The organism is Enterobacter kobei (assembly GCF_001729765.1).
GTDB lineage: Bacteria > Pseudomonadota > Gammaproteobacteria > Enterobacterales > Enterobacteriaceae > Enterobacter > Enterobacter kobei.
Map to the genome: position 1 here is coordinate 2,055,794 of NZ_CP017181.1, position 455,884 is coordinate 2,511,677.

Below are 455,884 nucleotides of genomic sequence, written 5' to 3' on the forward strand. Positions count from 1 at the left end.
GTAACGAGCCAGCAGAATTTGGTCGTTACTGGGTGCGTTACGAAACCGACGTCGGGCCGAGATATTGCTCTGCTCAGTGGCTGGAACACAACTTCTGTGCAGGCAGCGATACCAACATCCACAGAATCTGGTTTGCTGACCATTCCCGTGCGATTAACTCTCTGCGTGGCGTGACGCACTATACGCAACTGCCAACTGCACTGGAATCATCACAGCTTCGAAAAGGAGTGCAGTCATGACACGCATACGTAACTTTGGCTGGAATCGACTCAAGCTGGCAACCCTGTCTTACGAAGAGATAAGCGCTCTCGAAGAACAGGTAAAGCAGGAGCACGCCTGCAAAGACGGCATCCACATGTACGATAAAGCAGGCCGTGACAAGCTCGATGCTCTGAGCTGGGCCGTATACAACAAGCAGAAGCAGGAGGCCGCCCAATGAGCAACATCGACAAACAGGCAGTGCAAGCAGTTGCCGATTTGAAAGCTGGTTACACCCTAGGTCACGCTGACGTTGAAATCATACAGCAGATGGCTCTTGACGCGGTGACGCTACATGATGCGCTGGAAGCCGCAGAGAAGCGGATTGCTGAGCTGGAAAGCGATAATGCATACATCAAAAACCGCTACAAAGAACTGGACCTGCTAATCGGGAAAAACATTCTGGTAATGCAAGCCGCAATCATCGAATGGCAAGGAACTGGCGACGCCAAAAAGGGTCTGGCTTGGATTTATAACACGCTGTTTGGGCCAGGCGAACTGCCGGACGAATCGGAGAAAGACGCCCAGGCTTATTTTGACCGTAAATATGCTCCTCTGGACGAAGAGCTCATGAATCTTCACCGATGGTTCTGGGAGCAGAGCGAAGCTGAGCGCGCCGCCGCAGCCGCTAAAGGAGAGTGAGCATGGCTTTATCGCACGACGAACTATGCCAGATCGCTTACTCCTTCCTGAAACGAAATGGATTCAAGGTGTGCTTTCATGACCGTTTTGTGGCAGTGACCAGTACCGGAGAGCAACCAGATGCGATGGGATTCAGAAATTTTGCGTCCTGCCTGATCGAGGCAAAGTGCTCCCGCGCTGACCTGCTCGCTGACAGGAAAAAGCGATTCCGGCAGAACCCTGAACTCGGTATGGGTGATTGGCGATTTTTTATCAGCGAGCCTGGCATTATCACTGTCGATGATTTGCCTGCCGGGTGGGGACTACTCCACGTAATTAACGGCAAGGTGCGAAAAGTTCATGGTTGGCCAGTGGGAAACTGCTGCTGGGGAAACCCTGAAGATAAGCCATTTACAGGCAATAAGCAGGTTGAATGCGACTACATGCTGTCTGCATTGCGCCGCATGGAGTTACGTGGCCATCTCAATGAAATTTATGACGGCGTCATAGTCAACAAAACAGAAGGAAGCGCATCATGAGCACTATTACCAAAGAACGCCTGGAGCCGGCTATTGAGCGCCTGGAGCATTACGCTACGAACGTGAAATGGACAAGCGTGCAGGCAGCGCAGGACATGCATATCGCTGCTGATGCCATGCGTCGTTTACTGGCATCGCTCGAAGCGGAGCCTGTGGCGTGGCTACTGTCAGGCGGCGGCGCAAAAAACAACGTCAGCTTCGATAGTGGCAATGCTTATACTGACCCGCTGCGAGAAGTAACGCCGCTTTACACCGCCCCGCCAGCGCCAGCCAATGCCGAACCCGTAGCGTGGCTGTGGTCACACAGAAAACACCCGAGTGAAGTATCTCTCGTTAGGCCTGAAGATGATGAGAGAGCTGAAGGAGCTCACTGGTCTGGGTGGAGTTGTCAGGCGCTATATGCCGCCCCTCCAGCGCCGGTATCTGTGCCTGATGAAGTTTGCTGGGAAGATGTTCCAGAGGAAATCACCGAAGACGATATGGCTCTTGCATCAGCATGGGCACATGGATTCAATCAGTGCCGCGCCGCCATGCTTAAGCACTCTGAGCCATTCATAGTAACGAGCGATCATCGCATGATGGAGATGCCTCAAGTTGAGGCTATCAACGCTGTCACCGCCATGCTTCAGGGTGTCGAAAACGCCGAGACGCCCACCACCATGCAGACCGCACCAGCTCTTGATTCTTCGCCAAAAATTGCCGAGTTGCCCAGCGGAAACTCTCCGGTTATTCCGGATGGTTGGGTGATGGTGCCAGAAGATCCAACCCATGAAATGCTTGAGGCTGGTGATGAACAATTCGGAACTTACGATGTGTATCGCCGGATGATAGCAGCATCACCGCAGCAGGAGGTGAAGTGATGGGCAAGTTTACTTTCGTCATTGAGTTCGAAGACGGCAAGGATCCGCCAGTACATGCCCATATGGAAGCTTTGGGCGGGAAGGTTGTAGCGGTCGCGTTCCGGGATGCATTGAGCGAGGGTAATCCTACGCAGACGATCACTACCCATCCTCAGGTGCTTAGTGAGATGCGGTGCTTTATCTGCAATGGTAAGCATCCTATCGGTGTCGCCTGCCCACTAAGTTCGCCATCAGTGGTATCGCATAATGCCTGACCCATTCGACGCATAACAAACAGGCCTCTTCGGAGGCCTTTCTCTTGAGTTGATTTTGTTGAATCAACCGTCCATACTTTCTTTGCTGATGGCCTGAACACCCATTGGTGACTTCTGCGCATTTAAGGGGACTTAAATGCGACCACAATCTGAACTCCTCACCTTGTCACAGATGCAGAAATGCACCTGCGATTTTTTGCATTCTGCGGTTTCCGTTAAGGAGGCCGTATGACTCTGCCAGTAGACGGCATCAAACTCCATCGCGGCAACTTCGCGGCCATCGGCCAGCAGATTCAGCCATTGCTGGATGCCGGGCAATGCTTCCGCCTGCAGGTTAAGCCATGGCGTGAGAAGCGCAGCCTGTCGCAGAACGCGCTCAGCCACATGTGGTACACGGAAATCAGCGAATACCTCATCGCCCGGGGCAAGGCATTCGCTACGCCTGAGTGGGTCAAGGACGCGATGAAGCACACCTATCTCGGCTACGAAAGCAAGGACCGGGTAGACGTCGTGTCTGGAGAGGTAACCACCGTCCAATCCCTCCGCCATACCGCCGAACTGGAAACCGGCGAGATGTACATCTTCCTGTGCAAAGTCGAAGCCTGGGCGATGAACATCGGCTGCCACCTGACCATTCCGCAGAGCTGTGAATACCAGCAGCTGCGCGATAAGCAGGAGGCCTGATGTCTACTCCACTTTCCCGCGTCATCACCAACGAAATCTTCCGCGTTCCGGCGCGCCGCAAGCGTAAGCCCGCGGTTAAGCCGTCTGATATCCCGACCCTGAAAGACTACACCGCCAGCCTGGTGGATCAGAAATGGCTGCGTCTCGCAGCGAGGAGGCGCCATGTGTAAACCATCCCGCCGTAAGTGCAAAGTATGCGGTGAATACTTCGTGCCGAAATTCCACGACATCCGGATCCGCTGGTGCTGCCCGGAACACGGCGCAATCCTCGCAATGGAAGAGCGCGAAAAGGAGAAGGTGAAAGCCGCGGCTAAGCGCATCAAGGAGCAGAAGGAAGCCGAGAAGGCCGGACGCAAACGCCGTAAGGCCAAGCGTGAGTCACTCAAGTCTAAATCTCAGTGGGATAAAGAGGCTCAATCAGCTTTCAATCGCTACATCCGGATCCGCGATGAAGGTAAGCCATGTGTCAGTTGCGGCAATCCACTTATGGGAAAAAGCAATTACCTGACTGGCAGCGCCATTGACGCCAGCCATTACCGTTCACGCGGCGCTGCCTCACACCTCAAATTCAACGTGTTTAACGTCCACTCCGCTTGCACCCGCTGTAACCGACAGTTGAGCGGTAATGCTGTCGAGTACCGGATCCGCCTGGTTAATCGCATTGGCCTTGAGCGCGTAGAGCGGCTCGAAGCTGACAATGCCCCACGCCGGTTTGACGTTACCTACCTGAAGCGGGTGAAAGCAATTTTTTCCCGCAGGGCCAGTGCACTGATGAAGCGCCGTCAAAAATTACAGGAGAGTGCAGCATGAAATGCAAAGTTGAAGGTTGTGATCGTGAATGCAAACACTACCCAGGGAAGGGTATCTGTCAAATGCACTACTTCCGAATGATGCGCTACGGGACCTACGAACTCACAAAAAACGGTAAAGGGAAATTCAGGCATAAAAATGCGAAAGGATATCAAATGCTCAAAATTCCTGATCACCCACTATCAATGGCGAATGGTTGCGTATATGAGCACCGAAAAGTTGTTTACGACCGTTATGGAGAAACACTTCCACCATGCGAAAAATGCGGCAAGGAGGTCACATGGAAAACCGCGCATATTGATCACATTGATGAGGTTGTTGATAACAATGCGGACTCAAATCTTAGGGTGCTGTGCAGGGCGTGTAATGTCATGCGATCTCGAGTGCATATCCCTGAGCACACAAAAAAAGGACGCACAGCCATAACTTTTAATGGCGAAACGAAAACCGCCACAGAATGGTCAAGGGATCCTCGCGTTTCAGTATCAGAAACATCCATCAAGCGTCGACTAAAAAATGGAATGAATGTAGAGGATGCGCTTTTTTCTCCCAAAGTAACCCACAGGCATACCAGGCCAAGAGGAAGAGCACCTCTGTATGGTGAATATCGCGGACCAAAGCAGAAGGAGTCCGCATGAAGGCATTCACTCCAGTTGAAGCGAGAAAGTTCGTTGCCAGCACCTGGTATGAAACGACGCAGCTTTCTAAAAGAGAAAGGCTGTATGCGAAAGCTCGTGAGCTGATAAGCGGCGATCGAGCGGAAATTATCTGTCAGACAGAAAACCCTGAATACAGAAAGTCAGCACGGGAGTGGTGGAATCATGACCAGAGCTGATTTCGAAAAGTACCAGGCAGAAAGCGTTAAGCGTGCAAATATGCCGTCGATTGCAAAACACGGCCAGAACAAGCAGACCAAACAGCCAGAGAGGGCATCAGCATGAATCTCGAAAACACAGTGAAATACCACTACGCTAAATCCACGCTGATTAGCGACTCTCCGCGCGCTACTGCGTCAGACTCATTAACCGGTACAGATATCATGGCTGCAATGGGCATGACACAGGAGCGAGCTGCAATGGGATATAGCGCGTTCCTCGGAAAGATGGGCATCAGCCAGAATGACCGGGAGAGGGCGATCGACCTTCTGGCCGAATATGCCCTGACCAAATGCGACGAGGTGGCTGCGCTCCGCAAATTAGATCCCGCTGTTAAACCGCTGGTGATGCACCAGCTGGCTACCTTCGCTTTTGAAGATTACTCGCGCAGTGCTTCCAGCAAAAAGACGTGTGACTGCTGTAACGGAGCCGGATTCATCGACGCGGAGGTATTCACCAATAAAGTAACGTATCCGGACGGTAAACCGCCGAAGTGGGTTAAGGTGACAAAAGGGATCTCGCCGTCAGACTGGGAAGAGGTTAAATCTGTCCGGGAGCAGGTGCGGGTGCTCTGCCAAAAGTGCCGGGGCAAGGGGAGCATCAGTACCGCCTGCAACGACTGCCACGGCCGGGGTCAGGTAGTAAACCAGGATGAAACGGAAAAGCAGGGCGTGCCGGTGATGGGTAACTGCAAGCGCTGTGGCGGGCGTGGCTATGAGCGGATCCCCTCAACGGTGGCGTATAACGGCATCTGCAAGTTAACAGACGGCATTACCCTGGACACATGGAAAAAGTCAGTGAAACCTTTCTTTGACCAGTTGATCACGAAGTTCGATATCGAGGAGGCCTGGGCAGAAGCTCAGCTCAAACAAATAACGCGCTGAGATATTTACTTTTCCCGAATCCGTGTTAATTTGTTCTAACGATGGGCATTGTATGTTCACCGTTGAAGACAAAATTTAAGAGCCTCGGCAAAAGCCGGGGCTTTGTCGTTTTAGGGGCGGCAAAGGCTGTTTGCCACCTTTATCGTGTGCCCCTCGATCTCAGGGTCAAAAACTACGGCATCTGCCTTATAAGTTGGGAAGTAAAGGATGTACTGTGGGCCAGCAAATCCCTTGATTCTTGAGTAGGCTTCTACTTTTGCAAATTCGCCAAACCAACTGTAGCCAGTATCGGTGGCTGTGATGCAGTCGCCTTGTTCATACTTCCCTTTTTCGTCAGACGCCAGGCCACTTGCTGAGATTAAGAGCAGAGAGGTCGCAACTATTAGATTTTTCATGTGGATTTCTTTTCATAATGAAGGTGCTGAATTTTAGGCGCTTTTAAACATCGAAACCAGCCAGATAAACCAAAGTCTTTACAAGGCTCGCTTCGGCGGGCCTTTTCTATTTCAGGCTCCGGGAAACCTTCACTTCGTGCTGTCGTTAAATCAGCCCGAGAGCCTGATCCCTTTAGAGCACACAGCACCCGCACATAGCGAGGTGAGAGACGATGAAAATGCATAACGATCCCCACTCCTGGACGGAGTTTATCGAACTGCTCCACAGCTGGTGGCGCGGTGAAACGCCGATGGGTGCCGTATTGCTATCGGTAGTCATGGCTGCCATGAGAATTGCCTACGGCGGTGGCGGCTGGAAGAAAATGATTCTGGAGGGCTCTATTTGCGGAGCGCTAACTCTTACAGCTGTATCAGCTCTTGATTACTTTAACCTTCCTCAGTCTCTGTCAATTGCTATCGGCGGCGCTCTGGGTTTTGTTGGTGTTGAACAGGTTAAAGCTGTAGCTGGCAAAGTGTTTAGTTCTCGATTCGGAGGCGGTGATGCAAACCAGTGACAAAGGGATTGCCCTGATCAAAGAGTTCGAAGGTTGCAAGCTTACTGCTTACCAGGACAGCGTTGGCGTGTGGACGATCGGCTTTGGCTGGACTCAGCCTGTTGACGGGAAACCAATCCGTGCCGGAATGACCATTAAGCAGGAGACGGCAGAACGCCTGCTGAAGACAGGACTAGTCAGTTACGAAAGCGACGTGTCTCGCCTGGTTAAAGCTGGGCTTACTCAGGGGCAATTCGATGCCCTGGTGTCGTTCACGTATAACCTCGGCGCCCGGTCACTATCGACATCGACTCTGCTGCGTAAACTCAACTCTGGTGATTACGCTGGCGCTGCCGACGAATTCCCGCGCTGGAATAAAGCCGGTGGCAAAGTCCTTAATGGGCTGACCCGTCGGCGTGAGGCAGAGCGGGCTCTGTTCCTGTCATGATTGGCGCGCTGGTTAAACGTTACTGGTTGCAGCTGCTGGTGGTGGCGTTAATCGGCGTGCTGGCGTTCTTCGTTAACCACTACCGCGACAACGCCATCACCTACAAAGACCAGCGCGATAAAGCCACCGAGAAGCTCAGCCTGGCGAACGCCACCATCAAAGACATGCAGACCCGCCAGCGTGATGTTGCTGCTCTGGATGCCAAATACACGAAGGAATTGTCCGATGCGAAAAAAACCATTAACGATTTGCGTCGGGATGTCGATTCTGGTGCTAAACGGCTGCGCATCGCCGCAACCTGCCCTGGAGTGCCAAAAGCCACCTCCGCCACCGGCCTGGATGATGCAGGAGCCCCCGAACTTACTCCAGACGCTCGACGGAATTATTTCGATCACCGGGACGGAATCGCAACCGCTGACAAGATGATTCGCGGCATGCAGGACTACATCAAAGAGCAGTGTCTTAAATGATTCGTTACCCAAATAACAGAGCCTGACTTCGGTCGGGCTTTTTTATGCCCGCAGTAAACCGCGCATCGCAGCGCATAACAATCCCGAGTCTTTCAGAAAGCTGAGCCTGAGAACTGCCGTATATGGTGGCGACCATCTCGGGGCGGCTTTTCTGTGCGAACAGGCTCATCTTTCTAAAGGAACATCGCCATGCAATTAGTTGAAATCAAGAAGCTCGACCTGGTCACCAACTCGGCAGTGATCGCCAGTGGTGTCATGAAGGATCACAAGCCAGTGATTCAACTCATCAGGAAGTACAAAAGCGACCTCGAAGAGTTCGGAAGGGTGGAATTTGAAATGCGACCCTTTCAAACCGATGGAGGCATGCAGAAGCAGGAAATAGCACTGCTAAACGAACAGCAAACCACGCTGTTGATCACCTACATGCGAAACAATGAAGTTGTGCGTGAATTCAAAAAGCGCTTGGTATATGAATTCTTCACTATGCGCAGCGCGCTGGCGAAAAAGAAGATGGACCGCAACTCCGCGCGCCTGGAATACAAACCCATGACCGATGCCATCAAGCATGAGCGTGAGGCGCAGGGTAAGCAGATCGCCCCGCATCACTTCAGCAACGAAGCTGACCTGATTAACCGACTGGCGCTGGGCATGACGGCGGCCAAGTTCCGCGTGCATCATGAAATCGGGAAGAAAGAGCCGATCCGCGATTACCTGACGCCGGAACAAATTCACTGCATCACCGAGCTACAGCGCGCCAACACGGTATTCATCAGCATGGGGTGGGACTTCGAGCAAAGGAAAGAGGTACTGCGCGGCATGTTCGAGCGTAACCATCGTCAGCCACTTATCGAAGAGCAGCACCGCCTGGCCGCATAACCACAGATTTGTGGTTTTGAGAGCCACTTTCACAACGGCTTTCCATTACAAAGCTCATCCGCTGGTGGGCTTGATAATGGCAAAAAAGAGCCCCCACAAGGAGGGCTATAGGAGTCTCAGTTTCAATGCTCTTTTTATTGATGTTTCCCCGGAGTTGGCATTCTCCGCATCAGAGTCACGAATAGCCTGGCACCTCAACAGGTAACAACAAGCGTAAGCGTGGGATATTAAGAATTTACTTACAAAGTCATCACCATGGGCAGACCCATCGTAATGGCGTATGACTATCGATAGAAAAGTTGTAGCGCCCATTCATACACGCATTTGTATATCGGCTCGTGGTAAATGCTGTCAATGCTGTTGAGATGATCAATCATGGACTCGATAGTGGAATCTGCTTCAATGAATCCAATAATGGCTGGACGGTCATCATCCTCATCAACGTATTCGAACAGAAGAACGGGCTTCCCTGCTAGAGCAGCGTCAGAAACTCTGAGGTTGTGAGAGCCACTCAGTTCAAAATGAATTCTGTAGTTTCCCTTTACGGTGTGGTTGATTGGGAAATAATAAAGAGAGTCATCATTATTTAGACACCAATCCCATTCGCTTCTATTCATCTGCAAACCTCAACAAATTGTTTAGCTTAAGTTTCATGCAAAATCTGAGAATTACAAAGGATAATTTATGGCAAAACCGGACTGGGAGGCTATCGAATCGGCTTACCGGGCTGGAGTGCTATCGGTAAGGGAGTTAGCCGGAAAATATGGCATCTCTCACCAGGCCATCAGCAAGAGAGCCAAAAAGGATGGATGGGAGCGAGATCTAAAAGCCAAAGTCCAGGCAAAGGCAGATGCGCTGGTTGCCAAACGTGAGGTTGCCAGGCAGGTTGCCACCGAAAGCACTATTTCAGAGCGGCAACTAATCGAGGCGACGGCAGAGGTGATCGCCACTGTTCGAATGGAACACCGAGGAGATATCCGCCGGGCTCGCGAACTGACCAACACGCTATTCGATGAGTTGGCCGGAGAGTGTGGCGACGTGGCCGCGCTTGAGATGCTCGGTGACCTGATGCGCCGTGAGGATGACAAGGGCCAGGATAAGCTCAACGATCTGTACCACAAAATAATCAGCCTGCCTTCCCGTGTTAAATCCATGAAAGACCTGAGTGACAGCCTGAAGACGCTGATCGGCCTCGAGCGTGAGGCGTACAGCATCGAGAATAAGGCGGAAACGAAAGAGGTAACGCATAACGTCATGCTGGTGCCAACCAGTGACAGCGTGGATGACTGGGAAGCGGCGGCGCAGAAACAACAGGGCGGGGTGCTCGGTGGATGAATTACAAAGCTGTATGGAAGCCACTGCCTGGATCTCAGTCCCTGGCGCTGAGCTGCCCGTGTAACGAAATCCTGTTCGAGGGTACTCGTGGTCCTGGTAAAACCGCTGCGCAGTTAGCCAGGTTCCGGCGCAATGTCGGCGTGGGATATGGCTCGTTCTGGCGCGGCGTCATCTTCGACACCGAATATAAGAACCTTGCCGACATCATCACTCAGTCGAAGCGTATGTTTCGCCTGTTCAACGACGGTGCGCGCTATCTGTCATCTGCGAGCGAATTGCGATGGGTATGGCCTACTGGCGAGGAACTGCTCTTCCGATTTGGCAAAGAGGCGGACGACTACTGGGATTTCCACGGGCAGGAATTCCCGTTCATTGGCTTTAACGAACTGACTAAACAGCAGTCCCCGGAATTCTACGAAATGATGTTCTCCTGCCGACGTTCATCGTTCAGGCCGGAAAACTACCCGCTGGAGAATGGCAAGTTACTGAGGCCGATCCCGCTGGAGACGTTCAGCACAACCAACCCGTTTGGTATCGGGCACACCTGGGTGAAGAAACGCTTCATTGAGCCAGCGCCACGCGGAACCGTTCAGCGCGACCGGCAAATGGTATTCAACCCCCAGACTGAACGAGAAGAGGAAATCACGCTTACCCGCGTTGCGATTCACGGCTCGTTCAAAGAGAACCCGTATCTCGATCCACAATACATCGCGACATTGATGGCCATCAAAGACCCGAACCGTCGCAAAGCGTGGGTTGATGGTTCCTGGGACGTTACCAGCGGCGGGCGCTTTGACCATCTTTGGAATGAAGCGCTGCACGTTATCAAGCCGTTCCGCATACCAGATAGCTGGACCGTAGACCGCTCACATGACTGGGGTGAGTCGAAGCCGTTTTCTAACCTCTGGTGGGCGCGTGCCGACGGCACCGCCGCAGAACTGCCTGATGGTCGCCAGTTCTGCCCGCCAGCCGGGTCGCTGATCCTGATTGGCGAGTGGTATGGCTGTCCACCTGACGAGCTGAACAAAGGGCTCAATATGAGCTCGACAAACGTCGCCAATGGTGTGGCCTGGATTGATAAGCGGCTGATGGGCGAAGAGCTGCCTGAACCTGAAGAGATAAAACTCAATGGGATAACTCAGGGGCAACTGAACATCATGCCCGGTATCTGCAAAAAGGTTGTGCCGGGCCCAGCTGACGGTGCCATCTACAACACTGGCGATGACGAGCTCTCTATTGCCCAGAAGATGGAATCGCAGGGCGTTAAGTGGGTTCCATCCAACAAGAAACCGGGATCGCGCGTAAACGGAGCGGCCCTCTTTGCTGACATGCTGGAGGCCGTCCTTGAGGGTAAGAAGCTGGAATCTGGTGTACCTGAGAAACCAGCATTCTACGTCTTCGACTATTGCCGCGGCTGGATAAGCCGTGTTCCGGTGCTCGTTCGCGACAGTAAGAACCCTGATGACGTAGACACTCAGCAGGAAGATCACGACTGGGATGGCACTCGATATGCCGTCCTGCATTCACCGCCGAAGAAAGTCGGCAAAGTCACCAACCTACGGATCTAATCCCATGCCTGATATTTCAACCCCAAATCTGGACTATGGGAACATGGTCGAGGCGTGGGATATCAACGATGCCCTGATGGGCGGCACGCTGTATATGCGCCAGCTGGGCGAGTCCTATCTCCCTCGCTGGCCCAAGGAAGACAAAGAGGATTACAAAAAACGCCTCGCCGTGGCCACGCTTCTGCCAGCCTACGAAGAGACCATTAAGCAAAACATCGGGCGTGTATTCGCCGAGCCCATTAAGCTTGCCGAGAATGTGCCTGATCAGCTGCGAGAGTATGCGAAAAACTTCGACCTTGAGGGGACGCGCCTGGACGTATGGGCGCAGGCATTCTTCGGTCTGGCGATGCAGTATGGACTCTCCCACGCGCTGGTGGATTATCCCAGGGTGGACACCGAAAAGGTGAAAACCAAAGCGGAAGAGAAAGCTACCGGCGCGCGCCCCTATGTCACCATGCTCAATCCACGCCAGGTAATTGGCTGGAAGTCGAAAATGGTGGACGGCAAAGTGGTGTTGACTGCGCTGCGTATCAAAGAGGTTGTGGTCGAAGACGGCGACGACTTCGGGCAGACCAAGGTCGAGCAAATACGGCACCTGACACCTGGAAAGGTGGAAATTTACCGCAAGGCCAAAGATGCTGACGGTGCCGCGAACTGGGCGCTATTCGAGGAGTGGCAGACATCCCGCCAGGATATCACTCTGGTCACGCTCTACACCAAGCGCACCGGGTTTATGTGTGGTTCACCTCCATTGCTCAACATGGCCCTGCTGAACATCAAGCATTGGCAGAGCCAGAGCGAGCAGGACAACATTCTGCACGTCGCCAGGGTGCCGTTGCTCACGGTGTTCGGTTTGGAAGAGGGGCAAGAGCTGATAATTGGCTCGTCTTCAGCTACGTCGTTCACTGATCGGCAAAAGCAGGGTCTGGAATACGTCGAGCATACAGGCTCCTCCATCGGTGCTGGTAAAGAGTCGCTGGCAGAACTTGTGGAGCAGATGCGCCAGGCGGGCGCGAAGTTGCTGCGTACAGAGAACACCTCTACCAAATCGGTAGACCAGACCTCTGAAGAGAAAATGCAGGAGCAGTCACCGCTCTACACCATGGCTACCAGCCTTGAAGATGCGATCGACAACATCCTGCAAATCATGGCTGAGTACATCGGCGAGAAAGATGGTGGCAACGTTGATGTTCGCACTGAGCTGGATGTCGAGTCGAAAGAGTTTAACCCGCCTGCGGCGCTGGCTATTCAGTCACTTCGCCAGGGTGGCGACCTCCGCCGTATCGATGCCATTAAGGCGCTGCAAAAGCTCAGTCTGATTGATGCCGATGCAGACCCCGACAAGGTATTGAACGAGTTGCTGGCTGAATCGGCCTCGCTGACAGAACTGCCGCCGGACGAGGTGTGATATGGCCCGCTCCGTCAATGACAGGCTTCAGGACGAAACCATAGCGCACGGGCTTTATGTGAACCGCTACGGTACTGGCGTCGCCCGGCGCATGGTGTCGTTGCTGAACAGGCTGGATGCTGACCTTGCTGCAAAACTGCTGGTGCTGCTGGACGGCAAGCGTGCCGACACCTACAGCGCCCGCCGCCTGGCTTCGCTTCTGGCTGGCGTACGCGACCTGAACCAACAGGCCTACGAACCGGTCAATGATGCGCTGGCGCGGGAACTGACTCGTTACGCTGATTATGAGACCGGGTATCAGTTTGACCTGTTCAGCAGCCTCATTCCCGGCCAGGTGCTTAAGCACGTCCCGCTGCAAAGCATTGCTCCAGAGCAGGTCTACGCCTCTGCGATGGCGCAACCTTTTCAGGGGAGATTGCTGAAAGAGTGGGGCAAGAAACTCGAATCGGATCGGCTGGAAAAAATTACCAGTGCCGTGCGCACCGGATTTCTTCAGGGTGAAACCGTCGAGCAGATTGTGAAGCGGGTCGCCGGCACGCCGCAACTCCACCGCCAGGACGGGGTTATAAATGTTTCACGTCGTGACCTTGCGGTAGTAACCCGCACGGCGGTGAACCATGTGGCCGCTACAGCGCGCCAGGAGTTCGCACAGAGCAACAGCGATATCGTAAAGGCCAAACAGTGGTCTTCAACGCTGGACACTCACACCAGCCAGTGGTGCATCATCCGCGACCGAAAACTCTACTCGCTCGATGGCAAGCCGCTGGGCCATGCAATTCCGTATCTGCGCGGACCCGGCAAAATCCACTTTTGCTGCCGCTCCTGCGAAATCCTGATCACCAAATCGTGGGAAGAGTTACAGATAGCATCAGGCGAACTGAGCAGCGCCACACGCGCTTCGATGGATGGACAGGTGCCATCGCATACCAGCTATGCCGAATGGCTCGTCAGGCAACCGTACGCACGGCAGGAGCAGGTGCTGGGCGTTACTCGCGCGCGGATGCTGCGTGACGGCAAAATCACCGTGCCGGAGATGTTCAATGATGCCGGGGAGTTTCTTACACTGGACGAGCTGCGCCGCGTGGATGCGTCGGCGTTCCAGTAACAAAAAACCAATCAATATCAGGCTGCCTTCGGGTGGCCTTTTTTATGCCTGCCGCTGAGCGGATGCGACGCGGTGACCGGGTCGGATGACCTATTACCAATGGCCGGAAGGCTGGAGCAAAAACAATGAAACTGAAACTTGATGCTAACGGAAATGTGGTCGTTGAAAACGGTATGCCTGTGTACATCCATGATGATGGCAAAGAAATCCCGTTCGACGCAGCCGCAGCGATGACCAAAATCACCTCCCTGAATGGTGAGGCGAAAACGCACCGCGAAGCGAAGGAAGCGGCGGAAGCCAATCTCGCGAAATTCTCTGGCATCACCGACCCGGCCAAGGCGCTCGAAGCCCTGGAGATGATGACCAAAATCGACCAGAAAAAACTGATCGATGCTGGTGCCGTTGACCAGGTAAAGGCGGAGATCACCAAAGTTTTCCAACAGCAGCTGGACGAGGCGAACGGCAAGACCAAGCAGCTGGAAACTCAACTCTACGACGAGATGATCGGCGGCCGCTTCGGTGGCTCTAAGTTCATTTCCGAGAAGATGGCGATCCCGACTGAGTTCGTGCGTTCCTACTTCGGTCAGAACTTCAAAATCGAAGAAGGGAAGGTTGTGGCCTACGACGGCCAGGGCAATAAGGTGTTCTCTCGCACCAAGCCCGGCGAGTTAGCCAGCTTTGATGAGGCCCTGGAGTCTCTGGTCGAGTCGCATCCGCAGAAAGATTACATTCTCAAAGCGTCCGGTAATAGCGGCGGCGGTTCTCACCAGTCGCAGCACCAGGCCGGGCAAAAAACCATGAAACGCGGTGCGTTTGATTCCCTGGATAACGCTGGCAAGCAAGCAGCGCTGAAAGATGGCGTCAGCATCGTCGATTAATCGAGCCAAGCCCATGTTTTTCGGGTTTTGATGTTGTGGATGGTTCTTGCTGATACGCCATAGGCATCAGCCAGTTGGCGCTGTGTGTGGCTGTTGAGCATGAGTCTTATCTCTCGCACCTGATCAACCATAAGCTTGTGGTTCCATTGCGCCTCTCCACGGTTTGATGTCCCGTGAATAACTCGGTCACCCTGGTTTTCCTCTGGCGTTGCCCAATAAAGATGTTTTGGATTAACGCAGCCATCATGACCTTTTCCGCATGTGTGTGCTGATTCATGTCGATCCGTTGGCGGTTCTCCATGAGCGGCAATACACATTGCCCTTGATGCGGTTAGCAGTTTTTCAGTGCCCGCCTCATGAATGCGGCCATATCCATCCTTTTTATTGCGATGAAACGGCCATATTAGACAGTCATCCTCAGCATAGAGCTTGTACTTCTCGATGAAATCCTTAGCGGGTGATGGCACTGACCTGATCTCGAGAGGATCACCAAATCGTTTAAATCTCTGGTAGTGCATTGAGCAGTAGCCGCACTTGCCACCATTGACGCGATTGGCGCTCCGCTCACAATCACTTACGAGGCATTTTTTGAACTCAAAAGGTTTTGAAATTTTTTTGTAAGCAAGGGCGTTGCCATGAATGCGCATACGCTGGTAATGCGCAGAACAATATCCATTACGACCGTGAGATTTGGAGCTTGCGTCCCGATCGCAACCATCAATCAAGCATTTTTTCATTTTTGAATACCATTAATAACTAGTTTAATCCCTAGCTTATCCTCGGATGGGGTGCAGCGCAAGCTCTGGAAAGAGCAATACATATCTCATTAATTTTCATGGAAAATATCTTATGAATACTTTAACTGGTCTGATCCCGACCATCTATACCGCGCTGGACGTAGTGTCCCGCGAGCAAACTGGTTTTATTCCTGCGGTGGCGCGCGACGCGAAAGCGGATGCTGCAGCAAAAGACCAGACCGTACGTGCGCCAGTCGCACCTGCAGCAACCACTGAAGATATTGTCCCTGGTCCTTCAGCGCCTAATTCTGGCGACCAGACCATCGGTGGTGTGGATGTCAAAATCACCAAATCCAAAATGGCCCCGGTGAAATGGAATGGTGAAGAGCAATTGGCTCTGGGCCCGGCTGGTACCTACAACACCATCCTGGCTGACCAGTTCAAGCAGGCTTTCCGCGCTCTGGCGAACGAAGTGGATGCAGACCTCGCTGCGCTGTACCTCAACTCCTCCCGCGCTGTTGGCGCGCCGAAGAATACCCCGTTCAGCATCAAAGACGATCTGACTGATGCTGCGTTGGCGCGTCAAATCCTGACCGATAACGGTGCGCCGACTACTGATTTGCGTATGGTGCTGGGTGGCGAAGCGATGGCATCCATCCGTGGTAAACAGGCCGTACTCTTCAAAGCGAACGAAGCGGGAACCGACCAGCTGCTGCGTGAAGGTGTTATCGGTCGCATCATGGGCTTCAACCTCCACGAATCCTTCAGCATCAAGCGTACCGCGAAAAGCGCTGCTGCTGGCTATAAGGCCAATGGCGCGAAGAAAGAGGGCGATATCATCATCGCTATCTCTGCCGGCACCGGCGGTATTGCTGCTGGTACTGCGGTGAAGTTCGCCGGTGATGACAACCAGTATCTGGTCGTTGCGGCTACGTCTTCCACTATCACTATTAGCGCGCCGGGCCTCCGTCAGGATCTGGCAGATCAGGCTGATGTCACCGTGTTGAGCGAATTCGTACCGAACATGGCGTTTGACCGCGGGGCATTCCTGCTGGCCAGCCGTACCCCGGCGATGCCTGAAGGTGGCGATACTGCTGATGACGTCATGAATGTGACCGACCCGGTATCTGGCATCACCTTCCAGGTGGCGCTGTACCGCCAGTACCGTCAGGTGCGTTATGAAGTGGGTCTAGCATGGGGTGTGGCTGCTGTGGCGCCACGTCATTCCGCCATCATCATGGGTTAACCCAGGGGGCTTCGGCCCCTTTGTTTTTCAGGAGGCCCAATGGCCGGATTAACCAAAGAGCAGCGCGCGCAGCGTGACGCGGAAAAGCTTGCAGATCAGCAGGGTATTGAGCTGGTGGTCATGGTGCGTGACACCCCAGAGTTCCCCGGCGGCCCGCTGAGCGCTGAGGTTCACCATGACGAAGTGGATAACTGGCAGGCGCTGGACTGGCGTCTGGAGGAATAACCATGCTGGTTGCTGATCCCCACTCTCCATACTTTAACAGCTACGCCAGCGCGTCCGACCTGCGGGTCTTTGCCGCCGCGCGCGGATACACCATACCTGCCGAAGATGGCGAGTGTAGCCAGATGCTGATGCAGGCGATGGACTTTCTGGAAGGAAGGACCTGGCGTGGTCAGCGCTCCAGCGCATCTCAGCCTCTATCCTGGCCTCGCTCCGGCGTGCGCTTCGATGGCGTGGACCTGCCGGATGATGCTATTCCACAACGGCTGGTTGATGCTCAATGCCGCCTGGCTATCGAGTCGCAGGAGATTGACCTCACCCCGTCGGTCGCTGGCGGTGGGGCGGTGACGATGGAGCGCGTCGAGGGTGCGGTAACAGTCCAGTATGAGCCGGGAACGAATAAGGCCACTCCTTCATTCCCCTGGTTCTATTCCTCGCTGCGCGGGCTTGTGGTGGGCGGCAACCAGGTCCGGATCGAAAGGGGGTAGCATGGCAATCGACTATCGCCGCATGCGCGCCACGGCAACGCGGCTGCTGACGGAGAACGGCAAAGCCTACCAACTGACTCGCGGCGGAACCACCACCCGCGATCAGTACGGGAAAGAGATTACCACCGAGCCTGTTATCGCGACCGTTACCGGCGTTATCACTGAATACTCCACTCGTGAAATCGACGGCTCTCTGATTGCTACAGGCGATAAGAAGCTGGCGGCCACGTTTGAAACTGAGGTGCGCATCGGTGACATCATTGATATCGACGGCCAAAAGTGGCGCGTGGTACAGCCGAATCCGGTTAAGCCGGCAGACGTGTTGATCTCCTATAACATCCAGCTAAGGACCTGATTATGACCAGTTCCGTAAACCAGCAGTTCCTGGCTGCTATTCAGCTGTTCGTTGATGGCTCAAAGCAGGAGATTGACGAGGCGGTGCGCCGGACTGGTATCAAAATCCTGGGTAGGTTGGTGGAGATGTCACCAGTCGGGCAGCCGGAGACCTGGCAAGTGAACCAAACGGCCTCTGCTTATAATACTGCAGTGCGTGAACATAATGCTGCCCTTCGCGATGATCCTGCCAACCTGACCAAATCGGGACGACTAAAGCGCGGTTTGCGTGTAAACGACTCGATGGAAATCAAAAAGCCTGAGGGTTATGTCGGCGGGCGATTCAAAAACAACTGGTATGTGGGTTTCGACAGCCAGCCGACTCAGTCAAACGATACACCAGATGCTTCCGGCCAGGGCTCAAATTCCCGTGGCATAGCGGTGCTTGAGGTATTCAGAGTGGGCCAGGTCAGCTCGATTTACTTCACCAATAACCTGCCATATGCGGCAGCGCTGGAAAACGGTCATTCCACCCAGGCGCCGGGCGGGATGGTGGGCATTACAGCTATCGACGCGGCGCAGCTGTTCCGTGAGGCAATGAGCGAGGTGCGCAATGGCCGGTGATCAGTCAATGCGAATAGCTGACCTGCTGGAGAGCCGGGTAGCCATAATCTCGGCTTCTCTCGGCTTGCCGATCGCCTGGCCGAATATCGTATTCGATCCACCGGATGCGCCATACGCCCGTGTTTATGTTTTACCTGCACAAACTGTAGGTCAGGACATAGAAGGTGTGATGCGTACCTATCAGGGGATATTGCAGGTAAACATCATTACTCCCGCAGGCTCAGGCGTGAGCCAGGCAAGAGGGCTGGCCCAGTCGGTGGCAGATGCATTCCCTGAAGGACTGCCGCTGGTGGACGGTGATCTGACGGTTTACATCAACGGGCCGCCGCAGGTGAGACAACCCATCCAGGACCGGCCAGCCTCGGCGCCCAACGGGTCCAGTGGCTCCATAACCTACACCATTCCCGTCAGCATGCAGTACCGCGCTGACTACTGACCCGCCAGATGGCGGGTTTTTTATTACCTAAATTCAGGAGAGTGCTATGGCATTCGCAATCCCTAACGGCTCGCGTGTGAACGTGGCCAAGGCCTATCAAGCCCCAATCACCTTTACCGCTGCCTCTAACGCGACGGAATGCGAACTGACCGTTGCATCGGCCTCCGGCATTCTGGCCGGTGACGTAGTTCAGGTGAGTTCCGGCTGGTTAAAGCTCGATAACATGGTGCTGCGCGTAAAATCGGTGACCAGTAATAAAATCGTGCTGGAAGCATTCGATACTACCGACAGCACCAAATTCCCGGCAGGCACTGGCGCGGGCACGCTGCGCAAAATCGACTCATGGATCACCATGCCTCAGGTGATGACACTATCAACTGAAGGTGGTGACCAGCAGACCATCAGCGTGCAGTTCCTGGAAGATGACAAAGCGCGAACCATCCCAACATTTAAAAACGCGGTGGTTCAGGTTTACACCTTTGCACACGACCCTCAACTGGCGATCTACAAACGCCTCATTGACCTGGATGACTCCAGCGACACAACGGCGGTCTGGTTCCATAACCCACGCGGCAAAGCCGATCGTTTCTACTCAGCCAAAGTATCGTTCCAGCGCGTGCCGCGCACGGAAATCAACGCCGTGGAAAGTAACGAGGCGCGCATGAACTTCGAATCGGACATGCAGATTTACCCGATCGCCGATTCATCCGTGACGCCTCTGGCGTTCCTGACTGACCTGCCGGCCACCAAGTCGGTTGCCACAGGTGCAGCGCTGGATCTGGCGGTGGTAATGAAGGGCGGCTCAGCACCTTACACCTACGTATGGAAGAAAGGCAGCACCGCTATTCCGGGCAAAACCGCCTCGACGTTCAACATTCCATCAGTGGCATCCGGAGATGCTGGCGTTTACACCTGTGAAGTCACCGACGCCGCGGGCAAAACCATCACCTCGGCTGCGTGTACTGTCACGGTCAGCTAACCAATCAGGCCCGGTACGCCGGGCTTTTTTTTGGAGTAACCCATGAGCGGAACAATTGAGATCAGTGAGGTTGGGATGACTGTCAATATGGCTGGTGGCGGGAAAATAGTTATCGGCAATTGGGGTGATGGCCCAGTAAATACGGCAGCCGCTCGTCCACCCCTTACCCCGGAAGAGGAGCTTTACGGTCGTGGGCTCTGTCTCCTGCCTGATGGATGGGAAGATCTAAGCGGTGATGGACACTGGCAACATCAACTCACTGAATCTTTGCGTCAACTTTGGCCGTCGTTCAGCAGGGAACAGAAGATGGCTATCGCTTACTCCATCAGCGAACTGTCAGATGAGCTGACGAACATCGCATACGAAGCTTCCTGGTAATAACACACCTGCGCATCGCACGCGCACATCGAAGAAAGTCTTTCAGCTGTGAGCCTGGGCAAACCGTTAACTTTCGGCGGCATTGCCGTGCGACAGGCTCACGTCTAAAAGGAAATATCATGTCTCAGACATATCAAATTTGTGAAGTAACAGTAACGCTCCCGTCCTTAGGAACCATCACTACTGACGGCTCCGGAAACCAGATTAAGCATGGAGATAAATGCCGTGTGCATCTTTATGCCGTCAAACCTGACAGGCACCCCGGAACTATCTTTGATGGGTTCAACGTTGGAGCTATCACCTTTACCGGCTACACAGATTCACCATTCAAACGCTCTCAAAAAATCATGGTGCCAGACGGATATAAATTAGTGGCACTGCGAGTGGATGATGACGGAGTGCCAGCGTCATGGGACAGTCTACCAGTACATTTCACAGGTGGTTTCATCGAGAGCCCTATAGATGAGCCACGAGACGGCATCAATAGCTACTACCCAATTGAAGACTTTAAATGGGGCTGGTTTGTCGATAAATCAGGGCAAGCCTACATCCACGAGGCGCTGATCGGTGATGGCGGATTGTCTACGGGTTATAACGTGAAATTGAACATCAACAATGATGGCAAAGAGCATGCTGCCGGTATGGCCGTTGGAGTAGAAGACGGCCAGAGCAAGGTAGAGTTTAAGGCTGATCGCTTTAATGTGCATGAAGCCGCTTCATCCATCATTGGAAACGCTGTGGTATCAGCCAAGAAGATGAAGATTAAGCTTGGCGATGAAATGACACAGGCCATCATTGATGCTGTACGTGAAAGCGAATTGTTCACGGCAATTCAAGTAAATATCGATGCACAAACAGCCTCACTCACCAGCCTGCAACAAGCGATGCACGATGCAGTAAATGATGCAATCCGCAACGCGCTGAAGCCGGGCGGTCTGCTGTACAAACGATAACACCCCCATCACGCATTCGAATATTCAATCCGCTACGGCGGGTTTTTCTTTTCTAAGGAACCGAAATGACCAAATTTTCTCTGATCCCCAACCCAACTTTTTCTGTGACCGCGAGCATTCCGCGCGCTGGCGCCGAAGACGGCAAGCTGACGTTCACTTTCCGCCATAAAACGCTGGAAGAGCTGCGCTCTATGGACGAAAAGCTGCAAAAGTCGGCTGAAGGTAAAAAGGCTGCTATCGAGCCGCAGGCCGACTACCTCATGGAAATTGTCGAGGGGTGGGCGCTTCCAGATGAGTTCAACCGCGAAAACGTTATTGTTCTCCTGCAAAACTATCCGCGTGCTTTTGACAGCATCGGCATGGCGTACACCAAAGAGCTGATGGGGATTCGCGAAAAAAACTGAGGCAGGTCGCCGCAGCGTTGTATACGCCGGGACCGACGCTCGCGGAGCTGAGCGCTTTTGGTTTGACGCCTGAGGACGTGGAGGAAGAGGTGGGGATCCTGCCCTCTGTGTGGAAGTCTTTCACCATCTTCTCTGCCCTGGCAACCCAGTGGCGCGTCGGAGCGAGCGGGGCCACTGGACTGGATTACAACGTTCTCCCCTGGATGTTCGAGTTACACGGGGTTGAGGATGCGGCGACCTGCATGGCTGATCTTCAGATTATGGAAAGTGAGGCTCTCAAGGTAATGCACAAGGAGACGAAATAATGACTGACCAGATCGCCTCGATTACTTTGCGGGCCGATGTATCCGACCTGAAAACAGCCAGCAATGAACTGGATAGGCTCGGTGAGGCGGCTGCTGGTGCCGTAGATAAAGCCGATGACCTGAATAGTGTGTTCCGCGCTGGTGCTGAATCTGCGAAACAGGGTAGTGAAGGTATCAAGGAGCAGCAGAACGCGCTCAAAGGGTTGCTGGAGAATATCGATCCGGTTACCAAGGCCTTAAACCGCCTGGATGAGCAGCAAGAATCGCTGCGGAAATTCCAGGCCAAAGGTTTCCTGGATACCGATACCTTCCAGGCTTACAACAAAATCCTGGACGACACCCGTCTCAAGCTGACCGACACCGGAGAAGCCGCGGCGCGCGCTCAGGCTGAATTAGCCGCTACCCAGGCGGCAGAAAAGCAGTCCGCAGCGTTAAAGAACCTTCTTGGATCCATCGACCCGACTATCCGCGCGTTCAATTCATTGGATGAACAACACGCACAGCTGGTGGCCCATTTCGAAGCTGGGCGCATTAACGGTGCTCAGTTCGAGCACTTCAACACAATCCTTAACCAGACGCGTGAGCGCCTCTCTGGTGTCGCAGACGTACTACCAGAAGCGCTATCCCGGCAGGAAGATGCTGCCCGGCGCGCAGGCATCTCAGTAGGGCAATACAGCGCTGCGCTGCGCACGCTCCCGGCCCAGATCACTGATATCGCAACCCAGCTGGCTGGTGGACAGTCTCCGTTCCTGATCCTGCTCCAGCAGGGCGGGCAGATAAAGGACTCCTTTGGTGGCTTCGGAGCAATGTTCCAGGCGCTGAAAGATGCGCTGTTTGGATTCAACGAGGATGTTGAGAGAGGGGCTGACGAAGCAACAGAGAGCCTAGGGGATCTTGCTGAAGGGTTTAATGATACGTCCGAAGCAGCTGAAAACCTTAGGAAGGTGAGAGGGATACTTACACCCATAAACCTAGGGATTTTAGGTATCGCTGCCGCTGCGGGGATTCTTTCTTACGCATGGTATCAAGCTTCAAAAGAGGTAGAAAGCCTCAATAAGTCTCTGATCTTGACAGGCAATTATGCGGGAGTAACTGCCGGTCAATTAAGCCAAATGGCAAAAGCTATTGCCGAATCAGGATCAACTCAAAGTGAAGCAGTTGACGCCCTATCAAAGGTAGTAAGCACCGGCAAGTTTCGGGCTTCACAATTGGAAATGGTCACATCAACTGCTCTGGCTATGGAGGAGGCCACTGGAAAATCAATTGATGAAACCATCAAGAATTTTCAAAAGCTTTATTTAGCGCCTACTAAGGCCTCCGAAGAACTAAATTCTTCAATGCATTATTTGACCTCCGCTCAATACGAATATATCTCCTCTCTAGAGCGTCGAGGGGATAGGGAAGGGGCGGCAGAAGCAGCCGCAAAAGCATATAGCCAGGCGGAACAAACTAGAAGTCAGCAGGTACTGGATAATTTGGGGCTTATTGAGCGAGCCGCAAAAGCAACAGGCGATGCGCTGAAAGGCATGTGGGGAGAGCTGCTAAATATCGGCAGGCCAGAAGCTCCAGATGATATGCTTCAACGTATGCAAGCTGATTTAGCTGTCCGTGAGAAAGCATTACTACCTGAGCGAGCACCCGGTGGTTATGGTTATGCCACCAGTTCGGTGGATGATGATTATGATCGTCGGCGCAATGCTCAAATAGCTGCAATAAATGCGCTTAAATCTCAGATCTCTCCTCTTCAGAAGGCAGTGATTTTACAAAACGATATTTCTGCCGCAATCACCAAAGGAAAAGAAGAGGATGAGAAGCGCACCTATTCCCTAATTTATCAAAATCGCATCCTTGAGCAATCAGCAACATGGCAAGAGAAACGCAGTAAAGCCCTTTCTGAATTATGGAAAAATGTCGCACTCGCTCCTGATAAATGGAGTGATCAACAACGCCAACAGGCAGTTGACGCGATAAACAAGCAGTTTCACCCAAATAAAACGCCCAAAACCCCAGCCGTTAAGGTGTCTGCAGGTGATCGCTCAACCGACACTTACAATGCTGAGACTTTAGCTCTGCAAGCGCAGCTAAAAACGCTTCAAGAACATCGTGATATTAACGATGTAATCAGTCAGCAACGTAAGCAGCAATGGGAACTGATATCCAAAATCAGTATTCTCGAGGCAACGGCAAATGATCCAAAAGGCCGTGCGCTTACCATTGATGAGAAGTCACTGCTCGCCAATAAGGATAAACTTCTCGCGCAGGCTGATATTAATGCAGCATTGGGCGATCAGATTGCAAGGCAACAGAAACTGAATTCTCTTGCCGATCAGGCGACCAAATTTGCTCAGCAGCAGGCTGCTAAGCAAGCAGAAATTGATGCGGCAGCTGCGGGGACTTCAACCAGGGAGGCTGAGCGGGCGGCAACACGTCAGCGTTTGTCTGAGACCTATGCCTTCAATCCTGACGCGCAAAAAAAAGTTTTGGCTCAGCAGGAAGAGACATACCGGAAGGAAGACGAACTTCGCAGTAACTGGCAGGCTGGAGCAAAGCGCGGATGGGCTGATTATGCGGATTCTGCAACTAACACATTCGAAGCAATGCGTAACGTTGCTGGATCCACCTTCAGTGGCCTTTCCGACATGCTGACCAGTTTGGTCACAACTGGAACTGCCAGCCTCAAAGAATTCACCAAATCCATGTTAAAGATGATCGCCGAGGTGACCAACCGGTTACTGGTTGCCTATGCAGTACAGGCCGCCATGGGCTGGATAAGCGGTGGCAGTGGTGGTGGCAGTACGCCTGGTGGTGCATATGCAAACGCCGCTGCTGGGGTAACCTTCAACGCTAAAGGTGGCGTCTATGACTCCCCAGGTCTCAGTAAATATGTTAACGGTGTTTACGATACGCCTCAGTATTTCACCTTCCAGGGCGCATCGAAGTTTGCGAAAGGCGGTGTTTTCGCAGAGGCTGGTGAAGAAGCTATCATGCCGCTAACTCGGGATTCTGCGGGGCGTCTCGGTGTGAGGGCGGATGGTGCTGGTGGTTCTGGGCATCAAATCAACGTGGATATCTATGTCGATAACAAAGGTAACGCGACAACAAATACTAGCGGGGGGGGAGATGCGGCAGCCCGGGCGTTAGCGGAGAGGATGAAGCAATACGTACAGGAAGGCATCATCCGAGCCATCAGGGATGATGGGGCTATCGGCGGGACGTTTGTGAAAAAGTAATATCAGCTCATCGCGTTACATTCTCATATCCCCTGGTTATTATTAGAAAAAATATGATAGTCAGGGGATGATTGTGAAAAAAATTATTTGCTTAAGCTTAGCCTGCATCGCACTTGCTGCGTGTAAACCTTCAGAGGAAAAAGCACCACAACTTGGGCAGCAAGAAATTGCAAATGGGTTGATGGACCCGGATAGCGCCAAGTTCAAAATGGTTAGGTTCAACATGGACAAGAACCAGGAGTCCGGGGATGTTGTCAGTGGTTTCGTATGTGGCAGAGTCGCTGGAAAAAATGGGTTTGGTGCGTATGTTGGATATCATCCTTTTTATGTTCATCTAAAGATGACCTCGAAAGGGATGTTTTCGAAAGGCGTGAGTTATGAAGTTGGAGAAAAAGCTATTTATCCCGATGGAAGAGATGAATCGTGGATAGATCTCGACGGAAACTCTTATGCCAGCCGCTGCGGCCCAACCCCTTCGGAGTAATTTGTTTATGGATAATTACTTTGATGATCCTTTGATCGAACCCGCAATCGAGTGGGTTGTTATCAATCAGAAGGTTTCCATATCGGGCATTCAGCGAAATTTTCGAATAGGGTACAACCGGGCAGGACAACTTGTTGAACTAATGGAAAATATCGGCCTTGTATCATCTCAAGGATTTGATGGTAATCGCACAGTGCTCTGCGCAGAACTTGAAATTGGGCTTTCGTTATTCAGGCAATATAAAGATGCTGTTGATGAAGAGCCTGATATGACAAACGTAATTTTGTTTCCTGGTAAGAAATGAACCAAGGCCACGACTAGGCAACCACGCAGTATTACAGCCTCGCATTAGCGAGGCTTTTTTTTGGAGTAAATATGGCGGTTGAAACATACAGCTGGCGCTCGCAGCTCGGTGCTGGGGCGATTGAATATAGTCAAACGGTGCGCGCTGCGCAGTTCGGTGATGGCTATGAGCAGGTTGCTGATAATGGCATTAACTCTACTGCTATTCAGGTGCCAATGAAGCATACCGGCACCGAAACGGAGGTGAACAGTATTCGTGATTTCCTCCTGGCTCATACCGTTAAAGCTTTTATCATCACGCCGCCCGGCGAAGCGAAGGGGCTTTATCGGGTAGTCGCCGATTCCGTACGGAAAAATCAGATCAGCAGCAAGTTTGCTGAGCTGACGTTCACCATCAAACGGGCTTACGGAGTGTATGCATAATGGCATTAGTCGATCAGGCGGCGATGCTGGCACCGGGTGGCAGAGTTCGCCTGGTTGAAGTTGACGCCTCAGAGTTCAGTGGCGGTATTCACCGTTTCCACTACGCACCTTTCCCCCATACACCGGAAGAGATCGACGCTGCCAATGGTGATGAAGAAAAGCTCGGACCAAAGCCAATCGTATTCGGTGGCAATACCTACGATTTTTGGCCGTTTCAGGTAGCAGGCCTGGAGCTTTCAACAGACCAGGCCGCAGAGCCGACACTCAGCGTTTCCAACCTCGACGGTCATATCACGGCGCTATGCCTGCAATTTAAAGACATGGTTAATGCCAAAGTGAGCATTATCGACACCTATTCGGTTTACCTCGATGCCGTGAATTACCATGGTAGGGTGAACTCGACCGCCGACCCGTCGATGTTCACGCTTCAGACCTTCTGGCTTGACACGAAAACCTCCGAAGACGACGAAGTGGTTTCATGGTCACTCAGTAGCCCCGCAGACCTGCAGGGGCTTGTTATTCCAACCAGACAAATCACCTCGCTCTGCGAATGGGCGCTACGCGGGCAGTACCGGAGCGGCGATGGATGCACCTATAACGGTACGGCATATTTCGACGCGAAGGGGAATCAGGTTTCAGATCCTGCCCTTGATGTATGTGGTGGTTGCTTCAGTGACTGCCGTAAACGATTTGGCGCCGGCCTGGCTGAACCTGACGCGGCAATCCTTGATTTTGGTGGCTTCCCGGCAACCGTTCTCTTCACCCGATAACTGGACTAACCCATGAATAAAACCATAATGGCAGCTATCCGGGCGCATGCACTGGATGAATCCCCGCGTGAGTGCTGTGGCTTCGTTATTCAGTCTGGCCGTCGCCAGCGCTACATTCCCGTGCCGAATACGCACGAAAATCCGACAGAACATTTTCGCATCGACGGCGAGCACTGGGCTAACGCCGAAGATATCGGGACGATTATTCGCGTCATCCACTCCCACCCTGGCGACGGTGCCCGGCCTATTCCGTCCGATCTGGACCGACAACAGTGCAATAACTCCGGCGTGGTCTGGGGCATTTACGCGCCGGACAGCGATGAATACGCCGATATAATGCCGGAGGCGGTGCCGCTTATTGGGCGTCCGTTTATCCTGGGCTCGAATGACTGCTGGGGGCTGATTATGGACTGGCACGCCATTCAGGGCGTCACGCTGAACGATTTTCGCGTCGATTACCCATGGTGGGAAAGCCAGTACCCGGACAATCTCTATTTCGAAAACTGGGAGCGGGAAGGGTTTGTCGAATGCGACCCGTCGCCAGGCTGTATGGTCATCATGCAGGTTGAATCCAGTAAGTGGAACCACGCGGGGATCATTACCGAGGAAGGTGAGCTGCTACACCATCTGTACGGGCAGCCATCCTGCATCACGCCGTATGCGCGCGGTTATTTCAAAGACAGGACTATGATCTGCGTCCGTCACAAAGAGCTACCACAGGAGATAAAGCCATGGCGCGTTTAACCACGATTCGATTGTATGGCGCACTGGGCGCCCGGTTCGGGCGCGTGCATAAACTGGCAGTGCAGACATCTGCCGAAGCGGTCAAAGCCCTGTGTATCAACTTCGACGGGCTGGAAGACTATCTGATGAATGCAAAAAAAAATGGCATGACCTTCGCGGTGTTTCGCGGTAAGCGCAACATAGGCGTGCAGGACTTCCAGGAGCTGGCAGGCGATAGCGATATTCGCATAGCGCCAGTTATGGAAGGGGCGAAGAAGGCCGGCATGTTCCAGACAATCCTCGGCGCCGTGATGGTTGTTGCTGGTGTTATTACTGGAGTGGCAACCGGCTGGACGGGCGTTGGCCTAACCTTTGGGGCCGGACTTATCATGTCGGGCGCGTCAATGATGGCCGGCGGTATTTACCAGATGCTTTCGCCCCAGCCCAAAGGGTTACAGGGGCGAGACGACCCTGACAATAAACCCTCTTATGCCTTTGGTGGCTCGGTGAATACCCTTGCGATGGGAAACCCGGTCGCGCTTCTCTATGGCGTCCGTGAGATTGGCGGCGCCATCATCAGCGCTGGCATAGTCGCCGAAGACATCTGATAACTCCTTTCTGAATATCAAGCACCCAGTCGGGTGCTTTTTTTATGGATGTAATATGGAAGCGATCACTGGTGCAAAGGGTGGCAGCCAGAAGCAGCACACACCTGTAGAACAGCCTGATTCGGCGCAGTCAATGGCGCGCTGCCGCATGCTGCTGGCGCTCGGGGAGGGTGAGTTTGCTGGTGGCCTGGATGCGACCCGGATATTCCTGGACGGTACGCCGCTGGGAAACTCAGACGGAACGATGAACTTTGAAAACGTTTCCTGGGAATTTCGGCCAGGAACACAGACCCAGACGCCGATTCCGGGTTTCCCCGCAGTGGAGAACGAAACTACAGTCGGCGTATCGCTGACAAAAGCCACGCCCTGGACGCGCGCGCTGAGCAACACCCAGATTGACGCTGTGCTCGTTCGCATTGGTATTCCGGGTTTGCAGCAGCAGGAAAACGACGCGGATATTGTCGGCACTACCGTAAAGTACCATATCGATCTTGCTGTAGATGGTGGTGCGTTCTCTACGGTCATGACAAGAACCGTCACAGAGAAACTCAGTTCGCTCTATGAACTAACCCACCGTATTAATCTTCCCAAAGCCAGCACTGGCTGGCAAATTCGCGTGGTACGCGACACTGACGACAGCACCAGTCAGATGTTACAGAATAAAACGCAGGTACAGGCAATCACTGAGGTGATTGATGCTCGCCTGCGCTATCCCCATACGGCGCTGCTGTACGTGTCGTTCAACGCAAAGTCATTCAACAACATCCCGAAAATTTCCTGTAAGCCGAAGGGCCGAATCATCCGCATCCCTTCAAATTACGATCCATTAGCCCGGTCCTACAGCGGGGCCTGGGACGGAACGTTTAAGTGGGGCTGGACGAACAACCCTGCGTGGATCTGGTTCGATGTTCTGACCGAGCCGCGTTTTGGTCTGGGCCGCCGCGTCACTGCGGACATGCTGGACAAATGGGAGCTTTACCGCATTGCCCAGCGCTGCGATCAGAAGGTGCCTGACGGCAAAGGCGGCAGCGACACCGAGCCGCGCTTCCTGTTTGACGTTTACATCCAGTCACAGGCCGATGCCTGGCAGGTGATCAAGGATATTGCCGCAGGCTTTAACGGCATGACGTTCTGGGGCAACAACATGTTTAACGTTGTCTCTGACATGCCGGCGGACACGTCGAAGCTTCAGATACTGACGCGCGCCTCGGTAGTGGGTAAACCGGTCTACTCGAGCGGCAGTGAGAAAACCCGCTTTTCAAGCGCGCTGATCAACTTCAGCGACCCGGATAACCATTATCAGGACCGCACCACGGCGGTTATGTTTCCGGACCTGGTTAAACAATTCAAGTTTAAGCAGACGCAAATCACTGCGATCGGCTGTACCCGCGAGAGTGAGGCTCAGCGGCGCGGCGGGTGGGCTGTGTACTCCAACTCACTCGACCGGATTATCACGCTACAGACCGGGCTTGATGGCTATGTCTACGTGCCAGGTACCGTGTTTGCATTTGCCGACGAACGCCTTTCAGGGCGTGTTTATGGCGGGCGTATAACCGGATATAACGCCGGGTTGAAGGCTGTGACAACCGACAGGGGTACCAGCGCAGTTGCGGGCGATACGCTGATGATCCGCACGCAGGGCGGTACCGTTGAAAGCAGGGTGATCCAGGCCGTAAACGGCACGCAGCTGGTGGTGGCCACGCCTTTCACGGCAGAGCCGTTACCGAACGCCATATTCGTTATTGATGCCGGGCAGTTGCGCCTGCAATACTTCCGCGTTACGAACCTGAGATTTGATGATGAAGAAAACACCTTCACAATCACCGGGGCCGAATATAACGCATCAAAATATGATGCGGTCGATAACAATGCCCGCCTGGACACGCCGCCAATCAGTCTGATACCAACCGGCCTCGTAAACCAGCCGACCAACATCGCGGTAGCGAGCTATGACGCAGTGCGCCAGGGGCAGCGAGTGGCTACCCTGACGGCATCCTGGGATGCGCCGGTCGACAAGAACGGCAAACCGCAGGCGGATGTCATAGCCTATCGGGTGCAGTGGAAGCGCGGCGACAATGAGTGGGTTAACGTACCGGAGACCGGTCTTCGCAATATCGAAGTGCCTGGCATTTTCGAGGGTGATTATCTGGTCAGTGTACGCGCGATCAACTCCGGCGGTGCGTCGAGTCTCTGGGCAACTTCCGCGCTTACACACCTGAAGGGACGCGCGGGTGATGTACCCAAACCTGTCGGGCTTAAAGCCTCCGAAGACGTCGTATTCGGAATTAACGTCACCTGGGGATTCCCGGCGAATACCGGCGACACCCTGAGCACTGAGCTGCAATACAGCATTGCCGCTGACGGTTCGAATCCGATGCTTTTGGCATCTGTACCGTATCCGCAGAAACTTTATCAGCAGATGGGGCTGAAGGCAGGGCAGGAATTCTGGTACCAGGCACGGCTTGTTGACAGGATCGGGAATCAGAGCGGATGGACCGACTGGGTGCGAGGACAGGCCAGCATCGACGTTTCCGATATCACCGATGCAATCCTGGAGGACATCAAAAGTTCTGAAGTCTTCAAGGACCTAATTGAGGATGCAGTAGCCAGCAGCGAGAAACTGGCCGAACTTTCTGACGCGATTAAGAAGAACGCCGATGGTCTGGCTGCAGCAGTAGGTTCGAATAAGCAGACAGCAGAAGCAATCATTGGCAACGCCCTGGCTATTGCTGATGTTGTTGTGCGCCAGACTGCGCAGCAGGGGGCTAACTCTGCGAAATTCGAACAGCTCCGGGAGGTGATCGCCACTGAGACGGAAGCGCGCGTCACGGATGTTACTCGCCTTGAGGCAAAAACTGCGCAGAATGAAGCCGGAATTACTGATGTTCGCCAGGCTTTAGCAACGGAAACTGAAGCTCGCGCTTCTGCGGTAAGTCAATTGACGGCTGCCACTCAGGCCGCATCTGACAAAGCTGATTCAGCAGCTGCTGTAGGTGCTCAGAATACAGCATCAATCACTGACCTTAGCCAGGTTGTCACGGACCTCGATTCCTCAATGGCATCACGCCTTGAAGAGCTGGGAGCGAAAACGGACAAGGCCAACGGCGGAATTCAAAACAATGCTATTGCGCTGATCACCAGTACGCTCGCGCAGGTTAACCAGCGCAACCTACTGAGCGTCCAATATGGAGATAACAAAGCCAGTATTGAGCGAGTCGACAATGTGATGGCCGACGCCAGTAAAGCTGTCGCTGAGTCATTGCGCACCTTGGATTCCAGCACCGGTGGAAACACCGCGAATGTCACTGACTTGTCAAAGACGCTCGCTGACTTCACTCAGGTGTCTGCTACGCAAATCAACTCGCTGAAGGTCACGGTTAACGGTCAGTCTGCGGCTATTATCCAGAACAGCCAGTTATCAGCGGACATCAATAACAACCTGAATGCGATGTACAGCATCAAGGTCGCTGTTGATTCTAATGGTAATCAGTATGCAGCAGGGATGGGGATTGGTGTTCAGAATACGCCGTCCGGCATGCAATCACAGGTACTGTTTGTGGCTGACCGATTCGCTGTAATGGCGCAGGCTGGCGGTACAGTTACGCTGCCATTTGTGATCCAGAACGGGCAGACCTTCATCCGGGATACGTTCATCCAGGACGGTACCATCAGCAATGCCAAAATCGGCAGCTATATTCAGTCTTCAACCTGGGACGGAACCGGGAACGTTGGCTGGCACATCAACAAGTCGGGATATGCCACATTCAACAACGTGACGGTTCGTGGCTCCATTTATGCAACCAACGGTAATTTTTCATTTAACGGATCCGGTAATACCACAGTCATTAATGGCAACGGCGTCACCATCAATATTCCGGGCGGTGGCCGGATCGTACTTGGGACATGGTGATAATATGCCGACAGGGTTATTGATAGAGCTGAACGACGGTGGAAAACGAATGGAGATAACGGCGGGCCTGCGGTGCCCGTCATTTGGAGCAAGTTTTGACAGTGGCTATCAGAAAGCGAAGTACGCGGATATTTCCGGTTATGTATCCGGTTCGCAGGTGTTGTTTATCCCGCACGCGACGGCTTATCTTGATTCAGGTCTGCTTCATAAAATGAACTCGGTCACCATATCGGGAGCGCGAGTCACGCAGAACTCAACGATGAAAGACAACAGTATCAGCGAACGAGAAAGCACGTACACGTTTCCCGGAAGCCTCTGGCAGATATTTCCGACGGGCCAGCGTAGTGGTGTGGGCTTGCTCATAAGCGACAGCACAGACTTCACTTCAATAACTAATGCAACTCAATCAGGGCAGTGTATCTGGAAAGGTACTGTGAATGTTCCAACCGGGGGCTGGGCGGTTCCGACGATAGCAGGTTATGACAAGTCGAAATATATCGTTTTCGGACGCTGTAATAGCGGTAATACGATTGACTTCGACGGCAACACAGTAAGATTCTTCAGTCCTCCGTCAACTAATGATGACGCTCCGACAACCGGCACGATAGACATCGTTATCTTCGCCAGTGGTGTGACGCCGCAGCCGGGAACGGGGCTAAACATCTTCAATGCAGCCGGGGCCTGTACGTTTTCAACTACAAAGCGACCTTTCGTATACCTCAATCAACTCTGGTCACCTTCCACAAGTGCCGTGAGCATCGGCAGCGGCTATGTACCGCTGGGCAGATTTGGTCTGATGATTCATATGGTAAATGGCATGTACGTGTATCGGATGTTCGGAATAAAGATACAGAACGGTAGCGCTTCAGTTCAGGGCGGGAAATACCTTGGACGCGAGCAGTATGCCATATTCGGTAATAACACGATTACTCCGCTCAGCCTTCCCGTCTTGCCTGATATGTACGTCTGAATTAACTGTCTATTCAAATCAACCTCGCTCCGGCGGGGTTTTTTATTGTCTGGAGATAATATGATTTATACCACTGGCACTATTGCCATCAGCGGAAATACCCTTACAGGTACGGGAACAAACTTCACTGCAGCTGGCTCGCTGATTCGTAACGGCTGTACCGTCATCGCACTGACCAGCCCCGCTCAGGTATTCCAGATCACTGCTATCGGCGGGGCAACAAGTCTCACAGTGACTCCTGCGGCAAGTCCTGCAATACCGGCGGGAACGAAGTATTCCATTTTGCTAAGCGACAGCCTGAGCGTGGATGGCCTGGCGCAGGACATTGCTGAAACCTTCACGATGTACCAGCGCTACATGAGCGGTTTCGCTGATGTGATGAACGGTACTACAGACGTCACTATCACGATTAACGGTGTGGCCGTTACCGTACCGGGCCAGAAATCACTGGCGAAGAAAGGGGCTAACAGCGATATAACCAGCCTAAGCGGCCTGACTACCGCACTCAGTATCAGCCAGGGCGGAACAGGTGCGAAAAATGCGGCAGACGCCCGCACAAACTTCGGGCTCGGAACCGCAGCACTCAAGAATTATGTAAGCGGCACGAAAGATGATGTGATGCTTCAGGGTTACGGCAATTTAGTAGTTTTATCGCAGTACAACCCGGGCCTACCGCTCTTGCAAACGGGAGTGTATGGAGAATCGTCGCCCGCCGGATGGAAACCAACTACTGCGGGCAGTGGATTCGTTTCGGGTTATGATAGTGTTCGCCGCCAGCAATATTGGATAAGCACTCAGGGAGGTTTCTACGTACGGCACATTGAGGACGCTGCCTATAATATTAGTGCGACCACTTACCCCTGGACGCAGATACAGGCCGTCGGCACATCAGACATCAACTTTAAAAAAGATATCACTGAACTTGATACGGAAATCGCGCTGGCAAACATCGATGCGATGGAGTTCGTATCGTTCAGGTATAAGGATGACGACAGTGAAGCAGTACGCCGTGGTGTAATCGCGCAGCAAATTGAAAAGATTGACCCGGAATACGTTCACAGCGCCGAGGGAGTGGGCAAAATGACCCTTGACCTTAACCCATTGCTTATGGATGCCCTTGCAGCCATAAAGGCACTTAACGCAAAGGTAGCAGAACTTAGTAAACAGGTTGATGAGCTAAAACAGGGTGGAGCTTGATATACCTGAAGACAGCATATTGAAACGCTTTGCTAAGAAAACCGCCGCCCGTCTTAAGAAAGAACGGGCGGCGGCTGGTTGCTCAGTGTTCATGCCCGAGCAAACGCGGGGAATATTACACGATAGATAGTTAAAGCCCAACCTGGCGAACAGCAGGAGACTCAGAGGTCAGCCACATGTCAGAATCTTCAAACATCTCCTCCAGCATGCGGTTCAGTTTTTCCCGATCGCTTTTGCTGGCGTCGCTATTCAGGCCGTTTGCCTGCATCGGCTTCACCTTCACTTCGGCATCAGGGAAAATCTGATGCACCCGCTTCGTCAGCTCTGCCAGTATGATTTCTCTGGCCCCTTCGAGCCCTTCAACATTTCGCTTGTCATAAACCAGTTCAACAAACATACCGATCCCCTCTTAAGTGAAAATTGCCTGTGCTTGATCTGTTTTCATAAAAATACTACTGTATATGCATACAGTCAATGTGCGAGTGAGGGTTAGTTCATGCCTCGTCAACCGGATATTCGTGCTGCTTTTATTGCGGCCATACAGCAAAACCAGAAGGGCTATCTCTGCCTGCATACAGACAAATTCATCGCCGAACTGCAGGATAGGCACTGGCATTTCAGCCAGGAGGATGCAAATTCATGGATCGAGCGATACCAGCCGGACTTCGCCGATAAGACAACAAACGGAAGTGAGAACCGATACTGGATCCTGCGTAACATGGGGAGGGTACACTGATGGGATTTCCTTCACCGGCGGCTGATTTCGTAGCACCGCGTTTATCTCCGGAAATTATCTGCGGGATCGGCATGGACAGCCGCATCCTCGAAACCTCGTCTGGCTTTGTGGTTATCGAGCCGTGCACCAGACTGGTACAGAATCAGGTTCTGCTAATCCTCAGCGGCGGACGGACTCAGTTTGCCAGGGTCATGGGCAGGGCGCTGATTTGTGATGATGGTGAAGCGATAGAGGGGGAGGCTGCGGAAGAGGTTGAGGTGATGGGGCGGGTGACATTCTTCATCAACAGCGTGATGCAGGATGACAGGGTGGTGTGATGGGGCATGGGTGGGGCATAAAGTTACCGCGAAACGACGTTAGTTCATTGCAAATGACAAATCGTATCGCGGCAACATAGCAGAAGTTACCGCACATCAATCCAACATCAAGCCACCTCGTTAAAAGACTTAATAGTCTCCAGATGAAGATTGCCTGCAGTACGGGGGTACCGAGGAACGGGATCAGGGTAATGACGTCTTTACTGCTCAGTGAGCTACCGATCCCGAGCATGATCCCACAGAACGAGAGGAGTGCCACAGGCAGCATAAAGGTTTTACCCAATTGCTGGAAAAACTCCCACAGCGATATTTTTTGTGCTGCTTTCGCCGTCATAAAACGACTCCTTTATTGTTAAAATCAGTTTATCTGCTTCAATGCTGCGAGAAGATAAAACGTTTTATCAAAGTTTAGTGCGCGCTAAATCACATTCTCAGGCTTTGACTGGTAGTATAAAGATAACGTTTTGATAAAACGTTTTACCGATCTCATTTCAGGGAGTCACGCCGACACATGGCTGTAGCGAAAAAAATCACCATCAACGATGTCGCGCTGGCGGCGGGGGTCTCCGTCAGTACCGTTTCTCTGGTGCTGAGCGGAAAAGGGCGCATCTCGCCTGCCACCGGGCAGCGAGTTAACGAGGCGGTTGAACAATTAGGCTTTGTGCGTAACCGCCAGGCGTCGGCGCTGCGCGGTGGACAAAGCGGGGTGATTGGCCTGATTGTCCGGGATCTGACGTCTCCGTTTTATGCAGAATTGACCGCCGGGTTAACCGAAGCGCTTGAAACGCAGGGGCGGATGGTCTTTCTGCTGCACGGCGGACGCGAAGCCGATCAGCTCCTTTCCCGGCTGGATATGCTGCTCAACCAGGGCGTGGACGGGGTGATCGTCGCCGGGGCGTCGGGCGTGGGTAGCGAACTGTGCGAGCGTGCCGCCGAAAAAGGCGTGCCGCTGGTCTTTGCTTCGCGCGCCAGCTACCTGGACGAAGCGGATACGCTGCGCCCGGATAACATGCAGGCCGCGCAAATGTTGACCGAGCATCTTATTCGTCGCGGTCATCAGCGCATTGCCTGGCTGGGGGGTAAAAGTTCGTCCCTGACCCGCGCCGAACGGGTCGGCGGCTACTGCGCGACGTTGATCAAATACGGTCTGCCGTTCCACAGTGAATGGGTTGTTGAATGTGAGTCCAGCCAGAAGAAAGCGGCTGAAGCGATAAATGCGCTGTTGCGAAGCAACCCGACGATCAGCGCCGTGATTTGCTACAACGATGTGATTGCTATGGGGGCCTGGTTTGGCCTGATCCGCGCCGGGCGGCAGAGCGGTGAGGGCGGGGTGGAAACTTTCTTTGGCCATCAGGTCTCGCTGGGGGCGTTCGCCGACGTCGGTGAAAACGCGCTGGATGACCTGCCGATCGTCTGGGCCACCACCCCCGCGCGGGAGATGGGTTATACGCTGGCGGACAGAATCATGCAGCGCATCGAGAATACGGATGTCCAGGCCGGGCACCAGATTGTGGCGGCGCGCCTGGTCACCGTGAAATAGACGCCTCTGCACATCGCCCGGCGGCAACGACCCCCGATCGTAGGCCGGGTAAGCGTCAGCGCCACCCGGCAATAAAAAACCCCTCATGAGAGGGGTTTTGACGTTTACTGCTGCGGTGCCGCCGGTTCGGCTGGCGCTGCGGGTTCAGCCGGTTCCGGCATCCCCAGCGTCGGCATACCAAACATGCCGACGAAGTCTTCCAGCGGCATTTTGTCGCCGTTGAGCGTAACCTGACCGTTGGTGTACTGCAGGCTGGTGGAGATGGTATTGTTTTCCACCTTCGTGATGCGGAACATCTGGCCCATCGCCGCCAGGCCTTTCACCTGCTGGTTCGCCAGTTTACCGGCGTCTTCGTCGCCGTAGCCTTCCAGCTTCGCAATCTGGGTCATAAACTCGGTTGCCATATCCATCGGGATAGTCAGCTTGCTGTCGAGGGACTTCACGCTGCGATCCACTTCCTGCGCCAGCGTCTGCGGTTCACCCGTTGCGGTTGCCGGATCTTTCAGGAACAGAGACAGGTTGAAGTTGGTTTCGCCTTTGCTGTTTTTCCAGCTCAGTGGTGCAACGGTTACCACCGGCTCGCCTTTCAGCAGGATCGGCAGGTTGTCGAACAGCACCGCCATCGCCTGCTGCTGATACGCTTCCGGGTTCTGTTGCAGAGCGGTATTGGTCAGCAACGCCTGGCTCTCTTTGCTGTATTTCTGGCTAAATTCATGCCACGCCTGGCCGTCGATATTGCCGATCTTCAGCGAGAGTTTGCCGGTGCCCAGATCCTGGTTCTGTACCTTCAGGCTTTTCAGCGTGTAGTCCAGCTGGGTGTTGATGCTTTTCCCGTCTTTGGAAACGTCGGATTTGCCGTTGACGTCCATGCCTTCCAGCACAGCCATCTCTTTACCTTCAATCGCGATAGCAATCTTATCAACGGAGAGCGTCTGATCGCCGATACGCTCTTTAAAATCGGTCATACGGCTGTTGCCGTCGGCCTTCAGCTTATTGAAGGTGAGCTGAACTTTTTGGTTGTATTCGTTTACGGCGTTGACCAGGCCGCTTTCCGCTTCACCCGTCAGGGAGAAGACATTGCCATCCCGATCCGCGTCGACTTTGAAATTGCCGCCGCTGAAGGCGACTTTCTCATTCTCTTTCTCATAGTTCAGCGCTTTTAGGGCAATATCGGAACTGGTATCACCGGAGTAGCTGATGCGGGTGTTAATGTCGAAAGGGGATTCATTCTTTGCCAGATCAAACAACGGTTTAGTGACGTCGTTATTCACCAGCACGGTGTGAACTGATGCCATGGACGGTATCAGATTAAACGATTTCAACTGTGCCAGCGGGAGCGGACCGTGGCTGACCACTTCATCCAGCACCACGCTCTGGCCTGGCTTCAGCCAGCCGTTTTCATTACCGGCCACTGGCTTCACCACCAGCTGCATATGGCTGGTGAACACGCCGCGCTGATAGTTCTGATAGCTCAGTTCCAGACCTGCTTCCGGCGCGCTGCGCTTAATCTCTCCATTAGCCTGTGCCACCATCTCAGCCAGACGGCCTTCCAGCTGTTTCCCGGTAAACCAGGAGGCACCCGTCCAGACCACGCCTAACGCTACAATCACTCCAACCGCTACGACCGATTTTTTCATTGCGACTATCCCTAAAATGAAACCAGGCGGTAAAAACCGCCCGGAGATATTAAGCCTGCAACTAGCTTAGCAAGAGTTGTTAAAAAATTCAGTAAGTGCTTAAAGCTTATTGAAAACGCGCGCCAGACGACCGGTACCGCTTACGTTAACCAGAGACTCATTCGCTGCAACGAACGCTGACTCACCGGGCTTAAGTACCAGACGCTGTTCACCTTTGTGCAGCGTGGCTTCGCCTTCGACACAGAACAGGATTGCTGCACTCTCCTGCGCAATGGTGGTTTCGGCCGGGCTAAGGTCGTGCAGGGAGAAGGCAAAATCGTCCACCGGGATCGGGAAGTCCAGCTCTGCACCTGTTTTGACAGGCTGGGTGAGCAGCTCACCTGCCGGTTTTGCCACAAACTTCACGTTGGCAACCAGCTCAGGAATATCGATATATTTCGGCGTCAGGCCCGCGCGCAGCACGTTATCGGAGTTGGCCATCACCTCCAGCGCCACGCCCTGCAGGTAGGCGTGCGGGGTTTCCGCGAACAGGAACATCGCTTCGCCCGGGTTCAGTTTCACCACGTTCAGCAGCAGGGGAGAGAACAGGCCGCTGTCGTCCGGGTAGAACGCGGAAATCAGACGGATGGTTTCCCACGGTTCACCGTGCTGGCTGTCCAGCGTCGCTTTCAGCACCGCCAGCGCGTGAGATTTCTCTTCACCCTGCATATTCAGCAGGCTGGCAAACAGCTGGCTCAGCGCGTCGGCATTCGGGTTTTCAAGGAAGTGGGCGATAGCCTTGTTAGCACCCGCGACCGGTTGCAGCAGGGAAACGATCTCGGAAAATTCGCGGAATGCGTTCATCGCCAGGAACGGGGTCAGCGCAAAGACCAGTTCCGGCTTGTGATTCGGATCTTTGTAGTTACGCTCGGCGGCGTCTAACGGGATACCCGCCGCGTTCTCTTTCGCAAAGCCAATTTCAGAGGCTTTCTTGTTCGGGTGAACCTGGATGGAGAGCGGCTGGTCGGCGCACAGCACCTTAAACAGGAACGGCAGTTCGCCAAAGCGGTGAGCGACTTTGTCACCCAGCAGCGCGGCTTTATCGGCATCAATTACGTCACGCAGGCTGCGTACCTGGCCGCTGGCGTCTTCAATTTTTGAGCTGCTCTTCGGGTGTGCCCCCATCCACAGTTCTGCCATCGGCAGGTTGTTCGGGTTCGCGATACCGTAGAGATCCGTTAACGCAGTTTTACTTCCCCAGGCGTAGTTTTGCACTGAGTTAATGAGTTTTTGCATTATCAAGCCCTGATTCAATTGTGGAATTAACTTCGGGTATTAAAGCAATAAACCACATGGAAGTAACCTGTGGATGTAAAAAGTCGTACTAGTCTCAGTTTTTGTTAAAAAATTGTGTAGGATAAGCTGACTCGCTTTTAAGCCGGGCAGCGGAACATCTGCCCTGAATAAACAGACCGAAGCAGTAAGTGAGAGAACAATGTCGAATAAACCCTTCCATTATCAGGATCCTTTCCCCCTCAGTAAGGATCAGACCGAGTATTACCTGTTAACCCGCGATCACGTCTCCGTTTCTGAGTTTGAAGGTCAAGAGATCCTTAAGGTGGATCCGCAGGCGCTGACGCTGCTGGCGCAGCACGCTTTCCACGACGCTTCGTTTATGCTCCGTCCTGCGCATCAGCAGCAGGTAGCCGATATTCTGAGCGACCCGGAAGCCAGCGAGAACGATAAATACGTTGCCCTGCAGTTCCTGCGTAACTCCGATATCGCGGCGAAAGGCATTCTGCCAACCTGTCAGGACACCGGCACGGCGATTATCGTTGGTAAAAAAGGCCAGCGCGTCTGGACCGGCGGCGGTGATGAAGCGGCGCTGGCCCACGGTGTTTACAACACCTATACCGAAGATAACCTGCGCTACTCGCAAAACGCGGCGCTGGATATGTACAAAGAGGTCAACACCGGCACCAACCTGCCCGCACAGATAGATCTCTACAGCGTCGACGGTGATGAGTACAAATTCCTCTGCATCGCCAAAGGCGGCGGTTCGGCCAACAAAACCTATCTCTACCAGGAAACCAAAGCGCTGCTCACCCCGGGCAAGCTGAAGAACTACCTGGTCGAGAAAATGCGTACTCTCGGTACGGCTGCATGCCCGCCGTACCACATCGCGTTTGTGATTGGCGGTACCTCGGCTGAGAGCACGCTGAAAACCGTCAAACTGGCCTCAACCAAATACTATGACGGTCTGCCAACGGAAGGTAATGAACACGGCCAGGCATTCCGCGACGTGCAGCTTGAGCAGGAGCTACTGGAAGAAGCGCGTAACCTGGGGCTCGGCGCACAGTTTGGCGGTAAATACTTTGCTCACGACGTGCGCGTGATCCGTCTGCCGCGTCACGGTGCATCCTGCCCGGTCGGCATGGGCGTTTCCTGCTCTGCGGATCGCAACATCAAGGCGAAGATCAACCGCGAAGGCATCTGGATCGAAAAACTGGAAAACAACCCAGGCAAATACATCCCGGAAGAACTGCGTAAAGCGGGTGAGGGGGAAGCGGTTCGCGTTGACCTTAACCGTCCGATGAAAGAGATCCTGGCCCAGCTTTCTCAGTACCCGGTGTCGACTCGCCTCTCTCTGAACGGCACGATTATCGTCGGCCGTGACATTGCGCACGCGAAGCTGAAAGAGCGTCTGGATAACGGTGAAGGGCTGCCGCAGTACATTAAAGATCACCCGATTTACTACGCAGGACCGGCCAAAACGCCTGAAGGCTATGCTTCCGGCTCGTTAGGTCCTACCACGGCGGGCCGTATGGACTCCTACGTTGACCAGCTGCAGGCCAACGGCGGCAGCATGATCATGCTGGCAAAAGGCAACCGTAGCCAGCAGGTAACGGACGCATGCCATAAGCATGGCGGTTTCTACCTTGGCAGCATCGGCGGCCCGGCGGCGGTCCTTGCGCAGGGCAGTATCAAGAGCCTGGAATGCGTGGAATACCCGGAACTGGGTATGGAAGCCATCTGGAAAATTGAAGTGGAAGATTTCCCGGCGTTTATCCTGGTGGATGACAAAGGTAACGACTTCTTCAAGCAAATCCAGTCGTCCCAGTGTTCAGCGTGTGTGAAGTAGTCTGAAGAAAATGCCGGGTGGCGCTGACGCTTACCCGGCCTACATTCTCGTAGGTCGGGTAAGGCGTAGCCGCCACCCGACACCAAGAAGAGCGCACAAAGCGCCATATCGTTTCTCAGAAGTCATCAATACTTATCTCTTAAGCATGTGAGCAATCCCGACAGTGTTATCAAGGAGAAAGTAATGACAACGGTACGCCATGAGAAAGACTCTATGGGCGCAATCGAGGTTCCGGCTGACAAGCTATGGGGCGCGCAAACCCAGCGTTCGCTGGAGCACTTCCGCATTTCGACCGAAAAAATGCCCGTCTCGCTGATTCAGGCGCTGGCACTCACCAAACGTGCAGCGGCAAAAGTAAACCAGGATTTAGGCCTGCTGGGCGCAGATAAAGCCACCGCGATCATTAATGCCGCCGACGAAGTGCTGGCCGGTAAACATCCCGACGAATTTCCCCTCGCCATCTGGCAAACCGGTTCCGGTACCCAAAGCAACATGAACATGAACGAAGTGCTGGCGAACCGGGCAAGTGAACTGCTGGGCGGCGTGCGCGGCATGGAGCGTAAGATCCACCCGAACGATGACGTTAACAAAAGCCAGAGTTCCAACGACGTCTTCCCGACGGCGATGCACGTAGCGGCGGTGATCGCGATCCGCGAGCAGCTTATTCCGCAGCTCAAAGTGCTCAAAACCACGCTCAACGAGAAAGCGCAGGCCTTCCGCGACATCGTTAAAATTGGCCGTACTCACCTTCAGGACGCTACGCCACTGACGCTCGGTCAGGAGATTTCCGGCTGGGTGGCGATGCTGGAACATAACCTGAAGCATATCGAGAACAGTTTGCCCCATCTGGCGGAGCTGGCGCTCGGTGGCACGGCGGTCGGTACCGGGTTAAATACGCATCCTGAGTACGCGGTGCGCGTGGCGAAGGAGCTTGCGGCCATTACCGGACAGCCATTCGTCACGGCGCCCAATAAATTCGAAGCGCTGGCGACCTGCGATGCGCTGGTTCACACCCACGGCGCGCTGAAAGGTCTGGCGGCTTCGCTGATGAAAATTGCCAACGACGTCCGCTGGCTGGCCTCAGGGCCGCGCTGCGGTATCGGTGAAATCAGCATTCCGGAAAACGAGCCGGGCAGCTCTATCATGCCGGGTAAAGTCAACCCGACCCAGTGCGAAGCCATGACCATGCTCTGCTGTCAGGTGATGGGCAACGACGTGGCGGTTAACCTGGGCGGCGCGTCCGGCAACTTCGAGCTGAACGTCTATCGTCCTATGGTGATTCACAACGTGCTGCAATCTGTTCGTCTGCTGGCCGACGGGATGGAGAGCTTTAACGAGCATTGTGCGGTGGGCATAGAGCCAAACCGCGAGCGCATCAGCCAGCTGCTGAATGAGTCTCTGATGCTGGTCACCGCACTCAATACCCATATCGGCTACGACAAGGCCGCCGAGATCGCCAAAAAGGCGCACAAAGAGGGGCTAACGCTGAAAGCTGCCGCTCTGGCGCTGGGTTATCTAACGGAGGCGGAATTTGACGCCTGGGTTCGCCCGGAAGCGATGGTCGGCAGTCTGAAATAATCATCCCGCCACATACAGGTGCAGCCGCGGAATAATCAGCTGTAGCGGCTGCGCCTGAGGCCGATAACGGTGCTGAACATTTTCAGCGTCGTAATTCAGCAGCTCACCAATATCCGGCACGATGGCACCCTGATCGGCATCATAAAGCGCAATCAGCGGCGTCGGGCAGGCATATTGTACCTGTTTTTGCTGACCGGAATACCAGACGCGAGCGATAGGCTGCACCTTTACCGGACGCTTAATTTTGAGGCGCGTATCCGCCGGTAACGAGGCGATGCTGTGATACTCCTGCTCCAGACGCTCAATCCACTGTTCACGCGACCACGGTGCAACGGTACGCGGTGCCTTAAGACTTTTTTCCAGCTGCGCCAGCACCTCATCCCGGGTGAAGTTTTTAATGATGTGCTTATTCGCCCAGCCGAAGCGCAGCGTGGCGGGGTGACGCAGTACGGTCAGCGTGCGGTAGGCATTAAGGGTAATTAATCCCGGAAGCTGGCGGTGCACCCACTCAAACCGGGCGGCCGGAGCGAGGCCGGACTCTTCGGTCACAATCTTCTCAAACGTTGCTTTCAGGGCGTTGATATGCGCAATCTGGTTTTCCAGCGCCTCGCGCGTGGTGGCATCGGTTTGCAGGCAGATCACGCCCGGCAGGCGCACGGCCGCCTTGCTGCTGCGCTGTTCCGACTGCTGCTGAATAAAAAGGTGGCGGTAGTGCTTCAGGGCCAGCTCAAGCGCGGCGCTGCCGATATGCTGCTTCACCTCAATGGCGTCGAGCGGATCGTGCTCCGCGCCTTTGGCGATATCGGGCAGGGTAAAGACGCGCGCGGCCAGCAGGCGGCAGGTCTGTAAACGCGCGGTCAGCGTCAGCAATTCGTGTTCTATTTCGCGGAACGTGCTGTTCAGCCGTTCGATGAGATCGTAGGTTGCCATAAACACTCTCATTAGTTACAACATACTTATCATATAGCACAGCACGCCGGGTCAGGCCAGCGTGCGGTTAAGGTCAGACCGGGACGGGAAGGGCGATGTTATGGTACACCGGCCAGTTAAAGCAGAAGCGTGCGCCGCCGAGTTCGCTCTCCTCACAATGCACCGTGCCGCCCATGGCCTGCGCAATAGAGTAAACAATGGCCAGCCCCAGTCCGCACCCGCCGGTGGCGCGATCGCGGCTGGGATCGAGGCGGACAAACGGTTCAAATACGGTTTCTCGTGCTTCCGGGGCAATTCCCGGTCCATCGTCTTCAACTGTCAGGCTTGCCTGGTTACCCTGCAAATCCAGTCCAATCTGTAGCGTACTTTCGCTGTAGCGCATGGCATTGTTCAGCAGGTTATCAAGCACGCGCTCCATCAGCCGCATATCGAGCGCGCCGTAATCGCCGGGCGTGACGCGCGTCAACAGCGTGCGTTGCGGATTCACGCTCTGGACATCATCAATATGGGTTTGCAGCCAGGCGGGCAGATCTGGCGTACTGAGGTTCAGCTCGTTTTGTGGGCGGTCGAGGCGCGCGTAGGTGAGCAGCTCCTCAATCAGCGCTTCAAGCTGACCAATATCGCGGTTTAGCGCGAGTGACTCCGCTTCTGTCAGATTCTCGCTCATCTCCAGACGATAACGCAGGCGAACCAGTGGCGTGCGCAGCTCGTGGGCAATACCGTCGATTAGCTGTTTTTTACTGGCGATCAGGGCATTGATGTTATCGGCCATCTGGTTAAAGGCCACGCCCAGTCGTTCAAAGCTGGAACCGCTGTCGAAGTGAATGCGCTCGGTGAAATGCCCCTCGCCAAAACGCTGTGCGGCGGATTCCAGCTTCAGCATGTCCTGCCAGTGGGGACGCATCCAGATAAAGACCGGAAACGCGAGCGAAATGGCGATAAAGGCCATCAACGCCATGTCCAGCAGGCGCATCTGGTGAAGATAATAGAGATAAGGAACCGGCCCGACAGCCAGCACATAATGGCTGCGCGGAATACGCTGGATAAAGGTGTATTTCTCATCCAGCGCCACGATATCGCCATCGCGCAGGCGCTGCATTGCAGGCGGATCTAACTCGAAATCTTTTAATGGCTCGATGCGTAAATCAAATGACAGGTTCAGATCGAGTTCTTTGAGGGTGTTCGCCCAGTCGTGCGGCGGGATCTCTCTGAGTTCGCTCCGCATCAGATACAGCGAGCTTTTCATCAAATCGTCCAGCGACTGCCTGCCCGCACGTTCGGCGGTAAATTTATAGACCAGCCCGACCAGCATAGTCATGACCAGGAAGCAGACAAACAGTAAAAGATAAAACTGCACAAACAGCTTTTTCATTCCATCTCACCGGAAAAACGCGATAGGCAGAATATACATGAAAAACCTCACCTGTTTTCATGTCTGTGACGCCTCTTACATTGCGTGCGCACTTCTTTTGACCTTGGCGATGAGTTTTTCCGTGACGGCCAAGCCTTCCGCAATGTGCGTATCAATCACGTCCGTTCCGAAGTCCCTGATTAAGTCCAGGAGCATTTCGTAAGACTGAATCAGTTCCAGCAGGTCAAAGAGCGCTTTTAGGTCGGTACCTGAGGGGGAGGATTGCTTAAAGGTTAGCTGATTAACAATCCATTCAAGATTGGTTTTGATGGCTTCTACTTCATGGTAGCTATACATATTTCATAGGCTTAAATCCTCACTTCAAGATTTCATGGGAGGGAATGTGCGGAACAGGTGTAAGCAGGTAGCGGGGCCGGTGCGGCCTGAAGAAGAGACAATTGAACTTTAATTATGGATTAGATAGCGTGCTTAGCAAGTATTTGTTGCGCAAACGGGTAATTAAACGCGAGAAAGAGAAGGCATCGCGGTGTAATGCCTTCATTTCGAGCATGTTTGGTTAGCCGGTGAGCGTAATCAGGTTTCCCAGGCGTGCGGGGCAAACAGATAACCTTTGTTACGCACGGTTTTAATGCGGTAGGGCTCGGTGGCATTATCCTGCAACTTTTTGCGCAGGCGCGAAATCGCAACGTCGACGCTGCGGTCCATGCCGTCATAGCTCACGCCACGCAGGTTTTTCAGCAGCGCGTCACGGTCCATGATTTGCCCGGCATGCGTTGCCAGTTCCCACAGCAGGTCAAAGTCGGCGGTGGAGAGGGCGATAAGCTCGCCGGAAAGCAGCACCTGGCGGTTGATCGGATCGATAGACAGCGTACCAAAACGCATCGCTTTGTGCGGCGTCAGAGAGGGGGCGGGCGATTCGCGTTCGACACTTGCGTGCTGGCGCAAATGCAGGCGCAGACGGGCAAGCAGAACGGCAGGCGGTGTGGTTTTCAGAATGTAATCGTTGGCACCCATCTCCAGCGACAGGATATGGTTCATATCGCTGTCCAGAGAGGTGAGCAACACGATAGGACCTTCCCAGCGGGCGCGCAGGTCGCGGCAGAGGGTCATGCCGTCTTTGCCAGGCAACATGATATCCAGCAGCACCAGGTCCGGGTTTTCACGGACGACCACCTCTTCGGCCCGATCGCCGCGAGGCTCAACAATGACGTCCATATCATGTTTGCCCAGATAGGCGGCGATCAACTGCCCGACTTCGGGTTCGTCTTCAACATAAACAATCTTATTCATACAACGTCTGTTTTCGTGAAAAAAGCCAACATACACCGCGGAACCTTAACCTTCCATTAATCTTTCAAAATTAACGCCGCTTCCGTTATTCTGGCTCATATTGTTATTTGATTGTTATAGGAAATAGTATGGGGCTGGTGATCAAAGCGGCGCTGGGAGCGCTGGTGGTGTTACTGATAGGCATTCTGGCAAAAACCAAAAACTACTATATTGCCGGGCTGATCCCGCTGTTCCCGACCTTTGCGCTTATTGCCCATTATATTGTGGCGTCTGAAAGGGGAACCGAGGCGCTACGCACCACCATTGTGTTTGGTATGTGGTCTATCATCCCCTATTTTCTCTACCTGCTTTCGTTATGGTATTTCACCGGTTTTCTACGGCTTCCCCTGGCGCTGGGCGGGGCAGTGGTTTGCTGGGGGCTCAGCGCCTGGGTGTTAATTTTCTTCTGGAGCCGCTTTCACTAGCGTAACGGGCGTCCGCCGTCCACGGCAAAGGTTCTGCCGGTGACATAGCAACTGGTGAGCAGGTAATCCACAAGGTCGATCACCTCTTTCTCGCCTGGGGCTATTTTCATGAGCGACTTATTGAGCGCCTGCTGGCGATACTCCGCATCATCGTTTTCATTAAATAAAATCATCGCCGGAGCGATGGCATTCACCTTCACCTCAGGCGCGAGCTTGCGGGCGAACGAACGCGTCATGTTATCCAGCGCGGCTTTACTGGCCGCATAGGCGATGTGCTTGTCGCTGCCGCGTTCCACTACATAGTCGGTGAAGTGAATAATGTCCCCCGCAGCATGACCATGGCCACGCAGCAGATCCTGCAGGGCGTGGTTAAGCAGATAAGGGGCATTGACGTGGATCTGCAGCATCGCGGAGAGCGTTTCGCTGAGTGACGTGCCGGGTTTCTCGGCCCGCCAGGCGCTGGCGTTATGGATCACGGCGCGCAACCCCGTGGTGGTGGCTTTCACTTTCTCCGCAAAGGCCAGAATGCCCTCATCAGTGGAAAAATCGGCCTGAATACAGACGGCTCCGGCTTTGCGCAAACCCTCAATTGACGGGTATTCCGTACGGTAACTGACAATGACCGGATGGCGAAGGTTGAGAAAATGATGGGCGAGGGCGAGGCCGATACGGCGGCCTCCACCCGTGATCAGTATTGGGCGAAGCGGTGTATTTCCCATCGTATTCTCCTTTACAGTTCAACAATGGGAAAGACGAGGGCTATCCCATTAACATCCAGGTTGCCGGAACGGCAGCAACCAGTAACAGTCCGATTAAGGCCATCTCACGCCGTCTCAGCGCGTTCTCCAGCTGATGCGTGCGGCGGGCGTAGATAAACACCAGCAGACCCGGCGCATACAGCACTACCGACAGCAGCAGATGCATAGGCCCGGAAGCATACAACAACCACAGACCGTAAATACAGGCCCCGATACCCACGATATAATGCGCCGGACGCGTGGCGATTTTTAACAAATACGCGCCCACTAAGAAATAGGGTACCAGAATCATCTCTGAGGCGATGGTCAGCAGGGTGTTATAGTCTGAACCTGTGAGCCAGATCAGCACCAGACAGACCTGAACGCTAATATTGGTCAGCCAGAGAGACGCTGAAGGGGCATTATTTTGGTTTTGACGGGCAAACAGGCGTGGAAACGCTTTGTGCGTCGCGGCCAGGAACGGCACTTCAGCCGCCATGATGGTCCAGCTCAGGTACGCGCCACAGACGGAGACGATCAATCCCGCGGCAATCACAACGTCACCCCACGGGCCAAGCATTTTCACCATCAGCCCGGCCATTGATGGGTTACGCATTTCGGCCAGTTCAGGACGCGCCACCACGCCCAGCGACAGCAGCGTGACCAGCAGATACACGCCCAGCGCCGCCAGGACGGCCAGCAGCGTGGCACGGCCCACATCACGTTTGTTACGCGCGCGGGCAGAGACCACGACTGCCCCCTCAACGCCGATGAATACCCACAGGGTGATCAGCATCGTGTTTTTCACCTGCTCCCAGACCGGAACGCCCAGCGCAATGCCGCTGAAATCAAGCGTAAACACATCAAGACGAAATGCAATAAAGGCCAGTACGATAAACAGGCCGAGCGGCACCAGTTTCGCCAGCGTTGCCACCAGGTTGATGCTGGCGGCGGTCTGGACGCCGCGCAAAATCAGCCAGTGAACTACCCAGAGCAGCACCGAGGCACCGACAATTGACTGCCAGGTATTGCCGTCACCAAACAGACGCAGTTCAGGCGTATCGGTAAAGAAGCTGAGCGCTGAGAAAACGATCACCAGATAGGAGACGTTGGCGATCACCGCGCACAGCCAGTAGCCCCAGGCGGAGCAGAAGCCGATCAGCTCGCCAAATCCTTCACGCGCATAGGTGAAAATACCGCCGTCCAGATCGGGGCGAATGCGGGTGAGCAGCAGCATGGCGAACGCCAGCAGCAATATCCCGACGCCGGTAATCCCCCAGCCGATGAGTAACGCGGCGGGGCTTGCGACGGCAGCCATGTTCTGCGGTAAACTGAATACGCCCGCACCCAGCATTGAGCTTAAAACGAGTGCAGTCAGAGCACTCAGGCCAAGTTTCTTTTCCATTGGCTTCCTGTTATGAAAAGTCCCAATCCAGAATAATTATTTCGCTGCGGCGCATAAAAATGGTGGATTACACTAAGGCGCGGGATTTTACGGAGTGTCACGAAAGCATGCAATGATGTGTGGCAGAAATTCGAAAAAAGTAACAAAAAAAGGCGGCGTTGCGCCGCCTTTGGTCAATGATTTTGTTACTTGTACAGATCGGCGCTGATGGTCACGTTGTTACCACGTTCCTGCCACTGGCGGGTGATATGGTAATACTTCGCCCCTTTCTTCGCCGCACGCTTCGCGACCTGGTAAGAGACTTCCGTCATGTTGCCGTAGTTGCCGGTAAACTTGATGCTGTCGAACGGCACCATCTGTGCAGCAGTGGCTTTGTTCAGCTCTTCAATTTTGGTGCCGTCTGGCAGCGTCACGGAATAGCGGCCACCTTTCGTGGATTGCGTTTCAAAGAAACGGCCCACTTCAGCGCTTGGCGCAGCAGTCGTCGCTACGCCTGGAATTTCAACTTTCTTCGCTTCTTCGCCGCCTTTCGCTATCGCCGCGCGACCCGCTTCGGAGTCAGCAGGGATGGCATCCGGGCTCTGCAGAACGCGTTTCTTCGCATCTTCTTTATAGATGAATGCGGTAATACGCTGGTTGCCGCCCTGGTTAGCATCCACCTGGCGCACGATATAGAACGAGTAGGCCCCTTTCTCTTTCGCGGCTTTGGTGATGGCATCGTTCACTTCAGGCTGGCTGCGATAGAAGCCCTGAACGGTAACGGTGTCGTACGGTTCCAGCTCAATTGCCTGATCTTTTGGCAGCTCAACGATACCGTTAATCACACGGTTTTTCGGTGCGTCTGCTTTTGGCGCATTGTCTTTATACAGCGCAATGGTTACGCGCTGGTTGCCGCTGTTGCCATAATCAGACTGGTCAACAACGTAAAACGAGGCCGCCCCGTTTTTATCAGCGGCTTTTGATGCGGCGGCGACGGCATCGCCAATAGAATTATAACGACCCACAATGACCGTATGGTCAAAAGGTTTTAACGCTGCCGCTTGCTCTGGCGTTAACTCTGTTGCGGCATTCGCAGACAGGGCGGTCGCACAGAGAAGTGCGGACGCCAGGAGTGTGTTCTTAAGCTTCATAAAAATAATCCTTCGCCTTGCGCAAACCATGTACTGGTATTGTTGTTAATTTGAGACGGCCCCGATTATGGCATTTAAAACCCGTCGCTGTCTGCGCCATTTTTCACTGCCTGTGCTCACTGAATTAACGAATTCGATAACATTTAGTGATATGTTGAAAAAACAGGCGTTTGACAAGTAAAACTGATAAAGCATATGACTTTTACAAGTTAATTTAATGTTAATAACTTGTTCTCTTATGGCGCTATATCATGTTTTTACCGCTTCGCTTGCGCTATTTATCGGTTCTGGCGATGAATTTAAGGTAAATATCACTGTCAGTGACGCCGATCGCTTATTTTTCACAGATAAAGTAAGAAATAGTGTTTTCTGGCGGTAGATCACGGGCGCTATTTTCAGTAGGTTATAGACAGTTTGTTACTGTTTTATTTTCCGGGGTTAATCATCTCTCATCGCTATGAGAATGGCGAAAATTGATACAAACCGCGGGCATTTATCGACAAACCATCATCAAAAACCGATGGAAGGGAAAACTATGCGTATTGGGGTACCAAAAGAACGGTTAGCCAATGAAACCCGCGTAGCGGCAACACCGAAAACGGTGGAGCAACTGCTTAAGCTGGGTTTTACCGTCGCGGTTGAAAGCGGCGCAGGCAAACTGGCGAGTTTCGATGACGAGGCCTTTATCCAGGCGGGTGCGGAAGTGGTGGACGGTGCTGAAGTCTGGCAGTCGCCGGTTATTCTGAAGGTTAACGCACCGGAAGAGAGTGAGATTGCGCTCCTGAATCCGGGCACCACGCTGGTGAGCTTCATCTGGCCTGCGCAAAATCCAGCGCTTATGGAGAAGCTGGCTGCACGTGGCGTGACCGTGATGGCGATGGACTCCGTGCCGCGCATTTCGCGCGCGCAGTCGCTGGATGCCTTAAGCTCCATGGCTAACATTGCGGGTTATCGCGCGATTGTGGAAGCGGCTCACGAATTTGGACGCTTCTTTACCGGTCAGATCACCGCGGCGGGGAAAGTCCCTCCGGCAAAAGTCATGGTGATTGGTGCGGGTGTGGCAGGGCTTGCCGCAATCGGTGCGGCAAACAGCCTCGGCGCTATCGTGCGCGCATTTGATACCCGTCCGGAGGTGAAGGAACAGGTCCAGAGTATGGGTGCCGAATTCCTTGAGCTGGACTTCAAGGAAGAAGCGGGCAGCGGTGACGGTTACGCGAAAGTCATGTCCGAAGCCTTTATCAAAGCCGAAATGGAACTCTTCGCCGCTCAGGCGAAAGATGTCGACATTATTGTGACCACCGCGCTGATTCCGGGTAAACCTGCGCCGAAGCTTATCACCCGTGAGATGGTGGATTCCATGAAGCCGGGCAGCGTGATTGTCGACCTGGCGGCGCAAAACGGCGGTAACTGTGAGTACACCGTTGCTAATCAGGTGACGACCACCGCCAACGGCGTGAAGGTGATCGGCTATACCGATCTGCCAGGCCGCCTGCCAACGCAGTCGTCTCAGCTGTACGGCACCAACCTGGTTAACCTGCTGAAGCTGCTGTGCAAAGAGAAAGACGGAAACGTCACCGTTGATTTCGACGATGTCGTGGTGCGCGGTGTTACCGTTGTCCGTGATGGTGAAATCACCTGGCCGGCACCGCCGATTCAGGTTTCTGCTCAGCCTCAGGCCGCGCCGAAAGCGGCGCCAGAGCCAAAAGAACCCGCTAAACCGGCGTCTCCATGGCGTAAATACGCCATCATGGCGCTGGTCATTATCCTGTTCGGCTGGCTGGCTGACGTCGCGCCGAAAGAGTTCCTCGGCCACTTTACCGTCTTCGCGCTCTCCTGCGTGGTCGGTTACTACGTGGTGTGGAACGTCTCCCACGCGTTGCACACGCCGCTGATGTCGGTAACCAACGCCATCTCCGGGATTATCGTGGTCGGGGCGTTACTGCAGATTGGTCACGGCGGCTGGATCAGCTTCCTGAGCTTTATTGCGGTGCTGATCGCCAGTATCAATATTTTCGGTGGTTTCACCGTGACTCAGCGCATGCTGAAAATGTTTCGTAAAGGCTAAGGGGTAGCATATGTCTGGAGGATTAGTCACAGCCGCATACATTGTTGCTGCAATCCTGTTTATTTTCAGTCTGGCGGGGCTTTCCAAACACGAAACGTCTCAGCAGGGGAATAACTTTGGTATCGCCGGGATGGCGATTGCGCTGATCGCCACCATCTTCGGGCCGGACACCGGCAACGTGGCGTGGATCCTGGTGGCGATGATCATCGGCGGCGCGATCGGTATTCGCCTGGCGAAACGCGTTGAAATGACCGAGATGCCGGAGCTGGTTGCTATTCTGCACAGCTTTGTGGGTCTGGCGGCCGTGCTGGTGGGCTTCAACAGCTACCTGTATCACGAACCGGGTCTGGAACCGATTCTGGTCAACATTCACCTGACCGAAGTGTTCCTCGGCATCTTTATTGGTGCGGTGACCTTCACCGGCTCAATTGTGGCGTTCGGCAAACTGCGCGGTAAGATTTCGTCTAAACCGCTGATGCTGCCAAACCGTCACAAGCTGAACCTGGCGGCGCTGGTGGTATCGTTTGTACTGATGGTCATCTTCGTGCGTACCGAAAGCGTGGGCCTGCAGGTGCTGGCATTACTGGTGATGACCCTCATCGCGCTGGCATTTGGCTGGCACCTGGTGGCGTCTATCGGTGGTGCGGATATGCCGGTGGTGGTCTCCATGCTGAACTCCTACTCCGGTTGGGCGGCGGCGGCGGCAGGCTTTATGCTGAGCAACGACCTGCTGATCGTCACCGGTGCGCTGGTGGGTTCATCTGGTGCGATCCTGTCTTACATCATGTGTAAGGCGATGAATCGTTCGTTTATCAGCGTTATCGCCGGGGGATTTGGTTCTGATGGCTCCTCTACCGGTTCTGATGAAGAAGTGGGTGAGCACCGTGAGATCAGCGCGGAAGATACCGCAGAGATGCTGAAAAACTCGCACTCGGTCATTATCACCCCGGGCTATGGCATGGCGGTGGCGCAGGCGCAGTATCCGGTCGCAGAAATTACTGAGAAGCTGCGCGCGCGTGGGATCAAGGTTCGCTTTGGTATTCACCCGGTGGCGGGACGTCTGCCAGGCCACATGAACGTGCTGCTGGCGGAAGCGAAAGTGCCTTACGACATCGTGCTGGAGATGGACGAGATCAACGATGATTTCGCCGATACCGACACCGTGCTGGTCATTGGTGCTAACGACACCGTTAACCCGGCGGCGCAGGACGATCCGCGCAGCCCAATCGCGGGTATGCCGGTTCTGGAAGTATGGAAGGCGCAGAACGTGATTGTCTTCAAACGCTCCATGAACACCGGCTATGCTGGCGTGCAGAACCCGCTGTTCTTCAAAGAGAACACCCACATGCTGTTTGGCGACGCCAAAGCCAGCGTGGATGCGATTCTGAAAGCACTGTAATTTCGCTTCACCCTGACAAACCGCTCTTCGGGGCGGTTTTCTTATTTCTGCGGTCAGCTTTTCTCCTCTGTCTATACTTTACCCTTTGTGTAAGACGAGGAGGTGTAATGCAATTTCTGTCCCGCTTCGACATCATCGCGTTGATGATGACGCCGACATTTTGGGTAGGCGTCGCCACGGTTGTCTTTGTCACGCTGCTGGTGTACTGGCTGCTGACGCGCCTGATCGCGTTCGTTAAGAAAGGGATCACCACCTGGGGCGACAAACACCCGACCACCAACTGGATGCGTTTTATCCTGAGCGATATGCTTAACAGGACGAGTCGGATCCTGCTTTTTGTCGTAGCACTTCTGTTCAGCCTGCGTTTTGTTGACTTACCCGATCATCTTTTTGGCACGGTCAGCCATGCCTGGTTCCTGGTTTTCGCGATTCAGGTGGCACTGTGGATGGATCAGGGCGTTGTGTCGTGGCTACGTCACGTCATGCTGGCACCGGGAAGTCATAAAAATCCGGTTACGCTGGTGATCACGGGGCTTATTCTCCGTGCCATTGTCTGGTCAGTGATGCTGCTGTCTATTCTTGCTAACGCGGGCGTCAACATCACTGCTCTGGTTGCCAGCCTTGGGGTGGGGGGGATTGCCATCGCTCTCGCCGTACAAACGATCCTGAGCGACGTGTTTGCCTCCCTGTCCATTGGTTTTGATAAGCCGTTTGAAATTGGTGATTTTGTGGTGTTCAACGACGTGGCGGGGACGGTAGAGCACATTGGCCTTAAAACGACCCGCATACGCAGCCTGAGCGGGGAGCAGATCGTCTGCGGCAACGCCATTTTGCTCCAGCAAACACTCCACAACTACAAACGTATGCAGACACGTCGTATCGTCTTTACCTTTGGCGTGGCCAGCGACACGCCGCCCGATAAGCTGCGCTACGTGGGGGATATGGTCAGGCAAATCATCACCGATGTGGGTGAGACAAAATTCGATCGTGCCCATTTTCTCGGATTTGACCGCGACCGTCTGACGTTTGAAGTCGTTCATATCGTCAATACCGCGGATTACAACAAATACATGGATATCCAGCAGGAGATCAATATCCGTATTCTTGAAGGGCTGAATGCTCAGGAGATTAAGCTGGCACTGCCGAGCATGGTATTGCACGCGCCGTGGATGCAGGATGAGCCGGGTGAACAGCCGAAGCCGGTGATGGAGAGCTGAAAAAAAAAGCCCGCCGGAGCGGCGGGCTGACAGGGTTATATTAATCGTCTTCCGGATCGTCCAGCTCAATCGGCGTCTGGAACTCATCTGGCTTAATGACCAGCAGGTCACAGCGCAGATGGTCGATCACCTGTTCGGCGGTATTGCCGAGGAACGCGGCAGAAATACCGGTCCGGCCAATGGTCCCCAGGACCACAATCCCGGCCTGCAAATGTTCTGCTAAATCCGGGATCACCTCTTCAGGCAGCCCTTTCTCTACGTGCGTCATGTTCTCGTCAATGCTGAACTTCTGGCGCAGCGCTTTCATGGCCAGCAAATGCTGGCCGCGAATGGCGTCGTTATAGACGCTGGGGTCAAATTCAGGCAACTCAATGGCGATATTGATTGGGGTGACTGGATAGGCGCCCACCAGATGCACTTCAGTGTGATTGACCTGGTCAGCGAGCTGGATGGTTTCCTTCACCAGCTTCTCGTTGAGTGAATTATGATAATCCTCTTCGCTGGCGAGGTTTACCGCCACTACGGCTTTCCCGCCCTCCGGCCACGGCTGGTCTTTCACCATCCAGACCGGGCAAGGGCATTTACGCAGCAAGTGCCAGTCGGTTGGGGTGAAGATCACGGATTCCAGCTTGTCGTGCTGGTGCGCCATCTTCAGCAGCAGGTCGTGTCCACCGGCAACGACTTCCTGGATAATGGCTTCAAAAGGTCGGTTATGCCAGACCACTTTGATATCAATAGGAACCCCCGCTTCAAGGTAATACTTCGCCTGTTCACGGATCCACGCGGTACGCTGACTGATGACGCCCTGACGCATAGCGGTGCGCTCGTCAGGCGACAGAAGGGTGGTCATCTCATACGAGAAGTCATAGATCGGCAAAAACGCTTTGATTTTGCCGCCAATCCGTTGATGGGTAATGACTCCAACTTACTGATAGTGTTTTATGTTCAGATAATGCCCGATGACCTTGTCATGCAGCTCCACCGATTTTGAGAACGACAGTGACTTCCGTCCCAGCCTTGCCAGATGTTGTCTCAGATTCAGGTTATGCCGCTCAATTCGCTGAGTGTAACGCTTGCTGATTACGTGCAGCTTTCCCTTCAGGCGGGATTCATACAGCGGCCAGCCATCCGTCATCCATACCACGACCTCAAAGGCCGACAGCAGGCTCAGAAGACGCTCCAGTGTGGCCAGAGTGCGTTCACCGAAGACGTGCGCCACAACCGTCCTCCGTATCCTGTCATACGCGTAAAACAGCCAGCGCTGACGTGATTTAGCACCGACGTAGCCCCACTGTTCGTCCATTTCAGCGCAGACAATCACATCACTGCCCGGCTGTATGCGCGAGGTTACCGACTGCGGCCTGAGTTTTTTAAGTGACGTAAAATCGTGTTGAGGCCAACGCCCATAATGCGGGCGGTTGCCCGGCATCCAACACCATTCATGGCCATATCAATGATTTTCTGGTGTGTACCGGGCTGAGAGGCGGTGTAAGTGAACTGTAGCTGCCATGTTTTACGGCAGTGAGAGCAGAGATAGCGCTGATGTCCGGCAGTACTTTTACCGTTACGCACCACGCCTTCAGTAGCTGAGCAGGAGGGACAACTGATGGAGATGGAAGCCACGGGAGCACCTCAAAAACACCATCGTACACTAAATCAGTAAGTTGGCACCATTACCGAGCGCGCAATCCTCAATTTGTGAAAAAGGACCGCAGACCGTCACGGCCGCGCATCCGCCAGTTCATAACACAGCGCCCCAATCCGCTCCACGGCATTCAGCAGGCGGGGCGTCGGTTCGTTTGCGCAGTTTAGCCGCAAAAAGTGAGACAGCTCTGCGGCAGGGGAAAACAGCGGGCCGGGGCTGACGCCAATACCCAGCGCCAGCGCGCGACGATGTACCTCCAGCGCGTTGACCTGCAAAGGAAGTTCTATCCACAGCAAGTAACCCGCGGCGGGCGCGTTAACACGCGTGCCGGGAGGAAAACTTGCCTCGACTCGCGCCACGACGGCGTCTATTCCCTCCGCAACGCGACGCTTGAGCCGCCGCAGATGGCGATCGTAATCGCCGCTCGCCAGGACTTCGCTCGTTGCGGCTTCCAGCAGCGGAGCGCCTGCCCAGTCTCCGGCCATGCGGGCCTGTAAAACCTGCGGAAAGTAGCGTCCGGCGGCAATCCAGCCGATTCGCCAGCCGGGCGCAAGCGTTTTAGACAGGGAGCTGCAATAAATGACATTTCCACTCTGGTCGAACGCTTTACAGGCTGGGGGACGTTGTCCCTCGCCGACAAGATCGCCGTAAACATCATCTTCAATGAGAGGAATATCTGCCGCGTCAAGCAGGGCAACGAGTTCCTGCTTACGCGTGACGGGCATACTGGCGCCCAAAGGGTTTTGCACCGTAGGGGAGGCCAGAACGGCGGCCGGGCGGTGGCACCGAATGGCGTCCGCCAGCGGTTCCAGCAGCAGGCCCTCAACAGGATCGGTGGGGATCGATAAGGCCTTCAGACCCAAATCCTCCAGCAGCAGGAGCGTACCAAAGTAGGCTGGCTGCTCAATCGCCACCACATCACCGGGCTGGCACACGGCTCGTAGCGCAAGGCGCAACGCCTGCGTCGCACCTGCGGTGATAATAAGGTCATCCGCGCTGAAACGGGCCCCCCACTGTGCAGAACGCGCGGCAATCTTGCTTCGCAAATCACGCCTTCCCGGCGGCAGGCTATAGCTCTGACCGTGCGCGTCCAGACGTCGGCCCGCGGAGTGCAACGCCCGCTGTAGCGTCTCGCCCGGCAGCCAAGCAGGATCGGGAAGGGCTGCACCCAGAGGCACCAGACGGGCTTCTGAACTGCTGAACAGCGACCGGGCCATAGCCGACAGGGTGACGGGAACCGGGCCTGGCGGAGAACGAGAAGGCTCCACAGGCTGCGGAAGGCTTGTCTGGTGGATGTAATAACCTGAACGCGGACGTGCAACAATCAGCCCCTCGGCCTCAAGGCAGCGCAGCGCTTCAAGCGCCGTCGGAAGACTGACATGCTCGCGTTCGGCCAGTTTACGCGCGGAGATGATCTTGTCACCGGCTCGCAACGCGCCAGACGTAATTGTAAGACGCAGCATATCCGCAATACGGCGATAGTGAGGAGAGGACGGGGATGGGGCAGACATGGTATCTGTTCAGGCTAATTTTCGATAAAACTGACTATACAGCCAATAATGCACGCCATCTATAGTGTCCGACATGTTCAGGACAAGGAGGCATTATGCACAGCGATAATTTTGATATTTCCACGTATTTCAAACGCATAAACTACACTGGCCCCGCGGCTGCCGATACGGGTACCCTGCATGCGCTTATGCGTCATCAGCTTTTTGCAATCCCGTTTGAAAATCTGGATGTACAGGCGGGGAAAATTGTCTCGCTGGCACCTGACGATATTGCCGATAAGCTGTTAACACCGGGGCGCGGCGGCTACTGCTATGAGGTGAACGGGTTGTTTGCCATGGCGCTGGAGGCGTTAGGTATTCCTTACCGTTTTGTGGCGGCACGCCCGATGTTCTACCCCGTACGGCGGCCAAAAACCCATATGGCGTTAATTGCTGAGGTGGAGAGCCGACAGTGGCTTTGCGACCTCGGGTTTGGCAGCTATGGCATTCGTGCGCCAATGGCTCTGGACACGCTTGATGTTGATATCGCACAGGATTTTGACACGTTCCGGCTTAGCCGCAGCGCTGAGGGCGAATATCTGCTTCAGGCGAAGGTGGCGGGAGAATGGGCCCGTCAGTACGGCTTTGATCTCACGCCACAGGAGTGGATTGATTTCGTTCCGGCCAACTACCTTAACTCCACGCACCCGGATGCCATTTTTGTGCAGAAGCGTGTGGTGGTGCAGCATCGACCGGAGGGACGCGAGATTTTACTGGGGGATATGCTGAAAACCATTACGGCGAAGGGCACGGAAACCCGGCAGCTGGCGGAGGACGACATCCCCCGTATTCTGAAAGAGCGTTTTGCGTTGATCGCGGCGTAAAGCAGAAGGGGGCCTGTGCCCCCTGAGCCTCCCGCACCGCGGTTGAAGCATTACTTCTTCTTGTTCATCATCGCTTTTAAATCGGCAAACGGGTTAAACGTGGCGACGCCCACGTCTTTTTGCGCGTCTTCCCCGGCGACCACGGTGGTACCGTACTGATCCGCTTCGGTGTATTTCGAATGTTCGTGATCGTGGCAAAACAGGCACAACAGCTCCCAGTTACTGCCATCTTCCGGGTTGTTGGTATGGTCGTGATCGATATGGTGAACCGTCAGTTCGCGCAGATTGGAATAGACAAACTCGCGCGAGCAGCGTCCGCATACCCAGGGATAGATTTTTAACGCTTTTTCGCGATAGCCACTTTCAAGTCTCGCGTAGTTTTTGGGGATCAGAGCCATTGCTGGTTTTACCTGTGATAAAAATAGTGTGCCAATATATCCCATCAGGCACGGTAAATGTACAGGACCTTCCTCCGCTAGAGCGAGAATGTGCCTTCAAGCGTCATCACGCAATTTCCGCCAACGCGAACCACCGCCTCTCCCGACGAGGCATCGTATCCCGCGAACAGCACGCTTGCTCGTCCCATATCAACGCCCTGACTGACGTTAAGGTTAAGCGTCGTTTTATTGCGGTGCAACGCCAGCAGCGCTGTCGCAGCGGCAGTCGCGCTGCCTGTGGCAGGATCTTCTGTCATGCGGGGAGTAAACATGCGGGCCTGCACATCATGAGGTTCATCAGCATTCGTATCCAGGGTGTAGGCGTAGAGGGAAACGGCGCCATCCAGCGGTAAAGTCGCGCGAAAACCCTGTAAATTCGGCACGCATCGACGAAGCGCCTCACGAGAAGCCAGCTCGGCTATCAGAAAGGGCAGACCTACCGACGCGACCACAGGCCTATGTACCTCGGTACGGATATCTTCCGTGTTCAGGGATAAGCAGGCAGCCACGCTTTCCGGGCTGACTTCAGAGCGGCACGAGAGTGCCTCAGGCACCAGGAGTTCTGCGCCAGTGACCGTATCGTTGTCGCGCAAGAGGCGAACGGGCACCACACCGGCTATTTCCTCGAAGTGTAGCGTATCAGGCAGGCGCTGATGATTCATCGCGGCGTAATGGGCAAGCACGTAAGCCGTTCCAACATTCGGGTGCCCGGCGAAGGGGATCTCGCGCGAGGGCGTAAAGATTCGCACGCGTGCTGTATGGGAAGGATTGTCTGGCGGCAAAACGAACGTGGTTTCGCTGTAGCCAAATTCAACGGCGACCTGCTGCATTTGTGCTTTGTTCATGCCTTGAGCATCGAGTACGACGGCAACAGGGTTACCCAGAAACGGAGTATCAGTAAAAACATCCGCAACAACATAGCGTCTTTTCATTCTCTGTCCGATATAAAAGTCCTGATATAGAGATGTAACGTTAAATCAAACCGATAACCAGCCGTTTTTCACCCGACGGACCTGAAAAAATTTCAATCAATTTATTTGAATCATTCCGTTAAAGAAACGCCATTTATTCTCCACAGGTAATGCGTACAGTAGGGAGAACGCAACGCATTATCAGGACACAGGATTATGAAAAAGATCGGCTTTTTATCGTTTGGTCACTGGACGCCTTCTCCGCAGTCCGGCACGCGCTCGGCAGCAGACACCCTGCTGCAGTCCATCGACCTGGCCGTAGCGGCCGAAGAGCTGGGGGCGGACGGCGCCTATTTTCGCGTGCACCACTTTGCTCGTCAGCTGAGCTCTCCGTTCCCTCTGCTGGCCGCAATTGGGGCCAAAACGAAAACCATCGAGATCGGTACCGGCGTGATTGATATGCGCTATGAAAACCCGATGTACATGGCCGAGGATGCCGGTGCGGCGGATCTGATTTCCGGCGGTCGTTTGCAGCTTGGCATCAGCCGGGGCTCCCCGGAGCAGGTCATTGATGGCTGGCGTCATTTCGGCTATGTCCCGCAGGAAGGGGAAAACGAATCAGATATGGCACGCCGTCATACCGAGGTGCTGCTTGAGGTTCTGCGCGGCGAAGGATTTGCGAAGCCGAATCCACAGCCGATGTTTCCGAATCCACCGGGGCTGCTGCGACTGGAACCCTATTCCGAAGGGCTGCGCGAGCGTATCTGGTGGGGCGCCGGTTCGAATGCGACCGCAGTATGGGCCGCTAAGCTCGGCATGAATCTGCAAAGTTCTACGCTGAAAGACGATGAAACCGGTGAGCCGTTCCATATTCAGCAGGCAAAACAGATCCGCGCGTACCGCCAGGCGTGGAAAGAGTCAGGGCATACGCGTGAGCCGCGCGTGTCGGTCAGCCGCAGTATTTTTGCCCTGATGGACGACCGTGACCGGATGTACTTCGGTGCCAGCCGCAACGACAGCGATAGCGTGGGGTATCTTGACGAGAAAACGCGCGCGATCTTCGGACGCAGCTATGCCGCGGAGCCGGACAAGCTTATCGAACAGCTGAAAAAAGACGAGGCGATTGCTGAAGCGGATACGTTATTGTTGACCGTACCGAACCAGCTCGGTGTGGATTACAATGCGCATGTGATTGAGTCCATTCTCAAACATGTCGCACCGGCAATGGGCTGGCGCGAGTAGTCGACGCGCTGGGATAAGCCCCGTCGCCGCACGTGGCGTGAATCTTCATTTGTAACTATTCGGGCGCTTATCGCGAAGACAGGAGGATCTATACATTCCTCCTGTCAGCGCTATTTCTGGCTCATATCGCTCAGCAGCACGGCGATGCTTTGTCCGCCCTCGGTCTGTTCCAGACCAATCTTCACAATGATGGTCAGCGGAACGGAGAGCAGCATACCGACGGGACCGAGCAGCCAGCCCCAGAAAATCAAAGACAAAAAGACGACCAATGTGGATAGCCCCAGCCCGCGTCCCATCATCCGTGGCTCAAGAATATTGCCGAACAGCAGGTTAATGGCCAGATATCCGGCCAGCAGAACCAGCGCATCATACAGCCCGCTGAAAACCAGCACCTGAAGGATAGGGGGGATCGCTGCCAGCACGGAACCGATGTTGGGAATGTAGTTGAGCGCGAAGGCCAGTAATCCCCAGACGAACGCGAAGCGGACGTCCAGCGCCAGCAGCATCACCCAGACCACGAGCCCGGTGACCAGGCTGATGGCGGTTTTCAGCACCAGATAGCGTGAAACGCTGTCCAGCGCGCGTTGAATCGCCCCCATGCCCTCAACCGGACGGACCATTATCTGCTGCAGCTTTGCCGGCAGTTGAGGCACCTCCAGCAGCATAAACACCACCGTTAAAAACAGCAGGAAAATGGAGGTCATGGCATTCGAAAGCTGCGCCAGCAGGCTGGTGACGATCGTCATGGCCGCATTGGGGTCGATATATTTAAGGAGTTCCTCAACCGAGACTTCAATACCTGCGCGTTGCAGCCAGGGTTCAAGCTGCAGCAGCGGTATCGCCAGCGACGATCGGTACTTCGGTAACGTGCGCGCCAGTTCATTCAGCGAGGTACCGAGATAGGCAACCAGCAATACCATCGCAACAATAATCACGCTGATGAGCAGGGTAATCGCCAGCGCGCGCGGGATGCGTAGCCGGGTCATGCGCCGTACCAGCGGGTTAAGGATCACCGCAATGAACAGCGCCAGAATAAAGGGCACAATAATGTCGGCTGCAAATCGCACGCCCGTCAGTATGATCACCAGCATGCCCAGCATGATGACAATTTTTAACCCGTTCAGGGTAATAATGGGTTTAGCCATGGTGACTCCGAAATACGCTTTTTATTTATAATAAAGGTGAAACGCGTTGCAATAAACTAACCAAAATCAAACGGCGTGGGTAAAGAATTGCAAAGACTTTGAGTAAAATCCTGACTTATGGTACAAATTTGGCGTGTTTAACTACCGAGGACAATTTTCATCCGCAAAGACGAGAAGCAACAACGCGGATAATTGTAATTTTATGGACAATTTGTTCAGGACGTATTCTTTAAACAACACCGCTGTATTTTTCACCTCCTTCTGCCTGGTTGCTGGTGAGCAACACTGGCGCACCGCCCTATAGTTATCTCTTCTGCCTGAGCTGGCGCTACGCGCTTAGCTGTCTGATTTAATTTCATATTTTTTGGGTTTGCCGCATGCGGCGGGCCACGATGGATTATATTCTCAAGCAGGAGAAAAACATGTTTTACTGGATTTTACTCGCTCTGGCTATTATCGCTGAGATTACCGGCACGCTGTCGATGAAGTGGGCGAGCGTCAGCGATGGCAATACCGGTTTTATTTTAATGCTGGTGATGATTTCACTCTCCTATATTTTCCTCTCATTTGCGGTGAAAAAAATTGCGCTGGGTGTGGCGTATGCGCTGTGGGAAGGGATCGGTATTTTATTGATTACGCTCTTCAGCGTCCTGATATTTGACGAAACATTAACAACAATGAAAGTCGCCGGATTAACGACGCTGGTCGCGGGTATTGTGCTGATTAAATCAGGTACCCGTAAACCGACCAAACAGCAGAAGGAGCAGAACCATGCAACAGTTTGAATGGGTTCATGCGGCCTGGCTGGGTTTCGCCATCGTGCTGGAAATTGTCGCCAACGTTCTGCTGAAATTCTCCGACGGTTTTCGTCGTAAAGTCTATGGCCTGATGTCGATAGCCGCGGTTCTGGGGGCGTTCAGCGCTCTGTCGCAGGCGGTCAAAGGTATCGATCTTTCGGTGGCCTATGCGCTGTGGGGCGGTTTTGGTATCGCCGCCACCCTTGCCGCCGGTTGGGTACTGTTCGGCCAGCGGTTAAATAACAAAGGCTGGATAGGACTGATATTGCTGCTGGCGGGTATGGTCATGATAAAACTCGCCTGATAACCCGTTACCCCTTTTTCTCCCGCAGCCGCGCTGGCTTACTCTTGAGCCAGCGCTTCCAGCTTATCGCGAAAACCGGTGACGGATAGGGCCCGGTTATCGGCTCGCCATCGGTCTTTCGCCGCCGGAGCGGAGCTTTGAACACCAATCAATTGCCAGCCGTTATCGGTTTTCAGCATCAAGGGCGAACCACTGTCACCCGGTAACGTATCGCACTGGTGCGACAGCACGCTGGTTTGTGCCCAGCCCGTTACAACACAGTCGGTATGGGTGTAAAGCGCATCCAGATGATCGACCGGGTAGCCTGACTGCGTGACCTTACGGTCGGCGGCTTTCAGCGCGGCGGTGAGCGCCGCTTTATCTCCGTCGAATAACGGCAGTGGCGTAATGCCTGAAGGCGGGTAGCGCAGAATGATCAGGCCAAAATCCCATGACGCTGCCGCGGGCGGCACTATCCAGCCATCACCATCCGGTTTCAGTCGTTTACCCAGAGAAGGATCAACCCGGCCTTCGATGCCGTGGATTTCGTAGCGCCAGACACCTTTTTGCGACACAAACCGTAAGGCTACCGCTTTGTCTGGCTTTCCGTTAGGGGGCGTCAACAGGCAGTGGCCTGCCGTCAGGGCTAATTGCGGGGTGACCAACGTCGCGGTGCACAGGTTGCCGCTGGCGGTTTCCAGTTGTCCAATAGCATCCCAGGGGGCCTGTGTTGGGTCGGTGACGCGAGTACGATCGTCATGACCGAAAAAAAGCGTCTTAAGCTCTTTCGCGCTAATGGCGTCATCGCCGCCATCATCCGCCTGTGAAAATCCAGAAAAAAGACCAAACGTTCCCAGCAACAACACAACAGATTTACGCATATCACACTCTGGTGGGGGTAATTATGATTATTAAAAGTGAACCCTATGAAAATACTATAGACGGGACAGCACGAAAGTGGGAGTAAAATCAGCGTGCTACAATCAGGAAAGATAAAAATGGCTTGCGATGAGCGCGCATAAAATAAGCAGGAACAGAATGAGCTCAAACCGATAGCGTCGCAGCATACGCCCTCCGGATAAAAAAACGGCGCAGAACCTTTTCCGGTTCAGCGCCGGTTTACCAACGTGCCCCGAAGGGCACGGTTAAGCTTGTACCTTACGCAGCTGGCTGAGCAGCTGGTTTAGCAGCTTCGTGTTTTACTGCTTTTTTGTGATGCTTTTTAGCGGCCTGGGCTTTCTGCTCTACAGCAGGTTTAGCGGCTTTTTTATGGTGCTTTTTAGCGGCCTGGGCTTTCTGCTCTACAGCAGGTTTAGCGGCTTTTTTGTGGTGCTTTTTAGCGGCCTGCGCTTTCTGCTCTGCAGCAGGTTTAGCGGCTTTGTGGTGTTTTTTATGATGTACAGTTTTTGCTGGCGCAGCAGTGGTCGTTGCAGTTGGCGCAGCGGCCGCTGGTGCAGCAGTGGTTTCAGCAGCAAACGCAGCAGAAGACAGACCCATAGCAGCGGCAACAACCAGAGCTAATACTTTTTTCATGTTCATACCCTCGAATTTGGTTTTTCATTTAACCCCACTGCGGGGCCGTTGAAATAACTATATCCCTGTAAATTCGAGGTTTCCGTGAGTGATTGGTATCGGCGTGTAACCATATGTACATTTTCCGCCAAAAGTAAATTACCAATTATAATCAATAGCATAGATAAGGACTTCATGCCCTTGCCAGAGTTAATCACCACTATTATTGTATATTTATTGACGTATACTAGGGGTAGATCCATCTTAGTACTCCAAAAAAGAACGCTGAATGGCCTTTTATACGATTTAAAAGAGAGTGACCGCTAAGGGCGAGATAGGGCACAGAGTGGCAGTAGGAGTAAGAGAAGGGGGGAGCGCACGCACCGGGAAAACAAAACATTCCAAAAAAGACGCCGGAGTACAGAGAGATAAACTAAGTGATGTAACTGAGCATGTTGAGGCTGTCAAGTAAAAGTCGAAGTGCGCGTAACAGCAAAACTGGTGCGTACTACTGATTGATAATTTGGCGAGAAATCGGGCAGAAAAATAGGTGATGCTGCCAACTTACTGATTTAGTGTATGATGGTGTTTTTGAGGTGCTCCAGTGGCTTCTGTTTCTATCAGCTGTCCCTCCTGTTCAGCTACTGACGGGGTGGTGCGTAACGGCAAAAGCACTGCCGGACATCAGCGCTATCTCTGCTCTCACTGCCGTAAAACATGGCAACTGCAGTTCACTTACACCGCTTCTCAACCCGGTACGCACCAGAAAATCATTGATATGGCCATGAATGGCGTTGGATGCCGGGCAACCGCCCGCATTATGGGCGTTGGCCTCAACACGATTTTCCGCCATTTAAAAAACTCAGGCCGCAGTCGGTAACCTCGCGCATACAGCCGGGCAGTGACGTCATCGTCTGCGCGGAAATGGACGAACAGTGGGGATACGTCGGGGATAAATCGCGCCAGCGCTGGCTGTTTTACGCGTATGACAGGCTCCGGAAGACGGTTGTTGCGCACGTATTCGGTGAACGCACTATGGCGACGCTGGGGCGTCTTATGAGCCTGCTGTCACCCTTTGACGTGGTGATATGGATGACGGATGGCTGGCCGCTGTATGAATCCCGCCTGAAGGGAAAGCTGCACGTAATCAGCAAGCGATATACGCAGCGAATTGAGCGGCATAACCTGAATCTGAGGCAGCACCTGGCACGGCTGGGACGGAAGTCGCTGTCGTTCTCAAAATCGGTGGAGCTGCATGACAAAGTCATCGGGCATTATCTGAACATAAAACATTATCAATAAGTTGGAGTCATTACCTAGAAACTCTATCATTAGCTATAAATTTTGATAGTTTTAGGTTATGGACTGATTCTGGCGAGGAGGTTATTTTAAATAAAGACTCTAAAGAAAAGCGTAAGATATTAAAGAAGATAGATTCCAAAAAAGGTTTTGAAATTATAAGGCAGGGTAAACCTATTCATTTAAGCTCTGGGCAATTAATGTACGCTTATATGATACCTGCTATCGTTTCTGAAATGAAGGATGAAAGTTTATTAATTCTCGATGATCCGGAGCTTTATCTTCACCCAACATTGGAGATGGGATTAATTAAGATGCTGAAGAGTCTTTTAAAAGATTCGTCATCTTACGCAATTATAGCTACACATTCTGCAGTTATGGCTCGAGAAGTAGTTAGGAGTGGAGTCAAAATATTGCGAGAGAAAGCCGGAGTAACGAAAAATGATATGCCACGAATAGAAACTTATGGTGAGTCATTGGATGCAATTGTTGGCGAAGTTTTTGACGATTATTTTCAGGATAGGCCATATGAAATAGAGTTAGAGGAACTATTAAAAAAAGAAGATCTGAATGAGGTGCTGGATAAATATTCGGAGAACCTTGGTGATGAAGCATTGGCATATTTGACATCAAAACTTCCATATAAAAATGATGAAAATGAAGATGACGAGTATATCAAAATGGAGCCAATTTGATGAAATTTTTGTTTCACGATAAATTAACTAATGATACAACATGGGTTGAGTCGGTAAATGGCTGCAAGAAAAAAAATATTAATGAGTTTAATTTATTAAAACCAAGGATTATTACAGCATATCAGATATATGATACATTGATATCCAATTTTGAAACTTCTTTACCTCCTGGTATTTTTTCTTCCAGTTGGGGGGTTGTAAGTCCTGGAAAAATGCTGATGATAGATTATTATGAAACACCCCCAAAAGACTTGGCCGCACTAATGTCCACCAGGCGTAGAGATCATGGTTTAAATGAATGTCCGTATTGCGGAAATCCTAAATCACCTGATACCTTAGATCATTTCATCCCTAAAGATCTCTGGTCTGAATTTAGTATTTACCCAGACAACCTTGTACCGCAATGTAGAGAATGTGCCCCGATAAAAGGGGAGAAATATTACAGCACAGAAAAACGAAGTGCAATGTATATACATCCTATTTTTTTTGATTTGATTTCAAGGGTAGGTTTTAAAATCATTGTCAATTTTGAAGATGGTCGTTTTAGCTATGATGTAAGATGTCTTATTATTTCTAATGTTACGCCGGAAGAGAAAAGTAGAATTCAACTACATTTAAAAAGTTTAGATGTGAAAGATAGAGTTTTGAGATATTGCTCAAAAACGACATCTCACTGGCTTAAGATTCAAAAGAAAAATGTGAATGATATTAAGGAATCGTTTAAAATGCGCATTAGAGAAAATGGAGATAGGACTCATGATAATTGGAAGGTTGCATTATATAAAGGATATCATTGATAATGAAAATGCCTTAACGTACTTCAATTCTTTATGTCCAGAGCATCACGAGGCACGCGAGAGTATTGTTATTGATGAGATAGAAATATAAATCTTAATAATAAACTATTCAAGATTTTTTGAAGATGGTGTTGGTAAGTATATTTAATTAACATTAATTTTTTAACTATACTCTCCATTAATCATAAAATCTAAATGAGAATGTGATTTGAATTACGCCGGGTTCCCCCGGCCAAATAGATTACAAATAGCGCGAGGTGAGATGTTCGCGGAAGTAGCGGATATTCAGATCTTCGCCCGTCGCCTGGGTGATTAATTGCGACGTGCTGAAGCGGCTGCCGTGCTGCCAGATGTTCTGACGCAGCCACTCAAACAGGGCCGAAAAATCGCCCTCGGCGATAGAGGCCTGTAGCCCCGGCAGGGCGGTTTTTGCGGCATGGAACAACTGTGCAGCATACATAGCGCCCAGCGTGTATGACGGGAAATAACCAAACCCACCGTCGGTCCAGTGGATATCCTGCATACAGCCGTTGCGATAGTTGTCTTTGGTTGATAACCCGAGCCAGGCCTGCATTTTTTCATCCCACAGGGCGGGAATATCGTCCACCTCGATCTCGCCGTTAATCAGCGCACGCTCAATTTCATAGCGCAGCACCACGTGGGCCGGGTAGCTCACTTCGTCTGCATCAACGCGGATGTAACCTGGCTTCACGCGCTGGTTCCAGGCGATAAAGTTCTCTTCGCTGAAGGCGGCCTGGCTACCAAAGCGGGCGTGAACGGCAGGGAGCAGATGCTTCAGGAAAGCCTCGCTGCGTCCCAGCTGCATTTCAAAAAACAGGCTCTGAGATTCGTGGATGGCGGTTGAACGCGCCAGCGCCACGGGTTGTCCTGCCCAGGCTCGCGGCAGGTTTTGCTCGTAGCGCGCGTGTCCGGTTTCGTGGATCACGCCAAACAGCGCGCTGAGCAGCTCGTCCTCGTCATAGCGCGTGGTGATACGCACATCTTCCGGCACGCCGCCGCAGAACGGGTGGGCACTGACGTCCAGACGACCGCCGTTAAAATCGAAGCCGAGCATCTTCATGGCTTCCAGTCCGAGTTCACGCTGGGTAGCCGTCGGGAAAGGGCCTTGTGGCGGGACGAACGACCGCTGAGCCTGTTTTTCCACCACGTTCGCCAGCAGGTCCGGCAGCCAGGTTTTCATATCACCAAACAGCACGTCCAAGCGCGCGCTGGTCATGTCCGGTTCGAAAATATCCAGCAGGGCATCGTACGGGGTACAGCCTTTGGCCTCGGCGCGAAGACGGGCTTCTTCACGGCTGAGTTTGACGACGTCTTTTAGATTGGCGGAAAAACCCTGCCAGTCGTTAGCGGGACGCTGAGTACGCCAGGCGTGCTCACACTTGCTGCCCGCCAGCGATTTGGCTTCAACCAGCGATTCCGGCAGCAGGGTCGCCTGCTGGTAGTGGCGCGTCATTTCACGCAGGTTAGCCTGTTCGACGTCATTCAGATCTTCCTCTGCCGCTGCGGTCAGCCATTCGCCCACTTTTTTATCGGTAAGGAGCTGGTGCTGCAGGACGCTCATTTCCGCCAGCGCTTCACCGCGCGCGGCACTGCCGCCGGGCGGCATCATGGTAAACATGTCCCAGCTGGCGATGGAGGAGAGATGCGAGAAGCGGGAGAGGCGCTGGAAGGTTTTCACAAGTGACTGATAGGCGGATGGATTTTGCAATTCTTATTTCCTCTTGCCAGGGATGTGTTTCAGGGAGCATACAATGAAACAGGCCAAATTCCCCAACATTTCCTCCGTGGAAACCGTCTTCCGGAAGTCCGGGAGACGGTTCTCAGTGGGCACTTATGCCTTATCACGCATAACCTGTTGCAGGATCGCCAGCGCCTGGGTGAACTGGGCATCCGGAATGGTCAACGGATAAAGGAAGCGGATCACGTTTCCGTACTGGCCACAGATCAGTAACAGAAGGCCCCGGGAAAGTGCCTTTTGCTGAATCGCCTGCGCGATGGCGGCCGACGGTTCACGGCTCTCGGGATCAAAAAACTCTGCCGCAATCATCGATCCTCTTCCTCTTATCGCCACGAGCGCAGGGAAGGTGCCCTGAATCTCCTCCAGCGTGGCGCTCAGTCGATCGCCCAGGTGACAGGCGCGCGCGCACAGTGACTCGTTGTCGATAATATTCAGCACCGCGTGCGCGGCGGCCACCGCAAGCGGATTGCCTGCATAGGTTCCCCGAGTCCACCGGGGGCTGGTGCATCCATGATCTCAGCGCGGCCCACCACGCCGGACAGCGGCATTCCGCCAGCCAGGCTTTTGGCCATCGTCATCAGGTCAGGCTTGTCAGCGTAGTGGTCCATGGCAAACAGCTTACCGGTACGGGCGAAACCGCTCTGCACTTCATCGGCAATCATCACGATCCCGTGCTCATCACAGATGCGGCGGATGGCGGCCACCAGCTCTGGCGGCGCGACGTTGAATCCGCCTTCACCCTGAATAGGTTCAAAAATAATCGCCGCTACCTGTTTCGCCTCAATATCTGCTTTGAACAGGCGCTCTATCGCCGTGATGGCATCCTGCGTCGTGATGCCGTGCAGCTCGGAGGGATACGGTACGTGATAAACGGACCCGGGGAAGGGGCCAAATCCCAGCTTATAAGGCGCGACCTTGCCGGTTAACGCCATGGTCATATAGGTTCGGCCGTGAAAACCTCCCCCAAAGGCAATCACGCCAGGCCTGCCGGTGTGGGCCCGGGCGATTTTAATGGCATTTTCCACCGCTTCCGCGCCCGTCGTGAAGAACGCGGTTTTAGCCGGGCCCTGTACCGGGGCCAGCTCGTTAAGTTTTTCGGCCAGGGAAACGTAGCTTTCATATGGCACAATCTGGTAGGCCGTGTGGGTGAACTGGTGCAGCTGTTTTTCCACTGCGGCCACCATTTCAGGATGACGATGGCCGGTATTCAGTACCGCGATCCCGGCGGCGAAATCAATATAGTCATTGCCTTCCACGTCGGTAAGCGTGGCATTCTCCGCCGTGCGGGCAAAGAAATTACACATTACGCCTACGCCGCGCGGGGTGGCCGAAAGTCTGCGCTGATGAAATTCCTGGTTACTCATGTCAGATACCCTTTTGTCGAAATGATCAAACGCCAAGACGATCGCGCAGGCTGTAATACGCCGCGCCCATCGCCGTAAATGGAATCCGCAGGCTGCGACCGCCCGGGAAGGGGTAGTGCGGGAGGTTGGCAAACGCATCAAAGCGCTCTGCGTCACCGCGCAGCAGTTCCGAAATCAGCCGTCCGGCCAGGTGGGTGCAGGTCACGCCGTGGCCGCTGTAGCCCTGCATGTAGTAGATGTTTTTATCCAGACGACCAAACTGCGGCATGCGCGACAGGGTCAGCAGGAAGTTGCCCGTCCAGCGGTAGTCGATTTTGACCCCTGCCAGCTGAGGGAAGGTTTTCAGCAGCTTTGGCATCACCAGACGCTCGACATCGTCCGGATCGCGCGCGCCATAGACTACGCCACCGCCGTACAGCAGGCGGTTGTCGGCGGTGAGCCGGTAGTAGTCCAGCAGGTAGTTGCAATCTTCAACACAGTAGTTATTGGGGATTAGCGTGCGGACGACCTCTTCCGGCAGCGGGGCGGTGGTCACCACCTGGGTGCCGCAGGGCATGCTGCGTTTTGCCAGTTCTGGTTCGACCTTATCGCCCAGATAGGCATTTCCGGCGACGATCACATAGCGGGCCGTCACCTGACCATGCTGCGTGCTTACCACGGCCGGGCTGGTGTGCTGAATGGCGGTTACCGGGGATTGTTCATACACCCGCCCGCCGTTAAGGCGAATAGCGTCCGCTTCGCCGATCGCCAGGTTGAGCGGATGAATATGTCCCCCGCTGCGGTCCAGCAGCGCGCCGGTATAGCGTTCGCTGTCGACTTCCCGGCGGATCGCGCTGGCATCCAGCAACTCCAGCTGCGTGTTGCCGTAGCGTTCCCAGTTGGCTTTTTGCTCTTCCAGCGTCTCCAGCTGCTTATGGTTCAGGGCAACAAACAGCCCGCCGGGACGATAGTCGCACTGGATCTGATAGCGCTGAATACGCTCCCGGATGATTTCCCCGCCTTCAAACATCATGCTCCCAAGGACTTTGGCAGCATCGGGGCCATAGTTTTTCTCAATCACGTCAATATCGCGGCTGTAGGAGTTAACAAGCTGGCCGCCGTTGCGTCCGCTGGCACCGAAGCCGATGCGCGCCCCTTCAAGGAGTACCACGTCGTAGCCCATTTCAGCGAGATGCAGTGCGGAGGAGAGGCCGGTATAGCCGCCGCCTACCACGCACACGTCACAGCTGATTGATTCGCTAAGCGTCGGGAATGGTTCGTAAGCGTTCGCGCTGGCCGCATAATAGCTGGTGGTATGTTCGGTCATGATTGAGGCTCCAGGGCAATCCAGATGGTTTTCAGTTCGGTAAATTTTTCCAGCGCGTGCAGAGACTTATCGCGGCCGTTGCCGCTCTGCTTATAGCCACCAAACGGTACGGTCATATCCCCGTCGTTATAGTTATTGACGAAGACCGAGCCTGCTTTCAGGCGACGGCTCATGCGGTGTGCGCGGGAGAGGTCGCGTGTCCATACCGCCGCGCCAAGCCCATATTCACTGTCGTTGGCCAGCGTTAAGGCTTCCTCTTCGGTTTTAAAACGGGTGACGACCAGAACAGGCCCGAAAATCTCTTCCCGGCACAGCGGGGAGGCAGGGTCGATGTCGACAAAAATGGTTGGACCTACCGCAGAAGGCCAGGATTGTGCCCGCCCGTCCAGCAGCAGCGTACCTTTCCGGGCGCCCTCGCGAATAAACGTGTGAACGGTATCGGCGTGCGCGGCGTCGATGAGCATTCCCATCGTGCTGTCGGGATCGAGCGGATCGCCCGGCTGCCAGTGGCGGGCCTGCACTTTCAGCTTTGCCAGAAAGTCATCGGCGATGCTCTCCTCAAGCAGCAGGCGGGTCCCGGCGATACACACTTGCCCCTGGTTATAAAAAATCCCGGCGGCGGTCGCGCTCACGGCCTTGTCCAGGTCCGGACAGTCGGCAAAGACAATGTTGGCGCTCTTGCCGCCAGCCTCCACCCAGACGCGCTTCATGTTGCTTTCGCCTGCGTCCTTCAACAGCTGCTTGCCGGTACGGGTAGAGCCGGTAAACGTCAGCACCTCAACGTCCGGATGCAGGGCCAGTGCCTGGCCCGCTTCGTGGCCGTAACCGCTTATCACATTCAGCACGCCGTCCGGCAGGCCCGCCTCTTTCGCCAGCCCGGCCAGCCGCAGGGCGGTGAGGGGCGATTTTTCGGACGGTTTCAATACCACGCTATTGCCCGCGATCAGCGCCGGGCCCAGCTTCCAGCAGGCCAGCAGCAGCGGGAAGTTCCAGGGAACGATGGCGGCGACAACCCCGATCGGCTCGCGCACAATCATCGCCAGCGCGTCCGGCCCCGTAGGCGCCACTTCGCCGTAGACTTTATCCGCCGCTTCGGCGTACCAGCGAATGGCGCGCGCCGCGCCGGGAATATCGTCGCGCAGGCTGTGGCGGATGGGTTTACCGGTGTCCAGGGTTTCCAGTAAGGCCAGCTCTTCGCCGTGGCGTTCCATCAAATCGGCGAACTTATTGAGAACGTATTTGCGCTGCGCCGGTGACGCCTGCGACCAGTCGCCACGGTCAAATACCTCACGCGCAGCCTGAACCGCGAGGTCTACGTCCGCCTGCTTGCCCCGGGCCACATTCGCCAGCGTCTGACGTGTAGCGGGGTTGACGGTTTCAAACGTGGCCTTATCGGCGGCGTCACAATAGGCACCGTTAATAAATAACCGGGTCTCAATGGCACTGTTTTTTGCTTTATCCTGCCAGTAAGTCAGGTGCTGAAAATGCATATTCACTCCTTTCTTTCGCAATCAGATAAATAAAGGCATGGCCGTTTCAGGCAATACGAAGCCGTGAGGCATCCCGGGGATTAACCCGTAAAATGCCGACATTGATCGTTTTTATTTGCCCCGGCGTAAGTCTTTACGCCGGGGCTGAGTGGTCATCAGAACGTGGTGGGGGTGTGGGCACTGATAATGCGGCAGATGCCTGCCGAGGTATTGCTGAAGCTGTGCGGTATGCCGGTATTAATGGCATAGCTTTGCCCCGCAACCAGGTGATAAGGCTGGCCATTAATGGTCAGCACAATTTCACCTTCCAGTATCGTACCAATCTCCTCACCCTGATGTTTGATCCTCTCTCCGGTCGTGGTTCCAGGCTGGTAAGTTTCAAAAATCATCGCCAGCGTACGGTTCGGATTTCCGTTGTGAACCAGCTTCATCGAAACCCCCTGACTGCCTATTTCGATAAGGTCTTCCTGATTAATAACCACCTGCGGTTCATCAGGTTTTTCCGGTTCCGAAAAGAATTCCGAGAGCGACAGCCCATAGACTTTCAGCAGCTTCTGAAGCGTACTGATGGCAGGACTGACTTTATCCTGCTCGATGGTGCTGATGGCACTGTGTGTTAACCCAGACAGTTCGGCGGCACGCCGCTGCGAGAGACCCAGTTGCTGGCGGATCTCAGACAGACGTTTCCCTGGCGCCAGTCCGTCATCGCTCATAGTTGCATTTCCTTTACGGTAGTGGTCAAAGTCGTTGCTTCTCGGCAATGTGGCTTTGACAGGCGGTGATAAAACCTTCAAACAACATACGTGACAGGGCGTACTCGCTGCTGTTCCATTCGGGGTGCCATTGCACGCCGAGGGCAAAAGGATGGTCATGCACGCTGACCGCTTCAACCAGCCCGTCCGTCGAGCGGGCCTCCACGCGAAGCCGTGGTCCTAACGTTCGTGCACCTTGCCCGTGTAACGAGTTTACCCAAAATGTGTTACAGCCTGGTATTAATTGAGACAGCAGTCCTCCCTCCTGAACCTGAACTTCATGAGACGGGGCGTATTGTAGCTCAACCGGCAGTTCAGGATCTTCCCGGTGCTCAAGCAGGTCATTCTGCTCGAACAGGCGACGATACAGCGTCCCTCCCGTCGCAACAACCAGTTCCTGCAGCCCCCGGCAGATGGCGAAAATGGGGATGCGCCTTTCGAGCGCGGCGGCAATCAGCGCCATACTCAGAAGATCACGCCCGGGATCGGCGTCAGGCTCATCGCCGTTTTCACCATAAAGGTGCGGCTGCACGTTACTTGGGCTGCCCGGCAGGTAAATCCCGTCCAGGGTTGGCAGCAGAGTGGTAAGCAACTCTGGCTCTGCCAGCGCATGCGGTAAGGCAATGGGTAAGCCCCCGCATTGATAATGGCATTCAGGTACTTTTCTTGCAGGGTCTGGGTCTCATGACCCTTAAGCCTGTTTCTGCACATCACCACGCCAATGACTGGCTTGTTCATTATATTTTCCATGATCGCCCTCACAAAGTGGACTAAATTTAGGCCAGTTTCACCTGTAAAACGGCCTTTTCGTTCAATATTTTCTCAATCTAGCAACGAGATCTGCCTTTTGCAAACTTAATTTAACATTTGACAAACAATTTATTTGCATACAGATTCGATAGGGTGGACATTATATTTGACAGTCCTGAGCAGCGAACGCAAATCCCAAAAACGGTGGTAAATCATGGAAACCAATATCGTAGAAGTTGAGAACTTTGTTCACTACACGGATGAGAGGCGGGGCAGTGCCTTTACGCATGAGGTGAAGCGCTATTTAGAACAGTATCCGAACACCCAGTTTATTGATGTCCTCCTGACCGATTTGAACGGCTGTTTTCGCGGTAAACGTATTCCGGTTGCCGGACTGAACAAACTCGAAAAAGGCTGCTATTTCCCAGCGTCGGTGTTCGCCATGGATATTCTGGGTAACGTGGTGGAAGAGGCGGGCCTGGGGCAGGAGCTCGGCGAGCCTGACTGTGTTTGTGTGCCGGTGCCGGGCACCCTGACACCGTCCGCCGCGGACCCGGAATACATTGGTCAGGTGCAGCTCACCATGGTCGATGAAGATGGCGCTCCCTTTGACGTTGAGCCGCGGAACGTACTCAACCGGCTCTGGCAGCAGTTGCGCCAGCGCGGTCTGTTCCCCGTGGTAGCGGTAGAGCTGGAGTTCTATTTACTTGATCGGAATCGCGATGCCGAGGGCTATCTGCAGCCACCCTGCGCGCCGGGCACCGACGTGCGTAACACGCAAAGCCAGGTCTACTCGGTTGATAATCTCAACCACTTTGCTGACGTGCTGAACGATATTGATGAGCTGGCGCAGCTGCAGTTGATCCCCGCCGATGGCGCAGTGGCTGAGGCCTCGCCGGGTCAGTTTGAAATTAATCTGCACCATACGGAAAACGTGCTGGATGCCTGTGATGATGCGCTGGCGCTAAAACGTCTCGTCAGGCAGATGGCAGAAAAACATAAGATGCACGCCACGTTTATGGCGAAGCCGTATGAAGAGCATGCGGGCAGCGGGATGCATATCCACATCAGTATGCAAAACAACAGAGGCGAAAACGTGTTCGCGGACGCCAGCGGCGAGGATTCCGCGCTGCTGAAACGCGCGCTGGCCGGGATGATCGATCTGATGCCAGCGTCCATGGCGCTGCTGGCACCGAACGTCAACTCGTACCGCCGTTTCCAGCCGGGAATGTATGTGCCGACGCAGGCGTCATGGGGACACAACAACCGCACGGTTGCCCTGCGTATTCCCTGCGGCGATCGCCATAACCATCGAGTCGAATACCGGGTGGCAGGGGCAGACGCGAATCCGTATCTGGTGATGGCGGCGATTTTTGCCGGCATTCTGCACGGGCTGGATAACGATTTACCGCTGCAGGAAGAGGTTGAAGGCAATGGTCTGGAGCAGGACGGACTGCCGTTCCCGATTCGTCAGAGTGATGCGCTGTGGGAGTTTATGCAAAACGATCGCCTTCGCGAGCGGCTGGGCGAGCGTTTCTGCCACGTGTATCACGCCTGCAAAAATGATGAATTACTGCAGTTTGAACGCCTGATTACTGAAACAGAAATCGAGTGGATGCTGAAAAACGCCTGATAACGCGCCCCGGTAAGGGGCCGCTTTGTTTCATCTCATACGTATCACCATACGGCCTGCGCGGAGCCTGGCCGAACTGTTCGCTGGCACGCCAGCTATCTCCCGGGAGTCGCGTTATGGAGCGCAGGCGGCACAGGGACTTTCTTAACGACACTGTGTGACGAGGTAGGAAATGATGCAGATGTTCAACTATCCGCAGGGCGAAGGGGGCCAGTCAGGCTTCCATGGTGAATGCGAGCCAGAGACGGTGCGCTGGTACGGTCGCGTTTGTTCTTCACAACTTCCCCCTTTGCTAAGCAGGTTTGCGTTAAGGTCAACGCGATTGCAAACCACGGTAAGCATGGGGGGGACGGTGTATGGCGACTAACACGTCTCTTGACGCGCCGGGCATGGCCGGCAGAACCCGACTGCGCAGTTCTCTTAAGCTCTGGCAGGTGGTGATGATGGGGCTGGCTTACCTCACCCCCATGACCGTGTTTGATACCTTCGGTATTGTGTCCGGTATCAGCAACGGCCACGTGCCCGCCTCGTATCTCCTGGCGCTGGCTGGCGTCATGTTTACCGCCATCAGCTACGGTAAACTGGTACGGCAGTTCCCGGAAGCGGGCTCCGCGTATACCTACACGCAGAAATCGATTGGACCCCACGTGGGCTTTATGGTCGGCTGGTCATCGTTGCTGGACTATCTCTTCCTGCCGATGATCAACGTGCTGCTGGCGAAGATCTACCTTTCCGCGATGTTCCCTGAGGTCCCGCCGTGGGTCTGGGTAGTGGGGTTTGTGACGATCCTGACGCTGGCGAATCTGAAGAGTGTTAACCTGGTCGCCAACTTTAATACCCTGTTTGTGCTGGTGCAGGTCGCGATTATGGTGGTGTTTGTCATCCTCGTGGTGCATGGCTTGCACAAGGGAGAAGGGGTCGGCACCGTCTGGTCGCTGCAGCCGTTTATCAGCGAGAACGCACATCTGATCCCTATTATTACCGGCGCGACCATCGTCTGCTTCTCTTTCCTCGGTTTTGATGCGGTTACCACGCTTTCGGAAGAGACGCCAAACGCGGCACGGGTCATTCCCAAAGCCATTTTCCTGACCGCGCTGTACGGCGGGCTGATATTCATTATTGCCTCGTTCTTCATGCAGCTCTTTTTCCCGACCATCGCGCGCTTTAAGAACCCGGATGCCGCGCTGCCGGAAATCGCACTGTACGTGGGCGGTAAGCTCTTCCAGTCGGTGTTTTTATGTACCACCTTTGTCAATACACTGGCTTCGGGTCTGGCCTCGCACGCCAGCGTCTCGCGGTTATTGTATGTGATGGGGCGTGACAACGTCTTTCCGGAGCGGGTGTTTGGTTATGTGCATCCGAAATGGCGTACCCCGGCCCTGAACGTCATTATGGTGGGGATAGTGGCCCTGTCGGCGCTGTACTTTGACCTGGTGACCGCAACGGCGCTGATCAACTTTGGCGCACTGGTGGCGTTTACGTTTGTTAACCTCTCGGTGTACAACCATTTCTGGCGGCGTAAGGGGCTGAACAAAACGTGGAAAGATCGTTTCCACTATCTCCTGCTGCCGCTTATTGGGGCGGTAACGGTCGGCGTGCTGTGGATAAACCTCGAAGCGACGTCCCTGACGCTTGGCCTCATCTGGGCGGCACTGGGGATCCTTTACCTGACATGGCTAACGCGCCGTTTCCGAAAACCGCCTCCGCAGTTTGAAGCCGGTAAGATAGAGCAGGCCTGGGATTCCTGAACGATAAACGGCACCAGTACGCTGGTGCCGTTTAGGTCGCTCGTGCGTCTTACCGGACATCAGCCCGCACGTTTATTATCTCAAACGTTGATGAAGACTTGCCCCCACCAGCAGTGCGGCACAAAGCATCAGGGCGATAAACCCGCCCACGCCGTTCCAGCCGTAGTGATGCCAGAACACGCCGCCCAGCGTCCCGGCGATGCTGGATCCCAGGTAATAGCTAAACAGGTACAGCGACGATGCCTGTCCTTTGGCTCGACGCGCGCGCGGGCCAATCCAGCTGCTGGCGACCGAGTGCGCGGCGAAGAACCCGGCGGAGAAGAGCAGCATCCCGGCAAAAATCAGCCACAGTGAGGAGAAGAGCGTCAACAGCAGGCCGAGCAGCATTACCGCTGTGAAGACCAGCATGACCGGCCCGCGGCCGAAGCGTGCGGTCATCGCCCCGGCTTTTGGCGAACTCCACGTGCCGGTGAGATAAGCCACAGAAAGCAAACCGACCATGGCCTGATTCAGATGCCACGGCGAAAGCATCAGGCGATAGCCAATATAGTTAAACAACGTGACGAATGACCCCATCAGCAGGAAGCCCATCAGGAACAGGCGCGGCAACCCTTTATCACGCCAGTGCAAACGGAAGTTAATAAACAGCGTTTTCGGGCGCAGAGAAATCGGGCGGAAATGGCGTGATTCCGGCAGGATTTTCCAGAACATCAGTGCAGATGCCAGCGCGAAACACCCGATAACCGCCAGCGCAATACGCCAGCTAAAGAAGTCCGTAAAGACCCCGCTCAGCAGACGCCCACTCATGCCGCCAATTGAATTCCCGCTGATGTACAACCCCATCGAAAAGGCAACGAAGCTCGGATGGATCTCTTCGCTGAGATAGGTCATCCCGACCGCGGCCACGCCGCTGAGCGACAGCCCGATCAGCGCGCGCATCACCAGAATGCCGTGCCAGCTGGTCATCATGGTCGAGAGCAACGTACAGACCGAGGCCAGCATCAGGGCAGTGACCATCACCGATTTACGGCCAATGGCGTCGGACAAAGGGCCGGTAAAGAGCAGGCCAATTGCCAGCATCGCGGTTGAAATCGAGAGCGAAACGCTGCTGCTGGCGGGCGATACGCCAAACTCATGGGAGAGAACGGGGAGGATCGGCTGAACGCAGTAGAGCAGGGCAAACGTGGCCAGACCGGCCGAAAAGAGCGCCAGGGTAACGCGCATAAATTGGGGAGTACCACGTTTAATGAACTGAACCGGCTGCGATGCTACGGGTAAATCATTGATATCGCTGGCCGGAGAGATATCAATGGAGGTTGTACGACTCACACAGTTTCCTTGCTTAAACATCCCCGTGATTTCGGGTGACGGGTATGACCACACGATCAGGGTAGGAAAATGTAAATATTCTGTCTAATATATTAATTATCTCAAATGATACTTTAAAAATATGAATATCGAACTGCGTCATCTTCGCTATTTTGTCGCCGTTGCTGAGGAGCTGCATTTTGGCCGCGCGGCGGCACGGCTGAATATCTCTCAGCCCCCGTTAAGCCAGCAGATTCAAATCCTCGAACAGCAGGTGGGCGCGCGCCTTCTGGCCCGCACCAACCGCAGCGTGAGCCTGACGGCGGCGGGTAAGCAGTTTCTGACCGACAGCCGACAAATCCTGAGCATGGTTGATGACGCCGCCGCCCGTGCAGAGCGGCTTTACCTCGGAGAAGCCGGTGAGCTGCGAATCGGGTTTACGTCGTCCGCGCCCTTTATCAGCGCCGTCTCCCAGACGCTTTCCTCATTCCGCCGCCATTTCCCGGATGTGCATATTCAGACGCGCGAAATTAATACCCGCGAGCAAATTGCACCGCTGAATGAAGGCGCACTGGATTTGGGGTTGATGCGGAATACGCAGCTGCCGGACACGCTGGCGTGGCAGGTGATTCTGCATGAACCCCTGATGGCTATGATCCCCCTTGACCACCCGCTGGCCTCGCGTCCGGCGGTATCGCTCGCAGAGCTGGCAAAAGAACCCTTTGTCTTTTTTGATCCTCAGGTCGGAACGGGCCTGTATGACGACATTCTGGGACTGATGCGTCGCTACGATCTTGCTCCGGTTATCACCCAGGAGGTGGGCGAGGCGATGACCATTATAGGGCTGGTCGCCGCCGGACTGGGGGTCTCTATTCTTCCTGCCTCCTTTAAACGGGTACAACTGCGCGAAATGCGCTGGGTTCCCATCGCCGAAGAGGATGCCGTTTCCGAGATGTGGCTGGTCTGGTCAAAACATCGTGAACAGAGCCACGCCGCGCAGCGCTTCAAACAGCAGTTAATCAGCGCTTCAGGTGGGCAAAACCGGTAGGGAAAAGGGATAAAAATGTGCGGTAAATCACAGAGCTAAGTAAATATTTGACGACAGCTATGGAAGTGCTTCACCATAGCCCAAAGTTTATTTCGAAGCTCGAAAATAAGGGAGTACGAGGTGGTTGCTGATAGTCAGCCAGGGCACATTGATCAGATTAAGCAGACCAACGCTGGCGCGGTATACCGCCTGATTGATCAGCTTGGTCCGGTTTCGCGTATCGATCTTTCGCGCCTGGCACAGCTGGCACCTGCCAGTATCACCAAGATTGTCCGTGAAATGCTGGAAGCGCACCTGGTCCAGGAGACGGAAATTCAGGAGCCGGGCAGCCGTGGCCGTCCGGCGGTCGGGCTGGTGGTTGAGACGGAAGCATGGCATTACCTGTCACTGCGCATCAGTCGCGGGGAGATCTTCCTCGCGCTGCGCGATCTGAGCAGCAAACTGGTGGTGGAGGATCGGCTTGAGCTGCCGCTCAACGCGGAACAATCGCTCCTCGATGCCATTGTCTCCCATATCGATAACTTCTTTATCCGCCATCAGCAGCGGCTGGAACGCTTAACGGCAATCGCTATCACCATGCCGGGCATTATTGATACCGAAAACGGCATCGTGCACCGCATGCCGTTTTACGACGATGTCAAAGAGATGCCGCTGGGAGAGGTGCTGAAAAACCATACCGGCGTGCCGGTCTATATTCAGCATGACATCAGTGCCTGGACCATGGCGGAGGCCCTGTTTGGCGCGTCGCGCGGTGCGCGTGATGTGATTCAGGTGGTGATCGACCATAACGTTGGGGCGGGTGTCATCACCGACGGGCGTCTTCTTCACGCCGGGAGCAGCAGCCTGGTGGAAATCGGGCACACTCAGGTCGACCCATACGGGAAGCGCTGTTACTGCGGGAACCATGGCTGCCTGGAGACTATTGCCAGTGTAGAAAGCGTGCTGGAGCTGGCGCAGGTCAGGCTCAGCCAGTCCATGAGCTCCTCGCTGCACGGCCAACCCTTAACGGTCGATTCCCTCTGCGCCGCCGCGCGTCAGGGAGATTTGCTGGCGAAGGATATTATTACCGGGGTGGGGAATAACGTTGGCCGCATCCTGGCGATTATGGTGAACCTCTTTAACCCGCAAAAAATCCTGATTGGCTCCCCGCTCAGCCAGGCGGCGGAGATCCTCTTTCCGGCGATCTCGGCCTGTATCCATCAGCAGTCGCTTCCCGCCTACAGCAAGAATATTGCGGTGGAAAGCACCCAATTCTCTAACCAGGGCACCATGGCGGGTGCGGCGCTGGTCAAAGATGCCATGTATAACGGCTCGCTGCTTATCCGCCTGTTACAGGGTTAACTCTTTTCCGCAGATGTACGAAAAATTGCGCTATCTCAAGCCGGGTAGCGCACGCATCCCGTAGACTTCCTCCACTGAATTATTTACCTGGTTTATATTTTCGAAGCATACCCAAGAGGTGGAGTGAGTCATGCTTAAGCGTTTCTTTGTTACTGGTACAGATACCTCTGTCGGCAAGACCGTCGTATCCCGCGCATTGCTGCAGGCGCTTGCAGCAAGCGGTAAACGCGTGGCAGGGTACAAACCGGTCGCAAAAGGGAGTAAAGAGACGCCAGAGGGATTGCGTAATAAAGACGCCCTGGTGCTGCAAAGCGTCTCGTCGCTGGAACTGCCTTATCAGGCGGTCAATCCCATTGCCTTAAGCGAAGAGGAGAGCAGCGTGGCGCACAGCGGTCTGATTAATTATCCCCTGCTGTCCGACGGGCTGGCGAACCTGAGCGAGAAGGTTGATCACGTGGTGGTCGAAGGGACGGGCGGCTGGCGCAGCCTGATGAATGATTTGCGTCCGCTCTCTGAGTGGGTCGTCCAGGAACAGCTTCCGGTGGTGATGGTGGTGGGTATCCAGGAAGGGTGTATCAACCATGCGCTACTGACAGCGCAGGCGATTGCCAATGACGGCCTGCCGCTGGTGGGCTGGGTGGCAAACCGTATCAACCCGGGCCTGGCGCACTACGCGGAGATCATCGACGTGCTGAGCGCCAAACTGCCTGGGCCGCTGGTGGGGGAGCTGCCTTATCTGCCTCGTGCCGAGCAGCGCGAGTTAGCGCAGTACATCGATCTCTCTGCCCTCGGCGGCGTGTTGGCCGTAGATCGAGTCGTGGCGTAACGTTCGCGACAGCACGGACGCCACCACACAGGCGACCAGTAAACCGGGCAGTAAAACATACTGTCCGGTCATTTCACAGACCATTAGCGCCGACATAATGGGCGCATGCGTGGTCGCAGCAAGTAGCGTTGCCATTCCCGCCAGTCCCAGCAATATTGCCGTCTCAGAACCCGGTAACCACAGCGCGAAAAGCTGCGCAAACAGCATCCCCGTCGCCATGCCGACAAACAGCGTGGGCGTAAACACGCCGCCCGGTGCACCCGAACCGCTGCTGGCCAGTACCGCCAGCAATTTACAGATAAACACTCCGGCAATCACCGACAGCAGCGGCGGGGCGAGCAGAAAAGCCTGAACCACGCTGTAGCCATTCCCCCATACCTTCGGCGTGAGGAGGGACAGCAGCCCGACGATCACCCCCCCCAGCGCCAGCTGCCACGGCGGCGAAAGTTTGAGACGCAGAAACAGTCCGTGGCTAAACGTCATCAGCCACATCAACAGGGGTCCGCAAAGACCTGCCAGCAGACCCATGGCGACCAGCAGGGCATAATCTGTCGCGGTCAGTATGCCGCTCAGATGGACTTCATAGAGCGTGCTGGCGCCGGGTGCCAGCACGCGCGTGGTCAGAAGCGCCACCACCGCCGCAATAACCACGGGGCCGAGTGAGGCCAGCATGAGCGCGCCAAACAGAATCTCTGCAATAAACAGGCTTCCGGCTAAGGGGGCATGATAAGCGCTGGACATCCCGGCCGCGGCGCCACAGGCGATCCAGAGCTTCCATTCAGATTTGGGCGTAAAACGGCGAGCGAAAAAGGAGGCGGCGAGAGCGGCAAGCAGGATCATGGCCCCTTCGCGCCCGATGGCGCTTCCGCTGGCGACGACCAGCAGCGACGCCAGGGATTTTACAAGGCTGGCACCGTAATCAAACTGGCCGTCCCCGGTCTCCAGCGCCTCCATGTAATCGGTTGGCGCGTGAGGCCGCTGGGCGGTCAGTCGTTGCCATCCCCAGAGCAGTACCCCGGCGGCCAGCCCACCCAGCGCAGGCGTCAGCGCGCGCCGCCAGGACGAGAGCGATGCGGCGGCATTCACCAGGCTACCGCTGTCGTTGCTGAGAAGCAGCCACTCCAGCAGGTACATGCTGTGACGAAACACCGCAACGGCCAGCGCCGCCAGCACGCCGGTGACGGTGGCAATCAACAGTCGGCGAAACATCGCCCGGATGTCGGGGTAAGCATGAAGACGTTGCATGGGTCGCGATTACAGGGGAACGATACAATATTGTGGCGGGAAATCGCGGGGTTAGCAAAAGGTATGCGTGCGAAAGCGCCGGGCGAGGCCCGGCCAGAAGGGTTAACTGTCGCTATGAATATTCAGTGCCCGACGCGTACGCCCGGAACTCAGGTACTCGGCAATATAGTCCTGCGAAATCTCACCGTTGTAACGCCCGTCCTCATCCACGATCGGCATCCAGCTGGTATTGCTTTCATACAGACGTGACAACACGACGCGCAGGTTGTCTTCCGCCTTGCCGGTCATGCGGAACGGATGCAGGATGTCGGCACAGGTACCGCTGGCGTTGCGCGCTTCGCGACGTTTCACAAAGCCGAGCGGTTTTCCGTGCTCGTCGACCACGGTAATTGCGCGAATATCATTGTCGTCCATCGTGGCAAAGGCTTCAGGAAGCGGCGTAGAGCTCCGCGCCGTAATGGTCGGCTGCTGGTCGGTGACGTCTCCTGCGGAGACCAGCAGCAGCCGCTTCAGCGTCCTGTCCTGACCAACAAACGAGCCGACAAATTCATTGGCCGGTTTTGCCAGCAGTTCATCCGGGCTGGCACACTGCACGATTTTCCCCTGACGGAAGACTGCGATTCGGTCGCCGAGCTTCAGGGCTTCATCAATATCGTGGCTGACCAGCATCACCGTTTTCTTCAGCTTGCGCTGCATCTCCAGGAACTGGTTCTGGATCACCTCGCGGTTGATGGGGTCCACCGCGCCGAACGGTTCATCCATCAGCAGTACCGGAGGATCCGCCGCCAGGGCGCGGATGACGCCGATACGCTGCTGCTGGCCGCCGGACATCTCGCGCGGATAGCGGCTAAGAAACTTACGCGGATCCATTGCCACCATATCCATCAGCTCTTCGGCGCGGGTTTTGCAGCGCGCTTTATCCCAGCCCAGCATGCGCGGTACAACGGTGATGTTCTCTTCGATAGTCATGTTCGGGAACAGGCCAATCTGCTGGATCACGTAGCCAATATTGCGGCGCAGGGTCACCGTGTCCATCCCGCTGGTGTCTTCACCGTTAATGAGGATTGTTCCGCTGCTGGGTGTGATAAGGCGGTTAATCATCTTCAGTGTCGTGGTTTTCCCGCAGCCGGACGGGCCGAGCAGGACACACATTTCCCCTTCGGGGACGTTCAGGTTGACGTTATCGACGGCCTTAAAGGTCTGGCCGTGCTTCTGTGAAAAGTGTTTGGTGAGGTTTTCCAGTTTTATCATTATCGAATCCCCTTTGGAGTCAGAACCACCTGCAAACGGTGCAGCAGCCAGTCAAGCACAATAGCTAAAAGACAAATCATCAGCGCGCCCGCAATCAACATGCGAATATCACTTCCGCCAATACCATTGAGCAGCAGCAGGCCCAGGCCACTCGCGCCGATTACCGCGGCAATCGCCATCACGCCAATATTCATGACGACGGCGGTACGGATCCCACCGAAAATTACCGGCAGCGCCATCGGGATTTCCACCCAGCGCAGACGCTGCCAGAAGGTCATGCCGATGCCCCGTCCGGCTTCACGCAGCCCCGGCGGCAGGCTGTCGAGCGCCGTATGGGTGTTACGTACAATCGGCAGCAGCGAGTAGAGAAACACCGCCGTAATCGCGGGCAGGGCGCCGATACCCTGACCGATCAGCGAAAAGAGCGGGATCATCAGACCAAACAGGGCGATGGACGGAATGGTCAGCACGATGGTAGCGATGCCCAGTACTGGCGTTGCCAGCCATTTATGACGGACAATCAGAACGCCCAGCGGGACGCCGATGAGGATGGCTAAACCCACGGCCAGCGCCACCAGCCACAGGTGCTGCAGCGTCAGGGTTAACAGATAGTCCCAGTTATCCAGGATGTAGTGAACGGTATCCATAGCGCCTCCTACAGCAACTGTTTGCTACGCAGGAAATCACGGGCGACCTGCTGCGGTGACTGATGGTCGATATCCACCTTCTTGTTCAGCTCGGTGATAACGTCGTTGTTGAGCTGGGCGGAGAGGGTATTGAGCGCCTCTTCCAGACCCGGATTAGCCTCCAGCGTGTCTTTACGCACCACCGGAGTGACCGCATAGCTCGGGAAGAAGCCTTTATCATCTTCCAGCACCTTCAGGTCAAAGCCCTTCACGCGCCCGTCGGTGGTGTAAATCAGACCGGCGTCGACAAAGCCGTCGCGCACCGCGTTATAGACCAGTCCCGGGTCCATCTGACGAATCTGCGGGCGGTCCAGCGTCATGTTATAGGCGGCCTGCAGCGGCTTCATGCCGTCGCTGCGCCCGGCAAATTCCAGGTCCAGGCCCAGCAGCCAGTTTTTGTCCGGGTTGGTTTTACGGATCTGCTCAATCTTCGCCACCATCTCTGACATGGTGTTGATATGTTCCGCCTCGGCGCGCTTGCGCTGCATGGCGAAAGCATAGGTATTGTTCATGTCAGCGGGTTTAAGCCATACCAGACCGTGCTTTGCGTCCAGGCGTTTCACCGTCTCGTAAGACTCCTGCGGCGACATGCGTTTGTTGATGTGGTTAAAGATGATTAATGACGTGCCGGTGTACTCCCAGGTCATATCGATCTGTTTGTTGATCATCGCGTTACGGGAAATCACCGTGGCGATATTGGTTTGCGGCTGTACATGGAATCCTTTCTTCTGTAAATACTGCACGGTCATTGCCGAGAGAATATGCTGCTCGGTAAAGCTTTTGGTTGCCAGGATCAGCGGGGCTGCCATTGCCTGGCTGGTGAAGAGCGCCGCGGCGCACAGCGCCGTCAGGCCGGAAAACAGTCTCATAAAAGCTCCTTGTTATTGTTATTGAGCGAGATGGGGGCTCATCACGCGACCCAGCGCCGCCAGCAGGGTGTCGAGGATCAGGGCGAACAGGGCGGTGGCCGCCGCGCCGAGGATCAGGGTCGGAAAATCGTTCAGGTAGATGCCGGGGAAAATCAGCTCACCGTAGCTGCTGGCACCAATCAGGAATGCCAGCGGCGCGGTACCGACGTTGATGGCGGTGGCGATGCGGATCCCGGAGAGCATGACGGGCCAGGCGTTGGGCAATTCAACCTGACGCAGACGCTGCCATTTGGTCATCCCGATCCCGTTTGCCGCTTCCAGTAACGAGGCCGGAACGGAACACAGTCCCGCGTAGGTATTGCGCACAATGGGCAGCAGCGAAGCAAGAAACAGCGCGATGATGGCGGGCGTATCGCCGATGCCAATCACCACCATCGCCAGGGCCAGCACGGCCAGCGGTGGCAGCGTGTTACCCACGTTGAAAATTTGCATCACATATTCGGCGATACCCCGCGCGGCCGGGCGGCTCAGCAGGATACCGGCCGGAATACCGACCAGCAGGGCAAAAAACATCGACGAGAAAACCAGTATCATGTGCTGTTGCCCGAGATAAATCAGGTCAACCTGAAGCGCCTTGATTGTCTCAAGTCCGATCCCCCAGGTGAGAAGGGCAAGAACCACGATAATCGCGCCAACAAACAGCAGCGAACGTTTGAGTAATGGGTGCATTGCGGTGTGTCTCCCTGTGCGCATGCGTTATAGCAACCACCGGTTGCCTGTTGTTATGCCATGTTTCGGCAGGGGTAATTGACCTATAGCAAGCGTTTGGGAAGGGTTCCAGCGAAGGGGGAAAATCAGTAACCCTATGAAAAGCGTGACAACCTTAAGTCAGGCCTTATGGCGTAAGGGCTGAATATGGCGCAGGCAGAATAGTCCTAAAGCGCAGCCCATAAAGTGACAGGGTCACGTATCACGATGTTCCTGTCACCCTGCCTGAGAGCTTTATCTGCTGAGTAGGGGGCGTACACGGCGAACACGCACTGAGATACTGATAATCGATACGGTCGCGACAACGGAGAGCATCAACCCGAGCGCCAGCATGGCGTTGAAGCCAACCCATCTGAAGAGCAGTAACCCGGCGATACCCCAGGTAATGAACGAGAAAAGGGTGGTTAAGTGGGTTTTCAACTGACTTTTTTGTGCCGCGGTATCTTTGGAGTAATCCCTGCGAAGCATGGCAACCGTGACGGAGGCCAGGGAAATTCCCGCGTCCGTCAGCGTGCCGGTAATGTGCGTCGATCTCACCCGTCCGCCGGAAAGCTGTGTGGAGGTTGAATTATGAATGCCCATCAGACAGCACAGGAAAATAATAATCTCGCGGTTGCTGGTGAGCGCATGGAAATACATCTCGTAGAGAGATACGTCGGTTAATAATATCCCTTCGACAAAAAGGATTTGGCAAAAAACCAGCCTGACGTTATGGATAATGCCCCATATCACGATAAGACGCGCAAGGATTGCACCCGCCACAAAGGAGAGAATAATCGAGCCAAAGAAAATGATATCGCTCAGATCGGTGGAGGAGACTTCGCTGGATAATTGTGAGGTGTTGCCGGTCATATGAGAGGGGAAAAAGCCAAAGGCCCCAAGGGCGATGGCGTTGAGTAAACCTGCTGAGGTCGCCAGCCAGAGAGCAAGCCGGCGATCCTCCTGGTGCGTTCGTTCTTTCTTGAGTTTAATCAGCAAGAATACCTCCGGGGTGAGCTTTGCCTGAATAATCAGGCTAGCAAAGCGTGTCGACGGGCTGTCCAGGATATTGCTTAATTATTATTCCCTCTGGCGACGTTGAGGGTTTAGTAATTAAATAAAATATCCTTACGAAAAGTATTCCAAACTGAAACCTCACGCTACGCCGTTATTTTCATGAGGCGCTTTCGCGGAGGCGTGAAAGCATAAACGTCAACGCAGCCGCACAAAGCAGCACTATGCCGCTCAGGGCAAACGTGCTCTGCCAGCCGAGGCGATCAAACACCATACCGCCCGCCGTTGAACCCAGTGCAATGGCGAGTTGGATCACCGCGACCATTAACCCTCCGCCCGCTTCGGCATCCTCCGGAAGCGTTCGGGCGACCCACGTCCACCAGCCCGTCGGTGCTGCCGTCGCCAGCATTCCCCACAAGCCTGACAGCAGGGCAACAATCCACACGTTATGCCCGGTCAAAATCAACGCGCCAGCGATGGTGGCCATCAGCAGTGGAATCGCTATTAACGTCAGGTAAAACGCCGCGTTCAATACCAGAGAAACGAGAAGGGTGCCAATAAATCCGGCAATGCCGATGGCGAGCAAAATCAGCGATAGCCCGGAGGCGCTGACGTGCGTGACGGTCTCGAGAAATGGGCGCACATAGGTAAACAGCGCAAACTGTCCCATAAAGAACAGGCTGCAGGCTATCAGACCGACGGATACGACAGGCTGGCGAAATAGCCGAAAGACGCCTTCACCTGACGCACCGTTTTTACGCCCGCTCATATTTGGCAGGCTAACGTACTGCCACAGGAATGCCGCGATTGTCACGGGCACCAGACAAAGGAAGGCACCGCGCCAGCCAATGGTTGCACCCAGGTAGCTGCCTAGCGGGGCGGCCACGACCGTTGCCAGCGCGTTACCACCGTTGAAAATAGCCAGCGCGCGCGTGACCTGATGATGGGGAACCAGGCGAATAGCCGTTGCCGCCGACATGGACCAGAACCCGCCGATGGCGATACCGATCAGCGCGCGACCGGTCATATACGTCTGATAGTTCTGGGCGAAGGCAATAATGAGCCCCGAGAGCGCCATCAGTATCGTCATGCCCAGCAGAAGGTGTTTACGATTCATATTCCCGGCAAGCCGGGAGAGGAAGAGGCTGGTCAGTACCGCCAGCGCGCCGGAGATAGCAATGCCCTGGCCTGCAAGCCCCTCCGTCACGCCTAAATCTGCGGCAAGCGGGGTGGCAGGCTCACGGGCATAAATTCCGAGGCAATCAGGACGAATACGCAAAGGGTCATGGCAAAAATGCCTCCCCAGTACGCATGTTCCTCATGCTGTGAAGTGGTGTGGTTTAATGTGGACATCGTCTGATTTCGCGAAGAGAGCCGCCCGTCGAAACGGGCAGCAGGGAGGTTTATTTCAGGCTGTTTTTAAAGAATTGTTCAAACTGAGCGAATGGGATCTTCCCGGCAGCATTGTCGTAGAGATCGACATGGTTGGCGCCCGGGACAATCACCAGTTCTTTCTGCTTGCTGCCGACCGCGTTAAACGCATCTTCGGCGAAATAACGGGAGTGCGCCTTTTCGCCGGTCACGATAAGCGTCGGGATAGCGATCTCTCCGGCATAGCTCAGCAGCGGCATGTTCATGAACGAGAGCGGCATAGTTGCCGTCCATGCGCCGGTTGAGTTGACGGAACGCGCGTGGAAGCCACGCGGCATGCGGTAGTAGTCATAAAACTCTTTCAGCACCGGATTCGGGTTGGCGGGCAAGGCTTCTGGCAGAATACGTTCTGACGCGGTCACTTTGCCGTTCTCGTCAACATAAATGTCATGGCCGCCCTGTGCAAAGGTGCCGTTCCCGGCATCCTTCCAGCGCTGTTCATTCAGGTACTGCAGCACAGCATGGCGATCTGCCGAAGAATAACGATCTTTGCCGTCGCCTACGCCGTGACCCATCGCCCGGCTCATGTCATACATTACGCTGGTGGCGACAGCTTTGATGCGCGTATCCATGGATGCCGCATTCAGCGCCATACCGCCCCAGCCGCAGATCCCAAGGATGCCAATGCGCTTACGGTCGACCTCTTTCTGCACGCCCAGGAAATCAACCGCGGCGCTAAAGTCTTCGGTGTTGACGTCCGGTGACGCGACGTTGCGCGGCTGACCGCCACTTTCGCCCGTCCAGGAAGGGTCGAACGCCAGGGTTACAAACCCTTTTTCCGCCAGGGTCTGCGCGTAGAGGCCGCTGGACTGTTCTTTGACCGCGCCAAATGGCCCGCTGACGGCAATCGCTGCCAGCTTACGGTCGCCACGGTTTTTAGGAAGATAGAGATCGCCTACCAGGGTAATACCGTAACGGTTCTGGAAGGAGACCTTACGGTGGTCAACCCGGTCACTTTTGGCAAAGGTTTTGTCCCAGGTTGTGACCATCGAGACGGGGGCGTTAGGATTGGTGGCTTCTGCATAACTCATGGTTGTCACTCCACTTAATGATGCGCATAGCAGCATCGCAACAGACAGTTTTTGGGTGAATGTTTTCATGTATCGATACCCTGCGGTGTTGTGTTGCGGCCATTATAGTTAGCAGGAATAGTGCTGATTAGAGGCCATAATCTGCTAGAATTAATATCAAATTGTTATGAATTGCGGGGCGTAATGGCGAAGCGAGAAAACTACAATGAGCTGTACCTGTTTATGCAGGTGGTGCGGGAGGGAAGTTTCACCGCGGCTGCGCAGCGGCTTGGGCTGGCGCAATCTGGGGTGAGCCGCTCGGTGCGCGAGCTGGAGGAGCGGTTGGGCGTCCAGCTTCTCGTGCGCACCACGCGTAAGCTGTCGTTAACCCACGCCGGAGAGCAGCTCTATCAGACAGCCGAATCCGCGTTCGATGCACTTGATTCGGGTCTGGCGACCCTCGCACATTATCGTCAGACACCGTCCGGCACGGTGCGCATTAACGCCAGTCAGCACGCCATCGACAAATGCCTGCTGCCAAAGCTCGCCATTTTTAAACAGCGTTACCCGGATATCAGGCTGGAACTCATAAATGAAAGCCGCTTCGTCGACATCATCACCGAGCGGTTTGATGCGGGTGTCAGGCTGGGAGCTGAGGTCAGTCAGGGAATGATTGCGGTGCGCATCACGCCCGATATGGAAATGGCCGTAGTGGCTGCACCGGGGCACTTCAGGCGTTATGGCTTTCCCCAGACGCCAGCTGATTTAGTGGCGCATCCCTGTATTGCCTATCAGTTTGCTGATGGAAGTGATTATCAGTGGGAACTGGTCGAGGACGGGAAAAAAATCACCCATCGGCCAGAGGGGCAGTGGGCATTGTCAGACAGCTATATGGAAGCCCAAGCCGCCCGTCTTGGGCTTGGGCTGGCTTATGTTCCGCTTGAGCTGGTGGCTGATGATCTTGAAAAAGGAACGCTTATCCGGGTATTGCAGCGCTATAGCCTGCGCATGGACGGGCTCTATCTTTATTATCCGCACCGCAACGTATCGCCGGCTTTGAGGGCCGTTATTGATACGCTGAAAATGTAATTTCTGTGAACGTGTTTTTCTTCGACATGTGAACTGCAGGCCCCTGCTTGCTTAAGTCAGGAAAAAAACTTAGGCTAACGTCAAGATCTGCTTGCTCAACAAAGGCTTAAAAATGGAAAAAATAATCCCGGAATATACGGCTGTTGATTTATCCCGTTGGGCAAGAAAGGAGCATTTTGAGGTATTTCAGGGGTTTGCTCAATCGACGTTTAACCAGACTGTGTTGGTCGATATTACCGTGCTGCTAAGCCATATTAAAAACGTTGGCTGGAAGTTTTATCCGACGATTATTTTTCTCGTTGCTAAAATCGTTAACCGTCACCCAGAATTCCGTATGGCCATGAAGGACAATGAGCTTGTCATATGGAATGAAATTCATCCAAATTATACGATTTTCCATAATGAAACAGAGACCTTTTCATCATTATGGAGTCATTACGATGGCGATATACAGCACTTTCAGAAAACCTATTCTGAAGACATGGCTCGCTATGGCGATAAACTTGCGTATTGGCCAAAAGAAGAATCCAGGGAAAATATCTTTTTTATATCCGGCATTCCGTGGGTAAGTTTTACGAGCTTCAGCGTTAGCGTGGCTAATATGAAAAACTTTTTTGCCCCTATGTTTACGCGGTGATGCTGCCAACTTACTGATTTAGTGTATGATGGTGTTTTTGAGGTGCTCCAGTGGCTTCTGTTTCTATCAGCTGTCCCTCCTGTTCAGCTACTGACGGGGTGGTGCGTAACGGCAAAAGCACTGCCGGACATCAGCGCTATCTCTGCTCTCACTGCCGTAAAACATGGCAACTGCAGTTCACTTACACCGCTTCTCAACCCGGTACGCACCAGAAAATCATTGATATGGCCATGAATGGCGTTGGATGCCGGGCAACCGCCCGCATTATGGGCGTTGGCCTCAACACGATTTTCCGCCATTTAAAAAACTCAGGCCGCAGTCGGTAACCTCGCGCATACAGCCGGGCAGTGACGTCATCGTCTGCGCGGAAATGGACGAACAGTGGGGATACGTCGGGGATAAATCGCGCCAGCGCTGGCTGTTTTACGCGTATGACAGGCTCCGGAAGACGGTTGTTGCGCACGTATTCGGTGAACGCACTATGGCGACGCTGGGGCGTCTTATGAGCCTGCTGTCACCCTTTGACGTGGTGATATGGATGACGGATGGCTGGCCGCTGTATGAATCCCGCCTGAAGGGAAAGCTGCACGTAATCAGCAAGCGATATACGCAGCGAATTGAGCGGCATAACCTGAATCTGAGGCAGCACCTGGCACGGCTGGGACGGAAGTCGCTGTCGTTCTCAAAATCGGTGGAGCTGCATGACAAAGTCATCGGGCATTATCTGAACATAAAACATTATCAATAAGTTGGAGTCATTACCTGTTTACGCTTGGAAAATATTACGAGCAAGAGGGCAGGGTATTATTACCTCTCGCCGTTCAGGTACATCATTCTGTCTGCGATGGTTTCCATGTGGCAAGGTTTTTTAATGAGTTACAAGAGGTCTGCGATGCGTTACCACAGCAGACCGGGCAACAGGAATGATGATGTGGCCATCAGGCCGCTTTAACCGCCCTGATTTTTTTACTGTCAGCTGCACCTGACTCGGTTTTATCGTCAGCAGGGGTATCAAGAGCCGGGAGCTTACTGGTTCGCAAAATATGCTGCACGGCATCTTTCTGCTCGGCGAGATACAGGCCAAGATCTTCAGCCTGCGTTTCATCCATCTGCATTCCGCTTTGCAAAAGCCAGTCGGTAAACGCCTCTGCCAAATCAAGCAGTTTGTCGTGAGCGTCAGCCTCTTTCTTACTGGCAAATGTCATTTTCTCTTCACCTTTTCTTACGACAACATATTTTGTTTCAACAGCCATCACGCACCTCTCATACTGTATTTATGTACAGTATAACAGAGGCCGGAAAAAGTTGCAGCAAAATGTGCGTTACGTGTGCGCCTGCTGGGTTTCACGGCAGGCCACACTGCGCCGCCATGCGCCTGGAGCCTGGCCATATTGCCGTTTAAAACTGCGGTTGAAGGATTGCTGAGAGTCAAAACCCAACGCGATCGCCACGTTCAGAATCGGTTCGTCGCTGTGGGTTAAGCGCTCAACGGATTTTTGCAGCTTTTGCGCGCGAATGTATCCGGCGAGAGGGTAGCCTGTATGTTCTTTAAACAGTCGCTGAAGGTGCCATTTCGAATAGCCGGAGCGCCTGGCGACGGACTCAATATCCAGACGGCTATCAAGGTTGTTGTCGATCCAGTCGAGTAAATCATGCATAAATGCGCCCGTGTTCATCGGGTTACCTCCACGCAGCCTGTTAAATGGTAACATTATCTGTTGCATTTAAAGGTGGCGCGTTTTTGCAGTAATTGCAAGTTTTATTGTTGCATTTAAATCCTTACCTGAAACGGGCCTTTTTAACATCCGATCGAATAGCACATAAAGTGCAACAATTATTCTTGCACTTAGTTAAGCGCCTTCCTACAATCGCCGCGAATAGTGTATTCGCAACTGTTACAGTTTTGTGGCGATGAACGAAACAAATGGCCTTAAGCCAGCCCGGACAAAGGAAGTGGCGCGGTGCCTCCTGCCGCGTCTTGCCCGGCGGCTACAATTACCGGAATAAAAATAATGAGCCTGCAAAAAACCTGGGGAAACGAACCTCTGCATGCGCTGGGAGCGATATTGCTCTCCCTGTTGCTTGTCGGATGTGATAACAGCGTCGCGCAAAATGCTGCACCCCCTGCGCCCGCCGTCAATGCTGCTGATGTGGTTGTGAAATCCATTAGTCAGTGGGATAGCTTTAACGGCCGGATCGAAGCCGTGGAGAGCGTTCAGCTTCGCCCCCGCGTCTCTGGCTATATCGACAAAGTGAATTTCACCGACGGCCAGGAGGTGAAAAAGGGTGAGGTGCTGTTCACGATTGATGACAGAACCTATCGTGCCGCGCTGGAGCAGGCGCAGGCGACGCTGGAGAGAGCCAAAACGCAGGCCAGCCTGGCACGAAGCGAGGCTAACCGTACCGATAAACTCATCAATACCAACCTGGTATCCCGTGAAGAGTGGGAGCAGCGCCGTGCGGCCGCCATTCAGGCGCAGGCCGATATTCGCGCCGCGCAGGCTGCGGTAGACGCCGCTCAGCTTAACCTCGATTTCACGAAAGTAACGGCACCGATTGATGGCCGCGCCAGCCGCGCGTTGATCACCAGCGGTAATCTGGTCACGGCGGGCGACAGCGCCAGCGTGCTGACAACGCTGGTCTCGCAGAAGACGGTGTACGTCTACTTTGACGTGGATGAGTCAACCTACCTCCACTATCAAAACCTCGCCCGCAGAGGGCAGGGGGCGTCCAGCAATCACACTGCACTACCGGTTGAAATTGGCCTGGCGGGTGAGGAAGGGTATCCCCATCAGGGCAAAGTGGATTTCCTGGATAATCAGCTGGCGCCGAGTACCGGTACGATCCGTATGCGCGCGCTGCTGGATAACGCGCAGCGTCAGTTCACGCCGGGCCTTTTCGCTCGCGTTCGCCTGCCGGGCAGCGCTGAATTCCAGGCCACGCTTATTGACGACAAAGCGGTGCTGACCGATCAGGATCGCAAATATGTTTATATCGTGGATAAAGAGGGCAAAGCACAGCGACGCGATATTACGCCAGGGCGCCTGGCGGACGGCTTACGCATCGTGCAGCAGGGGCTGAAACCCGGCGATAAAGTCATCGTCGATGGTTTACAAAAAGTGTTTATGCCGGGTATGCCGGTTAACGCGAAAACCGTCGCCATGACCGCCAGCACCGCCCTCAACTGATCATCTGACCTGAGAATCCTACCCATGGACTTTTCCCGCTTTTTTATCGACAGGCCGATTTTCGCTGCCGTCCTGTCGATTCTGATTTTTATCACAGGATTAATCGCCATCCCGCTGTTGCCGGTGAGCGAATACCCTGATGTCGTACCGCCAAGCGTGCAGGTGCGCGCGGAGTACCCGGGCGCCAACCCGAAAGTGATTGCTGAGACCGTGGCGACGCCGCTGGAAGAGGCGATTAACGGCGTTGAGAACATGATGTACATGAAATCCGTCGCGGGTTCTGATGGCGTGCTGGTGACGACCGTCACTTTCCGTCCGGGAACCGACCCGGATCAGGCGCAGGTTCAGGTACAAAACCGCGTGGCGCAGGCCGAGGCGCGTCTGCCGGAGGATGTGCGCCGTCTGGGCATCACGACGCAGAAACAGTCTCCTACGCTGACCCTGGTGGTGCATCTGTTTTCGCCTGGCGGTAAATACGACTCTCTGTATATGCGCAACTACGCCACGCTGAAAGTGAAGGACGAACTGGCGCGTCTGCCCGGTGTCGGCCAGATCCAGATTTTTGGCTCAGGCGAATACGCGATGCGCGTCTGGCTGGATCCCAATAAAGTAGCGGCGCGCGGGCTGACCGCCTCGGATGTCGTCACGGCGATGCAGGAGCAAAACGTGCAGGTATCGGCCGGGCAGCTGGGCGCCGAGCCGCTGCCGAAGGAGAGCGATTTCCTGATCTCCATTAACGCCCAGGGGCGTCTGCATACCGAAGAAGAGTTTGGCAATATCATTCTCAAAACGTCTCAGGACGGGTCGCTGGTACGCCTGCGCGACGTGGCGCGTATTGAAATGGGATCGGGCAGCTATGCGTTGCGTTCGCAGCTTAACAATAAAGACGCGGTCGGGATCGGTATCTTCCAGTCTCCTGGCGCAAACGCCATCGATCTGTCTAACGCGGTGCGCGCTAAAATGGCGGAACTGTCCACCCGTTTCCCGGAAGATATGAAGTGGGCGGCACCTTACGATCCGACGGTATTCGTGCGCGATTCCATCCGTGCGGTGGTGCAAACGCTGCTGGAAGCGGTAGTGCTGGTCGTACTGGTAGTGATCCTCTTCCTCCAAACCTGGCGTGCGTCGATCATTCCGCTGATCGCGGTGCCGGTTTCGGTCGTGGGGACGTTCAGCGTTCTCTACCTGCTGGGCTTTTCGCTTAATACCCTGAGTTTGTTCGGGCTGGTATTGGCTATCGGTATCGTGGTGGATGATGCCATCGTGGTGGTGGAAAACGTCGAGCGAAATATCGAAGAGGGGCTTGCTCCGCTTGCGGCGGCGCATCAGGCGATGCGTGAAGTGTCCGGGCCGATTATCGCGATTGCGCTGGTATTGTGCGCGGTGTTTGTGCCGATGGCGTTCCTTTCTGGCGTCACCGGCCAGTTCTACAAACAGTTTGCGGTAACGATTGCCATTTCGACGGTGATCTCCGCTATCAACTCGCTGACGCTCTCACCAGCGCTGGCTGCTCTGCTGTTAAAACCGCACGGCGCACCGAAAGATTTCCCGACCCGGCTTATCGATCGTCTGTTCGGCTGGATTTTCCGACCGTTTAACCGCTTTTTCCATCGTAGCTCGACTGGCTATCAGGGGCTGGTGGGTAAAACGCTCGGCCGACGTGGCGCGGTGTTTGTGGTGTATCTGCTGCTGCTGTGTGCCGCAGGCGTCATGTTTAAAGCGGTTCCCGGTGGCTTTATTCCGACACAGGATAAGCTGTACCTGATTGGTGGCGTGAAAATGCCCGAAGGCTCGTCGCTGGCGCGTACTGATGCGGTGATCCGCAAAATGAGCGAAATCGGGATGAATACCGAAGGCGTGGACTATGCGGTTGCTTTCCCGGGTCTGAATGCGCTGCAGTTCACCAATACGCCGAACACCGGAACGGTCTTCTTTGGCCTGAAGCCGTTCGACCAGCGTAAACACAGTGCTGCGGAAATTAACGCTGAAATCAACGCGAAAATTGCGCAAATCCAGCAGGGCTTTGGCTTCTCCATTCTGCCGCCGCCGATTTTGGGGCTGGGGCAGGGGTCGGGTTATTCCCTGTACATTCAGGATCGTGCCGGTCTTGGCTATGGCGCATTGCAGAACGCGGTGAATACCATGTCCGGTGCGATTATGCAGACGCCGGGGATGCATTTCCCGATCTCGACCTACCAGGCCAACGTTCCACAGCTGGACGTGCAGGTTGACCGTGACAAGGCGAAAGCGCAGGGCGTGTCGCTGACCGATCTGTTCGGTACGCTGCAAACCTATCTGGGCTCGTCTTATGTGAATGACTTCAACCAGTTCGGGCGTACCTGGCGTGTAATGGCGCAGGCCGACGGACCGTACCGCGAGAGCGTGGAGGATATTGCGAACTTACGTACCCGTAATAACCAGGGTGAAATGGTGCCGATTGGCAGTATGGTTAAGATCAGCACTACCTACGGGCCGGATCCGGTGATCCGCTACAATGGCTACCCGGCGGCTGACCTGATTGGCGATGCCGACCCGCGCGTACTCTCCTCCGCCCAGGCGATGACGCAGCTGGAAGGTATGTCTAAGCAGATATTGCCGAACGGAATGAATATTGAATGGACGGATCTGAGCTTCCAGCAGGCGACACAAGGTAATACGGCGCTGATCGTCTTCCCGGTCGCGGTGCTGCTGGCCTTCCTGGTGCTGGCGGCACTGTATGAAAGCTGGACGCTGCCGCTGGCGGTGATCCTTATCGTGCCGATGACAATGTTGTCCGCGCTGTTTGGCGTCTGGCTGACCGGTGGTGATAACAATGTGTTCGTGCAGGTAGGGCTGGTGGTACTGATGGGGCTGGCGTGTAAAAACGCGATTCTTATCGTGGAGTTTGCCCGCGAGCTGGAAATTCAGGGCAAAGGTATCATGGAAGCCGCGCTGGAGGCCTGCCGCCTGCGTTTACGCCCGATTGTGATGACCTCCATTGCCTTCATCGCCGGAACCATTCCGCTGATCCTTGGCCACGGCGCGGGCGCAGAAGTGCGCGGTGTCACCGGGATTACGGTCTTCTCCGGGATGCTGGGCGTCACGTTGTTTGGTCTGTTCCTGACGCCGGTGTTTTACGTGACGCTGCGTAAATTCGTTACGCGCGGTAAAGAGGAAAGGGACGTTCTGCCTGCATAGGGATGTTGCAGAAAACAAAAAAGCGCCTTCACAGTAAGGCGCTTTTTTTTCACATCAGATCAATCGTTAAAACGTTTCTTTATACTGGGCCATAAGCTCAGGTACCGGATCGCAGCCGCTGCTATCGGCTTTTTTGACCTCTTCCAGCGCGCTTGCCACGGTGTGTCGGGCTAATACCGCCAGCGAAGCCTGCTCAGCTTCTTCGGATACCGATTTAAAGTACCAGCAGGCGTTAGCGCTGACCACACAGCGAGCCGGTACGTCAGGACGCGACGCCCACAGCTTTTTATCTTCAGTGACCGAAAGGTAGATGTCACGCAGGGTGATCTCTTCCGGTGGGCGCCCAAGATGAATGGAGCCGTTACGGCCAAGCGTGGAGACGATAATCCCGTCACGCGTAAGGGGAACCATCAATTTGCGGATAAAGCTCGGGTTGGCTTCCAGGCCGTAGGCCAGAACGCCACTCGTCGAACGTTTACCTAATTGCTCCGCCATCGCTACGCTGAGGACCATCTGCAAAGCTGTCGGGAAGCGGTAATCTAACATTTCTCTGTCCTGGGTCGCGGTGAATCTTGTTCTTTTTGGCACCGCAGAGGTGAATAAGCAATAAACAACAATATAACAAATAGGGTAATTTTTTTGAAGCAATCTGCGGCATTTGCGATCAAACACCCTGTTCTGGTTTAGCTAAACGTGCGGTTCGGGAAGGCAACCGTCACCTGGAGGCCACCTTCTGCGGACGCACTCAGGGCTGTACTTCACGGCATTTTCAATGAGATTGTCTATCAGCGATATCAAACTTTGCCTGACGCCGCTAATCCGGATGTTCTTCTCGGCGAAGAATTCCAGTTCAATTCTGCGCGCTGAGGCTAACGGTTCCAGCTCGGCCATTCGCTCCGGTATGAGCGACGTTAGCGGCACGGACTCCGTCGCGGCGTCAATGCGCGCCTCACTATGCTGCGGTACGGCTTTTAAGGGGGAGAGATCGTCAGGTGTGCGTAAAATGCGGAGCGCTGGCGCTGACCGGCAGTTGGGGCTCCAGCAAGTATATGCAAACGTATTACGGCGTGAGCGATGCCCAGTCGGCGGCATCGGGGTTTGCCCGACATGACGCCGGCGCAGGGATTTACGCCTGGTCGATGGATCTTGACTGGAACCACAAGCTCACCGCCCGCTGGAGCGTGCTTGCCGCAGCGGGCGTAACGCAGTTGACGGGAGAGGCAGGCGATAACCCGATTGTGTAACGAAAAACGTCGCCCACGGGGAGTTTGAAAGTGACGTATCTTATCTCATTAATACCTGAAACAGCTGAACAAAGATATATATTGTCGCTGCCACTTGTATCGTCCGGAACCCCCATCTGAAATAGCGCCATTCATGGCGTTCTCTGGCATCAGCTGCTTCAATAGCGGGGTCAGAACATTTTCTTTTCCTGGCCCTGAATGCACTGATTATCCACAAGATGAGAAGAAAGATGACGATGGTTTTCTCAAGGATTGGATTACCCACAAAATGTGACTCCGTCCTGCCCGCGGTTACAAGCAGGATGGATGAACTACCTTCACATAGCAACCACTAAATGTAGGGGTAATATTCGTTTTCGCTCTGGTGGATTTGCAGTGATTCCGTCACGAGATGTTTTACTCGTAAAATTCGACTTATATTTTGCCAAGCAAAATATTCAACATCCGGCGCAACGGTTCTGCCGCCCCCCATAATAGCTGATCGCCCACCGTCAGAACCGAGTAAATAGGGTCATTATTCAGGGACATTTTTTTGTAACGGCCAACGCCAACCTGCAGCGAACCGCTGATGTAAGCTGGGGTCAATCGACTGACACTTTCATCCTTGTTATTGGGTACGTAGTTAACCCAGGGGTGGGAATGCGTTACTAAGCTTGCGAATTCTTTTTCGCTGACTTCACGCTTGAGCTTCAGGGTGATGGCAGCACTATGGCACCGGATCACGCCGACACGAATACACAAACCGTTTACCGGGATTGTACCTGGAGAAAGCCCAAGAATCTTGTTCGTTTCTGCCTCACCTTTCCACTCTTCGCGGCTATTCCCATCGCCTAAATCGCTATCAATCCATGGAATGATGCTGCCCATAAGAGGTATGCCGAAATTCTGGATGGGCATGTCAGCACTGTTAATAAGCTCACTGACTTTATTGACTAAAGGAAGCACCGATCCTGATGACATGAGTTCATCTGAGGATAAATGCTGGCTGATATATGCGCTTTGAGCGATTAATTCTCTAACATATTTAGCCCCTGCACCTGATGCAGACTGATACGTCATTACGCTCATCCATTCGATTAAGTCAGCCTTTATCAGTCCAGCAAGCCCCATAAGACTCAGGGTGATGGAGCAGTTGCCACCAACAAAAAGTTTAATTCCTTCTTTGATTGCACGATCAATATTAGAACGATTGACGGGGTCGAGAATAATACAGGCTTTCTCATCCATCCGTAACGCTGAGGCCGCATCAATCCAGTAGCCTTTCCAGCCATGATCAATCAAATCAGGATATATTGCTTTAGTATAATCACCGCCCTGACAGGTTATAATGATATCCATTTCGGACAGGGCATTGATTGAATTAGCATCTTTTAGCATATAGCCGACGCCACCAATGACAGGACCGGCGGCACCTGCACTTGAAGTACTGTAAAAATGCACAGAAATACCGTCGAAGTCGTTCTCTTCGACCATTCGCTGTAACAAAACAGAACCTACCATTCCTCGCCAACCGACGATGCCAACCTGCTTCATTTGCTTAACCTTTGTGATGTTATGATATTGTTAACTTGTGTTCGGGGGACGTTATATCGCATCTAAAGTTGAAGGTCATTACGTATGGCATCAGATTTAATCATTATTAAAATGTTTCATACGGCATCAGTGATTTTTATAGCTAAACCAGACAAAAAATTCGCAATCACCTGGTATTAAATAAATAATCATGGGCTGGCGCGTCATACATAAGTAATGAACGTTAAGCATTTAGAGCAATTGCGGACATACAGCCACACATATTACGTCGCTTTCATTAAGGGCTAAGAAGGGCTCTGAATGGTTAAGGTTGAGGAAATAAAAATGAGGAATTCGCCTGCCTGGATGAAGAGGTTTATCTGTTATCTTTTTTTAAAAAATCCGCTTCCGGCACAAGCAAGACCGCAAGCGGACAATCTCAACATCTCATCACATCCCTTAGCGATACAGCGTCTTTTCCGCAACAGGGATAACCAGCGCGGATCGCCAGTCCGCCAGCGTCAGCTGCGCAAGCCTGCCCAGCGCGGTGTAAAACGGATGACCCGCATTGTCGACAAATACCGACAGGAAGCGGGTACTCCAGGGCAGCAGGTGCCACGCCAGGAGCTGGTCGCACTCCGAATCGCGGCCATTCTCAATCAGCCACGCCGCCAGCAGCAGCAGGGTACCGAAATGATCTTCCGGTTCGTTCTGCTGCATCTCAAAAGCGATGCCGTTTTCACGCATCCACTGGCGCAGCGCAAGGGTTGAGTCACCAAACAGCACGGATTCGCGATCCAGCCATACGGAACCCCACGGCGGCGCGGGCAGGGCATAAGGGCCAATAAACAACCGTTGCCAGGCGTCCGTCAGCGGCTCATCGGAAGACGTGGCAAAGGTATCGGCAACGGGCTGCAGCGTTTCCGGAGACAGGGGCCAGTCCTGAACCCATTCGCCAGCGATAAGAGCCTGTACCAGGGGCGCAGTCTGCTCGCTGTCAGGAGCGAAATAAAACAGCGCGCCCAGCACCCGGGCGCTGAACGCGAACGATTCACGCTGTAAGACGTCTTTCATTAAACCTTCCTTGCTTGCGCGGGGCACGCCCGCGCGACTGTGTTAATCAGTAATACACACCATAGAATAAACCACGGCCATCCGTTTCACCCCTTATACCTTCTCAATCTGTACCAGGTTGGTGTGCTGCGGGTTGCCCTTGGCCAGCGGAGACGGGCGATGGGTCGTCAGTGTGTTGATGCAGGAGCCGTGGTCGATACGATCGCCATCCATATTGGCGTCATGCCAGGCGCCCTGGCCCATGGCACTCACGCCGGGCATGATGCGAGGCGTGACTTTCGCTTCAATTCTCACCTCACCGCGATCGTTAAACACGCGCACCGTATCGCCGTTCTTAATGCCGCGTTTTTCGGCATCGAGAGGATTAAGCCAGACCTCCTGGCGGCAGGCCGCTTTCAGCACGTCAACGTTACCGTAGCTAGAGTGGGTACGGGCTTTGAAATGGAAGCCAAACAGCTGCAGAGGATACTGCGCGCGCGCGGGGGCATCCCAACCGTCAAATGTTGAGGCATAGACGGGAAGAGGGCTGATGGTTTCGTCTTTTGCCAGTTCCCAGGTCGCTGCAATTTCAGCCAGCTTACTCGAGTAAATTTCAATCTTACCCGATGGCGTTTTCAGCGGATTGGCTTCCGGGTTTTCGCGGAACTTTTTATACGCCACAAAGTGTCCGTTCGGATCTTTGCGCTTATAAATGCCCATTTTCTTCAGCTCATCATAGGACGGCAGTTGAGGGTCTTTTTCGAGCATTTTGGCATACAGATACTGCAGCCATTGCGCTTGCGTCCGTCCTTCGGTGAATTTCTGATGGATATCCGGCCCAGGACGTTTCGCCACTTCACTCATGATCCAGTAGATGGGCTTGCGTTCAAACTTCGGTGCGGTGACGGGCTGGAGAAAAATCAGGTAACCCATGTTCCCGGCGTAATCGTTAGGAATAATATCTTCCTGCTCGACGGTCATTAAATCCGGCAACACGATATCGGCATACTTCGCTGACGACGTCATGAAATTATCGATGACGACAATCATTTCGCACTTGCTCTCATCCTGCAGGATATCGTGGGTTTTATTGATATCGGAGTGCTGGTTGATGATGGTATTACCCGCGTAGTTCCAGATGAACTTAATCGGCACATCCAGCTTATCTTTACCGCGCACCCCGTCGCGCAGGGCAGTCATTTCCGGTCCGCGGGCGATGGCGTCCGTCCAGCTAAAGCAGGAGATCTGCGTTTTGACCGGGTTTTCCGGCAGCGGCATCCGTTCGATGGTGATGGTGTACGTCGACTCACGCGCGCCGCTGTTACCGCCGTTGATCCCTACGTTGCCGGTCAGGATCGGCAGCATCGCGATGGCGCGGGACGTCAATTCGCCGTTCGCCTGACGCTGTGGACCCCAGCCCTGGCAGATATAGGCTGGCTTCGCAGAACCGATTTCCCGGGCAAGCTTAACGATGCGATTGGCCGGTATGCCCGTAATGCGCGAGGCCCACTCCGGGGTTTTCGCCGTTCCGTCATCGCCCTGGCCGAGAATATACGCTTTGTAGTGCGCGTTAGCCGGCGCGCCTTCCGGCAGCGTTTTTTCGTCGTAGCCGACGCAGTACTTGTCGAGGAAAGACTGGTCGACCAGATTTTCGTTAATCATTACCCATGCCAGACCGGCCACCAGCGCGGCATCGGTCCCTGGACGAATCGGGATCCATTCATCTTCACGTCCGGCTGCCGTGTCGGTATAGCGCGGATCGATGACAATCATACGCGCGTTGGACCGCTCGCGAGCCTGCTCAAGATAATAGGTAATCCCGCCCCCGCTCATGCGCGTTTCCGCCGGGTTGTTGCCGAACATCACCACCAGTTTGGTGTTTTCGATATCCGAGGTGCTGTTACCGTCATTGCTGCCGTAGGTGTAAGGCATTGCGCAGGCGATTTGCGCCGTGCTGTAGGTGCCGTAGTGGCTCAGGAAACCGCCGTAGCAGTTCATCAGGCGCGCCACCAGCGACGCGTAAGGGGAGGAGCGGGTGATATTGCCGCCGACAATCCCGGAGGAGTAGTTGATGTACACCGCTTCATTGCCATATCTGGCGACCACGTCTTTCAGGCTGGCGGTGATGGTGTTGAGCGCTTCATCCCAGCTGATACGCTCGAACTTGCCTTCACCGCGTTTGCCCACGCGCTTCATCGGGTAGTTCAGACGGTCAGGGTGGTTGATGCGACGGCGAATAGAACGTCCGCGCAGGCAGGCGCGAACCTGGTGATTGCCGTAGATATCCTCGCCGGTGTTATCCGTTTCGACCCAGTACACCTCATCGTCGCGGACGTGCAGACGCAATGCGCAGCGGCTGCCACAGTTAACCGAGCAGGCGCCCCAGACGACTTTATCGTCAGCAGGTTTCGTGGCGCTTTGCACTGCGGCGGCAACGCGTTTCACGCCAAAAGGCAATGAGACGCTACCGGCGGCGAACGCCAGCGATCCTATCGCCGTAGATTTCACGAGTGTTCGACGGCTAATCCCGCCGTGATGTTCGATATCGGACATGGCTCACCCCACCAATGTAATTGCGTATTATTTTTCCCGAAATGATAACCGGGCTAATGGTGGGGTGAGTGTTACTGATTTAGGGGTAGTAAATATTAATCCTTATCAAATCAAAGGGGATTGAGGGTAAATTACTGCGGTTCAGTTGGCGCATTATCCTGACTGGCGGACGCCGCTCCGCTCCATGTGCGGGTGTACAGAATTTTAAAGGTGTCGTTGGCACAATGGCCTACCACCTGTGCGTCCGGCTGATCGGCCTGATCGTTCGGCACAATGTTCAGCGTGAATCCTGACTCCGGCACGCCGTTGTTGATGATCTTCTGCTGAATATCGCTTTTCACGCGTTCGCAGGAATCGGGTGCCGCCAGGGCGGCCGTTGAAGCACTCATTAACAGCAGGGCGGTAATCCAGGGTAACCGTTTCATCTGTCGCTCCTTTTCTCTGTGTGTAGACATTAATTTTAGCAGGCTTCGTGTAAACAACTGTATTTGCTAATATGATTGGGAATAATCTCTCTGTACGGTAATCAATGTGAAGAAATATGCAGCGCTAACGCTCCTGGCAGCCACTCTCGTGGGGTGTGACAACAACTCCGCACCACTGTCGTTTACGCCGGAGATGGCGAGTTTCTCGAACGAATTTGATTTTGACCCCCTGCGCGGCCCGGTTAAAGACTTTACCCAGACGCTGTTCAACGAGAAGGGCGAAGTGTCTAAACGGGTGACGGGCACCGTGTCGACAGAAGGGTGTTTCGATACGCTGGAACTGCACGACCTGGAGGCCAACACCGGCGTGGCGCTGGTGCTGGATGCGAATTACTACGTTGATGCCGAAACCCAGCAGCGCAAAGTGAAGCTGCAGGGGAAATGCCAGCTGGCCGAACTGCCGTCAGCCGGGGTGACGTGGGATACCGACGATAACGGTTTCGTGGTGGCGGCGCACGGCAAAGAGATGGAAGTGAAGTACCGCTACGATGCCGATGGTTACCCGTTGGGCAAAACTACCGTCTCCGGGGATCAGCATCTGTCTGTCCAGTCGACACCGTCTAAAGACGTACGCAAAAGGATGGATTACTCGGCAGTGAGTTTGTTAAACGACAAGCCGCTGGGTAACGTGAAGCAGAGCTGCGACTACGATCGACACAACAATCCGGTGAGCTGCGATCTGATCATCACCGATGACAGCGTCAAGCCCGCCGTTGAGCGCAAGTACACCATCAAAAACACGATTGAATACTACTGAGCAATGTATTGATATTATTGCACAATGTAGGCCGGGTAAGCGCAGCGCCACCCGGCAAGAAAGACGGCGCAATTGTTGATGACAGGGGGTATCATCAAACTCACTGCGCGGTTGGTTTCAGCAGGCTGGCGCCTGAGGGTTTATGCCCGGCCAGGTGCTGATGCTGGAAGATGCACATGCGGATGGTATTGCGGTATTCACCGTTGATAAAGAACTCGTGAATCAGCTCGCCTTCCACCATAAAGCCCAGCTTGCGGTAGATATGGATCGCTTTCTCGTTCTCTTTGTCCACAATCAGGTACAGCTTGTAGAGATTCAGAACGTTGAATCCGTAATCCATCGCCAGCTTCGCCGCGCGTGAGGCCAGGCCTTTCCCCTGGTGCTCAGGCGAAATGATGATCTGGAACTCTGCCCGACGGTGAACGTGGTTGATTTCAACCAGCTCCACCAGCCCGGCTTTTTCGCCGCCACACTCCACCACAAAACGACGTTCGCTCTGATCGTGAATGTGTTTGTCGTACAGATCCGACAGCTCGACAAAGGCCTCGTAAGGCTCTTCGAACCAGTAGCGCATCACGCTGGCGTTGTTGTCGAGCTGATGGACAAAGCGCAGGTCTTCACGCTCCAGCGGACGGAGCTTAACGTCACACGAAGCCGACATTATGGGGCTACCGTACGGCCAGTGCGGCGGTCCAGGCAGCGCAGGGTGTTAGGCTCCCAGTAGGCATTGACGTTTGCACTTTGCTGACACTTATCGCGTGCGTCAAAAGCGACATCTTCTTTATCCCACTCTTTTTCAGCACGTTTGTTGACCTTCTGACGAAGGCTACGGGTGTCATTCCATTGTTCTTTGTCCATGGCGGCGTTCTGGCGGCTTTGCGCGCTGTCACCAGACTCAATAATGAGTTTGCTGGTTTCGGCTGTCGCAGAGGCGGCAAAAGCGAACGATGACAGCGCCAGCAGGGCTGTCAGACAAAGGCGTTTGCTTAATGTTGTCATAGCGTTTCCTTTTAAATGGGTGCAGATAATCAAGTAACCCCTTACAGATTCTACACCAAAGAGAAAAGACGGCATACCCGCAGCGCAGGTATGGAAAGTTAACGCCATCATCGGGTCTGATGTTTAAATAAATCCTCACCTGAAGTGAAAAAGGTACAAAAAAGGGTTTATAAGGGCGGTGTAAGGTGTCCGGTTTTGTGATCGCCAGCTGATTTTATGATCATTATACTTGTATGGTAGTATTGCAATTAAGTAAATTTCCGACATCACAACGAACGATGTAAGGAAAGGAATTATGAAGATTGTCGCGGCTGACGTGTTTGTTACCTGCCCGGGGCGGAACTTTGTCACCCTTAAAATCACCACCGATGACGGGATTGTCGGCCTCGGTGACGCTACGCTGAACGGACGCGAGCTCTCCGTCGCTTCGTACCTGAAGGATCACCTTTGCCCGCAGTTAATTGGCCGCGACGCGCACCGTATCGAAGATATCTGGCAATTCTTCTATAAAGGCGCCTACTGGCGTCGCGGACCGGTCACCATGTCGGCCATCTCCGCCGTTGATATGGCGCTCTGGGACATCAAAGCCAAAGCGGCCAATATGCCGCTCTACCAGCTGCTGGGCGGCGCCTCCCGTGAAGGCGTGATGGTCTACTGCCACACGACCGGTCACACCATTGACGACGTGCTGGAAGATTACGCGCGTCATAAAGAGATGGGCTTCAAGGCGATCCGCGTGCAGTGCGGTGTGCCGGGTATGAAAACCACCTACGGCATGTCGAAAGGAAAAGGGCTGGCCTACGAGCCTGCCACCAAAGGCGACTGGCCGGAAGAGCAGCTCTGGTCGACCGAGAAATACCTCGATTTCACACCCAAACTGTTCGACGCGGTGCGCAGTAAATTTGGCTTCAATGAACACCTCCTGCACGATATGCACCACCGTCTGACGCCCATTGAGGCGGCGCGCTTCGGTAAGAGCATCGAAGACTTCCGCATGTTCTGGATGGAAGATCCCACGCCTGCCGAAAACCAGGCCTGCTTCCGTCTTATTCGCCAGCACACCGTCACGCCCATTGCGGTGGGCGAGGTGTTTAACAGCATCTGGGACTGCAAGCAGCTTGCTGATAATGGCATTAACTCTACTGCTATTCAGGTGCCAATGAAGCATACCGGCACCGAAGCGGAGGTGAACAGTATTCGTGATTTCCTCCTAGCTCATACCGTTAAAGCTTTTATCATCACGCCGCCCGGCGAAGCGAAGGGGCTTTATCGGGTAGTCGCCGATTCCGTACGGAAAAATCAGATCAGCAGCAAGTTTGCTGAGCTGACGTTCACCATCAAACGGGCTTACGGAGTGTATGCATAATGGCATTAGTCGATCAGGCGGCGATGCTGGCACCGGGTGGCAGAGTACGCCTGGTTGAAGTTGACGCCTCAGAGTTCAGTGGTGGTATTCACCGTTTCCACTACGCACCTTTCCCCCATACGCCGGAAGAGATCGACGCTGCCAATGGTGATGAAGAAAAGCTCGGACCAAAGCCAATCGTATTCGGTGGGAATACCTACGATTTTTGGCCGTTTCAGGTAGCAGGCCTGGAGCTTTCAACAGACCAGGCCGCAGAGCCGACACTCAGCGTTTCCAACCTCGACGGTCATATCACGGCGCTATGCCTGCAATTTAAAGACATGGTTAATGCCAAAGTGAGCATTATCGTCACCTATTCGGTTTACCTCGATGCCGTGAATTACCCTGGTGGAATGAACCCGACCGCAGACCCGTCGATGTTCACGCTTCAGACCTTCTGGCTTGACACGAAAACCTCCGAAGACGACGAAGTGGTTTCATGGTCACTCAGTAGCCCCGCAGACTTGCAGGGGCTTGTTATCCCAACCAGACAAATCACCTCGCTCTGCGAATGGGCGCTACGCGGGCAGTACCGGAGCGGCGATGGATGCACCTATAACGGCACTGCGTATTTCGACGCTAAAGGGAATCAGGTATCAGATCCTGCCCTTGATGTGTGTGGTGGTTGCCTCAGTGACTGCCGTAAACGATTTGGCGCTGGCCTGGCAGACCCTGACGCGGCCATCCTAGATTTCGGCGGTTTCCCGGCCACAGTACTTTTCACGCGATAACCGGACATCTCAATGAACAAAACCATTATGGCGGCTAGTGCCGCCACCAAAGATGTTGGCCCCAATACTGGTAATGTCTTAGGAGTTGGATACTTTGGTTTCGGAACTCCAGGTGTTAACGTTTTAGGAAGTACCGAATCAGGGTTTTATGGTATTGACGGCTCTGGTACTTCCTGGGCGCCGCAAGCAGGATCTGGAATTGTATGCGGGTATGACCCAACTCGCCGACAGCAAATATTTACAGGAGCATCCGGCAATCTTTTTGTCCGGAACCTGGGTAGTGCTGCTATGAATACTCCTTCGTCCACCATTCCATGGACACAGATGCAGTCTGTTGGAACATCAGATATTAATTTTAAACACGTCAACGGCGATCTCGATGTTGTTGATTCTCTTGAAAACATCTGTCAAATGGAGTTTAAGCGATTCTACTATCTTGATGATGATGAGCAGACAGAGCGCCGGGGCGTAATTGCTCAGCAGATCGAACAAATCGACAAGGAATATGTTCACTCTGCTGAGGGCGTGGGTAAAATGACCCTTGACATTAACCCATTGCTTATGGATGCTCTGGCCGCCATTAAGGCACTTAACGCAAAGGTAGAAGAACTTAGTAAACAGGTTGATGAGCTAAAACAGGGTGGAGCTTGATATACCTGAAGACAGCATATTGAAACGCTTTGCTAAGAAAACCGCCGCCCGTCTTAAGAAAGAACGGGCGGCGGCTGGTTGCTCAGTGTTCATGCCCGAGCAAACGCGGGGAATATTACACGATAGATAGTTAAAGCCCAACCTGGCGAACAGCAGGAGACTCAGAGGTCAGCCACATGTCAGAATCTTCAAACATCTCCTCCAGCATGCGGTTCAGTTTTTCCCGATCGCTTTTGCTGGCGTCGCTATTCAGGCCGTTTGCCTGCATCGGCTTCACCTTCACTTCGGCATCAGGGAAAATCTGATGCACCCGCTTCGTCAGCTCGGCCAGTATGATTTCTCTGGCCCCTTCTAGCCCTTCAACATTTCGCTTGTCATAAACCAACTCAACGAACATCACTCTCCATCCTTGCTGACTTGATCTGGTGAAACAAAAATACTACTGTATATGCATACAGTCAATAATCAAGTGAGGGTGCTGCTATGCCTCGCCAATATGATATTCACGCAGCTTTTTTAGCCTCTATAGAAAAGAATCCAAAGGGCTACCTTTGCCTAAAAACAAATAAATTCATCAATAATTTGCGTGAGAGGAACTGGCATTTCATCCAGGCAGACGCTAACGCATGGATTGAGCGATACCAGCCAGGCTTCGCAGATAAGACGACTGACGGAAGCGACAATCGCTACTGGATCTTGCGTAACATGGGGAGGGTTTTCTAATGGGCTTTCCTTCGCCGGCTACGGATTACGTTGAACAGCGTATATCACTCGACAAGCGCATCATCACAAGACCGGCAGCAACGTATTTCATGCGAGCCGGTGCGACACACTACCGGGAGGGCATCCTCAGTGGTGCGCTTCTCGTTGTCGACGCCTCACTAATCCCCTGTGATGGTTCACTTCTGGTTTGCACTGACGAAGGTGAGTTCAGGATTAAGCGGTATCGCACACACCCGCAGCCACACCTGGAAAACCTGGAGAACGGTAAACGGGAGAGGTTGCCAGATAAGGATGAGGTATCCGACACTTCGCGTCCGGTATTTGGGGTGATCACGTATATCATCAACGACGCGCGTTCGGGTGAGTTTGATGATTGTCCGGTGATGTTATGGGGCATATATGGGGCAAAAATTTAGCGCAAAACAACTCAAACACACAGAAGGTGATGATTCGTCTTGCGCTAACACTTTGCTTTTTACCTGCTTACTTTATACATACTCATGCTTTCATTTTTTGCACCTTTAAATCATGGATTTCCAGCTCTACTCGCTGGGGGCCGCCCTGGTATTTCATGAAATCTTCTTCCCGGAACAGTCCGCTGCGATGGCACTGATCCTGGCGATGGGAACCTACGGTGCAGGCTATATCGCGCGTATCGTCGGCGCCTTTATTTTTGGTCGCATGGGCGACAGCATTGGCCGTAAAAAGGTACTGTTTATCACCATCACCATGATGGGGATCTGCACCACGCTGATTGGCGTGCTGCCCACCTATGCACAGATCGGGATTTTCGCGCCCGTACTGCTGGTGACGCTGCGCATCATTCAGGGACTCGGGCAGGGGCAGAGATCTCCGGGGCCGGGACCATGCTGGCGGAGTACGCACCGAAAGGTAAACGTGGCATCATCTCCTCGCTGGTGGCGATGGGGACTAACTGCGGGACGCTGAGCGCGACCGCTATCTGGGCCGTTATGTTCTTTGCCCTCGACCGCGAACAGCTGCTCGCCTGGGGCTGGCGCGTGCCGTTCCTCGCCAGCGTCGTGGTGATGATCTTTGCCATCTGGCTGCGTATGAACCTCAAGGAAAGCCCGGTCTTTGAGAAAGTGAACGATGCTCAAACCGCGCAGCCGGACACATCGTTAGGTGCCATGGTGAAAAGTAAATCTTTCTGGCTGGCGACCGGTCTGCGTTTCGGTCAGGCGGGCAACTCGGGTCTGATTCAGACGTTTCTGGCCGGTTATCTGGTCCAGACGTTGCTGTTCGATAAAGCCATTCCCACCGACGCGCTGATGATAAGCTCCATTCTTGGGTTTATCTCTATCCCGCTGCTGGGCTGGCTGTCCGATAAAGTGGGACGCCGTCTGCCGTACATTATCCTTAATATTTCCGCCATTATTCTGGCCTACCCGATGCTGTCGATCATCGTCGATAAAAGCTATGCGCCGGGAACCATTATGCTCTCCATCATCGTTATCCATAATTTCGCGGTACTGGGGCTGTTTGCGCTGGAAAATATCACCATGGCGGAGATGTTTGGCTCGCGAAATCGCTTTACCCGGATGGCTATCTCCAAAGAGGCGGGCGGTCTGGTGGCAGTGGGGTTTGGTCCGGTGCTGGCGGGGATCTTCTGTAACATGACCGGTTCCTGGTGGCCGATTGTGGCCATGCTGGTGGCTTACTCTGTGATTGGTCTGGTCTCGGCCTGCCTGATGCCCGAAGTGCGGGATCGTGATTTGAGCGCAGCGGAAGATGCTGCGGAGGCCACGCCAAAAGAGCCTGTGGCCTACGGCACGGTATCGTCACGGCGGTAATGGTACACAGCCTGCGTGACTTGTCACACAACTTTGTCTTTGTGTCACACCACCTGAACAAAAGTTAATATAAATCAAAATCTCAAATGGCAGTATCAGTATGGTGTATGGCAGAGATTTTTTACCCCAACTGCCATTCTAGTTGGTGTAGTCAGCAGGCGCTGCCGCTTTATAACAAGCGGCAGCGATCCACAGCTTTCTAATTAACGAGTCTTAATCATGGAAAACACGTTATTACAGGCCAAAGCGACGCTGCCTCAGTACAATCGCGACAGCCTTAAAGCACGCATTGTTCATTTAGGATTTGGCGCCTTTCACCGCGCGCATCAGGCGGTGTATGCCGACATCCTCGCGTCTGATTATGGCAGCGACTGGGGCTACTGTGAGGTCAACCTGATTGGCGGCGAGCAGCAGATTGCCGACCTGAAGGCGCAGGATAACCTCTATACCGTAGCGGAGATGTCCGCCGATGCGTGGACATCCCGCGTGGTGGGCGTGGTCAAAAAGGCCCTGCATGCGCAGGTTGACGGGCTGGAGACCGTACTGGCAGCGATGTGCGAACCGCAGGTGGCGATTGTTTCACTGACCATTACCGAGAAGGGCTACTGTCACTCTCCCGCAACCGGGCAACTGATGCTCGATCATCCATTCATCGCCGCCGACCTGCAAAACCCGCATCAGCCGACGTCCGCACCGGGTGTGGTGGTGGAAGCGCTGGCACGTCGCAAAGCGGCGGGGTTACCGGCCTTTAGCGTGATGTCCTGCGACAACATGCCGGAAAACGGTCATGTGATGCGCAACGTAACCTGCTCCTATGCCCGGGCGGTAGACGGCGAGCTGGCGGACTGGATCGAGGCTAATGTCACGTTCCCGTCAACCATGGTGGATCGCATCGTACCTGCGGTCACGCCTGATACGCTGGATAAAATCGAACAGCTCACTGGCGTGCGTGATCCGGAGGGCGTGGCCTGTGAACCCTTCCGCCAGTGGGTGATCGAAGATAACTTTGTGGCGGGGCGTCCTGCTTGGGAAAAAGCCGGGGCCGAGCTGGTATCAGACGTCATTCCGTTTGAAGAGATGAAGCTGCGCATGCTTAACGGCAGCCACTCCTTCCTGGCTTACCTGGGGTATCTGGCCGGTTATCAGCATATCAACGACTGCATGGAAGATGAGAATTACCGCGTTGCGGCTCACGCGCTGATGCTCCACGAGCAGGCGCCGACCCTGAAGGTGAAAGGCGTCGATTTAGGACATTACGCCGATCTGCTGATTGCCCGCTACAGCAACCCGGCTCTGCGTCATCGCACCTGGCAAATCGCGATGGACGGCAGCCAGAAGCTCCCGCAACGCATGTTAGATTCCGTGCGCTGGCATCTGGTGCATCAGAAACCTTTCCCCCTGCTGGCGCTGGGCGTGGCGGGCTGGATGCGCTATGTCGGCGGAGTGGATGAGCAGGGTAATGCCATCGAGGTGAGCGATCCGCAGCTGGCGGTGATTCAGGCGGCAGTGAAGGGAAGTGCTGAAGGGGAAAGCCGCGTGCGTGCGCTGCTCGGCATTGAGTCTATCTTTGGCAAAGAATTACCGCGTGAGAAGGTCTTTGTTGATGCGGTGATGACCGCGTACCGGTCTTTGGTGCAAAAGGGCGCGAAAGCTACCGTAGCGCAGTACGCGTCTCAACGGTAATTCAGTACATGCCGCCGTGCGCGGCGGCATGTCAGCGCACAACTTAGTGCATACCCAGACGAATCAGCTCAATCGGCTCGAACTTACCTTCGCATCCTTCCACTTCCACCGTTTTGCTGCGGCGCACCTGCGCGGCATCCAGCCCGTCGCTGTGGATCGCTTTAATCACGCCAGTTTTGCCTGTGCCGCTAATCATCACGCGGCTGCCAGTGGTAATTGCATTGCGGTTACGGTCGTATGTCATCATGGTATTTTCTCCTCTCTAACTTATCCGTTACGGCGGTATTTCAGGTTTCACCGTTCACGGGGCATATAAATACGCCTGTGTGCAAGTGATGTTTTTGTTTTTGATCAAAGTCACACTTTTTTCTTAATGACATGAGGTGCTGACGGTTCGCGACAGCAATTTACAAAGCAGACCGTTATTTTCATTTATTGATAGTTTCAACATGGAAGCGTTTAGGATTGGTTTATATTCCTGCTGCCATTCTGGGTACAGGAAATAACCCTTTCATCGGAATAAGGAGTCAGGCTTATGTATAAGAACATTTTGATGCCTGTAGATGTGTTTGAAATGGATTTGAGCGACAAAGCGGTTCGCCACGCGGCAAGCCTTGCAAAGGCAGAGGGGGCATCAATTACCCTGGTCAACATTCTGCCTGCAAGCAGTCGGTCTCTCCTGCGCGGGTTCAATGCCGATATCAAAAAGTTTGAAGAGTATATGACCGCGGAATCCGCGAAGAAAATGAACGAATTAAAAAGACTGTTCGATATTGCCCCAGAGAATATTCACAGCATGGTTCGTTTTGGCAACGTTCGCGATGAAATTATCAAGCTGAGCAAGGAGGGGAAATATGATGCGATTGTCATCGGGTCTAAAAACCCGAGCATCACCACCCATCTGCTGGGATCGAATGCGGAATCCATTCTGCGCTACGCCACGATTCCGGTGTTAGTCGTTCGCTAAACCCAACGCCGCGCCCAACAGGGTGCGGCGAATATTACTCCTCGCTAAACCACTCGCTGTTTTCCTGACGAATAAGCTGCACGGATTCGCTGATTTCCTGCAAATGCAGCGTCATCGCTTTTTCCACGCCGTCCGGGTCGCGTTTTTCCAGCGCGCTGAAAATATCGTGATGCTGTCTGAGCAGCATTTCCGGCGGGGAGACGTGATCGAGGCTCATATAACGCACGCGGTCGATGGTGGCCTTGATGTTCTCAATGGTATCCCAGGCCAACTGACAATCCGCTATTTGTGCCAGTTTCTGGTGGAATTCATCATCGAGCTGGAAGAAATCGTTGAGCTGCTTCCGGTCGATCGCTATACGCTGCTGATGCAGGTTCTGCTCCAGCAGGTAACACTGGTTATCATTGATAAGCGTTGCCGCCCGGCGGGCGACCGCGCATTCAATGGCCTGGCGAACGAAACAGCCGTTACGCACCTGAGAAAGTGAAATTTTGTTTACGTAGCTGCCGCGCTGCGGGCGGATCTGAATAAGGCCGTTTTCAGCAAGCTTAATGAACGCTTCACGCACCGGCTGACGGGAGACGTCAAAACGCACCGAGACCTCTTTTTCAGAAAGCGGCGTTCCCGGCGGAATCAGGCAATGGACAATATCACGTCGCAAAATGCGATAGATTTGCTGGTTTACGGGCTGGGTGGGATTGAGTTGCGATTCAGCGGCCATGAGTTGTCATTTCTCAGAGAGTTAGCCTGAACATACTACCATTCTTTTCGAACCCGAAACAGACCCGGCCCGCAGGCCGGGTGGGGCTTATTTAGCCACGATGGACGCTAAGTCCGGCAAAACTCTGGGTGACTGGCATCATTTCCACGGTATTGATGTTGACGTGCTTAGGCAGCGTCGCCACCCACCAGACCGCTTCAGTGACATCTTCCGGCGTCAGCGCGTTAGCATTTTCGTAGGTTTTATCCGCTTTCGCATCGTCACCCTTGAAGCGCACGTTGGAGAATTCGGTGCCGCCCACCAGACCCGGCTCGATATCGGTAACGCGAATGGTGGTGCCGTGCAGATCGGTGCGCAGGTTCAGGCTGAACTGACGGACAAACGCTTTGGTCGCACCATAGACGTTGCCGCCCGCGTAAGGCCAGCTCCCGGCGGTAGAACCAATATTGATAATGTGACCGCGATTACGCTCAACCATGCCCGGCAACACCGCGCGAGTCATATAGACCAGCCCTTTGTTGTTGGTGTCGATCATGTTTTCCCAGTCTTCAACGCTGGCTTTGTGCGCGGGCTCCATGCCCAGCGCCAGTCCGGCGTTGTTGACCAGCAGATCAATGGCGCGCCACTCGGCAGGCAGGTTAGCAATCATCTCTTCAATGGCTGCGCGGTTGCGCACGTCCAGCTGTGCGGTCAGGATGCTGTCACCTAATTCGTCTTTCAGCTCCTGCAGGCGCTCCTGACGACGGCCCGTTGCAATCACCTTGTGCCCGTTGGCGACGAAGCGACGCGTGATGCATTCACCAAAACCCGCCGTTGCCCCGGTAACTAAAATAATCATCTCACTGTTCCTCAACGCTTTTTGTGTTGTACTAACATAGCACGGCCGCAGAGGGTGCGTTAAGGCAACATTTGTATGACAGCATTGCAGGTGATGGCGGCCTGGCCTACTCTGGGAAGATATCCGTTCTGAGGAGTGAAAGATGACGGCCACGAATCCTTTTTTTGAAATCAGTCTGTTGCCTTACCAGGCGCCCCATTTTGATCAGATTAACGACAGTCACTATCGTCCGGCGTTTGATGAAGCGCTGCGTCAGAAGCGGGCGGACATTGATGCGATAGCCTCGCAAACCGCCGCGCCAGACTTCAATAATACCGTGCTGGCGCTGGAGAAAAGCGGCGTTATGCTCTCGCGCGTCAGCAGCATCTTTTTCGCCATGACCTCTGCGCATACCAATCCGTACCTGCAAGAGTTAGAGGAGCAGTTTTCCACTGAACTTGCCGCGCTGGCGAATGACATCTGGCTGAATGACACACTTTTCGCCCGCGTTGAGAGCGTCTGGCAAGATCGCGGCGCGCTGGATGCCGAGTCCCGTCGGCTGGTCGAGGAGACGTACCAGCGGTTTATTCTGGCCGGTGCGCGTCTGAATGAGACAGAAAAAGCCGAGCTGAAGGCGCTGAACACCGAGGCAGCCTCCCTGACCAGCCAGTTTAACCAGCGTCTGCTTTCCGCAGATAAAGCGGGTGGGCTGGTGGTGGATTATGCGCATCAGCTTGAGGGGCTCAGTGCAGAAGAGATCGCCGCCGCCGCGCAGGCGGCCGCGGAAAAAGGGCTTAACGACCGCTGGCTGATCTCGCTGCTGAATACGACTCAACAACCTGCGCTCTCTGCGCTGCGCAATCGGCAGACGCGTGAAAACCTGTTCAACGCAGGCTGGACGCGTACCCAGAAAGGGGATGAAAACGATACCCGCACGCTGATCCTGCGTCTGACGGCGCTCCGTGCGCGTCAGGCTCGCCTGCTGGGCTTTGAGGATTACGCCAGCTGGAGTATTGCCGACCAGATGGCGAAAACCCCCGACGCCGCGCTGGCTTTTATGCGCGGCATTGTGCCTGCCGCCCGTGCCCGTGCGGAGCGCGAACAGGCCGATATTCAGAAAGTGATTGATGACGAGCAGGGCGGTTTCACCGTGCAGGCCTGGGACTGGGCCTTTTATGCCGAGCGCGTGCGCCAGGCGAAATATGCGCTTGATGAGTCGCAGATCCGGCCCTACTTTGCGCTCAATACCGTGTTGCATGACGGCGTCTTCTGGGCGGCCAGCCAGCTGTTCGGTATCCGCTTCGTGGAACGCTTCGATATTCCGGTTTATCATCCGGACGTTCGCGTATGGGAAATTTTCGACCATACCGGTGAAGGGATGGCGCTGTTTTACGGCGACTTCTTTGCCCGCGATTCCAAGCAGGGCGGAGCCTGGATGGGCAATTTCGTCGAACAATCTTTTGAGTTTTCTGCCCGCCCGGTTATCTACAATGTCTGTAACTACCCAAAACCGGGTAACGGGGGCACCGCGTTACTCTCCTGGGACGACGTAATTACCCTGTTCCACGAGTTTGGGCATACCCTGCACGGTCTGTTTGCCCGCCAGCGCTTCGCCACGCTGTCCGGTACCAATACGCCGCGTGATTTCGTTGAATTCCCGTCGCAGATCAATGAACACTGGGCCAGCCATCCTCAGGTATTTACCCGCTACGCCCGTCACTATGAAACCGGTGAACCGATGCCGGACGCGCTGCGGGAAAGCATGCTCAACGCGACCCATTTCAACAAGGGTTATGACATGACGGAGCTGCTGGGTGCGGCATTGCTGGACATGAACTGGCACGCCATCAGTGAAGCCGTATCTGACGTCGAAGCCTTTGAAACGGCTGCGTTGAAAAAAGAGGGGCTGGACCTGCCCGCGGTACCCCCGCGTTATCGCAGCAGCTATTTTGCCCATATCTTCGGCGGTGGCTATGCGGCGGGGTATTACGCCTACCTGTGGACGCAAATGCTGGCAGACGATGGCTATCAGTGGTTTGTCGAGCAGGGCGGGTTGACGCGTGAAAACGGACAGAAATTCCGCGAGGCGATTTTGTCGCGCGGGAATAGCACTGATTTAGGTGAACTTTACCGGAGCTGGCGCGGGCACGATCCGAGGATTGAACCGATGCTGGAGAATCGTGGGTTAAGTGAATAGTGTCCATTTGGGCTGAAAAAAAGAACCGGGCGTGAAGCCCGGTTTTTTATACCCTTTAATCAGCGATATTTTAGCATGCTTTTGAAAGATAACGGGTGAAATTGAACGCGCCGATAAAAGGATTTTTTATTAATAGGGACAAAGCGCTACATTCGAGAACTGTTAATAATTTGATCTGGGTTGTAAGAAATAAAATCTTCTTTCAAATGTCTTTTTTAATTCTAAATTTTTGCCCTTTTATGCCGATAAATGAGGATAACAAAAAAATCGACGTTATAGCAGTTAAGAAGGCGAAAGATGACCCTACCTCTGACCACTCCTGGCTTTACGGATGCTGAGCATTCTAAGAGGCTGATAAATAAAACCTTTACCTATGTTGTAACGTTGCTGATCGCTATTTTTGCGGCGGCAATAATTTCTTTGTTGATAATAAAAAATAATGTTAATGAAATCAGCGATTCGCATGATGATTTCTTACTAAGAAAAGCGTTAGATACCCGACAGGAGAGCATCCGTAGCCATTTGAAAGACTATGCCGAGTGGGGGGATGCCTACAAACATCTTCATCAGAATGTTGACATGCACTGGGCATGGGATAAGCAGAATCTTGGCAAGTCTCTGTATGATAACTTTGGCTATGAGGGGGTGTTTGTTCTCTCTCCGGAAGGCGCCACGCGCTACAGCGTGATTTCAGGGAAACGGATACCTGAAGATCTGGAGCGTTGGTTGGGTCAATCCACAAAAGACCGTTTACTCAGTGAACTGAGCAAAAAAAAGGGGGTGCCGGTGTCCATGCTAACGCTTATCGACGGCATACCGGCCATTGTTTCTGCTGAATGGATAACAACGGGTGATGATTCGAGTGTGCAACCGTTACCGGGCAGGCCTTCAGTCATGGTGTTTGTCGACAAATTAACGGCTAAAAAACTCCTTGCGATTGGGCATGATGCCGCCATCAAAAATGTTCGCATTTCACCCAATGAAGTGAATAATCAGACGTCATTGACCATAAGCACGCCAAATGGTGATGTGCATATTTTATGGGACAGTGAAAATCCTGGCCAGGCGCTGATCGTTTATTTCCTGCCATTACTCATTCTTTCCGTACTGCTGACAATATCGATGACGGTGATCCTTATGCGTCATATTATGCACAAGGCGAGAATTCATGACGAAAATGCCTTTCTCCTTGAGCAGGCACGATTGAATCTTATCACCAGTGAAAAACGATTCAGGGATGTCAGTGAAACAACCAGCGATTGGTTCTGGGAAACTGACTTATCGTTAAAGATTACATGGCTATCAGGTCGTTTCTCCACGGTAACGGGATATGAACATAGTCAATGGATCGGCCGCAGGCTGGATGAGCTCTTTCCGTCGACAAGTCACTTACTTCATGATCGTGTCCGCCACCGGGAATTAACTGGACGCTTCGAATTTAAGAATTGCCCTTATATTAACTATCAGCAATCCACGTCCTACTGCACGCTTCTGGCTAAATTTTCTTCTCAGCCTGATGGTTCGGTGGTTTTACGGGGCGCGGCAACAGATGTCTCTCTGGAAGTGGAAGCAACTAAACGTGTGGAATTTCTGTCACGGCATGATGAATTAACGGGGCTTCCAAACCGGTATCATATTAAGGAGTTTCTGGCGGGCCGGTTAGCGAATGAAGGCGTCAATAATTATCCCTTTGCAATGATTTGCCTGGATCTGGACAAGTTCAAACCCGTCAATGACATTTTTGGGCATTCCACCGGCGACGCTCTGCTTGGCGAGGTCGCCTTACGTCTTAAAAGCTGTATTCGGAGCGGTGATTTTGTTGCACGGCAGGGCGGGGATGAATTTATGCTGCTCCTCGGTAACACCAGCCAGACAGACCAGATTGAAGAGGTGTGCCAGCGCATCGTGTCAGAACTCAACCGTCCTTTCACCATTGATGGCAATGATGTGACAATAGGGGTAAGCATGGGGATTGCACTGGCCCCACAAGACGGCAACAGCGCAAACGATCTTCTGCGCTATGCTGACATTGCGCTTTACCAGGCAAAACAATCCGGGAGAAACCGATGGGTCTATTATCGCCAGGATATGTCGGAAAAGCTGACCGAACGCAGAAAACTCGAACTGGAGCTGAAGACCGCCATTCGCGAAGACCAACTCTATCTGGTTTATCAACCGCGTTATAACCTCCGATATTCGAAAACAGATGCCGTCGAAGCGCTGGTCCGGTGGCAACACCCTGATCGAGGAACCATGATGCCCGATCAGTTTATCCCGTTGGCTGAAGAAACAGGGCTGATTATTAGCCTCAGCAACTGGGTCATTCGTAAAGCGTGTACGGAGGCCAAAGATCAATTGCCAGGGTTATCGGTATCAGTCAACATTTCGGCTATTGAATTCCAGGCGAGCGATCTGGCTGAAAGAGTAAAAGAAATTCTTCACGAAACGGGACTTGAACCCACCAGGCTGGAAATAGAAGTGACTGAAAATGTCACGCTTTCCGATCCAGAAAAAACGTTGCACACCATGAAAGCCCTCAAAAAAATGGGCGTACGGATTCTGATCGATGATTTCGGTACCGGCTATGCCTCTCTGAGCTATCTTCGAAAGTTTCAGTTTGATGGGCTAAAGCTCGATAAAAGCTTTATTTTTACCTTAGCGGATTCGCCACAGAACCAATCGGTAGTCGAGAAGATAATCGATTTGGGTAAAGCCTATTCCATGGAAGTGACCGCTGAAGGAGTGGAGACCAGCGAACAGCTGGCTTTTCTTAAAAAAAATAAGTGTGATGAAGTTCAGGGGTATTTACTTGGAAAACCCGCCGCCATTGCCGATCTCAATTTAAACGCCAACCTGGTGAATACATAAACGCGTTTTAGCAACTTCCGCGCCCCCTGGAACAGGGAAGCGTCAGCGAAAAAAAACCGGGCTTTTCGCCCGGTTTTTTATCTTACGACCAGCACAGGGCATTTTGCGTGGCGCACCACTGCCGCCGCATTTGAACCTAACAGATACGTTGATATGTCAGGTTTATGGGAGGCGATGATGATCAGGTCGGCGCCGATGGTGTCCGCGAGTTTAAGGATCTGATCTTTTGGCGATCCCGTAACGGCGTGCGTCTGCACTTTTTCTGGCGGAATTTTAAATTGCTTAACGATTTCATCCAGTTTTTCTAAAGCCGTATGCTGGAACTCTTTTATCTTCGGCATCTCCACGGAGTAGGCCAGGCCTAAAGAAGAATAATAAGGTAGCGAAGGAATGACCGTAAGAAAATGGACTTTAGCTGTGTTAAGTGCGGTATGAGCCTGAACGAAAGGAATCACCATATGCGTCAGGCTATCTTCGGAAATATCAATTGGAACCAAAATTGAATTGTACATGTGTCCCTCCTGAGTGTTTTTTACACAATTCAGGTTAGACCGTTAATTCCAGGAAAACAGAGAGCAGGTTGTCATAACGGAGACAAATTTCGGTTCTGTGATAGCTATACAGGCGAACGTTCCCGGCATGGGGTCAATGACGCGTTCAGCCTGTCGTGACGATGAACATCCTGGCCTGCTGGGCTAGCTGGCGTTCAGCCTTAATCGGCGCATACTTTTCTGAATGATAGAAAGCAAGCGCCTGATCTAAAGTCGGGAATTCAAAAATGCCAGCATAGGGTAACGGGGCTTCATCGCCTTCGAGTACTTCTGCAACCGAACCAAAATGCACAATTTTCCCTCCCGCTTCCTCTAACGCTAATGTGAAGCGGGGGGCAAGGCTGGCCTGTCGCGCAGGGTCAATAATACGTAAGTTGATGTGGACGAATGCGGGCATCACTGTTCCTCAAATCTGATTAATAGTGTATATACAGTATTTGAGATTGTATTGATTGTCGAGATGAAAAGATGAACAACATCGATGTGGCGCTGCTGAAGACCATTCCGGAAGTCTGTCCTGTGTTTCAGGCGCGAGCCACTGCCCGGGCTATTACACGCTATTACAACGCCTGCTTAAGACCGTTTGGTCTGACCGCAGAGCAGTTCAGTCTTTTGGTTGGGATCGGAGGTGCACCCAATGAAACCGTTGCAGAACTGGCCGCAAGGGCGGGGGTAGATGCCACCACGCTGAGTCGAAATATAGGTAGTATGGTGTCCCGCGGCATTATCGACGCGGTGGGAGGCCGGGGACGTGCCGGTAAACGACTCACCCTCACAGCAGAGGGCTGGAGCCTGCTCGAACAGGTCATTCCGGTATGGAAGACAGCTATGGAAGAACTGTCCCATCAGATGGGGAGCGAACAACTTAGCCTGACGACGAATATGATGAGAAGCCTGGGCAAAGCCACTGCTTCTTTATGACGCGATCCGCGACAATCCGTACCTGCAACGCGACGTACCAAACCGCGCAATGCCGGGTATACTACGTTTTAATTTTTTCAGGCGACCCTTTGTAAAGGCAGGCAGTATGTCTCTTCGTTCGCTGCGGGCGTTATGCCTGACCAGTTTTTTCATTGCGGATGTCCGCGATGGCCTCGGCCCTTTTCTCGGTATTTTTCTCACCGAACGTCACTGGACGCCTGATGATATTGGTATTCTGATGACGGCGGGTGGGCTGGCGGGTTTACTGGCCACGCTCCCGGCGGGATTCATCACCGACACCTCCCGAAACAAACGCGCTGTACTCGCGCTGCTTTGCCTGTTGATCACCCTGAGCACGCTTCTGCTCTGGTTTAGCCAGCAGAGCGGCGTTGTCGCCGTTTCACAAATTATCACCGGCATCTGTGCGGCGTTTGTGGGGCCATTGATCACCGGAATTACCTTAGGGCTGACCGGCCAGAGTGGGTTCAGCGCGCAGATGGGCAAAAATGAGGCGTTTAATCATGCGGGCAATTTTATGACCGCACTGATGGCTGGCGGCATTGCCTGGTACTGGGGCGTCGGCGGAATTTTCCTGCTGATGACCTGTACGACGTTGCTAACGTTGTGTGCGCTGCTTGCCATTCGCAATAAGGATATCGACAACAATGCCGCGCGCGGGTTGTCCTCTCCAGCGAACCTGCCTGTTCCGGGCTTTGCGGTGCTGATTAAAAACCGGGCGCTGTTTGTTACCGGACTGACGCTGCTCCTGTTCCATCTGGCGAACGCTGCCCTGTTACCGATGCTCAGCATGAGGGTTGCGGCGGCACCCGCCTCAATCAACCCCGGCTTGTATGCAGCGGGCACTGTCATTATTTCTCAGGCCGTGATGATCCCCGTCGCCATTTGGGTCGCACGGAGAATAGAACACTACGGCTACTGGCGATTAATTATGCTGGCGCTGCTGGTGATGCCGGTGCGTGCGGCACTGGCGGCGTCCACGGACGCGCCGTTGATGATGATCCCGGTGCAAATTCTCGACGGGCTGGCCGCTGGCATTTTCGGCGTCGTGGTACCGTCGTTTATTGTTGTGCTGTTGCGAGGGAGCGGGCACGTCAATGCCGGGCAGAGCGTGGTGATGTTGATGCAGGGCGTTGGGGCATCGATGAGCCCGGCGTTAACCGGCACGATAGCCGGGCATTACTCCTTTGCGACGGCATTCAGCGTGCTGAGCGCGATTGCGCTGGTGGCCGTCCTGCTCTGGTGGCGCGTTGCTCACCGAACCTGGGAAACAGACAGTACGCCGGGTGGGGCATAGCCGCCACCCGGCGTCATACTTATGCCAGCTCGTTAGGGCAGGTTTCGCCTTTTTCCAGCTGCTGCAGGTTACCCAGCGTGGTTTCTGAAATGCTGATCAGCGCTTCAGCCGTCAGAAACGCCTGGTGACCGGTAAACAGGACGTTATGACAGGCAGACAGGCGGCGGAACACGTCGTCCTGAATCACATCATTGGACTTGTCTTCAAAGAACAGATCGCGTTCGTTCTCATACACGTCCATCCCGAGTGCGCCAATCTTCTGGGTTTTCAGCGCTTCGATAGCGGCCTGAGAGTCAACCAGGCCACCACGGCTGGTGTTGATAATCATCACGCCGTCTTTCATCTGGTCAAACGCCGCCTGGTTAAGCAGGTGATAGTTTTCCGGCGTCAGCGGGCAGTGCAGGGAGATCACATCAGACTGCGAGAACAGGGTCGGCAGGTCGACATATTCCACGCCCAGCTCCAGCGCCGCGGCGCTTGGATACGGATCAAATGCCAGCAGACGCATGCCAAAGCCTTTGAGGATCCGCAGGGCAGCGACGCCAATTTTCCCGGTCCCGATCACCCCTGCGGTTTTACCGTACATAGTAAAGCCGGTCAGCCCTTCCAGCGAGAAGTTGGCATCACGGGTGCGCTGATAAGCGCGGTGAATACGACGGTTGAGCGACATCATCATGCCAATCGCATGTTCCGCGACGGCTTCCGGGGAGTAGGCCGGAACGCGCACCACCTTCAGCCCCAGCTCTTTCGCCGCATCGAGATCCACGTTGTTAAAGCCTGCACAGCGCAGGGCGATATACTTCACTCCCTGTTTTTTCAACTCTTCCAGCACCGGACGACTGCCGTCATCGTTAACAAAAATGCAGACGCCTTCACAGCCGTGCGCCGTTTTGGCGGTTTTTTCGGACAGCAGAAAGTCGAAAAATTCAAGCTCAAACCCGTAAGCTTCGTTAACATGTTGCAGATACTTTTTGTCGTACTGCTTTGTGCTATATACCGCGAGTTTCATAAGACTTTCTCCAGTGATTTTGCATTCACGTTAGCATGATTAAAATTATCTTACAATTTCTAAAATATTATTGAATTCAATAAGTTCTATGAATTATTCTAGAGCATCTTGTTACCCTAACTCCATGATATTCTTAATGCCAGAAACATCAGGAATCGGGTGGATTTTCAGGCAGAGATGGAGAGTAATGTATGCCGTTACAACTGGAGTTGTCTTTATCCCCGCCAATGTTGCCTGCCTTGTACTATTTCATTATATCTATTGCGTTTTTATTGTTGCTGTACAGAGGTAAACTCAAAGTTGAAAGAGCTAGAAAATATCCTCTTTTCATTGCTTACACCTTGTTTGTGTTAGCCAGTGCTGCCATACAACTCAACGTGTTCGCCAATGGCCAGGACTTTGTGAGCGGTTTTCTGCATATCAACTTTGACCCATGGCGGTATGACTCCGTGTATTGGGGGTCATTAATATTTGCCATGCTTTACCTCCTGGCGATACCTCGTAACAGGTACTAGCTTCGCAACTTAACGCTACAGCTTCTATCCTTAAACTTGCCTTTGGCTTCAATTGACCCGCTAAACATGCGACAATGTTCAGCATCGTCGGCTTAATTCTTTCGCTAAATCAGGATATTAACTGCCCATGAAGGGTAAATACAAAGCCGCACTTGCGCTTTTACTGCTGTTCATTTTATTGCCGCTGACGCTGCTGATGACGCTCGCTCAGTGGGTACCGACGCTTGCCGGAATCTGGCTTCCCGTCGGGACGCGTATCGCTTTCGAAGAGAGTCCTAAACTGACTCGTCATGCGCTGGTGATCCCCGATCTCCGCTATCTGGTTGAAGAGTGCGAAATTGCTCGCATTGAAAACGTGACGCTGTCACATCCGAGCCGCTGGCAGCTGGATATCGGCGCGCTGGATCTTAACGCCGTCTGCCTCAGCAAAATTCCCCAATCCGCGCCGTCGACCGTTGCCCCCAAAACGCTGGCGCAGTGGCAGGCGGTATTACCGAATACCTGGCTGACCATTCACCGTCTCACCCTCTCGCCCTGGCAGCAGTGGCAGGGTGAGCTGAAGGCCTCGCTGACCCCGTCCAGCCAGGAGATAGCCTATAAAGGCGAGCGGGTGAGCATTCAAGGAACGCTTCGCGGCCAGACGCTTTCGGTCAGCCAGTTCGATGTTCAGCTACCCGATCAGCCGCAGCCCATCAAACTGGTGGGGGAGTTCACTCTGCCGCTGGTGCCGGATGGCGTGCCGGTAAAAGGCCACGCGGTGGCGACCTTTAACGTGCCACAACTGACGTCTCTCGTCGATGCCGATCTGGACTGGGAAGACAACCGTGGACAACTGGTGGTGATGGCGCGAGACAACCCTGATCCACTGCTCGATCTGCCGTGGCAAGTTACGGCGGAACAGCTGAACATCAGCGACGGGCGCTGGAACTGGGATCTGTCCGGTATGCCGCTGAGCGGACGCGTTTCGCTTCGCGCCGATAACTGGCAGCAGGGGCTTGAGAAAGCCACCCTGACCGGGCGTTTGAACGTGCTTACCCATGGTGATGCGGGGAAAGGCAACGCGGTACTCAATATTGGGCCCGGCAGGCTCAGTATGGAAAACAGCGACATGCCGCTGCATCTGAGCGGTGAGGCGAAGCAAAACGACCTCATTCTTTATGCCAAATTGCCGGCAACACTGACCGGCAGCGTATATGAACCGCAACTCGCTTTTGAACCGGGCGCACTGCTTCGCTCGCGCGGGCGCATCATTGACTCGCTTGATATCGATGAAATCCGCTGGCCGCTGGCAGGTGTGAAGCTGACGCAGAAGGGCGTGGACGGGCGTTTACAGGCTATCCTGCGTGCCCATGAAAACGAGATGGGCGATTTTGAACTGCATCTGGACGGGCAGGCGAACGACTTTTTACCCGACAGCGGTCTCTGGCAGTGGCGCTACTGGGGAAAAGGGAGTTTTACGCCGATGCATGCCCGCTGGGATGTCGCCGGGAAAGGCGAGTGGCGTGACAAACTCATTGAGCTCACGGCGCTCTCCACCGGTTTTGACAAGCTCCAGTATGGAACCATGGAGGTCAGCACGCCGCGTCTGGTGCTGGATCAACCCGTGCGCTGGTTCCGTGACGCCGAAAAGCCGACGTTCAGCGGCGCGCTGGCGCTCAATGCCGGGCAAACCCGTTTCTCCGGTGGCAGCACGCTGCCACCGTCGGTGCTGACCTTTAGCGTCGACGGCACCGATCCGACGGTGTTCCAGTTTAAGGGCGACCTCCATGCAGAGAAAATCGGCCCGGTACAGGTGAATGGTCGCTGGGATGGTGAACGCCTTCGCGGGCAGGCCTGGTGGCCGAAACAGTCGCTCACCGTGTTCCAGCCTCTGATCCCTCCGGACTGGAAAATGACGCTGCGTGACGGGGTACTCTATGCGCAGGTGGCTTTCTCGGCGGCAGCCGATCAGGGCTTTGAGGCGGGGGGGCACGGCGTGCTGAAAGCCGGTAGCGCCTGGATGCCGGATAACCAGATCAACGGTGTCGATTTTGTGCTGCCGTTCCGCTTCAGCAAGGGGACCTGGTCCCTGGGCACGCGCTGCCCGGTTACGTTGCGTATTGGCGAAGTGGAAAACCTGGTGACCGCGCGCAATATTACCGCCGATCTACAGGGCGATTATCCCTGGACGGAGGACAATCCGCTGCTGCTTACCAACGTGAAAGTGGAAACCCTCGGCGGGAAGATTACGATGCAGCAGTTGCGGATGCCGCAGCACGATCCGGCGCTGCTTCGCGTGGACAATATCTCGTCAAGTGAACTGATCGGCGCCGTCAATCCGAAACAGTTTGCCATGTCAGGCCCGGTAAGCGGGGCGCTGCCACTCTGGCTGGACAATGAAAAATGGATCATTAAAGATGGCTGGCTGACCAACCCTGGCCCAATGACGCTGCGTATCGATAAAGATACGGCGGATGCCATCGTGAAAGATAATATGGTTGCGGGTGCCGCGATCAACTGGCTCCGCTATATGGAAATTTCTCGTTCGTGGACAAGAATCAATTTAGATAACCTGGGTGAATTAACCATGCAGGCGACCATCAAGGGAACCAGCCGTGTGGATGGTAAAAGCAGCTCCGTCAACCTGAACTATACCCATGACGAGAATGTCTTTACCCTCTGGCGCAGCCTGCGTTTTGGCGACAACCTGCAAACCTGGTTTGAGCAACACGCGGCGATACCCGGTCTCCGCAGTTCGACTGGCAAGGAAAGTGAGGAACAACAATGAAAAAGATGGCTGGTGTACTCACCGTTGCCGTTGCTGCGCTACTGACCGGCTGTACGCCGCGTATTGAAGTCGCTGCGCCGAAAGAGCCGATTACCATCAATATGAATGTCAAAATCGAACACGAGATCCACATTAAGGTCGATAAAGACGTTGAAACCCTGCTGAAAACGCGCAGCGATCTGTTCTGAGGATGCCATGAAACGTTTAGCTCTGATTCTACTGGCTCTGGGGATGAATGCGCAGGCGGCTGCGCTGACCTTAAATGATGCCCGGGCGCAGGGGCGCGTGGGGGAAACACTCAGCGGGTATATTGCCCCGATCCAACAGGATGCAGAAACGCTGGCGCTGGTAAACCGTATTAACGCGGCGCGCACCGAGAGCTATCAGAAGCTGGCCGACAGCAATAATTTACCGGTCGATGAAGTGGCGAAAATGGCGGGGCAAAAACTGGTTGCTCGCGCGCAGCCGGGCGAATACGTGAAGGGAATTAACGGTAAATGGCTGAAAAAATAGCTAGCGGTGGCGCTTGCGGTATTCGCCGGGCGAGACGCCAAAACGCTGCTTAAAGGCCGTTGAAAAATGGCTATGGTCGGTGAACCCCCAGCTGTAGCCAATTCCCGCCAGCTTTTCATCATCCCCGGCAGAGCGCAGCACCTGCGCACAGAGATCCAGCCGACGGTTTTTAATGTACTGCGCGACCACCAGCCCCTTCTCGGCAAACATGCGGTAGAGGCTGCGCACGGACATCCCGCTCTCGGCGGCAATCCACTCCGGGCGCAGAGAGTCAGACTGAATATGATCGTCAATCAGCGCCACGACATGCTGGAACTGGCGTTCCTTGCGCGGCTGAATCACGTCGCGTTGCTGAAACGCGGGGCGCAGCAGGCAGATCATGGCTTCGAGCGCGGCTTCGCTCTCCCGGTCACTCAGGTCGGCGTTGTTCATGCTTTCCATCAGCAGGCGATGGCTCAGCTGTACCGTTGGCAGCGAGCGAGAGAGGGCGAGCGCGCAGCTAATCTCATGGAAACGACACTGTTGCTCAATAATCTGGCGGGGTACCAGCAGCGAAATCTGGCGGGATTTTTCCTGCCAGTTGATTGAGCAGGGCCGGGAGGCGTCAAGCAGCGTGATATCGCCTGTTCGGAGCACAGCGCGACGGTCATCCTGTTCAATTTCCGCACTGCCCTCAAGCTGGAAGACGGTATAGAACCAGGCATCATTACTCTGTTTGATCTCCTGACGGGAGCGGAACAGATTTACGCCGCCGGCGGTGACGGTGCTGAGCTTCAGGCTGCGCGCATAGCTGGTCTCCAGTTCGCCGACGAATTTTCCCCCGGTGGGCTGTGCATTAAAACGCCCGCACACCTGGTTAATCTGCGCCAGCCACTGCTGATACTGTTCCTGCTCGCTTGCACACGCCATCGTTTCTCTCACTGCACCGTCAATGTTTTCGCATTGTTGCATTTATGTTGCGTTTTGTCAGGGCTCTAGGCTGACTATAGGAAAGAACACTCATCGGGAACAGCGATATAAGGTGGAATTATCACGATTTGCGGCACCTGTCACAGGTGGCAAAGCGAATGTCACAGAGACAAAAGCGAGAATGCGAAACCCCTCTTAGACTGGATGAACACCCTGCGAATAATAACGAAGGAGTATCCTATGTCCGAATCCCAGGTGGCTATTCAGCCTGCCGTGCAGCAATTTTTAGACCGACATCATGGCCTGTGGATTGAAGGGCGTCAGGCCGCGTCGGACAGCGAAAAGCGGCTCAACGTCTATAACCCGGCCACGGGCGAGGTGATTGCCTCGACGGCCGATGCCAGCGTCGATGACGTTGACCGTGCCGTCATGTCCGGCTGGCGTGCTTTTGTTGCCCGCAGCTGGGCCGGAAAATTACCGGCGGAGCGCGAGCGGATCCTGCTCCGTTTCGCCGATCTGGTTGAACAGCACAGCGAGGAGTTGGCCCAGCTTGAAACGCTGGAGCAGGGGAAATCGATTAACATTTCCCGTCTCTTTGAAGTGGGTTGTACCCTGAACTGGATGCGCTATACCGCCGGGCTGACCACCAAAATCGCAGGCAAAACCCTCGACCTTTCTATTCCCCTGCCACAGGGGGCGCGTTATCAGGCATGGACACGTAAAGAGCCGGTTGGCGTGGTGGCCGGGATTGTGCCCTGGAACTTCCCGCTGATGATTGGGATGTGGAAAGTGATGCCTGCGCTGGCGGCGGGGTGCTCGATTGTCATCAAGCCATCAGAAACCACGCCGCTGACCATGCTGCGCGTGGCGGAACTGGCCAGCGAAGCGGGCATTCCGGACGGGGTATTCAACGTGGTGACCGGGAGCGGCGCGGTGTGCGGCGCAGCGCTGACCTCGCATCCGCATATTGCAAAGGTGAGCTTTACCGGCTCAACGGCGACGGGCAAGCAAATTGCCCGCGCGGCGGCAGATACCCTGACAGGCGTGACCCTGGAACTGGGGGGCAAAAACCCGGCTATCGTACTCAAAGATGCGGACCCGGCGTGGGTGATCGAAGGCCTGATGACCGGGAGCTTCCTGAACCAGGGACAGGTGTGTGCGGCGAGTTCCCGTATCTACATTGAAGCGCCGCTGTTTGACACGCTGGTCAGCGGCTTCGAACAGGCGGTGAAATCCCTGAGCGTCGGGCCGGGTATGTCCCCGGAAGCATTTATCAACCCGCTGGTGTCGCGTGCGCATTGTGACAAGGTGCAGACTTTCCTCGATGAAGCGCAATCTCGCCACGCAGAGCTGATTGTCGGTAACCGTGGCCCGGAAGGGAAAGGCTATTACGTTTCGCCGACGCTGGTGGTCAACCCGGATGCCGCGCTGCGCTTAACCCGCGAAGAGGTGTTTGGCCCGGTGGTCAATCTGGTGCGCGTTGCCGATGGTGAAGAGGCGCTTCAGCTGGCAAACGACACCGAATATGGCCTGACCGCCAGCGTCTGGACGCAGAATATCAGCAAGGCGCTGGAGTACACCGACAGGCTGCAGGCGGGCACCGTCTGGGTAAACAGCCATACGCTGATCGACGCCAACCTGCCGTTCGGCGGCATGAAGCAGTCCGGCACAGGTCGCGACTTTGGCCCGGACTGGCTGGACGGATGGTGTGAGACGAAGTCGGTTTGCGTGCGGTATTAAGAAACAAGCCGGGTGGCGGCTACGCCTTACCCGGCCTACTTTCTCTGGTTTTGTAGGCCGGGTAAGCGCAGCGCCACCCGGCATTATTCAAAGCGACCACCGATCCCGCCCGGCCTCTTTCGCCCGATAAAGCGCCGCATCGGCGCGGGCGATTATTTCGGTGCCGGCTAACCCCTCCGTCATGCCGGCAATCCCCATGCTCACGGTCACATGGTCGCTGACCGTCGAGGCGCCATGCGGTATGGCCTCCGTGCGCAGCCCGTCCTGAATACGCATGGCAACCTTTTCTGCGATGTTTAGCGGGCAATTGAAAAGGATCACCACAAACTCCTCGCCGCCGTAACGTGATACGACGTCGTCCGGCGTTCGTACCGACTGCTTCAGCACCCGCGCCACGCGCGTCAGGCAGTCATCACCCGCCTGGTGGCCGTAGGTGTCGTTGTAGCGTTTGAAATAGTCGATATCCAGCATAATCAGCGAGAAAGGTTTCTTCTGCTCGACCGCGTTTTCCAGCACCACCTCCATTCTCCGGCGGTTGGCGGTTTTGGTTAGCGGATCCTGATGCGCCAGCGCATCCAGCCGTGAGATCAGCAGTTGATTTTGCTGATTACGACGCCAGGCTTCATCAAACCAGCTCAACAGGATAAAACGCCCGCAGATCAGGATCAGGGTAAACACGCTCCAGATAATGACAAAGTGAAGGTTGAGGCCATCGTTGAGTATCCAGCTTGCGACCGGCAGGGTGATCCAGAGCGGAAGCACAAAGGCGAGTAATCCCTCAGGGTAAAAGTAGAGCGCCGTTAACCCTGCGAGTAACAAAATCACGCACAGCGGCCAGACGTGGGGCAGCAGCAAATAGGTAATAAACAAAAAACAGGATACCGACCAGATGGCGCTACAGATAAAGAGCACCACGCTGATACCCGCAATACGCCGCCAGGCCATCAGGATCAACGCGGCAGAGAGGATAATAATGCCGAGCATCGAGGCATCGACCAGGGTCGTCAGTTGCGGTATATGAGGATAAAGCGGATCGCTGGCCTTAAGCAGGACGTGTCGCAGCAGGATCATCACGGCGAAGCTGACGTTGACGAACGCCAGCCAGGGCAGGTTCATCGCCAGCCCATGCATGACCATCGCGTGGCGCGTCGGCCAGGTAGCGCGTTCCAGTGTCGGTTTTTTTCTTTTTTCCATAAAGCCCTTTCCCGTCCGGGGGATAAATCATGCAGGTGAGATATCTGTAACTATAAGCAAGCATGGACGATCCTCAAACGGCAGGGCAAAAAAAACCGGGCGATTGCCCGGCGGTGGGTTATTTTTCGTCTTTTTTCTTTCCGAGCGTTGGCGTCTCGTCGAAGAAGTTCCACGGTTTAAGCAGGGCATGCACCCATTCCGTTGGCATGATCGGCCACTCTTCCGCGCGGGCGACGTGGGTCGTGCCGGTGGTCATCCAGACCACGTCATCCTGATCGTTAAGCGACTCGTTATCTTTGCTGTACTGTCCCAGTCCCGTGTCGTGGATGGAGCGGTTAGGGAATTTACCCTCCGGATAGCGTTCATCCGGGTGGTAACGGGTCACCCACAGCTGTTTATCCATAAAGCTCAGGCGATGGTAGATCCACTCATCCGGGGCAAATTTCGCGCCGGTTGCCACCGGATGGGTGCCGCCCGCGTAGGGGATAATCTGATACGAGACCGGGTTGCCCATGCGGTTCTCTTTACGGGTGTTGCTCAGCAGGCGAATAGTGCCCGGGTCAAATTTCTGTGCCGCCTGCTGTTCGGTATCAATGTCGTACTGATTGACCTGCATGGTACTGGTGCGCGGGCCACCGGCGGTATTGGGTTTCACTTCCGGATCCATCGCCACCAGCTTGTTGTTAATACCATCGACATCCATATCAAGACGGAAGTTATAGATGTGCTGGTGCGTGGTGCCCACAATGTTGTGGTCAATCAACGTGCCGTAACGGGTATCGTCTTTGGCGGTGGCGTCATGCATGGTTTTGGCCTGAACGCCTTTCACGGCTTCAATACCCGTCGCGCCAGCATCAATGCCGAGGGTGCCGTTCTCATGGAATACCCAGTCGAAGATGTAATCGTAGTTACCGACGGTACTCACCCAGCGCACCACCAGTTCACGACGCTCGGCGCTGACGTTTGGCTGACCCATCTCCTGATGCTTGTATTCCGGCCCGGCATAGCGTTCGAAAATGGCGATTGCGCGCGGGATCTCCATCGGCGCGCCGGTATAGTCCGGGATGGTTTCATTGAGCATCACGGCGTTGGACGGCACGTCTTTACCCCGCACCAGCGGCGAGGTCAGGGTGCCCATGCCGTAGTCGCCGGAGTCGAGATAGGCTTTAAAGTACCAGCCCACGTCCGGATCGCCGTAAGGGACAATCATGCCGCCGAGCGACCCTTGATACATCACCTGACGTTTCTTGCCGTTGTCGTTATACGTGACGGTTGAGATCATCGGGCCCACGCGCGAGTCCAGGCTCAGGTGGAAATCCCAGTTCTGCCAGTGCACTCTGTCGCCGGTTATGGTGTAGTTCTTGCCTTCCGGTTCAATAATGTCGAGCGGTTTTTTCGGTGTCTCTATGCGGTCGCGGCCATCATAGGGACGTGGGGTCAGAGGAACCGGGATAACGGCGCCTTCTTCAATCTTCTGGATCTTCTTCTGCTCAAGGTCGACCACCGCCACCAGGTTTTCAATCGGATGTGCCCAGTAGTTGCCGTCGCCGACATCCAGATAGCTCACCACTTTCAGCAAACGGTCTTCCTGCTTAAGGCCATCCTTACCGTCGAAATAGCCGACGGTCAGCGGCGTGGTAATCACTTTTTTCGGGTCGGTTATGCCGTGCTTTTTAAGCACCTCAGCAAATTCGGTACTGTCGTTAATGATCTGCTGAACCGCGGTGAAATCATCCAACAGCACCATGCCGTGCGCGTCTTTAACCGGTTCCCAGCGCAGAATTTTTTTATCCTTCAGATCCACCAGACTCTCGATGACATGCTTTCCATCGAGCATGACGATCTTCGCCTGGCGAGGGGCATCGACTGCCGTACCGTTGAGCACATAGTCCCACACTTTGGCTTTCTCTGGCTCCGCAAGGGCGATCTGGGTAAAGCGGGTATTCGGTTTAAAATCCGCAGAGGCTTTAACAATCTCTACGGCTTGCTTAATTTCGTCTGCCGTGAGCGCATTTAACGGGTGAGGACTTTTTTCAACCTGGAAGGTCTGATCGAGACCGGACTGGAAAACATCGTTGATGAACGTCTCTGAGATAAAGGCCTTGTTGCCTTTCATCACCACCGGCACCTCAAGCGTGAGGGTTTTACCGTTGACGATAGCGGTTTTTGCGCCCGGTTTGACCTTCACAAAGGCGCCGTCTTTCGCAATGGTGAACATCTGTGCGTAATCGTCCCACTGCACGTCTGCGCCGAAGTCCTGCAGCGTTTTGTCCATCGGGACCATATGCGCCTCGCTGCCGTGGGCGAAAACAGGGGATTGCCAGGCGCAACACAGCGCAACGGCCATGGCCAGTGCCGTTCTACGGGCAGAAAAAGAAGAATTGCTTCCCATCGTAGACCTCATCTTGTTGTGTTTATTGTGTTGTGTCAGCCTTATCCTGACAGACGCCTGAGAAAAGCGTTTGCCTGCATCTGCCAGGTTATTTGTTGCACTTGCCAGGTTAAAAAAAGAGCGGGACGGTGTCACACCCGGCAGGTCGTCGTAGGCCGGGTAAGCATCGCGCCACCCGGCAGGGAAGGCGGTGAAGGTAAGGTGTTAGAATTCACCCCGCTGGCGCGCCACCAGCGTCAGGATGGAGTAGAGCGCAACGGCCTGCTGGTGCTGGTTGAAAATCTCAACCGCCCACTCCACCACGCCCGTCGGTTTTTCTTCCGCGGTGCGCTGCTTCTTCAGCGTTTTGCGTTTGCAGGTGAGGCGCACCTGAATGGTGTCGCCCGGTTTGACCGGCTCGATAAAGCGCAGGTTTTCCATACCGTAATTGGCAATCACCGGTCCGACCCCCGCATCGACGAACAGTCCCGCTGCGGCGGAGATCAGGAAGTAACCGTGAACCACCCGTTCGCCAAAGATCGACTCTGCCGCACCAATCTTGTCCATATGGGCGTAGAAGTGATCCCCGCTCAGACAGGCAAAGTTCACAATATCCGCTTCCGTCAGGGTGCGACGCGGCGTCAGCAGGCTGTCGCCCGGCTGCAGCTCCTCAAAGTATTTGCGGAACGGATGCACGCGATCTTCCTGCACGGTTGCGCCGCGCACCCACTGCTTGCCAATGGCCGCCAGCATGGTCGGACTGCCCTGAATCGCCGTGCGCTGCAGGTAGTGCTTCACCGCGCGCAGGCCGCCCAGTTCCTCACCACCGCCCGCGCGACCGGGCCCGCCGTGCACCAGCTGCGGCAGCGGGGAGCCGTGGCCGGTGGACTCTTTGGAGGATTCCTCGTTGAGGATCTGAATACGACCGTGGGCACGTGCCGCACCGGCAATGAACTGGCGGGCAAGGGCTAAATCAGCGGTAACCAGCGTTCCTGCGAGGCTGCCGCCGCCCGCGCGGGCAAGCGCCATCGCGTGCTCTGTATGGCGATACGGCATCAGCGTCGCTACCGGGCCGAAAGCTTCAGTTGAGTGCACCGCAGGGGTTTCGTCCGGCTGCGGACAGAACAACAGGGTCGGTGGGAAGAACGCGCCCGCGGCCTGTAAATCCGCTTTGCCACCCAGACGGATCTGGCATCCCGCCGTAACCAACAGGTCCACTTTCTCCTGCACGTCGGCGCGCTGTTCGGCATTCACCAGCGCGCCCATCTTCACCCCGTCCTGCGCCGGATCACCCACCACCACTTTTTCCAGCCGGGCAATCAGCGCCTGGCTGACGGCATCAATCTGATTCTGGGGGACGATGATACGGCGGATAGCGGTACATTTTTGTCCGGCTTTGGCGGTCATCTCGCGAACGACTTCCCGGATAAACAGGGCAAACTCCGGCTGCTCCGCCGTGACGTCTTCACCCAGCACGCAGCAGTTCAGGGAGTCGGCCTCCATGGTGAACGGTATCGCGTTCGCCACAATATTCGGGTGAACGCGCAGGCTTTGCCCGGTACTGGCGGAGCCGGTAAAAGTCACCACGTCCTGGCTGTCGAGATGGTCAAGCAGGTCTCCCGCGCTGCCGCAAATCAGGCTAATGGCGCCGTCCGGCACCAGTCCGCTGTCCACGATAGATTTCACCATCGCCTGTGTCACCTGCGCGGTGGCGGTGGCCGGTTTAATGATGGCGGGCATCCCGGCAAGCCAGGTCGGCGCCAGCTTTTCCAGCATCCCCCAGCAAGGGAAGTTAAAGGCGTTGATATGTACCGCCACGCCGGATTTCGAGGTCAGAACGTGGCGAGCGGCAAAACCGCCTTCTTTTGACAGCGGGATCAACTCATCTTCCGGCCACAGCGTGTCATCCGGCAGCTCCCGGCTGCCCAGGCTTGCGTAAGTAAAGAGGGTGCCGATCCCGCCTTCAATATCCACCCAGCTGTCCGCTTTCGTCGCCCCGGTCTGGGCGGAGAGGGCATAGAACGTCTCTTTTTCGCTAAGCAGGTGTTTCGCTACCGCTTTCAGCATGGCTGCACGTTCAATAAAGGTCATCTTATGAAGCGCTTCGCCACCGCGCTCAATCGCATAGCGACGAGCGGCCGCCATATCCAGCCCTTCGCTAGTGACTTCCCACAATGCTTCGCCGCTGATGGCGTGATGAATGGCGCGTTCACGGCCCCGGCCAGACTGCCAGGTACCGGACAAGAAGCTGGCTAACTGCTGCATCGCTTATCTCCAAATGTTACGTAATTTCACCATTAATAGTTTAATTATGAATCATAAAAAGCAAGCTGAGATTTTAATGAATTGTTAATGCTGTGATCTGGCCTGATGAATTGCAGTCCGTCAGACCGCTTTCTGCAAGGGCAGTAGCAAAAGCCTTGCGAGCACCATCACAAAACAAGGAAACAATTCTTGGGGTTATATTTAACCTTTGTGTAACTTTTAAAAAAAAGTGATTCATCATTTCGCTTTAATTTGCAAACTAACGAATCATAAAGGTGATGACGTGACGCAAGAACAACGGTTTGAGCAGCGCATAGCGCAGGAGACGGCGATTGAGCCTCAGGACTGGATGCCTGACGCCTACCGTAAAACGTTGATCCGCCAGATTGGTCAGCATGCGCATTCCGAAATCGTCGGCATGCTGCCGGAAGGTAACTGGATCACCCGCGCACCCACGCTGCGCCGAAAAGCGATTCTGCTGGCGAAAGTACAGGATGAAGCCGGACACGGACTTTACCTCTACAGCGCGGCAGAAACGCTGGGCTGCGCACGGGAAGACATCTACCAGAAGATGCTCGACGGCAAGATGAAGTACTCCTCCATTTTTAACTATCCCACCCTGAGCTGGGCCGACATCGGTGTCATCGGCTGGCTGGTGGACGGGGCTGCCATCGTCAATCAGGTGGCGCTGTGCCGCACCTCTTACGGTCCGTATGCCCGGGCGATGGTGAAAATCTGCAAAGAAGAGAGCTTCCACCAGCGTCAGGGCTTTGAAGCCTGCATGGCGCTGGCCCAGGGAAGTGACGCGCAGCGCCAGATGCTGCAGGACGCCATCAATCGCTTCTGGTGGCCTGCGCTGATGATGTTCGGGCCGAACGACGATAACTCGCCAAACAGCGCCCGCAGCCTGGCCTGGAAAATCAAACGCTTCGGAAACGACGAGCTGCGTCAGCGTTTTGTCGACAACACGGTGCCGCAGGTGGCGATGCTGGGGATGACGGTGCCGGATCCCGACCTGCGTTTTGATGAAGAGAGCGGTCACTACCGCTTCGGCGAAATCGACTGGCAGGAATTTGAAGAGGTGATTAACGGGCGCGGCATCTGCAACCACGAACGGCTGGCCGCGAAACGTAAAGCCTGGGAAGACGGGGCGTGGGTGCGGGAAGCCGCCCTGGCCCACGCAGAAAAACAACGCGCCCGTCAGGCCGCATAAGAGGAAATAATCATGAGCAATGTCTACTGGCCGCTGTACGAAGTGTTCGTACGCAGCAAACAAGGGTTGTCCCACCGTCACGTGGGCAGCCTGCATGCCGCCGACGATCGCATGGCGCTGGAAAATGCGCGCGATGCTTACACCCGTCGCAGTGAAGGATGTTCTATCTGGGTGGTGAAGGCGAGCGAAATTATTGCCTCCCAGCCGGAAGAGAGCGGCGAATTTTTCGATCCGGCGGAAAGCAAGGTTTACCGCCATCCGACGTTCTACACCATCCCCGATGGCATCGAGCACATGTGAGGCGAAGGATGAAAACAGTCACAGCCTATGCCCTGCGTCTGGGCGACAGCGGTCTGGTGCTCTCCCAGCGTCTGGGTGCCTGGTGCGGCCACGCGCCGGAGCTGGAGATCGATCTCGCGCTGGCCAATATCGGTCTTGATCTGCTGGGCCAGGCGCGCAATTTCCTGGCCTACGCCGCTGAATGTGAAGGTGAGGGCGACGAAGATACCCTGGCGTTTGGGCGCGACGAGCGCCAGTTCCGCAATGTCCTGCTGGTGGAGCAACCCAACGGCAATTTCGCCGACACGATTGCCCGTCAGTACCTGATGGATGCCTGGAACGTGGCGCTGTATGAGCGCCTGACCCGCAGCACTGACGGCCAGCTTGCCGCCATCGCCGCCAAAGCGATCAAAGAGGCGCGCTACCACCTGCGCTTTAGCCGCGGCTGGCTGGTACGCCTGGGCGACGGGACCGAAACGTCCGCACAAAAAATGCAGCAGGCCATCGATAATCTGTGGCGCTTTACGGCAGAGCTGTTTGACGCCGATGACGTTGAGCTGGCGCTGATAGATTCCGGCGTGGCGGTGGACCCACGCACCCTGCGCCAGCCGTGGGAAAGCGAAGTGTATGCCGGTCTTAAAGAAGCCAGCCTGAGCGTACCCGACGAGGTGGCGTACCGCACCGGGGGTAAGAAGGGACTGCATACCGAACATCTGGGGCCGATGCTGGCAGAAATGCAGTATCTCCAGCGCGCGTATCCCGGTCAGCAGTGGTAAAGGAGAACGCTATGCAACGTCTCGTCGACATCGCACCGGCGCAAATCCCGCAGATCTGGTCGCTGTTAAGCCAGATCCCGGACCCGGAAGTGCCGGTATTAACCATCACCGACTTAGGCATGGTGCGCAGCGTCAAGGCACAGGGGGAAGGCTGGGTGATTGGCTTCACGCCAACCTATTCGGGCTGCCCGGCAACGGAACACCTGCTGGGGGCGATCCGCGACGTGATGACCGCGCATGGCTTTACCCCGGTGCACATTGTGCTCCAGCTTGACCCTGCCTGGACCACCGACTGGATGACCGCCGACGCGCGCGAACGCCTGCGGGCTTACGGCATCAGCCCGCCCGTGGGGCATAGCTGCCACGCGCACGCACCTTTGGAGGTGAGCTGCCCGCGCTGCGCCAGTACCGACACCGCGCTAATCAGTGAATTTGGTTCGACGGCCTGCAAAGCGCTTTACCGCTGCAACACCTGCCGCGAACCCTTCGACTATTTCAAATGCATTTGAGGCTGCCATGACAACGTTTCATTCATTAACAGTGGCAAAAGTGGAACCCGAAACCCGCGACGCGGTGACCATCACGTTTGCGGTGCCGCAGGCGCTGCAGGAAGCCTACCGCTTTCGCCCCGGACAGCACCTGACGCTGAAAACGAAGCTGGGCGGGGACGAGCTGCGCCGCTGTTACTCTATCTGCCGGATTACCGCGCCGGGTGAGATCAGCGTGGCGGTCAAAGCCATCGAAGGCGGGCGTTTTTCCCGCTATGCCCGGGATGAGATCAAAGCAGGCATGGCGCTGGAGGTGATGGTTCCGCAGGGGCAATTTGGCTATCAGCCGCAGGCCGAACGTGAAGGCCACTACCTGGCGATAGCCGCAGGCTCCGGCATCACCCCGATGCTGGCGATCCTCTCCGCCACGCTGGCCACCGAACCGAACAGCCATTTCACTCTGATTTACGGCAACCGCAGCAGCCAGAGCATGATGTTCCGCCAGGCGCTGGCGGACCTGAAAGATAAATATCCGCAGCGGCTGCAGCTGGTCTCCATCTTCAGCCAGGAGCGGCTGGACAGCGATCTGCTGTATGGCCGCATCGACGGGGAAAAGCTGCAGGCGCTGGCGAAAATCCTGATCAACTTCCGTCAGTACGACGACGCGTTTATCTGCGGCCCCTCGTCGATGATGGACGAGGCCGAAGCCGCGCTGAAGGCGCTGGGGATGTCGGAAAAATCCATTCACCTTGAGCGCTTTAATACGCCGGGGACCGCCGTGAAACGCACGGTAAACGTGCAGGCGGAAGGACAGAAAGTGACCGTGCGACAGGACGGGCGCGACCGCGAAATTACCCTGACGGCAGACGACGAAAGCATCCTCGATGCTGCCCTGCGTCAGGGGGCGGACCTGCCTTATGCCTGTAAAGGCGGCGTGTGCGCGACCTGTAAATGCAAAGTGCTGCGCGGGAAGGTGGACATGGCGACCAACTACAGTCTGGAGCCGGACGAGCTGGCCGCCGGGTATGTGCTGAGCTGTCAGTCACTGCCGCTCACCGCCGACGTGATCGTCGACTTTGACGCAAAGGGGATGGCATGAGCGAACTGACTGTTACCCGTCATGGCCGCGTGCTGCAGCTGACGCTGAACCGTCCGGCGGCGCGTAATGCCCTGAATAACGCCCTGTTGACGCAATTAGCCGACGCGCTGGAAAGCGCTGCGGTTGATGCCGACATCTCGGCCTGTGTGATCTACGGCAACGAACGCTGCTTTGCCGCCGGGGCCGATCTCAACGAAATGGCAGAGAAAGACCTGCCAGCCACCCTGAACGATATCCGCCCGCAACTGTGGGCGCGCATTAACGCGTTTAACAAACCGCTGATCGCCGCCGTCAACGGTTTCGCGCTGGGCGCCGGATGTGAACTTGCGCTGCTGTGCGACGTGGTGATTGCCGGGGATAACGCACGATTTGGCCTGCCGGAAATCACCCTCGGCATTATGCCGGGGGCGGGCGGTACCCAGCGACTGATCCGCAGCGTCGGTAAATCCCTTGCCAGCAAAATGGTGCTGACCGGAGAGAGCATTACTGCGCAGCAGGCGATGAGCACCGGGCTGGTCAGCGATGTCTTCCCGGCATCCCTGACGCTGGAGTATGCCCTGAAGCAGGCGGCAGTGATGGCGCGCCATTCCCCGCTGGCGCTGCAGGCGGCGAAACAGGCGCTTCGTCAGTCTCAGGAGGTGCCTCTGCAGGCTGGCCTGATGCAGGAGCGTCAGCTTTTTACGCTGCTCTCTGCCACCGAAGACCGCCGGGAAGGTATCGACGCTTTCTTGCAAAAACGCACCCCCGACTTTAAAGGACGCTAATTGTGGAATGTATTCTCAGTCAAGTAGAACAGGGCGTAATGACCATTACGCTGAACCGTCCGGAGCGTCTGAACAGCTTTAATGACGTGATGCATCAGCAGCTTGCAGAATGCCTGAAACAGGCCGAGCGCGATGACACCATCCGCTGCCTGCTGATCACCGGCGCAGGGCGCGGTTTTTGCGCCGGGCAGGATTTGAACGACCGCAACGTCGACCCCAACGGCCCGGCACCGGACCTGGGGATGTCGGTTGAAACCTTCTATAACCCCCTGGTACGCCGCCTGGCAAAACTGCCGAAGCCGGTCATTTGTGCAGTCAACGGCGTAGCGGCCGGCGCGGGCGCCACGCTGGCGCTCGGCTGCGACATGGTGATTGCCGCCCGTTCTGCCAACTTTGTGATGGCCTTCAGCAAGCTCGGCTTAGTGCCGGACTGCGGCGGCACCTGGCTGCTGCCACGCGTGGCCGGACGTGCCCGCGCCATGGGACTGGCGCTGCTCGGCGATAAACTCAGCGCCGAACAGGCGCAGGCGTGGGGAATGATCTGGCAGGTGGTGGATGACGACCAGCTCTCCACTACCGCGCAGCAGATGGCGCTGCACTTTGCGTCTCAGCCAACCTTTGGGCTGGGGCTGATCAAGCAGGCCATTAACGCCGCGGAAACCAACACCCTGGATGCCCAGCTTGACCTGGAGCGCGACTATCAACGTCTGGCCGGTCGCAGCGACGACTACCGCGAAGGCGTCAGCGCTTTCCTGGCGAAGCGCACGCCGAACTTTACGGGGAAATAAGATGCTGAACATACGCACGGTCGCCGTGATTGGCAGCGGCACGATGGGCGCGGGCATTGCCGAAGTTGCCGCCAGCCACGGCCATCAGGTTCTGCTTTATGACATCGCCGAAGATGCGATTTCACGCGCCATCGACGGGATTCGCCAGCGTCTGGCTTCCCGGGTAACGCGCGGAAAGCTCTCCGCCGATGCCAGCGCCCAGATCCTGGCCCGACTGCTTCCGGTGACGGATATCACCGCGCTTTCCGCGGCCGAACTGGTGATTGAAGCGGCCTCCGAACGGCTGGAGGTGAAAAAGGCGTTGTTTGCGCAGCTGGCGGAGATCTGTCCGCCCCAGACGCTGCTGACCAGCAACACATCGTCCATTTCCGTCACGGCGATTGCGGCAGACGTGAATCATCCGGAGCGCGTGGCGGGGCTGCACTTCTTTAACCCCGCGCCGGTGATGAAGCTGGTGGAGGTGGTCAGCGGGCTGGCGACCTCTGCGGAAGTGGCAGACGCGCTGTGTGAACTGGCGCTGAACTGGGGTAAACAACCCGTTCGCTGCCAGTCAACGCCTGGGTTCATCGTCAACCGCGTCGCGCGCCCGTTTTATTCCGAAGCCTGGCGTGCGCTTGAAGAGCAGGTCGCCCCACCGGAGGTGATTGACGCTGCGCTGCGCGAGGGCGGCGGTTTTCCGATGGGGCCGCTGGAGCTGACCGACCTGATTGGTCAGGACGTCAACTTTGCGGTGACCTGCTCGGTGTTTAACGCCTTCTGGCAGGAGCGTCGTTTCCTGCCTTCGCTGGTGCAGCAGGAGCTGGTGCTGGCCGGAAGGCTGGGTAAAAAGAGCGGAAAAGGGGTTTACGACTGGCAGGGGGAGAAACCCGTCGTGCAGTGGGTTGAGACCGTAAATGACAGCTACAGCCCGATGCGCGTGGAAAAAAGACGTGACGGTGTCACAGAAATTGATGATGTGTATCTGGTTGAAACGCAGGGGGAAACCGCTCAGGCACTGGCGCTGCGCCTCAACGGCCCGGTAGTGGTGATGGACCGTATTGAGCGTGACGTGGCGGTGATTGCGGCGGCCGCCAGCAACCCGCACACCGCGACGCAAAAAGCCATCCGCTACCTGCAACAGCAGGGGCACCGGGTGGTGCAAATTGCCGATTATCCCGGTCTGCTGGTCTGGCGCACGCTGGCAATGATTGCTAACGAAGCGCTGGATGCCCTGCAAAAGGGGGTCGCCAGCGAGAAGGATATCGACACCGCCATGCGTCTGGGCGTGAACTACCCGAGCGGCCCGATCGCGTGGGGCGAGCGTCTGGGCTGGCAGCGCCTGCTGACCCTGCTGGAGAACCTGCAACGACATTACGGCGAAGAACGTTATCGCCCCTGTTCACTGCTGCGCCAGCGGGCGCTTCTGGAGAGTAGCTATGAGTCATAACGCCTGGCATAACGCCCGCACGATGTACGAAAAGGACGCCTGCGCGCAGGCGATGGGGATGGACATTGTCGATATGGACGAGGGCTACGCGGTGGTGACCATGACCATCACCCCGCAGATGCTCAACGGCCACAAAACCTGTCACGGCGGCCAACTTTTTTCGCTGGCAGACACCGCCTTTGCCTACGCCTGCAACAGCCAGGGGCTGGCGGCGGTGGCCTCCGGCTGCTCGATCGATTTTCTGCGTCCGGGCTTTGCCGGAGATAAGCTCACCGCCACCGCGCGGGTGATGCATCAGGGCAAACTGACCGGCGTGTACGACATTGAAATTCAGAACCAGCAACAGAAAACCGTCGCCCTGTTCCGCGGAAAATCACACCGCATCGGCGGCACTGTCACAGGAGAGGCCTGATGCGTGACGCATTTATTTGTGATGGCGTTCGAACGCCAGTGGGGCGCTACGCCGGCGCGCTTTCTGCCGTGCGAACGGACGATCTCGGTGCCGTACCGCTGCGTGCGCTGCTGGACCGCTACCCGCAGCTCGACCTGGAACGGATTGATGATGTGATTTTCGGGTGCGCCAACCAGGCGGGGGAAGATAACCGCAACGTGGCGCGAATGTCGGCGCTGCTGGCCGGATTGCCGCAGACGGTATCCGGAACCACCATTAACCGCCTGTGCGGCTCGGGTCTGGACGCAATAGGCTTCGCTGCTCGCGCTATTAAAGCAGGTGATGGCGACCTGCTGATGGCGGGCGGCGTCGAGTCCATGTCCCGCGCACCGTTTGTGATGGGGAAAGCCACCGCCGCGTTTCAGCGCCAGGCGGAGATCTTTGATACCACCATCGGCTGGCGATTTGTGAATCCGCTCATGCATCAGCAATTCGGAACTGACAGTATGCCGGAAACGGCAGAGAATGTAGCTGAATTGTTAAATGTCAGCCGTGCCGATCAGGACGCGTTCGCGCTGCGCAGCCAGCAACGAACCGCTCTGGCGCAACAGAACGGCATTCTGGCGCAGGAAATCGTGCCGGTACGGGTACCGGGTAAAAAAGGGACGGTCACCGAATTCAGCGTGGATGAACATCCGCGCGCAGAGACCACGCTCGAACAGCTTTCCGGGCTGAAAACGCCGTTCCGTAAGAACGGGGTGGTGACGGCGGGGAATGCGTCCGGCGTCAACGACGGTGCGGCGGCGTTAATCATCGCCAGCGAGAAAATGGCGCTGGCGCAGGGATTAATCCCCCGCACGCGGATCGTGGCGATGGCAACGGCAGGCGTGGAGCCACGTTTAATGGGGCTCGGACCGGTGCCTGCCACCCGCCGGGTGCTGGAGCGTGCCGGTCTCAGCATCAACGATATGGACGTCATCGAACTCAACGAAGCCTTCGCCGCGCAGGCGCTGGGCGTCCTGCGTCAGCTGGGTTTGCCGGATGATGCCGCGCACGTTAACCCGAACGGCGGCGCGATTGCGCTGGGCCATCCGCTGGGAATGAGCGGGGCCAGACTGGCGCTGGCCGCGAGTAATGAATTGCATCGACGCAACGGGCGCTACGCGCTCTGTACGATGTGCATCGGTGTGGGTCAGGGCATTGCCATGATCCTTGAGCGTGTTTGATCAAATTTCACTGTGAGCACCCTACAATGACAAATACAACAAAGCTTGATCCGATTGAAACAGCCTCCCTTGACGAGTTACAGGCGCTGCAGACTGAGCGTCTGAAATGGACGCTGCATCACGCCTACAACAACGTGCCGATGTACAAACGCAAGTTTGACGCCGCGGGCGTTCACCCTGACGATTTCAACGAGCTGGCGGATATCCGCAAATTCCCGTGCACCACCAAGCAGGACCTGCGGGATAACTATCCGTTTGATACGTTTGCCGTGCCGATGGAGCAGGTGGTGCGCATTCACGCATCGTCCGGTACCACCGGCAAACCGACCGTTGTCGGCTACACGCAGGGCGACATTGACAACTGGGCCAACCTGGTGGCCCGTTCCCTGCGCGCCGCGGGCGGTAGTGCGAAGGACAAAATTCACGTGGCGTATGGCTATGGTCTGTTTACCGGCGGGCTGGGCGCACATTACGGTGCCGAGCGCTTAGGGGCGACGGTGATCCCGATGTCCGGCGGCCAGACGGAGAAACAGGCGCAGCTGATCCGTGATTTCCAGCCGGACATGATCATGGTGACGCCATCCTATTGCCTCAACCTGATTGAGGAGCTGGAACGTCAGATGGGCGGCGATGCCAGCACCTGTTCCCTGCGCGTGGGGGTATTCGGCGCCGAGCCGTGGACACAGGCCATGCGCCGTGAAATCGAAAAACGCCTGGGGATTACGGCGCTGGACATTTACGGCCTCTCCGAAGTGATGGGGCCGGGTGTGGCGATGGAGTGTATTGAAACCGCCGACGGTCCGACCATCTGGGAAGATCATTTCTATCCGGAGATCGTCAACCCGAACGACGGCACGCCGCTGAACGACGGCGAGCAGGGCGAACTGCTGTTCACCACGCTCACTAAAGAGGCGCTGCCGGTGATCCGCTACCGCACCCGCGACCTGACGCGTCTGCTGCCCGGCACCGCCCGTACCATGCGCCGCATGGACCGGATCAGCGGTCGCAGCGACGATATGCTGATCATCCGCGGCGTCAACGTCTTCCCGTCACAGCTGGAAGAGGAGATTGTGAAGTTTGAACATCTCTCACCCCACTACCAGCTGGAGGTGAACCGTCGCGGACATCTTGATTCACTTTCCGTGAAGGTGGAGCTGAAAGAGAGCAGCTTAACGCTGACCCACGAGCAGCGTTGCCAGGTGTGCCACCAGCTGCGTCATCGCATTAAATCGATGGTGGGGATTTCCACCGATGTGATGATAGTCAACTGCGGCAGCATCCCGCGTTCAGAGGGCAAGGCCTGTCGGGTGTTTGATTTGCGTAAAGTCGCGGCCAACGGTTGAGTTTCCCACAAGTCAGCCCTCTCCCCTTGGGAGAGGGTTAGGGTGAGGGGAATATGCTATGATTCATCCAGACCAAAAATAACAACAGAATGAATCACATGAATAAACTCGATGCCTTTATCCAGCACGCGGTTAGCTCGGTTCCCGTTAGCGGAACGTCGCTTATCTCCTCATTATACGGTGACGCGCTTTCACATCGCGGCGGCGAGATTTGGCTTGGCAGCCTCGCCGCCTTACTGGAAGGCATGGGGTTTGGCGAGCGCTTCGTGCGCACCGCGCTGTTTCGCCTCAACAAAGAGGGCTGGCTGGACGTCTCGCGCATCGGGCGTCGCAGCTTTTACCGCCTGAGCGATAAAGGGCTGCGCCTGACCCGTCGCGCGGAGAATAAGATTTACCGCGCCGAACTGCCCGCCTGGGACGGAAAATGGCTGTTACTGCTCTCCGAAGGGCTGGACAAAACCACCCTTGCCGACGTCAAAAAGCAGCTGATTTGGCAGGGGTTTGGCACGCTGGCGCCGAGCCTGATGGCCTCGCCGTCGCAGCATCTGGCGGATGTACAATCTCTGCTTCACGATGCTGGCGTGGCGGAGAACGTCATTTTCTTTGAAGCCCACTCGCCGCTGGCGCTCTCCCGCGCGGCGCTGCGTTCACGGGTAGAAGAGTGCTGGCAGCTAACCGAGCAAAACGCGATGTATGAGTCGTTTATTACTTCGTTCCGGCCGCTTCTGCCGCTGTTAAAAGAGGCCGCGCCGGAGGAGCTTACGCCGGAACGGTGCTTCCAGATCCAGCTGCTGCTGATTCACTTTTATCGTCGTGTGGTGCTAAAAGACCCGCTGTTGCCGGAGGAGTTACTGCCTGCGCACTGGGCGGGACAAAGCGCCCGACAGCTCTGCATCAATATCTATCAGCGTGTTGCACCGGGGGCGCTGGCGTTTGTCAGCGAGAAGGGGGAAACCTCCGTCGGCGAACTGCCCGTGCCCGGCACGCTCTACTATCAACGCTTTGGTGGTCTTTCAAGCGCATAAGGAGTGAAGATGCCTGTTTATCAAATTGACGGTCTGACGCCGGTGGTGCCTGACGAGAGCTACGTCCACCCAACGGCGGTGCTGATTGGGGACGTGATTCTGGGTAAAGGCGTTTATGTCGGCCCTAACGCCAGCCTGCGCGGTGATTTTGGCCGCATTGTGGTGAAAGATGGCGCCAACATTCAGGATAACTGCGTCATGCACGGCTTCCCGGAGCAGGACACGGTGGTGGAGGAGGACGGGCATATCGGCCACAGTGCCATTCTCCACGGGTGCGTGATCCGCCGTAACGCGCTGGTGGGCATGAACGCGGTGGTAATGGATGGGGCGGTCATCGGTGAAAACAGCATCGTCGGAGCGGCGGCGTTCGTGAAGGCGAAAGCGGAGATGCCCGCTAACCATTTGATTATCGGCAGTCCGGCCAAAGCGATCCGCGAGCTGAGTGAGCAGGAACTGGCCTGGAAGCAGCAGGGCACGCGGGAGTATCAGGTGCTGGTAGAGCGCTGCAAGCTGACGATGCACCAGGTCGAGCCGCTGCGCGAGGTTGAGCCTGACCGGAAGCGACTGACGTTTGATGAGAATTTAAGGCCGAAGTCGGCGGTGTAGGGGGGAGGTCCGCTTTGTGCCAGAAGCGGGCATTGCTAACATCAATATAAATTGTTCTATGGGGCGCATGTCATTTGCAGTATATAAAGAAGAAATTAAAAGATTGTCAAATAAAAAGCCCCTCTACAGGGGCTGAGTTTTTACTGTTTACCACGTTTAGTCATCTCATCTGCTAACTGTGAAGACCAATAATGTTGATTCTTCGCATCTAATATGAAGTGTAGCGCTCTCGCGCACTGTATCTGAGCAGACTCATAAGCATGGATATTACCAACTGAAGTAGGAACTAAGTGGGTTTCAGGTGTGTAGTATTGGTAGATGCTCGTTTGTGAAGGATGAACATATTCGCTAAGTATGTCATACGTCAGTTCAAAATCGCTTTCTCTCCCCTTAGTCTGTTTCATCTCATCTTCATAGAGATCGCGTAAAGCATTCATCACATGCTGACTGACAGCAAGTAGGTTTTCAAAACGATGCTTAGTCTCTTCAGTAAACATGTAGTCGTTAGGGTCAAATACTCCTTTCTGAATCTTTTCTTGCTCTGACTTTTTAAATCGGGAACTGTTCGTAAAGCCCAGGATGACATCGAGAGCTTTATCTACACTTTCGCGGCCGCTTTGGTTCGTCAGGATCTTCTCCACTTTCTTGTTTAAGAGTCGTGAGAAAGCATGTGTTTCAATCATCCCCCGGCTAACGACACAAGCGGTTTGGTATCGTTCGTTTTCGAGGAGGAGAAGCGCATCATCAAAGATATCTATCTGCCTGTTCATTAGCAAATTTGCATAGTTAGCGAGATACAACCCCTGATCAGGATTATGCATCTTTCCGACAACTACACCGTTAACCTTGTTCAGCGCAGCTCTGGCGGCTTTTGCCTCGTTTAGGCTCTGCTCTATAAGTTCTTTAAACATGCTGTGTTTCCTTACAGGATAATGTGTCTCAACAAGTAATCATTCCAGCTTTTGCCAGCTTCTTGATCTGTTCTTTTTATAGCAAGGTATTATGCTGAAGAGAGGGGCACCAATCACTAGGATCTTCTCCCAACGATAAGTATAAACCCACCGATGCTGTAATTATCCCGCTTAATTAAACAAACCACTTTTGGTATTCACTGTAGCCCAATGTGACCTGCCCCTTGTTATTGATACGCAACCACGTTAGCAAAACCCCCACCTGCTTGCTAGACCACTCGAACGTCCGCTTCTCGCTCATAGCGGACATCGGCCTGCAAAAGTCCGTTTCGTGCCAAAAGCGCGTATTGCAAAGTCTGCATTGCATTCACCGGAAAGGTACAATGCAGACGATTAGATTACCTCTGCCAGTCACGGAAAAGCTCCAAATGAGGCCTGGCTGAGGAGCTGTTGACCTTCTATTTCAGCTTCTGCCTCAGATCGATATAGACATCAGTCAGCTTTGCGACATTGGCTTCATCCATGGAGAGTTCTGAGAAGTCAACAAACCAGTTTCCAGTACTGTGCTTATTGATAACAAATAGCTTTTTACCGTTCAAAAATCGATACTCAACATCGTAGTCTTTATGGGTCCACGAGAGATTATCCGGAATAGTGAATTTTGCCGGCTGCGCAGGATTTTGCGGATCCCATTTTAAAAAGCCAGTGTACATGGTTATCCAGCTTTCGAGGCTGTCCTTCGTAACATATCCGAAGTGACTCGACATATCCCCACCGTAGTATATAGCCATTACTGCATATTCGCCTTTATCGTCAAGGCGAAGAATTCCATCAAAACCATCTTTGTACTGCGGTTCATTGACCAGCATCACTTCAACACCGGTTTTGTACTGTGTCCAGGTATAATAAAAAGCCGGCTTCCCGGGCGTTGAACAGCCCGCCGTAAGTAACACAAATATAAGCCCTAAAATTCTAATCATCATTATTCCCTATTTAATAAAAACCATGTCTTTATCACAGTAAAAAAATATATTTAATTTCCTTCGCTGAGGTAAAACGAGGGAGAAATGCCGCATGGGTACTTAATAGCGAACAGACCATTAAGCCTGAGTGCATAAAACCGCCGTTTCAGGTCTTCCTGACTTACGTCACAGCTTTGGAATACTGGAAGGACATTTTTCCAGCTCTGACGGCAGTTCCAGTGCAGCCAGTCCCACGCAATTTGTACAACTGCCACTTAATCACTCCTTATCAGGATTGTTTTGATCCCGCTGCATCGACAGCTTCGATTTATCTTGTGATAGTCCGCAAAGCTGTAAATGGGTAGCCAGGTGAAAGCAAAGGCCCTGTTTTCACCCTGCATACATACACATCTATGTTATATCGGCAAAAAAACGACTTGCATGAGCGGTTGTTTGAGCTAAATGTGACGCTTCACTAATCAGAAGAAAGCCGTCAGGTTCTCGCTCACAGCGGCTTATATCAAATGGATGTATGACAGGCTGGCTTAGCCAGATTTAGGGCAACAAGAAGGTGAACACGTCAATGTCGAGTCCCTGTACGAAAGATTTTGGCACAGTGGTAGAGGGGAGTTCAGGGGCGTTATCGTTTGGACTGGTACCGTGCCTGGTCATGGCTGGGGTCTTCACCAGTCTGTCACGAAAACAGGCATACCGTACTAGCTTATGTTAGCGGCAGCCCTGGTTGCTACGGTGGGATTCTTCTTGTGCATTTTTAGCATGGCGAGAGTCATTAACGACGTCGTGTCAACCAATATGGTGAGACGTTTGCCGCTTTCCATGGGGCGCTATTGTAGTGACGATGCGGGCCTGTGGGTATCTGTACCGCAGGGGGTAGAACTCTGGGTAAGTGTCTATGACTCAGGCTGGACGGTCTTACACAAAAATGCAGTCAAGTTCCTTGAGACTACACCTGACCCTTCCGTGGCCCTTGAATCCTTTGCTGACTTAACGAGCCCCACAAGCTGGAGTGGCAGCCTTGCAAACATATGGCAGGCACGAGCTGACGCTTTCGGTGAACTCATCCACCACCCGCGGGCTGACATTTCAGACGCTGCAAGAGACATCCATGAGCGCTTAATGCTTATGATTGAGCGTCAACGGGATCGGGAACAGCAGGAAGATCGTAAAGGCGAACAGCGATTTGAGTGAAGACATTTAATCGGTCTCGGCTGAGCGACACGGCGTATCACGCTTCAGAATCATATGTTTAAAAGAATGTGGTGTTTTCCATCAGCCCTGGTTCGGGTAAACGGCGAGGTAGCCGCAGTTCGCCAGCAGTGCCTCGCCAGATATCCTGATGCAAAGACCCTTTATGACGCTGTCGGTAGCCCGGGAGCTAGTTTTTTGTCGCTTCCCGACTCGGCTGAAACAGCTTCGCTCGTCTCTGCGGCAGCGTTGATTTGTGCCCGAAATGCTTCCAGCCTCTCCGTCGGACATTTCATATCAAATCGTAAACGGTGTGAAGGATCGCTGAACTTAGATGCTGAAACTTGGGCGTCCCGTTAGGCTCAATATATCAGGGTTGGGCGATGCGCATGTCTACCGACAAAATCTGCGGTACAAGCTGTTTGATTGTTGGCAAGGGAAGGGCAAAGCTTGTGCAGGGGATATGTCATTGATGTTTGCGCTTGAGAACTGTCGTCCGCTTGGTACCAGAAACCGACGTTTATTTAGCACTTTGCTGAATTTTTCCATCCTCTCTGTATCTCGTACCATACAGAATCGTTATGGCGTTATATAGTCAGTTTATCAACATCTGAAGCTCTGGTATTTCGAATGGGTTGAAGGTCCATTATCAGTTAGGCGTTGGGCTTTTAAGTAGAAAGGTTGGTGATGATGAGCGTAAGCGAGTTCTGCCAAATGTCGATTGAAGGGATCATCAGTACGATGGCGTTTATTGCCGAACAGATGCAACAGCGCATGTAGCAAAAGGGCATGATAATAGCGCAGAATGTAGTGATGCTGAAAAAATAGTACTTCTCACGTTTCCCCTGTGGAGTATGACACCCCCCAAAATCTCACTGCAAAACGCATAGCATAAAAAATCCGCCCTGCAATGAGAACGTAATAAGCACCTACTAATTTCAGTAGTCACAAAAGTTGAAATAATATGTGGATTAGAATAAGAATAAGTTTACTCTGTAGTCATTGTTTCGAGCAGCGTGGTGAAGTTTATCTGCTTGGGATTTTTAATTAACTCTGGTTTGAGATTTCTCTTCTCACAAGGATATGATTGTGGCAAAGCCTAAAACTCCTTCTAAACTGATTAAAGGTAATATATTTGAATATTACGTACCTAAAATACGCGGGGCAAAACCAAGGCCTAAGCAGATTATTAACAAAAAAGATCCAACTAAAAAGATTTATGATAAAAGCAAACCAGCTAGTTTTTTAAAAAATTCTTTTACGAAGACGACAAGAATCCCATTCGGAAGTGGCGCAAAAAAAAATCTTTCAGCGCATTACCCGGCACTACCCCTACCACAAATTGTACATGCCGCGCTTGAGTGTGGGTATGGTCGTACAGGAATGTGGTCATCTCATCTTCTTCTAAATCATAACGAGTCACTTGAACTGGCGTCTTACTTACTTAAAAGATTACTAATGGTGGCTTCATGTATCAAAGTAGGTAAAAACGATGCTTATTTCACGCAGGAGTTTTATTCAAAAATAGAACCTTCAGAAAAAGTTGCAATCTCATTTATAGCAGGTGGTATAGGTAGTTTCATTGCTGCATACCATTGGCTTGCTGCTGCGGGTGAAAAAATCAATGTTATGTTGCATACCAGTATTTATACTAAAGGGTTGCATCCCTCTATATTAGCAAACCCTTTCACTACTAAAAAATCACCCGACTATCTTATTGAGTCTGATACCGGAGAATGGCATATATTTGAAAGTAAAGGTGGCACGGATGCTGGGCGTAATAAAAGGATTCAGGAAGGTTTACTGCAGCTTGGTGCTATAACACATCTGGCATGGGCTTCACCTACTTTGACTTTAAAACAGGTGCAAACCAATGTATGTACGCACACGTCCATTGATGCTGGCCGTCCTTTGAAGGTGCTTGCCTATGATCCCCCGGGTGAGTATACCGAAGAAGGGAAAAACATCATTCTTGATGAAGCCGTTTGCAAGCTGCTGAAAATCGTTGAAAGTTTAGATCAATTCCATGTGCTCGGGACAGAGATGAGAACAGAAGATGACTGGGAATGGAAAACTGTGCCGCAGATAAAAAACTTAATAGTGGCTCTGCCATCTCAATATTTCGATCTTGAAGAGGAGCTTAGAACACGGCTTGGATTATATTTTATCGCTACTGAAATTATTGATAAATATAAGAGGGGAGCACAGTGGTCGGTAGAGTTCATCATAAAAAATATCGGTAAGAAAATTTCATCCTACGAATTTAAATATAAAGGTAACGCTATAGTGGAGAAATTTTTGAACTTTATTTCAGAACTTAATGAAGTTGATGAATCCACCTCCTTTATTTTACGTTGTCGTCAGCATCTGAAACTTGATGAAATACTTAATGAATTCAATTCTTTATTTGAGAAAGTTATCATTAAATCGGCTTTACCGAAATCGCACCGAAATGGAATTAAAGGATCTGATGCTTTGACCTCAAGCGGAATGTTAATCAGAGAAGTTAATAAAGTAGATTAATATATTCAGATATAAACGAGGATGGGTATCAATTCCTATGACTAAGCTTCTTTCCTGCTAAAAGAGCATCAGTATGCTCCACGAAGCCGAAGCCGAAGCCGAAGCCGTGAACGCTTCCGCAAGCATACATTTTTATACTTCCCGCTCTATATCGGCTGCAAGAAATCTGGGGCACGGAGGCCATTGAGATGAAGTGACTTAAGTCGACAGAAGCGGAAACGCCCGACTCATAAAGATGCTTGCCAAAGCCATGCTGGATAAGTGAGCGCTTCAGTTAGTACTTGGGCGAAACTACGTTGACAGGCCAGAAGCAAGAAGCCGAGATGATGAAGTGTGATGCGGCCGATCTTTCGCGACGTCGCTGCAGTAGGGTTACGAGTTTGTCCCTACCGGACTGACTCTACGCATTCAAGAGCTGGTAATTGAACACAGACGCCTCGGTTATCGGCGCATTTGGGAGCGACCGCGTCGGCGACCTTCGTGCAATCACATGAGGTATATCTCATTCTTGATTCTGGCGGGCCAAATGAGCCTTGCCGCAAAAAACTGAGAACGGCTGACACAGTTTGACAGCGGGTTGTGATTAACTCATTAGCTGACCGTCATACGTATAAAATATTACTCAATTCTCAGCGAAAACTGCCGTTAATAATCATATGGATTGAAAGGAACAGAAACAATGAAGCAACTATGGGAAAAACTGGAAGTCATTCTGCAAGACCGCGACCCTGAGGTATTAATAGATCTTGCACCTCCGGCCACAGATGAAGAAATCGTCGCGTTAGAGCAGGCCCTGAGTGTAATCTTGCCAGCCGATTTTGTAGCCTTCATGAAAATTCACAATGGTCAGCGTGGTATGAGCCATGGATTATTTGATGATTGCGAATTCTTATCCACTTCACGCATTTTGCAGGAGTGGCGTGTCTGGAAAGATTTACTTGATGGTGGCGATTTTGATGGAGCTGAGTCGTGTCCGCAAAGTGGTATTCGTTCGGAATGGTGGAATCCCTCCTGGATCCCGTTTACTTACAATGGAGCGGGCGATCATCTTTGTCTTGACCTTGCCCCGACTGACGCTGGGATTCGCGGGCAGATTATCACGCTCTGGCATGATGATGGGGAGCGTAGAAAACAAGCGGACAGTTTCAGTGATTGGCTCAGACAGTATGTAGAGCAAATGTAGGCTTTTTTGCAATTGATTCGATTAGCCAGGAGGGTAAATGGATTTAACATATGAAGACTTAAAACAACAGCGCCTGCAAAAACTCTTCCACGATTGCCAGCAGCAAGTGTTGTCACAAATTATTGGGCCTTTTGGGCTTTCAACGGCCATGTTTGAGGATCGCAATGGCGGCAATGTAACGACGATGCATAATTTCGAGCGTGAAGAGTCGGATTTCATCGCTGATAAAGACATGTCCAGTCATGCGAAATCGCGTGAGGATTACCAGCGCAAAGAATATGAAAGTAAAGATTTTACAAAAAAAAGCGTGAAACTCCGGGCCGGTGGTATTGATGGTTATACGGGAAAAACGACCAACGCGGCGGATATGGATCTCGACCATGTCACTTCACTAAATACATTGTCCAAAAATAAGAAAGTGCATCTTGCTCTTGAAACCGGGAAAGGCGTTGAAAAAGTCGTCAAAATGGCCAACTCCGACGAAAACCTGGTAACCACACATAAGTCGATTAACCGTTCAAAAGGCGCTGCTGAACTCGATACTTTTGCAGAAAAAAATGGTGAAAGATTTGAGCTGGACCCAGAACGAGTAGCAGCAGCGAAGAAACAATCTAAGGACCATATTTCGACAACGCTTAACTCGGCGCTAATGAAAAAACAAAGCGCAGAGTTGTTGCAGACAGGCGGCCAACAAGCGTTGCAGATGGGGCTCAGACAAGCTCTTGGGCTATTGCTCACTGAACTGGTAAATGGCTTGTTTAACGAGTTCAAAGTGCTTATTCAACATGGTGTTGAAGTGGGAAAAACATTGTTTGAGGAGGTCCGACAGCGCTTAATGCGCGTAGTTGCTTCCGTGACCAAAAAAATTCCCGATGCGCTGGGACAAATGTTCCAGGGTGGAGTGAGTGGATTCATGAGTAATTTACTCACCTTCTTGCTTAATAATTTTCTCTCTACCGCAAAGCGTTTCGTGACCATGATTCGGGAAGGGCTGTTGGGACTTTTCCGGGCATTTAAAATGATTTTCTTCCCACCGGCACATATGACGGCACAGCAAGCGTTACAGGAAGGACTGAAAATGCTCACTGCTGTCATCGTGACTTCGGTCGGTATGTTGTTGAACGAAAGCATCGCGACGTTTATGGCGACTGTACCGTTTCTGAAACCTTTTGCAGATATGTTAACCCCAGTTCTCATAGGCATTGCCACCGGATTGCTTTCTGCCTTTCTCTCGTATCAGATTGATACGTTTTTTGATCGCTCCCGTTTTACGTTAAGCGAAAAATTCATGGATGAGATGCTCGCAGACGGTATACGTCGTGAAGCGTTTGCCAGTGAGCTGGTGACACTTTCAGAACGTTCGCTGGGTAATATTGAAAATTACGCGACTGCTATAACCCAGTATCAAGCTATTGGGGAAAACCTGGCTACTGCAACGATTTCGACTAAAGCAACACTGGCATGTCTTGAGAGAACTACTGCCGAGACAGCTGTGCAAGTGGCGCGGAGTACTGCTGCAATTGTGTTTATTAATGAAAGCCAGGCCGAAATTGATGACTTTCTAAAAAATATTTGAGAACAGTAAGATGAGTTTGTTAAACAAGCAGGAACTTCAGGTTATCCAGGCGTTTTCGTCCGCAGATTTACCGGAACGTGTCTTTCGCGACAGCAACATTAAAGAATTGATTAGCAGTATGACGGAGGAGCAGCAAACGGTTCAGAAGAGCGCGAAGGATCTTGACCGCCTGCGCAGGGAACAGAGGGACGGAAACTTTATAACTAACTGGTGGAATGATCGCGACGATTTGTTACAGGATGCGCAGATTGATCTCAATAAAGCCATTGGTCGCCTGACGCAAAAATCTTCTCAGTTATTGATTGTCAATACGGCGCTATCCAAGCTACTGAACGAGCAACAACAGATTTTATTGAATCAGCAAAACATTCTGGAAGGCCAAACACGCTCCCTTGCTGAACAAAATGAACAAATCCTGAAACAACAGGTGCTACTGGAAGAACAGCAAAAAGAGATTAATAAGGCCAACCAGGGATTAATGGATGCAAAAGGGGTAACGCAAGATCAGGCTAAGCAGCTAATTGGCTGCGTAAAAAGGGTGACAGAGGCGGAAAACAAAATTGGCGAGGCAAACGCCACCTTGCTGGCAGAACTTGAACAGCGTATTGCTAACTTTTCTTCTGATCTTGCGCAAAAATTGCAAAGTGGCCTTGATGACCAGGTAGGACGGCATAGCATGCTCGAACAGACAATGGTGGACAATCAGGCTGTTCAAAAGAGTTTCGTTGAGAAGATGCAGCAATCCTTGTTGCAGGAACAGCAGTTGTCTCATCAGCAACTGCTCGGCGAGCTTGAGCGAAACCGGATGGATTTAGTTAATTCGGTTAAATCAACCGTAAACCAGTGTGATGCGCTCCAGCATGAAATATCCGTTGTTGTGGCGCAACAAGCTGATAGGCAAACAGGCATTGATCATGCTATTGCTGAGTTACAGGTGAATTTTCTCAAATCCCGATTTCGTCATCGCTTTGTACTGACGGTGATGGGTTGCATTGTTGGGCTTTCTGTCGGTTGGCAAATTGCGCAGCACTTTATGATCTTCTGATTGTGTTAAACCGCATCTGCATAATGGATGCGGTTTGGACTGACCGCACACAGAAAACAATTCCTGTCCTCACGACGAAGCATTTTCGATGTCCTCCGGACTGATTTCCCAGAGACGCTCGGTGCATATAACTTGTACAAGGTTCTGTCAGCTGCGATGCAGCCGTGATTTCGCTGGCTTAAAGCCACGTTCCGAAACGCCTTTGACTATGCCATACGCCACAATCGGCCGCCGGGAGCAACACATTTATGGCGAACGGATGCTTATTGGATCATTATCTGCTTCGTTAGCTCCTTCTGAAGTTGGCGGAACCCAGCCTGAGCTTCTGATTGCCTATGTTAGTTAAGGAGTCTGGCCCGTATTTCTTTATTCGGCGTAAGGGGGATATGGGATCGTGTTGCAATGCTGGATACGGAATGACAGCGTTCAACAACCGGTATGACTACTTCGATTTTAAACGCATAGGGTTAATACTGAGCACTCATAGGCATCTTTCTTAAAGCCAACTTAACGACTCCGGAGTCGTCTCTCATACCTGTGACGATTCAAATATTCTGTTGCAGTTCACTTTCTGATAGGATTAATCTGAATATTTTCCACTGGGACAGGGATATGAAAAAAACATTGATTGCAACATTAGTAAGCATAACGATGTTAACCGGGTGTGGGCCTAAAGAGTTAACTCCAGAGCAAAAGCAGGAAGTGGCGGCACTTAAGGCTGAGCTGTCCCAAACGGAGGGAGAAATCTCTGCAGCGAAACATATTGATCAACAATTTTCAGGTGGACTGATCAAGAATTTAATCACCGCAAGATTGGAAGTTTTAGGAACGAATAAGGCTCTTTTAGAACAGCGTATAAATGCAATTGAGTCAGGAGCCAAAATTGACGTCGTTGTTTCAGGTGTCAAGCCAGACCCTGAACTTGCTGCTTCTATTAAAGCTGAAATGGAGGACCTGGCAGTAAAAATAAACGAAGCAAAAACAGATGCCAGCCAGTACAGTGGTGGTTTAATACAGGTCTTAAAACTGTCAACGGTTGCTACTGAAGAGCAAAGCATGGCGATGTTGCAGCAAAAATATCTCACGGCTAAATATGGGCTTGCTGAAGTTAAGCTTGCACCGGTTCAGGATAATGTTGCAACCGCCAGCAGTAAGAAGGACACAACCGCTGAAACAAGACATGAACAGCCCCCTCTGCTGCCACCAGCTGATGGTCCGTTCGGACTCGAGGCTGGCCTGACTCAAAAGAATATCGAAGATATGATCGGGGCAAAGCTAAAACCACTTCCTGACAGCGTAAATCTCTATACTTCCGATAAGTTACCGAAGTCCAACGCTGATTTTGAAATGTATGGTTTGTTGATCTCGCCTAAAGCAGGCTTATGCCAAATCAGAGCTGTCGGTAAAAACATTGATACTGATAGTTATGGGCTTGCCTTGAAATCTCGCTTTGAAGAGTTGAGTAGCTCGTTAAGCTCGCTTTATGGAAAGGCTGAAACCACAGACCTTTTACTGTCAGGTTCTATCTGGAAAGAACCTCAGGACTGGATGATGGGGCTTAACAAAAAGGAACGATTCCTTTCAGCTACCTGGAAGGGAACGCAGGAAACGCCGCTGAAAAATAACATTGGTGCTATTTCTATTGAAGCAAGAGCGAACAGTTCTGCGCAGGGGTATGTTTACCTTCAGTATACATTTACAAATGATGATGTTTGCCAGGCTGAGATCGATGGGGCTAAAAAAAGCTCTCTATAATTTTTCTTAATCAGGCCCCTTCGCAAGGGGCTTTTACTATTTCACTATAAGGGCTCAACATATGTTATATGATGCTGACCTGCTCACTGTTAATTAATACGTTGTGATCTTTAGTATTTCTTCTTCAGAAACGTGAGGGCATCCCTATAAAGACGCGTTGTTCTGAAATCACCCTCTATAAATGACGAAGGAAATCTCGGAGCAAGGCTAAGTCAGGCCGATAGCGGCGAATTAGTATAGAGCCAGATAATAACGCATCACTTTTTTCGAGATGTTATTTCGATCTTACTGGCGATAGGTGTCTCTGTACCGGCCTCAGCAATTCATCGTTGGTCTGCGGAACATCTCGTTATAGTGATGTCGCGTCAAACGACGAACAACGGTGATGTTTCTTCTTGATATAGCATACTGAAAATGACGTTACTGAACGCCCCACAGACATATTTGATGACAAAGACAGTTAGCTACGCATCCTGCTCTAAGACCACTATAAATTCCAGTCTACGCGGTCTGATAAAACCTTGCACTCCAAATGCTGTAAGCTGCCACAATGGTTTGCCATCCACCTCATCAACCGTTTCCAGCGTGCAACCCATTTCATCAAGCAAGAGGGTTAATTCTTTTGAGTCGGGCTCCAGTAAACGATCCACCTTACTGTGCCCCATATAAGACCACTCGCCATTCTTTTCTTTAAAATAGAGGAATGGGCTACATTCCTTTTGCACTTTCTCAAGACGGGTGAAGTAGTTTCGGTACTCATTATCGCCAGAAACGAACAATAGATTATCCAGAGGTCCATTGACCTCTCTGCGCGCAAAGATGGCGCGAATTAATGTGGAGGAATTGCCACGCGAGGGATTTAAAAAACCGCCCTGCGACAGTCCCTTTTCGCCCGGTTTCAGGAATTTATAACGCTTCTGTATGTCCCTGAACGCATAGTTTTCACCGACGGTAAATGCCATTGCTCTTCTCCTGAAAAAATCTATCTAAAAAATAATTAACGACCAAAAAGTTGAAAACTTTATCCAATAGTAGAAAAAATCGCGACTTCATGCTGTTTATAGTTTGTCGGGAATTGCAAGCATGCCTGTAATCCATACCATTCGCTTATTAGATAATTTCCGGAGAATAGTTCAGATATCCTCCAAGGCCAATGTACGCTCTTCGCTCATAGCGGCCATATGAAATGGAGGCATGACAGGATTGTTTAGCAGCAGGAAGAGGACGTTTGGGCATCTGTGACCTGCTCCCGGTTAATTATCTCATGCCGTTGTTAGTACAACTCTCCTGCAGTTGAGACACATGCTAACTTCCGCTATTCGCTCAAAGCAGACCTGAAGACCAGCTAGCCTGGCCTCTGCGAGCCAACAGCAGACGTTAAGCGTTAGTTGACGGATCATACTCCCACTGCGATTCGTCACTGTAAATCGTACCATCATCATCCATTACTTGGGCATTAAGGTGTCTTGCAATCCGCAACATCTTTCTATACAGGTAGATACGTTAGCGAATGCTGATAAGCATCATCTGATGCTCAGGCTTATGAACCATGTTTATGTCGTTGATATGATTTTCAGAGCCAAGATTACTGGACAAAAGCACCAATACACCGCGTTAAATACGGCAGATACCCCGACTGCAGACGAGCTTCTGACAAAGATGTTTGAATGCACTAAATGGTATATTCAACACGTCGGTATAATAATGAACACGTCTGATCTTTCTGAAATCGTTAAATTTCGTTTCGTCGATGGTGGGTATGGTGAAATGAAGGCAGGAGATATGCTCAATCATGTCCTTTTTCACGGTTCATATCATCGCGGCGCGGTGGGCTGGATGCTTTCAGAAACGGGAATAGCCCCTCCTAAGGATGTATTAACCGTTTTCCTGAGGGATCATCATCACGAGTGATTCAACCTGAAGGTTAACCAGATTTCACGCCGAACCGTTTCTCTTTTAAGGATGCCAGTATGACCAATTTTCATCAAATTACCGCCACCAGCCTGGATGGCCGTCTTATCTCAATGGACGACTATGCGGGTGAGGTGGTTTTGGTCGTGAATACTGCCAGCCAGTGTGGCTTCACGCCGCAATACGCGGGCCTTGAAGCGCTCTACACGAAATACGCCAGTCAAGGGCTAGTGGTGCTTGGCTTTCCCTGTAACCAGTTTGGTAAGCAGGAGCCCGGCGGCGCCGATGAAATCTCGAAGACTTGTTACATTAACTACGGCGTAAGTTTCCCCATGTTCGAGAAAGTTGAGGTAAACGGTGGCGCAGCGCACCCGGTGTTTCGTTTTCTGAAAAACGAATTGCCTGGCGTGCTCGGAGGACGGATCAAATGGAATTTCACGAAGTTCCTGATCGGACGCGATGGGATACCCCTCAAGCGTTTTGCACCGATGACGACGCCCGAGAAAATGGAGGATGCAATTCTTGAGGCACTGGGGAGGTGAGCGCTTTGGTAGTGATTTAGCGTGCGTGATGAACGACGACATCGCAGGTTATTATCCTTGCGCCATAAAAAGGTTCATTGGAAGCATCGGGTTGTGTGAAAAATTGGTAGTTGAAACATGTCCAGTCAATACAGAAAAATAGATCACTATTTCTGAGGCTTAAATGGACTGAGAGGCAAGAAGTGATCGTGTCTGAAACAATAAAGAAAATTGTTATAGTGGCATTTGTGGTGAACATGGCCGCAGGATGTGCGCCGTTGCATCCTTCTGGATGCCATAAGACCACGGCAACGGGCAGTTGCAGTTCAGGGCGCTGGGACGATCAGGATGAGTGGGGCGCGCAAGCGCGGGCAATCAGGGCGGCAATAAATGCCAAACTGGATGAGCCGCAAAACTGGAAAGGGAAAAAATGCAGGCTGCATATTGAATTTGCTCAGGATGGCACGCCTTTAAACATATCCACCAGCAACGGCAATAAAGCCTATTGTGAAGCGATAAAATCAGCAGCCCAAAAAGCCAAATTCCCGGCATTCAACAACCCGGAAGTCTACAGAGATTTTCAAAAATCCGGTTTCGATATGCGCGGGTAACATGCTAACCGCCCTTTGTAAGGTAGCGTCACTCTGAGCTAACACTCACTATGTCCGCCCCGGTTCCACTTTTACACACAGATACCGGTTCTTCTGATACCTGTGTGCAACGTGTTCATTCCTGATGTTCAGGGATCCGGGCGATAACCTTTATCTCAAAATCAAATCCCGCCAGCCAGGTAACGCCCACGGCTGTCCAGTTCGGATACGGTGGCTTAGGGAAAAGCGTTTGTTTCACCTGCATAATGGCTGGAAATTGATTCTCCGGATCGGTATGAAAGGTTGTCACATCAACAAGATCGGCAAACGTACATCCTGCAGCGTCAAGCGTGGCCTTGAGATTATCGAAGGCACGCTCTACCTGCGTTGCAAAGTCGGGTTCGGGTGTACCGTCTTCCCGGCTACCCACCTGTCCGGAAACAAACAGTAAATCACCAGAGCGGATCGCTGCAGAATAACCGTGCTGCTCATACAGCGCGTGGCGATTTGCAGGGAAAACGGGTTTCGGTTGGTTCATAACGGATCCTTTCTTTGGACAGGGACAATGGATGCGCGGCATAAATAAATGAATTAAGATACGCGGCGTATGTCAACCTAATCACACATACGCCGCGTATGTCAAACGACTTGCGTGGTGTAGATTGCAAGGAGTTCTTATGGCAGCCAAACGCCGCGCCGAAACGATGGAAGAAACCCGCACTAAATTGATTGCGGCTGCACGTAAAGCCTTTGCCGAAAAAGGGTTTGCCGCAGCCTCGATGGATGATTTTACTGCCAGCGTGGGCCTGACGCGCGGGGCCCTGTATCATAATTTTGGCGATAAAAAGGGGTTACTTGCCGCTGTCGTTACCCAGATTGATTCTGAAATGGCGCAAAGCGCCAAAAGTGCAGCGGCACATGTGAAGGATGACCAGCAAAAGCTTCTGGCAGAAGGGATAGCCTATATCGAAATGGCGCTGGATGAAGAAGTCCGTCGCATCGTTCTGCTTGATGGTCCGGCTTTTCTTGGGGACCCGGGAAAATGGCCGAGCCAGAATAACTGCCTCGGCGCTACGCGTAAGAGCCTTTCCGACCTGATTGAACGCGGCTTAATCGAACCGGTAGATGTTGATGCCACCGCCTGGCTGTTAAACGGTGCCGCACTGAATGCCGCCCAGTGGGTGGGCGCCAGCGAAGATCCGCAGCAGGCATTACCAAAAGCGATTCAGGTTTTTACCCTGCTGGTAAATGGCCTGGTGAAGGGCGTCATACCTCCCGAAGCCACGGCGTAATCGTTAATCCCGTAAGCAAGCCCTCCGGGCTGAGCAGGCGGGTGACGGTTTGCCCCCATGGTTCTGTGCGGTTTGCCACCAGCAACCGATAGCCTTTTTCAGTCAAAATACGGGTAGCCGAGTCCAGGTCCTGAACCTCGTACTCAACCCATCCTTGCGGTATCGGGTGCTCAGCGGGCCATTGTTCTTCTCCAAAGCAGGACATTGCCGCCTGTGTAAGCGGCCAGACGGCGAAATGCTTCACGCCTTTCAACTGGCCCACTTCTGCGAGCAGATAATCACTGTTCCCCTCCATCGGCTTAAGCGGAAGGCCGAGTGTATGGATATAAAACGCGGCGCTGGACGCTGTGTCCCGTGAAATAGGCCCGAACCCAGCGACAAATAAAACATCAATTCCCGGTAAAGCTTGCGGCATATCCCCTCCTGTATGACGTAACACTTACGCTGAATTTATCTTACGACCAGTTGAAATACGACTCTCAATTCTGGCATCGCTTTCACCGAGTCTACACGTTCCCGACGGGTTTAAATTTCAGTGCGATGACGTGCGTTTCAACGTGAGTTTTACTCAACCTCAGTTTTGGACTCATCACACTATACTTACGACCTGAAACCGAAGGGGGCGCACGAGGATGGTATGCCTGGCTAGAACTTATCCAGATCCCGCATGGATTTATCACACCCACGGATGGTCTGAGTCAGCGTTTGAAAAATCCCTGTCTCTCTTAAAATTACCTGTCCGCGCGGAGCGGCAGATGCGATGTTTTCAACACGCTAGCAGCGTTTTGTTTCATAAATACCGTGGCTTATCGGCTTTTCAGAATGGTATAACGTTCTGCGGCAATCGGGTTGCCGCCAGCTGACCACATTCACAAAGGTGTATATGAAACAAATTACGTTCAGTGACCTGCAGCAACAAAGCGAGCAGGCTGCCAATTCTCCTCGCTTACGCGCGCACCGCAATTTACATCCCGAACTGAGCGACCCGGTACAACGCCTGGCTATCGCGATGGAGCCAGGTACCTATGTTCGCCCTCATCGCCACCCGCACACGTTTGAACTGCTGACGGCTCTGAGCGGTCGCTTTCTGGTGTTGAATTTTGATGACAGCGGTAACGTGACCCAGCGCGTGGTGTTAGGTGAAGACTGCAAAGTGCTGGAGATGGATGCCGGTACCTGGCATGCCGTGCTGTCGCTGGATAAAGGCGGCGTCATTTTTGAGGTGAAACACGGCGGCTATCAGCCTGTTCCGGAGCACGATACCGCTCCATGGTCACCGGCTGAGAACGCGCCCGGTAGTGCGGAGCTGATGAAATGGTACGCTCAGGCACAGGTGGGTGATGGAGGTTTTACCCTGTAATTTTCTCTACTTTTCCCGACGCGCGGAAAGGCACGCCGGGATAGAGAGAGACGCTCCCGCCAACTCAACTGACCGTATTAAAATGCCAGTCGCCGGCAGTCGACAGCATCACGAACGGGCCGGCCAGCGTGCTGTTGTGATGCGCAATGATGTCAGTGGCGGATAAATGTGCGTTATCCATTGTGGTATGCGCATCTGAAATCAATATCGTCCTGAAGCCCAGCTCCGGCGCGGCCCGGCAGGTGGTGTCGACACAAAATTCGGTTTTCATCCCGGCAATGACCAGCTGTTTGATGCCTCTCTGATTAAGTTCACGCAGCAATTCGGTATCCCGAAAACAGCTGGGATGGCGCTTGGTGAAAACAACATCCTGCTCCTTCACGTCCAGCTCGGGTATCAGCTGCGTCAACGGCCCCTGCGCTGAAAAGGGCGAGTCGTCTGGTCCAACATGGCGGGCAAAAAAGACGGGTACCTGAGCGTGGCGCGCGTTGGCTATTAACAAACGGATATTTGCCAGAACGGCATCGGCGGAACAGGGTGAGACCGGGCCCCGGAAGAGGCCCTGCTGCATGTCGATAATTAAGAGAGCATTGTCAGAAATCATTTTCTTTCTCCATTCAGAGGGCGGTGAACGGAGAGGTATTTCCCCGTCCAGTTAGGCGGGGATTGAGGTTCTGTTTGTCAGTCGTTTGCTACAGATACGCTCATGCCGCCGAAGGTGCCGGTGGTGGTGAGGGTGGTTGTTGGCTGAACTGACTGATACATGGAATGACCTTTGTTTATTCATTCCGCTATATGCGGAATGAGCACGTTAGTTATAGCGTTGCTTAACGCATTGCTTCAAGACATCAACTTGAGTAGGGGTACGATGCAGCGGCAGGAAGCTGTCAGCAAAGGCTCGTAACCTGCTGTGCACGCCTTTGCTGACTGAATAGCCGGGATTATTTAAGGCCCTCTAGTCCCTTCAGGAACTCCTCCACCAGCTCAGGCGTCGCCGTGTCTGCCTGGTAAAGAATATCGAGTTTGACGTTCTTCAAACCGCAGAAGCCGAAAATGCCCTCGACTATTTGAGTCTGAATCGCCGTCGAATAACCATGTTTATCGAAACCGTTAAGATCGCTGCCAGCAGTCGCAATAAGGCGAACGGGAACGTCGCGCAAATTGCCCACAATCCGGCCGTCTTCTGCCACTTTATACGCCCAGTTCAGCGTCAGAACGCGATCAAACCAGCCTTTCAACAGACCGGGAACGGACCACCAGTACACCGGGAAAACGAATACCAGCATATCCGCCCGCTCGACCCGCTGCTGCTCGCGCAGAATATCTTCAGGAAGGGCGCTCGGATCGCCGTGGTACAAATCAAGATCGGCGCGGGACATGGCCGGGTTAAACCCTTCGGCATGCAGATCGGCCATCTCCACCTGCGTACCCTGTTCACGCAGTTTCCCGGCAATGCGGGCGGCCAGCGAATGGGATAACGAATTGTCGACAGGGTGAGCCGTCACGATCAGTGCATTATTAATGGCATGTGTAGCAGACATAGCGACCTCGAATGGGTGAGAAGTGACGTTTATATTACTATTGGTAACTTAGCTGTCAATCCGCACCCAACGATCATTTTGTGCTATTCACGTAGGTCTCCAGCACCCCGGTGATGGCGCCGCTGAGGGTATCTTCCGCAACATTTCGGGCGAGCACGCCGTTACACGCGGCGGTGCTGAGCGCGTCCGCCGCACCAATGATGGCCGTCAGTACCGCTTCTCCCTGAACGCCTTTCAGGACGACAAAAGGGGAAAGCGCGGTACGCAGGCAGTCGGCGCATTCTGCAACGCACGCCTCACGAAACGACTGCAACGCGCGAGAGCCGGACAGCGCCGCGGCGATGGGCCCGGTTTCGGGCCCGGCGGTCATGGCGCAATCAATATAGGCGGCGCTGAAAAAGCGGATCGTCTTGTCCAGCGTTTTGCTGTCTACAGCCAGCGTCTCACGGAATTTTGCTAACTGCCGATCGCTATAATCCTGATACAAGGCCATCAGCAACCCTTCACGATCGCCAAAATGGTCGTAGGGGATAGGCTTGGTCACGTTGGCCCGCTCCGCCAGGTAACCCAACGTCAGTGCCTCCGTGCCTTGCTGGCGGACAATTCCGCGCGCCACTTCCAGCAGCTGTACGCGGCGATCCTCTTTTCTTAAGCGCTTAACAACCATGCTTTCCTCGGAACAGTTATCTACTTAGGGTAGTTTACACGTTTTCTGCCGGGGACTGCACGCGCTGTTCCGCAGGGCGGATCCGGAACCAGATCGCATACATCGCAGGCAGGAACACCAGCGTAATGGCCGTACCGCCTAAGGTTCCGCCAATCAACGTGTAAGCCAGGGTTCCCCAGAATACCGAATGCGTCAGAGGAATAAACGCCAGCACGGCGGCAAGTGCCGTCAGCAGTACGGGCCGGGCTCGCTGAACCGTCGCCTCGACCACCGCGTGGAACGGATCGAGACCGTCCTTCTGGTTATGATCGATTTGCCCAATCAGGATCAGCGTATTGCGCATAAGAATGCCTGAAAGGGCGATCAACCCCACCAGCGCGTTGATGCCAAACGGCTGATTGAAAATCAACAGGGTCGGCACCACGCCAATCAGCCCCAGCGGCGCGGTAAGGAACACCATCACCATCGCCGAGAGCGAACGCACCTGCAGAATGATGATCAGCAGCGTCAGCGCAATCATGATCGGGAACAGCGGAATCATTGCCTGCGTGGCTTTGCCCGATTCCTCAATCGAACCGGCCATCTCAATGCGGTATCCGGCCGGTAGCGTATCTATAATCGGCTGGAGCTGTTTCATGATGGCGACCGATACATCCGGTGGCTGAAGATTGTCGGCGATATCACCCCGCACGGTAATGGTCGGAGTGCGGTCGCGGCGGCGCAAAATCGGGTCTTCCATACCGATCTCAATCTTGCCAATTTGAGACAGCGGAACGCGCTGCCCCGCATTGCCGACGAGGGTAAAACCCTCAATTTTTGCCGGGTCGAGACGGATATCCCCCGCGGCGCGCCCCATGACCTCTACCGAGCGAATATCTTCCCGCACGGCAGTAATTGGCACGCCTGAGAGCAAGAACTGAAGCTGCTCAGCCACGGCACTGGACGTTAATCCGGTGGCCTGCAGACGGTTTTGATCGAGGGTGAAATGCAATACCGGAACGCGTGATCCCCAGTCGGTATTGACGGTACGCATCATCGGGCTTGCCTGTAGCACGCCTTTCACCTTGTCTGCGATATCGCGTAAGGTACCGACATCCGGCCCGGAAACGCGCCAGGCAACCGGGAAGGGCGAGTACGGGCCAAAGACCAGCTGCGTCACCCGCACGCGGGCGCCAGGCCGCTGGCGACAGCCTCCCTGAGCCTGAACTTGAGCGCTTCGCGTGACGTCTCGCTGTCCGTCAGGATCACGATTTTTGCAAAAGACGGGTCAGGTAATTCGGGGGCCATCGCCAGGTAAAAGCGGGGCGATCCCTGGCCAATATAGGCCGTCACGATGTTGGCCTCAGGCTGCTGGCTCAACCATGCTTCTATTTTTGCGGTTGCGGCACGGGTCTGTTCGATTGAGGTGCCATAGGGCATCTGCACTTCAACCAGCACTTCTGGGCGATCGGATGTCGGGAAAAATTGTTTTTTTACCAGTCCCATGCCGAATATGGCGAGGATGAAAATAGCGACCACGGCACCGGCCACCCGCCATTTTCCGGCGATAACGCGGCTCAGCATCCGGCGAAAATGGTTATAACGCGGCGTGTCATAGATGGCGGCATGGCCTCCTTCCACTTTGGGAATGGCCGGGAGGATCTTCACCCCAAGATAGGGGGTAAACACCACGGCGACAAACCACGATGCAATCAGGGCGAGGCCGACAATCCAGAACATATTGCTGGTGTATTCACCGGCGGTTGACTGGGCAAAACCGTTTGGCATAAAGCCAATTGCCGTCACCAGCGTACCCGCCAGCATTGGCGCGGCGGTATGGCTCCAGGCGTAGGCGGAGGCTTTGACCCGGTCGTAACCTTCCTCCATTTTGACCACCATCATTTCGATGGCGATAATGGCATCATCAACCAGTAAGCCGAGGGCAAGGATCAGGGAGCCCAGCGTGACGCGGTCAAAGTTTATCCCCGCGGCTTCCATCACCACGAAGACCACCGCCAGCGTCAACGGTACCGCCGCTGCAACCACCACCCCCACGCGCCAGCCCATGCTGACAAAACAGACCACCATGACCACCAGCAGGGCGACGAAGAATTTGATCATAAACTCATCCACCGCCGAGCTGATGTTCACTGACTGGTCGGTGACTTTGCTCAGGGTCATGCCCAGCGGCAGACTCGCGTTTATTTTTGCCGTTTCGGCATCCAGCGCTTTACCCAGCGCCAGACCATTCCAGCCCTCACGCATGACGATACCCAGCAGAAGGGCGGGTTCATGCTGGTTACGTATCAGCATCGTAGGGGGATCTTCATAGCCCCGTTCAACCGTCGCTACATCGGACAGCCTGAGCGTTTTGCCCTGAGCCACAACGGGTGTATCGCGGATCTTCTGCAACTCATCAAACGCGCCGTCGAGGCGGATAAACATCTGGGCGCCCCGGGTCTCAATAGAGCCCGCTGCTTTTAACGCGTTCTGATTGTTAAGGGCGTTGAAAATATCCTGCGGCGAAAGACCCAACGTAGCCAGTCGGTCATGAGAGAAAGCGATGTATATCCGCTCCGCCTGTTCGCCGATAATGTTCACTTTCTTCACGCCGGGTACGTGCAAAAGTTGCTGGCGCATGGCTTCGGCATCACGTACCAGCTGCCGCTGGGGTTCACCTTTCGCTTTCAGGGCAAAAAGGGCAAAGGTGACATCGGCAAATTCGTCATTGATCATCGGGCCGATCGTCCCGGCAGGGAGGTTCAGGGATTCGTCTCCCAGCTTTTTCCGCGCCTGATAGAACGCCTCCTGCACCTCTGCGGGGGGTGTTTTGTCTTGCAACGATAAGGTGATAAACGCCATGCCGGGGCGGGTATAGGTTTCCGTCCGGTCATACCATTTGAGCTCCTGCAGGCGTTTTTCCAGCGGTTCGGCGACCTGATCCTGCATCTCCTGCGCGGTTGCGCCGGGCCAGACGGATATCACCGTCATTTGCTTCACCGTAAAAGGGGGATCTTCCGCGCGGCCAAGCCCAAAAAAGGCGTAGATACCGGCAATCGTCACAAGGACGATCAGAAACAGGGTGATGGAGCGCTCGCGCACGGCAAGCGCTGACAGGTTGAAGCGACTTCCGCTCATGGCGTGTTCTCCGCCAGCGCGGCATTGCGTTGTTCTGCAAGCCTGACGATTTCACCCTCGTGCAAAAGGTGTGCGCCCAGCGCCACAATCTTCTCGCCTGGCTTCACGCTGCCCGTGACCTGCGCGGCATCTTCACCCACGCTCAGCACCTTCACCGGCGTCCAGGTAACCTTTGCCGGCCTGGCGGAAATGCGCCAGACACCGGGGCCTTTGCCAGCATCGTAGAGTGAGGCGAGCGGAACCTGCATGACCTGACGTTCCGCTTTTGGGTCCTGAACGTTCAGCGTGACGGTTGCCCCCAGCGGCGCGTTTGCCAGGTCACCATTCAGCACGTAGCGGGCTTCATAGGTGCGGGTTGTGGCATCGGCTGAATCAGACAGCAGGCGCAGCGTTGCGCTGACCGGGTGTTTTTCATTGCCATAAAGTGTGGCCAGTGCAGGGCTGCCAACGGCAGGGCGCAAGGTCTCCGGGAACTGCACGAGCGCTTCACGTTGTCCCGCCCTGGCGAGTCGGATCACCACTTGCCCGGCACTCACCACCTGACCCGGCTCGGCGAGGGTTTCCATCACTACCCCGTCTGAATCCGCCAGCAGTACGGCATAGCCCGTTGCGTTTTGCGCCACGTTGGCCTGCGCCCGGGCTGCGCTGAGTTCCGCTCTGGCGGAATCGGCGGCGGCTTTGATCTGATCATACTCCGAGGCGGACACGGCGCCGGACGCCACAAGACCGCGATAACGCGCCTCATCGCTGGACGCTTTTCTCGCACGCGCCTGGGCAGCATCCACCGTGCGCTGCTGTGCCTGGGCCTGTAATTTCAGGTCAACCGGATCGAGGCGCAGTAACGGCTGACCCTGTCTGACGGTTTGCCCGGTATCGACGAGTCGCTCAAGGATTTTCCCCTGAACCCTGAAACCCAAATCACTTTGCGTTCTCGCCACCACCACGCCGGTAAAGGCGTGCGCAGTATTGTTCGCAAGCTCGATGGCGGCGGATCTGACAAGCGGTGGCTTTGTGCGCGGATCGTCACTCGCGGAATTATCGCCGCACGCCATGAGGACAAACGGCAGAAGGCTAACGGCAAGGCGGGCTGTATTGAGCCTGAGCATGGGAAACCCTTATAGAAGTAACAGGACAGTTTCCGCATTCTCAGACTAGTGACCAATAAAGTCAATGGTCACTAATCAGGGGGCCAGGCTTCTTAATACCAGCGAAGAGAGAAGCACCGCCGCAGTGGGGGCCGTTTCGAGGTTATATTGCAGCTGTATGGGATTGATATAAGGGCACATCACCATGTGGATAGCCTGCGTGACCTCATCAAGCGGCGTTTTTCTTTCGAATTCACCCGCCTGCCTGCCTTCAATAATGATGCTCTCAATCAGCTTCATCAGGCCGTCTGTATACCTTTCAGTAGACGGCCATTTGTCCCGTGCGGCGACGGCGGCAATGTCGTAAAGCTTCCGATCGTGGAAAAACAGCTCGCTTCCGGCCTCGGTAAGCGCTTTAAACAGACGGCGTAATTTTTCGCTGGCTGACGGCGCATCCTCGATGGCAGAAAGCACCGCCGCCATGATCAGCTCCAGGCGGTTAGCGCAGATCACTTCGCCAATAGCCTGTTTGGAATCGAAAAACTTATAAATGTAGGACTTAGAGAAACCGATGGATTTCGCGAGTTCGGCGACGGTGGTTTTTTCATAGCCGTAATGCCCGAAGTGCTCAAAAGCCGCTTCGACGATTTGCTCTCTGACAGAATGGTCAAGTGGACCACGTATTGATGGGGCGTTCATATTTTTAGTCATTATTTAAGCTTAGCGTGACAGGCCAGGATTGACAACGAGTGACCATTTCGTCATTGGGTTACTGTTGTTTCCTCATGCGTTCAAACGGGAAGACCCACCCGGTGGGGTAAGTGTATCACTGTTTTTCGCGCATTAAGGCATCTATCTGTCAGCGTTTCAGGGCAATCCTTTGCACTGAAACGACACGGTTTTGCTTAAGTCGATCGTGGACGCAGTACTTTTTCAGCGATGAGTAACAGACGCTTACGCGTGACAAACCGGTATAACTGCCCCAGAAGCCAGTTACCGCATCCGGTGATCAGGTAGTTACGGTTGGTATCGACCGCCTTCAACGCCAGCGTAACCACCTTATCCGCTGGCATCCTTTTACCCACCGAGGCTTCTTCCGCATTCACCACATCAAAAAAAGCCGTATCCGTTGCCCCCGGGCAAAGCGCCAACACGCGAATGCCCTTTGCACGGTACTCTCCCCAAAGCGCATTTGAAAAGGAGAGCAGGAAGGCTTTGGTCGCGCCATAAATGGCCATATAGGGATCCGGTTGCATCGCGGCCGTTGAGGCCACATTAATTACCACTCCTGCGCCTTTGCGGAGCATTTCCGGTAGCAAAGCGTGAGTCAGTGCCACGGGGGCCACGCAGTTCACATATATCTCATCACGTTGCCTGTCGATCGACAGCGCTTCGAAGGGGCCATAGGTGGCGAACCCGGCGCAATTAATCAGAATGTCGGGGAAGCGCCTCAGGAGGCCCAGCCGTTCCGCGATGCGGGGAACGGCATCTGATTCCACTAAGTCCTGCACGATAATAGTGATTGATACGCCATGCTTTTTGGCCAGCTCTGCGGCAAGCGCCTGTAGCTTTGGCTCCGAGCGGGCAACCAGGATCAACGACACGCCGCGGGCAGCGAGTTGCCTGGCGAAATCACGACCTATTCCCGACGATGCCCCGGTAATCAACGCTATTTTTCCTGAATAATCAAAAATATTCATACCTCAAATCCCGTTTCCCTGATATGTGTATCACAGGATAAACCGTGCACTTAAGTACACGGTCAAGCGTGATTTTGAAAAGGGGAGGACGACGCGATGCGCATTGGCGAACTGTGTGTGAAAACGGGCTTATCGAAGGAGACGGTCCGTTACTACGAAAGGCAAGGGTTGCTGGAGAAAATCCCGCAACCGAATCGCAGCAACAACTACAAAGTCTACTCCGCCGTCGATTTACAGCGTTTGAAAATGATCAAGCATGCCAAAATGCTGGGCTTTACCCTGGCCGAAATTTCGGATGTTTTAGCTGTCTGGGTCGACGATAAATTTACCGCTGAGCAAAAACAAAGCGCGCTGCGCCGCAAGTTGCAACAGCTGGAAGAGAAGGAAGCCGCATTAACTGAACTCAGATCCAGGCTGGTCAACGCCCTGGATAAGGTGGGTCAGCCTTGTGTCGATGAATTTTAAGCGGGTCTAATCAACATTCACGCTACCGTTTTTTTAGCCAGTCGAGAAAAAACTGGCTAAAGGCCGTGACCTGAAGCGGCTGCAGTTTACGCTGCGGGTAAACAAACTGTAGCCCGACATCTTTGCGGTCGTATCGGCTAAAACCGGTAAAACTGTCAGCAAACAGGACGGTGAGTCTTCCGGCCTCAACATCGTCCTTCACATCCCACCAGGATTTCCCCGCAATGCCAGCGCCGCTGAGCGCCCACTGACGAAGCAATGCCCCGTCGTCGCACACCATGGCTGGCTCTACGCGAACGACACTTTCCTCGCCATCTTTTTCAAAGCGCCATTCGTTCATCACCACGCCCTGAGACTCAAGTGCCAGGCACCGGTGATGGGCTAACTCCGCAAATGTGGCGGGGACGCCGCGGTTGCTAAGATACGCCGCAGAGGCCACCAGCACCCGATGATTTGGGCGGATGTTTCTGACGACCAGGCTGCTGTCCGGCAGGTTACCGAAACGCACGCTCATATCCAGCCGGTTAGCGACCAGATCTTCAACATGTTCTCTTAACGCGATGAAAAATTTCACGTCAGGATGGCGTCGGGAAAATTCCACCACGGCGGGGCTAAGATACTGTCTGCCAAAATCCGAGGGGGCAGAAAGGCGAATATTGCCACTGAGGACGCCCTCTTTTTGCGTCAGGAGCGACTCGGCATGGCGCATCTCTTCCAGCACGCGCAGCGCGGCATGATAAAACTCTTCTCCGGCACGGGTCAGCGTGATGGATCGCGTTGAACGGTGAAACAGGCGAGTCTGGTAACGTTCTTCAATCGCCTTCAGTCTGGCCGTCATGGTCGCAGGAGAGAGCGACAGCCGTCGTCCGGCGGCGGAAAGTCCCCTGGCCTCGGCCACTTCAACCAGCAATGCCATATCTTCAAGCTTGCCCATTATTCATATTTTCCGAAAAGTGCATCAGTTTTCAGTGTAATTATCAAAATGAAATACCGCCTGTAAAGTGATTTCATCCAAACCATAAGGGATGAAAACATGAACCGTTCCTCACTTTTTGACCGTTACCGGTTGGGTCAGCAGGACCTGAAAAACCGTATCGTTATGGCGCCAATGACCCGCGCGCGTTCCCTTCAGCCAGGCAATATTCCCTCGTCGCTGATGGCGGAATACTACCGGCAGCGGGCCAGCGCGGGTTTAATCATCACCGAAGCCACCCAGATCTCCCCGCAGGGCCAGGGATACTCCTGGACTCCCGGCATCCATTCGCCGGAGCAGGTTTCAGGATGGCAACTCACGACGGGGGCCGTGCATCAGGCGGGCGGGGTGATTTTTTCTCAGCTCTGGCACGTCGGGCGAATGTCGCACGCCAGTTTTCATCAGGATGGTCTGCCCGTGGCCCCGTCAGCGCTGGCACCGGACGCGAAAGTGTGGGTGGTGAACGAAAAGGGCGAAGGCCAAATGGTTGACTGCCCGCAGCCAAGAACGCTGACGCGCAAAGACATTCACGGCATCATCGCGGACTATCGCCAGGCGGCACTGAATGCCGTCCAGGCCGGCTTTGATGGCGTGGAAGTTCACGGCGGAAACGGCTATTTGATTGACCAGTTCCTGCGTCAAACCTCCAATAAACGCACGGACGAGTATGGTGGCACGCTTGCTAACCGGATCCGCTTTGCCCAGGAGGTCTTGTACGCGATTGCGGAGGCCATTGGGCCCGAGCGTACGGGCATCCGCCTTTCGCCGTTTATTACCCAGCGGGGGATGAATGACCCGCAGGTGATCGACGCCATCCTCGCTCTAGCGGCCTGGTGCGAACAACACGGGATAGCATTCATCCACCTGGCGGAAGCCGACTGGGACGACGCGCCGCAGGTACCCAACACTTTCCGTCAATCCCTGCGCGAGACGTTTAGCGGAACGCTTATCGTCGCGGGCAACTATGACCTTAACAAAGCCGAACAAATACTTACGGCTGGCTATGCCGATTTGATTGCCTTCGGACGGCCATTTATTGCCAACCCGGATTTACCCCACCGGCTGGCGCACAAGTTGCCGCTGGCCCAGGTGCGCGATCCCGCCACGCTGTTTGGTGGCAGTGCGACGGGATATACCGATTATCCCACCTTGCCGTTATCCTGATAAATGATTGAGAGAAAATGATGAACTATTCAACCTCTTTTCGTTCTGTTTTATTGCCGCTTATTATTATCGGTCTGTCGGGCGCCGCTTATTCGGCGCAGGAGGAGTGGGTGAAACCACAGCAGCTGATTGTCGATAAAAGCCTGCCGCAGGCGCAATTAGCCGCGAATGAGGCTGCAGCCAGAAAATATGCAACGTTCTGGAATACGGGGACGCCGTCTCTGGCGCGTAAAGCGCTTGCGGTTAACTTTATTGATAAAACGCCGCCGGAAGGGCGTAAACAGGGACCCGAGGGCGCTATTTTAGCCTCCCGGGCATTTCGTACTGCCGTACCTGATTTACGCTGTGACGTTGAGCAGATGATTATTTCCGGTAATCGTGTGGTCTCCCATTTACATTTTCACGGCACGTTTACCGGAACATTCGGCGAGCTGAAAGGAAAGGGGCAGAAAATAGATTTTATCGCCACGGATATCTATGAAATTAATGACGGTAAAATTGTGGCTAACTGGCATATTGAGGACAACCTGACGCTGATGAAACAGCTGGGCGCACTGTAAATTCATCACTCCGGGGGTGCCCCGGAGTGATGCGAAAATCCTATAACCCCAGATCGCTCAGCGAGGGGTGATCGTCCGGGCGTCTGCCCTGCGGCCAGTGGAACAGTCGCTCAGATTCTTTTATTGGCATATCGTTCACGCAGGCAAAACGACGCTTCATCAACCCGTCCGCTTCAAACTCCCAGTTTTCATTGCCGTAGGAACGGTACCAGTTGCCGGAATCATCATGCCATTCATAAGCATAGCGCACCGCGATCCGGTTATCCGTAAATGCCCAGAGCTCCTTAATCAGGCGGTAACCCAGCTCTTTTTTCCACTTCCGTTCCAGAAACGCCTGCGCTTCTTCACGGTTGGTGGCGAATTCTGCGCGGTTGCGCCATTGGGTATCCAGCGAATAGGCCAGCGCGACTTTTGCCGGGTCGCGACTGTTCCAGCCGTCTTCGGCGAGTCTGACTTTTTCGATGGCGCTTTCACGGGTGAAGGGCGGTAAAGGAGGGCGTGTATTCATGGCGATTACCTCAGTGTGATATTATGTAGACAGATCTGTCTACTTGCGTTAATCTATGCCTGAAAAATAACGTTGTCAACATCCCTTTTTGAGGCTGCCGAAAAATGAAAACAGAACCCGCAAGCAACGAGACAAAAATCAGCGTCAGGGATAAAATATTACGTACCGCTCACGATCTCTTTTATTCCACGGGCTTCAAGGCAACGGGCGTGGATACGTTGATTAAAGAGGCGAAAGTGACCAAGGTAACTTTCTATCGCCACTTTCCGAGTAAAAGTTTATTGATTCTCGCCTATTTGCACTATCGACATGAAATATGGATGAACTGGTTTGAGGCCTCATTGCGGCGTAATCTCAACGCCGGTCAGGCATCGTCAGATGCATTATCTGCCACGCTTTACGAATGGTTCGTTTCACCCGAGTTTCACGGCTGCGCGTTTATTAACGCCAGTGGAGAGGCGAAGTCTGAAGATATTGAAAGTGAAATAAAGGCGATATGCCGTGACCATAAACTCGAAACAAAGAAAATGATTACGTCGCTGACGAAGGTCACTGATGAGCGCGTGATCAACGAAATCATGTTGCTTATTGACGGCGCCATTATTCATGCGCAAATGGGCGTGGAGACGGATGCTGTCCTCCACTCGTTATCACGCGGTCTGGAACAGTTAATGGAAAAATAAGCTTTTCCGGGGGGCTTAACGGCTGTAAACACCCGCACCCCAGTAACCGGTACGGGGGCGGGTCTGTTCTTTCCAGCCAGATGCGAGCAGTTCTTTCGCAATATACCGGTTGATAATTCCGTGTCCCATCAGCAGGACGGGTCCGTCGGTATCCTTCGCTGCCTTCACCAGGATCCCCGGCGCCTTAGCGGCACGGTTTTTTGCGACGCTAACCGATCTATAAAATATTTTTATGCGCGCGTATTCTGTGGGAATGCGCTGGGCATAACCATTCAGGGTAAAGGAAACGGAAAATGAGAACACAGAAGCGATGTCTTGGGTGCGTGGCTATTGTGGTTGATGACTACGATCGTGCAATTGAATACTACACCGACAAGCTGGGGTTTACCCTTGTCGAGGACACGCCGCAGCAGGATAAACGCTGGGTTGTCGTCACGCCAAATCCGGAAAGCGACTGCAATATTCTGCTGGCACAAGCTTCTAATGAGAGGCAGGAAGCCTTTATCGGCAATCAATGCGGTGGCCGGGTTTTCCTGTTCCTTCAGACAGATGATTTTTGGCGCGATTACCATGCCATGAAAGAAAAAGGCGTTCATTTCTGTGAAGTACCTCGTGAGGAAGAGTACGGTACGGTGGTGGTGTTTGAAGATCTCTACGGCAACCGCTGGGACCTCTTTCAAAAGGCCCAGGGCTGAATCGCACCAGAATATTGGTCACTCCCGCTGCGCCAGAGACAGCGCGCTGGCGCTGGCGGGATCGAACAGTGACAGGCTCTCTATCTGATTGAGTAAAATCACCTTTCGGAATGACATAGCGCTGCGGGGTTCGGAGTCGAGCGTAATGTCATGCTCCGCATACCACTTGCTGTAATTATTCTCGATGCGCAAATTCATTGTCTTCTCGTCTCTGTACCCGCTTAACATCGGTATCAGCACAATATTGGCCATGTTTTCGTATTCCAGCGTCGCGGTGTGGATCATGCCGATATATATCCGCCGCGACCGAAGCGTCACCTGCGCCAGCTCGCCTTGCTCCATACACTGATAGAGCAGTTGTTCAATACCGCTCGACTGGGCAAGCCGTTTGTAGAGCTTTTTCCGGCTTTCACCGTCCAGCCTGGCGCTGCCTGCCCAGTTGGAGCGATAGAGGCAAAACAGGATGGCAAACGCCAGCATCACGACCACTGGCGCCTGAATGCCTAAAAAACTCCAGTTCATAAAGTCGATTTGCCAGTCGGTATATTTCGGTGAGGCAAAGTGAAAGGCGTTATTGGCGGCAGAAAGGGCGAGAAGCAGGAGCCAAAGCAGTCCCGTGGCAACCACGCCCTGCAGCACGAAAATACAGCCATAAAGCGCAACAAGGAAATAGACGTCCCAGCCGAAAGAGCGCTTGATTTTAAAGCGCGTCGACAGATCGCGACTGGTGTACCAGTACCCGCATACCATCAGCACCATAAATATCGCCGTTCCCATATCAGGCCCTCTTCAGCGCGTTGACGTGACGCAGAAAATCCTGCCGTACCTCATTGCTTTTGTAGTTCACCGATGCATTCCCGTCCTGGTCGATGATGATGCGGTCACCATCCTCCACGGCTTCGATGATCTCCTGCTGACTCATCACCTGCAGCAAGGATTCAGGGCTTGAGAAAAGCGAGAAAAAGAAACGTCTCATGTCAGATATCCTTATGAATTTAAAAGAATAAGCCTGGATGAAGTTTGAGGGATTTGCCTTAAGGTTAAACTGAAAAAACAAAGCCGGGTGGCGGCTACGCCTTACCCGGCCTACAAAAGACAGTTTTTGGTCTGACATTAACTTATTGATACATTTCAAATATTAAAAATAGATATTCACAAACTTGGACAAATAACGTTAATTGTGTAAGTTTTAATTATGCGATTACGCCACGTTGTTTACAGCCAGGATGTGACCCATGAGCACTTTGCCCTCTGTCGTGAGTCGGTTTGTTGAGTACTACAGCGCACTGGATAGCCAGCCGCCCTCCGCACTGGTCGGGCTTTATCATTCGGATGCCACGCTAATCGATCCGTTCGGCGAGCACGACGGTATCTTTGCGCTTCAGCGCTATTTCACCCATCTGCTGGCGAATGTCGAAAACTGCCGTTTTACCATCGATCCACCGCTGTGCAGTGAAAACCGCTTTGTTGTGACCTGGGTGATGCACTGGTCGCACCCGCGCATCGCCGGAGGGGACCCGCTCGAACTGCCGGGCTGTTCGGTGGTGGACACGGAAAAGGGGCTTATCACGCGTCAGCGTGACTACTACGATGCGGGAGAGATGATCTACGAACATCTTCCGCTGCTGGGCTGGGCGGTACGCGGCGTCAAGCGGAGGGTGAAATCATGAAAACGGTACTGATCACCGGCGCAAGCTCGGGTATTGGCGCCGGGCTGGCGACCTCCTTCGCTGCGGAGGGGTACCACGTGATTGCCTGTGGGCGGGATCCTGCGCGCCTTGAAGCCTTGCATCAGACCTGCCCCAATCTCACAGTTCGCCTGTTCGATATGACAGACAGGGACGCCTGTCGCCAGGCGCTGAGCGGCGTTTACGCCGATCTGGTTATTCTCTGCGCCGGTACCTGCGAGTACCTCGATCGGGGCGTAGTGGACGCGTCGCTGGTGGAGCGGGTTATGAACACCAATTTCCTCGGCCCGGTGAACTGTCTTGCCGCGTTGCAGCCGCAGCTGGTTGCCGGCAACCGCGTGGTGCTGGTGAGTTCGATGGCCCACTGGCTTCCGTTCCCGCGGGCAGAAGCCTACGGCGCGTCTAAAGCCGCGCTGAGCTGGTTTGCGGACAGTCTGCGCCTGGACTGGGAGCCCAAAGGGATTGCCGTCACGGTGATCTCCCCAGGCTTTGTCGATACCCCCCTGACGCGCAAAAACGATTTCGCCATGCCGGGCAGGGTGAGCGTTGACGAGGCGGTCAAGGCGATCCGTTCCGGACTGGTGAAAGGGAAAATGCACATCGCGTTTCCCACCCGGTTCGGCTTCATTTTGCGGCTGCTCTCCAGGCTACCCGCGTTTTTGCAGCGCACACTGCTGCGCAGGATGGTACGTTCATGAAGATTGCGATTATCGGCAGCGGAATTGCCGGGCTGACCTGCGCCTGGCGGCTGGCCGGTCACCATCAGGTGACCCTGTTTGAAGCGGGCGCCACGCCTGGCGGCCATACCGCAACGGTAGATGTCTCGACGCCACAGGGCACCTGGGCGATTGATACCGGCTTTATCGTCTACAACGACCGGACCTATCCGCGCTTTATGGGCCTGCTCAGCGAGCTCGGCATCAGCGGGCAAAAAACGCAGATGAGCTTTTCGGTGCACAACCCCCAGACGGGGCTGGAGTACAACGGACACACCCTGACATCGCTGTTTGCCCAGCGCCGAAATCTGGTGAATCCGGCATTCTGGCGTCTGCTCGGAGAGATCGTCCGCTTTAATCGGCTGGCAAAACAGGCGCTGGAAGGGGACGTGGATCCGCATGCCACGCTGGAGACGTTTCTTCAACAGCATGGCTTCACGCCGTTTTTTGCGCGCCACTACATTCTGCCGATGGGCGCCGCCATCTGGTCGTCGTCGTTGCAGGAGATGAAGCGTTTCCCGCTGCCGCTCTTCCTGCGCTTTTTTAATCATCATGGTCTGCTGGATATTACCCATCGTCCGCAGTGGTACGTGGTACCGGGCGGCTCGCGTGAGTACATCCGCGCAATGCTGGAAAAGCTGGGCGACCGCCTGACGTTACGCCTGAACGCGCCGGTGCAGCGTGTCAGCCGCCACAAAGACGGGGTCACGCTTCAGCTCGAAAACGCCAGCCATACCTTCGATCAGGTGATTTTTGCCTGCCACTCCGCCGAGGCGCTGGCCATGCTTGAGGCGCCGACGCCAGCAGAGCGCGAGGTGCTGGGGGATATCGGCTGGCAGCGCAACGAGGTAATTTTGCACAGCGATCCGCGCTGGCTGCCGGTACGCAAGCGCGCGTGGGCCAGCTGGAACTACCGCCTGAGCGAGCATGAGCAGGCCAGCGCCTGCGTCACCTACAACATGAACATTCTGCAAGGGCTGCCAGAGGGGAGCCCGCTGTTCTGCGTCACCCTGAACCCGGAAACGCCGGTGGATGAACGCTTCGTGTTACAGCGCTTTGTTTATGAACATCCGCTGTTTAACCCGCAAAGCTGGCGTGCGCAGGCGCGTCGCGGTGAGATCAACGGTCACCAGCGAAGCTGGTTCTGCGGGGCTTACTGGTACAACGGTTTTCACGAGGATGGCGTGCGCAGCGCGCTGGACGTGGTCAACGCGATCGCGGCCGGAGAGGGGAACTAAGATGAACAGCTGCCTCTATCACGGCGTATTACGCCACCGCCGCCTCCAGCCGAAAACCCACGAATTTCGCTACAGCGTCTTTATGGCCTGGCTGGATCTGGATGAACTGCCGCTGCTGGCTGACGTCGGCGTACGGCGCAATCGCTTCGCCGCCGCCGCGTTTTATGACAGGGACAATCCGCTGGGTACGCCGCTCAAAGAGAACGTCCTGAACACGCTGGAGGGGCTCACCGGAGAACGTCCCGGCGGACGAGTCATGCTCCTGACGCAGCTGCGCTATTTTGGGTTTCATTTCAATCCAGTCAACTTTTACTACTGCTATGACGAGAAGGGGACGTTGGGCTGGGTGCTGGCGGAGGTCCGCAACACGCCGTGGAACGAGCGGCATTACTATGCCGTCAACGGACAGGACGCGCAGCCGACGGAAAAAGCGTTTCACGTTTCCCCCTTCAACCCAATGGACATGATCTACCACTGGCGCTTCAACAACCCGGATAACACCTTGCATATGCACATTGAAAATCATCAGGACGCGAAGGTGTTTGACGCCACGCTGGCGCTACGCCGGGAGCCTCTGACGCGTCCGGCACTGCGTGCGTTACTGCTGCGCATTCCACTGATGACCCTGAAAACCGTTTTCGCTATTTACTGGCAGGCGCTGAGGCTGTGGCTCAAGCGCGTGCCGTTGCATAACCATCCCGTCAGCAGGAGTGAACGCTCATGACCGATCCCGTCTTTGCGCTAGAACCCGATATCCCGCGCAACGTCCGCATTGCGCGTTGGCTGCTTTTCCGTCTGTTAAGCGGTATTCGTGGCGGCTCGCTCACGCTGCGTGAAGGGGCACAGACATTCCATTTTGGCGAGACATCCTCCGCGCTGCACGCCGACATTCAGATCCTCGCGCCCGGCGTCTACTGGCGCGTCTTAACGGGCGGGAGCCTTGCCGCCGCAGAAGCCTGGATGGATGGCGAATGGGAAACCACGCAACTCACGCCGCTTCTGGAAATCCTGGCCCTTAATGGCGAGGTGCTTGGCCGTCTGGAGAAAGGGTTCCGGCTGCTCGGTAGACCGCTGGAGCGGCTGCGCCACTGGACGCGGCGCAATTCCCGGGCCCAGGCGCGTGAAAATATTGCCGCGCATTACGACCTGGGCAATACCTTTTATTCACATTTTCTGGATAAGGAGCTGCTTTACTCCAGCGCCCTGTTTACTGCGGATGAGCAGGATCTCACGGCGGCGCAGCAGGCCAAAATGGCGCGTCTGTGCGAACAGCTGGCGCTGTGTGAGTCCGATCACCTGCTGGAAATCGGTACCGGCTGGGGGGCGATGGCGGAATACGCGGCACGTCACTACGGCTGTCGGGTAACCACCACCACGCTGTCGCAGGAGCAGTATATCTGGGCAACCGAGCGGATCGCCCGCGCCGGGTTGCAGGACCGCGTTGAGGTTCTGCTTTGTGATTATCGCGACCTCACCGGGCAGTACGACAAGCTGGTCTCGATAGAGATGATTGAAGCCGTCGGGCAACGCTATCTGCCCGTGTTCTTCCGAACCTGTCAGGCGCGGCTGCGCCCGGGTGGCCGGATGGCGATTCAGGCCATTACCATTCAGGACCAGCGCTACCGCGACTACAGCAAAAGCGTCGATTTTATCCAGCGCTACATTTTCCCCGGCGGCTTCCTGCCGAGCATCACAGCGATGAATGAGCTGATGACGCGCCATACCGATTTTGTGGTCCGTAACCTCTTTGACATGGGGCCAGACTATGCCCGCACGCTGGCCCACTGGCGGCAGCGCTTTGTTCATGCCTGGCAGGAGATTGAAAAGCTCGGCTTCGACGAACGGTTCCGCCGTATGTGGCTGTACTACTTTGGCTACTGCGAAGCCGGGTTTAACGCCCGCACCATCAGCGTGGTGCAACTGACCGCCGAACGCGTATGAGACGTTATCTTCAGGTCTTTCTGCTGGCCGTCGGGTTCGATCTTTACTGGGCGCTGGTGGTGATCTTTCGTGAGCAGGGCCTGATTATCTGGCTTGCGCTGGCGGTGCTCGCCTGCCTGTTTTTGCCGCCGGTATACCGCCTTTACGCCATCGGTCTGGCGGCAGCGGGCAGCGTACTGGATGCGCTCTGGGCGTTGACGGGGCTGATTGCCTTCACCGGCGAGTCCCTGATGCCGCTATGGATGGTGGCATTGTGGCTGATGTTCGCCACCGTCTGGACACAGCTTGCGCGCACGACCACGTTACCCGGCTGGCTGCTGACGCTGCTGGCCGCCGTGGGAGGGCCGGTGGCGTACCTGATTGGCGAGCGGCTGGGTGCTATCACCTTTCAGGAGCCGACCTTTATCGTCGTCAGCTGGATGGTGCCGGGCTGGCTGGTATTAATGTTGTTTTTCCACCTGCTGATGGGGAGACAAAAATGAGAGCAGCGGTTTTCCTCCTTTGGCTGACGATGGTGATCCCTGCGGCCCACGCCGCCGACTGGCTGGCCTGGCGTAAGGTGGGTGACGCCACGCTCACCTGGGGCCCGTTTACGGTTTATACCTCCCAGCTGCGCACGCCGGACGGTCGCTACCGCGCGGCGGATCAGGATCAGGCGTTGATTATCACCTACGCGCGCGACATTGAACGTGATGAACTGGTGGAGGCCACGCGCGATCAGTGGCAGGCGCAGGGGATTTTGCAGCGGGAGCCGCAAAGCGAAGGCTGGTTACAGATGCTTCGTTCGCTGTGGCCGGATGTCCGGCCGGGCTCACAGCTGGCGTTTGTCCTCGATGATAAGCAGGGACAGTTCTGGTACCGCGCGTCAGCAACGCAGAAAAGCTTTATTCCACTTGGCCCGCGCCAGTCAGAAGCATTCAGCACGCGCTTTCTGGCCATCTGGCTCGATCCCCGCACGCAATATCCTGAACTGCGTCAGCAGTTACTTGGAGGACAAAAATGAAACGTTTCCTGATGATGGTGCTGGCATTGACCATGCTGCTGGCAGGCTGTAGCACAGAGGTGGCCGAGTATCGCCAGCAGCAGCCACGGCTTGATATCTTCGACTACTTCCAGGGGAAAACCGAAGCGTGGGGCATGGTGCAGGATCGCAGCGGTAAACAGATCCGCCGCTTTCACGTGGAGATTGCAGGGGATGTTATCGGCGATACGCTGACGCTCAATGAGCACTTCGTGTATGACGATGGCGAGAAGCAACAGCGGGTATGGCACATCCGCAGGCTGGGGAACGATCGCTACGAGGGAACGGCGGGGGATATCGAAGGGGTCGCTACGGGGCAGGCGGCAGGTAACGCCTTTAACTGGCATTACAGCATGAAGGTCAAAGCCAACGGCAGTAGCTGGCTACTGAAGTTTGACGACTGGATGTACCTTCAGGATGAGACCCATCTGTTTAATAAAACCGAGATGAAGAAATTTGGCGTCACCGTCGCCACGGTGACGCTGTTCTTTACCCGGAAGACGTGAGTCTAGTCGCGGGCGCTGTAGATTTTGCTGCTCGAGTAGATGAAATACAGCGCAATCCCCAGGCAGATAACCGCGCCCAGACGGCTCGGCGAAAAGGGAATAGCGGGATTACCCAACCAGCCAAAGTTATCTATCAACATGCTCATGGTGAGCTGGCCGAATATCACCGCCACCGTGGCGACGGCGGTGCCGATGCGCTGTACGGCAAGCACCATAATCACGATATAGGGCACGCCAAACATCGCGCCGAGGAGCTGCCATTTGGGTACGTCCAGCAGCGTGACCGCATGCTTAGGCTCAAAGAAAAATATGAGCAGGGCGGTCACCAGTGCGCCGACGGAAAAGGTCAGAAACGCGCTTTTGAATACCCCCACGCTGCTGCCGAGCTGTCCGTTAATCGCGGCCTGAATGCTCAGCGTAGCGCCGCCGCAAACGGCGAGAAGAATCATAATCAGTGTCATACGTTACCCCTGTGCGACCAGAACCAGTGCCGCAATGATGAACCCCAGTGCAATAATGCGCTTCGCATTTATCTTTCTGTGCGGCGAGCCCAGCAGACCGTAGTGGTCAATGATCAGGCTTTTAAAGACCTGACCGGCCAAAATCCCAATCATGGTCATTGCGATGCCGATGGCGGGTGTCGCAACGGTCAGGATGACCACGTACACCGGGCCGAGCACGCCGCCGAGCAACTGCCAGCCGGGCTGGGCAAAAAACGAGGGGCTGTTACGCGGGCTAAAAAACAGCATCAGTAAAAACGTCAGTGCGGCACCGACCCCAAAAATACTGAACGTGGCCCATAAGTCGCCCACTTCGCCCCCCAGTGGCCCCAGTAATCCCGCCTCAATGGAGAGACCCATCCCTCCGGCTATCACCAGTAAAATCAACACAAACTGCATAACGCTTCCTCCGTTTTAAGGCGAAGAAGATTACGTCGGTCGTCCAGTGAGAAAAATGCCATAATGCAGGAAACACCTTTGCAGGAAATGCATTAATGTTCGATGCCAGTAATATCAACGTCCGCGCGCTGCTGATCTTTATTGAGGTCTATGAAGCGCAGAATTTCTCCGTCGTCGCGCGGCGGCAGGGGATATCAGCCTCACAGATATCGCGCGTTATTCACCAGCTTGAGGATGCCCTCGGTCAGCAGCTGTTCTACCGCAATACGCGCGCGGTGATCCCCACCGAAAGTGGTCATCTGTTTATCCGCTATGCCCGGGCGATGGTCGAAAACGTCGAAGAGGCGCGGCGTGAGCTGGATGAACGTTCGTCGGAACCATCCGGCACAATCCGCATTAATGGGCCGGTATTTTTTGGGCAGAGGCATGTTGCGCCAGGCCTGGCGGAGCTGACCGAGCGTTATCCGCGGTTAAACATTGAGCTCACGCTGACCGATGACTTTATCGACCCGCACCGGGATGCGGCCGATCTTATCTTTCGCATTGGCATGTTGACGGACTCGACGTTCCACGCCCGCATTTTTGGTCAGCAGCGTTACCACCTTGCCGCGTCGCCCGCGTATCTGCGCAAACACGGCGTGCCGGACGATCCGGCCACGCTGAGCGATCATCAATGTCTGGTCTATCGCGGTTCGTCCGGGCCTAACCGCTGGCTGGTGCGTCGCGAGGGGGAGAACTGGATACACTATCCGGTGGTGGCGCGGATGACATCCAATAATGCGGAGTCGTTGCTCACTGCCGCGCTGGGCGGGATGGGGATCGTCCTGTTTCCGGACTGGCTGATTGGCGATAGGCTCCAGCGGGGAGAGCTTGTCGCACTTCTGCCGGAAATGGCGTGTGCGATCAACACGGAGCCGCTGAACATTGCGGCGATCTATCCACATGCACGTCATCCGCCCCTGAACGTCAGGGCGGTGATTGATTATTACGTCGAACGCTTTGGTACGCCGCCGTACTGGCAAACGTAAAGGATTACGCGCCGAGCTCTTTACGGATAATCTCTGCGCCTGCGCTGAGGGCTCTCAGCTTACCGTTTGCGACGTGACGGGAAAGGGGGGCCATACCGCAGTTGGTCGAAGGGTAAAGCTTGTCGGCATCGACAAACTGCAGCGCTTTACGCAGGGTATCGGCGACTTCCTCCGGCGTTTCAACGGTGTTCGTTGCCACATCAATCGCGCCAACCATCACTTTTTTACCGCGGATCAGCGCCAGCAGATCCATCGGCACGCGGGAGTTGTGGCACTCCAGAGAGATAATGTCGATGTTCGAGGTCTGCAGCTTAGGGAAAGCCTCTTCGTACTGGCGCCACTCAGAGCCGAGCGTTTTTTTCCAGTCGGTATTGGCTTTGATGCCATAGCCATAGCAGATATGGACCGCAGTTTCGCACTTCAGCCCTTCAATGGCGCGTTCCAGCGCGGCGATGCCCCAGTCGTTGACCTCGTCAAAAAAGACGTTAAATGCCGGTTCGTCGAACTGGATAATATCTACGCCTGCAGCCTCTAGCTCCCGCGCTTCCTGATTGAGGATTTTGGCGAATTCCCAGGCCAGCTTTTCGCGGCTTTTATAGTGCGCGTCGTAAAGGGTGTCGATCATGGTCATCGGTCCGGGGAGGGCCCATTTGATCGGCTTATCCGTGAGCTGGCGCAGGTACTTTGCATCGTCGACGAATACCGGTTTCTGACGTGCCACAGCAGAAACCACGGTCGGCACGCTGGCGTCATAACGGTTACGAATGCGTACCGTCTGGCGGTTTTCAAAATCCACGCCGCTCAGGTGTTCGATAAAGGTGGTGACGAAGTGCTGGCGGGTCTGTTCGCCGTCGCTGACAATGTCGATTCCCGCACGGATCTGCTCATCCAGTGACAAACGCAGCGCATCCTGTTTTCCTGCCAGTAATTCCTGATCCTCTAATTTCCACGGAGACCACAGCGTTTCAGGTTGTGCAAGCCAGGTCGGCTTAGGCAGGCTGCCAGCCGTAGACGTCGGGAGCAATGTTTTCATAATAAAAGACCTATTTTGATGAATTAAAGCGTGTAGTTATCAGACCACTGCTCAAGAATGTGTTTATAAGGCTTAATAAAGTATTCTTCGGTGAATCGACCCTGTTCAATCGCCAGACGGCTTCGTTCTTCACGGTCATAAACAATTTTGGTGAATGAGTGATCCTGCTGGTTCAGATCCGGTCGGAAGCACAGTCCCGCCGACGAGTTGGCGTTATAAATTTCCGGGCGATAGATTTTCTGAAACGTTTCCATCGTGCTGATGGTGGCGATCAGTTCAAGATTGCTGTAATCGTTCAGCAAATCACCGGTATAAAAGAACGCAAAGGGCGCCACGCTGTTTTCTGGCATGAAATAGCGTACCTTCAGGCCCATTTTGGCAAAGTACAGTTCCGTTAATGACTCGCCATCCGGCTGATACTCAATGCCAAGTACAGGATGCTGGTTGCCGGTGCGGCGGTAGGTGTCTTTGCTGGAAACGCTGAGGCAGATCACCGGTCCTTTTCTGAAGTTCTCTTTGTATTCCGGCGAATTCACAAAATGGCGGAATATGTTGCCGTGCAATTCACCAAACTTTTCCGGAACGCTGAAGTGCTGTTGGTTCTTGTTATGTTCCAGCAGCAGAACGCTGAAATCATAATCCCGCACGTAAGACGAAAAATTATTGCCGACAATCCCCGGGATACGCAGGTTGTTTTTCTTGTCGACGATGGTGGTTTGCAATATCTCAATGGCCGGGAACGGCTTATCCGCACCAATGTTCAGATCGACGGAGATAATTTCAAGCTCAACCGCGTAGCGATCGGCGTTGGGGTTATCCCAGCGCGCCAGTGCGTTGAAGCGGTTATTGATCATCACCAGGGTATTGCGCAGGTTTTCCTGACGCTTTTCTCCGCGCGCCAGGTTGGCAAAGTTGGTGGTGGTACGCGTATTTTCTGACGGGTTGTAATTCTCATCGAAGCAACTGCGCTTAAGGGTATAGGTGAAAGCTTTGCTCATTGTCGTTATGCATCCTAAGTTCATGTTGCTAAGAAGTTACCGATGCATAATTTATGCCTGACCCCGCGGCGCAGGGGAAGTGACTTAATTTCACTGCAACATGAGCGAAGTTCATGAAGCGTGATACTCGCGTGTCGCTGCCTTCTTGCCGGGTGGCGCTGCGCTTACCCGGCCTACGGTGCAGCGTCGTATATGTGCTTTGCCGTTGCCGTTAACCCGCTGTAGAGGATTGGCTTTTTTTTATTTCTGTTCAATTCCCGCTATAATCCCCAAAATTTCCAACCGGTTTAGAAACGATCATGACAAAACTCACCTTACAAGAGCAGATGCTGAAAGCGGGCCTCGTTAGCAGCAAGAAAGCGGCGAAAGTGCAGCGTACGGCAAAGAAATCACGCGTTCAGGCTCGTGAGGCGCGCGAAGCAGTAGAAGAGAATAAAAAAGCGCAGATCGAGCGTGACAAGCAGCTCAGCGAACAGCAGAAGCAGGCCGTGCTGGCAAAAGAGTTTAAAGCACAGGTGAAGCAGCTGATTGAGATGAACCGCATCACCGTGGCGAAAGGCAATATCACCTTTAACTTCACTGACGGTAATCTGATCAAAAAACTCGACGTCGACAAGCAAACCCAGACTCAGCTGATCAACGGCCGTCTGGCGATTGCCCGTCTGGTGATTAACGCCAGCGGCGACTGTGAATACGCGATTATCCCGGCAGTCGTGGCCGATAAAATTGCCCAGCGTGATGCCGACTGCATTGTGTTAAACAGCGCGCTCAGTCAGGAAGAGCAGGATGAAGACGATCCCTACGCGGACTTCAAAATCCCTGACGATTTGATGTGGTAAACCGCCGTCAGAACGGGGCGGTGTGACGGGCAGTAACCGGCTCGCCGCTCACCGGATGAATAAAATTCAGCTCGCAGGCATGCAGCATCAGCCGGGGCGTAATTTCCGCCCCCGGCGCGTCAAGACCGCCATACAGATCGCAGCCCAGAATCGGGTGCCCCAGCTGCTGGCAATGAATACGCAGCTGATGGGTTCGCCCGGTTTCCGGGGTAAGCGTCACCCGCGTTAACGGCACTCCCGTTCCCTGATAAAAACGTTCCACCACCCGATAGCGGGAGCGGGCGGGTTTACCGTTAATGGCGCAGATTGACATCAGCGGGAACAGCGCCGGATCTTTGGCAATCGGGGCATCTATCACGCCCTCATCGTTTTCCAGATGTCCGCAAAGCAGGGCGCTGTAAACTTTCTCCACGCTGCGCTGGCTGAACTGCTGGCAGAGCGCCGCATTGATCGCTTTATTACGCGCAATCACCATCAGCCCGGACGTGCCGAAATCGAGACGATGTACCAGCGTGCAGCCCGGGAACGTCTGAACCAGACGATAATGGACAGAATCAAGGTTTTGCGGATTTTTCCCCGAGAGGCTGAGCAGACCGGAAGGCTTATTGATCAGCAGCAGATGTTCATCCTGCCAGAGGATCTCGATGTCGTCATGACACGGTGGGGCAATAAAAGAATCAATAATCGCAGACATCAGGCCGCCCGGCTGGAGAGTGGGAGCGGATGATAACGAAATGTGCAGAAAAGAAAAACCCTCCCACCGGGCGGTGAGAGGGGGAAATCTTAGGCGGCAACCAGGCTGTCGATCGCGGCTTTCGCGTCGGTCTGCGCTTTCGTCGCCACTTCAGGACCGTAAGCGATGCCTTCCGCGAACACGAAGTTCACGTCAGTGATGCCGATGAAGCCCAGGAACAGGCTCAGGTACGGCGCAACCAGGTCGGTTGGGGTGTCTTTATGGATACCGCCGCGGCTGGTCAGTACGATCGCACGCTTGCCTTTCACCAGACCTTCAGGGCCGTTTTCAGTGTAACGGAAGGTTACGCCAGCACGCGCCACCAGGTCGAAGTAGTTCTTCAGCTGAGTAGGGATGTTGAAGTTGTACATTGGGGCGTTAATCACGATAACGTCGTGCGCCTGCAGCTCAGCAATCAGTTCGTCGGACAGGGCCAGGGCTTCCTGCTGACGCGGGCTCAGCGGAGCATCGCTCGGACGCAGCGCGCCAACCAGTTCACCGTCCAGCACAGGAATAGGGTTTGCCGCCAGGTCGCGCACGGTGATTTCGTCAGCGGAATGCTGTTCACGCCACTGTTCAACGAAATAATCAGACAGCTGACCAGACTGAGAGTACCCTGCCAGAATACTGGATTTCAACACTAATACTTTGCTCATGGATGATTCCTGTTTTTGCATTTGATTGAAGGGGGTTGCCCCGTTGCTTGTTGACACTCTATTCACAATCCTGCCACAGAGATAGCGCAATATATCGAAGTCTATGTTCGAATTTTTTGAATAAGGCGCAGAAAGCGTCAATGTGGTACTCTATAGCAATCATTAAAAAGAGATTTTACCCGGCAGAGCACTGCCCATTAACGCTATGACAGAACACCAAAAAATCACCTTCCCGATGCTCCTGCAAAGGCTTGATGCCCTGATGCTGCGCGATAAACAGCGGTTTGCGCGTCGTCTGCACGGCGTGAAGAAGGTTAAAAATCCTGATGCACAACAGGCCATTTATCAGGAGATGGCGAAAGAGATTGAACAGGCAGCAGGGAAAGTTGTGCTGCGCGAAGCTGCACGTCCGGCAATTACCTACCCGGAAAACCTGCCTGTCAGTCAGAAAAAACAGGACATCCTGGAAGCCGTGCGCGACCACCAGGTGGTAATTGTCGCAGGGGAAACCGGTTCGGGGAAAACCACTCAGCTGCCGAAAATCTGCATGGAGCTGGGGCGCGGGGTGAAAGGTCTGATTGGCCACACCCAGCCGCGTCGTCTGGCGGCGCGTACCGTGGCGAACCGTATTGCCGAAGAGCTGCAAACCGAGCCGGGTGGCTGCATCGGTTACAAGGTGCGATTCAGCGACCACGTCAGCGATAACACCATGGTCAAGCTGATGACTGACGGTATCCTGCTGGCGGAAATCCAGCAGGATCGCCTGCTGATGCAGTACGACACCATCATCATCGACGAAGCGCACGAGCGCAGCCTGAACATTGACTTCCTGCTCGGTTACCTGAAAGAACTGCTGCCGCGTCGTCCGGATCTGAAAATCATCATCACCTCCGCGACCATCGACCCGGAGCGCTTCTCGAAGCATTTCAACAATGCGCCGATAATTGAAGTGTCAGGACGCACGTACCCGGTGGAAGTGCGCTATCGCCCGATTGTCGAAGAGGCGGATGATACCGAGCGCGACCAGCTCCAGGCCATCTTCGACGCTGTCGACGAACTGGGCAACGAAAGTGCGGGCGACATTCTGATCTTTATGAGCGGCGAGCGCGAAATTCGCGACACCGCCGATGCGCTCAGCAAGCGCGATCTGCGTCATACGGAGATCCTGCCCCTGTACGCGCGCCTGTCGAACAGCGAGCAGAACCGCGTGTTCCAGCCGCACGGCGGACGCCGCATTGTGCTGGCGACCAACGTGGCGGAAACCTCGCTGACCGTACCGGGGATCAAATACGTGATCGACCCGGGCACGGCGCGTATCAGCCGCTACAGCTACCGCACCAAGGTGCAACGCCTGCCAATAGAGCCGGTTTCTCAGGCGTCGGCCAACCAGCGTAAAGGCCGCTGCGGTCGTGTGTCGGAAGGGATCTGTATTCGTCTCTATTCCGAAGACGATTTCCTGTCGCGCCCGGAGTTTACCGACCCGGAAATTCTGCGTACCAACCTGGCGTCCGTTATCCTGCAGATGACTGCCCTGGGGCTGGGCGACATCGCGGCGTTCCCGTTCGTGGAAGCGCCGGACAAACGCAACATTCAGGACGGTGTCCGCCTGCTGGAAGAGTTGGGGGCCATTACCACCGACGAGCAGGCGACGGTCTATAAACTGACGCCGCTGGGTCGTCAGCTCAGCCAGTTGCCGGTCGACCCGCGTCTGGCGCGCATGGTGCTGGAAGCCCAGAAGCACGGCTGCGTGCGCGAGGCGATGATTATTACCTCTGCGCTCTCCATTCAGGATCCGCGCGAGCGTCCGATGGATAAACAGCAGGCGTCAGATGAAAAACACCGTCGCTTCCACGACAAAGAGTCCGATTTCCTCGCCTTCGTGAACCTGTGGAACTATCTCGGCGAGCAGCAGAAAGCGCTCTCCTCGAACCAGTTCCGCCGCCAGTGCCGCGTGGATTTCCTCAACTACCTGCGCGTGCGCGAGTGGCAGGATATCTACACCCAGCTGCGCCAGGTGGTGAAAGAGCTGGGCATTCCGGTGAACAGCGAGCCGGCGGAGTACCGTGAAATTCATATCGCGCTGCTGACCGGCCTGCTGTCCCACATTGGGATGAAGGACGCAGAGAAGCAGGAATATACTGGCGCGCGCAATGCCCGTTTCTCCATCTTCCCCGGTTCCGGCTTATTCAAGAAGCCGCCGAAGTGGACCATGGTGGCCGAGCTGGTGGAAACCAGCCGCCTGTGGGGACGCATTGCCGCGCGGATCGACCCGGAATGGGTTGAGCCAGTCGCGCAGCATCTGCTGAAACGCTCATACAGTGAACCACACTGGGAGCGTGCGCAGGGGGCAGTGATGGCGACCGAGAAGGTGACCGTTTATGGCCTGCCGGTGGTGGCCGCGCGTAAGGTCAACTACAGCCAGATTGACCCGGCGCTCAGCCGCGAGCTGTTTATCCGCCACGCGCTGGTGGAGGGCGACTGGCAGACGCGCCATGCGTTCTTCCGCGAAAACCTGAAGCTGCGCGCCGAGGTGGAAGAGCTTGAGCATAAATCCCGCCGTCGCGACATCCTGGTAGACGACGAGGCGCTGTTCGAATTTTACGATCAGCGCATCAGTCACGATGTGATTTCCGCCCGCCACTTTGACAGCTGGTGGAAGAAGGCCAGTAAAGAGACGCCGGACCTGCTCAATTTTGAAAAGAGCATGTTGATTAAAGAGGGGGCGGAGTCGGTCAGCAAGCTCGACTACCCGAACTTCTGGCATCAGGGCAATCTCAAGCTGCGTCTGACCTATCAGTTTGAACCGGGGGCCGATGCGGACGGCGTGACCGTCCACATTCCGCTGCCGCTGTTAAACCAGGTCGACGAGAGCGGGTTTGAATGGCAGATCCCCGGCCTCCGCCGCGAGCTGGTCATTGCGCTGATTAAATCGCTGCCGAAACCGGTGCGGCGTAATTTTGTGCCTGCGCCGAACTACGCCGAAGCGTTTTTGGGCCGCGTCACGCCGCTGGAGCTGCCGCTGCTGGACGCGCTGGAGCGAGAATTCCGCCGTATGACCGGCACCACCATTGACCGCGAAGACTGGAACTGGGATCAGGTACCCGATCACCTGAAAATCAGCTTCCGCGTGGTGGATGATAAAAACAAAAAGCTGCTGGAAGGGCGTTCCCTGAGCGAGCTAAAAGAGGCGCTGAAAGGGAAAGTCCAGGAGACGCTCTCTGCGGTGGCGGACGACGGTATCGAGCAGAGCGGGCTGCATATCTGGAGTTTTGGTCAGCTTCCGGAAAGCTACGAGCAAAAACGCGGTAACTATAAGGTGAAAGCCTGGCCAGCGCTGGTGGACGAGCGCGACAGCGTGGCGATCAAGCTGTTTGATAACCCGCAGGAACAGCAGCAGATGATGTGGCGCGGGCTGCGTCGCCTGCTGCTGCTGAACATTCCGTCGCCGATTAAGTACCTGCACGAGAAGTTGCCGAATAAGGCCAAGCTGGGTCTGTACTTTAACCCGTACGGCAAAGTGCTGGATCTGATTGACGACTGCATCTCCTGCGGCGTGGACAAACTGATCCACGAAGCGGGCGGTCCGGTCTGGACGGAAGAGGGCTTTGCTCAGCTTCATGAAAAGGTCCGCGCGGAGCTCAACGACACCGTGGTGGAGATTGCCAAACAGGTCGAGCAGATCCTCACCGCCGTGTTCAACATCAACAAGCGCCTGAAGGGGCGCGTGGATATGACCATGGCGCTGGGGCTGTCGGACGTGAAGGCGCAGATGGCGGGGCTGGTGTATCGTGGCTTTGTCACCGGCAACGGCTTCAACCGTCTCGGCGATACGCTGCGCTATCTGCAGGCCATTGAAAAACGTCTGGAGAAAATGGCCATCGACCCGCACCGCGATCGCGCGCAGATGTTGAAAGTGGAAAGCGTGCAGCAGGCGTGGCAGCAGTGGCTAAACAAGCTGCCGCCGGCGCGCCGCGACGATGAAGACGTGCAGGCGATCCGCTGGATGATCGAGGAGCTACGCGTCAGCTTCTTTGCCCAGCAGCTCGGTACCCCGTATCCGATTTCGGATAAGCGTATCCTGCAGGCGATGGAGCAGATCCCTGGCTAAAAGCTTTGCCCGATTTTCTCCCTCTCCCTGTGGGAGAGGGTCGGGGTGAGGGCATCAGCCCGCACAATTTTCACCCGTTCACAATCGCCAGCGTAAACCCATCCCATCCCTTAACCCCCACCGTTTGCAGCGCGGTGGCGGTTAAGCGCGGGTTATCTCCAGTCATCTCGATAAAACGCCGCACGCCCTGCACGCGCGCGTCGTCGCTTTGCCCGTTAACGACTTCACCCTCGCGCACCACGTTATCGCCGATAATTACCGTACCGGGACGGGAATAGTGCAACGCCCACTCCAGATAGCCGGGATTGTTCGGCTTATCGGCATCAACAAAGATCAGGTCGAACGGCGGAACGTCACCAAAATTTTCGAGCGAGCTCAGCGCCGGGCCTTCAACCAGTTCAATGCGATCGTTCAGCCCCGCGAGGTGAATATTCTGACGCGCAACGTCGGCATGACTCGGGTCGGCCTCCAGCGTGATCAGCTTTCCGTCCGGCGGCAGGGCGCGCGCCATCCAGATTGAGCTATAGGCACCCAGCGTCCCGATCTCGAGAATGCGTCTTGCCTGCGTCATGCGCACGAACAGCGCCAGCAGCTGCCCCTGGTTGGCCGCCACGTCGTGTTCGGGCAGCCCGGCGCGCTTGTTGTTTTCCAGGATCTGACTCAGTACGTCATCGTCAGGGATCAGCGAAGAAATCATGAAATTATCTACTGCAGACCACTGTTGTTGCATAGATTGACTCCTTGGGAAGGATTGCCGGGTGGCGGCTACGCCTTACCCGGCCTACGGGTGCGAAATCCAGGACCGGTAAGCGACGCGCCACCGGGCAGGATTTCAGGCACTGCCCCAGCCGCCGCCCAGCGCCCTGTATAAATCAATCTGCGCCAGCAGCAGGTTATTTTTCAACTGCACGACGCTGGTCTGGACCGAGAACAGCGTGCGCTGCGCGTCCAGTACGTCCAGATAGGATGAATACCCGTTGCGATAGCGATTCTGCGCAATGCGCAGCGTCTCCTGCGCCACAGCCTGCTGGGCGAGTAGCTCCGTCAGCTGTTCCTGATAGCGCGTAATGGCATCAAGGCTGTTGTTCACTTCCGCAAACGCGTTACGCACGGTTTTTTCATAGGCGTACAGCGCCTGGTTACGCTGAGACTGGGAAATATCCACCTGCGCATTCAGCGCCTGGCGGTTCAGCAGCGGGGCAAGAATACTGCCCCCGGCGCTCCAGAGCTGAAGCGGATTGTCCAGCAGGCCAGAAAGGGTACGATCCTGAATCGATCCGGTGGCGGTCAGGTTGATCGATGGCAGCAGGCTGGCGCGCGACGCGGCAAGGGAGGAATCCGCCGCCACCAGCTGGCGTTCAGCCTGAACGATATCCGGGCGACGGTTCAGAAGCGTGGAAGGCAGCTGCGACGGCAGCTTCAGCGGCGTTAGCCTTGCAAAGCTTTCGCTGCGCGCTACCGCGCCGGGATTGCTTCCCAGCAGCAGGCTAAGCGCATTTTCCTGCTGCGCAATCTGATGCTGTAACACGGGCACCTGCGCCCGCGTTGAACGTAATTCGGAGTCAGACTGCATCAGCTCCAGGCGCGAACTGTAGCCGGTTTCAAACTGACGTTTCGCGAGGTTAAACGCCTCCTCGCGGGACTTCAGCGTGGATTCGGTCACGCGCAGCTGTTCGTCAAGTGAGAGCAGGGTGACGTACCCGGAAGCCACGGACGAGGCGACAGTCAAATCCGCGGCGGCAGCGGCGGCTTTTTGCGCCTCCAGCGACGCCTGAGCGGCATTCGCCGTGCTGCGGTTGACGCCCCAGAGATCAACGTCGTAGCTCGCCGTCAGGCTGCCTCTGTACACCGTACCGTAGACGGGCAACCCGGTCGCAGCGGATTGCGAACGGGCGCGCGTCCCCGTGACGCCCGCGTCAAGCGAGGGAAACAGGCTGCCATCGGCCGCAAAGACCCGCGCCTGATACTCGTTTATCCGTTCGCGGGCGATCAACACGTCACTGTTATTCTTAAGCGCCTGGTCCACATAGCGGTTCAGGTGGTTGTCATGAAAGTTACGCCACCAGAGCTGTTCCGTCGGGCTGGTTGGCCCCGAGGTTGCCCGCCATTGCGCAGGAATGTGCAGCGTGGGCTGCGCCGGTTTGACGTCGACGGACTGGCATCCGGCCAGTATCACCGCCACGACCAGTCCGGCTATCGGACGCAGGATCATGGTTTCGCCTCCCGCGTATCAATTGTTACCTGTACCGACATGCCCGGACGCAGCAGGGCGGATTCCTCTGGCTTACCGAGTACCTCAATGCGCACCGGAATTCGCTGGGCAATTTTGACAAAGTTACCGGTGGCGTTATCCGGCGTGATCGCACTGAATTCCACGCCGGTTGCGGGAGAGATGCTCTCCACGCGGCCCTGATACGCTTTGTCGTTCAGGGCATCGACGGTGAATTTCACCGGCTGACCGACGCGCAACTCCGCGAGCTGGGTCTCTTTGATATTGGCAATAACCCAGTGCTGGGGGGGCACAAGAGTAGTGAGATGGGTCCCGGCGGTCACATACGCCCCGAGACGCACGGCAATCTGCCCCAGCTGGCCATCACGCGGGGCCACAATGCGGGTGTTTTGCAGATCGATCTGCGCCAGCTCCAGCGCCGCTTTGGCGTTCTCAACGTCCGCCTCCAGCGCCCCGCGATTGACAATCACCGTCTGCAGATCCTGACGCGACATCTCAAGCGTTGCTTTCGCCTGGTCGATATCGGCGCTGCCCTGAGCCGCGTTTGCCAGGGCGGCATCGCGTTCGCGAACGGAAAGTGACCCATCCGCCGTCAGATCCTTCACGCGCTTCAAATCCGCCTGGGTTTTCAGGCTCTGGGCGCGGGCATTTTTCAGCGCGGCTTCATTTTTGGCAATCGTCGCTTCGGCGCTTTTACGCTGCTGCAGGTTATTATTCAGGGCGGCAATTTTCATCGCCAGCTGCGCCTCGGCCTGATGCACCCGCTGACGGTAGATGCGGTCATCAATCTGCAGCAGCAGATCGCCTTTTTTGACCTGCACAAAGTCCTGAACCTTCACCTCTGTGATATAGCCATTCACCTGCGGGCTGATAAACGTCGTTTGTCCCCGCACGTAGGCGTTGTCGGTAAACTGCACGTGTCGGGTAAAGGGCGGTAACTGCCAGGCGTAAAGGATCACCAGCACGCCGACAAGACCGATGGCAGCGGCTGTGAAAACGGAAACAATGCGCACATTTTTGCGGGTGTTGGCCTGCTCTTTGGCGGCATCCTGCTGACTCATAAATTCTCCAGAACTCTTTCAATTACTTGTTGCCGGTGGCGTTCTTCAGCGCCATACGGGCAGTGATGCGCAGACGCAGCAATCGCCATAAAATCCAGACCAGCGTGGCGGCAGCGATGCTTGCCGTCAGAAGATAAGTATCGTTGTAAGCCAGAATATTTGCCTCAAGGGCGGTGACGCTTTGTAGTTGGGTAATCGCCTGAGTCCCCAACAGCGAACTGTCACCGATCAGGCTTTTATACATCTGGGTATAAAGCTGAATGCGCTCGTTGACCAGCGGGTTGAGCGTGGTGAGCTGGTCTGCCAGCAGGCTGGAGTGGTACTTCTCACGCCAGGTCTGGAAAGTACCGAGGATCGCCGACCCGAGCAGACCGCCGAGGTTCTGGCTCATGCCAAACATGACCGAGAAGCTGACCAGATTACGCGGGTCGGCGATCACTCCGCCAATGGCGGCCAGCATGGCCGGGGCGAGGAAGAAGGCGCTGCCGAAGCCCAGCAGGAACTGGCTGACCATCAGCTGGTCCGGGCGGGTCAGGTTATTGGACTGGCTGTCCAGCAGCGAGGCAATGATCATCAGCGCCAGGGAGGTAATAATCGGCCACGCCAGTTTTGTGGGCTTGATGGTGAGACAGCTGGTGACGATCCCGCAGACGATCCCGGCGAAAATGGACCACGCCAGATGGGTCATCTGCTCATTCTGTAATCCCACATACTGTAACCAGCCAATCACCCCGGTATTTTGCTCCGCCAGCACGATGCGGATCAGCAGCATAATCAGTCCCAGACGGACGATGCTGCCGCTCGACAGCCAGCGGGTATTCAGCAGCGGGTTAGTGCGGTTATGTTCAAAGACGATGGCGGACACAATCAGCACCAGCGATAACGCCAGCGACCAGCCGATCCACGGCGCTTCAAACCACCAGTCCAGACGTCCCAGCGACAGCACCGCGCACAGCAAGGCCATGCCCGGCGCCAGCAGAAAGAAGGTGACAAAGTCTTTCTTCTCAAAGACCTTGCGTCGGTCGCCCGGCGGCAGCTTCAGCGCGATCACGCAGGCCAGGGAGATCAGCGCCAGCCCCAGTTCAAAGAAATACAATCCGCGCCACTCGTCCAGCTGGAGCAGTTCAGTCGAAAACAGCCGCGCCAGCGGAATGGCGAGTGACGAGCCGGTAATGCCGATGGTCAGCGCCTTCAGGCGATGTTTCGCCGGCCAGGCCTGGATCTGGTAGTAAATCCCCAGCGAGCTGAGCGCGGCGGCCACCATCCCGTGCGCGGCGCGCACCATCAGCGCTGAGCTGAGATCGTTAACAAACAGATGGAAAAAGGTGACCAGCACATACAGCACCAGAAACCCTTCGGTGAAGGCGCGCAGACCGTACTGCTGGCGGAATTTGACCAGCAGCAGGTTGATGGAGATGTTGGTCATGACATAGACCGCGGGCAGCCAGGCGATCTCCGTTGACCAGGCGCCGAAGGTGCCCTGCAGGTTTTGCAGATTGGCGGTCACCACCGCATTACCCAGCGCCCCCGTCAGGCACACCAGCAGGCCCACGACGCCGTAGGCAATCCGTTTGGGCGTGCTGTGTTCGGGTGTGGAAGGCGACCCCAGCAGAGCGGGTTTCTCATGTGGCTGCCACTCGCGAGGAGCATAAGGATCGCGTTCGGGCAGGCGCATAACGTTGTTTACCTTAGAAATAATGGAAAAATGTGTCGACTGGCGATTCTACGTCTGCCGCAAATGATAATTCAAGTGAATATGATTTACGCATGTTAATCAAATGTTGAGAGGGCTTTTAAGGAAAAAGAGCGGCACAGCACCGCCGTTGTGTTGATAAGTCGAAGTCGCTACCCTGAGGTAACACTGAGGAGGAGTTCACCATGGTTCAGCCCCATTTCCCCGTCCTGCCGGACGCTACGCTTACGGCCATCAATACTGTCGGTGAATGGCTGGCGCAGGACGATCTCCGCGGCACGTCTCAAACCCCGGATGTTGATGGGGTGATTCTGGCAGGAAACGCGGTGATCCCGACCATTGAAGCAGCCTGCCGAATTGCCGCAGAAAAGCAGGTTCCGCTGCTGATTAGCGGCGGTATCGGCCACTCGACAACGTTTTTGTATGATGCGATCCGTCACCACCCCCGTTATCACCCACTGCCGGTGTCCGGGCGGGCGGAAGCAAGCATTCTTGCCGACATTGCGCGGGAGTTCTGGCAGATCCCCGAGTCGCGCCTGTGGGTTGAAGATTGCTCCACTAACTGCGGAGAAAACGCCCGATTTAGCTGGAACATGCTGAAACAGCACCAGCGAACAAGCGGACGAATGCTGGTGGTTCAGGATCCGACGATGCAGCGCCGTACGATGGCGACATTCGCCCGCGTTTGCCGCGATGAGCCCGTTTCTCCGCAGTGGATTAGCCACCCGGGAATGACGCCAATACTGCAAAACGGCAAAAACGGCGTGGTATTTAGCGAGGGTAACGCAGGGCTGTGGGCCGTTGAGCGTTACCTTTCGCTGGTGATGGGGGAACTGCCGCGTCTGTATGACGATGAGAACGGCTACGGCCCGGCCGGGCGGGATTTTATCGCGCCCGTCGAATTCCCTGAGGCTGTCACCGAAGCCTGGAAACAGCTTCAGCAGGATCCGGTCCTGAAGGTGGCGCGTAAAATCATCTGAGCACGGGGCAATCCCCTCGCCCCTTTGGGGAGAGGGTCAGGGTGAGGGGGAATTTCACAGCGCGGCGAACTTATCCAGCGTACGCACCAGCTGCGTCACGAAACCATACTCGTTGTCATACCACGCGACGGCCTTCACCAGTTGCAGGTCTCCCGCTTCCGACACCTCCGTCTGTGTGGCGTCGAATACCGAACCGTAGTGCGAACCAATCACGTCTGACGACACAATTTCATCATCGGTATACCCGAACGATTTATTCCCCTGTGTCGCCTTTTTCAGCGCAGCGTTGATCTCCTCAACGGTAACTTTCTTGCCCAGAATGGCGACCAGCTCGGTGACGGAGCCGGTTTTTACCGGCACGCGCTGCGCGTGGCCTTTCAGCTTGCCGCTGAGCGCAGGGATCACCAGGCCGATGGCTTTTGCCGCACCGGTCGTGTGCGGAATAATGTTCTCAGCTGCTGCCCGCGAGGCGCGTAGATCTTTCCCGCGCGGTCCATCCACCAGCGCCTGGGTGCCGGTGTAGGCATGGATGGTGGTCATGGTGCCCACTTTTATTTCAAACGCATCGTGCAGGGCTTTTGCCAGCGGGGCCAGGCAGTTGGTGGTGCAGGACGCGACGGAAATAATGGTGTCACTGGCGTTAATCGTGTCGTCATTCACGCTATAGACGATGGTTTTCATGTCACCTGCAGGTGCCGAAATCAGCACTTTTTTCGCACCTGCGTCCAGATGTGACCGGGATTTCTCTTCAGAGGTGTAGAAGCCGGTGCACTCCACGACAATATCCACCCCCGCCGTTTTCCATGGAATATGCTTTGCCTCTTTCTCCGCGTATACCGCAATGGTCTTACCGTCGACGATCAGCGCATCTTCAGTGAAATCTACGCTCCACGGGAAGCCCCCGTAGTTGGAATCATGTCTTAGCAGGTAAGCCAGTACTTTCGGGGAGGTGAGGTCGTTGATGGCGACGACAGTATTACTGTCCTGAGTTTCAAGAAGGCGGCGCAGAACAAGGCGTCCAATGCGTCCGAATCCGTTAATGCCAATTTTACTCATTGTGTTCTCCTGTGAACATGTCGATACGACAGTTTGAACTCATCCAGGCTTAGACCATCACGGACAGGGCGGCAATTGAAGATACTTCATCCGCAGGGAAGTGACTGAAAAGTCATACAGAAAAGTTAATGAATTTTTAAGGAAAGGAGATTATGTTGGCGCGGTGACTGTTTTTTTTTCAGGAAATCCCATGCGTACTAAATATTCAAGCCTGCAGATTGCGATTCACTGGCTGGTGTTTTTGTTAGTTGTCGTCGCCTACTGCGCGATGGAGTTTAGAGGCTTTTTCCCGCGTACCGATCGCCCGGTGATAAACATGATCCACGTCTCCTGCGGGATCTCGGTGCTGGTGCTGATGGTGGCGAGATTGCTCATCCGCCTTAAATATCCCGCACCGCCTATTCAGCCGAAACCCAAAGCGATGATCACCGGTATGTCGCACCTTGGGCATCTCATCGTTTATCTGCTGTTTATTGCGCTGCCGCTGATTGGCATTGTGATGATGTATAACCGCGGAAACGACTGGTTTGCCTTTGGCCTGCTGATGCCGCATGCGGCGGAAGGGAATTTTGATCTGGTGGATATGCTGAAGGAGTGGCACGAGACGCTCGCCAATCTCGGCTATTTCGTGATTGGTCTGCACGCGGCGGCGGCGCTAATGCATCACTATTTCTGGAAAGACAATACGCTGCTGCGCATGATGCCGAAAAAGCGTCAGTAGTCTTTTCGCCCGGCGGCGCTTCGCTTGCACGGGCCTACAAACGGCTCAAACTCGTAGGCCGGGTAAGCGCAGCGCCACCCGGCTTGTTTTTTAACCCAGCAGCGCACGCTCTTCAGCCGTTAACGCCAGCGTCTGCGTCGTCCCGGTCTCTGATGATTTCACCGCCGCTTCCAGCACAGCCATGACCGCTAACGCCTCGACAGGGTGAACGGGATGGGGGATTTCCCCGCGCAGCGCATCACGCACGTGGATGTAATACTGGCGCTGGTCGCCTTTCGGCGTGACAACCGTCTGCGTTGCACCGTCTGCCCCGAAGAACACCATGCTGTCGCTGTCTTCTCCCCAGGTTTCGCTGCCGGGGATCACACCCGCAAGCAGTTGTGCTTCCTGCTGATCGATTCTGGCCTTCACCACGCTGCCTTTATCCCCGTGAACGGTAAAGCGCGCCGTCCCGCCAGCGACCAGCATGCTGGCGTGCAGAATAACCTTGTGCGCCGGGTAATTTAAAACCACATGCGCCCAGTCGTCGATCTCCGCACCCTCACGCAGCGTCGCGATATTCCCCTGAACCGACTCAGGCAGGCCAAACAGCTGTAGCGTCTGGTCGATCAGGTGCGGCCCTAGGTCAAACCACAGACCGCTACCGGGAACGTTCTGCTCGCGCCAGCGCACGCGGACTTCCGGACGGAAGCGATCAATATGCGACTCCAGGTGCTTGACCTTGCCGAGCGTGCCTTGCGCAATAATCTGTTTAATGCCGAGGAAATCGCTGTCCCAGCGGCGGTTATGAAAAACAGAGAGCAGGAGCTGTTTTTCATCCGCCAGCGCGATCAGGTCGCGGGCTTCCTTCATGTCGAGGGTAAAAGGCTTATCCACGACGACATGTTTCCCGGCGTTCAGGGCTAGCGTAGCCAGCGGGGCGTGAGTGGCGTTAGGCGAGGCAATCACCACCACGTCGATATCAGGATGCTGAATAGCCTCTTCCGGTGTCGCGACCACGAGCACATCCGGAAGATCGCGTTTTACCTTCTCTTCATCACGGGAAGAGACCACCGCCAGCCTAAGCCCGTCCACGGACTGGATCAGCGGAGCATGGAAGGTTTTACCCACAAATCCATACCCGATCAGCGCAATGTTGATTGTTTGAACTTTACTCATGACCTTCTCCACGTTATTGCGCGCATACGGTGACCTGTAATGCGCCAGGGTCCCCAAGCTCAGGCCAGGGACGATCTAAAAAGAGTTGATGAATGTCGGATAACCCCGAAACCAGATACGGTTCACAGCGGTTAACTTTCAGATGGTCGGCCACGATCCAGTGTTCATGGCTTGCAGCGAGCATCGCACGTTTCACCTCAGCATCGGCCTCTTTACCGGCACTCAGGCCGAGTTCGGCATGAATGGCGCACGCCCCAAGAATGGCGATATCTGCCCGATAGCGGGAGAGCAACGACAACGTGGCGCTTCCGGCAAACAGGCGCTGTTTCGGGTCCCATTTCCCGCCGAGCAGGATCAGATCAATGTCTTCCCGGTCGCTAAAATGCTGGGCGATGTCCAGCGAAGTGGTGATCACGGTGTGAGGCCCCTGAAGAAAGATCGCGACGGCCATCACCGTGCTGCCGGCATCCAGAAAGAGGGTAGAACCGGCTGGAACCGCCTGCGCGACCTGTTTCCCCAGGCGTTGCTTGGTTTCAGGCAGCAGCGTGTTGCGGCCCTGACGATTCATGGCGGAAAGATTAAGGGCGATAGCGCCACCGTGGTTCTTCTGGGCAAGCCCCTGATTTTCCAGGTCGGTGAGATCCCGACGGATGGTATCTGCTGAAACCTGCAGCTTTTCTGCCAGCTCAGTAATGCTGGCCTGACCTTGATCGCTCAAAATATCAAGGACATAACGTTGACGTGCGGTCTTGTGCATGGATGCACTCCTGCAAAATGTCGCAATAATTCGCATAATACAGCATTTCTGCGCAGAGGGAAGCAGGGGAATGGGTAAGCGGTCGGGAGGTGCAGTCATTCCGGTAGGTGATTATTAAATTTGTATTAAGCAGATATCATTAAGCCGTTTTGAATGTTAACCACAGTGTTATTGTTATGTTTTATTTAATGATTTGGGTTATGTAACCATTATACTACCATTGATTAGAATAAATATCTGCGAATAATATTTATAATGGCGTTTAATCTCTTACTTTAGTTTTTTAATGGATTTTTATTTTGGCGTGAGGTCGGCAATGACTTAAATTGACACTTCTTTGAAAATCTTTGTGTCTGACGCTCCTGGAAATTAACGCAAAAATGTACAGAGAGTAGATTAGGAATTTTCCTTAAATAACAGAGGGTTTATATGTTTCATTTGAAATTCCATTTTTGTGGTTTTGTCCAGAAACCCCATCTTTTTTCTTATTTGTAACACCACATTAACATTGTGGGTGTAGTGGCCTATACCACATTTTGTTATGCTGCAAATCAGTTTAAGAAATAAGTAAATTCTTAATTGAAATAAGACGACGGACTTTCTCACTTCCAATGGAAATGGGTATGGGGGAGTTTTACCTGAAATTCAGTGAGGACGCTAAAGAAGATATTTGTCTAATTATCTATACCTCTTTTTGGGTAATTGCCTGAGTTTGGCTCAGAGTCAGGGAGATAAAAATGACGATATTGCGAAAGCCTATGTTACGCCGATTTACAACAGCACTGGCATTAATTTCATTCGCCATAAATACGGCTTATGCCAATAGTCACCAGGCAGGGATTGCCGCAGTGGCAAAGACGACCTTAAAAGAAAGTATTCTTTTTGCTATCGATCGCGATCCCTCAATTAGTCAGCAGGCCGCGCAATTAGGTATTGGTCAGGCGCAAATAGATGAAGCGCGTAGCGGCTGGATGCCACAAATCGCGTTGAACGGGAGCACGGGTCATAGCCAGACCACCGATTCCAGCGGATCGCTGAAGAATTCTGCGGCCTGGGGGATTAGCCTGACCCAGCTGCTGTACGATTTCGGGAAAACCAATAACAGCATCAGCCAGTCTTCCGCCCAGCGCGATAGTTACCGCTACCAGCTGATGAGTACGCTCTCTGATGTGGCGGAGAAAACGGCACTCAGCTACGTGGAAGTTAAACGCTATTCCGATCTGCTCCAGGCGGCAAAGGACAACGTTCAGGCGCTTAAAAATGTTGAGCAACTGGCAAAACTGCGTGCGGATGCAGGGGTGAGCTCCACCTCCGATGAACTGCAGACACGCACGCGTATTGCTGGCATGCAGGCAACGGTCGCGCAGTATAACGCCGCCTTAAACAGCGCCCGCGCAAGGCTTGCGGTCTTAACCGGGATGCAGGCTGACGCTTATTCGCCCGTGCCTTCGAACCTCGCCGTTGAGCCTGATTCGCTTAACCGCATTGATTATTCCTTGATACCCACGGTGTTAGCGGCGCAGAACCGGGAGCGTTCGGCCCAGTACGGCGTGGAAACGGCGAAGTCCCAGCACTGGCCGACCTTAAGCCTGAAGGGGGGGCGTACCCGTTATGAGTCGGACAACCGTTCTTACTGGGACGACCAGATCCAGCTCAATATTGATGCACCGCTTTATCAGGGCGGCGCGGTCTCCGCACGTGTGCGTCAGGCAGAAGGCGCACGGGCTATGGCCTCTTCTATGGTTGATCAGGCGCGCTTCGATGTTCTGCAAAAAGCCTCCGTTGCGCAGGCTGACTGGACCGGTGCACGGGGAAGAATGGAAGCCGGTAAGCTGCAGCTGGAAAATGCGCTGCGTGCCCGTGATGTTTATAAAAATGAATACACCCTGAGCAAGCGGAGTATTAATGATTTGCTCAGCGTTGAGCAGGATGTCTGGCAGGCCACGTCGGCAAAAATAATCGCTGAGTATGATGGGTGGAGTTCGGCAATTAATTATGCTTCCGCGGTTGATAATTTAATGTCGCTTATTGGAATAGAGAAAAACGCTGCCGCAAAATTACCCGATTTGAGTTAAAAACAGACGCGCATAGCTGCGCAAAATAAGACTGAAAATAATGGGTGTTTTTTCCCAGGGATAGCTACATCCATCTGGTGGACATATCCACAGGAATCCGCACACCTGCAAGGAGAAGAATATGAGTAACGTAAAGGTTGTTGATGTCATCATTCGCAAAACGGCAGAAAAAACGAAATTAACCGGAGACGGAAATCTCTCGGTATCCATTTCATCGCCGAGTGTGATTGAAATCCAGGGCTCAGCTCAGGATGTGGTGCGTTATGTCCGCCAGGGTAAAGACCTTCTCATTTATATGAAAGATGGCAGCGTTATTCGCTGTAATAACTATTTTATCGAAGATCCTGAAACCCATCATCAGTCAGAACTGGTATTCAACGATCATCAGGAACTGACGCATATTTCTTTTGCCGATGCCGGGGAAGCGTCTGGCGCTGCTGTCACTGAGTTAACCGCCCAGGCCACACCCATTAGCAGCATTGAACCTTTCCTTGAGCAGGAAAGTGTCCTGAGCGATGCGCCGTGGGGCTGGATTGCGGGTGCTGCCTTAGGCGGTGGCGCCATCGGGGCGCTGCTGGCCAACGGTGGTGACGGCGAAACGAAAACGAAAGTCATTGATAACACCAAAGAAGTGGAAAGTGCCACGCCGACCTTTTTGCTGTCGGACAAGGTGGGTGACAAGCAGGGTGTGCTGAGCGCAAACGCGATCACGGACGATAACACCCCGACCTTTAGCGGTAGCGGCCAACCGGGCGCAACCATTCAGATCAAAGACAGTAGCGGAAGCACCATTGCCAGCGCGATGGTGGGTAAAGACGGCACCTGGACGGTAAAACTCCCGACCCAGTCTGACGGAGAGCATACGTGGTCGGTCGTGCAGATCGACGGCAGCAAAACCACCCCTGCAGGCAGCATCACGGTAACCGTCTCCACGGCCGAGGCCTCGATTACGCTGGCGACAACGGCGGGTGACAACGTGATAAACGCCAGCGAGCAGTCTGCCGGTTTTACGCTGTCCGGCAGCAGCCAGCATCTGGCGAAGGGAACCGACGTTTCCGTGACGCTGAACGGTAAAACCTACACGGCGGAAGTGGGGGCCAACGGCGCGTGGAGCGTAAAAGTGCCAGCGACAGACGCGCAGGCACTGGGCGATGGCACCTGGACGGTCAACGTCAGCGGCAAAGACGCGGCGGGGAATACCGTGAGCGGAAGCCAGACGATTGGCGTGGATACCGCTGCGCCAACGCTCTCTGTCGATACGCTCGCGCAGGACAATATCATCAATGCCGCCGAGCACAACCAGCCGCTGACGCTGACCGGTAAAACCAATGCGGATGCCGGACAAATTGTGACGGTAACGCTGAACGGCAAAAACTATAACGCCACGGTGGGCAGCGATGGCACCTGGTCCGTCACGCTTGCCGCCAGCGAGGTGCAGGCTCTCAGTGAGGGCAACCACACCCTGACGGTGAACGTCAGTGACAAAGCGGGTAACGGTACATCAGCGACGGCAGATTTCTCGGTTCATACTGCGGCGCCGGTCATTACCATTCACACCGTGGCGGGCGATGATATTCTCAATACCAGCGAGCAGGGCCAGGCACAGATTATCTCCGGCCAGGCGAGCGGTGCCGCCGCAGGCGATGTGGTGACCGTGACCGTGGGCGGTAAGACCTTCACCGGCGTGGTGCTGGCAGACGGCAGCTGGAGCGTAGGCGTCCCGGCGTCCGTTGTGGGTGCGCTGGGAGAAGGCCACCACACCCTTTCGGTGTCCGTGACCAATGCGGCAGGCAACACCAGCAGCGCCACGCACGGCATCACGCTGAGCGGCAACCCGCCGGAATTCACGATTGACGCCATCAGCCAGGATAACGTGCTGAATGCCCAGGAGGCGATGCAGCCGCTGAGCCTGTCCGGCACCAGCAATCTGCCTGACGGCAGCGCCATCACCGTCACGCTGAATAACGTGAATTATCCGGCCACCGTCGAAAACGGTATCTGGTCCATCCAGGTGCCGGTTTCCGACGTGTTGAATCTGGCTAACACGCTTTACACCGTTACCGTTAGCGGCACCGACAGCGTGGGCAACAGCAGTTCTGCCGAAGCGAATCTGCTGGTGGATACCGTGCTGCCGCAGGTCATTATCAACACCTTTGCAGGCGACAACCTGGTCAATAACGCCGAAGCGGGCGTGGATCAAACCCTCAGCGGTCGCGTTACCGGCGCGGCGGCGGGCGATACGGTGTCTGTTACCGTGGGCGGTAAGAGCTACAGCGCCACGGTAGGCAGCGATCTCACCTGGAGCGTCACCATTCCGTCGGCGGATCTTCAGGCGTTCGGCGATGGTGATTTAACCTTCACCGCATCGGTAACCAACGGGCACGGTAATACCGGCACCGGCGAGCGTGATATCAACATCAACGCTCAGCTGCCGGGTCTGCGCGTGAACACCATTTCCGGCGATGACGTGATCAACGCCATCGAACAGCAGCACGATCTGACCGTCACCGGTGCCAGCACCCATCTGGCTGCGGGCACACAGATTGTCGTTACCATCAATAACGTCGAGTACGTCACCGCGGTTAACGCCAGCGGCAACTGGCAGATTGGCGTTCCGGCGGCGGATCTCCAGGCCTGGACGGCGGGCGAGGTGACGGTCAACGTCAGCGCGAAAGATGCCTGGAACAACACCGTTTCGGCAGAACACCCGATTGAACTCGACCTCAACGCCGTGGCGGTCACCATTGATACCGTCTCCAGCGATGACATGCTCAACGCGACAGAAAAAGGCAGCGATTTAACCCTGTCCGGCCAGACGCAGGGCGTGGAAGCGGGGCAGACCGTGGTGGTGAAATTCGCCGACCAGACCTTCACTGCCCAGGTGCAGCAGGATGGCTCCTGGAGCCTGACCGTACCGGCCAGCGCGATGGACACGCTGATCGACGGTCGCGCACAGGTGAGCGTCAGCGTCACCAACATCAACGGTAACACTGCCGATGCGTCGCGCGTGGTCACGGTGGATACCCTGCCGCCAGCGATTACCCTTGATAACCTGACCGCGGATAACATCATTAATGCGGCCGAAGCGCAGCAGGATTTAGTCTTAAGCGGCAGCAGCACGGCAGAATCGGACCAGACGGTCACCGTAACGCTGAACGGCAAAACGTACCAGACCACGGTCCAGACGGACGGCACCTGGCAGTTGAGCGTTCCGGCGGCTGACGTTGGCGCTCTGGCCGACGGTATCGTGACCGTGACGGCCAGCGTGAGCGACGTGGCGGGTAACACCAGCAGCGCCGATCGCGTCGGTCTGGTAGACGCAACCGTGCCGCAGGTGACCATCAACGACTTTGTCACCGCCACCAACACCATTAACCAGCTTGCCCATTCTCAGGCGCAGATCCTGAGCGGCTCCGTGACCGGCGCGGCAGCGGGCGACCGGGTGACCATCACCATCAACAATGTGGATTACACCACCGTGGTGGATGCGGCGGGCAACTGGAGCCTCGGTCTGCCAGCGTCCGTGGTGCAGGGGCTGGCCGACGGTACCTGGACCATCGACGTCTCCGTGACCGACAGGTCCGGTAATACCGGAAGCAGTTCGCTGGATGTGGTGGTGAATACCGTGACGCCGGTCATCGGTATTAATACCCTGGCAGCAGATGATGTGATCAATGCGACCGAGAAAGGTCAGGATCTGCAACTCTCTGGTACCAGCAACCAGCCGGAAGGAACCCGTATCACCGTCACCCTGAACGGCATCGACTACACGGCTATTGCCGATGCCAGCGGTAACTGGAGCGTCACCGTACCGGCGACGGCGGTAGGTGCGCTGGGCGAAGCGCATTACACCGTGACGGCGAACGTGACCGACAGCGTGGGCAACAGCGCCTCTGCAAGTCACGATGTGCTGGTGGACAGTTCGCTGCCGGTTGTGACGATCAATACCCTGGCGGGCGATAATATCGTTAACGCAGCGGAGGTTGCGGCAGGGCAAACCCTGACCGGTAAAGTGGCTCACGCGGCGCCAGGTGACACTGTCACGATTATCCTTGGCGGCGAGACATACACGGCCACCGTGCAGGACGATCTCACCTGGAGCCTGCCGTTAAGCGAGGGCCAGTTAACCGCGCTCGGCAATGGCGATTTGACGCTGTCAGCCAGCGTCACCAACGCCCACGGTAATACCGGCTCATCCTCTCTGGACTTCACCATCGACGCCCAGCTTCCTGGGCTGCGTATTGACACCGTGGCGGGCGATGACGTGATTAACATCATCGAACACGGTCAAAACCTGATTGTGTCCGGCTCCAGCACCGATCTGGTCGCGGGCAGCACCGTCACGGTAACCATTAACGGCAGCAACTATTTCGCCACCGTGCTGGCGGACGGCACCTGGAAGGCGGCGATCCCGGCCGCGGATGTGTCGCAGTGGGCGGACGGTTCGCTCGATATCAAGGCAAGCGCACAGGATACCTCCGGCAACCCGGTGAATATTGGCACCGTTGTGGATGTCGATCTCGCGCCTGTCGCCATCACTATCAGCAGCGTGACCGACGATAATGTGCTGAACGCGGCGGAAAAAGGCGCGGACCTGGTCCTGTCCGGTTCCACCACCAATGTGGAAGCTAACCAGACCGTCACCATCACCTTCGGCGGCAAGTCGTACACCGCGACGGTCGATGCCAGCGGCAACTGGACGACCACCGTACCGTCTGCCGATTTGGGCAGCCTGAAAGACGGCGACGCCAGCGTACAGGTGAGCGTGACCAACGTGAACGGCAACAGCGCGTCAGCTGGCCGTGAGTACAGCGTGGACGCGACGGCGCCGGCGGTCTCGATTGACATCATCAGCGACAACAACATCATCAATGCGGCCGAAGCGCAGCAGGATCTGGTCATTAATGGCGTGACCAACGCCGAAGCGGGCCAGACGGTGACGGTCACGCTGAACGGTAAAGACTACACCACCACCGTAGCGGCAAACGGCAGCTGGAGCGTAACCGTGCCGTCTGCGGATCTGGGCGCGATTGCTGACGGTAACTACACCGTCAGCGCCGCCGTCGCGGATAAAGCGGGCAACCCGGCCTCTGCCGATCGCGACGTGCTGGTTGATACCACCGTTCCACAGCTGACCATCCACACCGTATCCGACGACGATGTGATCAACAGCGCCGAACATGCGCAGGCGCTGATTGTCACCGGTTCTGTGTCCGGTGCGGCGGCGGGTGATGTGGTCACCGTGACGATCAACAACAAATCATACACAGCCACTCTGGATGCCTCCGGCAACTGGAGCGTGGGCGTACCGGCGGCGGATGTGACCGCGTTGACCGCGGGAGATTACACCATCACCGCGGCGCTGACCGATAAAGCGGGCAACAGTAACAGTACCACACACAGCGTGGAGGTAAACCTGAGCGCGCCGGTGCTGACCATTGACACCGTTTCCGGTGACGATGTGATCAACAGTTCAGAGAAAACCCAGGATCTGACGATCTCCGGTACGGCTTCTGGCCTGGCGGCAGGCGCGGCGGTGACCGTGATGCTCAATGGCAAAGCGTACGGCGCAACGGTGGATGCTAACGGTAAATGGACGACCACGGTTCCGGCGGATCAGGTTGGTCAACTGGGTGAAGCGCTTTACACCGTTACCGCGTCAGCAACGGACGGCGTTGGCAACAGCACCAGTACCTCTCATACCGTGAATGTCGAGTCCGTTCTGCCGGGTGTCATTATCAACACCGTGGCGGGCGATGACGTCATTAACGCGGCAGAACTGGCGGCAGGCCAGAGCATCAGCGGCTCGGTAGTCAATGCCGAAGCAGGCAACACGGTTACCGTGACTCTCGGAGGCAAAACGTATACCGCGACGGTCCAGAGCGATCTCACCTGGTCCGTTAACGTGACGCAAGCCGAACTGACAGCGCTGGGCAACGGCGAGTTGACCGTATCTGCCAGCGTAACCAACGGCGTGGGTAACAGCGGCTCCGCTGAGCGCGATATCACTATCGACGCTAACCTGCCTGGGCTGCGCGTCGATACCGTCGCGGGCGACGATGTGATCAACAGCATCGAACATAATCAAAACCTGATTATTACGGGTACAAGCGACGGGCTGACGGCGGGCACGGCGCTGACCGTCACCGTGAACAATAAAACCTACCCGGCGACCGTCCTGGCTGACGGCACCTGGAGTGCGGCGATCCCGGCGGCGGACGTGGGTGCCCTGGCGGCAGGCACGGTGACCGTTACCGTGGCAGGCCAGAACGGTGCGGGTAATCCGGTTTCCATTAATCACGATGTGACGGTGGACCTGGCGACCGTTGCCATCAGCATTGATGCCATCGCCTCAGACGATGTGATTAACGCGGCCGAGAAGGGCGCGGATCTGGTGCTCTCCGGCACCACCTCGAACGTGGAAGCAAACCAGACCGTCACCATTACCTTTGGCGGCAAGAATTATACCGCCACGGTGGATGCTGAGGGTAAATGGACCGCCACGGTGCCAGCGGGCGATCTGGCAGGTCTGAAAGACGGCGACGCCAGCGTACAGGTGAGCGTCACTAACGTGAATGGCAACAGCGCGTCGGCGGGCCGAGAGTACAGCGTGGACGCCACCGCGCCGTCCGTGACCATCAACACGATCGCGGGTGACGACATTCTGAATGCGGCCGAAGCGAAGAGTGACCTGACCGTGTCCGGCACCAGCACCGCCGAAGCGGGCCAGACGGTCACCGTGTCGCTGAACGGTAAAGACTACACCGCAACCGTCAGCGCGGATGGGAGCTGGACGCTGAACGTTCCGGCGGCGGATGTTGCTGCGCTCGGCGACGGCAGCGTGACCGTGACCGCGTCCGTGAGCGACAAAGCGGGTAACCCTGCTTCCGTTGACCATAACCTGACGGTAGATATCACCGTGCCAGCGGTCACCATCAACACCGTGGCGGGCGACGACGTGATTAACATCGCGGAGCACGCTCAGGCGCAGATTATCAGCGGTTCCGCCACCGGGGCGGCAGCGGGCGATAAGGTCACCGTCACCCTCGGCGGCCAGACGTACACCACCGTGCTGGACGCGGCGGGCAACTGGAGCGTGGGCGTACCGGCGAGCGTGATTTCCGGCCTCAGCGACGGCACCGTAACCGTCACGGCGTCAGTCACCGATGCCGCAGGCAATACCGGCACCGGCAGCCATAACGTGACCGTCGATACCGGCCTGCCGTCGGTCGGCTTCAGCACCCTCAGCGGCGACAACGTGCTGAACGCGGTGGAGAAAGGCCAGGACCTGAGCGTCGGCGGCACCAGCGCCAACCTGGCAGAGGGCACCGTGGTCACCGTGACCCTGAACGGCAAGCAGTACACCGCCACCACGGCGGCGGACGGCAGCTGGAGTCTGACGGTTCCGGCGGCAGATCTGGCGGGTCTCGGTCAGGCCAACTACACCCTGAGCGCGACGGCGACCAACGGCGTGGGCAACAGCGTCAGCAACACCGCGAACCTGCTGGTGGATACTGCGCTGCCGACCGTCACCATCAACACCGTGGCGGGCGATAACGTTATTAACGCGGCGGAAGTGGCGGCCGGGCAAACCCTGAGCGGTACCGTGGCGAATGCCGAAGCGGGTAACACCGTGACCATCACCCTTGGCGGCAATACCTACACCGCGACGGTACAGAACGATCTGAGCTGGTCCGTAAACGTACCGTCTGACGTGCTGACCGGGCTGGGCAACGGCAGCCTGAGCGTGACGGCGACCGTGACCAACGGCCACGGCAACACCGGTTCCGGCGAACGCGAAATCGTTATAGACGCTAACCTGCCGGGCCTGCGCGTCGATACCGTCGCGGGCGACGACGTGGTCAACAGCATCGAACATGCGCAAAACCTGATCGTCACCGGATCCAGCGACGGACTGGCGGCGGGCACGGCGCTGACCGTCACCGTTAACGGCAAAGATTATGCGGCTACGGTGCTGGCGGACGGCACCTGGAGCGCGGCGATCCCGTCTGCCGACGTGAGCGCGTGGCCGGAAGGCAGCGTGAAAATCAGCGTCACCGGCGACAGCGCGGCGGGTAACACGATTAGCATCAGCCACGACGTGACGGTGGATCTGGCGACCGTTGCCATCAGCATCAACGCCATCGCCACCGACGACGTGATCAATGCGGCGGAGAAAGGGGCAGACCTGGTGCTGTCCGGTGCGACCACCAACGTGGAAGCCGGGCAGACCGTGACCCTGAGCCTGAACGGCAAGATCTACACCACTACCGTTGATGACAGCGGCAACTGGACGTATACCGTACCGTCCGCGGATCTGGCACACCTTAAGGACGGCGACGCCAGCGTGCAGGTGAGCGTCACTAACGTGAACGGCAACAGCGCCTCGGCGGGCCGCGAGTACAGCGTGGACGCCACCGCGCCGTCCGTGACCATCAACACGATCGCGGGTGACGACATTCTCAATGCGGCCGAAGCGAAGAGCGATCTGACCGTGTCCGGCACCAGCACCGCCGAGGCGGGCCAGACGGTCACCGTGTCGCTGAACGGTAAAGACTACACCGCAACCGTCAGCGCGGACGGCAGCTGGACGCTGAACGTTCCGGCGGCGGATGTTGCGGCGCTTGGCGACGGCAGCGTGACCGTGACCGCGAGCGTGAGCGACAAAGCGGGTAACCCTGCTTCCGTTGACCATAACCTGACGGTAGATATCACCGTGCCAGCGGTCACCATCAACACCGTGGCGGGCGACGACGTGATTAACATCGCGGAGCACGCTCAGGCGCAGATTATCAGCGGTTCCGCCACCGGGGCGGCAGCGGGCGATAAGGTCACCGTCACCCTCGGCGGCCAGACGTATACCACCGTGCTGGACGCGGCGGGCAACTGGAGCGTGGGCGTACCGGCGAGCGTGATTTCCGGCCTCAGCGACGGCACCGTAACCGTCACGGCGTCAGTCACCGATGCCGCAGGCAATACCGGCACCGGCAGCCATAACGTGACCGTCGATACCGGCCTGCCGTCGGTCGGCTTCAACACCCTCAGCGGCGACAACGTGCTGAACGCGGTGGAGAAAGGCCAGGACCTGAGCGTCAGCGGCACCAGCGCCAACCTGGCAGAAGGCACCGTGGTCACCGTGACCCTGAACGGCAAGCAGTACACCGCCACCACGGCGGCGGACGGCAGCTGGAGCCTGACCGTTCCGGCGGCAGATCTGGCGGGTCTCGGTCAGGCCAACTACACCCTGAGCGCGACGGCGACCAACGGCGTGGGCAACAGCGTCAGCAACACCGCGAACCTGCTGGTGGATACCGCGCTACCAACGGTCACTATCAACACCGTGGCGGGCGATAACATTATTAACGCGGCGGAAGTGGCTTCAGGCCAGACCATCAGCGGCAGCGTGACGAACGCGGAGGCGGGCAATATCGTTACCGTGACCCTTGGCGGCAACAGCTACACCGCGACGGTGCAGAACGATCTGACCTGGTCCGTGAACGTGCCGGAGACTGTTCTGACGGCGCTGGGCAACGGCGATTTGACGGTGTCAGCGACCGTGACCAACGGTCATGGCAATACAGGGGCGGGCGAGCGCGAAATCGTTATAGACGCTAACCTGCCGGGCCTGCGCGTTGATACCGTCGCGGGTGACGACGTGATCAACAGCATCGAACACGGTCAGAACCTGATCGTCACCGGCTCCAGCGACGGGCTGGCGGTGGGAACCACGCTTACCGTGACCGTCAACGGCAAAACGTACGCCGCCTCCGTGCTGGCGGACGGTACCTGGAGCGCGGCAATCCCGGCGGCAGACGTGGGTGCGCTGGCAGCAGGCACGGTCACCATTACCGTGGCAGGCCAAAGCACCGCGGGTAACCCGGTCTCCATCAGCCACGATGTGAACGTGGATCTGGCCGCGGTCGCCATCAGCATTGATGCGATTGCTACCGACGACGTGATTAACGCGGCGGAGAAAGGTGTGGATCTGGTGCTTTCAGGCAGCACGTCGAACGTTGAGGAAAACCAGACCGTTACCATCACCTTCGCCGGGAAGACGTACACCGCGAAAGTGGATGCCGACGGCAACTGGACGGCTACCGTGCCTTCCGCAGATCTGGCGGGCCTCAAAGACGGCGATGCCAGCGTGCAGGTGAGCGTGACTAACGTGAACGGCAACAGCGCCTCTGCGGGTCGCGAGTACAGCGTGGATGCCACCGCGCCAGCCGTCACCATTGATACGGTCGCGGGCGATAACGTGATCAACGCCAGCGAAGCGTCCGCAGGCGTGGCTATCTCCGGTACCACCACCGCGGAAGCCGGGCAGACGGTTACCGTGACGTTGGGCGGTAAGAGCTACACCGCGCAGGTGCAGCAGGGCGGTATCTGGAGCGTCAACGTGCCGGGCACCGATCTCTCCGCACTGGCGGATAACGGCTATACCGTGCAGGTCAGCGTGAGCGACGCGGCGGGTAACCCGGGCAGCGCGGGTAAAGCGATTACGCTTGATACCACGCCACCGACCGTCAGCGTTAACGTTGTGGCGGGCGATGACGTGATCAACAGCGTGGAACACGGACAGGCGCAGATCGTCAGCGGCACGGCAACCGGCGCGAACGTCGGGGATAAAGTGGTCATTACGCTGGGTTCGAACCAGTACACCACCACCGTTGACGCCAGCGGCAACTGGAGCGTGGGCGTGCCGGCCAGCGTGATTTCCGCGCTGAGCGACGGCACAGTGACGCTGAGCGCAACCATTACCGACAGCGCGGGCAACAGCAGCACCCAGACGCACGACGTGGTGGTCAACACCGCCTCCGTGGCGTTGACGGTAAATACCCTCAGCGGCGATGACGTTATCAACGCGGCAGAAGCGGGTAACGCGCTGGTGATTAATGGCTCCAGCGCCCAGTTTGCCAGCGGTACGCAGGTGACCGTGACCCTGAACGGCAAGACCTACACCGCCACGATTCAGAGTGACGGCACCTGGACGACTACCGTCCCGGCCGCCGACGTAGGCGCACTGGCCGATGGCGCGCGCTATCAGGTGTCTGTTTCGGCGCAGGACAGCGCGGGTAACAGCGCCTCGGCAACGCACGACATCAGCGTAGATACCACCGCGCCGGTGGTAAGCATTGCGACGCTGTCGGGTGACGATGTGCTGAACGCGGCAGAAGCGCAGCAGCCGCTGACGGTTCACGGTGCCTCCAGCGCCGAGGCCGGCCAGACCGTTACCGTGACGCTGGGCGGCAAAACCTATACCGCTACCGTGGCCAACGATGGCACCTGGACGCTGGACGTACCCGCGGCGGATCTGGCCGCGCTGAGCCAGGGGGCGCTGACGGTGACCGCCTCGGTCAACGACAAAGCCGGGAACAGCGGTCAGACGATGCACACCTTAACGGTGGATACCGTCGCGCCGACCGTGACCATCAGCACCGTGGCCGATGACGACATCGTTAACAATGCCGAGCAGCTGGCGGGCCAGACCATCAGCGGTACCACCACGGCGGAACAGGGCCAGACGGTGACCGTCTCCTTCAACGGGCACAGCTATCAGGCCACCGTCGGGGCAGACGGATCGTGGTCGGTCTTCGTGCCGGGCCGTGACTTCCTCGGCCTGAGCGACGGGCAGTACGCGATTACCGCCACGGTGAGTGATAAAGCGGGTAACCCTGGCAGCGCAACGCACGACGTAACGCTGAACGGTGACGTCCCAACTATCACCATCAACACCTTTGCGGAAGATGACATTGTCAGCGCCGCCGAACACGGCACGCCGCTGGTCATCAGCGGCACCACCGACGCGCCTGCGGGCCAGACGGTGACCATCACGCTGAACGGTAAAACCTACACGGCGACCGTTCAGAATGACGGTACCTGGCGCTATACGGTCGGAAGCGCAGACGTGACCGCGCTGGCGGACGGCGGTTCGTACGTCATTAACGCGCAGGTCAGCAACACCATCGGCAACAGCGGCAGCGATAACCACAGCGTCACCGTGGATCTCACCGCGCCGTCGATGGGCATCAGCATTGATTCTCTGCAAAACGACACTGGCCTGAGCGCGAGTGATTTCATCACCAACGACGCTCAGGTCGTGGTCAACGGCTCGCTGACCGCGCAGCTCGGCAATAACGAGAAGGCGCAGATCAGCCTCGACGGCGGCACCACCTGGATTGACCTGACCGTGACCGGCACCACCTGGCGCTACACCGATGGCCGCACCCTGACCGACGGGACCTATCAGTATCAGGTGCGGGTGATTGATAACGCGGGCAACGTGGGGTCAACGGACAGCCAGGACGTGGTCATTGATCTGACGAAACCGGCGGCAACGACCATTACCGTGGATTCCGTTTCCCAGGATACCGGCCTGTCCGACAGTGACTTCATCACCAGCGACAACCAGATCAGCCTGAAAGGGACGCTCGGCGCGGCGCTGGGCAGCGGTGACCACGCGCAGATCAGCCTCGACGGCGGTCTGACCTGGACCGACGTCAGCGTCAGCGGGCTGAGCTGGACGTATGTCGATGGCCGCACGCTGGCCGACGGAGATTACAACTACCAGCTGCGCGTGATTGACGACGCGGGGAATATCAGCGCCACCACCAGCCAGGTAGTGACCATTGATACCGTCGCGCCGGACGCCAGCAAAACCATCGCCATCGACCGCACCAGCGACGATACCGGCCTGAGCAGCAGCGACTTTATCACCAACGATACGTCCCTGACGCTGCACGGCTCGCTCGGCGCGACGCTGGCTGACGGCGAGTACGCCCAGATCAGCATCGACGGCGGCGTCACCTGGCAGAACGTGATTGTGACCGGCAACAGCTGGTACTACGTCGACAGCCGCACGCTTGGTAACCAGACCTATGACTACTACGTTCGCGTGGTGGATGCGGCGGGCAACGTGGGGGCCAGCGCTCATCAGCAGGTGACCGTTGATACGGTCGCCCCGGATGCGGCGATTACGGTGACCGTGGATAACATTACCGTCGACACCGGGTTTGACAACAATGACTTCCTGACCAGTTCGACCTCGTACACACTGCACGGCACGCTTGGCGCAGAGCTGGGGGCGGGTGAGTTCGTTCAGGTGAGCATGGATGGCGGCACCACCTGGGTGTATGCCACCGTGAGCGGGACCCAGTGGAGCTTCAGCGATACGCGTACCCTGACCGACGGTAGCCATAACTACCAGGTGCGGGTGATTGACCAGGCGGGTAACGTCGGGGCAACCACCTCGCAGGCGGTGACGGTGGATACTCAGGCGCCGCAGTATGGCATCACCATCGACAGCATCAGCGAAGATACCGGTCAGTCCGGGAGTGATTTCATCACTATGGACACTACGCTGACCATTAACGGCTCGCTGGGCAACGCGCTGGCAAACGACGAGCGCGTGCAGATAAGCCTCGACGGCGGGAATACCTGGTCTGACGCCACGGTCACCAACCAGCGCTGGAGCTACACCGATACCCGCGATCTGGCGGACGGCGATTACACCTACCAGGTGCGGATCATCGACCAGGCGGGCAACGTGGGCTCTACCGCGTCGCAGGTGGTGACGGTGGATACCACGCCGCCAGCCACGGTGGGAACGGTCGTGAGCTATACCGACGTTGAAGGGGAACGTACGGGCACCTTTGGCAGCTCGGTCGCCACTGACGATAACTCACCGGTGATCAACGGGACGCTCAACCGCGCCCCGGACGACGGCGAGATCGTCCAGCTTTACCGCGATGGCGTCTTGCTCGGCCAGGTGACCATGAACGGCAGCGCAAGCTGGTCCTTCCAGGATAACGGCCTGAGCGACGGCAATCACACCTACATTGTGCGTGTCACCGACAAGGCCGGTAACTATACGGAATCGGACGGCTTTGTGCTGAGCGTGGATACCAGCATACCGACCACCACGGCGGCGATTACCGCGCAGACCACGTCGGATACCACGCCGATCGTCAGCGGGACCGTCTCTGCCGATCTGGTGAACGGTGAGTATCTGGTGGTGACGGTGAACGGGAAAACCTACACCTCCCAGACGGGCGGTGCGGTGGTGGTCGATCCGGATCACAACACCTGGTATCTCCAGATCCCGGACAGCGATGCACTGAACGTCGCGAGCTACAGCGTGACGGCGCAGGTGAAGAGCAGCGCGGGTAACGGCAATACCACCGGGACGACCACCGGCAGTCTGGTGATTGACACCACCACGGTGAATACCGACTGGGCAACCACGGCGGGGAACAGCAACAACTCCACCATGACCCTTGGCATGAACAGCAGCGGTCTGTGGAATATCATTGCGAACGGCCAGTCTTACTCCAGCAGCGATAGCTCGACCTATGCCGGAAATACGCTGACCAACACCCGTAATTACTACGTGGTGAGCCAGACCGCCGCTGACTTTGACCGTAACGGCACGCAGGACATTTTCGCCACGGAGAACACCTACGCGGGATCCACGCAGGTGATGTGGACCTACGATGGTAGCACCTATAACGCCAGCCAGCTGGGAATGGGCACCACCATCTGGTACGGCGGCGTGATTGCGTACGACAAAACCGGTGATGGTTATCTGGATCTGGCCTACGGCGATGCGGGTGCAGACTCCATTACTTACCTGATCAACAACAACGGGGTACTGTCGCCGGACGGCACCAACGGCGGCGCAGGTTTCTGGGGACAATTCACCACCATGCGTGAAATCTCCGGCGTTGACCTGAACAACGACGGCACGGTGGATATTGTTCAGCACACCAACCGCAGCGGCGCGTACTCGTTAACCGTAATCAACAACAACGGCAACGGCACGCTCTCTATCGGCCAGAACCTGACCAACGTGTTTGTGGTCAACGCCGCGAACACCACCACGGCGGCGTCCATGACGTGGGCAGACTTCAACGGCGATGGCTACATGGATCTGTACCTGGGCAGCAGCTACAACAACAACGGCGGGGTGATCTACTACAACGACGGCACCGGGAAGCTCTCTACCACCAAGAGCGCGGTGGAAGCCTCTAACGCGTCGGCGGGGTATCTGTCGGTGGCGGTGGACTGGAACGGCGACGGGCAGATGGACATCATCAAGCTCAGCACCTACGGCGCGTCACAAACGGCGACCCTATTCACCAACAACGGGTACGGTTCCACCTGGACCTCCAGCCAGCTGGCATCCGGTATCGCCTACGCTACCGGCGTGGCCGCGGTGGACTACAACTGGGACGGCGCGAAGGATCTGCTGGTGTCTCAGCAGAACGGCAAGGTGGTGCTGGTTCAGAACAGCAAAACCATTGCGGACGGCACCGCGATGCATCTGCACATTGTCGATAGCGAGGGTATCAACGCTTACTACGGCAACACGGTCAACCTGTATAACGCCGCTGGCGTGCTGGTGGCCTCGCAGATCATCAACGCCCAGTCCGGTATCGGGTCGAACGATACCTCTGCGCTGGTGAGCTTCTACGGTCTGGATCCGAATGAAACCTACTCGGCAGAGATTGTGAAGATCACCAACGGTGTGTCGGATAACGTCACCTGGAGCGGTCTGGACGCGGGCAACGGCAAAGAGGGCTACGTCCTGACGGCCGAAGCGGCGACCGGCGGCCACAGCGGGACAATCACCGGGACCGGGTATAACGACACCTTCATTGCAGAAGATGGCACCTATACCTACAACGGCTCCGGCGGCTGGAATACCCATTCCGACTACGACACCTGGAGCAACACCGGTGGGATGGACGTGGTGGATTACCGCAATGCGACCTCCGGCGTGACCGTTGACCTGCGCCTTTCAACCGCACAGGACACTGGCTTTGGTACCACACGGCTGTTGAATATTGAAGGCATTAACGGTTCGGACTTCGACGATGTTATCACCGGCAACAGCGCTGATAACCGGTTCGAAGGCCGCGGCGGGAATGACACCTTCAACATCGGCAGCGGCGGTCACGATACGTTGCTCTACAAGCTGATCAACGCGTCGGATGCCACGGGCGGTAACGGTCACGATGTGGTGAACGGCTTTACCGTCGGCACCTGGGAAGGGACGGCGGACACGGACCGTATTGACCTGCGCGATCTGCTCTCAGACAGCGGCTATACCGGCACGGGCTCAGCGAGCTATGTGAACGGCGTGGCGACGCTGGACAGTAGCGCGGGCAATATCACCGATTACATCCGCGTGGTGCAAAACGGCAGCAATACCGAGATCCAGGTTGACCTGGACGGTACCGGCGGCCAGTTCTCACCAACCACTCTGGTGACGCTGAACGGCGTGCAGACGGATCTGGCGACGCTGCTGGCAAATCATCAACTGTTAATTGCGTAAAACCCTGCCGCGGGGAGCGATCCCCGCGGCCTTTTGGCATTTCTATACACGAATAGCGTTAACCCGGAGATTATGAAGACACATCCACAGTACGAACCCTGGCTGCAGGGCATGCTGATCATCGCGAAGCACTATCGGCTGGACTTTTCCGCGGAACATGTTCGGGTCACGATTAACCATGAAAGTCAGTCTCCGCGCCAGCTGGTGCTGGAGGAGATGGCGCGCCAGCTAGGGCTGGGGATGCGTGTAGTGGCGGCGGAAGCGGTCTCTCTCGATCCGTGGCGTTTACCGCTGCTGGCGGAGTTCACCGGCGGACAAATCGCAGTGATTACCCGCATGGACAACGAAGGCAACGTCAGCCTGCAGTTTAGCGGAGACGGTGGCCTGGAGACGACGCTGACGCTGGAAGCGCTCGGGACACGGTTAAAAACCCTGCTGGTGCTGCGCCCGCTGGAGTCCACACCGGATGCCCGCGTGGACGATTACATTAAACCGTATGAGAAAAACTGGTTCTGGCAGCTGGCGCTGAAAGACTGGCGACGCTACAGCGACATTATGCTGGTGGCGCTGGTGGCTAACGTACTGGCTCTCTCTGGCATGGTCTTTTCCATGCAGGTGTACGACAGGGTAGTACCGTCGCAATCAGAAGCCACGCTGTGGGTGCTGTTTGGCGGCGTCATGATTGCCATTGTCTTCGAATTCGTCATGCGCATGCTGCGCGTGCATATATCTGACGTGGTGGGGAAACGCGCCGACCTGCGCATTTCAGAGCGTGTGTTTGCCCACGCGCTGCGGATAAAAAATGGCGCACGCTCCAAATCAACAGGTTCGTTTATTGCGCAGATCCGCGAGCTGGAGTCGGTGCGTGAACTCATCACCTCCACCACCATTGCGGCGATCTCCGATCTGCCGTTCTTCCTGCTGTTCGTCTTTATTCTGTGGATGATCGGCGGCCCGCTGGTGCTGGTGGTGCTTCTCGCCGTGCCGCTGTTGCTGATTCCGGGCCTGCTGGTGCAGCGTCCGCTGGGCAAACTCTCCAGCGAGGGGATGCGCGAATCCGCGATCCGTAACGCCACGCTGGTGGAGGCGGTACAGGGCATTGAGGACATCAAGCTGATGCGCGCCGAACAGCGTTTCCAGAACCAGTGGAATAACACCAACGATGTCGCCGCCAGCGTCGGCATGAAGCAGCGCTGGCTGACGGGCCTGCTGCTGACCTGGACCCAGGAAGTGCAGTCTATCGTCTATGCGGTAGTCCTGCTGGTGGGCTGTTATCTGGTGATCAGCGGGGATATAACCACCGGTGCGCTGGTAGGAACCTCGATTCTGGCGTCGCGCACCATCGCGCCGCTGTCGCAGATCTCAGGCGTGCTCTCCCGCTGGCAGTCGGCAAAAGTGGCCCGTAAGGGGCTGGACGACCTGATGCAGCGACCGATTGACGATCCGCAGCACGGGAAGAAGGTGCATAAAGCCCATCTGCGCGGCGACTACGTTCTGGAGGACGTCGGGTTTTACTACGATGAAGAAGAGAAACTCAGCGTGCTTAACATCAGCAAGCTACAGATCCGTGCCGGGGAGCGCGTGGCGGTGCTTGGCCGAAATGGCTCCGGCAAAAGCACGCTGCTGCAACTTCTGGCGGGCATGCAGGAGCCGCAGCAGGGCAGCATCCTGCTGGACGATATCGCGCTTAACCATCTGGACCCGGCCGATCTGCGTCGCGACATGCAGTTGCTCAGCCAGCAGGCGCGGCTGTTCTTTGGCTCCGTGCGGGACAATATCCTGATGGGTAACCCACTGGCGACTGACGAAGAAATTCATCAGGCGCTGGTGAACAGCGGCGCGCTGGAGTTTGTGCGCAAGCAGAAAATGGGGCTGAACACCCTTATCAATGAAGGCGGCACGGGGCTGTCCGGCGGGCAGCGTCAGGCGCTGCTGCTGGCGCGCGCGCTGATCACTTCTCCGACGATTTTGCTGCTGGATGAGCCTACCGCCTGGCTGGATGAAGTGAGCGAGAAGCAGTTTATTCAGCATCTTCACCAGTGGCTGGGTAAGCGCCGGACGCTGGTGGTGGCCACCCATCGCCTGCCAATTCTGGACCTGGTTGACCGCATCATTGTGCTGGAAAACGGCAAGGTGGTGATGGACGGCCCGCGCGACGCGATCCTGCATCAGCACGGTATGGCGACGCCAAAAGCCGCGCAGCGCACCGTGACCATGAAAGCGGCGGCGGTTGCTGAGGAGGGTGTGGCATGAATGATTTAACCCGTTTTAATAGCCGTCTGAAAGAGCCACGCCTGCCGAGGTCGTCGCTGGTGGCATGGGCGCTGTTCGCCCTGCTGGCGGTATTTATCGCCTGGGCGAGCCTGTTCGAGCTTGATGAAGTCACAACCGGCAGCGGCAAGGTGATTCCGTCTTCGCATGAGCAGGTGATTCAGTCCCTGGAAGGGGGCATTATTCACAGCCTGATGGTGCGCGAAGGCGACATTGTCGAACGCGGTCAGCAGCTTGCGCAGTTAGACCGGACAAAAACCGAGTCCAGCGTGCTGGAGAGTGAGTCCCGTCTGAATGCCGCGCTGGCAACGGCGGCGCGCCTGAAGGCCGAGGTCAACGACACGGCGCTGATTTTTCCCGAAGAACTGGATGACGACGTTGAGCTGGTCAAACAAGAGACGGCGCTCTATCAGTCCCGTCGCGAAAGCCTGGAAAAAGGGCTGGCCGGCCTGCGTCAGGGGGCTGAACTGGTGCAACGCGAACTGTCGTTAACCCGTCCGCTGGTGACCCAGGGGGCGGCCAGCAAGGTGGAGGTGTTACGTCTTGAGCGTCAAAAAAATGAGCTTGAGAATAAAATCACCGAGATGAAAAACCAGTATTACGTTCGCGCCCGTGAAGAACTGGCAAAAGCCAACGCGGAAATTGAAGCTCAGCGTTCGGTGATGAAAGGGCGTGAGGATTCCCTGACCCGGCTGACCTTCAATGCGCCGGTGCGTGGCATCGTGAAGGATATTGACGTGACGACCGTGGGTGGCGTTATTCCGCCGAATGGCAAACTGATGAGCCTGGTGCCGCTGGACGATCAGATGGTGGTTGAGGCAAAAATCTCCCCGCGCGACGTGGCATTTATCCATCCCGGCCAGAAAGCGCTGGTAAAAGTGACGGCCTATGACTACTCCATTTACGGTGGGCTGGAAGGGGAAGTGACCATGATTTCACCGGATACTTTGCAGGATGAGGTGAAAAGGGATGTTTACTACTACCGTGTTTATATCCGCACCGACAGTAACCATCTGACCAATAAGCAAGGTAAGGAATTTCCGGTCTTTCCGGGGATGATTGCGACGGTGGATATCAAAACCGGCAGTAAAACCATTCTTGATTATCTGTTGAAGCCGCTCAACAAAGCGAAAGAAGCGCTGCGGGAGAGATAAGGGCAGGGCGTTCGGGGAACCGAACGCCATTTTTATTATACCGTTAATGTGACGTTGTTGGGGTGGCGTCGTTCTTTCGGTACCACGTTAATGTAATGGGTGACATACGCGAAATAGAGTCCGGCATAGTTTTCGACCAGTTCGAGAAAAGCCGGATACACCGACAGGCGGCCGTCACCGCGATCTTTCAGATATCCTGCCTCTTGCGCTGTTTTGATAATCCGGTTGACGTGGATCCGCGAAACAAAGAATTCTTTCGCGAGCGTGCTGGCAGAATAATCAATAACTGCACCATGAGCAGATTTGTTTTTTATGGCCTGCAGATAAAGATAAAGCATAATCATGCGTCCGCCATCTTTATCGATAAATAATCCTACCTCGGGTAACACTTTCCTGAAGGTTAATCCCCGGAAGAGATATTCCGCTGCGCGGCGGAAAAAATTATTTCTCAATGTGTCATTATCCAGCAGGTTTACATCAATATTAAACGTCGGATAAAGAATGCTGACGGGCAAAAATGCACCGGACATATAGCGTTTAAGTTCACTCAATCCTTTTTCGGTCGGGGCTATTCGTGTTTTACGACGGTCATCCGTACAGCGCCAGGTCTTGATGCGCCCTGTGGTTCTGAGAAGAGTAATGATCGCAATCACACTATTAGGGCTGGCTATTTTATAGCGGGAGCATAGCTCTTTAATCTCAGATACTGACTCGGCCTGATTGCCAAATATAAAACAACACATGGCGAGAATAATGTTGAACCGCGCTTCCTGAAGCATTGTCTTGTAGAACAAAGGTTGTTTTTTATAGATGGCGTCATTAATTGTGTAGTGCTCTAATATTGCCTCACCAAATCGTGGGTTGCTTTTTATAACATCCCGTCGATGTAGCAAGGCCCTGGATGAGATGTGATTATCCATAGCATTTTTCTCGTGTTTGATGAACCGATAGATGAAGTATCCAGTCTTCTTTTTCGGAATTTTCATTATACCTGAGAAACAGTGTTTTGCCGTCGTTATTTGAAAAGAAAGATATATTTACATTTGTCGACAGAAGAGAGAGTGATTAACGCAAAGATGTTCCGGTGCGGAACGTTGATAACAGTATCTTAACCTGATGGCGTACTGTAAAATTATTCTATACACCAGCTGTATTACATATTCCGTATTCATAATAAGAATGGCGATTTTGTGCCCAGGAGCAGGTTATGACCCACAAAATTTCTCACAGAAATGTTGCTCGCGACGATCGGCGGTTTGTCATCTCAACCTGCGGTTTTACCTTCCAGGGGTATGCTTTGCTCCTGAAAAAGTACGGCATAGACGCTTCGCATATCCACTTTGAGGGAGATGATGTCTGCCAACGGGATAGGGAAAATATCCTTAATAATCAACATGCTCATATTGTTGTGTTTCCGGGTAAAGGGATTGTCACTCTGCTGGAAAGTCTGACGCGGCTGGCATCCGTACTGAATGCATTGCCTGTTATCCGATGCGTGACCCTTTATAGTGATATACCTGACAGCTGGTTATATCGCACTCTGGGTAGCCTTTTACATAACAGCCATCAATTATCACTGATTCGGATCGCCAGCGTTTCTGATGTCATCAACTGCTTCCACACCCATAATAAGGGGTTTAAAGACCACTCACGATTATTACGCGATCACTGTCTGGGGTATTCTCCGCAGGAAAACCTGAAATGGCTAACAAGAAGAGAAATTGACGTTTTATTGAATTTCTACCGCGGTATGTCCGTAAAAGATCTGTGCGAAAAGCTAGGACTTTCTAATAAAACGGTTTATACCCATCGTAAGGAAGGTGTGCAGAAGTTACATTATATTAAACGATGGTTAAACGATCCGCATAACTTCAAAGCGGAAAGAAGTCACAAAAACCATCGTCTTAAAGCAGAATTCACGGATAAAGAAGCAGATATTTTTAATGCTCTGGTGAAAAGGGAGATCTTCCCGGCCTACCAGATCATTACCGATCGCGACAAAAAAGGGGTGGGCTTTGAGATACTGATCCGCTGGAATAAAAACGGCAAAATAGTCAAGCCAGCCTGTTTTCTTAATGACATTTCAAATCACGAGATATGGTTAAAAATAACGGCCCTGGTGATCCACGCTGCCGTGTCCGGGATTAATAAATATAACGGGAAATTCTATTTTTCAGTCAATATTCCGCCTCGTCTCGCTTCCGGGAAAGCGTTGCCGGAGATGGCCCGGAAAGCCATCGGCATGTTGCTCAAACCCCAGTGGGCGGAAAAGCTTGTCTTTGAATTTGCAGAAGATATCGATGTGACCAAAGACAAGAAGATCCCTGAAACCATGCGGCATCTGCGTAATACCGGGTGCAGACTGTTTCTGGATGACTGCTTCTCTAACCATCACACCATGTTTCCTGTCAGGCAAGTGCATTTTGACGGGTTGAAACTGGACCGCGACATCGTTGAGCATTTTGTGGCGAACGACAACGATTATAATCTGATTAAAGCGATTCAGATATACAGCGACATGACCGGAACGGACTGCATTGCTGAAGGGGTGGACAGTGAAGAGAAATTTGAAAAATTAGTCGAACTGGGCGTGAAAAACTTTCAGGGATATTATCTCTCACGGGCTGTGAAGGAGGAGGAATTAGATCGCATGGTAAGACAGTTTAGCTAAAAATAAAGCCCCGAAGGGCCTTGATTATTTACGACCCAGTAGCAGGCCGAGAACAATACCGACGGCACCGGCGGCGATAAGGCCGGTTAGCGGGTTATTTCTGACCGCTTCTGTTACATCAGAAACCGCATCGCTGGCCTGCGCGGCATATTTTTTAGCCGCGCCTTTTACCTGGTGCTTTGGTGAATCGACGAATTCACCAAACTGCTGCTGTGCAGAACCTGCAATTTCATCGAGCTTATTTTTTGCTTTATCTTCAGCAAACTGGGTGTTTTTATCAGTACCGAAATCAGACATCTTTGCCTCCTTGTGTTGATAATTAAAGGATAGCCGCTCTTTGCAGATATGAGAGACGAAAGGTTAATTTCGGCACCTGGCAGGGCTGTTTTCGGATATATCTCTGTGCGAAAGGACTCGCAAAGAGAGACGCTGTTATTCGGCAAAACTCAGCAGCGCGTCGCCATCAAGGCGATAGCGCACCCATTCAGACTGCGGCAGCGCGCCAATGCTCAGGTAAAAATCAATGGCGGGCTGGTTCCAGTCCAGAACGCTCCATTCCAGGCGACCACACTGCCGCTTTACCGCGAGTTGCGCGATATGTTTCAGTAACGCTCTTCCCGCGCCTTTACCGCGATACTCCGGGGAAACGTACAGGTCTTCCATATAGATCCCGTTGCGTCCGAGCCAGGTTGAATAGCTGGTGAAGAACACGGCATAGCCGATGATGTCGCCTTCATACTCAGCGATCAACGCTTCGGTGTGACTTCCCGCGCCAAAGAGCGTTTCACGGATCTCCTCTGGCGTGGTAACCACTTCTTCCGGCGCTTTTTCATAGACTGCCAGCTCGTAGATCATGGCGTAAATGGCCGCGGCATCTTCGGGACGGGCCTGACGAAGGATAATGCTCATTGTTATTCCTGCTTTTTGTCTGTTTCGCGATTGATGGCGTTAAGCATACGGAGTATTGTCCGAAGAATTAAGTGCAATGAAATCAACAAATGATGAATATTATGCATCCGGCTTTACGACGTCTTGATTTAAACCTGTTGCCCGTTTTCGACGCGATTTACCGCCATCGTTCTGTTCGTCTGGCAGCCGATGAGCTGGCGATGAGCACATCGGCACTGAGCCATGCGCTTTCGCGTCTGCGCGCGACGCTGAACGATCCGCTCTTTTTTCGGGAAGGGCATCGTATGTCCCCCAGCGTGTATGCTGCTCAGCTCGCACCTTCCATCGCTTCCGCACTGTCATTCCTGAATCATGAGCTGACTCCGCAGCCGGAGTTTGACGCCCCCAGCAGTACCGAGAGCTTACACATTGCGATTACGGATTTTACCGCGCTTTGCGTTTTTCCGACCCTGATGCACTCCTTGCAGCATGCTGCCCCTGGTTTGCGTTTTGAATTGCGTTATTTGCCCCACAGCCCGGCGCTGACGGAGCTATTAGCCGGGGAAGTGGATCTGGCGCTCGGGTTCAGTACCTCGGAGGATATTCGTCATCCGGAACTGGAGGAGATAGGCTGGTTCGAAGATGAGTATGTGGTCATCAGTAACGCCAGCCGGACACGGCTGACGCTGGAGGATTATCTCGCGGCCCGACATCTGGTGGTCACGCCCTGGAATGAGAAACAAGGGGTTCTGGATCTGCGGCTTGAGCAGTTGGGCTATACCCGGCACATAGCGATCAAAACGCCGTCGATGCTCAGCGCCCCGTTTATCGTTGCACAAAGCGATCTGCTGATGGCAATCCCGCGGTTTGCGGCTGAGAAGCTGGTCGCGGCTGCGGATCTCAGGATATTTGCTTTACCGTTTTCAATCCGCGCGTTTGAAGTGAAAATTTACTCGCATAAACGCAGCGGCCAGCGGGAGGCGACCCGCTGGCTTAAGGAGGAGCTGCATAAACTGGCGCAGGCGGTAAGACGTTCAGCTGATGGCGGGGGAAGTCATCCGTCTTAATTTAACGGCAGATAGATATCCGTTTGCAGCGCATGTTCCGGCACCTCGTGGACAAAATTGATGTTGGAGATCGTATCCAGCGAGCCAGTGTGACGCCCGACAGCGTATCGTCCTTGCCTGCGCGGTCGGGCAGGATCCTGACCGATCTTGCGATTTTTGTTTGTAACAGGGTTTCGCAGGATTTGATTAGGAATGAGAGAGGCGTTCTTGATATTGACATGACCCTGTTTCGGAAAGAATGTTAGTCGCTGGTATGCCGTTCTGACGTCAATTATCGAACGGCATCCAGTAATTTTCTGCGAAAGTGTTTTATGGAATGCTTTGCAAATCCCTTTCAATATCACGACGGCGTCCATTGTCAGCGATTTCGCGCCCTGGGCGAGCCGATGCTTTCAGTGCTTTGGTTAGAAAACGCCTGGCTTCATCCGTTCTTTTCTCTTTTAGAAGGTAATCGCCGTAGAAATAGTTAGGGTCTATACCGTCAGGGTTGATGGCCAGCGCTTTTTTCAACATTTCATCAGCTTTGTCTTTATCACCAAAACCGATTGGCCACCCGGGAACCTGATAATAAAGAGCCCCCAGGCTTGTCCAGGCTGATCCCTGAAGCGCGTTAGGTTCAATTTCAATCGCTTTCTCCAGGTTAGTGCGGGCTTGTTTAACAAGGCTCAATGCTCCCAGACCACCTTTTGCGCCAGCCCAGCTGCTATCAATGATTGCAGACCAAATTAACAGTGGTGCGCTTGTGTTGTTTTTCATCTGACTTGCCTGATGCGCTTTCTGACTAAGTGAACTAAAGCAGTTCTCTTTTTTGGCTTCCAGAGTTTGATACTGGCACACAGACCAATCGTGTTGTAATTCCTCGAGGGAGGTGTCCGCCAGTGCTACAGTCGGAACTGCTGCAACAAGAAATAGAGCATACAGTTTTCTCATTTGTGTTCTCCTTTTAACGATTTTCTGGCGAATTCCTGAATGACAGGTAATTTTTTTGCTAATGCTCCGTCGACGACGTGAGGAAACCAGGCATTAATTTTGACGAACAGACGCTCCATAATTCCAAAGCGATACCGCTTCTGCTCCGTTTCAAGAAGCCGTGCAAGCTGGGATGCGACATAAATCGGCGAATCGTTGTTATTACCGAGTTTTTGGTTAAGGGCGTAAACCTGTTCGCTGTTGAGCGTGGTTTTTGTTGCGCGTGGAGCGGCATACAAAACGGTAATACCGCTTCCCTGCAATTCCCGACCAAGTGCTTCGGAAAAACGGTGTGTCGCAGCCTTGGTTGCGCTGTATACACTCCACGCCGGATGCCCTATTTCCCCAAAAATTGAACCAATATTAAGCACGATGCCAGGTCTGTTCATTTTATCCAGCAAGGCCCGGGTCAGAAGGGCAGGAATCTCGATATTGGTTCGGATCTGTTCACGAATATCGTCGAATGATTGCTGTTCAAGCAATGCAAAGCGACTGCTTCCTGCGTTATTGATGAGAATGTCCAACCCACCATTCTGAGACAGGCTGTTCGCCAGCCCTAATATCTCTTCGTCGGAATAGCTGCGCATTAGGGCGATATTGTGTCGCTCCGGGTGAGGAATGGCATTCTTTAAAAGCGACATTGCCTTTTCATTACGCCCTACGAGATAGAGTCTCGCGCCTTTATGCGCCAGCTCTCGCGCCAGCGCCTGACCGATTCCTCCGCTGGCACCGGTTAGCAGAACGGTTTTATTAAGCAGATTCATGGACGTTATCTCCCAGTTGGTCAAGCATCTGTCCGTAGAGATGATAAATACGACGAGCCGTGTGGATAATGGCCTCCTGATCGCACTTGTCAGTGATTGAATCCATGAGGGACGCAAAGAATTGCAGATGGCCCTGATCGAGTTCTCCGTGAGAACGCAGGTAGGTGGTTGCCTGCTCAGGCAGCGCCAGAGTATTTTCCAGCTGAGCCGCAACAGCTGTTGCAATTGACACACTAGTGCCTTCCAGCACGAGCACCATGCCAAATATGCTCATCGGGTTTACCCGCTCAATTCGGTAGTAGAGGTAAGCGATCATCATTTCGATGGGCAGGCCCGGCATACCATTTCTTACTGCCTCAGGATTCCCCCCACATGCACGAATATCATTGAGGATCCACTCCTGATGCCCATATTCCTCATCAATATATTCAGCGATTGCGCCACGTACGGCTTCGTGAGAGGCAGGAAGGCAGCTGCCAGCACACATTAGTAGCGGAACGGTATGACTGACGTGATAATAAGCCTGTGTCAAAAACGCGATATACATCTCCGCCGAGATATCGCCTGTCTGGCAACGCGCAATAACAGGTGAATCAAGTAAACGTTGACGTTCTACAGCGGTCTGATTCTGTAATTCCTGATAAAAGCTCATGCGTCTTCTTCCTGGCTGCAGGTGAGAATAATATGTTTCAGGGACTGCCAGATGGCGCTTCGTTTAGGGCGACCATTTGCGGTAATCATTTCGGGAGAAGATATTTCGGACGTAAACAGCAATCGGTGAAATTGCGCGTAGTCTGGAAGATGCGCGGAGATACGCATTAACTGTTGACGCGCCAGCTCCTTTTGTCCTTCAAAAGCATCAACAAGCGCAACGTTACGTGTTAAACCATCACCAAAAATGACTACACGGCGCACAGCAGGGCATGCCATCGCTTCTGCTTCAGGCCATTCTGGAGAAAAATTGCGACCGTATGCGTTTATCTGAACGTTTTTTAAACGGCCAATAATATGAATAAATCCATCATCATCAACGCTTGCAAGGTCGCCAGTAGGAACCGTTGTATTTTGTGATTCCTCCCCGAGATACCCCAGGGCATTGGCTGGACTCGTTACGTGTAGTTGCTGTAAGGGATCAACGGTAACGTTTATACCTGGCAGAGGTTTGCCAACGCTGCTCTTTTTGGAAGAACCAGGCAAATTAAGAGCGACAACAGAACCGCACTCTGATAACCCATAGCCTTCAAAAACGGGTAAGCCTGCATTTGCTGCCAGTTCCATTAACGGCGTCGGAATTTTCCCGCCACCCACGGCCACGAAGCGCAGAGAACGTGTACTTTCAGGCGCCACCTGATGCAGATGGACTAACACCCGTAATATTTCAGGTACAAGAACCAGGCTTTCAGGTTGCCATGTCATTAAGGCCTGTAAAAAACGTTTGGGGTTAAATTGACTTGAACCCTCAAAGCCTGTCTGAGCCGTGGGTAATATCACTGTTTCTGCACCCATTAATAATGGGATATAGATTCCGCACAAATTCTCGAGCAGAATGCTGAGCGGCAGGCTGACAAGATGTTTCTCCGGTGCGATTGGACGCAGAGCGGTAGCGAGTGTTTGCGCGGTCCATAACATTCCCTTCTGACTCAGGCACACGCCTTTAGGTTCACCGGTGGTTCCCGAGGTAAAGGTAATCTTGGATGTCCCCACAGGCAACGACGTTGGGGCAGTTAACTGTCTAACCTGCAGCTTACCGAATGGGAAATCATGTCTGTGCCATCCAGACATACTCTCACCACCAATTTGCGCATCAATCGACGCTGAAGCACGCACCCATTCTTTTTGCGTTTCCGAGAAAAAGGGAGGAATGGGTACAATGACGATCCCGACAGATATACAGGCAAGATCGATAATGGCCCACTCCGGACTATTATCAAGCTCAAGCGCCAGCCTTCTAATCCCCAGGGCGTGGAGCAACGATGCGGCGTTTACGACTGCCTCTAAATATTGCTTCCAGCTCCATAACGTTGTTTCACCCCTAAGAGCAGTTTGATCAGGGTATTGAAGAGCTTGCTGTTTCAGTGCGTTAAGAAACATGATGTTCTCCCGACAGATTAGTCCATGGAGCCTCGGGTAAAGTGTTTATTAACTTCATCAATAGACTGCCCTGAGTTAGCGCAGAATGACCGCCAGCCAGTTCACCGGCCATAATTTGTGGGTCATATTGATAGTATTTTCCCCATTCATGTGCATCATTCCCAAGGCGAGCGGGATTGGCCGGCATGATGAGGATGGGATTCAAATTAAGTCGATGAAAGGTATTGCGAATTTTTTTCGTACCGGTAAACACGATCCATGAAAATTGATACTCAGTAAGGACCTGGCAGAGCGCTGCAAACATGATTCGTGCACTTGCACCATCCCTCGCTGCAAAATTTCCAATTTCGACAATTGCGGCGCGAGAAACAGATTGCGACAGCCGTGACGAAAGCGTTACCTCAATGGGGCTATCGAGATATTTTTCCAGATAAAGAGATCCCTGAGAGGCGATATGTACGCCACTGGCAGCCTTAAGTTCACCATTTGCATCGTAAAGGCCAATAAGCCATGGCATGCAACGGGAAATCGAAGCCTGATAAACCTGCTGATAGTTTTCACGGATTAACGCTGAAATATCATTCTGTTCGTGTTCACCGTGAAGCCATTTAAGAGTGTAGGGGGGCATTATTCGCATCATGAGACCTCTCATATGAGTCTCTTCAATATGAGCGATTAATATTATGACAACCTTAAGAAAGTTTTTTTCTTATGTTGTAAGTCGTGAATGAAATTAAGGTATTCTTAAGAATAAACAACACATACTGGCGTATACTCGAAAAAAAGGATTGAGCAATGAACAGAAATTACGCCAGCAGTCAGATCGCATTGCACTGGCTTGTATTTGTAGCCATTATTATCGCCTATGCAGCTATGGAGTTAAAAGGGCTGGCGGTTAAGGGTAGCCCGATCCGTGTAACTATGGCGATAGTGCACTATACTGCGGGCTTTAGCGTTATGTTGCTAATGGTTATCCGGGTTGTCCTGAAAATGACACATCGCGACCCTGAAATTATACCACCACCACCACGCTGGCAAATTGTGGCGTCAAAAATAATACACGGATTGTTGTATTTAATGTTTCTCCTGTTACCGTTGCTGGGGATTGCATCGCTTTACTTTGGGCAGATTGAATGGTCCTTTTTTGGAATAAAAATGCCTATAGCCACCTATCTTAATACAGATGCACAGCATACCCTCAAAGAAGTGCATGAGTTTATTGCAAATGCCGGGTATTTTCTTGTCGGTTTCCATGCTCTGGCCGCATTATTTCATCATTACTTCGTTCGTGATAACACGCTGGTGAGAATGTTGCCGATAATACATCGACATAAATAAGTTTTAAGAGCGCCTTGTTGTGGTAGTTATTTCGCATACCGAGGAGCACTCATCCTGATTCGTCATTTGTCATAATATGGTCTTTTACCCATATCGCATAAACCCATGCAATAACCCTATAAAACTTCATGTTTACAAAAAGTTGATTTCATTGATACCATACCCCCCTATAGTATCAGGAGGGCGTATGCCGCATTCACCCGAAGATAAAAAACGTATTCTTACTCGCGTCCGTCGCATTCGGGGCCAAGTCGATGCCCTTGAACGCGCACTGGAGTCGGGCGATCCCTGTCTGGCTATCCTGCAGCAAATTGCGGCCGTGCGCGGTGCTGCCAATGGCCTGATGGGCGAAATGGTAGAAATTCATCTCAAAGATGAGCTGGTGACGGGAGAGACAACGCCGGATCAGCGAGCCGTGCGCATGGCAGAAGTCGGCCATTTGCTGCGCTCTTATCTAAAATAAACCCACACACCTGACAAAAAGGGAAGACCTATGAAATCTCGCGCTGCTGTTGCATTTGGCCCCGGCCAGCCGCTGAAAATCGTTGAAATCGACGTCGCACCACCGAAAAAAGGCGAAGTGCTGATCAAAATTACCCATACCGGCGTTTGCCATACCGATGCGTTCACGCTGTCCGGCGACGATCCGGAAGGTGTTTTCCCGGCGGTACTGGGACACGAAGGCGGCGGGATCGTTGTGGAGGTGGGCGAGGGCGTGACCAGCCTGAAGCCTGGCGATCACGTTATCCCGCTGTACACGGCGGAATGCGGCGAGTGTAAGTTCTGTAAATCCGGCAAGACCAACCTCTGCCAGGCTGTTCGCGCCACGCAGGGCAAAGGGCTGATGCCGGACGGGACGACCCGTTTCTCTTATAACGGCGAGCCGATTTACCACTACATGGGCACCAGCACCTTCAGCGAGTATACCGTTTGCGCGGAGATCTCTCTGGCGAAGGTGAACCCGCAGGCGCCGCTGGATAAAGTCTGCCTGCTGGGCTGCGGCGTGACGACCGGCATTGGCGCGGTCCATAACACGGCAAAAGTCAAAGAGGGCGATACCGTGGCGGTGTTCGGTCTCGGCGGCATTGGTCTGGCGGTGATTCAGGGCGCGGTGCAGGCGAAGGCCGGGCGTATTATTGCGGTCGATACTAACCCGGAGAAATTCAAACTGGCGGGTGAAATGGGCGCGACCGATTTCGTTAACCCGAAAGATCACGAAAAACCGATTCAGGATGTCATTGTTGAGATGACCGACGGCGGCGTGGACTTCAGCTTTGAGTGTATCGGCAACGTTAACGTCATGCGTTCCGCGCTGGAATGCTGCCACAAAGGCTGGGGCGAGAGCATCATTATTGGTGTGGCCGGCGCGGGTCAGGAGATTAAAACCCGTCCATTCCAGCTGGTCACCGGACGCGTGTGGCGCGGTTCCGCGTTTGGCGGCGTGAAGGGCCGTACCCAGCTTCCGGGGATGGTTGAAGATGCTATGATCGGTAAGATTCAGCTCGATCCGTTCATTACTCACCGTTTGCCGCTGGAGCAGATCAACGAAGCGTTTGATCTGATGCACGACGGAAAATCCATCCGTACCGTTATTCATTTCGGCGACAAGTAACTCTTCTGCCAGCGGTTTTTAGCCGCTGGCATTTCTTTAATAATCTTCTCTAAAGTGTGACCAGTGCGGCGTTTTTAGCCGTAATCTAAATTCCTGCCGTGCCGATGACTACTTAACAGGCGTGTTTTTACGCATCTTACCTATAAGAGAGTCGACGGTCATGGACAACACTACTTCGATGCAGGCGCAGCGTAAGCTGGGCTTCTTGCATCACATCAGGCTGGTTCCGCTGTTTTCCTCCATTCTCGGTGGCATTATTTTGCTGTTTGCCTTGAGCTCGGGTCTGGCGGGATATTTCCTGCTGCAGGCCGATAACGATCTGCAGGATGTCACATCAGAGATTCAGGTGCGTATGGGGCTGTCGAACAGCTCAAACCATCTGCGCACCGCGCGTATCAATCTGATCCACGCCGGCGCGGCAAGCCGTATCGCAGAGATGGATGCGATGAAGCAGAACATCAGCGAGGCGGAAACGCGTATCAAGCAGTCCCAGGATAGCTTTAACGCGTATATGAATCGCTCCGTGCGTACCGCTGAAGACGAAGCGCTGGATGCTGACCTGAAAGCGCGCTACGACGCCTATATCGCGGGCATGCAGCCGATGGTCAAATTTGCCAAAAACGGCATGTTCGAAGCGATCATCAACCACGAAAATGAAACCGCGCGCCCGCTGGATGACGCTTACAATGCCGTGCTACTGAAGGCGATTAAGATCCGCACCGACCGTGCCAATGCGCTAACGGCGCAGGCGCACAGCCGCACGCAGCTGGGGCTGATGTTTATGGTGGGCGCGTTTGTGCTGGCGCTGGTATTGACCGCGATGACCTTCGTTGTGCTGCGCCGCACGGTCATTCATCCGCTACAGCGTGCTGCGAAACGTATCGAGAATATTGCAAAAGGTGACCTGACGATGCCGGACGATGTGGTCGGACGCAGCGAAATTGGCCGTCTGACGCGCGATCTGCAAACCATGCAGCACTCCCTCGAAACAACGGTTGGCACCGTGCGTCAGGGCGCGGAGGAGATCTATCGCGGAACCAGCGAGATTTCTGCCGGTAATACTGACCTCTCTTCGCGCACCGAGCAGCAGGCCGCGGCCATTGAGCAGACCGCCGCGAGCATGGAACAGTTAACCGCCACGGTGAAACAGAACGCTGATAACGCGCATCATGCCAGCAAGCTGGCGGAAGATGCCTCCGGAAAAGCCAGCCGTGGCGGCCAGATGGTCTCCGGCGTGGTCAAAACGATGGGCAACATCTCCAGCAGTTCGAAGAAGATCTCTGAGATTACCGCCGTGATTAACAGCATTGCTTTCCAGACCAATATTCTGGCACTGAACGCGGCGGTAGAAGCGGCGCGCGCGGGTGAACAGGGGCGTGGATTTGCGGTGGTAGCCAGTGAAGTGCGTACGCTGGCAAGCCGTAGCGCCAACGCGGCAAAAGAGATCGAAAGCCTGATCAATGAGTCGGTTTCCCTTATCGATCAGGGGTCGGGTGAGGTGGTGGCTGCGGGTAACACCATGAATGAAATCGTCGACGCGGTTAAGCGCGTGACCGACATCATGCTGGAAATTGCCGCCGCATCGGATGAGCAGAGCCGCGGTATTGTGCAGGTCAGCCAGGCGATTTCGGAGATGGATAAAGTGACCCAGCAGAACGCCTCGCTGGTGGAAGAAGCATCCGCAGCCGCGGCATCCCTGGAAGAACAGGGCGCACGTCTGACCGAGGCGGTGGGGGCGTTTCGTTTAAGCGGCGCTAAGCCTGGCCGCGCGGTGACGTCTGTGCCAGTGGCGAAGAACGCGCCGTTGCGCCCGGCGGCGACGGTTTCCGGAGATAACTGGGAGACGTTCTGAGTCGCCAGCAGTGTCGGGTGGCGCTTCGCTTACCCGACCTACAAAATCGACCTACAAAAAAAGGGACCCTTCGGTCCCTTTTTCACAGCTTATTTCTTATCAGGTAACGCGTATGCGATAACGTAATCACCGCGATCCGGTGACTGGCGAGCGCCCCCGGCGTTAATGATGATGTACTGTTTACCGGTTTTCGGTGAGACGTAAGTCATCGGCCCGGACTGGCTGCCAACCGGCAGTCGGTCTTTCCAGATCTCTTTTCCGGTGGCGGTATCAAACGCACGCAGGTAGAAATCCTGAGTACCGGCGAAGAACAGCAGGCCGGACTGGGTTGAGAGCGACGCGCCCAGCGTTGGCATCCCGATTGGGATAGGCATGTGCATGCGAATGCCCAGAGGGCCGGTGTCTTCCACCGTACCGACAGGCACCTGCCACACCAGTTTGCCGGATTTCAGATCGACCGCGGACATGGTGCCGAACGGCGGTTTCTGGCACGGAATGCCGAGCGGTGACAGGAAACGTTCACGCATTGCGCCGAACGGCGTGCCGTCCATCGGGACGATGCCCATCTCAATGCCGCTGGCGTCTTTCGCCACGTTAGCGCGCGGCACCATGTAGTTTGCCAGTCCGAGGCGCATATCGTTGACGAACATCAGGCTGTTGTTCGGGTCAACCGAGACGCTGCCCCAGTTCATTCCGCCCAGCGAGCCAGGGAACTGCAGGGAACGGTCAAGACCCGGCGGGGTGAAGACACCCTGATGACGCATCTCTTTAAACTGAATACGGCACAGCAGCAGGTCGACAGGCGTCGCGCCCCACATGTCGGATTCAGTCAGCGTCTGGTTGCCAATCATCGGCATGCCGACGGAATACGGCTGGGTGGGTGAGTAGCGTTCACCTTCAACGTTACCAGCCGGTACCGGACGCTCTTCTACCTTCGCGACCGGCTTACCGGTTTCGCGGTTGAGCATAAAGATCATGCCCTGCTTGCTGGTCTGCACCAGTACAGGCGTGGTGCCGCCTTTGCCGTCAGGCAGGTCATACAGCAGCGGCTGGGAAGGCAGGTCGAAGTCCCACAGATCGTGGTGGGTGGTCTGGAAATGCCAGCGCACCTGGCCGGTGGTGGCATCAACGGCGACGATAGAAGAGCTGTATTTATCGTCCAGCGCGGTACGCTCACCCGCCCAGAAATCCGGGGTGGCGTTGCCGGTTGGCAGATAAATCAGGTTCAGTTTGGCGTCGTAAGACATGGCCGACCAGACATTTGGCGTACCGCGGGTGTAGGTCTGTCCTTCCGGCGGCAGGCCGGTCAGGTTCGGATTACCCGGATCCCACGCCCAGGCCAGCTTACCGGTGTGAACGTCATACGCACGTACCACGCCCGGGGGTTCGCCGGTGGAGAAGTTATCCGCGACGCGACCGCCGACGACGACCACGTTCCCGGCGACCAGCGGCGTGGAGGTCTGCTGATAATATCCCGGCTTGATCTCACCCATACCGATGCTCAGATCCACGGTGCCGTGTTCGCCAAAATCTTCGCAGACCTTGCCGTTATCCGCATTGATGGCAATCAGGCGGGCATCGGTGGTCGGCAGGAACAGACGGCGAGGGCATGCGGCAGGCTGCGCGGTTTCCTGTGACGTTGTCACGTTATGGTGGTCTTCAAAATAGCCCAGACCGCGGCAGCGCTGCCAGTTAGGCGCGGTGGCTTTAGAATCGTAGCGCCATTTTTCTTTCCCGGAGTCCACGTCCAGCGCCAGCACTTTACTGTACGGGGTACAAACGTACAGCGTATCGCCAATCTGTAAAGGCGTGTTCTGGTCTTCCGCGCCAGAGCCGTTGCTCTGTGGAATATCGCCGGTATGGGCAATCCAGGCGACTTTCAGTTCGCTGACGTTTTGCTTGTTAATTTGATCCAGTGCGGCGAAGCGGTCACCGTGTGTGGTGTTGCCCCAGTGCGCCCAGTTCTTTTGCTGCTCACCGGGTGTGACGGGTTTAACCGGAACGGGTTCATTCGCCGCCACGAGAGTCTGGGGCTTAAACATCCAGCCAAGGCTAACCAGCATCGCCACGGCCAGGACCGCCGCAACGCTAAAAGCAGGCGCCTTGTTGGGGGAATTGTGGTTTGCTCCACGCAGGTAAGGCCAGACGATGGCACAAAGGAAAGCCAGTACGGCGAAGGTAAACAGGCGGGAGAAGAGCGGCCAGAAATCCCAGCCCGCATCGCTTACCGCCCAGACCAGCGAGGCAATAAACGCGATGCTGTAAAGGACAATCCCGCTGGTGCGATTGAGGAAAATCAGGATCGCGGCAATCACCATTACCACGCCCATTATCAGGAAGTAACAACTTCCGCCCACGGTGGCGAGCTTAAACCCCAGCCCGCCGACGGCCAGACCGATGAGCAACATCAGTCCGGCAAGAAGCCACTGCAGGATACGCGGTATCCCACGTGGCGCGCTGCCAAATGCCATTTCTGTCTCCTTAGATCCCACCGCTATGCCGGGTGTACCAGTTGGGTAATAAAATCGGCGGGAATAATGATTAACACGGGTGAATTCATCTTTATCAAAAGATTTACGAACCATTTGGTGAATTCGTGGCTATGATAAAACTGTTAAATTGTTTTACGCAATTGTTAATGAATCATTCCGCATTATTTGATTAGCGCACAGGACAGATCCCTCGCCCCGTTGGGGAGAGGGTTAGGGTGAAGGGAAGAATTCAAACCGGCATGGATTTACGGATGGCGCTCAGCAGCGTCTGCGCACCCGTTGAGAGCGGCGTGTCTACGCGGGTTAAAATGCCGATAGGTTCACCGGCACCCGGGGCGGTCACCGGCAGAGCGGTCAGGGTTCCCTGACGCAAATCATCTTTTACCGCACCGGAGGGAACGAACCAGACGTAGTCATAATCGAGGGTGAGCTGGCGTGACAGCGAGGCCGACAGCGTTTCGATACACCCTGAGGGTAGTGTACATCCCTGCATTTGCAGCAAGTTTTCGGCGGCCTGGCGCGGGACGGTGCCTTTCGGGCAGACCACCACGGGCCATTCCATGACGCGGCTTAACGTCACGGTATCCTGCAGTAAAGGATGGTCGGGACGCACCACCAGCTTCAGGGATTCCAGAAACAGCAGTTCGTAATTGAGACCGCCCATCAGTTCAGGGTCAGACATACGACCGATACCCAGATCCAGTTCCCCCGATTTGAGCCCCGCGAGCAGCATGGTGTTATTCATGGTGGCAACCTGAATCGTGGTATGCCGTTGCTGCTTGTGGAATTGACCAATCACGGGCGGCAAAATGCCCAGCGCTGCGGTAGGCAAGGCACCCACACGTACCACGTCACTGGTGTGCTCTTCTTTTCTGTGCAGGGACTGGCCTGCGGTGTTGAGCGCATCCAGCACCTTAACGGCGTGCGTCAGGAACTGTTCGCCCACGAGGGTAAGCTGTGCGCCCAACCGACCGCGATCGAAAAGACGGGCGCCGGTGAGCTGTTCCAGCTCGTTAAGGGTTTTTGAGAGCGCAGGCTGGCTCAGATTAAGGGTTTCAGCCGCTCGCCCCAGCGTTCCCTGTTGAGCGACGGCCACAAATGTATGCAAATGGCGCAAGCGTATGCGCTGACTGAACAGACCATTTTTTTCCATAGGCGATGTTAAAAACAGAGCGATGCGGGTGACAAGTTAAGTTGTTTAATTTTGATAACCTGATAGCAAAATATTTTTAACATTTGATCTGTTTGAGTTACAACATGTTTTTCGGGAGGGGCTGCAGGCGAACGTCCTTGTTCATTTATTGCTCATTGCCGAGGGGTTACATCAGTACCCCATTAGATCACGCCATCCCCGCCGTCAGAACACCACACCTGACCGGACGTATAGGAACACGCATCCGAGGCCAGCGTGACATACAGCGGAGCAATTTCTACCGGCTGACCCGGACGCCCCAGTGGCGTATCGCCGCCAAACTCCTTCACTTTTTCCATTGGCTGACCGCCGCTTGACTGCAGCACCGTCCAGTACGGTCCAGGCGCCACCGCGTTGACGCGAATGCCTTTTGGACCCAGCTGTTTGGCTAAGGATTTCGTAAATACGGCCAGACAGGCTTTCGTCTGGGCGTAGTCCAGCAGCACGGGGCTGGGCTTCACTGCCTGAACCGAGGAGGTGTTAATGATAACGGACGACGCCTTCAGATGGCGCAGCGCCGCCTTGGTGATCCAGAAGGGGGCATAAACGTTGGTTTTAAACGTCGCGTCAAAGTCTTCTGTGGTGAGCTCTTCCAGGGATTCCCGGTACTGCTGACGACCCGCGTTATTGATCAGAATATCCAGGCCACCCAGCTTCGAGACGGCTTCCTCGACCAGATTCTGACAGAAGGTTTCATCCCGGATATCCCCCGGCAGCGCGATGGCTTTGCGTCCTTCCGCTTTGATCAGCGCGATCACCTCTGCGGCGTCTTTTTCCTCTTCAGGTAAATAGTTGATGGCAACGTCAGCCCCTTCACGGGCATAGGCGATAGCCACCGCGCGACCTATCCCGGAGTCACCCCCGGTGATCAGCGCTTTTTTGCCGGTAAGGCGGCCATGCCCTTTGTAGCTTTTTTCCCCATGATCGGGTACAGGTTGCATCTCTGATGCCAGTCCCGGCGGCGTTTGCGGCTGTTCCGGGAACGGGGGTTGCGGGTAAGCGTTCGTACGTTGTGTAGTATCACTCATAGCTGACTCCTTAAGCCAAGGGGTGAGATTTGATGGATAGTTGCAGCGTTAACGCTTCGCTGAATTATTTCTGCAAACGATCAACACGGACTACGGCAGGAGATGATTTTTTATCAAGCGAACCGTTGATACTGATCATCTGGTCGGGTTTTACCGTTCTGCCGTCGAAGACTGCCTGGGGAATAATAACGTCGATTTTTCCGGTTTTATCCTGGAATACAAACTTATCGCCGCTACCATCAATAAGATTACCGCGTAATGAAATTGTCGCACCGTCATGCATTTGTTTTGCCTGATCGATGGTCATAATACGCGCATCATCCGTTCCACGATATCCGCTATCCAGCGCGTGAGGCGGGGGCGGCGCGTCACCTTTTTGTAACCCGCCGTTATTATCTGCCCATGCTGATGGAACCAAAAATATCAAAAAAGCGGAAATAAGTGATAATTTCATCTGATATCCTTCATTTTTGGGTGTCTTGACTTATTAAGTATTGTTGCTATTCCTTTATGTGGCAAATGTGATAAGTCTTAAAAACAATCTCTTTTGAAATCAAAACACTCATAAAATAAGCGAAACGGTGACGACAACCATGAAGCGTGAAAATGAAAAGTTACCCGGGATAGATGAGAGTTATCGCTTGCTCAGGTTTGAATATGCATTTCGCCAGGTGGGTTTTGTGCTGCTTTTAGGTATTATCATCGCAGCGATGGCCGGTCTGTTTTCCAGCGGCATGGTGAGCGACACGTCCAGGACCAATTCTGCTAAATCTCTGACCATTCACTATGAACGTTTTGGCCGTCGGGAGACCGAGTCAAGGATGCAATTTACGTTTCCGGTGAAAACGGCGGGTCACTTCACGCTCAGCATCACCAGCGAGCGCAGCGACGTTTACGAACCCGGCAGCGTCTGGCCGCAGCCGGACAGAATGTATAGCCGTGGGAAAACCCTTTATTTCGTCTATGACACGCTCCAGAAGTCAGACAGGTTCTCCGTGTTGTACTTCACGACCCCGACCCGGGCCGGTAAGTGGAATACTGTCATCCGCGCAAACAACGAGCCGGAGATCACCGTCTGGCAATTTATTTACCCGTAGGAGGCTGATATGGATATGGTCTTTCGTGCGCTGGCGATTTATCTGTTTCTCGTGGTGGTATTTAAAGTGGCGGGGCGACGCGCGCTGCTACAGATGACCAGCTTTGACCTTATTCTACTGTTAATTATTAGTGAAGCCACGCAGCAGGCGCTTCTGGGGCAGGACTTTTCTGTCACCGGGGCGATGATAACGATTACCACGCTGGTGGTAGTGGATATTCTCTTTGGGTTGATGAAGAAATATTTTTCCCCGGTGGAAAATATTCTGGATGGTAATCCCGTCATTCTGGTAGAGAATGGCGTGCCGTTAGCGGATAAACTCAAAAAAGTCGACGTATCCTGTGATGATATTCTGGTGTCAGCGCGTCAGAATAATGGCATTACAAAAATGAGTGAAATCAAATATGCCATATTCGAACGTAATGGGCATATTTCAATCATTCCTTTTGAGAAATAAGAGGCGGCAAAATGAGCAATCTTTTTCACGACGATCATTATACCGTAAGTGAATTAACGAAAAAGCTGGCGAGTAAATTAACCGATGCCGGGCTGCGCTTAACCACGGCGGAATCCTGTACGGGGGGAAAGCTCTCGGTCGCGTTGTGCGCTGAAGAGAACACCGCCGATTTTTATGATGTCGGGCTGGTGGTGTTCAGCGATGAAGCAAAAGCGCGGATCCTCGGCGTGCGTTCTGAAACGCTGGCGCGCTATACCGCCGTCAGCGAACCGACGGTGGGCGAGATGGCCGCCAGTATCCGCGATATGGCCCAGGCGGATATCAGCATTGCCATCAGCGGATACGCAGGCCCTGAAGGGGGCGACGATGGGACGGCGGCAGGGACGGTCTGCTTTGGCTGGAATATTTGCGGCGAGACGAAAACCCGCACCGTTCTTTTCTCCGGTGACTGTCAGGACGTGGTGGAAAAAGCGGTGCATTTTGCGCTGGCTGAACTGGTAACAACCTTGTCGGACGACAATATCGGGTAAATTCACGTGGAGGTTGTATGGCTGTCATAGTGATTACTGGCGGGACGGCGGGCGTGGGAAAAGCCACGGCACTGCACTTTGCAAAGGCGGGCTACGATGTGGGACTTATCGCCCGCGATGAAGCCAGCCTGCACTCCACTCAGGAGGAATTAAAGCGCTTTGGGGTCAATGCCCACGCGGTGCAGGCGGACGTCGCCGACAGTCAGGCGGTGGTGGATGCGGCTAACGAGATTGAGTATCGCCTTGGGGCGATTGACGTGTGGGTTAACAATGCCATGGGCGCCGTGCTGGCACCGTTTCGCACCCTTACGCCGGATGAGTTTCGTCGTGTGACTGACGTGACCTACCTCGGCTTTGTCAACGGCACTCGCGCCGCGCTGGAGCTGATGGTGCCCCGCGACAGAGGCGTGATTATCCAGGTGGGATCCGCGCTGGCCTACCGTTCCATTCCTTTGCAGTCCGCTTACTGTGGCGCCAAAGCGGCGATCCGCGGCTTCACCGATGCGGTGCGTACCGAACTGATGCATGAAAACAGCCGGGTTCAGCTTTCGATGGTTCAGATGCCGGGGCTTAACACGCCGCAGTTCGAATGGGCGAGGAATAAGTTCGCCTGGGCGATGCGCCCGGTGCCACCGGTTTTTGAGCCCGAAGTCGCCGCCCGCGCCATCTTTAAGGTTGCACAAAAACCGGTACGGGAACTGTGGGTGGGAAGCAGCACGATTCAGTCGATCGTCGGGCAATTTCTTTTCCCGGGTTTACTTGACCGGCTGATGGTTAAAAAAGCCTGGGAAGGTCAGATGACCGACGATCTGAACGCACCGGATCGCCGGGACTATCTTGACCAGCCGGTTAATGATCTGCACAAAATCCATGGCCGTTTTACAGACGAGGCGAAGAACCGAGCCCCGTCTGTCACCTCCGGTATGCCTGGCAAGGTGGCACTGGGCGCCCTCGCGGTGGCGGGGATTATGCTGACCCGCCTGATAATTCGAGGGAGAAGATAATCAGCGCAGCGCGCTACGGTGGGTCCAGAACCAGCGGTAACCGTAGCCGCCAAGAGTGAGCTCGACGGTTTTGCCGCACACCAGCGCGTCGTCGTAGCGTTTGTCCGAGAGACAGGCAGTCCAGGTGGCATTGCGGATCCCTTTTGCGGCGAACTTCACCGGCTGGTCGCTGAAGTTGACGAAGGTCAGGATGCTGCGTTCATCGGTCTCGTAATACAGCCCCAGCACCGCGTCATGATCGAGGGTAATGAGACGAAAGGGCGCAACGGCAATTTCGGGGAACTCTGAGCGGGTATTGGCAATATCCATGATTCGGTGCAGAAGCGAGTTGCGGTGAAGCAGCGAATCAGCGACGTTGATTTTCTGATAGCGATACGGGCCGCGATCGATGATGGGGGCAATAAATTTTTCCGGATTGGCCGCGGAAAAACCGCCCCCCGCCGATCCGGCCCACTGCATCGGCGTACGAACGGCGTAACGCTCTTCCAGTTCCAGGTCGTCGCCCATGCCGATCTCATCCCCGTAGCGCATCACCGGGACACCCGGCAAGGAAAAGAGCACGGCGTGACAGAACGCCAGTCGCTTGTGATCGCCATTCAGCATCGGCGCCAGGCGGCGGCGGATCCCGCGCTGATAGACGTTCATCTCTTCGTCAGGGGCGAAGGTATCAAGGACAAACTGCTTATCTTTCTGACTAATGCCCTCCAGATCCAGCTCGTCATGATTGCGCAGCCAGTTGGCAAAACAGCATGAGTCGGGCGGGACGATCATCTTTTTCACCGCATTACGCAGCGGACGGGCGCTTTTCCTCGCCAGGCTGACGTAGAAATACTTATTGAGCCAGAAATTGAGCACCAGATTCAGGCGATCGTTCTTGCCGAAGTAGTCTTTATACGTCTTGACGTCGACGTCGACTTCACCCAGCAGGATAGCGTCTGGATTACGTTGCTCAATAAGACGGCGCATATGCTCCAGGATCCACAGCCCTTTTTTTTCGTCACCGTTTCCTGCCTGTCTGGTGAGGTGGGTGGCGGCATCCAGGCGAAAGCCCGACACCCCCAGCTTAAGCCAGAACAGAATGATGTTCTCAATCTCTTTAAGTACCGCAGGCGAGGTCAGGTTCAGATCCGGCTCATGGCGATAAAACATATGCCGGTAGTACTGTCCCGCCTCGTCGTCCCAGCTCCAGACGCTCTTTTCCACGCCGGGAAACATTGGGGGCGTGTCGTCATCGTCGTTGTCCGACCAGAGGTAGTAATCACGATAGGGGGATGCCGGGTTTCGGCGGGCCTGCTGGAACCACGGATGCGCGTCTGAGGTATGCTGGATCAGCAGCTCAATTATGACCTGCATGCCCAGCTCCCGGGCCTGTTCGATAAAGGCGATGATATCGGCCAGTTTACCGAAGCGCGGATCCACCTGCAGATGGTCGCTAACGTCGTAGCCTTCGTCCAGAAAGGGGGTGAGGTAAAATGGGGTGATCCAGATAACCGTCGCGCCCATGCGGCGGATATAACGCAGCTTGGCCGCAATTCCGGCGATGTCTCCACAACCATCGCCGTTCATATCATAAAACAGTGCGGTATCAATTTGATAAATAATGGCCCGTGTATGCCAGTCTGTCATAGCGTTCCTCAGTGATAGCCTTCAGTATCCGACACTTTGCCCCGGAAGACGTAGTAGCTCCAGGCGGTGTACACCAGAATCACCGGAATGATCAGCAGGGTGCCGACCAGCATAAACAGCTGGCTGGCGGGCGGTGCCGCGGCTTCCCACAGGGTGATATGGGGCGGAATAATGTTTGGCCACAGGCTGATACCCAGGCCGCTAAAACCGAGGAAGATCAGCCCCAGCGTGAGCAGGAACGGACGCGAGTGGCTGGCCGGGTTGCGGGTCAACCGCCAGATCAGCACCGTAAACAGCCCTACCAGCAGGGGAACCGGCAGGAACCAGAAGAAGTTGGGCAAGGTAAACCAGCGGTCGGCCACGTACTGCCAGCCAAGCGGCGTCCAGACGCTGACCACCGCAATAACCACCACCAGTGCCAGCAGCACGTGGCGCGTCAGCTCGCGCATGCGGTTTTGCAGTGCGCCTTCGCTTTTCATTATGAGCCAGGTGGTCCCCAGCAGCGTATAGGCAACGACCAGCCCGATGCCACAGAAAAGATTGAAGGGCGTCAGCCAGTCAAGCGCAGAGCCGACAAAGCGCCGGCCTTCCACGTCAAAGCCATTGATCACTGCCCCTACGACGATCCCCTGGCTGAAGGTGGCGAGCAAGGACCCGCCTGCGAAGGAGTAGTCCCAGAATTTGCGGTGTGAGGGCGTCGCTTTAAAACGGAACTCAAAGGCGACGCCGCGAAAGATGAGGCCGATGAGCATGGCGGTGAGGGGGATGGTCAACGCATCAATAATCACCGCGTAGGCCAGCGGAAACGCGCCGAACAATCCCGCGCCGCCGAGCACCAGCCAGGTTTCGTTACCGTCCCACACCGGGGCCACGCTGTTAACCATCACATCGCGTTCCCTGGCATCGCCCACGAAGTTAAACAGCAGACCGATGCCCAAATCAAAGCCATCCATAATGATGTACATCAGCGTGGCAAAGACGATGATGGCAAACCAGATAACAGCGATATCAACGCCCATCAGATTCTCTCCTGTTCTGAAACGGACTCCGCGGCAGACAGCGGACGGGCGGGAGTGCCCGACGTGTTTGACGTCAGCGTATCGACGGGCTGCGGACCTTTCTTAATCAACCTGATGAGGTAAACATACCCCACGCCGAACACCGACGAGTAGACAACGAAGAAGGCCAGCAAGCTGATGCTCATTTGCAGAGTACTGTGCAGGGAGACCGCATCTATCGTGCGCAGATAACCATAGACCACCCACGGTTGACGGCCCACTTCGGTGGTCACCCAGCCGGCGAGCAGCGCCAGCAGACCCGCTGGCCCCATGCAGAGCGCAAACCAGTGGAACGGGCGCGAGTGGAAAAGCCGGTGACGGTAGCGTAGCCAGAGGCTGAGCAGACCGAGGGTAATCATCAGCAGCCCCATCCCGACCATGATGCGGAACGACCAGAAAACGATGGTCGAGTTTGGGCGATCTTCTTTCGGGAAATCTTTCAGGGCCGGAACCTGTTTATCCAGGCTATGCGTCAGGATCAGGCTGCCGAGCGCGGGGATCTCGAGGCCGTATTTGGTGCGTTCCTCCTCCATATCCGGCAGGCCAAACAGCAGCAGTGGGGTGGCCTCGCCGGGCGGATTTTCCCAGTGTCCCTCAATGGCGGCGATTTTGGCGGGCTGATGCTCAAGCGTGTTCAGGCCGTGCATATCGCCCACCACCGCCTGGATGGGGGCGACCAGCAGCGCCATCCACATGGCCATCGAGAACATGGTTCGGATGGCGGGCGTATCGTTACCGCGCAGCAGGTGCCAGGCACCCGACGCGCCGACAAACAGCGCGCTGCTCAGAAACGCGGCAATAGCCATATGAATCAGGCGATAAGGGAAGGAGGGGTTAAAGACGATTGCCAGCCAGTCTTGCGGAATGACCTGTCCGTTCTCGATAGTGAACCCCTGCGGCGTATGCATCCAGCTGTTGGAGGCGAGGATCCAGAAGGTCGACATTAAGGTGCCGAGCGCGACCATGCAGGTGGAAAAGAAGTGCAGGCCCGGGCCAACCTTATTCCAGCCGAACATCATTACACCCAGGAAACCGGCTTCCAGGAAGAAAGCGGTTAAGACTTCATAGGTGAGGAGTGGACCGGTGATACTGCCCGCGAACTGTGAGAATCCGCTCCAGTTGGTGCCAAACTGGTACGCCATGACCAATCCGGAAACGACCCCCATACCGAAGTTAACGGCAAATATCTTTAGCCAGAAGTGATACAGCGATCGCCAGACGTCGTTTTTGGTGCGCAGCCACATGCCCTCCAGCACAACCAGATAGCTGGCGAGGCCGATGGTGATCGCAGGAAAAAGGATATGAAACGAGACGGTAAAAGCGAACTGAATTCTGGCCAGATGGAACGCGTCGAGTTCGAACATGGTCCGTACCTCTGAAACGATGGGGCACGAGAATTGCCGGGCAGTTTATGGCTGCCCGGCAAAACCGATTACGGTTTAGTCTTACCGGCACCCAGCTCGGCACCGGTCAGCGGGTCGGAATGTGGATCGGACTTCGTACGGGCAGACATCGCCTTGACCAGGGTTGCCTGTTCGGTTGTGAGCGTGACGCTTGCGCTGCCATCGCTGCCGTCAACCGCAGGCTGGGGGGACTCAACGTAATCGAAATGTTTATCGCTGTTCCAGCTTCCGCGAACCTCTCCACCTTCAGACATATTGTAGTACTTGTTGGTGAATTCCTCGATTGGCGGCAATTTTCCCGGCGGGAAATTATTACGGATAGACTGCAGCGCCTTCTCAAAGGAGAGCTGATGCGCCGCCTCGCGCGTCATCAGAAACGCCAGGGCATCCTTTACGCCGGGATCGTCGGTCACGTTGATCAGACGTTCATAGATGATTTTCGCTCTGGCCTCTGCTGCCACGTTTGAGCGCAGGTCCGCCGTTGGCTCGCCGATGGTGTCCACGTAGGCCGCCGTCCAGGGCACGCCCGCAGAGTTAGTGAGCGGGGTGCCACCACCGTAGAGCAGGGAGGTAATATGGCTGTCATTGCCGTTTTCGGTCATGGACCGATACAGCTCGGCCTCGTTTTCCACCCCTTCCGCCAGCGCGCCTTTCGCGCCTTTATTCAGCATGCCCACCAGGGTACCGATGATTTCGAGGTGGCTTAACTCCTCGGTCGCGATATCCATCAGCATATCTTTACGGCCCGGATCGTCATCGCTCAATCCTTGCGTAAAGTACCGGCAGGCGGCAGCCAGTTCGCCCTGCGGCCCACCGAACTGTTCCAGTAAAAGATTGGCGAGGCCTGGGTTCGGTTCAGCAACGCGAACCGTGTATTGCAGCTGTTTAACGTGTCGGAACATGGCGATTCTCCCTGATTATTTTTTTGCTTCGACGCCCGATGCGTCTGAACGCAGCAGGAACTGTTCCGTGGTCTGCGGAATATGACGAATCAACCAGTCGGCCATTTCGCGCTCTTCGGCGAGGATCGTTTCAATAGCGGGTATCGAGGCGGTATCGCCCGCTTTTTTCGCCGCCGCGAGCAGGGAGGTATAGCAGGCGATTTCAAACTGTTCGAAAACATAGCCGCTGATCGACCCCTTAACGATCTCATCAGACGGGAACATGCCGCCGATGGACTGCCCCAGCGCCGCCATTTTGCTCATCGAGTCTTTTAAAACTGAACGAGAAATATCATTCCGGTCGAGGATTTCTTCCAGCAAAGTAATTTGCCGTTTTGTCTCATTAATATGCTGCTCAATTCTGGCGCGAACATCAGGATAATTATCAATACGGCTGGCCATGGATTCCAGCATAGATTCGGCTTGCTTTTCCATCGCATGGGCATCGCGTAGCCAGTCATGGTAGTGTTCTACGTGATTCATCATTGTATCCTCTTTAGGGTTCGCTTATTTGGTCTCACTTTCAGCAGCCTGATCGGCACGCGCGGCACTGTAGCCAGACAAATGGCCGACAATATTAGCGTAGATGCTGATGATAATGACCCATAGTACGCTGCTCTTCCACCATATTACGGAAGGGATAGCGAGAATGAACCATATTATAGCTGCCGTTAAATGGCACCGTTTAATTGTCCTGGGACTGATGCTCATTTTATTTAACCTGTGTTATAGCGTCATTTTTGCGCTTTTTGGTTAATATTTCCTACGGCCAGATCGGTGAGTTTAAGGTCGGTCTCTTTTTCTTCTTTCAGTGTTTCTGCAAGAAGCTTAACGGCTTTTTTATAGCCAAGCTGCTCTGCCAGGGTGGCAAGGGTACCGTAGCTGGCAATTTCGTAATGCTCCACTTTTTGGGCTGCGGCAATTAACGCGGCATCACGCACTTCATTTTTTTCCGTGCTTTCGATAACTTCGTTCGCCTCTTCAATTAAGCCTTCCATTGCCACGCATTTCATGCGCTTGAGCTTGATACCGTCTTCCTGCTCGATAATCTGATCGATGCGTTCGATCTGACCTTGCGTCTCTTCAAGGTGTGCGGTGAAGGCGGCGTTCAGCTTCTCGCTGGAGGCGGCGCGGGCAAGTTTGCTTAACGCTCGGGTAAGCTGCTTTTCTGCGCTGTAGGTATCCGACAGAAGATGAATAAATACATCCTCTACACTTTTCATATTCATAATTATTACGCTCCGGTAAAATAAAGAAAGGGTACTGCGAGCTTTTCAGCCCGCAGCATGCTCTCTGGTTTTATTAAAAGAGTACTAAATAAGATCAGGAGTTATCAGATTTACGGCCTCCGCCGTGACTGTTCTGTCCCCCTTTCTTACCCGCTTCAGATGCGCGTTGCGGATCGTTTTTAAAATTACCACCGCTGTGCTGGCCACCTTTACGACCAGCTTCTGATGCTTTTTCACGGTCTTGCGCGAAATTACCTGAACCACCACGATGCTCTGCCATATTAAACCTCATGTTCATATATTGGTTATGTCAGTACGATACGAATATATTTCGTATCACTCGTCGTTCGAGTAATAACTCTAGTCGCTGAGCGCCATTCGTCAAATGCGCTTTGCTATTTGCGGTATCGTTATTTTGAAATAATGAAGGCTTTACGCTTCGCTTACCTTGAAAATATGAAGAGGTGGGGAGGACTTGTAAGCGAAGGGTGGGATTAGTCCTAAGTTTGCACTAAAAATTTGAAAGCTGAGGGTAAAAACCACGGTATGCTCAATCCGATTATTTTACAGACGGTAAGACCTGAAAAACGTACTCCTTTATAGCTATAAAACAGCACCAAAAATAATTATAGGGAAATTCCAGAGAAAAATAACGAGGCGGCAGAACCGTCCTGATAAGGTCTGCTCAAGCTCCGGTAGCACACGGTTTGACCACTGTCGTCTTAAGATCACAAATCAGAAATTCTTCCCCCCGGAAGGAACGGGTTTCTCTACACTCCAGGTAATATTCACTGGAGGCATGACATCATGGCGAACACCATCACGGCTGATGATATTCGGGAACATTTTTCGCAGGCTATGTCGGCGATGTACCAGCAGGAAGTTCCGCAGTACGGCACGTTGCTCGAACTGGTCGCGGACGTAAACCTGGCGGTTCTGGAAAATAACCCGCTATTACATGAACAACTGGCGAACGCCGATGAGCTTGCCCGTCTGAACGTGGAGCGCCACGGCGCGATCCGCGTCGGCACGGCGCAAGAGCTTTCCACCCTGCGTCGTATGTTTGCCATTATGGGCATGTATCCGGTCAGCTATTACGATCTCTCTCAGGCGGGGGTGCCGGTTCACTCAACGGCGTTTCGTCCGGTAGATGATGCGGCGCTGTGCCGGAATCCGTTTCGTATCTTTACCTCACTGCTGCGCCTTGAGCTGATAGAAAACGTCCCGCTACGCGAGCGCGCGGCGGAGATCCTTGCTCAGCGGAACATTTTTACCCCGCGCTGTCTGGCACTTCTCGATCTCTGGGAATCAGAAGGGCAGTTTACTGACGTCCAGGCGCGTGAGTTTGTTCAGGAAGCGCTGGAAACCTTCCGCTGGCACCGCCATGCGACGGTCGATCAGGAAACTTATCTGGCACTGCATAACGAACATCGCCTGATTGCGGATGTGGTCTGCTTCCCGGGGTGCCATATTAACCACCTCACGCCGCGCACGCTGGATATTGACCGGGTGCAGGAGCTGATGCCGAAGTATGGTATTGAGCCCAAAATTCTGATCGAAGGGCCGCCGCGTCGTGACGTGCCCGTGTTATTGCGTCAAACCAGCTTCAAGGCGCTCGAAGAGCCGGTGCTGTTTGCCGGTGAACATAAGGGCACCCACACCGCCCGCTTCGGTGAAATAGAACAGCGCGGCGTGGCGCTGACGCCGAAAGGCCGTGAACTGTACGATAGCCTGCTGGCTAAGGCCGGTACCGGCAAAGATAACCTGACGCACCAGCTTCATTTGCGTGAGATTTTCAGTGCCTTCCCGGACAGCGAGCTGTTAATGCGCCGCCAGGAACTGGCTTATTTCCGCTACCGTCTGACGCCCGCCGGGGAAGCCCATCGTCATGCGTTCCGTCCCGGCGACGATCCGCAGCCGCTGATTGAGCGCGGGTGGGTCGTTGCCCAGCCGATTACCTACGAAGATTTTCTTCCGGTCAGCGCCGCCGGGATTTTCCAGTCCAATCTCGGGAATGAAACTCAGGCGCGCAGCCACGGTAATGCCAGCCGCGACGCGTTTGAAGCCGCGCTCGGCTGCCCGGTGTATGACGAATTCACCCTCTATGAGGAGGCTGAAACGCGCAGCAAACAGCGTTGCGGTTTGCTCTGAAACCGTTACTCTGCAGGGGTGTGATGGAAAAAATAAGGTCGTTATGCAAAATCCTTCCGCCCCTGTGGTTGAAACGCGCCAGGGCGCACTGACTGGTTTAACCGATGAAAATGTCCACCGCTGGTGCGGTATTCCCTATGCTGCACCGCCAGTGGGGGACTGGCGCTGGCGCTCACCGCGCCCACCAGAACGCTGGGATGGCGTTCGCGATGCCACTGCCTTTTCGGCCTCAAGCTGGCAAAGCAGTGAATATTGTCAGGAGCTGGGCGGGGGCGATCCCGGCCAGTTCTCTGAAGACTGTCTCTATCTGAATGTCTGGTCCCCCGTCGACCGCCCGGGATCGCTTCCGGTGATGGTCTGGCTGCACGGGGGCGGGTTTACGATTGGTGCCGGTGGCTTGCCACCGTATCACGGCAAATCGCTGGCCGCGCGCGGCGTGGTTGTGGTCACGATTAACTACCGTCTCGGCCATCTCGGCTTTTTCGCCCATCCCGCGCTGGAGGGGGAAGAAGAGCGGGTAGTGCATAATTTTGCTCTGCTTGATCAGATTGCCGCGCTTGAATGGGTGCGGGAGAATATCACCGCGTTTGGGGGCGATCCGCATAACGTGACCCTGTTTGGTGAGTCCGCTGGCGCCCGCAGCGTACTGTCGTTGCTGGCCTCGCCGCTGGCGGAAGGGCTGTTCCACAAGGCGATAGTCCAGAGTGGATATACCTTGCCCGACACGCCGCGCCAGCAGGCGCTGCAAAAAGGGGAAGCACTGGCCGCCCATTTTGGGCTGGAAAACGCGACGGCAGAGCAGCTGCGCGCGATCCCGCCTGAGTCATTCTGGCCGCTGACCGCGCCACTCAACATCGCCCCGGCGCCGATCGTCGGGGATTGCGTCCTGCCGGAGGCCATGCTGGATGTCTTTTTCGCTGCCCGCCAGCACCCTGTGCCGGTGATGATAGGTTCTAACAGCGATGAAGCCAGCGTCATGGCGGTGTTTGGCATCGATCTCGCCGGGCAAATCCAGAAGCTTCGCCGGGAGCGTCGTTTTGGGCTGGGGCTCATCAAGCTGCTTTATCCGGGTGTGAAAGGCGACGAAGAGCTGGGCAGACAGGTGTGTCGCGATATGGCGTTTACCACCATGGGCTATGTCGTGATGCAGGCGCAGCAGCGTGTCGGCGGGCTTTGCTGGCGTTACTGGTTTGACTATGTCGCTGAAGCGGAGCATGCCACCTATATCAACGGCGCGTGGCATGGCAATGAAGTGCCCTACGTGTTCGATACCCTCGGCCAGGTGGAGCCCTCACGTCAGTATGTCAACGAACGGGATTTACAGTTTGCTGCCAGGGTAGCCGATTACTGGGTAAGCTTTGCGCGCGATGCCGGAACGCATGATAGCCTGTCGGGGCCGACGCACTGGCCCGCGTGCCGTAAAGGGCGGGACGTGCTGCTACGTATCGGTGTGAATAAACATGCAGATTTCCGGCTTGAAAACCGCTTTATGCGCGCGCGCATGAGCCTCTTTAAACGGGTGATGAAGCACCACGTCAGCCTCGATTAAGTAAACAGGCGCGAAACGCCGCCAGACCATTTTCTTCGTCAGGCGTTTCGCGCAGCACCAGCCGGTAGCTCGCGCCGGTTTTTACGCTTGTCTCATAGGGCCGCATCAGCCTTCCGGCACCCACATCTTCTGCCACCAGCGTTTCGTCGGCAATGGCGACGCCCAGCCCCTGAATGGCGGCGGTAATGGCGAGATCCATCGTATCGAAGTGTTGATTTTTGTGCATAACAAACCCGGGACCTTCCTGCTTCGCCAGCCACAGTGACCAGTCGGTCTTATCCCGCGTTGGGTGAAGGAACGTCAGTGAACCCAGCGTTGTACCTGCCCGCACCGGGCTGATGACCGGCGTGAGCGCCTCTTCGAACAGCAGATCGCCTGCGCTCATATGCGTGCCAAACACAATGGCCGCGTCGTAAGATTCGGTTTTGAAATTGACGTTATGATCGGTGGTGGTCGTCAGCGCGATCTGCAGATCCGGATGCGCGTGCTCCACCTCCAGCAGGCGCGGTACCAGCCAGCGCATGGCGCAGGTAGGGGCCTTAAGCCGGATCACGGTATGCTGGCTACGGGCCTGGTCGGCCACGGTCAGCAGCTGTTCGAAAGTGGATTGCAGCTCCGGAAGCAGGGCGCTGCCCTGCGGTGAGAGGCGCAGCCCGCGGGCGTGGCGCTCAAACAGCGGAAAGCCAAACCACGCCTCAAGGGAGGCGATCTTACGGCTCACGGCCCCCTGGGTCAGACACAGCTCTGCGGCCGCATGGGTAAGATTCAGATGACGCGCGGTGACTAAAAATGCGTCGATGGCGTTAAGGGGGAGCGAACGGCGAGACATTGAAACACCTCAGCTATGCATTTTTCTCATGGCTATTATGACAACAATTCGATTGTCCCGGCAACGCACTTGTTGTTTGAATAGTTATGCAATGTCCATGAGAAGGTAAAGAGGATGACTTTACGAACGCCGGTACAAACGCGCTCCAAACTGCCAGATGTGGGGACCACCATTTTTACCGTTATCGGCCAGCTTTCGGCACAGCATAACGCCATTAACCTTTCTCAGGGCGCACCGAATTTTTCCTGTGACCCGAAACTGATTGCAGGCGTCACCCGAGCGATGGCGTCAGGGCATAACCAGTACGCGGCGATGACCGGCCTGCAGCCGCTGAAAGAACGCATTGCCGATAAAATTGCCACGCTCTACGGCACGCAGTATGACCCTGCCAGCGAGGTGCTGGTGACCGCCAGCGCCAGCGAAGGGCTCTATTCAGCGATAAGCGGTCTCGTGCACCCCGGTGATGAGGTGATCTACTTTGAACCGTCCTTTGACAGCTACGCGCCGATTGTCCGTCTGCAGGGGGCTACCCCGATTGCTATCAAACTCACGGTGCCGGATTTTGCCGTCAACTGGGATGAGGTGCGTGCCGCGATCACCCCGCGCACGCGCATGATCATCATTAACACGCCGCACAACCCGAGCGGTCAGGTCTTCTGTGCCAATGACCTGCAACAGCTGGCGGCGCTGACGCGCCAGACCGACATCATTATTTTGTCTGACGAAGTGTACGAACACGTGGTTTTTGACGGTGAACCGCATCATGGAATGGCCACGCACCCGCAGCTGGCGGAGCGCAGCGTGATTATTTCATCTTTCGGAAAAACCTATCACGTCACCGGCTGGCGCGTAGGGTATTGTGTCGCCCCGGCGGTACTGATGGATGAGATTTGTAAAGTCCATCAATTTTTAATGTTCTCTGCCGATACGCCAATGCAGCACGCCTTTGCGGAGCATATGGTCGATCCGCAAACCTGGCTGTCGCTGTCGGCGTTTTACCAGCGTAAGCGCGATCTGCTGCACGGTCTGCTGGCCGATTCGCCGTTTACCCTGCTACCGAGCGCCGGGTCGTTCTTCATGCTGGCGGATTACAGCGCGTTCAGCGATGAGCGCGACAGCGAGCTGGTGAAACGGCTGATCGTGGAGTACGGCGTTGCCACCATTCCGCTGTCGGCGTTTTATGCGGACGGTACGGATAATAAATTGATTCGTCTCTCTTTTGCGAAAGATGAGGCGACGTTACGGGCAGGTGCCCAGGCCCTGTGTCGGGTTAAATCACGCTGAGGAGTATAAGATGAAATTACGCGCGTTAGTCGTCGGCATGGGATTGCTGTGTACCTTTTCGTCCTTCGCGGCGACCGAGCTGCGTTATGGTCTGGAAGCGGAATATCCGCCGTTTGAAAGCCGTAATGCCTCAGGCGAACTGGAAGGGTTTGACGTTGAGCTGGGGAATGCCATTTGCAAAGCGGCAGCGCTGAAGTGCAGCTGGGTGGAAACCTCGTTTGACGCGCTGATCCCGGGTCTGGTGGCGAAGAAATTCGACGCCATTAACTCGGCGATGAATATCACCGAGCAGCGCCGCAAGAGCATTGATTTTACCCAGCCGATTTACCGCATTCCGTCGCAGCTGGTCGGCAAGGCCGGTACGGCGGTAGAAGCGACCCCAGAAGGGCTGAAGGGGAAAACCATTGGCGTGCTGCAGGGCTCAATTCAGGAAACCTATGCGAAAGAGCACTGGGAAAAGCAGGGTGTCACCGTGGTGTCTTATAAAGATCAGAATATGGCCTGGGGCGACCTGCTTAATGGCCGTATCGACGCCTCGCTGGTGATGTCCGCGGCCGGGCAGGCGGGTTTCCTCAGCAAGCCGCAGGGGAAAGGGTTTGGCTTCATCGGCAAACCGGTGTCTGACGACACTATCCTCGGGAGTGGGATCGGTTTTGGGTTGCGTAAAGGTGACGAGGCCACCAAAAAGCAGCTTGATGCCGCGATTGATAAAGTGCGTGCCGACGGCACGATCGCTAAACTCGCTGATAAGTACTTTCCGGGTATCGATGTCAGCGTAAAATAACCGCCTCATTAGCCCCGGCGATCGATGTCACGTCGGGGCATTTTTCTACACATTTTCCAGGCTTTCTTTACACCACTTTCGGGCCGTTCTGGTCGACAGAAAATATTTCTCACTTTGTTCAGATAATCATCGGCCAACAATTGGATTCTTAACCATTTTTGTTTAGGCTGTGCGTTCTTTCTTGCCGTCATTTCGCCGAGCGCGAAACACATTCACACGACCATAAGGACGTTTTTCCAGGCATGAATCGCAGACGTTTTCTAAAAGGCTCGCTGGCAGTGGCAGCCCTGAGCGGCACCTCTGGCCTTGCTTCCCTGTTTTCCAAAGCGGCATACGCTGCTGACTCTGACATCGCTGACGGTCAGAGCCGTCGTTTTGACTTCTCCGTACTGCAATCCATGGCGCATGACCTGGCGAAAACCCCGTGGGGTGGTGCGCCACGTCCGCTGCCGGAAACGCTGGCCACCATGACGCCGCAGGCGTACAACGCCATCCGCTACGATGAGAAGCAGTCTCTGTGGAACAACATTGAAGGACGTCAGCTGGACGTGCAGTTCTTCCATATGGGAATGGGGTTCCGCCGCCGCGTGCGGATGTTCTCGCTGGACCAGTCGACCTCTATGGCGCGTGAGATCCACTTCCGACCGGAGTTGTTCAGCTACGGTGAAACCGGTGTGGATACCAAACAGCTGGAAGGGCAAAGCGATCTTGGCTTTGCAGGCTTCCGCGCCTTTAAGGCGCCGGAACTGGCGCGTCGCGATATCGTCTCTTTCCTCGGCGCAAGCTATTTCCGTGCGGTTGACGATACCTACCAGTACGGCCTTTCCGCGCGCGGTCTGGCGGTAGACACCTTTACTGACACGCCGGAAGAGTTCCCGGACTTCACCTCCTTCTGGTTTGAAACCGTTAAGCCAGGTGACACCACGTTTACCGTCTATACGCTGCTGGACAGCCCGAGCATTACCGGTGCCTATAAGTTCGTGATCCACTGCGAGAAGAGCCAGGTGATCATGGAGGTGGAAAACCACCTCTATGCGCGTAAAGACATTAAACAGCTCGGCATCGCGCCGATGACCAGTATGTTCAGCTGCGGCAATAACGAACGACGCATGTGCGACACCATTCACCCGCAAATCCATGACTCAGACCGTCTGGCGATGTGGCGCGGCAACGGAGAGTGGATCTGCCGTCCGCTGAACAACCCGCAGAAGCTGCAGTTCAACGCCTATATGGACAAAAACCCTAAAGGGTTTGGTCTGCTGCAGCTGGATCGTGATTTCTCGCACTATCAGGACGTGATGGGCTGGTATAACAAGCGTCCAAGCCTGTGGGTAGAACCGCGCAACGACTGGGGTAAAGGCTCGGTTGGTCTGATGGAGATCCCGACCACCGGTGAAACGCTGGATAACGTTGTCTGCTTCTGGCAGCCGGAGAAAACGGTGAAAGCGGGCGACGAGCTGGACTTTAAATATCGCCTGTACTGGAGCGCAATGCCGCCGGTGCGTTCCCCGCTGGCTAATGTTTTCGCCACCCGCACCGGCATGGGCGGTTTCCCGGAAGGCTGGGCGCCGGGTGAAAATTACCCGAAAGTGTGGGCGCGCCGCTTTGCTATCGACTTTGTCGGTGGCGACCTGAAGGCCGCTGCGCCAAAAGGCATCGAGCCGGTGATTACTCTCTCCAGCGGTGAGGCGAAGCAGGTTGAGATCCTGTACGTAGAACCGTTTGACGGTTATCGCATTCTGTTTGACTGGTACCCAACCTCGGATTCGACCGAGCCGGTAGATATGCGCCTGTTCCTGCGCTGTCAGGGTGATGCCATCAGTGAAACCTGGCTGTATCAGTATTTCCCGCCAGCGCCGGATAAACGTCACTACGTTGACGACCGGATAATGCGTTAATCCTTGTGGGATTGTGCCGGGTGGCGCTAACGCTTACCCGGCCTACAAATGCGTCCAGAGTAGGCCGGGTAAGGCGCAGCCGCCACCCGGCAATTGAGGGGCACCATGTCTGCAGAAATTATCCCCGTTACCCAGAATATCGAGCTTCGCGCCGTCGAAGAGCGCTATACCGCCGATCTCCATCACCTCGTCGTCAAAAACAAAACCTGGCTGCAAACCGCCTTTGACTGGGCGCAGCACGTGGGCGCGGAAGAGGATACCCGCCGCAATGTGCTAAGTAACCAGATGCTGCACCAGCGCGGCTACGCCAAAATGTTTTTGATCTTCCGGGATGATGCGCTGGTCGGCGTGCTGTCGTTTAATTCGGTAGAGCCTGCCAACAAAGCGGGTTATATCGGTTACTGGCTGGACGAGGCGCATCAGGGGAAGGGGATCCTCTCTCAGTCATTGCAGGCGTTTATGCGCTATTACGCTGAGCGCGGCGAGATCCGCCGTTTTGTGATTAAGTGCCGGGTGGCGAATCAGAGCAGCAACAACGTTGCCCGGCGCAACGGTTTTACGCTGGAAGGGTGCCTGCGGGAAGCGGAATACCTGAATGGCCGCTTTGACGATGTGAACATCTACGGGAAGATTTTTACCCTATAACGCCCCCAGCAGCGGTGTGCGGGTGATACGCTGGCCGCCGTTAATCACCTTTTCGCCACGCAGGTGAATGCTCTCACCCGAAAAGGCTTCAATGACCGCATCGTCGGTGATTTCAACCCGATGCTCGATCAACACATCGCCGCTGATCCGGGCGCGTCCCTGAATCACCACTTTATCGTCAAGCATGATCGGCCCCCCGCGCAGCCATGCCTGACCGCCGATCAGGACGTGGTGCTTAATGACGCAGTTGCCTTCCTCGACGGCATTTTCCGCCACCTGTGAACTGTAGCGCACGGTGGGGATGGCGTCGTCGTCGAAACCGGCAATCAGACGGGCGTTACCGTATACCTTTGCGCAGTCGCACACCCAGACGTTATTGAGATCGTTCCCTTCGAGGATCGCACTGTCGAATACCTCAGCGCGGTGTTCAATAAACGCATTGTTCACCATCGCTTCGCCGTAGATCTGTGCCTGATGCACAACGCGCGACCGGCTTACCGTCGCTTTGTCATAGATTTGCAGGATCTGGTCGTGGTCCGGCGTCAGTCCTTTGGCGGCGATGATGACGCTGTTATGCAGGATGCGCGCGTCGCCGAAGATGTGGCACTCGCCCCGCACGCAGGAGTGCTGAATGGTGACGTTGTCACTTATCCGCGCGCCGTGACTGACTTCGGCGCTGTCCAGCCAGCAGTGACCGCTGATGCGGGCGTCATGGCTGACGGTACAGGGCAGGGTCAGGCGCGCGTGATCCGACACGGTAGCACCGGCGAACACCACGCTGTTCTCGTCATAGATCCAGCAATCCCCATTCTGTGACAGGGCGCGCGCGTCATCAATCCAGCCACCTTTCGTACCGGCCGTGACATCGTTAAAATCTGCCGTGGCGATGATCTGCCGTAAGGTTGTCGTGTGGGTTGTTTCGCCGCTTTTCCATTGCCAGAGGCGGGTTTCATCGCTGAGCCGATATTTTTTCATCGTGTGATCCCTGATAAGCGTCTTCACTAAACGTAGCAAACTTTTGGTTTTTCGTTGTGCTGGCTTCCGTTGCGGAAACCCCTTAAAATGGCATTTAAAATACATTTTAAAAATTAAAATTAATGGATAAACTCAATCCCCCACAGAAAGTGCTTAACTTGCCCGCTGGGTATTTTGGCATGGTGCTTGGCATCATTGGCATGGGTTTCGCCTGGCGATACGCCAGCACGCTCTGGCCGGTGACACGGTGGCCGGGTGATGCGCTGGTGGCCCTTGCCGTTACGTGCTGGTTTTTGCTGACGGTGACCTTTATCATCCGCGCGATCCGTTTCCCGCGCAGCGTGCTGGCAGAGATGAGGCATCCGGTGATGAGTAGCTTTGTCAGCCTTTTTCCGGCGACGACGATGCTGGTCGCCATCGGTTTTGTGCCCTGGTGCCGCCCGATTTCAGTCGTGCTTTTTGGCGTGGGGGTGGTGACACAGCTGTCTTATTCCGCCTGGCAAAGCGCGGGACTCTGGCGCGGCAACCATCCGCAAGAAGCCACGACGCCGGGTTTATATCTGCCAACCGTGGCGAATAATTTTATTAGCGCCATGGCGTGCGGCGCCCTGGGGTTTAACGACGCTGGTTTAGTGTTCCTGGGGGCGGGTGTCTTCTCCTGGCTCAGCCTGGAGCCGGTTATTCTTCAGCGCCTTCGCAGTGCCGGAGAACTTCCGACCGCGCAGCGCACCTCTTTGGGGATTCAGCTTGCGCCCGCGCTGGTGGCCTGTAGCGCCTGGTTTAGCGTTAACGGCGGTGAAGCCGACACCTTTGCCAAAATGTTGTTCGGTTATGGCCTGTTGCAACTGCTGTTTATGCTGCGTCTGTTGCCCTGGTACGTATCCCAGCCGTTTAATGCCTCTTTCTGGAGTTTCTCCTTTGGTATATCCGCACTGGCAACCACCGGGCTGCATCTGGGGCACAGCAGCCCGTCGGGCTTTTTCCACGTGATTGCCGTACCGCTTTTTATCTTCACCAACGTCATCATTGGGATCCTGTTGGTCCGTACTTTTATTCTGCTGCTTCAGGGCAAACTTCTGCTGCGCACTGAAAAAGCACTGCTTATGCAATCTAAGGAAAAATAATGTCCGTCGATGAAAATTACTTCACAGAGAAATATGGTTTAACCCGTACACACTCAGAGGTGGTGTACAGCGCGGGGATCGTGAAACCGGGTAAAACCCTGGATCTGGGCTGTGGCAATGGCCGTAACAGCCTTTATCTGGCGGCCAACGGGTACGAGGTCACTGCCTGGGATAAAAATCCGATGAGCATCGATAATATCGAGCGCATCAAAGCGGCAGAAGGCATTGAGAATCTTCACTCGGCCATCAAGGATCTCAACAACCTGAGCATTGACGGCGAGTATGACTTTATTCTGTCTACCGTGGTGCTGATGTTCCTGGAGGCAAAAACCATTCCGGGTCTTATCGCCAATATGCAGCGTTGCACCAAACCTGGCGGTTATAACCTGATCGTTGCCGCGATGGACACGGCGGATTATCCGTGCACCGTCGGCTTCCCGTTTGCGTTTAAAAGCGGTGAACTGAGCAACTACTATGAAGGCTGGGAGTTGCTCAAATACAACGAAGAGGTTGGCGAACTGCACCGCACCGATGAACACGGCAACCGCATCAAGCTGCGCTTTGCTACGATGCTGGCGCGCAAACCTGCTTAACGCGCGGCCAGCAGGCAGAGTTGCAGGGCAGTGTGGTAAGACGCCTCGAACGACGACAGCGGCAAGAATTCAAACTTCGAATGGAAGTTATGCGCGCCGGTGAAGAAGTTCGGGGTGAGCAACCCTTTTGCCGAGAGCGCTGCGCCGTCTGTACCGCCGCGCATCGGCGTCGGTTTTGGGGTGATACCCAGTGATTCCATCGCCGCAAACATCAGATCGATGGCACGCCTGTCTTCGCCAATCGCATTGCTGATATTGCTGTAAGTCTCTTCAATGCGATAGTCCACTTTTGCCGTCGGATACCGGGCGGCGATCCGGGCGGCGACATCAGCAATCTGCTGCTTGCGGGAAGCAAAGTTGTCCTTGTCAAAGTCCCGAATATTGGCCTTCAGAACGGCCTCGTTCTGCCCGGCCTGAATGCCGTTAAACCAGATGTAGCCTTCACGGCCCTCCGTGCACTCTGGCGTTTGCTGGCGGTCAAACTGGTTGATAAAGTCGGTCGCCATTAATAACGGGTTTACCAGCACCCCTTTAGCAGACATCGGGTGCGCCGTTACGCCGGTAAAGCGGATCTCAGCGGCTGCTGCATTAAAATTCTCATAGACAATCTCCCCCAGCTCGCAGCAGTCGATGGTCCAGGCAAAGTCGACGTCGAAGCGTTTCAGATCTAACGCTTTTGCCCCTTTAAGGCCAGTCTCTTCGTCGGGGACAAACGCGACCACAATGTCGCCATGTTTATGCTCAGCGGTCAGGTTTTCCAGCACGGTCATGACCACGGTCACCGCTGCTTTATTATCTGCGCCTAATACGCTGGTACCGTCGCTGAAAATAATCTCTTCATTCGGGTAAGACAGAATTTCCGGATGCTCACTTACCCGTAGCCAGATCCCTTTCTCTTTATTCAGACAGAGATCTTCATCGGTAAACGTTAATATTTGTGGATGAATATCCGGCGATAATCCCACGTCCACGGTATCAATGTGAGTAATAAATCCAATGCGCGGTGCACCGGGTACATTACCTTTTTTAACCGCCGTTACCGTGGCGAATTCGTCGATCACAATGTCGTCTAAACCCAGCTGTGCCAGCTCCTGCGCCAGCTCTCGTGCCATCTCGTGCTGCCCCGGTGTTGAGGGTAAGGTTTTGACGCTGGGATCGCTCTGACTGGTAATGGCGAGATAGCGGAAAAAGCGATGTGTTAATTGTCTGGAAAGCGGCGTGCCCATAGTGTTTTCTTCCTTATTTATTTTTCGGGTGTTTGCCACATCACTTTAATGTTATTTATGAAATGGCAAAAGAATTAATTAGCCGTCGAATTAAAAAGACAGGAATAAATGATGACAAGCAAACGCACAACATTAATGCTGGCACTTGCTGCGCTTACGGTCAGTTCCGCCGTTGCCGCGAAAACGCTGGTGTATTGCTCCGAAGGGTCACCGGAAAATTTTAATCCTCAGTTATATACCTCAGGCACCAGCGTGGATGCCAGCGCCGTACCGGTCTATAACCGGCTGGTCGATTTCAAACCCGGCACCACAGAACTGGTGCCGAGCCTGGCAGAGCGCTGGGAGGTGAACGATGACGGTAAGGTTTACACCTTCCATCTGCGCCAGGGCGTGAAATTTCAGAGCAATAAATCCTTCACGCCGACCCGGGACTTTAACGCCGATGACGTGATCTTCTCGTTTATGCGCCAGAAAGACGTCAATCATCCTTATCACAACGTCTCTAACGGCAGCTACTCCAACTTTGAAAGCCTGGAGTTTGGCAGCCTGATAACCGCCATTGATAAAGTCGATGACCACACCGTGCGCTTTACCCTGGCACACCCGGAAGCGCCGTTTGTCGCCGATCTGGCCTGGTATTTTGCCTCGATTCTCTCTGCCGAGTATGCCGATGCGATGCTGAAAGCAGGCACGCCGGAGAAGGTGGATATGGAGCCGATCGGCACCGGGCCGTTTAAGCTGGCGCAGTATCAAAAAGATTCCCGCATCCTGTTCACGGCGTTTGCCGACTACTGGCAGGGCAAATCAAAGCTGGACCGGCTGGTGTTTACCATCACGCCGGATGCCTCCGTACGTTTTGCCAAAATTGAAAAGAACGAGTGTCAGGTAATGCCGTTCCCGAACCCGGCGGACCTGCCGCGCATGAAAGCCAATAAAAATATTAACCTGATGAGCAAAGCCGGGTTGAATACCGGTTTCCTGGCGTTTAATACGCAAAAACCGCCGCTGGATAATGTGAACGTCCGCCGGGCGCTGGCGATGGCCATCAATAAGCCCGCCATTATCGACGCGGTGTTCCACGGCACCGGAACCGTCGCGAAAAATCTGTTACCGCCCGGCGTCTGGAGCGCCAACAGCGAGCTGAAGGATTACGCGTACGATCCTGAAAAAGCAAAAGCGTTGCTGAAAGAGGCGGGTCTTGCTAACGGCGTGAGCATTGACCTGTGGGCGATGCCGGTGCAGCGGCCCTATAACCCGAATGCGAAACGTATGGCCGAGATGATTCAGGCTGACTGGGCGAAAATCGGCGTACAAACCCACATTGTCACTTACGAATGGGGAGAATATCTCAAGCGGGTGAAGGGCGGGGAGCATCAGGCTGCGCTGATGGGCTGGACGACCGCAACGGGCGATCCTGACAACTTCTTTGGTCCGCTGTTTACCTGTACGTCGGCAAATGGCGGCTCCAATTCGGCGAAATGGTGCTATAAACCGTTTGATAACCTCATCGCCGAAGCAAAATCGATAACCGATCACGATAAACGTGTGGCGCTGTATCAAGAGGCCCAGCAGATGATGCATGACCAGATGCCGGCGGTCATGATTGCCCACTCAACGATTTTCGAGCCGGTGCGCAAGGAGGTGAAAGGCTACGAAATCGATTCGTTTGGCAAACATATCTTCTGGCAGGTGGATATCAATCCGTAATTTTTCGCTGCCCGGTATGAAGCCGGGCCTTCTTTTTGCAATTTGTGCTACTTACATCATTTTTTGTCACAACAAACCCGCCTGACTTTTGCTATAACTTCAAATGCATACTTGCAGATAACATGGAAAACTATCATGCGTACTCAAACTTTTTTTAAAGTTGCAGTGCTTACTGGTTTATTGGCCCTGGCAGGCTGTTCTTCAAAAGTCGCCGCCCCCGAACAATATTCAGGCTTTTTAAAAGATTACTCCGGCTTGCAACAGACGACATCTGCGACGGGCAAACCGACGCTGCGCTGGGTCGATCCTAATTATAACGAAGCGAATTACGACAGTATTATCTGGACGCCGATTACCTATTACCCTACGCCTAAACCGACCACTCAGATTGGGCAGAAAACCCTTGATGAGCTGTTGAACTACACCAATACCAAAATGAAAACGGCTATTGGTACTCGTAAGCCTATAGTGGCGACACCAGTTAAACATAGCCTGATTTTCCGGGGTGCCATTACAGGGGTGAGTTCGCAGAAAGAAGGCCTGCAGTTCTACGAAGTGGTGCCTGTCGCGCTGGTGGTGGCGGGGACGCAGATGGCAACCGGCCATCGCACCATGGATACCCATCTCTTCTTTGAAGGTGAGCTGATCGACGCAGCCACCAACAAACCGGTGATGAAGGTGGTTCGTAAGGGCGAAGGTAAAGAGCTGAGCAACGAAAGTACGCCAATGACCTTTGCGACGCTGAAGCAGGTTGTGGATGATATGGCGACAGATGCCACCATGTTTGATGTGCATAAAACAGCAAAATAAATCATGCACGGCCTGCAGATTGCAGGCCGTTTTTTTACGCCGTCCGTAAACGCCTGAACCAGGTTTCGGGTTTAGTGAACATCACCATATTCCCACCCAGAATCAGCAGTAAACCGACGATACCGTTGAGATGCCAGACGTAGCCCTCATACACCGTTGAGATGGAGAGCGCCACCAGCGGGAAGAGTAGCGTGCTGTACGCCGCTTTCCCGGGCCCAATACGCCCGACCAGCGTGAAGTAAGCGCCGAAAGCAATCACCGAACCAAACAGAGCCAGATAGAGCAGTGCGCCGATGTAGGTTACCGTCCATTCCGGGGTAAAGCTGTCCCCCCTGAAGAGGGCAATGCAGCCCATCACCAGCGTACCGTAAAGCATCGCCCAGGCGTTGGTGGTCATGGTTTCCAGGCCTCTGCGCTGATGACGCATGCTGATCATGTTGCCCAGCGAGAAACCATAGGTTCCGAGCGCAGAAAGCCCAATGCCCGTCAGAAGCGATACGCTCCAGCCGCTGGCAAGCAGATCGTCCCAGAAAAGGGTAATAATCCCGACCAGACCCAATGCCGCCGCCGTCCAGAAACGCGCGGGCGGGCGCTGACCAAAGAAAATAAAGCTATTAATGGCGTTATAGAGCACCGCCATGGAGAAGATGACGGATTCCAGCCCGGTATTGATGTGCGCGGCCGCGGTATAAAAGCACCAGAAGTTAAAGCAGAAAACGCAGCATCCCTGAAGCATGCAAAAAAGGTGATCCAGTAGCGCCAGCTTACGCAGTCGACGCAGGGCAAGTAACACCACCATCATCGTGGCGCTGGCCACGGCGAAACGCCAGAAAATCGACACCGGGGCCGCCACGGGACCTTGCTGTAGGAAAATGGCAATCCAGGTGGTTCCCCAGATGACCACGACCAGTCCGTATAATAATGCGTTCATATCATTTCTCTTCTCAAACCACGAAAGCCCGCAGTATGGCGCTGAAATGCGCCGTGGGCTTTCACCGGCTTGCGGCAGACTTGCAAAATCTTGCGCTTTTTTCTCTCCGGGGGACTGGCAACGGGGAACAACAATTCTTAGACTGACAGTTCGATCACTCACGCGCTAACGGTTATGTCTCACGCTTACGATACCTTTGAAACGCTTAGTCAGCAGAATGCCGTCCTGCGGGAGACGGTCTCGCTGAACTCGGGTATTCAACTGGCGGCGTGGTACAACAAGCACGATACGATAACGGTTAAAAGCAATCATCACACCCTGAGCCTGTACGTGGCCGACGGTTATGAGAGCTATCAAAAAACGCCGGGAGGCTGGAAGAACGGCGGGGGACCGGACCGTTTCTGCCTGATGCCGAAAGAGAGTGAATCGACGTGGGATATCCGTGATGACCTGTCGTTTGTCCATCTCTACTGCACCGATGAACACCTGCGCGACGTGGGCGAAAAAATCTGGGATAAGCGGCCGCTGTCGCTGACGCTGGACGAACGCATTTTTGGCAGTGACCCGAAGATCAACGCGCTGTATCGCCAGTTTTTACTTGGCTGCGACTGGCAGCAGCAGGCCAATCAGCTCACCCTGAGTACAGCATCCACGTTGCTGATGACCCATCTGCTGCAAAACTACTCCAACGTTCAGTGGAAGCTGCCGGTCGTCACCGGCGGGTTATCGCCTTTCGTTCTGCGCAACGTGCTGGCCTTCATAGAAGAGCATCTTGGCCAACCGTTAACCCTGGCCGAGCTGGCGGCGCAGGCAGCCCTCAGCGAATACCATTTTGCCCGCATGTTCCGCCAGTCGACGGGGCTGGCACCGCATCAGTACGTGATGCAGCGACGCATGGAAAAAGCAAAAAACCTGGTGCAGCATAGCGCAATGCCACTAACGGACATCGCGCTGGCCTGCGGATTTAACTCCGCCAGCCACTTCAGTAACCGTTTCCGCAGCGTGATGGGTATGACGCCGTCCCAGCTGCGCGCGGCGAGCGCGTGAAAACAGGGCATAGCATATCCCGCCCAGCACCAGCCCCCAGAATGCCGAACAGATGCCCAGAAGGGTGACGCCGCTCGCGGTCATCAGAAACGTGACGATGGCTGCGTCACGTTCGGCTTCATGATTCAGGGCCTGAAATAAACTCCCGCTGAGGGTTCCAAGCAACGCCAGCCCCGCCAGGGTCTGGATCCAGCTCAGCGGCAGTGCAGCCATGATCCCGGTAATAGACCCGCCGAAAACTCCAGCCAGCAGATAAAACCCACCGGCTGCAATGGCCGCCAGCCAGCGTTTAGTCGTATCCGGGTGGGCATCAGCGCTTTGACAGATGGCGGCGGTAATGGCCGCGATGCAGATGGAGAAGACGCCAAAGGGGGAAAGCAGCAGGGCCAGGCCACCGGTAACGATGATGAGCGGTGAGACCGCCAGCGAGTAGCCGGAGGCTTTCATCGTGGCGAAGCCCGGCGCATTCTGCGAGGCCATGGTCACCAGGAAGAAGGGCAAACCGATACTCACCAGGCTGGTAAAAGTAAAGTCGGGGGCAATAAACTCAGGCATCACAACGGAGAGGCTGACTTTATCGGTGGCAACGTCACCACTTATCCATGCCACGAGACCACCTGCCAGCAGCGTAACCACGATGGCATAGCGTGGCGCCAGCGCTTTTGCCAGCAGCCACGCGGCAATCATGCTGCCGCACAGCAGAAAGTGGCCGTCAAGATGTGCAAACGCGTGCAGGCCAAACTGCAGAAGCACGCCTGCCAGCATGGCGGCCGCGAGCGAATGGGGGATCAGCGTCATCAGACGAGCGAAAAGCCCCGTTATACCGCAGAGTAAAATAAGCGCGTTAGCGAAGATAAACACACCGATGGTTTCAGACAGCGTCACCCCCTGCAGGCTGGTGGCGAGCAGGGCGGCTCCGGGGGTTGACCAGGCCGTTAGTACCGGCGCTTTAAACCACCAGGAGAGCGCCAGCGTGCTGACCCCCATCCCAATCCCCAGCGCGGTCATCCAGCCCGCGATTTGCTGCGCGCTGGCACCTGCCGCGGCGGCGGCTTGCCAGATAATGGCGGCCGAACTGGCATAACCCACCAGGACGGCGACAAATCCAGCCAGTGTGACTGGAATAAGATGAGAGGAAGGGCGCATGGCAACTCCGTTGTGCGTTATAACGTCCGTGTTACGGTAGCACTGTGCGTTATAGCGTACAAGTGGTATGATCATCGGCACCAGGAGGGAACATGGACATCACACAACATCTTGCAGCAACACTGAAAACACTGCGTCAGGCCCGCGGCTGGAGCCTGTCAAAGCTGGCGGACGAGGCCGGCGTGTCGAAAGCGATGCTCGGCCAAATTGAGCGCAATGAATCCAGCCCGACGGTATCGACCCTGTGGAAAATCGCCACCGGGCTGAACGTTCCGTTTTCCGCGTTCATCACGCCAGAGGCAGACAGGCAGGCTGTGTTTGATCCCCAGCAGCAGGCGATGGTCGTCAAACCGCTCTTTCCGTGGGATGAGACCCTGAGGTTCGATCATTTCTCTATTACGCTGGCGGCGGGTGCCCTGAGCGAATCCACGCCACATAAGGCGGGCGTGATTGAACATGTGGTGGTCATTAGCGGAGAACTGGAGATGAAAATCGACGGCGAATGGCAGACGGTTTATGCCGACTCGGGCGTCCGTTTTGCCGGTGATAAACCGCATGCCTACCGCAACAGCAGCGACCGGCCGGTGCATTTTCACTCTCTGATCCATTATCCCCGCTGAGGCTACGCAAAACTGTTTCGCTGTCTTAGACTTCTGACTACAATAGCCGCCATTTTGACCATAACGGATAACGACGAAGTATGCGCCTGCAATCCCATCATCTTGAACTTTTAAGCCCGGCCCGTGACGCCGCCATTGCCCGCGAAGCGATCCTTCACGGCGCGGACGCCGTCTACATTGGCGGCCCTGGCTTTGGTGCCCGCCATAACGCCAGCAACAGCCTGCGCGATATTGCCGACCTGGTGCCGTTCGCCCACCGTTTCGGGGCGAAAGTGTTCGTGACCCTGAACACCATTCTTCATGATGATGAGCTGGAGCCTGCGCAACGACTGATCGCCGATCTCTATCAGACCGGCGTCGATGCCCTGATTGTTCAGGACATGGGGGTTCTGGAGCTGGATATTCCGCCGATTGAACTGCACGCCAGTACCCAGTGTGATATCCGCACGGTGGAGAAGGCGAAGTTCCTCTCCGACGTCGGCTTTTCGCAGATCGTTCTGGCCCGTGAGCTGAACCTGAATCAGATCCGTGATATCCATCAGGCGACAGACGCGACGATCGAGTTCTTTATCCACGGCGCGCTGTGCGTGGCCTATTCCGGTCAGTGCAACATTTCCCACGCCCAGACGGGCCGTAGCGCCAACCGTGGCGACTGTTCGCAGGCCTGCCGTCTGCCGTATACCCTGAAAGACGATCAGGGCCGCGTAGTGGCGTTCGAAAAACACCTCCTCTCCATGAAGGATAACGATCAGACCGCCAACCTGGGCGCGCTGATTGATGCGGGCGTCCGTTCCTTCAAGATTGAAGGGCGTTATAAAGACATGAGCTACGTGAAGAATATCACCGCGCACTACCGTCAGATGCTGGACGCCATCATCGAAGACCGCGGCGATCTGGCGCGCGCGTCGGCAGGTCGTACCGAGCATTTCTTTATTCCGTCGACGGACAAAACCTTCCACCGCGGCAGCACGGACTATTTCGTGAACGCCCGTAAAGGCGATATCGGCGCGTTCGACTCACCGAAGTTCATCGGTTTACCGGTCGGTGAAGTGCTGAAGGTGGCGAAAGATCATCTTGATGTTGAAGTGACGGAGCCGCTGGCGAATGGCGATGGCCTGAACGTGATGATTAAGCGTGAAGTGGTGGGCTTCAGGGCTAATACGGTCGAAAAAACCGGTGAAAATCGCTATCGCATATGGCCGAATGAAATGCCTGCCGATCTCTACAAGGCGCGTCCGAACGCGCCACTTAACCGTAACCTCGATCATAACTGGCAGCAGGCGCTGCTGAAAACCTCCAGCGAGCGTCGTATTGCGGTGGATATCGAGCTTGGCGGCTGGGAAGAACAGCTGATTCTGACCATGACCTGTGAAGACGGTATCAGCGTGACGCATACGTTGGATGGCCTGTTCGAGGTGGCAAACAACGCGGAAAAAGCGCTTAACAGCCTGAAGGATGGCGTGGCGAAGCTGGGGCAGACGATTTACTACGCGCGCGCTATCGAGGTTAACCTGCCGGACGCGCTGTTTGTGCCGAACAGCCTGCTTAACCAGTTCCGCCGTGAAACGGCAGAGCTGCTGGATGAAGCGCGTCTGGCCCAGTATCCACGCGGTAGCCGTAAAGCGGAAGTTGTTCCGGCCCCGGTATACCCGGACACGCATTTATCTTTCCTGGCGAACGTCTACAACCATAAGGCGCGTGAATTCTATCATCGCCACGGTGTGCAGCTGATCGACGCGGCCTATGAAGCGCATGAAGAGAAGGGCGACGTGCCGGTGATGATCACCAAGCACTGTCTCCGCTTCGCCTTCAATCTGTGCCCGAAACAGGCAAAAGGCAATATTAAGAGCTGGAAAGCGACGCCCATGCAGCTGGTCAACGGTGATGAAGTCCTTACCCTGAAGTTTGACTGCCGTCCCTGCGAAATGCATGTTATTGGCAAGATGAAAAACCATATTTTCAAAATGCCGCAGCCGGGCAGCATTGTCGCTTCCGTCAGTCCTGACGATCTGATGAAAACCCTGCCAAAACGTAAGGGGAGCTAACTACCTTACGTGCGTCTCCGGTTTGCGCGATTTCTGCCACAGGTGGTGTTCGCGCAAACCCTCCGCTGACTCTTCCGCTGCGCTGCGTAATTCATCGCTGTCGGCCTCGTGCCGCAGCTGATGCCCCACATTCTTTACCCATACATATTCATGCCCTTTGTGCCCGGCCATAAGCTGCCCTGAAAACAGCGCACAAATAAGCATGACGAGAGATAACCCTTTTTTAATCATGGTTTCACCGCTGAGTGACGTTGCGGGGATAATCATGGCGATTATTTCTTAGTGTTATTATTCAATAATTCAAAGTACGGCAAAGAAAATGTCAAAGAGTGTTGGCTCAGAATTGTTTTTAAGAAATATCCTAAATGCGCCTAAAGCACTGTCAACTACCACTTCTGGACCATAAACAGGCGTTTGAATTAGGGATAATCCTATATAATAGGGATTCTCTGGCTAAGGAATGAGTCTTAATAAATGAAAAAAATAATCGTGTTTGCGCTCCTCGTGGCTGCCGTGGGTGCTACGGCAGGGGTTCGCTATATCGGGAATGACGAACCAGAATATATTCAGTCCGCAGAAACTCGTGTTGGTTCATATTTAACCAGCGATTACGGGCGTGTAGCCTGCAATAGCAAAAAAGTAGACGATCAACGCTGGGAATTAGATTGCCTGCATCAGGCAAGAGGAAAAGTATTCCAGTTTGCGGTGTATCCTTCTGAAAAAGCCCCCTATGGTGTTTCGCGTTCGTTTTATCTCGAAGCGATTAATGATGAAGCAAAACAGAGCGCCGAACAGGGTCTGATGCGTTATTTGCAAATCAACACGAAGGCGAGTTAATAGAGCTGTTTAGCTTTCGTTAAGTTAATCAGTGTTAGTTTGTAAGGGATCCGCAGCCCGACCATGGAGCGTCGGGGACGTAGAGACCAAAATACAAATCTATCCATGCAAGCATTTACCGCCAGATAATGGCGGTTTTTTTTTGCCATTTCGCGTATGCGCCCCTCATCCCAGCCCTCTCCCTCAGGGAGAGGGGCGTCTGTGTCGGTATTATGTTGTGGGGATCCCTCAGCGGGCAGGACCTGGACGCGAAAATTGCTTGCGGTACTGGGCCGGCGAAAGGGCAAATTGCTGACGAAAGTGATGGCGCAACGTCGCCGCCTGTCCAAAACCGGTCTGTTCAGCGATGCTGTCGATGCTCAACCGACTGCTTTCCAGGTAATCTTTTGCTCTCAACAGACGCTCATTGATCAGCCAGCGCGACGGTGTCGTTCCCGTTGCCGCCTCGAAGCGACGAAGGAAGGTACGCTGGCTCATGCCCACCCGACGCGCCAGCGAGTCGACGCTGTGCGGTTCAACGAGATGGTTGTGCAGGAAATCAAACAGCTGTCCCAGACGCTGGCTCTCCCGTAGCTGTGCCACCGGGCGGCTCAGCTGTTGCGGCTGCGAACCATCCCGGTGGGGAGGAATAACCAGCCGACGCGCCACGCTGTTGGCGATTTCCATGCCATAATCCCGGCGGACGACGTGCAGACAGAGATCGATGCCCGCCGCGCTACCAGCAGAAGTCAGAATATCCCCCTCGTCCTGATAGAGTACGTCTTCAACCACGTCGATGTCAGGGTAGCGGGCTTTAAGCGCCTCAATGTAGCGCCAGTGGGTTGTGGCTTTGCGCCCGTTCAACAGTCCCGTTGCGGCCAGCACAAACACACCCGAGCAGATGGACAGCAGCTGGCATCCACGAGCGCTGGCCTCACTCAATGCGTCGCACAGGGCCCTGGGAACCGGCGCGTCCAGCCCCCGCCAGCCGGGAACCACGATCAGATCCGCAGACTCAAGCAGGCTCAAATCACCATCAGTCACCATGCGGATCCCGCCCGTCGCCCGCAATTCTCCGCTATCCACACCTGCCACAGCAAAGCGATACCAGGCGTCGCCCAGCTCAGGACGTGGCAGGCCAAAAATCTCAACCGCCACGCCAAACTCAAAGGTACAGAGGCCGTCATACGCCAGCACCACCACCTGAGGGCGGGAAACCTGTCTTAAGTTTGTCATCTTTTTGCTGTTTTCTGGCATAAGCAAGCGCATTCATGGGCTGAATTTGTGGATAGAGTAGTGTTAACACAAACGCCAAAGATGAGGAAGGATCATGAGCTATGTTACTGAATTTCCGGCTGCCGAGCCGCAGGAAGCCGTTACCCATTTTCTGCGTCGCCTGAGTGTCGAAACCGACTGTGCCGATGTGCATCATGCCATCGCCAGTCATCAGCAGGACTTCGTGCTGCTGCATGTGGTAGGGAGTGCGGAACAATTCGCCCGTCGTCATGTCCCCGGCGCACTGCACATGCCGTGGAGCCAGATTACTGCTGAACGCATGGCCCGGTGGCCGGACGGCACGCTGTTTGTCGTTTACTGCGCGGGGCCGCACTGTAACGGCGCGGACAGGGCTGCGCTGAAGCTGGCGCGACTCGGGTTGCCGGTCAAAATCATGCTGGGCGGGATCACTGGCTGGGAAGATGAACGCTACGCGTTTGCCAGTCAGGGATCCGTTTCCGCCCTGTGAAGATGAATTTTTTTCAACACCCGTGAAATTTTCTCGTTTGCCGGAGCCGGTGAGGTATGACATCTTTTTTGGACATTTAGACATCCAGAAGTCTAAAGATTCAAATAATGAATTATCACTGCCGGCAATTATTACCGTCAGACAGAGGAGATTTCCATGCAACGACAGCACGCCCCATACCGCGCCGATGTAGTAGGCAGTTTTTTACGTCCGGATGCCATTAAACAGGCCCGCCTGAAGTTCGCCAGCGGTGAGATAGATGCCGCACAGCTTCGCGCGGTGGAGGACGATGCCATTCGCCACGTCGTCGAGCAGCAGTGTGCGTGCGGTCTGCATGTGGTGACCGACGGTGAATTTCGCCGTGCCTGGTGGCACTTCGATTTCTTCGATGGCCTGCAGGGGGTTGAGCGTTACGATTCGCAGCAGGGTATTCAGTTCAACGGGGTACAGACCAAAGCCCACGGCGTGCGCGTCACCGGCAAGCTGGGCTTTGGCGATCATCCGATGCTGGACGATTTCCGCTATCTGAAAAGCATCAGCGGTAATGCGCAGCCGAAGATGACCATTCCCAGCCCAAGCGTGCTTCATTTCCGCGGCGGCCGCAAAGATATCGACGCGACGGTTTACCCGGACCTGAACGTCTATTTTGACGATCTGGCGACCACCTGGCGCGACGCTATCCGGGCCTTCTATGATGCAGGCTGCCTTTACCTGCAACTTGACGACACCGTCTGGGCTTACCTCTGTTCGGACGATCAGCGTCGTCAGATCCGCGAGCGCGGCGATGATGCCGATGAGCTGGCGCAGATCTACGCCCGCGTGCTGAACAAGGCGCTGGAAGGTAAACCGGACGATCTGACCATCGGGCTGCATGTCTGCCGCGGCAACTTCCGTTCAACCTGGATTTCGGAAGGGGGATACGAGCCGGTTGCGGAAGTGCTGTTCGGTACGGTGAACGTAGATGCCTTCTTCCTGGAATATGATAACGACCGCAGCGGTGATTTTGCGCCACTGCGCTTTATTCGCCCGGGCAAGCAGCAGGTGGTGCTGGGTCTGATAACCACCAAAAACGGAGAGCTGGAGAACCCGGAAGGGGTTAAAGCCCGTCTGGAAGAGGCGGCAAAATACGTGGCCAAAGAGCAGATCTGCCTCAGCCCGCAGTGCGGCTTTGCCTCGACCGAAGAGGGTAACAGCCTGAGTGAAACTCAGCAGTGGGACAAAGTCCGTCTGGTGACACAGATCGCCAGTGAAGTCTGGTAAAAACACCGCCCTAGCGCTGCATTATAAAAGTGCAGCGCTGTGCCATTCTGAGTCGTTCTCTTTACATCCCGCGTTCAATCTCCCGCCATAGCGCAATGTTCATTCTGGCATCCTTTTTGCTCCTGCTTCGCTGACACATTTTTTTTCCGCGTCCATGCCGTAACGGACGTTTTTGCACAGCGTTCTTTTTCAGGAGTGAAAATATGCAGCGTCGTACCTTATTAAAAGCCTTTGCGTTATCCGCGTCCGTCGTGGCGATGGGAATGAGTTTTGGTGTGCAGGCGGCCGATACCATCAAAGTGGGGATCATGCATTCTTTGTCCGGCACGATGGCCATCTCCGAAACCCCGCTGAAAGATGTCGCGCTGATGACCATTGACGAGATCAACGCCAAAGGGGGCGTACTGGGGAAAAAACTGGAGCCGGTAGTGGTGGATCCCGCTTCAAACTGGCCGCTGTTTGCCGAGAAAGCGCGTCAGCTGCTGAGCCAGGATAAAGTCGCGGTGGTGTTTGGCTGCTGGACCTCCGTTTCGCGTAAATCGGTGCTGCCTGTCTTTGAGGAACTGAACGGCCTGCTGTTCTATCCGGTGCAGTATGAGGGTGAAGAAATGTCACCCAACGTCTTTTATACCGGTGCCGCACCGAACCAGCAGGCCATCCCGGCGGTGGAATACCTGATGAGCGAAGACGGCGGCGCGGCGAAACGCTTCTTCCTCTTGGGCACCGACTACGTCTACCCGCGCACCACCAACAAGATCCTGCGCGCGTTCCTGCATTCGAAAGGCGTTGAGGATAAGGACATCGAAGAGGTTTACACCCCATTTGGTCATAGCGACTACCAGACGATTGTCGCCAACATCAAGAAATTCTCCGCAGGCGGCAAAACTGCCGTGGTCTCGACCATCAATGGCGATTCCAACGTGCCGTTCTATAAAGAGCTGGCAAACCAGGGGCTGAAAGCAACCGACGTGCCGGTAGTGGCGTTCTCCGTCGGTGAGGAAGAGCTGCGCGGTATCGACACCAAACCGCTGGTGGGTAACCTGGCGGCGTGGAACTATTTTGAGTCCGTGGACAACCCCACTAACCAGGCCTTCGTGGCGGATTACAAAGCCTATGCGAAAGCACACAAACTGCCGAATGCCGACACTGTCGTCACCAACGACCCAATGGAAGCCACTTACGTAGGGATCCATATGTGGGCGCAGGCGGTGGAAAAAGCGGGCACGACCGACGCAGATAAAGTGCGTGCCGCAATGGCCGGCCAATCGTTTAAAGCGCCTTCCGGCTTTACGCTCACCATGGATGCCACCAACCATCATCTGCATAAGCCGGTCATGATCGGTGAAATTGAAGGCAACGGCCAGTTCAACGTGGTGTGGCAGACGGAACAGCCGGTCCGCGCACAACCGTGGAGTCCGTTCATCGCCGGGAATGACAAAAAGCCCGACCAGCCGATGAAAACCGCCAGCAACTAAGCCATCACCTCAGGGAGACAAGCCATGAACGTCATGCGCACGATCGTCGCTCTTATATGGCTTACCGGACTGCTGCCAGGGATGGCGCAGGCATCGGATGCCGATCGTTTCGTTGCTGCCAGCCGCACCCAGCAGGCGGAATTACTGACGCAGTGGGCCGCCGCGCCGGATGCCGCCAGGCTGCCGCTGCTTCAGGCGTTACAAAAGGAAAACCTGTATACCGACAGCCAAAAGCACGCTTTTGCGCAGCGTAATGGCGGAATGGTTCCCCTCGGTGAAGCAAAGGCGACTGAAGGGCAGACCAAAGCGGTACGGCTGACGAACCGACTGCGCGTACTTGCTGCCACGGCTATCGCTACGCATCAGCTGGTCAGTGACAGTGTCACGGAAAGGCGGGCGGCGGCCCGTCAACTGCAGCGAGATGCGCAACCTGCGATGCTCGCTTTTCTGGAAAATCGGGTAAACCGTGAAACGGATGCGGTAGCGCGTCAGACGCTGCTGCTGGCGGTGGCGAATCTCCAGCTGGCAAGCCCGCAGGCGGAGGTGCGTCGCCACGCTGCTGAACTGTTAGGCCAGTCCGACGATCCGGACGTGGTGTCCCGACTCACCCCGTATACCCAGGCGCAGACCGAGCCGGACGCCGGCGTTCGCGCCGCTGCCGAAGAGAGCCTTAACCAGATAACGCACCGCCTGATGTGGGGCGATCTGCTGGGTCAGGCGTTTATGGGGCTTTCCCTCGGTTCGGTGCTGCTGCTGGCTGCGCTGGGGCTGGCTATCACCTACGGCCTGCTGGGCGTCATCAATATGGCGCACGGTGAAATGCTGATGCTGGGCGCGTATGCCACCTGGATGGTGCAGCAGGCCATGACCAGCCTCGCGCCACAGTGGCTGGCGCTCTATCCGGTTATCGCCTTACCGGTCGCGTTCTGCCTGACGGCGGCAATCGGAATGGTGCTGGAGCGCACCGTGATCCGTCATCTGTACGGTCGTCCGTTGGAAACGCTGCTGGCAACGTGGGGCATCAGCCTGATGCTTATCCAGCTGGTGCGCATGACGTTTGGCGCCCAGAACCTGGAGGTGGCGAACCCGGCATGGCTTTCCGGCGGGGTACAGGTTTTCGCCAACCTGACGCTGCCGTGGAACCGTATTGTGGTGCTGGGTTTTGTGCTGCTGGTACTGTTCTTTACCTGGCTGATTCTGAATAAAACCCGTCTGGGGCTCAACGTGCGCGCGGTGACGCAAAACCGCAGCATGGCTGCCTGCTGTGGGGTGCCGACAGGGCGTGTCGATATGCTCGCATTCGGGCTGGGCTCCGGCATTGCCGGGTTAGGCGGCGTGGCATTATCCCAGTTGGGTAACGTCGGACCGGAGCTGGGCCAGGGATACATCATCGACTCGTTCCTGGTGGTGGTGCTCGGTGGCGTGGGCCAGCTTGCAGGGAGCGTGGCCGCGGCCTTTGGTCTGGGCATTTTCAATAAAATCCTTGAACCACAGATGGGCGCGGTGCTGGGCAAGATCGTGATTCTGGTGGCGATCGTGCTGTTTATTCAGAAGCGTCCTCAGGGGTTATTTGCGCTGAAAGGGAGGGTTATTGACTGATGAGCCAGCCGCTTACCTTAACGCTGGCGCGCAAAGCGCCACGCACAACGCAGATCGCAGGCAGCCTGCTGGTGGCGTGTCTGCTGATATTACCGTTTTTCGCCTTACTGCCTGCAACGCATCCGCTGGCGTTATCGACCTGGATGCTGACGCTGACGGGTAAGATCCTCTGCTATGCCATCGTTGCGGTGGCGCTCGATCTGGTGTGGGGCTATGCCGGTATGCTGTCTCTTGGGCACGGTATCTTTTTCGCACTCGGCGGTTATGCGATGGGCATGTATCTGATGCGCCAGGCGGCGGGTGACGGTCTGCCCGCGTTTATGTCATTTCTCTCCTGGAGTGAGCTGCCGTGGTTCTGGTGGGGCACCCAACACTTCGCCTGGGCGCTGGTGCTGATTGTCATGGTGCCGGGGCTGCTGGCGCTGGTGTTTGGTTGGTTTGCCTTCCGCTCGAAGATCAAAGGGGTCTATTTCTCGATTATGACCCAGGCGCTGACCTATGCCGGGATGTTGCTGTTCTTTCGCAACGAGACCGGTTTTGGCGGCAATAACGGTTTCACCGGCTTTACCACGCTGCTCGGATTTTCGGTGACGGAAACCTCCACGCGTATTGCACTGTTTCTGGCGACCGTACTGTTGCTGCTCCTGGCGTTGGGGACGGGATTTGCGCTGGCAAAAAGCAAATTTGGCCGAATCCTGACCGCCGTTCGTGACGCAGAAAACCGTCTGACGTTCTGTGGTTACGACCCGCGCGGGTTCAAACTGCTGGTCTGGACGCTCTCCGCGGTGCTGTGTGGCCTGGCGGGGGCGCTCTATGTTCCGCAGGTGGGCATTATCAACCCCGGTGAAATGTCACCGACGAACTCGATAGAAGCCGCCATTTGGGTGGCGCTGGGCGGGCGCGGCACGCTGGTGGGGCCGGTGATTGGCGCGGCGCTGGTGAACGGGGCGAAGAGCTTTTTCACCGTCGCCATGCCGGAGTACTGGCAGCTGTTCCTGGGGCTGATTTTTATCGCCGTCACGCTGTTCTTACCACGCGGTGTCTACGGTCTGTTTCGTAAGGGAGAGAAATAATGCAGCCAACGGAAGGATTATTTACCCGCCAGTTGCCCGGCGACCGCTACCGTGACCAGACGGATCCGGTGCTTCAGCTTGAGGCCATTAACGTCAATTTCGACGGTTTCCAGGCGCTGACCGATCTCTCGCTGAATATCGGCGTGGGCGAGTTGCGCTGCGTGATTGGCCCCAACGGAGCCGGTAAAACCACGTTGATGGATGTGATCACCGGCAAAACGCGACCAAAAAGCGGGAGGGCTATTTACGATCAATCGATCGACCTGACCGCGCTGGAGCCTGCGGCCATTGCCCGTCAGGGGATCGGGCGAAAGTTCCAGAAACCCACGGTCTTTGAGGCGCTGACGGTGTGGGAAAACCTTGAGATCGCCATGAAAACCGATAAATCCGTCTGGGCGAGCCTGCGGGCAAAACTCAACGGTGAGCAACGCGATCGCATCGATGAGATGCTGGTTTTACTGCGTCTTGGCAACGAACGCGATCGCCGCGCCGGGCTGCTGTCGCACGGGCAAAAGCAGTTTCTGGAGATAGGTATGCTGCTGGTCCAGGATCCGCATCTGTTGCTGCTGGACGAACCCGCCGCCGGGATGACCGACGCAGAGACGGAATACACCGCCGAGTTGTTCAAAACCCTGGCGGGTAAGCACTCCCTGATGGTGGTGGAGCACGACATGGGCTTTGTCGAAACCATTGCCGACCACGTGACGGTATTGCATCAGGGGCGCGTGCTGGCCGAAGGCTCGCTTCGCGAGGTGCAGGCCAACGAGCAGGTGATTGAGGTCTATCTGGGGCGCTAAGGAGAGAAGATGTTACAGGTTAACGAACTGAATCAGTATTACGGTGGAAGCCATATCCTGCGCGGCGTCAGTTTTGAGGCCGCCACCGGAGAAGTCACCTGCCTGCTGGGGCGCAACGGCGTCGGGAAAACGACGTTGCTGAAGTGTCTGATGGGGCTGATCCCGGCGAAAACCGGGGAGGTCATCTGGCAGGGTAAGACGATCACCCACAGCAAACCGCACCAGCGGGTCCAGTCTGGCGTGGCGTATGTCCCACAGGGACGCGAGATTTTTCCGCGCCTGACCGTGGAAGAAAATCTTCTGCTGGGGCTGTCGCGCTTTTCCGCCCGCGAGGCGAAGCAGGTACCGGAGGAGATCTGGCAGCTTTTCCCGGTGCTCAAAGAGATGAAGCACCGCCGCGGAGGCGATCTCTCCGGCGGACAACAGCAGCAACTGGCGATTGGCCGTGCGCTGGCAAGCCGCCCGCAGCTGCTGATTCTGGATGAACCGACGGAAGGCATTCAGCCTTCGGTGATAAAAGAGATTGGCCAGGTGATCCGCACGCTGGCGAACAGAGGCGATATGGCGATCCTGCTGGTCGAGCAGTTTTACGACTTTGCCGCCGAGCTGGCCGACAGCTATCTCCTGATGTCGCGCGGCACCATTATCCAGCGTGGACGGGGGGAAAACATGGCGCAGGAGGGCGTTCGCGGGCTGGTTGCGATTTGATATGTTATAATATAACATTCTCATTCTTATAAAACGGAATGAGGGGGTTATTTTGGCTGCACATTTTGGTAAATGGATCATGACTCTGGGGGCGCTGCTGGTCAGCGGCCAGCTGTTAGCGCACTCGCACGGTCATCAGATGACCGAAGCGGAGCAGAAAGCGGCGAACGGCGTGTTTGAGGATAAAGACGTGAAGGACAGAGCGCTGTCTGACTGGGACGGTACCTGGCAGTCCGTTTATCCTTTCCTGCTGGATGGATCGCTGGATCCGGTCTTCAAACAGAAAGCGCAGAAGGATAAAAGCAAAACCTTCGACGAGGTGAAAGCCTATTATCGTAAAGGCTATGCGACGGACGTGGATGCCATTGGCATTGAAAATAACGTGATGGAGTTCCACAAGGGCAAAGCGGTTAGCCGTTGCCATTATAATTACAGCGGCTACAAAATTCTGACCTATGCGTCAGGCAAAAAAGGCGTTCGCTATCTGTTTGAGTGTCAGGATGCCAGCAGCACGGCGCCGAAGTTTGTGCAGTTCAGCGACCATACCATCGGGCCGAAAGCGTCCTCGCACTTCCATATTTTTATGGGCAACACCTCCCACGAGGCGCTGCTGAAAGAGATGGATAACTGGCCGACCTATTATCCGAATGAGATGTACAAAGAGCAGGTGGTAGAAGAAATGTTGCACCACTGATGCTTTATTGCCGGGTGGCGGCTACGCCTTACCCGGCCTACAAGTTGCTACGCTACCTTGGGTGACTCGCACCACGCCTTCACGCTCATCCCACGCAAAATCATCAGCCACGCAATGACGATGGCGACCATCATAATCACAAACAGCGACCAGTGCGGAAGGTTGGTCAGGATAATCCCGGTGATCATCGGGTTTGCGGCCGCGCCCAGCCAGCCCAGCGCCTGTGCGGAGAAATAGCTTGCCTTCATCCCCGGCGGGGCGATGTTGTCGATCAGCATGTATTCACCCGGCGCATAAATAATCTCACCCAGCGTAAAGATCGCGGCAGCGATACCCCAGTAAATCAGATTCTCCCCGGAGAGCATAAAGCCACCCAGCCCCAGGATAAAAAACAGCGTCGCGGCGGTCATCAGGGGGCGAATATTGCTGGCGGAAATCTTGCGCCCAAGCGCGTATTGCAGCGTCACCACCACGGCGGCGTTAACGGGCAGCACCACGGCGACGACCTTCTGCGCGAAATCGCTGTCGGCGTGGGCGGCCAGAACATACTGCGAAATGCAGCTGGCGAACGATCCGCCCACGTACGACGCGAGCAGGCCGGAGAGGGTGAACCAGAACAGGGCGCGGTCTTTCAGCAACACCGACGGCTGCCAGGGCATTTTTTCCTCGGCGGTATCCAGCGCGACGCTTTTTTGCACAAAGAAATGGATAAACGCGAGCGGCAGCGCGGCGCAAAAAGCGGCCAGCCAGAAGGGCAGCTGTAAGCTGTACATCACCAGCAGGGTGCCGATGGGCGGGCCGACCGTCCAGCCAATGTTCAGGAAGCTATAGTTGAGCGAGAAAACACGCGCTTTTTGGCTTGAGGTGAGCACGTCGGAGAACCAGGCTTTCAGCACCGTCGAAAATACGGAGTAGGCGCAGTTGATCAGGGAAAAGAACAGCACCACCAGCGTGACGTTATCCACCAGCGGGATCGCGACAAATCCGGCAATAAACGCCACGATCGCAATCAGCATGTAGCGTTTTTTATCAAACTTATCCGCCAGAATGCCAAATCCCAGGCTGAACACCACGCCGATGGTCAGCGCAATCGTCAGGGCATAACCAATATTCTCGACGCTCATGTTGTAGACGCGCGTGAGATAAATGGTCATGAACGGCAGCGTCGCTCCCCGACCGATGGTTAACAACAATGACGATGCCAGCAGCGCTGCGGTTGAGCGCCTGAGAGATGGTTTCATATTTCTGCCCGACAGTTGCTTATGCTTTTATTAGAGGTGTGTTAACAGGATTACCATGACATAAGGGGCTTGTATAGCACCTGGTTTATCCGTAAGTGCTTCAGCTGCCTGCCAGAATTAATGATCTTCTCGCAGCGTCCTTTTTTCTGTTACCTTGAAGTGTTAACAAATTATTAATAATTCAGGGGCAGGGTATGACGCGTAAAGACGGACTGCTGGCGTTGCTGGTGGTCGTAGTATGGGGGCTCAATTTTGTCGTCATTAAGCTGGGATTGCACAATATGCCCCCGCTTATGCTGGCCGGTTTGCGTTTCATGTTAGTGGCGTTCCCGGCGATCTTTTTTGTTGCGCGTCCAAAAATCCCGTTCAAATTACTGCTGGGCTATGGCCTGACCATCAGCTTTGGCCAGTTCGCGTTTCTCTTCTGCGCCATCAAGTTTGGTATGCCTGCCGGTCTTGCCTCGCTGGTTTTGCAGGCGCAGGCGTTCTTTACCATCATTCTCGGTGCGTTCGTATTTGGCGAACGTTTGCAGGGCAAACAGCTGGCGGGGATTACGCTGGCGGTGTTTGGCGTACTGGTGCTGATTGAAGCCAGCCTGAATGGTCAGGATGTGGCGCTGCTGGGCTTTATGCTTACGCTGGCGGCGGGGCTGAGCTGGGCGTGCGGGAATATCTTCAACAAGCTGATTATGCAGCACGCGGCGCGGCCGCAGGTGATGTCGCTGGTGGTCTGGAGCGCGTTAATTCCGGTCATCCCGTTTCTGGCGGCGTCGTTTATTCTGGATGGCCCGGATGTGATGCTGAGAAGCCTGGTCGATATCGATTTGACCACGATCCTTTCTCTGATTTATCTGGCCTTTGTCGCCACGATTGTGGGCTATGGGATCTGGGGTTCGCTGCTGGGGCGTTATGAAACCTGGCGCGTGGCGCCCCTGTCTCTGCTGGTGCCGGTGGTTGGGCTCGCCAGTGCGGCGCTATTGCTGGATGAAACGCTGAGCGCGCTGCAGTTGCTGGGGGCAGTGCTGATTATGGCGGGGCTGTATATCAACGTGTTTGGCTTGCGGGTACGGCGGGCGGCGCGCGTCAGAGGCTAGAGCATAAAAAAGCCCCGCAGTGGCGGGGCAAAAACGAATCAGAAGCCGTGCTGATTATAATAAGGCACGCCTAATTCGTCGGATTTGTCGCTACCAGTCCCCATGTGGTTGAAATCATAGGGTGACTGGTCATGTGCTGACGGCAAAATCATCGTGCCACGATTATTTTGCTGCGTTGCACCTGGGGTTTGCTCCGCAAAGGTCTGGCTGGAAAACAGCACCAGCAAGGCGAGGGCGGCGGAGGCGATAACTTTCATGATTTCCTCGATTACGTCTTTTACAGGCGATGATTAACTACAATGTTTTAACGGATACAGGTATCGGGATTCTCCGGGTACGCTGGTGATTCGGTACTTATGAGGCGGCACGTCAAAATAGTTCTTAAACGTACGCGTCAGGGTTTGCTGTGATTCAAATCCGTAACGCTCTGCCAGATAAAGGATCGGCTCATTGCTTTCTTTCAGTTTCTGGGCAATTTCCGTCAGCTTGCGACTGCGAATATATTGACCTAGTGAATGGCCGGTCTCTTTTTTGAACATCCGTTGCAGGTGCCATTTGGAGTAACCTGAACGCTCTGACACTTTTTCAAGGGAGAGCGGCGATTCCAGGTTATCTTCGATCCAGTCCAAAATGCTATGAATGGTGATAGCGTCAGTATTGCGTCTGGACATCGTCATACCTCTTTTCTGTTTACGGCAGTATTTTCTTCAGCAAAAGCTCAAGGGTTGCCACTTCATCTGCCGTTAAGTTTTTTGTTAGTTCCTGATGCAGTGTTTGTCCTACTAATTGATGACATTGCTCGCACATGGCCGCGCCATCGCAGGTGAGCTTGACCAGCACGCCGCGTTTGTCATTCGGGTTAGGGCTTCGTTCTACCCATCCTTTGCAGACGAGACGATCCAGCATGCGGGTTAACGCACCCAGATCGACAGAGAGCACCTTTTTCAGCTCAACCGGCGTGATACACACTTCGCAGCGAATGGAACACAGCACTTTGAACTGTGTTGCGGTGATATCCAGCGGTGACAGATAGTCATTGAGCAGGCGATCTTTTTTCTGGTTAACCATATGAATAAGACGACCCAGCGGAACAACGTCGTTAAAGATATCACTGGTGCTTTTCACAATGGTTGCCCTGGCAAGTAGTTTAGTTACGGCAGATATTATTGCTCAGGCAAGTATAAGTCAACTGAATGAATCAGCCGATGCCACGAATTGCTAAAACGTTTCATGAACTTTTTTTGAACGCTTTCAAATCATATAGATAACTCAGGGTTATCCTTACTTACGGAAAATAATCGTTACGTTGCGCAGATGGCTTAACGTCACACTTTCCCCCTATACTTGCGGGGATGAATATGGATAAGGACGACGATGCATTATGTTGGATTTAATTAAAGCAGTGAGTCTTGGGCTGGTGGTGCTGCTGCCGTTGGCAAACCCGTTAACGACGGTGGCACTTTTCCTCGGGCTGGCAGGGAATATGAACAGCGTCGAGCGTAACCATCAGTCAATGATGGCTTCCGTCTATGTGTTTGCCATCATGATGGTGGCTTACTATGCGGGACAGGTGGTGATGAACACCTTCGGGATTTCCATCCCTGGCCTGCGCATCGCCGGGGGACTCATTGTCGCCTTTATCGGTTTCCGCATGCTGTTCCCGGCGCAGAAAGCGCATGAGTCGCCGGAGGCCAAAAGCAAATCCGAAGAGCTGGAAAGCGAACCGAGTGCAAATATTGCCTTTGTGCCGCTGGCTATGCCGAGCACGGCGGGGCCGGGTAGCATCGCGATGATCATCAGTTCCGCCTCTACGGTCCGTGATAGCGCCACCTTCCCGGACTGGGTCCTGACGGTTGCGCCACCGCTGATTTTTGCGATTATCGGGATCATTGTGTGGGGGTCACTGCGCAGTTCCGGTGCGATTATGCGCTGGGTAGGCAAGGGCGGTATCGAAGCTATTTCACGTCTGATGGGCTTCTTACTGGTCTGTATGGGCGTGCAGTTTATTATTAACGGCGTGCTGGAGATTATTAAAACTTACCACTGAGGTGATTGCCGGGTGGCGGTTTCGCCTTACCCGGCCTGGGTTATTACAGGCTTGTAGGCCGGGTAAGCGCAGCGCCACCCGGCACAAACAAACGTCACCCGTGCTGACTCTGTTCCTCCAGCGCCACCGGCCATTTGCGGAAGATGAGCACTGACCAGATAAGCGCGACCAGGGCTGGAATAGCGCCCAGATACCCAATCGCCGACATCGAGACATGAAGGCTAATCTGATTTCCCACCAGCGCGCCCGCGCCGATGCCCAGATTAAATATCCCCGAGAACAGTGACATGGCAACGTCCGTCGCGTCCGGTGCCAGCGCCAGCACTTTTACCTGCATGCCAAGGCCGATGATCATGATCGCCACGCCCCAGAACAGGCTCAGGATCGCCAGATGGTTTTCGCTGCCCGCGGCGGGCATCAGCAACAGCAGGCAGGCGAGCAGCAGGCCAATGGCGCCGCTCACAAGCAAGGAAGCATGCTGATTACCCAGCTTGCCAAACAGCACGCTGCCGATAATGCCCGCACCACCGAGGATGAGCAGTAACAGGGTGGCAAAATTGGCGCTAAACCCTGCCACCACCTGAACAAACGGTTCAATGTAGCTGTACGCCGTGTAATGCGCGGTCACCACGATTACGGTAAGCAGATAGATACTCAGCAGCGCAGGGCGACGCATCAACAGCGGCAGGCTTTTCAGCGAGCCAGAGTGTTCGCTCGGCAGCGCGGGCAGCAGCTTAATCAGACACACCAGCGTAACCAGTGCCCCCATGCCGATCGCGAAGAAGGTCGTACGCCAGCCGAAGTATTGCCCCACGATACGGCCAATCGGCAGACCCAGCACCATCGCCAGCGCGGTGCCGGTGGCAATCAGGCTCAGCGCCTGGGCGCGTTTACCCGCCGGGGCCAGGCGTATAGCCAGCGACGCGGTGATCGACCAGAACACCGCATGGGCGAATGCAATGCCAATCCTGCTCATGACCAGCACCGTAAAATTCCACGCCATAAACGACAGAACATGGCTGGCGATGAACAACACGAAGAGACCGATCAGCAGTTTGCGCCGCTCCATCTGGCTGGTCAGCAGCATAAACGGCAATGACATAAGCGCCACCACCCAGGCGTAGATGGTCAACATAATGCCCACCTGAGCCGTTTCCATCTGGAAACTGTCGGCAATGTCAGACAACAGCCCAACCGGAACAAACTCTGTGGTGTTGAAAATAAACGCGGCAATGGCCAGCGTGACCACGCGTAGCCACGCAACCCTGCGGGAAACTGTGTTCGTTGTCATAGGGATGTCGGAGATTCGTTGCTGGAAAGAAGAGGAGACGATCTTAAAACGTCAAACGGCGAAAACTCAACCATTATGTGACGCAGATCTCAATATTTACCTTGTGAAAGCGGTAGCCGGGGAGGGTGTTTTCATTGAATATAAAAGAACAACACAACAAAAACAGGCGGTAAGACAATGCAGGAGATTGATTTTTATCTGGTAGATGCGTTCAGCGATACTTCGTTTGGTGGCAATCCGGCGGCGGTTTGTCCGCTGAAAGAATGGTTACCCGATGAAACGCTACTGAAAATGGCGCAACAGCATAATCAATCGGAAACGGCCTTTTTCGTCTGCAGCAAAGGGGGCATTGAGCTACGCTGGTTTACAACGCTCACCGAAGTTAATCTCTGCGGGCATGCCACTTTGGCCGCCGCGTACGTCCTGTTTCATGAACTGGATTACCCCGACTCGCGGATCCACTTCGACACCGCATCTGGCCGCCTGACGGTCAGCCGGGAGGGAGAGTGGATGACGCTGGATTTCCCGGCGTGTCCGACACATAAAGAGACGCCACCGCCAGAGATGATCGCGGCGCTGGGTATCCGCCACTACGTTGACGCCCGTAAAGGGCGCGCGTGGGTGATCGTCCTGGAAAACCGCCAGCAGGTTGAAGCCCTTATGCCGAACCTGTCTGCGATGACACCGGGTGAGCACAAAGTTAGCGTGACGGCACCGGGCGAGGGGGAATATGACTTTGTCAGCCGCTTCTTCTCACCGGGCGTTTCCGTCCCGGAAGATCCGGTCACCGGGTCCGCGCACACGATGCTGATCCCCTACTGGAGTGAAACACTGGGCAAAACGACCCTGTTTGCCCGTCAGGTGTCGGCGCGGGGCGGTGACGTGCGTTGTGAACTGAGAGGGGAACGGGTGCTGATGAGCGGTCAGGCGTCGTGCTACCTGAAAGGCACGGTGTATCTGCGCTAAAAACTGATAACAAGAGAGGGAGAGACAATGCAGGAAATTGATTTTTATCTGGTGGATGCCTTCAGCGACAGGGCGTTTGGCGGTAATGCGGCGGCGGTTTGCCCGCTGGAGGAGTGGCTGCCCGATGAGACGCTGCTTAAAATGGCGCAGCAGCATAATCAGTCTGAGACCGCCTTTTTTGTGCGAACCGACGACGGGTTTGAACTGCGCTGGTTTACCACGCTGCACGAAATTAACCTGTGCGGACACGCGACCCTCGCGGCGTCACACGTGATTTTTGAATATCTGGATTATCCGCATACCGAAATTCACTTTACCACGCGCTTCGTGGGCGAGCTGACGGTCAAGCGCAGCGGCGACTGGCTGACGCTGAATTTCCCTGCGTGGCCGACGGAGGCCGTCGATAATCCCCCGGCAGCGTTGTTCAGCGCGCTGGGCATCACAAAGGCGAAAGAGGTACGCGCCGGACGAGACTATATCGTGGTGCTGGAGAGCCAGCAGCAGGTGGAGGCGCTCACGCCGGATATCGCGGCAATGGTTCCGCTGGGGAAAATGGTCTGCGTAACGGCGCCTGGAGAAGACTATGACTTCGTCAGCCGCTTTTTCTGCCCGGGCGAAGGGGTGCCGGAAGATCCGGTTACCGGATCCACGCACAGCATGTTGATCCCCTACTGGAGCGAAAAGCTGGGTAAAACGTCACTGAACGCACGTCAGGTGTCGTATCGTGGCGGCGATCTGCGCTGTGAACTGAAGGGCGATCGCGTGTTGATCGCCGGTCAGGCCACGTTGTATCTGAAAGGCCGTATCTTTTTGCGCTAGCCGGGCAGCGCGATAAGTTAATACTATGAAGCACCATGGCAGAGCTGCGCTATTTTAAAATAAAAACAGCAAGGAGCCTGCCATGTATTCCATTACCTCTGAATCCGCTCGTCATCCGGACATCCTCACACTGATTGCAGCCCTTGACCGCTATCAGAGCGAACTCTATCCCGCAGAAAGCAATCATCTGCTCGATCTTTCAGCGCTGCCCGACGCATCGCTTATCCTGATGATCATTCGTGACCAGCAGCTTCAGGCCGTTGGCTGTGGAGCCATCGTGCTTAACGGGGATGGAACCGGTGAGATGAAACGGGTCTATATTGACCCGACCCACCGGGGACAGCATCTGGGAGAGAGGCTGCTGGCTGCCCTGGAAGATGAGGCCCTGAGCCGTCATTGCCACACGGTACGGCTGGAGACAGGGATAAAACAACACGCCGCGGTTCGTCTGTATGAACAGTGCGGGTACGAACTGCGCCCGGCATTTGCCCCCTATGTTGACGACCCGCTTAGCCTGTTTATGGAGAAGGCGCTGGTTGAAGACGTTCGTTTAGCAGCGCTATAAACGCTTCCAGCTGGCGGGTCATCGCCCCCCGTCGCCACACCAGCCAGGTGGTAAGCCAGCGCCAGTTTTCAGCCAGCGGCCAGGCCTCAATCTGATGATGTCCTGGCATACTTTCCAGCATGGAGCGCGGCATCAGCGCGATGCCCGCGCCCGCAATGACGCAGGCGAGCATGCCGTGATAGGACTCCATCTCGTGAATGCGGCCAGGCGTCGCGCCGTCTGCATGAAACCAGCTCTCAAGATGTCGGCGATATGAGCAGTTGGCGCGAAAGGCATAAACGTCGCTGCCGCTCACCTGCGTGGCGCGTGTGACCCCCGTATGCCCGGCAGGCGTGACCAGCATCATCTCTTCCCTGTAGACCGGCATCCCCTCCAGTTCCGGGTGTGACAGCGGCCCGTCAACAAAGGCGGCGCTCAGCGTTCCCTCCAGTACACCCTCTATCATCGTTCCGGAAGGGCCGGTAGAGAGGGCAAACTGGATGCGCGGATAACGCTGGTTAAACTGCGCCAGCGATTCAGGGATGCGCACGGCAGCGGTGCTTTCCAGCGCGCCAAGAGCAAATAACCCCTGTGGTTCATCCCCCGCGACGACCATGCGCGCTTCATCCACCAGCGCCAGAATCTGTCTGCTGTAGCGCAGGAAGTTATGCCCGGCGGGAGATAACCGCAAACGCTGGTTCTCACGAATAAACAGCTCAACGCCGAGATCGGCTTCCAGCTGGCGGATGCGTGTTGTCAGGTTCGAGGGAACGCGATGCACCTTCTGCGCCGCCTGGGTGATGCTCCCCGTCAGCGCGACGGCGTTAAACATTTCAAGCTGGGTTAAATCCATAGTATTCTCGTTTCGTGAATAAGGTGGTTAGTATTATTCATTTCTAAGAAATAGCAGAGTAAGCCACAATTAATCAACCGAAATGCGTGGAGAACATCATGACTTATTCATCTGCTACACATGCCCTGTCTGTTAACCCGGCTACGGGTGAAACGATCGCCGCGTACCCGTGGGCGACACAGGAAGAGGTTGAACAGGCTATCGCCCGGGCTGATGCCGGTTTTCGTCAGTGGCGGAGCGAAAGCGTCGCCCGGCGGGCGCAGAAGCTGCGCGATCTCGGTGCTGCGCTGCGTCATCGTGCGGAAGAGATGGCCCGGATGATGTCCCGGGAGATGGGCAAACCGGTTCTGCAGGCGCGGGCGGAAGTGGCAAAATCTGCGGGTCTGTGTGACTGGTATGCGGAACACGGCCCGGCCATGCTGAATGCAGAGCCAACCCAGGTGGAAAACCACAACGCGGTTATTGAATACCGCCCGCTGGGGCCGATTCTGGCGGTGATGCCGTGGAACTTCCCGCTCTGGCAGGTACTGCGCGGGGCGGTGCCGATCCTGCTGGCAGGTAACAGCTATCTGCTTAAGCACGCGCCAAACGTGCTTGGCTCGGCGGATCTTATCGCACAGATTTTTGCGGATGCCGGTTTCCCGGAAGGCGTTTTTGGCTGGGTTAATGCCACCAATGACGGCGTAAGCCAGGCGATTAACGACCGTCGCATTGCGGCGGTGACCGTTACCGGCAGCGTGCGTGCCGGGGCCGCAATTGGTGCCCAGGCAGGTGCTGCGCTGAAAAAATGCGTGCTTGAGCTGGGCGGCTCTGACCCGTTCATCGTGCTCAACGACGCTGACCTGGATCTCGCCGTGAAAGCGGCGGTGGCGGGTCGCTATCAGAATACCGGGCAGGTGTGCGCGGCCGCCAAACGCTTTATTGTTGAAGAGGGTATTGCGGATATCTTTACCCAACGCTTCGTCGCGGGCGTAGCCGCCCTGAAGATGGGCACACCCGATGAAGAAGAGAACTACATTGGCCCGATGGCGCGTTTTGACCTGCGCGATGAACTGCATCAGCAGGTTCAGGCCACCCTGGCTGAGGGGGCCACGCTGCTGCTGGGCGGAGAGAAAATCAGCGGCGAGGGGAATTATTACGCGCCTACCGTGCTGGCGAACGTCACGCCGTCGATGACGGCCTTCCGCCAGGAACTGTTTGGTCCGGTAGCGGCTATTACCGTCGCGAAAGATGCTGAGCACGCCCTGACGCTGGCAAACGACAGCGACTTTGGCCTCTCTGCTACGGTCTTCACCGCCGACGCCGCGCTTGCGGATAAATTCTCTCGCGAGCTGGAGTGCGGTGGGGTGTTTATCAATGGTTACAGCGCCAGCGATGCGCGCGTGGCCTTTGGCGGTGTGAAGAAGAGTGGTTTTGGCCGCGAGCTCTCCCATTTCGGCCTGCATGAATTCTGTAACGTGCAGACGGTGTGGAAGAACAGAGTGTAATTTGTTTGTAGTGGCCCTCAATTTGAGGGCCACTGTCATTTCTCTGCAATGGTTCTGTCATTTTCGTTTCGTAGACTCGCACGCGTCTAACGTCTTGTTACTGAAGAAAATCATGAACCTAACGCAAATTTTTCGTCGTATTGCGCAGCGCTGTATCCCACGTCAATTTGGCCTGCTGACGGGTATCTTTTGTATTATTGGCCTTTTCTCCGCACTGCAACTCTCCTCATCTTTTCTGCTTAACGCCTCCCTGAAGGACGCTCAGCGCAACGAGCAGCAAAATCTGCTGGCGTATCAGCAACAGAGCAAGCTTGATCTGGCGCGTGTCTCCCTGCTGGCGGCAAGCGATCTGCTTAACCGCTCCGGCGTCTGGTTTATGCAGGATAAAGAGACCGGTTCAGAAGGAAGCTGGCACAGTCTGATGGATGAGGCGCAAGCGTCGCTGGCGGTTTCTCAGCAGGCGTGGCAAGCCTGGCGGGCACTCAGCCCGCCGGAAGATGAGGCCCTGGTGAACAGCTATCAGCTTTTCTACGGTGCCATTAAAGAGCAATCGGAAGCGCTTGTCAGAAACCACATCATTGATGCCTTTTTTGCTGTCCCTGCCCAGGCGTTTCAGAGCGACTTCAACGATAACTACGCCCGTTATCAGCAGGCCAGCGAGAAGCAGGCCATGCAGGGGCGTCAGGCTCTTATGACGCAGCTTTCAAGGCTGCAAACGTTGTTCCTGATTGCGCCGGTTTTACTGCTCGCCATCGCCGTTGCCGTCTGGTTCGGCATGTCCAGGTGGGTGATCACGCCGTTACGTCGACTGATTGCGCATATTAACCAGCTGGCAGCCGGAGATCTTTCCGGTACGCCGCCTGCCGTCAGGCGTTTTAATCGTGAGACGGGGCAGCTTAGCGACAGTATCGCCACCATGCAGCACGGTCTGCAGCAGCTGGTGACCCAGGTCAGCCATGCCACGACCGCAATGGTTGAAAATATCGGCTCCCTGGCGCAGGGGAATCAGAAGCTGTATCAGCAATCGGCGCGTCAGGCAAAAGAGCTGGAAGAGGTCACGACCCATATCGCGACGCTGGAAACGCATGTGGAAGGGAATACCGGCTACGCCAGACTCGCCAGCTCGCGCGCGGACGAAGCGCGTCAGGCCGCGGTAGGCGGTGACCAGATGATGTCGACCGTGAATGCGTCCATGCAGGCGATCGTCGAGCGATCTTCTGAAATGCGCGGGATCGTGGCGATGATCGACAGCGTGGCGTTTCAGACCAATATTCTGGCGTTAAACGCCGCCATTGAAGCCGCCCATGCCGGTAACCATGGACGCGGGTTTGCCGTTGTCGCCCGGGAAGTCGGCCTGCTTGCCAGAAAGAGTAGCCACTCAACGCAGACCATCCAGGAACTTATCAATCGCTCTTTGCAGGGCATTGAAGACGGATCCCGCGCGGTGAATTTGATGGAAGACAATTTGCAGCAGGTCACCGGTCTGGTCGGCAACTTAAGCAGTTTGCTGAATGAAATCTCAACCGCTACGCTCAGCCAGGGAGAGAGTATTCACCAGATGACGCGTCAGCTTCAGGCGCTGAATCAGGTTTCACGCCAGACGGATCTGCTGGTTTCTGATGCCTCAGAGGCCTCTGAGCGACTGCAAAAGCAATCCGATCTTTTATTGCAGGCCGTTTCGCGTTTTCGTCTTAGCGCCTGACGCAATACATAAGCCTCTGTTATACTCGCAGCCCGTTTTAGCCTGAGGGCAAGGAGCAAAGAGTGGCTGCGGTCATCCATAATGAGATGCTGGACGAGATTCTGGCGCAGGTTCGTCCGTTATTGGGAAAGGGTAAGGTTGCCGACTATATTCCGGCTCTTGCCTCGGTCAGCGGGAATAAGCTGGGGATTGCGATCTGTACCATCGACGGACAGCGATACCAGGCAGGGGATGCCACTGAACGTTTTTCGATTCAGTCAATTTCGAAAGTGCTGAGCCTGGTTGCGGCGATGCGCCAGTACGAGGAAGACGAGATCTGGCAGCGTGTCGGTAAAGATCCGTCCGGCCAGCCTTTCAACTCACTGCTTCAGCTTGAAATCGAGCAGGGTAAACCGCGTAACCCTTTTATCAATGCCGGGGCGCTGGTGGTCTGCGATATGCTGCAAAGCCGTCTCAGCGCACCGCGTCAGCGAATGCTGGAGATTGTTCGTCAGCTCTCGGGCGTTGACGATCTTGCCTATGATTCGGTAGTGGCCCGCTCGGAGTTTGAGCACTCCGCCCGTAACGCGGCCATCGCCTGGCTGATGAAATCCTTCGGCAACTTTCATAACGACGTGGCGACCGTACTGCAAAACTACTTCCACTACTGTGCGTTGAAAATGAGCTGCGTTGAGCTGGCCCAGACGTTCCTGTTTCTGGCGCACCAGGGGCACGCGCCGCATCTCGATCAGGACGTCGTTTCCCCACTGCAGGCGCGGCAGGTCAACGCCCTGATGGCGACCAGCGGCATGTATCAAAACGCGGGCGAGTTTGCCTGGCGGGTTGGGCTTCCGGCCAAATCCGGCGTTGGCGGCGGAGTCGTGGCGATTGTGCCGCATGAAATGGCGATTGCCGTCTGGAGCCCGGAGCTGGATGAAACGGGAAATTCACTTGCCGGTGTGGCGGTGCTGGAGAAACTGACCCAACGTCTGGGACGTTCCGTATACTGATGTCCGATCTGGATCCGCTTTTTTCCCGCCTGGCGCGATCGACGTTTCGCTCGCGCTTTCGTTTAGGCAATAAAGAACGGCAGTACTGCTGGGACAAAGGACCCGACACCATTGACCAGCATGCTGCGGATTTCGTTAAAAAACGCCTTGCACCGGCGCAACCTGCCAACGACGGTAAACAGACGCCCATGCGCGGTCACCCGGTATTTATCGCCCAGCATGCCACGGCGACCTGCTGCCGGGGCTGTCTGGCAAAATGGCATAATATTCCCCAGGGCGTGCAACTGACTGCGCAGCAACAACATTATATCGTCAGCGTGATCCACCACTGGCTGGTGATACAGATGAACAGCCAAATTTGACGAGTTATGATCCTGTTGTAATTGTGTTATAGATGCAGGTTAAGTTAGTCCCGATCATGCTGACGACCGCAATATTTGCCATAAGCATTCATATGGAATGATATTTAATGCGTTCTGCTCTCACCGCCTTCAGGTTGTTCCAACCCGACACGCCGCTGCGTAATGCCTCGGCGATATTTATTCTCACCACTCTCTTTTATTTTGTGGGCGCGGAATTGCGGCTGGTCGAGGCCTTATCCCTGTTCTGGCCGCTGAATGGCGTTATGGCAGGGATCTTTGCCCGTTATGTGTTTCTGCATCGCCTGCATTACTACGCGGTATGTTATGTCGCGATGCTGATGTACGACGCGGTGACGACTAACTGGGGAATGGCCTCGGTGGTCATAAACCTGTCTAATATGATCTTTATCGTCGTTGTCGCCGTGCTGGTTCAGCGTGACAGACGGTTGATGAAGAAAACCCCCGATCCGCTCAACGCATTACGGCTGTTTAACTACTGCCTGATTGCTGCGCTGCTGTGTGCCTTGCTCGGTGCGTTCGGGTCCGTGGGGATAGACAGTCATACCTTCTGGCCGCTGTTTGCCGACTGGTTTAGCGAACAATTCTCCACTGGCGTACTCGTTGTGCCGTGCATACTTACCCTCGGTTTGCCGGTGCGGGAACTCAGGGTAAATCTGGAGAAACTGTTACCGATCGTCGCGCTGGTTGTTTCGGTGGCTGCCTCGGTGGTGATTGGCGGAGCGGGAAGCCTCGCATTTCCGCTGCCTGCGCTTATCTGGTGTGCGGTACGCTACTCGCTGCCTGCGACCTGCCTGCTGACGTTTATTACAGGGGCGATTGAAATCATTCTGGTCGCCAACTCCATCATAAATATCGCCGTGGCGACGCCGCTCTCGACCCCGATGATGTTTTCTGCGCGGCTGGGTATTGCCACGATGGCGATCTGCCCGGTGATGGTCTCCGTCAGCATGGCGGCGATTAATTCCCTGATCCGTCAGGTATCCCTGCGGGCGGATTATGACTTTCTGACCCACGTCTACTCGCGTTCCGGGCTTTACGAGGCGCTAAAACGCGAAGAAACGCACCGTCATCCACGTTTTCTGACCGTCATGCTGCTCGATATTGATTACTTCAAAAGCATCAATGATAACTACGGTCATGAGTGCGGCGACCGCGTGCTGGCATCCTTTGCCCGCCAGGTTCAGCAGGTCGTTGGTGAAGACGGGATGGTGGCCCGCATGGGGGGAGAGGAGTTTGCTGTGGTCGTTAATTCGGGCGATGAACAACACGGCTATGCACTGGCGGAACGTATCAGGAGTACCGTGGCCAGCCATCCTTTCACCTGGCGTCAGCAGACGCTTTATCTGACGGTCAGTATTGGCCTTGGAAGCGGAAAGGCGGAGTCATGGCAGTTGACGGAGGTCTTCAACAAGCTGATGGCCGAGGCGGACGATCATCTTTATCGTTCAAAAAAGGCGGGTCGAAATCGTACCAGCGCCCGGCTGGCGGATGAGCAACTTGCCGCCAGTGCCGGGAGTGAAACTGAGCTGCGTTAATCGTTATAAGGCATTGACGTGAATTAGATAGCGGCTTAACAGGATATTCGCACACTGACAATGTCTCTGTTTAAGCTACGCTTTGAGTGACGCTTTACGTCAGGAGACATTATGAAAGCACCTGCAACACCTGAAAATGAAACAGACCGACTTCACTCGCTGCGCGAATCGGGTCTGCTTGAGATCGACAGTTCCCCGGCGTTTGACCGCTTAACGCGCCTGGCGAAACGCTTTTTCCAGGTGCCACTGGCGATGGTCAATCTTATTGATGAGCACTCGCTGATCGTGAAATCGGCGGATGGACAGGCACCCGGTTCCGTTCCGCGTAACATATCTTTCTGTGGCCATACGATCCTCGCTGAAGCTCCGCTGGTGGTAGGGGATATGCGTCAGGATGACCGGTTCGCGGATAACCCGCTGGTGGCCGGTGAGCCCGGCGTGCGTTTTTACGCGGGCTTCCCGCTGCGCTTACGAGACGGCGCAAGCGTTGGCTCGCTTTGCCTGATTGATTACGCTCCTCGCGAGTTTTCAGCGGCCGATCTCGCCGTACTGGGTGACCTGGGCGCGCTGGCTGAGGATGAGTTTGCCGCCATCAGCGCGGCGACCACGGATGAGTTAACCGGGTTATTCAACCGACGCGGCTTTAATCAGCTTGTGCGGTTCACGCTTTCCATTGCCCGACGCCGTGCTGAGCCGTTGACGCTCGGATGGCTGGATCTGGATCGGTTCAAGGAGATTAACGATCGTTACGGGCATGAGGAGGGGGATAAGGCGCTTAAAGTCATGGCGCAACTGATGCGTACCTCTTTCCGTGAAGCGGATCTGCTGGTTCGTTTCGGTGGCGATGAGTTTGCGGTGCTGTTTGCCGACACGGATGAGCAGGGGGCGTGGATTGCCATGCAGTATCTCGCCGAGCAGGTCGAAAACTACAATGCGCGCAAGTTACACCCATGGCCGCTGAAGTTCTCCTGGGGGCTGAGTGAATTTGATCACAACAGTAACGACCTGCAAAAGTGGCTCAACGATGCCGATGCAAAAATGTATGCCATGAAGCAGCAGCGGCAGCGCGGGCGGTGATATAACAAAAGCGTATGACTGACCCGATTGCGTTAAGAAAATGTTAAATGCAAAGTGTGGGTATTCAACGTAAGGACAAACAATGAATACCTCACTGCATATCCAAAACTTCACCCGTGACGACATTCTCACTCATCTTGATGCGCTGGCCGGGATCCTCGAAAACTGCGTGAGCGGCGGCGCATCCGTCAGCTTCATGTTGCCGTTTAGCCTCGAGAAGGCCCGTTCATTCTGGCTCGGTATTGCTGAAAGCGTAGGGCGCCATGAGCGCGTTGTACTTGCCAGCGTTGATCCCCAGCTGGGGGTTATCGGAACGGTGCAACTGATTACCGACCAGCCAGAGAATCAACCTCATCGTGCCGATGTGGCAAAACTTCTGGTACATGAAAAAGCGCGTCGCAAAGGGGCCGCGATGGCGCTGATGGAAGCGCTTGAGGCTGAAGCCCGCGCCAGAAATATTTCGGTTCTGGTACTCGATACCTCCACCGGCAGCGGCGCTGAGACGTTTTATCAGCGTGCCGGCTGGCAAAAGGTCGGTGAGATCCCGCGCTACGCCCTGATGCCGGACGGTGCCATGACGGCGACGTCCGTGTTCTACAAATTCTTATAATTTTCGTCACAACCACGCCGTGAATTGATCGAAACAGGGTTCCTGGTCGGAAAGTTTTGATAAGTTATCGTACCAATCTTATCAGGCTGTATGACTAATCATAAAAGGAACCCATTGTGAACACGCTTAACCGTCGTGATTTTCCCGGTGCTCAATACCCTGAACGCATCATCCAGTTTGGTGAAGGCAACTTCCTGCGTGCGTTTGTCGACTGGCAAATTGACCTGCTAAATGAACATACCGATCTCAATGCCGGTGTGGTTATCGTTCGCCCCATTCAGAGTGCTTTCCCGCCCTCGCTGAGCACCCAGGATGGCCTCTATACCACCATCATTCGCGGCCTGAATGAGCAGGGCGAAACGGTAAGTGAGAGCCGTCTTATCCGCTCGGTTAACCGGGAGATCGACGTCTACAGCCAGTATGATGCGTTCCTGAAACTGGCCCACAACCCCGATATGCGTTTTGTCTTCTCGAACACCACCGAGGCCGGGATCGGCTATCACGCGGGTGACAAATTCGACGATGCGCCTGCCGTGAGCTATCCGGCGAAACTGACGCGCCTGCTGTTTGAGCGCTTCAGCCACTTCAATGGTGCGACCGATAAGGGCTGGATCATCATTCCGTGTGAGCTGATAGACTACAACGGAGACGCCTTGCGTGAACTGGTCTTGCGTTATGCGCAGGAGTGGGCGCTGCCTGCCGCTTTCATCCAGTGGCTAAATGAAGCAAACCATTTCTGCTCAACGCTGGTTGACCGTATCGTGACCGGTTACCCGCGCGATGAAGCGGCCGCGCTGGAAGCTGAGCTGGGATATCACGATGCGTTCCTGGATACCGCAGAACACTTCTACCTATTTGTTATTCAGGGGCCTGCATTCCTTGCCCGAGAACTGCGTCTGGATAAGTATCCGCTTAATGTGCTGATTGTGGATGACATCAAACCCTATAAAGAACGTAAAGTCGCCATCCTGAATGGTGCGCATACGGCACTGGTGCCGGTAGCGCTCCTGGCGGGGCTGGATACGGTCGGTGAGGCGATGAATGATGCCGATATCTGTGCCTTCGTCGAAAAAGCGATTTATCAGGAAATTATTCCGGTCCTCGATCTGCCACGTGATGAACTGGAATCGTTCGCCAGCGCGGTAACAGGGCGTTTTCGGAACCCTTACATCAGACACCAGTTGCTCTCGATTGCGCTCAACGGCATGACTAAATACCGCACCCGCATTCTGCCGCAATTGCTGGCCGGGCAGAAGGTCAGGGGGCAGTTACCATCCCGTCTGACGTTTGCGTTAGCGGCCCTGATTGCGTTTTATCGCGCGGAGCGTAACGGGGAGGGCTATCCGGTACAGGATGATGCGTACTGGCTGGAATGCTATCAGCAGTTATGGGCGCGGCACCGCGATAATCAGATAAGTACCCGTGAACTGGTGCAGGCTGTGTTGAGCGAGAGAGAGCACTGGGAGCTGGACCTGACGCAGGTGAACGGCCTGGTGGACCAGGTGACGCTGGATCTTGATGCCATTCTGCTGAAGGGAATGCGCGCAGCGGTGAAACCACTTTGCTAATCACGTCACCCGGCTGCGGCCGGGTTTAAATAGAATCTATTTTAGTTACAACATACTATTGACTCCGTTTTTAAAAAAGAGAATCAGCACCGTGCATGTTTCGCTTTGTAGATGGGAAAATGCAATGTCCCGTTAACATGCTTGCAACCGTGAGGGGGATCACGTTTAATAGCCACGCTCTTTTCTTGCCTGAAACTCACTATGATTGTTCGTCCTAAACAGCACTGGCTACAACTGATTTTTGTCTGGCACGGTTCGGTACTTCCCAAAATCTATACCCGACTGCTGCTCAACTTCCTGCTTTCTATCGCCGTGATCCTGATGCTGCCGTGGTACACCTCGCTGGGCATCAAATTTACCGTCGCGCCCTTCAGCATTCTCGGCGTGGCGATTGCTATCTTTCTGGGTTTCAGAAACAACGCCTGTTATTCACGTTACGTCGAGGCTCGACTGCTCTGGGGGCAGTTGATGATAGCGGCACGCTCGCTGTTTCGCGAGGTAAAAAACACCTTGCCTGACGATAAATATTTGGGTGAGTTTGTCCGCCTGCAGATTGCCTTTGCCAACTGCCTGCGTATGACCTTGCGCCGGGAACTGAACGCTGAAGAACTCGCTCGTTATCTTGCTGCGGATGATTTACGGCACGTGATGGCTGCCAACTCGCCGGCCAACCGTATTCTACTGATCATGGGGGAGTGGCTTGCCGTGCGGCGGCGTAACGGTCAGCTTTCGGACATTCTTTTCCATAGCCTGAACAACCGCTTGAACGACATGTCCATCGTCCTTTCCGGCTGCGAGCGTATCGCGACGACGCCAGTGCCGTTTGCCTATACGCTGATTTTGCACCGCACGGTGTATCTGTTCTGCATCATGCTGCCGTTCGCGCTGGTTGTGGACCTGCATTACATGACACCGTTTGTCTCCGCGCTGATCTCTTACACCTTTATCTCGCTGGATACCCTGGCAGAAGAGCTGGAAGATCCATTTGGTACGGAAGATAACGACCTGCCGCTGGACGCCATCTGCAATAATATGGAACGCGATCTGCTGCAGATGAACGATGAAGAGAACATTCCGGAAAGGCTGATGCCAGATAAGCATTATCAGCTGACCTGACGGGCGTTCCACTCGTCGCGGGTGATCTCCCACAGTTCGGAGTCAAGCATACCGCTGACGTAGGCTTTCTTTTCCGTTCTGACAAGCCGCATGCCGCTGCTGTCTGAAATACGACGTGAGCGGCTGTTGGCGGCGGCCTTCGGCGCACGCAACACCGCTTTGTTCAGCGTATTGAACCAGTAATCCGTCGCCGCAATGCTCGCCTCCCGCATATAGCCTTTACCCTGAAACTCCGGTGCAAGCCAGAATCCGCGGTTGTTATCTTCAATATCGTACAGGCAGATAATACCCATGAGTTCATCCGGTACTTCGCGACGCCGGATGCTCCAGAACCAGGCAATCCCTTTTGCCATATCGGGCAGCGCCACGTTGTTAACATAATTTTCCGCACCGTTATCCGGGTAAGGCCAGGGCACCGAAGAGACCATATAACGCACGATCTCCCAGCGCGGATAGAGCTTCTGTATCTGGACAGCATCTTCGGCAACCAGCGGTTTTAACAGTAAGCGTTCAGTCGTGAGCGTAGGTATTGTCATCCGCGGATCTCCGTATTTAAGCGTTATGTTTTTGTTTGGGTTCTGTTATCTTGCCGGGTGGCGCTGCGCTTACCCGGCCTACATTTTCCTAAATATCAATAAATTGCACATTTCATTGTAGGCCCTGCAAGCGTAGCGCCGCTGGGCGAAACACACAAAACGCACAGGCGTATTTTTCTGGGCTTATCCAATATTACACTGCTTAGAAATGATGATTAATTTATATTGCGAGGAACACATGTCAGTTACGGTAAGACCGCTACGCGAAGATGATTATTCTCAATGGCGACCGCTGTGGGATGGCTATACCCATTTCTATGAGTGCTATCTAGAGGAATCCGTTACCGCATCAACCTGGGAGAGGGCGCTCTCAGCGCAATCGTCGATGTTCTGCCGCGTGGTAGAGAAGGACGAAAAAGTGATCGGTTTCGCAATGTGTATTCTGCACGAAGGAACCTGGTCAACAGCGCCCATTTGCTACCTGGAAGATCTGTTTGTTGATGCTGCTGAACGCGGCGCGGGGGCGGGCAAAGCGCTTATAGATGCCCTGATTGCAGAAGGTAAGCGTGAAGGGTGGTCAAAACTGTACTGGGTCACCCGGGAGAATAACCCGGCGCGTAAACTCTACGATCAATACGGTGAGGCCGACGATTACGTTCGCTATCGCCTTTCCCTTTAAGGCTAAAACGCCTGTGTTTGTATCACACTGTATCTGTTTTCCTGATACATACACAGGCTTGCAATAAACCCGCTTTCGCACATATCCGCTATACATTGAGGTGTTGTTATATCCCCGTGAATTGAACTCAATCGGAGACACCAAATATGTTCAGCAAACTCGCTTACTCGACCCTTGCTCTGACCGTTTCTCTTGGCACCGTGATGTCCTGTCAGGCCGAAGTCACCGGCACCAGCTTCACGGCAGCCTTTGACCACCCGCAGCAAATTAACGCCGGCGACCTTAACGTCGGGTATGTCGACATCGGCCCGAAAGACGGTCAACCGGTCATTTTATTACACGGCTGGCCCTACGATATTCACAGCTATGCTGAAGTCGCTCCCGCACTCGCGGCAAAAGGTTACCGTGTCATTGTGCCTTCTCTGCGCGGCTACGGCACCACTCGCTTCCTGTCAGCTAAAACCCCGCGCAACGGCCAGCCGTCTGCGATGGCGAAAGATATTGTTAATCTGATGGACGCCCTGAATATTAAACAGGCCGTATTTGCAGGCTACGACTGGGGTGCCCGCACCGCGGACATCGTTGCGGCGCTGTGGCCAGAACGCGTTAAGTCACTCGTTTCGGTGAGTGGGTATCTCATCAGCAGCCAACAGATTGGCAAACAACCGTTGCCGCCAAAAGCAGAGCAGCAGTGGTGGTATCAGTTTTACTTCGCCACCGAGCGCGGTGCGGAAGGCTACGCTAAAAACACGCATGACTTCGCCCGTTTGATCTGGTCGCAGGCCTCACCGGACTGGAAATTTAGCGATGCAACCTTCAACGCCAGCGCCAAATCGCTCGATAATCCGGATCACGTCGCGGTGACGCTCAGCAATTACCGCTGGCGCTTAGGGCTGGAAAAAGGTGAGCGCAAATACGACAGCTACGAACAAAAACTGGCCGCGCTGCCGAATATCACCGTACCAACGATCACCATCGAAGGCGGAAATAACGGGGCACCGCATCCGGCACCACAGGCCTACGCGGGTAAATTTACCGGTAAGTATGAACACCGCACCTTTGGGGCGACAGTGGGTCACAATCCACCTCAGGAAGATCCGCAGGATTTCGTTAACGCTGTGGTCGACGCAGATAAACTCTGAAATGTGCTATTTTCAATACGTTACCCTTCAGTCTGGAGATTTCGGTGGAGCATATTGACCATATCCTTGTCGTCGATGACGACAGGGATATTCGTGAACTGATTGTCGACTATCTCGTTAAGTCCGGTTATCGCGCCTCCGGCGCGGCCAACGGCAAGGAGATGCGCGCCGTGCTGGATAAACAGCATATCGACCTGGTGGTGCTGGACGTCATGATGCCCGGCGATGACGGTCTTACGCTGTGTCGGCAACTGCGTGTCGGCAAACATAAAGATCTGCCTATCCTGATGCTGACGGCGCGTAATGAGGAGACGGACAGGATCCTGGGGCTGGAGATGGGCGCGGATGATTACGTTGTGAAGCCTTTTGTTGCGCGCGAATTGCTGGCGCGAATCAAAGCGATTTTACGCCGTTTTCGTACAATGCCGCCCAATTTACAGGTAACAGAAGCAGGGCGACTGGTGACGTTTGGTGAATGGGAGCTCGATACCGTTGCCCGCCACCTGATAGACCCGGAAGGGGTGATTGTGGCGCTCAGCGGGGCGGAGTATCGCCTGCTGCGCGTTTTCCTCGATCATCCTCAGCGCGTGTTGACTCGCGATCAACTGCTCAACCTGACGCAGGGGCGCGACGCCGAACTGTTTGAACGTTCTATCGATCTGCTGGTCAGCCGGGTACGTCAACGCCTGAATGAAGATGCGCGTACACCCGCCTATATTAAAACCGTGCGCAGCGAGGGCTATGTGTTTACCATGCCGGTCACGATCAAAGAGGCGAACGAATGAGGTTCTGGCCACGCTCACTGTTGGCCCGTTTGCTGATCATTGTGCTTCCCGGCCTGTTGCTGGCCAACGCCCTGAGCCTGACGCTGGTCATGATAGAACGAATGCACAGCGCCCGCACGGTGATGCTCGGTAACCTGGAATACGATGTCGCGACCAGCGTGGCCATTTTAGACCGCTTGCCGGCCACTGAACGGGCGGCCTGGCTGCCGCGCCTTGAGCGGGGTAACTATCGTTATATCCTCGGTCCGGGTGAGCCGGGCAACGCACCGACGGATATGCGTTCCCGGGATGCCATCCGTACCCTAAAAGCGACACTGGCAGCACAATACCCGCTCAGCTTTACGGCTGTTCCTGGCGCCATTTCACATATCCAGGCGCATCTTACGTTACACGACGGCGCGCCGTTGACCATTGATCTGATCCCGCGCATGCCACCGGTCGCCAGCTGGCTGCCCGTTGTTCTCATCCTGCAACTGTTGCTGCTCGCGGCCTGCTCCTGGTTTGCCGTGCGGCAGGTAGTGCGGCCTTTTTCACAGTTTACCCGCGCGGTTGACGCCCTGGATCCGGCGGCCAATACGCCAATGACCGAGAAAGGGCCGCTTGAGGTACAACGGGCTGCCCATGCCTTCAACGCCATGCAGGCACGTATTCAGTCTTATCTCCGGGAACGTGCGCAGATTCTGGCCTCCATTTCGCACGATCTCCAGACGCCGATTACCCGCATGAAGCTGCGGGTCGAAATGGCGGAACACCCTGAACTGCGCGACAAGCTCATGGATGACCTTGATAATATGTCGCGTCTGGTGCGCGAGGGAATTGCCTATGCCCGGTCATCAGAATCACTGGAAGAGACATCGCTGAAGCTGGAACTTAATGCCTGGATAAACAGCATCGCCTGTGATTATCAGGACATCGGTAAAAACGTGCAATTTCAGGCGGGCGAATCCCGTTTGCCGATTGTCACGCGTCCGCAGGCGCTTCGCCGGGTGATGACCAACCTGCTGGATAACGCCCTGAAATTTGGCGAGCGCGCCAACATTGTCATTGATGATTCATCCGCCAGTGAGGTGGTGATCCACATTATTGATGGCGGCCCGGGAATACCCGATGCCGAACTGGAGGCCGTATTGCAGCCGTTTTATCGGGTTGAAACATCGCGCAACCGTGATACCGGTGGAACCGGACTGGGTCTGGCAATTGCTGCGCAACTGACCGCACAGCTGGACGGCAAGCTGAAGCTGGTGAACCGCGCCGAGGGCGGGCTGGATGTCTCCGTTACGCTCCCACGACGTTAATTGTATGGCTTTGTATCTGCCTTCCGGGAAGATACAGAGCCAGACAAAACCCGCGCTTTTACACATATCCTGAACACATCCGCACGATGAAATAGCCTCACTGCAGCGTCGCAGGACTTGTATCGTGAGGTCTCTATGTTTTTGATAATTGCTTTTCTGGGCGGGATGATAAGCCTGCTCAGTCCATGTACGCTCCCGGTTATTCCCCTCCTGTTTGCCGGTTTTCAGGGGCAAAGACGACATATTATGGCACTGCTCGCGGGGATGATCGTGATGTTCACCCTGGTTGCGATGGTTGTCACCGTCGCCAGCGAGTGGATAGCTGAAGCCACCGTCGTTGGACGCTGGATCGCGCTTATCATTCTGGCTACGGCCGCGCTGGCGTTAATTTTTCCCTCCTTTGCCCAGCGAATTGCCGGGCCAGCAGTCAGCGCGGGAAACGTCCTGAACACCCGAAGCGGACAAACACGCGGCATGGCATCTGCTTTTCTGGCCGGGCTGGCGGTCGGGTTGCTCTGGTCCCCCTGCGCAGGTCCCATTCTGGGGGCGATATTCAGCCTTAATATTGCGGGACATTCAGCCATCGCGACAGGGGCGTTACTTGCCGCCTACGGCAGTGGATGCGCGTTAATGCTGGGTTTACTCGTTCTCGGAGGCCGCACGCTGATGGCACCACTGAGAGCAAAATCGGCGCTGATGGCGAAGCTTCGCCAGGGGGCTGGCGTGGTGATGTTAGCGGCTGTCGTCTTTAACGCGACCGGAATGACGTCTGTTCTGAAAGGCGCAAATGGGGTGGCGGACCGTCTTGAAACCACGCTGCTGAATCTGGCAAAACCCGCTACACAAGCGGTGAAGCTCCAGCCGGTGGTGATGACCGAGCCGAGTAGCCAGCTGCCGTCGTTGAGCGGTGGAACAGGGTGGATAAACGGTGACCCTGTCACGTCTGAATCGCTGCGCGGGAAGGTGGTCCTGATTGATTTCTGGACCTGGGACTGCATTAATTGCCAGCATACGCTTCCGCATGTGCGCGACTGGGCCACAAAGTATCAGTCGGAAGGTCTGGTCGTGATTGGGGTTCATACCCCGGAATATCCGTGGGAGAAACCGATTTCGTCGGTAAAAAATGCGGTGAATAAATGGCAGCTGCCGTATCGGGTTGTGACGGATAATAATTACCAAATCTGGAATGCTTTCGGCAACCAGTACTGGCCAGCGCATTATTACTTTGATGCTAAAGGGCAGCTGCGCTACACCTCCTTTGGGGAGGGAAATTACGATAAACAGGAACAGGTGATTCAACAGCTGCTGAAAGAAGCCCGTTCCTGATTACCGCCTCAGGGTTGACGCTGAGCAACCATAAACAACCGAGGAAAAGCCAGCAGTATCTGCCCGTTTTCCTGGAGCGGATACTGCTCTTCCAGTAGTTCATGGTAGCGTTTCAGGAAACGTTTCTGTTCGTGCTCGTTCAGTTCCTGGAGCCATGGGCGTAACCCGGTGGCGCTGACCCAGTCAATGATGGCCTGATGCGAGCGCATTTTATGGAAATAGGTCGTCCGCCAGATATCCACCTCACACCCGGCTTCGGACAAAATGTCATAGTAGGCATGGACCCCAGGCAGCGGTTCTCTACCGCGGTCAGGATAGTCTTGCTCCAGGGCCACTTCGCGCATGGCTACGTGAGTAGGCTCAAGCCAGTTGTCCGGCATCTGGATCGCCAGGACGCCATTAAGCGCGAGGAGAGAAACAAGGTGAGGCAGAAGATCGTAATGGTCTGGAACCCATTGCAATGAGGCATTGGCATAAATCAAATTCAGCGCCTGGTCCGGCTTATACTGGCGGATATCGGACTCAACAAAGCGGCAGCCCGGCAGCGCACTGCGCGCCTCTTCCAGCATGGCAGGCGAGTTATCGACCCCGGTAATCTGTGCGTTCGGCCAGCGATGGCGCAACAGCGCCGTGCTGTTTCCCGGACCACAGCCCAAATCGGCGAGGGTGGCGACGTCATCCAGTGGGATTCTGGCGAGTAGCTCAGCGGCAGGACGCGTGCGTTCAGCACCGTATTGCAGATAAAGAGAAGGGTTCCAGTCGGCCATCTTTAGATCTCCTTTTTGCGTGTACCAGCAAGGATAGCACAGGCCGGCACCTGCACCGGGACAGGTGCCGCAACAAGGTCAGATTACAGAATGCCTTTCAGTGCAACATGATAGAGCAGCATGATGGTTTTCCCGTCAACAATCATGCCCGTTTCAATGCCCCGCAAAGCGTCCTCAAAGGGGAGCTCCAGCACGTCGATATCCTCACCCTCCGCTTTGATACCGCCGCCTGCGCTGGTTTTATCCTTTGGCTGATATTCGGCAAGGTAGAAGTAGAGTTTCTCCGTAACGGAACCCGGGCTCATATAGGCTTCAAAGATTTTCTGCACGCTCGACACCTTAAACCCGGTCTCTTCTTCCGCTTCTGCCTTTATTCGGCTCTCTGGATCCATATTGTCGAGCAGGCCCGCAGCAGCCTCGATCAGATCACCCTGATGACCATTGATAAAGACCGGGAAACGGAACTGGCGAGTCAGAATCACCGTTTTTTTATCACGGTTGTAGAGCAGAATAGTCGCGCCATTCCCCCGGTCATAGACTTCACGTGTTTGTCGCTGCCATTCGCCATCGCGTCGTTGATGGTCAAAGGTATATTTTTTGAGTAAGTACCAGTTATCTGACAATATTTCATCGTTAATGATGCGCACATCTGCACGTTTCGATTGCACGTTTTGTCCTCCTTACGTAGAGTAACGATCAATAACAGCATTAACGTGCAGTTTCAAGATTTATCATGCAATATCAGGAATCCAGAATGCTCACCAGTCAGCGAAAACAATTGATACTAGAGAAGCTCGGCGCCGAAGGCCAGGTCCAGTCTAAAGCGCTCAGCATTCTCTTTGATGTCTCTGAGGACACCATCCGGCGTGATTTACGCGAGCTGGCGGCAGAAGGGCGTTTACAGCGTGTTCACGGCGGTGCGCTGCCGTCGTCTTCCGCTATTGTACCTTTTGCAGAGCGTCAGTCCGTTAAAATGGATGCCAAAAGAAAGGTAGCGCAGAAGGGCGCGCAGCTGATTTCTTCGGGCCAGGTAGTGATCATTGACGGTGGAACGACCACCTCTGAACTGATTACTTTCTTACCGCCTGATTTGCGTATTACCGTGGTGACGCACAGTCCGAGCATTGCTCTGGGGCTGGTTAATCATCCCGCTATTGAAGTGATTCTGATTGGCGGCCGTTTGTATAAACACTCGATTGTTGCAGTCGGCGCGGCGGCCATCGAAGGTATCGAAAACATTCATGCCGATCTGTTCTTTATGGGCGTGACCGGGATCCATCCGGAAGCAGGGTTGACCACGGGCGATTTCGAAGAGGCGTGCATCAAACGTGCATTTTCCGGCAGAGCGGCCGAGACGGTTGTTCTGGCTTCACCGGAAAAAATCAATACGGCGTCATCGTTTGTGATTGGGGACGTATCCTTAGCGAATACCCTTGTCGTCGAAGACGATACCGATCGTGGCTGGGTGCATACGCTATCCGAAAAAGGGGTATCGGTCGTACTGGCTTCCTCATGAGCCAGTCAGATGACTGACTGGCACGGTCATCGTTAAGCCTGAGGAATGCTCTCCAGCGTAGTATAAATCGTGAGGCCAAGTTCCCTGGCCACTTCAATGTCCATATCCGCCCCCTTAGACGCACCGGCAATCCGATAAATCGCATCGCATTTTGCGATGAGCCGGTGAGCTACGGGGTAAAGCATTGATTCTGCGATGTCATCTCCCAACGATGTCGAGCCCGCGGCCTTCGCCAGCGGCAGAGCCAGCCATTCGCCAATGACCGGAACGTGACCACGCTGGTATACGGCTAATGCGGCGTTTTCGAGACGCGCAAGATTCTCATCAATGCGCGCCTGAAGGCCATCGGTGCCGCTTCGATAGGGGCCGGCAATTAAAATGAGCTGTTGTGTCATAGATACCTCTGTCAGTGTGATTGCATGAAGTTGCACGTTTGCAGACAATATCTTACGAGATTACCGCCGCGTTATGAAATGTTTTCGTGCATTATCGTGCAAAATCATGCATGACAAAGCATGTAATCACTTAGGCAGAAGGGCTATTGCAACGAAGCCGAACGCCTCCGTCCAACGAACATCCAACGCAGGTAATCGTATAGCCAGTTAAACAGCATTGTGTATGGCAGGAAAAACAGCACCAGTCCAATCTCAACGAAAAATGCCTCAGTGAGGGGTAAATCCAGCATAACCATCGCAACGGGGATTAAGGTGATGATCAGTCCTGTTTCAAAACCCACCGCATGGATAGCACGAACAAGGAAGGTTCGTTGAAAGCGGTATTTTTTCTGCAGCGAGTCAAAGAGTTTATTAAAAACAAAATTCCATGCCGTCGCGGTCAGTGCAGATATCACGGACAGCGAGCCAGACTGAAGTATCGAAACGTTCATCAACCAGGCAAGCGACAGCGCGATGATAACGTTAGCTATGACTTCAAAAATGACAGCATGGAAGATTCGTTCTTTAACGCTTTTATTTAATTCAATTTCCATTTGCTCAGGGCTGCGTTTTCCAAAAGCCGAAGTATATCAGGCATCGTTCAACTTTTTCTAAACACGCAGGATTGAAACTCTGAGCAAAAGCGGAAGGCACTGTGAGATGGTCAACGGAGACGCTTTCAGAGACTATCAGCATTCAGGACAATGACAGCCACGAAACGCCAGATTTCGCCTTACCTAATGCAAGTGCGCATAATGTGTTGAACATGTTAAATGACTGCACGAAGTGCTGGCATTTAGCCTTCTGCAATGAACTGCCAGACGTTGTTACTTGTTTTCTGGCATAGAAAATCGCTGCAACAGCGGAATTACAGATACATCCTGAATGTTCGTTTTTTCTTATTAATAGATAGCATTGTGAAATGCCGGTTATTTTATGACTATTTTATAGCATCATCAACAGGTTGTGGCAACACAGTTTATGTCGGGATTTCTGTTTTCCCACTGAAGTATGAGCCAGCGCAGGTAATGAACATAAACCTGTACATCACCATCAATCATGTAGCAATTACGCTGAATCTTTTTCGTGAGAGGCCAGAACAACACTGTGCCATAAGGGGTTTCAGACAGGATTACTTTCATATTCCCGTTAAGAACAACTTCATAATTAATTTGATTGTTTTTTAATTCATCTTCAGCCTCCGTTAATATCTCATCTCGAATTTTATTTATTTCATGATAATGCCCGGAAGGAATCTTCATGGCAACGCGTCGCAATCCAGCTTCCCTGGCATTTTCTTCTGCGCTGATAAATGCCACCGTGTCAGCAGAATAAATTCGGCGATGTGAGTAATCCTTATCGAGCTCATACTCTCCCGGATTATCCTTCCATTTGTTGTAGCCATGCAATTTTGGAAGGTCATTGCAGAAGTTCTGAAAGTTATGCCATCGCTCGCATACAGTGACACCTTTGTAGCCTTTAAAATACTGCTTTCCTTTGGTTGTCATGTAGCACCTTGCCAGCATGTTATGCCAGAGTATGAATGCTCTCGTTCTTTGGTGTGTTCGGGTGTTTTCAATAGTTGAATGACATCCATTACCAATATATCCGACGCCGTAATATTTTGGTGTCATCAGTAACTTTCGTCGTTCTTCCTCCGATGATGGAAAAGCTTCGTCTGATACAGAACCAGTTTTAATATGCGAGCCATAGGCTTCCTTGATGATGCCACTGTCTTTGAATTCCACGACATAATAGCCTCGCCTTGATTTATCATCAGAGCGACCAAGAATGGCGCATTCTCCATTATGTCGGGTTCTGAATGTTGCACCGGGAAACAATACGTCATGAGTATAATTTTGATGAAAGCAATTATTACGGATACCTTTTTTGTGGTGGGGCATGATATTTCTCCTGCGTGATTTAACTGAAAGGGAAGGGAGCAAAAAGAATCGGGGCGGGTCCTTCTTTTTCGATTCACCTTCAGTCAGGCACTCATGCCGGAGAGATGGATTATATTTATGTAATCACTTCAAAAAATAAAATATAAAATTTTTCAAACAATGAATTGTGACAGATGATGGTACAAACCGTCAGGCGCTCTGTGTGGCATCATTAATACGGCACATACAAATGCGTCAGGTTGCAGCCGGATGCGCTCAGATGGCTGTACAGATGCAATAAACAGGGCGGAACAGGGGGGTTGCCAGTGTGAGAGGGCGCATATGCCTGACAATTGCAAGGCTGTTTATTTATACAGTACCTGGTATTTTGCTTACATCGTGACCGCTGACTGCCTGTATGCGGCTTTGGGGTGATTTTACCCTTAGTTATGGTTTTGCATTGCCATTGACTCTGGCGTTGCGCATGGTGCATTACAGGGAGCGCACTCAGGGTCAGGACTGCGCCGGAATCACCCGATAGGGTGGGGAAATAAAAAAATAAATATAACCGTTTTACAGATTTAAATATCCGTGCTACCATCGCCAAATCGCCAACCGGGGTTAATTCTTTTATATATCTGTTCTGTTGTTCTCTTATATAGACTTACTGTTTAATTGTTATTATCGGTTTTCTGTACTTATCTGCATCTGTCTTTGATGTTTCAATATTATCCCAATATTAAGCCCTCCGCAGGAGAGCCATGCGGCTTGAGCTGACAATAACAACAAAAAGAAAATAAGAATCCCCACAAAAGTGAAGACTCTTACCCGGCATGAACTAGAATTTAAAGTTGAGGGATGGATTACGGAACACTCCGTAAACTTCATTACTCATAGGGCTAAGCCTCATTCCCTTCGATGCCTGCAATACCACAGAGCAAAGCTCTTCATCTCCGGATTCCTTCCTGGCTGACAGAACCTCACCTTTCTGTGACATCCAGACATTTATTGAACATTCTTTTCCTGAAAAACGCGTCGCATCACCAATTCGCCGCATAAATTCATTTCTGAGTGAAGACTGAAAGCGTTGAAAATCGGGGGAGTCAAGGCGAACACTCTTGGATTTATAATCGTCAGCCTGCTTTGTTTTGTTGGTGGCACTTTGTTTTCCGGATGCATCTGCTTTCTCCTTTGCAGCCTCTTTCTCCCTTGCTGCAGCATCACTTTTTTCTGTGTTGTTTTTGCTGCGAGGCTTTGGGTATTCCGAACCAGAACGATAAGCACTTAAATACACTTCTTTGCCAATATCATTCATTCCAGCCAATATTTTTGAGTCAACCGACTGGCGATTGTTACCCGCCATAATTCCCGCAAAACACACCATCTGAAACTCGCCTTTGATTTGATTCCACTCAGCTAATGAAATCTGCACTTGTGGGGGGAGATTCGAGGTTGAATATTTGGCTGCTTTAGATGATATGTCATCGCATATTTCATTTGGATTAAATGAGCTTACTGGTTTTTCTTTTTGCTCGGGCGGCCTGGGATAGTCAAAACCAGAGAATCCATTCAGCATTGCAAAGTAAAGCAGGCTCCCCATGGCTGCTGAAAATTTTTTCTGCTCTTCATTTCCCCCAGGAAGACTGGAGTCAGTCCATTTCCTTGCTTCAGCAAGAGAGTGAGCATTGGCAGCTTCAAATCCCATGTCGCCCATGGTTTTGCCTTTATTGCAGAACGCAGTCAGCGCATCTTTAAATTTTTTCGATTCCGTCTTGTACTGACTGAATGCGGTAATGGTGTCCATGCCGTACTGGCTGACAGGATGGTTATCGCAGTCTTTATTGATACCCAGTGAGTCGGCATTTGCCGAACAGGTAAATGGCAACAGGCTTGCACTTATTACAGTCGCAGCAAGTATTAATCGTTTCATTTGAATCGGTCCCGAAGAGAAACTTCAGGGGGAGCCGTAATTCCGTGAAAGGCCGCAAGACATTTCAACCGTTAGGCGAACCAACCAGACTCAGCACATCCATATTCTGCGAGAACAAGGATGCCCACAAATCTCTGGATTCTGCCTGAATCCATGTTGGTGCGCATAATGTATATTATGTTAAATACAATATTGAGACACTCCAGGTCTCCATACCTTCTGTGATATCTTCCTTAGTCCATAAAAATGCATCTCTCCATGCGCATCATCCCAGGCGCGCTATCCTCGCCCCCGCGTCGTCAATATGTGCGCGTAACGCCACCATGCATGGCGTAAAACTGGCAGAGAAACGGTCGCAATTGCTGGCCAAAGCATAAAAACGCTCAGCCAGTTCCAGCGCCTCGTGCCAGGTATCTCCCTCTATCACCTCAGGAAGCGATGCCGGACGAAGCGTATTCACCATTCCGCCTCCTGACTTAGGTGCAAATCCCATGGGCAGCATGTCATAGGCTGGCGCAAGATGGTAAGGTCGGCCATGCGCGCTGATGAACGACAGATTACCGTGGTGCATGTCGGTATTGCCAATCAGCATGCCAAACGCCCAAAGCCGTGCCGTAGCGGCCACCGCATCAGGGTGAACACAGCCCTGCTTTACCAGCTCATTAACCAGCACGGGCCATGTCTCTCTCGCCCGGCCGACAAATTCCGCTTCCAGCGCTCGTAAAGAAAAGAGACCATTGCGACCAAGCGCGCCTGTGCGATCGAAGCGCGGGATTTCGAGGAAGCGCTGTCCGCCAAAATCAAACAACTCTGTTTCGACGCCGAGCACCTTTAATGCAACGTGTTCCGCCAGCAACAGATCCCGCCAGCGTTCGCTAATAGGGTTATCGTCCGGCGCCGTGAATTTCACGATGACGTGACCTCGTTCTGTATAGGTGCAAAATTTGGGTTGTTCACCACCAGCGGAGGAACCCGGCACCTCTCCGGAGCTAACGGCCAGCGCCAGCGCCGGGTATGCCGTGGGCCGATCCACGGCTACAGGCGACGGCATCTCCACAAAATGGTTCCGCGCCTGTTCACCTATTAACAGATTCCCCACCGCATCGTGTCCGTGTGCCAGCAATGCCCTGATAACATCCGAATCACTCCAGCTCTCTGGATTTGCCGGCAGGCCCAGTTCGAATGAAAATCGGGAGGCATACGCGCGGCCAAGATATCCCTGGGGCCGCATGTCAAACAGCCACCACGGCAACCCGTCGCTATGGAGGCAAATACCGTCCGTTTGCTCCATTACAAATCCGTCTGGATAAACCGGAACGAGTCTGCCCAGCGGTTTAACCTGGCCCTCTTCCGTTATGCGGTAAATGGGGGCCGAACTGAACCCCCGACGCGTATCGCGTAGCACATAGTGAATAGATGGACCGGAGCCGATCCGAACAACCTCATCGCCAAGTGCTTTAATCGCCCTGGAGATGGTTGGCTGGCTAATACCCATAATATCAATTAGTTGTCTTACCGATATTGGGCCTTGCCTCAGCAGTTGTCGTAACGTTTCGGATCGGTTTATCATCGTAGTGAATCGCTTTATGAATAGCATATTGAATAGCTAACTTATCAGGTATTGGGCCCCCTGTCATCTTCGCGAACGATTGTCGCTGAGTTATGCCTGCGCAACCAAATCAACTTGTAAGCCGCAGGAATGATAAACAGCGATAACAGCGGCGCTGTGATCATCCCGCCGATCATGGGCGCCGCTATCCGGCTCATAACTTCCGAACCGGCACCAGTCCCCCAAAGTATTGGCAGCAGGCCCGCAATGATCACCGCGACGGTCATGGCCTTTGGCCGCACACGGAGCACGGCACCATGATATAGTGCTTCATCAAGCCCTTGTTCTGTGAACGTTTCCCGACGGGACAGTTCCGGTTGCGCTTCAATGGCATGACGTAAATACATCAGCATAACGACCCCAAATTCCGCTGCGACCCCGGCCAGGGCGATAAATCCGGTTCCGGTTGCGACTGACATATGGAAACCCTGCCAGTAGAGAAACCATATTCCACCGACCAGGGCGAACGGCAGACTCATCAGGATCAGCATTGCTTCATCCACGCGACGAAACGCCAGGTAAAGTAAAATGAAGATGATCATCACCGTCATCGGTACCATCAGTTTCAGCTTCTTATTGGCATGTTCGAGAAGCTCAAATTGTCCGGAGAAAGACACGCTGGTACCTGGCATCAGCTTCACGTTCTGACTGATGGCCGTCTTAATGTCGTTCACCACCGATACCATATCCCTGCCCCGTGCATCGATGTAAATCCAGCTGGCTGGCCGGGCATTCTCCGTTTTCAACATCGTGGGGCCGGAAACAACCTTAATATCAGCCACATCGCCCAGCGTGATCTGCTGTTTCATCGGCGTCAGGATAGGCATCTGTTTTAACGCATTCGGGCTGTTCCGGTAGTCCTTAGGATAACGAATATTGATCGGGTAGCGGGCGACGCCTTCCACCGTTTCACCTACCGTTGCGCCGCCAATGGCCGAAGAGACAAACAGCTGCACATCGCCCACCGTCATTCCGTAGCGGGCGGCTTTTTCCCGGTTAATATCCACATCAATGTAACGCCCGCCCTCCAGGCGTTCCGCCAGAGCAGACACCACGCCGGGCACCGTTTTGGCGACCGCCTCGATGCGCTGCGCCGTGGCGTCGATATCAGACAGAACGGTACCGGACACTTTGATACCTATCGGGCTTTTGATCCCGGTGGAGAGCATATCAATGCGGTTACGAATAGGCGGAACCCACAGGTTAGCCAGGCCTGGCAAACGAACGGTGTTATCCAGTTCGTCAATAATCTTGTCAATCGTCATGCCGGGCCGCCACTGATCCTCTGGTTTGAGCTGAATCGTGGTTTCCACCATTTCAAGCGGTGCGGCATCCGTTGCCGTTTCTGCCTTACCTGTCTTGCCGAAAACAGACGCCACTTCAGGCACCGTTTTGATGAGTTTGTCCGTGGTTTGCAGGAGCGCCGCCGCTTCTGCCGGAGACACACCGGGCAAGGTCGAGGGCATATACAGCAGGTCGCCTTCGTTGATCTTCGGTAAAAACTCACCGCCAACCTGGCTCAGCGGCCAGATAACCGTGAAGATAGATAAGGCTGCAACCAACAGGGTGGCTTTTGGCCAGTGGAGAACCCTGATCAGCAGCGGATGATAGGCGTTAATCAGCAGCCGGTTCAGCGGGTTACTGTTCTCTGCGGGGATTTTTCCGCGGATCCAGAAGCCCATCAGGATGGGGATAACGATGATGGCGAGCATGGCCGCCCCCGCCATGGAGTACGTTTTCGTGAAGGCCAGTGGACCAAACAGTCGCCCTTCCTGTCCCTCAAGGGTAAAGATGGGAATAAACGATAAGGTGATGATCAGCAGGCTGATAAACAGTGCGGGCCCCACTTCCACAGAGGCATTGGTGATCACCTTCCAGCGGGTGGCGTTGTCGATCTGCTCTTCCGGATGCAGATGATCCCACTCTTCCAGCCGTTTGTGCGCGTTTTCAATCATCACAATGGCCGCATCCACCATCGCACCGACGGCAATGGCAATGCCCCCAGCGACATGATGTTGGCGTTCAGTCCCTGAAAATGCATCACAATAAAGGCAATACACAGGCCGAGCGGCAGAGAGACAATCGCCACCAGTGCAGAGCGGACATGCCAGAGGAACAGCGCACAGACGATGGCCACCACGATAAATTCTTCAATCAGCTTGCCGCTCAGGTTATCGATAGCTCTGTCGATTAACTGGCTGCGATCGTAGGTCGTCACAATCTCGACGCCTTCCGGCAGGCTGGCCTTCAACGTTTCCAGCTTATCCTTCACCGCCGTAATGACTTCACGCGCATTTTTGCCCGAGCGCAGGATCACCACGCCACCCGCCACTTCCCCCTGCCCGTTCAGCTCAGCAATACCGCGGCGCATTTCCGGCCCCGTTTGTACGCGAGCAACATCGCGCAGGTAAATCGGGACACCGTTCTCACTGGTTTTCAGCACGATATTATTGAAATCGTCTATCGTCTGTAGGTAGCCGCTGGCCCGGACCATATACTCTGCTTCCGCCATTTCAACCGACGATCCCCCTGCTTCCTGGTTCGACGACGCAAGGGCCTGCTTAACCTCCGACAGGCTTATGCCGTACTGGGCCAGTTTTAACGGATTGACCTGGATCTGATACTGCTTAACCACACCGCCAACCGATGCCACTTCAGCCACGTTGGGGATGGTTTTTAACTCAAATTTCAGGAACCAGTCCTGCAATGAGCGCAATTCTGCGAGATCGTGCTTACCGGAACGATCGACCAGCGCATATTCAAATATCCAGCCCACCCCCGTGGCATCCGGGCCAATTTCTGAACTCACGCCAGCAGGCAGTTTGCCCTGAACCTGGTTCAGGTACTCCAGTACGCGCGACCGGGCCCAATACAAATCAGTACCGTCTTCAAAAATGACATACACATACGAATCACCAAACTGAGAAAAACCGCGCACGGTTTTGGCACCGGGTACCGACAGCATGGTGGTAGTGAGCGGATAGGTCACCTGATTTTCAACTATCTGCGGGGCCTGGCCAGGATAGCTGGTTTTGATAATCACCTGAACGTCAGACAGGTCGGGCAAGGCATCGACCGGTGTGTTGATGATGGTCCATGCGCCCCAGATGCTAAGAAACAGCGCCCCCATCATCACCAGGAAACGGTTGGCGACGGACCGCCGGATAATCCATTCAATCATCATCGTCCCCTTAATGACCTGAATGCGTGTTGTCTGCTGTTTCAGCGTGACGCATGCGCTCCAGCGCGCCGGTAATATTGGCCTCGGAGTCAATCAGGAACAGACCGCTAACTACCACCGTCTCCCCTTCGTTGAGGCCTGAACCAATACCGGACTGCTGCTGAGATTCATGCAGAACGTGGATCGGTTTCGGCACAAAATGCCCCTCTGCATCGACGGTAATCACGCGCTGTTCCTTTCCGGTATCAATAACGGCCTGGGACCGGATCAACAGCATCTCCGGACTTTGCGTATTCAGTTTGAGATACGCATTCATGCCCGGTTTCAGACGCTCGTCTTTGTTGGAGACCTGCAGGCGCACCTGCAGCGTACGGGTGCTGGGATCCACGCTCGGCAGAAGGTTCCATTTTTCAACCGGGAAGGATTTATCAGGGTAAGCGGGTACTGAAATCTCAAACTGCGACGTGTCTTTCAGCAGATAAGCAATAGACTCAGGAACCGCCGCGCCGATCCAGACCGGATCCATCCCCTGAATTTGAGCGACCACCTTATCTTTTGAAATATTCATGCCGGTGCGCAGGTCAAACGCCGTGATCACCCCGTCAATGGGAGCCTTGATGGTAAATCGGGTCTGAGCGGGGTTTATCGTCGACCACGCTGACAATGGCCTCAACGGTTACCATCTCGCCATGACTGCGGAATACGATCTGCTGATTCTGGATATTATGCTTCCCGACGTGAACGGCTGGGATATTGTCCGCATGCTGCGTTCGGCCGGGAAAGGAATGCCCATACTGCTCCTCACGGCGCTCGGCACCATTGAACACCGGGTCAAAGGGCTTGAGCTGGGTGCGGATGATTATCTGATTAAGCCTTTTGCCTTTGCTGAACTTCTCGCCCGGGTAAGAACGCTGCTGAGGCGCGGAAATACGGTGATTGCGGAAAGCCAGCTTCAGGTGGCTGACCTGACGGTTGACCTCGTGTCGAGAAAAGTGAGCCGGGCGGGGAATCGCATCCTGTTAACCAGTAAGGAGTTCAGCCTGCTGGAGTTTTTCCTTCGTCATCAGGGAGAAGTGCTGCCCCGCTCCCTGATTGCCTCTCAGGTGTGGGACATGAACTTTGACAGCGATACGAACGCCATTGATGTGGCGGTAAAACGGCTTCGGGCAAAAATCGATAACGATTATGAACACAAGCTGATCCAGACGGTGCGCGGTGTGGGCTATATGCTGGAGGCGCCGGATGCGCATTAAGCCTTTCAGGCGCCCTTTTTCGCTGGCTCTTCGGCTGACCTTTTTTATCAGTCTCTCCACGATCCTGGCGTTTTTCGCCTTCACGTGGTTTATGGTGCATTCCGTTGAAAAGCATTTTGCTGAGCAGGACATCAGCGATCTGCAGCAAATCAGCACCGCGATGCACCGTATCCTCCAATCTCCTGCCGAACCCGAGCGGAAGAAAATCAGTAAACTCAACGAGTCGATCGCCAGTTACCGCAACGTTGCCGTTCTGCTTGTGGATCCGCAGGGAAATACCCTGTTCAGCTCGGCACACGGGGCAGCATTACGCCCTGCGATGAATACACCGGATTTTAACGTGCACCGTCGCACCCAGGATGTCTTTCTGTGGACGGTGGAGGACTCTTCTGCTTCCATGCACGCGGAGCCCGACATGAAAATGGACACGTACCGGATTATCGCCTCGTCAGGCACGGCGACATTGCAGGGCAAATCGCAGGACTACGTGATGCTGATTGGCCTCTCCATTAATTTTCATCTGCACTACCTGGATGCCCTGAAGAAGAATCTCTTCGCGATTGCCGCGGCAATCAGTCTGCTGATTATTGTTGTCATTCGTATTGCGGTACGCCAGGGCCATCTGCCTCTGCGTAACGTCAGCACCGCCATTAAAAATATCACCTCAGAGAATCTCGACGCGCGACTTGAACCGTCCCGCGTGCCCGTTGAGCTGGAACAGCTGGTGATCTCTTTCAACCATATGATTGAAAAAATAGAAGATGTCTTTACCCGCCAGGCCAATTTTTCCGCCGATATCGCGCATGAGATCAGAACGCCTGTTACCAATCTGGTGACGCAAACGGAAATTGCGCTGAGCCAGAACCGTTCTCAGAAGGAGTTGGAAGATGTGCTGTATTCCAGCCTTGAAGAGTACAACCGAATGACCCGGATGGTCAGCGACATGCTGTTCCTGGCGCAGGCGGATAATAATCAGCTCATCCCGGACCGGGCGATCTTTGATTTGCGCGCTGAAGTCATGAAAGTGTTCGATTTCTTCGAAGCCTGGGCGGAAGAACGTAACGTCACGCTGAAATTTAACGGAATGCCCTGCCTGACAGAAGGCGATCCGCAGATGTTCAGAAGGGCGATTAACAATCTGTTATCCAATGCCCTGCGCTATACGCCGGAAGGAAAAGCGGTGACCGTCTCACTCCGAGAGCAGGAAAACAATATTGAACTGGTGGTTGCCAACCCCGGCGCGCCGATCCCGGAAGAACATCTGCCAAGGCTGTTTGACCGCTTTTACCGGGTGGATCCATCAAGACAGCGTAAAGGCGAAGGCAGCGGCATCGGCCTTGCCATCGTGAAATCCATCGTCAGCGCCCATCACGGAAAAATCCGTGTGGAATCCGATGCGGTATCGACGCGCTTTATACTTTCCGTGCCGAAGAAAACCGTTTAAGCGGTCAGCGAACCGGCCGACACACTTCCAGCACCTTCTCCCTGAGCCACCGGTGCGCGGGATCCTTTTCCATGCGCGGATGCCACATCTGTGAGACGGTAATGCTCCGGGTTTTAAACGGCAGTTCAAAGACGTGTACGCGTTCTGACATGGGCTGATTGAGCAAATACAGCGCCGGGACCATGGCAATCAGATCGGAGGCCAACGCCACGGATAACGCCGTCGGGAAACCGGGCACAACGCTGGCGACGTTACGTTTCATCCCGCGTTCCGCCAGCGCGTCATCGACAAACCCGTGTAACGATCCGTCGGGCGAGGCCACCACATGCCCCCAGGAGATATAATCCTGCAGGCTAACTGACGGGCGCGAAGCCAGTGGATGCCCCTGGCGCACTGCGCCAACAAACCTGTCCTGAAACAGCCGTTGCAGACGTATTTCAGGCCCCATATTGCTCTGCACGCCGATTTCCAGATCGACAAGCCCCTCTCGCAGATAGCGCGATGTTTTTTCAGGTTTCGGGGAGAAACGGATACAAACGTCGGGGGCAACACTCGCGACTGCGGCAATAAGCAGTGGCCCAAACGCCACCACAAAACCGTCGTTGGCTCTGATGGTGAACAGGCGCGCCAGATTCTCGACCTTCAGCGTATCGCTGGAGGGCTGGAGCACCGCCCTCGCCTCGTGTACGGCGTTGCGGGCGCGATCCCGTGTGGCTTCCGCCCAGGGGGTCAGCACCATCTGACGACCCGCCCGAACCAGAATAGGATCGCCGGTGACCTCCCGCAGCCTGCTCAGGGTTCGGCTCATGGCGGAGGTGCTCAGGTTTAAGCGTCGCGCCGCGCCCGCCACGCTGGCTTCGGCCAGCAGGACATCGAGCGCGACAAGCAGATTAAAGTCAGGATCGGTCACGAGGAATCCTCAGATAAGGCGTTATATGCAACGATTAAGTGCAAATGCTGCGTCTTCCGCCCTGTATACCTGATGATTATAGTTTCGTCATTACTATTCTTTTTCTGGAGTAACGACGATGACGCTATTTTCAAACCTGCCCGGCGATGAAGGTTTATCCGGGCATGAGCGCGCCCGGGTCCTGGCCGCCGTGATGACCACCACGCTGATGGGGGTCTTTGACGGAACGATGATCAACATCGCGCTCCCCTCCATGGCAAGCGCAATGCAGGTTCCTGCCAATGTTGCTGTCTGGTTCGCCAACGGTTATTTGCTGTCAGCGGCCATGACCCTCGCCATCTTTGCCGCGCTGGCGGCGCGCGTGGGCTATCGCCCGGTGTTTCTGGCCGGGCTTGCTACCTTTACGCTTACCTCTCTCGGCTGCGCGCTGGCGAAGACCCCGGATGTGCTGATCGGAATGCGTATTCTGCAGGGCATCGGCGGCGCGGCCACCCTGAGCATCGCCCCGGCAATCCTGCGATCCGTTTTTCCCGGCAGACTGCTTGGCCGCGTTCTGGGGCTGCACGCCCTGCTTATCGCCTCCAGCACGGCGATAGCCCCGGTGCTGGGCGGAACGATACTGAACGCGCTGAGCTGGCAATGGCTGTTCGCCATTAACCTTATTCCAGGCTGCATCGCCCTGCTGCTGGCATGGCGCGCTTTACCGAAGGAATCAGCGGGTGATAAATCCTCCTTTGATGCGCCAGGCGCGGTGCTCTCCGCAACATTTCTGGGAGCCACGGTCATGACGGCTAACAGTCTTCAGCGCGTCACGCAGCACATTAATCACGAAGCCATCGGCTGGGGACTTCTCGCGCTGATGAGCGCCCTCGCCTTTATCTGGCGGATTCGGCGGGCAAGTCACCCTTTATTGCCGCCCGTCATATTCAAAAACGGACGCTTTACCCTCGCTGCGCTAACCTCGCTGGCCTCGTTTGTGAGCCAGGGCATCACCTTTGTCGCGCTGCCGTTCCTGTTTCAGAGCGTGTATGGCTACAGTCCCGTGGTTTCTGCGCTGCTCTTTACCCCGTGGCCGATAGGTATTGTGCTGATTGCGCCGCACGCGGGGCGTTGGGCAGATACGATTTCCGCGCCGCTGATTTCGACCCTCGGGCTTATGATATTTATCGGTGGGTTGGTTCTGCTGGCGACCCTGCCTGAAAGCCCATTCGTATGGAACATCTGCCTGCGCAGCCTGGTTTGCGGGATAGGGTTTGGCTGCTTCCAGAGCCCCAATAACCGGGAAATGCTCGCTAACGTGACGCGGGACTATGCCAGCTATGCCTCCGGCGTGTTGTCTATCGTCAGGACATTCGGCCAGTGTCTCGGCGCCGCTACGGTGGGCGTGCTGCTGGCGGCAACACCCGGCCAAACCCTTGATGACCGGATCGTGCATGTTGCGCTGTGGATCGCCGTCATAGCCTCGACGGGCGCCGTGTTGTTTAGCGCGAGCAGGCTGCGCCCGGCGGCGCTACGCTTGCACGGGCCTACAAGATAATATGCAATATATTGATTTTAATGAACAATGTAGGCCGGGTAAGCGCAGCGCCACCCGGCAAGAAAGGCGTATCGTTTATTTACTCCAGCGCCAGCAGCGCAAAGCTCGCCAGCCAGTGCCCGCCGCTGTAGTGGCTGCCGACAACATGCTCTACGCTTGCCATCAGGTGTTTCGCCACCGAATCACGCAGCGCCTGCTGCGCCGGATGGTTTGCGGGAAGCGCTTTTGCGATATGCTTCATACACCAGGCGCGGCTTAGGTTTAACCCGTCCAGATGGGCAATTTTCGGGTCGGTACGGTCACTCACTTGCGCCGGGCTCATCAGGGCTGCAACGGCGCCCACCTCCGGCAGAAACGCGTCGAACCAGGCCGGGAAGTCCTCTGCCACCTTGCTCATCAGCAACGCTTCTGTCAGCGCACCGGAAATATACTCATCACCGCCGGGCTCGTAGTGCGCCGGGTAGCGCGTGTCGGCGAGATAAAACCGTTCCGCTGATGCCAGAATAGCCTGCTCAAGCCCGCTGTCACTCACTGTACGCGCATAGTCGAGCGCCAGCGCCAGAGCAAACGCAGTGTTGTAATGCGTCCCGACGCGGATCGGATAGGTGAGCTTGCCGAGGTAATCCACCAGACGATTGCGAATATCCTGCGTTAACGGTTCAAGCGTCTGATACCAGCCTGCGGCCTGCGGCAGCGACGACTGTTTCAGTTCCTGGGCCAGCGCCAGCAGCCAGCCGTAGCCATACGGGCGCTCAAACGAGGCGCGGAACGGCGCAGTAAAATAGGCCAGTTCCTTAGCCACGTTCTCTTCGGTTAGGTGCTCGTCGAATAGCGCGACGATTTCTTCCCGGCACGGCAATTCTGGATAGAGACGCACGCAGCGCAGCAGCAGCCAGTAGCCGTGCACGGCCGAGTGCCAGTCAAAACAGCCGTAGAAAATCGGGTGCAGTTCGCGAGGCGGCAGAACATCCCCATCATCATTCAGCAGGTGCATGATGTGGTTCGGGTATTCCTGGCGCAAATAGGTTAAAGGCATTCGGGCAAACGCGTCAGCCTGTTGTTGCGTTAATTCCATAACCGCTCCTTAGCGAAAAACGAGGAAATACATTAAGAACACGTTCACCACCAGCAAGGTTAACGCGGTCGGGATCTGGATCTTGATTACCTGATATTTGTCCTTCAGCTCCAGCAGCGGTGCCGGGTTACCGTGATGCACGTTAATCAGGAACGGCAAGGCGATACCGGCACTCAATACCGGGAAAGCGGCAAAGGCGTTACCCATGATCATGGTAAACAGCGCCATCCCCACGCAGTAAATCACCACCAGCATAAAGCGGTTATCCGGGTTCACAAACAGGCTCACCACCTTTTGCACGGAGTCACCGGTATTGGCCGCCACGAATACCCCACCCAGCATGGCCAGCATCTGCGGCAGGATCACCGCCCAGCCGATGGTATCGACAAGACGGCGAGACTGGCGAATCGCGTGCAGCGGCGTGCCCTTCGTCAGCCACCAGCCGGTGAGGATCGCCGCGACGCAGGCCACGCACAGCGCCGCAAGGGTGAGCTGTTTCTGGTCGAGAAGATAAACGCCGCCAATCGACACGCCCTTCAGGAACAGCGTCCCGATCACCGTCACCACGGGGATCATCAGCGCAGGCAGGAACAGCCAGTTTTTGAGGCGGTTTGACGAGGCAACCCGTTCCTCATCGGAGGCCATTTTGTAGTGCCCCTTTCCGACAAGACCAAAGCCCGCCAGCAGCGCGATAACGATAACGCTGCCGCCGATGATCCGGTACGCCAGCGATTTGCCGAGCTCCTGAACCATCAGATCACCGAACAGGAAAATCCCGCCGAATAAAAACCAGAAAAGCGCCGTGGTGAAACGCTTCGGATTCGCACGATCGCGCAGGGTCATGACCACCAGCAACATCACGACGAAGCCAATCAGGTAGTACACGCGGTTAATGGTGATAAGCGTCATCATTGCGCGGCCCCCTGCGTTGCCTGCTCTGCACGCCAGGCCATCACGTCACGACGGATACTGGCATCCAGGCGCAGCAGGCGTGTCATATGAATAATCAATGCCGCAATGGCCGTCGGAATGGCCCACAGGCCGATATGGAGCGGTTCAATCCCCTGAATGCCGTTCTCTTTCAGGAACGCGTCAATCAGCAGCACTGCACCAAAGGCGATAAAAATGTCTTCCCCAAAGAAGACCGCGATATTGTCACACGCGGCGGCATGGGCTTTGATTTTGTCGCGGATATGCTGCGGCAGTTCACCATACTCGTTCAGAGCGGCCCCTTCAGCCATCGGCGCCAGCAGCGGGCGTACCGTCTGGGCATGCCCGCCCAGCGACATCAACCCCAGCGCGGCCGTGCCTTCACGGGCGACAAAGTAGAGCATCAAAATACGCGCCGAGGTGGCGCTGGCGATCTTCGCGACCCAGGCCTGGGCGCGCTCTTTTAGCCCGTAATATTCCAGCAGACCAATGACCGGCAGGATCAGAATGAAGGTCGCGAGCGATCGGCTATTGACGAACTTCTCGCCAAAGGTCTCAAGCAGCATGCCGAAATCCATACCGACCAGCAGACCCGTCGCCAGCCCCGCGACCACGACCACCAGTAGCGGGTTGAAGCGCAAAGCAAAACCAATAACCACGATCGGTATCCCGATCAGCGGCAACAGCGTAGAACCGTCCATAACGTTTACCCTATCGAAAGTGAGCGTTGCGCGCCGACGGCTATTTTTTTAATTTGCGGCGAGCGATGTTGTGTTTTCGTCAGGCTTTGCAAAACCTGCGCTAAAAAGCTATATCTGAACCTCAAAAACATGTAAACAATTTATCAATAAAATGTTCTTATTTTATCGATGAGTTTACATTTCTGACTAAGGAACGTTATGACCTCAGAAAAGCGTGCTTCACCCCATCACGACGACATCAACGATGGCCGGATCGTCTCGTCCCGCCATCTGGTGTCCGAGCGCTGCGCGGAACTGTCAGAGCTGGAATACGCGCTGATCATGACCAGCAACGCGTTCAACAAATGGATGGTGCGCTGCATGACGGCTGCCGGCGAGCCCGATATGGGCGCCTTTGATGTCTCACTTCTGCACCATGTGAACCACCGCGACCGCAAGAAAAAGCTGGCTGATATCTGTTTTGTTCTCAACGTGGAAGATACGCATGTGGTGACTTATGCCCTGAAAAAGCTGGTTAAAGCAGGCTACGTGACAAGTGAGAAAGCGGGTAAAGAGCTCTTTTTCTCCACCACGGAGGAAGGTAAAGCGTTATGTATGAAATACCGCGACGTGCGGGAGGCGTGTCTGATCGCGATACATGCGGAGAGCGGCATTGCCGGAAAATCCATTGGCGAAACCGCGCAGCTGTTACGCACGATTTCCTCCCTGTACGACACCGCCGCCAGGGCGGCGGCATCACTGTAAACTCAGGGCCGTCGGAAAAGAGTAATGCTGCGTCCGGCCAGCTCGAATTCTACCGCTTCGGTGATCGCCTTCCCGGTCACGGCGTCATCGGCTGTAGACAGCTCCAGCACCCATCCCCCTTCACCAAACTGTGGGATCTGGAATGCCACGCTGCCTTCAAACGGGTTGAACAGCATGAGCACATCGTGCCAGATCCCCTCTTCCTGTTTGAGATCGGGCCTGCTGATGGACACCCCGAGCGTCGAGCCCTCATCCCACTGCTCTGCCTGCTGCGGACCGCCGCCGGCGTTAAACCAGCGGATCTCCAGCCCGTCGCGCCAGCTTTCACGACGCAATAACGGTTGCGCGGCACGAAGCGCAATCAAACGTCGGGTAAACTCGCGCAGCGCAGCGTCGTTCTCGGAGAGTCCTTTCCAGTCGATCCACGAGATCTCACTGTCCTGGCAGTAGCCGTTGTTGTTGCCCTTCTGCGTGCGGCCAAACTCATCGCCGGCCAGCAGCATTGGCGTACCATGGGAAAACAGCAGCGTGGTCAGGAAATTACGCTTCTGCCTTTCGCGGGTAGCAATAATATCCGGGTTCTCCGTCGGCCCTTCTTCGCCATAGTTGTATGAACGGTTATCGTTATGGCCATCATTATTGTCTTCCCCGTTGTCGGCGTTATGCTTCTCGTTGTACGACACCAGGTCATTCAGCGTAAAGCCGTCATGGGCGGTGATGAAATTAACGCTGGCCCAGGGGCGACGCCCGCGCAGATCGTACAAGTCACCGGATCCCAGCAGACGGGCGGCAAAGTCGTTAGAGACGTTATCCCCCTTCCAGTACTCGCGTACGGTGTCGCGGTATTTGTCGTTCCATTCACCCCAGCCTGGCGGAAAACCGCCCACCTGATAGCCGCCGGGGCCGATATCCCAGGGTTCACCAATTAGCTTCAGTCGGGATAAAACCGGATCCTGGGTCATGGCGTCGAAAAAGCCGCCGCGCGGATCAAACCCTTCCGGCTCGCGGCCCAGTATCGTTCCCAGGTCGAAACGGAAACCGTCAATATGCATCGACTCCGCCCAGTAGCGCAGCGAATCCATCACCATCTGCAGCACACGCGGGTGAGAGGTATTGACCGTGTTCCCCGTTCCGGTGTCGTTGATGTAATACCGGTGCTGGTCAGGCAGTGTGCGATAATAGCTGTAGTTATCAATGCCTTTAAACGAGAGCGTGGGGCCAAGCTCATTGCCTTCCGCCGTGTGGTTATACACCACGTCGAGAATCACTTCGATGCCAGCATCATGATAAGCGCGCACCATATCGCGAAAGCCCTGGATCCCCGCCGGGCCGAAGTAGCGCGACGCCGGCGCAAAAAAGCCCAGCGTGTTATAGCCCCAGAAGTTTTTCAGACCGCGGTCGAGAAGATGTTGATCGTCCGGGAACCAGTGAACAGGGAGCAGCTCCACCGAGGTGATGCCGAGGCTTTTGATGTAGTCCACGGAGGCTTTATGCCCCATCCCCTCAAAGGTGCCCCGCAGTTCGGGAGGAATTGCCGGGTTCATCTGGGTAAACCCTTTTACGTGGCTTTCATACACCACGGTGTTCGGCCAGGGGATAGTGGGTCGGTTAGTGTCCTGCCAGTCACAGGCGTTCGGGTCGATAACCTTACATTTTGGCGTGAACGGCGCGCTGTCACGGGTATCAAAACTCAAGTCTAATTCGTCATGCCCCAGCGCATAGCCGAAATGGGCCTCGTTCCAGTCGATATCACCCACCAGTTCGCGGGCATAGGGGTCGATAAGCAGTTTATGCGGGTTGAAGCGATGACCGTTTTCCGGGTCATAGGGGCCGTAGACGCGATAGCCGTAAAGCGTACCGGGCTTCAGATCCGGCACATAGCCGTGCCAGACTTCGTGGGTATATTCAGGAAGCTCGAGCCGGGCGATTTCCGTTTTCCCGGAGGGGTCAAACAGACAGAGCTCCACCCGCTCAGCGTGAGCGGAGAACAGCGCGAAGTTGACCCCCTTCCCGTCATAATTTGCACCCAACTGCTGGCCATGACCGGCCCGAATTTCAAACGTTGTATCCTTTGCCATTTTCGTTCTCCACGATTATTCGCAGGTAAGCAGAACCAGTACACATCCCTTTTCCGACGTTAAATCCAGCGTCTCTTGCAGCATGCGGCTTTCACCGCTGAACAGATCCCGATAGCGTTTTCCTGCCAGCGCCTCGGGTATCGCCACCGTGGTATTGCCCCACAGCGTGCGGTTATCGGTGACGCCAAAAACCAGTCGCGGCACGGCAACAATCAGCACCTCGCCGTCTTTCACCCGCGCATAGACAATCAGATGCTCCTCCCGATCGCCGGACACTTTAAGCGGCAGCCAGTCGCCATAGCGAAACAGCCCGGGATAGTGTGGACGCAGACGCAGGAGCGTAGCGGTGACAAACTGCTTCACCCTTCCGTCCTGCCAGCACGCCGGGTTTTCAAACATACCGGCATTCGCCACGCTGAGGTTTTGCACCAGCGTCGGAAAGTCCGGCTCGCGGCGGTTATCCGGATCGACAAGGCTAACGTTAAGCGCCTCGCTGCCCTGATAGATATCCGGCACGCCGGGCGCCGTCAGCTTAATCACCGTCTGGCTGAGGCTGTTCATCAGTCCGGCGCGGATAAAGGGCCGCATGGACTCGCTGAAATCATGCAGAAACAGCGTGTTGTCAGGTGAAAGCAGGTGCCGGGCATAGCGCAGCACCACGCTCTCATAGCTCTCGTTGCTGTCGATCCAGTCTGTGCGCTGTTTCGCCTCGCGCAGCGCTTTTTCGAGGAAAGCGATAAAACGCGCCTCCAGCGAGGCAAGCCCGTCGGCGTCGTCCGGCGACAGCGTGGCCGGCCAGACGCCTGCCAGCGCCTGATAGATCATCCAGGTGTCGGCGGCGTTTGGCGCGGTACCGTCATTGAGAAACCGCACCTGGGTCTGGTTCATCTGGCGCCAGCGGGCCAGATTTTCGCCCCACTGTTCCGGGGCCTCCGTCAGGGTGTAAAGCCGGGCCCGGGCATCTTCCCCGCGCTTGGTATCGTGCGTGGAGGTGCCCAGCAGCGCATCGGGCTGACGGGCCAGACGAATGCGCATCTCCTGATGAAAGCGGGATAGCGAGAACGCGCGCGGCGTCGGGTCGGCGCCCACTTCATTAAGCGCCAGCTCCAGGTTATGACGAAAGAACAGCGTGTCTTCAACGGACTTCGCCATCAGCGGCCCAGTCAACTGCTGAAAGCGGGTTCTGAAAAGCGCGGCGGACTCGCGGCACTCTTCCGGCAAATCGCCGGTAAGAATGCGGACTATCAGGCTCAGGGCGGCTTCGGATGTCTCTACGCTGGCGACCACGCGGTTAAGCAGCGCGACATCTGGCGGGGTTAACCCCTCCCGGGTGCCGTAGGTGCGGTACACCGGAAAGGCGATAAGCAGCTCGCGTAACGCGTGGTGAATATCATCGCGCTGCAGCGCAACGTCATTGCGGCGGGCCAGATCGTCTGCAAGATTAAGCAGCGTGGTGAACTCGCCCTCAAAGTTACGATCGGTCATCAGGCCTTTCGCATCGCGCAGTTCCGCGTGGCGATCGACCGTTACCCCCAGCGTCTCGTCGTGAATTTTTTCCAGACGCGACAGGATATCGTCGTCGACCAGCACTTCCGCCAGCGAAGCGATAAATTCGTACCCGGTAGTACCGGAGACGGGCCACTCGGCGGGAAGCTGTTCTCCTTTAGCGAGAATTTTCTCGACCGTGATATAACAGTCCGGTCCGGTTGCCTGCCGCAGGCGCTGCAGATAGCCCAGCGGATCGGCCAGACCGTCGATATGGTCGATCCGCAGACCGTCCACCACACCCGCGTGAACCAGTTCAAGGATGAGGCGATGCGTATCGTCGAATACCGCGTCATCTTCAACCCGCACGCCCACCAGACCGGTAATCTCAAAGAAACGTCGCCACGAAAGCTGTTTCGGCGCTTCCCGCCAGGACATCAATCGCCAGCTTTGTGCTTCATGCAGTTCCGCAAGGCTCTTATCCTCGCTGAACGTGCCCGGGTTGAGCGGATATGCGGTGTCGTAATAGATCAGAGCGGCTTTGTTTGTGACAGGGTCACGTTTTAAAGTAATGGCTCCCTTCTCCAGCTCCGCCTCAAAGGTGTCCCCGAGAAACGGCAGCGTCAGCGGGCGAGACCCGTCGATATCGAAATAGCGGAAATAGCGGCTCTGCTGTCCGTACTCAATCACGTCCCGCCACCAGGTGTTTTCCAGAGAAGTCGACATATGGTTAGGGACAATATCCAGTATCAGCCCCATGCCGGCCTGCTTAAGCGCCGCGGACATTCGGTCGAAACCTTCGCGTCCGCCGATCGCAGGGTCTATTTCATTCGGGTTGGTGACGTCATAGCCGTGCGTGGAATCCGTTGTGGCAGTAAACACCGGGGAGGCATAAAGGTGGCTGATGCCGAGGTCTTTCAGATAGGGTACCAGCGCGACAACGCGATCGAAGGTCATGCCATTACGGAACTGTATACGGTACGTGGCGGAAGGGATCATAACGATGCTTCTCCATCAGCAAAGCGAACGACAATACTGTTCGGCGGCAAAATGTCGGTTACCTCCGGCCAGGCGAAGCGCGTCTCCCCCGGGAGAGCGGGCGGTTTGACAGATTTATTGCCGATATTGAGCGCCAGCGAAAGCGTTCCGGACGGGAAGCGCCAGCTTACGGCCACCATACCGGGTGCCGTCCCGATCACCTTGCCCTCGACGCGACTTCCCTCATGCAGAAGCGGAACGATATAACGATGACGCAGCGTAAGCAGATGGCGCGTGAAGCGGAGCCACGTTTTGCCGTCGTCGGTGGCAATTTTATTCCAGTCAAGCTTTGAGCGGACAAAGGTGTTCACGTCATTCGGGTCCGGGACAGCGTCATCGTGCCCGGCATGGCCAGTAAACTCTTTTGCGCGCCCTTCCCGCACCGCGTCGGCCAGATCGCCGTGAAAATCGGTGAAGAACAGGAACGGATGTGATTCACCAAACTCCTCGCCCATAAACAGCAGCGGGATATGGGGGGAAAGCAGTAGTGCAGCAAGCAGCACACGGGTTTTATTGGCACCTGCGAGGGTGATAAGCCGCTCACCATGGGCGCGATTCCCGGTCTGATCGTGGTTCTGAATAAAATCAACGAAGAACTGCGGTGGCTGCGTGTGACACTCCACCCCGCGGGACTGGCCGGTTTGCAGCGAAACCTCGCCCTGGTAGACAAACCCTTCTGCCAGCGCCCGGGCGAATTTTTTCTCTGGTTCAAACGCAAAATCCTGGTAGTACGCGTGCGTCTCACCGGTGGCAAACACGTGAGCCGCGTTGTGGAAATCATCATTCCACTCAGCGGTAAACAGCGGCGTATTGCCGTGCTCATCACGCGGATGCAGGAAAATGACGTTGCGGCTGTCTTCCGTGGTCAGGTGAACATGACGGTTCGGGATCGCCTCACGGATCTTCTCTGCAATTTCCTGGAGAATATGCGTCTTCGAGCTGTCTTTAATCTGGTCGATGGCATCAAAACGCAGGCCGTCCAGGCGGTACTCGGTCAGCCAGTAGAGCGGCGCATCGGTAATGTAATGTCTTACCGGCTCGCGCTCGTAGGCGATTCCGTTGCCCCAGGGCGTCATCCGCTCTGCATCGAAAAAGGCAGGCGACAGCAACGGGAGATAGTTGCCTTCCGGGCCGAAGTGGTTGAGTACGATATCCAGCACCACGGAAAGCCCAAGACCGTGCGCGGCATCGATTAACGCGTGGAAATCCTCTGGCGTACCGTATGCGGCGTGCGGAGCATAAAGCAACACACCGTCGTATCCCCAGCCGCGGGATCCGCCAAACTGAGACACGGGCATAACTTCAAGCTGGGTAATACCCAGTTCTGCCAGGTAAGGGAGTTTTTCAATCGCGGCCCGGAAGGTCCCCTCCGGGGTAAACGTGCCAATGTGCAGTTCATAGATAACCGTCTCTTCCCACGGCCGCCCTGACCAGTCCCGGTTAACCGGCTGATAACGTCGGGGATCGATAACGATGGAGGGGCCGTTAACGTCTCTCGCCTGTGCGCGAGACGCGGGATCGGGCACCGTCATGCCGTCCTGCAGGACAAACTGATACTCTGTGCCGTGCGTAACGCCCGGAACGTCTGCCTGAAACCAACCGTTACCCACTGCCGTCATCGGCACGTCGGTGACGGCCAGACGTAGCGTCAGCGCTTTCTGTCCTTCTGCCCAGACGCGAAAACGTACAACGTCATCGGAAATAAACTCAGCACCCCACTGCTTTTGAAATGTCCTGAATTCCATTCATTGTCCTCGAATGACCCACATTTTACGCGGAACGAAGTACAAGCTTAGTTCAGGATTAAAAGTATGTTGGCTCAGCGGATTTAACCGCTTCGTCTATTCTTTATGAACTCACTCACTACCGGGAATACTATGCAGATTCGAAAAGGATTAAATACCGACCTCGTACGCCTCGAATGTTGTGACTTCTCTTTCACCGTTAACCACATTGCACGAGAGCCTTTTCTCCATTGTGATTTGCATATTGAAGCTATCGCCGAGCCCTGGATAAAAACCTACGAGCTCGATATCCAGACACTTGAAAATCATTGTGTTAACCCGGACGCCATATTTCTTGTTGCAGAAACGGACGAGGGTGAAATAGCCGGCTTTATTACTGCATCAATTGGCTGGAATAAGTTTATCTCGGTGGATTACATAGCCGTAGATCGTACAAAACGCAGAACCGGCGCAGCACAAAAACTGATGGCCGCCGCGCACGTGTGGGCGCGAAGCGTAAACGCGCCCGGACTGCGGCTGGAAACCCAAAATGTGAACGTCTCGGCCTGTCTGTTTTACCGAAACTACGGTTTCACCCTGGGCGGATACGACCGTTATCTGTACAACGCTTTACCGGAAAAAGACGAAGTTGCCCTGTTCTGGTATTACATGCTGGTGTAGAGGAAACTCGCTGCTCTACGGCCGCTATGAGTAAGATGAGCACTTTCAAAGGAGACGCGTATGCTTACCATGAAAAAACTTGCTCTTTCCACGCTGATGTCCAGTTCACTGCTTTTCTACCCTGTGCTGCAGGCTTCGGCAGAAACGCCCCAGCACGTCGTTAAACAACCGGCGGGCGGTTACCGCGTGCAGGTCGGCGATGTCATTGTCACGTCTTTTACCGACGGAACCGTCGCGCAGGATCTGCATAAGCTGCTGCGCCGGACAACGCCGCAAAAGATTGATGCGCTGCTCGCGAAAAATTTCCAGACCAACCCGGCCGAGGTCTCCATTAACGCGTTCCTGATTGCGATCCCCGGACATAAAATTCTGGTGGATACCGGCTCGGGCCAGCTCTTTGGTCCTGATGCGGGTGGACGCCTGGTTGAAAGCCTCGCCACGCAAGGGGTTAAACCCGAGGACATTACTGAAGTCCTGCTGACCCACGCCCACTCCGATCACGCGGGCGGTCTGGTCAAAGACGGCAAGGTGGTATTCAGCAACGCACGCGTTTTCGTTGGCAAACCCGACGTCGACTTTTTCTTTAACGACGATAATCAAAAGAAAACCGGCTACGGCAAGAACTACTTTGACGTCGCGCAGAAGACCTTAAAGCCCTATCTTGACGCCGGTAAAGTGGTGCCTTTTAGCGGCACGGCTGAGATTCTTCCGGGGCTGACCGGCACGGTTCATCCCGGCCATACGCCGGGTTCAGCCTTCTACACGCTGACAAGCAAAGGCGAGAAGATCACCTTTGTCGGCGACATCATTCATGCCGGGGCGGTCCAGTTCCCGCAGCCTGGTGTGACCATCACCTACGATGAAGATCAGAACAAAGCGGCAAGCGTGCGCGAACAGGCGTTTGCGGACTTTGTGAAAAACAGAGACCTGATTGCCGCGCCCCATCTGCCGTTCCCGGGTATCGGCTATGTCACCAAAGGTGAAAACGGTGGCTATGCCTGGGTTCCCGTTACCTATACCAACCGGGACGCCAGCAGCGTGAAATAAGCGGATGACGCCGTCAGGTGTGCTCGAGGGTCACCAGAAATTTTTTAAGCACTTCTGAGCGAATAATTCGGTGGCACACCAGCGTCAGTTCGCTTTCCCTGAGACGGTCGAGAATGTCCACGTAAACGACATTCTCGACACTCACTGCCTTTGCTGACGCAGGCAGCAACGCCAGACCAAATCCCGCGGAGACCAGGCTTATCACCGTGGGAACATCCGTCGCATTCTGCACTACGTCCGGCTGGAAACCCGCCCCGCTACAGACGTCATAAAAGTACTGCTCCAGCCCCATGCCCTCCGGATCGCGAAGCGAGATCCATTTTTCATCCTTCACTGACGCGAGCGTCAGAGCGGAAGAGTCGGCCAGAGGATGCTGGCGATACAGCGCCAGCACCGTTTTTTCTGAGGTGAACGGCCGGCTTTGCAGATCGTCAGGCAGCGATGGCAGCGGTGCCCGAATAATCGCCACATCCAGCTGGTTACTTTGCACGGCGGCATAGAGCGTCTGCACATTGCCCGTCATCAAAGACATGGTTATCGCCGGCCAGCGGCTGTGCATCTGGCGCAGTGCAGCGGGCAGCTTACCGTCGAACATCGCACTCGACACGCATCCCAGGTTTAACACCCCCTGCTCGCCTCTCGCCGTTTGCCTGGCGTCCAGTACCGCCTGCTCAGTCAGGGAGATGGCGAGCCTGGCCTTCACCAGAAACGCGTCGCCCGCGGGCGTCAGGGTTAAGCGACGGTTCGCCCGGCTAAAGAGCGTGACGCCTAAACGTTCTTCCAGCGCCTTTATCTGCTGGCTCAGCGCCGGTTGCGCCATGTTTAAACGCTCGGCGGCCCGGTGCATGTGGAGTTCTTCGGCAACGACAATGAAATGGCGCATCTGACGAAACTGCACGGGAGACTTCCTTTTTTGATAATAAATTTATTATCAATTTAGCAGTAATGATGCAATTGATGCCATGGGTCATTGTCGTAAAAATGGAGGTATTCAACCGAGGGAGGAAAATATGGAAAACTCAGTCAACGATCTCAGAAGTGCCATCGCCTTACTGCAGCGCCACGAAGGCCAGTATATTGAAACCGATCATCCCGTCGATCCTAATGCAGAGCTGGCAGGTGTGTATCGTCATATTGGCGCGGGCGGTACGGTAAAACGCCCGACCCGCACGGGGCCGGCCATGATGTTCAACAGCGTGAAGGGCTATCCGGGCTCGCGCATTCTGGTGGGCATGCACGCCAGCCGTGAACGCGCGGCACTTTTGTTAGGCTGTGCGCCTTCTGAACTGGCAAAACATGTCGGTCAGGCGGTGAAAAAACCGGTCGCACCCGTTGTCGTCCCGGCCTCGCAGGCCCCTTGTCAGGAGCAGGTCTTCTACGCTGACGATCCGGACTTCGATCTGCGCAAACTGCTGCCAGCACCAACCAATACGCCGATTGATGCAGGCCCGTTCTTCTGCCTGGGACTGGTGCTGGCAAGCGATCCGGAGGACAGCTCGCTGACGGATGTCACCATCCACCGCCTTTGCGTGCAGGAGCGCGATGAGCTATCCATGTTCCTGGCCGCCGGTCGCCATATTGAAGTCTTTCGCAAAAAAGCGGAAGCGGCCGGAAAACCGCTGCCGGTGACGATCAACATGGGGCTCGATCCCGCTATCTATATCGGCGCGTGTTTTGAGGCCCCCACCACACCGTTTGGTTACAATGAGCTGGGCGTCGCCGGGGCGTTGCGCCAGCAGCCGGTCGAGCTGGTACAGGGCGTGGCGGTAAAAGAGAAAGCCATTGCGCGGGCGGAAATTATCATTGAAGGCGAACTGCTTCCCGGCGTGCGCGTAAGAGAAGATCAGCATACCAACACCGGCCACGCGATGCCGGAATTCCCGGGCTACTGCGGTAAGGCGAACCCGTCTCTGCCCGTGATCAAAGTAAAAGCGGTGACCATGCGCCATCAGGCTATCCTGCAAACGCTGGTGGGCCCCGGAGAAGAACATACCACCCTGGCCGGTTTGCCGACGGAGGCCAGCATCCGCAATGCGGTTGAGGAGGCGATTCCGGGCTTCCTGCAAAACGTCTATGCGCATACCGCGGGTGGCGGTAAATTCCTGGGTATTTTGCAGGTGAAAAAACGCCAGCCGTCAGATGAAGGACGCCAGGGCCAGGCAGCACTTATCGCGTTAGCCACCTATTCGGAGCTGAAAAACATTATCCTTGTCGATGAAGACGTGGATATTTTCGACAGCGACGACATCCTGTGGGCGATGACCACCCGTATGCAGGGCGATGTCAGCATCACGAATATTCCGGGGATCCGCGGTCACCAGCTGGATCCGTCTCAGTCGCCGGATTACAGCAACTCAATTCGCGGAAACGGCATCTCCTGCAAGACCATCTTTGATTGCACGGTGCCGTGGGCGCTGAAGGATCGCTTCGAGCGCGCGCCGTTTATGGAGGTTGATCCGACACCGTGGGCACCTGAACTGTTTAAAGACAAAAAGTAAACGAACGTTCCTCTTTCTTCACCCCTCGGGGGTGAAGAATTTCACGCTTAAATTGCCGCTTCCCCTGCTTTCTTGTACCCTTTCACCGGTAACTCCACCCCCACAAAAATTGAGACATCCGGACACCTATGACTGCACACATTTCTAACGATCCTTTGCATGGCGTCACGCTGGAGATGATGGTCAACGCCCTGGTGGCGAAATATGGCTGGAGCGAGTTGGGTGACCGCATCAAAATTAACTGTTTCAGAAAAGACCCCAGCGTTAAATCGAGCCTGAAATTTCTGCGCCGTACCCCGTGGGCACGCGCGGAGGTCGAAGCCCTGTATCTGGATTCCCTCCACGACGAGGGACATAAAGAACAGGAGGCACCCGCCTTTAATCCCTGGGCTAACAGTCGGATTATCAAGAGCTAATACGCAAATGACGCGACACGTAAAACGGATCGGTGCGCTGGCTGGCTGCGCACTTTTACTTGTAAGCTGCTCCTCAAAACCACCAAAATCATTAGTTACCCCGCTCCCCACCGTCAGCAAACCGACCCAACAGGCAAACGAGCCGATGCGCGGGATCTGGCTTGCGACCGTCTCTCGCCTCGACTGGCCACCGGTGGCCTCGGTGAATGGCACCAGCGCTGACCAGCGCATCGCAATGCAAAAGCAGGCGCTTATCGCCAAGCTCGATAACCTTAAACACCTTGGGATTAACACGGTGTTTTTCCAGGTAAAGCCGGACAGCACGGCACTCTGGTCATCAAAAATATTACCGTGGTCAGATATGCTGACGGGCAACATCGGCGAATATCCGGGATACGATCCGCTTCAGTTTATGCTGGATGAAGCGCACAAGCGCGGTATGAAAGTCCATGCCTGGTTCAACCCGTACCGCGTGTCGACCAACACGAAGCCGTCAACCATCGCTGCCCTGAAACGGACGGCGTATCAGACCCCGTCCAGCGTCTATGTCCAGCACCCGGAGTGGGTACGCGTCTCGGGCGATCGCTTCGTGCTCGATCCCGGCATTCCGGAAGTGCGCGACTGGATAACCCGTGTCGTCACGGAAGTCGTGGCGAACTACCCGATAGACGGCGTGCAGTTTGATGATTACTTTTATGCCGAATCACCGGGATCCGCGCTGAATGATTCTCAGACTTACCGGCAGTACGGACAGGGATTTGCCTCTAAGGCCGACTGGCGAAGACACAACACGCATCAGCTGATCGTTCAGGTTTCCCGCGCGATAAAACAAACCAAACCCGACGTTGAGTTTGGCGTCAGCCCGGCTGGCGTGTGGCGTAACCGCTCCTTTGACCCGGCAGGCTCCGACACCCGGGGTGCCGCCGCCTACGATGAATCCTACGCCGATACGCGTCAGTGGGTGCAGCAGGGCCTGCTGGACTACATCGCCCCGCAGATTTACTGGCCCTTCTCCCGGGATGCCGCGCGCTATGACGTACTGACCAAATGGTGGGCCGACGTCGTGAAGCCGACCCACACGCGTCTGTACATCGGCATCGCGTTCTACAAAGTGGGCGAACCGTCGAAAAATGAGCCGGACTGGACGGTTCAGGGCGGCGTGCCGGAACTGAAAAAACAGCTCGATCTCAATGATTCGCTGCCCAACGTCAACGGCACCATCCTGTTCCGGGAAGACTACCTGAACAAGCCGCAGACGCAGCAGGCGGTCAACTATCTCAAAGGACGCTGGGGTAGCTAACCGGAAGACCGGGCAGAAACGTCCTGTTTCTGCCTGCGTTCTTTACGGCTTCGGCCCGAACATCGCTTCAAGCTGCTGCGCGTCCGGCATCCCGACAACCTGCTGCAGCTCATTTTCCGCGTTCATATAGTATATGGCCGGGGTGGCGTTGGCCCCCAGACTGTCCATCAGCGCCTGGTGTTTCTGCAGGATCGCTACCGTTTCGCGAGACCCTTCCCCCTCAGGTTTCGGTAACTTTTTGCCACCGGAGAGCTCGTATTCGCGCCAGGCCGAGACCGGATCTTTCGCATTCAGGATCGCGGCAGCGTTACGTCCGCTGTTAGGGTTAAGAAACGCCACCAGCAGCGTATTCAGCTGGACCTTGCCCGCCTTGACCCACGGCTGCGCCTCTGACCAGAACTGCTTGCAGTACGGACAGAACGGATCGGCGAAGACGAAGACTTTGCGCGGCGCGTTATCCGCCCCTTCCTTCAGGGGATGCGCCGCGTTGAGCGTCTTCCACATTTCGCGTCCCATCGGGGCATAGATCTCTTTCTGGAAATACCCCTCGCTGAGGTTTTTCCCTTTGTCATCGTACAGATAGCCCGAAATCACGTGCTTGCCGTCCGGGGTTAAAAAGAGCGTCACCCCCATGTCCTGATATTGCCCCAGCCAGGCCGGCGCGCCGCCGGGAGCATCCAGCTTCTTGATGATTGTAATGTTCTGCTGCTCGCTGAAGTGCTTAACCACATCCGGTATAGCGTCAGCCGCCTGAACCAGCCCTGAGGTCGCCAGTGCCGAAAGTAACAGTAATTTTTTCATATCCCTCTCCGGTTTATCGGGGGCATCACGCCCCCTTCAGGTTAGCGGTTTTTCAGCGCGTCGCTGACGATTTCATCGAACTGTTCAAAAGGCACCCAGCCGGGCAGCAATCCCTCACCAATCAGCGTGGCGGGCGTACCCTGAATGCCCATTTTTTCCGCGACAAGCAGGCTGCGCTTGATCGTCATCAGACTCTCCTCATCAGGCGTGGTAACGCTGACCCCTGCCCGTTTCTGCGCTTCCTGAATGCTGGCGTCATCGTGGTACCCCTTTTTAGCCATCAGGGTATTGTTCAGTTTCATAAACTCCCCGGGATCCTGACGCCAGAGCGTGAGCGCATCGCGCGCCGCGGTCAGCGAACTTTCCGAGCGGTAAGGTAAAAACTTAAACACCACGGCGACATCGGGATGTTTTTCTACGATCTTCTCCAGATAGGGGTCGAATTTCTTGCAGTACGGGCAGTTGTAGTCGGTAAACACCACCAGGGTGAGCTTCGGATTTTTCGCGCCGATACGCGGGGAATTCGGATCGTTAAACAGAAAATCTGCGATCATCTTCTGCGCACGTTGCTCCTGATCTGGCGTCAGCGGCTGAGCGGCCATCGCCTGAGCCGAGGCCAGCAGGAGCATCAGCGTGATAAGGAATTTTTTCATAATACGTTTAGCCTTTTGCGTTGTTCAGGGTGGTGACCAGGGTGCGTTTATCCAGCAGCGGCGAGAGGATTTCGCCCTCCGGCAGACCAGGGCCATATACCGCATTAAACGGAATAGCGTAGCGGTTTCGCTTCGCCAGAAAAACCGCGATAAAGACGGACGGCTGGCTCCAGTCACTGCGCAGCGCCACTACGTCCGGCTGACTCAGCGCGGCAATGATGTCTGGCTGATTCAGGACCCGATGCTCGTTAACTTTGCAGGTCACACACCAGTCCGCCGAAATATCCACAAACACCCGTTTCCCCTGAGAAAGCGCCTGCTGGATGGCGTCTTCACTCAGTGGCTGCCACGGGATGGTCTCAGCGATATGTTGCGCCGGAGCGTCCGGCGGCGAGGTAAACACTCCGCGCAGCTGATACCCGCCAAACGCCGACAGCGCGATGACCACGATCCAGAACAACGGCGAGGAGGTTTGCCCCTTCAACGCGAACAGCACCAGCGCGACAACAATCAGCACCAGCACCACGATCTGACTCACCATTGCCCCCAGATGCAGGCTCAGCAGCGTCGCCAGCCAGAGGCTGGAGGCCAGCATCATCAGGCCCAGGATCGCTTTAAGCGTGTTCATCCAGCGGCCAGGCTTCGGCAGCAGCATGGCCGTTTTGGGCACCAGGGCGACAAACAGCCACGGCAGGCTCATGCCCACGCCGAGCATCAGGAAGATGAGCCACAGGGCGTGCAGCGGCGCGCCAAGGGCAAAGGCAACTGCGGTACCGAGGAACGGTGCGGAGCACGGCGTGGCTAGCAGCGTAGCAAACATCCCTTCGCAGAAACTGCCGCCAAGCCCCGCCCCGCCTGCCGTAGCCAGTCGCCCGGTAGCGGCAGAAGGCAGCAGCATCTCAAACGTTCCAAACAGGTTCAGCGCAAAGAGGAAGGTCACGGTAACCATCAGCCCGATAAACCACGGGTTCTGGAACTGAATGCCCCAGCCCAGGGACGCCCCGGCCAGCTTCAGCCCGGTCACCATGGCGGCCAGCAGCATAAAGGAGGTGAGGATCCCGGCGCTGGTTGCCAGGAAGCGCAGCCTGATGACGCGTCTGTCCGAACCCGCCTGCAGAATACTGTTAAGCTTCATTCCCATCACCGGCAGCACGCACGGCATCAGGTTGAGGATCAGCCCGCCCAGCAGGGCAAAGAGCACCATTTTGCCCGTCCCGCCTGGGGCGGAAGGCTCGGCGGGCGTAGCGCCAACGGTCATCGTGGTTTGCTGTGCGTCACTGCCATTGGTCAGTACAAATGACAGCCTCTTTCCTTCCAGCGACGTGGGCTTATCGCCCCATTCGTCGGTGACGGGCACCGTGACCCGAAGCGTATTGCCATCGTGCTTAATGGCCGGCTCGCCGGGCAGAATATCCCCCTCCAGCGGGTCAAAGTAGATCCCCGGATTATCCCATTTCCCGTCGGTCGTTCCCGTCACCACCAGGTTGCCGTCAGAGAGCCAGGCGGACAGATCGGCGGAAACGCCAGACGTGCCCGGCACGGCCTGCATCGCGCGGTCAAAGGCGTGACGGAAACCGTCATCCACCGGCTGTGTAAAATCGAGGTGCAGCGGGTAGTCCGTCAGCAGACAAACGTTACTGCACGTGGAGAGCGTGAGCGTGCCGTCGAGCGTGTCGCCCTTCACGCCGTCGAGCACGATGGGGATCGTGACCTTATCGTGATAGCCCTGCGTGGTCATACCGGAGATATCGAATCGCGACGGTACCGGCCAGGACCAGCTATCCGTAACGCCCTGCGGCCAGGTGATTTTTGGCGCGACGCCACCCTCGCCCGGCGACCGCCAGTAGGTTTTCCAGCCGGGCTTTAGCTCAACGGTGAGCAGGCCTTTAATGTGCGTTTGTTCCCTTTCCGCCTGAAAGCGGATGCGGGCGTGATCGTTTTGTGGGGAGACCAGCCAGCCTGTGTCCGCCGCATGGACAATTCCGATGCAGGACAGCCACAGGAAGACGAATCCCCTGAAGAGGTTAACCATGTTTTACTCCGTGCACAGTGAAAAATTATCGTGTGATGACGATGATTTTCATTCACGGAAAACGCAGTTTTTAAGGTGTATTCGGGGAGGCGGTGCCTGAACGGGCTGTTCCACGGGCGCAAATGCCCGCCCTTGCGTAAACAGCTGCAGCAGCGCGAAGAAGATAATAATGGCCGGAAGCGCGCCGTCGAAGAACAGTGGCTGCGCGCAAAGCAGGGAGTGCGCGCCTAGCTGACAGGGTGAAGGCCCAGACTCCCCGGCGTTGCTTTGCGACGGGGCGTCTGCACTCAGGGCGATCTGCGGCTCCAGTCCCTGTAAAAAATGGTTGAGCATGACCGCACGCTGCACGAGGCAAAGCGCCATCGCGAGACAGGTAACGATCAAAAGCCATTTTCCGAGGAGCTGACGGTTGCGCATAACATTCCAGAGTGACAAGACGCCCCGATCATAAACGATAGTGATGAATCTACAAGTACCGGAAGTGTAAGGTTTTGTCTGAGGCCGCTATTCGCCCGTCAGGGCATCATAGATATCCCGCAACCGCGTGCGCAGAAACAGCACCGCCTTGTGCTTGCGGGATAACAGCGCCTGTTCGCTGGCCCCCGTCTCCTCTGCCAGCATTTTAATGCTGTAGCCGTGAAGCTCGGTCTTTTCAAACACCTCGCGCTGCGGCGGCGGCAGTTCAGACAGGGCCTGCCCCAGCTCTTCCCACAGCAGCGTTTTGAGATACTCCTCTTCCGGCGTCTGCGGGACACCGAACAGGGTTTCGGCCAGCTCGTCCTCCGGGAAGCCCTCCTCCTCTTCATCCGTAAAATAGCCGGAGAGAGACACCTCGCGTTTCTTACGCGCCCGGTCGGTCATCTCGTTACGCGCCGCGCGGAACAGCCAGGCGGCGACGTTTTCGACCGGCTGCTCCACCTTCATCAGCTGATAGGTCACTTCCTGCAAAATGTCGTCGGCGTCGTCGCGCACGGATGTTCGCCCGCGAATAAAGGCCTTCAGCCGGGCGCGGCAGGCGTTGAGCGCCGACATCAACAGGGATCCGCCCACCTCTCCGGCTTTCATCTCGCTCACTCTGCGTCCGGCGCTTTTGGCGTAGCGTCATCGCGCTTATCGTCACGATGACCGTGCCAGCCGCAGTGGCCGCGCCCGTGGCGACCAAAGCCTTCGCGGCGCTGCTGAATAAACGCCTCGCGCTGTTCGGGCGTCATGTTCATCCAGCGCTCGTGCATCCGGCGGTGTGCGCCAAACATGCCGGGACGGAAGCCCAGTCCGCCAAACAGAATGCGGCTCAGCACCAGAATGCCCAGCGCCTGCCAGAAACCAATGGCTTTCACGCCAAGGATTGCCGGGAGCAAGGCGTTCCACAGGGACATCACCAGCAGGCCGAGCACGATGAAAATCACCGCGCCGATGACTAAGCCCTTGCCCATACGGTGACGACCGAATCCGCGCCCGTGACCTCTGCCGTGCAGTTCAAAATCTCTCATGGTGTTACCTCGTTTATCGTAACTGATTATGGCTTGTGATGAGGTAGACGGATGAGGGAGGGAAATATTTCTGGGGGAATGAAATAATTTTTACGGATGCGCAATCGCAACGAGTGCCCGGCGGCGCTAACGCTTGCACGGGCCTACAGATTTCGTAGGCCGGGTAAGCGTCAGCGCCACCCGGCAGATTCAAAGAATTACGCCTGCACCGGCAACCTAAAACTCGAAATACTCCGTGAAAGCTGCTGCGCCTGCTCTTCCAGCGAGGCAGCCGCCGCAGCGGACTGCTGCACCAGCGCGGCGTTCTGCTGGGTCACGCCGTCCATTTCGGTCACCGCCTGCCCGACCTGGCTGATACCACGGCTCTGCTCTTCCGAAGCCACGGAGATCTGCTCCATCAGCGTATTCACTTTGTTCACCGATGAAATAATCGAGTCAATCACCTCGCCCGAGCGGTTGACCAGCTCCGCACCGTTTTTCACGCTGGAAACCGACTGCGCAATAAGGCTTTCAATGTCTTTGGCCGCCACCGCGCTTTTCTGCGCGAGGGTGCGCACTTCACTGGCCACTACCGCAAAACCGCGGCCCTGCGTACCGGCGCGCGCCGCTTCCACCGCTGCGTTCAGCGCCAGAATGTTGGTCTGGAAGGCAATGCTGTTAATCACGCTGGTAATGTCTTCGATGCGCTTCGAATTCGCCGCGATGGTATTCATCGTGTCGATCACCTCGCGGGTCACCGCTTCGCCGGTATGGGCATTGTGCACCGCGTCCTGCACCAGTTTTCCGGCCTGATACACGTTATCGGTATTGTTCGCCACCGTCGCGCTCAGCTCTTCCATGCTTGCCGCCGTCTGGGTCAACGCGGAAGCCTGCTGCTCGGTACGTGATGCGAGGTCGATATTGCCGGAGGCAATCTCCTGCGCCGCGTGCGTCACGGTGTGGCTCGCATCGCGCACCTGAGCAATAGTGGCTAGCAGTGCCTGACGCATCTGCTCCATCGAGCCCATCAGGTGGTCGATTTCATTATGCGAACTCCCCTTCACCGGCACCGGAATGTCGAGCTTGCCCGCGGCGATCTGGCTGCAGTGCTCGCGCGCCAGGTTGACCGGCGCAAAGACGAAGCGCTTCATGAAGAGGCTGACGGCAACAATCACCAGCACAAACAGGCAGGCGATAACGGCAATCATCACCAGGCCGGAGACGAAATTACTGCTCGCGTCTTCGTTCAGGCTTTTGGCGTATTTCTGGTGGACGGAAAGGACCTGGTCGAGAACGATTTCGTACTGGCGGTCGAGGCGGGAAACTTCCGGGATCAGCGCGTTAAATTTAGCAACATCGTGTGCCTCAGCGGCATCGATCAGCGGCGCCAGCCCCTGGTTACGGTAGTTTTGCCAGGCATCCTGATAGGCACTCACCAGCGGCGCTTCATCCGTGAGTCGCGGCGAAGCCATAAAGGCCGCAAAGGCGTGGTCCGCTTTGGTCAGCGCCTCTTTCACGGCGGCAAGCTTCGCCGCCCCGTCTGCCGAGTTGCCCGCTTCCACCATCTTCACATACTCCATCACGCGAACGCGCAGCGTACGGCTATGGTTGATGGGGTCAATAATCGACAGCACAACCTGGATCTCTTTGTTGACGTTATCCAGGGAATTATTACTTTTAATGATGAGGCCAACGCTGGTGACGGTGCTGACCACAAAGAACAAAAGCAGTGAGAACAGGACAATCAGGGATGACTTTTTCAACGACATAAACCAATACCTCAAGGAGAATTATTCCTTATGGTTATCGGCGCATCCAAAACTTAAATTAATTAAAGTTATTGATGTATCGAACGAGGCTATACCGCTGACTTATAGCGCCGCTGCAGGGTGGCATTGAGCTTGCGCTGCAACGGCTGCGGCGTCTCCCCTTCGATCAATTTGCCAATCAGATCAAAGCAATGCCACGCCAGCTGGCGATTGTCCTGGCGAATGGTATCCACCGGGATCGTCAGCGAATCGTAGAGATAGTGATCGTCAAAGCTGGCTAATCTGATATCACTTTGCATCAGGTTATGTTGACCCATATAGCGCAGTACCCCTTCCAGCAGCCCGCAGGCGGCGGTGAACAGGGCTTTCGGTGGGCGTCCCAGACGGGCGCAGAGTTCGGCGAACATTTCGTAGCCGGAGCTCGGGTGGTAGTTGCCGTGAATGATCCACTCGGGGCGCAGTTCCACACCGGCCGCTCGCAGACCTTGCTTAAACCCTTCCAGACGGTCGCGAGTCGGAGAAAGGCGCGGCTGTCCGCCCAGAAAATAGAATTCATCCGGATGCTGGCGGGCAATATCCGCCACCAGTTCCGTCGTTGGGGTGATGGAATCGGTGATCACCAGCGGCAACGTGCTGTCGTTCATATGGCGATCAAAAAGCACCACGGGCAGCTGCTCGCTGAGTTTCAGGTAGTCCGCATCATTAAGCATGCTGGAGGCGACAATCAGTCCGTCGACCTGACGCGCCACCATGTTATTGACGACCACCGTCTCCTGCCCCGGATTTTCATCGCTACAGGAGATCAGCAGCTGGACGCCCGCCTCGCGGCACAGCGTTTCCAGCTCGTGAGAAAAGACGGCAAAGCCGTAGTTGGTGATCTCCGGCACCACCAGACCAATGGTGTGGCTACGGTTATCGCGCAGTGACCGGGCGTGAATGCTGGGCTGATAGTGGTGCTCTTTCGCAATCGCCAGCACGCGTTCACGCGTCTCTTCCGCCACGCGAAGCTCTTTGCTGCGCCCGTTCAGGACCAGGCTGGCGGTGGCTTTTGACACACCCGCCAGCTCCGCGATGTCTTTAATGGTGACGCGTTTTGTTTTTCTCACAACGACTTAGATCCGGCTGCCAAAACCCTCATTCTATCATGCAGGCGCGCAGCGACCAGTAGCGTAATGTGATATCGGACGCACCTTCGAAGCGCACCCAGGCCGGATGGTCAGGAAAATAGCGGCTGCTCATCACCCCTTCGCCATGATTGATGAAAATTTCAACGCTGGAGCGGTCGCACAGGACGCGTAAATGGTGGACGTCCCCCTGCCAGTAGCGGGTCAACGTCTCACCGGTTTTCAGGCTAGCGCGTTCCAGCCGCACGCCCTGCTCATCAACCGTGAGGCGCAGCGCGCCCGCAAAATCGACGTTCACCTGCGAGGCGCTTAACTCAAACTCCAGTCGCGCGGCATCCAGAACGGGCGCATCGCTGGCACGTCCCTGCCAGTGCTGCTCCTCTTCACGCAGCGCCGCCAGCTCACGCACCGGAGTCTGCCAGAGCTTGCCGTCGCGATACTGCAATTCGCGCGGGCAGGTCATCTGGTGCATCCAGCCGTGCGACCGCGTCGGCTGAAGCATCTCTTCCCCGTCCGGTACGCCCATCCAGCCAATCAGAATGCGTCGTCCATCTTCCGCCAGCGTCGTTTGCGGGGCGTAAAACTCAAAGCCCGCGTCAAGCTCGTGCAGCTCGCCGTGCGCAAACGTGCCGCGTTCATAGCTAAACGCCCCACTCATCCAGGCGGCCGGATAGGTGTTGAGATAGCGATACGGCTCGCGCGCCAGCCCCTGCGGACAGCAAATCAACACGTGCGTACCGTCGAGCGCGAACAGATCCGGGCACTCCCACATATAACCTGCGTCCTTCAGGCCGTTGACCCCGTGACCAGCGATTTCACCGCAGGAAGCCCAGGCATGTAAATCAGCGGATTTAAACAGCAGCACTTTGCCGCGCTTTTGCAGATCCTGCGCGCCCAGCACCATGTACCACAGCCCGTCGTGTTGCCACACTTTCGGGTCACGCACGTGACCGGTGTAGCCCTCCGGCAGCGCCAGCACCGGCCCCTGCTTTTTAAAGGTGCCGTCCGGCTGTTCCTCGGCCAGGCACTGCCAGGCGGTACGGCTGCCGTCATCGAACTTCACGTTGCCGGTATAGCACAGCGTCAGCACGCCCTGGTTATCCACGGCGCTACCGGAGTAGCAGCCGTTGCGGTCATACTCTTCGTCGGGCATCAGCGCCAGCGGCTCATGCTGCCAGTGGACCAGGTCCGCAGAACTCCAGTGCCCCCAGCATTTATAACGATGCTCACAGTCCAGCGGATTCCACTGATAGAACAGATGGTAGCGACCGGCAAACCAGATAAACCCGTTGGGATCGTTCATCAGCCCCGTCACCGGCGCGGCGTGCCATTGCGGATAATGGCTGTCAGCCTGCGCGCGCGGCTGCCCTTTCATAACGGCCTGCAGAATCGCAGGCCAGCGGGAAGGTAACGTCATTATTCAGAGTCCGTTTTATATTTCAGCAGCAGCGAGACGGTAAACGCCACGCCGAAGGCAATCACCATGCCGATAATATAGTTGAGCAGCGAGCTGGCCTGCACGATGGCCATACCCGGAATGGCGGTCAACCCGACGGCAGTCATGTAGACATGCACAGAGACCACCCAGGCGCCCCCCACCGCGCCACCAATCAACGCGGCAATAAACGGCTTAACGAAACGCAGGTTGATACCAAAAATGGCCGCCTCGGTGATGCCCAGCATCGCAGAGAACGCCGACGGTAACGTAATGGCTTTGATTTTGGCATCGTTGGTTTTGAACCACACCGCCAGACAGGCTCCGCCCTGCGCCACGTTCGCCATGGCCCAGATCGGCAGCAGGAAGTTCACGCCAATCGACGGGTTGCCCAGCAGCCCCGCTTCAATCGCGTGGAAGCTGTGGTGAATACCGGTGATCACAATCACCGAATACAGTCCGCCAAACAGCAGCCCGGCAAGCCAGCCCGCGTGGGCGATAAGCGTGCTCAGGATAAAGGAGATACCATCCCCTAAGGCGCGTCCCGCCGGACCAATAATCAGCAAGGCGATAAAGCCAGAGATCACAACGGTGAGGAACGGCGTCAGGATCAGGTCCAGCGCATCCGGAATCACGCGGCGCAGGTTTTTCTCCACGATGCTCATAAACCAGACGGCCAGCAGCACCGGAAATACCGTGCCCTGATAGCCAATCATCGCGATTTCCAGGCCGAAGAAGTTCATGGTGTGGAAACCGGACGCCACGCCCCAGGCGTTAGTGAGCGCCGGGTGGGTCAGGATGCCGCCCAGCGTCGCGCCCAGGTACGGGTTACCGCCAAACTCCCGCGCGGCGGTAAAGCCGATCAGGATCGGCAGAATGATAAACGCCGCCGAACTGCACATGTCCAGCATGATATAGATAGCGTTGTCCGCATTGACCCAGCCGTAGGTTTTCACCATGCCGAGCAGGCCCATCAGCAGGCCGGACGCCACAATCGCAGGAATGATCGGCACAAAGATATTGGAGAGCAGACGCGCTATGCGCTGGAACGGGTTCAGCTTGCGCGCCGCCAGGTCCGCCGCCTCAGACTTGCTGGACTCGCTAATCCCCGCCGCCTGAATAAACGCGGCGTAGACTTTATTCACCACGCCCGTACCAAAAATCACCTGCATCTGCCCGGCGTTACGGAAACAGCCTTTAACGCCGTCGACCTTGCCGATCGCCTGCTGATCGGCCAGCGCGTCATCAACCAGCACCAGACGAAGACGCGTTGCGCAGTGCGCCGCGCTGGCGATATTTTCCTTGCCACCCAGCAGCGGAATAAGCTCGCGGGCGATTTGATTAAAATCCATAGATACCTCTGCCTGACTTCTTTTTTATGATGTGCGAAACGCCCCCGCCAGGCGGGAGCGTGATGGGTTAAAACCAGGTTTCCATCTGGACCCCAAAGTTCCATTCCCCGCCGGCGTTGAAACCGCTGCTGCCAAAGGCATCATCGCTGGCGTAATTATCCAGTTTGCTGCTCCAGTCCATCCAGGTGGCGAACAGGCGAAGCTCCGGGCGGCTGAAGAAATCGCCGATTTTGCTCGCTTTTAACGTCGGAGCAAAGGTCAGCTTGTAGAAACTGCCGTTGACGGCGTTTCGGTCTTTATAACCTTCCGGGTTTAAGTCCATGTACTGATAGCTTCCCTCAAACGCCAGCGCGAAATTCTGGGTCACCTCTTTAATCAGGCGGGTGTTGAGCGTGACCCACTCATAGCTGTCGCCTTTGACGTAGCGATCTTTACTGCTCTGCGCCAGGACGGCAGGCGCAATGCTCCAGCCACCGCCAATTGGCGTGACACCGTAACTTGCAAAGCGCCAGGTATCTGCCTCGGACAGCAGTGCGCCATCGGAGCCGATGCTTTTCACTTCCGCCCCCAGCCCGTGACCATACAGCAGCGCGGTTTTGGCCGTCCCCTCCCGCAGGCCGTAGAAGCTCTCGTTGTGCAAGCCCACCAGGGCATGAACGCCCGTGTTGGCGGCATCCGTTTTGATGAGATCGCCGTTCGCGTCTTTACGATCGTCATTATCTTTTGCCCGCAGGCCGCTCACCATCAGCTGGAGCGGCCCGGCGAAGTGGTTCATGCTGAGGATATAGTTCTGAACGTTATTGTCGGTCTGCTCCACGCTGCCGAAGTTGCGGCCATAGAGGGAGAAGTTACTGCGCAGCGAATCGTTCCATTTCACGTCGTAGACGCCACCACCGGTACCGGCCAGGAACACCACGTCGGAATCCAGCCAGTGAATATCAAAGTTATCGCGGTCGAAGCGTTTACCTGCCCAGAAGGTACTGCCCTTCAGCGCGCCGGTGAAATCAGGGAGATTGCCCAGCTCCGCAAAGGCCTGACGAATATTGAGATCGCTGGTATCAGCTGACCAGTCGTTATAGGTTCTCTGGCCGTCGGCCAGCATCGCTTTAAAGCGCGTCGTCGCCCCGTTATCCAGGGTCTGTTTGTGCTCCAGGTTCAGCTCAACGTAGGTGTCGGCTTCATTACCCAGACGCCCTACCGCACCACCGGTTTCGCCAGCTGGGGTCAGATAAGGACCGCTTTTGCTGCTGGAGGCCGCGTCATTCATCAGCAGGCCGGAACGAGCGTAGCCGTGGAACTCAAACCCGCTGCTTTGATCCGCTTTCTTCTCCAGCGCAGTGGTGCGCTGCGCCACCGCCTGTGTTGTCGACTGCGTCTGCTGCTGCGCGGCAACGAGCTGCTGCGTTTTTTGTTCTGCTTCCGTGGCGCGTTTCTCCGCCCTCTGCGCGCGTGTCTCTGCGTCCTGAAGGCGTTGTTCCATTGCGGCAAGCCGCGCTTCGATACTTGTCATATCCGTTTGGGCAAAAACAGAGGTACTTCCGGCCAGCATGCCTATCATCACGGCAAGTCTGCGTTTTTTATACATTTTGTCGCATCCCTCAAAGAAGTCATTAAACGTGCTAAATTGCTAAACCGGTTTAGGTTGCTGATACTAAACTGGTGAATTTTGGATCGGCAATCTTTTTTGCTAAACCGTTTTAGTAAGTGTGATCGGGGCGACAATTCAGGCCGTCGACCGACGGCCTGTGAAGGAACAAATTAAAGCTCGTGCTGCCAGGGTAAGGCGGTCATCGCCCCTTTCGCGGTGGTGGCTAGCGCGCCGCAGCGCTGGGCTAAGGCGATGGCGGGAACCAGTTCAAGACCGGCGGCCAGCCCGTAGAGCAGTCCGGCGACGAAGGCATCCCCCGCGCCGGTGGTATCGACACACTTAACCGGGGTTGCCGGATAGTGGTTCACGGTGCCTTCATGCCAGGCAATAACACCCTCTTTACCTTGCGTGACGAGCACCCGCCGCGCCGGACAGCGGCGCATGAGTGCAGCCAGACCGGCGTGCACCTGCTCCTCGCCGGTTAAAAATGCCAATTCCTCGACGGAGAGTTTCACCACATCAGCACGCTGCAGCGCCTGTTCAAGGCTGCGTCGAAGTGCGGTTTCATCCGGCCAGAGATCCGGGCGTATATTGGGGTCAAAACTGACGTAACCGCCCGCCTTCCTGATGGCATCCATCGCCTGAAAGGCCGCACTGCGGCTGGGTTCAGCGCTTAGCGCGATGGAGCAGACGTGCAGCCATTCACCCTGGCTGAAGGTAGGCAGATCGGCAGGTTCCAGAAACAGATCGGCGCTCGGGCGCACCATAAAGGTAAACGAACGTTCGCCCTGTTCGTCGAGATCGACCACCACCGTTGAGGTGCGGTGTGCCGGGTCAAGGCGCATCCACTGCACATCGACCCGCTCGTCAGCCAGTGTGTGAGCCATAAAGCGCCCGAAAGGATCATCTCCAACTCTGCCAATAAACGCGCTACGCCCCCCCAGGCGGGCAATACCGACCGCAACGTTTGCCGGGGCGCCACCCGGACATTGCAGCAATCTTCCTTCTCCATCAGGCAGCAGATCCACCACCGCATCACCCAGTACCCAGATTTTTTCCATGTGAACCTCGAAGCTAAACCATGTTAAACCGTTTTAGCTATTTAAGCACAGGCAGGACGACGGGGAAATAACGCGAGTGGAAAATTGCCTTAACGCACCAGGTGCGGCCAGTGAATATCACCGACGCCGTTAAGCAGCGGGCGGGCAAACAGGAAGCCCTGGAAGCGGCGGATCCCGGCAGATTCGAGCCAGCACCACTCCTCTATTTTCTCGATACCTTCCGCCACCAGGGTGATTTCGAGATCGGAGCAGCAGCTAATAATCGACCGTACAATCGCCTGTTTCGGACCGCTCAGGTGAATATCGCTGATAATCTCCCGGTCAATCTTAATTTTATCCGGCTGGAAGCGCGTCAGCAGAGAGAGACCGGCATAGCCGGAACCAAAATCATCAATCGCCATGCCAACCCCCTCACCGCGAAGTTGTTTAATGGCGCTGTTGAACTGATTCAGTCCGGATATCATCTCGTTTTCAGTGATTTCCAGCACCACCTGCTCTGGCTGAAGCCCGTGTTTTTTAATCTCACCGACCAGAAATTCCACTGCGCCAGGGACATTCACCAGCGACATCGGCAACAGGTTGACCGCAATTTTGTGGCTGCCAATCCCCAGCTTTTCCGCCAGCGCAAAGGCATAGGCTTTCGTCTGGAGATCGACCTGATAGAGGGTGTCCGGGTCAAGGGCGCGGAAGAACAGCTCCGGACTGCCGCCGTCATTGCTGCGGATAAGAGCTTCAAGGGAGCTGATCTTGCCTTCCGAAGGCTCAACAATCGGTTGAAGCGCAAATTGACAGGTTTGCGCGGCAATCAGGCCCAGAGACTCGCCAAAGGGTAAGGTTTCGGGTTCGAGCGCCCACTTTGCCGGATCGTAACGTCCACCCGACGGGTTCGGACGCTTATCTGTAATAAACGTCTGAATAAATTTGAATACGCGGTCATCGGAGGCCAGATAACTGTCGAGTTTGCTGTAACGCAGCACCGATTGCAGCACCTCTTTCGGCGACTGCGTCTGCAGATCGAACAGCAGCATCCCGACGTTTTCGAATCGTCTGCGCGGGCCATAATCCCGCATCAGTTCAACCACTCCGCTGTGCCGCTTGTCATCACGGATTTTATTGAACAGCCTGACCACGCCCTCTTCGGAACCTTCAAGAATTTGCAGAACGTCATCCCCTTTAGAGAGGAGCACACCGGTTATATTCAGCTTCGCGTTACGGCGTCTGGCACGCTCCACCACCTCCCGGAGTTCGGTTGACGGGTGGGATAAATTCAACTGGCTTCGGTAAATGAGAGTCGTCAGCACAAAACGGGTTCCGATGAGAGAGGTGCCTTAAAGGTATTATTTAACATACTTAATCATTGCGACCTAACATATTCACACAACAGAAGAACGTTACTTTTTCTCATCCCCGATTCGGCTGTTGATCCTCTCCTCCATGTAGCCGTAGAACGGGTTTGAGGTGACCCGCATCAGCGCCTCTTTCCCGACGCTCAATACAGACGTTTCCCCCAGAGCGCTATCGTCCCCAGGCTAATGCCGTAGCGGTTTTTCACGTCAGGCTCCCGGCCATACAGATCGTCATTCGGCGGGAACGGTACCGCAACGTGCGACAGGGAATAGACATCCTGCGGCCAGGACTGCCCAAGCGGCACGACCGTCTCGTGAGTGCTTCCTGCCGGGGTGATTTTCGCTACCGTTGAGAAACTGTGTTCATTAGCATTGGTAATAACCGTGACAGTGTAACGTCGTTCAACAGTAGGCAGCAGCGCTGAGGTGGCCGTCCAGGACGAGGGCTTGAACAGCGGACGGAAGCTCGCCGCCTGGTTGATATCAAATACCACCAGCTCGCTGCCATTTGCCGGAAGCTGATCAAACAAGCCGCTCACCACCGCGCGGGTGCTGACGGTGGAATCCATCACCGACTGGAATGCCAGAACCGGCGGCAGCGTTGCCAGCCTGTTTTCCCGCGCCTCCCGGCCAATCTGCTCCTGCAGCGCCTTCGTCAACAGCCACGACTGGCGGGCGGCGTTCACCGGGAACGAGTTGTATTTATACGGGTTATATTCCGGGGAAATATTCAGCCACGCCGCTTTGGCAAACGCCGGGAGCAGCGCCGGTAACCCGGCGAAACCGGCGAATCGCGCGAATGCCGTCACGCCGATCATCGGAGACAGCAGCACCAGTTGCTGCGGCTTACGCAGCGATGGCGCGTCAAGTGCATCGAGGGCATATTTCATCGCCAGCGCCCCGCCGTTGGAATAGCCCACCAGATGCAGGGGCACATTTTCTCCCGCCAGACGCGTCGCTTCCCGAACGGCAAGGCGCGTCGCCGCCAGCCACATCTCCCAGTCAACGTCCGTCAGCGCGCCAGGCGCGGTGCCGTGTCCGGGCAGGCGCGGAACCACGGCCACAAAGCCGTGGGCCTGATAATTCTGAGCAAGATGTCTGACGCTATAGGGTGAATCCGTCAGTCCATGAAGCAACACCACCGCGCCGCGCGGCTTTCCGGCTGGCATGAGTACAAAAGAGCGGTTGGCATCCGGTGAAAAGTGACCCGGCCAGACCAGGCTCTGGCGGTAATAGCGGTTTAGCGGCGTTTGTTCCTCATGCTCTGTTTTTGCCGTCACCGCGGTATTAAGATCGGCGAAAATGGCATTTTCGCGGGCAACATACCCGGCAAAGTCGGCGCCATCGAGCTCGCGTACGGACATCTCATCTGCCCGCCAGGTATGCCAGAGATGCAGTTCAGGCCCCTGCTGCGAGAGATAGACCCGCACTGCCAGCAGGACGACCAGTACGATCCCCACCACCATCGCTATTTTCTTAACAAGCACCATCAGATGCTCGCTGACTCGCCAGGGCCAATTCGCCATGCCGGGATCCCTTTCATGTCTACTGTGTTTCTATCTTATCAAAAATGTGAACGGGCTGACGTATTCACCAAATTCATACGTGCAGATTCTGTCACTGCACCAAAAGTGAACTACGCTGCACAAATGTTGATCATCCGTTAACTAAATATTGCATGAAGTTTACAGCAGAGCAGGCATTCCCTCGCCTGTGATCCTGGCACGCGTCATGCATTGTTAACGATGTAACACAAGATCGGCTTTTGACAGCGTGTTAACAGCGAGGCGGTATGACGACGAAACCTGAGATGTTGAGCCGTATCGAAACGATGTTTAGCCAGTTCACGCCCAGCGAAAAACGGGTCGGAAGCTGGTTGCTTGCCCACGCCGCGCAGATACCGTTTGAAACGGCTGAAAGCGTCGGTCAGGCGAGCGGGACGAGCGGGATCACCGTGGGACGCTTTCTGCGCAAGCTGGGCTACCGCAACCTGGAGGATGTCAAAAAGAGCCTGCGCGATCCGTATCAGCCCTGGGGTATGAACGAACGTCTGGACTCCTGGCAACAGCAGCGCCCCCTGCCCAACCGCCTTCAGCACGCCCTTTCGCTGGAAGTGGATGCCATCACGCAGGTGTATCAGCTCGCGCAAACGGACGTCTTCCGCCAGGTCGTACACAACCTGGCCCATGCGGATGCGGTGTTTGTGCTGGGGATCCAGTCCACCCGCGGGATCGCCAACGCCTTCTTCAGCCACCTTGAGTACCTGCGCCCGCGCGTGAGCTATTCGGAGGGGGCATCCGGAAGCTGGGTGGAATCCCTCAACTCGGGGTTTTCGCACCCTTATGTCGTGCTGACCGATACGCGCGCCTACTCCGCGATGGCCCGCCAGTACTGCCGCGTCGCGAGCGAAAAAGGCATTCCGCTGGCCTTAATCACCGACATCTGGTGTCCGTGGGCGCGGGATTATCCGATGGACTTACTGCAGGTGAAAACCGATACCGGTCATTTCTGGGATTCACTTGCCCCCGTGAGCTGTTTGTTCAACCTGCTGCTGTCGGGCGTGGTGGAAGCGTTGGGTGATGCGCTCCCGGCACGTCTGGCGGTAAACCGGCAATTACAACAAGAGTTTGGTCAATTCGAACGCTAAAGGAGCGGAGCTATGCCCGAAGAGAGTGAACTGATTGATGTGGCGAAGACATTTCCCACGCTGCATATCGATCTGAAGTACGCCACTGCCGACAACATCACCGGTCGCCCGATCTACCAAGAGGCGCTGTGCCTGCTGCATACCGACGCCGCCACCGCGCTGGCAAAAGCCATCAGCATTGCCACGCTGGCCGGGCTGAAGCTGGTGGTGTACGACGCCTACCGACCGCAGCAGGCGCAGGCCCAGCTGTGGGATGCCTGCCCGAACCCGGAGTATGTGGTCGACGTGGCGATTGGCTCCAATCACAGTCGCGGCACGGCCATCGACGTCACGCTGATGGACGAACACAATACCGTGCTGGATATGGGCGCCGGTTTTGACGAAATGCACGACCGCTCGCATCCGTATCACCCTTCCGTACCGCCGCACGCCCAGCGCAACCGTCTGCTGCTGAATGCCATCATGTTCGGTGGCGGTTTTGTCGGTATCAGCAGCGAATGGTGGCACTTTGAACTGCCGAACGCCGCCAGCTACCCGCTGCTTGATGACCGTTTTGCCTGTTTTCCCCTGACGCACACCCCTCTTTAAACCTGGAGCACTGCCATGAAAACATCGCTTCTCACGACCCTGATCGCCGCCACGCTGGTAATGAACGCTCCGCTGGCGCTGGCTGCCGTCCCGAAAGACATGCTGGTGATTGGTAAAGCCGCCGACCCGCAAACGCTCGACCCTGCCATCACCATTGATAACAACGACTGGACCGTCACCTATCCGTCCTATCAGCGTCTGGTCAAGTACAAGCCAGGCTCTACCGAGGTGGAGGGCGATCTCTCGACAGGCTGGAAAGCGTCCGACGACCAGAAAGAGTGGACCTTTACCCTGGCGGATAACGCGAAATTCTCCGACGGCACGCCGGTCACCGCCGAAGCGGTAAAACGCTCTTTTGAGCGCCTGCTGAAGCTCGGCCAGGGGCCGTCTGAAGCCTTCCCGAAAGATCTGAAAATTGATGCGGTAGATGACCATACGGTGAAATTCACCCTCAGCCAGCCGTTTGCCCCCTTCCTTTACACGCTGGCAAATGACGGGGCATCCATCATTAACCCGGCAGTGCTGAAGGAAAATGCCGCGGACGATGCGCGCGGTTTCCTGGCGCAAAACACCGCCGGTTCCGGGCCGTTTATGCTCAAAAGCTGGCAGAAAGGCCAGCAGCTGGTGCTGGTGCCTAACCCACACTGGCAGGGTGAAAAACCGCACTTTAAGCGTGTATCGGTAAAAATTATCGGAGAGAGCGCCTCCCGCCGATTGCAGCTTTCCCGCGGCGATCTGGACATTGCCGACTCCCTGCCGGTCGATCAGCTCTCGGCCCTGAAGCAGGAAGGAAAAGTCGCCGTCGCGGAATACCCGTCCCTGCGCGTGACCTATCTCTACCTCAACAACAGCAAAGCGCCGCTCAATCAGGTGGATTTACGTCGAGCCATTTCATGGGCGACGGACTACCAGGGCATGGTGAAGGGCATTCTGAGCGGCAACGGCAAGCAGATGCGCGGCCCGATCCCGGAAGGCATGTGGGGCTTTGACGCCACGGCGATGCAGTACAGCTTCGATGAGGCCAAAGCGAAAGCGGCCCTGGAGAAGGTCAAAGACAAGCCCGCCAGCCTGACCTTCCTTTACTCGGATAACGATCCGAACTGGGAGCCTATCGCCCTCTCAACCCAGGCCAGCCTCGGCAAGATCGGCATTAACGTCAAGCTGGAGAAACTGGCGAACGCCACCATGCGCGACCGCGTCGGTAAAGGCGATTACGACATTGCGATCGGTAACTGGAGCCCGGACTTTGCCGACCCCTATATGTTCATGAACTACTGGTTCGAATCAGACAAAAAAGGGCTGCCGGGCAACCGTTCATTCTATGAAAACAAAGAGGTCGACTCGCTGCTGCAGGCCGCGCTGAAAACCACCGATCAGGCAGAACGCACCAAAGATTACCAGCAGGCGCAAAAAGTGGTGATTGACGAGGCGGCCTACGTTTATCTGTTCCAGAAGAACTATCAGCTGGCGATGAACAAAGAGGTTAAAGGCTTCACCTTTAATCCGATGCTTGAGCAGGTGTTCAACATCGCCACCATGAGTAAATAACGAATTCGCCGGGGGAAAGTGTATGACGTTCTGGAGCATCGTGCGCCAGCGCTGCTGGGGATTACTCCTGGTGGTGGCCGGTGTCTGTATCATTACCTTTATTATTTCACACATGATCCCCGGCGATCCGGCCCGTCTGCTGGCCGGAGACCGTGCCAGCGACGACATCGTGCAAAACATCCGCCAGCAACTGGGGCTGGATCAGCCGCTGTATATCCAGTTTGGTCGCTACGTCGATGCTCTCGCCCATGGCGATCTCGGCACGTCCATTCGTACCGGACGTCCGGTTGCACAAGACCTGAAGGCCTTTTTCCCTGCCACGCTGGAGCTGGCCTTTTGCTCCCTGCTACTGGCGCTGGTCATCGGCGTGCCGTTGGGGATTTTGTCGGCGGTCTATCGCAACCGCTGGCTGGATCATCTGGTGCGATTAATGGCGATGACCGGCATTTCCACACCAGCCTTCTGGCTCGGTCTGGGCGTTATTGTGCTTTTCTACGGGCACCTGCAGATCCTGCCGGGCGGCGGCAGACTGGACGACTGGCTCGATCCGCCGACGCACGTCACCGGGTTTTACCTGCTGGATGCCCTGCTGGAGGGCAACGTCGAGGTCTTTCTCAATGCGCTTCAGCATCTGATTTTACCCTCGCTGACGCTGGCGTTTGTTCACCTGGGCATCGTGGCGCGTCAGGTGCGTTCCGCGATGCTGGAGCAGCTTAGCGAGGACTACATCCGCACGGCGCGCGCCAGCGGCCTGCCTGGCTGGTATATCGTCCTGCGTTACGCTCTGCCCAATGCGATGATCCCGTCGATTACCGTGCTCGGGCTGGCGCTGGGCGATTTGCTGTACGGTGCAGTACTGACCGAAACCGTCTTTGCCTGGCCGGGGATGGGTGCCTGGGTGGTGACGTCCATTCAGGCGCTCGATTTCCCTGCCGTGATGGGCTTCGCTGTCGTCGTCTCTCTGGCCTACGTATTGGTGAATCTGGTGGTCGATCTGCTTTATCTGTGGATTGACCCGCGAATTGGGCGCGGAGGTGCCGAATGATGTTAACGCAGGAAACGCCCGTCCCGGTTAAAACTGCCAGACAACGTATCAACTGGGCAAAACTGTTCTGGATGCTGCGACAAAGCCCACTCACGATAGTTGGCGGCGTGATTATGATTGCGATGCTCCTGGTGATGGTGACCTCACCGTGGATTGTGCCGCATGACCCGAACGCGCTGGATCTGACCGCCCGTCTGCAGGCACCGTCCGCACAACACTGGTTTGGTACCGATGAAGTGGGACGCGATCTGTTCAGCCGCGTCCTGGCAGGCAGCCAGCAGTCGATCGCCGCCGGGCTGGCGGTGGTGGTGATTGCAGGCGGCATTGGCTCGCTGCTGGGCTGTTTGTCCGGCGTACTGGGTGGGCGCGGTGACGCCATCATCATGCGGGTGATGGACATCATGCTCTCTATACCCTCTCTGGTGCTGACCATGGCGCTGGCTGCCGCGCTCGGCCCGAGCCTGTTTAACGCCATGCTGGCGATCGCCATTGTCCGCATTCCGTTTTACGTCCGTCTGGCGCGCGGCCAGACGCTGGTGGTCCGCCAGTTTACCTACGTGCAGGCCGCCCGCACGTTTGGCGCATCGCGCTGGCATTTGATCCGCTGGCATATTCTGCGTAATGCCCTGCCGCCGCTGATTGTGCAGGCTTCGCTGGACATTGGTAGCGCTATTCTGATGGCCGCGACGCTGGGGTTTATTGGTCTGGGTGCACAGCAGCCGACCGCCGAATGGGGGGCGATGGTGGCCGTTGGCCGTAACTACGTTCTCGACCAGTGGTGGTATTGCGCCTTTCCCGGTGCGGCCATTTTGATTACCGCCGTGGGTTTTAACCTGTTCGGTGACGGTATCCGCGACCTGCTGGATCCGAAGTCAGGAGGGAAACAGTCATGACCGAATCGGTATTACGCATTGAAGACCTGCACCTGAGCTTCCCGATTTTTCGCGGTGAGGTCCACGCGCTGAATAACGTCTCGCTGGAGATCAAAAGGGGTGAGATCGTCGGCGTGGTGGGCGAATCGGGATCGGGGAAATCCGTGACCGCAATGCTCGCCATGCGGCTGCTGCCGGAAGGCAGCTACCGGATCCATCAGGGCCAGGTGATGCTACTGGGTGAAAATGTCCTCGCGGCATCTGAGAAACAGCTCCGCCAGTGGCGCGGCGCCAGAGTGGCGATGATTTTTCAGGAGCCGATGACCGCCCTCAATCCGACGCGACAGATTGGCAAACAGATGGTGGAGGTGATCCGCCAGCATCGACCACTTTCCCGGCGGGAGGCGCAACAAAAGGCGATTACCCTGCTGGAAGAGATGCAAATCCCGGACGCGCACCAGGTGATGGCGCGTTATCCGTTCGAACTCTCCGGCGGCATGCGCCAGCGGGTGATGATCGCCCTTGCCTTCTCCTGCGAGCCGGAGCTGATCATTGCCGACGAACCGACCACCGCACTGGACGTTACCGTCCAGCTGCAGGTACTGCGCTTGCTGAAGCATAAGGCGCGGGCCAGCGGCACCTCTGTGCTGTTTATCAGCCATGATATGGCCGTGGTATCCCAGCTCTGCGACAGAATGTATGTGATGTATGCCGGTAGCGTGATAGAGAGCGGCGCCACGCAAACGCTGATCCATGCCCCAGTTCATCCCTACTCCATTGGCCTGCTGAAGTGTGCGCCGGAGAACGGTCAGCCGCGCGATCTGCTCCCGGCCATCCCCGGCACCGTCCCCAACCTCAGCCAGCTTCCGCAGGGATGCGCATTCCGCGATCGCTGCTTTGCCGCTGGGGCGAAATGCAGCGAAACCCCGCGCTTACACCCCCATGGCGCAGAAGGCCAACAGGCTGCCTGCTGGTATCCGCAACAGGAGAAACCCCATGTCTGATGTGCTGTTGGAACTGGATAGCGTGCACGTAAACTTTGCGGCACGTAAAAACTGGCTGGGCCGCGTCACCGAGCAGGTGCATGCGCTCAACGGACTCGATCTGCAGATCCGCCGGGGAGAAACGCTGGGCATTGTCGGGGAATCCGGCTGCGGTAAAAGCACGCTGGCCCAGCTGCTGATGGGCATGCTTAAGCCCAGCACCGGGGCATACCAGCGGGTAAACCACGCGGGCGGCATGCAGATGGTGTTTCAGGACCCGCTCTCGTCGCTCGATCCGCGCTTGCCGGTCTGGCGCATCATCACCGAGCCGGTGTGGGTGCAAAAACGCAGCCCCGAACGGGAACGCCGACAGATGGCGGAAAACCTGGCGTTGCAGGTTGGCATTCGTCCGGAATATCTCGACCGGCTACCGCACGCCTTTTCCGGCGGCCAGCGCCAGCGCATCGCCATCGCCCGGGCTCTCTCGTCCGATCCGGACATCATCGTGCTCGACGAACCGACCAGCGCGCTGGATATCTCCGTGCAGGCGCAAATCCTCAATCTGCTGGTGACCCTGCAACAGCAGCGTAATCTGACTTATGTGTTAATTTCGCATAACGTCTCGGTGGTCCGACACATGAGTGACCGCGTGGCGGTAATGTACCTCGGGCAGATTGTGGAACTGGGCAGCGCCGCCCAGGTGCTGGGGGAACCGCGCCATCCTTATACCCGTCTGTTGCTCGATTCGGTTCCCCGCACCGGTGAACCGCTGGATGAAACGCTGGCGTTACGCAAAACGGAGCTTCCCGGAAACCGTCACCTGCCCAAAGGCTGCTTTTTCCGCGACCGTTGCCCACTGGCCACGCAGGGGTGTGAAGATCCCCAGGCTTTACAGCCCTCTCACGAGGGCCGTCACGTTCGCTGCTGGCGCAGCCTGGGTTAGATTTGCGCCATCCCGCCGTCCACAAACAGCTCGGTGGCGTTAATAAAGCTGGCCGCATCGGAGGCCAGAAACGCCACCGCTTTCCCTACTTCACCCGGAGCGCCTAAACGTCCGAACGGGACCTGCGCGGCCAGCGCATCGTACAGCCCCTGACGGTGTTCTTCCGGCACCAAATCACCGAGCCCCGGGGTTTTGATTGGGCCCGGACTCACCACGTTGACGCGGATCCCGCGGCCCTGCAAATCCAGCGCCCAGGAGCGGGCAAAGTTGCGAACGGCGGCCTTACTGGCGCTGTAGACGCTAAAGTTTGCCGTCCCCTTAATGGAGACCGTCGAGCCGGTCAGAATAATCGACGATCCGGCGGATAAGAGCGGCAGCGCCTTCTGCACCGTAAAGAGCTCGCCGCGGACATTAGTACCGAAAATACGGTCAAACTGCTCTTCGGTGATCGCGCCCAGCGGCAGCATATCGCCGCCCCCCGCATTGGCGAACAGGATATCCAGACGGCCTTCCTCTTTTGCAATCCGGGCATAAACCTCATCCAGATCGCCGAGTTTAGAGACATCCGCACGAATGCCTACCGCGGTTGAAGCAATTTCAGCCACCGCCGCGTCCAGCTCGGCCTGGCGACGCCCGGTGATGTATACCTTCGCGCCCTGAGCCGCCAGCTCCTGCGCCGTGGCAAGACCAATACCGGTGCTGCCGCCGGTGACCAGTGCGATTTTTCCTGAGAGAGTCGTGTTCATGTCATTTACCTTTTGTTGGGTTTGATTTGCGCGCTTTCGCTCGCGTTGAACAAACTTTAGCCCTTGCAGCATTAATGAAAAATGGGCAAAAATGAAAATGACTATTCACATAAAGAAATAATCAGAGGGCCTGATGGACCAGTTAATGGCAATGCGTGCCTTTACGCGGGTGGTGGAATCCGGCAGTTTTACGCGCGCGGCGGATTCGCTGAATATGCCGATAGCCACCCTGAGCAAGCTGGTGAAATCTCTCGAAACGCATCTTGAGATCCGCCTCCTGCACCGCACCACCCGCCGAGTCGTCACCACGCCTGAGGGGGCGGAATACTATGAAAAAGCACTCAGGGTGCTGATTGATATCGAAGATATTGACACCTCTTTTCGCGTTTCTCGCGCGACGCCAAAGGGGCATCTGCGCGTCGACATCGGCGGCTCCACCGCCCGCGACGTGCTCATCCCCCTGCTACCAGATTTCATGCAGCGCTACCCGGATATCCGGATCGATCTTGGGGTGGCCGACCGGCCCGTAGACTTAATCAGCGGTAACGTAGACTGTGTTATTCGCGGCGGCCCGCTGAACGACTCAACACTTATTGCCCGACATCTCGGCAATGCTGAAATGGTTACCTGCGCGACGCCGGGTTATCTGAAGAATCATGGCGTCCCGGCCTATCCGCAGGAGCTGCGCAACGGCCACAAATTGATAAGCTATCTCTCTCCGGTCACCGGGCGGGCCTTTCCGTTTCGCTTCAGACAGGATGGCGAGGCGCTGGAAATCAGCATTCCACACTATCTCGGCGTCAATGAAAGCAATGCCCATCTCGCGGCTGCCGCGGCGGGACTTGGGATTGTTCAGACTTTTGAGTATTCGGCAAAGCACTATTTGCAGACGGGAACATTGACGGCAATCCTGAGCGACTGGCGCCCTGCGGCCTATCCGTTTCATGTGGTTTACCCCCAAAACCGGCATTTAACGCACCGCCTGAAGGTATTTATTGCCTGGCTGGCGGAGGTATTCCCCGCCGCGCTGAAGGGATAGCCGGGCGCGAACCCGGCTGGGGCTTAGTTGAGTTTGTAATCGAGCGTGATGTCGGCTTTCAGCAGCTGCGACACCGGGCAGCCTGCTTTCGCTTTCTGAATGATGCCGTCAAACTGCTGAGGCGCGATGCCGGGAACAGTCACCTTGCTTTTCAGCGCAACCTTTGTGATGGCAAAACCGCCGTCGGTTTTATCCAGCGAGACGTCTGCAGTGGTATCAATGGAATCGGCGGTATAGCCCGCCTCGCCCAGCATCAGCGAAAGCGCCATCGAGAAACAGGCGGCGTGTGCCGCGCCAATCAGCTCCTCAGGGTTGGTCCCCTTTTCACCCTCAAAGCGGGTGTTAAAGCCATAAGGCTGCTGATTGAGAACGCCGCTCTCGGTAGAAACCGTTCCTTTCCCGCGTTTAATGTCGCCAGACCAGTGTGCTGAACCGTGCTTATGAATAGTCATTCTTGCTCTCCTTTTGGCTTACAAAGGGTTAAGTATAGAAGGCTACTCAGATTCTGCGGCGAAGACAGAAGAGTCTTAGCCACTGAACACATGTTGCGCCAGTGCATCAAGGAATGCGCGCAGTGCGGCAGGTTGATATTCTCGGGACTGGTAAATGCCATGGATGGCAAGCGGTTTCGGCTCCAGCACGCTCAGAACCGGCACCAGTAATCCCTGCGCCAGCGCGTCAGATGCCTCACGCTCCGGCAACATGGCGATACCGCAGTGGTTAATCGCGGCGTCCATCAACAGCGATGAGATGCTGGCGCTCAGGTTGCCGCTGACGGCCACGCTCAGGCTTTCACCTTCCGGCGTAAGAAAATGCCAGGACTGCCCGGCGAAAAAGCTGTAGTGCAGGCAATTATGCTGCGCTAAATCTTCGGGACTGACGGGCGTTCCGTGCTGAGCAAGATAGTCCGGCGAGGCGCAAAGGACTGAACGACACTCCCCCAGTCGGCGGGCGATCATGCCCGGTTCGGGGGTGTCGGTAATGCGCACGGCGACATCAATACGCTCCCCTACCAGGCTCACCGGGTGGTTGTTCACATCCAGCTCGATGCGCAGCTGCGGGTAGCGCGCGAGCAGCCCGGGGAGCACCGGCGCAATCAGGTGCATGGCGGTAAAGTGCGCACAGGCGACCCGCAGCGTGCCTGACGGCAAATCTTTCTCCGACTGGCCTTCAATCTCCTGCGAGAGCTGCGAAAGCGTCCGCGTTTTCTGCAACACTTTTTCGCCGGCTGCCGTCAGCGTCAGCTTGCGCGTGGAGCGGTTAACCAGCCGTGTTCCCGCCCACTTTTCCATTTGTTCCAGGTAGCGGCTCACCATCGGTCGCGAGATCCCCAATGCGCGGGCCGCCGCGCTCAAACTTCCCAGCTCGCATATCCGGTTGTAGACCTGAGCGGCAATAACGCGATCCATATACGCTCCATTTGCTCGATTTATGAAACTAAGCATGTCTTGTTTCAGGAATTCTGGCAAATACAAATATCCGTACAATAGAGACTTTCCTGAACCACAGAGACATGATGATGAAGCTTACTCGCCTTGCATTGCTTTGCGCCCTTTTCACACCGGCTGTTTTTGCCGCGCCGTTGACGATTGACACGTATAACCCGCAGGAAAAAGGCATTTTCGCGGTCTCTTCCACACTGGTATCTGGCCCGAAAGAAGCCGTTCTGTTTGACGCTCAGTTCAGCGTGAAAGATGGCGAAGCGCTGGTGGAGAAAATTCGCCGCAGCGGTAAAACGCTGAACAAGATTGTGATCACTTCCGGCGATCCGGATTTCTATTTTGGTCTGCAACCGCTGGTAAAAGCCTTCCCGAATGCCAAAGTGGTGGCCACGCAGCAGGTGGTTGACCATATTAAGGCCACCAAAGACGCCAAACTCGCCTTCTGGGGCCCGCAGATGAAAGACGGCGCGCCAACGACGCTGGTCGTTCCGCAGGTGCTCGCCTCAACCACGTTTATGGTTGACGGGGAAAAGATCGACATTGAACAACCAGACAGTTACGCGGCTTACGTGTGGATCCCGTCTGCGAAAACGATCCTCGGTGGCACCGGTGTCTCCTGGGGTATTCACGTCTGGACGGCAGATACCCAGACGCCTGCTCGCCGCCAGCAGTGGCAGCAAACCCTGGACAATATGGCTGCGCACAAACCTGAACGCGTGATCCCGGGTCACTATCTTGGGACTCCGCCTGCCGGAACGGGCGCGATTGATTTTACGCGTGGCTACCTGCAGCATTTTGAACAGGCTTTATCCGCACACAAAGACTCCGCGGGCGTTATCGGCGCGATGAAAAAACAGTACCCGGATCTTGCCGAAGAGAGCTCCCTGGAATTAAGCGCCAAAGTAAATACCGGCGAAATGAAGTGGTAAGTTAAAAACGGCTCCTGCTATATTTCCCCCATAGCAGGAGCACCGCCCAAATATCCTCGTTGCCCAACGTCCATTTATCCCCACGTTTTAAAAGTGCATAAAAGCATGCACTTATGACATTTTCGTTTCTAAGATGAATCTTAGCCACAACGGGTAAAATATTTGCCATTCTGTTTATGAATTACATTTTTTGCGAGCCGTACCATTAAACAGACAACGACACGGAGGCAGCATGTTTACTTATTACCCGGCTAATACTACAGCAGCACAACCTGAGCTCGTTAACGCGATTGCGCAGGGTCTTCACGCCGAACACGGTGCTGTGACTGAAGATGACATTTTGATGGAACTGACCAGGTGGGTGGAATCCACGGATAATGACATCCTCAGTGACATCTACCAGCAGACCATTAACTACGTCGTCAGCGGGCGAAACGCACCTTTGTAAAAACCTGCTAAGCTGGATCTGCAACCTAAGGGGTTACATTTCGTTTGCGTAAGCAAACTGGTCCTTAAAACTATCAACAGGATTGAGGAGTTAACATGAAATCGAACCGTCAGGCACGCCACATTCTGGGACTGAACTACAAGCTTTCTAATCAGCGTAAAGTGGTGATTGAAGGCGACCACGAAACGCAAGTCACTCACGCCACCGGCAGAAAACGCCACGCGGGCAAGTAAGTTCCAGACTGAGACAGAGAACACCATCGGCAAAACCGATGGTGTTTTTGTTTATGTGTTGCGGTAATTAATATTCAGCTCCTTTATAATACCGCCCGACCGCACCCCATCGCACAGGCCAGAAAGATGACAAACAGCAGTGTCAGGGACGGATCTTCAAAAAAAGAGTGAGTGACATGGACAACAAACTGAAAAAACATCGTTCCTTATATATCCCTTATGCCGGACCGGTTTTACTCGAATTCCCCCTGCTCAACAAAGGTAGCGCCTTCAGCATGGAAGAGCGCAGCAGCTTCAACCTGCTGGGTTTACTGCCCGAAGTGGTTGAAACCATCGAAGAACAGGCAGAGCGCGCGTGGATCCAGTATCAGGGCTTCAAAACCGAAATCGACAAGCACATCTACCTGCGCAACATTCAGGACACCAATGAAACCCTCTTCTACCGCCTGGTGCAGAACCATCTGGAAGAGATGATGCCGGTGATCTATACCCCGACCGTGGGTGCTGCCTGCGAGCGTTTCTCTGAGATCTACCGTCGCTCCCGCGGGGTATTCATTTCTTACCAGAACCGTCACAACATGGACGATATTCTGCAGAACGTGCCTAACCACAACATCAAAGTCATTGTGGTCACTGACGGCGAGCGCATTTTGGGTCTGGGTGACCAGGGCATCGGCGGAATGGGTATTCCGATCGGTAAGCTGTCACTGTACACCGCCTGTGGCGGCATCAGCCCGGCGTATACCCTGCCGGTAGTGCTGGATGTGGGTACAAATAACCAGCAGCTGTTGAACGATCCCCTGTATATGGGCTGGCGTCATCCGCGTATTACCGACGAAGAGTACTACCAGTTTGTCGACGATTTCATCCAGGCCGTGAAACACCGCTGGCCGGACGTGCTGCTGCAGTTCGAAGACTTTGCGCAGAAGAACGCGATGCCGCTGCTGAACCGCTATCGCGATGAGATCTGCTCCTTTAACGACGATATCCAGGGCACCGCAGCCGTGACCGTGGGTACGCTTATCGCCGCCAGCCGCGCAGCCGGCAGCCAGCTGAGCTACCAGAAAATCGTCTTCCTCGGCGCAGGCTCCGCAGGCTGCGGTATCGCCGAACAGATTATTGCCCAGACGCAGCGTGAAGGCCTGAGTGAAGAGCTGGCCCGCTCCCGCGTGTTTATGGTTGACCGTTTCGGCCTGCTGACCGACGGTATGCCGAACCTGCTGCCGTTCCAGACCAAACTGGTGCAGAAACGCGAGAACCTGAAAAACTGGGATACTGACAACGAAGTCCTCTCCCTGCTGGACGTGGTGCGCAACGTGAAGCCGGATATTCTGATCGGCGTTTCCGGACAAACCGGCCTCTTCACGGAAGAGATTATTCGTGAGATGCACAAGCACTGCGAGCGCCCTATCGTGATGCCGCTTTCCAACCCGACCTCCCGCGTAGAAGCGACGCCGCAGGACATCATCGCCTGGACCGAAGGTAACGCGCTGGTTGCGACCGGCAGCCCGTTCGATCCGGTGGTATGGAAGGATAAAACCTATCCGATTGCCCAGTGCAACAACTCCTATATCTTCCCGGGTATTGGTCTGGGCGTGATCGCCTCCGGCGCGTCTCGCATTACCGATGAGATGCTGATGTCCGCGAGCGAAACCCTCGCGGGCCACTCGCCGCTGGTCAATGATGGTGAAGGGCTGGTACTGCCTGAGCTGAAGGACATCCACAAGGTGTCGCGCGCTATCGCGTTTGCGGTAGGTAAAATGGCGCAGCAGCAGGGCGTGGCGGTGAAAACCTCTGCCGACGCGCTGCAGCAGGCTATTGACGATAACTTCTGGAAGCCTGAATACCGCAGCTATCGCCGTACCTCGATTTAATTCTGCGGCCCAATCGCCCGGTGGCGCTTCGCTTACCGGGCGTACGGGGGCCCTCCCTGTGGGCTCAGGAATCCCAGTAATTTTTATACCGGAAGCGATGAAGGTTGCTTCAGGAAAATGAATGACTTACAGCGACGCCCTGGTCCGGCTGTTAATCGCCGAAGCGTTACCGTAAGGCCGGGGCGAGGCGCAGGGATGCGCCGAGAGGGCGTGGCCTGCAGGGATGCAGGCTCATGCCCGACCCGATAGCCTGAAGGAATAAGCTGAGGACAAAATTGCCGGGAGCAATTTTGGACAGCGCATGCGCTGGCCCCGAAGGGGTGAGCCCCAGGGATGGGGCGAACAATCCGCGAAGCGGCGATTTACCGCCGGGAGCCCGGGTCGCCAGGGTGGTGGCGATTGAGCCACCCTGGCACGTTCACCGGGCATGTCGTTACAAAGTAGCAAGGAACATAAAGTGAACGGAATGACCACCAGAGCCGTATGTTCCCCCTCACCCCAGCCCTCTCCCTCAAGGGAGAGGGGGTAGTCTGTGCAGGTATTATTTTGTGGGGTTTCCTCAGCCCTACGGGTGAGGGCATCAGACCGCACCATCGAATCCCACTAGCCAAACCCCCTTTCCCCCGCTACACTCCTTTCATCCATTAACCTACTGAATATATAAGGAGGCCAATTATGCTGTACTGTGAAATTTTCAATGTTTCACATACATTTGGTGATCGCACCCGCTCAAGCGTTATCGGTATCGTGCTGCGATAACTTCTGCTTGAGCGAAGACACCAATCCCTGAAATCCCTTCTCTCGGGCTTACTGAGTTATCGTCAGCGATGTTTGACGAGGCATAAACATGCCTGTAACTCTTGGGTAAGCAACAATGAGCACTTTACTCACTGCACAATCTTTACGTGTTGATACGGCGTTTGGCACGCTCTTCGACTCCCTTTCTTTTACGCTGAAAAAAGGCGACCGCATTGGCCTGCTGGGCGATAACGGCTGCGGAAAAAGTACACTTTTAAAGGTGCTGGACGGCACAGACTCCCCCGCCGCCGGTACGGTAGCGCTGGCCGGACACTGCCTGATGGCGCGCGTTGAGCAACATCTTCCGGACGCTATTTTCCCGCTGACCATGCTGGATGCCGTACTCGCACAGCTGCCTTTAGCTGAGCGCGATAGCCTGCGCTGGAAAGCCGAAACGCTGCTGGCCGGCATGGGCTTTACCCCGCAGGATATGACGCTGCGCTCCGCCACGCTGAGCGGCGGGCAACACACCCGGCTGCTGCTGGCGCGGGCGTTGATTCACGAGCCGGATCTGCTCCTGCTGGATGAACCCAGTAACCACCTCGATTTGCCGACCATGCTCTGGCTGGAACATTTTTTACAGAACTGGTCAGGCAGCTTCGTGCTGGTCTCGCACGACCGACAGTTGCTGGATGCCGTCACAAACGGCAGCTGGATCCTGCGCGATAAAACGCTGCACTACTTTGCCCTTCCCTGCACGGCCGCACGCAAGGCGCTTGAAGCAAAAGATGAAAGCGACGCGCAGCGCCACAAGGCGGAGCAAAAGGAGATCGACCGCGTGACCGCCAGCGCGAAGCGGCTGGCGACCTGGGGCAAGGTTTACGATAACGAAGACCTGGCCCGGAAAGCCAAACAGATGGAAAAACAGGTCGAACGGCTGAAGGAGAGCCAGACGGCGCTTACGGCTGGCAGCCAGTGGACGTTAACCCTGCGCGGCGATGCGCTTCGCGCCGACCGACTGCTGGAGATAGAAAACCTCGGCGTGCCGCCTGCGCCGGGGCTTTCTGAGCTGTTTAACATCGACATCGCGCGTCTGAAAAGCGGCGATCGCGTGGCGATTGTGGGTCGTAACGGCTGCGGAAAATCGTCTCTGATGAAGCTTATCTGGCGCTGTTTTAGTGATGAGCAGAGCGATACGGGGCTGAAACTTCATCCACGCGTGTCAGCTGGCTATTACGATCAGACGCTGAACCAGCTGCCGGATGACGCCACGCTGTTTGACGCGCTGGAGCCGTTCGCGCCCGACCCGCAACACAGAAAAATGGCGCTCATCAGCGCCGGATTTCCGTGGGCGCGTCACGGACAAAACGTCAGTACGCTCAGCGGTGGCGAACGCTCTCGACTGCTGTTTGTCGGCCTGACGCTTGCCCGCTATAGCCTGCTGATGCTCGATGAGCCGACCAACCATCTCGACATGGAGGGGAAAGAGGCGCTGGCGCAAACCCTGCAGCAGTTTGAGGGCGGCGTCCTGCTGGTCAGCCACGATCGTCAATTAATTAGCCAAAGCTGCAACCGTTTCTGGTTAATTGAAGAGGGAAAGCTGAGCGAATGGCATGATGCAGAATCGGTATTCGAGCGGCTGCGTGAAAGCGCGGGACTGGTAACATCCCCAGCTCCCGTCGACGCCACGACCATGCCTGTATCCCCCTCTGACGATCTGCTTGAACGGCTTGTCGCGCTGGAAACATTGCTGGAAGACGATCTCGCGCGGAAGCCAAAGCATCAAAAACCGCAGCTACAGGCACAATGGCGTAAAGAAATTAAGGAGATAGAAGCACAGCTGTAACGCTGCGCCCGGCGAGCCTCTCGTCGGGCCAGTATTTTCCCCCTTAATTATTAGAGGAACATCCTTTTCTTAATCTGAAATCACCTTAAATGATGACATTATGTTGCGGGCACCTTGCATTACAGCGCTTAAGCATTAATCCTTGAGGAGTATTACACCTGCTATGCAGATACTCATCATGAACAAGGAGATACACATGAAGGCTGCTGTTGTTACTCAGGATCATCAGGTTAACGTTACCGAAAAAACCTTGCGCCCGCTCAAGCACGGGGAAGCCCTGCTGAAGATGGAATGCTGTGGCGTATGCCATACCGATCTTCACGTAAAGAACGGTGACTTTGGCGATAAAACCGGGGTGATCCTGGGCCATGAAGGGATTGGCATCGTCAAAGAAATCGGCCCTGGCGTGACGTCGCTGAAGGTCGGCGATCGCGCAAGCGTAGCCTGGTTCTTTGAGGGCTGTGGTCACTGTGAATACTGTAATACCGGCAACGAAACCCTGTGCCGCGATGTAAAAAATGCCGGTTACTCCGTTGATGGCGGCATGGCGGAAGAGTGCATCGTCACCGCCGACTACGCGGTAAAAGTACCGCACGGACTGGATTCTGCTGCCGCCAGCAGCATCACCTGCGCCGGTGTCACCACTTACAAAGCGGTGAAGATCTCAGGTATTAAACCGGGCCAGTGGATTGCCATTTATGGTCTGGGTGGACTGGGCAACCTTGCGCTGCAGTATGCTAAAAACGTCTTTAACGCCAAAGTCATCGCGCTGGATGTTAATGACGAACAGCTGAAGCTTGCCGCCAGCATGGGTGCGGATTTGACCATCAACTCCCGCAGTGAAGATGCCGCTAAAATTGTGCAGGAAAAAACCGGCGGCGCACATGCTGCTGTCGTCACTGCCGTCGCAAAAGCGGCCTTCAACTCCGCGGTAGATGCCGTGCGCGCCGGTGGTCGTGTGGTCGCGGTTGGTCTGCCACCGGAAGCGATGAGCCTGGATATTCCGCGCCTGGTGCTGGACGGCATTCAGGTGGTGGGTTCACTGGTTGGTACCCGTCAGGATCTGCAGGAAGCGTTCCAGTTTGCGGCGGAAGGTAAAGTGGTACCGAAGGTGACAATGCGTCCAATCGAAGACATCAACGCCATCTTCAAAGAGATGGAACAGGGTCAGATCCATGGCCGTATGGTGATTGATTTACGCTCATAAGCGCTCATCATTTATCACCGCTCCTGAAAGGGAGCGGTTTTCATACAGCCGTACGAGCCTTAACGTGTGACTGTCTTGTCCGCAGATATCCGTACAACAGCAATGCGCTCATGGCCGAGAACGAGAGTATTGCCGCTGGTAGCGTGACGTAACGCCAGCTAAAGCCAAGGGTAATCATCATCCCGCCAAAGTACGCGCCAATCGCACTGCCGAGATTAAATGCCATCTGCCCCCCTGCCGCCCCCAGCATCTCACCGCCCTTCGCATTTTGCAGAAGCAGGATTTGCAGCGGCGCAGAGAGCGCAAACAGCCCGGCACAGCAGATAAAGCCCATGACCAGCGAGGCCGTTTTCTGTTCGCCAGTGGCAAAAAGCAGCAGCAGTGAGGCGACAATCACCATATCGGTGGTGGCGGCAATGCGCAGCGGGCTAAAGCGACCAGAGAGCTTACCGCTTAACAGATTGCCCAACACCATCCCAAGACCCATTAGCATCATGATGGCGGTCATCACCCCTTCCGAAAAACCGGAGACGTTAACCATAAAGGGCTTAACGAAGCTGAACCACGCAAACACACCGGCGTTACCAAACATAGTGGCGGCAAAAATCAGCCACGGTTCTGGTCTTTTCAGAAACTGGAACTGCTCGGTCAATTTGATTTCTGATTTGTCATGGAGGTGTGGCACCCAAAGGATAACCGACAGGATCACCAGCGTATCAAACACCGCAATCAGGAAAAAGGTATAGCGCCAGCTAAATGCATGCCCCAGCCAGGTACCCAGCGGGACACCGACCAGGTTAGCCACGGTCATACCGGCGATCATCCCGGCCACGGCAACCGTTACCTTCCCCGGTGGTGCTATTTTAGAGAGGATAATCGCCCCGACGCCAAAAATGGCCCCGTGCGGAAAACCAGAAATTAAACGCCCCAGCGCCAGCCAGAAATAGGACGTGGAGAAAGTAAACAACGCATTGCCGACAGCGCACATTGCCACCAGGAACAACAGCGTGGTTTTTAACGAGAACTTGCCCGAAAAGAGCGCCACAATAGGGGCACCAATCACCACGCCGAAAGCATAAAACGAAATCATATTCCCGGCCGAGGGAATAGAAATACCGGTATCGTGCGCCAGTTCGGTGAGCACACCCATAATGCCAAATTCAGCCATCCCCAGGCCAAACGTGCCAAGCGCCAACGAAAAAAAAATCGTCTTTTTCATACCACGACCACAGGTTAAAAACTCGCGACGGGCATTATTGAACAAACTTGTATGGTGAGCCAGTTCAAATCAGCTGGCTGACACGTTAATCCATTAATTCAGGTGGATTACACTTCATAGTGCGGCCTCGCTTTTTCCCGCGCCGGACAACCTGAGGATGACAATCATGGGAAGCAAGAAGAAAACCAGTGTCGCTGTTGATGTCGAAAAAAACGCACCGCTGAAAACCAAAGAGTACGAAAAAGAGCTTCGTCGACTCCACGTTGAACTGGTGAAGCTCCAGCAGTGGGTCGTCGCCAAAGGGTTAAAAGTGTGTATCGTTTTTGAAGGGCGCGATGGCGCCGGTAAAGGCGGCACCATAAAAGCGATCACCGAGCGCGTCAGCCCGCGCGTTTTCCGCGTTGTTGCTCTTCCCGCACCCACCGAGAAAGAGAAAACCCAGCTCTATTTTCAGCGTTATGTTCCCCATCTGCCCGCTGCCGGGGAGATCGTGATATTCGACCGAAGCTGGTACAACCGCGCGGGCGTCGAGCGGGTCATGGGGTTCTGCACGCCGGAACAGGTGGAGAAGTTTCTCGACGGTACGCCGGTGATGGAAAAAGCGATGGTTGATGCCGGGATTATTCTGCTGAAGTACTGGCTTGAGGTGACACCGAAAGAGCAGGAGCGCCGTTTACGTGACCGTATTAACGACGGTCGTAAAATATGGAAGCTCTCGCCGATGGATATTAAATCGTTTAACCTGTGGGATGAATATACCGTAGCGCGCGATGCCATGTTTGCGGCAACCGATACCGCCTGGGCACCGTGGTATGTGGCCCGTTCGGAAGATAAAAAACGCGTGCGGCTGAATATTATTTCGCATCTCCTGACGCAGATCCCGTATAAAGAAATTCACGTTGAAAAGGTGGAATTACCGAAACGTAAAATTGACAAAGTGAAACCGACGAAATACCCGTTCCGTTATGTGGAAGAGCGGTTCTAAGATTACTGGAAGACGGCTCGCAGAATGTAGATTACCAGGGGAAAAGGTATTGTTTTTTGTTGGCTGCGGTTGATAATGGCCGCACCAACAAAGGAGATACGAATGAAACACACAGTTGACCACACCCTCTCGCGAAGCATTAAACCAACAGTACCGTCGGGCCATACCTCACCAGACTCCGTTGCGCCGTGTCAGTCATCAGATGCGGATCGTTCATTCATTCACTCAATGAATGAATTTGTGGAAAAACATGGAACCATTACTGATGATGAGTTTTTCAGGGTGCTTTAATGCTGAGACAATTTAATGTTTACCGGAATACCTCTACAACAACCAGGGATAAGCTGCCTTACTACATGCTCATTCAGGATGATTATTATGATGATCTTGCCACGCGCGTAATTGTGCCACTTGCGAGAGTGAATAAATTACCGTTATGGCAGAGTCAGCTGGCACCAGCCGTAAATATCGATTTTGAAACGTTTCTGATTTATTCACCCATGATAACCAACCTTAACAACAATAAAATTAACCCCAAAGATTTTGTTTGTAATTTACGTAACACACGTCATGATGTTATAGCCGCAATTGATCGTTTATTGACGAATACATGACGCCAGTCGGCCAGGCATTTGCCCTGCTCGCGCAAGCGCAGCGCCGCCGGGCAAAGCCGACGGCGCAGGTCTTACTTCATCCCTTCCGTACTTTCCTGTTTCGCTTCCAGTCGTTCCACATCGCGATACCAGCGCGGGTGATGTTTCTGCGCCCAGCGACGACTCACCTTCCCTTCAATCATCCCTTTAATCGACCCCTTCACCCAGAACGCCATATACATATGGATCAAAATGGCATGGATCAGAATAATGGCTGAGGTGGCGTGGATCAGCAGCGCGTAGCGCACCACCTGAATCGGGAAATACGAGGCAAAATACGGACGCCAGATAATGACGCCCGTCACCAGCAGCACAAAAATCATGCTCATGATGGTCCAGAACATCATCTTTTGTCCGGCATTATATTTGCCTACTTTCGCCACTTTATGCTCGTTGCCCTTCAGCACTTCGACAATTCCTTTTAGCCACGGAATGTCCTGCTTATCCGGGATATTGTGATGGACGAAGCGCACGAACATAAACATCAGCACCACGAAAATCAGCACGCCGAAGAACGGGTGCAGAATGCGTCCCATCTGCGGGGTGCCGAAAGTTTCCGTCAGCCACTGGAGCGTAGGAAAGAAGAACGAGATGCCGGAGACCGCCACCAGGAAGAAGCAAATGACCACCGTCCAGTGACAGGCGCGGTCGACAAACTTCGTGCGCACGATCATTTTCGACTTACTCATGATGCTCCTCCTCGTCGTCATCCACCTCTTTATTTGGCCCGATACCAATGTAGTGATAAATCAGCCCGGCAAAGGTGGCGATAAAGCCCGCTGCAGAGAGCGGTTTGAGCGCCCCTTTCCACAGGTTGATTGAGGTGTCGATCGCCGGATCTTTCGGCAGATTGTGATACAGCTCCGGCTGGTCGTTATGGTGTAGCACGTACATAACGTGCGTACCGCCCACGCCCTGCGGGTTATAAATACCCGCCTTGTCGTAGCCGCGCGCTTTGAGTTTGTCCACCCGCGCCTGCGCCACATCAAGCATCTCTTTCTTGGTGCCGAAGTGAATCGCCCCGGTCGGACAGGTTTTCACACAGGCAGGCTCCTGCCCGACGCTCACGCGGTCCACGCACAGAGTGCATTTATAGACCCGGTTATCCTCTTTATTGAGGCGCGGAATATTAAACGGACAGCCCGCGATGCAGTACCCACAGCCGATGCAGTTGTCCTGCTGGAAGTCGACGATCCCATTGGCATACTGAATAATCGCCCCCGCGGACGGGCACGCCTTCAGACAGCCCGGATCCTCACAGTGCATGCAGCCGTCTTTACGGATTAACCACTCCAGCTTGCCGTTCTGCTCGGTCTCGCTAAAGCGCATCACCGTCCAGGATTTGGCGCTCAGATCCGCCGGATTATCGTAGACCCCGACGCAGTGCCCCACCTCGTCGCGGATATCATTCCACTCCGAACAGGCCACCTGGCAGGCTTTACAGCCCACGCAGGAAGAGACATCGATAAGCTTAGCGACTTCTGCCTTATAGTCCCGCGCACGAGGCGTGGGGGTAATCGGGTTGGTCGCGGAGCGTTTAATAATGTCTTGTGTTTCCATCGCCATTTAATCGCTCCTTACGCTTTCTCGATGTTGACCAGAAACGCTTTGTACTCCGGCGTTTGCGAGTTGGAATCGCCAACGTTTGGCGTCAGGGTATTGGCGATGTAGCCTTTCTGCGCCACCCCTTCAAAGCCCCAGTGCAGCGGAATACCTACCGTTTCCACCTGCTGACCATGAACGTACAGGCTCTGCAGACGACGGGTCACCACCGCCACCGCGCGGATAAAGCCACGCTTGCTGCTCACCTTCACGCGGTCACCGTTGGCAATCCCCTTCGCTTTCGCCAGCGTCTCGCTGATCTCCACAAACTGTTCCGGCTGGGCGATGGCGTTAAGCCGCGCGTGCTTGGTCCAGGTATGGAAATGCTCGGTCAGGCGATAGGTTGTACCCACATACGGGAATTTGTCTTTTTTGCCTAAGCGCAATACGTCGTCTTCATAGATCCGCACCACCGGGCTGGAGACCACGTTCGGGTGCAGCGGGTTAGTGCCGAGCGGCGTTTCCATCGGCTCGTAGTGTTCCGGGAATGGCCCTTCTGCCAGCTTGTTGAGCGCAAACAGGCGACCCAGCCCTTCCGGCTGCATGATAAACGGCCCGGTGTTGCTGCCCGGCGCGGCGGTGTTGTAGTCCGGGATATCATTCCCTGCCCACTTCGAGCCGTTCCACTGGATCAGCATGCGTTTTGGATCCCACGGCTTGCCGTTCACGTCGGCGGAGGCGCGGTTATACAGCACGCGGCGGTTCAGCGGCCACGCCCAGGCCCAGCCCAGCGTATTGCCCAGCCCGGACGGGTCGGCGTTATCGCGGTTGGCCATCTGGTTACCCTGCTCCGTCCAGCTGCCGGTGTAGATCCAGCAGGACGACGCCGTCGTGCCGTCGTCGCGCAGCAGCGCGAAGCTGTTCAACAGCTGGCCTTTCTTCGCCACCAGGTTGCCGTTAGCGTCATAGAGATCCGCCAGCGCCACGCCGTTGTTCTCTTTGGCGACCTCTTCAGACTCAGGACGGTCCGGCTGCTTGTAGTCCCAGCCCATCCTCAGCAGCGGCTCAGCGCCTTTGCCGCCTTCGGTGCGGTACATCTCGCGCAGACGATGGTAAATCCCGGCCAGGATCTCACCGTCATTCCGCGCTTCACCCGGCGCCTCCTGGCCTTTCCAGTGCCACTGCAGCCAGCGACCGGAGTTGGCAATGGAGCCATCCTCTTCCGCAAAGCAGGTGGACGGCAGGCGGAACACCTCGGTCTGAATCGACGCCGGATCGACATCGTTCGCTTCACCGTGGTTCTGCCAGAAGGTCGAGGTTTCGGTCACCAGCGGGTCGATGACGACCATGTACTTCAGCTTGCTCAGGCTGCGAACCACTTTGTTCTTGTCCGGGAAGGACGCTACCGGGTTAAAGCCCTGGCAGATATACCCCGTGACATTCCCCTTATCCATCATATTGAAATACTTAATGACGTCGTACGCCTGGTCCCACTTCGGCAGCCACTCGAAGCCCCAGTCGTTCTCTTTCTGCGCCGCGTCGCCGTAGAAGGATTTCATCAGGCTGACGTAGAACTTCGGATAGTTGCTCCAGTAGTTCACCTGATCCGGCAGCGTCGCTTTTGGCGTGTTGGCCTCAAGATACGTTTGCAGATTTGCCTGCTTTTCCGACGGCAGCGTCAGGTAACCCGGCAGGCTGGTGGAGAGCAGGCCGAGGTCGGTGAGCCCCTGAATATTGGAGTGACCGCGCAGCGCATTTACGCCGCCCCCTGCCATCCCCATGTTGCCGAGCAGCAGCTGGATCATCGCCATGGTGCGGATGTTCTGCGCACCCACGGTGTGCTGCGTCCAGCCCAGCGCATACAGGAAGGTCGTTGTTCTGTCTGCCGCACTGGTGGAGGCCAGCACTTCGCACACTTTCAGGAAGTCCGCTTTCGGCGTACCGCAGATGTTCTCCACCACGTCCGGCGTATAGCGGGAAACATGCTGCTTCAGCAGGTTCCACACGCAGCGCGGGTGCGTCAGTGTTTCATCGCGCATCGCATAGCCGTTTTCGTCGAACTGATAGTTCCACGAGGACTTGTCATACTGGCGTTTTTCCGCGTCATAGCCGCTGAACAGCCCGTCGTCGAAGGCAAAGTCATCCCGCACCAGCAGGTTTGCGTTGGTGTAGTGCTTAACGTATTCCGCGTTAATTTTGTTGTTTTCGATCAGGTACAGCAGTACGCCGGACAGGAACGTAATGTCCGTGCCGGAGCGGATCGGCGCATAGATATCGGCCACCGAAGCCGTGCGCGTAAAGCGCGGATCGACGACGATCAGCGTCGCATCGTTGTTGTTTTTCGCTTCCATCGCCCAGCGGAATCCCACTGGATGGGCTTCAGCGGCGTTACCGCCCATTACCACCACGACGTTAGCGTTTTTGATATCAACCCAGTGGTTGGTCATCGCACCGCGACCAAATGTTGGAGCAAGACTTGCTACCGTTGGTCCGTGTCAGACGCGCGCCTGGTTATCAACCGCCAGCATGCCGAGAGAGCGCACAAATTTTTGCGTCAGCATGCCGGTTTCATTACTGGCCGCAGAGGCACATAACATACCGGTGGAAAGCCAGCGGTTTACCGTCACCCCCTCTGCATTCTTTTCAACAAAGTTGGCGTCGCGGTCGGCTTTCATCAATTTTGCAATACGGGAGAAGGCCTCATCCCAGGAAATACGCTGCCATTTGTCCGAACCTGGCGCACGGTATTCCGGATAACGCAGGCGGTTTTCGCTGTGAACGTAGTCCAGCAGACCCGCGCCTTTCGGGCATAACGCCCCACGGCTCACCGGATGATCCGGGTCCCCTTCAATATGATAAATCGCTTCTCTGGCGTTCTTCGCGCCATCACCCAGGCTGTACATCAAAAGCCCACAACCCACGGAGCAGTATGTGCAGGTGTTACGGATCTCTTTCGCGCGCAGCAGTTTATAGTTGCGTGCCTGAGCCAGCGCCATTTTAGGAGCGAATCCCAGCATAGCGGCTGTTGTTCCGGCCATACCGCCCGCGCAGATTTTAAAAAATTGTCTGCGGCTGACGTCCATTGTTGTCCTCGTGTTCAAATAAGACTTCGCGCCGCAAACTAACAGCAAAACCCCTTTTTTTTTTGCGTCAAATCAAGGTCGCGTGACTTCGCCCTCTTAATGGTCACCGCTCGCGCCTTCAAATAATCCTTTAGGGTTAAACACATGCGAGAATAATTCGCAACAGCGTCAGGATTAATGCTATATCTTTTTCCTTTGATTTTTTTAGCGATGAAGACGTAATGGACAGAAAGAGAGCAACGCTTATCGGGCTGGCAGCGATTCTGTTGTGGAGCACAATGGTGGGCTTGATTCGTAGCGTGAGTGAGGGGCTGGGGCCCGTCGGCGGTGCGGCGATGATATACACCCTCAGCGGATTATTGTGTCTGGTAACGGTGGGATTTCCTGATATTAAACGCTTTTCACCCAGGTATCTTATTGCCGGCAGCGTACTGTTTGTCAGTTACGAAATTTGTCTTGCCCTGTCGTTAGGCTATGCCGCCACGCGAGCGCAGGCCATTGAAGTGGGGATGGTCAATTATCTCTGGCCGAGCCTGACGATCGTCTTTGCTATTTTGTTCAACGGACAAAAATCAACGCTGTGGGTTATCCCCGGCTTAATCATTGCACTACTCGGTGTATGTTGGGTACTAGGGGGTGATCAAGGATTACACCCTGATGAAATAATGCGCAATATTGTATCGAATCCACTCAGCTATACGCTGGCTTTTGCCGGGGCATTTATCTGGGCCGCCTACTGCACGGTAACCCGTAAATTTGCTAACGGGCAAAACGGCATTACGCTGTTTGTTTTGCTGACGGCACTGAGCCTGTGGGTGAAATATGCGCTGAGCGATCAGCCGGAAATGGTCTTCACTGTTCCGGTTGTCGTGAAACTCGTTATGTGTGGTGTGGCGCTAGGGTTAGGTTATGCCGCCTGGAATGTTGGCATTCTGCACGGTAACGTCACGGTGCTGGCCGCCGTATCCTATTTTACTCCCGTACTCTCTGCCGCGCTTGCCGCCGTGCTGCTGAGTTCCCCCCTCTCTTTCTCGTTCTGGCAAGGCGCGCTGATGGTCTGCGTCGGGTCATTGCTTTGCTGGTACGCCACCAAAAAATAATTCCGGGTCAGCTGTCGGGTAATATTCATCCCGACAGCAAAAAATTAACATAAATTTAATATTTGGGCGCGCGTTTAACTTCTGTTTATATTACCCTCTTTTCGTAAATTTGCGTCTCTTAATATTGACACAAACTGACACCGCTATGTGATTAATTGCCGACAAATACTCACAATATTAATAGCACAAAGTGCAATAGTATGTTTCTGTGTGTTTCTGTCTAAGCAACGGAATTTCCGTGCAATTAAGGGCGCAAGGCCGCCCTTTTCGGTTAAATACACTCTGCCATCCCAACCAAAAGAACGGCATTACCGATAATTAACATATTTTATAACAACCCAATGAAACTATATTGACGGAAATAAACCCCACCCAAAATTGATTAAATACTCATCATTTCAGGCTATTTTTAGGCCATTTATCCGATCTCGATCACACTAAATGAAATTATTATTAATATTTTGAAACTTATTATTGAAAGAGGACTACAAGATTTTTAAAAATAACGTGCCATTGACGAGCAGCCTCGTTTAAAACTCGTTCAAAGTGGCTCAGGAAATACCTAAGAAAATTATAAGGAATATTTAAGATGAAACTTAAATTAGTTGCAGTGGCAGTGACTTCCATGTTGGCAGCAGGCGTTGTAAACGCGGCTGAAGTTTATAACAAAGACGGTAACAAGCTGGATCTGTACGGTAAAGTAACAGGTCTGCACTATTTCTCTGATGACGCTGGCAACGACGGCGACAAAACTTACGTTCGTCTGGGCTTCAAAGGTGAAACTCAGATCAACGATCAGCTGACCGGTTACGGCCAGTGGGAATATGAGTTCAAAGGCAACCGTTCTGAATCCCAGGGCACTGACGGCAGCAAAACGCGTCTGGCCTTCGCAGGTCTGAAATTCAACGAATTCGGTTCTTTCGACTACGGTCGTAACTACGGTGTTGCTTACGACATCGGCGCATGGACTGACGTTCTGCCAGAGTTCGGTGGTGATACCTGGACGCAGACTGATGGCTTTATGACTGGCCGTACGACTGGCGTTGCAACCTACCGTAACACCGACTTCTTCGGTCTGGTTGACGGTCTGAACTTTGCTGCTCAGTACCAGGGTAAAAACGATGACCGTAACATCACCGAAGCGAACGGTGACGGCTGGGGTCTGTCTTCTACCTATGAAATGGACGGCTTCGCTGTCGGTGCCACCTACGCGAAATCTGACCGTACTGACCGTCAGGTTGCTGCAGGTCGCGTAGCCAATACCGTTAACGCTGGCGGTGAAAACGCAGAAGTTTGGGCTGCTGGTCTGAAATACGATGCGAACAACATCTACCTGGCAACCACCTACTCTGAAACCCGCAACATGACCAACTTCGGTGACGGTTATATCGCGAACAGAGCTCAGAACTTCGAAGTTGTTGCTCAGTATCAGTTCGACTTCGGTCTGCGTCCATCCATCGCTTACCTGAAATCCAAAGGTAAAGATCTGGGTTCATACGGCGACCAGGATCTGGTTGAATACGTTGACGTTGGCGCGAGCTACTACTTCAACAAAAACATGTCTACCTATGTTGATTACAAAATCAACCTGGTTGACGACAACAGCTTCACCAAAGCAACTGGCGTTGCTACCGACAACATCGTTGCTGTCGGCCTGACCTACCAGTTCTAAGATTTGTCACGCTAAAAAGCCAGCCCATGTGGCTGGCTTTTTTTATACGGATTTCTGGCGTCAAAAAGGAGAACGCCATGCACCTGTTCAAAGGACGCTGCTTATGCGGAATGAGTCAGTTCAGCGTGAGCCTCAACCATTTTGATGTATATGCCTGTCACTGTACGCAATGCCAGAAGTGGTCAGGCGGCATTGCCATGTATCTTGAGACGCAGGGCGAGCCGCTTGTGGAGCAAGATTCCATTGCCCCGTCTCATTTCGCCTCATCCGCACGGGGAGAACGCTGGTTTTGTCCAGGCTGCGGCTGCCCGCTGTGGTTCAAACTGACCGCAACGGCGCGCTATTTTATTCCCTGGACGCTGCTTGAGATGAGCGAAGATGAACGACGCCGGCTGGTACTTGCCGCAGAAATCTATACTGAAACCCAACCCGCGTTTTTTGGCCTGACCGGGCAATACGCACGCTATAGCGGTTCAGAAATTGAAGCACGAGATGAACACTGCCTGCTAACGCCCTAAACTGCTGCCCGGCCAGCCTGCGCACCAGGCTTGTCTACTGCTTTGGCACCTTCGCCAGGCTAAACCACATTCCTGCCGCCAGCAGCAACAGCATGCCCCCCGCACTCCCCAGCGCCACGCTGTGGGAGGTAATAAACGCACTTTTCGCCGCCTCCGTCACCGAAACCGCCAGTGCTGGCGTGAGATCCTGCGCCACCTTCATCGCCTCGCCGATGGATGACGAGGCTTTGTCGACGAGAGACGCATTCAGCCCCTGCGGCAAATCAATCGACGCAGAGAAACTGCGGGTCAGCAGCAGACCAAAGATAGCGATCCCAAGCCCGGCCCCCAGTTCATAAGACATGGTTTCAATCGCCCCGGCAGCGGCGGCCTTTTCTTTCGGCGCGGCGGCCATGATTGCAGAGGTCGAGGCCAGCAGCGCGCTGGCGGCGCTGAAGCCCAACAGCACCATCAGGCTCCACGCCTGCCACTGCTGCGTGCTGAAATCGAGCATCGAGAGGCCAATGAAACTGACCGCGCTGAGCGCCATGCCACCCGCAGCCACAATGCGTAGCCCCAGACGCCCCACCAGTACTCCGGCGATCGGCCCGCTAAACCCGCTCGCCACCATGACCGGAAGCATAAACATGCCGGCTTCGAATGGCGTAAAGCCGTGAACGAATTGCAATTCCTGCGCCATCAGCAGCTCAAAGCCCACCAGCGCGATCATCGCCGTCATCGCCATCACCACACCGCTGAGAATGATGCGGTGACAAAACAGGCGCATGTCGATCATTGGCACGCGGGCGCGCAGTTGAATACGCACGAAAATCAACAGCATCACAGCCCCGGTAAGCAACGTACAGGCTACCAGCCACGGCGACAGCACGCCTTTCAACGCGGTTTTGGCGCTGTAGACCAGCAGCAGGATTGCCACAATCAGCATGATGGCATGGCTGATATTCAGCGGCTGCTCAGGACGCCCCTGTTGACGGGGTACAAAACGCGCCGCCAGCGACACCACCACCAGCACAATCGGGACGTTGATTAAAAACACCGATCCCCAGTAGAAATGCTCAAGCAGGATACCGCCAATCAGCGGACCAAATGCCGCCCCACCTGAACCCACGGCCGCCCAGACGCCAAGCGCGATATTACGATCCCGCGCGTCGGTAAACAGCGTGCGGATCCCGGCCAGCGTGGCCGGAATGATCATTGCCGCACCGATTGCCAGCGAGGCGCGCGCCGCAATCAGCCACCCGGCTGACGGCGCAAAGGCTGCCGCCAGGGACGACACCCCAAACAGCATGCTGCCGATCATTAACAATCGTTTAAACCCCATGCGGTCACCGAGTGCGCCCATCGGCAGCACCATACCCGCCATCACCAGCGAGTAGATGTCGATAATCCACAGTAATTCGTTACCGCTGGCGCCCAGCGTCATGCTCAATGTCGTCGCCGCCACGTGCAGCACCGTCGCGTCGATCGCGACCGGGATATAAACCAGCACGATAATCACTAACGCTAACCACTGACGAAACATAAATTTCCTTTTCATTTTAAACATGGACACATGTCCAGGATGCGATCCTACGTAAAGTTGAACGAGTGTCCAGCTTTTTGTTACACTCGTTTCATTCCCATTGAGAGTGAGTAAACATGCGATATCTGAGCAAGGATGAACGGCGGGAAGCAATCTTACAGGCCGCCATGCGCGTGGCGCTCGCCGAGGGGCTGGCGGCGATGACGGTGCGGCGCATTGCGACTGAAGCGGGCGTCGCTACCGGGCAGGTGCATCACCACTTTGCCTCCGGCGGTGAGTTGAAATCGCTGGCATTCGTTCGCCTGATCCGCGAACTATTAGATGCCGACGTAGCGGATGAACGTGCCACCTGGCGGGAACGGTTGCACAGCATGCTCGGCAGCGACGACGGTAAGTTTGAGCCTTATATTCGACTGTGGCGGGAAGCGCAAATTCTCGCCAGCCGGGATCCCGAGATCAAAGCGGCTTATGTCCTGACCATGGAGATGTGGCATCACGAGACGGTGGCTATTATCTGTGCCGGGGCGGAAGCCAGGGCATTCACACTCACCGATCGGGCGGAAAATATTGCCTGGCGTTTGATAGGGCTGGTTTGCGGCCTGGATGGGATCACCGTATTAAATATGCCGGAAATGGACGATGCGGCGCTAAATAAACATCTCGACAAACTTATCACGCTGGAATTGTGTTAATACTCCTTCTGGAGTATTAATTCCCGCAACACTTACAATTGGTAACATATTAAGCGCTCCGCAATTTCCATTCTCACCTCAGGGGCGCGCTTTTTTATCTATCCTTTCAGATGTATCCCAAAACATCCAATAAATCCAACAGCAAATTCTCACTCATCTTTTTGTTTTTACTTCTTTTTTCTTTCCATTAAGGTAAGCAAGAGGGCGCTATGTCGCAACAAAGTGAAAAGAATAATCCGCATCTGTTGAGTAACTGGAAACCTGAAAACGCGCAATTCTGGGAGAATAAAGGAAAACATATCGCACGAAGAAATCTATGGATTTCTGTGGCTTGCCTGCTATTAGCGTTTTGCGTCTGGATGTTATTTAGCGCTATCGCCGTCAACCTGAATAAAGTCGGATTTAATTTCACCACCGATCAGCTTTTTATGCTAACAGCATTACCTTCTCTCTCCGGTGCGATATTGCGCGTCCCCTACTCATTTATGGTACCGATATTCGGTGGGCGTTACTGGACGGTATTGAGTACCGTCATCCTGATTATCCCCTGCGTGTGGCTGGGAATTGCCATTCAAAACCCCGCGACGCCGTACTGGATCTTTATCATCATCGCCCTGCTCTGCGGATTTGCTGGCGCTAACTTCGCATCGAGCATGGGCAACATCAGCTTTTTCTTCCCGAAATCCAGACAGGGCAGTGCGCTGGGCATCAACGGCGGGCTGGGCAACCTGGGCGTCAGCGTGATGCAGCTGGTTGCGCCGCTGGTCATTTTCCTCCCGATGTTCACCTTCCTCGGGGTGCACGGCGTGCCACAGGAGGATGGCTCGACGATGTGGCTGGCAAACGCGGCCTGGATCTGGGCCCCCCTCCTGCTGCTGGCAACCATTGCGGCGTTTTTTGGCATGAACGATATTGCCAGCTCAAAGGCCTCCATCGCCAGCCAGCTTCCGGTCCTGAAACGCTTTCACCTCTGGCTGCTAAGCCTGCTCTATCTGGCGACCTTCGGCTCATTTATCGGTTTCTCGGCGGGCTTTGCCATGCTGTCGAAAACCCAGTTTCCGGACGTGAACATCCTGCACCTCGCCTTCTTTGGTCCCCTGATCGGCGCGCTGGCCCGCTCGGCGGGCGGGATGATCTCCGACAAACTGGGCGGCGTGCGGGTGACGCTGATCAACTTCGTCTTTATGGCGATTTTTAGCGCCCTAATTTTCCTGACGCTTCCGGGCTCAGGTTCAGGCAGTTTCTTCGCCTTCTATCTGGTGTTTATGGGGCTGTTCCTCACTGCCGGACTGGGCAGCGGCTCCACCTTCCAGATGATCGCGATTATTTTCCGCCAAATTACCCTCGACCGCGTCAAAAAGCAGGGCGGCACGGACGAGCAGGCGCAGCATGAAGCGGTGACCGAAACAGCGGCCGCGCTGGGCTTTATCTCTGCCATCGGCGCCGTGGGCGGCTTCTTCATTCCCAAAGCGTTTGGCACCTCGCTGGCGATGACCGGATCGCCGGTCGGGGCCATGAAAGTGTTCCTCGTGTTTTACATCGTCTGTGTCCTTGTCACCTGGCTGGTGTACGGCCGCAAATCGTCACAAAAATAATAACGACCTCTTTGCCGGAGCGGGATGCAACCCCCTCCGGCCATGCTATCGAAGCAGGAGAAATGTCATGAGCAAACTGTTGGACCGCTTTCGTTACTTCAAAACAAAAGGCGACAGTTTCGCCGATGGGCACGGGCAGGTGTATCACACCAACCGCGACTGGGAAGACAGCTATCGTCAGCGCTGGCAGTTCGACAAGATTGTGCGCTCCACCCACGGCGTGAACTGTACCGGCTCCTGTAGCTGGAAGATTTATGTCAAAAATGGCCTGGTGACCTGGGAAACCCAGCAAACCGACTATCCACGCACCCGCCCTGACCTGCCCAACCACGAACCGCGCGGCTGCCCGCGTGGCGCAAGCTATTCCTGGTATCTCTACAGCGCCAACCGTCTCAAATACCCGCTGGTGCGCCGCAGGTTAATTGAACTCTGGCGAGAAGCGCTGGCGCAGCATACCGATCCGGTGCTGGCCTGGGATGCCATTCAGAACGATCCGCAGAAAGCGCAGAGCTACAGGAAAGCGCGCGGAAAAGGCGGTTTTATCCGCTCAAACTGGAAAGAGCTGAACCAGCTGATTGCCGCCGCCAACGTCTGGACCATCAAAAATTATGGCCCCGATCGCGTCGCCGGTTTTTCCCCTATCCCGGCGATGTCGATGGTCTCTTACGCCGCCGGGACCCGCTATCTCTCGCTGCTGGGCGGCACCTGCCTGAGCTTTTATGACTGGTACTGCGATCTGCCTCCGGCCTCCCCAATGACCTGGGGTGAGCAGACCGATGTGCCGGAATCAGCAGACTGGTATAACTCCAGCTACATCATTGCCTGGGGCTCGAACGTGCCGCAGACGCGTACCCCGGACGCCCACTTTTTCACTGAGGTGCGCTACAAAGGCACCAAAACCGTCGCCATTACGCCGGACTTCTCGGAAGTCGCGAAGCTGAGCGACCAGTGGCTGGCGCCTAAACAGGGCACCGACAGCGCTCTCGCCATGGCAATGGGCCATGTGATCCTTAAAGAGTTCCACCTCGATAACCCGAGCGACTACTTCCTCAACTACTGCCGCCGCTACACCGACATGCCGATGCTGGTCCTGCTGGACGAACAGGCCGATGGTCGCGTCGTACCGGGGCGGATGCTGCGGGCCTCAGACCTTGTCGACGGGCTGGGTGAAGCCAATAATCCTGAATGGAAAACGGTCGCCTTTGATATTGCCGGGAACCTGGTGGTGCCAAACGGTTCCATCGGCTTCCGCTGGGGAGAAAAAGGCAAATGGAACCTGGAGCCCCGGGCGGCAGGCCATGAAAGCGAGCTGACCCTCTCCCTGCTGATTACGCACGATAGCGTCGCAGATGTCGCCTTCCCCTACTTTGGCGGTAATGAGAACCCGCATTTTCGCAGCGTGAAGCAGGAGCCGGTGCTGACGCGCCGCGTGCCGAGCAAAACCCTGACGCTCGCCGACGGTCGCGAGAAACGGGTGGTCAGCGTTTACGATCTGGTGCTGGCGAACTACGGCCTCGATCGTGGTCTGCAGGACAGTAACGCCGCAGACAGCTATGACCAGATCAAAGCCTACACTCCCGCCTGGGGAGAGCAGATCACCGGCGTACCCGCGTATCTGATTGAAAAAATCGCCCGCGAGTTTGCCGACACGGCGCACAAAACGCACGGGCGGTCGATGATTATCCTCGGTGCCGGGGTGAATCACTGGTACCACATGGACATGAACTACCGCGGGATGATCAACATGCTGGTCTTCTGCGGCTGCGTCGGGCAGAGCGGTGGCGGCTGGTCGCACTATGTGGGCCAGGAGAAACTGCGTCCGCAAACCGGCTGGCTGCCGCTGGCCTTTGCGCTGGACTGGAACCGCCCGCCACGTCAGATGAACAGCACGTCATTCTTTTACAACCACGCCAGCCAGTGGCGCTATGAGAAGCTGACCGCGCAGGAGCTCCTCTCCCCGCTGGCCGATGCCACCCAATTTACCGGGCACCTGATCGACTTCAACGTTCGCGCCGAGCGCATGGGCTGGTTGCCCTCGGCGCCGCAGCTCAACCTGAACCCGTTGCACATTAAGGCACGTGCCGATGCGGCGGGCATGACGCCGCAGGACTACACCGTTCAGGGGCTAAAATCGGGTGACGTTCGCTTCGCCTGCGAGCAACCCGATAACGGCAAGAACCACCCGCGTAACCTGTTTGTCTGGCGCTCTAACCTTCTTGGCTCGTCCGGGAAAGGTCACGAGTACATGCTGAAATACCTGCTCGGCACCGAGAGCGGCATTCAGGGTGAAGATTTGGGTTCCACAGACGACGTGAAGCCTGAAGAGGTCGAATGGCAAACCGCTGCCATCGAGGGCAAACTCGATCTGCTGGTGACGCTCGACTTCCGCATGTCCAGCACCTGTCTGTTCTCCGATATCGTCCTGCCGACTGCCACCTGGTACGAAAAAGACGATATGAATACCTCGGACATGCACCCGTTTATTCACCCGCTCTCCGCCGCCGTCGATCCGGCGTGGGAATCGCGCAGCGACTGGGAGATCTACAAAGGCATCGCCAGGGTCTTCTCCGAGGTGTGCGTCGGTCACCTGGGCACCGAAACCGACGTGGTTCTGCAACCGTTGCAGCACGACTCTCCGGCGGAACTCTCTCAGCCGTTTGATATCCAGGACTGGCGCAAAGGTGAATGCGATTTGATCCCCGGCAAAACCGCGCCAAACATTGCGGTCGTTGAGCGAAACTACCCGGAAACTTACGAGCGCTTTACGTCTCTTGGCCCCCTGATGGACAAGCTCGGTAACGGCGGAAAAGGCATATCGTGGAATACCCAGAACGAGGTCGATTTCCTCGGCAAGCTCAATTACGTCAAGCCCGACGGCCCGGCAAAAGGTCGTCCGCGGATTGAAACCGCCATTGACGCTTCAGAGGTGATCCTCGCCCTCGCGCCGGAAACCAACGGTCAGGTGGCGGTTAAGGCCTGGCAAGCGCTTGGGGAGTTGACCGGACGTGACCACACGCATCTGGCGCTGAACAAAGAAGACGAGAAAATTCGCTTCCGCGACATCCAGGCGCAGCCGCGCAAAATCATCTCCAGCCCAACCTGGTCCGGTCTTGAAAGCGAGCATGTCTCCTATAACGCGGGTTATACCAACGTTCATGAGCTAATCCCCTGGCGCACCCTTTCCGGTCGTCAGCAGTTGTATCAGGATCACCCGTGGATGCGTGCTTTCGGGGAGAGTCTGGTGGCCTACCGTCCGCCGATTGATACCCGTAGCGTGAGCCATATGCGCGAGATCCCGCCGAACGGCTTCCCGGAAAAAGCGCTTAACTTCCTGACGCCGCATCAGAAATGGGGCATTCACTCCACCTACAGCGAAAACCTCCTGATGCAGACCCTGTCGCGCGGCGGGCCGATTGTCTGGATAAGCGAAACCGACGCGCGTGAGCTGGGCATTGAGGACAACGACTGGATCGAAGCCTTTAACGCTAACGGCGCCCTCACCGCCCGCGCGGTAGTCAGCCAGCGCGTGCCGCCGGGCATGACCATGATGTACCACGCTCAGGAGCGCATTCTGAACATTCCGGGCTCTGAAGTGACCGGCCGGCGCGGGGGGATCCACAACTCCGTTACCCGCGTCTGCCCGAAGCCGACGCACATGATCGGCGGCTATGCGCAGCTGGCGTACAGCTTTAACTATTACGGCACCGTCGGCTCGAACCGCGACGAATTCATCATGATCCGCAAAATGAAAAACATTAACTGGCTGGATGGCGAAGGTCGGGATCAGGTACAGGAGACGAAAAAATGAAAATACGCTCACAGGTTGGCATGGTTCTGAATCTCGATAAATGCATCGGCTGCCACACCTGCTCGGTCACCTGTAAGAACGTCTGGACCGGGCGTGAAGGCATGGAATATGCGTGGTTCAACAACGTCGAAACCAAGCCGGGCATTGGCTATCCAAAAAACTGGGAAGACCAGGATGAGTGGCAAGGCGGCTGGATCCGCGGGATCAACGGCAAACTGACCCCGCGTCTCGGCGGCAAAATGGGCGTTCTGTCGAAAATTTTCGCTAACCCTGTTCTGCCGCAAATTGACGATTACTATGAACCCTTCACCTTTGATTATCAGGACCTGCATCGCGCCCCGGAGGGGGATCATCTCCCTACCGCTCGCCCTCGCTCGCTGATTGACGGCAAGCGGATGGATAAAATCGTTTGGGGGCCTAACTGGGAGGAGCTGCTGGGCGGTGAGTTCGAAAAGCGCGCCCGCGACCGCAACTTTCAGAAGATCCAGAAGGAGATGTACGGCCAGTTTGAAAATACCTTCATGATGTACCTGCCGCGCCTGTGCGAGCACTGTCTGAATCCAAGCTGCGTCGCCACCTGCCCGAGCGGTGCCATTTACAAGCGCGAAGAGGACGGCATTGTGCTGATTGACCAGGACAAGTGCCGCGGCTGGCGTCTGTGCATCAGCGGTTGCCCGTACAAGAAAATCTACTTCAACTGGAAGAGCGGTAAATCCGAGAAATGCATCTTCTGCTACCCGCGCATTGAGTCCGGCCAGCCGACCGTTTGCTCAGAAACCTGCGTCGGGCGTATTCGCTATCTCGGCGTGCTGCTGTACGACGCGGACCGCATTGAAGAAGCGGCCAGCACCGAGCACGAAACCGATCTGTACGAACGTCAGTGCGACGTGTTCCTGAATCCGCACGATCCGGCGGTCATCGAAGAAGCGCTGAAACAGGGTATTCCGGCGAACGTCATTGAGGCAGCGCAAAAATCGCCTGTTTATAAAATGGCGATGGACTGGAAGCTGGCTCTGCCGCTGCACCCGGAATACCGCACCCTGCCGATGGTCTGGTACGTGCCACCGCTGTCACCGATTCAGTCCTACGCGGATGCCGGCGGCCTGCCGCAGAGTGATGGCGTGCTGCCTGCTGTCGAAAGCCTGCGCATCCCGGTGCAGTATCTGGCAAATATGCTTAGCGCAGGTGACCCAGGCCCGGTGCTGCGTGCTCTGAAACGCATGATGGCGATGCGCCACTACAAACGCTCCCAGACCGTGGAAGGCGTGACCGATACTCGCGCCATCGAAGAAGTCGGGCTGACCGAAGCGCAGGTTGAGGAGATGTACCGCTATCTGGCTATTGCGAATTACGAAGATCGCTTCGTGATCCCCACCAGCCACCGTGAAATGGCGCGCGACGCGTTCCCGGAGAAAAACGGCTGCGGCTTCACCTTTGGTGACGGTTGCCACGGCTCCGACACCAAATTCAACCTCTTCAACAGCAGCCGCATCGATGCCATCAACATTACCGAGGTGCGCGAACATGGGGAGGGAGAATAATGCAGATCCTCAAGATCGTCGCGCTGCTGATTGAGTATCCCGATGACACGCTGTGGGAGAACCGTGAAGAAGCGCTCTCGTTGATTGCGCAGGACGCGCCCATGCTGCTGCCGTTTGCCCGACAGCACCTGAGCGCCCCGCTGCTGGATAAACAGGCCGAGTGGTGTGAAGTGTTCGAACGCGGGCGCGCGACCTCGCTGCTGCTGTTCGAGCACGTTCACGCCGAATCCCGCGATCGCGGTCAGGCGATGGTTGACCTGATGAGTCAGTATGAAAAAGCGGGCCTGGTGCTGGACTGCCGTGAACTGCCGGATTACCTGCCGCTCTATCTGGAATATCTCAGCATCGTAACCGACGACGAAGCGCGTGAGGGATTGCAGAACGTCGCGCCAATCCTCGCCCTGGTTGGCGGTCGTCTGAAACAGCGCGGCGTGGCGCATTATCAGCTGTTTGACGCCCTGCTCGCCCTCGCCGGAAGCCGCCTTTCAAGTGACAGTGTCACTCAACAGGTGTCAGGCGAGAAACGCGACGACACCCGCCAGGCGCTGGATGCCGTGTGGGAAGAGGAACAGGTGAAGTTTATCGAAGACAACGCCACTTCGTGCGACAGCTCGCCGATGCAGCACTATCAACGACGCTTTAGCCAGGACGTCGCGCCGCAGTACGTGAACGTCAGTGCCGGAGGCCCAAAATGACACATTACCTGAACGTGTTTTTCTATGATATTTACCCCTACATCTGCGCCACCGTTTTTTTCCTCGGCAGCTGGCTGCGTTACGACTACGGGCAGTACACCTGGCGCGCCTCGTCGAGCCAGATGCTCAGCAAACGCGGTATGAACTGGGCCTCTAACCTGTTTCACATCGGGATCCTGGGGATTTTCTTCGGCCACCTGTTCGGCATGTTAACCCCGCACTGGATGTATGCCTGGTTTTTGCCCGTCGCGGTTAAACAGCAGTTGGCTATGATTGCGGGCGGGATTTGCGGCGTGCTGACACTCATCGGTGGGTCAATGCTGCTGATCCGCCGCCTGTTCAACCAGCGCGTGCGTGCAACGTCCACCACGCCGGATATCATCATCATGAGTATCCTGCTGATCCAGTGCATTCTTGGGCTGTCGACCATTCCGTTCTCCGCTCAGTATCCGGACGGAAGCGAGATGATGAAGCTGGTCGGCTGGGCACAGGGGATCGTGACGTTTAAGGGCGGCTCGTCGGAGATGTTAAGCGGCGTGGCACCGATCTTCCGCGTACATCTGGTGCTGGGAATGACGATCTTCCTTATCTTCCCGTTCACCCGCTTGGTCCACGTCTGGAGCGCGCCGTTTGAGTATTTTACCCGGCGGTATCAGGTGGTGAGATCGCGCCGCTGAGTGTGTCGGGTGGCGGCTACGCCTTACCCGCCCTACGTTCGAGCCCTTGCAGGCCCGGTAAGGCGTAGCCGCCACCGGGCTATAAGGTCAGAACGGAGTGCTTCCGCTTATGATTGAAACAACTAACATCAGAACTAAAACCGCAATGATGAGACCAAAAGCCAGTAACGCCGCATGAAAAGCGATCGTGGCCCCGGAAAAAAAGAGTGCCCCACTCACGGTCCATTTGTTCTCTTTACGCAGGCCACTAATGAAAGCAAGTCCAAGCGACACGACAGACAACACTATTCCGCTGGCGATCAGTAACCGGTCGATATCTACTGGTTTCTTTTTCGTCTCAACGATCGGCTGCTCTCCTTTTAAACCAGCCATTATTCCTTTTTTTACTGCCGAAACCTTTTCAGCCACAACAACTTCAAGTGCTGTCGACTTTGAAGAAAACGGACCGAGGGTGAACTGAGCTAAGGAGAGAAGCAGCGCAATAACACCGAGCAACATTCCCACAGAACTAAATTTATTCCGAATCAAGATTTCCATATCAGTATGCCTTTTATGTTGTCGGGTGGCGGCTGCGCCTCACCCGACCTACGTTCGAACCCATGTAGGCCCGGTAAGGCGTAGCCGCCACCGGGCTATTTTCCTGCCTGCGGATGCGTATCAAACCCCGCCATCACCGCCGTCAATTCTGCTAGTGTAAAGCCGTGCTTCGGATCGTCAACCCCAAGACCAAACCGCGACTGCATCAGCTGATACAGCGCCTCTGCATCCGGCAAATGGATCTGCTCCTCCACATGGCCATTCTGCCAGTGGGTGAAATTGAAGTTGGTCAGCGTCAGCTTACCGCCGTCCGGCAGATGGCGGCACATCAATAGATGATGGCGGAAATGCGATTGCGGCCAGTGCGCCGACCAGAAGTTCCCCATAACATAATCACTGAAATATTGCGTCGTCAGGTCAAAGTGATACATCGACTGCCAGTGTTCATGATGGCGGAACTGCAGCACCCAGTCGTTCCCCTCGCTCAGCAGACGATACTGCCCGTGCGGCGTTTCCTGTTCTTCGTTAGCCAGCAGACGAATCGGCGCCGTCAGCGTCTGGCCGCCAAACCCAACGTCAGCAATCCAGCGTTCACCGTTAAGCTCGACCAGCAGCAGGCGGTGCGTACGCGGCGGCATCTGCGACGGATTCGCCAGGACCACACGCCCGAGCACGCTGCGCACCGTAAATCCGACGTCACGCAAGACTCGCTCAAAAAGGCCGTTTTGCTCAAAGCAATATCCCCCACGGCGCGCGGTCACCAGTTTGTCCTCCAGGCATTGATCTTCAAGATGAATTTCGCGCGGCAGGACGACATCAATATTTTCGAATGGAATGGCGCAGTTGTGGTGTAAATGCAGCTCGCGCAGGGTATCGATATCTACCCGTGTGGGTTGCGTCCAGCCGATACGCGCGAAATAGCCAGTCAGAAATGGGGACATGCATCAGTTTCCTTTGATTGTGATGTTCTGTTTATAAACTAATTTTGCGCATTCATTTTGATTTACGTGCTTTTTCGCCATACTCATCGTGTAGATGAGGAGATCCTATGAGCCACTTTCGCCCTGTTGAATTACGGCATGCCAGCCGCCTGCTGAACCACGGTCCTACCGTACTGATTACCAGTCGGGACGAATCTCTCGACAGACGCAACGTGATGGCCGCCGCATGGTCAATGCCCGTGGAGTTTGAACCGCCGCGCATCGCTATCGTGGTCGACAAAAGTACCTGGTCGCGCGAGCTGATTGAGCGCAGCGGAAAGTTTGGGATTGTCATTCCCGGCGTAGCGGCGGCCAACTGGACTTACGCGGTCGGCAGCGTCAGCGGGCGCGACGAGGACAAATTCAACTGCTACGGCATTCCGGTCGTAAACGGCCCTGAACTCGGCCTGCCGGTTATCGAAGAAAAATGTCTGGCGTGGATGGAGTGTCGGTTATTACCCGTTACCTCCGCGGCGGAAAAATATGACACATTGTTTGGCGAAGTGGTTTCGGCGGCAGCAGATGAGCGCGCGTTCGTCGCCGGACGCTGGCAGTTTGACGGGGATAAACTGAATACGCTGCATCATCTTGGGGCCGGGACGTTTGTGACGAGCGGGAAGATGGTGAAGGCTCTGGATTGAATTCATCAATGTCATTGCATTAAATTATAATAATTTTCTATGACATTTTATGTTTATCATAATCCTGTAAATCGGAGGATATTTCTGGAGTTGCTGCGGATGCAAACTCTTATTGAGGAAATATCAATGTCATGGAATAAAGAAGGCGCAATCTCCTATGCGAAATCGCACGCACAACCGAAGAGCACGGGTTATTGTGCTCACTACGTCACCGAAGCAATCAGAATGGGTGGGAGATTAAAGATTCCCAATACGCGTCTGGCAAAAGATATGGGACGGACATTGGTCAATGCGGGTTTCCGCTTAGTGTATGATCAACCCCACGCCGGAGACGTAGCCGTTATTCAGAATATTGTTGGTCACGATAGCGGGCACGTTTGCATATACGATGGTCAGCAGTGGATTAGCGATTTCATACAACGCACCCTGTATCCAGGGCAAGCATACCGTACTATGCAACCCCATTATGAACTGTTCAGGCACGACTAATGAAAATACTCTTCTTTGTTCTTTTCGCCCTGTCTCCTTTCGCGGTCGCAGAGAGCATCTCTGCACCGGAACAGGCTGCGCTTAAATTCAATCAGTGGTATATCGCGCAGTTAAATCAGAATAAACCGCCAGTACTGAATCCCGACATCATGAATGATTACGTTACCTCAGGAACAATTGCAGCAATTAAAAAAATGTACTCAGGCGACAGCAACGAAAAAGATATGCCCGATGCGGATATGTTCATCAAGTCTCAGGATTGGGACGAAGACTGGAATCAGATCACCGTCTTGCATTCTGAGTTTGATGCGGTTTGCACAAACGTTTATATCGCGTTTGGTAAAAAACAAGATCACGTTGTGGCAGATTGTCTCGTTCAGGAGAAAGGTAAATGGAAAATCCGATCGGCAACGCTGATTAAGTAAAAGATGATACAAGGAAAAGACACATGGTAGCCCAGGGACTACCATGTGCACTTCATTAACTCTTCGCGCGCTTCGAAATAATCTCATCCGCAACATTCCGCGGTGCTTCCGCAAAATGATGGAACTCCATCGTATACGTCGCGCGTCCCTGGGACATTGAGCGTAATGTCGTGGCGTAGCCAAACATCTCGGCCAGCGGCACGTCAGCGCGGATAATCTGGCTGCCGTACTGCTCTTCCATGCCCTGCACCATGCCGCGTCGGGAGGAGAGATCGCCCATGATGTTACCGGCGTACTCTTCCGGTGTTTCCACCTCCACGTGCATGATCGGCTCAAGAATCACCGGATCCGCCCTGCGAGCGCCCTCTTTGAAACCAAGGATTGCCGCCATGCGGAACGCCATCTCAGACGAGTCGACATCGTGGTACGAGCCAAACGTCAGCGTCGCTTTAACATCGACAACCGGATAGCCCGCCAGCACACCGCTGTTCATGGCCTCCCGCAGCCCTTTCTCAACGGACGGGATATACTCGCGTGGCACCACGCCGCCCTTGGTCGCATCCTCAAACGTAAAGCCACTGCCAGGTTCTGTCGGCTCCAGGCTCAGGACAACATGGCCATACTGCCCTTTACCACCGGACTGACGGACAAACTTACCTTCGATATCCTTCACCGCCTTACGCAGGGTTTCACGGTAGGTCACCTGTGGACGACCAATGTTCGCCTCGACGCCAAACTCACGCTTCATACGGTCGACGATAATCTCCAGGTGTAACTCACCCATTCCGGAAATAATGGTCTGACCGGACTCTTCGTCAGTATGCAGACGGAACGACGGATCTTCCGCTGCCAGACGCTGCAGCGCGATCCCCATTTTCTCCTGATCGCCTTTGGTTTTCGGCTCGATTGCCAGCGAGATAACCGGATCCGGGAACTCCATGCGTTCAAGCGTGATAACGGCGTTCGGGTCGGTCAGCGTATCACCTGTGGTCACGTCTTTCAGCCCAACGCAGGCCGCGATGTCCCCGGCGCGCAGTTCATCCACCTCGTGACGGTCGTTGGCGTGCATCAGCACGATACGCCCGATGCGCTCTTTTTTTCCTTTCACCGGGTTATAGACCGCATCACCTTTACGCAGCACGCCAGAGTAAACGCGGATAAAGGTCAGTTGCCCGACATACGGGTCGCTCATCAGCTTGAATGCCAGGGCGGAGAACGGCTCATCATCGCTCGGATGACGCTCCGCGTGCTGCCCTTTTTCATCCACGCCATCAATGGCCGGCACGTCCAGCGGGGACGGCATCAGCTCAATCACCGCATCAAGCATGCGCTGCACGCCTTTGTTTTTGAACGCGCTGCCGCACAGCATCGGCTGGATTTCGCCAGAAATGGTGCGGATACGCAGGCCTTTAATCATGTCCGCTTCCGTCAGATCTCCCGTTTCAAGGTACTTATCCATCAGCTCATCGCTGGCTTCCGCCGCGGCTGAGACCATTTTTTCCCGCCATTCCTGGGCGGTACTGACGAGATCATCCGGCACGGGTGCATAGGTAAACACCATGCCCTGAGTGGCATCGTCCCACAAAATGGTGCGCATCTTGATGAGATCCACCACGCCGGTGAAGTGCTCTTCCGCGCCAACCGGAATCACAATCGGCACCGGGTTGGCCTTCAGGCGTTCCTGCATCATCCGCACCACGCGGAAGAAATCGGCCCCCGGGCGGTCCATTTTGTTAACAAACGCAATGCGAGGAACTTTGTATTTGTTCGCCTGACGCCAGACGGTTTCCGACTGTGGCTGCACGCCACCCACGGAGTCATACACCATGACCGCGCCGTCGAGCACGCGCATGGAACGTTCGACCTCAATGGTGAAATCCACGTGCCCCGGGGTGTCGATGATGTTGATCCGGTGCGGTTCAAACCCTCTGTCCATGCCTGGCCAGAAGCAGCTGACCGCCGCGGAGGTAATCGTGATCCCGCGCTCTTGCTCCTGCGCCATCCAGTCAGTGGTTGCCGCGCCATCGTGTACTTCACCCAGCTTATGGCTCATCCCGGTATAAAACAGGATGCGCTCAGTGGTGGTTGTTTTACCGGCATCGATATGCGCGGAGATACCGATGTTGCGATAACGTTCGAGAGGGATGGGTCGGGGCATACTATTTCCTTAAGTCTTTCTGACTTGTCTGTGACGACCGGGATGGTCGTGTATTCGTTCGTTTGCTATAATAGTCCTATTGTACGAGTATTATCGAACTATTTTTTACGGGTTGACCTATTGTTGATATAGCTCAATCTGACGCCATACGCAGGAAAACGATGATCCCAAACCACCCTGAAACAGAACAAATACTGCTGGAAAATGTGCTGTTTGCCCTCGGCAACCCGCTCCGGCTGTCAATTATCCGCCGACTTGCTGACGGCGGCGAACTCAGCTGTAACGCGCTGCGCCCAGAAGATGTGGTGAAATCCACCATGACCCACCACTGGCGCGTATTGCGGGACAGCGGCGTCATCTGGCAGCGTCCGCAGGGACGAGAAAACATGCTTTCTTTGCGAAGAGACGATCTGGATACCCGTTTTCCAGGGCTGATGGAGATACTTTTGCAGGCTAAATGATAAGAGTACGTCTGGTTTAATGCCCCTTAAAGATTTAAGGGGCACACGGACAGCGAAGGGATTTATCTTACGTACATACGATATTCAATCATCCCGCTTTTTTTCGCAATCCAGTCGTACAATCGTTGCGCGCGATAATTGGCTTCATGCGTATGCCAGTAAAGATGGCTGGCGTGATGTTTTCTTGCTTCTCTCTGCACATATTCTATTAACTGTTTGCCCGTGTGTTTGCCCCTTGCTGTATCGCTGACATATAAATCTTCGAGGTAGCAATAATCGCTCTCGGACCAGGTCGAACGGTGAAAAAGATAATGCGCAAACCCCACCACCTCTCCATTGCATCGTGCCACTACGCAGAATACTGGCTCAACGGGGCTGAAAAATCGTTGCCAGGTTCGTTCAGTCACTGCCCCGGACAGATTGACGTTGTAAAATTCCTGATATTTTCTCCATAGTGGCATCCAGCTTTCAAAATCACGTTCTTTAACTGCTTCAATGGTCACGCTCGTATTATTCATATTGCCTCTGTGCTTATCCCGTATTTGTTTCAGGAAGAGTGTATTCGCTGAATGGCCCGTTTTGCCCCGCCAATTCTCATCACAAAGGCAGACCAATTTTTCATCCTGCTGCATGCACTATTGCTTTAGAATCAAGGGACACAGAGGGAAAAGTGGACAACATAATGTTTAAGCACGCGCAGCTTGAAACGGTTAAGGCATGGATTTCCGACCCTGCAAACGGTTCACTACCGCTTCATGAAAGGATCCAGAGAGCGATACGCACATTGATACTTGAAGGGACCTTATCGCACGGTAAGGCGCTTCCTGCTTCACGTGCGCTGGCTACCTCATTGAATGTTTCGCGGGATACGGTTGAAGCAGCCTATTCCAGCCTGCATGCAGAAGGTTTTATTGAGCGGCAAACAGGCAGAGGGAGCTTCGTCTCTTCCAGCGCCCGGTTTTTAAAACCACGTATCCGACAGCATCCGCCAACCGCGGAAACACGAAAAGCAAAACTTAGCGCCCGTGGAAAGGTCATCTATGAAAGTGGCGGGATCCGCGAGTTTTCTTCGCCACGTCCGCTGGCGCCCGGTATCCCCGAAACCCGCCTGTTCCCCATTCCAAGCTGGGAGCGTCTTCAGCGGCAGGTCCTGAAGGAATATCAGCACAAAATACTGGAGCAAAGTCCACCGCAGGGCATGGAGCGCTTACGGCGGGCCATCGCGGAATATGTCAATCTTGAGCGCGGGACACGTGCGAGTGCAGAACAGGTGATCGTTCTGACAAGTTCTCAACAGGCGCTAGCGCTCTGTTCACACGTGCTGCTGGACAACGGGGAGAGTATTGTCATTGAAGATCCCACCTATCAAGGGGCACACAAAGCGTTTAAGGCTGCCGGACTGCACCCTGTCCCGGTTCCTCTTGATGAAAAAGGCATATCCGTTGGCGCACTTAATTCGCTAACCGAACCTGCCAGAGCTATCTACCTTACCCCTTCTCATCAGTATCCAACCGGGGTGACACTCTCTCTTGACCGACGACTGGCCGTCATTGACTGGGCAAACCGTCACGCCGCCTGGATCATTGAGGATGACTATGACAGTGAGTTTCACTATGAAGGAAAGCCTATGGCCTGCCTTCAGGGGCTGGATGCTTACAACCGGACAATTTATATCGGCACGTTCACCAAGTCGCTGTTCCCCGGGCTACGTATTGCGTACATGATCGTCCCCTCAGAACTGACCGAGCCCTTTACCATGGCCAGGACATTAATGGACGGCCATACCGCATCAATCACTCAACTGACGCTGGCTAAATTTTTGGAGGGGGGCCATTTTGGTGCCTATATTCGCAAGATGAGGAACGTTTATGTTGCTCGTCGCGACAAACTGGCCAGCCTGATGGACGAGTATCTTTCTGATTATGTTGTGTACGCAACGCCAGCGGGTGGCATGCAGATGCCTTGCCACCTGAGGCACGGGTTATCCGAGAAGGATATTGCCGCCGCGGCCCGTCGCGCTGATATTGATATATTAGGACTTACCGGCTTATATGCAGGCAGCCCGGTATCCACCGGTTTTTTAATGGGATTTGCCGCTTACACCGAAAGGGAAATAGAAGACGCGGTAAAAAAGCTGGCCGCAATTTTCCGGTCATGTTGTTATCTCTCGCCACTGTAGATACTCGACAGCAGCCCTGGTGGCCTGCGGACTATGCGCCGTACCGCAGGCCCTCACCGCATGGTGAGGGCAGGATGCTCCCTTAGTGCTGGACGCCCGAGCGGTCAGTAAGCTCGTCGGCGGAGAGAATATCCGCTCGCGATGCCACGCTCTTGCGGCGGGCGTACCTGTCCGGCTGGCCTTCCGGGCGCGTTTTGAAGCGTCGGTGGAGCCACATATACTGCTCCGGTGCCATCAGCACGGCTCGCTCGATAGCCCTGTTCATCTGCGTTGCAACCGTCTCTTTGTCAGCACCCTGCAACGACGCGCTGATATCCTCAAGAATAATCAGTTCGTAACCGGTTCCGTCCGCCCTGCGACGCGGCACGAACGGAATCACGGCGGGCTGAGCGCTTTTTACCAGCATATAGCTTCCTGCCGTAGTTGCGGCATCCGGGACAGCAAAGAAGGGTGCAAACACGCTGTTAGCCTTGCCATAGTCGTGATCCGGGGCGTACCACAGAATCTCATTCTGCTTCAGGGCGCGGATCATGCCTTTTAAATCATGACGGTCCAGCATGGTTTTATTAGAACGCAGACGCCCGCGCGTCTGAAGCCAGTCCAGCAACGCATTATTATTCGGACGATAAACCCCAATCCCCGGGTTGAGCATGCCAAAAATCCGCGCGCCCAGTTCAAGGGTGAGAAAATGCATGCCAACCAGCACCACGCCCTTTCCTTGCGCCCTGGCCTGCTCCATATGCTCATACCCGCACACGGTAAAGCATTTACGCACCCGCCACTCGGGCCAGAACCACGCCATGCCGGTTTCAATTACCCCCATCCCCACGGATTCAAAGTTACGCTGCAGCAAGGCTTCACGCTCCTCTGCTTTCATCTGCGGGAAGCATAGCTCAAGGTTGCGGCGGGCAATCGCCACGCGGCGAGAGAGAAGGCGCATAGCCAGCCGCCCGAGGCGATGTCCAATTCTGAATAACAGCGGATAAGGCAGTAGCATAATGAGCCATAGCGCGGCGATGCCTGTCCAGCTTAGCCAGTATCGAGGATGGAAAAAGGCAGGTGAAAACCGGGGTAATTTTGTCATGAGAAAATTATCCTTTAACGTTGCTGTCCTTAATTGATTCTGTTGTCGATCTTTCCTAAGGATTTATAAAATGTCAGTCAGGAACGTAAAGTGTACCGGATAAGATTAAACTTATTTTTATCGTTTTTTGCGGAAAGAAGGCTGGAGAGGCAGACAAAGCCGGGTAAGACGAAGCGGCCACCCGGCATAAAACTTACATTGAATATCCCGGTTTCTTAATCAGGTCATCCATCTTCGGGGCGATCTCGGTATCCCAGACCTTGGCTTTCCAGTCTGCTTCCTGAACTTCATTCAGCGCTACCGAAATGGAACGGTCTTTACTGTTAAGATGGCGCGTGATCACTTCGGCAATATCGGCCGCCAGCGCGGTTTTTTGTTCGTCATTGAGATCGCGGGGAAAGTATTTGATATCTACGTGTGGCATATGCAGGTTTCCTGTTGTGGTTGAGCGCTTCACGTTATCAGATAATAGTATTTGCCTTTAACACCTTGTGCAGTTCTGGCAGCTGACAGACGGTATCGGCGATCGCCGTAAATTTCGGGGTATTGGCAGCAAACCAGTCGTGACGAGCCCCCCAGGTGCGCGCCACGGCAATATACACATCCAGCAGCGTCAGTCGTTCTCCCAATGCAAACGGCGCGGCTTTAAGCTGACTTTCGAACCATAAATAGAGGGATTTCCGGTACGCAATGCAGTTTTTCTGCAACTGTTCCGGTGCGTCGGGCGCCCAGCGTTCGGGATAATCTGCAAACGTAAAAGTGGGATAGACGTTAGCCACAAACCAGATAAGCAAACGCTGAAACTGCTGGCGTTCGACCTGCCCCACGGGCGGCGCAAGATCGGGACAGCGGTCGAGTACCATCAGGGCAATCGCCGCCGTTTCGGTCATGATGGCGCCATTTTCCAGCGCCAGCGTGGGCACCTGACACAGCGGATTGAGCTTTTGCAGCAACTCACGCTGCGGACCAGGCTGGTCAAACCCGTCCACGTTCACAAACTGATAAGGGATATCGGCCAGGGTCAGCATCACTTCACTGATTGTCGAGCCCCAGCCGGGTACGCCATAAAGTTTCATCATGTTGCCCCCTCAGGGATGAAAACCCTAAGTGTAGAGCACCATTAGTAGGTTATCCCAGGCGGGTTGACCTCCGACTGCGTGACCGCTTCGCCCTGTTCACCCCAGCGCGCCAGCACCTTCTGGTACTCACCCCGCGCAATCGCCCCGTCCAGCGCGGCCTGCAGGGCGTACACCAGCCCATTCCCCTTTTTCGTGGTCGTGGCGACAAAGGCTTTCTTTGGGCCTAACCCCACGACGCGCGTTTTTCCGGTGAGCGCCGCTTTCCAGGACGAAACCGACTGCGGACCAAATAACACATCCGCCCGGCCAGACTGAATATAGAGATTGCCCGAGGCATCGTCGTGGAGATAGACCGGCAGCGCAGGTTCGCGTCCCGCCTTTTTGTTCTCCTCGTTCCAGCCCAGCAGGATGCGCTCCTGATTGGTCCCCGAGCCGACAATCACCTTTTTCCCGGCCAGATCTTCCGGGCTTTTGATCGACTGAATCTCGCTGGTGGATTTCACCGAGAACGCCAGCGAATCGACGCGGTAGGTCGCAAAATCAAACTTCTCTTTACGCTGTTCGGTCACCGCAATGTTCACCAGCGCCACGTCGTAGCGTCCGGAGGCGATCCCCAGCGGCCAGTCTTCCCACGCCGTCGGTATCAGCTTCAGCTTGAGCCCCAGGCTACACGCCAGCAGGCGGGCGATATCCGGATCGCTGCCGATGCGCGTGCGATTGTCGCTGGCCAGCAGCGCCAGCGGTGGAGAGTTCAGCATGGAAACGGCAACCGTAAGCGTTCCCGGCTCAACAAACCTGTAGTTTGCGGGGATCTTCGCCACCGCCTGCCGATCCACCGTCACCGGCAGCGGCTGCTCGTTGGCCTGCACATCAATCCCGGCGTGGCTCACCGTCGTGAAGAACAACCCAACCAGACATCCATATTTCATCTGCGCTCCTTACAGCACTTTAGAGAGGAACTGGCGCGTTCGCGGGTGCGACGGACGGTTTAAAACGTCGTCGCTGTTGCCCTGCTCCACAATTTTCCCGTCGACCATAAATACCACCTGATCCGCCACTTCCCGGGCAAATCCGATCTCATGCGTGACCACCACCAGCGTGGTGCCAGAGCGGGCCAGCTTTTTGATGACGTCCAGGACTTCCCCCACCAGCTCCGGATCCAGCGCCGAGGTAGGCTCGTCAAACAGCATTACGCGCGGACGCAGCGCCAGCGCACGGGCAATGGCAATGCGCTGCTGCTGGCCGCCGGAGAGATGGCGGGACCAGGCGTCCGCTTTATCCCTCAGCCCCACCACATCCAGCAGGCTATATGCCCTTTCCACCGCCTCTTTCCTGCTGAGCTTTTTATGCGCGATGGGCGCCTCAATCAGATTTTCCAGCACCGTGAGATGCGGAAAGAGATTGAAGTTCTGAAACACGTAGCCCACGTTGACGCGCTGCTTGAGGATCTCGTTCTCTTTCAGTTCGTAAAGCCTGTCACCCTGACGACGGTAGCCAATGTAGTCCCCGTCGATCTGGATGAAGCCTTCGTCGACGCGCTCCAGGTGGTTAATGGTGCGTAGCAGCGTCGATTTACCCGAGCCGGACGGTCCGAGGATCACCGTTACGGAGCCCGGCGGGATCTCAAGCGTGACGTTGTCGAGCGCTTTATGGCGGCCAAAATATTTGCTGACGCCGGTAATTGAAATATGTCCTTCAGGAGAGGCTTGCATGGACGGGCTCCTGTGCAGGCGTGGTGGTGACAGCGCGGCTACGACGGGTGGCGCTGTTCTGGTTCACGGCGGAGCGGCGTTCGCTGCGGGCGAGCCCGCGCTCAACACCATACTGGATAGCGGACAGAACGGTGGTGATCGCCAGGTACCACGCGGCACCGACCATCAGCAGCGGGATCACCTCCTGCGTGCGGTTGTAGATCATCTGGATGGTATAGAACAGCTCCGGCATCGCCAGGACATACACCATCGCCGTACCCTTGGCGAGACTGATAATTTCATTGAACCCCGACGGCAATATGGTACGCAGCGCCTGGGGCAGAATGATCCGCACCGTGCGACGCCATGCGGGCAGGCCGAGCGCGGCGGCGGCCTCATACTGGCCGTGATCGACCCCGAGGAATCCGCCACGAATGATCTCGGCGGTATAGGCACTCTGAACGAGGGTTAACCCCACCACCGCGGTAGAAAATTGCCCGAGCACGTTGATGGTTTCAAAACTGCCCCAGGTGATGCGGGTGAACGGTACGCCGATCGAGAGCGTGTCGTAGAGATAGGAGAAGTTGTAGAGGATGATCAGCACGACTATGAGCGGCAGCGAGCGGAACAACCAGATGTATCCCCACGCCAGGCTGCTTAACAGCCAGGAGGAAGAGAGTCTCGCCAGGGCCAGCAGGCCGCCAATCACCACGCTCAGCGCAGTGCCGATCAGGGTCAGCAGCAGGGTCTGCCCGACACCTGCGAGGATCACCGGGTCAAAGAACCAGCGGGCAAACACCGCCCACTCCCAGCGCGGGTTAAAGGCCACGGACTGGATCACAACGGCCAGGATAAACAGGGCCACCACGGCGCCGACGGTCCGCAGCGGATAACGCGCCGGGACCACCTTAATGGTTTCAACGTTGCTCATCGTCGTTCCTCATGCGGTTTTACTGAACGCTTCGCGTACCAGCGTTTTGGTGAAACGCAGCCGACCGTCAAACGGCGGCTGGCTGTACTCTTCCGGGTCACGGGTGAGATCGAACTGCGGCTGGTATCCCTGGCTGAGATAGAGCCGCACCGCTTCCGGTTGACGAAAACCGGTCGTCAGGTAGATCTGGCTGTAACCCGCCAGCACCGCCCTGCGCTCCAGTTCCTGCACCACGCGGGCAGCAAGCCCCTGCTGACGCAGGGATTTGTCCGTCCAGATGCGTTTAATTTCGGCGGTCCGTTCATCAAAGGGTTTGTACGCACCGGTGGCGATAATCTTCTCGTCACGTTCCAGCACGATAAACAGCCCCTGTGGCGCCAAATACCACGCCGTGAGCTCAACTTCCGCGTCCTTAGAGAAGTAGTCGCCGTAGCGGGCGGCATATTCACCGAACAGTCCCTCGATAATCGGCTGCAGTTCGGCATCTTCCGGCGAAACATCACGAAATTGTTCACGCATAGCGCCTCCTTAATCTCCCAGACCTGCCGGGTTTACCTCGGAATGAGCAATGCGCTCAACCCCTTCTCCCCAGCGGTTTAGTACTTTGTCGTAATCGCCGTTTTTGATTACGCCATTAAGCGCGGTTTGCACCGGCTCGACCAGGCCGCTGCCTTTTCTCAGCGTGACCGCGATATGCGCCGCTTTCGGCCAGCCGCCGTCCACGCTGCCGACGAGTTTGGTTTTGCCGTTGAGCGCCGCTTTCCACGCGCCAATCACGTTCGGGCCAAAGTAGGCATCCGCGCGCCCGGACTGCAGCGCCAGCGTTTGCGCCGCATCGTCTTTGGTGTAGATCGGAGTAAAGGGTTTTAGCCCCTTCTTGAGGTTCTCGGCATTCCATGCCAGCAGAATGGCTTCCTGATTGGTACCGGAGCCCACAATAATCCTGAGCCCGGCGATGTCCTCTGCTTTTTTAAGCGAGGTAATCGGGCTGGTCGATTTCACGTAGAAACCGAGGGAGTCCTTACGGTAGGTGGCGAAATCAAACTTCTCTTTGCGCGCTTTGGTGACGGTAATATTGCTGATGGCGGCATCGTATTTTCCGGACGCCACGCCCAGCGGCCAGTCTTCCCACGAGGTCGGCACCACGTTCAGCTCCAGCCCGAGGCTGTCAGCCACCAGGCGAGCGACGTCGACCTCGCTTCCCAACAGCGTTTTGTTGTCATCGGAGAAAACCGTGAGCGGCGGTTGATTCAGCCCCGCTACCGCCACGGTAAATTTCCCGGGCACGGCAAAGCGATAATCCTTCGGTAGCTGCGCCACCGCATCACCGTTTTTGACGGTGTTGATCGGCGTTTTATTGGCCTCAATACTCACGCCAGTGCCGTTAATCGTGACATTCTCTGCCCGGACGACAGGGGTAAAGGCCAGCGCGAGCGCCAGAATAAGCGATGTTTTCTGCATAGCGGTGTTCTCTTTTATTGTTGTGTGAACGTGTTTTTCGGTTGATCCAGACCTAAGCTGTCGCGCAGCGTGGTGCCGGGATAGTCGGTACGGAACAGGCCGCGGGCCTGCAAAACGGGCACTACCTGGTCAACAAAGCGCGGGAAGGTATCCGGCGTGCCGCCCTGAATGATGAAGCCGTCTGCGGCATAGCCTTCAAACCAGGCCTGAAGGCCGTCTGCAACCTCTTCCGGCGTGCCGGAAAAACGCGGGCGCGGCGACGCGGCTTCCAGCGCCACCTGGCGCAGGGTTAAGTTGCGCTCGCGGGCGTTACGCTTAATTTCATCGGTGGTGCTGCGGAAGTTGTTTTTCCCTAGATCGCCGATATCCGGGAACGGCTCGTCGAGCGGATACTGACTAAAATCGTGATGCTCAAAATAACGTCCGAGGTAATTAAGGGCATCGTGAATCGACACCAGCGCCGCCGTAGTCTGGTACTGGTTTTCCACGTCTTCGGCATCGTTGCCAACGATGACGCTGACGCCCTGGAAAATCTGTAAGTCAGACGCGCGCCGACCGTTCGTTTCCAGTTGCTGTTTCACGTCACGATAAAACGCTTTCGCTTCTTCGAAGGTGTCATGGTGGGTAAAAATGGCGTCGGCATGTTTTGCCGCCAGTTTTTTCCCGTCATCCGACGCACCGGCCTGAAAGACAACCGGACGTCCTTGCGGCGTGCGACCAATATTGAGCGGCCCGGCGACCTGGAAGAAATCCCCGTGATGATTCAGGGGGTGCAGTTTAGCCGGGTCAAAAAACTGACCGCTCTCTTTATTACGGATAAAGGCATCCTCTTCCCAGGAATCCCACAGCCCTTTCACCACATCGAGATACTCATCGGCAATGCGATAGCGCAGCGCATGTTCCGGGTGTTTTTCGCGGGAAAAGTTCTTCGCTGAACCTTCCAGCGGCGAAGTCACCACGTTCCAGCCAGCGCGTCCGTTGCTCAGGTGGTCGAGGCTGGCGAACTGCCGTGCCGTGGTAAAGGGCTCGCTGTAGGAGGTGGATAAGGTTCCCACCAGCCCCAGGCGCGAGGTAATACTTGCCAGCGCAGATAACACCGTTAAGGGCTCAAACCGGTTTAAAAAATGCGGGATCGATTTTTCGTTAATATAAAGACCGTCGGCAACGAATAAGAAATCGAGTTTGCCCTCTTCCGCTTTTAATGCCGTCTCTTTAACGAAATCAAAATTGATACTGGCATCCGCGACGGCCGCCGGATGACGCCAGGCGGACATATTTCCGGATGCGCCATGCAAAATGGTCCCGAGCCGCAGTTGACGATGTGCAGACATATTTACCTCATGATTAATCAGACGTGTTGCAGGGCGTGTTCCGCAAGCTGGGCAAAATAGCGGGCAGCGGGTTCAATTAAGGCTTCATCCGGATTAAATGCCGGGTGGTGTAAACCAAACGGACTGTTGCTGCCGATGCTGACAAACGCGCCGGGCACAGACTGGAGATAGACTGCGAAATCTTCTCCGCCCATATGTAGCTCGGCGTGATGGGTTTCATACCCCGCTTCACGGGCGACCGAGGTGGCGAAATCGGCCCAGCGTTGGTCATTGACCAGCGCAGTGGGCCCGGCAAACCAGGTGATATCAATCTGCGCGCTAAAAGCACTGGCAAAACCGGCCGCAATTTCCCCCACGCGGGCCTTCACGTTCTGCTGCACTTCCGTGCGGTGAGTGCGTAGCGTACCTTCCAGCTCAACGCTTTCCGGCAGCACGTTCCAGGTGTTGCCCCCGGCGATGCGCGTCACGCTCAGCACTACCGAATCCAGCGTATTCACATTGCGGCTGGCGACGCTTTGCAGCGCGGTCACCAGCTGGCTGGCCAGGAGAATAGCGTCGTTGCCTTCATGCGGGCGCGCGGCGTGCGCGCCTTTACCGGTAATGCGGATCGCGAAGCGGTCGACGTTGGCATAGAACGACCCGCCACGGGTCGCGAACTTCCCCACCGGCAGGCCGGGCTCGTTGTGCATCCCAAAAATCGCGCTGACATCCCGCAGGGCACCGGCCCGCACCATGCTCTTCGCCCCCCCAAAGTTCTCTTCGGCTGGCTGAAACAGGATACGCACCCGCCCCTTAAGCGAGGCTTCCCGCGCTTTCAGTTTTAACGCTGCACCGAGGATCACGCTGGTATGGATATCGTGTCCGCAGGCATGCATCACGCCGGGCTGCTGCGAGCTAAACGGCACGCCGCTGCGCTCCTCAATGGGCAGGGCATCAATGTCTGCCCGCAGCGCGATCAGTTTGTTACCGGTCCCGATCTCCGCCACCACACCGGTCGGCAGGTCGTAAGGCAGCGGCGTGATGCCCGCGGCTGACAGCCACCGGCGCAGGCGCGCGGTCGTTTCCACTTCCTGGCCGGACAGCTCCGGGTTCTGATGCAGCTCGCGACGCCAGGCAATCAGTTGTTCACCAAAGCTCATACGGTAACCTCCCTGTTCAGACGCGCCTCGGCCAGCAAACGCAGGGACTGCACGCGCGTTGCCCCCTCCGCAACCGGCGTGTCGATGATAAATTCGTCGATCCCCCACTGCGCGTGTAGCGCGTTCAGCTGTTCCAGCACCGACTCCGCCGTCCCCACCAGCAGCGACTGGGCGCGACGGGCGATGCGCACCGGCTCACTCCCGGCCTGACGCGCAAAGGCATAGGCCTGATCCTCGCTGGCGACGGTCACGCGCTGGCCGTTTGCCAGCTCAACACCCCACACTTCGACCTTCTGCGCCAGGGCTTCGGCCTCAACCTGGGTCGGCGCGATAATCGCCTGCACCGCCACTATCACCTCCCGCGCGCTGTTCTTGCGCCAGGTCGAAACCACCTCGCGTAACAGTTCCGGATCTCCGTTCAGATGCGCGGCAAAGACAAAGTGCCAGTCGAGTGATGCGGCGAGCAGCGCGCTTTCCGTGCTGGCGCCCAGCAGAAAACCCTGTGCAGGTACCGGCGGCTGCGGCGTGGCGCGAACGGCTTCCTCCGCAGAGTGGTTTTCAGGGCGAATCCAGCGATCGAGCTGGGCCAGCTGTTCGGCAAAGCTGCCCTTTTCCTGCTGATCCAGCCCCTGCTGCAGCGCGCGGGTCGAGAGCGGTAATCCCCCAGGCGCTTTTCCGACGCCAAGATCCACGCGGCCGGGCGCCAGCGCGGCCAGCACGTTGAAATTCTCGGCGACTTTATACGGGCTGTAGTGCTGGAGCATGACGCCCCCGGAACCGACCCGGATGCGCGTTGTTTGCCCGAGGATCCAGGCAATCAGCAGCTCCGGCGAGGGACTGGCAAGCTGAGGGGTATTGTGGTGTTCGGCAATCCAGAAGCGGTGATAGCCCAGATTTTCTGCCTGCTGCGCCAGCGCTAACGTACGCGCCAGTGCATCGGCAGCCGTTTCGTTTTCAGCGATGGGGCTTTTGTCCAGAATGCTGATTCGCCATGACATGTTGCGTTCTCGTTTGACTTAACATGTCGACATTATTAAAGGCGTATTTCACCACTGAGAAACAATTAATTTACATTTAGTTTTCTGGAAATCAGATATACAGCGCCCTGCTAGGGATGAGTTTTCAGCGAAGCAATCAGCGCATCCGCCTCCTGGCGATGGGTGATGCGAACAAACTGAATGTGGGCGTATTGCGGGTTTTTCATATCAGCGTCGTAACGCTCGCGGTTAATGCGCCAGGTTTTAAGGGTCCAGATGATGATGGATTCCCGGCTGAAAAATGAGCGGCGGAAGCTTTCGCAGTTTCCGGTGCCAGGCCACAGTTCCTGTTGGTGCCATGCGCGTTTAAACGCGCGCGTCACCGCCTGCCAGAGCGTACGGACAAAACCGCAGTCCACCCACACGACCAGATCAACCTCACGCCATTTCACCGGGCGCGTGCGGTTGTAGTTGCCATCAAGCACCCAGCCGGGTGTGGCAGCGAGCGTATTTTCCAGCGTCTCCAGTAGCTCCTCATCGGGCGTTCCCTTCCACTCAGAACGCCAGTAGAGCCTGTCCATCTCAATATAAGGGAGCGACAGTTCCGTCGCGATGCGCCGGGCAAGCGTACTCTTTCCGCTCCCGCTGGTACCGATAATATTGATTTTCACCGTTCCGCCTGGCCATGCTGAAGAAAACATTTCGGATCATATCGTTTTATTTTTGTTAATGAAATGCCCGTGACGCGCTGCCTCATTGCGCGCTACCTCAACGTAATTATTAAGGATTTCTGATGATTAAAGCAGCACTTCACTATTAGTTCTGTCTAAAAACTCGCCACGATTCAGCGTGTTGTAATCCTCATCTGCTCTGACCACACGATTTCCTTCGACCTGCATCACTTTCGACACGGTTATATTTTGCGTCGCTTATGAATTGCAGGTAGGATGCCTCGCCATGTTTCGCCTTATCCATACGCAGAATGACTGGGAAGGCGACATGTGTTTGCGCAGAAGCAATCGTTTGTATCGCTCTCTGCCAGGCAGGACTATCACGATAATGGTTCAGACAGGCAAACAGGTAACTCAATGAAAACAAGCAATAAAAGCGCAGCCGATCATCACGCTGCTAAACGTCGCTGGTTGAACTCCCACGAAGAGGGCTACCACAAAGCGATGGGCAACCGTCAGGTGCAAATGATCGCCATCGGCGGCGCTATCGGAACAGGTCTGTTTTTAGGTGCTGGTGCGCGTCTGCAAATGGCTGGCCCGGCTCTCGCCCTGGTGTATCTGGTGTGCGGGATCTTCTCTTTCTTCATTCTTCGCGCACTGGGTGAACTGGTGCTGCATCGTCCGTCCAGCGGGAGTTTTGTTTCCTACGCCCGTGAATTCCTCGGTGAAAAAGCGGCCTACGTGGCAGGCTGGATGTACTTTGTCAACTGGGCGATGACCGGTATCGTCGATATCACCGCCGTTGCGCTCTACATGCACTACTGGGGCGCGTTCGGTGACGTGCCCCAGTGGGTCTTTGCCCTTGGTGCGCTGGCGATTGTCGGCACCATGAACATGATCGGCGTGAAGTGGTTCGCCGAAATGGAGTTCTGGTTTGCGCTGGTAAAAGTGCTGGCGATTGTGATTTTCCTGGTCGTCGGGACCGTGTTCCTCGGCAGCGGTAAGCCGCTGGATGGCAATGCCACCGGCTTCCACCTGATAACCGATAACGGCGGTTTCTTCCCGCACGGTCTGCTGCCTGCGCTGGTTCTGGTTCAGGGCGTTGTGTTTGCCTTTGCCTCTATCGAACTGGTCGGTACCGCAGCGGGTGAATGTAAAGACCCGCAGACCATGGTGCCGAAAGCCATCAACAGCGTGATCTGGCGTATCGGTCTGTTCTACGTTGGTTCCGTGGTGCTGCTGGTTCTGCTGCTGCCGTGGAATGCCTATCAGGCTGGTCAGAGCCCGTTTGTCACCTTCTTCTCTAAGCTCGGCGTGCCTTACGTTGGCAGCATCATGAACATCGTGGTGCTGACGGCGGCACTCTCCAGCCTCAACTCCGGCCTTTACTCTACCGGTCGTATCCTGCGCTCTATGTCGATGGGCGGTTCTGCGCCGAAGTTCATGTCGAAGATGAGCAAGCAGCACGTACCGTATGCCGGTATTCTGGCGACCCTGGTGGTGTATGTCTTCGGTGTATTCCTGAACTATCTGGTGCCGTCTCAGGTCTTCGAGATCGTTCTGAACGTGGCCGCACTTGGGATTATCGCCTCCTGGGCCTTTATCGTGGTTTGCCAGATGCGCTTGCGTAAAGCCATTAAAGAAGGCAAAGCCGCAGACGTCAGCTTTAAGCTGCCGGGCGCACCGGTGACCTCATGGCTCACCCTGCTCTTCCTGTTTAGCGTGCTGGTACTGATGGCGTTCGACTACCCGAACGGTACCTATACCATCGCCACCATTCCGCTGCTGGCCGTATTGCTGATCGCAGGCTGGTTCGGCGTACGTAAACGCGTTCACGAAATTCACAGCACCGCGCCGGTTCATCCTGATGATGAAAAACACGACGCACCGCTGGTGGAAGAGACCTCGCGTTAATAAAAAAGCCGGGTGGCGGCTTCGCCTTACCCGGCCTATATCTTATCGTTTTTGTAGGCCCGGTAAGCGCAGCGCCACCGGGCAATTCCCACATTAGAGTGCAATACGAATCACATCGTCAGGCTGAGTGGCTTCCTGCTGGCGAGTGGATTTTTGTTTCACCGTCACGTACAGGATTTTGCCATCGGCAGACAGCGCCAGGCTATTCGGGTAGACAGGCGTGTCGAAGGTTTTTGTCACCTTATAAGACTTCGCGTCAATCACGCTCACTTTACCGGCTTCACGGTGCGTCACGTAGGCTTCATTGCGAGCCGGGTTAAACAGAACCGCCAGTGATTCAGGCGCCGCAATTTTCTCAATCACCCTGCCGTCTTTCAGGCTCACCACCAGCACTTCCGGCTGTTTTGAGTCGGTCAGGAAGGCACGCTGACCGGCGGTGTCCAGGCTCAAATTCAGGTAGAAGTGTTCTTTGCCGTCGTCCTGCACTTTTTTGCGGCTGAGGATGGTGTTGGTGGCGGTATCAATGGTGACCAGCTCGCCGTCCGCATTCGTTGTATACAGGCGTTTCGCCCTGGCATCAAGTGCCAGCCCGGTGCTGTAGGTACCCGTATTTGCGATGGTTCCTTTCAGCTTCAGCGTGGCGCCATCCACCACCCAAATCACGCTCTCTTTGCCCACACCGGTGATGTAAATCGTGTTGATCGCGTCATCCGCCACCAGCTGTCGCGGCTGCAGCGGTTTCACCGTTTCGCTGCGCTGGCGACTATCCAGCACCAGACGCCCTTTCACGTCGCCCGTTTTCGCATCAATGGCCGTCACCGCGCCGTTGATCGTGTTACCCAACCACAGGGTTTGCGTCGCGCCGTCGAGGGTTGTACCAAAAGGTTTGAGATCGCTATGAATGGCCTGCGTGACCTCCAGCGTGGCAGGATCAAGGCGATAGATAATCCCACCCTTGTCAGTTTTACGGCTTTGCGACGTCGCAACCCACAGCGCATTCTCCTGCTGGCTGACCGCCATTTCATAGGCACCTTTACCCACTGCTTTACGCAGCATCTCTTCGGCGGCATGCACCTGGAAGGTTCCGGCAAACAGTAAAGCGGCAGACAGCAGAGAGGTGCTCAGTCGCGGTGAGCACAGATGGCGTAAAGACATAACAATTCCTTTTTTGAAAAATGGGAGTACGGCTGACATCGCTTCCGGCTGGCAACGTCATGGCGTCGCCGTTATGATAATGAGAATAGTAATCATTAATGAGTTAAAAGTGGAGTTTTTCTTTCCCTTCTCGCCTTTCATTAACGCAATGTGCGGTTATAGTTTTCAAAACATTTACAAAACCTTTAACATGTATGGACATGTTCCATTTGGTTCGTTTACACACCACAACCGGTTTTACTCATGAAAATCATTTCTGCCCGTAAGGCATCTCTCCCGCTGCTGCTGGTCCCCGTTGTTTTTGTGCCGCTTAGTGCGATCGGCGCAGAGGAACAAACCATGATCGTCAGCGCCACGCCGCAAACCGTATCAGAGCTTGATACCCCGGCGGCGGTCAGCGTCGTGAATGGCGATGATATGCGTCATGCCACGCCACGCATTAACCTCTCTGAATCGCTTGGCAGCGTTCCCGGGCTGCAAATCCAGAACCGGCAGAACTATGCCCAGGATCTCCAGCTTTCAGTGCGTGGGTTTGGTGCCCGATCAACGTTTGGCGTGCGCGGCATTCGCATGTATGTCGACGGTATCCCTGCCACCATGCCGGACGGACAGGGCCAGACGTCTAACATCGACCTCTCCAGCATTGACAGCGTTGAAGTGCTGCGTGGCCCCTTCTCTGCCCTGTACGGTAACGCCTCTGGCGGCGTGATTAACATGACTACCCAGACCGGGCAGCAGCCACCGACCCTTGAGGCGAGCAGCTATTACGGCAGTTACGGTACATGGCGCTATGGAATGAAAGCCACCGGCGCCATGGGGGACGGAACGCATGCGGGAGACGTGGATTACACGGTTTCGACTACCCGCTTCACCACCAAAGGCTTCCGCGACCACAGCGGCGCGCGGAAGAATCTGGCTAACGCCAAACTGGGTGTACGCATTGACGACGCCAGCAAGCTGACGCTGATTTTCAACAGCGTGGACATGAAAGCCAACGATCCGGGCGGACTGAGCTATCAGGAGTGGCAAAACAACCCACGTCAGTCTCCGCGCGGCGATCAGTACAACACGCGCAAGACCATCAAGCAGACCCAGGCCGGTCTGCGCTATGACCGCCAGCTTAGCGCTCAGGACGATCTGAGCGTGATGATGTATGCCGGTGAGCGTGAAATGACGCAGTATCAGTCGATTCCTTATCAGCCGCAGCTGCGACCTTCTCACTCCGGCGGCGTGATTGATATGCAGCGCCACTATCAGGGCGTTGATACCCGCTGGACGCACCGTGGTGAGCTGCTGGTGCCGGTCACCTTCACCACCGGTCTGAACTATGAAAACATGAGTGAAGATCGTCGCGGGTACGAAAACTTCGTGATGAACAACGGCGTGCCGGATTACGGCGTTAAAGGCGATAAGCGTCGTGATGAACGCAATCTGATGTGGAACGTCGATCCTTATCTGCAAACCAGCTGGCAGTTAACGCAGAAACTTTCCGTCGACGCGGGCGTGCGTTACAGCTCGGTCTGGTTCGATTCCAACGACCACTACGTTACGCCGGGGAACGGCGATGACAGCGGTGACGCGAGCTATCACAAATGGCTCCCGGCAGGCTCGGTGAAATATGCGGTGACGGACGCGTGGAACCTCTATGCGGCCGCAGGACGTGGATTCGAAACGCCGACCATCAACGAACTTTCTTATCGCGCCGATAATCAGGGCGGCCTGAACATCGGCCTGAAACCTTCCACGAACAACACCTATGAAGTGGGCAGCAAAACCCGCATCGGTAATGGTCTGCTGACGGCAGCGCTGTTCCGCACAGACACAGATGATGAGATCGTGGTAGATGCCAGCGCTGGCGGTCGTACAAGCTATAAAAATGCCGGGAAAACTCGCCGTCAGGGGGTAGAAGTCTCTCTCGATCAGCAGTTTGCTGAGAACTGGAAACTGAAAATGGCGTGGACGTACCTGGACGCCACCTACCGCACCAACGTCTGCGGCGATGCCGACTGTAATGGCAACCGTATGCCGGGCATTGCCCGCAATATGGGCTTCGCGTCGTTTGGCTGGCAGCCAGAAGAAGGCTGGTACGCGGGTTCTGACGTGCGCTATATGAGCGACATCATGGCTGATGACGAAAACACGGCGAAAGCGCCGTCGTACACGGTGGTTGGGCTCAATACCGGGTATAAATTTAACTATGGCAACTGGGGGATGGACGTCTTTGGCCGCGTAGATAACCTGTTCGACAAAGAGTATGTCGGCTCCGTTATTGTTAACGAATCGAACGGGCGTTATTACGAGCCCGCACCTGGCCGTAACTACGGTGTTGGTCTGTCGGTCTCTTATCGCTTCGAGTGAGAAAAAAAGTAAAGTTTATTTTATAAATGAAATAATGCTCCTGATGGCAATAAGCCATCAGGAGTTATTCACAAGATAAATAATTAGGTGCGGGATATAGTCGCTCTGCTAAATAATCTCTTAGTTAAAATATTGTCGCTGTAAAAGCGTATTCGCTTCATCAATCAACTTATCAATCGCCTTCTGGCTGGCATCAACATCTCTTCTCTCAAGGGCTGAAAGCAGCTCGTCGTAGTGATAAGTCGACACTTTGATGTCATCAAGCTCACGGTGAAGATAGTTAATACACGGGCCGATGCGCACCCATAGCTGTTCAATCAACGCATTCAGCGTCGGCATTTCGGCATACTGATAAAGCGTAAACCGGAAAACGCGATTCGCATGCAGCGCCTGCTGGACGTTCCCGTTGCGCATGGCCTCATGAAATACGTCCGACAATTTGCGCAACGTCTCCAGCTTTTGCTCAGACATATTCTGGCAGGCCGCGGCGACTGCCATGGGCTCAAGCTGTTTGCGAATGGCGTTAATTTCGTTATAACGATCCAGCGTGACCTCTGGCACCAGAAAGGCCTGCGCGGGCGTAGCGTGTAACGCCCCTGCCGACACCAGACGCAGCAGCGCTTCGCGGACCGGCGTAATACTGGTTCCCAATTTATCGGCAATCTCTTTCGTAATCAGCCGTGCGCCAGGTTTGAGGGAGCCTGTAATTAATGCTCCTTTCAAACTGAGTTCAACTTGCATGGTAAGACTGATCCTTTGGGCTTTTTCTAAGTGATCCAAATCAAGCATGTTCAATTCCTGTAGCTAAAACTTAATGCTATTTTTAAGCGTCGGTTTAATAAAACGACGCTGCTTCGATATATCCTGTATCGTCATGCCTGGTGGTGGGAAGTACGTAAAAACAGCAAAAAAAGCAAACTGTGATTTTTTATCGGCTCCGGGCGCATCCGGGATGATGGCGCGAAAAACCATGTCCGTTAATTAAAGACAATATATCGTATCTTCACAAATAAATATGGCGGGAAACCCCGCCATCATGCTTTTTATTTATTGTCACCCGCGACGCGAATCACGACTTTGCCGAAATTTCGACCTTCCAGCAGGCCAATCAGCGCCTCGGGCGCGTTCTCCAGCCCATCCGTGACCTGTTCACGATAGTGAATTTTACCTTCCTGCACCCAGCGCCCCATCTCGTCCTGGAACGCCTTAATGTGGTGGCCATAGTCCTGAGCGATAATGAACCCCTGCATCCGAATACGTTTCTTCAGAATGGTGCCCATCAGCAGCGGCAAGCGATCCGGTCCTTCAGGCAAGCCCGTCGCATTGTAGCCACTCACCAGGCCGCAAACCGGCACGCGCGCAGAGGTATTCAGTAGCGGCAGTACGGCGTCAAAGACTTTCCCCCCGACGTTTTCATAATAGACATCAATCCCTTTCGGGCAGGCGTGCTTCAGCTGGTCAGCAAAATCCACCGCGTGGTGATCGAGACACTGATCAAACCCAAGAACATCAACGGCATGACGGCACTTTTCTGCCCCACCGGCAACGCCCACTACCCGGCAACCTTTGATTTTGCCAATCTGCCCAACGGTGGCGCCAACCGGACCTGTCGCCGCAGCGACCACCAGCGTTTCACCCGCTTTCGGTTGTCCAATATCCAGTAACCCCATATAGGCGGTAAAACCAGGCATACCCAGAATACCCAGCGACCAGGAAGGATGAGACGGATTGTCTCCCAGCTTGACCAGGCCGCTGCCGTCCGAAAGTTCATATTCCTGCCAGCCGCTGTAGCCCAGCACCCATTCACCGGGTTTGAAATCGGGATGGTTTGACTGCTCAACGCGGCTGACCGTTCCCCCAACCATTACGGCACCCACCTCTACCGGAGGGGAATAGGATGGCGCATCGCTCATGCGACCCCGCATATACGGATCCAGCGACAGCCAGACGGTACGAAGCAACAGCTGCCCCTCAACGGGCGTGGGAACAGGTTGTGTTTCCAGACGAAAATTTTCCGCGACCGGCGCGCCCTGTGGACGAGAAGCCAGCACCCAGCGGCGATTTTGCGAAACAGCGTGATTCATCAGGATCTCCTTCTGCTACAAATGTCATTACAGCCTGGCTCATGAACGGCGTTATCGCTTCCTTTACGAGCCCGACTGGTTAAGCCGTACAACCAGATAGACACAGCTTTCATTCGTTTCGTTGATGAAACGGCAGTCATTTGGCGGCCCAAGTTCAAGACAGTCACCGGCCTGCATCTCGTGGCGTGTGTCGCCTTCCTGAAACACCAGCTCGCCGGACTGCAGCCAGATGAGCTGACGAGCCAGCGCGTAAGACGATGCGGGCATCGGCACATCGCTCCCGGCAGGCAGTTCTACCTGAACAAGGTCGATGGGCAGATCGGTACGGGGAGAAACATGACGGCGGAGATAGTGCGTTTGCGGGTCGCGCCAGACAGGCTGGTTGGCAAGGCGCAGGAGTTTACCTTCCTGCATCTCCGCGCGTGCAATCAGCGTGGACATGCTGATGCCAAACGCGCCGGACAGGCGGGCAAGAAGAGTCGCTGTCGGGCTGCTGTCTCCGCGCTCAATTTTGTGGATCATCGCGCGCGAGACCCCTGCCCGGTCAGCCAGCTCGCTCAGGGACCATCCGCGGGACTCGCGTTCAAGACGAATTCTTGCACTAATTCGTTGATTCATTGTGTCTGTTATTGTGTTCATGACGTCATACTATAGTGTATGAATGGCATTTCAATGGGGTTCTGATAACAAAAAATAGGGCTTATGGCGTAGCGCCCGGACGATGCAGTTGTGTAATATCGTATCTACAACGTAATACTATAGTGAACAACACACAGAGGGAACATCATGATCGTTCGTCATGCCTGCAAAGAAGACTGCGCTGCGATAGGAGAGATCTATAACCACGCGGTGCTGCACACTGCCGCGATCTGGAACGATAAAACCGTCGATACCAATAACCGTATCGCGTGGTTTGAGGCTCGTACACTTGCAGGCTATCCGGTTCTGGTGAGCGAGGAAAATGGTGTGATTACCGGATACGCCTCTTTCGGTGACTGGCGAGCCTTTGATGGTTTCCGCCATACGGTAGAACATTCGGTCTATGTCCATCCGGATCATCAGGGCAAGGGGATTGGCCGCACGTTGATGAAAGCGCTGATTAACGAGGCCCGCACCCTCGGTAAACATGTGATGGTGGCCGGTATTGAAGCGCAAAATCAGGCCTCCATTCACCTTCATGAAACCCTCGGTTTCGTGACTACCGGACAAATGCCGCAGGTGGGAACCAAGTTTGGCCGGTGGCTGGACTTAATCTTTATGCAGCTGCAGCTTGACGAGCGCAGCGACCCGGACGCTATTCCATGAATCAATCACTGACGCTGGCATTTCTGGTGGCGGCGGGGATCGGTCTGGTGGTACAGAATACCTTGATGGTGCGCATCACCCAATCCTCCTCCACCATTCTGATCGCGATGCTGCTCAACTCGCTGGTCGGCATCGTGCTGTTTGTCAGCATTCTGCTGCTGAAACAGGGCGTCGCCGGGTTTAGCGAGCTGGCCGCAACGGTGCGCTGGTGGACGCTTATTCCGGGACTGCTGGGTTCGTTTTTCGTCTTTGCCAGTATCAGCGGATATCAGAACGTTGGCGCAGCGACCACCATCGCCGTACTGGTGGCCAGCCAGCTGATCGGTGGGCTGGTGATGGACGTTCTGAGAAGCCATGGCGTTCCACTCCGCGCCCTGGCAGGCCCGGTGTGCGGTGCGGTGATGCTGGTTGTCGGGGCCTGGCTGGTCGCACGACGCCAGTTTTGAGGCTACAGAATCGTGCCGCCTTTGGTCAGCTGTTCCTGCCGCGCGTCCATTTCTTCTTTATGCTGCTTACCGTGATGCGAAATCGCGGTACGCAGACGTTGCTGCTGGGTATAGCGTTCTTCCCGGCTGAGCTCGGCATCATCGCTCAGTTCAATCAGCAGTTCGTTCATATGGGCAATCACGCTCTCGTCGATGGCGGCATCCACGCGGGCGATCACGTCGTTTAAATGTGACATTGTCACTCCTCCTCACGTGCCCGGTGGCGCTACGCTTACCGGGCCTACGGGTGCAAAATGTAGGCCGGGTAAGGGGTACCCGCCACCCGGCAATAAAATGCTTAGTTCAGCTTCGCTTTTGAAAAATCACTGCCCATCAGGCTCACGCTGTACCCGGTCACGTTGCTGCGGGTCGCATAGAACGTTTTGCCGTTTGCCAGTGCGATCCACGGCGCCTGCTGGTAGAAAATCTCCTGCGCCTGGCCATAGAGCTTCGCACGCTCAGCCGGATTGCTGGTCAGCTTCGCTTTTTGTACCAGGGAATCATAATCTTTATCGCACCAGCGTGCGGCATTTGACCCGGTTTTAATGCTGTTGCAGCCCAGCAGCACATCGGCAAAATTGTCCGGGTCACCGTTATCGGACATCCAGCCAAACAGTGCGGAATCATGTTCGCCTTTACGCATTCCGGAGAGATATTCGCCCCACTCGTAAGAGACGATTTTTGCCTTTACGCCCACCTTCGCCCAGTCGCTCTGGATCATCTCCGCAATGCGACGCGAGTTTGGATTATACGGACGCTGAACCGGCATTGACCATAGCGTAACGTCTGCGCCCTTCTCCAGCCCGGCCTGCTTCAGCAGCGCTTTCGCTTTTTCCGGATCGTAGCTGTAATCCTTCAGCTCGTTATTAAAGCCCATCATATTGGGTGGGATCGGCGATTTTGCCACCGTCCCCGACCCCATAAAGACCGCGTTAACGATAGCCTTTTTGTCGGTCGCGTAGTTCAGCGCCTGGCGCACCAGCACGTTATCAAACGGTTTTTTCTCGGTGTTAAACGCCAGATAGCCGACGTTCAGCGCATCAACCGAGTGCAGCGTCAGGTCTTTGTTCTTCTTAATCACCTCAAACTGCACCGGAGACGGCGCGGGTATAATCTGGCATTCGTTGGTCTGCAGTTTCGCCAGACGCGTCTCCACATTTGGCGTGATGGAGAAGATCAGATGTTTGGTCGGCACCTCGCCATCCCAGTAGTTCGGATTAGCGACGTAGCGGATCAGTGAATCCACTTTGTACTGCTGCAGCACATAAGGACCGGTACCGATCGGCCAGGTGTCCACGTTTTCAGGCGTACCTTTTTTCAGCATCGCATCGGCGTATTCTGCGGAGAGAATCGAGGCAAAATCCATCCCCCAGTCGGCCAGGAACGCGGCGTTGGGTTCACTCAGGGTGAACTGAACGTGGTAATCGTCGACTTTTTTGACGTCCTGAATCAGCTTATCAAGACCCACGTCGTTAAAGTATTCATAGTTACCCTGGGACACGTTGTGGTACGGATGCTTAGGGTCTTTCTGACGCATAACCGAGAAAATAACGTCATCGGCGTTAAAGTCGCGGGTCGGCTTGAAGTATTTGTTGCTGTTGAACTTCACCCCTTTGCGCAGGGTAAAGGTATAGGTCTTACCGTCCGGTGAAATCGTCCAGGATTCCGCCAGCGACGGAACCGGCGTGTTTTTCACCGGGTCGAAATTGATCAGGCGGTTGTACAGTACCTGAGAACTGGCGACAAAAGAGGGGCCGGAACTGGCGATTTGCGGGTTGAACGACTCGGGTGACGCTTCAGAACAGTAAATTAAGGTGTCGTTGTTTGCCGCCCACGCGGCACCGGCTGGTAAAAGCGCGCTCAGCGCAAGGGCGAGCAGTGTTTTCCCTGTAGACATGGTTATAACCCTGACAGTTTTATTATATAGGACAGTAATAACAGCACAGCCGTTATGACCTGGCAAATAACGAAACACTATCAGGTTATTCTAAAGCCGCGTTTTTTGCTGGTTTTACGGTCAGCATCCGAAAAGATGATTTGCCTTAAGTGCCATTATCCGTCAAGCACAACCGTCACTTTCTATGCCGCAAGAAATCGGCCCTTTTAGCGTCTCTTCCTCCGTTTGTTTTCTTCCTCGTTTCGTTAAAGTAACGGTGTGAAGAAGTATATGGGATCAAATCGTGGCTAAAACTCTTTTACGCAGCGGTAACCTGGATGATTTTCAGGCCGTGGGCGGCGGCGGACAAGCCGTTTTTGAATCAGCGTTACAAATTCGGGAAGCGCTCCGGTTGCGCAAACAACAGGCTATCGTTGACTGTCTGGCGATTCCGCAGGTCAACGACAGCGGCGACCGCGTGGACTGGTACTCCCCGGTGGAGGGAAACGTCACCAGCTGGAAAGCGGCTGATGAGGACGACCGCTATCGCGCCCTGCGCTATCTGGAAAACACCCTTGCGAGCGTAGAGTCGTTAAGCAAGAAATGCCTTCAGTCGCCGAAAACAGCGCAACAGCTCTTCGGCTCGCTGCTGTCGAAAGCATTTCAGTTCCCTGGGGAAAATTTCGTTTTTCTCGTCGACGGAAAACCGATCCTGTGCTTCTGGGGTTTTGTAAACCTGAATGAAAATGCGCGTGACGATGTCCTCGACTGCCTGCGTGAATCGCTGATCCCTGAGCCCGCCCCTGTTGTGATTGAAGATCCTGAGCCCGAGCCCGAGCGGGTGCCCGAACCGGCCATCACCTTTGAAAAAGCTGACGAGCCGCTGATTGCCCCGGTCGCCGCGATACGGATTACGCCGGAAGACCTGTATGCGCCCGAGTCCGCACCGGTTGTTGCGCAACCTGCGCCTGAACCCGCACCTGTCGTCATCACGAAGAAGCGTCGCGTTCCCCTTTGGACGCTGCCTGTCGCGGCGGTGATCGTTGCCGCTATTGCCGCCCCGCTGATGTGGCCAAAACCGGCCCCTTCTGCAGAGACCGCGCCTGCGCCGGTCCCTGAGCCCGTGGCTATCGCCCCAAAACCGATCAAAGCCGTTGAGCCACTGGCGATGAATTTACCCCTGCACCAGGCTGAGGTGGTGGTGAGCAAAGAAAAAGAGCCTGAACCCGCTCCCGTGGTGATTGTCGCGATCCCGAAAGATGCCATGGTAATGGAGGCCGGTCAGGTGAAAGCCGGATCGACACGCTTCCTGAACGGTACCTGGCGCGCGATTCTCGACGTGAAAGACCCGGTCACCGGCAAGCCACCGTCAATGCGCTATCAAATCCAGAACAATAAAGGTTTCGTCCGCATAGTCCATGGCGACAATATTGTCTGCCGCGCGGAGATCTTCTCCGGGCTACACAGCAATGGTGAGCTGATGATCAAGAGTCGCGGCACGGCCCGCTGCACCGACGGTTCCCGCTACCCGATGCCGGAAGTCGCCTGTAAAGCCGGCACCAGCGATATCGCAGAATGTCGCGCCCGTTATGATGCCAACACCGTCGTCCCCCTGACGTTCAAGAAAGCAGGTGCCTGATCCTATGCTGGTAAATCTTTGCGACTATAAACAAAGCGTTACGCTTATTGCCAACAGCGGCGTGCAATTCCTCGATTTCGGGCTGACGCCGCAGGACACCGCCAGCCAAGGGCGCTTCGTACGTAAGACCGCCAACGGCCCTCTTTTACGCCTCGATTTCGATCTGGTTAACGGGCGCTATACCGTGCCGGGAACGCACGGCGGCCAGCCTGAAGTGGTTAAACCGGAAACGACTATCCCGCTGCAGCAGTCCCTTGCGGTGCTGGACGGCGTCTGGCTTCCCGTCCCGTTTCTGCGTTTCAACCCGCCGCGCACCTTTGTGGAGGGGCCGGATAACTGGGCCCGCGTGCAGGTCCGCAAGCTCGACACCCCCGACACCGCAGGCAATACGCACCGCGTGACCCTCGCCCTCGACAGCCAGATTGCGGAACATGCCACCTCCGCGCTATCGCCGGTTGAAAACGATATTCTGAACGGCACCCGTTTCGCGCTGGCCTGGCGCGATAGCGAGGTTGAAAGCTTCCTCGACCAGACCTGGATTGACGGCTGGCTGCGTGAAGCATTTACCCAGTATGCTGACGGCGTTGAAAATCGTTCTGAACGTGACCTGCATCAGGCGATGCGCAGCTTTGAATATCAGGCCCACTGGCTTAACCTGCTGACCATGCTCGGTGAACAGCTCACCGTGCCGGAAGTGAAATTTGTTACCCATACCCTCAGTACGCCCGCGATTCCGGTCGACCTGATCCTCGACGTCGGTAACACTCACACCTGCGGCGTCATTATTGAAGACCACGGCGATGCGAACGATGGACTGCGGCAGACCGCCGAGTTACAGGTTCGTTCATTGAGCGAGCCGCAATTCCTCAATGAGCCTCTGTTTACCAGCCGTCTCGAGTTTTCCGAAGCACGCTTTGGCAAACAGCACTTCTCGGTTGAAAGTGGCCGCGAAGATGCGTTTGTCTGGCCGTCGATCGTTCGCGTGGGTGATGAAGCCCGCAAGCTGGCGATGCAGCGTCTGGGAACCGAAGGGAACAGCGGCATCTCCAGCCCGCGTCGCTATTTGTGGGATGAAACACCGGTGGTGCAGGACTGGCGCTTTAGTCAGATGAACGGCAAAACCCAGCGTGAGCCGCTTGCCACGGCGTTCCCGCTGATGAACCTGATGAACGATGACGGTGAACCGCTGTTTACGTTACCGCAGGACGAGCGACTGCCGGTCTTCTCGCCGCAGTACAGCCGCAGCACCCTGATGACGCATATGCTGTGCGAGCTGCTGGCGCAGGCGCTGGGTCAGATCAACAGCGTCGCCACCCGCCTGCGTCTGGGCTTCCCTGCCTCGCCACGCCAGCTGCGCACCCTGATCCTGACCCTGCCCTCGGCAATGCCAAAGCAGGAGCGCGAGATTTTCCGTCGCCGCATGTTCGAAGCCATCGCAATCGTCTGGAAAGCGATGGGCTGGCACCCGCAGGATGAGGATTTTGCCACCCGCAAACAGCAGGAAAAAAGCGTGGTGCCGGTCCCTGAAATCCAGATGGAGTGGGATGAGGCCAGCTGTGGTCAACTGGTCTGGCTGTATAACGAAGCGATCTCCCATTTTGGCGGCCAGACGGAAGCCTTCTTTGCCTCGCTCGCCCGCACGGATCGTGAGCCTGAGCCGGGTGTGCAGCCCGGCCGCGCATTGCGCGTCGCGTCTATCGACATCGGTGGCGGCACCACGGATATGGCGATCACCCATTATCAACTGGATGACGGCTCCGGTAATAACGTCAAAATCACGCCGCAGCTGCTGTTCCGCGAAGGCTTTAAAGTGGCGGGCGATGATACCCTGCTGGACGTGATTCAGCGCTACGTGCTGCCCGCCCTGCAAACGCAGCTGCAGAAATCCGGGATTGCGGACGCCTCGCTGCTCATGGCGTCGCTGTTCGGCGACTCCGGGCGTATTGATACCCAGGCCGTGCTGCGCCAGCAAACGGCGCTGCAGCTCTTTATGCCGATTGGCCACGCCATTCTTGCCGCGTGGGAATCCAGTGACGTTGACGATCCGCTGGCTGGCCTGCATGCCACCTTTGGCGATCTTCTGCCGCAGAAACCAACCCGCAACGTCATGAATTATCTGCAGCAGGCGATTGATCATGCCCTGCCTGCGGGCTCAGAAGCGTTCGACCTGTTCGCCGTACCGCTGCACGTCAATTTCCGCGAGATGCAGGATGCGATGCTGGCCGGTCAGTTTACGCTGACCTCTCCGCTTCACGCAGTCTGTGAAGCGATTTCCCACTACAGCTGCGATATTCTGCTGATTACCGGTCGCCCTGGCTGCCTGCCAGGCGTTCAGGCGCTGATCCGTCACCTGCAGCCGGTGCCGGTCAATCGCATCGTCTGGCTGGATAAATACCAGGTACATGAGTGGTATCCGTTCAGTCAGCAGGGGCGCATTGGTAACCCTAAATCAACCGCCGCCGTGGGTGCCATGCTGTGCAGCCTGGCGCTCGACCTGCGTCTGCCGCGCTTCAACTTTAAAGCTGCGGACATTGGCGCATATTCCACCGTGCGTTATCTCGGCGTGCTGGATAACACCGTTAATACCCTGCGTGAGGAAAACGTCTGGTATCAGGATATCGACCTCGATAAGCCAAGCGCAAAACTCGACGCACGCCTGCACTTCCCGCTACGCGGCAACGTCACCCTCGGCTTCCGCCAGCTGGCGAACGCACGCTGGCCTGCCACGCCGCTTTATACGCTCAGCATCAATTCGGCTGAACTGGCGAAAGCGATTGCCGGTGACGGCGTGCTGAACGTGCGGCTTAAGCTCTGCGGCGGCAGCAAGCAGGAAGGTCCTGAGTCCTTTGAACTGAGCGATGCCTGGCTACAGGACGGCACACCGGTAGCGCCTGACGCCTTAACCTTCAAACTGAATACTCTGGCCGATCGCCGACACAGCGGTAGCCACTACTGGATCGACAGCGGGAGCGTATACCTGAAATGACAGCGACGACCACCACCACTCAGGCGTTAATCGGGTGGATTAATGAGACGCGCATGAATGCCCCTGTGCTGGACAACGATGCTGACGCCCTGCTTGCCCGCATCAACGCGGCGCAGGCGCGAGAGCAGGCTATTGAACGTGCCCTGACCCGCCAGAGCAGCATTGGACTTTACGGTCATTCGCAGAGCGCAAAAGCACACCTGCTGCTGTCGCTGTGCGGCAGCGGTAATGGACGGCTAAACGTTACGCCAGGCCAGCGCACCTTTGACTATTTTTCGCATATCAATCCGGGTCATGCCCTGACCAACATGGCCGTCCGCTTTACCCGGGAAAACCGGGAGGTGGTTGATGAGGCGTTTCCGCTACGTCTGAGTCTGATCACCGAGGCCGAGCTGGTACAGCTGTTTATTGCCCGCACGACGCTGCATCCGCAGATGCGCGCAGTGGATAAGGCGGTCATTGAGACCCGTCTTGAGAAATGGCGTGGCCTGCGTCAGCCGCAGGGCGTACCGGGTATCACGGCGCAGGAAGTGGGTGCCATCGCCCGCTTCTGGCAGTACACAATACCCACTGCGAAACAGCAAATTGATGATGCCCTGTGGTATGAGCTTGCCCAACTGGTGCCTTCACTTGATCTCAGCACCCGGGCAAGCGTCTGGTCGCTGCTGTGGGGTGAGCAACAGGAATTCACCCAACAGTGGCTGAAGCTCGCCCATGTTCTGCATCAAACCAGCCATGCCAGCGAGCTTGCTGCTCCGCTGAGTCTGCTGGTAGATAGCTTTGGCTTGCCGGGTGAAGGGTTCCTGACGCATGGCACCTTAACCCAGCAGGACGCACAGGAGACGCTGCTGCATCCGCTGAATAACGGCGACATGCTCAACGCCATCAGCCTCCCGGTTGACGTGCTGGCCTTCCTGACCCGCGAGCTGATCCTGCCGGTTGAGAGTGGTGCGCTGGATAACGTTGATATCATTGATATTCCGGTCTTTGAAGACAGCAGTGCCGATCCGTTAGCGCAGGCAAAATGTCAGTGGCTGCTCGACCATTACCGCCAGCAGCTACAGCCTGACGTGCTGGTTATCTGCAATGCGACAGCGCAGCACGAGCAGACGGCCAAAAAAGCAAAAGTGTTAATGAACTGGGTCAAAGAGACGCAGCCTGCTGAAGAGTCTGCCCTGCCGGGGCTGGTGTGGGCGATTACCCCGCATGACGCCCGCTTTACCACCCGCCAGAATCTTGATGAAGCCGTACAGCATCTGCTCGGTAAACCGGGTTTACGCTGGGGCACGCTGCAGGCGCTGGATAGCCACAGCATGCAGCGCGTCATTGAGTGGTTGTCTCAGGCCACGCTCCCTGCGCAGCGGCAGAAGCGCCTTGGAACGCTGAAAAGCTTGCTTCGCCAGGAGCTTTCGGAGCTAATGCGCAGCTATCTCGCCCCGCTGGTTGAGGAACCGGCTACCCGACGCGCACAGGCCGAAAACATGGTGCGCACCCTGCAAAGCAGTGCCGCCCGTCACGGCGAGCTTCTTGAAGGATTGATGCCGCCGATGAAAGCGTTTGAAACGCTGCTCGCCGTCCAGCAACCGCGCGAGGAGCAGGTCAATGGGCTGTTTACGGATACCATTGATCTGTTTACCGATAACGCCCAGGAAAGTGCTGGTCAGTTCCAGACGAAGGACAAGGCGCGTCTGGCGCACAGAGTATGGATAAATCATCTGCGTCAGTGGAGCCGTAATGAGGCCACGGCCGCCCGTCTCGGTCTGGAACCCGCAGTATTACAGCAAATCGCGGATGTTCTGGTGGTCACCAGCTACCGGCTTAATCTGGCGCAACAGCTTCAGCGTATTGTCGAAGCGGATAAGAGCAGCGCCGCGCAACTGCACGCCGTGATGGGCAATTTCGTTGGCTGGCTGGGGTATGACCAAACGCCTTCAGCAGAGCGTCCGGCAAGCCGCATCCGCAAGGGACAGGCTATCTTCGTTACGCCCGTCGTCAGCAGCGCCGCGCCACGTCTGACGCGTCTGGCGGAACAGCCAGTCCATGCGGCCACCGCGTACGTTTACGACTGGCTGGTTGCCCTCTATAGCCGGGCGATAGAGAACATTGATTACCAGCATCCGCATGATATTCAACCTGACGCACGTCAGGCATTACGGGCTTTAATCAGGTAGTTGCCTTTCTTGCCGGGTGGTGCTGCGCTTACCCGGCCTATATTCCGCCATAATATCAATACCTTGCACAATTCATCGTAGGCCCGTGCAAGCGTCGCGCCGCCGGGCGAAACTTTTGCGCACATCACTCCGTCATACACCCGGCTAACGTCTGAGCCAGTGCTGACGGATTTTCCCACGACATAGAATGCCCCGCCGCAGGGATAATTTTTACCTCAACGCCTTTCTGCTTCAGATTATCAACATCGTCGTCAGGCAGAGAATGTTCGCCGAAGATCAGCGTCACCGGGCACGAGAGCGACAGGAATTGCGTTTCCCATACCGGCATTACACCCTCAACCAGGCTCTTTGCTCCGCGCCAGACTGCATACGGCGCATTGCTTTGCAGACACCCCGCCCACGCTGAGGTTTCTGCGCTGAGCATGGCGTCATAACCCTGTTCCAGAAACTGCTGTTCGGTTTGCGCCGCAATCGAGCGGCTGAACATCCCACCACCCGCGTGAAAATTAGGTTCCGACACCATCAGTCCTTTAACACGCGTTCCCAGCATTGCCGCCGTTTCAATCGCGATACTGCCGCCCATGCTGTGGCCGTATAACCAGAAGGCATCCAATTCAAGATGGTCAATCAGCTCTGCCACCACGCGGGCCTGGTCAGTGGTGTGATAGCTGTAATGCTCGGGTTTATCGCTGTAACCGCTGCCGGGCAAATCAATGAGAATGGCCCGGCGTGCGCCAAACTGAAGGTCACGGACAACGCGGGGATATTCATAGGAAGAGGCACACCCCAGCCCGTGGATGAAGACCACGGGCTCGCCTGAGCCGGGCAAATCATGCCAGCGCACGGTGCAACCCGCCTGCTGCGAGTAAAAACTGTTCATAAGCACTCCTTTTACGATTCACTGTGTATTTATACAGTTATCGAATCAGGAATGCCATGTTCATCTGGAAAAAGTGGAAGCGTGCTTCAGAAAAGCGAGATCAGGAGCGCAACGGGGAAGCTCATCGGCCAGGTCGACCCCACCAGAAACGCGCTGAGCAGGCGGATGCGTTTGCGATCTTTTGAAAGGAACCAGGTAATTAATGCACAGATGGAAGCCATCACTGCGTAAAAAACCAACATCTTTTGATACAACGTCATTCTGTATACCAGAGCCGAAAAAATAACCGCACGCAATATGCGTCATATGTTGATACAGATCAAGTTTTTTCGTTACAGAATAACCACTTAAATATTATGGCTAATAACAATGGAGTAGCTTGCTTAACACGCAGGGCGAAGAAGGAGAATGCCCGGCCGCGCAAGCGGCCAGGCAGGATGGCTTAGTGTTTGATCATCACATGCCGGACGACCGTATAATCCTCAAGCCCGTACACCGACATATCTTTGCCGTAGCCGGATAACTTCATGCCGCCGTGCGGCATTTCGCTCACCAGCATAAAGTGGGTATTCACCCAGGTACAGCCGTACTGCAACCGCGCACTCAGACGATGAGCACGGCCCACGTCTTTGGTCCAGACCGATGACGCCAGGCCATACTGTGAATCATTCGCCCATGCCAGCACCTGCGCTTCATCGTCAAATTCAGTGACGCTCACCACCGGCCCAAACACTTCGCGCTGAACAATGGCATCGTCCTGTTTTGCCCCCGCCAGCAGGGTCGGCTGGAAGTAGTAGCCAGCCCCCTCCTTTTTGCTTCCACCCGTCACAACGCTGATATGACCGAGCGCTTTCGCCTGATCGACAGCCTGACAGACGCGTGAAAGGTGAGCGGCCGAGCTGAGCGGCCCCAGTTCGGTAGCGGCATCTTCCGGCGCCCCCATTTTGAGGCTGGCGACCGCAGCACCCAGCTTTTCAACCAGCGCAGGATATATGCCTTTCTGGGCATAAATGCGGCAGGCCGCCGTACAGTCCTGCCCGGCATTGTAGAAACCAAACGTTCGCACCCCTTCGACAACCGCGTCCAGGTCAGCATCATCAAAAACGATTACCGGAGCCTTACCGCCCAGCTCCATGTGGGTGCGCTTAATGGAGGACGCCGTATGGCCGATGATATGCTCGCCGGTGGCAATTGAACCGGTCAGCGACACCATGCGGACTTTGTCATGCCCGGTGAGCGGATCGCCAACCGTCTTACCGCGACCAAATAACACGTTCACAACGCCTGCCGGGAAGATATCTTTCGCCAGTTCTCCCAGTTTTAACGCCGTCAGCGGCGTGATTTCAGAGGGTTTTATCACCACGCAGTTACCGGCAGCCAGCGCGGGTGCCAGCTTCCATGCTGCCATCATAAGCGGGTAGTTCCACGGCGCAATCGATGCAACTACCCCCACCGGATCACGGCGGATCATCGAGGTGTGCCCCTCAAGGTATTCACCTGCGGCCAGACCGTTCAGGCAGCGGGCCGCCCCGGCGAAGAAACGAAACACGTCGACCACCGCCGGAATTTCATCCCCCAGAGCACAGTGGAGCGGCTTCCCGCAGTTGAGCGATTCAAGCCTGGCAAATTCTTCACCCTGCGCCTCAATGGCGTCAGCCAGTTTCAGCAGACATTCCGCACGCGCTTTGGGCGTGGTCTGCCCCCAGTCGATAAAAGCCCCATCGGCGGCCTGAACTGCCGCGTCAACTTGCGCGACAGAGGCTTCAGCAATCTCCAGCAGTACTTCTCCGGTGGCCGGGTTATATACCGGCTGCTTTTCGCCTTGTCCGGCGACCAGTTCACCCTTTATCAGCAGATGTGTTTGCATAGCATTGTCCTGTTCAAATCAATGTTATTTCCCGCTGCCGGCGATGTTCTCGCCATCGCGGGTTAGCCACCAGGCACCCAGAATGGGGAAAGTTGTCACCAGCATGACCAACAGTGCAACAACGTTGGTGACCGGCACGTCGCGAGGACGGCCGAGCTGATTGAGCAACCACAGCGGTAACGTGCGCTCGTGTCCCGCCGTAAAGGTTGTGACGATGATTTCGTCAAACGACAGGGCAAAGGCCAGCATTCCGCCCGCCAGAAGTGCTGAACCCAGATTGGGCAACACCACATAGCGGAAGGTTTGCCACCCGTCGGCCCCGAGATCCATTGACGCCTCCACCAGACTCCAGGAGGTGCGTCTGAACCGGGCTATGACGTTGTTGAACACCACCACCACGCAGAATGTGGCGTGCCCGACAACGATGGTGAAAAAACCCGGTTCAAGGTTGATCGTTTTAAATGCGGTCAGCAGCGCCAGACCGGTAATGATTCCCGGTAAGGCAATGGGCAACAGCAGCAACAGTGAAATGGCGTTTTTGCCAAAAAAGTCGCTTCGCCACAGTGCCGCTGCAGCAAGCGTGCCAAGCACCAGGGCAATGGTGGTGGAGAGCGCGGCAATCTGAAGTGACAACGTCACGGATTCAATGATATCGCCACGCCCCGCCGCCACGCTAAACCACTTGAACGTCAGCCCCTGCGGCGGGAAGCTGAAGGCAGCATCTTCAGTGTTAAAGGCGTACATCGCGATAATCAGCAGCGGGAAGTGCAGGAAGATGACGCCTCCCCATGCCGCCACTTTCAGGAACAACGGTGCGCGTTCAGAGTGCATCGAATGCTCCCAGACGTTTCACGAACGCCAGATAAAGCGAAATCAGCACAATGGGAACCAGCGTAAACGCAGCCGCCATGGGCATATTGCCGATAGCGCCCTGCTGAGCGTAGACCATGTTACCGATGAAATAGCCCGGCGGCCCCACCAGCTGCGGGACGATGAAATCCCCCAGCGTCAGGGAAAAGGTAAATATCGAACCCGCGGCAATTCCCGGGATCGCCAGCGGCAATACAACATAGCGAAAGGTCTGGCGGGGGCGCGCGCCGAGGTCGGCTGAAGCCTGCAGTAACGACGCTGGCAGACGTTCCAGCGCGGCCTGCACGGGCAGGATCATAAACGGCAGCCAGATATAGACAAAGACCAGAAAGCGCCCCAGCCCGGAGGTGGATAACGTGTTACCGCCTATCGCCGGGAGCGTAAGAAGTGAGGTGAGGATCGGCTCCAGCCCCATATGACTGAGAAACCATTGCGCCACACCATCCTTCGCCAGCAGCAACGTCCAGGCGTAGGCTTTGACAATGTAGCTCGCCCACATCGGCAGCATCACGGCGATATAGAAGAACGCTTTCCACTTGCCGCGGGTGTAACGCGCCATATACCAGGCCATCGGGAATGCCAGAATGGCGCTGGCCAAAGTGACCGCGATCGCCATCGTTAAGGTGCGCAGGATGATGTCGTAGTTTGCCGGATTGAAGAGCGCCTGAATATTCGCCAGCGTCAGGTCCGGCGTGACCGCCATGGTGAAGTCGTCAAAGGTGTAAAACCCCTGCCACAGCAGGGTCAGCAGCGATCCGAAATAGACGATGCCAAACCACATCAGCGGGGCAAGCAGCAGCAGGAACAGGCCGAGCGACGGCTTACGCCAGAACAGTGCCGTCATGCGGCTCAAGCGGCCGTGCGGTGCGGGAGGATGAGCGACACTCATATCCATTTCACCTTTCCTCATGCAGGCGAATCATCGCCTCGCGTGACCACGAGGCCATCACCGCCTGCCCCGGCGCAATGCCGCTCAGCAGCGAGATATCGCTGAGGTTGGCCTGACTGACCAGCAGTTTGGCCCCCTCGGCAAGCTTCAGTTCCAGGCGCGTGGCGGCTCCCTGATACTGAACGGCCTGCACGATACCCTGAACCTGAACCTCACCGCCCTCGTTCAGGCGAATATGTTCCGGGCGCAGGGAATAGATACCTTCCATGCCGCAAATTTTCTGCGCAAGCGCTGCATCAAAGACGTTGGACGTGCCCACAAAACCGGCGACAAACGGCGTGCGCGGACGCATATAGAGATCGCGCGGGGTATCCACCTGCTCGATGCGGCCGTTATTGAATACCGCCACCCGGTCCGACATGGAGAGCGCTTCGCCCTGATCGTGGGTGACGAAAATAAAGGTAATGCCGAGTTCCTGCTGAAGTTTCTTCAGCTCGAATTGCATCTGTTCGCGCAGTTTGAGATCGAGCGCGCCCAGCGGTTCGTCCAGCAGCAGGACGCGCGGTTCATTGACCAGCGCCCGGGCGATGGCGACACGCTGGCGCTGGCCGCCGGAAAGTTGCGAAGGTTTGCGGGCGATGGCAAAGCTCAGCCCTACTTTTTCCAGGGCATCACGCGCCTGGGCATGGCGTTTCTTCTTGTCGACGCCTTTCACCATCAGCCCGTAGGCGACATTATCGAGGATCGACATATGCGGGAACAGCGCATAATCCTGAAAGACGGTATTTACATCCCGCTCCCATGGCGGTAGCGCGCTCGCCTCTTTGCCGAAAATAGAAATCGTGCCGCCTGACAGCTGTTCAAAACCCGCTATCAGGCGCAGGCAGGTAGTTTTGCCGGAGCCCGAAGGCCCCAGCATGGAGAAAAACTCCCCGTCGCGAATGGCAATGGTCACCCCGTCCACCGCCCGCACATCGCCATACAGCCGGGAAACATTGTTAAATTCTACTGCGTACGTCATGTTCTGCTCCCGGGCGATTATCGTCCACCCATGATGGCGATGTAATCCTGCGTCCAGCGGCTGTACGGCACGAATTTGCCACCTTGAGCGGTCGGGGTTTTCCAGAACAGGATTTTGTCGAACTCGTTATAACCGTTTGTTTCACAACCTTTATCACCCAGCAGCGTACTGGCTTTACACCCTTCAGGCACGACGGGCAGTGAGCCGAACCATGCTGCCAGATCGCCCTGCACTTTTGGCGTCAGCGACCAGTTCATCCATTTGTAGGCGCACATCGGGTGTTTTGCCTGGGCGTGGAGCATGGTGGTATCCGCCCAGCCGGTTACCCCTTCTTTCGGGAAGACGGTGGCGATGGGCTGGTTCTCAGCCTTAAGCGCATTTGCCTGATATGGCCAGGCGCTGGAAGCCACAACGCCTTCATTTTTGAAGTCGCTCATCTGGACGGTGGTGTCATGCCAGTAGCGGTGGATCAGGGCATGCTGGTCGCGAAGCACTTTCAGCACCGCGGCATATTGTTCTTCGGTGAGCTGGTAGGGATCGCTGATGCCCAGCTGTGGCTGGGTGGCTTTGACGAACAGCGCCGCATCGGCGATATAAATTGGCCCGTCATATGCCTGCACGCGACCCTGATTGGTTTTACCGTCCGGCAGATCCTGTTTGGTAAAGACCACACTCCAGCTGTCCGGTGGCGTCGGGAAGGTTTTGGTGTTGTACATCAGCAGGTTTGGCCCCCACTGATAGGGTGTACCGTAGACCTTGCCGCCCACGTTAAACCATTCCCCCTTCACAATGCGCGTGTCGAGGGTTTTCCAGTTCGGGATGAGTTCGGGATTTATCGGCTGAACGCGTTTGCCCATGATCAGGCGAAGCGATGCATCGCCTGACGCGGTGACCAGATCGTATCCCCCTTTCGCCATCAGGCTGACCATTTCATCTGACGTGGCCGCCGTTTTCACGTTAACGGCACAACCGGTCTCTTTTTCAAACTGGGTGACCCAGTCATAGTTTTTATCGGTCTGCCCACGCTCGATATAGCCCGGCCAGGCAATAATATCCAGACGACCTTCCCCGTCACCCATCGCCTTAGGTGGTTCAGCGGCGTGCGCTGTCATGATAGTCATGCCGAGCGCGCACAGGCTGCTGCGGGCAAATTTTTTGCTCATAAGAATTACTCCTGTCGCAATGAAATTTAGCGGCAGCCGTGCCGTAAAAATATCTCCCTTATTAAACGTAGACCGCGCAATTGCGCCGCACCGTTTGGCTTCAGGAAATTTCATCAAGGTGTGACCGATGGCGCATTCCCCGTTAACTGGATTATAGACAAGGGGTTAGCGGCGCGAGGCAGTATGCAGATTTCCTATGACCGGGCACCGCGAAATATTCGTAGCGCCGTCATCAGGATAAGAAATGTTTATTTAAATAAGGGGAAAAAGATTATTTCAACATCGTGCTAATTAATTTTCCTAACTGAATCACCGCCTGCTCTTCTCGCTCTCCCCATGCCCAGGAGGTATTAAAACGGAAGAACGGTGTCCATGCGTCAGAGGTGGAAAACATTTTTCCTGGCGCAATGCTGATATGGTGCGTTAAGGCCTTTTCACTCAGCAGCCCGGCATCCAGCTGTGCCGGAAGCTCCAGCCATAAAAAGTAGCCGCTGTCGTTATGGTGAATTTTGACCCCGGCGGGCATATGGCGCAGCAGTGACTGCCAGGCTTGCTGTTTTCGCTCAGCGAGCGTTCGTCGCAGGCGGCGAAGATGGGCGTCGTAGCGTTTAGTCGCCAGGTAGTCCACCAGTGCCAGCTGCATAGGGGAGCTGGTCGATAACGTGCTCATCAGTTGCAACTGCTGAATGCGTCGCGCATGTTTTCCGGCCGCCACCCAGCCGATACGGAATCCCGCCACCAGACATTTTGAAAAAGAGGAGCAGTGAAGCGTCATGTCGTCCCGATCCCAGGCTTTTGCCGGAAGCGGTTTTTCGCGGCCGAAATAGAGCTCGCTGTATACATCGTCCTCAATCAGGGTGACGTTATGCTTCGTCAGGAGGGCGACCAGACGGGCTTTTTTCTCTGCACTTAGCGTAAAACCAAGCGGATTCTGGCCGTTGGTCATCAGCCAGCAGGCTTTTACCGGATAGTCATTCAGCGCCTGTTCAAGGGCGTTCAGGTCTATCCCCTCCCGGACGTCCGTGGCGACCGACAACGCTTTGAGCTTCAGGCGTTCCAGCGCCTGCAGCGCGCCATAAAAGCAGGGGTTTTCGACAATCACCCAGTCGCCAGGCTCCGTCACCGCCTGCAAACTCAGGTTCAGCGCTTCGAGCGCGCCTGCGGTAATGACAATTTCGTCCGGCGAGATGTTCATCCCCTGCTGCGCATAGCGGCGCGCAATGGCGTGGCGGAGTTCAGCGTTACCCGGCGGCAGGTTTTCAATCACGCTCATCGCAGTCGCCGTTTTGCTGACGTTAGCCAGCGAGCGGTTGAGCTGCTGAAGCGGGAAAAGCCGGGGATCGGGAAAGGCGGATGCGAAAGGAACGACAGACGGATCGCGGCTGGCCTGAAGGACATCGAAGATATAGGTGTTGATATCCACCGCTTCGTCACGCATCACCTGGGCAGGCGGCACAGGCTGGTGCGTGGTCGGGCGCGAGGCAACGTAATAGCCCGATTGTGGCCTGGCGACAATGCGTCCCTGACTTTCCAGCATCTGATACGCGTGGCCAACAGTCATGAAACTCATGCCGCTGCTCGCCACCTGCTCTCGCAGGGAAGGCAGCTTATCGCCCGGCAGCCATACGCCAAGCTCAATTTGCGAGATAATTTGTTGCGCCAGACGCTGGTATTTTTTCATCAGATTCTCCTTATTGCCGACAGTGTATATCAGCAGGAGAAAAAGAGAAGATTTTGCTAACTGTTATGAAAAACCGGGTAGATTACTTACGGTACTCGGTGGTGTGATTCATCGCGGAACGCGCAGCAGCGAGGTGGTCGAGCGTGATCATCGACGATTTGCAAAAAATGCATTTTGCGCCGAATGGGTTTTTCTCAGACACATCAAAGACTGAAGTGCGGTACTGCGAGCCATGACAGCATGGGCAGCGGAAATGGATATAAGAAGTCATAGGATTCTCCTGTTAACGTAAAAACGTAAATTACTAATGGGCCGATTGGGCAATATTGGTTTTAAACAAAACGAATCGGAATGTAGATAAAGACCCAAGAGAGGCTGCGGAGAGGCACAACGTGATGAGAACTGCTTTATAAAACTACGTCAGATATTTTTTTGGACTCAAAACCAGAAATCCATTAACGCATGTTGCTGACGGCAAAGCAAGCGGATTGATGCGTAAAATTCATAAAAATAATTTTTTTATTCCGTAACGGTAATCTATATCAGTTTGTAAAAGCGGGAGTCTGAATCAAACTGTTATGGTTAAAATTCGCTGTTCTGCGTCTGATAGTCCGATCTCTGCGCCTATACCATAACAACACACCGTTTGACATTGAGGCTGTGCATGTTTGGTTTGGATGCTTTTCACCTTGCGCGGATACAGTTTGCCTTTACCGTATCCTTTCACATTATTTTCCCGGCAATCACCATCGGCCTGGCAAGCTATCTTGCCGTGCTCGAAGGATTATGGCTGAAAACAAAAAATCCGGTCTGGCGCTCGCTTTACCATTTCTGGTCGAAGATTTTTGCCGTTAACTTTGGCATGGGCGTAGTCTCCGGCCTGGTCATGGCCTACCAGTTTGGCACCAACTGGAGCGGCTTTTCACAGTTTGCGGGCAGTATTACCGGCCCGCTCCTGACCTACGAAGTGCTTACCGCCTTCTTCCTTGAGGCCGGTTTCCTCGGCGTGATGCTGTTCGGCTGGAAGAAAGTCGGACCGGGACTGCACTTCTTCTCCACCTGCATGGTGGCGCTGGGGACTATTATCTCCACCTTCTGGATCCTCTCTTCGAATAGCTGGATGCAGACCCCGCAGGGCTATGAGATTGTCAACGGCCAGGTGGTGCCGGTGGACTGGTTCGCTGTGGTGTTCAACCCCTCCTTCCCTTACCGCCTGCTGCATATGTCGATCGCCGCGTTCCTCAGTAGCGCCCTGTTTGTTGGTGCATCCGCAGCATGGCATTTGCTGCGCGGGAATAATAATCCTGCCATACGGGCAATGTTTTCAATGGCACTGTGGATGACGCTGATTGTCGCTCCCCTCCAGGCTATGGTTGGTGATATGCATGGGTTGAATACTTTAAAGCATCAACCCGCCAAAATTGCCGCCATTGAGGGCCACTGGGAAAACCCACCGGGTGAGCCGACCCCGTTGCTGCTGTTTGGCTGGCCTGACATGGAGCAAGAGCGCACCCGCTTTGGTCTGGAGATCCCGGCGCTGGGAAGTCTTATCCTGACGCACAGCCTGGATAAACAGGTCCCAGCCCTTAAGGAGTTCCCGAAAGAAGATCGCCCAAACTCGACCATCGTCTTCTGGTCATTCCGCATCATGGCGGGCTTAGGCATGCTGATGTTGCTGCTTGGGGTGATGGCGCTCTGGTTGCGCTACAAAAAGCGCGTTTATTCATCCCGCCCGTTCCTGTGGTTTGCCCTGTTAATGGGCCCATCCGGCCTGATTGCGATTCTGGCAGGCTGGGTCACCACCGAAGTGGGCCGCCAGCCGTGGGTGGTCTATGGACTCCAGCGAACGAAGGATGCGGTATCAGCCCACGGCGATCTGCATATGAGCGTGAGTTTGCTGGCCTTCTTCGTCGTCTACACCTCGGTGTTCGGCGTCGGCTACAGCTATATGGTTCGCCTCATCAAAAAAGGCCCGCAGCCACACGAATCTTTCGCCACCGCGTCCGATGGACGTCCTGCGCGCCCGCTTTCAGCCGTCACTACTGAACATAAGGAGCAGCCGTAATGGGTATCGATCTTTCCATTATCTGGTTTGTGATCATCGTCTTTGCCACGCTGATGTATATCGTCATGGACGGCTTTGATCTGGGGATCGGGATGTTGTTCCCCGCAACGCCAAACGCTGACGATCGTGATGTGATGGTCAACAGCGTCGCGCCGGTATGGGACGGCAATGAGACCTGGCTGGTGCTTGGCGGCGCCGCCCTGTTCGGCGCATTCCCGCTGGCGTATGCGGTGATCGTTGATGCCCTCACCATTCCGCTGACATTAATGCTGATCGGACTTATTTTCCGCGGGGTGGCATTCGAGTTTCGTTTTAAAGCCACGCCCGCCCACCGCCCCTTCTGGGATAAAGCGTTTATTGGCGGTTCCATTCTGGCAACGTTTACCCAGGGCGTGACGGTGGGCGCCGTCATTAACGGTTTTACCGTGACAGGCCGAACGTATACGGGTGGTCCGTTTGACTGGTTTACCGCATTTAACCTGTTCTGCGGTGCGGGTCTGATGGTGGCCTACGCGTTGCTGGGATCGACGTGGCTGGTAATGAAAAGCGAAAATGCGCTGCAGCAAAGGATGCGGGAGTTATCCAAAACGTTACTGATTATCCTGCTGGCATTTATTGCGGCGATCAGCCTCTGGACGCCGCTTGCCCACCCGGCCATTGCCGCACGCTGGTTTACGCTGCCGAATCTGTTTTATCTGCTGCCGGTTCCTGCGCTGGTCGTGATTTTTAGCCTGTATCAGTGGCGCTGCCTGAATAATCCTGACAACCATAACCGTCCGTTTATCCTGACGTTAGGGCTGATATTCCTTGGTTTTAGCGGGCTTGGGATCAGCATCTGGCCGCATATTATTCCGCCATCCATCACCTTGTGGCAGGCCGCTGCGCCAACGCAAAGCCAGGGCTTTATGCTGGTGGGTGCACTGTTGATCATCCCCGTCATTCTGGTCTACACCTTCTGGAGTTACTACGTATTTCGCGGCAAAGTTCAGCATGGGGAGGGTTATCACTGATGCAACAACCGGTCTGGAAAAGAGTGTTGTGGCTGGCCATTATCTGGGGCGGCAGCGTACTGGCGCTGGCTGCGGTCAGTATGCTCTTTCGCATATTGATGACGGCAGCCGGGTTTAAATCTCATTAATCGTCATTCCGGGCAACCGCTGCGTTGCCCGGCTCTCCCCGCACTTTCAGATAAACCCCATTAACGCACGTCAGCGTATCGTTACACTGGTAAAAGATTCACAGTATTTATTATTTGAGAACAAAAATGAAAAAGCTCATTGCGTTAAGTGTTATCAGTCTTGTCCTGACCGGCTGCGTTAATCCGGGCAAAGCGTCCGTTCAGCCAGAGCAGCTGAAGAACCATCGTTTTGTACTGGAAAATGTGGATGGCAAAGCCGTGAAGGGCATGACAACACCACCTGAGATCAGTTTTAACGCGCTGCCCGCTCTGAACCTGGTAGATAACATCAGCGTGTCTGGCACGATGTGTAACCGCTTCAACGGACAGGGGAAATTGTCCGAAGGTGAGCTGACAGTGAAAACGCTGGCAATGACGCGCAAACTCTGTACTGAACCGCAGCTTAACGAACTGGATCACACCCTCGGCGACATGCTGCGCAAAGGGGCGCAGGTCGACCTGACGGAAGACCAGTTAACGCTGGCGACCGCCGACAAAACGCTGATGTTTAAACGTGTTGACTGATCAGTAATTACCGCAGCTTCCAACGGCAAGCGACTGTTCACTGCAGCGTTTGCCGTTTGGCAATGCGCACATCCCAATAGCTGAACCATCAAGCTGGCGGGCAACCGACAGCGAGCCGCCAATCATGGCACAGTTGGCTTGTCCTGAGCTGGACATTGACGCTCTCATTCCCGGCGCTATGTGAGCCGCCGTCGCCTGCTGAACAGGCTCACTGCTACATGCCGACAATAATAATGCGGCACACCCAATCAAAAATGCTGAACGCATGCTCTCTCCCCCGTAAATAATGCGAAACCTATGCATAATAGGCATCACCTCCCGTGTCGTCGAGAGCGGAAGTGCGTATTTATGCGCTACTGAAACAATTTCTCGCAATTTTTTTACCCTTTAGTTGATCTACTCATTGATGACGAGAATATCGAGGACACAAAAGCGAAAATCGTAAAACCCCCTGTTTGCTAGACTAAAGAGATAATATTCAAGGCTTGTCGTCTTATGACAGGCCCTCTTTTTTGCGCAATGTAAGGGTGTCGTCCTATGCAAACTATTGACGGTAATGGTGCAGTTGCCTCAGTCGCGTTTCGCACCAGCGAAGTTATCGCCATCTACCCGATTACGCCAAGCTCGACCATGGCGGAACAGGCGGATGCCTGGGCGGGAAACGGGGTAAAAAACGTCTGGGGTGATGTCCCGAGAGTGGTTGAAATGCAGTCTGAAGCGGGAGCGATCGCTACGGTTCATGGTGCGCTGCAGACAGGCGCGCTCTCCACGTCGTTTACCTCCTCACAGGGATTGTTGTTGATGATCCCGACGCTGTACAAACTCGCCGGCCAGCTGACCCCCTTCGTCCTGCACGTCGCCGCACGTACCGTTGCGACCCATGCGCTCTCCATCTTTGGCGATCACTCCGACGTGATGGCCGTGCGTCAGACAGGCTGCGCCATGCTCTGCGCCAGCAGCGTTCAGGAAGCACAAGATTTTGCGTTGATTTCGCATATCGCCACGCTTAAAAGCCGCGTGCCGTTTATCCACTTCTTTGATGGTTTCCGCACGTCTCACGAAATCAACAAAATCGTCCCGCTGGCGGACGATACTATCCTGAATCTTTTGCCGCAGGCGGAAATCGACGCGCATCGCGCCCGTGCCCTTAACCCGGAACACCCGGTAATTCGCGGGACATCAGCCAATCCGGACACCTATTTCCAGTCCCGTGAAGCCACGAATCCGTGGTACAACGCGGTTTATGACCACGTCGAGCAGGCAATGAATGATTTTGCCGCCGCGACCGGGCGCGCGTACAAGCCGTTCGAATACTACGGCCATCCGCAGGCTGAACGCGTGATTGTGCTAATGGGTTCCGCCATCGGCACCTGTGAAGAGGTGGTTGACGAGCTGCTGACCCGTGGAGAAAAGGTCGGCGTACTTAAAGTGCGTCTGTATCGCCCGTTCTCGGCCAAACATCTGCTCTCTGCCCTGCCGGAAAGCGCGCGTACGGTGGCGGTGCTCGACCGAACCAAAGAGCCTGGGGCGCACGCTGAACCGCTTTACCTGGACGTCATGACCGCCCTGGCAGAAGCCTTTAACCAGGGCGAGCGTGAAACACTTCCGAGGGTGATCGGCGGTCGCTATGGCTTATCCTCCAAAGAGTTCGGGCCGGATTGCGTGCTGGCGGTATTTAATGAACTGCGGGAAGCAAAACCCAAACCGCGCTTCACGGTGGGTATCTATGATGATGTCACGAACCTGTCCCTGCCGTTGCCGGAAAATACTCTGCCTTCAACCGCCAAACTTGAAGCACTGTTTTACGGCCTGGGCAGCGATGGCAGCGTCTCGGCGACCAAAAATAACATCAAGATCATCGGTAACTCGACCCCGTGGTACGCACAAGGCTACTTCGTTTACGACTCCAAAAAAGCGGGTGGCCTGACCGTTTCCCACCTGCGCGTCAGCGAGCACCCTATCCGCTCGGCCTACCTGATTTCTCAGGCCGACTTTGTTGGCTGCCACCAGCTGCAGTTTATCGACAAATACCAGATGGCGGAGCGCCTGAAGCCAGGCGGTATTTTCCTCCTCAATACGCCGTATAGCGCGGATGAGGTCTGGGCGCGTCTGCCGCAGGAAGTGCAGACGGTCCTGAACCAGAAAAAAGCCCGATTCTATGTGGTCAACGCGGCAAAAATTGCCCGCGAATGTGGCCTGGCTGCACGTATCAATACCGTGATGCAGATGGCCTTCTTCCATCTGACCCAAATCCTGCCGGGCGACAGCGCACTGGCAGAGTTGCAGGGGGCTGTCGCCAAAAGCTACAGCAGCAAGGGACAGGAGCTGGTAGAGCGTAACTGGCAGGCGCTGGCGCTGGCGCGCGAGTCGCTGTCCGAGGTGCCGCTGCAGCCGGTGAATGACGCCAGTCCGAACCGTCCTCCGGTGGTCTCTGATGCGGCGCCTGATTTCGTTAAGACCGTAACGGCAGCCATGCTGGCCGGGCTGGGTGACGCCCTGCCCGTCTCCGCGCTGCCGCCGGATGGAACCTGGCCGATGGGCACCACGCGCTGGGAAAAGCGCAATATCGCCGAAGAAATCCCGATCTGGAAGGAAGAGCTGTGCACTCAGTGCAACCACTGCGTCGCGGCCTGCCCGCACTCGGCCATTCGTGCCAAGGTCGTGTCACCGGAAGCGATGGAAGACGCACCGGCCAGCCTGCACTCGCTGGATGTAAAATCCCGCGATATGCGCGGACAGAAATACGTTCTCCAGGTCGCGCCGGAAGCTTGCACCGGCTGTAACCTCTGCGTTGAGGTCTGCCCGGCGAAAGACAGGCAGAACCCGGACATTAAAGCAATCAACATGATGTCGCGCCTGGAGCACGTTGAAGAAGAGAAAGAGAACTATGACTTCTTCCTGAATCTGCCGGAAATCGATCGCAGCAAACTGGAACGGATTGATATTCGGACTTCGCAGCTCATCACGCCGCTGTTCGAATACTCTGGTGCCTGTTCCGGCTGCGGTGAAACGCCGTATATCAAGCTGCTTACTCAGTTGTACGGCGACCGGATGTTGATTGCTAACGCCACCGGCTGCTCGTCCATCTACGGCGGTAATTTGCCCTCTACGCCTTATACCACCGATGAAAAGGGTCGCGGTCCGGCCTGGGCAAACTCACTATTTGAGGATAACGCCGAGTTTGGCCTGGGCTTCCGCCTCACCGTTGATCAACACCGCGCGCGAGTCATGCGCTTGCTGGAGCAGTTCGCCGGGCAAATTCCTGCCGAACTGAATGCCGCGCTTCACGCCGAAGCGACACCCGACGTGCGTCGCGAGCAGGTGGCAGCGTTGCGTCACGCCCTTCAGGGGGTCGCGGGTGCAGAGCAGTTGCTGACCGACGCTGACGCGCTGGTCGAAAAATCCATCTGGTTGATTGGCGGCGACGGCTGGGCTTACGACATCGGCTTTGGCGGGCTGGATCACGTCCTGAGCCTCACCGAGAACGTCAACATCCTGGTGCTGGATACGCAGTGTTATTCCAATACGGGTGGGCAGGCGTCGAAAGCCACACCGCTGGGCGCCGTCACGAAATTTGGTGAACACGGTAAGCGCAAAGCACGCAAGGATCTCGGCGTGAGTATGATGATGTACGGCCACGTTTACGTCGCGCAAATCTCGCTCGGCGCGCAGCTTAACCAGACGGTGAAAGCGATTCAGGAAGCAGAAGCCTATCCCGGCCCATCGCTGATCATTGCCTACAGCCCGTGCGAAGAGCATGGCTACGATCTGGCGCTCAGCCACGATCAGATGCGTCAACTGACGGCGACCGGCTTCTGGCCGCTGTACCGGTTCGATCCGCGCCGTTCGGACGAGGGGAAATTACCGCTGGCGCTGGATTCGCGTCCGCCGTCAGATGCGCTGGCAGAGACGCTGATGCAGGAGCAGCGCTTCCGTCGCCTCAATGCGCAACAGCCTGAGGTGGCGGAACAACTCTGGAAAGACGCCGCTGCCGATCTGCAAAAACGGTATGACTTCCTGGCACAGCTGGCCGGGAAAGCCGAAAAATCAGCCAGCGACTAACGCCACTGCCCGGCTCGTCCAGGCATTTTTTTGTCATAAAAAAAGCCCGATGCTTTCACATCGGGCTAATCCAGATGGTAATGACTCCAACTTATTGATAGTGTTTTATGTTCAGATAATGCCCGATGACTTTGTCATGCAGCTCCACCGATTTTGAGAACGACAGCGACTTCCGTCCCAGCCGTGCCAGGTGCTGCCTCAGATTCAGGTTATGCCGCTCAATTCGCTGCGTATATCGCTTGCTGATTACGTGCAGCTTTCCCTTCAGGCGGGATTCATACAGCGGCCAGCCATCCGTCATCCATATCACCACGTCAAAGGGTGACAGCAGGCTCATAAGACGCCCCAGCGTCGCCATAGTGCGTTCACCGAATACGTGCGCAACAACCGTCTTCCGGAGCCTGTCATACGCGTAAAACAGCCAGCGCTGGCGCGATTTAGCCCCGACGTATCCCCACTGTTCGTCCATTTCCGCGCAGACGATGACGTCACTGCCCGGCTGTATGCGCGAGGTTACCGACTGCGGCCTGAGTTTTTTAAATGGCGGAAAATCGTGTTGAGGCCAACGCCCATAATGCGGGCGGTTGCCCGGCATCCAACGCCATTCATGGCCATATCAATGATTTTCTGGTGCGTACCGGGTTGAGAAGCGGTGTAAGTGAACTGCAGTTGCCATGTTTTACGGCAGTGAGAGCAGAGATAGCGCTGATGTCCGGCAGTGCTTTTGCCGTTACGCACCACCCCGTCAGTAGCTGAACAGGAGGGACAGCTGATAGAAACAGAAGCCACTGGAGCACCTCAAAAACACCATCATACACTAAATCAGTAAGTTGGCAGCATCACCAGGAGTAGCGTGAAATCGGATTTTAGATAGGTCACCAGGCTATTGACGCTGTTCGCATCCACCACGGAGAAATGGTCTATTCTGTTCTGTCCAACCTGAACACAGCGATATTTTGCGGCCAGCACTTTGCCATTCACATTAAGCTGCTGGTTATTATCATCGCAACGGCCTTCAGTGATGTACGACACCACCAGATTTGCGGATTTACGCTCAGGCTGGAATATGCTCACCATGACAGGAAAACCGTCCGAGGTCTGCGTCATGTCATAGAGAACGGCATTTTTTATATACCAGGTATTATATTCCCGCTCCTGAAACGCTGACCAGCCAGGCGCAGAGAAAAACACCAGTGCTGCCAGTGCAATAGATTTTCTATTCATGGGATGCTGTCGTCCGTGTTGTTGCACGTATTATTCAGATTGTGCAAAAAACAGCAACCCACCAGGAATTGGCCTACTACTTTTGGCAGTAGGCCCGTTTCACGTTATTCAGATGCGTTCTCACCCGTCGCTGTCAGCCCGACACGCTGACCATATGAGAGCTCTAAGGTATTTCCGTCAGGATCGGCAAAGAATACGTAATACCCGATGGGATCACCCAGATCCTCCGGTGCTTTACGTAATACCCCTTCCTCAGTGGCCATCGCCGTTTTTCTGTCAATTTCTTCACGCGTAGCGCAGGCAATCCCAAGGTGGCCAAAATTCCCCAGCGGCGTATCGGTCACGTTGTCTGCCTGCACCAGAACCAGCGCAAAAGGACGGGTGTGGTCAGTCAACCATGCCACTTTTCGGGCATCAGGAAGACCGGGTTCACGCGAATGAATAACATCCATCCCGGCGTATCGGCGATAGAACGTGATGCTTTTTTCCAGGTCCCTGACCATAAACGCAACATGCGTGAAGCCTACATCGATGTCTTTCATTTTAAGTTGTTACTCCTGTATCAACATGTCGAAGACATCTTAAAAGCTCAAGTTAACTTGAGGTCAACGGGAATGTGTGCGGTCCTGACAACGCTCAATAAGGGGTAAAAGGAGAGAAATAAAACAGCGCCATCATGGCTGAGAGACTCACCACAACACTGATCCAAAACCAGGTTTTGAACGGCTGCTTTTGCGTTTTATGGCGAAAGAGTTGTTGACCCAAAATCGCGCCAGGCCACCCTCCCACAACACCGTACAGGAGTAACGTAGTTTCCGGCACCCTGCGCATCCCTTTCCGTGCTGCCGTTTTATCGGCGCCATAAATGGCCATTGTCAGCACATTGATCAGCAGGAACCACACGGCAAAGGAAGACGAGGAGAAAAAGCTGCCGATCGCAGCGACAAGCAGGAGCAAAAAACAAAAACGATTGAGCGTCATAGGAACAGTCACTGGATTGGCGGGCGGATCTGGAAAGCCATTATACGCTATCTTAAGATAGTGTCAGGTTAAGGTGATTATTCCGTAAAACATGCTGGCATTCGTCGCAGCAATCCGTACCATACACGGCACACTTTCGCAGGCTGGTTTTCACTGCAGGCGCGAACCCGTCTTTTATTACCCGTCGGATGGGCACACAAATGCGCAGAGGGTGTTTGAAAGCATGCTATCCCGCTGGTGCCCATTTGAGGTTTGAGTTAAGAATAAATGCAAGCTAATCAAG

Annotated in this window: 420 protein-coding genes and 18 pseudogenes (2 of these 438 cut by a window edge); 240 read left to right on the forward strand and 198 right to left on the reverse strand. The window is 55.2% G+C overall.

Annotated elements, in window-relative coordinates; all coding sequences use genetic code 11:
* From BFV64_RS25855 to BFV64_RS10005, 12 genes are all read left to right on the forward strand, one after another.
* A protein-coding gene (locus BFV64_RS25855) for a hypothetical protein (protein WP_235611142.1) crosses the window boundary here: on the forward strand, positions 1 to 239 show its 3' portion. 220 nt of this gene lie to the left of the window's left edge; only the last 239 of its 459 coding nucleotides appear in the window; the start codon falls outside the window, past its left edge; it ends in the stop codon at positions 237 to 239.
* Positions 236 to 439 carry a hypothetical protein gene (locus tag BFV64_RS09955; protein WP_069601988.1) on the forward strand — a complete coding sequence of 68 codons (204 nt, stop codon included), beginning with the start codon at positions 236 to 238 and terminating at the stop codon, positions 437 to 439. Before BFV64_RS25855 ends, BFV64_RS09955 begins: the two co-directional genes overlap by 4 nt.
* Positions 436 to 900: a hypothetical protein gene (locus tag BFV64_RS09960; protein ID WP_069601989.1), complete on the forward strand. Its 465-nt coding sequence runs from the start codon at positions 436 to 438 to the stop codon at positions 898 to 900. Before BFV64_RS09955 ends, BFV64_RS09960 begins: the two co-directional genes overlap by 4 nt.
* A gap of 2 nt (positions 901 to 902) precedes the next feature.
* Positions 903 to 1,418, forward strand: coding sequence for a hypothetical protein (locus BFV64_RS09965; RefSeq protein WP_069601990.1), 516 nt, complete (start codon positions 903 to 905; stop codon positions 1,416 to 1,418).
* On the forward strand, positions 1,415 to 2,278 hold the full coding sequence (locus tag BFV64_RS25860) for a hypothetical protein (RefSeq protein ID WP_081330956.1): 864 nt from the start codon (positions 1,415 to 1,417) through the stop codon (positions 2,276 to 2,278). Before BFV64_RS09965 ends, BFV64_RS25860 begins: the two co-directional genes overlap by 4 nt.
* Entirely contained in the window at positions 2,278 to 2,532 is a 255-nt protein-coding gene (locus BFV64_RS09975; protein WP_069601991.1) for a hypothetical protein, read from the forward strand. The genes BFV64_RS25860 and BFV64_RS09975 overlap by 1 nt, the downstream gene beginning before the upstream one ends.
* A gap of 228 nt (positions 2,533 to 2,760) precedes the next feature.
* A complete protein-coding gene (locus tag BFV64_RS09980; RefSeq protein ID WP_069601992.1) occupies positions 2,761 to 3,216 on the forward strand; it encodes a YbcN family protein in 456 nt (151 codons plus the stop codon).
* Complete coding sequence (locus tag BFV64_RS09985; RefSeq protein WP_069601993.1) at positions 3,216 to 3,386, forward strand: NinE family protein; 171 nt, start codon at positions 3,216 to 3,218, stop codon at positions 3,384 to 3,386. The genes BFV64_RS09980 and BFV64_RS09985 overlap by 1 nt, the downstream gene beginning before the upstream one ends.
* Positions 3,379 to 4,026, forward strand: a complete 648-nt coding sequence (locus tag BFV64_RS09990; protein WP_069601994.1) for a recombination protein NinG — start codon at positions 3,379 to 3,381, stop codon at positions 4,024 to 4,026. The genes BFV64_RS09985 and BFV64_RS09990 overlap by 8 nt, the downstream gene beginning before the upstream one ends.
* A complete protein-coding gene (locus tag BFV64_RS24175; RefSeq protein ID WP_045281515.1) occupies positions 4,023 to 4,664 on the forward strand; it encodes an HNH endonuclease signature motif containing protein in 642 nt (213 codons plus the stop codon). The genes BFV64_RS09990 and BFV64_RS24175 overlap by 4 nt, the downstream gene beginning before the upstream one ends.
* On the forward strand, positions 4,661 to 4,861 hold the full coding sequence (locus BFV64_RS10000) for a hypothetical protein (protein WP_045418805.1): 201 nt from the start codon (positions 4,661 to 4,663) through the stop codon (positions 4,859 to 4,861). Before BFV64_RS24175 ends, BFV64_RS10000 begins: the two co-directional genes overlap by 4 nt.
* Before the next feature lie 102 nt (positions 4,862 to 4,963).
* Positions 4,964 to 5,785 (forward strand): antitermination protein, encoded by an 822-nt coding sequence (locus BFV64_RS10005; protein WP_069601995.1) that lies wholly within the window; start codon positions 4,964 to 4,966, stop codon positions 5,783 to 5,785.
* Positions 5,786 to 5,895: 110 nt separating this feature from the next.
* Here the strand turns inward: BFV64_RS10005 and BFV64_RS10010 are convergent, their stop codons facing one another.
* Positions 5,896 to 6,180: a hypothetical protein gene (locus BFV64_RS10010; protein ID WP_069601996.1), complete on the reverse strand. Its 285-nt coding sequence runs from the start codon at positions 6,178 to 6,180 to the stop codon at positions 5,896 to 5,898.
* A 212-nt stretch (positions 6,181 to 6,392) separates the two neighbouring features.
* Here BFV64_RS10010 and BFV64_RS10015 point away from each other — a divergent pair, with 212 nt between their 5' ends.
* The 9 genes from BFV64_RS10015 (at position 6,393) to BFV64_RS10060 (ending at position 14,801) form a co-directional block, all read left to right on the forward strand.
* Positions 6,393 to 6,734: a phage holin, lambda family gene (locus BFV64_RS10015; RefSeq protein ID WP_069601997.1), complete on the forward strand. Its 342-nt coding sequence runs from the start codon at positions 6,393 to 6,395 to the stop codon at positions 6,732 to 6,734.
* Entirely contained in the window at positions 6,718 to 7,161 is a 444-nt protein-coding gene (locus BFV64_RS10020; RefSeq protein WP_137984532.1) for a lysozyme, read from the forward strand. Before BFV64_RS10015 ends, BFV64_RS10020 begins: the two co-directional genes overlap by 17 nt.
* A complete protein-coding gene (locus BFV64_RS24980) occupies positions 7,158 to 7,631 on the forward strand; it encodes a lysis protein (RefSeq protein ID WP_069601999.1) in 474 nt (157 codons plus the stop codon). The genes BFV64_RS10020 and BFV64_RS24980 overlap by 4 nt, the downstream gene beginning before the upstream one ends.
* Positions 7,632 to 7,820: 189 nt before the next feature.
* Positions 7,821 to 8,507, forward strand: a complete 687-nt coding sequence (locus tag BFV64_RS10030; protein WP_006811069.1) for a Rha family transcriptional regulator — start codon at positions 7,821 to 7,823, stop codon at positions 8,505 to 8,507.
* A gap of 684 nt (positions 8,508 to 9,191) precedes the next feature.
* A complete protein-coding gene (locus tag BFV64_RS10040; RefSeq protein ID WP_069602001.1) occupies positions 9,192 to 9,842 on the forward strand; it encodes a helix-turn-helix domain-containing protein in 651 nt (216 codons plus the stop codon).
* A complete protein-coding gene (locus BFV64_RS10045) occupies positions 9,839 to 11,410 on the forward strand; it encodes a terminase (protein WP_069602002.1) in 1,572 nt (523 codons plus the stop codon). Before BFV64_RS10040 ends, BFV64_RS10045 begins: the two co-directional genes overlap by 4 nt.
* Positions 11,411 to 11,414: 4 nt before the next feature.
* Positions 11,415 to 12,818, forward strand: coding sequence for a DUF4055 domain-containing protein (locus tag BFV64_RS10050; protein ID WP_069602003.1), 1,404 nt, complete (start codon positions 11,415 to 11,417; stop codon positions 12,816 to 12,818).
* 1 nt (position 12,819) lies between these two features.
* Positions 12,820 to 13,923: a phage minor head protein gene (locus tag BFV64_RS10055; protein WP_069602004.1), complete on the forward strand. Its 1,104-nt coding sequence runs from the start codon at positions 12,820 to 12,822 to the stop codon at positions 13,921 to 13,923.
* A gap of 125 nt (positions 13,924 to 14,048) precedes the next feature.
* Entirely contained in the window at positions 14,049 to 14,801 is a 753-nt protein-coding gene (locus tag BFV64_RS10060) for a DUF6651 domain-containing protein (RefSeq protein WP_069602005.1), read from the forward strand.
* Here BFV64_RS10060 and BFV64_RS10065 read toward each other — a convergent pair.
* The gene (locus tag BFV64_RS10065) at positions 14,798 to 15,538 is read right to left on the reverse strand and encodes a helix-turn-helix domain-containing protein (protein ID WP_137984533.1); all 741 of its coding nucleotides are present in this window, start codon (positions 15,536 to 15,538) and stop codon (positions 14,798 to 14,800) included. The two genes, BFV64_RS10060 and BFV64_RS10065, sit on opposite strands and share 4 nt — an antisense overlap.
* Positions 15,539 to 15,650: 112 nt before the next feature.
* On the opposite strand from BFV64_RS10065, the gene BFV64_RS10070 reads away from it, so the two are divergent.
* The 21 genes from BFV64_RS10070 (at position 15,651) to BFV64_RS25870 (ending at position 34,524) form a co-directional block, all read left to right on the forward strand.
* Positions 15,651 to 16,784 carry a major capsid protein gene (locus BFV64_RS10070; protein WP_069602007.1) on the forward strand — a complete coding sequence of 378 codons (1,134 nt, stop codon included), beginning with the start codon at positions 15,651 to 15,653 and terminating at the stop codon, positions 16,782 to 16,784.
* Positions 16,785 to 16,823: 39 nt separating this feature from the next.
* Positions 16,824 to 17,009 carry a hypothetical protein gene (locus BFV64_RS10075; protein ID WP_069602008.1) on the forward strand — a complete coding sequence of 62 codons (186 nt, stop codon included), beginning with the start codon at positions 16,824 to 16,826 and terminating at the stop codon, positions 17,007 to 17,009.
* Positions 17,010 to 17,011: 2 nt separating this feature from the next.
* Positions 17,012 to 17,494 (forward strand): DnaT-like ssDNA-binding protein, encoded by a 483-nt coding sequence (locus BFV64_RS10080; RefSeq protein WP_069602009.1) that lies wholly within the window; start codon positions 17,012 to 17,014, stop codon positions 17,492 to 17,494.
* 1 nt (position 17,495) lies between these two features.
* On the forward strand, positions 17,496 to 17,849 hold the full coding sequence (locus BFV64_RS10085) for a hypothetical protein (protein ID WP_069602010.1): 354 nt from the start codon (positions 17,496 to 17,498) through the stop codon (positions 17,847 to 17,849).
* Between the two features lie 2 nt (positions 17,850 to 17,851).
* Positions 17,852 to 18,451 (forward strand): hypothetical protein, encoded by a 600-nt coding sequence (locus tag BFV64_RS10090; RefSeq protein WP_069602011.1) that lies wholly within the window; start codon positions 17,852 to 17,854, stop codon positions 18,449 to 18,451.
* Between the two features lie 7 nt (positions 18,452 to 18,458).
* The gene (locus BFV64_RS10095; protein WP_235611144.1) at positions 18,459 to 18,887 is read left to right on the forward strand and encodes a phage tail terminator-like protein; all 429 of its coding nucleotides are present in this window, start codon (positions 18,459 to 18,461) and stop codon (positions 18,885 to 18,887) included.
* A 46-nt stretch (positions 18,888 to 18,933) separates the two neighbouring features.
* On the forward strand, positions 18,934 to 19,866 hold the full coding sequence (locus BFV64_RS10100; RefSeq protein WP_069602013.1) for a phage tail tube protein: 933 nt from the start codon (positions 18,934 to 18,936) through the stop codon (positions 19,864 to 19,866).
* 42 nt (positions 19,867 to 19,908) lie between these two features.
* Positions 19,909 to 20,244 carry a hypothetical protein gene (locus tag BFV64_RS10105; RefSeq protein WP_048986151.1) on the forward strand — a complete coding sequence of 112 codons (336 nt, stop codon included), beginning with the start codon at positions 19,909 to 19,911 and terminating at the stop codon, positions 20,242 to 20,244.
* Positions 20,245 to 20,363: 119 nt separating this feature from the next.
* A complete protein-coding gene (locus BFV64_RS10110) occupies positions 20,364 to 21,197 on the forward strand; it encodes a phage tail tip fiber protein (protein WP_069602014.1) in 834 nt (277 codons plus the stop codon).
* 65 nt (positions 21,198 to 21,262) lie between these two features.
* Positions 21,263 to 21,601 (forward strand): phage tail assembly chaperone, encoded by a 339-nt coding sequence (locus BFV64_RS10115; protein ID WP_069602015.1) that lies wholly within the window; start codon positions 21,263 to 21,265, stop codon positions 21,599 to 21,601.
* A 17-nt stretch (positions 21,602 to 21,618) separates the two neighbouring features.
* Positions 21,619 to 21,906 carry a DUF1799 domain-containing protein gene (locus tag BFV64_RS10120; RefSeq protein WP_022651625.1) on the forward strand — a complete coding sequence of 96 codons (288 nt, stop codon included), beginning with the start codon at positions 21,619 to 21,621 and terminating at the stop codon, positions 21,904 to 21,906.
* Positions 21,906 to 25,136, forward strand: a complete 3,231-nt coding sequence (locus BFV64_RS10125) for a phage tail tape measure protein (protein ID WP_069602016.1) — start codon at positions 21,906 to 21,908, stop codon at positions 25,134 to 25,136. Before BFV64_RS10120 ends, BFV64_RS10125 begins: the two co-directional genes overlap by 1 nt.
* Before the next feature lie 73 nt (positions 25,137 to 25,209).
* On the forward strand, positions 25,210 to 25,620 hold the full coding sequence (locus tag BFV64_RS10130) for a hypothetical protein (RefSeq protein WP_201159196.1): 411 nt from the start codon (positions 25,210 to 25,212) through the stop codon (positions 25,618 to 25,620).
* A gap of 7 nt (positions 25,621 to 25,627) precedes the next feature.
* On the forward strand, positions 25,628 to 25,924 hold the full coding sequence (locus BFV64_RS10135; protein ID WP_158008543.1) for a DNA translocase FtsK: 297 nt from the start codon (positions 25,628 to 25,630) through the stop codon (positions 25,922 to 25,924).
* Between the two features lie 71 nt (positions 25,925 to 25,995).
* Entirely contained in the window at positions 25,996 to 26,346 is a 351-nt protein-coding gene (locus BFV64_RS10140) for a phage tail protein (protein ID WP_023622600.1), read from the forward strand.
* On the forward strand, positions 26,346 to 27,116 hold the full coding sequence (locus BFV64_RS10145) for a phage minor tail protein L (protein WP_069602019.1): 771 nt from the start codon (positions 26,346 to 26,348) through the stop codon (positions 27,114 to 27,116). The genes BFV64_RS10140 and BFV64_RS10145 overlap by 1 nt, the downstream gene beginning before the upstream one ends.
* A gap of 12 nt (positions 27,117 to 27,128) precedes the next feature.
* On the forward strand, positions 27,129 to 27,860 hold the full coding sequence (locus BFV64_RS10150; protein WP_069602020.1) for a C40 family peptidase: 732 nt from the start codon (positions 27,129 to 27,131) through the stop codon (positions 27,858 to 27,860).
* A complete protein-coding gene (locus BFV64_RS10155) occupies positions 27,848 to 28,447 on the forward strand; it encodes a tail assembly protein (protein WP_022651619.1) in 600 nt (199 codons plus the stop codon). The genes BFV64_RS10150 and BFV64_RS10155 overlap by 13 nt, the downstream gene beginning before the upstream one ends.
* Positions 28,448 to 28,502: 55 nt before the next feature.
* The gene (locus BFV64_RS10160; protein WP_069602021.1) at positions 28,503 to 32,357 is read left to right on the forward strand and encodes a TipJ family phage tail tip protein; all 3,855 of its coding nucleotides are present in this window, start codon (positions 28,503 to 28,505) and stop codon (positions 32,355 to 32,357) included.
* Between the two features lie 4 nt (positions 32,358 to 32,361).
* Positions 32,362 to 33,327, forward strand: a complete 966-nt coding sequence (locus BFV64_RS10165) for a DUF6453 family protein (RefSeq protein ID WP_032636937.1) — start codon at positions 32,362 to 32,364, stop codon at positions 33,325 to 33,327.
* A 60-nt stretch (positions 33,328 to 33,387) separates the two neighbouring features.
* Complete coding sequence (locus tag BFV64_RS25870; protein ID WP_235611145.1) at positions 33,388 to 34,524, forward strand: tail fiber domain-containing protein; 1,137 nt, start codon at positions 33,388 to 33,390, stop codon at positions 34,522 to 34,524.
* A gap of 130 nt (positions 34,525 to 34,654) precedes the next feature.
* Here BFV64_RS25870 and BFV64_RS10175 read toward each other — a convergent pair whose 3' ends face one another.
* The gene (locus tag BFV64_RS10175) at positions 34,655 to 34,921 is read right to left on the reverse strand and encodes a DinI family protein (protein ID WP_069602022.1); all 267 of its coding nucleotides are present in this window, start codon (positions 34,919 to 34,921) and stop codon (positions 34,655 to 34,657) included.
* Positions 34,922 to 35,020: 99 nt separating this feature from the next.
* On the opposite strand from BFV64_RS10175, the gene BFV64_RS10180 reads away from it, so the two are divergent.
* Positions 35,021 to 35,260, forward strand: a complete 240-nt coding sequence (locus BFV64_RS10180; protein ID WP_069602023.1) for a hypothetical protein — start codon at positions 35,021 to 35,023, stop codon at positions 35,258 to 35,260.
* Complete coding sequence (locus tag BFV64_RS10185) at positions 35,260 to 35,577, forward strand: hypothetical protein (protein WP_069602024.1); 318 nt, start codon at positions 35,260 to 35,262, stop codon at positions 35,575 to 35,577. The genes BFV64_RS10180 and BFV64_RS10185 overlap by 1 nt, the downstream gene beginning before the upstream one ends.
* Positions 35,578 to 35,716: 139 nt before the next feature.
* Here the strand turns inward: BFV64_RS10185 and BFV64_RS24190 are convergent.
* Positions 35,717 to 35,911, reverse strand: a pseudogene (locus tag BFV64_RS24190) (PTS sugar transporter subunit IIBC); the annotation flags it as partial.
* Positions 35,912 to 36,088: 177 nt separating this feature from the next.
* Between BFV64_RS24190 and BFV64_RS10190 the strand changes: the two are divergent.
* Positions 36,089 to 37,117, forward strand: a complete 1,029-nt coding sequence (locus BFV64_RS10190; protein WP_069602025.1) for a Mal regulon transcriptional regulator MalI — start codon at positions 36,089 to 36,091, stop codon at positions 37,115 to 37,117.
* Between the two features lie 104 nt (positions 37,118 to 37,221).
* Here the strand turns inward: BFV64_RS10190 and BFV64_RS10195 are convergent, their stop codons facing one another.
* Both BFV64_RS10195 and manA read right to left on the reverse strand, forming a co-directional pair.
* Positions 37,222 to 38,754, reverse strand: coding sequence for a YdgA family protein (locus BFV64_RS10195; protein ID WP_023337197.1), 1,533 nt, complete (start codon positions 38,752 to 38,754; stop codon positions 37,222 to 37,224).
* Positions 38,755 to 38,853: 99 nt separating this feature from the next.
* Positions 38,854 to 40,029: a mannose-6-phosphate isomerase gene (gene manA, locus BFV64_RS10200; RefSeq protein WP_069602026.1), complete on the reverse strand. Its 1,176-nt coding sequence runs from the start codon at positions 40,027 to 40,029 to the stop codon at positions 38,854 to 38,856.
* A 199-nt stretch (positions 40,030 to 40,228) separates the two neighbouring features.
* Here manA and fumA point away from each other — a divergent pair, with 199 nt between their 5' ends.
* Together fumA and fumC are read left to right on the forward strand one after the other, a co-directional pair.
* Positions 40,229 to 41,875: a class I fumarate hydratase FumA gene (gene fumA, locus BFV64_RS10205; protein WP_014883590.1), complete on the forward strand. Its 1,647-nt coding sequence runs from the start codon at positions 40,229 to 40,231 to the stop codon at positions 41,873 to 41,875.
* A 183-nt stretch (positions 41,876 to 42,058) separates the two neighbouring features.
* Positions 42,059 to 43,453 carry a class II fumarate hydratase gene (fumC, locus tag BFV64_RS10210; protein ID WP_069602027.1) on the forward strand — a complete coding sequence of 465 codons (1,395 nt, stop codon included), beginning with the start codon at positions 42,059 to 42,061 and terminating at the stop codon, positions 43,451 to 43,453.
* Here fumC and tus read toward each other — a convergent pair whose 3' ends face one another.
* The 4 genes from tus to rstA form a co-directional block, all read right to left on the reverse strand.
* Positions 43,454 to 44,383, reverse strand: a complete 930-nt coding sequence (gene tus, locus BFV64_RS10215) for a DNA replication terminus site-binding protein (RefSeq protein WP_050862540.1) — start codon at positions 44,381 to 44,383, stop codon at positions 43,454 to 43,456. It lies immediately after the preceding gene.
* Between the two features lie 73 nt (positions 44,384 to 44,456).
* Positions 44,457 to 45,755 (reverse strand): two-component system sensor histidine kinase RstB, encoded by a 1,299-nt coding sequence (gene rstB, locus BFV64_RS10220; protein WP_063943061.1) that lies wholly within the window; start codon positions 45,753 to 45,755, stop codon positions 44,457 to 44,459.
* 75 nt (positions 45,756 to 45,830) lie between these two features.
* Positions 45,831 to 46,091 carry a hypothetical protein gene (locus BFV64_RS10225; RefSeq protein WP_014883594.1) on the reverse strand — a complete coding sequence of 87 codons (261 nt, stop codon included), beginning with the start codon at positions 46,089 to 46,091 and terminating at the stop codon, positions 45,831 to 45,833.
* Positions 46,092 to 46,328: 237 nt separating this feature from the next.
* Positions 46,329 to 47,045: a two-component system response regulator RstA gene (rstA, locus tag BFV64_RS10230; protein WP_032636775.1), complete on the reverse strand. Its 717-nt coding sequence runs from the start codon at positions 47,043 to 47,045 to the stop codon at positions 46,329 to 46,331.
* A 128-nt stretch (positions 47,046 to 47,173) separates the two neighbouring features.
* Between rstA and BFV64_RS10235 the strand changes: the two genes are divergently transcribed.
* A complete protein-coding gene (locus BFV64_RS10235; RefSeq protein ID WP_014883596.1) occupies positions 47,174 to 47,509 on the forward strand; it encodes a GlpM family protein in 336 nt (111 codons plus the stop codon).
* Here BFV64_RS10235 and folM read toward each other — a convergent pair.
* The 3 genes from folM to ydgH all read right to left on the reverse strand — a co-directional run bounded on the left by folM (position 47,506) and on the right by ydgH (position 50,781).
* A complete protein-coding gene (folM, locus tag BFV64_RS10240) occupies positions 47,506 to 48,228 on the reverse strand; it encodes a dihydromonapterin reductase (protein WP_014883597.1) in 723 nt (240 codons plus the stop codon). The genes BFV64_RS10235 and folM overlap by 4 nt on opposite strands.
* Before the next feature lie 40 nt (positions 48,229 to 48,268).
* On the reverse strand, positions 48,269 to 49,651 hold the full coding sequence (locus BFV64_RS10245; RefSeq protein WP_023330267.1) for an amino acid permease: 1,383 nt from the start codon (positions 49,649 to 49,651) through the stop codon (positions 48,269 to 48,271).
* A 185-nt stretch (positions 49,652 to 49,836) separates the two neighbouring features.
* Positions 49,837 to 50,781, reverse strand: a complete 945-nt coding sequence (gene ydgH, locus BFV64_RS10250; protein WP_014883599.1) for a DUF1471 family protein YdgH — start codon at positions 50,779 to 50,781, stop codon at positions 49,837 to 49,839.
* Positions 50,782 to 51,316: 535 nt separating this feature from the next.
* On the opposite strand from ydgH, the gene pntA reads away from it, so the two are divergent.
* The 3 genes from pntA (at position 51,317) to BFV64_RS10265 (ending at position 55,462) form a co-directional block, all read left to right on the forward strand.
* The gene (pntA, locus tag BFV64_RS10255) at positions 51,317 to 52,846 is read left to right on the forward strand and encodes a Re/Si-specific NAD(P)(+) transhydrogenase subunit alpha (RefSeq protein WP_023330268.1); all 1,530 of its coding nucleotides are present in this window, start codon (positions 51,317 to 51,319) and stop codon (positions 52,844 to 52,846) included.
* A 10-nt stretch (positions 52,847 to 52,856) separates the two neighbouring features.
* Entirely contained in the window at positions 52,857 to 54,245 is a 1,389-nt protein-coding gene (gene pntB / locus BFV64_RS10260) for a Re/Si-specific NAD(P)(+) transhydrogenase subunit beta (RefSeq protein ID WP_023330269.1), read from the forward strand.
* A 107-nt stretch (positions 54,246 to 54,352) separates the two neighbouring features.
* On the forward strand, positions 54,353 to 55,462 hold the full coding sequence (locus BFV64_RS10265; RefSeq protein ID WP_069602028.1) for a mechanosensitive ion channel family protein: 1,110 nt from the start codon (positions 54,353 to 54,355) through the stop codon (positions 55,460 to 55,462).
* A 40-nt stretch (positions 55,463 to 55,502) separates the two neighbouring features.
* Here the strand turns inward: BFV64_RS10265 and uspE are convergent.
* From uspE to BFV64_RS10280, 3 genes and pseudogenes are all read right to left on the reverse strand, one after another.
* Positions 55,503 to 56,381: pseudogene (gene uspE, locus BFV64_RS10270) on the reverse strand (universal stress protein UspE); the annotation flags it as partial.
* Between the two features lie 6 nt (positions 56,382 to 56,387).
* Positions 56,388 to 57,085, reverse strand: a protein-coding gene (locus BFV64_RS10275; protein ID WP_223216367.1) for an IS1 family transposase whose coding sequence is annotated in 2 segments (ribosomal slippage) — positions 56,388 to 56,836 and positions 56,836 to 57,085 — 699 coding nt in all. Because the reading frame shifts where the segments join, the coding sequence is not laid out codon by codon here.
* Between the two features lie 96 nt (positions 57,086 to 57,181).
* Entirely contained in the window at positions 57,182 to 58,618 is a 1,437-nt protein-coding gene (locus BFV64_RS10280) for an aminotransferase-like domain-containing protein (protein WP_059371920.1), read from the reverse strand.
* 95 nt (positions 58,619 to 58,713) lie between these two features.
* Between BFV64_RS10280 and BFV64_RS10285 the strand changes: the two genes are divergently transcribed.
* Positions 58,714 to 59,481, forward strand: a complete 768-nt coding sequence (locus BFV64_RS10285) for an arylamine N-acetyltransferase family protein (protein WP_023330279.1) — start codon at positions 58,714 to 58,716, stop codon at positions 59,479 to 59,481.
* A gap of 50 nt (positions 59,482 to 59,531) precedes the next feature.
* On the opposite strand, the gene yajD is transcribed toward BFV64_RS10285, so the two are convergent.
* Together yajD and BFV64_RS10295 are read right to left on the reverse strand one after the other, a co-directional pair.
* The gene (yajD, locus tag BFV64_RS10290; protein ID WP_006808895.1) at positions 59,532 to 59,879 is read right to left on the reverse strand and encodes an HNH nuclease YajD; all 348 of its coding nucleotides are present in this window, start codon (positions 59,877 to 59,879) and stop codon (positions 59,532 to 59,534) included.
* Between the two features lie 77 nt (positions 59,880 to 59,956).
* The gene (locus tag BFV64_RS10295; protein WP_014883618.1) at positions 59,957 to 60,850 is read right to left on the reverse strand and encodes a PhzF family phenazine biosynthesis protein; all 894 of its coding nucleotides are present in this window, start codon (positions 60,848 to 60,850) and stop codon (positions 59,957 to 59,959) included.
* A gap of 195 nt (positions 60,851 to 61,045) precedes the next feature.
* Here BFV64_RS10295 and BFV64_RS10300 point away from each other — a divergent pair, with 195 nt between their 5' ends.
* A complete protein-coding gene (locus BFV64_RS10300; protein WP_069602030.1) occupies positions 61,046 to 62,071 on the forward strand; it encodes an LLM class flavin-dependent oxidoreductase in 1,026 nt (341 codons plus the stop codon).
* A 110-nt stretch (positions 62,072 to 62,181) separates the two neighbouring features.
* Here the strand turns inward: BFV64_RS10300 and BFV64_RS10305 are convergent, their stop codons facing one another.
* Positions 62,182 to 63,216, reverse strand: coding sequence for an AI-2E family transporter (locus BFV64_RS10305; protein ID WP_069602031.1), 1,035 nt, complete (start codon positions 63,214 to 63,216; stop codon positions 62,182 to 62,184).
* Between the two features lie 133 nt (positions 63,217 to 63,349).
* Between BFV64_RS10305 and BFV64_RS26125 the strand changes: the two genes are divergently transcribed.
* The 3 genes from BFV64_RS26125 to mdtI all read left to right on the forward strand — a co-directional run bounded on the left by BFV64_RS26125 (position 63,350) and on the right by mdtI (position 64,317).
* A complete protein-coding gene (locus BFV64_RS26125; protein ID WP_418251743.1) occupies positions 63,350 to 63,520 on the forward strand; it encodes a protein YdgV in 171 nt (56 codons plus the stop codon).
* 118 nt (positions 63,521 to 63,638) lie between these two features.
* Positions 63,639 to 64,001, forward strand: a complete 363-nt coding sequence (mdtJ, locus tag BFV64_RS10310; RefSeq protein WP_014883621.1) for a multidrug/spermidine efflux SMR transporter subunit MdtJ — start codon at positions 63,639 to 63,641, stop codon at positions 63,999 to 64,001.
* On the forward strand, positions 63,988 to 64,317 hold the full coding sequence (gene mdtI, locus BFV64_RS10315; RefSeq protein ID WP_069602032.1) for a multidrug/spermidine efflux SMR transporter subunit MdtI: 330 nt from the start codon (positions 63,988 to 63,990) through the stop codon (positions 64,315 to 64,317). Before mdtJ ends, mdtI begins: the two co-directional genes overlap by 14 nt.
* 38 nt (positions 64,318 to 64,355) lie before the next feature.
* On the opposite strand, the gene BFV64_RS10320 is transcribed toward mdtI, so the two are convergent.
* The 3 genes from BFV64_RS10320 to asr all read right to left on the reverse strand — a co-directional run bounded on the left by BFV64_RS10320 (position 64,356) and on the right by asr (position 65,829).
* Positions 64,356 to 65,177 carry a trypsin-like serine peptidase gene (locus tag BFV64_RS10320; RefSeq protein WP_045282037.1) on the reverse strand — a complete coding sequence of 274 codons (822 nt, stop codon included), beginning with the start codon at positions 65,175 to 65,177 and terminating at the stop codon, positions 64,356 to 64,358.
* Between the two features lie 102 nt (positions 65,178 to 65,279).
* Complete coding sequence (gene ydgU / locus BFV64_RS26185) at positions 65,280 to 65,363, reverse strand: small membrane protein YdgU (protein WP_086527784.1); 84 nt, start codon at positions 65,361 to 65,363, stop codon at positions 65,280 to 65,282.
* Between the two features lie 91 nt (positions 65,364 to 65,454).
* A complete protein-coding gene (gene asr, locus BFV64_RS10325; RefSeq protein WP_014883624.1) occupies positions 65,455 to 65,829 on the reverse strand; it encodes an acid resistance repetitive basic protein Asr in 375 nt (124 codons plus the stop codon).
* 583 nt (positions 65,830 to 66,412) lie between these two features.
* Here asr and BFV64_RS10330 point away from each other — a divergent pair.
* The 3 genes from BFV64_RS10330 to BFV64_RS25335 all read left to right on the forward strand — a co-directional run bounded on the left by BFV64_RS10330 (position 66,413) and on the right by BFV64_RS25335 (position 68,599).
* Positions 66,413 to 67,110 (forward strand): IS1-like element IS1B family transposase gene (locus BFV64_RS10330; RefSeq protein ID WP_235611130.1). Its coding sequence is split into 2 segments (ribosomal slippage): positions 66,413 to 66,662 and positions 66,662 to 67,110, totalling 699 coding nucleotides; the frame shifts between segments, so codons are not numbered across the junction.
* 173 nt (positions 67,111 to 67,283) lie between these two features.
* The gene (locus BFV64_RS10335; RefSeq protein ID WP_256388738.1) at positions 67,284 to 67,802 is read left to right on the forward strand and encodes an AAA family ATPase; all 519 of its coding nucleotides are present in this window, start codon (positions 67,284 to 67,286) and stop codon (positions 67,800 to 67,802) included.
* The gene (locus tag BFV64_RS25335; protein WP_137984534.1) at positions 67,802 to 68,599 is read left to right on the forward strand and encodes an HNH endonuclease; all 798 of its coding nucleotides are present in this window, start codon (positions 67,802 to 67,804) and stop codon (positions 68,597 to 68,599) included. Before BFV64_RS10335 ends, BFV64_RS25335 begins: the two co-directional genes overlap by 1 nt.
* A 241-nt stretch (positions 68,600 to 68,840) precedes the next feature.
* On the opposite strand, the gene BFV64_RS10340 is transcribed toward BFV64_RS25335, so the two are convergent.
* The 6 genes and pseudogenes from BFV64_RS10340 to puuD all read right to left on the reverse strand — a co-directional run bounded on the left by BFV64_RS10340 (position 68,841) and on the right by puuD (position 76,020).
* Positions 68,841 to 70,328 carry a carboxypeptidase M32 gene (locus tag BFV64_RS10340; RefSeq protein ID WP_023337212.1) on the reverse strand — a complete coding sequence of 496 codons (1,488 nt, stop codon included), beginning with the start codon at positions 70,326 to 70,328 and terminating at the stop codon, positions 68,841 to 68,843.
* 123 nt (positions 70,329 to 70,451) lie between these two features.
* A pseudogene (gene puuE / locus BFV64_RS10345) lies at positions 70,452 to 71,722 on the reverse strand (4-aminobutyrate transaminase).
* Between the two features lie 25 nt (positions 71,723 to 71,747).
* Positions 71,748 to 73,028: an NAD(P)/FAD-dependent oxidoreductase gene (locus tag BFV64_RS10350; protein ID WP_014883627.1), complete on the reverse strand. Its 1,281-nt coding sequence runs from the start codon at positions 73,026 to 73,028 to the stop codon at positions 71,748 to 71,750.
* The gene (gene puuC, locus BFV64_RS10355) at positions 73,025 to 74,518 is read right to left on the reverse strand and encodes an aldehyde dehydrogenase PuuC (RefSeq protein ID WP_069602034.1); all 1,494 of its coding nucleotides are present in this window, start codon (positions 74,516 to 74,518) and stop codon (positions 73,025 to 73,027) included. Before puuC ends, BFV64_RS10350 begins: the two co-directional genes overlap by 4 nt.
* A gap of 155 nt (positions 74,519 to 74,673) precedes the next feature.
* Entirely contained in the window at positions 74,674 to 75,231 is a 558-nt protein-coding gene (gene puuR / locus BFV64_RS10360) for an HTH-type transcriptional regulator PuuR (RefSeq protein ID WP_013096835.1), read from the reverse strand.
* Positions 75,232 to 75,256: 25 nt separating this feature from the next.
* Positions 75,257 to 76,020 (reverse strand): annotated as a pseudogene (gene puuD / locus BFV64_RS10365) (gamma-glutamyl-gamma-aminobutyrate hydrolase).
* Positions 76,021 to 76,234: 214 nt separating this feature from the next.
* On the opposite strand from puuD, the gene BFV64_RS10370 reads away from it, so the two are divergent.
* The 3 genes from BFV64_RS10370 to BFV64_RS10380 all read left to right on the forward strand — a co-directional run bounded on the left by BFV64_RS10370 (position 76,235) and on the right by BFV64_RS10380 (position 79,401).
* Entirely contained in the window at positions 76,235 to 77,653 is a 1,419-nt protein-coding gene (locus BFV64_RS10370) for a glutamine synthetase family protein (protein WP_069602036.1), read from the forward strand.
* Positions 77,654 to 77,834: 181 nt separating this feature from the next.
* Positions 77,835 to 78,020, forward strand: coding sequence for a YmjE family protein (locus tag BFV64_RS26130; protein WP_418251745.1), 186 nt, complete (start codon positions 77,835 to 77,837; stop codon positions 78,018 to 78,020).
* Positions 78,010 to 79,401, forward strand: coding sequence for an APC family permease (locus tag BFV64_RS10380; RefSeq protein ID WP_014883631.1), 1,392 nt, complete (start codon positions 78,010 to 78,012; stop codon positions 79,399 to 79,401). Before BFV64_RS26130 ends, BFV64_RS10380 begins: the two co-directional genes overlap by 11 nt.
* Before the next feature lie 75 nt (positions 79,402 to 79,476).
* Here the strand turns inward: BFV64_RS10380 and BFV64_RS10385 are convergent, their stop codons facing one another.
* Positions 79,477 to 80,730: an MFS transporter gene (locus BFV64_RS10385; protein ID WP_063308646.1), complete on the reverse strand. Its 1,254-nt coding sequence runs from the start codon at positions 80,728 to 80,730 to the stop codon at positions 79,477 to 79,479.
* 121 nt (positions 80,731 to 80,851) lie between these two features.
* On the opposite strand from BFV64_RS10385, the gene BFV64_RS10390 reads away from it, so the two are divergent.
* The 3 genes from BFV64_RS10390 (at position 80,852) to bioD (ending at position 83,924) form a co-directional block, all read left to right on the forward strand.
* Entirely contained in the window at positions 80,852 to 81,757 is a 906-nt protein-coding gene (locus BFV64_RS10390; protein WP_014883633.1) for a LysR family transcriptional regulator, read from the forward strand.
* 120 nt (positions 81,758 to 81,877) lie between these two features.
* Entirely contained in the window at positions 81,878 to 83,098 is a 1,221-nt protein-coding gene (gene mlc, locus BFV64_RS10395; RefSeq protein WP_023330287.1) for a sugar metabolism global transcriptional regulator Mlc, read from the forward strand.
* A gap of 130 nt (positions 83,099 to 83,228) precedes the next feature.
* Positions 83,229 to 83,924 carry a dethiobiotin synthase gene (gene bioD, locus BFV64_RS10400; protein ID WP_014883635.1) on the forward strand — a complete coding sequence of 232 codons (696 nt, stop codon included), beginning with the start codon at positions 83,229 to 83,231 and terminating at the stop codon, positions 83,922 to 83,924.
* Here the strand turns inward: bioD and clcB are convergent.
* The 8 genes and pseudogenes from clcB to BFV64_RS10440 form a co-directional block, all read right to left on the reverse strand.
* Positions 83,859 to 85,169, reverse strand: coding sequence for a voltage-gated ClC-type chloride channel ClcB (gene clcB / locus BFV64_RS10405; RefSeq protein WP_069602037.1), 1,311 nt, complete (start codon positions 85,167 to 85,169; stop codon positions 83,859 to 83,861). The genes bioD and clcB overlap by 66 nt on opposite strands.
* A 102-nt stretch (positions 85,170 to 85,271) precedes the next feature.
* A complete protein-coding gene (gene osmV, locus BFV64_RS10410; RefSeq protein ID WP_014883637.1) occupies positions 85,272 to 86,420 on the reverse strand; it encodes an osmoprotectant ABC transporter ATP-binding protein OsmV in 1,149 nt (382 codons plus the stop codon).
* Positions 86,420 to 87,067, reverse strand: coding sequence for an osmoprotectant ABC transporter permease OsmW (gene osmW / locus BFV64_RS10415; protein WP_069602038.1), 648 nt, complete (start codon positions 87,065 to 87,067; stop codon positions 86,420 to 86,422). The genes osmV and osmW overlap by 1 nt, the downstream gene beginning before the upstream one ends.
* An 8-nt stretch (positions 87,068 to 87,075) precedes the next feature.
* A complete protein-coding gene (gene osmX / locus BFV64_RS10420) occupies positions 87,076 to 87,975 on the reverse strand; it encodes an osmoprotectant ABC transporter substrate-binding protein OsmX (RefSeq protein WP_045282045.1) in 900 nt (299 codons plus the stop codon).
* 18 nt (positions 87,976 to 87,993) lie between these two features.
* Complete coding sequence (osmY, locus tag BFV64_RS10425) at positions 87,994 to 88,704, reverse strand: osmoprotectant ABC transporter permease OsmY (RefSeq protein WP_069602039.1); 711 nt, start codon at positions 88,702 to 88,704, stop codon at positions 87,994 to 87,996.
* Between the two features lie 273 nt (positions 88,705 to 88,977).
* Complete coding sequence (locus BFV64_RS10430; RefSeq protein WP_069602040.1) at positions 88,978 to 89,721, reverse strand: YoaK family protein; 744 nt, start codon at positions 89,719 to 89,721, stop codon at positions 88,978 to 88,980.
* A gap of 175 nt (positions 89,722 to 89,896) precedes the next feature.
* Positions 89,897 to 91,023: pseudogene (locus BFV64_RS10435) on the reverse strand (MFS transporter).
* Positions 91,024 to 91,139: 116 nt separating this feature from the next.
* Positions 91,140 to 92,267, reverse strand: a complete 1,128-nt coding sequence (locus BFV64_RS10440) for an alpha/beta hydrolase (RefSeq protein WP_032645247.1) — start codon at positions 92,265 to 92,267, stop codon at positions 91,140 to 91,142.
* Between the two features lie 114 nt (positions 92,268 to 92,381).
* Here BFV64_RS10440 and BFV64_RS10445 point away from each other — a divergent pair, with 114 nt between their 5' ends.
* The 4 genes and pseudogenes from BFV64_RS10445 to BFV64_RS24215 form a co-directional block, all read left to right on the forward strand.
* The gene (locus BFV64_RS10445; RefSeq protein WP_032636721.1) at positions 92,382 to 93,266 is read left to right on the forward strand and encodes a LysR family transcriptional regulator; all 885 of its coding nucleotides are present in this window, start codon (positions 92,382 to 92,384) and stop codon (positions 93,264 to 93,266) included.
* 112 nt (positions 93,267 to 93,378) lie between these two features.
* Positions 93,379 to 93,897, forward strand: a pseudogene (locus tag BFV64_RS10450) (CatA-like O-acetyltransferase); the annotation flags it as partial.
* Between the two features lie 56 nt (positions 93,898 to 93,953).
* Positions 93,954 to 94,651 (forward strand): IS1-like element IS1B family transposase gene (locus tag BFV64_RS10455; RefSeq protein WP_235611130.1). Its coding sequence is split into 2 segments (ribosomal slippage): positions 93,954 to 94,203 and positions 94,203 to 94,651, totalling 699 coding nucleotides; the frame shifts between segments, so codons are not numbered across the junction.
* A gap of 14 nt (positions 94,652 to 94,665) precedes the next feature.
* Positions 94,666 to 94,830: pseudogene (locus BFV64_RS24215) on the forward strand (CatA-like O-acetyltransferase); the annotation flags it as partial.
* 11 nt (positions 94,831 to 94,841) lie between these two features.
* Here the strand turns inward: BFV64_RS24215 and BFV64_RS10460 are convergent.
* The gene (locus tag BFV64_RS10460) at positions 94,842 to 95,156 is read right to left on the reverse strand and encodes a YebG family protein (RefSeq protein WP_045282048.1); all 315 of its coding nucleotides are present in this window, start codon (positions 95,154 to 95,156) and stop codon (positions 94,842 to 94,844) included.
* Positions 95,157 to 95,225: 69 nt separating this feature from the next.
* A complete protein-coding gene (locus BFV64_RS10465) occupies positions 95,226 to 95,579 on the reverse strand; it encodes a helix-turn-helix domain-containing protein (RefSeq protein WP_014883647.1) in 354 nt (117 codons plus the stop codon).
* A gap of 336 nt (positions 95,580 to 95,915) precedes the next feature.
* Here BFV64_RS10465 and BFV64_RS10470 point away from each other — a divergent pair, with 336 nt between their 5' ends.
* Together BFV64_RS10470 and oqxB are read left to right on the forward strand one after the other, a co-directional pair.
* Complete coding sequence (locus tag BFV64_RS10470) at positions 95,916 to 97,091, forward strand: multidrug efflux RND transporter periplasmic adaptor subunit OqxA (RefSeq protein ID WP_069602041.1); 1,176 nt, start codon at positions 95,916 to 95,918, stop codon at positions 97,089 to 97,091.
* A 24-nt stretch (positions 97,092 to 97,115) separates the two neighbouring features.
* Positions 97,116 to 100,268: a multidrug efflux RND transporter permease subunit OqxB gene (oqxB, locus tag BFV64_RS10475; protein ID WP_047028239.1), complete on the forward strand. Its 3,153-nt coding sequence runs from the start codon at positions 97,116 to 97,118 to the stop codon at positions 100,266 to 100,268.
* A 66-nt stretch (positions 100,269 to 100,334) separates the two neighbouring features.
* Here the strand turns inward: oqxB and BFV64_RS10480 are convergent, their stop codons facing one another.
* Both BFV64_RS10480 and BFV64_RS25875 read right to left on the reverse strand, forming a co-directional pair.
* Positions 100,335 to 100,814, reverse strand: a complete 480-nt coding sequence (locus BFV64_RS10480) for an efflux pump transcriptional repressor OqxR (protein WP_023330297.1) — start codon at positions 100,812 to 100,814, stop codon at positions 100,335 to 100,337.
* A 198-nt stretch (positions 100,815 to 101,012) separates the two neighbouring features.
* Positions 101,013 to 101,225, reverse strand: a pseudogene (locus BFV64_RS25875) (sensor histidine kinase); the annotation flags it as partial.
* A 56-nt stretch (positions 101,226 to 101,281) separates the two neighbouring features.
* Here BFV64_RS25875 and BFV64_RS24220 point away from each other — a divergent pair.
* Positions 101,282 to 101,512 (forward strand): annotated as a pseudogene (locus BFV64_RS24220) (MipA/OmpV family protein); the annotation flags it as partial.
* A 40-nt stretch (positions 101,513 to 101,552) separates the two neighbouring features.
* Here the strand turns inward: BFV64_RS24220 and BFV64_RS25880 are convergent.
* The 5 genes from BFV64_RS25880 to BFV64_RS10510 all read right to left on the reverse strand — a co-directional run bounded on the left by BFV64_RS25880 (position 101,553) and on the right by BFV64_RS10510 (position 107,055).
* Positions 101,553 to 101,777, reverse strand: a complete 225-nt coding sequence (locus BFV64_RS25880; protein WP_014883667.1) for a hypothetical protein — start codon at positions 101,775 to 101,777, stop codon at positions 101,553 to 101,555.
* Between the two features lie 149 nt (positions 101,778 to 101,926).
* Positions 101,927 to 103,045 carry an aspartate-semialdehyde dehydrogenase gene (asd, locus tag BFV64_RS10495; protein ID WP_069602042.1) on the reverse strand — a complete coding sequence of 373 codons (1,119 nt, stop codon included), beginning with the start codon at positions 103,043 to 103,045 and terminating at the stop codon, positions 101,927 to 101,929.
* Positions 103,046 to 103,483: 438 nt separating this feature from the next.
* A complete protein-coding gene (gene dmsD / locus BFV64_RS10500; RefSeq protein ID WP_014883669.1) occupies positions 103,484 to 104,098 on the reverse strand; it encodes a Tat proofreading chaperone DmsD in 615 nt (204 codons plus the stop codon).
* A 93-nt stretch (positions 104,099 to 104,191) separates the two neighbouring features.
* Positions 104,192 to 106,630 carry a selenate/tellurate reductase subunit YnfE gene (ynfE, locus tag BFV64_RS10505; RefSeq protein WP_069602043.1) on the reverse strand — a complete coding sequence of 813 codons (2,439 nt, stop codon included), beginning with the start codon at positions 106,628 to 106,630 and terminating at the stop codon, positions 104,192 to 104,194.
* Between the two features lie 131 nt (positions 106,631 to 106,761).
* Positions 106,762 to 107,055 carry a DUF1161 domain-containing protein gene (locus BFV64_RS10510; protein WP_069602044.1) on the reverse strand — a complete coding sequence of 98 codons (294 nt, stop codon included), beginning with the start codon at positions 107,053 to 107,055 and terminating at the stop codon, positions 106,762 to 106,764.
* A gap of 106 nt (positions 107,056 to 107,161) precedes the next feature.
* Between BFV64_RS10510 and BFV64_RS10515 the strand changes: the two genes are divergently transcribed.
* Positions 107,162 to 107,872 (forward strand): YnfC family lipoprotein, encoded by a 711-nt coding sequence (locus tag BFV64_RS10515; RefSeq protein WP_069602045.1) that lies wholly within the window; start codon positions 107,162 to 107,164, stop codon positions 107,870 to 107,872.
* Positions 107,873 to 107,972: 100 nt separating this feature from the next.
* On the opposite strand, the gene speG is transcribed toward BFV64_RS10515, so the two are convergent.
* Entirely contained in the window at positions 107,973 to 108,533 is a 561-nt protein-coding gene (gene speG, locus BFV64_RS10520) for a spermidine N1-acetyltransferase (RefSeq protein ID WP_014883673.1), read from the reverse strand.
* Positions 108,533 to 108,871 (reverse strand): DUF1283 family protein, encoded by a 339-nt coding sequence (locus BFV64_RS10525; protein ID WP_008502414.1) that lies wholly within the window; start codon positions 108,869 to 108,871, stop codon positions 108,533 to 108,535. The genes speG and BFV64_RS10525 overlap by 1 nt, the downstream gene beginning before the upstream one ends.
* A gap of 295 nt (positions 108,872 to 109,166) precedes the next feature.
* Here BFV64_RS10525 and BFV64_RS10530 point away from each other — a divergent pair, with 295 nt between their 5' ends.
* Genes BFV64_RS10530 through BFV64_RS25885 form a run of 3 tightly spaced genes read left to right on the forward strand, consistent with a single transcriptional unit; the run spans position 109,167 to position 111,658 of the window.
* Positions 109,167 to 110,237, forward strand: coding sequence for a D-galactonate dehydratase family protein (locus BFV64_RS10530; protein ID WP_137984535.1), 1,071 nt, complete (start codon positions 109,167 to 109,169; stop codon positions 110,235 to 110,237).
* A complete protein-coding gene (locus BFV64_RS10535; protein ID WP_069602046.1) occupies positions 110,237 to 111,007 on the forward strand; it encodes a phage minor tail protein L in 771 nt (256 codons plus the stop codon). The genes BFV64_RS10530 and BFV64_RS10535 overlap by 1 nt, the downstream gene beginning before the upstream one ends.
* Positions 111,008 to 111,019: 12 nt before the next feature.
* Positions 111,020 to 111,658 (forward strand): tail fiber domain-containing protein, encoded by a 639-nt coding sequence (locus BFV64_RS25885; RefSeq protein WP_081330959.1) that lies wholly within the window; start codon positions 111,020 to 111,022, stop codon positions 111,656 to 111,658.
* Between the two features lie 130 nt (positions 111,659 to 111,788).
* On the opposite strand, the gene BFV64_RS10545 is transcribed toward BFV64_RS25885, so the two are convergent.
* Positions 111,789 to 112,055: a DinI family protein gene (locus BFV64_RS10545; protein WP_069602022.1), complete on the reverse strand. Its 267-nt coding sequence runs from the start codon at positions 112,053 to 112,055 to the stop codon at positions 111,789 to 111,791.
* An 86-nt stretch (positions 112,056 to 112,141) separates the two neighbouring features.
* On the opposite strand from BFV64_RS10545, the gene BFV64_RS25890 reads away from it, so the two are divergent.
* The 4 genes and pseudogenes from BFV64_RS25890 (at position 112,142) to BFV64_RS10565 (ending at position 115,875) form a co-directional block, all read left to right on the forward strand.
* Positions 112,142 to 112,381: a hypothetical protein gene (locus BFV64_RS25890; RefSeq protein WP_069602048.1), complete on the forward strand. Its 240-nt coding sequence runs from the start codon at positions 112,142 to 112,144 to the stop codon at positions 112,379 to 112,381.
* Complete coding sequence (locus BFV64_RS10555; protein ID WP_069602049.1) at positions 112,381 to 112,797, forward strand: HumD family translesion DNA polymerase; 417 nt, start codon at positions 112,381 to 112,383, stop codon at positions 112,795 to 112,797. Before BFV64_RS25890 ends, BFV64_RS10555 begins: the two co-directional genes overlap by 1 nt.
* A gap of 112 nt (positions 112,798 to 112,909) precedes the next feature.
* Positions 112,910 to 114,192, forward strand: a pseudogene (locus BFV64_RS10560) (MFS transporter); the annotation flags it as partial.
* 219 nt (positions 114,193 to 114,411) lie between these two features.
* Positions 114,412 to 115,875, forward strand: a complete 1,464-nt coding sequence (locus BFV64_RS10565) for a mannitol dehydrogenase family protein (RefSeq protein WP_069602050.1) — start codon at positions 114,412 to 114,414, stop codon at positions 115,873 to 115,875.
* A gap of 43 nt (positions 115,876 to 115,918) precedes the next feature.
* On the opposite strand, the gene ydfZ is transcribed toward BFV64_RS10565, so the two are convergent.
* A complete protein-coding gene (ydfZ, locus tag BFV64_RS10570; RefSeq protein ID WP_014883679.1) occupies positions 115,919 to 116,122 on the reverse strand; it encodes a putative selenium delivery protein YdfZ in 204 nt (67 codons plus the stop codon).
* A 288-nt stretch (positions 116,123 to 116,410) separates the two neighbouring features.
* On the opposite strand from ydfZ, the gene BFV64_RS10575 reads away from it, so the two are divergent.
* A complete protein-coding gene (locus BFV64_RS10575; RefSeq protein WP_014883680.1) occupies positions 116,411 to 116,842 on the forward strand; it encodes a universal stress protein in 432 nt (143 codons plus the stop codon).
* 34 nt (positions 116,843 to 116,876) lie between these two features.
* On the opposite strand, the gene BFV64_RS10580 is transcribed toward BFV64_RS10575, so the two are convergent.
* Together BFV64_RS10580 and ydfG are read right to left on the reverse strand one after the other, a co-directional pair.
* Positions 116,877 to 117,563, reverse strand: coding sequence for a GntR family transcriptional regulator (locus BFV64_RS10580; protein ID WP_014883681.1), 687 nt, complete (start codon positions 117,561 to 117,563; stop codon positions 116,877 to 116,879).
* 91 nt (positions 117,564 to 117,654) lie between these two features.
* Positions 117,655 to 118,401: a bifunctional NADP-dependent 3-hydroxy acid dehydrogenase/3-hydroxypropionate dehydrogenase YdfG gene (gene ydfG / locus BFV64_RS10585; RefSeq protein WP_069602051.1), complete on the reverse strand. Its 747-nt coding sequence runs from the start codon at positions 118,399 to 118,401 to the stop codon at positions 117,655 to 117,657.
* 142 nt (positions 118,402 to 118,543) lie between these two features.
* Here ydfG and dcp point away from each other — a divergent pair, with 142 nt between their 5' ends.
* Positions 118,544 to 120,577, forward strand: a complete 2,034-nt coding sequence (gene dcp, locus BFV64_RS10590; protein ID WP_045282057.1) for a peptidyl-dipeptidase Dcp — start codon at positions 118,544 to 118,546, stop codon at positions 120,575 to 120,577.
* A 297-nt stretch (positions 120,578 to 120,874) separates the two neighbouring features.
* Positions 120,875 to 123,445, forward strand: coding sequence for a bifunctional diguanylate cyclase/phosphodiesterase (locus BFV64_RS10595; protein ID WP_023330309.1), 2,571 nt, complete (start codon positions 120,875 to 120,877; stop codon positions 123,443 to 123,445).
* A gap of 77 nt (positions 123,446 to 123,522) precedes the next feature.
* Here BFV64_RS10595 and uspF read toward each other — a convergent pair whose 3' ends face one another.
* Entirely contained in the window at positions 123,523 to 123,957 is a 435-nt protein-coding gene (gene uspF, locus BFV64_RS10600; RefSeq protein ID WP_014883685.1) for a universal stress protein UspF, read from the reverse strand.
* 145 nt (positions 123,958 to 124,102) lie between these two features.
* Positions 124,103 to 124,393, reverse strand: a complete 291-nt coding sequence (locus BFV64_RS10605; protein ID WP_014883686.1) for a DUF1330 domain-containing protein — start codon at positions 124,391 to 124,393, stop codon at positions 124,103 to 124,105.
* 71 nt (positions 124,394 to 124,464) lie between these two features.
* On the opposite strand from BFV64_RS10605, the gene BFV64_RS10610 reads away from it, so the two are divergent.
* Positions 124,465 to 124,917, forward strand: a complete 453-nt coding sequence (locus BFV64_RS10610; RefSeq protein WP_069602052.1) for a MarR family winged helix-turn-helix transcriptional regulator — start codon at positions 124,465 to 124,467, stop codon at positions 124,915 to 124,917.
* 106 nt (positions 124,918 to 125,023) lie between these two features.
* Positions 125,024 to 126,232: an MFS transporter gene (locus BFV64_RS10615; RefSeq protein ID WP_069602053.1), complete on the forward strand. Its 1,209-nt coding sequence runs from the start codon at positions 125,024 to 125,026 to the stop codon at positions 126,230 to 126,232.
* 19 nt (positions 126,233 to 126,251) lie between these two features.
* On the opposite strand, the gene BFV64_RS10620 is transcribed toward BFV64_RS10615, so the two are convergent.
* Positions 126,252 to 127,241: a 2-hydroxyacid dehydrogenase gene (locus BFV64_RS10620; protein WP_023338286.1), complete on the reverse strand. Its 990-nt coding sequence runs from the start codon at positions 127,239 to 127,241 to the stop codon at positions 126,252 to 126,254.
* A gap of 642 nt (positions 127,242 to 127,883) precedes the next feature.
* On the opposite strand from BFV64_RS10620, the gene BFV64_RS10630 reads away from it, so the two are divergent.
* Genes BFV64_RS10630 through BFV64_RS10640 form a run of 3 tightly spaced genes read left to right on the forward strand, consistent with a single transcriptional unit; the run spans position 127,884 to position 131,036 of the window.
* Positions 127,884 to 130,523, forward strand: a complete 2,640-nt coding sequence (locus BFV64_RS10630) for a YdbH family protein (RefSeq protein WP_069602054.1) — start codon at positions 127,884 to 127,886, stop codon at positions 130,521 to 130,523.
* Positions 130,520 to 130,711 (forward strand): YnbE family lipoprotein, encoded by a 192-nt coding sequence (locus tag BFV64_RS10635; protein ID WP_045282059.1) that lies wholly within the window; start codon positions 130,520 to 130,522, stop codon positions 130,709 to 130,711. Before BFV64_RS10630 ends, BFV64_RS10635 begins: the two co-directional genes overlap by 4 nt.
* Before the next feature lie 7 nt (positions 130,712 to 130,718).
* Positions 130,719 to 131,036 (forward strand): YdbL family probable chaperone protein, encoded by a 318-nt coding sequence (locus BFV64_RS10640; protein ID WP_023330315.1) that lies wholly within the window; start codon positions 130,719 to 130,721, stop codon positions 131,034 to 131,036.
* Here the strand turns inward: BFV64_RS10640 and feaR are convergent, their stop codons facing one another.
* Positions 131,037 to 131,945, reverse strand: coding sequence for a transcriptional regulator FeaR (gene feaR / locus BFV64_RS10645; protein ID WP_059373669.1), 909 nt, complete (start codon positions 131,943 to 131,945; stop codon positions 131,037 to 131,039). It lies immediately after the preceding gene.
* Between the two features lie 240 nt (positions 131,946 to 132,185).
* Between feaR and BFV64_RS10650 the strand changes: the two genes are divergently transcribed.
* Positions 132,186 to 133,685 carry an aldehyde dehydrogenase family protein gene (locus BFV64_RS10650; protein ID WP_014883694.1) on the forward strand — a complete coding sequence of 500 codons (1,500 nt, stop codon included), beginning with the start codon at positions 132,186 to 132,188 and terminating at the stop codon, positions 133,683 to 133,685.
* Positions 133,686 to 133,772: 87 nt separating this feature from the next.
* Here the strand turns inward: BFV64_RS10650 and BFV64_RS10655 are convergent, their stop codons facing one another.
* From BFV64_RS10655 to paaZ, 3 genes are all read right to left on the reverse strand, one after another.
* On the reverse strand, positions 133,773 to 134,879 hold the full coding sequence (locus tag BFV64_RS10655; protein ID WP_023330317.1) for a GGDEF domain-containing protein: 1,107 nt from the start codon (positions 134,877 to 134,879) through the stop codon (positions 133,773 to 133,775).
* 118 nt (positions 134,880 to 134,997) lie between these two features.
* The gene (gene tynA / locus BFV64_RS10660) at positions 134,998 to 137,271 is read right to left on the reverse strand and encodes a primary-amine oxidase (protein ID WP_023338290.1); all 2,274 of its coding nucleotides are present in this window, start codon (positions 137,269 to 137,271) and stop codon (positions 134,998 to 135,000) included.
* Positions 137,272 to 137,475: 204 nt separating this feature from the next.
* Positions 137,476 to 139,515: a phenylacetic acid degradation bifunctional protein PaaZ gene (paaZ, locus tag BFV64_RS10665; RefSeq protein ID WP_014883697.1), complete on the reverse strand. Its 2,040-nt coding sequence runs from the start codon at positions 139,513 to 139,515 to the stop codon at positions 137,476 to 137,478.
* Positions 139,516 to 139,798: 283 nt separating this feature from the next.
* Here paaZ and paaA point away from each other — a divergent pair, with 283 nt between their 5' ends.
* The 13 genes from paaA (at position 139,799) to paaY (ending at position 150,939) form a co-directional block, all read left to right on the forward strand.
* Positions 139,799 to 140,728: a 1,2-phenylacetyl-CoA epoxidase subunit PaaA gene (gene paaA / locus BFV64_RS10670; protein ID WP_045135012.1), complete on the forward strand. Its 930-nt coding sequence runs from the start codon at positions 139,799 to 139,801 to the stop codon at positions 140,726 to 140,728.
* 12 nt (positions 140,729 to 140,740) lie between these two features.
* A complete protein-coding gene (paaB, locus tag BFV64_RS10675) occupies positions 140,741 to 141,028 on the forward strand; it encodes a 1,2-phenylacetyl-CoA epoxidase subunit PaaB (RefSeq protein ID WP_006175064.1) in 288 nt (95 codons plus the stop codon).
* 8 nt (positions 141,029 to 141,036) lie between these two features.
* Entirely contained in the window at positions 141,037 to 141,783 is a 747-nt protein-coding gene (gene paaC, locus BFV64_RS10680) for a 1,2-phenylacetyl-CoA epoxidase subunit PaaC (RefSeq protein ID WP_059373247.1), read from the forward strand.
* An 11-nt stretch (positions 141,784 to 141,794) separates the two neighbouring features.
* Complete coding sequence (gene paaD / locus BFV64_RS10685; protein ID WP_014883700.1) at positions 141,795 to 142,292, forward strand: 1,2-phenylacetyl-CoA epoxidase subunit PaaD; 498 nt, start codon at positions 141,795 to 141,797, stop codon at positions 142,290 to 142,292.
* A 7-nt stretch (positions 142,293 to 142,299) separates the two neighbouring features.
* Positions 142,300 to 143,370, forward strand: a complete 1,071-nt coding sequence (gene paaE, locus BFV64_RS10690) for a 1,2-phenylacetyl-CoA epoxidase subunit PaaE (RefSeq protein WP_069602055.1) — start codon at positions 142,300 to 142,302, stop codon at positions 143,368 to 143,370.
* A complete protein-coding gene (paaF, locus tag BFV64_RS10695) occupies positions 143,367 to 144,134 on the forward strand; it encodes a 2,3-dehydroadipyl-CoA hydratase PaaF (protein WP_063943086.1) in 768 nt (255 codons plus the stop codon). The genes paaE and paaF overlap by 4 nt, the downstream gene beginning before the upstream one ends.
* Positions 144,134 to 144,922, forward strand: a complete 789-nt coding sequence (paaG, locus tag BFV64_RS10700; protein WP_100246810.1) for a 2-(1,2-epoxy-1,2-dihydrophenyl)acetyl-CoA isomerase PaaG — start codon at positions 144,134 to 144,136, stop codon at positions 144,920 to 144,922. Before paaF ends, paaG begins: the two co-directional genes overlap by 1 nt.
* A gap of 1 nt (position 144,923) precedes the next feature.
* Positions 144,924 to 146,348: a 3-hydroxyacyl-CoA dehydrogenase PaaH gene (gene paaH, locus BFV64_RS10705; RefSeq protein WP_063613997.1), complete on the forward strand. Its 1,425-nt coding sequence runs from the start codon at positions 144,924 to 144,926 to the stop codon at positions 146,346 to 146,348.
* On the forward strand, positions 146,338 to 146,760 hold the full coding sequence (gene paaI / locus BFV64_RS10710; RefSeq protein WP_014883705.1) for a hydroxyphenylacetyl-CoA thioesterase PaaI: 423 nt from the start codon (positions 146,338 to 146,340) through the stop codon (positions 146,758 to 146,760). The genes paaH and paaI overlap by 11 nt, the downstream gene beginning before the upstream one ends.
* On the forward strand, positions 146,760 to 147,965 hold the full coding sequence (pcaF, locus tag BFV64_RS10715; protein WP_045135015.1) for a 3-oxoadipyl-CoA thiolase: 1,206 nt from the start codon (positions 146,760 to 146,762) through the stop codon (positions 147,963 to 147,965). The genes paaI and pcaF overlap by 1 nt, the downstream gene beginning before the upstream one ends.
* 26 nt (positions 147,966 to 147,991) lie before the next feature.
* The gene (gene paaK, locus BFV64_RS10720; RefSeq protein WP_014883707.1) at positions 147,992 to 149,308 is read left to right on the forward strand and encodes a phenylacetate--CoA ligase PaaK; all 1,317 of its coding nucleotides are present in this window, start codon (positions 147,992 to 147,994) and stop codon (positions 149,306 to 149,308) included.
* An 89-nt stretch (positions 149,309 to 149,397) separates the two neighbouring features.
* Entirely contained in the window at positions 149,398 to 150,333 is a 936-nt protein-coding gene (gene paaX, locus BFV64_RS10725) for a phenylacetic acid degradation operon negative regulatory protein PaaX (protein ID WP_014883708.1), read from the forward strand.
* 9 nt (positions 150,334 to 150,342) lie between these two features.
* Positions 150,343 to 150,939 (forward strand): phenylacetic acid degradation protein PaaY, encoded by a 597-nt coding sequence (paaY, locus tag BFV64_RS10730; RefSeq protein WP_045135016.1) that lies wholly within the window; start codon positions 150,343 to 150,345, stop codon positions 150,937 to 150,939.
* 140 nt (positions 150,940 to 151,079) lie between these two features.
* Here paaY and BFV64_RS10735 read toward each other — a convergent pair whose 3' ends face one another.
* From BFV64_RS10735 to BFV64_RS25345, 3 genes are all read right to left on the reverse strand, one after another.
* A complete protein-coding gene (locus BFV64_RS10735) occupies positions 151,080 to 151,850 on the reverse strand; it encodes a DUF5677 domain-containing protein (protein ID WP_045135017.1) in 771 nt (256 codons plus the stop codon).
* Between the two features lie 458 nt (positions 151,851 to 152,308).
* Positions 152,309 to 152,830, reverse strand: coding sequence for a hypothetical protein (locus tag BFV64_RS10740; RefSeq protein ID WP_032636506.1), 522 nt, complete (start codon positions 152,828 to 152,830; stop codon positions 152,309 to 152,311).
* 53 nt (positions 152,831 to 152,883) lie between these two features.
* Positions 152,884 to 153,087 (reverse strand): hypothetical protein, encoded by a 204-nt coding sequence (locus BFV64_RS25345; protein WP_127348534.1) that lies wholly within the window; start codon positions 153,085 to 153,087, stop codon positions 152,884 to 152,886.
* A gap of 2,020 nt (positions 153,088 to 155,107) precedes the next feature.
* Between BFV64_RS25345 and BFV64_RS10750 the strand changes: the two genes are divergently transcribed.
* The 5 genes from BFV64_RS10750 to BFV64_RS10770 all read left to right on the forward strand — a co-directional run bounded on the left by BFV64_RS10750 (position 155,108) and on the right by BFV64_RS10770 (position 162,100).
* Positions 155,108 to 156,541, forward strand: a complete 1,434-nt coding sequence (locus BFV64_RS10750) for a hypothetical protein (protein ID WP_127312451.1) — start codon at positions 155,108 to 155,110, stop codon at positions 156,539 to 156,541.
* A 679-nt stretch (positions 156,542 to 157,220) separates the two neighbouring features.
* Positions 157,221 to 157,724 (forward strand): SMI1/KNR4 family protein, encoded by a 504-nt coding sequence (locus BFV64_RS10755; protein WP_032636512.1) that lies wholly within the window; start codon positions 157,221 to 157,223, stop codon positions 157,722 to 157,724.
* Between the two features lie 37 nt (positions 157,725 to 157,761).
* Positions 157,762 to 159,300: a hypothetical protein gene (locus BFV64_RS10760; RefSeq protein WP_045135140.1), complete on the forward strand. Its 1,539-nt coding sequence runs from the start codon at positions 157,762 to 157,764 to the stop codon at positions 159,298 to 159,300.
* A 10-nt stretch (positions 159,301 to 159,310) separates the two neighbouring features.
* A complete protein-coding gene (locus BFV64_RS10765) occupies positions 159,311 to 160,345 on the forward strand; it encodes a hypothetical protein (protein ID WP_049010936.1) in 1,035 nt (344 codons plus the stop codon).
* A gap of 612 nt (positions 160,346 to 160,957) precedes the next feature.
* Positions 160,958 to 162,100: a hypothetical protein gene (locus tag BFV64_RS10770; protein WP_032636517.1), complete on the forward strand. Its 1,143-nt coding sequence runs from the start codon at positions 160,958 to 160,960 to the stop codon at positions 162,098 to 162,100.
* A gap of 464 nt (positions 162,101 to 162,564) precedes the next feature.
* On the opposite strand, the gene BFV64_RS10775 is transcribed toward BFV64_RS10770, so the two are convergent.
* Positions 162,565 to 163,062, reverse strand: a complete 498-nt coding sequence (locus tag BFV64_RS10775) for a hypothetical protein (RefSeq protein ID WP_049010933.1) — start codon at positions 163,060 to 163,062, stop codon at positions 162,565 to 162,567.
* 529 nt (positions 163,063 to 163,591) lie between these two features.
* Between BFV64_RS10775 and BFV64_RS10780 the strand changes: the two are divergent.
* The 3 genes and pseudogenes from BFV64_RS10780 to BFV64_RS10790 all read left to right on the forward strand — a co-directional run.
* Positions 163,592 to 164,011: pseudogene (locus BFV64_RS10780) on the forward strand (DinB family protein); the annotation flags it as partial.
* 59 nt (positions 164,012 to 164,070) lie between these two features.
* Positions 164,071 to 164,553, forward strand: coding sequence for a glutathione peroxidase (locus BFV64_RS10785; protein ID WP_069602056.1), 483 nt, complete (start codon positions 164,071 to 164,073; stop codon positions 164,551 to 164,553).
* Positions 164,554 to 164,789: 236 nt separating this feature from the next.
* The gene (locus tag BFV64_RS10790; RefSeq protein WP_045135162.1) at positions 164,790 to 165,143 is read left to right on the forward strand and encodes a cell envelope integrity TolA C-terminal domain-containing protein; all 354 of its coding nucleotides are present in this window, start codon (positions 164,790 to 164,792) and stop codon (positions 165,141 to 165,143) included.
* A gap of 115 nt (positions 165,144 to 165,258) precedes the next feature.
* Here BFV64_RS10790 and BFV64_RS10795 read toward each other — a convergent pair whose 3' ends face one another.
* Positions 165,259 to 165,660 (reverse strand): RidA family protein, encoded by a 402-nt coding sequence (locus BFV64_RS10795; RefSeq protein ID WP_014883721.1) that lies wholly within the window; start codon positions 165,658 to 165,660, stop codon positions 165,259 to 165,261.
* A gap of 139 nt (positions 165,661 to 165,799) precedes the next feature.
* Between BFV64_RS10795 and BFV64_RS10800 the strand changes: the two genes are divergently transcribed.
* A complete protein-coding gene (locus BFV64_RS10800) occupies positions 165,800 to 166,414 on the forward strand; it encodes a TetR/AcrR family transcriptional regulator (protein ID WP_069602057.1) in 615 nt (204 codons plus the stop codon).
* On the opposite strand, the gene BFV64_RS10805 is transcribed toward BFV64_RS10800, so the two are convergent.
* Positions 166,389 to 166,829 carry a VOC family protein gene (locus BFV64_RS10805; RefSeq protein ID WP_023330340.1) on the reverse strand — a complete coding sequence of 147 codons (441 nt, stop codon included), beginning with the start codon at positions 166,827 to 166,829 and terminating at the stop codon, positions 166,389 to 166,391. The genes BFV64_RS10800 and BFV64_RS10805 overlap by 26 nt on opposite strands.
* Before the next feature lie 468 nt (positions 166,830 to 167,297).
* Here BFV64_RS10805 and BFV64_RS10810 point away from each other — a divergent pair, with 468 nt between their 5' ends.
* The gene (locus tag BFV64_RS10810; protein WP_014883727.1) at positions 167,298 to 167,774 is read left to right on the forward strand and encodes a WbuC family cupin fold metalloprotein; all 477 of its coding nucleotides are present in this window, start codon (positions 167,298 to 167,300) and stop codon (positions 167,772 to 167,774) included.
* Positions 167,775 to 167,838: 64 nt separating this feature from the next.
* On the opposite strand, the gene BFV64_RS10815 is transcribed toward BFV64_RS10810, so the two are convergent.
* From BFV64_RS10815 to BFV64_RS10845, 7 genes and pseudogenes are all read right to left on the reverse strand, one after another.
* Positions 167,839 to 168,378 carry a cysteine hydrolase family protein gene (locus BFV64_RS10815; protein ID WP_014883728.1) on the reverse strand — a complete coding sequence of 180 codons (540 nt, stop codon included), beginning with the start codon at positions 168,376 to 168,378 and terminating at the stop codon, positions 167,839 to 167,841.
* 337 nt (positions 168,379 to 168,715) lie between these two features.
* Entirely contained in the window at positions 168,716 to 169,315 is a 600-nt protein-coding gene (locus BFV64_RS10820) for an NAD(P)H-dependent oxidoreductase (RefSeq protein WP_045135144.1), read from the reverse strand.
* A 73-nt stretch (positions 169,316 to 169,388) separates the two neighbouring features.
* Positions 169,389 to 169,982 (reverse strand): TetR/AcrR family transcriptional regulator, encoded by a 594-nt coding sequence (locus tag BFV64_RS10825; protein WP_032636662.1) that lies wholly within the window; start codon positions 169,980 to 169,982, stop codon positions 169,389 to 169,391.
* A gap of 34 nt (positions 169,983 to 170,016) precedes the next feature.
* A pseudogene (locus tag BFV64_RS10830) lies at positions 170,017 to 173,099 on the reverse strand (efflux RND transporter permease subunit).
* A complete protein-coding gene (locus tag BFV64_RS10835) occupies positions 173,096 to 174,205 on the reverse strand; it encodes an efflux RND transporter periplasmic adaptor subunit (RefSeq protein ID WP_045282068.1) in 1,110 nt (369 codons plus the stop codon). The pseudogene BFV64_RS10830 and the gene BFV64_RS10835 overlap by 4 nt, the downstream one beginning before the upstream one ends.
* Positions 174,206 to 174,280: 75 nt before the next feature.
* Entirely contained in the window at positions 174,281 to 174,895 is a 615-nt protein-coding gene (locus BFV64_RS10840; RefSeq protein ID WP_014883733.1) for a TetR/AcrR family transcriptional regulator, read from the reverse strand.
* 194 nt (positions 174,896 to 175,089) lie between these two features.
* Complete coding sequence (locus BFV64_RS10845) at positions 175,090 to 175,884, reverse strand: SDR family NAD(P)-dependent oxidoreductase (protein WP_069602058.1); 795 nt, start codon at positions 175,882 to 175,884, stop codon at positions 175,090 to 175,092.
* Between the two features lie 96 nt (positions 175,885 to 175,980).
* Here BFV64_RS10845 and BFV64_RS10850 point away from each other — a divergent pair, with 96 nt between their 5' ends.
* Positions 175,981 to 176,349, forward strand: a complete 369-nt coding sequence (locus tag BFV64_RS10850; protein ID WP_045135148.1) for a MerR family transcriptional regulator — start codon at positions 175,981 to 175,983, stop codon at positions 176,347 to 176,349.
* A gap of 22 nt (positions 176,350 to 176,371) precedes the next feature.
* Here the strand turns inward: BFV64_RS10850 and BFV64_RS10855 are convergent, their stop codons facing one another.
* Entirely contained in the window at positions 176,372 to 177,283 is a 912-nt protein-coding gene (locus BFV64_RS10855) for a LysR family transcriptional regulator (RefSeq protein ID WP_045135149.1), read from the reverse strand.
* A 99-nt stretch (positions 177,284 to 177,382) separates the two neighbouring features.
* On the opposite strand from BFV64_RS10855, the gene BFV64_RS10860 reads away from it, so the two are divergent.
* Together BFV64_RS10860 and BFV64_RS10865 are read left to right on the forward strand one after the other, a co-directional pair.
* A complete protein-coding gene (locus tag BFV64_RS10860) occupies positions 177,383 to 178,486 on the forward strand; it encodes an alkene reductase (protein ID WP_069602059.1) in 1,104 nt (367 codons plus the stop codon).
* Positions 178,487 to 178,506: 20 nt separating this feature from the next.
* Positions 178,507 to 179,046 carry an ester cyclase gene (locus BFV64_RS10865; protein WP_069602477.1) on the forward strand — a complete coding sequence of 180 codons (540 nt, stop codon included), beginning with the start codon at positions 178,507 to 178,509 and terminating at the stop codon, positions 179,044 to 179,046.
* Positions 179,047 to 179,086: 40 nt separating this feature from the next.
* Here BFV64_RS10865 and BFV64_RS10870 read toward each other — a convergent pair whose 3' ends face one another.
* Positions 179,087 to 179,554: a nuclear transport factor 2 family protein gene (locus BFV64_RS10870; protein ID WP_014883739.1), complete on the reverse strand. Its 468-nt coding sequence runs from the start codon at positions 179,552 to 179,554 to the stop codon at positions 179,087 to 179,089.
* Between the two features lie 104 nt (positions 179,555 to 179,658).
* Between BFV64_RS10870 and BFV64_RS10875 the strand changes: the two genes are divergently transcribed.
* A complete protein-coding gene (locus BFV64_RS10875) occupies positions 179,659 to 180,237 on the forward strand; it encodes a TetR/AcrR family transcriptional regulator (protein ID WP_069602060.1) in 579 nt (192 codons plus the stop codon).
* Between the two features lie 15 nt (positions 180,238 to 180,252).
* Here BFV64_RS10875 and BFV64_RS25350 read toward each other — a convergent pair whose 3' ends face one another.
* The gene (locus BFV64_RS25350) at positions 180,253 to 180,405 is read right to left on the reverse strand and encodes a phosphoglycerate mutase (RefSeq protein WP_137984536.1); all 153 of its coding nucleotides are present in this window, start codon (positions 180,403 to 180,405) and stop codon (positions 180,253 to 180,255) included.
* A 125-nt stretch (positions 180,406 to 180,530) separates the two neighbouring features.
* On the opposite strand from BFV64_RS25350, the gene BFV64_RS10885 reads away from it, so the two are divergent.
* On the forward strand, positions 180,531 to 180,932 hold the full coding sequence (locus BFV64_RS10885) for a VOC family protein (protein WP_069602061.1): 402 nt from the start codon (positions 180,531 to 180,533) through the stop codon (positions 180,930 to 180,932).
* A gap of 18 nt (positions 180,933 to 180,950) precedes the next feature.
* Here the strand turns inward: BFV64_RS10885 and BFV64_RS10890 are convergent, their stop codons facing one another.
* A complete protein-coding gene (locus tag BFV64_RS10890) occupies positions 180,951 to 181,709 on the reverse strand; it encodes a hypothetical protein (RefSeq protein WP_069602062.1) in 759 nt (252 codons plus the stop codon).
* Position 181,710: 1 nt separating this feature from the next.
* Positions 181,711 to 181,908, reverse strand: a complete 198-nt coding sequence (locus BFV64_RS10895; protein ID WP_069602063.1) for a hypothetical protein — start codon at positions 181,906 to 181,908, stop codon at positions 181,711 to 181,713.
* 259 nt (positions 181,909 to 182,167) lie between these two features.
* Between BFV64_RS10895 and BFV64_RS10900 the strand changes: the two genes are divergently transcribed.
* From BFV64_RS10900 to BFV64_RS10935, 8 genes are read left to right on the forward strand one after another with little or no spacing between them, the layout of a single operon-like run.
* On the forward strand, positions 182,168 to 182,602 hold the full coding sequence (locus BFV64_RS10900; RefSeq protein ID WP_014883743.1) for a nuclear transport factor 2 family protein: 435 nt from the start codon (positions 182,168 to 182,170) through the stop codon (positions 182,600 to 182,602).
* Positions 182,599 to 183,318, forward strand: coding sequence for an SDR family NAD(P)-dependent oxidoreductase (locus BFV64_RS10905; protein WP_069602064.1), 720 nt, complete (start codon positions 182,599 to 182,601; stop codon positions 183,316 to 183,318). Before BFV64_RS10900 ends, BFV64_RS10905 begins: the two co-directional genes overlap by 4 nt.
* On the forward strand, positions 183,315 to 184,574 hold the full coding sequence (locus BFV64_RS10910) for an NAD(P)/FAD-dependent oxidoreductase (RefSeq protein ID WP_063161529.1): 1,260 nt from the start codon (positions 183,315 to 183,317) through the stop codon (positions 184,572 to 184,574). Before BFV64_RS10905 ends, BFV64_RS10910 begins: the two co-directional genes overlap by 4 nt.
* A gap of 1 nt (position 184,575) precedes the next feature.
* Positions 184,576 to 185,298 (forward strand): DUF1365 domain-containing protein, encoded by a 723-nt coding sequence (locus tag BFV64_RS10915; protein WP_069602065.1) that lies wholly within the window; start codon positions 184,576 to 184,578, stop codon positions 185,296 to 185,298.
* Positions 185,295 to 186,515, forward strand: coding sequence for an SAM-dependent methyltransferase (locus tag BFV64_RS10920; protein ID WP_014883747.1), 1,221 nt, complete (start codon positions 185,295 to 185,297; stop codon positions 186,513 to 186,515). Before BFV64_RS10915 ends, BFV64_RS10920 begins: the two co-directional genes overlap by 4 nt.
* Complete coding sequence (locus BFV64_RS10925; protein WP_014883748.1) at positions 186,512 to 186,997, forward strand: DUF2878 domain-containing protein; 486 nt, start codon at positions 186,512 to 186,514, stop codon at positions 186,995 to 186,997. Before BFV64_RS10920 ends, BFV64_RS10925 begins: the two co-directional genes overlap by 4 nt.
* On the forward strand, positions 186,994 to 187,518 hold the full coding sequence (locus tag BFV64_RS10930) for a hypothetical protein (protein WP_014883749.1): 525 nt from the start codon (positions 186,994 to 186,996) through the stop codon (positions 187,516 to 187,518). The genes BFV64_RS10925 and BFV64_RS10930 overlap by 4 nt, the downstream gene beginning before the upstream one ends.
* A complete protein-coding gene (locus BFV64_RS10935) occupies positions 187,515 to 188,042 on the forward strand; it encodes a DUF3833 domain-containing protein (RefSeq protein WP_014883750.1) in 528 nt (175 codons plus the stop codon). The genes BFV64_RS10930 and BFV64_RS10935 overlap by 4 nt, the downstream gene beginning before the upstream one ends.
* A 2-nt stretch (positions 188,043 to 188,044) precedes the next feature.
* Here the strand turns inward: BFV64_RS10935 and BFV64_RS10940 are convergent, their stop codons facing one another.
* The gene (locus tag BFV64_RS10940; protein ID WP_023330358.1) at positions 188,045 to 188,503 is read right to left on the reverse strand and encodes a DMT family transporter; all 459 of its coding nucleotides are present in this window, start codon (positions 188,501 to 188,503) and stop codon (positions 188,045 to 188,047) included.
* A gap of 3 nt (positions 188,504 to 188,506) precedes the next feature.
* Complete coding sequence (locus BFV64_RS10945; protein WP_014883752.1) at positions 188,507 to 188,941, reverse strand: DMT family transporter; 435 nt, start codon at positions 188,939 to 188,941, stop codon at positions 188,507 to 188,509.
* A gap of 95 nt (positions 188,942 to 189,036) precedes the next feature.
* On the opposite strand from BFV64_RS10945, the gene BFV64_RS10950 reads away from it, so the two are divergent.
* Positions 189,037 to 189,969 (forward strand): LysR family transcriptional regulator, encoded by a 933-nt coding sequence (locus tag BFV64_RS10950; protein ID WP_023330359.1) that lies wholly within the window; start codon positions 189,037 to 189,039, stop codon positions 189,967 to 189,969.
* Positions 189,970 to 189,973: 4 nt separating this feature from the next.
* Here the strand turns inward: BFV64_RS10950 and BFV64_RS10955 are convergent, their stop codons facing one another.
* Both BFV64_RS10955 and BFV64_RS10960 read right to left on the reverse strand, forming a co-directional pair.
* Positions 189,974 to 191,002, reverse strand: a complete 1,029-nt coding sequence (locus tag BFV64_RS10955) for a methionine synthase (protein ID WP_014883754.1) — start codon at positions 191,000 to 191,002, stop codon at positions 189,974 to 189,976.
* Between the two features lie 23 nt (positions 191,003 to 191,025).
* Positions 191,026 to 192,000 carry a DUF1852 domain-containing protein gene (locus tag BFV64_RS10960; protein WP_023338301.1) on the reverse strand — a complete coding sequence of 325 codons (975 nt, stop codon included), beginning with the start codon at positions 191,998 to 192,000 and terminating at the stop codon, positions 191,026 to 191,028.
* A gap of 299 nt (positions 192,001 to 192,299) precedes the next feature.
* On the opposite strand from BFV64_RS10960, the gene BFV64_RS10965 reads away from it, so the two are divergent.
* The gene (locus tag BFV64_RS10965) at positions 192,300 to 192,839 is read left to right on the forward strand and encodes a DUF2058 domain-containing protein (RefSeq protein ID WP_032636630.1); all 540 of its coding nucleotides are present in this window, start codon (positions 192,300 to 192,302) and stop codon (positions 192,837 to 192,839) included.
* A 7-nt stretch (positions 192,840 to 192,846) separates the two neighbouring features.
* Here the strand turns inward: BFV64_RS10965 and BFV64_RS10970 are convergent, their stop codons facing one another.
* Both BFV64_RS10970 and azoR read right to left on the reverse strand, forming a co-directional pair.
* The gene (locus BFV64_RS10970) at positions 192,847 to 193,533 is read right to left on the reverse strand and encodes an RluA family pseudouridine synthase (protein ID WP_023330362.1); all 687 of its coding nucleotides are present in this window, start codon (positions 193,531 to 193,533) and stop codon (positions 192,847 to 192,849) included.
* A gap of 89 nt (positions 193,534 to 193,622) precedes the next feature.
* Entirely contained in the window at positions 193,623 to 194,228 is a 606-nt protein-coding gene (gene azoR / locus BFV64_RS10975) for an FMN-dependent NADH-azoreductase (RefSeq protein WP_008502313.1), read from the reverse strand.
* Positions 194,229 to 194,433: 205 nt separating this feature from the next.
* On the opposite strand from azoR, the gene hrpA reads away from it, so the two are divergent.
* Positions 194,434 to 198,336, forward strand: coding sequence for an ATP-dependent RNA helicase HrpA (gene hrpA / locus BFV64_RS10980; RefSeq protein ID WP_069602066.1), 3,903 nt, complete (start codon positions 194,434 to 194,436; stop codon positions 198,334 to 198,336).
* A gap of 70 nt (positions 198,337 to 198,406) precedes the next feature.
* On the opposite strand, the gene BFV64_RS10985 is transcribed toward hrpA, so the two are convergent.
* The 4 genes from BFV64_RS10985 to BFV64_RS11000 all read right to left on the reverse strand — a co-directional run bounded on the left by BFV64_RS10985 (position 198,407) and on the right by BFV64_RS11000 (position 203,302).
* Positions 198,407 to 199,066 carry an O-methyltransferase gene (locus tag BFV64_RS10985; protein ID WP_069602067.1) on the reverse strand — a complete coding sequence of 220 codons (660 nt, stop codon included), beginning with the start codon at positions 199,064 to 199,066 and terminating at the stop codon, positions 198,407 to 198,409.
* Positions 199,067 to 199,168: 102 nt separating this feature from the next.
* A complete protein-coding gene (locus tag BFV64_RS10990) occupies positions 199,169 to 200,548 on the reverse strand; it encodes an efflux transporter outer membrane subunit (protein WP_069602068.1) in 1,380 nt (459 codons plus the stop codon).
* Positions 200,545 to 201,627, reverse strand: coding sequence for an HlyD family secretion protein (locus BFV64_RS10995; RefSeq protein WP_045268113.1), 1,083 nt, complete (start codon positions 201,625 to 201,627; stop codon positions 200,545 to 200,547). The genes BFV64_RS10990 and BFV64_RS10995 overlap by 4 nt, the downstream gene beginning before the upstream one ends.
* 22 nt (positions 201,628 to 201,649) lie before the next feature.
* On the reverse strand, positions 201,650 to 203,302 hold the full coding sequence (locus tag BFV64_RS11000; RefSeq protein ID WP_023337255.1) for an MFS transporter: 1,653 nt from the start codon (positions 203,300 to 203,302) through the stop codon (positions 201,650 to 201,652).
* A gap of 203 nt (positions 203,303 to 203,505) precedes the next feature.
* Here BFV64_RS11000 and BFV64_RS11005 point away from each other — a divergent pair, with 203 nt between their 5' ends.
* Positions 203,506 to 204,300 (forward strand): YdcF family protein, encoded by a 795-nt coding sequence (locus tag BFV64_RS11005; RefSeq protein ID WP_059373441.1) that lies wholly within the window; start codon positions 203,506 to 203,508, stop codon positions 204,298 to 204,300.
* A 54-nt stretch (positions 204,301 to 204,354) separates the two neighbouring features.
* Here BFV64_RS11005 and gap read toward each other — a convergent pair whose 3' ends face one another.
* The gene (gene gap / locus BFV64_RS11010) at positions 204,355 to 205,356 is read right to left on the reverse strand and encodes a type I glyceraldehyde-3-phosphate dehydrogenase (RefSeq protein WP_014883763.1); all 1,002 of its coding nucleotides are present in this window, start codon (positions 205,354 to 205,356) and stop codon (positions 204,355 to 204,357) included.
* A 190-nt stretch (positions 205,357 to 205,546) separates the two neighbouring features.
* On the opposite strand from gap, the gene cybB reads away from it, so the two are divergent.
* Positions 205,547 to 206,077 carry a cytochrome b561 gene (gene cybB, locus BFV64_RS11015; RefSeq protein WP_023330369.1) on the forward strand — a complete coding sequence of 177 codons (531 nt, stop codon included), beginning with the start codon at positions 205,547 to 205,549 and terminating at the stop codon, positions 206,075 to 206,077.
* A 90-nt stretch (positions 206,078 to 206,167) separates the two neighbouring features.
* On the opposite strand, the gene BFV64_RS11020 is transcribed toward cybB, so the two are convergent.
* Both BFV64_RS11020 and BFV64_RS11025 read right to left on the reverse strand, forming a co-directional pair.
* Positions 206,168 to 207,235, reverse strand: a complete 1,068-nt coding sequence (locus tag BFV64_RS11020) for an oxidoreductase (RefSeq protein ID WP_047344204.1) — start codon at positions 207,233 to 207,235, stop codon at positions 206,168 to 206,170.
* Positions 207,236 to 207,248: 13 nt separating this feature from the next.
* Positions 207,249 to 207,992: a DeoR/GlpR family DNA-binding transcription regulator gene (locus BFV64_RS11025; protein WP_069602069.1), complete on the reverse strand. Its 744-nt coding sequence runs from the start codon at positions 207,990 to 207,992 to the stop codon at positions 207,249 to 207,251.
* Between the two features lie 737 nt (positions 207,993 to 208,729).
* Here BFV64_RS11025 and BFV64_RS11030 point away from each other — a divergent pair.
* From BFV64_RS11030 to BFV64_RS11045, 4 genes are all read left to right on the forward strand, one after another.
* A complete protein-coding gene (locus tag BFV64_RS11030) occupies positions 208,730 to 210,067 on the forward strand; it encodes a TolC family outer membrane protein (protein ID WP_069602070.1) in 1,338 nt (445 codons plus the stop codon).
* Positions 210,068 to 210,188: 121 nt separating this feature from the next.
* The gene (locus tag BFV64_RS11035; protein WP_069602071.1) at positions 210,189 to 226,400 is read left to right on the forward strand and encodes an Ig-like domain-containing protein; all 16,212 of its coding nucleotides are present in this window, start codon (positions 210,189 to 210,191) and stop codon (positions 226,398 to 226,400) included.
* A gap of 72 nt (positions 226,401 to 226,472) precedes the next feature.
* On the forward strand, positions 226,473 to 228,653 hold the full coding sequence (locus BFV64_RS11040; RefSeq protein ID WP_069602072.1) for a type I secretion system permease/ATPase: 2,181 nt from the start codon (positions 226,473 to 226,475) through the stop codon (positions 228,651 to 228,653).
* Positions 228,650 to 229,825 (forward strand): HlyD family type I secretion periplasmic adaptor subunit, encoded by a 1,176-nt coding sequence (locus BFV64_RS11045; RefSeq protein WP_023330375.1) that lies wholly within the window; start codon positions 228,650 to 228,652, stop codon positions 229,823 to 229,825. Before BFV64_RS11040 ends, BFV64_RS11045 begins: the two co-directional genes overlap by 4 nt.
* A gap of 35 nt (positions 229,826 to 229,860) precedes the next feature.
* On the opposite strand, the gene BFV64_RS11050 is transcribed toward BFV64_RS11045, so the two are convergent.
* Complete coding sequence (locus BFV64_RS11050; protein WP_069602479.1) at positions 229,861 to 230,745, reverse strand: MarR family transcriptional regulator; 885 nt, start codon at positions 230,743 to 230,745, stop codon at positions 229,861 to 229,863.
* Between the two features lie 287 nt (positions 230,746 to 231,032).
* Here BFV64_RS11050 and BFV64_RS11055 point away from each other — a divergent pair, with 287 nt between their 5' ends.
* Positions 231,033 to 232,496, forward strand: a complete 1,464-nt coding sequence (locus BFV64_RS11055; RefSeq protein WP_045268119.1) for an EAL domain-containing protein — start codon at positions 231,033 to 231,035, stop codon at positions 232,494 to 232,496.
* Positions 232,497 to 232,520: 24 nt separating this feature from the next.
* On the opposite strand, the gene BFV64_RS11060 is transcribed toward BFV64_RS11055, so the two are convergent.
* Positions 232,521 to 232,793 (reverse strand): ElaB/YgaM/YqjD family protein, encoded by a 273-nt coding sequence (locus BFV64_RS11060; protein ID WP_014883773.1) that lies wholly within the window; start codon positions 232,791 to 232,793, stop codon positions 232,521 to 232,523.
* 135 nt (positions 232,794 to 232,928) lie between these two features.
* Positions 232,929 to 233,405, reverse strand: coding sequence for a GNAT family N-acetyltransferase (locus BFV64_RS11065; RefSeq protein WP_047625442.1), 477 nt, complete (start codon positions 233,403 to 233,405; stop codon positions 232,929 to 232,931).
* A gap of 89 nt (positions 233,406 to 233,494) precedes the next feature.
* Here BFV64_RS11065 and BFV64_RS11070 point away from each other — a divergent pair, with 89 nt between their 5' ends.
* Positions 233,495 to 234,451, forward strand: coding sequence for a LysR family transcriptional regulator (locus BFV64_RS11070; protein WP_069602073.1), 957 nt, complete (start codon positions 233,495 to 233,497; stop codon positions 234,449 to 234,451).
* Positions 234,452 to 234,760: 309 nt separating this feature from the next.
* Here the strand turns inward: BFV64_RS11070 and BFV64_RS11075 are convergent, their stop codons facing one another.
* Genes BFV64_RS11075 through BFV64_RS11095 form a run of 5 tightly spaced genes read right to left on the reverse strand, consistent with a single transcriptional unit; the run spans position 234,761 to position 238,903 of the window.
* Positions 234,761 to 235,381: a tetratricopeptide repeat protein gene (locus tag BFV64_RS11075; RefSeq protein WP_137984537.1), complete on the reverse strand. Its 621-nt coding sequence runs from the start codon at positions 235,379 to 235,381 to the stop codon at positions 234,761 to 234,763.
* A complete protein-coding gene (locus tag BFV64_RS11080) occupies positions 235,378 to 236,184 on the reverse strand; it encodes an SDR family oxidoreductase (protein ID WP_032636602.1) in 807 nt (268 codons plus the stop codon). Before BFV64_RS11080 ends, BFV64_RS11075 begins: the two co-directional genes overlap by 4 nt.
* Positions 236,171 to 236,836, reverse strand: coding sequence for an iron-containing redox enzyme family protein (locus BFV64_RS11085; RefSeq protein ID WP_069602074.1), 666 nt, complete (start codon positions 236,834 to 236,836; stop codon positions 236,171 to 236,173). The genes BFV64_RS11080 and BFV64_RS11085 overlap by 14 nt, the downstream gene beginning before the upstream one ends.
* A complete protein-coding gene (locus BFV64_RS11090; RefSeq protein WP_047027364.1) occupies positions 236,833 to 238,275 on the reverse strand; it encodes an AMP-binding protein in 1,443 nt (480 codons plus the stop codon). Before BFV64_RS11090 ends, BFV64_RS11085 begins: the two co-directional genes overlap by 4 nt.
* On the reverse strand, positions 238,265 to 238,903 hold the full coding sequence (locus BFV64_RS11095; RefSeq protein WP_230688497.1) for a thermostable hemolysin: 639 nt from the start codon (positions 238,901 to 238,903) through the stop codon (positions 238,265 to 238,267). Before BFV64_RS11095 ends, BFV64_RS11090 begins: the two co-directional genes overlap by 11 nt.
* Positions 238,904 to 239,070: 167 nt before the next feature.
* Between BFV64_RS11095 and BFV64_RS11100 the strand changes: the two genes are divergently transcribed.
* The 4 genes from BFV64_RS11100 (at position 239,071) to BFV64_RS11115 (ending at position 243,077) form a co-directional block, all read left to right on the forward strand.
* A complete protein-coding gene (locus BFV64_RS11100; RefSeq protein WP_047027363.1) occupies positions 239,071 to 239,613 on the forward strand; it encodes a cytochrome b in 543 nt (180 codons plus the stop codon).
* Positions 239,614 to 239,800: 187 nt separating this feature from the next.
* Positions 239,801 to 240,076, forward strand: a complete 276-nt coding sequence (locus BFV64_RS11105; RefSeq protein ID WP_003857256.1) for a metal/formaldehyde-sensitive transcriptional repressor — start codon at positions 239,801 to 239,803, stop codon at positions 240,074 to 240,076.
* A gap of 30 nt (positions 240,077 to 240,106) precedes the next feature.
* Positions 240,107 to 241,225 carry an S-(hydroxymethyl)glutathione dehydrogenase/class III alcohol dehydrogenase gene (locus tag BFV64_RS11110; protein ID WP_069602075.1) on the forward strand — a complete coding sequence of 373 codons (1,119 nt, stop codon included), beginning with the start codon at positions 240,107 to 240,109 and terminating at the stop codon, positions 241,223 to 241,225.
* Between the two features lie 160 nt (positions 241,226 to 241,385).
* Entirely contained in the window at positions 241,386 to 243,077 is a 1,692-nt protein-coding gene (locus tag BFV64_RS11115) for a methyl-accepting chemotaxis protein (protein ID WP_069602076.1), read from the forward strand.
* 89 nt (positions 243,078 to 243,166) lie between these two features.
* Here the strand turns inward: BFV64_RS11115 and BFV64_RS11120 are convergent, their stop codons facing one another.
* The 4 genes from BFV64_RS11120 to BFV64_RS11135 form a co-directional block, all read right to left on the reverse strand.
* Positions 243,167 to 245,548, reverse strand: coding sequence for a glucose/quinate/shikimate family membrane-bound PQQ-dependent dehydrogenase (locus BFV64_RS11120; protein ID WP_045282086.1), 2,382 nt, complete (start codon positions 245,546 to 245,548; stop codon positions 243,167 to 243,169).
* Positions 245,549 to 245,798: 250 nt separating this feature from the next.
* Complete coding sequence (locus BFV64_RS11125; protein ID WP_014883781.1) at positions 245,799 to 246,722, reverse strand: LysR substrate-binding domain-containing protein; 924 nt, start codon at positions 246,720 to 246,722, stop codon at positions 245,799 to 245,801.
* Between the two features lie 182 nt (positions 246,723 to 246,904).
* Positions 246,905 to 247,789, reverse strand: a complete 885-nt coding sequence (locus tag BFV64_RS11130; RefSeq protein ID WP_014883782.1) for an SDR family oxidoreductase — start codon at positions 247,787 to 247,789, stop codon at positions 246,905 to 246,907.
* A gap of 64 nt (positions 247,790 to 247,853) precedes the next feature.
* Positions 247,854 to 248,243 (reverse strand): YdeI family stress tolerance OB fold protein, encoded by a 390-nt coding sequence (locus BFV64_RS11135; RefSeq protein WP_014883783.1) that lies wholly within the window; start codon positions 248,241 to 248,243, stop codon positions 247,854 to 247,856.
* Between the two features lie 139 nt (positions 248,244 to 248,382).
* Here BFV64_RS11135 and BFV64_RS11140 point away from each other — a divergent pair, with 139 nt between their 5' ends.
* From BFV64_RS11140 to BFV64_RS11155, 4 genes are read left to right on the forward strand one after another with little or no spacing between them, the layout of a single operon-like run.
* Positions 248,383 to 248,886, forward strand: coding sequence for a hypothetical protein (locus BFV64_RS11140; protein WP_014883784.1), 504 nt, complete (start codon positions 248,383 to 248,385; stop codon positions 248,884 to 248,886).
* A gap of 9 nt (positions 248,887 to 248,895) precedes the next feature.
* A complete protein-coding gene (locus BFV64_RS11145) occupies positions 248,896 to 249,342 on the forward strand; it encodes a DUF421 domain-containing protein (RefSeq protein ID WP_014883785.1) in 447 nt (148 codons plus the stop codon).
* 11 nt (positions 249,343 to 249,353) lie between these two features.
* Positions 249,354 to 249,872 (forward strand): 2-oxo-tetronate isomerase, encoded by a 519-nt coding sequence (locus BFV64_RS11150; RefSeq protein ID WP_014883786.1) that lies wholly within the window; start codon positions 249,354 to 249,356, stop codon positions 249,870 to 249,872.
* A gap of 17 nt (positions 249,873 to 249,889) precedes the next feature.
* Positions 249,890 to 250,876 (forward strand): SDR family oxidoreductase, encoded by a 987-nt coding sequence (locus BFV64_RS11155; protein ID WP_014883787.1) that lies wholly within the window; start codon positions 249,890 to 249,892, stop codon positions 250,874 to 250,876.
* Here BFV64_RS11155 and BFV64_RS11160 read toward each other — a convergent pair whose 3' ends face one another.
* The 8 genes from BFV64_RS11160 to BFV64_RS11195 all read right to left on the reverse strand — a co-directional run bounded on the left by BFV64_RS11160 (position 250,877) and on the right by BFV64_RS11195 (position 257,413).
* Entirely contained in the window at positions 250,877 to 252,502 is a 1,626-nt protein-coding gene (locus tag BFV64_RS11160; RefSeq protein WP_069602077.1) for an alpha-amylase family protein, read from the reverse strand.
* Positions 252,503 to 252,510: 8 nt separating this feature from the next.
* Positions 252,511 to 253,521, reverse strand: coding sequence for a cytochrome d ubiquinol oxidase subunit II (gene cydB, locus BFV64_RS11165; protein ID WP_014883788.1), 1,011 nt, complete (start codon positions 253,519 to 253,521; stop codon positions 252,511 to 252,513).
* Positions 253,521 to 254,924, reverse strand: coding sequence for a cytochrome ubiquinol oxidase subunit I (locus tag BFV64_RS11170; RefSeq protein ID WP_014883789.1), 1,404 nt, complete (start codon positions 254,922 to 254,924; stop codon positions 253,521 to 253,523). The genes cydB (BFV64_RS11165) and BFV64_RS11170 overlap by 1 nt, the downstream gene beginning before the upstream one ends.
* Before the next feature lie 68 nt (positions 254,925 to 254,992).
* Positions 254,993 to 255,865, reverse strand: coding sequence for a manganese catalase family protein (locus tag BFV64_RS11175; protein ID WP_069602078.1), 873 nt, complete (start codon positions 255,863 to 255,865; stop codon positions 254,993 to 254,995).
* A gap of 15 nt (positions 255,866 to 255,880) precedes the next feature.
* Positions 255,881 to 256,387, reverse strand: coding sequence for a ferritin-like domain-containing protein (locus BFV64_RS11180; RefSeq protein ID WP_014883791.1), 507 nt, complete (start codon positions 256,385 to 256,387; stop codon positions 255,881 to 255,883).
* A 24-nt stretch (positions 256,388 to 256,411) separates the two neighbouring features.
* Positions 256,412 to 256,615 (reverse strand): hypothetical protein, encoded by a 204-nt coding sequence (locus BFV64_RS11185; RefSeq protein WP_023335667.1) that lies wholly within the window; start codon positions 256,613 to 256,615, stop codon positions 256,412 to 256,414.
* Positions 256,616 to 256,638: 23 nt separating this feature from the next.
* Entirely contained in the window at positions 256,639 to 257,133 is a 495-nt protein-coding gene (locus BFV64_RS11190) for a YciE/YciF ferroxidase family protein (protein WP_069602079.1), read from the reverse strand.
* A gap of 94 nt (positions 257,134 to 257,227) precedes the next feature.
* Entirely contained in the window at positions 257,228 to 257,413 is a 186-nt protein-coding gene (locus BFV64_RS11195; protein ID WP_014883792.1) for a con-10 family general stress protein, read from the reverse strand.
* Between the two features lie 527 nt (positions 257,414 to 257,940).
* On the opposite strand from BFV64_RS11195, the gene hglS reads away from it, so the two are divergent.
* Positions 257,941 to 259,284: a 2-oxoadipate dioxygenase/decarboxylase HglS gene (gene hglS, locus BFV64_RS11200; protein ID WP_058690694.1), complete on the forward strand. Its 1,344-nt coding sequence runs from the start codon at positions 257,941 to 257,943 to the stop codon at positions 259,282 to 259,284.
* Positions 259,285 to 259,327: 43 nt separating this feature from the next.
* On the forward strand, positions 259,328 to 260,833 hold the full coding sequence (locus BFV64_RS11205; protein WP_048997007.1) for a carboxylesterase/lipase family protein: 1,506 nt from the start codon (positions 259,328 to 259,330) through the stop codon (positions 260,831 to 260,833).
* On the opposite strand, the gene BFV64_RS11210 is transcribed toward BFV64_RS11205, so the two are convergent.
* A complete protein-coding gene (locus tag BFV64_RS11210; RefSeq protein WP_014883795.1) occupies positions 260,820 to 261,662 on the reverse strand; it encodes a LysR family transcriptional regulator in 843 nt (280 codons plus the stop codon). The two genes, BFV64_RS11205 and BFV64_RS11210, sit on opposite strands and share 14 nt — an antisense overlap.
* Before the next feature lie 114 nt (positions 261,663 to 261,776).
* Between BFV64_RS11210 and BFV64_RS11215 the strand changes: the two genes are divergently transcribed.
* The 4 genes from BFV64_RS11215 to rimL all read left to right on the forward strand — a co-directional run bounded on the left by BFV64_RS11215 (position 261,777) and on the right by rimL (position 266,273).
* Positions 261,777 to 262,946, forward strand: coding sequence for a pyridoxal phosphate-dependent aminotransferase (locus BFV64_RS11215; protein WP_014883796.1), 1,170 nt, complete (start codon positions 261,777 to 261,779; stop codon positions 262,944 to 262,946).
* 10 nt (positions 262,947 to 262,956) lie between these two features.
* On the forward strand, positions 262,957 to 263,730 hold the full coding sequence (locus BFV64_RS11220) for a transporter substrate-binding domain-containing protein (protein WP_023330389.1): 774 nt from the start codon (positions 262,957 to 262,959) through the stop codon (positions 263,728 to 263,730).
* 242 nt (positions 263,731 to 263,972) lie between these two features.
* On the forward strand, positions 263,973 to 265,628 hold the full coding sequence (locus tag BFV64_RS11225; RefSeq protein ID WP_069602080.1) for a glucan biosynthesis protein D: 1,656 nt from the start codon (positions 263,973 to 263,975) through the stop codon (positions 265,626 to 265,628).
* A gap of 105 nt (positions 265,629 to 265,733) precedes the next feature.
* On the forward strand, positions 265,734 to 266,273 hold the full coding sequence (gene rimL / locus BFV64_RS11230; RefSeq protein ID WP_063666569.1) for a 50S ribosomal protein L7/L12-serine acetyltransferase: 540 nt from the start codon (positions 265,734 to 265,736) through the stop codon (positions 266,271 to 266,273).
* On the opposite strand, the gene ydcK is transcribed toward rimL, so the two are convergent.
* Positions 266,268 to 267,248, reverse strand: coding sequence for a YdcK family protein (ydcK, locus tag BFV64_RS11235; protein ID WP_069602081.1), 981 nt, complete (start codon positions 267,246 to 267,248; stop codon positions 266,268 to 266,270). The genes rimL and ydcK overlap by 6 nt on opposite strands.
* A 122-nt stretch (positions 267,249 to 267,370) precedes the next feature.
* Between ydcK and tehA the strand changes: the two genes are divergently transcribed.
* The gene (gene tehA / locus BFV64_RS11240; protein WP_069602082.1) at positions 267,371 to 268,372 is read left to right on the forward strand and encodes a dicarboxylate transporter/tellurite-resistance protein TehA; all 1,002 of its coding nucleotides are present in this window, start codon (positions 267,371 to 267,373) and stop codon (positions 268,370 to 268,372) included.
* Positions 268,372 to 268,965 carry a tellurite resistance methyltransferase TehB gene (gene tehB / locus BFV64_RS11245; RefSeq protein ID WP_014883802.1) on the forward strand — a complete coding sequence of 198 codons (594 nt, stop codon included), beginning with the start codon at positions 268,372 to 268,374 and terminating at the stop codon, positions 268,963 to 268,965. The genes tehA and tehB overlap by 1 nt, the downstream gene beginning before the upstream one ends.
* Here the strand turns inward: tehB and pepT are convergent.
* Positions 268,962 to 270,191: a peptidase T gene (gene pepT, locus BFV64_RS11250; protein WP_063666564.1), complete on the reverse strand. Its 1,230-nt coding sequence runs from the start codon at positions 270,189 to 270,191 to the stop codon at positions 268,962 to 268,964. The genes tehB and pepT overlap by 4 nt on opposite strands.
* Positions 270,192 to 270,302: 111 nt before the next feature.
* Here pepT and BFV64_RS11255 point away from each other — a divergent pair, with 111 nt between their 5' ends.
* Together BFV64_RS11255 and BFV64_RS11260 are read left to right on the forward strand one after the other, a co-directional pair.
* Positions 270,303 to 271,898 carry an ABC transporter substrate-binding protein gene (locus BFV64_RS11255; RefSeq protein ID WP_069602083.1) on the forward strand — a complete coding sequence of 532 codons (1,596 nt, stop codon included), beginning with the start codon at positions 270,303 to 270,305 and terminating at the stop codon, positions 271,896 to 271,898.
* A gap of 135 nt (positions 271,899 to 272,033) precedes the next feature.
* Complete coding sequence (locus BFV64_RS11260) at positions 272,034 to 272,708, forward strand: DUF3313 domain-containing protein (RefSeq protein ID WP_069602084.1); 675 nt, start codon at positions 272,034 to 272,036, stop codon at positions 272,706 to 272,708.
* A gap of 34 nt (positions 272,709 to 272,742) precedes the next feature.
* Here BFV64_RS11260 and BFV64_RS11265 read toward each other — a convergent pair whose 3' ends face one another.
* Entirely contained in the window at positions 272,743 to 273,639 is an 897-nt protein-coding gene (locus tag BFV64_RS11265; RefSeq protein WP_063666560.1) for a DMT family transporter, read from the reverse strand.
* 174 nt (positions 273,640 to 273,813) lie between these two features.
* Between BFV64_RS11265 and BFV64_RS11270 the strand changes: the two genes are divergently transcribed.
* Positions 273,814 to 274,686, forward strand: a complete 873-nt coding sequence (locus BFV64_RS11270; protein WP_069602085.1) for a helix-turn-helix transcriptional regulator — start codon at positions 273,814 to 273,816, stop codon at positions 274,684 to 274,686.
* On the opposite strand, the gene BFV64_RS11275 is transcribed toward BFV64_RS11270, so the two are convergent.
* Positions 274,576 to 275,832, reverse strand: coding sequence for a benzoate/H(+) symporter BenE family transporter (locus BFV64_RS11275; RefSeq protein WP_069602086.1), 1,257 nt, complete (start codon positions 275,830 to 275,832; stop codon positions 274,576 to 274,578). The two genes, BFV64_RS11270 and BFV64_RS11275, sit on opposite strands and share 111 nt — an antisense overlap.
* 92 nt (positions 275,833 to 275,924) lie before the next feature.
* Between BFV64_RS11275 and BFV64_RS11280 the strand changes: the two genes are divergently transcribed.
* Together BFV64_RS11280 and BFV64_RS11285 are read left to right on the forward strand one after the other, a co-directional pair.
* Positions 275,925 to 276,452, forward strand: coding sequence for a helix-turn-helix domain-containing protein (locus tag BFV64_RS11280; RefSeq protein ID WP_069602087.1), 528 nt, complete (start codon positions 275,925 to 275,927; stop codon positions 276,450 to 276,452).
* An 80-nt stretch (positions 276,453 to 276,532) separates the two neighbouring features.
* Entirely contained in the window at positions 276,533 to 278,497 is a 1,965-nt protein-coding gene (locus tag BFV64_RS11285) for a peptidase U32 family protein (RefSeq protein ID WP_063434405.1), read from the forward strand.
* On the opposite strand, the gene BFV64_RS11290 is transcribed toward BFV64_RS11285, so the two are convergent.
* On the reverse strand, positions 278,498 to 278,728 hold the full coding sequence (locus BFV64_RS11290) for a DUF2554 family protein (protein WP_014883811.1): 231 nt from the start codon (positions 278,726 to 278,728) through the stop codon (positions 278,498 to 278,500). It abuts the gene before it with no gap.
* A 243-nt stretch (positions 278,729 to 278,971) separates the two neighbouring features.
* Between BFV64_RS11290 and BFV64_RS11295 the strand changes: the two genes are divergently transcribed.
* The gene (locus BFV64_RS11295; protein WP_063434404.1) at positions 278,972 to 279,334 is read left to right on the forward strand and encodes a hypothetical protein; all 363 of its coding nucleotides are present in this window, start codon (positions 278,972 to 278,974) and stop codon (positions 279,332 to 279,334) included.
* Positions 279,335 to 279,562: 228 nt separating this feature from the next.
* Here the strand turns inward: BFV64_RS11295 and ftrA are convergent, their stop codons facing one another.
* Positions 279,563 to 280,570 (reverse strand): transcriptional regulator FtrA, encoded by a 1,008-nt coding sequence (ftrA, locus tag BFV64_RS11300; protein WP_063434403.1) that lies wholly within the window; start codon positions 280,568 to 280,570, stop codon positions 279,563 to 279,565.
* A 73-nt stretch (positions 280,571 to 280,643) separates the two neighbouring features.
* Between ftrA and BFV64_RS11305 the strand changes: the two genes are divergently transcribed.
* The 8 genes from BFV64_RS11305 to zinT all read left to right on the forward strand — a co-directional run bounded on the left by BFV64_RS11305 (position 280,644) and on the right by zinT (position 288,663).
* Positions 280,644 to 281,057 carry a rhodanese-like domain-containing protein gene (locus tag BFV64_RS11305; protein WP_063434402.1) on the forward strand — a complete coding sequence of 138 codons (414 nt, stop codon included), beginning with the start codon at positions 280,644 to 280,646 and terminating at the stop codon, positions 281,055 to 281,057.
* A 156-nt stretch (positions 281,058 to 281,213) separates the two neighbouring features.
* A complete protein-coding gene (locus tag BFV64_RS11310; protein ID WP_069602088.1) occupies positions 281,214 to 282,317 on the forward strand; it encodes a cobalamin-independent methionine synthase II family protein in 1,104 nt (367 codons plus the stop codon).
* Positions 282,318 to 282,520: 203 nt separating this feature from the next.
* The gene (gene urtA, locus BFV64_RS11315; protein WP_048996996.1) at positions 282,521 to 283,792 is read left to right on the forward strand and encodes an urea ABC transporter substrate-binding protein; all 1,272 of its coding nucleotides are present in this window, start codon (positions 282,521 to 282,523) and stop codon (positions 283,790 to 283,792) included.
* 24 nt (positions 283,793 to 283,816) lie between these two features.
* Positions 283,817 to 285,391 (forward strand): urea ABC transporter permease subunit UrtB, encoded by a 1,575-nt coding sequence (urtB, locus tag BFV64_RS11320; protein WP_047344234.1) that lies wholly within the window; start codon positions 283,817 to 283,819, stop codon positions 285,389 to 285,391.
* Positions 285,391 to 286,464, forward strand: coding sequence for an urea ABC transporter permease subunit UrtC (gene urtC / locus BFV64_RS11325; protein ID WP_023330406.1), 1,074 nt, complete (start codon positions 285,391 to 285,393; stop codon positions 286,462 to 286,464). The genes urtB and urtC overlap by 1 nt, the downstream gene beginning before the upstream one ends.
* Positions 286,464 to 287,261 (forward strand): urea ABC transporter ATP-binding protein UrtD, encoded by a 798-nt coding sequence (gene urtD, locus BFV64_RS11330; RefSeq protein WP_023330407.1) that lies wholly within the window; start codon positions 286,464 to 286,466, stop codon positions 287,259 to 287,261. Before urtC ends, urtD begins: the two co-directional genes overlap by 1 nt.
* A 9-nt stretch (positions 287,262 to 287,270) precedes the next feature.
* On the forward strand, positions 287,271 to 287,969 hold the full coding sequence (gene urtE, locus BFV64_RS11335; RefSeq protein WP_014883820.1) for an urea ABC transporter ATP-binding subunit UrtE: 699 nt from the start codon (positions 287,271 to 287,273) through the stop codon (positions 287,967 to 287,969).
* Positions 287,970 to 288,021: 52 nt separating this feature from the next.
* Entirely contained in the window at positions 288,022 to 288,663 is a 642-nt protein-coding gene (gene zinT, locus BFV64_RS11340) for a metal-binding protein ZinT (protein ID WP_023330409.1), read from the forward strand.
* 47 nt (positions 288,664 to 288,710) lie between these two features.
* On the opposite strand, the gene ydeE is transcribed toward zinT, so the two are convergent.
* Complete coding sequence (gene ydeE / locus BFV64_RS11345; protein ID WP_014883822.1) at positions 288,711 to 289,904, reverse strand: efflux MFS transporter YdeE; 1,194 nt, start codon at positions 289,902 to 289,904, stop codon at positions 288,711 to 288,713.
* Positions 289,905 to 290,098: 194 nt separating this feature from the next.
* Between ydeE and eamA the strand changes: the two genes are divergently transcribed.
* Positions 290,099 to 290,998 carry an O-acetylserine/cysteine exporter gene (gene eamA / locus BFV64_RS11350; protein ID WP_014883823.1) on the forward strand — a complete coding sequence of 300 codons (900 nt, stop codon included), beginning with the start codon at positions 290,099 to 290,101 and terminating at the stop codon, positions 290,996 to 290,998.
* A gap of 38 nt (positions 290,999 to 291,036) precedes the next feature.
* On the opposite strand, the gene marB is transcribed toward eamA, so the two are convergent.
* From marB to marR, 3 genes are read right to left on the reverse strand one after another with little or no spacing between them, the layout of a single operon-like run.
* Entirely contained in the window at positions 291,037 to 291,255 is a 219-nt protein-coding gene (gene marB / locus BFV64_RS11355; RefSeq protein WP_014883824.1) for a multiple antibiotic resistance protein MarB, read from the reverse strand.
* Positions 291,256 to 291,288: 33 nt separating this feature from the next.
* The gene (marA, locus tag BFV64_RS11360) at positions 291,289 to 291,669 is read right to left on the reverse strand and encodes an MDR efflux pump AcrAB transcriptional activator MarA (RefSeq protein WP_008502237.1); all 381 of its coding nucleotides are present in this window, start codon (positions 291,667 to 291,669) and stop codon (positions 291,289 to 291,291) included.
* A 19-nt stretch (positions 291,670 to 291,688) separates the two neighbouring features.
* A complete protein-coding gene (gene marR, locus BFV64_RS11365; protein WP_014883825.1) occupies positions 291,689 to 292,123 on the reverse strand; it encodes a multiple antibiotic resistance transcriptional regulator MarR in 435 nt (144 codons plus the stop codon).
* Positions 292,124 to 292,379: 256 nt separating this feature from the next.
* On the opposite strand from marR, the gene BFV64_RS11370 reads away from it, so the two are divergent.
* Complete coding sequence (locus tag BFV64_RS11370; RefSeq protein ID WP_069602089.1) at positions 292,380 to 293,045, forward strand: MarC family NAAT transporter; 666 nt, start codon at positions 292,380 to 292,382, stop codon at positions 293,043 to 293,045.
* A 94-nt stretch (positions 293,046 to 293,139) separates the two neighbouring features.
* Here the strand turns inward: BFV64_RS11370 and BFV64_RS11375 are convergent, their stop codons facing one another.
* The gene (locus BFV64_RS11375; protein ID WP_014883827.1) at positions 293,140 to 294,336 is read right to left on the reverse strand and encodes a sugar transporter; all 1,197 of its coding nucleotides are present in this window, start codon (positions 294,334 to 294,336) and stop codon (positions 293,140 to 293,142) included.
* Positions 294,337 to 294,513: 177 nt separating this feature from the next.
* Between BFV64_RS11375 and BFV64_RS11380 the strand changes: the two genes are divergently transcribed.
* The 3 genes from BFV64_RS11380 to BFV64_RS11390 all read left to right on the forward strand — a co-directional run bounded on the left by BFV64_RS11380 (position 294,514) and on the right by BFV64_RS11390 (position 296,686).
* Positions 294,514 to 295,302, forward strand: coding sequence for a PhzF family phenazine biosynthesis protein (locus tag BFV64_RS11380; protein ID WP_023337288.1), 789 nt, complete (start codon positions 294,514 to 294,516; stop codon positions 295,300 to 295,302).
* Positions 295,303 to 295,329: 27 nt separating this feature from the next.
* A complete protein-coding gene (locus BFV64_RS11385) occupies positions 295,330 to 296,121 on the forward strand; it encodes a PhzF family phenazine biosynthesis protein (protein ID WP_023330414.1) in 792 nt (263 codons plus the stop codon).
* An 82-nt stretch (positions 296,122 to 296,203) separates the two neighbouring features.
* Entirely contained in the window at positions 296,204 to 296,686 is a 483-nt protein-coding gene (locus BFV64_RS11390; RefSeq protein WP_023330415.1) for a GNAT family N-acetyltransferase, read from the forward strand.
* Here the strand turns inward: BFV64_RS11390 and ptrR are convergent.
* Complete coding sequence (gene ptrR, locus BFV64_RS11395) at positions 296,640 to 297,518, reverse strand: putrescine utilization regulator PtrR (RefSeq protein WP_069602090.1); 879 nt, start codon at positions 297,516 to 297,518, stop codon at positions 296,640 to 296,642. The genes BFV64_RS11390 and ptrR overlap by 47 nt on opposite strands.
* 98 nt (positions 297,519 to 297,616) lie before the next feature.
* Here ptrR and sad point away from each other — a divergent pair, with 98 nt between their 5' ends.
* The 9 genes from sad to BFV64_RS11440 all read left to right on the forward strand — a co-directional run bounded on the left by sad (position 297,617) and on the right by BFV64_RS11440 (position 307,985).
* Positions 297,617 to 299,005 (forward strand): succinate-semialdehyde dehydrogenase, encoded by a 1,389-nt coding sequence (gene sad, locus BFV64_RS11400; protein WP_023330416.1) that lies wholly within the window; start codon positions 297,617 to 297,619, stop codon positions 299,003 to 299,005.
* 112 nt (positions 299,006 to 299,117) lie between these two features.
* Complete coding sequence (locus tag BFV64_RS11405; protein ID WP_032628969.1) at positions 299,118 to 300,707, forward strand: methyl-accepting chemotaxis protein; 1,590 nt, start codon at positions 299,118 to 299,120, stop codon at positions 300,705 to 300,707.
* A 62-nt stretch (positions 300,708 to 300,769) separates the two neighbouring features.
* Complete coding sequence (gene glsB / locus BFV64_RS11410) at positions 300,770 to 301,696, forward strand: glutaminase B (RefSeq protein WP_014883834.1); 927 nt, start codon at positions 300,770 to 300,772, stop codon at positions 301,694 to 301,696.
* Entirely contained in the window at positions 301,696 to 302,058 is a 363-nt protein-coding gene (locus BFV64_RS11415; RefSeq protein WP_023337293.1) for a DUF4186 domain-containing protein, read from the forward strand. Before glsB ends, BFV64_RS11415 begins: the two co-directional genes overlap by 1 nt.
* A gap of 107 nt (positions 302,059 to 302,165) precedes the next feature.
* A complete protein-coding gene (locus tag BFV64_RS11420; RefSeq protein ID WP_047345025.1) occupies positions 302,166 to 303,614 on the forward strand; it encodes a sensor domain-containing diguanylate cyclase in 1,449 nt (482 codons plus the stop codon).
* A gap of 111 nt (positions 303,615 to 303,725) precedes the next feature.
* The gene (locus BFV64_RS11425; protein ID WP_069602091.1) at positions 303,726 to 304,691 is read left to right on the forward strand and encodes a sensor domain-containing diguanylate cyclase; all 966 of its coding nucleotides are present in this window, start codon (positions 303,726 to 303,728) and stop codon (positions 304,689 to 304,691) included.
* 82 nt (positions 304,692 to 304,773) lie between these two features.
* Entirely contained in the window at positions 304,774 to 305,301 is a 528-nt protein-coding gene (locus BFV64_RS11430; protein WP_023330421.1) for a GNAT family N-acetyltransferase, read from the forward strand.
* A 116-nt stretch (positions 305,302 to 305,417) separates the two neighbouring features.
* Positions 305,418 to 306,869, forward strand: a complete 1,452-nt coding sequence (locus BFV64_RS11435) for a tagaturonate reductase (protein WP_069602092.1) — start codon at positions 305,418 to 305,420, stop codon at positions 306,867 to 306,869.
* A gap of 201 nt (positions 306,870 to 307,070) precedes the next feature.
* Entirely contained in the window at positions 307,071 to 307,985 is a 915-nt protein-coding gene (locus tag BFV64_RS11440) for a bestrophin family protein (protein WP_045134028.1), read from the forward strand.
* Here BFV64_RS11440 and BFV64_RS11445 read toward each other — a convergent pair.
* Complete coding sequence (locus BFV64_RS11445) at positions 307,973 to 308,521, reverse strand: GNAT family N-acetyltransferase (RefSeq protein ID WP_014883841.1); 549 nt, start codon at positions 308,519 to 308,521, stop codon at positions 307,973 to 307,975. The genes BFV64_RS11440 and BFV64_RS11445 overlap by 13 nt on opposite strands.
* 238 nt (positions 308,522 to 308,759) lie before the next feature.
* Here BFV64_RS11445 and BFV64_RS11450 point away from each other — a divergent pair, with 238 nt between their 5' ends.
* The 5 genes from BFV64_RS11450 (at position 308,760) to BFV64_RS11470 (ending at position 313,748) form a co-directional block, all read left to right on the forward strand.
* Positions 308,760 to 309,200, forward strand: a complete 441-nt coding sequence (locus tag BFV64_RS11450) for a GNAT family N-acetyltransferase (RefSeq protein ID WP_045134027.1) — start codon at positions 308,760 to 308,762, stop codon at positions 309,198 to 309,200.
* Between the two features lie 146 nt (positions 309,201 to 309,346).
* Complete coding sequence (locus BFV64_RS11455; protein ID WP_023330426.1) at positions 309,347 to 310,342, forward strand: alpha/beta fold hydrolase; 996 nt, start codon at positions 309,347 to 309,349, stop codon at positions 310,340 to 310,342.
* Between the two features lie 44 nt (positions 310,343 to 310,386).
* Complete coding sequence (locus BFV64_RS11460) at positions 310,387 to 311,127, forward strand: response regulator (protein WP_014883845.1); 741 nt, start codon at positions 310,387 to 310,389, stop codon at positions 311,125 to 311,127.
* A complete protein-coding gene (locus tag BFV64_RS11465) occupies positions 311,124 to 312,422 on the forward strand; it encodes an ATP-binding protein (protein WP_023330427.1) in 1,299 nt (432 codons plus the stop codon). The genes BFV64_RS11460 and BFV64_RS11465 overlap by 4 nt, the downstream gene beginning before the upstream one ends.
* Before the next feature lie 135 nt (positions 312,423 to 312,557).
* Positions 312,558 to 313,748 carry a cytochrome c biogenesis protein/redoxin gene (locus BFV64_RS11470; protein WP_023330428.1) on the forward strand — a complete coding sequence of 397 codons (1,191 nt, stop codon included), beginning with the start codon at positions 312,558 to 312,560 and terminating at the stop codon, positions 313,746 to 313,748.
* A gap of 8 nt (positions 313,749 to 313,756) precedes the next feature.
* Here the strand turns inward: BFV64_RS11470 and tam are convergent, their stop codons facing one another.
* Together tam and BFV64_RS11480 are read right to left on the reverse strand one after the other, a co-directional pair.
* Complete coding sequence (tam, locus tag BFV64_RS11475) at positions 313,757 to 314,515, reverse strand: trans-aconitate 2-methyltransferase (protein ID WP_014883848.1); 759 nt, start codon at positions 314,513 to 314,515, stop codon at positions 313,757 to 313,759.
* An 83-nt stretch (positions 314,516 to 314,598) separates the two neighbouring features.
* Entirely contained in the window at positions 314,599 to 315,183 is a 585-nt protein-coding gene (locus BFV64_RS11480) for an NUDIX hydrolase (RefSeq protein WP_014883849.1), read from the reverse strand.
* Between the two features lie 86 nt (positions 315,184 to 315,269).
* Between BFV64_RS11480 and BFV64_RS11485 the strand changes: the two genes are divergently transcribed.
* A complete protein-coding gene (locus BFV64_RS11485) occupies positions 315,270 to 316,031 on the forward strand; it encodes a DeoR/GlpR family DNA-binding transcription regulator (RefSeq protein ID WP_014883850.1) in 762 nt (253 codons plus the stop codon).
* Between the two features lie 32 nt (positions 316,032 to 316,063).
* Here the strand turns inward: BFV64_RS11485 and BFV64_RS11490 are convergent, their stop codons facing one another.
* From BFV64_RS11490 to BFV64_RS11520, 7 genes and pseudogenes are all read right to left on the reverse strand, one after another.
* Positions 316,064 to 316,426: a TIR domain-containing protein gene (locus BFV64_RS11490; protein WP_023330429.1), complete on the reverse strand. Its 363-nt coding sequence runs from the start codon at positions 316,424 to 316,426 to the stop codon at positions 316,064 to 316,066.
* A gap of 143 nt (positions 316,427 to 316,569) precedes the next feature.
* Entirely contained in the window at positions 316,570 to 317,019 is a 450-nt protein-coding gene (locus tag BFV64_RS11495) for a PACE efflux transporter (protein WP_045134025.1), read from the reverse strand.
* Positions 317,020 to 317,421: 402 nt separating this feature from the next.
* Complete coding sequence (locus BFV64_RS11500; protein WP_069602093.1) at positions 317,422 to 318,369, reverse strand: hypothetical protein; 948 nt, start codon at positions 318,367 to 318,369, stop codon at positions 317,422 to 317,424.
* 817 nt (positions 318,370 to 319,186) lie between these two features.
* The gene (locus BFV64_RS11505; protein ID WP_069602094.1) at positions 319,187 to 320,278 is read right to left on the reverse strand and encodes a cell envelope integrity TolA C-terminal domain-containing protein; all 1,092 of its coding nucleotides are present in this window, start codon (positions 320,276 to 320,278) and stop codon (positions 319,187 to 319,189) included.
* A gap of 265 nt (positions 320,279 to 320,543) precedes the next feature.
* Positions 320,544 to 321,848, reverse strand: a complete 1,305-nt coding sequence (gene yjjJ / locus BFV64_RS11510; protein WP_045134087.1) for a type II toxin-antitoxin system HipA family toxin YjjJ — start codon at positions 321,846 to 321,848, stop codon at positions 320,544 to 320,546.
* Between the two features lie 44 nt (positions 321,849 to 321,892).
* A pseudogene (silA, locus tag BFV64_RS11515) lies at positions 321,893 to 325,071 on the reverse strand (Cu(+)/Ag(+) efflux RND transporter permease subunit SilA).
* Positions 325,072 to 325,078: 7 nt separating this feature from the next.
* Positions 325,079 to 325,702, reverse strand: a pseudogene (locus BFV64_RS11520) (efflux RND transporter periplasmic adaptor subunit); the annotation flags it as partial.
* Position 325,703: 1 nt separating this feature from the next.
* Here BFV64_RS11520 and BFV64_RS11525 point away from each other — a divergent pair.
* Together BFV64_RS11525 and BFV64_RS11530 are read left to right on the forward strand one after the other, a co-directional pair.
* A pseudogene (locus BFV64_RS11525) lies at positions 325,704 to 326,321 on the forward strand (copper/silver response regulator transcription factor); the annotation flags it as partial.
* Positions 326,311 to 327,765, forward strand: a complete 1,455-nt coding sequence (locus tag BFV64_RS11530) for a Cu(+)/Ag(+) sensor histidine kinase (RefSeq protein ID WP_023330438.1) — start codon at positions 326,311 to 326,313, stop codon at positions 327,763 to 327,765. The pseudogene BFV64_RS11525 and the gene BFV64_RS11530, both read left to right, overlap by 11 nt.
* A gap of 4 nt (positions 327,766 to 327,769) precedes the next feature.
* Here the strand turns inward: BFV64_RS11530 and BFV64_RS11535 are convergent, their stop codons facing one another.
* On the reverse strand, positions 327,770 to 328,675 hold the full coding sequence (locus tag BFV64_RS11535; RefSeq protein WP_014883862.1) for a LysR family transcriptional regulator: 906 nt from the start codon (positions 328,673 to 328,675) through the stop codon (positions 327,770 to 327,772).
* Between the two features lie 118 nt (positions 328,676 to 328,793).
* Here BFV64_RS11535 and BFV64_RS11540 point away from each other — a divergent pair, with 118 nt between their 5' ends.
* A complete protein-coding gene (locus tag BFV64_RS11540) occupies positions 328,794 to 330,212 on the forward strand; it encodes an MFS transporter (protein WP_069602095.1) in 1,419 nt (472 codons plus the stop codon).
* A 79-nt stretch (positions 330,213 to 330,291) separates the two neighbouring features.
* Here the strand turns inward: BFV64_RS11540 and BFV64_RS11545 are convergent, their stop codons facing one another.
* Genes BFV64_RS11545 through BFV64_RS11555 form a run of 3 tightly spaced genes read right to left on the reverse strand, consistent with a single transcriptional unit; the run spans position 330,292 to position 332,918 of the window.
* On the reverse strand, positions 330,292 to 331,287 hold the full coding sequence (locus BFV64_RS11545; protein WP_023330440.1) for a DUF2891 domain-containing protein: 996 nt from the start codon (positions 331,285 to 331,287) through the stop codon (positions 330,292 to 330,294).
* 9 nt (positions 331,288 to 331,296) lie between these two features.
* The gene (locus tag BFV64_RS11550; RefSeq protein WP_069602096.1) at positions 331,297 to 332,199 is read right to left on the reverse strand and encodes a DUF979 domain-containing protein; all 903 of its coding nucleotides are present in this window, start codon (positions 332,197 to 332,199) and stop codon (positions 331,297 to 331,299) included.
* Positions 332,196 to 332,918 (reverse strand): DUF969 domain-containing protein, encoded by a 723-nt coding sequence (locus BFV64_RS11555; protein WP_014883866.1) that lies wholly within the window; start codon positions 332,916 to 332,918, stop codon positions 332,196 to 332,198. Before BFV64_RS11555 ends, BFV64_RS11550 begins: the two co-directional genes overlap by 4 nt.
* Before the next feature lie 198 nt (positions 332,919 to 333,116).
* Here BFV64_RS11555 and BFV64_RS11560 point away from each other — a divergent pair, with 198 nt between their 5' ends.
* Entirely contained in the window at positions 333,117 to 333,662 is a 546-nt protein-coding gene (locus tag BFV64_RS11560; protein ID WP_014883867.1) for a winged helix DNA-binding protein, read from the forward strand.
* Positions 333,663 to 333,664: 2 nt separating this feature from the next.
* Here BFV64_RS11560 and glgX read toward each other — a convergent pair whose 3' ends face one another.
* The 3 genes from glgX to treZ are packed head-to-tail and all read right to left on the reverse strand — an operon-like array spanning position 333,665 to position 340,008.
* Complete coding sequence (gene glgX / locus BFV64_RS11565) at positions 333,665 to 335,740, reverse strand: glycogen debranching protein GlgX (RefSeq protein WP_023330442.1); 2,076 nt, start codon at positions 335,738 to 335,740, stop codon at positions 333,665 to 333,667.
* A 15-nt stretch (positions 335,741 to 335,755) separates the two neighbouring features.
* Positions 335,756 to 338,224 (reverse strand): malto-oligosyltrehalose synthase, encoded by a 2,469-nt coding sequence (gene treY, locus BFV64_RS11570; protein WP_049010573.1) that lies wholly within the window; start codon positions 338,222 to 338,224, stop codon positions 335,756 to 335,758.
* Entirely contained in the window at positions 338,221 to 340,008 is a 1,788-nt protein-coding gene (gene treZ / locus BFV64_RS11575; protein ID WP_023330444.1) for a malto-oligosyltrehalose trehalohydrolase, read from the reverse strand. Before treZ ends, treY begins: the two co-directional genes overlap by 4 nt.
* A 132-nt stretch (positions 340,009 to 340,140) precedes the next feature.
* Between treZ and BFV64_RS11580 the strand changes: the two genes are divergently transcribed.
* Positions 340,141 to 340,668 carry a GNAT family N-acetyltransferase gene (locus BFV64_RS11580; RefSeq protein WP_023330445.1) on the forward strand — a complete coding sequence of 176 codons (528 nt, stop codon included), beginning with the start codon at positions 340,141 to 340,143 and terminating at the stop codon, positions 340,666 to 340,668.
* A 60-nt stretch (positions 340,669 to 340,728) separates the two neighbouring features.
* Positions 340,729 to 341,715, forward strand: coding sequence for an MBL fold metallo-hydrolase (locus tag BFV64_RS11585; protein WP_023330446.1), 987 nt, complete (start codon positions 340,729 to 340,731; stop codon positions 341,713 to 341,715).
* A gap of 13 nt (positions 341,716 to 341,728) precedes the next feature.
* Here BFV64_RS11585 and BFV64_RS11590 read toward each other — a convergent pair whose 3' ends face one another.
* Complete coding sequence (locus BFV64_RS11590; protein ID WP_023330447.1) at positions 341,729 to 342,613, reverse strand: LysR substrate-binding domain-containing protein; 885 nt, start codon at positions 342,611 to 342,613, stop codon at positions 341,729 to 341,731.
* A gap of 112 nt (positions 342,614 to 342,725) precedes the next feature.
* Here BFV64_RS11590 and BFV64_RS11595 point away from each other — a divergent pair, with 112 nt between their 5' ends.
* The 3 genes from BFV64_RS11595 to BFV64_RS11605 all read left to right on the forward strand — a co-directional run bounded on the left by BFV64_RS11595 (position 342,726) and on the right by BFV64_RS11605 (position 345,929).
* Positions 342,726 to 344,213: a UbiD family decarboxylase gene (locus BFV64_RS11595; RefSeq protein ID WP_069602097.1), complete on the forward strand. Its 1,488-nt coding sequence runs from the start codon at positions 342,726 to 342,728 to the stop codon at positions 344,211 to 344,213.
* Positions 344,214 to 344,341: 128 nt separating this feature from the next.
* Positions 344,342 to 344,629, forward strand: a complete 288-nt coding sequence (locus BFV64_RS11600; protein WP_014883875.1) for a VF530 family protein — start codon at positions 344,342 to 344,344, stop codon at positions 344,627 to 344,629.
* Positions 344,630 to 344,636: 7 nt separating this feature from the next.
* Positions 344,637 to 345,929, forward strand: a complete 1,293-nt coding sequence (locus tag BFV64_RS11605; protein WP_069602098.1) for a glycoside hydrolase family 10-like protein — start codon at positions 344,637 to 344,639, stop codon at positions 345,927 to 345,929.
* Positions 345,930 to 345,971: 42 nt separating this feature from the next.
* On the opposite strand, the gene dsbG is transcribed toward BFV64_RS11605, so the two are convergent.
* From dsbG to BFV64_RS11675, 14 genes and pseudogenes are all read right to left on the reverse strand, one after another.
* The gene (gene dsbG / locus BFV64_RS11610; protein WP_014883877.1) at positions 345,972 to 346,730 is read right to left on the reverse strand and encodes a thiol:disulfide interchange protein DsbG; all 759 of its coding nucleotides are present in this window, start codon (positions 346,728 to 346,730) and stop codon (positions 345,972 to 345,974) included.
* Positions 346,731 to 346,771: 41 nt separating this feature from the next.
* Positions 346,772 to 347,383 (reverse strand): DsbA family protein, encoded by a 612-nt coding sequence (locus tag BFV64_RS11615; protein WP_045282121.1) that lies wholly within the window; start codon positions 347,381 to 347,383, stop codon positions 346,772 to 346,774.
* Positions 347,384 to 347,390: 7 nt separating this feature from the next.
* On the reverse strand, positions 347,391 to 349,415 hold the full coding sequence (locus BFV64_RS11620) for a protein-disulfide reductase DsbD family protein (RefSeq protein WP_069602099.1): 2,025 nt from the start codon (positions 349,413 to 349,415) through the stop codon (positions 347,391 to 347,393).
* Between the two features lie 48 nt (positions 349,416 to 349,463).
* Positions 349,464 to 349,832 carry a hypothetical protein gene (locus tag BFV64_RS11625; protein ID WP_014883880.1) on the reverse strand — a complete coding sequence of 123 codons (369 nt, stop codon included), beginning with the start codon at positions 349,830 to 349,832 and terminating at the stop codon, positions 349,464 to 349,466.
* 87 nt (positions 349,833 to 349,919) lie between these two features.
* Positions 349,920 to 350,480 carry an RNA polymerase sigma factor gene (locus BFV64_RS11630; protein ID WP_014883881.1) on the reverse strand — a complete coding sequence of 187 codons (561 nt, stop codon included), beginning with the start codon at positions 350,478 to 350,480 and terminating at the stop codon, positions 349,920 to 349,922.
* A 5-nt stretch (positions 350,481 to 350,485) separates the two neighbouring features.
* Entirely contained in the window at positions 350,486 to 350,905 is a 420-nt protein-coding gene (locus BFV64_RS11635) for a hypothetical protein (RefSeq protein WP_023292366.1), read from the reverse strand.
* A 197-nt stretch (positions 350,906 to 351,102) separates the two neighbouring features.
* Complete coding sequence (locus BFV64_RS11640; RefSeq protein ID WP_032636463.1) at positions 351,103 to 352,653, reverse strand: methyl-accepting chemotaxis protein; 1,551 nt, start codon at positions 352,651 to 352,653, stop codon at positions 351,103 to 351,105.
* 89 nt (positions 352,654 to 352,742) lie between these two features.
* A complete protein-coding gene (locus tag BFV64_RS11645; RefSeq protein ID WP_014883884.1) occupies positions 352,743 to 353,759 on the reverse strand; it encodes a LacI family DNA-binding transcriptional regulator in 1,017 nt (338 codons plus the stop codon).
* A 28-nt stretch (positions 353,760 to 353,787) separates the two neighbouring features.
* On the reverse strand, positions 353,788 to 355,194 hold the full coding sequence (locus BFV64_RS11650) for a sucrose-6-phosphate hydrolase (RefSeq protein WP_047626214.1): 1,407 nt from the start codon (positions 355,192 to 355,194) through the stop codon (positions 353,788 to 353,790).
* Positions 355,194 to 356,564: a sucrose-specific PTS transporter subunit IIBC gene (locus BFV64_RS11655; protein ID WP_014883886.1), complete on the reverse strand. Its 1,371-nt coding sequence runs from the start codon at positions 356,562 to 356,564 to the stop codon at positions 355,194 to 355,196. The genes BFV64_RS11650 and BFV64_RS11655 overlap by 1 nt, the downstream gene beginning before the upstream one ends.
* Positions 356,565 to 356,631: 67 nt before the next feature.
* A complete protein-coding gene (locus BFV64_RS11660) occupies positions 356,632 to 358,149 on the reverse strand; it encodes a carbohydrate porin (RefSeq protein WP_045134002.1) in 1,518 nt (505 codons plus the stop codon).
* A 173-nt stretch (positions 358,150 to 358,322) separates the two neighbouring features.
* Positions 358,323 to 359,213, reverse strand: a complete 891-nt coding sequence (locus BFV64_RS11665) for a fructokinase (RefSeq protein ID WP_045282124.1) — start codon at positions 359,211 to 359,213, stop codon at positions 358,323 to 358,325.
* 89 nt (positions 359,214 to 359,302) lie between these two features.
* A complete protein-coding gene (locus tag BFV64_RS11670) occupies positions 359,303 to 360,514 on the reverse strand; it encodes a diguanylate phosphodiesterase (protein ID WP_049010582.1) in 1,212 nt (403 codons plus the stop codon).
* A 90-nt stretch (positions 360,515 to 360,604) separates the two neighbouring features.
* Positions 360,605 to 362,085: pseudogene (locus tag BFV64_RS11675) on the reverse strand (alpha/beta hydrolase).
* A 266-nt stretch (positions 362,086 to 362,351) separates the two neighbouring features.
* Here BFV64_RS11675 and BFV64_RS11680 point away from each other — a divergent pair.
* From BFV64_RS11680 to BFV64_RS11710, 7 genes are read left to right on the forward strand one after another with little or no spacing between them, the layout of a single operon-like run.
* The gene (locus BFV64_RS11680; protein WP_014883891.1) at positions 362,352 to 363,206 is read left to right on the forward strand and encodes a MurR/RpiR family transcriptional regulator; all 855 of its coding nucleotides are present in this window, start codon (positions 362,352 to 362,354) and stop codon (positions 363,204 to 363,206) included.
* A gap of 12 nt (positions 363,207 to 363,218) precedes the next feature.
* Positions 363,219 to 363,794, forward strand: coding sequence for a D-alanyl-D-alanine dipeptidase (gene ddpX / locus BFV64_RS11685; protein WP_014883892.1), 576 nt, complete (start codon positions 363,219 to 363,221; stop codon positions 363,792 to 363,794).
* A gap of 15 nt (positions 363,795 to 363,809) precedes the next feature.
* A complete protein-coding gene (locus BFV64_RS11690) occupies positions 363,810 to 365,342 on the forward strand; it encodes an ABC transporter substrate-binding protein (RefSeq protein ID WP_063614296.1) in 1,533 nt (510 codons plus the stop codon).
* A 22-nt stretch (positions 365,343 to 365,364) separates the two neighbouring features.
* Positions 365,365 to 366,387 carry an ABC transporter permease gene (locus BFV64_RS11695; RefSeq protein WP_014883894.1) on the forward strand — a complete coding sequence of 341 codons (1,023 nt, stop codon included), beginning with the start codon at positions 365,365 to 365,367 and terminating at the stop codon, positions 366,385 to 366,387.
* The gene (gene ddpC, locus BFV64_RS11700) at positions 366,384 to 367,280 is read left to right on the forward strand and encodes a D,D-dipeptide ABC transporter permease (protein WP_014883895.1); all 897 of its coding nucleotides are present in this window, start codon (positions 366,384 to 366,386) and stop codon (positions 367,278 to 367,280) included. The genes BFV64_RS11695 and ddpC overlap by 4 nt, the downstream gene beginning before the upstream one ends.
* Positions 367,277 to 368,263, forward strand: a complete 987-nt coding sequence (locus tag BFV64_RS11705) for an ABC transporter ATP-binding protein (protein ID WP_014883896.1) — start codon at positions 367,277 to 367,279, stop codon at positions 368,261 to 368,263. Before ddpC ends, BFV64_RS11705 begins: the two co-directional genes overlap by 4 nt.
* Complete coding sequence (locus tag BFV64_RS11710) at positions 368,256 to 369,185, forward strand: oligopeptide/dipeptide ABC transporter ATP-binding protein (RefSeq protein ID WP_045282127.1); 930 nt, start codon at positions 368,256 to 368,258, stop codon at positions 369,183 to 369,185. The genes BFV64_RS11705 and BFV64_RS11710 overlap by 8 nt, the downstream gene beginning before the upstream one ends.
* On the opposite strand, the gene BFV64_RS11715 is transcribed toward BFV64_RS11710, so the two are convergent.
* Positions 369,182 to 369,931 (reverse strand): SDR family NAD(P)-dependent oxidoreductase, encoded by a 750-nt coding sequence (locus BFV64_RS11715; protein ID WP_069602100.1) that lies wholly within the window; start codon positions 369,929 to 369,931, stop codon positions 369,182 to 369,184. The genes BFV64_RS11710 and BFV64_RS11715 overlap by 4 nt on opposite strands.
* A 133-nt stretch (positions 369,932 to 370,064) precedes the next feature.
* Here BFV64_RS11715 and BFV64_RS11720 point away from each other — a divergent pair, with 133 nt between their 5' ends.
* Positions 370,065 to 370,970, forward strand: a complete 906-nt coding sequence (locus BFV64_RS11720) for a LysR family transcriptional regulator (protein WP_014883899.1) — start codon at positions 370,065 to 370,067, stop codon at positions 370,968 to 370,970.
* A gap of 23 nt (positions 370,971 to 370,993) precedes the next feature.
* On the opposite strand, the gene BFV64_RS11725 is transcribed toward BFV64_RS11720, so the two are convergent.
* Both BFV64_RS11725 and BFV64_RS11730 read right to left on the reverse strand, forming a co-directional pair.
* On the reverse strand, positions 370,994 to 371,422 hold the full coding sequence (locus BFV64_RS11725) for an OsmC family protein (RefSeq protein WP_014883900.1): 429 nt from the start codon (positions 371,420 to 371,422) through the stop codon (positions 370,994 to 370,996).
* Positions 371,423 to 371,497: 75 nt separating this feature from the next.
* On the reverse strand, positions 371,498 to 372,379 hold the full coding sequence (locus tag BFV64_RS11730; RefSeq protein ID WP_014883901.1) for a LysR family transcriptional regulator: 882 nt from the start codon (positions 372,377 to 372,379) through the stop codon (positions 371,498 to 371,500).
* Between the two features lie 110 nt (positions 372,380 to 372,489).
* On the opposite strand from BFV64_RS11730, the gene BFV64_RS11735 reads away from it, so the two are divergent.
* The 6 genes from BFV64_RS11735 (at position 372,490) to adhP (ending at position 379,687) form a co-directional block, all read left to right on the forward strand.
* Positions 372,490 to 373,341 (forward strand): Vmh family MBL fold metallo-hydrolase, encoded by an 852-nt coding sequence (locus BFV64_RS11735; RefSeq protein WP_032628979.1) that lies wholly within the window; start codon positions 372,490 to 372,492, stop codon positions 373,339 to 373,341.
* A 232-nt stretch (positions 373,342 to 373,573) separates the two neighbouring features.
* The gene (gene bdm, locus BFV64_RS11740; RefSeq protein WP_014883903.1) at positions 373,574 to 373,789 is read left to right on the forward strand and encodes a biofilm-dependent modulation protein; all 216 of its coding nucleotides are present in this window, start codon (positions 373,574 to 373,576) and stop codon (positions 373,787 to 373,789) included.
* A gap of 95 nt (positions 373,790 to 373,884) precedes the next feature.
* Positions 373,885 to 374,022, forward strand: coding sequence for a stationary-phase-induced ribosome-associated protein (gene sra, locus BFV64_RS11745; RefSeq protein WP_008501714.1), 138 nt, complete (start codon positions 373,885 to 373,887; stop codon positions 374,020 to 374,022).
* Positions 374,023 to 374,198: 176 nt separating this feature from the next.
* The gene (locus BFV64_RS11750; RefSeq protein ID WP_014883904.1) at positions 374,199 to 375,896 is read left to right on the forward strand and encodes an NAD-dependent malic enzyme; all 1,698 of its coding nucleotides are present in this window, start codon (positions 374,199 to 374,201) and stop codon (positions 375,894 to 375,896) included.
* 874 nt (positions 375,897 to 376,770) lie between these two features.
* A complete protein-coding gene (locus BFV64_RS11755; protein WP_069602101.1) occupies positions 376,771 to 378,480 on the forward strand; it encodes an ABC-F family ATP-binding cassette domain-containing protein in 1,710 nt (569 codons plus the stop codon).
* Positions 378,481 to 378,676: 196 nt separating this feature from the next.
* Positions 378,677 to 379,687 (forward strand): alcohol dehydrogenase AdhP, encoded by a 1,011-nt coding sequence (gene adhP / locus BFV64_RS11760; protein WP_069602102.1) that lies wholly within the window; start codon positions 378,677 to 378,679, stop codon positions 379,685 to 379,687.
* Positions 379,688 to 379,727: 40 nt separating this feature from the next.
* Here adhP and araJ read toward each other — a convergent pair whose 3' ends face one another.
* The gene (araJ, locus tag BFV64_RS11765) at positions 379,728 to 380,906 is read right to left on the reverse strand and encodes an MFS transporter AraJ (protein ID WP_069602103.1); all 1,179 of its coding nucleotides are present in this window, start codon (positions 380,904 to 380,906) and stop codon (positions 379,728 to 379,730) included.
* Positions 380,907 to 381,072: 166 nt separating this feature from the next.
* On the opposite strand from araJ, the gene ppk2 reads away from it, so the two are divergent.
* The 3 genes from ppk2 (at position 381,073) to BFV64_RS11780 (ending at position 382,505) form a co-directional block, all read left to right on the forward strand.
* A complete protein-coding gene (gene ppk2 / locus BFV64_RS11770) occupies positions 381,073 to 381,891 on the forward strand; it encodes a polyphosphate kinase 2 (RefSeq protein WP_045282132.1) in 819 nt (272 codons plus the stop codon).
* Positions 381,892 to 381,993: 102 nt separating this feature from the next.
* Positions 381,994 to 382,182, forward strand: coding sequence for a hypothetical protein (locus BFV64_RS11775; RefSeq protein WP_045282133.1), 189 nt, complete (start codon positions 381,994 to 381,996; stop codon positions 382,180 to 382,182).
* Positions 382,182 to 382,505, forward strand: a complete 324-nt coding sequence (locus BFV64_RS11780) for a CcdB family protein (RefSeq protein ID WP_045282134.1) — start codon at positions 382,182 to 382,184, stop codon at positions 382,503 to 382,505. The genes BFV64_RS11775 and BFV64_RS11780 overlap by 1 nt, the downstream gene beginning before the upstream one ends.
* A 71-nt stretch (positions 382,506 to 382,576) precedes the next feature.
* On the opposite strand, the gene fdnI is transcribed toward BFV64_RS11780, so the two are convergent.
* From fdnI to fdnG, 3 genes are read right to left on the reverse strand one after another with little or no spacing between them, the layout of a single operon-like run.
* The gene (gene fdnI / locus BFV64_RS11785; RefSeq protein ID WP_014883910.1) at positions 382,577 to 383,233 is read right to left on the reverse strand and encodes a formate dehydrogenase-N subunit gamma; all 657 of its coding nucleotides are present in this window, start codon (positions 383,231 to 383,233) and stop codon (positions 382,577 to 382,579) included.
* Positions 383,226 to 384,110: a formate dehydrogenase subunit beta gene (gene fdxH / locus BFV64_RS11790; RefSeq protein ID WP_069602104.1), complete on the reverse strand. Its 885-nt coding sequence runs from the start codon at positions 384,108 to 384,110 to the stop codon at positions 383,226 to 383,228. Before fdxH ends, fdnI begins: the two co-directional genes overlap by 8 nt.
* A gap of 11 nt (positions 384,111 to 384,121) precedes the next feature.
* On the reverse strand, positions 384,122 to 387,169 hold the full coding sequence (fdnG, locus tag BFV64_RS11795; RefSeq protein WP_127312431.1) for a formate dehydrogenase-N subunit alpha: 3,048 nt from the start codon (positions 387,167 to 387,169) through the stop codon (positions 384,122 to 384,124).
* Positions 387,170 to 387,390: 221 nt separating this feature from the next.
* Between fdnG and yddG the strand changes: the two genes are divergently transcribed.
* The 3 genes from yddG (at position 387,391) to BFV64_RS11815 (ending at position 390,459) form a co-directional block, all read left to right on the forward strand.
* Complete coding sequence (gene yddG / locus BFV64_RS11805) at positions 387,391 to 388,269, forward strand: aromatic amino acid DMT transporter YddG (RefSeq protein ID WP_045282135.1); 879 nt, start codon at positions 387,391 to 387,393, stop codon at positions 388,267 to 388,269.
* Between the two features lie 589 nt (positions 388,270 to 388,858).
* A complete protein-coding gene (gene ompC / locus BFV64_RS11810) occupies positions 388,859 to 389,941 on the forward strand; it encodes a porin OmpC (RefSeq protein ID WP_014883915.1) in 1,083 nt (360 codons plus the stop codon).
* 77 nt (positions 389,942 to 390,018) lie between these two features.
* Positions 390,019 to 390,459: a GFA family protein gene (locus tag BFV64_RS11815; protein WP_014883916.1), complete on the forward strand. Its 441-nt coding sequence runs from the start codon at positions 390,019 to 390,021 to the stop codon at positions 390,457 to 390,459.
* A gap of 34 nt (positions 390,460 to 390,493) precedes the next feature.
* On the opposite strand, the gene BFV64_RS11820 is transcribed toward BFV64_RS11815, so the two are convergent.
* Positions 390,494 to 391,981, reverse strand: coding sequence for an MFS transporter (locus BFV64_RS11820; RefSeq protein ID WP_069602105.1), 1,488 nt, complete (start codon positions 391,979 to 391,981; stop codon positions 390,494 to 390,496).
* 116 nt (positions 391,982 to 392,097) lie between these two features.
* Between BFV64_RS11820 and BFV64_RS11825 the strand changes: the two genes are divergently transcribed.
* The 6 genes from BFV64_RS11825 (at position 392,098) to narI (ending at position 400,989) form a co-directional block, all read left to right on the forward strand.
* Positions 392,098 to 392,673 carry a TetR family transcriptional regulator gene (locus BFV64_RS11825; protein ID WP_045133988.1) on the forward strand — a complete coding sequence of 192 codons (576 nt, stop codon included), beginning with the start codon at positions 392,098 to 392,100 and terminating at the stop codon, positions 392,671 to 392,673.
* A 209-nt stretch (positions 392,674 to 392,882) separates the two neighbouring features.
* The gene (locus BFV64_RS11830) at positions 392,883 to 394,268 is read left to right on the forward strand and encodes a NarK family nitrate/nitrite MFS transporter (protein ID WP_014883919.1); all 1,386 of its coding nucleotides are present in this window, start codon (positions 392,883 to 392,885) and stop codon (positions 394,266 to 394,268) included.
* A 67-nt stretch (positions 394,269 to 394,335) separates the two neighbouring features.
* Positions 394,336 to 398,076 (forward strand): nitrate reductase subunit alpha, encoded by a 3,741-nt coding sequence (locus BFV64_RS11835; protein WP_032636431.1) that lies wholly within the window; start codon positions 394,336 to 394,338, stop codon positions 398,074 to 398,076.
* The gene (gene narH, locus BFV64_RS11840) at positions 398,073 to 399,617 is read left to right on the forward strand and encodes a nitrate reductase subunit beta (RefSeq protein WP_069602106.1); all 1,545 of its coding nucleotides are present in this window, start codon (positions 398,073 to 398,075) and stop codon (positions 399,615 to 399,617) included. Before BFV64_RS11835 ends, narH begins: the two co-directional genes overlap by 4 nt.
* Positions 399,617 to 400,312: a nitrate reductase molybdenum cofactor assembly chaperone gene (gene narW, locus BFV64_RS11845; protein WP_069602107.1), complete on the forward strand. Its 696-nt coding sequence runs from the start codon at positions 399,617 to 399,619 to the stop codon at positions 400,310 to 400,312. Before narH ends, narW begins: the two co-directional genes overlap by 1 nt.
* Positions 400,309 to 400,989, forward strand: coding sequence for a respiratory nitrate reductase subunit gamma (gene narI, locus BFV64_RS11850; RefSeq protein ID WP_014883923.1), 681 nt, complete (start codon positions 400,309 to 400,311; stop codon positions 400,987 to 400,989). The genes narW and narI overlap by 4 nt, the downstream gene beginning before the upstream one ends.
* An 87-nt stretch (positions 400,990 to 401,076) precedes the next feature.
* Here narI and BFV64_RS11855 read toward each other — a convergent pair whose 3' ends face one another.
* The gene (locus BFV64_RS11855; protein ID WP_032636427.1) at positions 401,077 to 401,526 is read right to left on the reverse strand and encodes a hypothetical protein; all 450 of its coding nucleotides are present in this window, start codon (positions 401,524 to 401,526) and stop codon (positions 401,077 to 401,079) included.
* A 95-nt stretch (positions 401,527 to 401,621) separates the two neighbouring features.
* Positions 401,622 to 402,467 (reverse strand): N-hydroxyarylamine O-acetyltransferase, encoded by an 846-nt coding sequence (gene nhoA / locus BFV64_RS11860; RefSeq protein ID WP_023330479.1) that lies wholly within the window; start codon positions 402,465 to 402,467, stop codon positions 401,622 to 401,624.
* Positions 402,468 to 402,574: 107 nt separating this feature from the next.
* On the opposite strand from nhoA, the gene BFV64_RS11865 reads away from it, so the two are divergent.
* From BFV64_RS11865 to BFV64_RS11875, 3 genes are all read left to right on the forward strand, one after another.
* Complete coding sequence (locus BFV64_RS11865; protein ID WP_023330480.1) at positions 402,575 to 403,147, forward strand: flavin reductase family protein; 573 nt, start codon at positions 402,575 to 402,577, stop codon at positions 403,145 to 403,147.
* 126 nt (positions 403,148 to 403,273) lie between these two features.
* Complete coding sequence (locus tag BFV64_RS11870) at positions 403,274 to 403,636, forward strand: hypothetical protein (protein ID WP_023330481.1); 363 nt, start codon at positions 403,274 to 403,276, stop codon at positions 403,634 to 403,636.
* Positions 403,636 to 404,061 carry a DUF3828 domain-containing protein gene (locus tag BFV64_RS11875; RefSeq protein WP_014883927.1) on the forward strand — a complete coding sequence of 142 codons (426 nt, stop codon included), beginning with the start codon at positions 403,636 to 403,638 and terminating at the stop codon, positions 404,059 to 404,061. Before BFV64_RS11870 ends, BFV64_RS11875 begins: the two co-directional genes overlap by 1 nt.
* A gap of 55 nt (positions 404,062 to 404,116) precedes the next feature.
* On the opposite strand, the gene fusA is transcribed toward BFV64_RS11875, so the two are convergent.
* Positions 404,117 to 406,219, reverse strand: a complete 2,103-nt coding sequence (fusA, locus tag BFV64_RS11880; RefSeq protein WP_023330482.1) for an elongation factor G — start codon at positions 406,217 to 406,219, stop codon at positions 404,117 to 404,119.
* Positions 406,220 to 406,380: 161 nt separating this feature from the next.
* Here fusA and BFV64_RS11885 point away from each other — a divergent pair, with 161 nt between their 5' ends.
* Complete coding sequence (locus tag BFV64_RS11885; protein WP_069602108.1) at positions 406,381 to 406,680, forward strand: ArsR/SmtB family transcription factor; 300 nt, start codon at positions 406,381 to 406,383, stop codon at positions 406,678 to 406,680.
* Between the two features lie 62 nt (positions 406,681 to 406,742).
* Here BFV64_RS11885 and BFV64_RS11890 read toward each other — a convergent pair whose 3' ends face one another.
* Positions 406,743 to 407,198, reverse strand: coding sequence for a GNAT family N-acetyltransferase (locus tag BFV64_RS11890; RefSeq protein ID WP_069602481.1), 456 nt, complete (start codon positions 407,196 to 407,198; stop codon positions 406,743 to 406,745).
* A 164-nt stretch (positions 407,199 to 407,362) separates the two neighbouring features.
* On the opposite strand from BFV64_RS11890, the gene pdxR reads away from it, so the two are divergent.
* The gene (pdxR, locus tag BFV64_RS11895) at positions 407,363 to 408,859 is read left to right on the forward strand and encodes a MocR-like pyridoxine biosynthesis transcription factor PdxR (RefSeq protein ID WP_045282138.1); all 1,497 of its coding nucleotides are present in this window, start codon (positions 407,363 to 407,365) and stop codon (positions 408,857 to 408,859) included.
* Between the two features lie 82 nt (positions 408,860 to 408,941).
* Here the strand turns inward: pdxR and BFV64_RS11900 are convergent, their stop codons facing one another.
* The 11 genes and pseudogenes from BFV64_RS11900 to BFV64_RS11955 all read right to left on the reverse strand — a co-directional run bounded on the left by BFV64_RS11900 (position 408,942) and on the right by BFV64_RS11955 (position 419,223).
* Positions 408,942 to 409,943, reverse strand: coding sequence for a Kdo(2)-lipid IV(A) acyltransferase (locus BFV64_RS11900; protein ID WP_045282139.1), 1,002 nt, complete (start codon positions 409,941 to 409,943; stop codon positions 408,942 to 408,944).
* A 193-nt stretch (positions 409,944 to 410,136) separates the two neighbouring features.
* Positions 410,137 to 410,367, reverse strand: a complete 231-nt coding sequence (gene pptA / locus BFV64_RS11905; RefSeq protein ID WP_045282140.1) for a tautomerase PptA — start codon at positions 410,365 to 410,367, stop codon at positions 410,137 to 410,139.
* Positions 410,368 to 410,404: 37 nt separating this feature from the next.
* Positions 410,405 to 411,022 (reverse strand): glutathione S-transferase family protein, encoded by a 618-nt coding sequence (locus tag BFV64_RS11910; protein WP_045282141.1) that lies wholly within the window; start codon positions 411,020 to 411,022, stop codon positions 410,405 to 410,407.
* Between the two features lie 41 nt (positions 411,023 to 411,063).
* Positions 411,064 to 411,951 (reverse strand): transporter substrate-binding domain-containing protein, encoded by an 888-nt coding sequence (locus BFV64_RS11915; RefSeq protein WP_069602109.1) that lies wholly within the window; start codon positions 411,949 to 411,951, stop codon positions 411,064 to 411,066.
* Between the two features lie 9 nt (positions 411,952 to 411,960).
* Positions 411,961 to 412,734 (reverse strand): amino acid ABC transporter ATP-binding protein, encoded by a 774-nt coding sequence (locus BFV64_RS11920; protein ID WP_032636419.1) that lies wholly within the window; start codon positions 412,732 to 412,734, stop codon positions 411,961 to 411,963.
* Positions 412,718 to 413,644: an amino acid ABC transporter permease gene (locus tag BFV64_RS11925; protein ID WP_032636418.1), complete on the reverse strand. Its 927-nt coding sequence runs from the start codon at positions 413,642 to 413,644 to the stop codon at positions 412,718 to 412,720. Before BFV64_RS11925 ends, BFV64_RS11920 begins: the two co-directional genes overlap by 17 nt.
* A gap of 9 nt (positions 413,645 to 413,653) precedes the next feature.
* Positions 413,654 to 414,163 (reverse strand): GNAT family N-acetyltransferase, encoded by a 510-nt coding sequence (locus tag BFV64_RS11930; RefSeq protein WP_023330489.1) that lies wholly within the window; start codon positions 414,161 to 414,163, stop codon positions 413,654 to 413,656.
* Between the two features lie 9 nt (positions 414,164 to 414,172).
* Positions 414,173 to 416,436 (reverse strand): annotated as a pseudogene (locus BFV64_RS25895) (NtaA/DmoA family FMN-dependent monooxygenase).
* 17 nt (positions 416,437 to 416,453) lie between these two features.
* Positions 416,454 to 417,575, reverse strand: a complete 1,122-nt coding sequence (locus tag BFV64_RS11945; RefSeq protein ID WP_069602111.1) for an amidohydrolase — start codon at positions 417,573 to 417,575, stop codon at positions 416,454 to 416,456.
* Positions 417,572 to 418,573 carry an LLM class flavin-dependent oxidoreductase gene (locus BFV64_RS11950; RefSeq protein ID WP_045282142.1) on the reverse strand — a complete coding sequence of 334 codons (1,002 nt, stop codon included), beginning with the start codon at positions 418,571 to 418,573 and terminating at the stop codon, positions 417,572 to 417,574. The genes BFV64_RS11945 and BFV64_RS11950 overlap by 4 nt, the downstream gene beginning before the upstream one ends.
* A gap of 110 nt (positions 418,574 to 418,683) precedes the next feature.
* Complete coding sequence (locus BFV64_RS11955) at positions 418,684 to 419,223, reverse strand: AAA family ATPase (protein ID WP_045282143.1); 540 nt, start codon at positions 419,221 to 419,223, stop codon at positions 418,684 to 418,686.
* 417 nt (positions 419,224 to 419,640) lie between these two features.
* Here BFV64_RS11955 and ansP point away from each other — a divergent pair, with 417 nt between their 5' ends.
* The gene (gene ansP / locus BFV64_RS11960) at positions 419,641 to 421,137 is read left to right on the forward strand and encodes an L-asparagine permease (protein WP_014883943.1); all 1,497 of its coding nucleotides are present in this window, start codon (positions 419,641 to 419,643) and stop codon (positions 421,135 to 421,137) included.
* Positions 421,138 to 421,230: 93 nt separating this feature from the next.
* Here the strand turns inward: ansP and yncE are convergent, their stop codons facing one another.
* Positions 421,231 to 422,292 (reverse strand): 7-bladed beta-propeller protein YncE, encoded by a 1,062-nt coding sequence (gene yncE, locus BFV64_RS11965; RefSeq protein ID WP_069602112.1) that lies wholly within the window; start codon positions 422,290 to 422,292, stop codon positions 421,231 to 421,233.
* A gap of 243 nt (positions 422,293 to 422,535) precedes the next feature.
* Between yncE and pqqU the strand changes: the two genes are divergently transcribed.
* Complete coding sequence (gene pqqU, locus BFV64_RS11970; protein ID WP_014883945.1) at positions 422,536 to 424,650, forward strand: TonB-dependent receptor PqqU; 2,115 nt, start codon at positions 422,536 to 422,538, stop codon at positions 424,648 to 424,650.
* Positions 424,651 to 424,770: 120 nt separating this feature from the next.
* Here pqqU and BFV64_RS11975 read toward each other — a convergent pair whose 3' ends face one another.
* The 3 genes from BFV64_RS11975 to BFV64_RS11985 all read right to left on the reverse strand — a co-directional run bounded on the left by BFV64_RS11975 (position 424,771) and on the right by BFV64_RS11985 (position 427,373).
* Entirely contained in the window at positions 424,771 to 425,439 is a 669-nt protein-coding gene (locus BFV64_RS11975; protein WP_014883946.1) for a GntR family transcriptional regulator, read from the reverse strand.
* Between the two features lie 254 nt (positions 425,440 to 425,693).
* The gene (locus BFV64_RS11980; protein ID WP_069602113.1) at positions 425,694 to 426,734 is read right to left on the reverse strand and encodes an NADPH-dependent curcumin/dihydrocurcumin reductase; all 1,041 of its coding nucleotides are present in this window, start codon (positions 426,732 to 426,734) and stop codon (positions 425,694 to 425,696) included.
* 63 nt (positions 426,735 to 426,797) lie between these two features.
* Entirely contained in the window at positions 426,798 to 427,373 is a 576-nt protein-coding gene (locus tag BFV64_RS11985; RefSeq protein ID WP_014883947.1) for a helix-turn-helix domain-containing protein, read from the reverse strand.
* A 147-nt stretch (positions 427,374 to 427,520) separates the two neighbouring features.
* On the opposite strand from BFV64_RS11985, the gene BFV64_RS11990 reads away from it, so the two are divergent.
* Positions 427,521 to 428,039 (forward strand): GNAT family N-acetyltransferase, encoded by a 519-nt coding sequence (locus BFV64_RS11990; protein ID WP_045135200.1) that lies wholly within the window; start codon positions 427,521 to 427,523, stop codon positions 428,037 to 428,039.
* The gene (locus tag BFV64_RS11995; protein ID WP_014883949.1) at positions 428,036 to 428,485 is read left to right on the forward strand and encodes a DMT family transporter; all 450 of its coding nucleotides are present in this window, start codon (positions 428,036 to 428,038) and stop codon (positions 428,483 to 428,485) included. Before BFV64_RS11990 ends, BFV64_RS11995 begins: the two co-directional genes overlap by 4 nt.
* Positions 428,486 to 428,487: 2 nt before the next feature.
* Here BFV64_RS11995 and BFV64_RS12000 read toward each other — a convergent pair whose 3' ends face one another.
* Positions 428,488 to 428,721, reverse strand: a complete 234-nt coding sequence (locus BFV64_RS12000; RefSeq protein WP_014883950.1) for a YdcY family protein — start codon at positions 428,719 to 428,721, stop codon at positions 428,488 to 428,490.
* 101 nt (positions 428,722 to 428,822) lie between these two features.
* On the reverse strand, positions 428,823 to 430,421 hold the full coding sequence (locus BFV64_RS12005; protein ID WP_047625847.1) for an ABC transporter substrate-binding protein: 1,599 nt from the start codon (positions 430,419 to 430,421) through the stop codon (positions 428,823 to 428,825).
* Between the two features lie 283 nt (positions 430,422 to 430,704).
* On the opposite strand from BFV64_RS12005, the gene BFV64_RS12010 reads away from it, so the two are divergent.
* From BFV64_RS12010 to BFV64_RS12020, 3 genes are read left to right on the forward strand one after another with little or no spacing between them, the layout of a single operon-like run.
* Positions 430,705 to 432,039, forward strand: a complete 1,335-nt coding sequence (locus BFV64_RS12010; protein ID WP_069602114.1) for an SrfA family protein — start codon at positions 430,705 to 430,707, stop codon at positions 432,037 to 432,039.
* 4 nt (positions 432,040 to 432,043) lie between these two features.
* Complete coding sequence (locus BFV64_RS12015; RefSeq protein ID WP_069602115.1) at positions 432,044 to 435,025, forward strand: virulence factor SrfB; 2,982 nt, start codon at positions 432,044 to 432,046, stop codon at positions 435,023 to 435,025.
* Positions 435,022 to 437,196, forward strand: coding sequence for a virulence factor SrfC family protein (locus BFV64_RS12020; protein WP_069602116.1), 2,175 nt, complete (start codon positions 435,022 to 435,024; stop codon positions 437,194 to 437,196). The genes BFV64_RS12015 and BFV64_RS12020 overlap by 4 nt, the downstream gene beginning before the upstream one ends.
* 124 nt (positions 437,197 to 437,320) lie before the next feature.
* Here the strand turns inward: BFV64_RS12020 and BFV64_RS12025 are convergent, their stop codons facing one another.
* The 9 genes from BFV64_RS12025 to ymcF form a co-directional block, all read right to left on the reverse strand.
* The gene (locus BFV64_RS12025) at positions 437,321 to 438,076 is read right to left on the reverse strand and encodes an alpha/beta fold hydrolase (protein ID WP_045135195.1); all 756 of its coding nucleotides are present in this window, start codon (positions 438,074 to 438,076) and stop codon (positions 437,321 to 437,323) included.
* A gap of 86 nt (positions 438,077 to 438,162) precedes the next feature.
* Positions 438,163 to 438,336 carry a GhoT/OrtT family toxin gene (locus tag BFV64_RS12030; RefSeq protein ID WP_014883956.1) on the reverse strand — a complete coding sequence of 58 codons (174 nt, stop codon included), beginning with the start codon at positions 438,334 to 438,336 and terminating at the stop codon, positions 438,163 to 438,165.
* Between the two features lie 182 nt (positions 438,337 to 438,518).
* Entirely contained in the window at positions 438,519 to 439,943 is a 1,425-nt protein-coding gene (patD, locus tag BFV64_RS12035; RefSeq protein WP_047625853.1) for an aminobutyraldehyde dehydrogenase, read from the reverse strand.
* 24 nt (positions 439,944 to 439,967) lie between these two features.
* Positions 439,968 to 440,774 carry an ABC transporter permease gene (locus BFV64_RS12040; RefSeq protein ID WP_069602117.1) on the reverse strand — a complete coding sequence of 269 codons (807 nt, stop codon included), beginning with the start codon at positions 440,772 to 440,774 and terminating at the stop codon, positions 439,968 to 439,970.
* Positions 440,764 to 441,708, reverse strand: a complete 945-nt coding sequence (locus BFV64_RS12045; RefSeq protein WP_032636346.1) for an ABC transporter permease — start codon at positions 441,706 to 441,708, stop codon at positions 440,764 to 440,766. The genes BFV64_RS12040 and BFV64_RS12045 overlap by 11 nt, the downstream gene beginning before the upstream one ends.
* 1 nt (position 441,709) lies before the next feature.
* Positions 441,710 to 442,723 (reverse strand): ABC transporter ATP-binding protein, encoded by a 1,014-nt coding sequence (locus BFV64_RS12050; RefSeq protein WP_069602118.1) that lies wholly within the window; start codon positions 442,721 to 442,723, stop codon positions 441,710 to 441,712.
* Between the two features lie 17 nt (positions 442,724 to 442,740).
* Positions 442,741 to 443,886, reverse strand: coding sequence for a putative ABC transporter substrate-binding protein YdcS (gene ydcS / locus BFV64_RS12055; protein ID WP_023330505.1), 1,146 nt, complete (start codon positions 443,884 to 443,886; stop codon positions 442,741 to 442,743).
* A gap of 271 nt (positions 443,887 to 444,157) precedes the next feature.
* Positions 444,158 to 445,567 (reverse strand): aminotransferase-like domain-containing protein, encoded by a 1,410-nt coding sequence (locus tag BFV64_RS12060; RefSeq protein WP_032636344.1) that lies wholly within the window; start codon positions 445,565 to 445,567, stop codon positions 444,158 to 444,160.
* An 82-nt stretch (positions 445,568 to 445,649) separates the two neighbouring features.
* The gene (ymcF, locus tag BFV64_RS12065) at positions 445,650 to 445,838 is read right to left on the reverse strand and encodes a cold shock small protein YmcF (RefSeq protein ID WP_023330507.1); all 189 of its coding nucleotides are present in this window, start codon (positions 445,836 to 445,838) and stop codon (positions 445,650 to 445,652) included.
* A gap of 393 nt (positions 445,839 to 446,231) precedes the next feature.
* Here ymcF and BFV64_RS12070 point away from each other — a divergent pair, with 393 nt between their 5' ends.
* From BFV64_RS12070 to hslJ, 4 genes are all read left to right on the forward strand, one after another.
* The gene (locus BFV64_RS12070; RefSeq protein ID WP_014883967.1) at positions 446,232 to 447,632 is read left to right on the forward strand and encodes a cytochrome ubiquinol oxidase subunit I; all 1,401 of its coding nucleotides are present in this window, start codon (positions 446,232 to 446,234) and stop codon (positions 447,630 to 447,632) included.
* The gene (cydB, locus tag BFV64_RS12075; RefSeq protein WP_069602119.1) at positions 447,632 to 448,642 is read left to right on the forward strand and encodes a cytochrome d ubiquinol oxidase subunit II; all 1,011 of its coding nucleotides are present in this window, start codon (positions 447,632 to 447,634) and stop codon (positions 448,640 to 448,642) included. The genes BFV64_RS12070 and cydB (BFV64_RS12075) overlap by 1 nt, the downstream gene beginning before the upstream one ends.
* On the forward strand, positions 448,642 to 448,770 hold the full coding sequence (locus tag BFV64_RS12080; protein WP_023330509.1) for a DUF2474 domain-containing protein: 129 nt from the start codon (positions 448,642 to 448,644) through the stop codon (positions 448,768 to 448,770). Before cydB (BFV64_RS12075) ends, BFV64_RS12080 begins: the two co-directional genes overlap by 1 nt.
* Before the next feature lie 126 nt (positions 448,771 to 448,896).
* On the forward strand, positions 448,897 to 449,334 hold the full coding sequence (gene hslJ, locus BFV64_RS12085; RefSeq protein ID WP_014883970.1) for a heat shock protein HslJ: 438 nt from the start codon (positions 448,897 to 448,899) through the stop codon (positions 449,332 to 449,334).
* Here the strand turns inward: hslJ and BFV64_RS12090 are convergent, their stop codons facing one another.
* Positions 449,335 to 449,601 carry a putative hemolysin gene (locus BFV64_RS12090; RefSeq protein WP_069602482.1) on the reverse strand — a complete coding sequence of 89 codons (267 nt, stop codon included), beginning with the start codon at positions 449,599 to 449,601 and terminating at the stop codon, positions 449,335 to 449,337.
* A gap of 270 nt (positions 449,602 to 449,871) precedes the next feature.
* On the opposite strand from BFV64_RS12090, the gene nifJ reads away from it, so the two are divergent.
* Positions 449,872 to 453,396, forward strand: coding sequence for a pyruvate:ferredoxin (flavodoxin) oxidoreductase (gene nifJ, locus BFV64_RS12095; protein ID WP_069602120.1), 3,525 nt, complete (start codon positions 449,872 to 449,874; stop codon positions 453,394 to 453,396).
* Between the two features lie 91 nt (positions 453,397 to 453,487).
* Here nifJ and BFV64_RS12100 read toward each other — a convergent pair.
* The 4 genes from BFV64_RS12100 to BFV64_RS12115 form a co-directional block, all read right to left on the reverse strand.
* Positions 453,488 to 454,185, reverse strand: a protein-coding gene (locus BFV64_RS12100) for an IS1-like element IS1B family transposase (protein ID WP_095033700.1) whose coding sequence is annotated in 2 segments (ribosomal slippage) — positions 453,488 to 453,936 and positions 453,936 to 454,185 — 699 coding nt in all. Because the reading frame shifts where the segments join, the coding sequence is not laid out codon by codon here.
* Between the two features lie 33 nt (positions 454,186 to 454,218).
* Positions 454,219 to 454,620 carry a hypothetical protein gene (locus BFV64_RS12105; protein ID WP_069602121.1) on the reverse strand — a complete coding sequence of 134 codons (402 nt, stop codon included), beginning with the start codon at positions 454,618 to 454,620 and terminating at the stop codon, positions 454,219 to 454,221.
* A gap of 104 nt (positions 454,621 to 454,724) precedes the next feature.
* Positions 454,725 to 455,162 carry a VOC family protein gene (locus BFV64_RS12110; protein WP_069602122.1) on the reverse strand — a complete coding sequence of 146 codons (438 nt, stop codon included), beginning with the start codon at positions 455,160 to 455,162 and terminating at the stop codon, positions 454,725 to 454,727.
* 94 nt (positions 455,163 to 455,256) lie between these two features.
* On the reverse strand, positions 455,257 to 455,601 hold the full coding sequence (locus BFV64_RS12115) for a DUF1294 domain-containing protein (RefSeq protein WP_045135220.1): 345 nt from the start codon (positions 455,599 to 455,601) through the stop codon (positions 455,257 to 455,259).
* Between the two features lie 81 nt (positions 455,602 to 455,682).
* Between BFV64_RS12115 and BFV64_RS26135 the strand changes: the two are divergent.
* Both BFV64_RS26135 and ttcA read left to right on the forward strand, forming a co-directional pair.
* Positions 455,683 to 455,795, forward strand: a pseudogene (locus tag BFV64_RS26135) (hypothetical protein); the annotation flags it as partial.
* Between the two features lie 73 nt (positions 455,796 to 455,868).
* Positions 455,869 to 455,884 carry the beginning of a tRNA 2-thiocytidine(32) synthetase TtcA gene (gene ttcA / locus BFV64_RS12120; RefSeq protein ID WP_023337352.1) on the forward strand. It continues 920 nt past the right edge of the window, so only the first 16 of its 936 coding nucleotides appear in the window; the start codon lies at positions 455,869 to 455,871; its stop codon lies off the right edge, out of view.

What these genes read in the sequence shown, in the direction of transcription:
- BFV64_RS09955 (WP_069601988.1), top strand. Translation starts at nt 236, where the DNA reads ATGACACGCATACGTAACTTTGGCTGGAATCGACTCAAGCTGGCAACC.
- BFV64_RS09960 (WP_069601989.1), top strand. Translation starts at nt 436, where the DNA reads ATGAGCAACATCGACAAACAGGCAGTGCAAGCAGTTGCCGATTTGAAA.
- BFV64_RS09965 (WP_069601990.1), top strand. Translation starts at nt 903, where the DNA reads ATGGCTTTATCGCACGACGAACTATGCCAGATCGCTTACTCCTTCCTG.
- BFV64_RS25860 (WP_081330956.1), top strand. Translation starts at nt 1,415, where the DNA reads ATGAGCACTATTACCAAAGAACGCCTGGAGCCGGCTATTGAGCGCCTG.
- BFV64_RS09975 (WP_069601991.1), top strand. Translation starts at nt 2,278, where the DNA reads ATGGGCAAGTTTACTTTCGTCATTGAGTTCGAAGACGGCAAGGATCCG.
- BFV64_RS09980 (WP_069601992.1), top strand. Translation starts at nt 2,761, where the DNA reads ATGACTCTGCCAGTAGACGGCATCAAACTCCATCGCGGCAACTTCGCG.
- BFV64_RS09985 (WP_069601993.1), top strand. Translation starts at nt 3,216, where the DNA reads ATGTCTACTCCACTTTCCCGCGTCATCACCAACGAAATCTTCCGCGTT.
- BFV64_RS09990 (WP_069601994.1), top strand. Translation starts at nt 3,379, where the DNA reads ATGTGTAAACCATCCCGCCGTAAGTGCAAAGTATGCGGTGAATACTTC.
- BFV64_RS24175 (WP_045281515.1), top strand. Translation starts at nt 4,023, where the DNA reads ATGAAATGCAAAGTTGAAGGTTGTGATCGTGAATGCAAACACTACCCA.
- BFV64_RS10000 (WP_045418805.1), top strand. Translation starts at nt 4,661, where the DNA reads ATGAAGGCATTCACTCCAGTTGAAGCGAGAAAGTTCGTTGCCAGCACC.
- BFV64_RS10005 (WP_069601995.1), top strand. Translation starts at nt 4,964, where the DNA reads ATGAATCTCGAAAACACAGTGAAATACCACTACGCTAAATCCACGCTG.
- BFV64_RS10010 (WP_069601996.1), bottom strand. Translation starts at nt 6,180, where the DNA reads ATGAAAAATCTAATAGTTGCGACCTCTCTGCTCTTAATCTCAGCAAGT.
- BFV64_RS10015 (WP_069601997.1), top strand. Translation starts at nt 6,393, where the DNA reads ATGAAAATGCATAACGATCCCCACTCCTGGACGGAGTTTATCGAACTG.
- BFV64_RS24980 (WP_069601999.1), top strand. Translation starts at nt 7,158, where the DNA reads ATGATTGGCGCGCTGGTTAAACGTTACTGGTTGCAGCTGCTGGTGGTG.
- BFV64_RS10030 (WP_006811069.1), top strand. Translation starts at nt 7,821, where the DNA reads ATGCAATTAGTTGAAATCAAGAAGCTCGACCTGGTCACCAACTCGGCA.
- BFV64_RS10040 (WP_069602001.1), top strand. Translation starts at nt 9,192, where the DNA reads ATGGCAAAACCGGACTGGGAGGCTATCGAATCGGCTTACCGGGCTGGA.
- BFV64_RS10045 (WP_069602002.1), top strand. Translation starts at nt 9,839, where the DNA reads ATGAATTACAAAGCTGTATGGAAGCCACTGCCTGGATCTCAGTCCCTG.
- BFV64_RS10050 (WP_069602003.1), top strand. Translation starts at nt 11,415, where the DNA reads ATGCCTGATATTTCAACCCCAAATCTGGACTATGGGAACATGGTCGAG.
- BFV64_RS10055 (WP_069602004.1), top strand. Translation starts at nt 12,820, where the DNA reads ATGGCCCGCTCCGTCAATGACAGGCTTCAGGACGAAACCATAGCGCAC.
- BFV64_RS10060 (WP_069602005.1), top strand. Translation starts at nt 14,049, where the DNA reads ATGAAACTGAAACTTGATGCTAACGGAAATGTGGTCGTTGAAAACGGT.
- BFV64_RS10065 (WP_137984533.1), bottom strand. Translation starts at nt 15,538, where the DNA reads ATGAAAAAATGCTTGATTGATGGTTGCGATCGGGACGCAAGCTCCAAA.
- BFV64_RS10070 (WP_069602007.1), top strand. Translation starts at nt 15,651, where the DNA reads ATGAATACTTTAACTGGTCTGATCCCGACCATCTATACCGCGCTGGAC.
- BFV64_RS10075 (WP_069602008.1), top strand. Translation starts at nt 16,824, where the DNA reads ATGGCCGGATTAACCAAAGAGCAGCGCGCGCAGCGTGACGCGGAAAAG.
- BFV64_RS10080 (WP_069602009.1), top strand. Translation starts at nt 17,012, where the DNA reads ATGCTGGTTGCTGATCCCCACTCTCCATACTTTAACAGCTACGCCAGC.
- BFV64_RS10085 (WP_069602010.1), top strand. Translation starts at nt 17,496, where the DNA reads ATGGCAATCGACTATCGCCGCATGCGCGCCACGGCAACGCGGCTGCTG.
- BFV64_RS10090 (WP_069602011.1), top strand. Translation starts at nt 17,852, where the DNA reads ATGACCAGTTCCGTAAACCAGCAGTTCCTGGCTGCTATTCAGCTGTTC.
- BFV64_RS10095 (WP_235611144.1), top strand. Translation starts at nt 18,459, where the DNA reads ATGCGAATAGCTGACCTGCTGGAGAGCCGGGTAGCCATAATCTCGGCT.
- BFV64_RS10100 (WP_069602013.1), top strand. Translation starts at nt 18,934, where the DNA reads ATGGCATTCGCAATCCCTAACGGCTCGCGTGTGAACGTGGCCAAGGCC.
- BFV64_RS10105 (WP_048986151.1), top strand. Translation starts at nt 19,909, where the DNA reads ATGAGCGGAACAATTGAGATCAGTGAGGTTGGGATGACTGTCAATATG.
- BFV64_RS10110 (WP_069602014.1), top strand. Translation starts at nt 20,364, where the DNA reads ATGTCTCAGACATATCAAATTTGTGAAGTAACAGTAACGCTCCCGTCC.
- BFV64_RS10115 (WP_069602015.1), top strand. Translation starts at nt 21,263, where the DNA reads ATGACCAAATTTTCTCTGATCCCCAACCCAACTTTTTCTGTGACCGCG.
- BFV64_RS10125 (WP_069602016.1), top strand. Translation starts at nt 21,906, where the DNA reads ATGACTGACCAGATCGCCTCGATTACTTTGCGGGCCGATGTATCCGAC.
- BFV64_RS10135 (WP_158008543.1), top strand. Translation starts at nt 25,628, where the DNA reads ATGGATAATTACTTTGATGATCCTTTGATCGAACCCGCAATCGAGTGG.
- BFV64_RS10140 (WP_023622600.1), top strand. Translation starts at nt 25,996, where the DNA reads ATGGCGGTTGAAACATACAGCTGGCGCTCGCAGCTCGGTGCTGGGGCG.
- BFV64_RS10145 (WP_069602019.1), top strand. Translation starts at nt 26,346, where the DNA reads ATGGCATTAGTCGATCAGGCGGCGATGCTGGCACCGGGTGGCAGAGTT.
- BFV64_RS10150 (WP_069602020.1), top strand. Translation starts at nt 27,129, where the DNA reads ATGAATAAAACCATAATGGCAGCTATCCGGGCGCATGCACTGGATGAA.
- BFV64_RS10155 (WP_022651619.1), top strand. Translation starts at nt 27,848, where the DNA reads ATGGCGCGTTTAACCACGATTCGATTGTATGGCGCACTGGGCGCCCGG.
- BFV64_RS10160 (WP_069602021.1), top strand. Translation starts at nt 28,503, where the DNA reads ATGGAAGCGATCACTGGTGCAAAGGGTGGCAGCCAGAAGCAGCACACA.
- BFV64_RS10165 (WP_032636937.1), top strand. Translation starts at nt 32,362, where the DNA reads ATGCCGACAGGGTTATTGATAGAGCTGAACGACGGTGGAAAACGAATG.
- BFV64_RS25870 (WP_235611145.1), top strand. Translation starts at nt 33,388, where the DNA reads ATGATTTATACCACTGGCACTATTGCCATCAGCGGAAATACCCTTACA.
- BFV64_RS10175 (WP_069602022.1), bottom strand. Translation starts at nt 34,921, where the DNA reads ATGTTTGTTGAACTGGTTTATGACAAGCGAAATGTTGAAGGGCTCGAA.
- BFV64_RS10180 (WP_069602023.1), top strand. Translation starts at nt 35,021, where the DNA reads ATGCCTCGTCAACCGGATATTCGTGCTGCTTTTATTGCGGCCATACAG.
- BFV64_RS10185 (WP_069602024.1), top strand. Translation starts at nt 35,260, where the DNA reads ATGGGATTTCCTTCACCGGCGGCTGATTTCGTAGCACCGCGTTTATCT.
- BFV64_RS10190 (WP_069602025.1), top strand. Translation starts at nt 36,089, where the DNA reads ATGGCTGTAGCGAAAAAAATCACCATCAACGATGTCGCGCTGGCGGCG.
- BFV64_RS10195 (WP_023337197.1), bottom strand. Translation starts at nt 38,754, where the DNA reads ATGAAAAAATCGGTCGTAGCGGTTGGAGTGATTGTAGCGTTAGGCGTG.
- manA (WP_069602026.1), bottom strand. Translation starts at nt 40,029, where the DNA reads ATGCAAAAACTCATTAACTCAGTGCAAAACTACGCCTGGGGAAGTAAA.
- fumA (WP_014883590.1), top strand. Translation starts at nt 40,229, where the DNA reads ATGTCGAATAAACCCTTCCATTATCAGGATCCTTTCCCCCTCAGTAAG.
- fumC (WP_069602027.1), top strand. Translation starts at nt 42,059, where the DNA reads ATGACAACGGTACGCCATGAGAAAGACTCTATGGGCGCAATCGAGGTT.
- tus (WP_050862540.1), bottom strand. Translation starts at nt 44,383, where the DNA reads ATGGCAACCTACGATCTCATCGAACGGCTGAACAGCACGTTCCGCGAA.
- rstB (WP_063943061.1), bottom strand. Translation starts at nt 45,755, where the DNA reads ATGAAAAAGCTGTTTGTGCAGTTTTATCTTTTACTGTTTGTCTGCTTC.
- BFV64_RS10225 (WP_014883594.1), bottom strand. Translation starts at nt 46,091, where the DNA reads ATGTATAGCTACCATGAAGTAGAAGCCATCAAAACCAATCTTGAATGG.
- rstA (WP_032636775.1), bottom strand. Translation starts at nt 47,045, where the DNA reads ATGAATAAGATTGTTTATGTTGAAGACGAACCCGAAGTCGGGCAGTTG.
- BFV64_RS10235 (WP_014883596.1), top strand. Translation starts at nt 47,174, where the DNA reads ATGGGGCTGGTGATCAAAGCGGCGCTGGGAGCGCTGGTGGTGTTACTG.
- folM (WP_014883597.1), bottom strand. Translation starts at nt 48,228, where the DNA reads ATGGGAAATACACCGCTTCGCCCAATACTGATCACGGGTGGAGGCCGC.
- BFV64_RS10245 (WP_023330267.1), bottom strand. Translation starts at nt 49,651, where the DNA reads ATGGAAAAGAAACTTGGCCTGAGTGCTCTGACTGCACTCGTTTTAAGC.
- ydgH (WP_014883599.1), bottom strand. Translation starts at nt 50,781, where the DNA reads ATGAAGCTTAAGAACACACTCCTGGCGTCCGCACTTCTCTGTGCGACC.
- pntA (WP_023330268.1), top strand. Translation starts at nt 51,317, where the DNA reads ATGCGTATTGGGGTACCAAAAGAACGGTTAGCCAATGAAACCCGCGTA.
- pntB (WP_023330269.1), top strand. Translation starts at nt 52,857, where the DNA reads ATGTCTGGAGGATTAGTCACAGCCGCATACATTGTTGCTGCAATCCTG.
- BFV64_RS10265 (WP_069602028.1), top strand. Translation starts at nt 54,353, where the DNA reads ATGCAATTTCTGTCCCGCTTCGACATCATCGCGTTGATGATGACGCCG.
- BFV64_RS10280 (WP_059371920.1), bottom strand. Translation starts at nt 58,618, where the DNA reads ATGTCTGCCCCATCCCCGTCCTCTCCTCACTATCGCCGTATTGCGGAT.
- BFV64_RS10285 (WP_023330279.1), top strand. Translation starts at nt 58,714, where the DNA reads ATGCACAGCGATAATTTTGATATTTCCACGTATTTCAAACGCATAAAC.
- yajD (WP_006808895.1), bottom strand. Translation starts at nt 59,879, where the DNA reads ATGGCTCTGATCCCCAAAAACTACGCGAGACTTGAAAGTGGCTATCGC.
- BFV64_RS10295 (WP_014883618.1), bottom strand. Translation starts at nt 60,850, where the DNA reads ATGAAAAGACGCTATGTTGTTGCGGATGTTTTTACTGATACTCCGTTT.
- BFV64_RS10300 (WP_069602030.1), top strand. Translation starts at nt 61,046, where the DNA reads ATGAAAAAGATCGGCTTTTTATCGTTTGGTCACTGGACGCCTTCTCCG.
- BFV64_RS10305 (WP_069602031.1), bottom strand. Translation starts at nt 63,216, where the DNA reads ATGGCTAAACCCATTATTACCCTGAACGGGTTAAAAATTGTCATCATG.
- mdtJ (WP_014883621.1), top strand. Translation starts at nt 63,639, where the DNA reads ATGTTTTACTGGATTTTACTCGCTCTGGCTATTATCGCTGAGATTACC.
- mdtI (WP_069602032.1), top strand. Translation starts at nt 63,988, where the DNA reads ATGCAACAGTTTGAATGGGTTCATGCGGCCTGGCTGGGTTTCGCCATC.
- BFV64_RS10320 (WP_045282037.1), bottom strand. Translation starts at nt 65,177, where the DNA reads ATGCGTAAATCTGTTGTGTTGTTGCTGGGAACGTTTGGTCTTTTTTCT.
- ydgU (WP_086527784.1), bottom strand. Translation starts at nt 65,363, where the DNA reads ATGCTGCGACGCTATCGGTTTGAGCTCATTCTGTTCCTGCTTATTTTA.
- asr (WP_014883624.1), bottom strand. Translation starts at nt 65,829, where the DNA reads ATGAAAAAAGTATTAGCTCTGGTTGTTGCCGCTGCTATGGGTCTGTCT.
- BFV64_RS25335 (WP_137984534.1), top strand. Translation starts at nt 67,802, where the DNA reads ATGAAATTTTTGTTTCACGATAAATTAACTAATGATACAACATGGGTT.
- BFV64_RS10350 (WP_014883627.1), bottom strand. Translation starts at nt 73,028, where the DNA reads ATGACCGAACATACCACCAGCTATTATGCGGCCAGCGCGAACGCTTAC.
- puuC (WP_069602034.1), bottom strand. Translation starts at nt 74,518, where the DNA reads ATGCATTTTCAGCACCTGACTTACTGGCAGGATAAAGCAAAAAACAGT.
- puuR (WP_013096835.1), bottom strand. Translation starts at nt 75,231, where the DNA reads ATGAGCGATGACGGACTGGCGCCAGGGAAACGTCTGTCTGAGATCCGC.
- BFV64_RS10370 (WP_069602036.1), top strand. Translation starts at nt 76,235, where the DNA reads ATGGAAACCAATATCGTAGAAGTTGAGAACTTTGTTCACTACACGGAT.
- BFV64_RS26130 (WP_418251745.1), top strand. Translation starts at nt 77,835, where the DNA reads ATGTTCAACTATCCGCAGGGCGAAGGGGGCCAGTCAGGCTTCCATGGT.
- BFV64_RS10380 (WP_014883631.1), top strand. Translation starts at nt 78,010, where the DNA reads ATGGCGACTAACACGTCTCTTGACGCGCCGGGCATGGCCGGCAGAACC.
- BFV64_RS10390 (WP_014883633.1), top strand. Translation starts at nt 80,852, where the DNA reads ATGAATATCGAACTGCGTCATCTTCGCTATTTTGTCGCCGTTGCTGAG.
- bioD (WP_014883635.1), top strand. Translation starts at nt 83,229, where the DNA reads ATGCTTAAGCGTTTCTTTGTTACTGGTACAGATACCTCTGTCGGCAAG.
- clcB (WP_069602037.1), bottom strand. Translation starts at nt 85,169, where the DNA reads ATGCAACGTCTTCATGCTTACCCCGACATCCGGGCGATGTTTCGCCGA.
- osmV (WP_014883637.1), bottom strand. Translation starts at nt 86,420, where the DNA reads ATGATAAAACTGGAAAACCTCACCAAACACTTTTCACAGAAGCACGGC.
- osmW (WP_069602038.1), bottom strand. Translation starts at nt 87,067, where the DNA reads ATGGATACCGTTCACTACATCCTGGATAACTGGGACTATCTGTTAACC.
- osmX (WP_045282045.1), bottom strand. Translation starts at nt 87,975, where the DNA reads ATGAGACTGTTTTCCGGCCTGACGGCGCTGTGCGCCGCGGCGCTCTTC.
- osmY (WP_069602039.1), bottom strand. Translation starts at nt 88,704, where the DNA reads ATGCACCCATTACTCAAACGTTCGCTGCTGTTTGTTGGCGCGATTATC.
- BFV64_RS10440 (WP_032645247.1), bottom strand. Translation starts at nt 92,267, where the DNA reads ATGAAAACATTCACCCAAAAACTGTCTGTTGCGATGCTGCTATGCGCA.
- BFV64_RS10445 (WP_032636721.1), top strand. Translation starts at nt 92,382, where the DNA reads ATGGCGAAGCGAGAAAACTACAATGAGCTGTACCTGTTTATGCAGGTG.
- BFV64_RS10460 (WP_045282048.1), bottom strand. Translation starts at nt 95,156, where the DNA reads ATGGCTGTTGAAACAAAATATGTTGTCGTAAGAAAAGGTGAAGAGAAA.
- BFV64_RS10465 (WP_014883647.1), bottom strand. Translation starts at nt 95,579, where the DNA reads ATGAACACGGGCGCATTTATGCATGATTTACTCGACTGGATCGACAAC.
- BFV64_RS10470 (WP_069602041.1), top strand. Translation starts at nt 95,916, where the DNA reads ATGAGCCTGCAAAAAACCTGGGGAAACGAACCTCTGCATGCGCTGGGA.
- oqxB (WP_047028239.1), top strand. Translation starts at nt 97,116, where the DNA reads ATGGACTTTTCCCGCTTTTTTATCGACAGGCCGATTTTCGCTGCCGTC.
- BFV64_RS10480 (WP_023330297.1), bottom strand. Translation starts at nt 100,814, where the DNA reads ATGTTAGATTACCGCTTCCCGACAGCTTTGCAGATGGTCCTCAGCGTA.
- asd (WP_069602042.1), bottom strand. Translation starts at nt 103,045, where the DNA reads ATGAAGCAGGTTGGCATCGTCGGTTGGCGAGGAATGGTAGGTTCTGTT.
- dmsD (WP_014883669.1), bottom strand. Translation starts at nt 104,098, where the DNA reads ATGAAAGACGTCTTACAGCGTGAATCGTTCGCGTTCAGCGCCCGGGTG.
- ynfE (WP_069602043.1), bottom strand. Translation starts at nt 106,630, where the DNA reads ATGTCCGATATCGAACATCACGGCGGGATTAGCCGTCGAACACTCGTG.
- BFV64_RS10510 (WP_069602044.1), bottom strand. Translation starts at nt 107,055, where the DNA reads ATGAAACGGTTACCCTGGATTACCGCCCTGCTGTTAATGAGTGCTTCA.
- speG (WP_014883673.1), bottom strand. Translation starts at nt 108,533, where the DNA reads ATGTCGGCTTCGTGTGACGTTAAGCTCCGTCCGCTGGAGCGTGAAGAC.
- BFV64_RS10525 (WP_008502414.1), bottom strand. Translation starts at nt 108,871, where the DNA reads ATGACAACATTAAGCAAACGCCTTTGTCTGACAGCCCTGCTGGCGCTG.
- BFV64_RS10530 (WP_137984535.1), top strand. Translation starts at nt 109,167, where the DNA reads ATGAAGATTGTCGCGGCTGACGTGTTTGTTACCTGCCCGGGGCGGAAC.
- BFV64_RS10535 (WP_069602046.1), top strand. Translation starts at nt 110,237, where the DNA reads ATGGCATTAGTCGATCAGGCGGCGATGCTGGCACCGGGTGGCAGAGTA.
- BFV64_RS25885 (WP_081330959.1), top strand. Translation starts at nt 111,020, where the DNA reads ATGAACAAAACCATTATGGCGGCTAGTGCCGCCACCAAAGATGTTGGC.
- BFV64_RS10545 (WP_069602022.1), bottom strand. Translation starts at nt 112,055, where the DNA reads ATGTTCGTTGAGTTGGTTTATGACAAGCGAAATGTTGAAGGGCTAGAA.
- BFV64_RS25890 (WP_069602048.1), top strand. Translation starts at nt 112,142, where the DNA reads ATGCCTCGCCAATATGATATTCACGCAGCTTTTTTAGCCTCTATAGAA.
- BFV64_RS10555 (WP_069602049.1), top strand. Translation starts at nt 112,381, where the DNA reads ATGGGCTTTCCTTCGCCGGCTACGGATTACGTTGAACAGCGTATATCA.
- BFV64_RS10565 (WP_069602050.1), top strand. Translation starts at nt 114,412, where the DNA reads ATGGAAAACACGTTATTACAGGCCAAAGCGACGCTGCCTCAGTACAAT.
- ydfZ (WP_014883679.1), bottom strand. Translation starts at nt 116,122, where the DNA reads ATGATGACATACGACCGTAACCGCAATGCAATTACCACTGGCAGCCGC.
- BFV64_RS10575 (WP_014883680.1), top strand. Translation starts at nt 116,411, where the DNA reads ATGTATAAGAACATTTTGATGCCTGTAGATGTGTTTGAAATGGATTTG.
- BFV64_RS10580 (WP_014883681.1), bottom strand. Translation starts at nt 117,563, where the DNA reads ATGGCCGCTGAATCGCAACTCAATCCCACCCAGCCCGTAAACCAGCAA.
- ydfG (WP_069602051.1), bottom strand. Translation starts at nt 118,401, where the DNA reads ATGATTATTTTAGTTACCGGGGCAACGGCGGGTTTTGGTGAATGCATC.
- dcp (WP_045282057.1), top strand. Translation starts at nt 118,544, where the DNA reads ATGACGGCCACGAATCCTTTTTTTGAAATCAGTCTGTTGCCTTACCAG.
- BFV64_RS10595 (WP_023330309.1), top strand. Translation starts at nt 120,875, where the DNA reads ATGACCCTACCTCTGACCACTCCTGGCTTTACGGATGCTGAGCATTCT.
- uspF (WP_014883685.1), bottom strand. Translation starts at nt 123,957, where the DNA reads ATGTACAATTCAATTTTGGTTCCAATTGATATTTCCGAAGATAGCCTG.
- BFV64_RS10605 (WP_014883686.1), bottom strand. Translation starts at nt 124,393, where the DNA reads ATGCCCGCATTCGTCCACATCAACTTACGTATTATTGACCCTGCGCGA.
- BFV64_RS10610 (WP_069602052.1), top strand. Translation starts at nt 124,465, where the DNA reads ATGAACAACATCGATGTGGCGCTGCTGAAGACCATTCCGGAAGTCTGT.
- BFV64_RS10615 (WP_069602053.1), top strand. Translation starts at nt 125,024, where the DNA reads ATGTCTCTTCGTTCGCTGCGGGCGTTATGCCTGACCAGTTTTTTCATT.
- BFV64_RS10620 (WP_023338286.1), bottom strand. Translation starts at nt 127,241, where the DNA reads ATGAAACTCGCGGTATATAGCACAAAGCAGTACGACAAAAAGTATCTG.
- BFV64_RS10630 (WP_069602054.1), top strand. Translation starts at nt 127,884, where the DNA reads ATGAAGGGTAAATACAAAGCCGCACTTGCGCTTTTACTGCTGTTCATT.
- BFV64_RS10635 (WP_045282059.1), top strand. Translation starts at nt 130,520, where the DNA reads ATGAAAAAGATGGCTGGTGTACTCACCGTTGCCGTTGCTGCGCTACTG.
- BFV64_RS10640 (WP_023330315.1), top strand. Translation starts at nt 130,719, where the DNA reads ATGAAACGTTTAGCTCTGATTCTACTGGCTCTGGGGATGAATGCGCAG.
- feaR (WP_059373669.1), bottom strand. Translation starts at nt 131,945, where the DNA reads ATGGCGTGTGCAAGCGAGCAGGAACAGTATCAGCAGTGGCTGGCGCAG.
- BFV64_RS10650 (WP_014883694.1), top strand. Translation starts at nt 132,186, where the DNA reads ATGTCCGAATCCCAGGTGGCTATTCAGCCTGCCGTGCAGCAATTTTTA.
- BFV64_RS10655 (WP_023330317.1), bottom strand. Translation starts at nt 134,879, where the DNA reads ATGGAAAAAAGAAAAAAACCGACACTGGAACGCGCTACCTGGCCGACG.
- tynA (WP_023338290.1), bottom strand. Translation starts at nt 137,271, where the DNA reads ATGGGAAGCAATTCTTCTTTTTCTGCCCGTAGAACGGCACTGGCCATG.
- paaZ (WP_014883697.1), bottom strand. Translation starts at nt 139,515, where the DNA reads ATGCAGCAGTTAGCCAGCTTCTTGTCCGGTACCTGGCAGTCTGGCCGG.
- paaB (WP_006175064.1), top strand. Translation starts at nt 140,741, where the DNA reads ATGAGCAATGTCTACTGGCCGCTGTACGAAGTGTTCGTACGCAGCAAA.
- paaC (WP_059373247.1), top strand. Translation starts at nt 141,037, where the DNA reads ATGAAAACAGTCACAGCCTATGCCCTGCGTCTGGGCGACAGCGGTCTG.
- paaD (WP_014883700.1), top strand. Translation starts at nt 141,795, where the DNA reads ATGCAACGTCTCGTCGACATCGCACCGGCGCAAATCCCGCAGATCTGG.
- paaE (WP_069602055.1), top strand. Translation starts at nt 142,300, where the DNA reads ATGACAACGTTTCATTCATTAACAGTGGCAAAAGTGGAACCCGAAACC.
- paaF (WP_063943086.1), top strand. Translation starts at nt 143,367, where the DNA reads ATGAGCGAACTGACTGTTACCCGTCATGGCCGCGTGCTGCAGCTGACG.
- paaH (WP_063613997.1), top strand. Translation starts at nt 144,924, where the DNA reads ATGCTGAACATACGCACGGTCGCCGTGATTGGCAGCGGCACGATGGGC.
- paaI (WP_014883705.1), top strand. Translation starts at nt 146,338, where the DNA reads ATGAGTCATAACGCCTGGCATAACGCCCGCACGATGTACGAAAAGGAC.
- pcaF (WP_045135015.1), top strand. Translation starts at nt 146,760, where the DNA reads ATGCGTGACGCATTTATTTGTGATGGCGTTCGAACGCCAGTGGGGCGC.
- paaK (WP_014883707.1), top strand. Translation starts at nt 147,992, where the DNA reads ATGACAAATACAACAAAGCTTGATCCGATTGAAACAGCCTCCCTTGAC.
- paaX (WP_014883708.1), top strand. Translation starts at nt 149,398, where the DNA reads ATGAATCACATGAATAAACTCGATGCCTTTATCCAGCACGCGGTTAGC.
- paaY (WP_045135016.1), top strand. Translation starts at nt 150,343, where the DNA reads ATGCCTGTTTATCAAATTGACGGTCTGACGCCGGTGGTGCCTGACGAG.
- BFV64_RS10735 (WP_045135017.1), bottom strand. Translation starts at nt 151,850, where the DNA reads ATGTTTAAAGAACTTATAGAGCAGAGCCTAAACGAGGCAAAAGCCGCC.
- BFV64_RS10740 (WP_032636506.1), bottom strand. Translation starts at nt 152,830, where the DNA reads ATGATTAGAATTTTAGGGCTTATATTTGTGTTACTTACGGCGGGCTGT.
- BFV64_RS10755 (WP_032636512.1), top strand. Translation starts at nt 157,221, where the DNA reads ATGAAGCAACTATGGGAAAAACTGGAAGTCATTCTGCAAGACCGCGAC.
- BFV64_RS10760 (WP_045135140.1), top strand. Translation starts at nt 157,762, where the DNA reads ATGGATTTAACATATGAAGACTTAAAACAACAGCGCCTGCAAAAACTC.
- BFV64_RS10765 (WP_049010936.1), top strand. Translation starts at nt 159,311, where the DNA reads ATGAGTTTGTTAAACAAGCAGGAACTTCAGGTTATCCAGGCGTTTTCG.
- BFV64_RS10770 (WP_032636517.1), top strand. Translation starts at nt 160,958, where the DNA reads ATGAAAAAAACATTGATTGCAACATTAGTAAGCATAACGATGTTAACC.
- BFV64_RS10775 (WP_049010933.1), bottom strand. Translation starts at nt 163,062, where the DNA reads ATGGCATTTACCGTCGGTGAAAACTATGCGTTCAGGGACATACAGAAG.
- BFV64_RS10785 (WP_069602056.1), top strand. Translation starts at nt 164,071, where the DNA reads ATGACCAATTTTCATCAAATTACCGCCACCAGCCTGGATGGCCGTCTT.
- BFV64_RS10790 (WP_045135162.1), top strand. Translation starts at nt 164,790, where the DNA reads ATGGCCGCAGGATGTGCGCCGTTGCATCCTTCTGGATGCCATAAGACC.
- BFV64_RS10795 (WP_014883721.1), bottom strand. Translation starts at nt 165,660, where the DNA reads ATGAACCAACCGAAACCCGTTTTCCCTGCAAATCGCCACGCGCTGTAT.
- BFV64_RS10800 (WP_069602057.1), top strand. Translation starts at nt 165,800, where the DNA reads ATGGCAGCCAAACGCCGCGCCGAAACGATGGAAGAAACCCGCACTAAA.
- BFV64_RS10805 (WP_023330340.1), bottom strand. Translation starts at nt 166,829, where the DNA reads ATGCCGCAAGCTTTACCGGGAATTGATGTTTTATTTGTCGCTGGGTTC.
- BFV64_RS10810 (WP_014883727.1), top strand. Translation starts at nt 167,298, where the DNA reads ATGAAACAAATTACGTTCAGTGACCTGCAGCAACAAAGCGAGCAGGCT.
- BFV64_RS10815 (WP_014883728.1), bottom strand. Translation starts at nt 168,378, where the DNA reads ATGATTTCTGACAATGCTCTCTTAATTATCGACATGCAGCAGGGCCTC.
- BFV64_RS10820 (WP_045135144.1), bottom strand. Translation starts at nt 169,315, where the DNA reads ATGTCTGCTACACATGCCATTAATAATGCACTGATCGTGACGGCTCAC.
- BFV64_RS10825 (WP_032636662.1), bottom strand. Translation starts at nt 169,982, where the DNA reads ATGGTTGTTAAGCGCTTAAGAAAAGAGGATCGCCGCGTACAGCTGCTG.
- BFV64_RS10835 (WP_045282068.1), bottom strand. Translation starts at nt 174,205, where the DNA reads ATGCTCAGGCTCAATACAGCCCGCCTTGCCGTTAGCCTTCTGCCGTTT.
- BFV64_RS10840 (WP_014883733.1), bottom strand. Translation starts at nt 174,895, where the DNA reads ATGACTAAAAATATGAACGCCCCATCAATACGTGGTCCACTTGACCAT.
- BFV64_RS10845 (WP_069602058.1), bottom strand. Translation starts at nt 175,884, where the DNA reads ATGAATATTTTTGATTATTCAGGAAAAATAGCGTTGATTACCGGGGCA.
- BFV64_RS10850 (WP_045135148.1), top strand. Translation starts at nt 175,981, where the DNA reads ATGCGCATTGGCGAACTGTGTGTGAAAACGGGCTTATCGAAGGAGACG.
- BFV64_RS10855 (WP_045135149.1), bottom strand. Translation starts at nt 177,283, where the DNA reads ATGGGCAAGCTTGAAGATATGGCATTGCTGGTTGAAGTGGCCGAGGCC.
- BFV64_RS10860 (WP_069602059.1), top strand. Translation starts at nt 177,383, where the DNA reads ATGAACCGTTCCTCACTTTTTGACCGTTACCGGTTGGGTCAGCAGGAC.
- BFV64_RS10865 (WP_069602477.1), top strand. Translation starts at nt 178,507, where the DNA reads ATGAACTATTCAACCTCTTTTCGTTCTGTTTTATTGCCGCTTATTATT.
- BFV64_RS10870 (WP_014883739.1), bottom strand. Translation starts at nt 179,554, where the DNA reads ATGAATACACGCCCTCCTTTACCGCCCTTCACCCGTGAAAGCGCCATC.
- BFV64_RS10875 (WP_069602060.1), top strand. Translation starts at nt 179,659, where the DNA reads ATGAAAACAGAACCCGCAAGCAACGAGACAAAAATCAGCGTCAGGGAT.
- BFV64_RS10885 (WP_069602061.1), top strand. Translation starts at nt 180,531, where the DNA reads ATGAGAACACAGAAGCGATGTCTTGGGTGCGTGGCTATTGTGGTTGAT.
- BFV64_RS10890 (WP_069602062.1), bottom strand. Translation starts at nt 181,709, where the DNA reads ATGGGAACGGCGATATTTATGGTGCTGATGGTATGCGGGTACTGGTAC.
- BFV64_RS10895 (WP_069602063.1), bottom strand. Translation starts at nt 181,908, where the DNA reads ATGAGACGTTTCTTTTTCTCGCTTTTCTCAAGCCCTGAATCCTTGCTG.
- BFV64_RS10900 (WP_014883743.1), top strand. Translation starts at nt 182,168, where the DNA reads ATGAGCACTTTGCCCTCTGTCGTGAGTCGGTTTGTTGAGTACTACAGC.
- BFV64_RS10905 (WP_069602064.1), top strand. Translation starts at nt 182,599, where the DNA reads ATGAAAACGGTACTGATCACCGGCGCAAGCTCGGGTATTGGCGCCGGG.
- BFV64_RS10910 (WP_063161529.1), top strand. Translation starts at nt 183,315, where the DNA reads ATGAAGATTGCGATTATCGGCAGCGGAATTGCCGGGCTGACCTGCGCC.
- BFV64_RS10915 (WP_069602065.1), top strand. Translation starts at nt 184,576, where the DNA reads ATGAACAGCTGCCTCTATCACGGCGTATTACGCCACCGCCGCCTCCAG.
- BFV64_RS10920 (WP_014883747.1), top strand. Translation starts at nt 185,295, where the DNA reads ATGACCGATCCCGTCTTTGCGCTAGAACCCGATATCCCGCGCAACGTC.
- BFV64_RS10925 (WP_014883748.1), top strand. Translation starts at nt 186,512, where the DNA reads ATGAGACGTTATCTTCAGGTCTTTCTGCTGGCCGTCGGGTTCGATCTT.
- BFV64_RS10930 (WP_014883749.1), top strand. Translation starts at nt 186,994, where the DNA reads ATGAGAGCAGCGGTTTTCCTCCTTTGGCTGACGATGGTGATCCCTGCG.
- BFV64_RS10935 (WP_014883750.1), top strand. Translation starts at nt 187,515, where the DNA reads ATGAAACGTTTCCTGATGATGGTGCTGGCATTGACCATGCTGCTGGCA.
- BFV64_RS10940 (WP_023330358.1), bottom strand. Translation starts at nt 188,503, where the DNA reads ATGACACTGATTATGATTCTTCTCGCCGTTTGCGGCGGCGCTACGCTG.
- BFV64_RS10945 (WP_014883752.1), bottom strand. Translation starts at nt 188,941, where the DNA reads ATGCAGTTTGTGTTGATTTTACTGGTGATAGCCGGAGGGATGGGTCTC.
- BFV64_RS10950 (WP_023330359.1), top strand. Translation starts at nt 189,037, where the DNA reads ATGTTCGATGCCAGTAATATCAACGTCCGCGCGCTGCTGATCTTTATT.
- BFV64_RS10955 (WP_014883754.1), bottom strand. Translation starts at nt 191,002, where the DNA reads ATGAAAACATTGCTCCCGACGTCTACGGCTGGCAGCCTGCCTAAGCCG.
- BFV64_RS10960 (WP_023338301.1), bottom strand. Translation starts at nt 192,000, where the DNA reads ATGAGCAAAGCTTTCACCTATACCCTTAAGCGCAGTTGCTTCGATGAG.
- BFV64_RS10965 (WP_032636630.1), top strand. Translation starts at nt 192,300, where the DNA reads ATGACAAAACTCACCTTACAAGAGCAGATGCTGAAAGCGGGCCTCGTT.
- BFV64_RS10970 (WP_023330362.1), bottom strand. Translation starts at nt 193,533, where the DNA reads ATGTCTGCGATTATTGATTCTTTTATTGCCCCACCGTGTCATGACGAC.
- azoR (WP_008502313.1), bottom strand. Translation starts at nt 194,228, where the DNA reads ATGAGCAAAGTATTAGTGTTGAAATCCAGTATTCTGGCAGGGTACTCT.
- hrpA (WP_069602066.1), top strand. Translation starts at nt 194,434, where the DNA reads ATGACAGAACACCAAAAAATCACCTTCCCGATGCTCCTGCAAAGGCTT.
- BFV64_RS10985 (WP_069602067.1), bottom strand. Translation starts at nt 199,066, where the DNA reads ATGCAACAACAGTGGTCTGCAGTAGATAATTTCATGATTTCTTCGCTG.
- BFV64_RS10990 (WP_069602068.1), bottom strand. Translation starts at nt 200,548, where the DNA reads ATGATCCTGCGTCCGATAGCCGGACTGGTCGTGGCGGTGATACTGGCC.
- BFV64_RS10995 (WP_045268113.1), bottom strand. Translation starts at nt 201,627, where the DNA reads ATGAGTCAGCAGGATGCCGCCAAAGAGCAGGCCAACACCCGCAAAAAT.
- BFV64_RS11000 (WP_023337255.1), bottom strand. Translation starts at nt 203,302, where the DNA reads ATGCGCCTGCCCGAACGCGATCCTTATGCTCCTCGCGAGTGGCAGCCA.
- BFV64_RS11005 (WP_059373441.1), top strand. Translation starts at nt 203,506, where the DNA reads ATGGTTCAGCCCCATTTCCCCGTCCTGCCGGACGCTACGCTTACGGCC.
- gap (WP_014883763.1), bottom strand. Translation starts at nt 205,356, where the DNA reads ATGAGTAAAATTGGCATTAACGGATTCGGACGCATTGGACGCCTTGTT.
- cybB (WP_023330369.1), top strand. Translation starts at nt 205,547, where the DNA reads ATGCGTACTAAATATTCAAGCCTGCAGATTGCGATTCACTGGCTGGTG.
- BFV64_RS11020 (WP_047344204.1), bottom strand. Translation starts at nt 207,235, where the DNA reads ATGAGTAAAGTTCAAACAATCAACATTGCGCTGATCGGGTATGGATTT.
- BFV64_RS11025 (WP_069602069.1), bottom strand. Translation starts at nt 207,992, where the DNA reads ATGCACAAGACCGCACGTCAACGTTATGTCCTTGATATTTTGAGCGAT.
- BFV64_RS11030 (WP_069602070.1), top strand. Translation starts at nt 208,730, where the DNA reads ATGACGATATTGCGAAAGCCTATGTTACGCCGATTTACAACAGCACTG.
- BFV64_RS11035 (WP_069602071.1), top strand. Translation starts at nt 210,189, where the DNA reads ATGAGTAACGTAAAGGTTGTTGATGTCATCATTCGCAAAACGGCAGAA.
- BFV64_RS11040 (WP_069602072.1), top strand. Translation starts at nt 226,473, where the DNA reads ATGAAGACACATCCACAGTACGAACCCTGGCTGCAGGGCATGCTGATC.
- BFV64_RS11045 (WP_023330375.1), top strand. Translation starts at nt 228,650, where the DNA reads ATGAATGATTTAACCCGTTTTAATAGCCGTCTGAAAGAGCCACGCCTG.
- BFV64_RS11050 (WP_069602479.1), bottom strand. Translation starts at nt 230,745, where the DNA reads ATGGATAATCACATCTCATCCAGGGCCTTGCTACATCGACGGGATGTT.
- BFV64_RS11055 (WP_045268119.1), top strand. Translation starts at nt 231,033, where the DNA reads ATGACCCACAAAATTTCTCACAGAAATGTTGCTCGCGACGATCGGCGG.
- BFV64_RS11060 (WP_014883773.1), bottom strand. Translation starts at nt 232,793, where the DNA reads ATGTCTGATTTCGGTACTGATAAAAACACCCAGTTTGCTGAAGATAAA.
- BFV64_RS11065 (WP_047625442.1), bottom strand. Translation starts at nt 233,405, where the DNA reads ATGAGCATTATCCTTCGTCAGGCCCGTCCCGAAGATGCCGCGGCCATT.
- BFV64_RS11070 (WP_069602073.1), top strand. Translation starts at nt 233,495, where the DNA reads ATGATGAATATTATGCATCCGGCTTTACGACGTCTTGATTTAAACCTG.
- BFV64_RS11075 (WP_137984537.1), bottom strand. Translation starts at nt 235,381, where the DNA reads ATGAGAAAACTGTATGCTCTATTTCTTGTTGCAGCAGTTCCGACTGTA.
- BFV64_RS11080 (WP_032636602.1), bottom strand. Translation starts at nt 236,184, where the DNA reads ATGAATCTGCTTAATAAAACCGTTCTGCTAACCGGTGCCAGCGGAGGA.
- BFV64_RS11085 (WP_069602074.1), bottom strand. Translation starts at nt 236,836, where the DNA reads ATGAGCTTTTATCAGGAATTACAGAATCAGACCGCTGTAGAACGTCAA.
- BFV64_RS11090 (WP_047027364.1), bottom strand. Translation starts at nt 238,275, where the DNA reads ATGTTTCTTAACGCACTGAAACAGCAAGCTCTTCAATACCCTGATCAA.
- BFV64_RS11095 (WP_230688497.1), bottom strand. Translation starts at nt 238,903, where the DNA reads ATGCCCCCCTACACTCTTAAATGGCTTCACGGTGAACACGAACAGAAT.
- BFV64_RS11100 (WP_047027363.1), top strand. Translation starts at nt 239,071, where the DNA reads ATGAACAGAAATTACGCCAGCAGTCAGATCGCATTGCACTGGCTTGTA.
- BFV64_RS11105 (WP_003857256.1), top strand. Translation starts at nt 239,801, where the DNA reads ATGCCGCATTCACCCGAAGATAAAAAACGTATTCTTACTCGCGTCCGT.
- BFV64_RS11110 (WP_069602075.1), top strand. Translation starts at nt 240,107, where the DNA reads ATGAAATCTCGCGCTGCTGTTGCATTTGGCCCCGGCCAGCCGCTGAAA.
- BFV64_RS11115 (WP_069602076.1), top strand. Translation starts at nt 241,386, where the DNA reads ATGGACAACACTACTTCGATGCAGGCGCAGCGTAAGCTGGGCTTCTTG.
- BFV64_RS11120 (WP_045282086.1), bottom strand. Translation starts at nt 245,548, where the DNA reads ATGGCATTTGGCAGCGCGCCACGTGGGATACCGCGTATCCTGCAGTGG.
- BFV64_RS11125 (WP_014883781.1), bottom strand. Translation starts at nt 246,722, where the DNA reads ATGGAAAAAAATGGTCTGTTCAGTCAGCGCATACGCTTGCGCCATTTG.
- BFV64_RS11130 (WP_014883782.1), bottom strand. Translation starts at nt 247,789, where the DNA reads ATGAGTGATACTACACAACGTACGAACGCTTACCCGCAACCCCCGTTC.
- BFV64_RS11135 (WP_014883783.1), bottom strand. Translation starts at nt 248,243, where the DNA reads ATGAAATTATCACTTATTTCCGCTTTTTTGATATTTTTGGTTCCATCA.
- BFV64_RS11140 (WP_014883784.1), top strand. Translation starts at nt 248,383, where the DNA reads ATGAAGCGTGAAAATGAAAAGTTACCCGGGATAGATGAGAGTTATCGC.
- BFV64_RS11145 (WP_014883785.1), top strand. Translation starts at nt 248,896, where the DNA reads ATGGATATGGTCTTTCGTGCGCTGGCGATTTATCTGTTTCTCGTGGTG.
- BFV64_RS11150 (WP_014883786.1), top strand. Translation starts at nt 249,354, where the DNA reads ATGAGCAATCTTTTTCACGACGATCATTATACCGTAAGTGAATTAACG.
- BFV64_RS11155 (WP_014883787.1), top strand. Translation starts at nt 249,890, where the DNA reads ATGGCTGTCATAGTGATTACTGGCGGGACGGCGGGCGTGGGAAAAGCC.
- BFV64_RS11160 (WP_069602077.1), bottom strand. Translation starts at nt 252,502, where the DNA reads ATGACAGACTGGCATACACGGGCCATTATTTATCAAATTGATACCGCA.
- cydB (WP_014883788.1), bottom strand. Translation starts at nt 253,521, where the DNA reads ATGGGCGTTGATATCGCTGTTATCTGGTTTGCCATCATCGTCTTTGCC.
- BFV64_RS11170 (WP_014883789.1), bottom strand. Translation starts at nt 254,924, where the DNA reads ATGTTCGAACTCGACGCGTTCCATCTGGCCAGAATTCAGTTCGCTTTT.
- BFV64_RS11175 (WP_069602078.1), bottom strand. Translation starts at nt 255,865, where the DNA reads ATGTTCCGACACGTTAAACAGCTGCAATACACGGTTCGCGTTGCTGAA.
- BFV64_RS11180 (WP_014883791.1), bottom strand. Translation starts at nt 256,387, where the DNA reads ATGAATCACGTAGAACACTACCATGACTGGCTACGCGATGCCCATGCG.
- BFV64_RS11185 (WP_023335667.1), bottom strand. Translation starts at nt 256,615, where the DNA reads ATGAGCATCAGTCCCAGGACAATTAAACGGTGCCATTTAACGGCAGCT.
- BFV64_RS11190 (WP_069602079.1), bottom strand. Translation starts at nt 257,133, where the DNA reads ATGAATATGAAAAGTGTAGAGGATGTATTTATTCATCTTCTGTCGGAT.
- BFV64_RS11195 (WP_014883792.1), bottom strand. Translation starts at nt 257,413, where the DNA reads ATGGCAGAGCATCGTGGTGGTTCAGGTAATTTCGCGCAAGACCGTGAA.
- hglS (WP_058690694.1), top strand. Translation starts at nt 257,941, where the DNA reads ATGGCGAACACCATCACGGCTGATGATATTCGGGAACATTTTTCGCAG.
- BFV64_RS11205 (WP_048997007.1), top strand. Translation starts at nt 259,328, where the DNA reads ATGCAAAATCCTTCCGCCCCTGTGGTTGAAACGCGCCAGGGCGCACTG.
- BFV64_RS11210 (WP_014883795.1), bottom strand. Translation starts at nt 261,662, where the DNA reads ATGTCTCGCCGTTCGCTCCCCCTTAACGCCATCGACGCATTTTTAGTC.
- BFV64_RS11215 (WP_014883796.1), top strand. Translation starts at nt 261,777, where the DNA reads ATGACTTTACGAACGCCGGTACAAACGCGCTCCAAACTGCCAGATGTG.
- BFV64_RS11220 (WP_023330389.1), top strand. Translation starts at nt 262,957, where the DNA reads ATGAAATTACGCGCGTTAGTCGTCGGCATGGGATTGCTGTGTACCTTT.
- BFV64_RS11225 (WP_069602080.1), top strand. Translation starts at nt 263,973, where the DNA reads ATGAATCGCAGACGTTTTCTAAAAGGCTCGCTGGCAGTGGCAGCCCTG.
- rimL (WP_063666569.1), top strand. Translation starts at nt 265,734, where the DNA reads ATGTCTGCAGAAATTATCCCCGTTACCCAGAATATCGAGCTTCGCGCC.
- ydcK (WP_069602081.1), bottom strand. Translation starts at nt 267,248, where the DNA reads ATGAAAAAATATCGGCTCAGCGATGAAACCCGCCTCTGGCAATGGAAA.
- tehA (WP_069602082.1), top strand. Translation starts at nt 267,371, where the DNA reads ATGGATAAACTCAATCCCCCACAGAAAGTGCTTAACTTGCCCGCTGGG.
- tehB (WP_014883802.1), top strand. Translation starts at nt 268,372, where the DNA reads ATGTCCGTCGATGAAAATTACTTCACAGAGAAATATGGTTTAACCCGT.
- pepT (WP_063666564.1), bottom strand. Translation starts at nt 270,191, where the DNA reads ATGGGCACGCCGCTTTCCAGACAATTAACACATCGCTTTTTCCGCTAT.
- BFV64_RS11255 (WP_069602083.1), top strand. Translation starts at nt 270,303, where the DNA reads ATGACAAGCAAACGCACAACATTAATGCTGGCACTTGCTGCGCTTACG.
- BFV64_RS11260 (WP_069602084.1), top strand. Translation starts at nt 272,034, where the DNA reads ATGCGTACTCAAACTTTTTTTAAAGTTGCAGTGCTTACTGGTTTATTG.
- BFV64_RS11265 (WP_063666560.1), bottom strand. Translation starts at nt 273,639, where the DNA reads ATGAACGCATTATTATACGGACTGGTCGTGGTCATCTGGGGAACCACC.
- BFV64_RS11270 (WP_069602085.1), top strand. Translation starts at nt 273,814, where the DNA reads ATGTCTCACGCTTACGATACCTTTGAAACGCTTAGTCAGCAGAATGCC.
- BFV64_RS11275 (WP_069602086.1), bottom strand. Translation starts at nt 275,832, where the DNA reads ATGCGCCCTTCCTCTCATCTTATTCCAGTCACACTGGCTGGATTTGTC.
- BFV64_RS11280 (WP_069602087.1), top strand. Translation starts at nt 275,925, where the DNA reads ATGGACATCACACAACATCTTGCAGCAACACTGAAAACACTGCGTCAG.
- BFV64_RS11285 (WP_063434405.1), top strand. Translation starts at nt 276,533, where the DNA reads ATGCGCCTGCAATCCCATCATCTTGAACTTTTAAGCCCGGCCCGTGAC.
- BFV64_RS11290 (WP_014883811.1), bottom strand. Translation starts at nt 278,728, where the DNA reads ATGATTAAAAAAGGGTTATCTCTCGTCATGCTTATTTGTGCGCTGTTT.
- BFV64_RS11295 (WP_063434404.1), top strand. Translation starts at nt 278,972, where the DNA reads ATGAAAAAAATAATCGTGTTTGCGCTCCTCGTGGCTGCCGTGGGTGCT.
- ftrA (WP_063434403.1), bottom strand. Translation starts at nt 280,570, where the DNA reads ATGCCAGAAAACAGCAAAAAGATGACAAACTTAAGACAGGTTTCCCGC.
- BFV64_RS11305 (WP_063434402.1), top strand. Translation starts at nt 280,644, where the DNA reads ATGAGCTATGTTACTGAATTTCCGGCTGCCGAGCCGCAGGAAGCCGTT.
- BFV64_RS11310 (WP_069602088.1), top strand. Translation starts at nt 281,214, where the DNA reads ATGCAACGACAGCACGCCCCATACCGCGCCGATGTAGTAGGCAGTTTT.
- urtA (WP_048996996.1), top strand. Translation starts at nt 282,521, where the DNA reads ATGCAGCGTCGTACCTTATTAAAAGCCTTTGCGTTATCCGCGTCCGTC.
- urtB (WP_047344234.1), top strand. Translation starts at nt 283,817, where the DNA reads ATGAACGTCATGCGCACGATCGTCGCTCTTATATGGCTTACCGGACTG.
- urtC (WP_023330406.1), top strand. Translation starts at nt 285,391, where the DNA reads ATGAGCCAGCCGCTTACCTTAACGCTGGCGCGCAAAGCGCCACGCACA.
- urtD (WP_023330407.1), top strand. Translation starts at nt 286,464, where the DNA reads ATGCAGCCAACGGAAGGATTATTTACCCGCCAGTTGCCCGGCGACCGC.
- urtE (WP_014883820.1), top strand. Translation starts at nt 287,271, where the DNA reads ATGTTACAGGTTAACGAACTGAATCAGTATTACGGTGGAAGCCATATC.
- ydeE (WP_014883822.1), bottom strand. Translation starts at nt 289,904, where the DNA reads ATGAAACCATCTCTCAGGCGCTCAACCGCAGCGCTGCTGGCATCGTCA.
- eamA (WP_014883823.1), top strand. Translation starts at nt 290,099, where the DNA reads ATGACGCGTAAAGACGGACTGCTGGCGTTGCTGGTGGTCGTAGTATGG.
- marB (WP_014883824.1), bottom strand. Translation starts at nt 291,255, where the DNA reads ATGAAAGTTATCGCCTCCGCCGCCCTCGCCTTGCTGGTGCTGTTTTCC.
- marA (WP_008502237.1), bottom strand. Translation starts at nt 291,669, where the DNA reads ATGTCCAGACGCAATACTGACGCTATCACCATTCATAGCATTTTGGAC.
- BFV64_RS11370 (WP_069602089.1), top strand. Translation starts at nt 292,380, where the DNA reads ATGTTGGATTTAATTAAAGCAGTGAGTCTTGGGCTGGTGGTGCTGCTG.
- BFV64_RS11375 (WP_014883827.1), bottom strand. Translation starts at nt 294,336, where the DNA reads ATGACAACGAACACAGTTTCCCGCAGGGTTGCGTGGCTACGCGTGGTC.
- BFV64_RS11380 (WP_023337288.1), top strand. Translation starts at nt 294,514, where the DNA reads ATGCAGGAGATTGATTTTTATCTGGTAGATGCGTTCAGCGATACTTCG.
- BFV64_RS11385 (WP_023330414.1), top strand. Translation starts at nt 295,330, where the DNA reads ATGCAGGAAATTGATTTTTATCTGGTGGATGCCTTCAGCGACAGGGCG.
- BFV64_RS11390 (WP_023330415.1), top strand. Translation starts at nt 296,204, where the DNA reads ATGTATTCCATTACCTCTGAATCCGCTCGTCATCCGGACATCCTCACA.
- ptrR (WP_069602090.1), bottom strand. Translation starts at nt 297,518, where the DNA reads ATGGATTTAACCCAGCTTGAAATGTTTAACGCCGTCGCGCTGACGGGG.
- sad (WP_023330416.1), top strand. Translation starts at nt 297,617, where the DNA reads ATGACTTATTCATCTGCTACACATGCCCTGTCTGTTAACCCGGCTACG.
- BFV64_RS11405 (WP_032628969.1), top strand. Translation starts at nt 299,118, where the DNA reads ATGAACCTAACGCAAATTTTTCGTCGTATTGCGCAGCGCTGTATCCCA.
- BFV64_RS11415 (WP_023337293.1), top strand. Translation starts at nt 301,696, where the DNA reads ATGTCCGATCTGGATCCGCTTTTTTCCCGCCTGGCGCGATCGACGTTT.
- BFV64_RS11420 (WP_047345025.1), top strand. Translation starts at nt 302,166, where the DNA reads ATGCGTTCTGCTCTCACCGCCTTCAGGTTGTTCCAACCCGACACGCCG.
- BFV64_RS11425 (WP_069602091.1), top strand. Translation starts at nt 303,726, where the DNA reads ATGAAAGCACCTGCAACACCTGAAAATGAAACAGACCGACTTCACTCG.
- BFV64_RS11430 (WP_023330421.1), top strand. Translation starts at nt 304,774, where the DNA reads ATGAATACCTCACTGCATATCCAAAACTTCACCCGTGACGACATTCTC.
- BFV64_RS11440 (WP_045134028.1), top strand. Translation starts at nt 307,071, where the DNA reads ATGATTGTTCGTCCTAAACAGCACTGGCTACAACTGATTTTTGTCTGG.
- BFV64_RS11445 (WP_014883841.1), bottom strand. Translation starts at nt 308,521, where the DNA reads ATGACAATACCTACGCTCACGACTGAACGCTTACTGTTAAAACCGCTG.
- BFV64_RS11450 (WP_045134027.1), top strand. Translation starts at nt 308,760, where the DNA reads ATGTCAGTTACGGTAAGACCGCTACGCGAAGATGATTATTCTCAATGG.
- BFV64_RS11455 (WP_023330426.1), top strand. Translation starts at nt 309,347, where the DNA reads ATGTTCAGCAAACTCGCTTACTCGACCCTTGCTCTGACCGTTTCTCTT.
- BFV64_RS11465 (WP_023330427.1), top strand. Translation starts at nt 311,124, where the DNA reads ATGAGGTTCTGGCCACGCTCACTGTTGGCCCGTTTGCTGATCATTGTG.
- BFV64_RS11470 (WP_023330428.1), top strand. Translation starts at nt 312,558, where the DNA reads ATGTTTTTGATAATTGCTTTTCTGGGCGGGATGATAAGCCTGCTCAGT.
- tam (WP_014883848.1), bottom strand. Translation starts at nt 314,515, where the DNA reads ATGGCCGACTGGAACCCTTCTCTTTATCTGCAATACGGTGCTGAACGC.
- BFV64_RS11485 (WP_014883850.1), top strand. Translation starts at nt 315,270, where the DNA reads ATGCTCACCAGTCAGCGAAAACAATTGATACTAGAGAAGCTCGGCGCC.
- BFV64_RS11490 (WP_023330429.1), bottom strand. Translation starts at nt 316,426, where the DNA reads ATGACACAACAGCTCATTTTAATTGCCGGCCCCTATCGAAGCGGCACC.
- BFV64_RS11495 (WP_045134025.1), bottom strand. Translation starts at nt 317,019, where the DNA reads ATGGAAATTGAATTAAATAAAAGCGTTAAAGAACGAATCTTCCATGCT.
- BFV64_RS11500 (WP_069602093.1), bottom strand. Translation starts at nt 318,369, where the DNA reads ATGCCCCACCACAAAAAAGGTATCCGTAATAATTGCTTTCATCAAAAT.
- BFV64_RS11505 (WP_069602094.1), bottom strand. Translation starts at nt 320,278, where the DNA reads ATGAAACGATTAATACTTGCTGCGACTGTAATAAGTGCAAGCCTGTTG.
- yjjJ (WP_045134087.1), bottom strand. Translation starts at nt 321,848, where the DNA reads ATGATAAACCGATCCGAAACGTTACGACAACTGCTGAGGCAAGGCCCA.
- BFV64_RS11530 (WP_023330438.1), top strand. Translation starts at nt 326,311, where the DNA reads ATGCGCATTAAGCCTTTCAGGCGCCCTTTTTCGCTGGCTCTTCGGCTG.
- BFV64_RS11540 (WP_069602095.1), top strand. Translation starts at nt 328,794, where the DNA reads ATGACGCTATTTTCAAACCTGCCCGGCGATGAAGGTTTATCCGGGCAT.
- BFV64_RS11545 (WP_023330440.1), bottom strand. Translation starts at nt 331,287, where the DNA reads ATGGAATTAACGCAACAACAGGCTGACGCGTTTGCCCGAATGCCTTTA.
- BFV64_RS11550 (WP_069602096.1), bottom strand. Translation starts at nt 332,199, where the DNA reads ATGATGACGCTTATCACCATTAACCGCGTGTACTACCTGATTGGCTTC.
- BFV64_RS11555 (WP_014883866.1), bottom strand. Translation starts at nt 332,918, where the DNA reads ATGGACGGTTCTACGCTGTTGCCGCTGATCGGGATACCGATCGTGGTT.
- BFV64_RS11560 (WP_014883867.1), top strand. Translation starts at nt 333,117, where the DNA reads ATGACCTCAGAAAAGCGTGCTTCACCCCATCACGACGACATCAACGAT.
- glgX (WP_023330442.1), bottom strand. Translation starts at nt 335,740, where the DNA reads ATGGCAAAGGATACAACGTTTGAAATTCGGGCCGGTCATGGCCAGCAG.
- treY (WP_049010573.1), bottom strand. Translation starts at nt 338,224, where the DNA reads ATGATCCCTTCCGCCACGTACCGTATACAGTTCCGTAATGGCATGACC.
- treZ (WP_023330444.1), bottom strand. Translation starts at nt 340,008, where the DNA reads ATGGAATTCAGGACATTTCAAAAGCAGTGGGGTGCTGAGTTTATTTCC.
- BFV64_RS11580 (WP_023330445.1), top strand. Translation starts at nt 340,141, where the DNA reads ATGCAGATTCGAAAAGGATTAAATACCGACCTCGTACGCCTCGAATGT.
- BFV64_RS11585 (WP_023330446.1), top strand. Translation starts at nt 340,729, where the DNA reads ATGCTTACCATGAAAAAACTTGCTCTTTCCACGCTGATGTCCAGTTCA.
- BFV64_RS11595 (WP_069602097.1), top strand. Translation starts at nt 342,726, where the DNA reads ATGGAAAACTCAGTCAACGATCTCAGAAGTGCCATCGCCTTACTGCAG.
- BFV64_RS11600 (WP_014883875.1), top strand. Translation starts at nt 344,342, where the DNA reads ATGACTGCACACATTTCTAACGATCCTTTGCATGGCGTCACGCTGGAG.
- BFV64_RS11605 (WP_069602098.1), top strand. Translation starts at nt 344,637, where the DNA reads ATGACGCGACACGTAAAACGGATCGGTGCGCTGGCTGGCTGCGCACTT.
- dsbG (WP_014883877.1), bottom strand. Translation starts at nt 346,730, where the DNA reads ATGAAAAAATTACTGTTACTTTCGGCACTGGCGACCTCAGGGCTGGTT.
- BFV64_RS11615 (WP_045282121.1), bottom strand. Translation starts at nt 347,383, where the DNA reads ATGAAAAAATTCCTTATCACGCTGATGCTCCTGCTGGCCTCGGCTCAG.
- BFV64_RS11620 (WP_069602099.1), bottom strand. Translation starts at nt 349,415, where the DNA reads ATGGTTAACCTCTTCAGGGGATTCGTCTTCCTGTGGCTGTCCTGCATC.
- BFV64_RS11625 (WP_014883880.1), bottom strand. Translation starts at nt 349,832, where the DNA reads ATGCGCAACCGTCAGCTCCTCGGAAAATGGCTTTTGATCGTTACCTGT.
- BFV64_RS11630 (WP_014883881.1), bottom strand. Translation starts at nt 350,480, where the DNA reads ATGAAAGCCGGAGAGGTGGGCGGATCCCTGTTGATGTCGGCGCTCAAC.
- BFV64_RS11635 (WP_023292366.1), bottom strand. Translation starts at nt 350,905, where the DNA reads ATGAGAGATTTTGAACTGCACGGCAGAGGTCACGGGCGCGGATTCGGT.
- BFV64_RS11640 (WP_032636463.1), bottom strand. Translation starts at nt 352,653, where the DNA reads ATGTCGTTGAAAAAGTCATCCCTGATTGTCCTGTTCTCACTGCTTTTG.
- BFV64_RS11650 (WP_047626214.1), bottom strand. Translation starts at nt 355,194, where the DNA reads ATGACGTTACCTTCCCGCTGGCCTGCGATTCTGCAGGCCGTTATGAAA.
- BFV64_RS11655 (WP_014883886.1), bottom strand. Translation starts at nt 356,564, where the DNA reads ATGGATTTTAATCAAATCGCCCGCGAGCTTATTCCGCTGCTGGGTGGC.
- BFV64_RS11660 (WP_045134002.1), bottom strand. Translation starts at nt 358,149, where the DNA reads ATGTATAAAAAACGCAGACTTGCCGTGATGATAGGCATGCTGGCCGGA.
- BFV64_RS11665 (WP_045282124.1), bottom strand. Translation starts at nt 359,213, where the DNA reads ATGGAAAAAATCTGGGTACTGGGTGATGCGGTGGTGGATCTGCTGCCT.
- BFV64_RS11680 (WP_014883891.1), top strand. Translation starts at nt 362,352, where the DNA reads ATGACGACGAAACCTGAGATGTTGAGCCGTATCGAAACGATGTTTAGC.
- ddpX (WP_014883892.1), top strand. Translation starts at nt 363,219, where the DNA reads ATGCCCGAAGAGAGTGAACTGATTGATGTGGCGAAGACATTTCCCACG.
- BFV64_RS11690 (WP_063614296.1), top strand. Translation starts at nt 363,810, where the DNA reads ATGAAAACATCGCTTCTCACGACCCTGATCGCCGCCACGCTGGTAATG.
- BFV64_RS11695 (WP_014883894.1), top strand. Translation starts at nt 365,365, where the DNA reads ATGACGTTCTGGAGCATCGTGCGCCAGCGCTGCTGGGGATTACTCCTG.
- ddpC (WP_014883895.1), top strand. Translation starts at nt 366,384, where the DNA reads ATGATGTTAACGCAGGAAACGCCCGTCCCGGTTAAAACTGCCAGACAA.
- BFV64_RS11705 (WP_014883896.1), top strand. Translation starts at nt 367,277, where the DNA reads ATGACCGAATCGGTATTACGCATTGAAGACCTGCACCTGAGCTTCCCG.
- BFV64_RS11710 (WP_045282127.1), top strand. Translation starts at nt 368,256, where the DNA reads ATGTCTGATGTGCTGTTGGAACTGGATAGCGTGCACGTAAACTTTGCG.
- BFV64_RS11715 (WP_069602100.1), bottom strand. Translation starts at nt 369,931, where the DNA reads ATGAACACGACTCTCTCAGGAAAAATCGCACTGGTCACCGGCGGCAGC.
- BFV64_RS11720 (WP_014883899.1), top strand. Translation starts at nt 370,065, where the DNA reads ATGGACCAGTTAATGGCAATGCGTGCCTTTACGCGGGTGGTGGAATCC.
- BFV64_RS11725 (WP_014883900.1), bottom strand. Translation starts at nt 371,422, where the DNA reads ATGACTATTCATAAGCACGGTTCAGCACACTGGTCTGGCGACATTAAA.
- BFV64_RS11730 (WP_014883901.1), bottom strand. Translation starts at nt 372,379, where the DNA reads ATGGATCGCGTTATTGCCGCTCAGGTCTACAACCGGATATGCGAGCTG.
- BFV64_RS11735 (WP_032628979.1), top strand. Translation starts at nt 372,490, where the DNA reads ATGAAGCTTACTCGCCTTGCATTGCTTTGCGCCCTTTTCACACCGGCT.
- bdm (WP_014883903.1), top strand. Translation starts at nt 373,574, where the DNA reads ATGTTTACTTATTACCCGGCTAATACTACAGCAGCACAACCTGAGCTC.
- sra (WP_008501714.1), top strand. Translation starts at nt 373,885, where the DNA reads ATGAAATCGAACCGTCAGGCACGCCACATTCTGGGACTGAACTACAAG.
- BFV64_RS11750 (WP_014883904.1), top strand. Translation starts at nt 374,199, where the DNA reads ATGGACAACAAACTGAAAAAACATCGTTCCTTATATATCCCTTATGCC.
- BFV64_RS11755 (WP_069602101.1), top strand. Translation starts at nt 376,771, where the DNA reads ATGAGCACTTTACTCACTGCACAATCTTTACGTGTTGATACGGCGTTT.
- adhP (WP_069602102.1), top strand. Translation starts at nt 378,677, where the DNA reads ATGAAGGCTGCTGTTGTTACTCAGGATCATCAGGTTAACGTTACCGAA.
- araJ (WP_069602103.1), bottom strand. Translation starts at nt 380,906, where the DNA reads ATGAAAAAGACGATTTTTTTTTCGTTGGCGCTTGGCACGTTTGGCCTG.
- ppk2 (WP_045282132.1), top strand. Translation starts at nt 381,073, where the DNA reads ATGGGAAGCAAGAAGAAAACCAGTGTCGCTGTTGATGTCGAAAAAAAC.
- BFV64_RS11775 (WP_045282133.1), top strand. Translation starts at nt 381,994, where the DNA reads ATGAAACACACAGTTGACCACACCCTCTCGCGAAGCATTAAACCAACA.
- BFV64_RS11780 (WP_045282134.1), top strand. Translation starts at nt 382,182, where the DNA reads ATGCTGAGACAATTTAATGTTTACCGGAATACCTCTACAACAACCAGG.
- fdnI (WP_014883910.1), bottom strand. Translation starts at nt 383,233, where the DNA reads ATGAGTAAGTCGAAAATGATCGTGCGCACGAAGTTTGTCGACCGCGCC.
- fdxH (WP_069602104.1), bottom strand. Translation starts at nt 384,110, where the DNA reads ATGGCGATGGAAACACAAGACATTATTAAACGCTCCGCGACCAACCCG.
- yddG (WP_045282135.1), top strand. Translation starts at nt 387,391, where the DNA reads ATGGACAGAAAGAGAGCAACGCTTATCGGGCTGGCAGCGATTCTGTTG.
- ompC (WP_014883915.1), top strand. Translation starts at nt 388,859, where the DNA reads ATGAAACTTAAATTAGTTGCAGTGGCAGTGACTTCCATGTTGGCAGCA.
- BFV64_RS11815 (WP_014883916.1), top strand. Translation starts at nt 390,019, where the DNA reads ATGCACCTGTTCAAAGGACGCTGCTTATGCGGAATGAGTCAGTTCAGC.
- BFV64_RS11820 (WP_069602105.1), bottom strand. Translation starts at nt 391,981, where the DNA reads ATGTTTCGTCAGTGGTTAGCGTTAGTGATTATCGTGCTGGTTTATATC.
- BFV64_RS11825 (WP_045133988.1), top strand. Translation starts at nt 392,098, where the DNA reads ATGCGATATCTGAGCAAGGATGAACGGCGGGAAGCAATCTTACAGGCC.
- BFV64_RS11830 (WP_014883919.1), top strand. Translation starts at nt 392,883, where the DNA reads ATGTCGCAACAAAGTGAAAAGAATAATCCGCATCTGTTGAGTAACTGG.
- BFV64_RS11835 (WP_032636431.1), top strand. Translation starts at nt 394,336, where the DNA reads ATGAGCAAACTGTTGGACCGCTTTCGTTACTTCAAAACAAAAGGCGAC.
- narH (WP_069602106.1), top strand. Translation starts at nt 398,073, where the DNA reads ATGAAAATACGCTCACAGGTTGGCATGGTTCTGAATCTCGATAAATGC.
- narW (WP_069602107.1), top strand. Translation starts at nt 399,617, where the DNA reads ATGCAGATCCTCAAGATCGTCGCGCTGCTGATTGAGTATCCCGATGAC.
- narI (WP_014883923.1), top strand. Translation starts at nt 400,309, where the DNA reads ATGACACATTACCTGAACGTGTTTTTCTATGATATTTACCCCTACATC.
- BFV64_RS11855 (WP_032636427.1), bottom strand. Translation starts at nt 401,526, where the DNA reads ATGGAAATCTTGATTCGGAATAAATTTAGTTCTGTGGGAATGTTGCTC.
- nhoA (WP_023330479.1), bottom strand. Translation starts at nt 402,467, where the DNA reads ATGTCCCCATTTCTGACTGGCTATTTCGCGCGTATCGGCTGGACGCAA.
- BFV64_RS11865 (WP_023330480.1), top strand. Translation starts at nt 402,575, where the DNA reads ATGAGCCACTTTCGCCCTGTTGAATTACGGCATGCCAGCCGCCTGCTG.
- BFV64_RS11870 (WP_023330481.1), top strand. Translation starts at nt 403,274, where the DNA reads ATGTCATGGAATAAAGAAGGCGCAATCTCCTATGCGAAATCGCACGCA.
- BFV64_RS11875 (WP_014883927.1), top strand. Translation starts at nt 403,636, where the DNA reads ATGAAAATACTCTTCTTTGTTCTTTTCGCCCTGTCTCCTTTCGCGGTC.
- fusA (WP_023330482.1), bottom strand. Translation starts at nt 406,219, where the DNA reads ATGCCCCGACCCATCCCTCTCGAACGTTATCGCAACATCGGTATCTCC.
- BFV64_RS11885 (WP_069602108.1), top strand. Translation starts at nt 406,381, where the DNA reads ATGATCCCAAACCACCCTGAAACAGAACAAATACTGCTGGAAAATGTG.
- BFV64_RS11890 (WP_069602481.1), bottom strand. Translation starts at nt 407,198, where the DNA reads ATGAATAATACGAGCGTGACCATTGAAGCAGTTAAAGAACGTGATTTT.
- pdxR (WP_045282138.1), top strand. Translation starts at nt 407,363, where the DNA reads ATGTTTAAGCACGCGCAGCTTGAAACGGTTAAGGCATGGATTTCCGAC.
- BFV64_RS11900 (WP_045282139.1), bottom strand. Translation starts at nt 409,943, where the DNA reads ATGACAAAATTACCCCGGTTTTCACCTGCCTTTTTCCATCCTCGATAC.
- pptA (WP_045282140.1), bottom strand. Translation starts at nt 410,367, where the DNA reads ATGCCACACGTAGATATCAAATACTTTCCCCGCGATCTCAATGACGAA.
- BFV64_RS11910 (WP_045282141.1), bottom strand. Translation starts at nt 411,022, where the DNA reads ATGATGAAACTTTATGGCGTACCCGGCTGGGGCTCGACAATCAGTGAA.
- BFV64_RS11915 (WP_069602109.1), bottom strand. Translation starts at nt 411,951, where the DNA reads ATGAAATATGGATGTCTGGTTGGGTTGTTCTTCACGACGGTGAGCCAC.
- BFV64_RS11920 (WP_032636419.1), bottom strand. Translation starts at nt 412,734, where the DNA reads ATGCAAGCCTCTCCTGAAGGACATATTTCAATTACCGGCGTCAGCAAA.
- BFV64_RS11925 (WP_032636418.1), bottom strand. Translation starts at nt 413,644, where the DNA reads ATGAGCAACGTTGAAACCATTAAGGTGGTCCCGGCGCGTTATCCGCTG.
- BFV64_RS11930 (WP_023330489.1), bottom strand. Translation starts at nt 414,163, where the DNA reads ATGCGTGAACAATTTCGTGATGTTTCGCCGGAAGATGCCGAACTGCAG.
- BFV64_RS11945 (WP_069602111.1), bottom strand. Translation starts at nt 417,575, where the DNA reads ATGAGCTTTGGTGAACAACTGATTGCCTGGCGTCGCGAGCTGCATCAG.
- BFV64_RS11950 (WP_045282142.1), bottom strand. Translation starts at nt 418,573, where the DNA reads ATGTCATGGCGAATCAGCATTCTGGACAAAAGCCCCATCGCTGAAAAC.
- ansP (WP_014883943.1), top strand. Translation starts at nt 419,641, where the DNA reads ATGAAAACAAGCAATAAAAGCGCAGCCGATCATCACGCTGCTAAACGT.
- yncE (WP_069602112.1), bottom strand. Translation starts at nt 422,292, where the DNA reads ATGTCTTTACGCCATCTGTGCTCACCGCGACTGAGCACCTCTCTGCTG.
- pqqU (WP_014883945.1), top strand. Translation starts at nt 422,536, where the DNA reads ATGAAAATCATTTCTGCCCGTAAGGCATCTCTCCCGCTGCTGCTGGTC.
- BFV64_RS11975 (WP_014883946.1), bottom strand. Translation starts at nt 425,439, where the DNA reads ATGCTTGATTTGGATCACTTAGAAAAAGCCCAAAGGATCAGTCTTACC.
- BFV64_RS11980 (WP_069602113.1), bottom strand. Translation starts at nt 426,734, where the DNA reads ATGAATCACGCTGTTTCGCAAAATCGCCGCTGGGTGCTGGCTTCTCGT.
- BFV64_RS11985 (WP_014883947.1), bottom strand. Translation starts at nt 427,373, where the DNA reads ATGAACACAATAACAGACACAATGAATCAACGAATTAGTGCAAGAATT.
- BFV64_RS11990 (WP_045135200.1), top strand. Translation starts at nt 427,521, where the DNA reads ATGATCGTTCGTCATGCCTGCAAAGAAGACTGCGCTGCGATAGGAGAG.
- BFV64_RS11995 (WP_014883949.1), top strand. Translation starts at nt 428,036, where the DNA reads ATGAATCAATCACTGACGCTGGCATTTCTGGTGGCGGCGGGGATCGGT.
- BFV64_RS12000 (WP_014883950.1), bottom strand. Translation starts at nt 428,721, where the DNA reads ATGTCACATTTAAACGACGTGATCGCCCGCGTGGATGCCGCCATCGAC.
- BFV64_RS12005 (WP_047625847.1), bottom strand. Translation starts at nt 430,421, where the DNA reads ATGTCTACAGGGAAAACACTGCTCGCCCTTGCGCTGAGCGCGCTTTTA.
- BFV64_RS12015 (WP_069602115.1), top strand. Translation starts at nt 432,044, where the DNA reads ATGCTGGTAAATCTTTGCGACTATAAACAAAGCGTTACGCTTATTGCC.
- BFV64_RS12020 (WP_069602116.1), top strand. Translation starts at nt 435,022, where the DNA reads ATGACAGCGACGACCACCACCACTCAGGCGTTAATCGGGTGGATTAAT.
- BFV64_RS12025 (WP_045135195.1), bottom strand. Translation starts at nt 438,076, where the DNA reads ATGAACAGTTTTTACTCGCAGCAGGCGGGTTGCACCGTGCGCTGGCAT.
- BFV64_RS12030 (WP_014883956.1), bottom strand. Translation starts at nt 438,336, where the DNA reads ATGACGTTGTATCAAAAGATGTTGGTTTTTTACGCAGTGATGGCTTCC.
- patD (WP_047625853.1), bottom strand. Translation starts at nt 439,943, where the DNA reads ATGCAAACACATCTGCTGATAAAGGGTGAACTGGTCGCCGGACAAGGC.
- BFV64_RS12040 (WP_069602117.1), bottom strand. Translation starts at nt 440,774, where the DNA reads ATGCACTCTGAACGCGCACCGTTGTTCCTGAAAGTGGCGGCATGGGGA.
- BFV64_RS12045 (WP_032636346.1), bottom strand. Translation starts at nt 441,708, where the DNA reads ATGGATATGAGTGTCGCTCATCCTCCCGCACCGCACGGCCGCTTGAGC.
- BFV64_RS12050 (WP_069602118.1), bottom strand. Translation starts at nt 442,723, where the DNA reads ATGACGTACGCAGTAGAATTTAACAATGTTTCCCGGCTGTATGGCGAT.
- ydcS (WP_023330505.1), bottom strand. Translation starts at nt 443,886, where the DNA reads ATGAGCAAAAAATTTGCCCGCAGCAGCCTGTGCGCGCTCGGCATGACT.
- BFV64_RS12060 (WP_032636344.1), bottom strand. Translation starts at nt 445,567, where the DNA reads ATGAAAAAATACCAGCGTCTGGCGCAACAAATTATCTCGCAAATTGAG.
- ymcF (WP_023330507.1), bottom strand. Translation starts at nt 445,838, where the DNA reads ATGACTTCTTATATCCATTTCCGCTGCCCATGCTGTCATGGCTCGCAG.
- BFV64_RS12070 (WP_014883967.1), top strand. Translation starts at nt 446,232, where the DNA reads ATGTTTGGTTTGGATGCTTTTCACCTTGCGCGGATACAGTTTGCCTTT.
- cydB (WP_069602119.1), top strand. Translation starts at nt 447,632, where the DNA reads ATGGGTATCGATCTTTCCATTATCTGGTTTGTGATCATCGTCTTTGCC.
- BFV64_RS12080 (WP_023330509.1), top strand. Translation starts at nt 448,642, where the DNA reads ATGCAACAACCGGTCTGGAAAAGAGTGTTGTGGCTGGCCATTATCTGG.
- hslJ (WP_014883970.1), top strand. Translation starts at nt 448,897, where the DNA reads ATGAAAAAGCTCATTGCGTTAAGTGTTATCAGTCTTGTCCTGACCGGC.
- BFV64_RS12090 (WP_069602482.1), bottom strand. Translation starts at nt 449,601, where the DNA reads ATGCGTTCAGCATTTTTGATTGGGTGTGCCGCATTATTATTGTCGGCA.
- nifJ (WP_069602120.1), top strand. Translation starts at nt 449,872, where the DNA reads ATGCAAACTATTGACGGTAATGGTGCAGTTGCCTCAGTCGCGTTTCGC.
- BFV64_RS12105 (WP_069602121.1), bottom strand. Translation starts at nt 454,620, where the DNA reads ATGAATAGAAAATCTATTGCACTGGCAGCACTGGTGTTTTTCTCTGCG.
- BFV64_RS12110 (WP_069602122.1), bottom strand. Translation starts at nt 455,162, where the DNA reads ATGAAAGACATCGATGTAGGCTTCACGCATGTTGCGTTTATGGTCAGG.
- BFV64_RS12115 (WP_045135220.1), bottom strand. Translation starts at nt 455,601, where the DNA reads ATGACGCTCAATCGTTTTTGTTTTTTGCTCCTGCTTGTCGCTGCGATC.